The 449,454-nt window shown below is 66.3% G+C and carries 429 protein-coding genes, 19 tRNA genes, 2 other RNA genes, 4 pseudogenes and 2 riboswitches (1 of these 456 cut by a window edge); of the genes and pseudogenes, 252 read left to right on the plus strand and 202 right to left on the minus strand.

What is annotated here, in order from left to right:
• The first annotated feature begins 335 nt into the window (after positions 1–335).
• The 3 genes from ACZLIB_RS03085 to pncB all read left to right on the plus strand — a co-directional run bounded on the left by ACZLIB_RS03085 (position 336) and on the right by pncB (position 3,313).
• Positions 336–1,190 (plus strand): glycosyltransferase family 2 protein, encoded by an 855-nt coding sequence (locus tag ACZLIB_RS03085; protein ID WP_478469146.1) that lies wholly within the window; start codon positions 336–338, stop codon positions 1,188–1,190.
• Complete coding sequence (locus ACZLIB_RS03090) at positions 1,187–2,026, plus strand: glycosyltransferase family 2 protein (RefSeq protein WP_478469148.1); 840 nt, start codon at positions 1,187–1,189, stop codon at positions 2,024–2,026. Before ACZLIB_RS03085 ends, ACZLIB_RS03090 begins: the two co-directional genes overlap by 4 nt.
• Positions 2,027–2,134: 108 nt before the next feature.
• Positions 2,135–3,313: a nicotinate phosphoribosyltransferase gene (gene pncB / locus ACZLIB_RS03095; RefSeq protein ID WP_164079771.1), complete on the plus strand. Its 1,179-nt coding sequence runs from the start codon at positions 2,135–2,137 to the stop codon at positions 3,311–3,313.
• A gap of 10 nt (positions 3,314–3,323) precedes the next feature.
• Here pncB and ACZLIB_RS03100 read toward each other — a convergent pair whose 3' ends face one another.
• Entirely contained in the window at positions 3,324–3,689 is a 366-nt protein-coding gene (locus ACZLIB_RS03100; protein ID WP_014645902.1) for a hypothetical protein, read from the minus strand.
• Positions 3,690–4,148: 459 nt separating this feature from the next.
• Between ACZLIB_RS03100 and ACZLIB_RS03105 the strand changes: the two genes are divergently transcribed.
• From ACZLIB_RS03105 to ACZLIB_RS03140, 8 genes are all read left to right on the plus strand, one after another.
• Positions 4,149–4,688, plus strand: coding sequence for a fimbrial protein (locus ACZLIB_RS03105; RefSeq protein WP_164079772.1), 540 nt, complete (start codon positions 4,149–4,151; stop codon positions 4,686–4,688).
• Between the two features lie 85 nt (positions 4,689–4,773).
• Positions 4,774–5,502 (plus strand): fimbrial biogenesis chaperone, encoded by a 729-nt coding sequence (locus ACZLIB_RS03110; RefSeq protein ID WP_032128056.1) that lies wholly within the window; start codon positions 4,774–4,776, stop codon positions 5,500–5,502.
• Between the two features lie 92 nt (positions 5,503–5,594).
• Positions 5,595–8,159: a fimbria/pilus outer membrane usher protein gene (locus tag ACZLIB_RS03115; protein WP_100437862.1), complete on the plus strand. Its 2,565-nt coding sequence runs from the start codon at positions 5,595–5,597 to the stop codon at positions 8,157–8,159.
• On the plus strand, positions 8,150–9,184 hold the full coding sequence (locus ACZLIB_RS03120) for a fimbrial protein (protein WP_197611149.1): 1,035 nt from the start codon (positions 8,150–8,152) through the stop codon (positions 9,182–9,184). Before ACZLIB_RS03115 ends, ACZLIB_RS03120 begins: the two co-directional genes overlap by 10 nt.
• A gap of 266 nt (positions 9,185–9,450) precedes the next feature.
• Positions 9,451–10,635: a non-hydrolyzing UDP-N-acetylglucosamine 2-epimerase gene (gene wecB, locus ACZLIB_RS03125; protein WP_478469150.1), complete on the plus strand. Its 1,185-nt coding sequence runs from the start codon at positions 9,451–9,453 to the stop codon at positions 10,633–10,635.
• A complete protein-coding gene (locus ACZLIB_RS03130; RefSeq protein WP_478469151.1) occupies positions 10,632–12,833 on the plus strand; it encodes a hypothetical protein in 2,202 nt (733 codons plus the stop codon). The genes wecB and ACZLIB_RS03130 overlap by 4 nt, the downstream gene beginning before the upstream one ends.
• 6 nt (positions 12,834–12,839) lie before the next feature.
• Positions 12,840–14,987, plus strand: a complete 2,148-nt coding sequence (locus tag ACZLIB_RS03135) for a glycosyl transferase family protein (RefSeq protein ID WP_329892193.1) — start codon at positions 12,840–12,842, stop codon at positions 14,985–14,987.
• Positions 14,984–17,818 (plus strand): NfrA family protein, encoded by a 2,835-nt coding sequence (locus ACZLIB_RS03140; RefSeq protein ID WP_478469152.1) that lies wholly within the window; start codon positions 14,984–14,986, stop codon positions 17,816–17,818. The genes ACZLIB_RS03135 and ACZLIB_RS03140 overlap by 4 nt, the downstream gene beginning before the upstream one ends.
• Here the strand turns inward: ACZLIB_RS03140 and ACZLIB_RS03145 are convergent.
• The 3 genes from ACZLIB_RS03145 to ettA all read right to left on the minus strand — a co-directional run bounded on the left by ACZLIB_RS03145 (position 17,812) and on the right by ettA (position 21,980).
• Complete coding sequence (locus ACZLIB_RS03145; protein WP_478469153.1) at positions 17,812–18,816, minus strand: DUF4434 domain-containing protein; 1,005 nt, start codon at positions 18,814–18,816, stop codon at positions 17,812–17,814. The two genes, ACZLIB_RS03140 and ACZLIB_RS03145, sit on opposite strands and share 7 nt — an antisense overlap.
• 82 nt (positions 18,817–18,898) lie before the next feature.
• Positions 18,899–20,215, minus strand: a complete 1,317-nt coding sequence (locus ACZLIB_RS03150) for an NCS2 family permease (RefSeq protein ID WP_005408048.1) — start codon at positions 20,213–20,215, stop codon at positions 18,899–18,901.
• Positions 20,216–20,315: 100 nt separating this feature from the next.
• Positions 20,316–21,980 carry an energy-dependent translational throttle protein EttA gene (ettA, locus tag ACZLIB_RS03155; RefSeq protein ID WP_014035954.1) on the minus strand — a complete coding sequence of 555 codons (1,665 nt, stop codon included), beginning with the start codon at positions 21,978–21,980 and terminating at the stop codon, positions 20,316–20,318.
• Positions 21,981–22,233: 253 nt separating this feature from the next.
• Here ettA and ACZLIB_RS03160 point away from each other — a divergent pair, with 253 nt between their 5' ends.
• From ACZLIB_RS03160 to ribD, 6 genes are all read left to right on the plus strand, one after another.
• Positions 22,234–22,707, plus strand: a complete 474-nt coding sequence (locus tag ACZLIB_RS03160; protein ID WP_110711025.1) for an RcnB family protein — start codon at positions 22,234–22,236, stop codon at positions 22,705–22,707.
• A 188-nt stretch (positions 22,708–22,895) separates the two neighbouring features.
• Complete coding sequence (gene glyA, locus ACZLIB_RS03165; RefSeq protein ID WP_010481990.1) at positions 22,896–24,149, plus strand: serine hydroxymethyltransferase; 1,254 nt, start codon at positions 22,896–22,898, stop codon at positions 24,147–24,149.
• A 124-nt stretch (positions 24,150–24,273) separates the two neighbouring features.
• Positions 24,274–24,693 (plus strand): hypothetical protein, encoded by a 420-nt coding sequence (locus ACZLIB_RS03170; protein WP_153856276.1) that lies wholly within the window; start codon positions 24,274–24,276, stop codon positions 24,691–24,693.
• 27 nt (positions 24,694–24,720) lie between these two features.
• A complete protein-coding gene (locus ACZLIB_RS03175) occupies positions 24,721–25,170 on the plus strand; it encodes a hypothetical protein (protein ID WP_478469154.1) in 450 nt (149 codons plus the stop codon).
• Positions 25,171–25,319: 149 nt separating this feature from the next.
• Positions 25,320–25,841 carry a transcriptional regulator NrdR gene (gene nrdR, locus ACZLIB_RS03180; RefSeq protein WP_004143350.1) on the plus strand — a complete coding sequence of 174 codons (522 nt, stop codon included), beginning with the start codon at positions 25,320–25,322 and terminating at the stop codon, positions 25,839–25,841.
• 120 nt (positions 25,842–25,961) lie between these two features.
• Complete coding sequence (gene ribD, locus ACZLIB_RS03185) at positions 25,962–27,047, plus strand: bifunctional diaminohydroxyphosphoribosylaminopyrimidine deaminase/5-amino-6-(5-phosphoribosylamino)uracil reductase RibD (protein ID WP_478469156.1); 1,086 nt, start codon at positions 25,962–25,964, stop codon at positions 27,045–27,047.
• 35 nt (positions 27,048–27,082) lie between these two features.
• Here ribD and ACZLIB_RS03190 read toward each other — a convergent pair whose 3' ends face one another.
• From ACZLIB_RS03190 to ACZLIB_RS03200, 3 genes are all read right to left on the minus strand, one after another.
• Positions 27,083–27,517 (minus strand): hypothetical protein, encoded by a 435-nt coding sequence (locus tag ACZLIB_RS03190; protein ID WP_478469157.1) that lies wholly within the window; start codon positions 27,515–27,517, stop codon positions 27,083–27,085.
• Positions 27,518–27,612: 95 nt separating this feature from the next.
• Positions 27,613–28,497 (minus strand): hypothetical protein, encoded by an 885-nt coding sequence (locus ACZLIB_RS03195; RefSeq protein WP_121504865.1) that lies wholly within the window; start codon positions 28,495–28,497, stop codon positions 27,613–27,615.
• Positions 28,498–28,649: 152 nt separating this feature from the next.
• Positions 28,650–29,270, minus strand: coding sequence for a hypothetical protein (locus ACZLIB_RS03200; protein WP_032128042.1), 621 nt, complete (start codon positions 29,268–29,270; stop codon positions 28,650–28,652).
• Positions 29,271–29,457: 187 nt separating this feature from the next.
• A riboswitch (FMN riboswitch) is annotated at positions 29,458–29,603 on the plus strand.
• Between the two features lie 74 nt (positions 29,604–29,677).
• Between ACZLIB_RS03200 and ACZLIB_RS03205 the strand changes: the two genes are divergently transcribed.
• The 5 genes from ACZLIB_RS03205 to thiL all read left to right on the plus strand — a co-directional run bounded on the left by ACZLIB_RS03205 (position 29,678) and on the right by thiL (position 33,598).
• Positions 29,678–30,304 carry a riboflavin synthase gene (locus ACZLIB_RS03205; RefSeq protein WP_065722764.1) on the plus strand — a complete coding sequence of 209 codons (627 nt, stop codon included), beginning with the start codon at positions 29,678–29,680 and terminating at the stop codon, positions 30,302–30,304.
• A complete protein-coding gene (ribB, locus tag ACZLIB_RS03210; protein ID WP_478469160.1) occupies positions 30,301–31,401 on the plus strand; it encodes a 3,4-dihydroxy-2-butanone-4-phosphate synthase in 1,101 nt (366 codons plus the stop codon). The genes ACZLIB_RS03205 and ribB overlap by 4 nt, the downstream gene beginning before the upstream one ends.
• A 170-nt stretch (positions 31,402–31,571) precedes the next feature.
• Positions 31,572–32,039 carry a 6,7-dimethyl-8-ribityllumazine synthase gene (ribH, locus tag ACZLIB_RS03215; RefSeq protein WP_005408061.1) on the plus strand — a complete coding sequence of 156 codons (468 nt, stop codon included), beginning with the start codon at positions 31,572–31,574 and terminating at the stop codon, positions 32,037–32,039.
• A complete protein-coding gene (nusB, locus tag ACZLIB_RS03220) occupies positions 32,036–32,515 on the plus strand; it encodes a transcription antitermination factor NusB (RefSeq protein ID WP_005408062.1) in 480 nt (159 codons plus the stop codon). Before ribH ends, nusB begins: the two co-directional genes overlap by 4 nt.
• Positions 32,516–32,635: 120 nt before the next feature.
• Complete coding sequence (thiL, locus tag ACZLIB_RS03225; protein WP_080355242.1) at positions 32,636–33,598, plus strand: thiamine-phosphate kinase; 963 nt, start codon at positions 32,636–32,638, stop codon at positions 33,596–33,598.
• Between the two features lie 230 nt (positions 33,599–33,828).
• Here thiL and ACZLIB_RS03230 read toward each other — a convergent pair whose 3' ends face one another.
• The 5 genes from ACZLIB_RS03230 to ACZLIB_RS03250 form a co-directional block, all read right to left on the minus strand.
• Positions 33,829–34,014: a hypothetical protein gene (locus ACZLIB_RS03230; RefSeq protein ID WP_032128040.1), complete on the minus strand. Its 186-nt coding sequence runs from the start codon at positions 34,012–34,014 to the stop codon at positions 33,829–33,831.
• A 341-nt stretch (positions 34,015–34,355) separates the two neighbouring features.
• A complete protein-coding gene (locus ACZLIB_RS03235; protein ID WP_478465306.1) occupies positions 34,356–35,741 on the minus strand; it encodes an FAD-binding oxidoreductase in 1,386 nt (461 codons plus the stop codon).
• On the minus strand, positions 35,738–36,493 hold the full coding sequence (locus ACZLIB_RS03240) for a metal-dependent hydrolase (RefSeq protein ID WP_478469161.1): 756 nt from the start codon (positions 36,491–36,493) through the stop codon (positions 35,738–35,740). The genes ACZLIB_RS03235 and ACZLIB_RS03240 overlap by 4 nt, the downstream gene beginning before the upstream one ends.
• Positions 36,494–36,603: 110 nt before the next feature.
• On the minus strand, positions 36,604–36,972 hold the full coding sequence (locus ACZLIB_RS03245; protein ID WP_478469162.1) for a YraN family protein: 369 nt from the start codon (positions 36,970–36,972) through the stop codon (positions 36,604–36,606).
• Positions 36,962–38,683, minus strand: a complete 1,722-nt coding sequence (locus tag ACZLIB_RS03250) for a penicillin-binding protein activator (protein WP_164079782.1) — start codon at positions 38,681–38,683, stop codon at positions 36,962–36,964. The genes ACZLIB_RS03245 and ACZLIB_RS03250 overlap by 11 nt, the downstream gene beginning before the upstream one ends.
• A gap of 81 nt (positions 38,684–38,764) precedes the next feature.
• Between ACZLIB_RS03250 and rsmI the strand changes: the two genes are divergently transcribed.
• Positions 38,765–39,583, plus strand: coding sequence for a 16S rRNA (cytidine(1402)-2'-O)-methyltransferase (gene rsmI, locus ACZLIB_RS03255; protein ID WP_005412235.1), 819 nt, complete (start codon positions 38,765–38,767; stop codon positions 39,581–39,583).
• Positions 39,584–39,735: 152 nt separating this feature from the next.
• Here rsmI and ACZLIB_RS03260 read toward each other — a convergent pair whose 3' ends face one another.
• Together ACZLIB_RS03260 and ACZLIB_RS03265 are read right to left on the minus strand one after the other, a co-directional pair.
• Complete coding sequence (locus tag ACZLIB_RS03260) at positions 39,736–40,512, minus strand: nucleotidyl transferase AbiEii/AbiGii toxin family protein (RefSeq protein WP_478469164.1); 777 nt, start codon at positions 40,510–40,512, stop codon at positions 39,736–39,738.
• 89 nt (positions 40,513–40,601) lie between these two features.
• The gene (locus ACZLIB_RS03265) at positions 40,602–41,261 is read right to left on the minus strand and encodes a type IV toxin-antitoxin system AbiEi family antitoxin domain-containing protein (protein ID WP_164079784.1); all 660 of its coding nucleotides are present in this window, start codon (positions 41,259–41,261) and stop codon (positions 40,602–40,604) included.
• Between the two features lie 171 nt (positions 41,262–41,432).
• On the opposite strand from ACZLIB_RS03265, the gene rnpB reads away from it, so the two are divergent.
• An RNA gene (gene rnpB, locus ACZLIB_RS03270) (RNase P RNA component class A) lies at positions 41,433–41,784 on the plus strand.
• Between the two features lie 123 nt (positions 41,785–41,907).
• Here the strand turns inward: rnpB and ACZLIB_RS03275 are convergent.
• Positions 41,908–42,387, minus strand: coding sequence for a DM13 domain-containing protein (locus ACZLIB_RS03275; RefSeq protein ID WP_049448907.1), 480 nt, complete (start codon positions 42,385–42,387; stop codon positions 41,908–41,910).
• A gap of 101 nt (positions 42,388–42,488) precedes the next feature.
• Positions 42,489–43,277 (minus strand): NRDE family protein, encoded by a 789-nt coding sequence (locus tag ACZLIB_RS03280; RefSeq protein WP_478469166.1) that lies wholly within the window; start codon positions 43,275–43,277, stop codon positions 42,489–42,491.
• A gap of 323 nt (positions 43,278–43,600) precedes the next feature.
• On the opposite strand from ACZLIB_RS03280, the gene mraZ reads away from it, so the two are divergent.
• The 15 genes and pseudogenes from mraZ to lpxC all read left to right on the plus strand — a co-directional run bounded on the left by mraZ (position 43,601) and on the right by lpxC (position 60,448).
• Positions 43,601–44,047, plus strand: coding sequence for a division/cell wall cluster transcriptional repressor MraZ (gene mraZ, locus ACZLIB_RS03285; RefSeq protein WP_004143635.1), 447 nt, complete (start codon positions 43,601–43,603; stop codon positions 44,045–44,047).
• Between the two features lie 14 nt (positions 44,048–44,061).
• Entirely contained in the window at positions 44,062–45,030 is a 969-nt protein-coding gene (gene rsmH, locus ACZLIB_RS03290; protein ID WP_478469167.1) for a 16S rRNA (cytosine(1402)-N(4))-methyltransferase RsmH, read from the plus strand.
• Entirely contained in the window at positions 45,027–45,290 is a 264-nt protein-coding gene (gene ftsL, locus ACZLIB_RS03295; RefSeq protein ID WP_005412242.1) for a cell division protein FtsL, read from the plus strand. Before rsmH ends, ftsL begins: the two co-directional genes overlap by 4 nt.
• Positions 45,287–47,131 carry a peptidoglycan D,D-transpeptidase FtsI family protein gene (locus ACZLIB_RS03300; protein ID WP_121504875.1) on the plus strand — a complete coding sequence of 615 codons (1,845 nt, stop codon included), beginning with the start codon at positions 45,287–45,289 and terminating at the stop codon, positions 47,129–47,131. The genes ftsL and ACZLIB_RS03300 overlap by 4 nt, the downstream gene beginning before the upstream one ends.
• A complete protein-coding gene (locus tag ACZLIB_RS03305) occupies positions 47,128–48,636 on the plus strand; it encodes a UDP-N-acetylmuramoyl-L-alanyl-D-glutamate--2,6-diaminopimelate ligase (RefSeq protein ID WP_478469169.1) in 1,509 nt (502 codons plus the stop codon). The genes ACZLIB_RS03300 and ACZLIB_RS03305 overlap by 4 nt, the downstream gene beginning before the upstream one ends.
• Positions 48,633–50,027 carry a UDP-N-acetylmuramoyl-tripeptide--D-alanyl-D-alanine ligase gene (locus tag ACZLIB_RS03310; protein WP_478469171.1) on the plus strand — a complete coding sequence of 465 codons (1,395 nt, stop codon included), beginning with the start codon at positions 48,633–48,635 and terminating at the stop codon, positions 50,025–50,027. The genes ACZLIB_RS03305 and ACZLIB_RS03310 overlap by 4 nt, the downstream gene beginning before the upstream one ends.
• Positions 50,017–51,102 carry a phospho-N-acetylmuramoyl-pentapeptide-transferase gene (gene mraY, locus ACZLIB_RS03315; RefSeq protein ID WP_010481929.1) on the plus strand — a complete coding sequence of 362 codons (1,086 nt, stop codon included), beginning with the start codon at positions 50,017–50,019 and terminating at the stop codon, positions 51,100–51,102. The genes ACZLIB_RS03310 and mraY overlap by 11 nt, the downstream gene beginning before the upstream one ends.
• A 1-nt stretch (position 51,103) precedes the next feature.
• Entirely contained in the window at positions 51,104–52,426 is a 1,323-nt protein-coding gene (gene ftsW, locus ACZLIB_RS03320) for a putative lipid II flippase FtsW (protein WP_049399807.1), read from the plus strand.
• Positions 52,423–53,511 carry an undecaprenyldiphospho-muramoylpentapeptide beta-N-acetylglucosaminyltransferase gene (gene murG, locus ACZLIB_RS03325; RefSeq protein WP_049425028.1) on the plus strand — a complete coding sequence of 363 codons (1,089 nt, stop codon included), beginning with the start codon at positions 52,423–52,425 and terminating at the stop codon, positions 53,509–53,511. Before ftsW ends, murG begins: the two co-directional genes overlap by 4 nt.
• 40 nt (positions 53,512–53,551) lie before the next feature.
• Complete coding sequence (gene murC, locus ACZLIB_RS03330) at positions 53,552–54,988, plus strand: UDP-N-acetylmuramate--L-alanine ligase (protein ID WP_012510048.1); 1,437 nt, start codon at positions 53,552–53,554, stop codon at positions 54,986–54,988.
• Entirely contained in the window at positions 54,985–55,947 is a 963-nt protein-coding gene (locus tag ACZLIB_RS03335; RefSeq protein ID WP_049399805.1) for a D-alanine--D-alanine ligase, read from the plus strand. Before murC ends, ACZLIB_RS03335 begins: the two co-directional genes overlap by 4 nt.
• A pseudogene (locus ACZLIB_RS03340) lies at positions 55,944–56,621 on the plus strand (cell division protein FtsQ/DivIB); the annotation flags it as partial. The gene ACZLIB_RS03335 and the pseudogene ACZLIB_RS03340, both read left to right, overlap by 4 nt.
• A 68-nt stretch (positions 56,622–56,689) precedes the next feature.
• Positions 56,690–57,925 carry a cell division protein FtsA gene (gene ftsA, locus ACZLIB_RS03345; protein ID WP_005408083.1) on the plus strand — a complete coding sequence of 412 codons (1,236 nt, stop codon included), beginning with the start codon at positions 56,690–56,692 and terminating at the stop codon, positions 57,923–57,925.
• A 170-nt stretch (positions 57,926–58,095) separates the two neighbouring features.
• Entirely contained in the window at positions 58,096–59,331 is a 1,236-nt protein-coding gene (gene ftsZ / locus ACZLIB_RS03350) for a cell division protein FtsZ (RefSeq protein WP_043397963.1), read from the plus strand.
• Positions 59,332–59,536: 205 nt separating this feature from the next.
• Positions 59,537–60,448 carry a UDP-3-O-acyl-N-acetylglucosamine deacetylase gene (lpxC, locus tag ACZLIB_RS03355; protein ID WP_005408085.1) on the plus strand — a complete coding sequence of 304 codons (912 nt, stop codon included), beginning with the start codon at positions 59,537–59,539 and terminating at the stop codon, positions 60,446–60,448.
• A gap of 282 nt (positions 60,449–60,730) precedes the next feature.
• Here lpxC and ACZLIB_RS03360 read toward each other — a convergent pair whose 3' ends face one another.
• Positions 60,731–61,180 (minus strand): DciA family protein, encoded by a 450-nt coding sequence (locus ACZLIB_RS03360; RefSeq protein WP_005408086.1) that lies wholly within the window; start codon positions 61,178–61,180, stop codon positions 60,731–60,733.
• Between the two features lie 12 nt (positions 61,181–61,192).
• Between ACZLIB_RS03360 and ACZLIB_RS03365 the strand changes: the two genes are divergently transcribed.
• From ACZLIB_RS03365 to ACZLIB_RS03375, 3 genes are all read left to right on the plus strand, one after another.
• Entirely contained in the window at positions 61,193–62,152 is a 960-nt protein-coding gene (locus ACZLIB_RS03365) for a M23 family metallopeptidase (RefSeq protein WP_478469173.1), read from the plus strand.
• Positions 62,153–62,493: 341 nt separating this feature from the next.
• Positions 62,494–65,226: a preprotein translocase subunit SecA gene (secA, locus tag ACZLIB_RS03370; protein ID WP_478469175.1), complete on the plus strand. Its 2,733-nt coding sequence runs from the start codon at positions 62,494–62,496 to the stop codon at positions 65,224–65,226.
• A gap of 113 nt (positions 65,227–65,339) precedes the next feature.
• Positions 65,340–66,296: a Nudix family hydrolase gene (locus tag ACZLIB_RS03375; protein WP_478469176.1), complete on the plus strand. Its 957-nt coding sequence runs from the start codon at positions 65,340–65,342 to the stop codon at positions 66,294–66,296.
• 87 nt (positions 66,297–66,383) lie between these two features.
• On the opposite strand, the gene ACZLIB_RS03380 is transcribed toward ACZLIB_RS03375, so the two are convergent.
• The gene (locus ACZLIB_RS03380) at positions 66,384–66,965 is read right to left on the minus strand and encodes a DUF4124 domain-containing protein (RefSeq protein ID WP_049399802.1); all 582 of its coding nucleotides are present in this window, start codon (positions 66,963–66,965) and stop codon (positions 66,384–66,386) included.
• 40 nt (positions 66,966–67,005) lie between these two features.
• The gene (metF, locus tag ACZLIB_RS03385) at positions 67,006–67,833 is read right to left on the minus strand and encodes a methylenetetrahydrofolate reductase [NAD(P)H] (protein WP_049399801.1); all 828 of its coding nucleotides are present in this window, start codon (positions 67,831–67,833) and stop codon (positions 67,006–67,008) included.
• 203 nt (positions 67,834–68,036) lie between these two features.
• On the opposite strand from metF, the gene ACZLIB_RS03390 reads away from it, so the two are divergent.
• From ACZLIB_RS03390 to ACZLIB_RS03400, 3 genes are read left to right on the plus strand one after another with little or no spacing between them, the layout of a single operon-like run.
• A complete protein-coding gene (locus tag ACZLIB_RS03390) occupies positions 68,037–68,963 on the plus strand; it encodes an alpha/beta fold hydrolase (protein ID WP_478469177.1) in 927 nt (308 codons plus the stop codon).
• Between the two features lie 24 nt (positions 68,964–68,987).
• Entirely contained in the window at positions 68,988–70,034 is a 1,047-nt protein-coding gene (locus ACZLIB_RS03395; RefSeq protein WP_049399837.1) for a sensor histidine kinase, read from the plus strand.
• Positions 70,031–70,762, plus strand: a complete 732-nt coding sequence (locus ACZLIB_RS03400; protein WP_100437887.1) for a LytR/AlgR family response regulator transcription factor — start codon at positions 70,031–70,033, stop codon at positions 70,760–70,762. The genes ACZLIB_RS03395 and ACZLIB_RS03400 overlap by 4 nt, the downstream gene beginning before the upstream one ends.
• Positions 70,763–70,809: 47 nt before the next feature.
• On the opposite strand, the gene ACZLIB_RS03405 is transcribed toward ACZLIB_RS03400, so the two are convergent.
• From ACZLIB_RS03405 to ACZLIB_RS03415, 3 genes are read right to left on the minus strand one after another with little or no spacing between them, the layout of a single operon-like run.
• Entirely contained in the window at positions 70,810–72,102 is a 1,293-nt protein-coding gene (locus ACZLIB_RS03405) for a sensor histidine kinase (RefSeq protein ID WP_478469178.1), read from the minus strand.
• Positions 72,099–72,788 carry a response regulator transcription factor gene (locus ACZLIB_RS03410; protein WP_032129701.1) on the minus strand — a complete coding sequence of 230 codons (690 nt, stop codon included), beginning with the start codon at positions 72,786–72,788 and terminating at the stop codon, positions 72,099–72,101. Before ACZLIB_RS03410 ends, ACZLIB_RS03405 begins: the two co-directional genes overlap by 4 nt.
• A gap of 2 nt (positions 72,789–72,790) precedes the next feature.
• On the minus strand, positions 72,791–73,921 hold the full coding sequence (locus tag ACZLIB_RS03415; RefSeq protein WP_049399797.1) for a type 1 glutamine amidotransferase domain-containing protein: 1,131 nt from the start codon (positions 73,919–73,921) through the stop codon (positions 72,791–72,793).
• Positions 73,922–74,026: 105 nt separating this feature from the next.
• Between ACZLIB_RS03415 and ACZLIB_RS03420 the strand changes: the two genes are divergently transcribed.
• Both ACZLIB_RS03420 and ACZLIB_RS03425 read left to right on the plus strand, forming a co-directional pair.
• On the plus strand, positions 74,027–74,584 hold the full coding sequence (locus ACZLIB_RS03420; protein WP_049399836.1) for a DUF3228 family protein: 558 nt from the start codon (positions 74,027–74,029) through the stop codon (positions 74,582–74,584).
• Between the two features lie 91 nt (positions 74,585–74,675).
• Positions 74,676–75,308: an energy transducer TonB gene (locus ACZLIB_RS03425; protein WP_478469180.1), complete on the plus strand. Its 633-nt coding sequence runs from the start codon at positions 74,676–74,678 to the stop codon at positions 75,306–75,308.
• Here the strand turns inward: ACZLIB_RS03425 and ACZLIB_RS03430 are convergent.
• Positions 75,305–75,808: a hypothetical protein gene (locus tag ACZLIB_RS03430; protein WP_182267275.1), complete on the minus strand. Its 504-nt coding sequence runs from the start codon at positions 75,806–75,808 to the stop codon at positions 75,305–75,307. The two genes, ACZLIB_RS03425 and ACZLIB_RS03430, sit on opposite strands and share 4 nt — an antisense overlap.
• A complete protein-coding gene (ybaK, locus tag ACZLIB_RS03435) occupies positions 75,808–76,281 on the minus strand; it encodes a Cys-tRNA(Pro) deacylase (protein ID WP_478469181.1) in 474 nt (157 codons plus the stop codon). The genes ACZLIB_RS03430 and ybaK overlap by 1 nt, the downstream gene beginning before the upstream one ends.
• Before the next feature lie 100 nt (positions 76,282–76,381).
• Here ybaK and ACZLIB_RS03440 point away from each other — a divergent pair, with 100 nt between their 5' ends.
• Positions 76,382–77,224 (plus strand): hypothetical protein, encoded by an 843-nt coding sequence (locus tag ACZLIB_RS03440; protein WP_478469182.1) that lies wholly within the window; start codon positions 76,382–76,384, stop codon positions 77,222–77,224.
• A gap of 74 nt (positions 77,225–77,298) precedes the next feature.
• Here ACZLIB_RS03440 and ahcY read toward each other — a convergent pair whose 3' ends face one another.
• Entirely contained in the window at positions 77,299–78,744 is a 1,446-nt protein-coding gene (ahcY, locus tag ACZLIB_RS03445; protein ID WP_014036003.1) for an adenosylhomocysteinase, read from the minus strand.
• A 36-nt stretch (positions 78,745–78,780) separates the two neighbouring features.
• A riboswitch (S-adenosyl-L-homocysteine riboswitch) is annotated at positions 78,781–78,864 on the minus strand.
• 120 nt (positions 78,865–78,984) lie between these two features.
• Between ahcY and ACZLIB_RS03450 the strand changes: the two genes are divergently transcribed.
• Positions 78,985–81,501 carry a S9 family peptidase gene (locus ACZLIB_RS03450; RefSeq protein WP_100437891.1) on the plus strand — a complete coding sequence of 839 codons (2,517 nt, stop codon included), beginning with the start codon at positions 78,985–78,987 and terminating at the stop codon, positions 81,499–81,501.
• A 172-nt stretch (positions 81,502–81,673) separates the two neighbouring features.
• Positions 81,674–84,385: a phosphoenolpyruvate carboxylase gene (gene ppc, locus ACZLIB_RS03455; RefSeq protein ID WP_478469903.1), complete on the plus strand. Its 2,712-nt coding sequence runs from the start codon at positions 81,674–81,676 to the stop codon at positions 84,383–84,385.
• 87 nt (positions 84,386–84,472) lie between these two features.
• On the opposite strand, the gene ACZLIB_RS03460 is transcribed toward ppc, so the two are convergent.
• Complete coding sequence (locus tag ACZLIB_RS03460) at positions 84,473–84,979, minus strand: acyl-CoA thioesterase (RefSeq protein WP_049399791.1); 507 nt, start codon at positions 84,977–84,979, stop codon at positions 84,473–84,475.
• Positions 84,980–85,117: 138 nt separating this feature from the next.
• Complete coding sequence (metK, locus tag ACZLIB_RS03465; RefSeq protein WP_010481882.1) at positions 85,118–86,329, minus strand: methionine adenosyltransferase; 1,212 nt, start codon at positions 86,327–86,329, stop codon at positions 85,118–85,120.
• Positions 86,330–86,665: 336 nt separating this feature from the next.
• Here metK and olsF point away from each other — a divergent pair, with 336 nt between their 5' ends.
• From olsF to ACZLIB_RS03480, 3 genes are all read left to right on the plus strand, one after another.
• Positions 86,666–88,381 carry a bifunctional ornithine lipid synthase OlsF gene (olsF, locus tag ACZLIB_RS03470; protein ID WP_478469183.1) on the plus strand — a complete coding sequence of 572 codons (1,716 nt, stop codon included), beginning with the start codon at positions 86,666–86,668 and terminating at the stop codon, positions 88,379–88,381.
• Positions 88,378–89,178 (plus strand): UDP-2,3-diacylglucosamine diphosphatase, encoded by an 801-nt coding sequence (locus tag ACZLIB_RS03475; RefSeq protein ID WP_154262342.1) that lies wholly within the window; start codon positions 88,378–88,380, stop codon positions 89,176–89,178. Before olsF ends, ACZLIB_RS03475 begins: the two co-directional genes overlap by 4 nt.
• Positions 89,179–89,307: 129 nt before the next feature.
• Positions 89,308–90,375, plus strand: coding sequence for a metal-dependent hydrolase (locus tag ACZLIB_RS03480; protein WP_478469185.1), 1,068 nt, complete (start codon positions 89,308–89,310; stop codon positions 90,373–90,375).
• Positions 90,376–90,741: 366 nt separating this feature from the next.
• Here ACZLIB_RS03480 and ACZLIB_RS03485 read toward each other — a convergent pair whose 3' ends face one another.
• From ACZLIB_RS03485 to ACZLIB_RS03500, 4 genes are all read right to left on the minus strand, one after another.
• Entirely contained in the window at positions 90,742–91,569 is an 828-nt protein-coding gene (locus ACZLIB_RS03485; RefSeq protein WP_032129690.1) for a class I SAM-dependent methyltransferase, read from the minus strand.
• Between the two features lie 174 nt (positions 91,570–91,743).
• Positions 91,744–92,739: a tRNA dihydrouridine synthase DusB gene (gene dusB / locus ACZLIB_RS03490; RefSeq protein ID WP_049425080.1), complete on the minus strand. Its 996-nt coding sequence runs from the start codon at positions 92,737–92,739 to the stop codon at positions 91,744–91,746.
• Between the two features lie 147 nt (positions 92,740–92,886).
• Positions 92,887–93,318 carry a hypothetical protein gene (locus tag ACZLIB_RS03495; protein WP_478469186.1) on the minus strand — a complete coding sequence of 144 codons (432 nt, stop codon included), beginning with the start codon at positions 93,316–93,318 and terminating at the stop codon, positions 92,887–92,889.
• 109 nt (positions 93,319–93,427) lie between these two features.
• Complete coding sequence (locus ACZLIB_RS03500; protein WP_336686061.1) at positions 93,428–94,345, minus strand: LysR family transcriptional regulator; 918 nt, start codon at positions 94,343–94,345, stop codon at positions 93,428–93,430.
• 93 nt (positions 94,346–94,438) lie between these two features.
• On the opposite strand from ACZLIB_RS03500, the gene ACZLIB_RS03505 reads away from it, so the two are divergent.
• Positions 94,439–95,620 (plus strand): MFS transporter, encoded by a 1,182-nt coding sequence (locus tag ACZLIB_RS03505; RefSeq protein ID WP_478469188.1) that lies wholly within the window; start codon positions 94,439–94,441, stop codon positions 95,618–95,620.
• A gap of 81 nt (positions 95,621–95,701) precedes the next feature.
• Here ACZLIB_RS03505 and ACZLIB_RS03510 read toward each other — a convergent pair whose 3' ends face one another.
• Positions 95,702–96,667: a ribokinase gene (locus ACZLIB_RS03510; RefSeq protein ID WP_132809230.1), complete on the minus strand. Its 966-nt coding sequence runs from the start codon at positions 96,665–96,667 to the stop codon at positions 95,702–95,704.
• 25 nt (positions 96,668–96,692) lie between these two features.
• Positions 96,693–97,991: a NupC/NupG family nucleoside CNT transporter gene (locus ACZLIB_RS03515; RefSeq protein ID WP_049399786.1), complete on the minus strand. Its 1,299-nt coding sequence runs from the start codon at positions 97,989–97,991 to the stop codon at positions 96,693–96,695.
• A gap of 193 nt (positions 97,992–98,184) precedes the next feature.
• Between ACZLIB_RS03515 and ACZLIB_RS03520 the strand changes: the two genes are divergently transcribed.
• The 7 genes from ACZLIB_RS03520 (at position 98,185) to ACZLIB_RS03550 (ending at position 104,818) form a co-directional block, all read left to right on the plus strand.
• On the plus strand, positions 98,185–99,156 hold the full coding sequence (locus tag ACZLIB_RS03520) for an aldo/keto reductase (RefSeq protein ID WP_478469189.1): 972 nt from the start codon (positions 98,185–98,187) through the stop codon (positions 99,154–99,156).
• A gap of 290 nt (positions 99,157–99,446) precedes the next feature.
• On the plus strand, positions 99,447–99,641 hold the full coding sequence (hemP, locus tag ACZLIB_RS03525; protein ID WP_005412278.1) for a hemin uptake protein HemP: 195 nt from the start codon (positions 99,447–99,449) through the stop codon (positions 99,639–99,641).
• Between the two features lie 153 nt (positions 99,642–99,794).
• Positions 99,795–102,038 carry a TonB-dependent hemoglobin/transferrin/lactoferrin family receptor gene (locus ACZLIB_RS03530; RefSeq protein ID WP_428999677.1) on the plus strand — a complete coding sequence of 748 codons (2,244 nt, stop codon included), beginning with the start codon at positions 99,795–99,797 and terminating at the stop codon, positions 102,036–102,038.
• A gap of 4 nt (positions 102,039–102,042) precedes the next feature.
• Positions 102,043–102,642, plus strand: a complete 600-nt coding sequence (locus ACZLIB_RS03535; RefSeq protein ID WP_478469191.1) for a Hemin transport protein — start codon at positions 102,043–102,045, stop codon at positions 102,640–102,642.
• Positions 102,643–102,715: 73 nt separating this feature from the next.
• The gene (locus ACZLIB_RS03540; RefSeq protein ID WP_032129933.1) at positions 102,716–103,642 is read left to right on the plus strand and encodes a DUF6607 family protein; all 927 of its coding nucleotides are present in this window, start codon (positions 102,716–102,718) and stop codon (positions 103,640–103,642) included.
• A gap of 256 nt (positions 103,643–103,898) precedes the next feature.
• Positions 103,899–104,429 carry a hypothetical protein gene (locus tag ACZLIB_RS03545; protein ID WP_182267281.1) on the plus strand — a complete coding sequence of 177 codons (531 nt, stop codon included), beginning with the start codon at positions 103,899–103,901 and terminating at the stop codon, positions 104,427–104,429.
• Positions 104,429–104,818, plus strand: coding sequence for a hypothetical protein (locus ACZLIB_RS03550; protein WP_032129931.1), 390 nt, complete (start codon positions 104,429–104,431; stop codon positions 104,816–104,818). Before ACZLIB_RS03545 ends, ACZLIB_RS03550 begins: the two co-directional genes overlap by 1 nt.
• A gap of 403 nt (positions 104,819–105,221) precedes the next feature.
• Here the strand turns inward: ACZLIB_RS03550 and ACZLIB_RS03555 are convergent, their stop codons facing one another.
• The 3 genes from ACZLIB_RS03555 to ACZLIB_RS03565 all read right to left on the minus strand — a co-directional run bounded on the left by ACZLIB_RS03555 (position 105,222) and on the right by ACZLIB_RS03565 (position 108,977).
• A complete protein-coding gene (locus ACZLIB_RS03555) occupies positions 105,222–105,707 on the minus strand; it encodes a hypothetical protein (protein WP_478469193.1) in 486 nt (161 codons plus the stop codon).
• A gap of 109 nt (positions 105,708–105,816) precedes the next feature.
• The gene (locus tag ACZLIB_RS03560) at positions 105,817–108,333 is read right to left on the minus strand and encodes an ABC transporter permease (protein ID WP_478469194.1); all 2,517 of its coding nucleotides are present in this window, start codon (positions 108,331–108,333) and stop codon (positions 105,817–105,819) included.
• Entirely contained in the window at positions 108,330–108,977 is a 648-nt protein-coding gene (locus ACZLIB_RS03565; RefSeq protein ID WP_100437902.1) for an ABC transporter ATP-binding protein, read from the minus strand. The genes ACZLIB_RS03560 and ACZLIB_RS03565 overlap by 4 nt, the downstream gene beginning before the upstream one ends.
• 75 nt (positions 108,978–109,052) lie before the next feature.
• Here ACZLIB_RS03565 and ACZLIB_RS03570 point away from each other — a divergent pair, with 75 nt between their 5' ends.
• The 3 genes from ACZLIB_RS03570 to ACZLIB_RS03580 all read left to right on the plus strand — a co-directional run bounded on the left by ACZLIB_RS03570 (position 109,053) and on the right by ACZLIB_RS03580 (position 111,922).
• Positions 109,053–109,694 carry an arylesterase gene (locus tag ACZLIB_RS03570; protein WP_478469196.1) on the plus strand — a complete coding sequence of 214 codons (642 nt, stop codon included), beginning with the start codon at positions 109,053–109,055 and terminating at the stop codon, positions 109,692–109,694.
• Between the two features lie 87 nt (positions 109,695–109,781).
• A complete protein-coding gene (locus tag ACZLIB_RS03575; RefSeq protein ID WP_002811889.1) occupies positions 109,782–110,495 on the plus strand; it encodes a response regulator transcription factor in 714 nt (237 codons plus the stop codon).
• 155 nt (positions 110,496–110,650) lie between these two features.
• Positions 110,651–111,922: a sensor histidine kinase gene (locus ACZLIB_RS03580; protein WP_164079799.1), complete on the plus strand. Its 1,272-nt coding sequence runs from the start codon at positions 110,651–110,653 to the stop codon at positions 111,920–111,922.
• 116 nt (positions 111,923–112,038) lie between these two features.
• On the opposite strand, the gene ACZLIB_RS03585 is transcribed toward ACZLIB_RS03580, so the two are convergent.
• Positions 112,039–112,740, minus strand: a complete 702-nt coding sequence (locus tag ACZLIB_RS03585; RefSeq protein WP_423164315.1) for an SGNH/GDSL hydrolase family protein — start codon at positions 112,738–112,740, stop codon at positions 112,039–112,041.
• A gap of 213 nt (positions 112,741–112,953) precedes the next feature.
• Between ACZLIB_RS03585 and ACZLIB_RS03590 the strand changes: the two genes are divergently transcribed.
• The 9 genes and pseudogenes from ACZLIB_RS03590 to ACZLIB_RS03630 all read left to right on the plus strand — a co-directional run bounded on the left by ACZLIB_RS03590 (position 112,954) and on the right by ACZLIB_RS03630 (position 120,275).
• Entirely contained in the window at positions 112,954–113,349 is a 396-nt protein-coding gene (locus tag ACZLIB_RS03590) for a diacylglycerol kinase (protein ID WP_032129924.1), read from the plus strand.
• A 32-nt stretch (positions 113,350–113,381) separates the two neighbouring features.
• Positions 113,382–114,131 carry a TerC family protein gene (locus tag ACZLIB_RS03595; protein ID WP_004144462.1) on the plus strand — a complete coding sequence of 250 codons (750 nt, stop codon included), beginning with the start codon at positions 113,382–113,384 and terminating at the stop codon, positions 114,129–114,131.
• A gap of 220 nt (positions 114,132–114,351) precedes the next feature.
• A pseudogene (locus ACZLIB_RS03600) lies at positions 114,352–115,509 on the plus strand (MFS transporter); the annotation flags it as partial.
• A gap of 533 nt (positions 115,510–116,042) precedes the next feature.
• Positions 116,043–116,663, plus strand: coding sequence for a LemA family protein (locus ACZLIB_RS03605; RefSeq protein WP_032130538.1), 621 nt, complete (start codon positions 116,043–116,045; stop codon positions 116,661–116,663).
• Positions 116,664–116,666: 3 nt separating this feature from the next.
• Positions 116,667–117,554 (plus strand): TPM domain-containing protein, encoded by an 888-nt coding sequence (locus ACZLIB_RS03610; protein WP_049398133.1) that lies wholly within the window; start codon positions 116,667–116,669, stop codon positions 117,552–117,554.
• A complete protein-coding gene (locus ACZLIB_RS03615) occupies positions 117,554–118,048 on the plus strand; it encodes a TPM domain-containing protein (RefSeq protein WP_032966445.1) in 495 nt (164 codons plus the stop codon). The genes ACZLIB_RS03610 and ACZLIB_RS03615 overlap by 1 nt, the downstream gene beginning before the upstream one ends.
• A 51-nt stretch (positions 118,049–118,099) precedes the next feature.
• The gene (gene lgt / locus ACZLIB_RS03620; protein WP_478469197.1) at positions 118,100–118,987 is read left to right on the plus strand and encodes a prolipoprotein diacylglyceryl transferase; all 888 of its coding nucleotides are present in this window, start codon (positions 118,100–118,102) and stop codon (positions 118,985–118,987) included.
• Positions 118,984–119,778, plus strand: a complete 795-nt coding sequence (locus ACZLIB_RS03625; RefSeq protein WP_109815237.1) for a thymidylate synthase — start codon at positions 118,984–118,986, stop codon at positions 119,776–119,778. The genes lgt and ACZLIB_RS03625 overlap by 4 nt, the downstream gene beginning before the upstream one ends.
• A 5-nt stretch (positions 119,779–119,783) precedes the next feature.
• Entirely contained in the window at positions 119,784–120,275 is a 492-nt protein-coding gene (locus ACZLIB_RS03630) for a dihydrofolate reductase (protein WP_478469199.1), read from the plus strand.
• A gap of 89 nt (positions 120,276–120,364) precedes the next feature.
• On the opposite strand, the gene ACZLIB_RS03635 is transcribed toward ACZLIB_RS03630, so the two are convergent.
• The 10 genes from ACZLIB_RS03635 to ACZLIB_RS03680 form a co-directional block, all read right to left on the minus strand.
• The gene (locus ACZLIB_RS03635) at positions 120,365–121,012 is read right to left on the minus strand and encodes a DUF1287 domain-containing protein (RefSeq protein WP_197617136.1); all 648 of its coding nucleotides are present in this window, start codon (positions 121,010–121,012) and stop codon (positions 120,365–120,367) included.
• Positions 121,009–122,034, minus strand: a complete 1,026-nt coding sequence (locus tag ACZLIB_RS03640; protein WP_121504905.1) for a symmetrical bis(5'-nucleosyl)-tetraphosphatase — start codon at positions 122,032–122,034, stop codon at positions 121,009–121,011. Before ACZLIB_RS03640 ends, ACZLIB_RS03635 begins: the two co-directional genes overlap by 4 nt.
• A 15-nt stretch (positions 122,035–122,049) precedes the next feature.
• Positions 122,050–122,433 (minus strand): Co2+/Mg2+ efflux protein ApaG, encoded by a 384-nt coding sequence (gene apaG, locus ACZLIB_RS03645; protein WP_005412297.1) that lies wholly within the window; start codon positions 122,431–122,433, stop codon positions 122,050–122,052.
• 13 nt (positions 122,434–122,446) lie between these two features.
• Entirely contained in the window at positions 122,447–123,250 is an 804-nt protein-coding gene (gene rsmA, locus ACZLIB_RS03650; protein ID WP_049460910.1) for a 16S rRNA (adenine(1518)-N(6)/adenine(1519)-N(6))-dimethyltransferase RsmA, read from the minus strand.
• Positions 123,247–124,227 (minus strand): 4-hydroxythreonine-4-phosphate dehydrogenase PdxA, encoded by a 981-nt coding sequence (gene pdxA / locus ACZLIB_RS03655; RefSeq protein ID WP_478469201.1) that lies wholly within the window; start codon positions 124,225–124,227, stop codon positions 123,247–123,249. Before pdxA ends, rsmA begins: the two co-directional genes overlap by 4 nt.
• A gap of 3 nt (positions 124,228–124,230) precedes the next feature.
• A complete protein-coding gene (locus ACZLIB_RS03660) occupies positions 124,231–125,577 on the minus strand; it encodes a peptidylprolyl isomerase (protein ID WP_478469203.1) in 1,347 nt (448 codons plus the stop codon).
• Positions 125,574–128,054, minus strand: a complete 2,481-nt coding sequence (gene lptD / locus ACZLIB_RS03665) for an LPS-assembly protein LptD (protein WP_080355245.1) — start codon at positions 128,052–128,054, stop codon at positions 125,574–125,576. Before lptD ends, ACZLIB_RS03660 begins: the two co-directional genes overlap by 4 nt.
• A gap of 89 nt (positions 128,055–128,143) precedes the next feature.
• On the minus strand, positions 128,144–129,082 hold the full coding sequence (locus ACZLIB_RS03670; protein ID WP_032129908.1) for a histone deacetylase family protein: 939 nt from the start codon (positions 129,080–129,082) through the stop codon (positions 128,144–128,146).
• A 9-nt stretch (positions 129,083–129,091) separates the two neighbouring features.
• Complete coding sequence (locus ACZLIB_RS03675) at positions 129,092–129,646, minus strand: cob(I)yrinic acid a,c-diamide adenosyltransferase (RefSeq protein WP_049398143.1); 555 nt, start codon at positions 129,644–129,646, stop codon at positions 129,092–129,094.
• A gap of 8 nt (positions 129,647–129,654) precedes the next feature.
• A complete protein-coding gene (locus ACZLIB_RS03680; protein ID WP_049398144.1) occupies positions 129,655–130,239 on the minus strand; it encodes a hypothetical protein in 585 nt (194 codons plus the stop codon).
• 106 nt (positions 130,240–130,345) lie between these two features.
• On the opposite strand from ACZLIB_RS03680, the gene ubiH reads away from it, so the two are divergent.
• Together ubiH and ACZLIB_RS03690 are read left to right on the plus strand one after the other, a co-directional pair.
• Positions 130,346–131,554, plus strand: coding sequence for a 2-octaprenyl-6-methoxyphenyl hydroxylase (gene ubiH / locus ACZLIB_RS03685; RefSeq protein ID WP_478469204.1), 1,209 nt, complete (start codon positions 130,346–130,348; stop codon positions 131,552–131,554).
• Positions 131,551–132,732, plus strand: a complete 1,182-nt coding sequence (locus ACZLIB_RS03690; RefSeq protein ID WP_049398145.1) for a UbiH/UbiF family hydroxylase — start codon at positions 131,551–131,553, stop codon at positions 132,730–132,732. Before ubiH ends, ACZLIB_RS03690 begins: the two co-directional genes overlap by 4 nt.
• Before the next feature lie 202 nt (positions 132,733–132,934).
• Here ACZLIB_RS03690 and ACZLIB_RS03695 read toward each other — a convergent pair whose 3' ends face one another.
• The 6 genes from ACZLIB_RS03695 to ACZLIB_RS03720 form a co-directional block, all read right to left on the minus strand.
• A complete protein-coding gene (locus ACZLIB_RS03695) occupies positions 132,935–133,330 on the minus strand; it encodes an EF-hand domain-containing protein (protein WP_478469206.1) in 396 nt (131 codons plus the stop codon).
• Between the two features lie 47 nt (positions 133,331–133,377).
• The gene (gene rlmM, locus ACZLIB_RS03700) at positions 133,378–134,445 is read right to left on the minus strand and encodes a 23S rRNA (cytidine(2498)-2'-O)-methyltransferase RlmM (protein ID WP_032129913.1); all 1,068 of its coding nucleotides are present in this window, start codon (positions 134,443–134,445) and stop codon (positions 133,378–133,380) included.
• Positions 134,429–134,989: a nucleoside deaminase gene (locus ACZLIB_RS03705; RefSeq protein ID WP_004154307.1), complete on the minus strand. Its 561-nt coding sequence runs from the start codon at positions 134,987–134,989 to the stop codon at positions 134,429–134,431. The genes rlmM and ACZLIB_RS03705 overlap by 17 nt, the downstream gene beginning before the upstream one ends.
• A 98-nt stretch (positions 134,990–135,087) precedes the next feature.
• Complete coding sequence (locus ACZLIB_RS03710) at positions 135,088–135,810, minus strand: DUF6348 family protein (protein WP_478469207.1); 723 nt, start codon at positions 135,808–135,810, stop codon at positions 135,088–135,090.
• A gap of 50 nt (positions 135,811–135,860) precedes the next feature.
• A complete protein-coding gene (locus ACZLIB_RS03715; RefSeq protein WP_049422868.1) occupies positions 135,861–136,514 on the minus strand; it encodes a membrane protein in 654 nt (217 codons plus the stop codon).
• A gap of 43 nt (positions 136,515–136,557) precedes the next feature.
• Positions 136,558–138,306, minus strand: a complete 1,749-nt coding sequence (locus tag ACZLIB_RS03720; RefSeq protein ID WP_180838339.1) for a glutamine--tRNA ligase/YqeY domain fusion protein — start codon at positions 138,304–138,306, stop codon at positions 136,558–136,560.
• Positions 138,307–138,564: 258 nt separating this feature from the next.
• Here ACZLIB_RS03720 and ACZLIB_RS03725 point away from each other — a divergent pair, with 258 nt between their 5' ends.
• Positions 138,565–138,828, plus strand: coding sequence for a putative signal transducing protein (locus ACZLIB_RS03725; protein WP_010481810.1), 264 nt, complete (start codon positions 138,565–138,567; stop codon positions 138,826–138,828).
• 30 nt (positions 138,829–138,858) lie between these two features.
• Positions 138,859–139,524 (plus strand): peptide-methionine (S)-S-oxide reductase MsrA, encoded by a 666-nt coding sequence (gene msrA / locus ACZLIB_RS03730; RefSeq protein WP_478469904.1) that lies wholly within the window; start codon positions 138,859–138,861, stop codon positions 139,522–139,524.
• 594 nt (positions 139,525–140,118) lie between these two features.
• On the opposite strand, the gene ACZLIB_RS03735 is transcribed toward msrA, so the two are convergent.
• The 5 genes from ACZLIB_RS03735 to ahpC all read right to left on the minus strand — a co-directional run bounded on the left by ACZLIB_RS03735 (position 140,119) and on the right by ahpC (position 145,083).
• Positions 140,119–141,075: a transaldolase gene (locus ACZLIB_RS03735; protein WP_478469208.1), complete on the minus strand. Its 957-nt coding sequence runs from the start codon at positions 141,073–141,075 to the stop codon at positions 140,119–140,121.
• A 50-nt stretch (positions 141,076–141,125) separates the two neighbouring features.
• Positions 141,126–141,530, minus strand: a complete 405-nt coding sequence (rnk, locus tag ACZLIB_RS03740) for a nucleoside diphosphate kinase regulator (RefSeq protein WP_005408156.1) — start codon at positions 141,528–141,530, stop codon at positions 141,126–141,128.
• A 123-nt stretch (positions 141,531–141,653) separates the two neighbouring features.
• Positions 141,654–142,616: a LysR substrate-binding domain-containing protein gene (locus ACZLIB_RS03745; protein WP_032129919.1), complete on the minus strand. Its 963-nt coding sequence runs from the start codon at positions 142,614–142,616 to the stop codon at positions 141,654–141,656.
• 85 nt (positions 142,617–142,701) lie between these two features.
• The gene (ahpF, locus tag ACZLIB_RS03750; protein WP_049463647.1) at positions 142,702–144,294 is read right to left on the minus strand and encodes an alkyl hydroperoxide reductase subunit F; all 1,593 of its coding nucleotides are present in this window, start codon (positions 144,292–144,294) and stop codon (positions 142,702–142,704) included.
• Between the two features lie 225 nt (positions 144,295–144,519).
• Positions 144,520–145,083, minus strand: a complete 564-nt coding sequence (gene ahpC / locus ACZLIB_RS03755; RefSeq protein WP_004144811.1) for an alkyl hydroperoxide reductase subunit C — start codon at positions 145,081–145,083, stop codon at positions 144,520–144,522.
• 350 nt (positions 145,084–145,433) lie between these two features.
• Between ahpC and prmC the strand changes: the two genes are divergently transcribed.
• Together prmC and pip are read left to right on the plus strand one after the other, a co-directional pair.
• Positions 145,434–146,291, plus strand: a complete 858-nt coding sequence (gene prmC / locus ACZLIB_RS03760) for a peptide chain release factor N(5)-glutamine methyltransferase (RefSeq protein ID WP_478469209.1) — start codon at positions 145,434–145,436, stop codon at positions 146,289–146,291.
• A gap of 48 nt (positions 146,292–146,339) precedes the next feature.
• Complete coding sequence (gene pip / locus ACZLIB_RS03765) at positions 146,340–147,281, plus strand: prolyl aminopeptidase (protein ID WP_180838380.1); 942 nt, start codon at positions 146,340–146,342, stop codon at positions 147,279–147,281.
• Between the two features lie 139 nt (positions 147,282–147,420).
• On the opposite strand, the gene ACZLIB_RS03770 is transcribed toward pip, so the two are convergent.
• A complete protein-coding gene (locus ACZLIB_RS03770) occupies positions 147,421–148,305 on the minus strand; it encodes a LysR family transcriptional regulator (RefSeq protein WP_100437925.1) in 885 nt (294 codons plus the stop codon).
• 105 nt (positions 148,306–148,410) lie between these two features.
• Between ACZLIB_RS03770 and ACZLIB_RS03775 the strand changes: the two genes are divergently transcribed.
• Both ACZLIB_RS03775 and ACZLIB_RS03780 read left to right on the plus strand, forming a co-directional pair.
• Entirely contained in the window at positions 148,411–149,823 is a 1,413-nt protein-coding gene (locus ACZLIB_RS03775; protein WP_478469211.1) for an MFS transporter, read from the plus strand.
• The gene (locus ACZLIB_RS03780) at positions 149,820–150,491 is read left to right on the plus strand and encodes a DUF7716 domain-containing protein (protein ID WP_032130092.1); all 672 of its coding nucleotides are present in this window, start codon (positions 149,820–149,822) and stop codon (positions 150,489–150,491) included. The genes ACZLIB_RS03775 and ACZLIB_RS03780 overlap by 4 nt, the downstream gene beginning before the upstream one ends.
• Before the next feature lie 71 nt (positions 150,492–150,562).
• Here the strand turns inward: ACZLIB_RS03780 and ACZLIB_RS03785 are convergent, their stop codons facing one another.
• From ACZLIB_RS03785 to ACZLIB_RS03800, 4 genes are read right to left on the minus strand one after another with little or no spacing between them, the layout of a single operon-like run.
• Positions 150,563–151,360: an N-formylglutamate amidohydrolase gene (locus ACZLIB_RS03785; RefSeq protein ID WP_478469213.1), complete on the minus strand. Its 798-nt coding sequence runs from the start codon at positions 151,358–151,360 to the stop codon at positions 150,563–150,565.
• Positions 151,353–151,907 carry an NUDIX hydrolase gene (locus ACZLIB_RS03790; RefSeq protein WP_478469214.1) on the minus strand — a complete coding sequence of 185 codons (555 nt, stop codon included), beginning with the start codon at positions 151,905–151,907 and terminating at the stop codon, positions 151,353–151,355. Before ACZLIB_RS03790 ends, ACZLIB_RS03785 begins: the two co-directional genes overlap by 8 nt.
• Positions 151,904–152,854, minus strand: coding sequence for a 5'-3' exonuclease (locus ACZLIB_RS03795; protein ID WP_478469215.1), 951 nt, complete (start codon positions 152,852–152,854; stop codon positions 151,904–151,906). Before ACZLIB_RS03795 ends, ACZLIB_RS03790 begins: the two co-directional genes overlap by 4 nt.
• On the minus strand, positions 152,851–153,432 hold the full coding sequence (locus tag ACZLIB_RS03800) for a nitroreductase family protein (RefSeq protein WP_478469216.1): 582 nt from the start codon (positions 153,430–153,432) through the stop codon (positions 152,851–152,853). Before ACZLIB_RS03800 ends, ACZLIB_RS03795 begins: the two co-directional genes overlap by 4 nt.
• Before the next feature lie 331 nt (positions 153,433–153,763).
• Between ACZLIB_RS03800 and ACZLIB_RS03805 the strand changes: the two genes are divergently transcribed.
• Both ACZLIB_RS03805 and ACZLIB_RS03810 read left to right on the plus strand, forming a co-directional pair.
• Positions 153,764–156,085 (plus strand): DUF1631 domain-containing protein, encoded by a 2,322-nt coding sequence (locus ACZLIB_RS03805; protein WP_478469217.1) that lies wholly within the window; start codon positions 153,764–153,766, stop codon positions 156,083–156,085.
• 52 nt (positions 156,086–156,137) lie between these two features.
• Complete coding sequence (locus ACZLIB_RS03810) at positions 156,138–157,217, plus strand: NAD(P) transhydrogenase subunit alpha (protein WP_478469218.1); 1,080 nt, start codon at positions 156,138–156,140, stop codon at positions 157,215–157,217.
• Positions 157,218–157,278: 61 nt separating this feature from the next.
• On the opposite strand, the gene ACZLIB_RS03815 is transcribed toward ACZLIB_RS03810, so the two are convergent.
• Genes ACZLIB_RS03815 through ACZLIB_RS03825 form a run of 3 tightly spaced genes read right to left on the minus strand, consistent with a single transcriptional unit; the run spans position 157,279 to position 158,651 of the window.
• Positions 157,279–157,740 carry a DUF3106 domain-containing protein gene (locus ACZLIB_RS03815; protein ID WP_049463518.1) on the minus strand — a complete coding sequence of 154 codons (462 nt, stop codon included), beginning with the start codon at positions 157,738–157,740 and terminating at the stop codon, positions 157,279–157,281.
• Positions 157,741–157,743: 3 nt separating this feature from the next.
• Positions 157,744–158,070, minus strand: a complete 327-nt coding sequence (locus ACZLIB_RS03820; RefSeq protein ID WP_032130086.1) for a hypothetical protein — start codon at positions 158,068–158,070, stop codon at positions 157,744–157,746.
• Complete coding sequence (locus tag ACZLIB_RS03825) at positions 158,067–158,651, minus strand: RNA polymerase sigma factor (RefSeq protein WP_080356593.1); 585 nt, start codon at positions 158,649–158,651, stop codon at positions 158,067–158,069. The genes ACZLIB_RS03820 and ACZLIB_RS03825 overlap by 4 nt, the downstream gene beginning before the upstream one ends.
• A gap of 98 nt (positions 158,652–158,749) precedes the next feature.
• Between ACZLIB_RS03825 and ACZLIB_RS03830 the strand changes: the two genes are divergently transcribed.
• Together ACZLIB_RS03830 and ACZLIB_RS03835 are read left to right on the plus strand one after the other, a co-directional pair.
• Entirely contained in the window at positions 158,750–159,070 is a 321-nt protein-coding gene (locus ACZLIB_RS03830) for an NAD(P) transhydrogenase subunit alpha part 2 (protein WP_005408173.1), read from the plus strand.
• Positions 159,067–160,527 (plus strand): NAD(P)(+) transhydrogenase (Re/Si-specific) subunit beta, encoded by a 1,461-nt coding sequence (locus ACZLIB_RS03835; RefSeq protein ID WP_478469219.1) that lies wholly within the window; start codon positions 159,067–159,069, stop codon positions 160,525–160,527. Before ACZLIB_RS03830 ends, ACZLIB_RS03835 begins: the two co-directional genes overlap by 4 nt.
• A gap of 317 nt (positions 160,528–160,844) precedes the next feature.
• Here ACZLIB_RS03835 and ACZLIB_RS03840 read toward each other — a convergent pair whose 3' ends face one another.
• Complete coding sequence (locus ACZLIB_RS03840) at positions 160,845–161,264, minus strand: hypothetical protein (protein WP_049399978.1); 420 nt, start codon at positions 161,262–161,264, stop codon at positions 160,845–160,847.
• Between the two features lie 122 nt (positions 161,265–161,386).
• On the opposite strand from ACZLIB_RS03840, the gene sufT reads away from it, so the two are divergent.
• The 6 genes from sufT to ACZLIB_RS03870 all read left to right on the plus strand — a co-directional run bounded on the left by sufT (position 161,387) and on the right by ACZLIB_RS03870 (position 167,396).
• Entirely contained in the window at positions 161,387–161,938 is a 552-nt protein-coding gene (gene sufT, locus ACZLIB_RS03845; protein ID WP_005415385.1) for a putative Fe-S cluster assembly protein SufT, read from the plus strand.
• A 59-nt stretch (positions 161,939–161,997) separates the two neighbouring features.
• Positions 161,998–163,092 carry a branched-chain amino acid aminotransferase gene (locus tag ACZLIB_RS03850; RefSeq protein WP_010481775.1) on the plus strand — a complete coding sequence of 365 codons (1,095 nt, stop codon included), beginning with the start codon at positions 161,998–162,000 and terminating at the stop codon, positions 163,090–163,092.
• Between the two features lie 173 nt (positions 163,093–163,265).
• Positions 163,266–163,922: a hypothetical protein gene (locus ACZLIB_RS03855; protein ID WP_049463522.1), complete on the plus strand. Its 657-nt coding sequence runs from the start codon at positions 163,266–163,268 to the stop codon at positions 163,920–163,922.
• Positions 163,919–164,254, plus strand: a complete 336-nt coding sequence (locus ACZLIB_RS03860; protein WP_012510131.1) for a transcriptional regulator — start codon at positions 163,919–163,921, stop codon at positions 164,252–164,254. Before ACZLIB_RS03855 ends, ACZLIB_RS03860 begins: the two co-directional genes overlap by 4 nt.
• 1 nt (position 164,255) lies before the next feature.
• A complete protein-coding gene (locus ACZLIB_RS03865; protein WP_164080373.1) occupies positions 164,256–165,278 on the plus strand; it encodes a M23 family metallopeptidase in 1,023 nt (340 codons plus the stop codon).
• A 378-nt stretch (positions 165,279–165,656) separates the two neighbouring features.
• The gene (locus ACZLIB_RS03870) at positions 165,657–167,396 is read left to right on the plus strand and encodes a S8 family peptidase (protein WP_004144921.1); all 1,740 of its coding nucleotides are present in this window, start codon (positions 165,657–165,659) and stop codon (positions 167,394–167,396) included.
• Between the two features lie 120 nt (positions 167,397–167,516).
• Here the strand turns inward: ACZLIB_RS03870 and ACZLIB_RS03875 are convergent, their stop codons facing one another.
• The 3 genes from ACZLIB_RS03875 to wrbA form a co-directional block, all read right to left on the minus strand.
• Positions 167,517–168,002: an asparaginase domain-containing protein gene (locus ACZLIB_RS03875; protein WP_032130424.1), complete on the minus strand. Its 486-nt coding sequence runs from the start codon at positions 168,000–168,002 to the stop codon at positions 167,517–167,519.
• A 79-nt stretch (positions 168,003–168,081) separates the two neighbouring features.
• Positions 168,082–168,417, minus strand: coding sequence for a DUF2069 domain-containing protein (locus ACZLIB_RS03880; RefSeq protein ID WP_049422884.1), 336 nt, complete (start codon positions 168,415–168,417; stop codon positions 168,082–168,084).
• Positions 168,414–169,007 carry an NAD(P)H:quinone oxidoreductase gene (gene wrbA, locus ACZLIB_RS03885; protein ID WP_012510135.1) on the minus strand — a complete coding sequence of 198 codons (594 nt, stop codon included), beginning with the start codon at positions 169,005–169,007 and terminating at the stop codon, positions 168,414–168,416. Before wrbA ends, ACZLIB_RS03880 begins: the two co-directional genes overlap by 4 nt.
• Positions 169,008–169,084: 77 nt before the next feature.
• On the opposite strand from wrbA, the gene ACZLIB_RS03890 reads away from it, so the two are divergent.
• Entirely contained in the window at positions 169,085–170,359 is a 1,275-nt protein-coding gene (locus tag ACZLIB_RS03890) for a YihY family inner membrane protein (protein ID WP_032130426.1), read from the plus strand.
• Entirely contained in the window at positions 170,356–170,925 is a 570-nt protein-coding gene (locus tag ACZLIB_RS03895) for a TlpA family protein disulfide reductase (RefSeq protein WP_478469220.1), read from the plus strand. The genes ACZLIB_RS03890 and ACZLIB_RS03895 overlap by 4 nt, the downstream gene beginning before the upstream one ends.
• Positions 170,926–171,213: 288 nt before the next feature.
• On the opposite strand, the gene ppk2 is transcribed toward ACZLIB_RS03895, so the two are convergent.
• The 4 genes from ppk2 to hemA are packed head-to-tail and all read right to left on the minus strand — an operon-like array spanning position 171,214 to position 176,098.
• Positions 171,214–171,996 carry a polyphosphate kinase 2 gene (gene ppk2 / locus ACZLIB_RS03900; protein WP_478469221.1) on the minus strand — a complete coding sequence of 261 codons (783 nt, stop codon included), beginning with the start codon at positions 171,994–171,996 and terminating at the stop codon, positions 171,214–171,216.
• Positions 171,997–172,042: 46 nt separating this feature from the next.
• Positions 172,043–173,749, minus strand: coding sequence for an O-linked N-acetylglucosamine transferase, SPINDLY family protein (locus ACZLIB_RS03905; protein ID WP_182267306.1), 1,707 nt, complete (start codon positions 173,747–173,749; stop codon positions 172,043–172,045).
• Positions 173,750–173,754: 5 nt separating this feature from the next.
• Complete coding sequence (gene prfA / locus ACZLIB_RS03910; RefSeq protein ID WP_010481754.1) at positions 173,755–174,837, minus strand: peptide chain release factor 1; 1,083 nt, start codon at positions 174,835–174,837, stop codon at positions 173,755–173,757.
• Positions 174,815–176,098, minus strand: a complete 1,284-nt coding sequence (gene hemA, locus ACZLIB_RS03915) for a glutamyl-tRNA reductase (protein ID WP_197631863.1) — start codon at positions 176,096–176,098, stop codon at positions 174,815–174,817. Before hemA ends, prfA begins: the two co-directional genes overlap by 23 nt.
• A gap of 63 nt (positions 176,099–176,161) precedes the next feature.
• Here hemA and ACZLIB_RS03920 point away from each other — a divergent pair, with 63 nt between their 5' ends.
• From ACZLIB_RS03920 to ACZLIB_RS03960, 9 genes are all read left to right on the plus strand, one after another.
• Positions 176,162–177,847 (plus strand): tetratricopeptide repeat protein, encoded by a 1,686-nt coding sequence (locus tag ACZLIB_RS03920; protein WP_195763241.1) that lies wholly within the window; start codon positions 176,162–176,164, stop codon positions 177,845–177,847.
• A complete protein-coding gene (lolB, locus tag ACZLIB_RS03925) occupies positions 177,844–178,503 on the plus strand; it encodes a lipoprotein insertase outer membrane protein LolB (protein ID WP_100437939.1) in 660 nt (219 codons plus the stop codon). Before ACZLIB_RS03920 ends, lolB begins: the two co-directional genes overlap by 4 nt.
• Entirely contained in the window at positions 178,500–179,369 is an 870-nt protein-coding gene (gene ispE, locus ACZLIB_RS03930; protein ID WP_478469223.1) for a 4-(cytidine 5'-diphospho)-2-C-methyl-D-erythritol kinase, read from the plus strand. Before lolB ends, ispE begins: the two co-directional genes overlap by 4 nt.
• An 11-nt stretch (positions 179,370–179,380) precedes the next feature.
• Positions 179,381–179,457 (plus strand) — tRNA-Gln (locus ACZLIB_RS03935).
• Between the two features lie 139 nt (positions 179,458–179,596).
• Positions 179,597–180,556, plus strand: coding sequence for a ribose-phosphate diphosphokinase (locus ACZLIB_RS03940; RefSeq protein ID WP_005415400.1), 960 nt, complete (start codon positions 179,597–179,599; stop codon positions 180,554–180,556).
• A 110-nt stretch (positions 180,557–180,666) separates the two neighbouring features.
• Entirely contained in the window at positions 180,667–181,284 is a 618-nt protein-coding gene (locus tag ACZLIB_RS03945; protein ID WP_014036085.1) for a 50S ribosomal protein L25/general stress protein Ctc, read from the plus strand.
• Positions 181,285–181,332: 48 nt separating this feature from the next.
• A complete protein-coding gene (gene pth / locus ACZLIB_RS03950; RefSeq protein WP_049422892.1) occupies positions 181,333–181,911 on the plus strand; it encodes an aminoacyl-tRNA hydrolase in 579 nt (192 codons plus the stop codon).
• A 151-nt stretch (positions 181,912–182,062) separates the two neighbouring features.
• Entirely contained in the window at positions 182,063–183,154 is a 1,092-nt protein-coding gene (ychF, locus tag ACZLIB_RS03955) for a redox-regulated ATPase YchF (protein WP_049462700.1), read from the plus strand.
• 648 nt (positions 183,155–183,802) lie between these two features.
• Positions 183,803–184,441, plus strand: a complete 639-nt coding sequence (locus ACZLIB_RS03960; RefSeq protein WP_478469225.1) for a hypothetical protein — start codon at positions 183,803–183,805, stop codon at positions 184,439–184,441.
• Positions 184,442–184,497: 56 nt separating this feature from the next.
• Here the strand turns inward: ACZLIB_RS03960 and ACZLIB_RS03965 are convergent.
• A pseudogene (locus ACZLIB_RS03965) lies at positions 184,498–187,253 on the minus strand (TonB-dependent receptor plug domain-containing protein).
• A 170-nt stretch (positions 187,254–187,423) separates the two neighbouring features.
• Here ACZLIB_RS03965 and ACZLIB_RS03970 point away from each other — a divergent pair.
• The 47 genes from ACZLIB_RS03970 to ACZLIB_RS04200 all read left to right on the plus strand — a co-directional run bounded on the left by ACZLIB_RS03970 (position 187,424) and on the right by ACZLIB_RS04200 (position 224,031).
• Complete coding sequence (locus ACZLIB_RS03970; protein WP_149908822.1) at positions 187,424–188,443, plus strand: cyanophycinase; 1,020 nt, start codon at positions 187,424–187,426, stop codon at positions 188,441–188,443.
• A 105-nt stretch (positions 188,444–188,548) separates the two neighbouring features.
• Positions 188,549–189,565: an isoaspartyl peptidase/L-asparaginase family protein gene (locus ACZLIB_RS03975; protein ID WP_032130436.1), complete on the plus strand. Its 1,017-nt coding sequence runs from the start codon at positions 188,549–188,551 to the stop codon at positions 189,563–189,565.
• Between the two features lie 137 nt (positions 189,566–189,702).
• A tRNA-Tyr gene (locus tag ACZLIB_RS03980) sits at positions 189,703–189,788 on the plus strand.
• 24 nt (positions 189,789–189,812) lie between these two features.
• Positions 189,813–189,886, plus strand: a tRNA-Gly gene (locus tag ACZLIB_RS03985).
• A gap of 49 nt (positions 189,887–189,935) precedes the next feature.
• A tRNA-Thr gene (locus tag ACZLIB_RS03990) sits at positions 189,936–190,011 on the plus strand.
• 41 nt (positions 190,012–190,052) lie between these two features.
• Positions 190,053–191,243: an elongation factor Tu gene (gene tuf / locus ACZLIB_RS03995; protein ID WP_014036096.1), complete on the plus strand. Its 1,191-nt coding sequence runs from the start codon at positions 190,053–190,055 to the stop codon at positions 191,241–191,243.
• Positions 191,244–191,346: 103 nt separating this feature from the next.
• A tRNA-Trp gene (locus tag ACZLIB_RS04000) sits at positions 191,347–191,422 on the plus strand.
• Between the two features lie 49 nt (positions 191,423–191,471).
• Positions 191,472–191,885: a preprotein translocase subunit SecE gene (gene secE / locus ACZLIB_RS04005; protein ID WP_005408202.1), complete on the plus strand. Its 414-nt coding sequence runs from the start codon at positions 191,472–191,474 to the stop codon at positions 191,883–191,885.
• A gap of 10 nt (positions 191,886–191,895) precedes the next feature.
• A complete protein-coding gene (gene nusG / locus ACZLIB_RS04010) occupies positions 191,896–192,456 on the plus strand; it encodes a transcription termination/antitermination protein NusG (protein WP_004154362.1) in 561 nt (186 codons plus the stop codon).
• 286 nt (positions 192,457–192,742) lie between these two features.
• A complete protein-coding gene (gene rplK, locus ACZLIB_RS04015) occupies positions 192,743–193,171 on the plus strand; it encodes a 50S ribosomal protein L11 (RefSeq protein ID WP_004145248.1) in 429 nt (142 codons plus the stop codon).
• Positions 193,172–193,175: 4 nt separating this feature from the next.
• Positions 193,176–193,874, plus strand: a complete 699-nt coding sequence (gene rplA, locus ACZLIB_RS04020; RefSeq protein WP_248859368.1) for a 50S ribosomal protein L1 — start codon at positions 193,176–193,178, stop codon at positions 193,872–193,874.
• Positions 193,875–194,260: 386 nt separating this feature from the next.
• Entirely contained in the window at positions 194,261–194,797 is a 537-nt protein-coding gene (rplJ, locus tag ACZLIB_RS04025) for a 50S ribosomal protein L10 (RefSeq protein ID WP_010480377.1), read from the plus strand.
• Positions 194,798–194,860: 63 nt separating this feature from the next.
• Positions 194,861–195,229 (plus strand): 50S ribosomal protein L7/L12, encoded by a 369-nt coding sequence (gene rplL / locus ACZLIB_RS04030; protein ID WP_010480374.1) that lies wholly within the window; start codon positions 194,861–194,863, stop codon positions 195,227–195,229.
• 328 nt (positions 195,230–195,557) lie between these two features.
• Positions 195,558–199,712 (plus strand): DNA-directed RNA polymerase subunit beta, encoded by a 4,155-nt coding sequence (rpoB, locus tag ACZLIB_RS04035; RefSeq protein ID WP_049401089.1) that lies wholly within the window; start codon positions 195,558–195,560, stop codon positions 199,710–199,712.
• An 89-nt stretch (positions 199,713–199,801) separates the two neighbouring features.
• Complete coding sequence (gene rpoC / locus ACZLIB_RS04040) at positions 199,802–204,025, plus strand: DNA-directed RNA polymerase subunit beta' (protein WP_094002411.1); 4,224 nt, start codon at positions 199,802–199,804, stop codon at positions 204,023–204,025.
• A 283-nt stretch (positions 204,026–204,308) separates the two neighbouring features.
• A complete protein-coding gene (gene rpsL / locus ACZLIB_RS04045; protein ID WP_004145320.1) occupies positions 204,309–204,683 on the plus strand; it encodes a 30S ribosomal protein S12 in 375 nt (124 codons plus the stop codon).
• Between the two features lie 12 nt (positions 204,684–204,695).
• Complete coding sequence (rpsG, locus tag ACZLIB_RS04050) at positions 204,696–205,169, plus strand: 30S ribosomal protein S7 (RefSeq protein WP_004145321.1); 474 nt, start codon at positions 204,696–204,698, stop codon at positions 205,167–205,169.
• A 141-nt stretch (positions 205,170–205,310) separates the two neighbouring features.
• Complete coding sequence (gene fusA / locus ACZLIB_RS04055) at positions 205,311–207,452, plus strand: elongation factor G (RefSeq protein ID WP_261727967.1); 2,142 nt, start codon at positions 205,311–205,313, stop codon at positions 207,450–207,452.
• A gap of 52 nt (positions 207,453–207,504) precedes the next feature.
• Positions 207,505–208,695, plus strand: a complete 1,191-nt coding sequence (gene tuf, locus ACZLIB_RS04060) for an elongation factor Tu (RefSeq protein ID WP_004154360.1) — start codon at positions 207,505–207,507, stop codon at positions 208,693–208,695.
• A gap of 332 nt (positions 208,696–209,027) precedes the next feature.
• A complete protein-coding gene (gene rpsJ, locus ACZLIB_RS04065; RefSeq protein ID WP_005408208.1) occupies positions 209,028–209,339 on the plus strand; it encodes a 30S ribosomal protein S10 in 312 nt (103 codons plus the stop codon).
• Positions 209,340–209,350: 11 nt separating this feature from the next.
• Entirely contained in the window at positions 209,351–210,001 is a 651-nt protein-coding gene (gene rplC, locus ACZLIB_RS04070) for a 50S ribosomal protein L3 (protein ID WP_004145336.1), read from the plus strand.
• A gap of 12 nt (positions 210,002–210,013) precedes the next feature.
• Positions 210,014–210,619, plus strand: a complete 606-nt coding sequence (gene rplD, locus ACZLIB_RS04075; RefSeq protein WP_004145337.1) for a 50S ribosomal protein L4 — start codon at positions 210,014–210,016, stop codon at positions 210,617–210,619.
• Positions 210,616–210,915 carry a 50S ribosomal protein L23 gene (rplW, locus tag ACZLIB_RS04080; RefSeq protein ID WP_004145338.1) on the plus strand — a complete coding sequence of 100 codons (300 nt, stop codon included), beginning with the start codon at positions 210,616–210,618 and terminating at the stop codon, positions 210,913–210,915. The genes rplD and rplW overlap by 4 nt, the downstream gene beginning before the upstream one ends.
• Before the next feature lie 10 nt (positions 210,916–210,925).
• Positions 210,926–211,753, plus strand: coding sequence for a 50S ribosomal protein L2 (gene rplB, locus ACZLIB_RS04085; protein WP_004145339.1), 828 nt, complete (start codon positions 210,926–210,928; stop codon positions 211,751–211,753).
• A 6-nt stretch (positions 211,754–211,759) separates the two neighbouring features.
• Positions 211,760–212,029, plus strand: coding sequence for a 30S ribosomal protein S19 (rpsS, locus tag ACZLIB_RS04090; RefSeq protein WP_004154485.1), 270 nt, complete (start codon positions 211,760–211,762; stop codon positions 212,027–212,029).
• A 12-nt stretch (positions 212,030–212,041) separates the two neighbouring features.
• Positions 212,042–212,377, plus strand: a complete 336-nt coding sequence (gene rplV / locus ACZLIB_RS04095) for a 50S ribosomal protein L22 (RefSeq protein WP_004145348.1) — start codon at positions 212,042–212,044, stop codon at positions 212,375–212,377.
• An 18-nt stretch (positions 212,378–212,395) separates the two neighbouring features.
• Complete coding sequence (rpsC, locus tag ACZLIB_RS04100) at positions 212,396–213,130, plus strand: 30S ribosomal protein S3 (protein ID WP_004145350.1); 735 nt, start codon at positions 212,396–212,398, stop codon at positions 213,128–213,130.
• Positions 213,131–213,135: 5 nt separating this feature from the next.
• Complete coding sequence (gene rplP / locus ACZLIB_RS04105; RefSeq protein ID WP_004154486.1) at positions 213,136–213,549, plus strand: 50S ribosomal protein L16; 414 nt, start codon at positions 213,136–213,138, stop codon at positions 213,547–213,549.
• On the plus strand, positions 213,549–213,734 hold the full coding sequence (gene rpmC / locus ACZLIB_RS04110; protein WP_004154487.1) for a 50S ribosomal protein L29: 186 nt from the start codon (positions 213,549–213,551) through the stop codon (positions 213,732–213,734). The genes rplP and rpmC overlap by 1 nt, the downstream gene beginning before the upstream one ends.
• A gap of 11 nt (positions 213,735–213,745) precedes the next feature.
• Positions 213,746–214,015: a 30S ribosomal protein S17 gene (gene rpsQ, locus ACZLIB_RS04115; RefSeq protein ID WP_004154489.1), complete on the plus strand. Its 270-nt coding sequence runs from the start codon at positions 213,746–213,748 to the stop codon at positions 214,013–214,015.
• An 11-nt stretch (positions 214,016–214,026) separates the two neighbouring features.
• On the plus strand, positions 214,027–214,395 hold the full coding sequence (rplN, locus tag ACZLIB_RS04120; RefSeq protein ID WP_004145357.1) for a 50S ribosomal protein L14: 369 nt from the start codon (positions 214,027–214,029) through the stop codon (positions 214,393–214,395).
• 16 nt (positions 214,396–214,411) lie between these two features.
• On the plus strand, positions 214,412–214,729 hold the full coding sequence (rplX, locus tag ACZLIB_RS04125) for a 50S ribosomal protein L24 (protein ID WP_004154490.1): 318 nt from the start codon (positions 214,412–214,414) through the stop codon (positions 214,727–214,729).
• An 11-nt stretch (positions 214,730–214,740) separates the two neighbouring features.
• Positions 214,741–215,283: a 50S ribosomal protein L5 gene (gene rplE, locus ACZLIB_RS04130; protein WP_004154491.1), complete on the plus strand. Its 543-nt coding sequence runs from the start codon at positions 214,741–214,743 to the stop codon at positions 215,281–215,283.
• 18 nt (positions 215,284–215,301) lie between these two features.
• Positions 215,302–215,607, plus strand: a complete 306-nt coding sequence (gene rpsN, locus ACZLIB_RS04135) for a 30S ribosomal protein S14 (RefSeq protein ID WP_005408209.1) — start codon at positions 215,302–215,304, stop codon at positions 215,605–215,607.
• Between the two features lie 258 nt (positions 215,608–215,865).
• A complete protein-coding gene (gene rpsH / locus ACZLIB_RS04140; protein WP_005408210.1) occupies positions 215,866–216,264 on the plus strand; it encodes a 30S ribosomal protein S8 in 399 nt (132 codons plus the stop codon).
• Positions 216,265–216,282: 18 nt separating this feature from the next.
• Positions 216,283–216,807, plus strand: a complete 525-nt coding sequence (gene rplF, locus ACZLIB_RS04145; protein WP_049401434.1) for a 50S ribosomal protein L6 — start codon at positions 216,283–216,285, stop codon at positions 216,805–216,807.
• Positions 216,808–216,887: 80 nt separating this feature from the next.
• Positions 216,888–217,247 (plus strand): 50S ribosomal protein L18, encoded by a 360-nt coding sequence (rplR, locus tag ACZLIB_RS04150; protein ID WP_024957318.1) that lies wholly within the window; start codon positions 216,888–216,890, stop codon positions 217,245–217,247.
• A gap of 161 nt (positions 217,248–217,408) precedes the next feature.
• Positions 217,409–217,951 carry a 30S ribosomal protein S5 gene (gene rpsE / locus ACZLIB_RS04155; protein ID WP_005408213.1) on the plus strand — a complete coding sequence of 181 codons (543 nt, stop codon included), beginning with the start codon at positions 217,409–217,411 and terminating at the stop codon, positions 217,949–217,951.
• Positions 217,944–218,135 (plus strand): 50S ribosomal protein L30, encoded by a 192-nt coding sequence (rpmD, locus tag ACZLIB_RS04160; protein WP_005408214.1) that lies wholly within the window; start codon positions 217,944–217,946, stop codon positions 218,133–218,135. The genes rpsE and rpmD overlap by 8 nt, the downstream gene beginning before the upstream one ends.
• A 6-nt stretch (positions 218,136–218,141) precedes the next feature.
• Positions 218,142–218,585 carry a 50S ribosomal protein L15 gene (gene rplO, locus ACZLIB_RS04165; RefSeq protein ID WP_004154498.1) on the plus strand — a complete coding sequence of 148 codons (444 nt, stop codon included), beginning with the start codon at positions 218,142–218,144 and terminating at the stop codon, positions 218,583–218,585.
• 7 nt (positions 218,586–218,592) lie between these two features.
• Positions 218,593–219,960, plus strand: coding sequence for a preprotein translocase subunit SecY (secY, locus tag ACZLIB_RS04170; protein WP_005408215.1), 1,368 nt, complete (start codon positions 218,593–218,595; stop codon positions 219,958–219,960).
• 347 nt (positions 219,961–220,307) lie between these two features.
• Positions 220,308–220,664 carry a 30S ribosomal protein S13 gene (gene rpsM / locus ACZLIB_RS04175; RefSeq protein WP_004154500.1) on the plus strand — a complete coding sequence of 119 codons (357 nt, stop codon included), beginning with the start codon at positions 220,308–220,310 and terminating at the stop codon, positions 220,662–220,664.
• Positions 220,665–220,675: 11 nt separating this feature from the next.
• Positions 220,676–221,065, plus strand: a complete 390-nt coding sequence (rpsK, locus tag ACZLIB_RS04180; protein WP_004145443.1) for a 30S ribosomal protein S11 — start codon at positions 220,676–220,678, stop codon at positions 221,063–221,065.
• A gap of 15 nt (positions 221,066–221,080) precedes the next feature.
• Positions 221,081–221,710, plus strand: a complete 630-nt coding sequence (gene rpsD / locus ACZLIB_RS04185) for a 30S ribosomal protein S4 (RefSeq protein WP_004145446.1) — start codon at positions 221,081–221,083, stop codon at positions 221,708–221,710.
• 55 nt (positions 221,711–221,765) lie between these two features.
• Positions 221,766–222,764 carry a DNA-directed RNA polymerase subunit alpha gene (locus ACZLIB_RS04190; protein WP_010483975.1) on the plus strand — a complete coding sequence of 333 codons (999 nt, stop codon included), beginning with the start codon at positions 221,766–221,768 and terminating at the stop codon, positions 222,762–222,764.
• A gap of 191 nt (positions 222,765–222,955) precedes the next feature.
• On the plus strand, positions 222,956–223,339 hold the full coding sequence (rplQ, locus tag ACZLIB_RS04195) for a 50S ribosomal protein L17 (RefSeq protein WP_005408217.1): 384 nt from the start codon (positions 222,956–222,958) through the stop codon (positions 223,337–223,339).
• A gap of 185 nt (positions 223,340–223,524) precedes the next feature.
• Positions 223,525–224,031 carry a disulfide bond formation protein B gene (locus ACZLIB_RS04200; RefSeq protein ID WP_010483974.1) on the plus strand — a complete coding sequence of 169 codons (507 nt, stop codon included), beginning with the start codon at positions 223,525–223,527 and terminating at the stop codon, positions 224,029–224,031.
• A gap of 64 nt (positions 224,032–224,095) precedes the next feature.
• On the opposite strand, the gene ACZLIB_RS04205 is transcribed toward ACZLIB_RS04200, so the two are convergent.
• Positions 224,096–226,216 carry a TonB-dependent receptor gene (locus ACZLIB_RS04205; protein ID WP_478469227.1) on the minus strand — a complete coding sequence of 707 codons (2,121 nt, stop codon included), beginning with the start codon at positions 226,214–226,216 and terminating at the stop codon, positions 224,096–224,098.
• A 217-nt stretch (positions 226,217–226,433) separates the two neighbouring features.
• Between ACZLIB_RS04205 and ACZLIB_RS04210 the strand changes: the two genes are divergently transcribed.
• Complete coding sequence (locus tag ACZLIB_RS04210; protein ID WP_088024554.1) at positions 226,434–227,825, plus strand: class II 3-deoxy-7-phosphoheptulonate synthase; 1,392 nt, start codon at positions 226,434–226,436, stop codon at positions 227,823–227,825.
• 641 nt (positions 227,826–228,466) lie between these two features.
• Positions 228,467–229,609 carry a mechanosensitive ion channel family protein gene (locus tag ACZLIB_RS04215; RefSeq protein WP_107432233.1) on the plus strand — a complete coding sequence of 381 codons (1,143 nt, stop codon included), beginning with the start codon at positions 228,467–228,469 and terminating at the stop codon, positions 229,607–229,609.
• A gap of 27 nt (positions 229,610–229,636) precedes the next feature.
• Here ACZLIB_RS04215 and ACZLIB_RS04220 read toward each other — a convergent pair whose 3' ends face one another.
• From ACZLIB_RS04220 to typA, 3 genes are read right to left on the minus strand one after another with little or no spacing between them, the layout of a single operon-like run.
• The gene (locus tag ACZLIB_RS04220) at positions 229,637–231,259 is read right to left on the minus strand and encodes an amidase (protein WP_149909486.1); all 1,623 of its coding nucleotides are present in this window, start codon (positions 231,257–231,259) and stop codon (positions 229,637–229,639) included.
• A 41-nt stretch (positions 231,260–231,300) separates the two neighbouring features.
• Positions 231,301–231,768 carry a DUF2127 domain-containing protein gene (locus tag ACZLIB_RS04225; protein ID WP_049422416.1) on the minus strand — a complete coding sequence of 156 codons (468 nt, stop codon included), beginning with the start codon at positions 231,766–231,768 and terminating at the stop codon, positions 231,301–231,303.
• Positions 231,769–231,779: 11 nt separating this feature from the next.
• Complete coding sequence (typA, locus tag ACZLIB_RS04230; protein WP_032129766.1) at positions 231,780–233,627, minus strand: translational GTPase TypA; 1,848 nt, start codon at positions 233,625–233,627, stop codon at positions 231,780–231,782.
• Between the two features lie 273 nt (positions 233,628–233,900).
• Here typA and ACZLIB_RS04235 point away from each other — a divergent pair, with 273 nt between their 5' ends.
• The 6 genes from ACZLIB_RS04235 (at position 233,901) to ACZLIB_RS04260 (ending at position 240,735) form a co-directional block, all read left to right on the plus strand.
• On the plus strand, positions 233,901–234,392 hold the full coding sequence (locus ACZLIB_RS04235) for a peptidylprolyl isomerase (protein ID WP_004153629.1): 492 nt from the start codon (positions 233,901–233,903) through the stop codon (positions 234,390–234,392).
• A 118-nt stretch (positions 234,393–234,510) separates the two neighbouring features.
• The gene (locus ACZLIB_RS04240) at positions 234,511–235,497 is read left to right on the plus strand and encodes a malate dehydrogenase (RefSeq protein ID WP_004153634.1); all 987 of its coding nucleotides are present in this window, start codon (positions 234,511–234,513) and stop codon (positions 235,495–235,497) included.
• A gap of 121 nt (positions 235,498–235,618) precedes the next feature.
• Positions 235,619–236,233 carry an RluA family pseudouridine synthase gene (locus tag ACZLIB_RS04245; RefSeq protein WP_478469229.1) on the plus strand — a complete coding sequence of 205 codons (615 nt, stop codon included), beginning with the start codon at positions 235,619–235,621 and terminating at the stop codon, positions 236,231–236,233.
• Between the two features lie 820 nt (positions 236,234–237,053).
• Positions 237,054–238,934 carry a propionate--CoA ligase gene (gene prpE / locus ACZLIB_RS04250; RefSeq protein WP_478469230.1) on the plus strand — a complete coding sequence of 627 codons (1,881 nt, stop codon included), beginning with the start codon at positions 237,054–237,056 and terminating at the stop codon, positions 238,932–238,934.
• Between the two features lie 195 nt (positions 238,935–239,129).
• The gene (locus ACZLIB_RS04255; RefSeq protein WP_478469232.1) at positions 239,130–239,633 is read left to right on the plus strand and encodes a hypothetical protein; all 504 of its coding nucleotides are present in this window, start codon (positions 239,130–239,132) and stop codon (positions 239,631–239,633) included.
• 46 nt (positions 239,634–239,679) lie between these two features.
• Positions 239,680–240,735 carry a suppressor of fused domain protein gene (locus ACZLIB_RS04260; protein ID WP_049400976.1) on the plus strand — a complete coding sequence of 352 codons (1,056 nt, stop codon included), beginning with the start codon at positions 239,680–239,682 and terminating at the stop codon, positions 240,733–240,735.
• 67 nt (positions 240,736–240,802) lie between these two features.
• On the opposite strand, the gene ACZLIB_RS04265 is transcribed toward ACZLIB_RS04260, so the two are convergent.
• The 5 genes from ACZLIB_RS04265 to ACZLIB_RS04285 form a co-directional block, all read right to left on the minus strand.
• Positions 240,803–241,414: a glutathione S-transferase N-terminal domain-containing protein gene (locus tag ACZLIB_RS04265; RefSeq protein ID WP_478469233.1), complete on the minus strand. Its 612-nt coding sequence runs from the start codon at positions 241,412–241,414 to the stop codon at positions 240,803–240,805.
• A gap of 84 nt (positions 241,415–241,498) precedes the next feature.
• The gene (locus ACZLIB_RS04270; RefSeq protein WP_004154513.1) at positions 241,499–241,957 is read right to left on the minus strand and encodes a cell wall hydrolase; all 459 of its coding nucleotides are present in this window, start codon (positions 241,955–241,957) and stop codon (positions 241,499–241,501) included.
• A gap of 298 nt (positions 241,958–242,255) precedes the next feature.
• Entirely contained in the window at positions 242,256–244,286 is a 2,031-nt protein-coding gene (locus ACZLIB_RS04275; RefSeq protein WP_478469234.1) for an FAD-dependent oxidoreductase, read from the minus strand.
• 505 nt (positions 244,287–244,791) lie between these two features.
• The gene (yczE, locus tag ACZLIB_RS04280; protein WP_164081423.1) at positions 244,792–245,421 is read right to left on the minus strand and encodes a membrane protein YczE; all 630 of its coding nucleotides are present in this window, start codon (positions 245,419–245,421) and stop codon (positions 244,792–244,794) included.
• Positions 245,422–245,644: 223 nt separating this feature from the next.
• On the minus strand, positions 245,645–246,664 hold the full coding sequence (locus tag ACZLIB_RS04285) for a zinc-binding alcohol dehydrogenase family protein (protein WP_071229155.1): 1,020 nt from the start codon (positions 246,662–246,664) through the stop codon (positions 245,645–245,647).
• 357 nt (positions 246,665–247,021) lie between these two features.
• Between ACZLIB_RS04285 and ACZLIB_RS04290 the strand changes: the two genes are divergently transcribed.
• The 4 genes from ACZLIB_RS04290 (at position 247,022) to ACZLIB_RS04305 (ending at position 250,091) form a co-directional block, all read left to right on the plus strand.
• Positions 247,022–248,113, plus strand: coding sequence for an OmpA family protein (locus tag ACZLIB_RS04290; RefSeq protein WP_010483958.1), 1,092 nt, complete (start codon positions 247,022–247,024; stop codon positions 248,111–248,113).
• A 220-nt stretch (positions 248,114–248,333) separates the two neighbouring features.
• Positions 248,334–248,840 (plus strand): hypothetical protein, encoded by a 507-nt coding sequence (locus tag ACZLIB_RS04295; protein ID WP_010483956.1) that lies wholly within the window; start codon positions 248,334–248,336, stop codon positions 248,838–248,840.
• Positions 248,841–248,860: 20 nt separating this feature from the next.
• The gene (locus ACZLIB_RS04300; RefSeq protein WP_478469236.1) at positions 248,861–249,670 is read left to right on the plus strand and encodes a pseudouridine synthase; all 810 of its coding nucleotides are present in this window, start codon (positions 248,861–248,863) and stop codon (positions 249,668–249,670) included.
• Positions 249,671–249,755: 85 nt separating this feature from the next.
• Complete coding sequence (locus tag ACZLIB_RS04305) at positions 249,756–250,091, plus strand: hypothetical protein (RefSeq protein WP_049463434.1); 336 nt, start codon at positions 249,756–249,758, stop codon at positions 250,089–250,091.
• An 84-nt stretch (positions 250,092–250,175) separates the two neighbouring features.
• Here the strand turns inward: ACZLIB_RS04305 and kbl are convergent, their stop codons facing one another.
• Positions 250,176–251,384, minus strand: coding sequence for a glycine C-acetyltransferase (gene kbl, locus ACZLIB_RS04310; protein ID WP_032129062.1), 1,209 nt, complete (start codon positions 251,382–251,384; stop codon positions 250,176–250,178).
• 207 nt (positions 251,385–251,591) lie between these two features.
• Between kbl and ACZLIB_RS04315 the strand changes: the two genes are divergently transcribed.
• Positions 251,592–252,287 carry a TorF family putative porin gene (locus tag ACZLIB_RS04315; RefSeq protein ID WP_032129063.1) on the plus strand — a complete coding sequence of 232 codons (696 nt, stop codon included), beginning with the start codon at positions 251,592–251,594 and terminating at the stop codon, positions 252,285–252,287.
• A gap of 160 nt (positions 252,288–252,447) precedes the next feature.
• On the opposite strand, the gene tdh is transcribed toward ACZLIB_RS04315, so the two are convergent.
• Positions 252,448–253,470 (minus strand): L-threonine 3-dehydrogenase, encoded by a 1,023-nt coding sequence (tdh, locus tag ACZLIB_RS04320; RefSeq protein ID WP_010483949.1) that lies wholly within the window; start codon positions 253,468–253,470, stop codon positions 252,448–252,450.
• Positions 253,471–253,783: 313 nt separating this feature from the next.
• On the opposite strand from tdh, the gene ACZLIB_RS04325 reads away from it, so the two are divergent.
• The 7 genes from ACZLIB_RS04325 to ACZLIB_RS04355 all read left to right on the plus strand — a co-directional run bounded on the left by ACZLIB_RS04325 (position 253,784) and on the right by ACZLIB_RS04355 (position 262,420).
• Complete coding sequence (locus tag ACZLIB_RS04325) at positions 253,784–255,946, plus strand: S46 family peptidase (protein ID WP_049400929.1); 2,163 nt, start codon at positions 253,784–253,786, stop codon at positions 255,944–255,946.
• 249 nt (positions 255,947–256,195) lie between these two features.
• Positions 256,196–256,840 carry a histidine phosphatase family protein gene (locus tag ACZLIB_RS04330; protein WP_010483945.1) on the plus strand — a complete coding sequence of 215 codons (645 nt, stop codon included), beginning with the start codon at positions 256,196–256,198 and terminating at the stop codon, positions 256,838–256,840.
• A 41-nt stretch (positions 256,841–256,881) separates the two neighbouring features.
• Positions 256,882–258,153, plus strand: a complete 1,272-nt coding sequence (folC, locus tag ACZLIB_RS04335) for a bifunctional tetrahydrofolate synthase/dihydrofolate synthase (RefSeq protein ID WP_049400928.1) — start codon at positions 256,882–256,884, stop codon at positions 258,151–258,153.
• Positions 258,154–258,234: 81 nt separating this feature from the next.
• Entirely contained in the window at positions 258,235–259,263 is a 1,029-nt protein-coding gene (locus ACZLIB_RS04340) for an SPOR domain-containing protein (RefSeq protein ID WP_049400927.1), read from the plus strand.
• Between the two features lie 46 nt (positions 259,264–259,309).
• Complete coding sequence (locus tag ACZLIB_RS04345; protein WP_049400926.1) at positions 259,310–260,089, plus strand: CvpA family protein; 780 nt, start codon at positions 259,310–259,312, stop codon at positions 260,087–260,089.
• Between the two features lie 30 nt (positions 260,090–260,119).
• Entirely contained in the window at positions 260,120–261,586 is a 1,467-nt protein-coding gene (gene purF, locus ACZLIB_RS04350; RefSeq protein WP_032129068.1) for an amidophosphoribosyltransferase, read from the plus strand.
• 9 nt (positions 261,587–261,595) lie between these two features.
• Positions 261,596–262,420, plus strand: a complete 825-nt coding sequence (locus tag ACZLIB_RS04355) for a ferritin-like domain-containing protein (RefSeq protein ID WP_478469237.1) — start codon at positions 261,596–261,598, stop codon at positions 262,418–262,420.
• Between the two features lie 67 nt (positions 262,421–262,487).
• Here the strand turns inward: ACZLIB_RS04355 and ACZLIB_RS04360 are convergent, their stop codons facing one another.
• The gene (locus ACZLIB_RS04360) at positions 262,488–263,945 is read right to left on the minus strand and encodes a phospholipase effector Tle1 domain-containing protein (protein ID WP_478469238.1); all 1,458 of its coding nucleotides are present in this window, start codon (positions 263,943–263,945) and stop codon (positions 262,488–262,490) included.
• A gap of 225 nt (positions 263,946–264,170) precedes the next feature.
• On the opposite strand from ACZLIB_RS04360, the gene ACZLIB_RS04365 reads away from it, so the two are divergent.
• On the plus strand, positions 264,171–265,424 hold the full coding sequence (locus ACZLIB_RS04365) for a zinc-dependent metalloprotease (protein WP_478469239.1): 1,254 nt from the start codon (positions 264,171–264,173) through the stop codon (positions 265,422–265,424).
• Positions 265,425–265,511: 87 nt separating this feature from the next.
• On the opposite strand, the gene lpxH is transcribed toward ACZLIB_RS04365, so the two are convergent.
• From lpxH to ACZLIB_RS04415, 10 genes are all read right to left on the minus strand, one after another.
• A complete protein-coding gene (gene lpxH, locus ACZLIB_RS04370; RefSeq protein WP_423163951.1) occupies positions 265,512–266,258 on the minus strand; it encodes a UDP-2,3-diacylglucosamine diphosphatase in 747 nt (248 codons plus the stop codon).
• Between the two features lie 67 nt (positions 266,259–266,325).
• Complete coding sequence (locus ACZLIB_RS04375) at positions 266,326–266,865, minus strand: phosphatase PAP2 family protein (protein ID WP_049400923.1); 540 nt, start codon at positions 266,863–266,865, stop codon at positions 266,326–266,328.
• Positions 266,846–267,991: a glycosyltransferase family 4 protein gene (locus ACZLIB_RS04380; protein WP_032129074.1), complete on the minus strand. Its 1,146-nt coding sequence runs from the start codon at positions 267,989–267,991 to the stop codon at positions 266,846–266,848. The genes ACZLIB_RS04375 and ACZLIB_RS04380 overlap by 20 nt, the downstream gene beginning before the upstream one ends.
• A 145-nt stretch (positions 267,992–268,136) precedes the next feature.
• Positions 268,137–271,061 carry a TonB-dependent receptor domain-containing protein gene (locus tag ACZLIB_RS04385; protein WP_478469240.1) on the minus strand — a complete coding sequence of 975 codons (2,925 nt, stop codon included), beginning with the start codon at positions 271,059–271,061 and terminating at the stop codon, positions 268,137–268,139.
• A gap of 337 nt (positions 271,062–271,398) precedes the next feature.
• On the minus strand, positions 271,399–274,368 hold the full coding sequence (locus ACZLIB_RS04390) for a TonB-dependent receptor domain-containing protein (RefSeq protein ID WP_049400921.1): 2,970 nt from the start codon (positions 274,366–274,368) through the stop codon (positions 271,399–271,401).
• 306 nt (positions 274,369–274,674) lie between these two features.
• Positions 274,675–276,201, minus strand: coding sequence for an exopolyphosphatase (gene ppx, locus ACZLIB_RS04395; RefSeq protein ID WP_010483920.1), 1,527 nt, complete (start codon positions 276,199–276,201; stop codon positions 274,675–274,677).
• A gap of 390 nt (positions 276,202–276,591) precedes the next feature.
• Positions 276,592–278,679, minus strand: coding sequence for a polyphosphate kinase 1 (ppk1, locus tag ACZLIB_RS04400; RefSeq protein WP_164080731.1), 2,088 nt, complete (start codon positions 278,677–278,679; stop codon positions 276,592–276,594).
• 4 nt (positions 278,680–278,683) lie between these two features.
• Complete coding sequence (gene phoR / locus ACZLIB_RS04405) at positions 278,684–280,015, minus strand: phosphate regulon sensor histidine kinase PhoR (protein ID WP_032129078.1); 1,332 nt, start codon at positions 280,013–280,015, stop codon at positions 278,684–278,686.
• Between the two features lie 106 nt (positions 280,016–280,121).
• Positions 280,122–280,811, minus strand: coding sequence for a phosphate regulon transcriptional regulator PhoB (gene phoB, locus ACZLIB_RS04410; protein WP_005408258.1), 690 nt, complete (start codon positions 280,809–280,811; stop codon positions 280,122–280,124).
• A 116-nt stretch (positions 280,812–280,927) separates the two neighbouring features.
• On the minus strand, positions 280,928–282,574 hold the full coding sequence (locus ACZLIB_RS04415; RefSeq protein ID WP_032129079.1) for a M48 family metalloprotease: 1,647 nt from the start codon (positions 282,572–282,574) through the stop codon (positions 280,928–280,930).
• A gap of 142 nt (positions 282,575–282,716) precedes the next feature.
• On the opposite strand from ACZLIB_RS04415, the gene grxC reads away from it, so the two are divergent.
• From grxC to ACZLIB_RS04450, 7 genes are all read left to right on the plus strand, one after another.
• The gene (gene grxC, locus ACZLIB_RS04420) at positions 282,717–283,007 is read left to right on the plus strand and encodes a glutaredoxin 3 (RefSeq protein WP_049400919.1); all 291 of its coding nucleotides are present in this window, start codon (positions 282,717–282,719) and stop codon (positions 283,005–283,007) included.
• Positions 283,004–283,396 (plus strand): carboxymuconolactone decarboxylase family protein, encoded by a 393-nt coding sequence (locus ACZLIB_RS04425; RefSeq protein ID WP_004146041.1) that lies wholly within the window; start codon positions 283,004–283,006, stop codon positions 283,394–283,396. Before grxC ends, ACZLIB_RS04425 begins: the two co-directional genes overlap by 4 nt.
• Positions 283,397–283,743: 347 nt before the next feature.
• On the plus strand, positions 283,744–284,748 hold the full coding sequence (locus ACZLIB_RS04430; RefSeq protein WP_478469241.1) for an isocitrate dehydrogenase: 1,005 nt from the start codon (positions 283,744–283,746) through the stop codon (positions 284,746–284,748).
• A gap of 131 nt (positions 284,749–284,879) precedes the next feature.
• On the plus strand, positions 284,880–285,290 hold the full coding sequence (locus ACZLIB_RS04435; RefSeq protein ID WP_049400918.1) for a hypothetical protein: 411 nt from the start codon (positions 284,880–284,882) through the stop codon (positions 285,288–285,290).
• Between the two features lie 161 nt (positions 285,291–285,451).
• Complete coding sequence (locus tag ACZLIB_RS04440) at positions 285,452–286,195, plus strand: cysteine hydrolase family protein (RefSeq protein WP_049400917.1); 744 nt, start codon at positions 285,452–285,454, stop codon at positions 286,193–286,195.
• Between the two features lie 53 nt (positions 286,196–286,248).
• A complete protein-coding gene (locus ACZLIB_RS04445) occupies positions 286,249–287,157 on the plus strand; it encodes a LysR family transcriptional regulator (protein ID WP_478469243.1) in 909 nt (302 codons plus the stop codon).
• 25 nt (positions 287,158–287,182) lie between these two features.
• The gene (locus ACZLIB_RS04450; protein ID WP_478469245.1) at positions 287,183–287,932 is read left to right on the plus strand and encodes a sulfite exporter TauE/SafE family protein; all 750 of its coding nucleotides are present in this window, start codon (positions 287,183–287,185) and stop codon (positions 287,930–287,932) included.
• A gap of 60 nt (positions 287,933–287,992) precedes the next feature.
• Here ACZLIB_RS04450 and ACZLIB_RS04455 read toward each other — a convergent pair whose 3' ends face one another.
• Positions 287,993–288,751 carry a Bax inhibitor-1/YccA family protein gene (locus tag ACZLIB_RS04455; RefSeq protein ID WP_049461430.1) on the minus strand — a complete coding sequence of 253 codons (759 nt, stop codon included), beginning with the start codon at positions 288,749–288,751 and terminating at the stop codon, positions 287,993–287,995.
• Positions 288,752–288,931: 180 nt separating this feature from the next.
• Between ACZLIB_RS04455 and ACZLIB_RS04460 the strand changes: the two genes are divergently transcribed.
• Positions 288,932–289,008: transfer RNA gene (locus ACZLIB_RS04460), tRNA-Pro, on the plus strand.
• A gap of 39 nt (positions 289,009–289,047) precedes the next feature.
• Positions 289,048–289,124: transfer RNA gene (locus tag ACZLIB_RS04465), tRNA-Arg, on the plus strand.
• Positions 289,125–289,412: 288 nt separating this feature from the next.
• Here the strand turns inward: ACZLIB_RS04465 and ACZLIB_RS04470 are convergent.
• From ACZLIB_RS04470 to ACZLIB_RS04480, 3 genes are all read right to left on the minus strand, one after another.
• A protein-coding gene (locus ACZLIB_RS04470) for an IS3 family transposase (RefSeq protein ID WP_223224739.1) occupies positions 289,413–290,647 on the minus strand; the annotation gives its coding sequence in 2 pieces (ribosomal slippage) (positions 289,413–290,296 and positions 290,296–290,647; 1,236 coding nt in all).
• A gap of 137 nt (positions 290,648–290,784) precedes the next feature.
• The gene (locus ACZLIB_RS04475; protein ID WP_165929922.1) at positions 290,785–291,210 is read right to left on the minus strand and encodes a hypothetical protein; all 426 of its coding nucleotides are present in this window, start codon (positions 291,208–291,210) and stop codon (positions 290,785–290,787) included.
• Positions 291,211–291,285: 75 nt separating this feature from the next.
• Positions 291,286–292,206, minus strand: a complete 921-nt coding sequence (locus tag ACZLIB_RS04480; RefSeq protein ID WP_049400912.1) for a hypothetical protein — start codon at positions 292,204–292,206, stop codon at positions 291,286–291,288.
• A 436-nt stretch (positions 292,207–292,642) separates the two neighbouring features.
• On the opposite strand from ACZLIB_RS04480, the gene ACZLIB_RS04485 reads away from it, so the two are divergent.
• The 6 genes from ACZLIB_RS04485 (at position 292,643) to ACZLIB_RS04510 (ending at position 294,575) form a co-directional block, all read left to right on the plus strand.
• A complete protein-coding gene (locus ACZLIB_RS04485; RefSeq protein ID WP_149908921.1) occupies positions 292,643–292,867 on the plus strand; it encodes a hypothetical protein in 225 nt (74 codons plus the stop codon).
• Between the two features lie 168 nt (positions 292,868–293,035).
• Positions 293,036–293,112 (plus strand) — tRNA-His (locus ACZLIB_RS04490).
• A gap of 79 nt (positions 293,113–293,191) precedes the next feature.
• Positions 293,192–293,267, plus strand: a tRNA-Lys gene (locus ACZLIB_RS04495).
• Between the two features lie 198 nt (positions 293,268–293,465).
• Positions 293,466–293,541: transfer RNA gene (locus tag ACZLIB_RS04500), tRNA-Lys, on the plus strand.
• 442 nt (positions 293,542–293,983) lie between these two features.
• Positions 293,984–294,349, plus strand: a complete 366-nt coding sequence (locus ACZLIB_RS04505; RefSeq protein ID WP_071228865.1) for a hypothetical protein — start codon at positions 293,984–293,986, stop codon at positions 294,347–294,349.
• Between the two features lie 139 nt (positions 294,350–294,488).
• A tRNA-Leu gene (locus tag ACZLIB_RS04510) sits at positions 294,489–294,575 on the plus strand.
• Between the two features lie 59 nt (positions 294,576–294,634).
• Here the strand turns inward: ACZLIB_RS04510 and ACZLIB_RS04515 are convergent.
• The 11 genes from ACZLIB_RS04515 to ACZLIB_RS04565 all read right to left on the minus strand — a co-directional run bounded on the left by ACZLIB_RS04515 (position 294,635) and on the right by ACZLIB_RS04565 (position 300,442).
• Positions 294,635–295,879 carry a tyrosine-type recombinase/integrase gene (locus ACZLIB_RS04515; protein ID WP_049417433.1) on the minus strand — a complete coding sequence of 415 codons (1,245 nt, stop codon included), beginning with the start codon at positions 295,877–295,879 and terminating at the stop codon, positions 294,635–294,637.
• A gap of 66 nt (positions 295,880–295,945) precedes the next feature.
• Positions 295,946–296,320, minus strand: coding sequence for a helix-turn-helix domain-containing protein (locus ACZLIB_RS04520; protein ID WP_005412378.1), 375 nt, complete (start codon positions 296,318–296,320; stop codon positions 295,946–295,948).
• A gap of 739 nt (positions 296,321–297,059) precedes the next feature.
• Entirely contained in the window at positions 297,060–297,200 is a 141-nt protein-coding gene (locus ACZLIB_RS04525) for a hypothetical protein (protein WP_005412379.1), read from the minus strand.
• A 241-nt stretch (positions 297,201–297,441) separates the two neighbouring features.
• Positions 297,442–298,062 carry an antirestriction protein ArdA gene (locus ACZLIB_RS04530; RefSeq protein ID WP_032961789.1) on the minus strand — a complete coding sequence of 207 codons (621 nt, stop codon included), beginning with the start codon at positions 298,060–298,062 and terminating at the stop codon, positions 297,442–297,444.
• A gap of 63 nt (positions 298,063–298,125) precedes the next feature.
• Positions 298,126–298,386: a hypothetical protein gene (locus tag ACZLIB_RS04535; RefSeq protein ID WP_032961791.1), complete on the minus strand. Its 261-nt coding sequence runs from the start codon at positions 298,384–298,386 to the stop codon at positions 298,126–298,128.
• Positions 298,383–298,565 carry a hypothetical protein gene (locus ACZLIB_RS04540; RefSeq protein WP_032961794.1) on the minus strand — a complete coding sequence of 61 codons (183 nt, stop codon included), beginning with the start codon at positions 298,563–298,565 and terminating at the stop codon, positions 298,383–298,385. The genes ACZLIB_RS04535 and ACZLIB_RS04540 overlap by 4 nt, the downstream gene beginning before the upstream one ends.
• Complete coding sequence (locus ACZLIB_RS04545) at positions 298,562–299,002, minus strand: hypothetical protein (protein ID WP_478469247.1); 441 nt, start codon at positions 299,000–299,002, stop codon at positions 298,562–298,564. The genes ACZLIB_RS04540 and ACZLIB_RS04545 overlap by 4 nt, the downstream gene beginning before the upstream one ends.
• Entirely contained in the window at positions 299,002–299,325 is a 324-nt protein-coding gene (locus ACZLIB_RS04550) for a hypothetical protein (RefSeq protein ID WP_005412384.1), read from the minus strand. Before ACZLIB_RS04550 ends, ACZLIB_RS04545 begins: the two co-directional genes overlap by 1 nt.
• A gap of 52 nt (positions 299,326–299,377) precedes the next feature.
• Positions 299,378–299,977, minus strand: a complete 600-nt coding sequence (locus ACZLIB_RS04555) for a DNA polymerase III subunit beta family protein (RefSeq protein ID WP_005412385.1) — start codon at positions 299,975–299,977, stop codon at positions 299,378–299,380.
• A gap of 64 nt (positions 299,978–300,041) precedes the next feature.
• A complete protein-coding gene (locus ACZLIB_RS04560; RefSeq protein WP_004154558.1) occupies positions 300,042–300,212 on the minus strand; it encodes a hypothetical protein in 171 nt (56 codons plus the stop codon).
• A gap of 68 nt (positions 300,213–300,280) precedes the next feature.
• Positions 300,281–300,442 carry a hypothetical protein gene (locus ACZLIB_RS04565; protein ID WP_154267699.1) on the minus strand — a complete coding sequence of 54 codons (162 nt, stop codon included), beginning with the start codon at positions 300,440–300,442 and terminating at the stop codon, positions 300,281–300,283.
• Between the two features lie 1,075 nt (positions 300,443–301,517).
• On the opposite strand from ACZLIB_RS04565, the gene ACZLIB_RS04570 reads away from it, so the two are divergent.
• The 3 genes from ACZLIB_RS04570 to ACZLIB_RS04580 all read left to right on the plus strand — a co-directional run bounded on the left by ACZLIB_RS04570 (position 301,518) and on the right by ACZLIB_RS04580 (position 302,885).
• Positions 301,518–301,847, plus strand: a complete 330-nt coding sequence (locus ACZLIB_RS04570; protein WP_032961796.1) for a hypothetical protein — start codon at positions 301,518–301,520, stop codon at positions 301,845–301,847.
• 215 nt (positions 301,848–302,062) lie between these two features.
• The gene (locus ACZLIB_RS04575) at positions 302,063–302,395 is read left to right on the plus strand and encodes a hypothetical protein (RefSeq protein ID WP_032961798.1); all 333 of its coding nucleotides are present in this window, start codon (positions 302,063–302,065) and stop codon (positions 302,393–302,395) included.
• Between the two features lie 151 nt (positions 302,396–302,546).
• The gene (locus tag ACZLIB_RS04580) at positions 302,547–302,885 is read left to right on the plus strand and encodes a DNA-binding transcriptional response regulator (RefSeq protein WP_157173538.1); all 339 of its coding nucleotides are present in this window, start codon (positions 302,547–302,549) and stop codon (positions 302,883–302,885) included.
• A 21-nt stretch (positions 302,886–302,906) separates the two neighbouring features.
• Here the strand turns inward: ACZLIB_RS04580 and ACZLIB_RS04585 are convergent, their stop codons facing one another.
• The 23 genes from ACZLIB_RS04585 to ACZLIB_RS04695 form a co-directional block, all read right to left on the minus strand.
• Entirely contained in the window at positions 302,907–303,359 is a 453-nt protein-coding gene (locus ACZLIB_RS04585; protein WP_005412387.1) for a hypothetical protein, read from the minus strand.
• Entirely contained in the window at positions 303,356–303,664 is a 309-nt protein-coding gene (locus ACZLIB_RS04590; RefSeq protein ID WP_005412388.1) for a hypothetical protein, read from the minus strand. Before ACZLIB_RS04590 ends, ACZLIB_RS04585 begins: the two co-directional genes overlap by 4 nt.
• A gap of 9 nt (positions 303,665–303,673) precedes the next feature.
• The gene (locus ACZLIB_RS04595) at positions 303,674–304,171 is read right to left on the minus strand and encodes a hypothetical protein (protein WP_065426719.1); all 498 of its coding nucleotides are present in this window, start codon (positions 304,169–304,171) and stop codon (positions 303,674–303,676) included.
• Positions 304,168–304,359, minus strand: coding sequence for an LPXTG cell wall anchor domain-containing protein (locus tag ACZLIB_RS04600; RefSeq protein WP_005412390.1), 192 nt, complete (start codon positions 304,357–304,359; stop codon positions 304,168–304,170). The genes ACZLIB_RS04595 and ACZLIB_RS04600 overlap by 4 nt, the downstream gene beginning before the upstream one ends.
• Before the next feature lie 8 nt (positions 304,360–304,367).
• The gene (gene terL / locus ACZLIB_RS04605) at positions 304,368–306,032 is read right to left on the minus strand and encodes a phage terminase large subunit (protein WP_032961836.1); all 1,665 of its coding nucleotides are present in this window, start codon (positions 306,030–306,032) and stop codon (positions 304,368–304,370) included.
• 8 nt (positions 306,033–306,040) lie between these two features.
• Positions 306,041–306,265: a hypothetical protein gene (locus tag ACZLIB_RS04610; protein WP_005412392.1), complete on the minus strand. Its 225-nt coding sequence runs from the start codon at positions 306,263–306,265 to the stop codon at positions 306,041–306,043.
• 17 nt (positions 306,266–306,282) lie between these two features.
• Positions 306,283–306,552: a phage holin family protein gene (locus ACZLIB_RS04615; RefSeq protein WP_005412393.1), complete on the minus strand. Its 270-nt coding sequence runs from the start codon at positions 306,550–306,552 to the stop codon at positions 306,283–306,285.
• A 26-nt stretch (positions 306,553–306,578) separates the two neighbouring features.
• Positions 306,579–307,064 carry a hypothetical protein gene (locus tag ACZLIB_RS04620; protein WP_126411773.1) on the minus strand — a complete coding sequence of 162 codons (486 nt, stop codon included), beginning with the start codon at positions 307,062–307,064 and terminating at the stop codon, positions 306,579–306,581.
• Positions 307,064–309,868 (minus strand): tail fiber domain-containing protein, encoded by a 2,805-nt coding sequence (locus tag ACZLIB_RS04625; protein ID WP_005412395.1) that lies wholly within the window; start codon positions 309,866–309,868, stop codon positions 307,064–307,066. The genes ACZLIB_RS04620 and ACZLIB_RS04625 overlap by 1 nt, the downstream gene beginning before the upstream one ends.
• A 25-nt stretch (positions 309,869–309,893) precedes the next feature.
• On the minus strand, positions 309,894–312,431 hold the full coding sequence (locus ACZLIB_RS04630; protein ID WP_005412396.1) for a phage tail fiber domain-containing protein: 2,538 nt from the start codon (positions 312,429–312,431) through the stop codon (positions 309,894–309,896).
• 39 nt (positions 312,432–312,470) lie between these two features.
• Positions 312,471–315,563 (minus strand): hypothetical protein, encoded by a 3,093-nt coding sequence (locus ACZLIB_RS04635; RefSeq protein WP_099470283.1) that lies wholly within the window; start codon positions 315,561–315,563, stop codon positions 312,471–312,473.
• Between the two features lie 78 nt (positions 315,564–315,641).
• On the minus strand, positions 315,642–317,816 hold the full coding sequence (locus tag ACZLIB_RS04640; protein WP_478469249.1) for a hypothetical protein: 2,175 nt from the start codon (positions 317,814–317,816) through the stop codon (positions 315,642–315,644).
• A 3-nt stretch (positions 317,817–317,819) separates the two neighbouring features.
• Entirely contained in the window at positions 317,820–318,218 is a 399-nt protein-coding gene (locus ACZLIB_RS04645; protein WP_032961812.1) for a virion core protein, T7 gp14 family, read from the minus strand.
• Between the two features lie 32 nt (positions 318,219–318,250).
• A complete protein-coding gene (locus ACZLIB_RS04650; protein WP_005412400.1) occupies positions 318,251–318,724 on the minus strand; it encodes a hypothetical protein in 474 nt (157 codons plus the stop codon).
• A complete protein-coding gene (locus ACZLIB_RS04655) occupies positions 318,721–320,865 on the minus strand; it encodes a phage nozzle protein (RefSeq protein WP_143565846.1) in 2,145 nt (714 codons plus the stop codon). The genes ACZLIB_RS04650 and ACZLIB_RS04655 overlap by 4 nt, the downstream gene beginning before the upstream one ends.
• A complete protein-coding gene (locus ACZLIB_RS04660; RefSeq protein WP_005412402.1) occupies positions 320,853–321,443 on the minus strand; it encodes a hypothetical protein in 591 nt (196 codons plus the stop codon). The genes ACZLIB_RS04655 and ACZLIB_RS04660 overlap by 13 nt, the downstream gene beginning before the upstream one ends.
• A 99-nt stretch (positions 321,444–321,542) precedes the next feature.
• Complete coding sequence (locus ACZLIB_RS04665; protein WP_005412403.1) at positions 321,543–322,496, minus strand: major capsid protein; 954 nt, start codon at positions 322,494–322,496, stop codon at positions 321,543–321,545.
• Positions 322,497–322,522: 26 nt separating this feature from the next.
• Entirely contained in the window at positions 322,523–323,308 is a 786-nt protein-coding gene (locus ACZLIB_RS04670) for a capsid assembly protein (RefSeq protein ID WP_005412404.1), read from the minus strand.
• Complete coding sequence (locus tag ACZLIB_RS04675) at positions 323,308–323,451, minus strand: hypothetical protein (protein ID WP_004154577.1); 144 nt, start codon at positions 323,449–323,451, stop codon at positions 323,308–323,310. Before ACZLIB_RS04675 ends, ACZLIB_RS04670 begins: the two co-directional genes overlap by 1 nt.
• Before the next feature lie 16 nt (positions 323,452–323,467).
• On the minus strand, positions 323,468–325,024 hold the full coding sequence (locus tag ACZLIB_RS04680; RefSeq protein WP_005412405.1) for a portal protein: 1,557 nt from the start codon (positions 325,022–325,024) through the stop codon (positions 323,468–323,470).
• On the minus strand, positions 325,017–325,169 hold the full coding sequence (locus tag ACZLIB_RS04685; protein ID WP_005412406.1) for a hypothetical protein: 153 nt from the start codon (positions 325,167–325,169) through the stop codon (positions 325,017–325,019). Before ACZLIB_RS04685 ends, ACZLIB_RS04680 begins: the two co-directional genes overlap by 8 nt.
• Before the next feature lie 20 nt (positions 325,170–325,189).
• A complete protein-coding gene (locus tag ACZLIB_RS04690) occupies positions 325,190–325,369 on the minus strand; it encodes a hypothetical protein (RefSeq protein WP_005412407.1) in 180 nt (59 codons plus the stop codon).
• Positions 325,370–325,433: 64 nt separating this feature from the next.
• Positions 325,434–325,970 carry a deoxynucleotide monophosphate kinase family protein gene (locus ACZLIB_RS04695; protein ID WP_004154581.1) on the minus strand — a complete coding sequence of 179 codons (537 nt, stop codon included), beginning with the start codon at positions 325,968–325,970 and terminating at the stop codon, positions 325,434–325,436.
• A gap of 68 nt (positions 325,971–326,038) precedes the next feature.
• On the opposite strand from ACZLIB_RS04695, the gene ACZLIB_RS04700 reads away from it, so the two are divergent.
• Positions 326,039–326,347, plus strand: coding sequence for a hypothetical protein (locus ACZLIB_RS04700; RefSeq protein WP_032961816.1), 309 nt, complete (start codon positions 326,039–326,041; stop codon positions 326,345–326,347).
• A gap of 25 nt (positions 326,348–326,372) precedes the next feature.
• Here the strand turns inward: ACZLIB_RS04700 and ACZLIB_RS04705 are convergent, their stop codons facing one another.
• The 21 genes from ACZLIB_RS04705 to ACZLIB_RS04805 all read right to left on the minus strand — a co-directional run bounded on the left by ACZLIB_RS04705 (position 326,373) and on the right by ACZLIB_RS04805 (position 338,593).
• Positions 326,373–326,579 (minus strand): hypothetical protein, encoded by a 207-nt coding sequence (locus tag ACZLIB_RS04705; protein ID WP_005412408.1) that lies wholly within the window; start codon positions 326,577–326,579, stop codon positions 326,373–326,375.
• Entirely contained in the window at positions 326,567–327,400 is an 834-nt protein-coding gene (locus tag ACZLIB_RS04710) for a hypothetical protein (RefSeq protein WP_004154583.1), read from the minus strand. Before ACZLIB_RS04710 ends, ACZLIB_RS04705 begins: the two co-directional genes overlap by 13 nt.
• Positions 327,397–327,546, minus strand: coding sequence for a hypothetical protein (locus ACZLIB_RS04715; protein ID WP_005412410.1), 150 nt, complete (start codon positions 327,544–327,546; stop codon positions 327,397–327,399). The genes ACZLIB_RS04710 and ACZLIB_RS04715 overlap by 4 nt, the downstream gene beginning before the upstream one ends.
• Positions 327,543–327,854, minus strand: a complete 312-nt coding sequence (locus ACZLIB_RS04720; protein ID WP_005412411.1) for a hypothetical protein — start codon at positions 327,852–327,854, stop codon at positions 327,543–327,545. The genes ACZLIB_RS04715 and ACZLIB_RS04720 overlap by 4 nt, the downstream gene beginning before the upstream one ends.
• Positions 327,851–328,099: a hypothetical protein gene (locus tag ACZLIB_RS04725; RefSeq protein ID WP_005412412.1), complete on the minus strand. Its 249-nt coding sequence runs from the start codon at positions 328,097–328,099 to the stop codon at positions 327,851–327,853. The genes ACZLIB_RS04720 and ACZLIB_RS04725 overlap by 4 nt, the downstream gene beginning before the upstream one ends.
• The gene (locus ACZLIB_RS04730; protein WP_005412413.1) at positions 328,096–328,221 is read right to left on the minus strand and encodes a hypothetical protein; all 126 of its coding nucleotides are present in this window, start codon (positions 328,219–328,221) and stop codon (positions 328,096–328,098) included. The genes ACZLIB_RS04725 and ACZLIB_RS04730 overlap by 4 nt, the downstream gene beginning before the upstream one ends.
• Positions 328,222–328,249: 28 nt before the next feature.
• Entirely contained in the window at positions 328,250–328,615 is a 366-nt protein-coding gene (locus tag ACZLIB_RS04735; RefSeq protein WP_005412414.1) for a hypothetical protein, read from the minus strand.
• On the minus strand, positions 328,612–328,950 hold the full coding sequence (locus ACZLIB_RS04740; protein ID WP_050483582.1) for a hypothetical protein: 339 nt from the start codon (positions 328,948–328,950) through the stop codon (positions 328,612–328,614). Before ACZLIB_RS04740 ends, ACZLIB_RS04735 begins: the two co-directional genes overlap by 4 nt.
• Positions 328,932–330,806 (minus strand): DNA polymerase, encoded by a 1,875-nt coding sequence (locus ACZLIB_RS04745; RefSeq protein WP_049417451.1) that lies wholly within the window; start codon positions 330,804–330,806, stop codon positions 328,932–328,934. The genes ACZLIB_RS04740 and ACZLIB_RS04745 overlap by 19 nt, the downstream gene beginning before the upstream one ends.
• 12 nt (positions 330,807–330,818) lie before the next feature.
• Positions 330,819–331,469: a Gabija anti-defense Gad2 family protein gene (locus ACZLIB_RS04750; protein WP_005412416.1), complete on the minus strand. Its 651-nt coding sequence runs from the start codon at positions 331,467–331,469 to the stop codon at positions 330,819–330,821.
• 10 nt (positions 331,470–331,479) lie between these two features.
• Positions 331,480–331,728, minus strand: a complete 249-nt coding sequence (locus ACZLIB_RS04755) for a hypothetical protein (RefSeq protein WP_005412417.1) — start codon at positions 331,726–331,728, stop codon at positions 331,480–331,482.
• A gap of 165 nt (positions 331,729–331,893) precedes the next feature.
• Entirely contained in the window at positions 331,894–333,360 is a 1,467-nt protein-coding gene (locus ACZLIB_RS04760) for a toprim domain-containing protein (protein ID WP_005412418.1), read from the minus strand.
• A gap of 151 nt (positions 333,361–333,511) precedes the next feature.
• Positions 333,512–333,691, minus strand: a complete 180-nt coding sequence (locus tag ACZLIB_RS04765; protein ID WP_004154591.1) for a hypothetical protein — start codon at positions 333,689–333,691, stop codon at positions 333,512–333,514.
• Entirely contained in the window at positions 333,688–334,074 is a 387-nt protein-coding gene (locus ACZLIB_RS04770; RefSeq protein ID WP_004154592.1) for a helix-turn-helix domain-containing protein, read from the minus strand. The genes ACZLIB_RS04765 and ACZLIB_RS04770 overlap by 4 nt, the downstream gene beginning before the upstream one ends.
• 11 nt (positions 334,075–334,085) lie before the next feature.
• Positions 334,086–334,448 carry an N-acetylmuramoyl-L-alanine amidase gene (locus tag ACZLIB_RS04775; protein WP_004154593.1) on the minus strand — a complete coding sequence of 121 codons (363 nt, stop codon included), beginning with the start codon at positions 334,446–334,448 and terminating at the stop codon, positions 334,086–334,088.
• Positions 334,449–334,886, minus strand: coding sequence for a RusA family crossover junction endodeoxyribonuclease (locus ACZLIB_RS04780; RefSeq protein ID WP_157178715.1), 438 nt, complete (start codon positions 334,884–334,886; stop codon positions 334,449–334,451).
• Positions 334,870–335,535 (minus strand): hypothetical protein, encoded by a 666-nt coding sequence (locus tag ACZLIB_RS04785; protein ID WP_004154595.1) that lies wholly within the window; start codon positions 335,533–335,535, stop codon positions 334,870–334,872. The genes ACZLIB_RS04780 and ACZLIB_RS04785 overlap by 17 nt, the downstream gene beginning before the upstream one ends.
• Positions 335,535–335,693: a hypothetical protein gene (locus tag ACZLIB_RS04790; protein WP_154267700.1), complete on the minus strand. Its 159-nt coding sequence runs from the start codon at positions 335,691–335,693 to the stop codon at positions 335,535–335,537. The genes ACZLIB_RS04785 and ACZLIB_RS04790 overlap by 1 nt, the downstream gene beginning before the upstream one ends.
• Complete coding sequence (locus ACZLIB_RS04795) at positions 335,693–335,977, minus strand: hypothetical protein (RefSeq protein WP_005412421.1); 285 nt, start codon at positions 335,975–335,977, stop codon at positions 335,693–335,695. Before ACZLIB_RS04795 ends, ACZLIB_RS04790 begins: the two co-directional genes overlap by 1 nt.
• Positions 335,970–336,113 (minus strand): hypothetical protein, encoded by a 144-nt coding sequence (locus ACZLIB_RS04800; protein ID WP_005412422.1) that lies wholly within the window; start codon positions 336,111–336,113, stop codon positions 335,970–335,972. Before ACZLIB_RS04800 ends, ACZLIB_RS04795 begins: the two co-directional genes overlap by 8 nt.
• A 44-nt stretch (positions 336,114–336,157) precedes the next feature.
• Positions 336,158–338,593 carry a DNA-directed RNA polymerase gene (locus ACZLIB_RS04805; protein ID WP_005412423.1) on the minus strand — a complete coding sequence of 812 codons (2,436 nt, stop codon included), beginning with the start codon at positions 338,591–338,593 and terminating at the stop codon, positions 336,158–336,160.
• A gap of 562 nt (positions 338,594–339,155) precedes the next feature.
• On the opposite strand from ACZLIB_RS04805, the gene tig reads away from it, so the two are divergent.
• The 11 genes from tig (at position 339,156) to ACZLIB_RS04860 (ending at position 348,488) form a co-directional block, all read left to right on the plus strand.
• Positions 339,156–340,451 carry a trigger factor gene (tig, locus tag ACZLIB_RS04810; RefSeq protein ID WP_049400909.1) on the plus strand — a complete coding sequence of 432 codons (1,296 nt, stop codon included), beginning with the start codon at positions 339,156–339,158 and terminating at the stop codon, positions 340,449–340,451.
• A 76-nt stretch (positions 340,452–340,527) separates the two neighbouring features.
• Positions 340,528–341,154 carry an ATP-dependent Clp endopeptidase proteolytic subunit ClpP gene (gene clpP, locus ACZLIB_RS04815; protein ID WP_004146318.1) on the plus strand — a complete coding sequence of 209 codons (627 nt, stop codon included), beginning with the start codon at positions 340,528–340,530 and terminating at the stop codon, positions 341,152–341,154.
• A 126-nt stretch (positions 341,155–341,280) separates the two neighbouring features.
• Positions 341,281–342,570 (plus strand): ATP-dependent Clp protease ATP-binding subunit ClpX, encoded by a 1,290-nt coding sequence (clpX, locus tag ACZLIB_RS04820; RefSeq protein ID WP_019336555.1) that lies wholly within the window; start codon positions 341,281–341,283, stop codon positions 342,568–342,570.
• Between the two features lie 142 nt (positions 342,571–342,712).
• Positions 342,713–345,163: an endopeptidase La gene (gene lon, locus ACZLIB_RS04825; protein WP_032129321.1), complete on the plus strand. Its 2,451-nt coding sequence runs from the start codon at positions 342,713–342,715 to the stop codon at positions 345,161–345,163.
• Between the two features lie 217 nt (positions 345,164–345,380).
• The gene (locus tag ACZLIB_RS04830) at positions 345,381–345,653 is read left to right on the plus strand and encodes an HU family DNA-binding protein (RefSeq protein ID WP_004146343.1); all 273 of its coding nucleotides are present in this window, start codon (positions 345,381–345,383) and stop codon (positions 345,651–345,653) included.
• Positions 345,654–345,664: 11 nt separating this feature from the next.
• A tRNA-Val gene (locus ACZLIB_RS04835) sits at positions 345,665–345,739 on the plus strand.
• Positions 345,740–345,765: 26 nt separating this feature from the next.
• Positions 345,766–345,842, plus strand: a tRNA-Asp gene (locus ACZLIB_RS04840).
• An 84-nt stretch (positions 345,843–345,926) separates the two neighbouring features.
• Positions 345,927–346,003, plus strand: a tRNA-Asp gene (locus tag ACZLIB_RS04845).
• 87 nt (positions 346,004–346,090) lie between these two features.
• Positions 346,091–346,167, plus strand: a tRNA-Asp gene (locus ACZLIB_RS04850).
• 106 nt (positions 346,168–346,273) lie between these two features.
• Positions 346,274–346,350, plus strand: a tRNA-Asp gene (locus ACZLIB_RS04855).
• A gap of 182 nt (positions 346,351–346,532) precedes the next feature.
• Positions 346,533–348,488 carry a peptidyl-prolyl cis-trans isomerase gene (locus ACZLIB_RS04860; RefSeq protein ID WP_032129322.1) on the plus strand — a complete coding sequence of 652 codons (1,956 nt, stop codon included), beginning with the start codon at positions 346,533–346,535 and terminating at the stop codon, positions 348,486–348,488.
• A 208-nt stretch (positions 348,489–348,696) separates the two neighbouring features.
• On the opposite strand, the gene ACZLIB_RS04865 is transcribed toward ACZLIB_RS04860, so the two are convergent.
• Both ACZLIB_RS04865 and gloB read right to left on the minus strand, forming a co-directional pair.
• Positions 348,697–349,896 (minus strand): lytic transglycosylase domain-containing protein, encoded by a 1,200-nt coding sequence (locus ACZLIB_RS04865; protein ID WP_478469250.1) that lies wholly within the window; start codon positions 349,894–349,896, stop codon positions 348,697–348,699.
• Positions 349,893–350,657 carry a hydroxyacylglutathione hydrolase gene (gloB, locus tag ACZLIB_RS04870; RefSeq protein ID WP_197655722.1) on the minus strand — a complete coding sequence of 255 codons (765 nt, stop codon included), beginning with the start codon at positions 350,655–350,657 and terminating at the stop codon, positions 349,893–349,895. The genes ACZLIB_RS04865 and gloB overlap by 4 nt, the downstream gene beginning before the upstream one ends.
• Before the next feature lie 11 nt (positions 350,658–350,668).
• Here gloB and ACZLIB_RS04875 point away from each other — a divergent pair, with 11 nt between their 5' ends.
• Genes ACZLIB_RS04875 through dnaQ form a run of 3 tightly spaced genes read left to right on the plus strand, consistent with a single transcriptional unit; the run spans position 350,669 to position 352,515 of the window.
• Complete coding sequence (locus ACZLIB_RS04875) at positions 350,669–351,313, plus strand: methyltransferase domain-containing protein (RefSeq protein WP_121504044.1); 645 nt, start codon at positions 350,669–350,671, stop codon at positions 351,311–351,313.
• 13 nt (positions 351,314–351,326) lie between these two features.
• A complete protein-coding gene (gene rnhA, locus ACZLIB_RS04880) occupies positions 351,327–351,779 on the plus strand; it encodes a ribonuclease HI (protein WP_032129326.1) in 453 nt (150 codons plus the stop codon).
• Positions 351,780–351,783: 4 nt separating this feature from the next.
• On the plus strand, positions 351,784–352,515 hold the full coding sequence (dnaQ, locus tag ACZLIB_RS04885) for a DNA polymerase III subunit epsilon (RefSeq protein ID WP_049420978.1): 732 nt from the start codon (positions 351,784–351,786) through the stop codon (positions 352,513–352,515).
• A gap of 69 nt (positions 352,516–352,584) precedes the next feature.
• On the opposite strand, the gene ACZLIB_RS04890 is transcribed toward dnaQ, so the two are convergent.
• Positions 352,585–353,289 (minus strand): PP2C family protein-serine/threonine phosphatase, encoded by a 705-nt coding sequence (locus tag ACZLIB_RS04890; protein WP_032129328.1) that lies wholly within the window; start codon positions 353,287–353,289, stop codon positions 352,585–352,587.
• Positions 353,290–353,453: 164 nt separating this feature from the next.
• On the opposite strand from ACZLIB_RS04890, the gene ACZLIB_RS04895 reads away from it, so the two are divergent.
• The 3 genes from ACZLIB_RS04895 (at position 353,454) to ACZLIB_RS04905 (ending at position 355,570) form a co-directional block, all read left to right on the plus strand.
• Positions 353,454–353,544: transfer RNA gene (locus ACZLIB_RS04895), tRNA-Ser, on the plus strand.
• Between the two features lie 99 nt (positions 353,545–353,643).
• Positions 353,644–354,878 (plus strand): IS3 family transposase gene (locus tag ACZLIB_RS04900; RefSeq protein ID WP_223224739.1). Its coding sequence is split into 2 segments (ribosomal slippage): positions 353,644–353,995 and positions 353,995–354,878, totalling 1,236 coding nucleotides; the frame shifts between segments, so codons are not numbered across the junction.
• A gap of 287 nt (positions 354,879–355,165) precedes the next feature.
• Complete coding sequence (locus ACZLIB_RS04905) at positions 355,166–355,570, plus strand: DUF6165 family protein (RefSeq protein WP_046982834.1); 405 nt, start codon at positions 355,166–355,168, stop codon at positions 355,568–355,570.
• Between the two features lie 18 nt (positions 355,571–355,588).
• On the opposite strand, the gene ACZLIB_RS04910 is transcribed toward ACZLIB_RS04905, so the two are convergent.
• On the minus strand, positions 355,589–356,635 hold the full coding sequence (locus ACZLIB_RS04910) for a glycosyltransferase family 9 protein (protein ID WP_478469251.1): 1,047 nt from the start codon (positions 356,633–356,635) through the stop codon (positions 355,589–355,591).
• A gap of 20 nt (positions 356,636–356,655) precedes the next feature.
• On the opposite strand from ACZLIB_RS04910, the gene ACZLIB_RS04915 reads away from it, so the two are divergent.
• From ACZLIB_RS04915 to ACZLIB_RS04925, 3 genes are read left to right on the plus strand one after another with little or no spacing between them, the layout of a single operon-like run.
• Positions 356,656–357,405, plus strand: a complete 750-nt coding sequence (locus ACZLIB_RS04915; RefSeq protein WP_049400634.1) for a 3-deoxy-D-manno-octulosonic acid kinase — start codon at positions 356,656–356,658, stop codon at positions 357,403–357,405.
• A complete protein-coding gene (locus tag ACZLIB_RS04920; protein ID WP_279913962.1) occupies positions 357,405–358,172 on the plus strand; it encodes an MBL fold metallo-hydrolase in 768 nt (255 codons plus the stop codon). The genes ACZLIB_RS04915 and ACZLIB_RS04920 overlap by 1 nt, the downstream gene beginning before the upstream one ends.
• Complete coding sequence (locus ACZLIB_RS04925) at positions 358,169–358,558, plus strand: nuclear transport factor 2 family protein (RefSeq protein WP_253143536.1); 390 nt, start codon at positions 358,169–358,171, stop codon at positions 358,556–358,558. The genes ACZLIB_RS04920 and ACZLIB_RS04925 overlap by 4 nt, the downstream gene beginning before the upstream one ends.
• 78 nt (positions 358,559–358,636) lie before the next feature.
• Here the strand turns inward: ACZLIB_RS04925 and ffs are convergent.
• An RNA gene (gene ffs, locus ACZLIB_RS04930) (signal recognition particle sRNA small type) lies at positions 358,637–358,733 on the minus strand.
• A 300-nt stretch (positions 358,734–359,033) separates the two neighbouring features.
• Here ffs and ACZLIB_RS04935 point away from each other — a divergent pair.
• Positions 359,034–359,351, plus strand: coding sequence for a DMT family transporter (locus ACZLIB_RS04935; protein WP_010483859.1), 318 nt, complete (start codon positions 359,034–359,036; stop codon positions 359,349–359,351).
• 356 nt (positions 359,352–359,707) lie between these two features.
• Positions 359,708–370,588: an autotransporter-associated beta strand repeat-containing protein gene (locus tag ACZLIB_RS04940; protein ID WP_478469253.1), complete on the plus strand. Its 10,881-nt coding sequence runs from the start codon at positions 359,708–359,710 to the stop codon at positions 370,586–370,588.
• Between the two features lie 57 nt (positions 370,589–370,645).
• On the opposite strand, the gene ACZLIB_RS04945 is transcribed toward ACZLIB_RS04940, so the two are convergent.
• The 3 genes from ACZLIB_RS04945 to ACZLIB_RS04955 form a co-directional block, all read right to left on the minus strand.
• Positions 370,646–371,089, minus strand: coding sequence for a GNAT family N-acetyltransferase (locus ACZLIB_RS04945; RefSeq protein ID WP_478469254.1), 444 nt, complete (start codon positions 371,087–371,089; stop codon positions 370,646–370,648).
• Positions 371,090–371,164: 75 nt separating this feature from the next.
• Positions 371,165–372,271 (minus strand): DUF3667 domain-containing protein, encoded by a 1,107-nt coding sequence (locus tag ACZLIB_RS04950; protein WP_182267334.1) that lies wholly within the window; start codon positions 372,269–372,271, stop codon positions 371,165–371,167.
• A gap of 655 nt (positions 372,272–372,926) precedes the next feature.
• A tRNA-Ser gene (locus tag ACZLIB_RS04955) sits at positions 372,927–373,019 on the minus strand.
• 162 nt (positions 373,020–373,181) lie between these two features.
• On the opposite strand from ACZLIB_RS04955, the gene dnaX reads away from it, so the two are divergent.
• The 4 genes from dnaX (at position 373,182) to ACZLIB_RS04975 (ending at position 376,692) form a co-directional block, all read left to right on the plus strand.
• Positions 373,182–375,218: a DNA polymerase III subunit gamma/tau gene (gene dnaX, locus ACZLIB_RS04960; protein WP_329914192.1), complete on the plus strand. Its 2,037-nt coding sequence runs from the start codon at positions 373,182–373,184 to the stop codon at positions 375,216–375,218.
• Between the two features lie 6 nt (positions 375,219–375,224).
• Positions 375,225–375,545, plus strand: a complete 321-nt coding sequence (locus ACZLIB_RS04965) for a YbaB/EbfC family nucleoid-associated protein (protein WP_004154630.1) — start codon at positions 375,225–375,227, stop codon at positions 375,543–375,545.
• Positions 375,546–375,666: 121 nt separating this feature from the next.
• Entirely contained in the window at positions 375,667–376,266 is a 600-nt protein-coding gene (gene recR / locus ACZLIB_RS04970; protein WP_121504037.1) for a recombination mediator RecR, read from the plus strand.
• A gap of 66 nt (positions 376,267–376,332) precedes the next feature.
• Positions 376,333–376,692, plus strand: a complete 360-nt coding sequence (locus tag ACZLIB_RS04975) for a histidine triad nucleotide-binding protein (RefSeq protein ID WP_014646179.1) — start codon at positions 376,333–376,335, stop codon at positions 376,690–376,692.
• Positions 376,693–376,790: 98 nt separating this feature from the next.
• Here the strand turns inward: ACZLIB_RS04975 and ACZLIB_RS04980 are convergent, their stop codons facing one another.
• Genes ACZLIB_RS04980 through ACZLIB_RS04995 form a run of 4 tightly spaced genes read right to left on the minus strand, consistent with a single transcriptional unit; the run spans position 376,791 to position 381,157 of the window.
• Positions 376,791–377,318 (minus strand): Slp family lipoprotein, encoded by a 528-nt coding sequence (locus ACZLIB_RS04980; protein ID WP_032127773.1) that lies wholly within the window; start codon positions 377,316–377,318, stop codon positions 376,791–376,793.
• Positions 377,315–379,264 (minus strand): transglutaminase TgpA family protein, encoded by a 1,950-nt coding sequence (locus ACZLIB_RS04985; protein ID WP_149908909.1) that lies wholly within the window; start codon positions 379,262–379,264, stop codon positions 377,315–377,317. The genes ACZLIB_RS04980 and ACZLIB_RS04985 overlap by 4 nt, the downstream gene beginning before the upstream one ends.
• Entirely contained in the window at positions 379,257–380,180 is a 924-nt protein-coding gene (locus tag ACZLIB_RS04990) for a DUF58 domain-containing protein (RefSeq protein WP_478469906.1), read from the minus strand. Before ACZLIB_RS04990 ends, ACZLIB_RS04985 begins: the two co-directional genes overlap by 8 nt.
• 23 nt (positions 380,181–380,203) lie before the next feature.
• Positions 380,204–381,157 carry an AAA family ATPase gene (locus ACZLIB_RS04995; RefSeq protein ID WP_478469256.1) on the minus strand — a complete coding sequence of 318 codons (954 nt, stop codon included), beginning with the start codon at positions 381,155–381,157 and terminating at the stop codon, positions 380,204–380,206.
• A gap of 42 nt (positions 381,158–381,199) precedes the next feature.
• On the opposite strand from ACZLIB_RS04995, the gene ACZLIB_RS05000 reads away from it, so the two are divergent.
• Positions 381,200–383,035, plus strand: coding sequence for a glycosyltransferase family 39 protein (locus tag ACZLIB_RS05000; protein ID WP_032127769.1), 1,836 nt, complete (start codon positions 381,200–381,202; stop codon positions 383,033–383,035).
• Positions 383,036–383,133: 98 nt separating this feature from the next.
• Here ACZLIB_RS05000 and ACZLIB_RS05005 read toward each other — a convergent pair whose 3' ends face one another.
• Positions 383,134–383,703, minus strand: coding sequence for a Maf family protein (locus ACZLIB_RS05005; protein WP_049400644.1), 570 nt, complete (start codon positions 383,701–383,703; stop codon positions 383,134–383,136).
• Positions 383,704–383,816: 113 nt separating this feature from the next.
• Between ACZLIB_RS05005 and ACZLIB_RS05010 the strand changes: the two genes are divergently transcribed.
• The 14 genes from ACZLIB_RS05010 (at position 383,817) to ACZLIB_RS05075 (ending at position 395,155) form a co-directional block, all read left to right on the plus strand.
• A complete protein-coding gene (locus ACZLIB_RS05010; protein WP_032127767.1) occupies positions 383,817–384,326 on the plus strand; it encodes a YceD family protein in 510 nt (169 codons plus the stop codon).
• Between the two features lie 107 nt (positions 384,327–384,433).
• The gene (gene rpmF, locus ACZLIB_RS05015; protein ID WP_004154640.1) at positions 384,434–384,628 is read left to right on the plus strand and encodes a 50S ribosomal protein L32; all 195 of its coding nucleotides are present in this window, start codon (positions 384,434–384,436) and stop codon (positions 384,626–384,628) included.
• Positions 384,629–384,719: 91 nt separating this feature from the next.
• The gene (locus ACZLIB_RS05020) at positions 384,720–385,697 is read left to right on the plus strand and encodes a beta-ketoacyl-ACP synthase III (protein WP_032127766.1); all 978 of its coding nucleotides are present in this window, start codon (positions 384,720–384,722) and stop codon (positions 385,695–385,697) included.
• Positions 385,698–385,774: 77 nt separating this feature from the next.
• On the plus strand, positions 385,775–386,557 hold the full coding sequence (locus ACZLIB_RS05025) for a BUD32 family EKC/KEOPS complex subunit (RefSeq protein ID WP_032127765.1): 783 nt from the start codon (positions 385,775–385,777) through the stop codon (positions 386,555–386,557).
• A gap of 135 nt (positions 386,558–386,692) precedes the next feature.
• Positions 386,693–387,637, plus strand: a complete 945-nt coding sequence (gene fabD / locus ACZLIB_RS05030; RefSeq protein WP_478469258.1) for an ACP S-malonyltransferase — start codon at positions 386,693–386,695, stop codon at positions 387,635–387,637.
• Positions 387,638–387,718: 81 nt separating this feature from the next.
• On the plus strand, positions 387,719–388,462 hold the full coding sequence (fabG, locus tag ACZLIB_RS05035; protein ID WP_049421577.1) for a 3-oxoacyl-ACP reductase FabG: 744 nt from the start codon (positions 387,719–387,721) through the stop codon (positions 388,460–388,462).
• 152 nt (positions 388,463–388,614) lie between these two features.
• On the plus strand, positions 388,615–388,854 hold the full coding sequence (acpP, locus tag ACZLIB_RS05040; RefSeq protein ID WP_005415509.1) for an acyl carrier protein: 240 nt from the start codon (positions 388,615–388,617) through the stop codon (positions 388,852–388,854).
• A gap of 143 nt (positions 388,855–388,997) precedes the next feature.
• Positions 388,998–390,260, plus strand: coding sequence for a beta-ketoacyl-ACP synthase II (gene fabF, locus ACZLIB_RS05045; protein WP_478469259.1), 1,263 nt, complete (start codon positions 388,998–389,000; stop codon positions 390,258–390,260).
• Between the two features lie 156 nt (positions 390,261–390,416).
• Positions 390,417–391,781, plus strand: coding sequence for an aminodeoxychorismate synthase component I (locus ACZLIB_RS05050; RefSeq protein ID WP_478469260.1), 1,365 nt, complete (start codon positions 390,417–390,419; stop codon positions 391,779–391,781).
• 137 nt (positions 391,782–391,918) lie between these two features.
• Positions 391,919–392,980: an endolytic transglycosylase MltG gene (gene mltG, locus ACZLIB_RS05055; protein WP_049400647.1), complete on the plus strand. Its 1,062-nt coding sequence runs from the start codon at positions 391,919–391,921 to the stop codon at positions 392,978–392,980.
• Positions 392,977–393,642, plus strand: coding sequence for a dTMP kinase (tmk, locus tag ACZLIB_RS05060; RefSeq protein WP_032127760.1), 666 nt, complete (start codon positions 392,977–392,979; stop codon positions 393,640–393,642). Before mltG ends, tmk begins: the two co-directional genes overlap by 4 nt.
• On the plus strand, positions 393,639–394,595 hold the full coding sequence (locus tag ACZLIB_RS05065) for a DNA polymerase III subunit delta' (protein WP_478469262.1): 957 nt from the start codon (positions 393,639–393,641) through the stop codon (positions 394,593–394,595). The genes tmk and ACZLIB_RS05065 overlap by 4 nt, the downstream gene beginning before the upstream one ends.
• Positions 394,592–394,945, plus strand: a complete 354-nt coding sequence (locus ACZLIB_RS05070; RefSeq protein WP_005412452.1) for a PilZ domain-containing protein — start codon at positions 394,592–394,594, stop codon at positions 394,943–394,945. Before ACZLIB_RS05065 ends, ACZLIB_RS05070 begins: the two co-directional genes overlap by 4 nt.
• A 135-nt stretch (positions 394,946–395,080) precedes the next feature.
• Positions 395,081–395,155 (plus strand) — tRNA-Val (locus ACZLIB_RS05075).
• Between the two features lie 83 nt (positions 395,156–395,238).
• Here ACZLIB_RS05075 and ACZLIB_RS05080 read toward each other — a convergent pair.
• From ACZLIB_RS05080 to ACZLIB_RS05145, 14 genes are all read right to left on the minus strand, one after another.
• Entirely contained in the window at positions 395,239–395,520 is a 282-nt protein-coding gene (locus ACZLIB_RS05080; protein WP_478469263.1) for a hypothetical protein, read from the minus strand.
• An 89-nt stretch (positions 395,521–395,609) separates the two neighbouring features.
• Entirely contained in the window at positions 395,610–395,933 is a 324-nt protein-coding gene (locus ACZLIB_RS05085) for a phage head closure protein (protein ID WP_478469264.1), read from the minus strand.
• Positions 395,930–397,435, minus strand: coding sequence for a terminase large subunit (locus tag ACZLIB_RS05090; RefSeq protein WP_478469266.1), 1,506 nt, complete (start codon positions 397,433–397,435; stop codon positions 395,930–395,932). The genes ACZLIB_RS05085 and ACZLIB_RS05090 overlap by 4 nt, the downstream gene beginning before the upstream one ends.
• A complete protein-coding gene (locus ACZLIB_RS05095; RefSeq protein WP_478469267.1) occupies positions 397,432–397,887 on the minus strand; it encodes a hypothetical protein in 456 nt (151 codons plus the stop codon). The genes ACZLIB_RS05090 and ACZLIB_RS05095 overlap by 4 nt, the downstream gene beginning before the upstream one ends.
• 98 nt (positions 397,888–397,985) lie before the next feature.
• Positions 397,986–398,393 (minus strand): HNH endonuclease, encoded by a 408-nt coding sequence (locus ACZLIB_RS05100; RefSeq protein ID WP_332329479.1) that lies wholly within the window; start codon positions 398,391–398,393, stop codon positions 397,986–397,988.
• 46 nt (positions 398,394–398,439) lie between these two features.
• The gene (locus ACZLIB_RS05105) at positions 398,440–399,615 is read right to left on the minus strand and encodes a phage portal protein (RefSeq protein WP_478469268.1); all 1,176 of its coding nucleotides are present in this window, start codon (positions 399,613–399,615) and stop codon (positions 398,440–398,442) included.
• A complete protein-coding gene (locus ACZLIB_RS05110) occupies positions 399,612–400,133 on the minus strand; it encodes an HK97 family phage prohead protease (protein ID WP_423715490.1) in 522 nt (173 codons plus the stop codon). Before ACZLIB_RS05110 ends, ACZLIB_RS05105 begins: the two co-directional genes overlap by 4 nt.
• A gap of 2 nt (positions 400,134–400,135) precedes the next feature.
• Positions 400,136–401,356 carry a phage major capsid protein gene (locus ACZLIB_RS05115; RefSeq protein ID WP_478469270.1) on the minus strand — a complete coding sequence of 407 codons (1,221 nt, stop codon included), beginning with the start codon at positions 401,354–401,356 and terminating at the stop codon, positions 400,136–400,138.
• A 476-nt stretch (positions 401,357–401,832) separates the two neighbouring features.
• Positions 401,833–402,813 (minus strand): hypothetical protein, encoded by a 981-nt coding sequence (locus tag ACZLIB_RS05120; protein WP_146110196.1) that lies wholly within the window; start codon positions 402,811–402,813, stop codon positions 401,833–401,835.
• Positions 402,814–402,932: 119 nt separating this feature from the next.
• The gene (locus ACZLIB_RS05125) at positions 402,933–403,331 is read right to left on the minus strand and encodes a hypothetical protein (RefSeq protein WP_197655857.1); all 399 of its coding nucleotides are present in this window, start codon (positions 403,329–403,331) and stop codon (positions 402,933–402,935) included.
• On the minus strand, positions 403,331–403,687 hold the full coding sequence (locus tag ACZLIB_RS05130; RefSeq protein WP_197655856.1) for a hypothetical protein: 357 nt from the start codon (positions 403,685–403,687) through the stop codon (positions 403,331–403,333). The genes ACZLIB_RS05125 and ACZLIB_RS05130 overlap by 1 nt, the downstream gene beginning before the upstream one ends.
• Positions 403,688–403,793: 106 nt before the next feature.
• A complete protein-coding gene (locus ACZLIB_RS05135) occupies positions 403,794–404,084 on the minus strand; it encodes a hypothetical protein (RefSeq protein WP_332329474.1) in 291 nt (96 codons plus the stop codon).
• The gene (locus ACZLIB_RS05140; protein ID WP_478469272.1) at positions 404,084–404,389 is read right to left on the minus strand and encodes a head-tail connector protein; all 306 of its coding nucleotides are present in this window, start codon (positions 404,387–404,389) and stop codon (positions 404,084–404,086) included. The genes ACZLIB_RS05135 and ACZLIB_RS05140 overlap by 1 nt, the downstream gene beginning before the upstream one ends.
• Positions 404,386–404,592, minus strand: a complete 207-nt coding sequence (locus tag ACZLIB_RS05145; protein ID WP_180838191.1) for a DNA-binding protein — start codon at positions 404,590–404,592, stop codon at positions 404,386–404,388. The genes ACZLIB_RS05140 and ACZLIB_RS05145 overlap by 4 nt, the downstream gene beginning before the upstream one ends.
• A 107-nt stretch (positions 404,593–404,699) precedes the next feature.
• Between ACZLIB_RS05145 and ACZLIB_RS05150 the strand changes: the two genes are divergently transcribed.
• Positions 404,700–405,164, plus strand: coding sequence for an Arc family DNA-binding protein (locus ACZLIB_RS05150; protein WP_180838192.1), 465 nt, complete (start codon positions 404,700–404,702; stop codon positions 405,162–405,164).
• Between the two features lies 1 nt (position 405,165).
• Here the strand turns inward: ACZLIB_RS05150 and ACZLIB_RS05155 are convergent, their stop codons facing one another.
• Together ACZLIB_RS05155 and ACZLIB_RS05160 are read right to left on the minus strand one after the other, a co-directional pair.
• Positions 405,166–406,344, minus strand: coding sequence for an integrase arm-type DNA-binding domain-containing protein (locus tag ACZLIB_RS05155; protein WP_478469273.1), 1,179 nt, complete (start codon positions 406,342–406,344; stop codon positions 405,166–405,168).
• 223 nt (positions 406,345–406,567) lie between these two features.
• On the minus strand, positions 406,568–406,996 hold the full coding sequence (locus ACZLIB_RS05160; protein WP_014036196.1) for a hypothetical protein: 429 nt from the start codon (positions 406,994–406,996) through the stop codon (positions 406,568–406,570).
• A gap of 566 nt (positions 406,997–407,562) precedes the next feature.
• On the opposite strand from ACZLIB_RS05160, the gene ACZLIB_RS05165 reads away from it, so the two are divergent.
• The 4 genes from ACZLIB_RS05165 to ACZLIB_RS05180 all read left to right on the plus strand — a co-directional run bounded on the left by ACZLIB_RS05165 (position 407,563) and on the right by ACZLIB_RS05180 (position 412,315).
• A complete protein-coding gene (locus tag ACZLIB_RS05165) occupies positions 407,563–407,943 on the plus strand; it encodes a tautomerase family protein (protein WP_478469275.1) in 381 nt (126 codons plus the stop codon).
• Between the two features lie 191 nt (positions 407,944–408,134).
• On the plus strand, positions 408,135–408,530 hold the full coding sequence (locus ACZLIB_RS05170; protein WP_423163237.1) for a DUF2946 family protein: 396 nt from the start codon (positions 408,135–408,137) through the stop codon (positions 408,528–408,530).
• Between the two features lie 129 nt (positions 408,531–408,659).
• Positions 408,660–410,798: a TonB-dependent receptor gene (locus ACZLIB_RS05175; protein WP_478469277.1), complete on the plus strand. Its 2,139-nt coding sequence runs from the start codon at positions 408,660–408,662 to the stop codon at positions 410,796–410,798.
• 11 nt (positions 410,799–410,809) lie between these two features.
• On the plus strand, positions 410,810–412,315 hold the full coding sequence (locus ACZLIB_RS05180; RefSeq protein ID WP_478469279.1) for a PepSY domain-containing protein: 1,506 nt from the start codon (positions 410,810–410,812) through the stop codon (positions 412,313–412,315).
• Between the two features lie 9 nt (positions 412,316–412,324).
• Here ACZLIB_RS05180 and ACZLIB_RS05185 read toward each other — a convergent pair whose 3' ends face one another.
• Positions 412,325–413,458 (minus strand): MFS transporter, encoded by a 1,134-nt coding sequence (locus tag ACZLIB_RS05185; RefSeq protein WP_478469280.1) that lies wholly within the window; start codon positions 413,456–413,458, stop codon positions 412,325–412,327.
• A gap of 11 nt (positions 413,459–413,469) precedes the next feature.
• The gene (locus ACZLIB_RS05190) at positions 413,470–414,246 is read right to left on the minus strand and encodes a DeoR/GlpR family DNA-binding transcription regulator (RefSeq protein ID WP_049400656.1); all 777 of its coding nucleotides are present in this window, start codon (positions 414,244–414,246) and stop codon (positions 413,470–413,472) included.
• A gap of 159 nt (positions 414,247–414,405) precedes the next feature.
• Here ACZLIB_RS05190 and smqnr point away from each other — a divergent pair, with 159 nt between their 5' ends.
• Positions 414,406–415,053 carry a SmQnr family pentapeptide repeat protein gene (smqnr, locus tag ACZLIB_RS05195; RefSeq protein ID WP_032127748.1) on the plus strand — a complete coding sequence of 216 codons (648 nt, stop codon included), beginning with the start codon at positions 414,406–414,408 and terminating at the stop codon, positions 415,051–415,053.
• A gap of 3 nt (positions 415,054–415,056) precedes the next feature.
• On the opposite strand, the gene ACZLIB_RS05200 is transcribed toward smqnr, so the two are convergent.
• Together ACZLIB_RS05200 and ACZLIB_RS05205 are read right to left on the minus strand one after the other, a co-directional pair.
• Complete coding sequence (locus tag ACZLIB_RS05200; RefSeq protein ID WP_132809373.1) at positions 415,057–415,731, minus strand: class I SAM-dependent methyltransferase; 675 nt, start codon at positions 415,729–415,731, stop codon at positions 415,057–415,059.
• 87 nt (positions 415,732–415,818) lie between these two features.
• Positions 415,819–416,517 carry a glutathione S-transferase family protein gene (locus ACZLIB_RS05205; RefSeq protein WP_478469281.1) on the minus strand — a complete coding sequence of 233 codons (699 nt, stop codon included), beginning with the start codon at positions 416,515–416,517 and terminating at the stop codon, positions 415,819–415,821.
• 100 nt (positions 416,518–416,617) lie between these two features.
• Here ACZLIB_RS05205 and ACZLIB_RS05210 point away from each other — a divergent pair, with 100 nt between their 5' ends.
• Positions 416,618–417,577 carry a LysR substrate-binding domain-containing protein gene (locus ACZLIB_RS05210; RefSeq protein ID WP_478469283.1) on the plus strand — a complete coding sequence of 320 codons (960 nt, stop codon included), beginning with the start codon at positions 416,618–416,620 and terminating at the stop codon, positions 417,575–417,577.
• Here ACZLIB_RS05210 and ACZLIB_RS05215 read toward each other — a convergent pair.
• Positions 417,516–418,895 (minus strand): aminotransferase-like domain-containing protein, encoded by a 1,380-nt coding sequence (locus ACZLIB_RS05215; RefSeq protein ID WP_478469285.1) that lies wholly within the window; start codon positions 418,893–418,895, stop codon positions 417,516–417,518. The two genes, ACZLIB_RS05210 and ACZLIB_RS05215, sit on opposite strands and share 62 nt — an antisense overlap.
• Positions 418,896–419,028: 133 nt before the next feature.
• On the opposite strand from ACZLIB_RS05215, the gene ACZLIB_RS05220 reads away from it, so the two are divergent.
• Positions 419,029–419,892, plus strand: coding sequence for a DMT family transporter (locus tag ACZLIB_RS05220; RefSeq protein ID WP_049400660.1), 864 nt, complete (start codon positions 419,029–419,031; stop codon positions 419,890–419,892).
• Between the two features lie 40 nt (positions 419,893–419,932).
• Here ACZLIB_RS05220 and ACZLIB_RS05225 read toward each other — a convergent pair whose 3' ends face one another.
• Positions 419,933–420,868, minus strand: a complete 936-nt coding sequence (locus ACZLIB_RS05225) for a LysR family transcriptional regulator (protein ID WP_100437434.1) — start codon at positions 420,866–420,868, stop codon at positions 419,933–419,935.
• A gap of 107 nt (positions 420,869–420,975) precedes the next feature.
• Here ACZLIB_RS05225 and ACZLIB_RS05230 point away from each other — a divergent pair, with 107 nt between their 5' ends.
• Entirely contained in the window at positions 420,976–422,493 is a 1,518-nt protein-coding gene (locus ACZLIB_RS05230) for an MFS transporter (RefSeq protein WP_478469286.1), read from the plus strand.
• On the opposite strand, the gene ACZLIB_RS05235 is transcribed toward ACZLIB_RS05230, so the two are convergent.
• From ACZLIB_RS05235 to ACZLIB_RS05245, 3 genes are all read right to left on the minus strand, one after another.
• On the minus strand, positions 422,477–424,567 hold the full coding sequence (locus tag ACZLIB_RS05235) for a TonB-dependent siderophore receptor (protein ID WP_478469288.1): 2,091 nt from the start codon (positions 424,565–424,567) through the stop codon (positions 422,477–422,479). The two genes, ACZLIB_RS05230 and ACZLIB_RS05235, sit on opposite strands and share 17 nt — an antisense overlap.
• A gap of 99 nt (positions 424,568–424,666) precedes the next feature.
• A complete protein-coding gene (locus ACZLIB_RS05240) occupies positions 424,667–426,052 on the minus strand; it encodes a sensor histidine kinase (RefSeq protein WP_049400664.1) in 1,386 nt (461 codons plus the stop codon).
• Positions 426,030–426,713 carry a response regulator transcription factor gene (locus ACZLIB_RS05245; protein ID WP_032969121.1) on the minus strand — a complete coding sequence of 228 codons (684 nt, stop codon included), beginning with the start codon at positions 426,711–426,713 and terminating at the stop codon, positions 426,030–426,032. Before ACZLIB_RS05245 ends, ACZLIB_RS05240 begins: the two co-directional genes overlap by 23 nt.
• A gap of 152 nt (positions 426,714–426,865) precedes the next feature.
• On the opposite strand from ACZLIB_RS05245, the gene ACZLIB_RS05250 reads away from it, so the two are divergent.
• Both ACZLIB_RS05250 and ACZLIB_RS05255 read left to right on the plus strand, forming a co-directional pair.
• On the plus strand, positions 426,866–428,044 hold the full coding sequence (locus ACZLIB_RS05250; RefSeq protein WP_478469290.1) for an efflux RND transporter periplasmic adaptor subunit: 1,179 nt from the start codon (positions 426,866–426,868) through the stop codon (positions 428,042–428,044).
• A 4-nt stretch (positions 428,045–428,048) separates the two neighbouring features.
• A complete protein-coding gene (locus tag ACZLIB_RS05255; RefSeq protein WP_478469292.1) occupies positions 428,049–431,150 on the plus strand; it encodes an efflux RND transporter permease subunit in 3,102 nt (1,033 codons plus the stop codon).
• Positions 431,151–431,419: 269 nt separating this feature from the next.
• Here ACZLIB_RS05255 and ACZLIB_RS05260 read toward each other — a convergent pair whose 3' ends face one another.
• Positions 431,420–431,824: a GFA family protein gene (locus ACZLIB_RS05260; RefSeq protein ID WP_012510263.1), complete on the minus strand. Its 405-nt coding sequence runs from the start codon at positions 431,822–431,824 to the stop codon at positions 431,420–431,422.
• A gap of 171 nt (positions 431,825–431,995) precedes the next feature.
• Between ACZLIB_RS05260 and ACZLIB_RS05265 the strand changes: the two genes are divergently transcribed.
• Together ACZLIB_RS05265 and ACZLIB_RS05270 are read left to right on the plus strand one after the other, a co-directional pair.
• A complete protein-coding gene (locus ACZLIB_RS05265) occupies positions 431,996–432,970 on the plus strand; it encodes a lipoprotein N-acyltransferase Lnb domain-containing protein (RefSeq protein WP_197616535.1) in 975 nt (324 codons plus the stop codon).
• Complete coding sequence (locus ACZLIB_RS05270; protein ID WP_032127736.1) at positions 432,970–434,991, plus strand: esterase/lipase family protein; 2,022 nt, start codon at positions 432,970–432,972, stop codon at positions 434,989–434,991. The genes ACZLIB_RS05265 and ACZLIB_RS05270 overlap by 1 nt, the downstream gene beginning before the upstream one ends.
• A 38-nt stretch (positions 434,992–435,029) precedes the next feature.
• On the opposite strand, the pseudogene ACZLIB_RS05275 reads toward ACZLIB_RS05270, so the two are convergent.
• Positions 435,030–436,451, minus strand: a pseudogene (locus tag ACZLIB_RS05275) (MFS transporter).
• 29 nt (positions 436,452–436,480) lie between these two features.
• Between ACZLIB_RS05275 and soxR the strand changes: the two are divergent.
• Entirely contained in the window at positions 436,481–436,915 is a 435-nt protein-coding gene (gene soxR / locus ACZLIB_RS05280) for a redox-sensitive transcriptional activator SoxR (protein WP_032127734.1), read from the plus strand.
• A gap of 73 nt (positions 436,916–436,988) precedes the next feature.
• Here the strand turns inward: soxR and ACZLIB_RS05285 are convergent, their stop codons facing one another.
• Positions 436,989–437,591: a short chain dehydrogenase gene (locus ACZLIB_RS05285; RefSeq protein ID WP_094002029.1), complete on the minus strand. Its 603-nt coding sequence runs from the start codon at positions 437,589–437,591 to the stop codon at positions 436,989–436,991.
• Positions 437,592–437,691: 100 nt separating this feature from the next.
• Here ACZLIB_RS05285 and ACZLIB_RS05290 point away from each other — a divergent pair, with 100 nt between their 5' ends.
• Complete coding sequence (locus ACZLIB_RS05290; RefSeq protein WP_478469293.1) at positions 437,692–438,567, plus strand: LysR family transcriptional regulator; 876 nt, start codon at positions 437,692–437,694, stop codon at positions 438,565–438,567.
• A gap of 59 nt (positions 438,568–438,626) precedes the next feature.
• Here ACZLIB_RS05290 and proC read toward each other — a convergent pair whose 3' ends face one another.
• On the minus strand, positions 438,627–439,448 hold the full coding sequence (proC, locus tag ACZLIB_RS05295) for a pyrroline-5-carboxylate reductase (RefSeq protein WP_478469294.1): 822 nt from the start codon (positions 439,446–439,448) through the stop codon (positions 438,627–438,629).
• Positions 439,449–439,466: 18 nt separating this feature from the next.
• Positions 439,467–440,144 (minus strand): YggS family pyridoxal phosphate-dependent enzyme, encoded by a 678-nt coding sequence (locus tag ACZLIB_RS05300; protein WP_107431432.1) that lies wholly within the window; start codon positions 440,142–440,144, stop codon positions 439,467–439,469.
• Between the two features lie 87 nt (positions 440,145–440,231).
• Here ACZLIB_RS05300 and ACZLIB_RS05305 point away from each other — a divergent pair, with 87 nt between their 5' ends.
• The 3 genes from ACZLIB_RS05305 (at position 440,232) to ACZLIB_RS05315 (ending at position 443,676) form a co-directional block, all read left to right on the plus strand.
• The gene (locus ACZLIB_RS05305) at positions 440,232–441,269 is read left to right on the plus strand and encodes a type IV pilus twitching motility protein PilT (RefSeq protein WP_006422551.1); all 1,038 of its coding nucleotides are present in this window, start codon (positions 440,232–440,234) and stop codon (positions 441,267–441,269) included.
• A gap of 79 nt (positions 441,270–441,348) precedes the next feature.
• A complete protein-coding gene (locus ACZLIB_RS05310) occupies positions 441,349–442,512 on the plus strand; it encodes a PilT/PilU family type 4a pilus ATPase (protein ID WP_049400675.1) in 1,164 nt (387 codons plus the stop codon).
• A 180-nt stretch (positions 442,513–442,692) separates the two neighbouring features.
• Positions 442,693–443,676 (plus strand): aldo/keto reductase, encoded by a 984-nt coding sequence (locus tag ACZLIB_RS05315; RefSeq protein WP_049400676.1) that lies wholly within the window; start codon positions 442,693–442,695, stop codon positions 443,674–443,676.
• A 35-nt stretch (positions 443,677–443,711) separates the two neighbouring features.
• Here ACZLIB_RS05315 and ACZLIB_RS05320 read toward each other — a convergent pair whose 3' ends face one another.
• A complete protein-coding gene (locus ACZLIB_RS05320; RefSeq protein WP_478469295.1) occupies positions 443,712–444,611 on the minus strand; it encodes a LysR family transcriptional regulator in 900 nt (299 codons plus the stop codon).
• Between the two features lie 303 nt (positions 444,612–444,914).
• On the opposite strand from ACZLIB_RS05320, the gene ACZLIB_RS05325 reads away from it, so the two are divergent.
• The 3 genes from ACZLIB_RS05325 (at position 444,915) to ACZLIB_RS05335 (ending at position 446,474) form a co-directional block, all read left to right on the plus strand.
• A complete protein-coding gene (locus ACZLIB_RS05325; RefSeq protein ID WP_423163231.1) occupies positions 444,915–445,127 on the plus strand; it encodes a DUF4287 domain-containing protein in 213 nt (70 codons plus the stop codon).
• A gap of 96 nt (positions 445,128–445,223) precedes the next feature.
• Positions 445,224–445,673, plus strand: coding sequence for a GNAT family N-acetyltransferase (locus ACZLIB_RS05330; RefSeq protein ID WP_478469297.1), 450 nt, complete (start codon positions 445,224–445,226; stop codon positions 445,671–445,673).
• Positions 445,674–445,766: 93 nt separating this feature from the next.
• The gene (locus tag ACZLIB_RS05335; RefSeq protein ID WP_032130182.1) at positions 445,767–446,474 is read left to right on the plus strand and encodes a YitT family protein; all 708 of its coding nucleotides are present in this window, start codon (positions 445,767–445,769) and stop codon (positions 446,472–446,474) included.
• Positions 446,475–446,547: 73 nt separating this feature from the next.
• On the opposite strand, the gene ACZLIB_RS05340 is transcribed toward ACZLIB_RS05335, so the two are convergent.
• Together ACZLIB_RS05340 and ACZLIB_RS05345 are read right to left on the minus strand one after the other, a co-directional pair.
• Positions 446,548–447,090: a DNA-3-methyladenine glycosylase I gene (locus tag ACZLIB_RS05340; RefSeq protein WP_049400680.1), complete on the minus strand. Its 543-nt coding sequence runs from the start codon at positions 447,088–447,090 to the stop codon at positions 446,548–446,550.
• Complete coding sequence (locus ACZLIB_RS05345; RefSeq protein WP_478469298.1) at positions 447,087–448,874, minus strand: DUF4153 domain-containing protein; 1,788 nt, start codon at positions 448,872–448,874, stop codon at positions 447,087–447,089. The genes ACZLIB_RS05340 and ACZLIB_RS05345 overlap by 4 nt, the downstream gene beginning before the upstream one ends.
• A gap of 91 nt (positions 448,875–448,965) precedes the next feature.
• Here ACZLIB_RS05345 and ACZLIB_RS05350 point away from each other — a divergent pair, with 91 nt between their 5' ends.
• On the plus strand, positions 448,966–449,454 hold the 5' portion of the coding sequence (locus tag ACZLIB_RS05350; RefSeq protein WP_478469300.1) for a YqgE/AlgH family protein. It continues 78 nt past the right edge of the window; 489 of the gene's 567 nt are visible here — the first part of the coding sequence; the start codon lies at positions 448,966–448,968; its stop codon lies off the right edge, out of view.

Below are 449,454 nucleotides of genomic sequence, written 5' to 3' on the forward strand. Positions count from 1 at the left end.
GGGCAGGACGCCCAACCCCGGTCTTGCCGTGTGCGCAGGACAGCGCACACGAGCAAGCGGCGACCGAGCTTACATGGGTGAGGGCGCTTTGCTTGCGAAGCATTGCTTCGCAAGCGCCCGAACGCACAGCCGCCAGCGGCTGGGCCGGGCCCCGGAGGGGGACTTGCAGCGTCCCCCGCAACCGGACCCACCCCGCCATCCCCCAGGAACCCAGCTTTTGCTCCGGCTGTTGCTTCGGCTCTGGCTCTGGCCTCTGGCCTCTGCGGGTGCCGGGTGCAACCCGGCCGATACCCTCCCGGTGCTAGGCTGTGGCTACCGACAACCACGGAGGCGGGATGGGGGCGATCGTGTTGTTGCCGCTGTGCGTGGACGATGCCGCGCTCGACCGCTGCCTGGCCGCGCTGGATGCCGGCACTGCGCCGGGAACCGCGGTCTGGCTGGCCGATGACGCGCAGACCGGCCCGCGTGCGCAGGCGGTGGTGGAGCATTGGTTGGCGCATACGCCACTGCAGGCCGAATATACCCGCCGCGCGCGGCCGTTGGGCGAGGTCGCCCATCTGGATGAGATGCTGCGCGCCTGCGAGGGCATGGACGTGGCGGTGCTGGCGCCGGACAGCGTGCCCGCGCCGGGCTGGCTGCAGCAGCTGCAGGATGCCTTCGCCCGCGACGCCGCCATCGCCACCGCAACCCCGTGGTGCAATGCCGGCGAAACCGCTGCATGGCCGCGGCTGGGCGAAATCAATCCCGAACCGCAGGACCCGGCGCTGCTGGCACACACCTGTGCCACGCTGCCGGTGCTGCATCCGGAGCTGCCCTCGGCGGTCACCCACGCGGTACTGGTGCGCGGCAACGCGCGTCGCCGCGCCGGCGGCCTGGACGTGGACAGCTACGCCGGCTGGAACGCGGCACTGGTGGACCTGAGCCTGCGCATGGCTGGCCTGGGATGGCGCAACGTGCTGTGCGAGACCGCCTTCGTCAGCCGGGCAGGGGAGGCGGTCAGCCGTGATGGCGATCTCGAGGCCCTGGCCGCGCGCTGGCCGGGGTGGGTGCCACGGTTGGCTGACTTCCTCATGCACGATCCGCTGCATGGCCTGCGTGCCGATCTGCAGCAGCGCATGCGGCAGGCGATAATGCCGAAGGAACAGGGTGACCTGTTCGTCTCGTCTTCCGCGCCGGAGCCTCCTGCTTGAATGTTGCCATTGCCGCCATCGTCGTCACCTACCAGAGCGGCAGCACCATCGACGCCTGCCTCTCGCGTCTGCGCCAGGCGCAGGACGTGGCCGAGATCCGGGTGATCGACAATGGCTCGATGGATGGCACGCTGGATATCGTGCAGCGCCATGCCAGCCACGACCCGCGCGTGCGTTTCGTCGGCAATCCGGACAATCCCGGCTTTGCCGCCGCCAACAACCAGGGCGTGGCCGATTCGCACAGTCCATGGCTGGCCTTCATCAACCCGGACCTGATGGTCGAACCGGAGACGTTGGCCGCACTGCGCAGCCGCGCGGAAGGACTGGGCGACTGCCTGCTCGGTGTCGAGCAGGTGGACGAGCAGGGCCATGCCGACGAAGCCGTGCGCCGCCGCGACCCGGATTTCCTGATGATGCTGCGCTCGCCGGGCAAGGGCTCGAAGCTGGCGGTGCCGCGTGACCCGCAGCAGGCGCTGCAGCGGGTGCCGGCGCTGTCCGGTGCGCTGCTGATGATGCCGCGTGCATTGTTCGACTGCATCGGAGGTTGGGACGCCGGCTATCGCCTGCATGCCGAAGACCTGGACCTGTGCCGGCGTGCACGCGAAGCCGGAGCAGTGGTGGCGATCGCCAATGACCTGAAGGTCACCCACGTTCGTGGCGTCTCCAGCCGCTCGCGGCCGTTCTTCGTGGAATGGCACAAGCACAAGGGCCTGTGGCGCTATTTCCAGAAGTTCGAGGCCAGGCAGCGTTCGCTGCCGGTGCGGGTAGCGGTGTGGGGCGCGATCTGGGCGCACGCGCTGATGCTGGTGCCGAAGCTGCTGCGCAAGGCGCTGTAGCGCCGCAAGAGCATCCACGCATGGCGTGGATCTACCAATGTTGTTTCCCGTGAGCTGAGTGTGGCCGCAGGCACCCCGGTTCACCCTGCCGGGCGCATAATCCGCCCCATGCCTATCATCCAGTCCCTGCTCGACACCGACCTGTACAAGTTCACCATGATGCAGGCGGTGCTCCACCAGCACCCCGGCGCCCAGGTGCAGTACCGGTTCAAGTGCCGCACGCCCGGCATCGACCTGGCCCATTACATCGACCAGATCGACGAAGAGATCGACCACCTGTGCAGCCTGCGTTTCAGCGACGCGGAGCTGGACTACATGCGTGGCCTGCGCTTCGTGAAGCCGGACTTCGCCGATTTCCTCGGCCTGTTCCACCTCGACCGCAAGTACATCCAGCTGCGCGCATCGAAGACCGTGCCCGGCGAGATCGAACTGGACATCACCGGGCCCTGGCTGCACACCATCCTGTTCGAAGTGCCGCTGCTGGCGATCATCAACGAAGTCTGGTTCCGCAACACCACCACCGCCGACTTCGCCGAGGGCGAGCGCCGCCTGCAGGCCAAGGCCGCGCTGCTGCGTGATACCCCGGGGTTCGAGCAGTGCCGCATCGCCGACTACGGCAGCCGCCGCCGCTACTCGCGTGACTGGCATGCCCGTCTGCTGCCGCTGCTGCGCGATGCGCTCGGCCCGCAGCTGGTCGGCACCAGCAACGTGCACTTCGCCCGCCTGTACGGCATGACCCCGCACGGCACCATGGCCCATGAGTACCTGCAGGCATTCCAGGCGCTGGGCCCACGCCTGCGCGATTCGCAGGTGGCGGCACTGGAATCGTGGGCACGCGAGTATCGCGGTGATCTCGGAATCGCGCTGTCCGACGTGGTCGGCCTGGATGCGTTCCTGCGCGACTTCGACATGTACTTCTGCAAGCTGTTCGACGGCGTCCGCCATGACTCCGGCGATCCGTTCGACTGGGGCGACCGCATGCTGGCCCACTTCCAGCAGCGCCGGGTGGATGCACGCAGCAAAGTGCTGGTGTTCAGCGATGGGCTCGACGTCGCCAAGGTGATGCGCCTGTACGACTACTTCCGTGGTCGCTGCCAGGTCGCCTTCGGCGTCGGCACCCACCTGACCAATGATCTGGGGCCAACGCCGCTCAACATCGTCATCAAGATGGTCCGCTGCAACGGCCAGCCGGTGGCCAAGCTCAGCGATTCGCCGGGCAAGAGCATGTGCGACGACCCGGGCTACCTGGCCTATCTGCGCCAGGTCTTCGAGCTGCCGCCGGCGTAAACACGTCGGCTTACAGGTAGTCGACCACCACCAGGTAGGCGCCCTGCAGCGGCTGCTGCTTCGAAGCCTGCACGCTGTAACGCTCGGAGAAGGCGATATCGCCGGCGCGCATCGCGCTGGCCGACACCGACAGCTTCTGGCCCTGGCGCTTGCCGTCGCGCAGCGTCGCGGCCTGGCCATCGGCCAGCGCCGTCACGGCCACCGTCGAGCCCTTGGCCGAGGGCGGGCAGGCGGCCAGGCTCAGCTCACCCTGGGACAGGTTCGTCGTGCAGCCCGGCTCGGCGATACGGCCGCTGAAACGGATGCTGCCGCTGCTGGCCTGGGCCAGCGCACTGACGGACATCAGGGCCACACACAGCAGAATGGAGTTCCTCATGACACGTTCTCTGGTTCGGTGTGTCCTAGTTAGCGACAGGTTCGATCCGTCTTTAATAGGACAAATCCGAATCTGCTAGGGCCATCACCAAGAAAGAGTGATGCGCATCAAATAAGGCGATTTCCACCTGAAAAAAGCCTGTTTTCGCGCATGCCGAACGCGCCACGGGAAGCGTCATGCAGGGTCGTTTGTGACCTGATCGCCTTGCCGTCAAATCCCCCACGCCCGCCGGGCTCTCATTCCGCCTACCACGTCACATTTGAGGCGTCAATGAATTGGCGTTCAGAAAAATAATGAGACTTTCATCACAGTTGTGCCTATACTTGCGTCACGGATTCAGGGGAAGGTATGTCCGAGTCCGGCCACAGGTGAGACGCAAGGATGGGTCTTGATAGCCCGGCAGTGCTCCTTGCTTCCTCCTCTACTTCTCATCTCTTCAGTAGGGTTAGGTAAAAGCGAATGCACAAGATCAATATCATCGCCGCTCTGATGCTGGCCGCCGCTCCGCTGGCCGCCAACGCCGCCGACGGCACCATCACCTTCAACGGCAAGGTGACCGACAAGACCTGCACCATCTCGACCCCGGGCGGCAAGGACTTCTCCGTCAACCTGCCGACCGTGTCCAAGAACACCCTGGCTGTCGCCGGTAACGTTGCCGGTCGCACCCCGTTCGCCATCAACCTGACCAAGTGCAGCGCCGGCAACGTCGCGACCTACTTCGAGCCGGGTTCGACCGTTGACTTCAACACCGGCCGCCTGCTGAACCAGGCTTCGGCCAACGCTGCCACCAACGTGCAGCTGCAGCTGCTGGGCTCGAACAACCAGGTCCTGGCGATCAAGGCCGCCGGCGCTGGCCAGCCCCAGACCAACTCGCAGTGGGTCACCGTCGGCACCGACGGCTCGGCCGATCTGAACTACTACGCTGAGTACTACGCCACTGCCGCCGCCACCCCGGGCGACGTCACCAGCAGCGTCAAGTACACGATCATCTACAACTGATCGTAGTCGTACCCGCACTGGCCGGCGTACGCGCCGGCCAGTGCATCGCGGCCCCTGGCCACATACCTCGAGCGTAGTACTTCCGATGAAAGCATTCTTTCCCCGGGCGCTGCTGCTGGCAGCGTTCACGCTGCCCTTCTGCCAGAACGCTCTGGCCGGCGTGGTGGTCAATGGCACGCGAGTGATCTATCCGGCGCAGGCGCGCGAAGTCACCGTGCAGGTCGACAACGTGGGCGATTCGCCGGCGCTGGTGCAGGCCTGGATCGACAGCGGCGACGCCAACCAGACTGCCGATACCAGCGATGCCCCGTTCGTGCTGACGCCGCCGATCGCGCGCGTCGAGCCGGGCCGCAGCCAGGCGCTGCGACTGATTTTCTCCGGCGCGCAGCTGCCGACCGACCGCGAGTCGGTGTTCTGGCTCAACGTGCTGGATGTTCCGCCGTCCCCGGACAACGCCGACAGCGGCGAACAGAATTACCTGCAGGTCGCGTTCCGTTCGCGCCTGAAGCTTTTCTACCGGCCGCAGGGCCTGAAGGGCGTCGCCAACGACGCGCCGGCAGCGCTGCGCTGGACCCGCACGGGCGACCGTCTGCGGGTGGAAAACCCGAGCCCCTTCCACGTCACTCTGGCCGAAGTACATGCCGTGACCGGCAGCAGTGAAAAGGCCGTCGAGGACAAGGGCGCGATGGTCGCGCCGAAGCAGAGCCTGGAGTTCGCCGCACCGGCGGGCACCGACCAGGTCCGCTTCATCACCATCAACGACTACGGCGGCCGGGTGGAACACACCATCCGCCTCGGCAGCACCGGGGGCTGAACGCGCCGCGCCGGCCTTGGGCCTGCGCATCCCGCCACCGCCGCTGTGCGGCGAATTGAAGGAATGTCAGTGTGATCGGAAACAGATTGACATTGTCGATCCATCAGGCGCTTTGCCTGTTGGTTGCTGGCGTGGCCTGCCCAGGATGGGCGCTGGCTGCCCCGGCCAATCTCGGCGAACAGGCGCTGATGGCGCAGAGTGGTGCGGCCAATGCGCGTGCACCGGAATCGGCCCAGTTCAACTCCAGCTTCCTGTCTGGCCAGGCCAAGCAGGTCGATCTGGCGGCCTTCAGCAACGGCAACCCAATGGTGGCCGGCAACTACCGCGTCGACGTCTACGTCAACGGTGCCTGGCAGGGCCGTCGCGATCTGCAGTTCAAGGCCGATGCGCAGGGCCGTGTCGACGCCTGCCTGCCGCTGCCGATGCTGGAAGAAATGGGCGTGGACAGCGAAGCCGTGCTGCTGCAGCAGGATCCGTCCGTGCCGACCGACAAGACCAGCTGCGTGCCGGTCCAGCAGCGCATGGCCAATGCCTATGGTGTCTATGACAGCGGCAACCTGCGCTACGACCTGAGCATCCCGCAGGTGTTCCTGCGCCGTGAGGCACGCGGCTACGTCAACCCGGCGCTGTGGGACCGCGGCATCAATGCCGGCTTCGTCGGCTACAGCTTCAATGCCATCGACAGCGACAGCCGTGTCGAAGGTGGCCAGCGCAACCGCAGTGCCTACCTCGGCCTCAACGCCGGCATGAACCTGGGTGGCTGGCAGTTCCGCCACGATTCGAACCTGACCTGGTCCGAGGGCGATGGCCGCCATTGGCAGAGCATCGCCACCTATGCACAGCGCGGCATCCCGCAGGTGCGCGGCATGCTCACCATCGGTGAGGCCTACACCACCGGTGAACTGTTCGACTCGATCGGTTACCGCGGTGCCAGCCTGGCCAGCGACGACCGCATGCTGCCCGATTCGCTGCGCGGTTACGCGCCGGTCGTGCGCGGCATCGCCGAGACCAACGCACGCATCGAAGTGCGCCAGAACGAGCAGCTGATCTACTCCTCCACCGTGTCGCCGGGCAGCTTCGTCATCGACGACCTGTACCCGACCGGCTACGGCGGCGACCTGGAAGTGAGCGTGATCGAGGCCGATGGCCGCCGCCGCGAATTCAAGGTTCCGTTCGGTTCGGTGCCGCAGATGCTGCGCGAAGGCGTGTCGCGTTACTCGCTGACCGCCGGCCAGGTGCGCAACAAGCTGCTGGCCGATGAGCCGTGGCTGGTGCAGGGCACCTACCAGCGCGGTATCGGCAACCAGCTGACGCTGTACGGCGGCAGTGCACTGAGCGACGGCTACCTGTCGCTGCTGTACGGCGTCGGCCTGTCCACGCCGGTTGGCGCGTTCGCCGCCGACGTCACCCACGCACGTACGACGTTCGACCACTACGGCAACCACACCGGTGCCAGCGTGCGCTTGAGCTACAGCAACATGATCGGCGAGACCGGGACCAACCTGACCCTGGCCGCCTACCGTTATTCGACCGAAGGCTTCTACAGCCTGCAGGACGCGCTGTATGGCCGTGATTCGGACAAGCGCGGCATCGATCCGACCACCCGTGGCCGTCAGCGCAGCCAGTTCCAGGTAACGCTGAACCAGCCGCTGGGCCGTCGCGGCGGCGCGCTGTACGTGACCGGCTCGGTGCGTGACTTCTACGACCGCCCCGGCACCTCCAAGCAGTATCAGGTGGGCTACAACAACGCCTGGCGTTCGGTGAACTACGGCTTCTCGGCGCTGCGCACCGAAGAGGGCGTGCTCGGCCGTTCCGATACCCAGTACCTGCTGTCGATGAGCGTGCCGCTGGGTCGTGGTTCGCACCCGGTGTCGTTCAGCGCCGACCTCGGCGTGCGCGAGCGCGGTGGCTACGACAACAGCCGCGTTGGCATCACCGGTTCGACCGGCATCGACAACAACTTCAGCTACGGTGTGGCGCTGTCCGACTCCCGCGAAGGTGGCACCACCGCGGTGGGCAGTGCGGAATACCGCAGCCGCTACAGCGCGTTGAACGCGACCTACAGCCACTCGCGCGATTTCCGCCAGGCGTCGGTCGGTGCCAACGGCAGCGTGGTGGTGCATCCGGGCGGCTTCACCTTCACCCCGCAGCGTGGCGACACCATGGTGCTGGTCGAAGCGCCGGGCGCACGCGATGCGATCGTCAGCAACGCCCCGGGCCTGCGCGTCGACGGCCGCGGCTACGCGGTGGTCCCGTACGTGTCGCCGTACCGCCTCAATACCGTCACCCTCGATCCGCAGGGCATGGCCCACGACGTCGAGCTGGAAAGCACCAGCCAGTCGATCGCGCCGTTCGCCGGTGCCATCAGCTACCTGCGCTTCGATACCCGCAAGGGCAACGCGCTGCTGATCCAGGTGCGCAACACCGATGGCCGCACCATGCCGTTCGGTGCGCAGGTCAAGGACGAGCAGGGCCAGCCGGTGGGCATGGTCAGCCAGGGCGGCCGCCTGTACGTGCGCAGTGACAAGAACCAGGGCAGCCTGCTGGTGGAGTGGGGCGCCGGCGCCGACCAGCGCTGCACCGTCGATTACCAGGTTCCGGCAGGCGCCGATGCGTCCAAGACCGGCTTCATCCCGCTGGAGGCAGCATGCCGATGATTTCTTCCCGTGGCCGCAAGGCGCTGGCCGCGATGGCCATGCTCGGTGGCGTCGCCTTCGCCAGTCCGGCGTTCGCCAGTTGCTACATCACCCAATCCGGCTTCGTTGCGCAGGATGTTCAGATGGATATGGGGCAGATCGTGATCCTGCCCAATCTCGCTGTGGGTGGAGTGATCAAAGAGTTGATCGTGACCATCAATCAGCGGAACAGTATCGCCCGCTGTGATGGCTGGGGCGGCAATGCCAGTGGCCGCTTCGTCAATGCTGCACAGCAGACGCCGGTTCCGGGGTTCAGCAACGTTTATGCCACCGATGTGGCTGGGGTGGGTATTCGCGTCTATCGCGATTCTGGGGATATCCAGACCTACTACCCACATACTCTCAATTTGCGCGGCCCTGCCAATATATCGCTCAATGGCGGTCGCTTCCGTGTCGAGCTGATCAAGACCGCGGCGCAGACCGGCTCCGGCATCATTGCGCCGAATGGCCGGTTCACCACCTACTACTACGACGGCGATGGTACTGGCCGCCCGGTATTGACCTCGACCTTCAGGGGCTCGGGCACCACCGTGGTCAGCCCGACCTGCGAAGTGCAGGCGGGCAGTCGCAACATTGCCGTCGATTTCGGTAGCGTGCCCAACACCACGTTCACCGGTGTCGGTTCCAAGGCTGTAGATCGCGATTTCGAGATCCGCCTGAACTGCCAGGGCAGCAACGTTGCTGCCTACCAGAGCAAGATCGGCATCCGCCTCGACGCCGACCAGGACAGCTCGAACATGCCGGGCGTGCTGAAGCTCAGCGCGGCCACCAACAGTGCCACCCGCATCGGCATCCAGATGGTCCAGCGTGATGGCAGCACCGAGCGCGAAGTGCGTTTCGGCCAGACCGTCAACGTCGGTACCACCACGCCCGGCACCAGCACGATGACCTTGCCGCTGCGTGCGCGTTACGTGCAGACCCAGGCCGGCACGGTGGGTGCAGGTGTCGCAAACGGCCAGGCCACCTTCACCATCCAGTACGAGTAAGGCGGCCGCAGGCCGCGCCACTGCTGCGTTCCACCGCAACGTCGCCCGTTCCACGGGCGGCGTTGACTGCGTCTTGATCTTCCAACGATGAAGATCAATGCCACGACGCGCGTACCATCATTCGAATGTGATGTACGTCGCGATTTTGGAGTTTCCTCATGAGGTGACCGTCTCCTGCCTGCGGGTGTTGGACGGGAACGCCGAAAGGATCCAGACGTGGCTACAGCTCCTGGCATTCCCTCGCGCCGGCCTTTCGGAGCGCTGCGATGAAGGTCCTGTCGGTGTTCGGCACGCGACCGGAAGCGATCAAGATGGGGCCGCTGGTAAGGGCCTTGGCGGAGGCTGCGGACATCGAATCGGTGGTCTGCATCACCGGCCAGCACCGGGCGATGCTGGACCAGGTGATGTCGCTGTTCGCGATCACCGCCGACCATGACCTCGATGTCATGGTGCCCAACCAGACGCTCAATGGCCTGTGTTCCAAGCTGTTCGAACGGCTTGACGCGCTCTACACGCAGGTTCGCCCGGACCGGGTACTGGTGCACGGCGATACCACCACGGCGATGACCGCCGCACTGGCCGCGTTCCACCACCGCATTCCGATCGGTCACGTCGAGGCCGGCCTGCGCACCGGCGACATCAACCGGCCGTGGCCGGAGGAAATGAACCGGCGGGTGATCGATGTGGTCGGCCACCAGCTGTACGCGCCCACGCCCAGCTCGCGCGCCAACCTGGCCGGTGAACACCTGGGCGGGCAGATCCTGGTCACCGGCAATACCGTCATCGATGCCCTGCAGCAGACCGTAGAGCGGCGGGATGCCGACCCGGCGCTGCGTGCGCGGGCTGACGAACCCTTCCACATGCTTGACCCCGATCGTCGCCTGCTGCTGGTCACCGGCCATCGCCGCGAGAGTTTCGGCCAGGGCTTCGAGGACATCTGCCGTGCGCTGGCCGAACTGGCGCGGCGGCCGGACCTGCAGGTGCTGTACCCGGTGCATCTCAACCCGAACGTGCAGGGCCCGGTCAACGCCCACCTCGGCCATCTCGACAACGTGCACCTGGTGCCGCCGCAGGACTACCTGCGCTTCGTGCGCCTGATGCAGCGCGCCGACGTCATCCTCACCGACTCCGGTGGCGTGCAGGAAGAAGCGCCTGCGCTGGCCAAGCCCGTGCTGGTCATGCGCGACGTCACCGAACGCCCGGAGGCGGTCGAGGCCGGAGTGGTGACGCTGGTCGGCACCAGGCCCTCGCGCATTGTCGAGGCGGTCAACGCGGCACTGGCACAACCACCGCACCCGACCCGCTTCGATCCCGACGCCAGCCCCTACGGCGATGGCCGTGCCAGCGCGCGCATCGTCGCCGCCCTGCGTGGCACGCCCCTTCCCGAATTCTCGCCCGGCCTCCGCAACAGCGGTGCCGCCCACTCCCATCCACGCGAAGTGACGCCATGACCCAGACCGGCCGCTCTCCCCTGTTTGCATCCGCCGCCGCGTTCGTCCTGTCGGGCGTGGTTGCCAGTGCCCATGCCGCCGACAGCGTCGCCGGCCAATTCGCCGAATGGAGCGGCGACAGCACGGTCAACCGGCAGATGACCCTGCGTGAACTCGGTTTCCGCCAACCGCTGGTGCTCAGCGGGCAGGAGAGCCAGCGCGAGGTCTACCTGCCGGTGCCGGCCGGCGTCGCCACCCGCGATGCGCAGCTGCAGCTGGACGGGCGCTATGTGCGCGGCCACGCCGGGCGCACTTCCGGCCTGTGGTCGGTCGATGGCGATCCAATCGCCGCGCGCTCGATCACCGATGCGCAGGGCGACGCCAGCCAGCTGCTGGCCATTGATGGCGAACCTCGCCAGAACGGCTTCGTGCGGGTCGGCGTCGGCTGGTGGTCGATCGTCTCCGACTACCAATGTGCCGACCAGAGCGCGCCGGCCAACGTGTTGCGGCTGTCGCCGGACTCGCGTTTCAGCTACCGCTTCGACGGCCGCGCCGTGGATACCGTGGCCAAGGCCTGGGGCGCGCTGCCACCGCAGGTGCGGCTGCTGGTGGATGGCAAGGCGCTGCAGGCGCCGGCCTACGACGCCGCCTGGCGCATCGGTACCGCGTTGCAGGGCGGTGGCAAGCAGGTGCAGGTGGTGGCGCTGCCCAAGGTCGGTGACAGTGTCGACCTGACCGGCATCAGCATTCCGGCCAGCCTGCAGGGCGTGCCGGCCTACGCTGCGCTGGCGAGGGGCGAGCGTGCGCATGCGATCAAGGACCTGGCCGAAGTGGGGGCGCTGCTGTCGTTGCGTGACAGTGGGCCCTTGGCCGCTGACGTGATGATCGGCAGCGATGCGTTGCGGACCGGCGTACGCGCGGCACTGGACGCGCTGGCCGTGCAGGTTGCCGCTACGGGTGCCGATGCGGGCACTGCCTTCGCCGCATGGCGCGGTACCGATATGGGTGGCCTGGAAAAGCCCGCGGCCAACGCCTCGGTCAGCGTGGTCGCTGTTGCCGGGCGCCCGACGCTGGTGGTCGACCCGGCGGCGGCAGGCAAGGTCGCCGGGTTGTTTGCCGAACAGTGGCGCAGCTACGCGCTGGGCCGCAGCCTGCAGGTCAGCCAAGCGGGAGCGCCGAAGCTCGACGGTGACCAGGTGCTGTTGAGCCGGCTCGGCAACATCGCCGGTACGATGGATGTCGTCACCCGCGTCGACCGCAGCGCGAGTTTCGACCTCGGCGCGCTGTCGGCCGATGGGCGCCTGCCCGAGGAAGTGGTGATCGATGTCTCGGCGGCGCCCAACGCCGCCGGGCAGGGCGCGGTGGCCACGATCCATTTCAACGATTACCTGCTGGGCGGCAAGGTGTTGTCGGCCAATGGCCAGCCGCAACGGCTGGTGGCCAAGGTGCCGGCCTACGCGCTGTCGGCGCGCAACGAGATCCGCGTCAGCTTCCTGCGCCAGCCGGCACGACCTTATTGCCACGATCCCGCCACCGCCTATCCGGTCTCGATCCTGCCCAGCAGCCACCTGACCCTGGCCAAGCGGTCGCTGGGCAGTGATTTCGTCGGCGCCAGCAGTCAGCTGTCGCGCGGCAACCAGGTGTTCGTGCCGGCCACGTGGCTGCAGGATGCACCGGCATCGCTGCGCAAGGTGATTGCGGTGGCCAGTGCAGTGGGTGCCTCGCTGGAGGCGTCGGAACTGAAGGTGGTCGATGCCGGTGCGGCGGTCAGCCCGGGCGCACCGTGGCTGGCATTCGGTGTGGCGCCATCGGGTGTCGGTGTGGCCGGCCTGAAGGATGGGCACCTGCTGATCGGCGGGAAGCCGCAGCCGCTGCTGGATGTCAGCGGGTTGGATCGTGCCGCGGTGGTGCAGGTCGGCACCTCCGGCGGCCAGCTCGGCGTGCTGTACAGCGACCTGGGCGCACAGGGACCGTCATTCGGCGCACCGTTCCGGCTGCTGCGCGGTGATCTCGCCGTGCTCGACGGCAGTGATGCCGTGCGCGAATTCGACCGCCAGGATCCCTATGGCACGCGTATCGCGCAGGACGGCAATCCGCAATCGAAGTGGGAACGGCACATGGTCTGGTTGCTGCTGCTGGTCGGCGTGATCGTGTTCGCGCTGCTGGCCGCCCGCGTTACCCAGGTGCGCCGCCGCAAGTCCGCCAACACAGGGCACTGATCCACCGTGGACGGTCTGTTCTGGAACATCCAGCTGGCCAACTACTACGCTGCCCTGGAAACCACGGCGGCGGCGGTGGCCGTGCTGATCCTGATCTCCAGCCTCGATGACCTGTTCATCGATGTCTGGTATTGGGTGCGCGAGAGCTGGCGGGCGCTCACCATCAAGCGTCGCGAGGCGTACCGGCCACTGACCCAGGAAGACCTGCTGCAGCGGCCGCAACAGCCGCTGGCGATCATGGTGCCGGCGTGGATGGAGTACGACGTCATCGCGCAGATGGTGGAGAACATGATCAACGTACTCGACTACCGCGAGTACGTCGTGTTCGTCGGCACCTATCCCAATGACCAGCAGACCATCGACGAAGTGGAGCGCATGCGCCGCCGCTACAAGCGCCTGCGCCGCGTGGAAGTGCCGCATGACGGGCCGACCAGCAAGGCCGACTGCCTGAACTGGCTGATCCTGGCCATCTTCGATTACGAGAAGCGCCACGACATCGAGTTCGCCGGGGTGATCCTGCACGACAGCGAGGACGTGCTGCACCCGATGGAACTGCGCTTCTACAACTACCTGCTGCCGCGCAAGGACATGATCCAGTTGCCGGTCACCTCGCTGGACCGCGAGTGGTACGAACTGGTGGCCGGCGTCTACATGGACGAGTTCGCCGAATGGCATGCCAAGGATCTGGTGGTGCGCGAAAGTGTTTCCGGCATGGTGCCGTCGGCCGGTGTCGGTACCTGCTTCTCGCGGCGCGCGCTGCTGGCGTTGAGCGCGCAGACCGACAACCAGCCCTTCAACACCGACAGCCTCACCGAGGACTACGACGTCGGTGCGCGGCTGGCGGCGATGGGGATGCAGTCGATCTTCGCCCGCTTCCCGGTGCAGTTCCGCGTGCGTCGCCCGTCCTGGTTCGGCTGGGGCCCGGTACGCGAGCGCACCCAGCAGATGGCGCTGTGCGTGCGCGAGTACTTCCCCGACAACTTCCGCGCATCGTACCGGCAGAAGGCGCGGTGGGTGCTGGGCATCGGCCTGCAGAGCTGGGAGTCGCTGGGCTGGCGCGGCTCGCTGGCCACCAAGTACCTGCTGGCGCGCGACCGCAAGGGCATCATCACCTCGTTCGTCAGCATCATCGCCTACGTCATCTTCCTGCAGCTGCTGCTGTTCTGGCTGTTGAAGATGACCGGGCTGTGGACGATGCAGTTTCCCAGCGTGTTCCAGGCCGGTACCTGGCAGATGAACGTGGCGCTGCTGACCACGGCGGCGCTGGCCACTCGCGTCGTGCAGCGCTTCTACTTCGTCAACCGGCTGTATGGCTGGGAGCATGCGCTGATGTCGATCCCTCGCATGGTGGTCGGCAACATGATCAATTTCATGGCCACCGCACGCGCGTGGAAGGTGTTCCTGGCCTACCTGCTGTTCGGCAAGCGCATGGTCTGGGACAAGACCATGCACGACTTCCCGGATGCGGCGCAGCTGGTGCAGACCCGCAAGCAGCTCGGTGAGCTGTTGACCACCTGGCAGGCGGTGGAACCCGAACGCCTGCAGCAGGCGCTGGATCAGCAGCAGGCAGGCCGCCAGCAGCCGTTGGGCCGCATCCTGCTCACCCAGGGCTGGCTGGATGATGAAACGCTGGCCGAGGCGATCGCCTTCCAGGGCGACCTGCCACGCGCGGTCATCGACGTGGACTACCTGCGCGCCTGCCAGTTCCCGGTCAGTGCCGATGCCTGCGTGCAATGGCGCATGCTGCCGCTGCCACCGCGCCAGCAAGGCACCCTGCGGCTGGCCGTCGCCAGCCCATTGCCCGAAGAGGCGTTGGCGCTGCTGAAGCAGGAAACCCGCAGTGAGCACGTCGAACAGAGCATCGCCCGCGAAAGCGAAATCAACGCGGGCCTGCGCCTGATCGGCGGCGACCGGCAGTGGCACCTGGACAACGTGCCGCTGCTGGGCGACCTGCTGGTGGAGATGCGCTTGATCGACCACGCGCGGTTCGAGATCGCACTGGATGACTACATGCCGCAGCGCGACGGCCGCATCGGCGATTACCTGGTCAAGCAGGGCATCACCACCGAGGAGGCCGTGGCCCAGGCCATGCAGGAGCAGCGTCGACGTGCGGCCGCGCTGCAGTCACCGCCTCCCGGAGCCTTGCCGGCATGAAGACCACGCTGCTGTCCACCGTCATTGCTGTCGCGCTGGCTACAGCCACCGCACCGGTACTGGCACAGGCCGATGCGCCGCTGCCATTGTCCGGTGCGGCCTACCGCATCGCCGAGCAGGCGTTTGCCGCCTATGAACGGGGCGACTACCGAGCGGCGTACCAGCAGTCCACTGAAGCGATCCGGCTGCGCCCGGATGTGGTGCGGCTGCGCCTGCTGCAGATCTATGCGCTGCAGAAGCTCGGTCGTGGCGCAGAAGCGCAGCAGCAGGCGCGGCGTGCGCTGGACGCGGGGATGAAAGATCCGGCCTTGCCGGCGCTGGCGGCTGCCACCGCTGCACGTAGCGCGGCAACCGGAGGCGAAGGTGCGCGCACGACATCCCCATCGCGTCCGGTCGGCAGCGCCGCAGACCGCAGCAGGCAGCAGGCCTACGCGCTGGCCACCGAGGCGTACGCGGCCTATGACGCCGGGCGGATGGGAGAGGCGGCCAGCAAGGCCGAGCAGGCGTTCCGACAGCAGCCGAAACAGGGCGCATGGGCCCTGCTGTGGGTGGCGGCACTGGAGGCACAGCAACAGCCCGAACAGGCCGACGCCGCCATCAGCACCGCGCTGCGGTTGGGCGCACCGAATGTCGAGGCGCTACGCGCGCGGCGCGTGGCACTGGACCGCCAACGCGCCCTGCGGCAGGCCCAGCAGGCCTATCAATCGCTGTCCGCAGGTGAGGATGCCGCCGCCATTGAGCAGGCGCACGCCGCCGTGGACCTGGCCCCCGACGTGGCTTCATACCGGCTGCTATTGATGACCGCACAGCTGCAGGGCGATCAGCTGGCCGACGCTGAGCACAGTGCTGATCAGGCGTTGCAGGCCGACGGCCAGGATCTCAATGCACGGGTGATGCGCGGCTACCTGCGCCAGCGCCAGGGCAGTTCACTGCGGGCCAATGAGGATTTCGATGCGGCACTCGCCACGCCCGGGTCATCCATGCAGCAGCGCAACGTGCGTCTGCTGGCGGTGGATGCAGCGCTGGCCGCAGGTGATCGGATACGCGCAGCTGCACTGCTGGCACCGTTGCAGGCGGCGGTACTGCCAGCTGAAGGCGATGCACGGACACGGCAGCTTCTGCAGCAGGGCATCGAGCAACGCAGCCGGGCGATCCGCTCCAGTCGCGAGCTTCCGCGTATGAGCGCGCAGACCTATCCGGTGCCGTTCCAGCACTGCCAGTCGGGCGACACAGGCAATGTCTGCGAGTTGATGCCGGCCGACCTGCAGGGCGACGGCGGTGCCGCACAGCGTGCCTATGCTGCCTACGCGCGCCAGGATTACACCGATGCCATCGGTGAGGCACGGCAGGCCGTGCAACTCGCACCGGACGACGCGAACCTGCAAGCCCTGCTGACCACCACGCTGGCAGCGGGCAACCGCGCACAGCAGGACGAAGCACGGCAGCGCCTGGATGCGGCACTGGCACAGCGTCCTGACGATGCGGAGGCGCTGATGCAGCGCGGCTACCTCAACCAGAAGGCGCACGAACCTGCGCAGGCACTGGCCGACTTCCGTGCCGCCGAGGCCACCGGCAAGGCACCGAAAAGCGTGGTGCTGGACCAGGCCTACGCCAGCGCAGCCAACGGCGATCATCCACAGGCGGTGTCACTGCTGCGTAGCGCCATCGACCGCGCCGACGTCGGTGAGCTGCCGCTGGATGAGCATCAGCGCTACAACGTGCGCAATGCCATCGCCAACTATTCACGCGAGTGGGGCGTGGTCGCCTCGGCGGGTTTCCGGGGTGCGCGCCAGGCCGCAACCAATGTCGGCGGTGCGGCGATCAGTACGCCCGGCGATTCGGTGTTCAGTACGCTGGAAGCGTTCTGGCGGCCACCAGCGTTCAATGACCAGCATGGCACGCTGGAGCTCTACGCACGCCTGCTCAACACGCTGTACGACGAGGGTGGCACCTACGAGTCGATCCGTGCGGTGGATCCGTGCACCGGCGAATCAACGCCGGATGCGCGTGCACGCGCCGAGCGCCTCAGTCATTCGCGCTCCACCACCGGCTGGCCGTCCACCATCGCCTCGTTCGGCCTGCGCTACGCGTTTGGCCAGACCGGTCTGAGCGCCGGCATCGAGCGCCGCCAGTTCCTCGGCAGCGCAACCCGCCAGGGTGAGGTCTACCCCGCATCGGCGGCCGTGCAGTGCCGCCTGCAGCTGGCACTGAACCGGCCACTGGAAGCCAGCACGCTGGCGCGCTACCGCTTGGCCAGCGGTTCCGGCGGCTGGATGTCCTACCTGACCTACGGCTATTACCACGGCACCGATCTGCGCACCGATGTGAACCAGTGGTGGATGGTCAGTGGCTATGCGCAGGGGGGATATACCTGGGACGACAACGGTGCCACCTTCACCCTCGACGCGCTCGATGCCAACGGCACGCCGGTGCGGCGGATCGGCGACGCCAACGGGCGCCTGCATCGCGAACAGTGGTTCGCTGCCGGTGAACTGCGCGCCGGGCGCAGCTTCCGTTTCGGTGCCGGGCAGACGCACTGGGTGGTGACACCCTATGTCGTGGTTGGCGCCGATTGGCTGGACCAGCGCTCGCGCGTGCGTGACATCCGTTATCCGCCGTTCCCGGCGCAGTCGTTCGCGCTCAACGATACACAGCGCAGCTGGTCACTTGGCGCAGGGCCAGGCGTGGGCGTGCGTTACTGGTTCCGCGAGGACCACTACAACACGCCGCGTTCCTACCTGGACCTGACCGTGCAGTACCGCATCGCCATCGGCGGCGGTGATACGCAGCGTGCCAAGGGCCTGTTCGCCACCGCCATCCTCTACTACTGAGGCAGGCCCCAGCGTCGCCGCAGCGCTGCGGCCTGCGGTGTGTCCTGGGTCAGCCATGGCTCCAATGCATAGACCAGCACGTGCTGTGCGCCGCTGTCGCGTGCCCATGCCAACTGCCGCTGGATGCGTGCGGCATCGGCCGTTTCGCCCTTGAATCCGCTGCCGTCGGCGGGGCCGCCGGGCAGTTCGCGGAACAGTTCAACGATCGCATCGAAACCGATGCCGTTGGCATGGAGATGATCGAGCAGCGGTTGCAGCTGCTGCACGTTGCCGGCGCCGGCCACCCCCACGCCGTCCTGCACCATGGGCCGCAGCGCGGTCTGTGCCAACACCGCCTGCCACAGCGTGACCAGGTTGCCATCGGTCTGCAGGCGGCTGAAGTAGCAGGACATCGCGCAGTCGCCACCGCGTGCGCTGGCGGCCTGCACCAGCCCGTGCAGCCACTGCGCCAGCCATTGCTGGCGGGCCGGATCGGCCCAGTGGTACTGCTCCAGCTCGTAGGGCAGGTACCAGCCCCCGAAGGCCGGCTGCTGCGCCCAGGGTGCCTGTGCCAACCAGCTGCGTGCGTGCGCCAGGCTCTCGGCCAGGAAGGCCTGCAGCGTTGCGTCGTCTGCGCCGATGGCCTGCCACCAGCGCTGCTGGAAGGGCAGGCCGACGCGGATGCGGATGTCGTTCTCGCTGGCAGCGGTGAACAGCTGCTGCAGGCTGCCGTCGGGCAATGACCAGTCGCCGTCACTGCCACCGACGATGCCGGTCCATTGCAGCACCAGCTGCCTGCAGCCCAGCGTACGTGCAAGCTTCAAGGATCGCTGACAGTCGGCCAGGCCCCACTGCAGGTGGCTGCGCCAGGGCTGCAGGAAGGTGCCATCCACCTGCACCGGCAGCGAGCAGCCGGGCAGGGTGGCGAGCGTACCGGCCAATGGCGCCAGCACTGCCGCACGCAGCAGCCAGCGGCGCAACGGCGAGGACGGATCAGCAGGAAGGACTGGCGGTGGCATGCCCGCATCATCCCAAAGCACCGTGCGCGGCAGGTGAACCAGCGCCCGGTAGCGCCGGCCGCTGGCCGGCATCACCAACCGCTTATTCCAACGCGTAGCGCAGGGTGAACAGCACCGCCACCAGCCACACCGCCGGATGCACTTCGCGCCAGCGGCCGGTACCAGCCTTCAGCGCGGCGTAGGCGATGAAGCCAAACGCCAGGCCATTGGCGATGGAGTAGGTGAACGGCATCGCCAGCGCGCACAGTGCCGCCGGCACCGATTCGGTCAGGTCGCTCCAGTCCACTTCCACCAGTTCGCGCAGCATCAGGCCAGCCACGAACAGCAAGGCGGGTGCGGTGGCATAGCTGGGCACCATCGCCGCCAATGGCGAGAACAGCAGCGCGGCCAGGAACAGCGCCGACACCACCAGCGCGGTCAGGCCGGTACGGCCGCCCACCTGCACGCCCGAGGCGCTTTCAGCGAAGGCAGTGGTGCTGCTGGTGCCCAGCATCGAACCCGCCACGATGGCGGTGCTGTCGGCCAGCAGGGCGCGGCCGAAACGCTTCTGCGCGCCCGGCAGCTTCAGCAGGCCGGCGCGACCGACCACGCCATACAGGGTGCCGGTGGCATCGAACACTTCCACCAGCACGAAGACCAGCACCACCTGCAGCAGCACCGCGATCGGCGCACCGCCGTCGTGGTGCAGCAGGCCCGGCAGGTCCAGCTGCAGGAAGGTCGGTGCCAGGCTCGGCGGCAGCGAGACCAGGCCCTGGTACTGCACGTCGCCCAGTGCCCAGCCGGCGCCGGTTACCGCCAGGATGCCGATCAGGATCGCACCGCGGATGCGGCGCGCTTCCAGCACCGCGATCAGCAGGAAACCCGCCAGCGCCAGCAGCGGCGGCGCGGTGTTCAACGGGCCCAGCGCCACCAGCGTGTCTTCATTGCCGACGATCACGCCGGACTTCTGCAGCGCGATGATCGCCAGGAACAGGCCGATGCCGGCCACGATGGCCGAGCGCAGCGACGAAGGAATGCCCGACACCAGCCATGCACGCACGCCAGTCAGCGACAGCACCAGGAACACCAGGCCGGAGATGAACACCGCGCCCAGTGCCTGCTGCCACGGCAGGCCGGCAGCGCCGACCACGGTGAAGGCGAAGAACGCGTTCAGGCCCATGCCAGGCGCCATGCCGACCGGGAAGTTGGCGGCCAGCGCCATCACCGCCGAACCCAGTGCAGCAGCCAGGCAGGTGGCCACGAACACCGCGCCCGCATCCATGCCGGTGGTGCCGAGAATCTCGGGATTGACGAAGACGATGTAGGACATCGTCAGGAAGGTGGTGACACCGGCCAGCAGCTCGGTGCGCACGGTGGTGCCGTGCTGCTGCAGCTGGAACAGGCGCTCGAACAGGGACATGGGGTCGCTCATGGGTAGATGCCGGCCGCTGGCCGGCATGCATGGTCGGTACACATTGCAAAAGGAGAAAGGCCGCGCGAGCGCGGCCTTTCCTGTTGCCTTACTTCAGCGCCTTGAAGCGCAGGCGCTTCGGCGCAGCGTCATCGCCCATGCGGCGGCGCTTGTCTTCTTCGTACTCGCGGTAGTTGCCCTGGAAGAACTCCACGTGCGAGTCGCCTTCGAACGCCAGGATGTGGGTCGCGATGCGATCCAGGAACCAGCGGTCATGCGAAATGACGAAGGTGTTGCCCGGGAACTCCAGCAGCGCATCTTCCAGCGCACGCAGGGTTTCGATGTCCAGGTCGTTGGACGGTTCGTCGAGCAGCAGCACGTTGCCACCCTGCAGCAGGGTCTTGGCCATGTGCAGGCGGCCACGCTCACCACCGGACAGCGAACCGACCATCTTCTGCTGGTCCTGGCCCTTGAAGTTGAAGCGGCCGATGTAGGCGCGCGACTGGATCTCGATGCCGTTGATGTTGAGGATGTCTAGGCCGCCAGCGATTTCCTGGAAGACGTTGTGGTTGCCTTCCAGCGCGTCGCGGCTCTGGTCCACGTAGGACAGCTTCACGGTCGGGCCGACCACGATCTCGCCGGTATCCGGCTTTTCCTGGCCGGTGATCATCTTGAACAGGGTCGACTTACCGGCACCGTTCGGGCCGATGATGCCGACGATGGCGCCGGCCGGCACCAGGAAGTTCAGGTTGTCGAACAGCAGGCGGTCGCCGAACTTCTTCGAGACGTTCTTGAACTCCATCACCGCGTTGCCCAGGCGCTCGCCCGGCGGGATGAAGATTTCATTGGTCTCGTTGCGCTTCTGGTAATCGACCGACTGCAGCTCTTCCAGGCGGGCCAGACGGGCCTTGCCCTTGGTGCGGCCGCCCTTGGCGTTCTGGCGCGACCACTCCAGTTCCTTCTGGATCGCCTTCTGGCGGGCCTTTTCCTGGTTGTCTTCCTGCTTCAGGCGCTCATCCTTCTGGGTCAGCCAGTCGGTGTAGTTGCCCTTCCACGGAATGCCGCGGCCGCGGTCCAGTTCCAGGATCCACTCGGCGGCGTTGTCCAGGAAGTAGCGATCATGGGTGACCGCCACCACGGTGCCGGTGTAGCGCGCCAGGAACTGTTCCAGCCATTCCACCGACTCGGCGTCGAGGTGGTTGGTCGGTTCGTCGAGCAGCAGCATGTCCGGCTTCTGCAGCAGCAGGCGGCACAGCGCCACGCGGCGCTTCTCACCACCGGACAGCTTGCCGACGATGGCATCCCACGGCGGCAGGCGCAGCGCATCGGCGGCCACGTCCAGCTGGTTTTCCAGGGTGTGCGCGTCGCCAGCGGCCAGGATCGCCTCCAGGCGTTCCTGCTCCTTGGCCAGCGCATCGAAGTCGGCACCTTCCTCGGCGTAGGCCAGGTACACCGCGTCCAGCGCGGCCTGGGCCTGCAGCACTTCGCCCACGCCTTCCTCGACCGCTTCACGCACGGTCTTGGTCGGGTCCAGCTCCGGTTCCTGCGCCAGGTAGCCGACCTTGATGCCCGGCTGCGGGCGGGCTTCGCCCTCGAAATCGGTGTCCACGCCGGCCATGATCTTCAGCACGGTGGACTTGCCGGCGCCGTTCAGGCCCAGCAGGCCGATCTTCGCGCCCGGGAAGAAGGACAGCGAGATGTCCTTGATGATCTGCCGCTTGGGCGGGACCACCTTGGACACGCGGTTCATGGTGTAGATGTATTGCGAGGACATGCGGTCTCCGTAGGCGCGGCCCTGCACCCGACCCGTCACGGGAACATCCCGTTGCGGCAGCGGGCACAGACTGAAATGGAATACCGCCAATTATAGCCGGAACCGGTTCCGGGCCGCGCCTGGAAGGGGCTGCCGGGCTGGCCGCGGCCTGAATACCTCGTCACAGTCCTGCAGCGGGAAGCGTTTCCAGCCGGAAACGGTTCAGATCGGGTGCGCAATATGGGTTCACCACCCATCCATGCAGAGGTCTGACATGCGCATCAATCGAGTAATGGCCGGCGCCGTGGCCTCTGTGCTGGCGCTCGGCGCCGTGGCCCCGGCCTTCGCCGACAACGACCATCGCCGCGACCATGATCGCCGCGAGTGGCGCGAGGACCGCCGCGAGTGGCGCCAGGATCGCCGTGACTGGGAGCGCGACCGCCGCGAGGCCCGGCGCGACTACCGCCAGGATCGCCGCGAGTGGCACCGCGACCATGACCGCTATTACCGCCCGGCACCGCCGCGTGTGGTGTACCGCCCGGCCTATGGCCCGGGCTACGGCTGGAAGGTCGGCCATCGCTACCGCGACTACTACCGTGGCCCGGTCTACGTGGTGAACGACTACCCGCGCTACCACCTGCGCCGCCCGCCCTATGGCCACCAGTGGATCCGCGATGACCGCGGCAACATGCTGCTGGTTGCCATCGCCACCGGTGTGATCGCCCAGTACGTGCTCAGCAGCCGCTGAGGATCGCAGTCGGGGTCGGATCCCTTTGCAGCGCAAAGGGCTCTGCCCCCGCAACGCCACTCGAAACCATACGGGGCCGGATTCCTTCGGGGATGCCGGCCCCGTCCGTTTCGGCCCCGGCAGGCCCGGTGCGGGGCTACAATCGGGGGCTGAGCCGTACCCCTTTTCCCTGCCTGCTGGAGTACCCGATGTTCCCGCGTGACGTCCGCATCGAATCCTACGATCCCGAACTGGCCAAGGCCATCGCCGCTGAAACCCAGCGCCAGGAAGACCACGTCGAGCTGATCGCCAGCGAGAACTACACCAGCCCGGCGGTGATGGAAGCCCAGGGCAGCCAGCTGACCAACAAGTACGCCGAAGGCTACCCGGGCAAGCGCTACTACGGTGGCTGCGAATACGTGGACATCGCCGAGCAGCTGGCGATCGACCGCCTCAAGCAGCTGTTCGGCGCCGACTACGCCAACGTGCAGCCGCACAGCGGCTCGCAGGCCAACCAGGCCGTGTACTTCGCCCTGCTGCAGCCGGGTGACACCATCCTCGGCATGAGCCTGGCCCACGGCGGCCACCTCACCCACGGTGCCAAGGTCAATGCCTCGGGCAAGCTGTTCAACGCCGTGCAGTACGGTGTGAACGACCAGGGCCTGATCGATTACGACGAAGTCGAGCGCCTGGCCCTGGAGCACAAGCCGAAGATGGTCGTGGCCGGCTTCTCGGCCTACTCGCAGGTGATCGACTGGGCGCGCTTCCGCGCCATCGCCGACAAGGTCGGTGCCTACCTGTTCGTCGACATGGCCCACGTCGCCGGTCTGGTCGCCGCAGGCGTCTACCCGAGCCCGCTGGAACACGCGCACGTGGTCACCTCGACCACCCACAAGACCCTGCGCGGTCCGCGCGGCGGCATCATCGTCGCCAAAGGCGCCGACGAAGACCTGGTCAAGAAGCTGCAGTCGATCGTGTTCCCGGGCATCCAGGGCGGCCCGCTGATGCACGTCATCGCCGGCAAGGCCGTGGCCTTCAAGGAAGCGCTGGAACCGGGCTTCAAGGCCTACCAGCAGCAGGTGGTGAAGAACGCCCAGGCGATGGCCAACACGCTGATCGCGCGCGGCTACAAGATCGTCTCCGGTGGCACCCAGAACCACCTGATGCTGGTCGACATGATCGGCAAGGACGTGTCCGGCAAGGACGCGGAAGCCGCGCTGGGCAAGGCCCACATCACCGTCAACAAGAACTCGGTGCCGAACGACCCGCGTTCGCCGTTCGTGACCTCGGGCCTGCGCCTGGGCACCCCGGCGGTGACCACCCGTGGTTACGTCGAACAGGACTGCGTGGACCTGGCCAACTGGATCGCCGACGTGCTCGACGCACCGAACGATGACGCCGTCATCGCCCGCGTGCGCGACGCCGTCAGCGCGCAGTGCCGCAAGTACCCGGTCTACGGCTGATCGCAGCAGGGGTCAGAGCCCTTTCCTGACGGAAAGGGATCCGACCCCGAAGCCCGGATCGAAGCAGGGGTCGGATCCCTTCCCGCAGGGAAGGGCTCTGACCCCGGTATCGGAGCAACCGCGCATGGATGAGCGCCACCTCAAGTACCTGTACACCGCGCTGGCGGTGCTGTTCGGCCTGCCCAGCCTGGCGATGGGCGGCGCGGCGGCGACGATGCTGCTGCTGATGGGGCTGGGCCAGTTCGGTCATGGCACCCTGGCCTCGGTGACGGTGATGCCGCTGTGGGGCCTGGCTGGCATTGCCGGCTGCCTGGCCTGGTTGTGGCTCAGCGCGGGTTTTCTGCTGCAGGGGCGTGCCGGGCTGCACGTGCACCGCCTCTGGTGGTGGATGCTGCTGGCGGGCGGTCTCGCCGCCTTGCCCCCGCTGGGGCTGGCGCTGTGGTGGGGCATCGCCGTGCACGGCGAAGGCATCGGCTTGTTGCTGTTGGGCCCGTCGATGCTGGTGCCGGCTGCGATGCTGGTGTGGATCAAACGCCGCGCATGATGCGGCCCAGGGAAGGAAACTGAACGCATGGATGAGCGTCTGCACAAACGCTGGATGGCCATTGCCGGCCTGTTGGTGGGCCTGCCCACGGTGGCCGCCGGAGGCACGTGTGCCGTGCTGGGTCTGATGGTCGTATGGGATGGCAAGTACCTGACGGGCGACGAGCACAGGATCCTGCTGTTGTGGTCGTCGGCCGGGATCATCGGCCTGCTGTCGTGGTTGTGGCTGAGCGGCCTGTTCCTGTGGCGCGGTGTTACCGGCCTGCGCCAATCGCCGGTTGTCGCCTGGATAGGCCTGGCGCTGGGAAGCCTGGCCGCGCTGGGCGTGGTCGCCGCCACGCTGTACTTCACCTTCAAGCGCGGAGAGATCACGACCCTGGCCTTCCTCGGGTTCGGCCCGCCGCTGCTGGTGATGACAGGGCATCTGGCGTGGCTGCGTTGGGCGCGCGCGGCCTCGGCGCCGCCGGCACCCGGTTGAACGCGCAGCGCTGACCGCGCTGGAGGCTCTGTTCGGCCGAAATGCAGGCACTTCCGCGCAGACAGCATTTGCTGCGGGGCCCTTTCTCAGGTACCTTTGCGACGCTGCCATGACCGTGGCAATAGGTACTTTCCTGAGCCAGGCGTTCCATGCACTGCCCCTTCTGCCAACATGCCGATACCCGGGTCATCGACTCGCGCGTCTCCGAAGACGGCGCGACGATCCGTCGTCGGCGTGAATGCGAAGCCTGTGGCGAGCGCTTCAGCACCATGGAAACGGTGGAGTTGAAACTGCCTGCCATCGTCAAGAGCGATGGCACCCGCGAGGCATTCGACCAGCGCAAGGTCCGCGCCGGCTTCGACCGCGCGCTGCAGAAGCGTGCGGTGGCCGAAGACAAGATCGAGGCGGCGGTACGCGCCGTGGTCCACCAGCTGCGCATCAGCGGCGAGCGCGAAGTGCCCTCGATCAAGGTCGGCGAGTTCGTCATGAACGAACTGCGCAAGCTCGATCATGTGGGCTATGTGCGCTTTGCCTCGGTGTACCGCAGCTTCGAGGACGTGGCCGATTTCCGTGAGGAGATCGAGAAGCTGGAGCGCGATCTGCCCTCCAGTACCGAACAGCTGCAGCTGCTGGGCGATGTGATCGCCCTGACCAAGAAGAAGAAGGGCTGACCGCCTCTGCCTTGGTGGGTGCCAACCTTGGTTGGCGCCGAAGGCACATCCACTGGTGGGTGCCAACCGTTGGTTGGCACTGATGGCGTGGATCCACACCAACGGCGCTACCATGGCCGCATGACCACCCCGTTCTCCGTTCTCGACCACCTGCACATGGCCAACGCACTGCGCTTGGCCGAGCGTGCCGCCTATACCACCCGCCCCAACCCGATGGTCGGCTGCGTCATCGCCCACGGCGAACGTGTGGTCGGGCAGGGCTGGCACCAGCGCGCCGGTGGACCGCACGCCGAAGTGTTCGCGCTGCGCGAGGCCGGCAGCGAGGCACGTGGTGCCACCGCCTACGTCACGCTGGAACCCTGCGCACACTACGGTCGTACGCCGCCGTGTGCGCTGGCCCTGATCGAAGCGGGCGTGTCGCGCGTGGTCGCGGCCATGCGCGATCCATTCCCGAAGGTCGATGGGGGTGGCTTCGATCTGCTGCGCAACGCCGGCATCGAGGTCGCCGAAGGGCTGATGGCGGCGCAGGCACGCGAGATCAACAAGGGCTTCCTGTCGCGTGTGGAGCGCAACCGGCCGTGGCTGCGGGTGAAGCTGGCCGCCAGCCTCGACGGTCGCACCGCGATGGCCGATGGCAGTTCCAAGTGGATCACCGGGCCGGCCGCGCGCGAAGACGTGCAGCACTGGCGCGCGCGTGCGGGTGCGATCCTCACCGGCGCCGACACGGTGCTGGCTGATGATCCGATGCTGACCGTGCGCCTGGCCGATACCGAGGTGATGCCACCACTGCGCGTGGTGCTGGATTCGCGCCTGCGTTCGCTCGAATGCAGCCGTGTGCGCGAGGGCGGAGCATCGACGTTGTACCTGCATGACGCTGCAGTGAGCGCACCGGACGCGGCCGACGCCGAATTCGCCAGCGTACCCTGCGTTGATGGGCGGTTGGATCTGGGCGCGGTGCTGGCGCTGCTGGCCGAGCGCGGCATCAACGAAGTGCATACCGAAGCCGGCGCGACCCTGGCTGGGGCACTGCTGCGCGGCGGCTGGGTCGATGAGCTTCTGCTCTATCAAGCTCCCACGCTGCTGGGCGATACCGGTCGCCCGCTGCTGGCCGGCCTCGGCATCGATGCCATGGACCAGCAGCGTCGCCTGCGTGTGGTTGACCAGCGTCAGGTCGGTGAGGACATCAGGCTGCTGCTGCGCCCTTGAGGGAATGACGCGAAGCAGGGGCGACGCCCTTGCCGTCAGGCATCCTCGTCGTCTTCTTCGCCGATGGGGCACTGGCCCTTCCACTGCTGCTTCCACAGCGCATGCAGGTTGCGGCAGTACGCGCCCAGTGCCTCGCCCGGCAGGTTCTTCGCCTTCAATCGCAACTGGTGACGGGTAAACCCGTCGTCGTACTCATGCGGCAATACCAACACGGCACACTGATCGTGGTACATCAGGAACGCGTGACAGTCGTCGTCTTTGCTCATCCACGCATCCAGCTGCCGGTCGCTCAGCAGGGTTGACTCGAAGGCAACCGCTGGGATGACCGAGAAGGTCGTAATCCTGGACTTGGGAGCTTTGGCTTGCCCGCACGCCACAAGCGCCAGCAGCGTCAGCAACATGACCATGGTCGACGTCGTGCGGTGTTTCATGCGGTTGCCCCGATGGAAGAGGGCAACAGCATTGACCATGCAGGCCACGCAGGGCCATGCAACGGTTCTGAAAGTGCGGGTGCAGTCGTCATCCGCGACCGAGAGCCGAGCGTGGGCTCGACTCTACACGCGGCTCACGCGCACTCGTCGGTCCACATCATCTCGGCGATCGGGCGCAGTGCCTTGCACTCCTGCGTCATCTCATCGGCCGACTGCACCTGGGCCTTGGCCTTCAGTTCCTCGGCCATGGCGTCCACGCCGCTGATCTGGTCCGGTGCGACCTTCGCCACGCAGGCACGATGCTGCTGCAGCAACAGGTCGCAGCCCGGTACGCCGGTCACCTTCGGCGCGTTGGCCGCCTGCGCGTCCTGCATCCAGTCCTCGAACGGTGCCAGCGCACCGGCCACGGTGCCCACCAGGTCATCGAAGTTGCCGCTGTACCAGTAGCCGTTGTCCTTGGCCGGGTACAGGGTGAAGGTGCCGCTGACCGGCACGCGCGCGCCACTCTGCAGCGCCTGGGTGTAGGCATCGGTGAACTGCTTGCGCGAGGCCGGGCTGGCATCGGATGCGAGGCTGGCGGCGAACAGCGGGCGCACCTTGCCCAGGTCGGGCAGCTGGCAGCTGTAGGTGATCCGCGCCAGCTTCTGGTCTTCAACGTATTCGTTGTCTTCGATCACGCTCTTGGTCGCGCGGCACTTCGAATCACGCAGCGCCTTGGCATACAGCGCTTCGGTGGCTGCAGCGTCTACCTTGGCGCCGGTGCTGGCCAGTACGGTCTGCCAGGGTTCGGCCAATGCCTTGGCCAGCGCACCCGGGTTCGGGGTCACAGCGTCCTGGCCTTCGAATGCCGGTTTCAGTGCGTCGTTGAGCGCGCGCGTGGCGGTCGCGTCGTCTTCCAGCAGGGTGCGTGCATACAGGTCGAACGCCTGTTCGGGCGATAGCGTGGCCGGGGCGGCCGTGGCGATCAGCGGGGCGCACAACAGCATGCTGGCCAGCAGAGTACGGGTGGGGGTCTTCATGACGGTGTTTTCCTGTTCCAGAGGCGCGCAAGCCTAGCGCATCTGCGTGGACTTTCGATGGCGCGATGGGGTCACGAGGTCGTGTATGCCGGCCAAAAAAACGGGCCCCTTGCGGGGCCCGTTCGATCGCACGACGAGGAGCGATCGCTGGATCAGAAGCTGGCGCGGACGCCGGCCGAGTACTGGGTGACGTCGCGGTAGCCGGAGATCTCGCCCACCAGACCCCAGGTCCTGGTGAAGTTGATCTGGCCACCGATGGTGCCGACCCAGGTGCCCTTGTAGTTGTTGCCGCCGTCCATGTAACCGGCCTTGGCCCAGGCTTCGGTCATGCGCGACGGCTTGCCGCGGATGCCCATGGTGGCGCGGGCCAGGTTGGTGTGGTCCTTGTAGCGGTCGCTGTAGCCGTCATAACGATCGGTCAGCTCAGCGTTCTGGCGCACCCAGGCGATGTCGGCGGTGAAGTCGACGCGGTCGGTCCACGGCATGTGGTAGCCGATGCCCAGCTCCGGCTGATTCAGTTCAACCTTCAGCGAACCGTCGCTGTAGTGATAGGTCTTGCTGGTGCGCGACCAGCCACCAAACACGTAGACCTGTTCGGCGATGGCCACGGAGCCACGCAGGTAGCCGCCGTCGACCTTCGGGTCGTCCAGTGCGTTGTCGTCAACCTTGACCTGCGTCCAACCGCCTTCAACGTAGGTGTAGCTCAGGGCGTCGGCCGAAGCCGAGAGCGGGGCGGCGGCCAGCAGGGCGGCCACGATCAGCATCTTGCGCATGGGAATTCCTGTGAATTTCAGTCCTTTGGCGGGCATGCCCAGCGGGCTGCCCGTGGCGACCTCATGTCGTCCGGGGCAGAATTTTAATGAAAGTTTTACAAATTGCGAGCGACGGCCGTCACAGCTGTGGCATCCGACCCCGTTCAGCACGGGCTGGTACACTAGCCACGCCGGTTCGCCGGTACACAAACGTCTTCAGGGCGGGGTGCAACTCCCCACCGGCGGTAGGTGCGCAAGCACGAGCCCGCGAGCGCCCCGGCCCACGGCCGGGGGTCAGCAGATCCGGTCCAATGCCGGAGCCGACGGTCATAGTCCGGATGAAAGAAGACGGTGCCACAGGGCTCATGCCCTGCGTGCGCCTGTTTGCCTTGCGGCGTTTTTCGCTCACTTTTCGCGGAGAACGTTACTTGTTTACTGGAATCATCGAAGGCGTCGGCCGTCTGGCCGCACGCGAATCCATCGGCGGCGATGTCCGCTTCACCTTCAACGTCGGGAACCTGCCGTTCGACAACGTGCAGATGGGCGAGAGCATCGCCATCAACGGCGTCTGCCTTACCGTCATTGCGTTCGACGCCAGCAGCTTCCAGGCCGATGCCTCCACCGAGACCCTTGGCCTGACCACGCTGGGCCAGCTGGGCGAGGGTGCGGTCATCAACCTGGAACGCGCGATGCGCCCGACCGACCGCCTCGGCGGCCATCTGGTCAGCGGCCACGTCGATGGCCTCGGCCAGGTGCTGTCCATCCACGAAGACGCGCGTGCCCAGCGTTGGCGATTCGCAGCGCCGGCCTCGCTGCGCCGCTACATCGCCAAGAAGGGCTCGATCTGCGTGGACGGCGTCAGCCTCACCGTCAACGAAGTGGATGATGAGGGCTTCGAAGTCGCCCTGATCCCGCACACGGTGGCCAACACCGCCTTCTCCGCCGCGGGCGTGGGCAGTGCGGTCAACCTTGAAATCGACCTGGTCGCCCGATACGTGGAGCGCCTGATCAGTGTGCCGGCCAACGGTCAGCACCCGCATGGAGATGCAGCATGAATTTCGCCCCGATTCCGGAGATCCTGGAAGACATCCGCCTGGGCCGCATGGTCGTCATCGTCGATGACGAAGACCGCGAGAACGAAGGCGACCTGATCATGGCCGCCGAGCTGGTCAAGGCCAGCGACATCAACTTCATGGTCACCCATGGCCGTGGCCTGGTGTGCCTGCCGCTGAACCGCACCCGCGCCGCCGATCTCGGCCTGGCGCCGATGGTGCAGGCCAATACCGCGCAGTTCCAGACCAATTTCACGGTCAGCATCGAGGCCGCCGAGGGCGTCACCACCGGCATCTCGGCGCATGACCGCGCGCATACCATCCGTACCGCGGTGAAGCCCAACGCCAAGCCGTCGGACCTGCACCAGCCGGGCCACATCTTCCCGCTGATCGCTCAGCCGGGCGGCGTGCTGACCCGCGCCGGCCACACCGAGGCGGCCGTGGACATGGCCATGCTGGCCGGGCTGGAACCGGCCGGCGTGCTGGTGGAGATCCTGAACCCGGATGGCAGCATGGCACGCCGCCCGGAACTGGAAGTGTTCGCCCGCGAGCACGGTCTGAAGATGGGCTCCATCGCCGACCTGATCGCCTACCGCCTGGCCACCGAAAAGACCGTCGAGCGTGTGGACGAGCGCGAGATCGAGACCGAGTTCGGCCCGTTCAAGCTGGTCACCTACCGCGATCGCATCGCCCACGACGTGCATTTCGCCCTGGTGCGCGGCACCTCGGATGCCGAAACGCCGACCCTGGTGCGCGTGCAGGTGGAAAACCCGCTGGCCGACCTGCTGCACTGGCGCCGCGATGACTTCGGCGTGGCTGCCACCGATGCCCTGCGCGCGATCGATGCCGAAGGCGCCGGCGTGATGGTGGTGCTGTCGGCCCCGCGCGACGGCGAGGCCCTGCTGGCCCGCCTGCGGCAGCAGCCGGCGCCGGTGGTGCCGGGCAAGGATAAGGACGTGAGTCAGTGGCGCCGCAATGGTGCTGGCGCGCAGATCCTGTCCGACCTGGGCCTGGGCAAGCTGCGCGTACTGGGCACCCCGCGCCGCCAGATCGGCCTGGCCGGGTACGGCCTCGAAGTGGTGGAGACGGTGACCCTGTAATGGGTGGTGCCGGCCGCTTGCCGGCAACCGCAGTCCCCGTGATTGCCGGCCAGCGGCCGGCACTACCGGTGGGTGGCGACCGTTGGTCGGCACCCACCGGGCCCCCATCGGCCACGGCCGGGGCCCATCCACGCTAGAATTACCCCCTTATCGAGTCCCCCAAGCCGCATATGAGCCACTTCGAAGGCGATCTTCGCACTCCCGAATCGGCGCGCTTCGCCATCCTGGCCAGCCGCTGGAATGCCCGCATCACCGACACGCTGGTCGCTGGCGCCCGCCAGAGCCTGGCCGGCAACGGCATCACCGAAGCCAACATCGACGTGATCCGCGTGCCGGGTGCCTGGGAACTGCCGCTGGTGGCCGCGCGCCTGGCCGCCGCCCACGAACACGCCGCCATCCTTACCCTGGGCTGCGTGATCCGTGGCGATACCCGTCACTACGAGCATGTGGCCGATCGCTGCGCCGAGGGCCTGATGCGCGTGCAGCTGGACTTCGGCGTGCCGGTCCTGAACGGCGTGCTGGCGGTGGAACGCGTTGAAGACGCCGAGGCCCGCGCAGGCGGCAGCCACGGCAACAAGGGCGAGGAAGTCGCACTCGCCGCATTGGAAATGGTCAATCTTCTGGAGCAGCTGCCATGAACAAGAACACCCAGGGCAAGCCCTCCGGTAAACCCGTCCGCCGTGATGGCGTCGATCCGGTGCTGCGCTCGCGCGCCCGCCGTCGTGCCGTGCAGGCCATCTACGCCTGGCAGATCTCCGGCGGCAACGCCCAGTCGCTGATCGCCCAGTTCGCCCACGAGCAGGCCCGCGAAATCGCCGACCTGGCGTACTTCGAAGCGCTGCTGCACGGCGTGCTCGACAACCGCCGCGACATCGACGAAGCGCTCGGCCCGTACCTGGACCGTGGCATCGAAGAAGTGGACGCGATCGAACGCGCGGTGCTGCGCCTGGCCGCCTACGAGCTGCGCTACCGCCTGGACGTGCCGTACCGCGTGGTGATCAACGAAGCCATCGAATCGGCCAAGCGCTTCGGTTCCGAGCATGGCCATACCTACGTCAACGGCGTGCTGGATCGTGCCGCCGTGGAATGGCGGAAGGTCGAATCGGGTCACTGACCCACCTGTGGTAGTGCCGGCCGCTGGCCGGCAGCTGCAGGGATCCTGAGGTTGCCGGCCAGCGGCCGGCACTACCGCCCACCGCGCCCTGCGCGGCACGTACAACAGCGGGAGCGCCCCATGTCCCTGGCCGAATTCGCCCTCATTGACCGCATCCGCGCCCGCACCCTCGAGCGCGACGACATCCTGCTCGGCATCGGCGACGACGCTGCGCTGCTGCAGCCGCGTGCCAATGAGCAACTGGTGGTCACTGCCGACACGCTCAACAGCGGCGTGCACTTCCCGGTGGAAACCCCGGCCTTCGACATCGGCTGGAAGACCCTGGCGGTCAACCTGTCGGACCTGGCTGCGATGGGCGCGCGCCCGGCGTGGTGCACGCTGGCGTTGTCGCTGCCGGAAGCCTCCGAAGACTGGATCGATGCGTTCGCCGATGGCTTTTTCGCCCTGGCCGATCAGCACGACATCGCGTTGATCGGCGGTGACACCACGCGTGGTCCGTTGTCGCTGTCGGTGACCGCGATGGGCCAGGTGGGACGTGGCCAGGCGCTGCGTCGCGACCGCGCGCAGGTGGGCGATGACATCTGGGTGAGCGGCACGCTCGGCGATGCCGCTGGCGCGCTGCGCCTGTGGCAGCAAGCTGCGCTGAGCATCGCCACCGCCACGCTGCTGGCCGACTACGAAAGCCTGCGCCTGCGTCTGCTGCGGCCGACGCCGCGTGTGACCCTGGGCCTGCGCCTGCGTGCGTTCGCACACGCAGCGGTGGATGTGTCCGATGGCCTGCTGGCCGATCTGGGTCACATCACCACGCGCAGCAACGTGGCCGCACATGTCGATGCCGATTCGTTGCCGATCTCCCACGCGCTGCGTGAGCTGCTCGGCCGCGATGGCGCGCGCGACTGCGCACTGCGCGGTGGCGACGACTACGAACTGTGCTTCACCGCCGCCGCCGACCAGCGCGACGCGCTGCACTACCTGGCCGAATCGCTGGACGTGCCGCTCACCCGCATCGGTCGCATTGCCGAAGGGCAGGGCGTGCATGTGGATGGCGAAGCCGCCGACGGCGGATACCAGCACTTCGTCTGATTGATGACGCCGGGCATGGCCCGGCGCTGCCACGCGACTGAAACCGCCGGGCATGACCGGGTGCTGCCGTATCGGTGCGCGGTTGCTGGATGACATCGACGCTGCAGAGCCGAGCCTACGCTCGGCTCACGCGCGAAGCGCGGCTTTCATCGCGATGTGCCCCATGGCAGCCGAGCATGGGCTCGGCTCTGCAAATGTCGCTAAGCTGCCTGCAACTGCACATCCAGTACTCAGTCAGCCTGCGGCTGCCTGCCGCGACGCTGCTGCAGGCAGGACTCACACGTGACCGTTGCCAGCGACCGCGCATCGTTGACCGCGGCCAGGGCCTGCTCCAGGATCGGCGCGAGGTCATGTGGCAGGCGCGCAGCGGCTTCGCCAAGAGTGGTGATGACATGGGGATAGAGAGGCTTGTACATCTCGGCATCCTTGTTCGCAGGGCGTGGGCGCTGTTGCTTCGACCCAACCCGTTCGGCGGTTGCCAACGGCTCACAGAGATGCCGATGGTGCTGTCACTGCAGGCTCGCTGGACCAGGCAGCTGGCGCTCACGACGGGCGTGGGTCAGAGCTGTGTGGTGCTGTTGGCGATATGGTCCTGGCAAAGGAGCAGTTTTCCCATGCAACAAGTTGCAAAGCACACTGGACACCGGATGGAGCTTCAGTTGACGGCTGGCAGCGTGAAGGTCCGTAGCGGGTACAGTGCGACGCCTCCAGCTGGGGAGGGCTCCTGCGGGTCGTCGTCAACACATTGGCAGTGGCACTACACCGGCGGCAGCACCTTGCCGGGGTTGAGGATGCCGTCCGGGTCCAGCGCGGCCTTGATCGCTCGCATCGTCGCCAGCGTTTCTGCGGTGAAGGCCTTCGCCATGAAATCTCGCTTGGCCAGGCCAATGCCGTGTTCTCCCGACAGCGTGCCGCCCAACGCCAGCGTCAGCTCGAAGATCTTTGGCAGCGCGGCATGCGCGCGCGCGTTCTCGTCGGCATCATCCGGGTGGTAGAGGATGTTGACGTGCAGGTTGCCGTTGCCGGCATGGCCGAAGGTGACGATGGTGAGTGCGTAGTCACGTGCCAGTGCCTGCACGCCGGCCACCAGTTCCGGAATGCGCGACACCGGTACCACCACGTCTTCGTTGATCTTGCCCGGCGCGACGCTGCGCAGTGCGGGCGACAACGCTTTGCGTGCGGCCCACAGCTGATCGCGTGCACGACCTTCCATCGCCACATCCAGTTCGATCATGCCGTCGCCCTCTGCGGCGCTGGCCAGCGCCTGCAGCAGGTAGGGCAGGGTGTCGTGGTCACCATCGGCTTCGACCAGCAGCATCGCGCCAGCCTCGGGTACGTCCGCACCGTTGAGACGTAGCAGCTCAAGGCTGCGAGCGTCCATGAATTCCAGGCGGGTGGGTACCACCGGCTGCGACATCAACCGCGACACGGCGGCCGCAGCAGCATCGGCATCGCGGTACAGCACACGCAGGCCGGCCTGGCTGACTGGCAACGGGGTCAGTTTGAGCGTGGCTTCTACGATCAGTGCCAGCGTGCCTTCGCTGCCCACCAGCAGATGCGTGAGGTCATAGCCGGTGGCGTCCTTGGTGTAGGCACCGCCGCAGCGGATCACGTCGCCGGTGCCGGTAACGGCAACCAGGCCCAGCACGTTGTCGCGGCTGGTGCCGTACTTCACTGCGCGCGGGCCACCGGCATTGCAGGCAAGATTGCCACCGATGCTGCAGATCTCGGCGCTGGAGGGGTCCGGTGCCCAGAACAGACCATGCGGGGCCAGCGCCTGCTGCAGGGCGCCGTTGAGCACGCCCGGTTGCACCACCGCGCAACGGTCACCGGCGCGGATCTCGACGATGCGGTCCATGCGGGTGAACGACAGCACGATACTGCCGGGCAGCGGCACCGCCGCGCCGGTGGTGCCGGTACCAGCGCCACGTGCGACCAGGGCCACGCCATGCGCACGGCAGGCCCGCACCAAAGCCTGCACCTGTTCGATGTCGGCTGGCAGCGCCACCGCCGCCGGACGCTGGTGACGCCATGAGTTGTCCTGCGCGTTCGCCTCCAGCGCGCCGTCATCCATGCGCCAGCCCTCCGCGCCCAGCAGGGCGGACAGTTCGGCAACCAGTGCAGCAGGCAGGGCAGGACTCATGACGGATCTCGTGGGGCAGCAGGAGCGGGTTGGATCAGTTTCCAGGCAACAACGGCGGTAGCCAGTGGCAGCCACACCCAGCGCAGTTCAGAGAGCAGGGTGGCCACGCCCCGCGCGCTGAAGAACTGCGGGGCGAAGGGTGAAACGCGGATGGGTCGCCACGGCGCGAAGAAGCGTTGTTCGCTCCATGGCCAGGCAAGGGCGACGCCGAGGCCGCCGGAGGTCATCGCATCCAGCAACGGATGGCTGGCGGCGCAGACGAAGACGAACACCGCCGCTTGTACGGTCGATGTCACCGTTGGCCCTGCCTTGGTGGGTGCCAACCTTGGTTGGCACGAAACCGCCAACCAAGGTCGGCGACTACCGGAGCTGTGTGGTGCCGACCAAGGTTGGCTGCTACCAGAGCGTGCCATTGCCTCTTCGGTAGGTGCCAACCTTGGTTGGCACAGAAGCGCTGACCAAGGTCGGCGACTACCGGAGCTGTGTGGTGCCGACCAGGATCGGCGGCTACCGAAGAACGCCAACACCGCGGCCACCGCCGCCAGCACGCCGGCAAACAGCAACGAATGGCTGGCACCGCGATGTCCGAACGCATCGGCGTAGGGAATATGCAGTGCAAAGGCCAGCACGTCGGCATCGGGCAGCATCGCAGCGATCACACCGGCCGCCAGCAGGCGCGGTGGGATGCGGCCACGATCAGCGGCGCACCACAGCGCCAGCGGCACAGCGGCATGGGTGATGATCGAAGGCATCAGTCACGCACCATGGTAGTGCTGGCAAGGCTGCGCACTGGTAGGTGCCAACCTTGGTTGGCACAGAAGAGCCGACCAAGGTCGGCCTCTACCAGAGCGGACGGAAACCATCAGCAGTCATCCAGCCGGAACGCATCGCGCAGCCAGTTCAACTGCGGCGGTTCACCCGTGGCTTCCACCACATCAAAGCGACAAGGCGCATCGGCCAGCGCAGGATTGTCCTGCAGGTATAGCAACGCGGCATGCGCCAGGCGCCGGCATTTGCGCGCATCCACCGAGGCGGCGCCGCCACCGAAATCGGAGCGCGCGCGATAGCGCACTTCCACGAACACCACGGTGCCGGCATCGTCCATCACCAGGTCCAGTTCACCGCCGCGATAACGCACGTTGCGCGCACGCGGCTGCAGTCCGGCCTGTTGCAGATGCTGCTCGGCGGCGGCTTCCACCGCCGAGCCGCGTTGGCTGCGCTCAGCGACCACCGACGATCGGCATCGGCCGGCCGCCATTGAAGGTGGACCATGCCGGCTGGCGCAGGATGTTGCCGTTGCTGTCCAGGAACAGGGTGCCGGTGGCACCGTCCAGGCCGCCCTCGTTGGACAGCTTGTCCAGATAGGCGGTGATCTTCCAGGCATCGGCACCGAAAGCGAACAGGCGGCCAGCGGCGCCGCGAGCGCTGGGCAGCGCGCTGGCCACCTGGCTGGCCGAGGGCAGGCCGGACACGCTGCGCACATTCCAGGCTTCGTTCGGGTAGACGATGCCGTCCAGCGCCACGTCTTCTTCCACCTTGCCGCTGCCGACGGTCAGCTGCGAGGTGCCGACGCGGGTCGCGCCACCGGCACCGGCCAACGCCAGCTGCGGCGCCAGCAGCCGGGCCTGCGGGGCGCGCACGGCGAGGAACACGGCATCGACCTGACCGGCATTGCGCACCTGCGCGCCGACATCGCCGACGGCTTCGCTGACATTGACCGTGGCCACCACCTGGCCGCCGCGCTGTGCGAAGCGCTGGGCAAAGGCGGCGGCGGAACGGCGGCCGGTGTCGTCGTTGCTGCTGATCACCAGCGCGCGGTTGCGCTCGCGGCCACGCAGGTACTCGGCGGCGACGATGCCGTCGTCTTCCGGTGCCAGCGAGAAACCAGCGCTGCCGGCCGGCGGTGCATCCTTGCCGCGGTTCAGGGCCAGCACCGGTACCTGCAGCTGCTGGCGGCCGTACACGGCGTCCACTTCGTCGCGGCCCAGCGGGCCGACCACGAAGTCGGCACCGGAGGCGACGGCCTTGTCGTAGGCGGCGAGGGCACCAGCCGGGGTGCCAGCGGTGTCGAAGAAATTGATGTCCGGGCGGCGACGGCTTTCACCGTAGTAGGCGCTCAACAGACCATCGCGCACCGGCTGTGCGGCGGTGGCCAGGCGGCCGCTGAGCGGCAGCAGCACGGCCAGCTTGGCCGGCGGCCGGTAGCCGTCGCTCATCGCCGGCGGGCGCTTGCTGGTATCGAACTGGGCCGCGCCATCGCGGTCGAACGGGCGCGGCAGCGGCAGGCCGCGCGCGATCAGCGCACGGCCGGCGAAGTTGTACAGAGGATCGTTGGCCGGCAGGGCAGCGGCACGGCTGCGCAAAGTGGCGTCGTCGAGGGTACCGAGCAGGCCGGAGATGGCGGCCTGGTTCTCGCTGCGCGCACTGCCGGTCAGGCTGGCATGGGCGCGTGCACGTTCGGTGGCGGCGGCGAAGGCATCGCCGGTGCCCTGCAGCGCGTTGGCGCGGGCCAGATACCAGCGCGTACGCAGCGCCGGCAGCACGTTGTCGCCGTGGTCCTTCAGCAGGGCCAGCGCCTGCGCCGGTTGCTTGTCGGCCAGTGCCAGCTCGGCGCCGGTCAGCTGGTAGCGCTGCAGGCTGGCGCCGGACAGCTGGCGGGCGGTGAGCTGGCCCAGCAGGCTGCGCGCGCGCGCACTGTCACCGGCCAGGTGCCAGGCCCAGGCCGCGTCGGCCAGCGCGTTGCTGCGGGCACCGCCGCGCAGGGTGGCGGCCAGGGCTTCCAGCTGCAGCGCGGCGTCGCGTGGCTTGCCCTGTTCGATCAGCGCCAGCGCCTGGCTCTGGGCCGGCGAATCGGGCGTGCTGGTCAGGCTGGTGGTGGCACAACCGGCCAGCAGCATCAGCGACAACGACAGGGCGGAGATCCGTGCGGCGGGCTTGTTCATGATCGGGTCCATGCGATGAGGGCAGCGGCCTTGGCCGGGTACACGCTACGATTCTACCCTTGCCCCGTGAGTACCGCTGAAATGAGTGTGCCAACCCTGTACGTCGTCGCCACCCCGATCGGCAACCTGGCCGATCTGAGCCCGCGCGCGCAGGAGGTGCTGCGGTCGGTGGCGGCCATCTGTGCCGAAGACACCCGCCGCAGTGGCCAGCTGCTGTCCCATTTCGGCATCCAGCAGCCGTTGGTGGCCCTGCACGAACACAATGAAGAGGCCCTGGCCCAGCGCCTGGTCTCGCGCCTGCAGGCCGGTGAATCGCTGGCGCTGGTCAGTGATGCCGGCACCCCGCTGGTCAGTGACCCCGGTTTCCGCCTGGTGCGTGCTGCGCGCGCGGCGGGCATCAAGGTCAGCCCGATTCCCGGCGCCTGTGCCGCCATCGCTGCGCTGAGCGTGGCCGGCCTGCCCAGCGACCGTTTCAGTTTCGAGGGTTTCCTGCCGGCCAAGGCCAGCGGCCGCCGCGACCGCCTGCAGGCGCTGGCCGGTGAAGTACGCACCATGGTGTTCTACGAATCCTCGCACCGCATCGCCGAATCGCTGGCCGACATGGCGGCGATCTTCGGCGGTGAGCGCCCGGCGGTGTTGGCCCGCGAGCTGACCAAGCTGTTCGAGACCGTGCTTGATGGTGACCTGGCCGGCCTGCTGGCGAAGGTGGAAGCTGACGAGAACCAGCGCAAGGGCGAGTTCGTGGTGATGGTGCAGGGTGCTGGCGACGATGAGGAAGCGCAGCTGGCGCATGGCCGCCGTGTCTACGCCAAATTGAGCGAGCATCTGCCGCCGTCGACCGCCGCCAAGCTGGCTGCCGAGCTGACCGGCGCACCGCGCAAGGCGTTGTACGGGAGTTGATGGATCGTGCGGACCAAGGTCCGCACCCACCAGAGCGGAATCCGCACCCACCAGAGCAGCGGAATCGGTAGATCCACGCCATGCGTGGATGAACGGGCCGCGCCGGGGTCTGCACCCACCCGGGCGGACCGATAGCGCCAGGCCTTGCGACGTCAGGACTGTACGGGTGTGTCGAGGGTGTCCAGATAGTTGGCAATCTCGGCAATCACCGAAGAGAGGTCCGGCGCGATCAGGCGATTCCTGCGCAGGAAGGCGCGCCACTGGGTCTGCTTCTGGGGATCTGCGGCGAATGACTGAGTCAGTCCGTAGGGCAGGGGCGTTGGCGCTCGGGTCCTTCGTCGATCAAACGTCGCGCCAATGGCCGCAACAAGGTGCGGGCGATCCATGGCGTCTTCACGGATCAGTGCCAGCAAGTCGAAGAAGTCCTTCATCCTGCTGTTAGCGATGCCCAGTGCCGCTATAGCCTCGAGCTTTTCGGCAAACACGGTTTCGCGTGGATAGACGCGCAGGCAGGCTGGAGGGAATCCCTCCAGAATCACCGGATAGGTGATTTCCGGCGGCGGGGTGATCACCGCGTCGCCAAACCCGACGTCCCACTGCACATGGCAGCGTGCGCGGCCCAGATGTGCGATCAGGCGCATGCGCAGCCCCTCGTACGTGGCTTCTTCACGTATGGCCTCGATGACGATGCTGCCTGGATCGAAGCGCAGGCCGTCGTCCCCGGGCATTCCACAGAGCGAAAGTGCGATATGTAGCAGGCGATCGGGCTCAGCGCTGCCGGATCCCAGGAAATCGGCATCCCGTGTAGGGCGGTGCGGCGCGTCGAACCACACTGCGAACAGCATGGCACCCTTCAGCAGGAACTGGTCGCGGTATCGAGAAGCGGAGAGCCGGTAGAGCAGGCGCTCAACGGCGAACCTGTCCAGCACGAACCGAAAGTCCTCCCCCCGCTTGCGTGCGAGATCGAGCAGCCGTTGCCGGATGGAAGCAGCGCGGTGGGGAGGTGTTGGAGAGGGGATCAAGCCAGGGCATCGAGGTACGGTCTCATCAGTCTGGCAACGCGGCAGATCCGCGCATACTCCATCAACGCATCCGGCGTGGTTGCATGGCCGTGAAGCGCGTCACGCAGGGCTTCAAGTGCGACATCAAGCCCTACGAGATTGCGGAACTTGAAGCAATCGACGACGGTTTTGGCTACGTTGCTGACGTATATGAGACGTCCGCCTACGCGACGTTCTTCCAGCCCCGCATTGAGGGTCGTTGCCGACATGCGGACCACACGGAGGGGCGGCCAGTCGATCCGCGGAACGCGGTCGCTGTTGCCGATGGAGACCCAGCGTTCGAATGGTGCCTGGGTGGTCAGGCCATGCAGGCGCAGGGCGCTCAACAGGCATAGACGGGGGTGTGGCAGGCGTTCTGCAATGATCCGCAGTCCATCATCGGTGTCGTCGCTCTTTCTTTCCGCCAACGCGTAGACGCCACGGGACAGCCGGATCAGTGCGCCTGCCTCGACCAGGCGGGTCAGTTGGGCGCGGGCGATCCCGGCAGTCACCAGTTCGCGGGCGCGCAGGGTGCCTGCGCGTCGCAATAGCTTTCGTGCCTTGGCCTCGGCGTTTCCCATGACGGCATTGTTCCATAATGTCGGGTGTTTTGAATATCGACCGACAAAAAGGAACATCGTTGGCTGCGGCGAGTGAATGGTGCGGACCAAGGTCCGCACCCACCAACGCGGAATCCGCACCCTCCAGAGCAGCGGAGTCGGTAGATCCACGCTATGCGTGGATGGATGAACCGGACGCCGCGATCAGCACGGCAGGAAGGGCGTGCGTAGGCTAGAATGTGCACTGGCGGAGCCGGCCAGACAGTCGCGTCATCCCTTCGGGGGTGCCGAGGAAAGTCCGGGCTCCATAGGGCAAGGTGCCAGGTAACGCCTGGGCGGCGCAAGCCGACGGAAAGTGCAACAGAAAGATACCGCCTACGTCTTCTTCGGAAGGCCGGTAAGGGTGAAATGGTGCGGTAAGAGCGCACCGCGAGTCTGGCAACAGACCGGCACGGCAAACCCCACCTGGAGCAAGACCAAATAGGGATCCTTTGGCGCGGCCCGCGTTGGATCCGGGTAGGTTGCTTGAGCGTTGCGGTGACGTAACGCCTAGAGGAATGACTGTCCACGACAGAACCCGGCTTATCGGCCGGCTCCGCCTCCTTCTTCCATATGCGTGAACCGCGCATCGGTAGTGCCGGCCGCTGGCCGGCATCTTCACGATGCCTGCAGGGCGGACAGAGTGCCGGCCAGCGGCCGGCACTGCCTCGACGTCGCGCGTTCGTCAGCCCGGCGTACGGTACTGCCCTGCGGAAATGAACTGCGAGAAGCGCTCGCACCACACCACCACCGTGGTGTAGTCGTCCACGTTGACGTCATCGGGCACATCGACCAGGAAACGGTTGAAGGTCTTCACCTCGCCGATGCGCCGGGCCTGCGCCTTGATCTTCAGGAAGTCTGCCTTGTTGTCGACGAAATCGCGGACCAGGTAGACCTTGTAGTCCGGTCCCGGTCCCATCTTCCCGTCGAAGGCCACCTGGCGTGCGCTGACGCTGACCTTGCCTTCCGCCCAGTGCACCGCGTCGCTGCCCTTGAGGTCGCGGCGGAACGTGGTGTGATGGGTGGCGTCGTTCATGGCGGCCTGCACCTGTGCCGCGGGCGGATCATCAGGAGCGATCAGGATCGGCAGGAAGTAGACGCCCAGGCCGAAGCCGAGGCCGAGGGTGAGCAGGTGGGTGGCGACAAGTACGAGAACACGGCGCATCGATGACTCCCTGTGGATCGGTGAGGCGCGCGGCAGGACCGCGCCAGATCATCGTGTGGCGTGCGTGCAGACATTTATAGACACAGAAAACAGGTACAGGGTCAGAAATCGACCTTGCTCTGGCCCAGGGCGACGCCCTGCGGGCCAAAGCGGCGCTCGTGGATCTGGCCGTGGCCATCGGCGTCGATCAGCAGCACGGTGCTGGCGCGGGTGCCGTAGTCGTCGCCGCGGATGAAGGCGGGGCTCAGCCAGCGCTCGCGTTCCAGGCCGATGCCGGTGTCGGGCAGGTCGCTGTCGGCGGGGCGATGTTCGTCGGCCAGGGCGGCCCAGAGCGGGGTCAGGTCCGGGGGCAGATCCTTTTCGCTTTGCGAAAGGGATCTGCCCCGGTCTTCCTGCAGCCAGGCTCCAAGGGCCGCCATCAGCCGCCGGGTCTTCGGCCAGGGCGCGTCCAGCGCACCGTTGGACATGCCATGCACGCCCGGGCCCAGGCTCTGCCGCTCGGCGGGGTGGTTGCCCAGGAACTCCAGGCTGTGGCCGTCGGCCAGCAACAGGTTGAACGGCGCGTAGGCGCCGGCCACGGTTGCCAGTCGGTCGATATGCACGGCGGCCGGGTCGCGGCCGCGCAGGAAGTCGGCCACCAACGCGCCCCGTGAAGGACCGGTCTGGGAGGCCAGCGGATCACGCACATTGGTGACCACCGCCATCCGGCCTGCGGCACCGACGCCGGCCCAGCCGCCGCCGGAGCGCAGGTCGCGCCCCCCGATGACGGAGGTCTCATCTTGCCAGGGGGCCAGCGCCGCCGTCGGGCGGGCGTGGAACTCATCACGGTTGCCGGTCATCACCAGCCGCCAGCGCGGGTGGTGCATCCAGCCAAGAGCGAGCAGGCACATGGCCTCATTGTGCACGGTTTGCGCAGTCTGGCGCCGCTTCCAGCCCGTTTTGGATGAATGCGCGGCCGATGTTTCACGCGCTGTCCACAGCCCTGAACTTCCGTTCAATCTCAAAAATTGAGACGGATCAGCAACTTGTGGATAAGCCTTGAACAATTCTCTAAAGGTTGTTGCAAGCCATTGATGTGGCTGGCGATTTCCCCGCTGAAAAGTTGTTGACAACCCTTCGGCCGCTGCTAAGGTGGGCATCAGAGGGAAATCCGGGTGTTTTGTGGGTTTTCGTGGTTCAATGTTTCACCGGGCGAAGGATAGGTGCACGCGTCGTGTTCCAGGGCGAGACGGCCATCACAGTTGACGATAAAGGGCGCATGGCGGTTCCCACCGCTTACCGCGACCTCGTCGCGCGCGCCAGCAACAACCGTCTCGTGCTGACCTACAACCCGTTCGAAGCCGGCTGCCTGTGGCTGTATGCAGAGTCGGAATGGGAGCGGGTCCGCGACGACGTGATGTCCAAGCCCAACACCCAGCGCGTCGTGCGCCTGTTGCAGCAGAAGCTGGTCGGCTCGGCCGCCCATCTTGAGCTGGACGGCAACGGTCGCATCAGCATCCCCGCCAGCCACCGCGGTGCGGTGGGCATTGAGAAGAAGGCGGTATTGCTCGGTATGGGCGACAAGTTCGAATTGTGGAGCGAGCAGGCGCATCGGGCCCTGATCCAGCAGACATTGTCTGACGAGGATCTGGGTGATGGGTTGCTCGACCTGAAGTTGTGAGCCGGGGTGCCCGGATGCGCCCAGAAGCGCAGGCCGGTCACCTTCCGGTGTCGCAGTCGCCGGCGGTGCACCTGCCGGTCCTGTACACCCAGGTCCTTGAAGGCCTGAGGGTGATCGAAAACGGACGTTATCTGGATGGCACGTTCGGTCGTGGCGGTCATGCACGTGGCGTGCTCACCCAGCTCGGTCCCGAGGGGCGCCTGCTGGTCATGGACAAGGATCCGGAAGCCATCGCCGTAGCCGAGCGCGATTTCGCGCTGGACCCGCGCGTGTCCATCTTCCGTGGCAGCTTCGCCCAGCTGCTGCAGTGGGATGCGACGGCTGAAGGCCTGGACGGCGTCCTGTTCGACCTGGGCGTGTCGTCGCCGCAGCTGGACGTGGCCGAGCGTGGCTTCAGCTTCGGCAAGGACGGCCCGCTGGACATGCGCATGGACCCGGACAGCGGTGAAAGCGCCGCGCAGTGGATCAACCGCGTCGAAGATCGCGAGATTGCCGACGTGCTGTGGACCTACGGCGAAGAGCGCCAGAGCCGCCGTATCGCCCGTGCCATCGTGGCGCGCCGCGAGAAGCAGCCGTTCACCCGCACCGCAGAACTGGCCGAGCTGATCGCCTCGGTGATGCCGCGTGGCAAGGACAAGATCCACCCGGCCACGCGCAGCTTCCAGGCCATCCGCATCCACATCAACCGCGAGCTGGCCGATCTGGAAGCCGGGCTCGATGCGGCCGTGGAACGGCTCAAGCCCGGCGGCCGCCTGGCGATCATCAGCTTCCACTCGCTGGAAGATCGAATCGTCAAGCAGTACATGAACCGCCTGGCCAAGGCGCCGCCGGCCAACCGCCGCCTGCCCGAGGCGGAGGTGTTCGTACCGACGCTGGATCTGATCGGCGGTGCCATCAAGGCCACCGACGAAGAACTGGCGGCCAACCCGCGTGCCCGCAGCGCCGTGCTGCGCGTGGCCCAGAAGCGGGAGGCTGATGCATGAGCCGGCTGCTGCTGATCATCCTGTTGGCCTCGACCGTGGCCTCGGCGATCGGCGTCGTGTTCGTGCGTCACCGTCACCGGCAGACGTTCATCGAGCTGTCGCGCGCTGAGCGCAAGCGCGATGACATCAATCTGGAATTCGGCCGCCTGCAACTGGAACAGGCCACCTTGGCCGAAGCCAACCGTGTGGATCGCATCGCCCGCGAGAAGCTTGGCATGAAGTTCCCCGAGGCCGCCGACATCGTGGTGGTGCGCCCATGAGCAAGACCGGCCGCAACCGCCCCCGCAACGCCTTCAACCTGCGCCAGCGCCTGCGTTGGGTTGCCCTGGCGCTCGGCCTGTGCTCGGTGTCGCTGGTCGGCCGCGCGGCCTACGTGCAGATCATCAACAGCGACTTCTACCAGCGCCAGGGTGAGGCCCGCTACCTGCGCGAGCTGCCGATCAAGACCTCGCGCGGCATGATCACCGACCGCAACGGCGAGCCGCTGGCGGTGTCGACCCCGGTCGCTTCGATCTGGGTCAACCCGCAGGACCTGCTGCGTTCGCCTGAGCGCATCCCTGAGCTGGCCCAGGCGGTCGGCATGTCGGTGGATGAACTGAGCAGCCGCCTGTCGCAGAAGTCGGACAAGGAATTCATGTACCTGCGCCGCCGGATCAATCCGGACGAGGCAGAGAAGGTGGTCGCGCTGAAGATTCCGGGCGTGGCCGCGCAGCGCGAGTTCCGCCGCTTCTACCCGCAGGGTGAGGCGATGGCGCACGTGCTGGGCTTCACCAACATCGACGACCGCGGCCAGGAAGGCCTGGAGCTGGCGTTCGACGAATGGCTGCGCGGCAAGGCCGGTGCCAAGCGGGTGATCCGCAACCGCAAGGGCGAGACCGTCGAAAGCGATCTGCTGCGCGCCGCCGAACCGGGCAAGGACCTGACCCTCAGCATCGACCGCCGCATCCAGTACCTGGCGTTCAAGGAACTGCGCAACGCGCTGGTGGCCAACAAGGCGGCCGGCGGTTCGATGGTGATCATGGACGTGACCACCGGCGAGATCCTGGCCATGGTCAACCTGCCGACCTACAACCCGAATTCGCTGACCGGCGCGCTGCCCGATGCGCGCCGTAACCGTGCAGTGACCGACCTGGTCGAGCCGGGTTCGACGATGAAGCCGTTGACCATCGCCACCGCGCTGCAGGCCGGTGCGGTGACCAAGGACACCATCATCGATACCAACCCGGGTTACATGACCCTGGGCCGCTTCACCATCCGCGACGTGCCGCGCAACAACGGCGTGCTGAACGTGACAGGCGTGATCACCCGCAGTTCGAACGTGGGCGCGGCCAAGGTCGCGGCGAAGATGCCGGACCAGGTGTTCTACGACGGCGTGCGTCGCTTCGGCTACGGCTCGGTGCCGCACAGCGGCTTCCCGGGTGAATCCGGCGGCGTCGTACTGCGCCCGGCACGCTGGTCGGGCACCACCAAGACCACCATGTCCTACGGCTACGGCCTGAACGTCACCCCTCTGCAGATCGCTACTGCCTATTCGGCGTTGGCCAATGGCGGCAAGTTGATCGCGCCGACCTTCGTCAAGGGCCAGCGCAACGAAGGCCAGCAGATCATCGATGAGAACGTCGCCAAACAGGTGGTGGCGATGATGGAAACCGTGGTCACCCAGGGCGGCGCCAAGCAGGCAGCGGTGCTGGGTTACCGCGTGGCCGGCAAGACCGGTACCGCGCGCAAGGCCGGCCCCGGCGGTTACGAGCGTGGCCATTACAACGCGCTGTTCGCCGGCGTGGTGCCAGCCACCAACCCGCGCTTCGCCACCGTCATCGTCATCAACGACCCGCAGGCCGGCAAGTTCTACGGTGGCCTGGTGTCGGCGCCGGTCTACCACAACGTGATGGAAGGCACCCTGCGCCTGATGGACGTGCCGCTGGACGACCTGCAGTCGTGGCTGGCCGCACAGCAGTCCGGCAAGGTCGGCCATTCGGCCTCGATCCTGCCCGCGCCGCCGGCCGAGGCCGCGCTGCCGGTGGATGCCGCCGCTGAATTCGACGCTGCGCTGCCCAGCGCGCAAGCCCAGACGCCGCCCGCTACGGGAGGCACGCAATGAGTCCTTCGATGTTGCTTTCGCAGTTGCTTCCGGATGTGGCCCTGGCGGGCCACGATCCCGTTTTGACCGGCCTGGTGCTGGACAGCCGCGCCGTGCGCCCCGGCAATGCCTTCGTCGCCATCGCCGGTTTCGGCGCGCATGGCCTGGGCTTTGTCGAGCAGGCCCGTGCGGCCGGCGCTGGCGCCATCCTGTTCGAACCGCCGGCACCGGTCGAACTGCCGGCACCGGACGATGCGATCGCTGTGCCGGGCCTGCGCGCGCGCATGGGTGCGATGGCCGACCAGTTCCATGGCGCACCGTCGCGGGCGATGGCGATGGTGGGCGTGACCGGCACCAACGGCAAGACCTCCACCGTGCAGCTGCTGGCCCAGGCCTGGCACCTGCTCGGAACGCCCAGTGGCAGTATCGGCACGTTGGGCGCCGGACTTTATGGTTCGGTTGAGCCGACCGGTTTCACTACGCCGCTGGTGCTGCAGATGCATGCGCTGCTGGCGCAGCTGCGTGATGCCGGTGCGCGCGCGGTAGCGATGGAAGTCAGCTCGCACGCGCTGGACCAGGGCCGCGTGGATGCGGTGCACTACGACGTGGCGGTGTTCACCAACCTCACCCGCGACCATCTGGACTACCACGGCGACATGGCCAGCTACGGCGCGGCCAAGGCGCGGCTGTTCCATCGTCCGGGCCTGAAGGCCGCGGTGATCAATCTTGACGACGCGTTCGGTCGCCAGCTGTTCGCCGGCCTCCCGGCGGGTGTGCAGCCGATCGGCCTGAGCTCGCGCGGTGCCGACGGCGCCAGCGTGCGCGCCGAAGCGCTGCAGCTGGACGGCCGGGGCATCGCCTTCGAACTGGTCGTCGACGACCAGCGCGCGGCGGTGCAGTCGCCTTTGCTGGGCCGCTTCAACGTGGACAACCTGCTGGCCGTGGCCGGTACCCTGCACGCGCAGGGTCAGCCGCTGCCGCGCATTGCCGAGGTGTTGTCGGCGCTGCAGCCGATCCGTGGCCGCATGAACCGCCTGGGCGGCGAAGACGGCCTGCCGACCGTGGTGGTCGATTACGCGCATACCCCGGACGCACTGGAACAGGCGCTGGACAGCCTGCACGGCCACCTGCAGGGCACGCTGTTCTGCGTGTTCGGCTGCGGTGGCGAGCGTGATACCGGCAAGCGCCCGCAGATGGCCGCGATCGCCGAGCGCTTGGCCAACCAGGTCATCGTCACCGACGACAATCCGCGTGGCGAAGATGGCGACGTGATCGTGGCCGACATCCTGGCCGGCTTCACCGATGCCTCCGCCGTGACCGTGCAGCGCAGCCGCGCGCGTGCGATCGGCCTGGCGGTGAAGCGTGCCGGTGCCGGCGACATCATCCTGATCGCCGGCAAGGGCCACGAGCCGTACCAGGAAGTGAATGGCGTGCGCCATGACTTCGACGACACCGAAGTGGCCGCCGCTGCGTTGGCCGCCAAGGCCGGTGTGCTCAGCGCGCAGGCCGGGGAGGGCATCGCATGAAGTGCACCCTGCTTTCGCTGATCGCGCACTGGGCCGGCGGCGAGATCCATGGCGATGACGTGGCCATCGATGCGGTCAGCAATGACACCCGCAGCCTCGGCCCGGGCAGCCTGTATGTAGCGCTGCGCGGCGAGCGTTTCGATGGCCATGACTTTGCCGCCGACGCACAGGCGCGCGGTGCCAGCGCGCTGCTGGTCGAGCGCCTGCTGCCGATCGAACTGCCGCAGGTGCTGGTGGCCGACAGCGAACTGGCGCTGGCGAAGATCGCCACCGGCATGCAGCGTGACCGTGATACCGAGGTGTTCGCGATCACCGGCAGCAACGGCAAGACCAGCGTGAAGAGCCTGCTGCTGTCGATCCTGCAGCAGGTGGCCCGTCATGCGCACAAGGTGGTCTACGCCAACCCGGGCAACCGCAACAACGAGATCGGCCTGCCGCTGGCAGTGATCGATGCCCCGGAAGATGCCGACTACGCTGTCTACGAGATGGGCGCGGGCAAGCCGGGTGACATCGCCTACCTGACCGACATCGCCCGCCCGCGCTATGCGCTGGTCAACAACATCGCCCCGGCGCACCTGGAACGCATGGGTAGCCTGCTCGGCGTGGCAGTGACCAAGGGCGCGATCTATGCCGCGCTGCCGGCCGATGGCGTGGCCGTGATCAACGTCGACGATGCCTACGGCCGCTGGTTCGAACAGCACTTCGTCGGCACCCCGCCGCGCAGCCGTGTGCTGCGCTATGGCCTGGAGCACACCGCGGACATCACCGCGCGCGACATCCGCGCCGGCGCGCAGGGCAGCCAGTTCACCCTGGTCGCACCGGGCGGCGAAGCCCGCGTGGTGCTGGGCCTGCCGGGTCGCCACAACGTCAGCAATGCGCTGGCCGCTGCCAGCCTGGCGCTGGCCGCCGGTGTCGATCTGGCGCTGATCGCGGCCGGCCTGGCCGAAGCACAGCCGGTACCGGGCCGCCAGATCGCCCATCAGCTGCGCAACGGCGCGGTGCTGGTGGACGACAGTTACAACGCCAACCCCGGTTCGCTGGCCGCGGCCATCGACGCCCTGGCCGCCGCGCCGGAAGAGGGTTGGCTGGTGCTGGGCGACATGCGCGAGCTGGGTCCGGACGCCGAAGCGCTGCACGCGCAGGCAGGGCTCCGCGCGCGCGCTGCTGGCCTCAAGCGCCTGTATGCGCTGGGCCCGCTCAGCGCCGCTGCCGCCACCGCCTTCGGTGAAGGCGGCCGTCATTTCGCCACCCATGACGCGCTGTCGCAGGCGCTGAAGGACGAGCTGCACGCCGGCGTGCGCTGCCTGGTCAAGGGTTCCCGTGGCAGCGCCATGGACACGATTGTCAAAGCGCTGCTGGCGCAAGGAGAGGAATCCCCGCATGTTGTATGAACTGGCTCGATGGTTGCAGCAGTTGGAGAGCCTGTTCGGGCTGTTCAACTACCAGACGTTCCGCGCCATCCTTGCCGCGCTGACGGCCCTGTTCCTGTCGCTGTGGCTCGGCCCGGCGATGATCCGCAAGCTTGCCCAGTTCAAGGGCGGCCAGCCGATCCGCAAGGACGGTCCGCAGACCCATTTCTCCAAGGCCGGTACGCCGACCATGGGCGGTTCGCTGATCCTGCTCACCATCACCCTGTCGGTGCTGATGTGGGCCGACCTGCGCAACCGCTACGTGTGGCTGGTGCTGGCGGTGATGCTGTGCTTCGGCGCCATCGGCTGGTATGACGACTGGATCAAGATCGTCCGCCGCGACCCGAACGGCCTGAAGTCGCGCTGGAAGTACCTGCTGCAGTCGATCTTCGGCCTGGCCGCGGGCCTGTTCCTGTTCTACACGGCCGACGTGCCCGCAGCACTGACCTTCTACATCCCGATGTTCAAGTCGATCGCGCTGCCGCTGGCCGGCATCGGATTCGTGGCCATCGCCTACTTCTGGATCGTCGGCTTCTCCAACGCGGTGAACCTGACCGACGGCCTGGACGGCCTGGCGATCATGCCGACCGTGCTGGTGGCCTGCGCACTGGGCGTGTTCGCCTACGCCTCGGGCAACGTGGTGTTTGCCAACTACCTGCAGATCCCGCAGATCCCGGGCGCCGGCGAGCTGGTCATCATCTGCGCGGCCATTGCCGGTGCGGGCCTGGGGTTCCTGTGGTTCAACACCTATCCGGCCATGGTGTTCATGGGCGACATCGGCGCGCTGGCGCTGGGTGCGGTGCTGGGTACGATCGCAGTGATCACCCGCCAGGAGCTGGTGCTGGTGATCATGGGCGGCGTGTTCGTCATCGAAACGCTGTCGGTGATGATCCAGGTCGCCTCGTTCAAGCTGACCGGCAAGCGCGTGTTCCGCATGGCGCCGATCCACCACCACTTCGAACTGAAGGGTTGGCCGGAGCCGCGCGTGATCGTGCGCTTCTGGATCATCTCCGTCGTGCTCGTGCTGATCGGCCTGGCCACGTTGAAGGTGCGCTGAGATGAACGACCTGTCCCGCCAGGCAACACGCCTTGAAGCCATCGAAGGCAGCTACGACAAGTGGCTGCTGGGCGCGATCATTGCGCTCACGGGCATCGGCGTGGTGATGGTGGCGTCCAGCTCGATCGCTCTGATGAGCAGCCCGTTCTACTACCTCAACCGCCACCTGATCTTCCTGGCGGTGGGTATCGTGCTGGCGGTCGTAGCCGCCCGCACTGAACTGAAGTCCATCGAGCAGTACAACCAGATGCTGCTGCTGGGCTGCTTCGTGCTGCTGCTGGCGGTGTTCGCACCGGGCCTGGGCAGCACGGTCAACGGCGCACGCCGCTGGATCAATCTGGGCATCTCCAAGTTCCAGACGGTGGAAGCGGTGAAGGTGCTCTATATCGTCTGGCTGTCCAGCTACCTGGTGCGCTTCCGCGACGAGGTCAACGCGACCTGGCCGGCGATGCTCAAGCCACTGGGCGTGGCCGGTGCGCTGGTGCTGTTGCTGCTGCTGCAGCCGGACTTCGGTTCCTCGACCCTGCTGCTGGCGATCACCGCCGGCATGCTGGTGCTGGGCGGTGTGAACATGCCGCGCATGTCGATGCCGGTGATCATCGGCCTGGTCGGCATGAGCGCGCTGGCGATCATCGAACCGTACCGCATGCGCCGCATCACCTCCTTCCTCGACCCGTGGGCCGACCAGCAGGGCGACGGCTACCAGCTGTCCAACGCGCTGATGGCCGTGGGCCGCGGCGAGTGGACCGGCGTTGGCCTGGGCAACTCGGTGCAGAAGCTGTACTACCTGCCGGAAGCACATACCGACTTCATCTTCTCGGTTACTGCCGAGGAATTCGGTTTCCTCGGCACCTGCGTGATCGTGGCCCTGTACGCGCTGCTGGTCGGCCGCACGTTCTGGCTGGGCATGCGCTGCGTGGAAATGAAGCGCCACTTCTCCGGTTACATCGCCTTCGGCATCGGCCTGTGGATCAGCATGCAGACCTTCGTCTCGATCGGCGTGAACCTGGGCATCCTGCCGACCAAGGGCCTGACCCTGCCGCTGATCTCCTCCGGCGGTTCGTCGGTGCTGATGACCTGCGTGGCGATGGGCCTGCTGTTGCGCGTCTCCTATGAGCTCAAGCGCGCCGAGCGTCGCCAGGCCGTGCGCATCGGCGGTGGCGACGAGGCCGTGGCCGATGCACCCGTGGACGCGCCGGCCGCACCGGCTGCGGCCAGCGTGCCGATGAGCGCCGAGCCGACGGCTGCCGCTGCAGCGAACGCCGCACGCGGTACCAGCCGCCTGCAGTCGCGCATCGAACCGACCTTCGGGAGGCTGTCATGAGCGCAGCCACCGATAACGTGCGCCCGGTGATGATCCTGGCCGGTGGCACCGGCGGTCACATCTTCCCCGGCCTGGCCGTGGCCCGCGTGCTGCGCGCGCGCGGCGTACCGGTCACCTGGATGGGCGCCGATGGTGCGATGGAAACCCGCCTGGTGCCGCAGCACGACATTCCGATCGACACGCTGGCCATCACCGGCCTGCGCGGCAAAGGCAAGCTGGCCCTGCTGGGCGCGCCGTGGCGGCTGATGCGCGCGCTGCGCGCGGCCGGCATGATCATCCGCAAGCGCCAGCCGCGTGCGGTGGTCGCCTTCGGTGGTTTCGCGTCCGGCCCGGGGGGCATGGCCACACGCCTGCATGGCCTGCCGCTGCTGGTGCACGAACAGAATCGCGCTCCCGGCATGACCAACCGCATCCTGTCGCGCTATGCGCGCCGGCTGCTGACCGGCTTCCCGGGCACCTTCGCCAAGGGCGAGGAGTTCGTCGGCAACCCGGTACGTGCGGAGATCGCCGCCATCGCACCGCCGGAACAGCGTTTCGCTGACCGCCAGGGCCCGCTGCGCGTGCTGGTGGTCGGTGGCAGCCAGGGCGCGCGTGCGCTCAACACCGGCGTGCCGCAGGCCATCGCTGCGCTGGGTGCCACGGTGCCGGTGCAGGTACGCCACCAGAGTGGCGAAAAAATGCATGCCGAAGCGGTCGAGGCATATGCCAAGGCCGGCGTGCAGGCTGAAATCACGCCGTTCATCGCCGACATGGCCGAGGCCTTTGCCTGGGCCGATCTGGTGGTGTGCCGTGCGGGCGCTTCGACGCTGGCCGAGCTGTGCGCGGTGGGTGTCGGCAGCGTGCTGGTGCCTTTCCCCGCTGCTGTCGACGATCACCAGACCCGCAATGCGGAGTACCTGGTCGAGCGCGGCGCGGCGGTTTTGCTGAAGCAGGACGGAACGCTGGCCGACGGCATTGCCGCACTGCTGCGCGATCTGTCCGAAAATCCCGCCCGCCGCATGCAGATGGCGCAAGCCGCGCGTGCCCTGGCCAAGGTCGATGCCGCCGAGCGCATCGCCGATATCATTCTTGAGGAAGCTGTATGAAGAAGGCATGCCACCGCGCCTGCCCTGCGCGAGGCCGCGCATGATCCGTCGCCTGCACGACACCAACGACCTGGTGCGCGCGTTCCCGCGCGTGCATTTCGTCGGCATCGGCGGCACCGGCATGAGCGGTATCGCCGAAGTGATGCTGACGCTGGGCTATGAGGTGTCCGGCTCGGACAACGCCGACAACGTGGCGACCCGTCGCCTGGCCAGCCTGGGTGCGCGCATCATGCGCGGCCACTCCGCAGCCAACGTGCTGGGCACCGACTGCGTGGTGGTCTCCAGTGCCATCCGCGAAGACAACCCGGAACTGATGGAAGCGCGCAGCCAGCGCATTCCGATCATGCCGCGTGCGGCGATGCTGGCCGAGCTGATGCGCTTCCGCCGCGGCATCGCGGTGGCCGGTACCCATGGCAAGACCACCACCACCAGCCTCACCGCTGCAGTGCTGAGCGAAGGTGGCCTGGACCCGACGTTCGTGATCGGAGGCCAGCTGCTGGCCGCCGGTGCCAACGCCAAGCTGGGTGGTGGCCAGTGGCTGGTGGCCGAGGCTGACGAAAGCGATGGCAGCTTCCTGCGCCTGAATCCGCTGATGTCGATCATCACCAACATTGATGCCGACCACCTGGAGAACTACGGCAACGACTTTGCCCGCGTGCAGGCGGCGTTCGCCGAGTTCCTGCAGCGCCTGCCGTTCTACGGCCTGGCGGTGCTGTGCATCGACGATCCAGAAGTCGCGGCTCTGGCTGCCAAGACCCCGCGCCACGTGATGAGCTACGGCATGAGCCCGCAGGCCGACGTGCGCGCCGAGAACGTGGTGCAGGAAGGCTCGCGCATGCGCTTCACCCTGCGCCTGCCGCAGGGCACCAGCCAGGAAGTGGTGCTGGCGCTGCCGGGCAAGCACAACGTACTCAACGCGCTGGCCGCCGCTGCGGTGGGCTGGCAGCTGGGCGTGGCACCGGACGCGATCGCGCGCGCACTGGAAGGCTTCGCCGGTGTCGGCCGTCGCTTCAACGATCTGGGCGAAGTGACCACCGCCAGCGGCGCCAAGGTCCGCATCATCGACGACTACGGTCATCACCCGAGCGAGTTGGAAGCGGTGTTCGCCGCCGCCCGTGGTGGCTGGGCCGACAAGCGCCTGGTGGTGGCCTTCCAGCCGCACCGCTACAGCCGTACCCGCGACCAGTTCGACAAGTTCGCCGCGGTGCTGTCCAGCGTCGATGCACTGGTGCTGAGCGAGGTCTACCCGGCCGGCGAGGAACCGATTGCTGGTGCCGATTCGCATGCGTTGGCCCGCGCGATCCGTGCGCGTGGCCGCAGCGAGCCGGTGGTGGTGGGCAAGGCCGCCGAGCTGGCCAGCGTGCTGCCGGACGTGCTGCAGGACGGTGACCTGCTGCTGATGATGGGTGCCGGCGACATCGGTGCCGTGGCCACCCATATCGCGGTGGAAGGCTTCAAGGGGGAGGGCGAGGCGTGAGCGCGCTGACCTTCCCGCCGCTGCGCGTGACCGACCCGGCCGTGTTCGGCCGCGTCGCCGTGCTGCTCGGTGGCAGTTCCAGCGAACGCGAGGTGTCGCTGGACTCCGGCCGCAACGTACTGGAGGCGCTGCAGTCGCGCGGCGTCGATGCGTTCGCGGTGGATGGCATTCCGGCGCTGGCCAAGGCGCTCGCCGCCGGTGGCATCGATCGCGTGTTCAACATCCTGCATGGCCACAACGGTGGCGGTGAGGACGGCATCGTGCAGGGCCTGATGGATGCCTTCGGCGTGCCGTACACCGGCTCGAACGTGCTGGGCTCGGCGCTGAGCATGGACAAGATCCGCACCAAGCAGGTATGGCTGTCGCTGGGCCTGCCCACCCCGCAGTACCGGAAGGTGGACGCGACCACGGTGCATGCACTGGCAGCCGAACTGGGCCTGCCGGTAGTGGTGAAGCCGGCCAATGAAGGCTCCAGCGTGGGTATCAGCCGGGTCACCGACGACGCCGGCCTCGATGAAGCCGTGGCGCTGGCCGCGCGCTACGACGGCCAGCTGCTGATGGAACAGATGGTGGTCGGCGACGAACTGACCGTGGCCATCCTCGGCGATGTCGCGCTGCCGTCGATCCGCATCGTGCCCAAGGGCCAGTGGTACGACTACAACGCCAAGTACATCGCCGAGGACACCCAGTACCTGTGCCCAGGCCTGGACGGTGACGACGAAGAGGAAATCCGCCGCATCGCGCTGGCCGCGTTCCGTGCCGCCGGCTGCCGTGGCTGGGGCCGCGTAGACGTGATGCGCGATCGCAGCAGCGGCCGCTTCTTCCTGCTGGAAGTGAATACCGCGCCGGGCATGACCAGCCATTCGCTGGTGCCCAAGGCCGCAGGCCAGGCCGGCATCAGCTTCGAAGAGCTGGTGTGGCGCGTGCTGGAACAGACCCTGGAGGCCTCGCACGCATGAACGCGGTGCTGCGCATCTTCGTCTGGCTGTTGGCGCTGTCGGTGGTTGCACTGCCGGTGGTGGCCGTGGTCAATGGCTGGGTCGGCGCCGAGCGCTGGCCGCTGGCGAAGCTGCGCGTGCATGGTGAGTTCAAGCGAGTGCCGGCCGAGCAGTTGCAGCAGGTGCTGCTGCCGTACGCGCACGCGGGCTTCTTCGCGGTCAAGCTGCAGGACGCGCAGGACGCCCTGGAGCAGCTGCCGTGGGTGGAAAGCGCGCAGGTGCGCAAGCAGTGGCCGGACGTGCTGGAAGTGACCCTGGTCGAGCACAAGCCGTTCGCGCGCTGGGGCAACGACCGCCTGGTTTCCGAGCAGGGCAAGTTGTTCCCCACGCCGAAGAAGCTGGCCGATCTGGCGCTGCCCGAACTGGACGGCCCCGACAGCCAGACCGAAGAAGTGATGAAGCTGTACAGCGACTCGCGTGCATTGTTCGCACCGGCCGGCGTCGACGTGCGCCGGGTGACGATGGATGCGCGCGGCAGCTGGTCGCTGGTGCTGAGCAACGGTACCGAAGTGGTGGTCGGCCGCGACGACGCGCGCTCGCGCATGCAGCGCTTCGTCAAGGTGCTGCCGCAGCTCAACCGTCAGGACGCGCCGATCGAGCGCGCCGATCTCCGTTACACCAATGGTTTCACGCTGAGCTGGGGTACCCCGGCCACGCCGGCGAAAACGCCGGCGACCCCAGCCAGCAGGACGCAGGAAAGGACATGAATCGCAAGGGTGACAAATCGCTGATCGTTGGGCTGGACATCGGCACCTCCAAGGTGGTGGCGCTGGTGGGCGAGTACTCGCCGGGCAACCCGATCGAAGTGATCGGCATCGGCTCGCACGAGTCGCGCGGGCTCAAGCGTGGCGTGGTGGTGGACATCGAATCGACCGTGCAGTCGATCCAGCGCGCGGTGGAAGAAGCCGAGCTGATGGCCGGCTGCGAGATCCGCTCGGTGTATGCCTCGATCTCCGGCAACCACGTGCAGTGCAAGAATTCGCCCGGCATCGTGCCGATCCGCGACGGCGAAGTGACCTGGGGCGACCTGGATCGCGTGCTCGATGCGGCCAAGGCCGTGGCGATTCCGGCCGACCAGAAGATCCTGCACGCGATCCCGCGCGAGTACGTGCTGGACGATTCGCAGGAAGGCATCCGCAACCCGGTCGGCATGACCGGCGTGCGCCTGGAAGTACATGCCCACCTGGTGGTGTGCGCGCAGTCGGCTGCGGCCAACATCAGCAAGTGCGTCCAGCGCTGCGGCCTGCAGGTGGACGACCTGGTGCTGTCCTCGCTGGCCTCCAGCGTGGCGGTGCTGACCGCCGACGAGCGCGAGCTTGGCGTGGTGCTGGTCGACATGGGCGCCGGCACCACCGATATCGCGGTGTTCGTGCAGGGCGCGATCTGCCACACGGCTTCGCTGCCGATCGCCGGCGACCACGTCACCAATGACATCGCGCACATGCTGCGCACGCCGACCCCGGAAGCCGAGCAGATCAAGGTGCGCTATGCCTGCGCCCTGGCCCAGCTGGCCACCGCCGAGGAAAGCATCCAGGTGCCGTCGGTGGGCGACCGCCCGCCGCGCCGCATGCCGCGCCATTCGCTGGCGCAGGCCGTGCAGGGCCGCTACGAGGAAATCTTCGAGATGGTGCAGGCCGAACTGCGCCGCTCCGGCTTCGAGGAACTGGTACGCGCCGGCATGGTGCTGACCGGTGGCGCTTCGAAGATGGAAGGCGTGGTCGAACTGGCCGAGGAGATGCTGCAGATGCCGGTTCGCGTGGGCATCCCGCAACACGTCACCGGCCTCGGCGAAGTGGTGGGCAACCCGGTGCATGCCACCGGCGTGGGCCTGCTGCTGATGGGCAGCCAGATCGAGCACCCGCGGCGGCCGTCGCTGCCGACCGGGCGCGCTGGAAGCATGTTCAAGAAACTCAAGACCTGGTTCCGCGGCGAGTTCTGACGCGGAACCCGTAACACCGGGCATCGCCCGGGCGCAGCACCCGCAGTACCCGTAGCACAACGCAACACCGGCAACACACAACCCACACAGCCGCAACGTCGGCATGCAGCAGGACGGCAGGACGCCCGAATGCCCATGCCAGCCAAAGCGGATACAACGAGGACACGGACATGGCGCATTTTGAACTGATCGAAAAGATGGCACCCAATGCGGTGATCAAGGTGGTTGGCGTGGGCGGCGGCGGCGGCAATGCCGTGGCGCACATGGTCAACTCGGCGGTGGACGGCGTGGAATTCATCACCGCCAACACCGACTCGCAGGCCATCAAGAATTGCGGTGCCAAGCTGCAGCTGCAGCTGGGTACCAACGTGACCAAGGGCCTGGGCGCAGGCGCGAACCCGGAAGTCGGCCGTCAGGCCGCGCTGGAAGACCGTGAGCGCATCATGGACGCCCTGCAGGGTGCGGACATGGTGTTCATCACCGCCGGCATGGGCGGTGGTACCGGCACCGGCGCTGCGCCGGTGGTGGCACAGCTGGCCAAGGAAATGGGCATCCTGACCGTGGCCGTGGTCACCAAGCCGTTCCCGTTCGAAGGCCGTCGCCGCATGCAGGTGGCGCTGAAGGGCATCGAGGAACTGAGCCAGCACTGCGACTCGCTGATCACCATCCCGAACGAGAAGCTGATCACCGTGCTGGGTCGCAACGCGACCATGATCCAGGCCTTCCGTGCCGCCAACGACGTGCTGCAGGGCGCCGTGCAGGGCATCGCCGACCTGATCGTGCGTCCGGGCCTGATCAACGTCGACTTCGCCGACGTGCGCACCGTCATGTCCGAAATGGGCCTGGCGATGATGGGTACCGGCACCGCCCGTGGCGATGACCGCGCCCAGGCCGCCGCCGAAGCCGCGATCCAGAACCCGCTGCTGGACGATGTGAACCTGGCCGGTGCCAACGGCATCCTGGTCAACATCACCGCCGGCGCCGACTTCACCATGGCCGAGTTCGACGAGATCGGCCGCACCATCGATGGCTTCGCTTCCGAGGACGCCACCGTGGTGGTCGGTACCGTGCTGGATCCGGACATGCAGGACGAAGTGCGCGTGACCGTGGTCGCTACCGGCCTGAACCGCGTGTCGGCCAGCAAGACCCAGCGTCCGGGCGAGCGTGCGCCGATCAAGCTGGTCCGCAATGCCACCACCGGCCAGCCGGAATTCGGTGACTTCGACAACGGCGGCGACGCCGTGTCCAAGGCCGTGGGCGGCATGGGTCTGGGCCTGCGTCGCGCCAGCAGCGATACCGCGGCAGCCTCCGCTCCCTCGGCCCCGGCCGCTTCGGCCCCGGCGGCGGCGGAACTGCCGAACGATTACCTGGACATCCCGGCGTTCCTGCGCCGCCAGGCGGACTAAGCGGGGCGCCCGGGGCTTGTCCTCCCCGGGTTGCGCCACCATGTCCTGAAAACGCGGGCGCCGGGCCAGGATGGGTCCGGCTGCCCTGCTTCACGCGTGTCCCCGCGGCGTGCCGGTGCGTCCTGCCGGCAGCCTTCACTGGCGTTTCAGCCAGGGTAGGGGAGGGCGCGTGTTAATCTAATGTGTCACTTCCGGCCCATCCCCCATGATCCAGCAACGCACCCTCAAGAACACGATCCGCGCCACCGGCGTTGGCCTGCACAGCGGTGACAAGGTCTACATGACCCTGCGCCCGGCACCGGTCAACCATGGGATCGTGTTCCGTCGCGTGGACCTGGACCCGGTGGTGGAAGTGCCGGCCAAGGCCGAACTGGTCACCGAAGTGACCCTGTGCACCGGCCTGACCTGCAACGACGCCAAGATCCAGACCGTCGAACACCTGATGTCGGCGCTGGCCGGCCTGGGTGTGGACAACATCATCGTCGAACTGTCCTCGGCCGAGCTGCCGATCATGGACGGTTCGGCCGGCCCGTTCGTGTTCCTGCTGCAGTCGGCAGGCATCGTGGAACAGGACGCGCCCAAGCGCTTCATCCGCGTGCTGAAGACCGTGGAAGTGACCGAGGGCGACAAGGTGGCCCGCTTCAGCCCGTACGAGGGCTACAAGCTGGGCTTCACCATCCAGTTCGATCACCCGATGATCCCGGCCAAGCAGTCGCGCCAGGAAATCGAGTTCTCGACGCTGGCCTACACCAAGGAAATCTCCCGCGCGCGCACCTTCGGTTTCATGCGCGACCTGGAATACATGCGCGAGCGCAACCTGGGCCTGGGCGGTTCGATGGACAATGCCATCGTGCTGGACGAGTTCCGCGTGCTCAACGAAGACGGCCTGCGCTACGCCGACGAGTTCGTGCGCCACAAGATCCTCGACGCGATCGGCGACCTCTATCTGGCCGGTGGCCAGGTGCTGGGTGCCTACGAAGGCTTCAAGTCCGGTCACGCCCTCAACAACAAGCTGGTGCGGGCGCTGATGGCCGACGCCACCGCCTGGGAATGGGTCAGCTTCGACTCGCCGGCCACCCCGGACCCGGTGGAATATGCCACTCCGGCCTACGCCTGATTCCTGTAGATCGTTGAATTGAAAGACAAAAGCGCCGCCTTCCAGGGCGGCGTTGTCGTTTCCGGCGTGTCCGGCGCATTCAGCATGCTTGACGCGTGTCAAGGCCGGTTCGAGGTCACGGTTTTGTGAACCTGTTGGATCGGAAGCCTGAATTTAACGTAGTTTTAACAACAATCTAACGACAGGCCCCCGGATGGCAGCTAGGATGCGACCCGGCCCCCGAAATGTTTCACGCCGTGGTGACACGCGCGACGGGGAGCGGAGCCGGATGCTCCGTTGTCGTCAGGACCGCTTCTTCGGCTTCGAAGGAACGTCCTGCAGGCAAGCCAAGGCGTCGCGTAGCCCTTTGTGCGTGGCGGCTGAAACTGCGTGGGGTCCATTCCGGTTGTCGAGCGCTGGGGAGCGCGTGGGAGTGGGAGACGCAGTCTTGATGGTCACCCTGGTGGCCTTCAGCCCGATGGAACGGGCCGCGTCGAGCAACTGGGCTTCGGCAAGCCGCAACTTGGCATGCCAGACCGGGGACTCGACGAGAAAAACGAGGTGTTCCCCGTCCACATTGGCCAGCCGGCAACGGCTGCGCAGAGGTGGCGGCAACTGGGGGCGCAACTGACGGTCCAGCGCGTCGAGCCACAAGGCACGCCGCAGCGGGTTCCCGCTTTTGTCCGCCATCACCGCATCCAGCGCCGGCTTCGGCACTGACGCGGGGCGAACGCTGGATTTCGGCTCAGACATGAAAACTCACTGATGGCATTCAAAAAGATCGTAATCAAAACGCGTGAAGGACAGGCCAAAGCGTCGCCGATCGCGCGTTTGCGGTTCTATTTCGAGGACCGCCCCCGCGCCCTGCTGGGCAGCGTGCTCGGGGTAGGCTGCATTATCGGCCTTGCCGGCGGCATTGGCGCCAGCGCGCTGAATGATTCCCGCCTGCAGGCCAAGGTCGAGCGCCAGGATGCAGAGCTGGCCAAGGTCAAGCGCGATGCGCAGACCCAGGTCAACGCGCTGGCGGCCCGCCTCGGCGAGCTGCAGGCCCAGGCCACCCGCCTCAACGCCCTCGGCGAACGGCTGACCCAGATGGGCAAGCTGGAAGACGGCGAGTTCGACTTCAACGAGACCCCTCTCGGTCTCGGTGACGGCGACGCCGGCGGCCCGACCAGCGACATCCCGGTCAAGGACGTCAACGCCGACTTACAGGTGCTGGAGCAGCGCTTCGCTGCTTCAGGCCGCCAGTTGTCGGTGATGGAATCGCTGATGTTCGACCACCAGCTGCAGCAGAACGCCGTGCCCTCGCGCATGCCGATCCGCAACAGCTACGTGACCTCCGGTTTCGGCACCCGTGCCGACCCGTTCGGCCGCGGTGCCGCCACCCACAAGGGCATGGACTTCCACGCCAGGGTCGGTGACCCGGTGATGGCCGTGGCCGAAGGCGTGGTCAGCTTCTCCGGCGTGAAGGGCGGCTACGGCAACGTGGTCGACGTCGACCACGGTAACGGCTACGTCACCCGCTACGCGCACAATTCGCGCCTTGTGGTGAAGGTCGGCGACCTGGTCCGTGCCGGGCAGGAAGTGGCCAAGGCCGGTTCCACCGGTCGTTCGACCGGCGCCCACGTGCACTTCGAGGTGTGGGAGAACGGCAACGTGGTCAACCCGCGCAAGTTCCTCGGCGACGGCGGCAACACGCCGGTCGGCCGCGTCAGCCGCGGCTGATGCCCCATTGGGGTGCCGGCTGCCGTCGGCACTACCGCCCCCGGAGTACGGGGGCAGCGCCGTAGGCGCGGGGGTGTGGAGGCGAGGTAAGCGGGGCCCACGGTTCGCGCAGCGAAGCGTGGGAGCGCCAGCGCGCATGCGCTGACGCGTACCCGGCCAGCGGCCGGCACTACCGGGAGTGTTCGGATGCCATTGCCGCCAAAGGGTTGAAACCCCTTACGGCCGTCCCAAGCTACAATGGGTGTTGCCATCGACAGGGCGCCAGGCGCCCTGTTTCGTTTGCGGCGGACGGATCCCAAGGGGGAGGCCGGGCGTCGTGTCCATCCAACCCGGTTCCTTCAATGATCAACAGCCTGCTTACCCGCGTATTTGGCAGTCGTAACGAACGACAGCTGCGCCAGCTCAACCGCATCGTCGCCAAGATCAATGCGCTGGAGCCGGAGATCGAGAAGCTTTCCGACGAGCAGCTTCAGGCCAAGACGCCGGAGTTCAAGCAGCGCATCGCCGACGGTGAAGCCCTGGACAAGGTGCTGCCGGAAGCGTTCGCGGTCTGCCGCGAAGCCGGTCGCCGCGTGCTGGGCATGCGCCACTACGACGTGCAGCTGATCGGCGGCATGGTGCTCCACCTGGGCAAGATCGCAGAAATGCGCACCGGTGAAGGCAAGACCCTGGTGGCGACCCTGCCGGTGTACCTCAACGCGCTGGAAGGCAAGGGCGTGCACGTGGTCACCGTGAACGACTACCTGGCCCGCCGCGACGCCGCGCAGATGGGCAAGCTGTACAACTGGCTGGGCCTGAGCGTGGGCGTGGTGTACCCGGGCATGCCGCACAGCGACAAGCGCGAAGCCTATGCCTCGGACATCACCTACGGCACCAACAACGAATTCGGCTTCGACTACCTGCGCGACAACATGGCGCTGTCCAAGGCCGACCGCTACCAGCGCGGCCTGCACTACGCCATCGTCGACGAAGTCGACTCCATCCTGATCGACGAAGCGCGTACCCCGCTGATCATCTCCGGACCGGCCGACGATTCCCCGGAGCTGTATATCCGCGTCAACCGCGTCGTACCGAACCTGGTCAAGCAGGAAGCGGAAGACGGCGAAGGCGACTTCTGGGTCGATGAGAAGGGCAAGCAGGTGCACCTGTCCGAAGCGGGCATGGAGCACGCCGAGCAGCTGCTGGTCGAGGCCGGCATCCTCGACGGCGAGACCGAAGGCCTGTACGCGCCGCAGAACCTGACCGTGGTCCACCACCTGAACGCCGCGCTGCGCGCGCACGCGATCTACCAGCGTGACGTGGATTACATCGTGCGCGATGGCGAAGTGGTCATCGTCGATGAGTTCACTGGCCGCACCCTGTCCGGTCGCCGCTGGTCCGATGGCCTGCACCAGGCGGTGGAAGCGAAGGAAGGCGTGCCGGTCCAGCGCGAGAACCAGACGCTGGCGAGCATCACCTTCCAGAACCTGTTCCGCATGTACAAGAAGCTGTCCGGCATGACCGGTACGGCCGATACCGAAGCCTTCGAGTTCCAGAGCATCTACGGCCTGGAAGTGGTGGTGATCCCGACCAACCGCCCGACCATCCGCAAGGACAGCCCGGACCAGGTGTTCCTGATCCGCAAGGGCAAGTTCAATGCGGTGCTGGCCGACATCGAAGAGTGCGCCAAGCGCGGCCAGCCGGTGCTGGTGGGTACCACCTCGATCGAAACCTCGGAAATGCTGTCCGAGCACCTGCGCAAGGCCGGCGTGAAGCACGAAGTGCTCAACGCCAAGCAGCATGACCGCGAAGCGACCATCGTCGCCAATGCCGGTCGTCCGGCCGCGGTCACCATCGCCACCAACATGGCCGGTCGTGGTACCGACATCGTGCTGGGCGGTTCGCTGGAAGCGGAAATCCACGAGCTGGGCGAAGGCGCGACCGACGAACAGAAGGCCGCGGTCAAGGCCGATTGGCAGAAGCGCCACGAGGCCGTCAAGGCTGCCGGCGGCCTGCACATCGTCGGTACCGAGCGCCATGAATCGCGCCGTATCGACAACCAGCTGCGCGGCCGTTCGGGCCGCCAGGGTGACCCGGGTTCGTCCCGCTTCTACCTGTCGCTGGAAGACAACCTGATGCGCATCTTCGCCTCCGACTGGGTGCAGAAGGCCATGCGCATGATGGGCATGAAGGAAGACGACGTCATCGAAGACCGCCTGGTCAGCCGCCAGATCGAGAAGGCGCAGCGCAAGGTCGAGGCCCACAACTTCGACATCCGCAAGAACCTGCTGGACTTCGACGACGTCAACAACGACCAGCGCAAGGTGATCTACGCACAGCGCGATGAACTGCTGGACGCCGAGTCGGTGAAGGACAACGTCGACGGCATCCGCGACGACGTGATCTTCGACGTGGTGGCCCGCTTCGTGCCGCCGAACTCGATCGACGAGCAGTGGGACCTGCGTGGCCTGGAAGCGACCCTGGAGTCGGACTTCGGCCTGCAGATGTCGCTGACCGACCTGGTCAAGTCGCACGAAGAGCTGGACGCCGAAGCCATCGCCGCCAAGGTGCAGGAGCGCGTCAACCAGCACTTCGCCGAGAAGGAAGCCGGTGTCGGTGAGGAAACCATGCGCGCGCTGGAGAAGCACGTGATGCTGACCGTGCTGGACCAGAGCTGGAAGGAGCACCTGGCGCGCATGGACTACCTGCGCCAGGGCATCTACCTGCGTGGTTACGCGCAGAAGCAGCCGAAGCAGGAGTACAAGAAGGAAGCCTTCGAGCTGTTCTCGGACATGCTGGAGAACGTCAAGCGCGAAGTGGTGACCCTGCTGTCGCGCGTGCGCATCCGCAGCGACGAGGAAGTGCAGGCGCTGGAAGCAGCCGAACGCCAGCAGGCCGAAGCGCGCCTGAGCCAGTCGCAGTTCCAGCACCAGGACGTGGGCGGCTACAGCGCCGACGAGGAAGCCGCGCAGGTGCAGGCTGCCCAGCAGGGCATTGCACAGGCGCAGCGCGATGAGCCGAAGATCGGCCGCAACGATCCATGCCCGTGCGGCAGTGGCAAGAAGTACAAGCACTGCCACGGCCAGCTGAGCTGACCCCGAAGAGCCCCGCGAAAGCGGGGCTCTTTTTTCATGGCGGCTGTTTCGTGGGGCTGATCCGGCCCGATCCGAGATTGCGCGGGCCGCCCTGTTCTGGGCATGCTTCCCCCATGGCTCCCCCCACCCGATCGATCCACGTCGTGGCCGCCGTCATCACCGACGCCCGTGGCCGCGTGCTGCTCAACCGTCGTACCGAGAACCGCGACATGGCCGGCCTGTGGGAGTTCCCCGGCGGCAAGCGCGAATCCGGCGAGACCTCCGAACAGGCGTTGGTTCGCGAGCTACGCGAGGAACTGGGCATCGAAGCCGATGTCGGCGAATGGCTGATGGATGTGCCGCAGCGCTACCCGGACAAGCACCTGACCCTGGAAGTGCGCCACGTGCGCAGCTGGAAGGGGACGCCACGTGGCCGCGAGGGCCAGGCCATTACCTGGGTGGCGCCGGACAAACTGGGTCGCTATTCGATGCCACCGGCCGATCTGCCGGTGGTGGCCGCGCTGCGCCAACCCGATAGCTACCTGATCACCCCGGCGCCGGCCGATGACGCCGACGGCGTGCAGCACTGGCATGAGCAGCTGAAGCGTGTGGTGGCGGCGGGCCAGCAGCGCATCCAGCTGCGGTTGCCGACGGCACATCCGGAGCGCCAGGCGATGGTCGAACAGGCCGTGCGCGCGCACCGTCGCAGCGGGGTGCAGTGGCTGCTCAACCGCGATATCGAGCTGGCACGCGCATTGGGCGTGGGGGTGCACCTGGGCAGCGAGCAGCTGCTTGAGCTGTTGCAGCGTCCACTGCCCGAAGGCCAGCTGGTGGCCGCGTCCTGCCATGACCTGCAGCAGCTGCAGGCCGCACAGCGGTTGGGCTGCGACTTCGCCGTGCTGGGCCCGGTGCAGGCCACGGCCAGTCATCCCGATGCCGTGCCGCTGGGCTGGAACGCGTTCGCCGAGCTGCGCGCGCAGGTGTCACTGCCAATCTACGCCCTGGGCGGCATGCGCCGCGGTCACATCGCCGAAGCGCGTCGCCATGGTGGGCAGGGCATCGCCGCCATCCGCGCGCTGTGGCCGGAGTAAAGCTGCTTCGCTCGCCGGGCATGGCCCGGCGCTACCGTGTGGGATGGAGGCAGTAGATCCACGCCATGCGTGGATGGATGCTCGCGATCACAGCGTGATCCAGAAACACCCGTATTGCCGTCGCAACCCCAGCACCGTCGAAGCGCGCGACGCGCTGCCGGGCAGGGTCTGCTCCAGGCGCAGGCCGATGGGATGCCGCGCCACAGAGGCCACAGGGTCGGATCCCAACGCGGCAGGGCTCTGATCCTCATCCTGCGATTGCGGCAGCGCCTGTGACGGATACACCGGCACCACGTCCACCAGGGGCCGCCGCGCCAAGGATTCCAGCTGGCCGAGGATGCGCTGCGCGCCCGCATCGGAAACCGCGCCCCACAGATACAGTGAGGACAGCCGATTCACATCGTTGCTGACGATGCCGACGCGCAGCGCGTCCACCAGTTCACTCAGCCGCCGCGGGCAGCGTGCCCCCAGGGTGTCGCGCTGCAGGGTATTGCCGGCGGGCGCAGGCGGTGGCAACCGCGACCGCGCGCCCAGGTTGTCGCAGGGCCGGTCGGTGTAGACGCTTTGGCCCTGGGCATCGGTGCAGCGGTTCAGGCGCGTGGACTGTGCGTGGGCGGCGCTCGACAGAACGCACGGCAGCAGCAACAGCAGGAAGGAAAGCCGGATCATCCTCGCAGGGTAGCGCCGATCACGCTTGCGCGCCGTGCCTTCAGCCCTGCAGCAGCTTCAGCACCGAAGTGGTCGGCTTGGCCAGGTTCAAGGTGTAGAAGTGCAGGCCGGGTGCGCCGCCTTCGATCAGGCGCTGGCACAGCTTGGCCACCACTTCAGTGCCGAATGCACGCACCGACTCTGCATCATCGCCATAGGCCTGCATCTTGCGGCTGATCCAGCGCGGGATCTCCGCACCGCACTGTTCGGAGAAGCGGCGCAGCTGGCTGAAGTTGGCGATCGGCATGATGCCGGGCGTGATCGGTACCTGCACGCCCAGCCGCCGCACTTCGTCGACGAAATGGAAGTAGGCATCAGGGTTGAAGAAGTACTGGGTGATCGCCGCATCGGCACCGGCGTCGATCTTGGCCTTGAAATGCTTCAGGTCGGCCAGTGCGTCGGAAGCCTGCGGGTGCGTTTCGGGGTACGCGCCCACTTCGATATGGAACGCATCGCCGTGCTCGGCGCGGATGAAGTCGATCAGTTCGGCGGCATAGCGCATGTCACCGGGGAAACCCATGCCCGACGGCAGATCGCCGCGCAGCGCGACCAGGCGGCGGCAGCCGATGGCGCGATACAGCTTGAGCAGCTCGCGGATTTCCTGACGGGTGCCGCCGACGCAGGACAGATGCGGTGCGGCATCGAAGCCATGGTGCTGGTTGAGATGGCGCACGGTCTCGGAGGTATAGCTCAGGGTCGAGCCACCGGCACCGAAGGTGCACGACACGTACTCGGGGCCGTAGTCCTTCAACCTGGCCGCGGCGCGGTCCAGCTGGCTGCGCTGTTCGTCGGTCTTGGGCGGATAGAACTCGAAGCTGATGGCGGTCATGGCACGGGCGGCAGCGGCGGGTGCGGATCAGTATATCGCTTCATCAAGATGGATGTTGTCAATTTGTGCGGGTGCGCACCGTCCGTCGCCTGCGACCGTTCGCCCCGGCGATCGGCCGCTGCTCCGAAATCGCAACCCGGGTGCCGTGGCCGGCGGCACGCTGTTCCCATCCCGGCACCACCCACCTGACGAAGGAGCAGACGATGAAGATCTTCCTGGCACTCTGGTATGCAATGAAGGCCCTGGCCCGGCTGGCGATGATCGGCATGGCGATGGCCGTGCTCGGCTCCGGCTCGGCGCACGCCGCCAGCGCCCCGGCGGCGGGCAAGGTGCAGGTCGAGGTGGTCGGCAAGGGCCGCCCGCTGCTGATGATTCCCGGCCTCAACAGCAGCGCCGAGGTGTGGCGCGAGACCTGCGTGGCCCTGAAGGATGTGCAGTGCCATCTGGTGCAGCTGCCCGGCTTTGCCGGTGCGCTCGCGGCCGATCCGCGCCCGGTCGAGTTCCTGCCGGCGATGCGCGGGCAGCTGCTGGCCTACCTGCATGACCAGCATCTGGGCCCGGTGGTGGTGGTTGGCCACAGCCTCGGTGGCCTGCTGGGCCTGCAGATGGCGCAGGCCGAGCCGAAGGCGGTCAGCGCGCTGGTGGTGGTTGACGCCCTGCCATTCCTGCCGGCCGCGCGTGACCCGAAGGCCACCGCTGACAGCGTGCGGCCGATGGCCGACCGGCTGCGCAAGGGCATGCTGGCCGCCGGCGCCGCGCAATGGCAGGCGCAGTTGAAGGCGGGCCTGCCGGGGATGACCCACGATACTCAGCGCCAGGCTGAACTGGGCCGCTGGGGCGAAGACAGCGACCGCCAGACCACGGCCGATGCCATGCATGCGGTGATGACCACCGATCTGCGTGACAGCATCGCTTCGATCGCCGCACCGACGCTGGTGCTGGGCAGCTGGGCCGGCTACCAGCCGATGGGTGGCACCGAGGACGGCACCCGGGCGGTATTCCAGTCGCAGTACGCGAAACTGCAGGGCGTACAGATCGCGATGAGCGCGCAGGGTTTCCACTTCCTGATGTGGGATGATCCGCGCTGGTTGCAGGAACAGGTGCAGGCCTTCCTCGACCGCCACCACTGAGTTTCAACACGCCTCGGAATGGACATGCCGGATTCCTCCTCGACGGTACGCTTCTGGCTGCTCAATGCGCTGGTATGGGCGCTCTATGGCGTTGCCGGAATCGGCCTGCGCCAAGCCTATTTCAGCGATGCCGGAAGCGCAGGCGTGTTGATCACGCTGGGCCTGGCGTTGGCCCTGTTCGGATGCAGCGGTGCCATCCGCGCGCTGGCGCTGCGTGCAGACTGGTGGGCGCGCGGAACGGCCGGGCTGTTGCTGCGGCTGGCGCTGTCGGTGGCATTGGGCGCGGCAGTGGCGCAGCTGCTGGTGAACATCGCGCTGCACTCGGCGCTGGCCTGGAACTGGGTGAGCCTGGGGCGGCAGACGGCCGACTTCAGCCCCAAGGCGCTGCTGCTCTACTGGTACACCACTGCGGTGATGCTGGCCCTGTGGGCAGCGCTTTGGGCAAGCCTGCACAGCCTGCGCCGGATACGCGGGGCGGAACTGGCCCGCCTGCGCGCCGAAGCCGAGCGCAGTGCGCTGGAACGCGATGCGCTGCGTGCGCGGCTCAACCCGCACTTCATGTTCAATGCGCTGAACAACCTGCGTGCGCTGATCCTGGAAGATCCTGAGCGTGCGCGCGACATGGTCACCCGCCTGTCGCGCACGCTGCGCCAGGCGCTGGCGCACAACCGCAGCGAGCAGGTCACGCTGGCCGAGGAACTGGCGGTGGTCGACGACTATCTGGCCATCGAGGCCATCCATTTCGAGCAGCGCCTGCAGGTGCGGCAGCAGATCGATGCCGATGCCATGCAGGCGCAGTTGCCGGCGATGGCACTACAGCTGCTGGTGGAAAACGCGATCAAGCACGGCATCGCCAGCCGCCCCGGCGGCGGCGAGGTGCAGATCCGTGCCACGCTGGACAATGACGTGCTGCGCCTGCAGGTGGATAATCCGCTGGGCAGCGCCAACGAGCCCACCCCTGGGCATGGCGTCGGCCTGGCCTACCTGCGTGCGCAGCTCGGTACGCAAGGTCGTTTCATCCTGCAGCCGGTCGGCGACCGCATGCGGGCCCTGCTGGAGATTCCGCAATGAATGGCGTGCTGCGCGTGTTGATCGTTGATGATGCGCGGCTGGCGCGGCAGGAGCTGCGCACGCTGTTGTCGGCACTGCCCTGGGTGCAGTGCGTGGGCGAGGCCGACGACGTTCCTGCTGCGCGCGAGGCGATCGCTACACTGGCGCCGGACCTGGTGCTGCTGGATGTGCAGATGCCCTCCGGCAGTGGCTTCGATGTTCTGGATGGGCTGGAGACGGTGCCGGCGGTGATCTTCGTTACTGCCTACGACACCTACGCGGTGCGCGCGTTCCAGGCCAATGCGCTGGACTATCTGGTGAAGCCGGTCGAGGCACCGCGCTTGCTGGAAGCGTTGCAGCGGGCGCGCCAGCGCGAGGTGGTGGCAGGCGAAACGCCTGAGCCGCGCAGCACGCTGGGTGCGCAGGACCAGGTGTTCGTGCGCGAGGGCGAACGCTGCTGGTTCGTGGCGGTCTCGGAGATCCGCCGGCTGGTGGTGGATGGCAACTACACGCGACTGTGGTTCCGCGACCAGAACGCCCTGCTGACCCGCAGCCTGAGCGCGCTGGAAGCACGCCTGCCGCCGGATCTGTTCTTCCGTGCCAACCGCAACACGCTGGTCAACCTGCGCCGCATCCGAGGCGTGACGCCCAGCATCGCTGATGGTTATGACCTGGCGCTGGATGACGGCAGCGAGGTGGAGGTGTCGCGGCGGCAGGCGCGTGAACTGCGCGAGCGGATGGCGTTGTAGTTGCCGCTACAGCTCGGCACTGACGGGGCTGGACCGCCGGAGGCGCTTCATGCCTCGGCTGGCTGCCCCCTCAAGCGGGCCATCACCCCGCCACCGCCGTGCTGGATGACCAGTTCGAGCCCGTAGTGGCTGCACAGTCGCCGCATGATATCCAGGCCCAGGCCGTTGCCCTCGCTGCCATCACGCTTGTCGAATGGCCGCGGCTCGGGCCAGTTGCCAAGGAAGGGCGAAGCACCTGCCGTGTTGTGCACCAGCAGCTGAGCGTCCTGCCATGCAATCAGGACCTGGCCCTGCGCGGTATGCGCGAACGCATTGCCGACCAGATTGGCCAGGACTACGCGCAGGGCCGCCTCGGGCGCGCGCAGCGTGGCCCCGTCGGGCACGGTCAGCTGTACCTCGACCGGCCGTGCAGCCAGCAACGGAGACTGCTCGATGATCACCCGTTCCAGCAGCGGCACAAGTTTGACCGGCGGAGCGCCGTGGCTGGCGGTTTCCTCGCGAGCCAGCGCCAGCAGCGCCGCAATGGCCTGCTGCAGCTGCAGTGCCGAAAGACGGATATGCTGCACATGCTGGCGGCCACGCTCGGACAGGCCCGACTCGCTGGCCAACTGGCCTGCCGCACTGGAGATGACGCTCAAGGGTGTGCGCAGTTCGTGGCTGGCATCGCGCGTGAACGCGTGTTCGCGGGCAACGAAGGCAGCGACGCGTGCGGACAATCCATCCAGGGCGCGCGCGAGCACGCCAATCTCGTCATCGTCGAAACGTGCTGCCAGGCGCACGCCGGGGCCTGGTTCCGGCTGCAGCGCTTCAACCTCCTCGACCAGCGCATAGAGCGAGCGTGTGCTGCGATGGGCGAGCCAGATGCCGAGGAAGATCGCCGCGATCAGGACCAGCAGTGCTGTGCCGGCAAGCAGCATTACGACCCGATCGCGGATTGGCCGGACCACCAGTTGCGCACTGACCTCCGACACAAGCCAAGCAGGGCGGGCGCCGGCCGGGGGATCGATCCGCTTGAGATGGTAGTGCCGACCATCGACACCCGCGAACTCCGAGCGCCACGGTTCCTTTGCGAACTCGCTGCGCAGATCGTCGGGGAAGGTAGAGGGTGAACGATGCAGCTGGATTGCGGCATCGGCAGGTGTACGCCAGTGCCCTTCGAGCGCGTGCCGGGCGAGCTGAGCCCGTGCTTCACGGTCCAATTGGGCGTTGAAGATGCTGTCTTCCACCACATACATGAACACCAGCGAGTAGGTGCCGAATACCATGGCGGTGAACAGCGCGAAGGCTGTGAATGTGATCAGCAGTCGACGGCGCAGGTGCTGGGTGGGCCGCGGTTTCATGGCGAAGCTTCCAGACGGAAGCCGACACCGTGGACGGTGCGCAGCATCTCGCCTTCGAACGGCCTGTCCAGTACCTGCCGCAACAGGTACAGATGCGAGCGCAGCGGATCGGAAGGAGGTGCTTCATCCCCCCACAGGCGTTGAACGAGCTCGCTGCGGGTGACGGTTCGCGGCCAGGCCTCGGCCAGTACGAGCAGGATGCGCTGCGGAACCTGTGCCAGCTCCAGCAGCAATCCCGCGCGCCAGGCCTGGCCGCTGCGGCGGTCGATGCTCAGCGGCCCAATCTGCAGGAGGTTCGGTTGACCCACGCGATGGCGGCGGGCGAGGGCGAGACAGCGGGCGAGCAGCTCGGCATCGTCGAAGGGCTTGACCAGATAGTCATCCGCGCCCGCAGCGAAGCCCTGCAGCTTGTCGTCGATCGCATCGCGTGCGGTCAGCATCAGGATGGGGACGTGCCGATCACTGCACTCGCGCAACCGACGGCAGACCGTCGTACCATCGGTGCCCGGCAACCCGATGTCGAGCAGCAGCACATCCGGCGGTGACGCCAGCGCCAACTGCAGCCCGACGTGTCCGCCAGCGGCGAAATCGACCAGATGGCCATGCGCCTGCAGCATGTCGATGATGGCCGAGGCCAGCGGCAGGTTGTCTTCAATCAACAGCAGGCGCAGGCGCTCGGCGTCCATGGTCAGGGCTGCATGCGGGCCAGGAGAGCGTTAGCTTCGTCCAGACCGGGCTGCTTTTCCAGCACAGCCAGTACCTGCGAACGGGCCAGATCGGTCCGGCCCAGGCGCCAGTGCGCTTCTGCCATCGCGACCTGCAGCCTCGGCTCGTCCATATGCGGGCTGGCCAGCTGCATGATGGACAGCGCGTCGGCGGTTGCAGTGGCGTCCTTTGCTGCTTTCAGCTGGTAGAAACCCAGCATGCCGATCAGCTCGACGTGATGGTCGGACGGGCGCTGCGCCAGTATCTGCGCCGCCTGACCATCACGCTGCTGCAGGTGCTGCTCCACCAGCGCCATGCTGCGCTCATCGCGCCATGCCTGGCGTGCCAGTGGCACACGCCCGCTGGCGCGCACGAAGGCGTCAGCCAGTGCGGCGGTCGAGAACGGGTTCTGACCGGTCAGCAGGCGTCCATCGACTACGACCTTGGGCATCATCAGCGGTGCCTCCTGCCAGCGTGCGCCCAGCTCGCGCATGCGCGGTTCAAGCTGGAACGCGAATTCCTTCGCCCAACGTTTGCCGAACAGTGCTTCTTCCTCTTCCGTGAATCCGGTCATGGCGCGGCCTTCCACCATGGCCCGGCCATCGGGAAGGCGAACACCCGCCAGTGCGGCCGGACCATGGCATACCGCCGCGACCAGTCCTCCCTGCTGCCAGATTCCGGCAATCGTGGCATGCAGGGCCTTGTCGGCCGGAAGGTCGAACATGGCACCCTTGCCGCCGATCACCAGGACGCCCTGGTAGTCGCTGGCACGCAGTTGTGCAGTGGGCACGGTCGCGGCAAGCTTGCCCATGGCCTGGGAATCGGCAAGGACGGCTGCGTTGAAGGCCTCGGAGGGGTTGTACTTGTCAGCCTCGACGGCGCCGCCACGCGGACTTGCCACGTCGATGTCGAAGCCGTTCTGCTTGAGGATGAGCCAAGCCTGGGCGAATTCGTCCATCTCGAAGCCCGGACGGGTCTTCCCTTGGTCCCGGCCTTCGCTGCTGACGACGAGCAGCACGCGCGATGGTGCGGCAGACGCGGAAGATGGGGCCATGGCAGGGAGGAGAAGGACGGCCAGCAGGCCGGACAGCAGGGGGGAGCGGAAGCGGTTCATGCAGGACTCTCCGGGAGATGTGCGCGCACTGTGGCCGGCAAATGTGAAGCAGACTTCAAGCGCATCGACGGTTACCCTGAGGGCCTGTTCCCGTTCGTGCATGCCATGTCCATCGTCCTCACCGATTTCGCCCGTCCCCGCCTGTTCCCGCGCGTGCCGCGCGGCAACACCATCCAGGATTGCACTGCCGAGCAGTTCGAGGCACACCTCAATGCGCACGCGCCGCTGAAGGTGCTCGATGGCTACGCCCCGTTCTGCAAGCTGTTCGTCTACGAGAACTGGACCAGCACGCGTTGCCTGACGGTGCCGGTCACCGACGCCAACCGCCACCAGCTGCGCAGCGGCTATGAGGCGCGCAACCGCGAGGAACTGCCGGTGCTGGTGCGCTGGTTCGAGGGCGTGGAATCACCGCGCGCGAACTACCTGGTGGTAATCCTGTACAGCGCCGGGCAGCTGGCGAAGGAGGGTTCACCGATCGAAGCCGACTGGGGCATCGTCGGTTGCATCTATACCTCCGAGCCCGAGGAAGTGCCGATGGCACCGATCACCATGATGCGCAATGCACTGGGTGTGGAGGAGGGCGGTTCCGGTGTGCCGCTGGATCGCGAGGCTTACCAGCGCTCCGTCGCGTTCTGGGAGAGCAACGCCAACTGGCGGCCGTGAGCCCACGCTGCGGCCGGACAGTCGGCATGTGAACAGGGAAGATTGCAGCGGGGCGCTACCATGGCGGTGGATCAATGCAGGGAGCACAGGGATGGATGTTCGCAGTTGGATGCCGTTCGCATGGGTCGCCGCAGGCCTGCTGGCCGCGTGTGAGGGCTCTGCAGCAAAATACGATGCAGGCGCTGCCTGTGGTGCTTTGTCCGACGTGACGCCGATCCGCGATGCCGGCGTGGGTTCACTGCAGGCGCAGGCAATGTCGGGGCGCTGCACGTTCCATGTCGAAGCGGATGACGCTGCAGCGCTTTCGCGTCAGCAGTCGTTGCTGCAGAGCGTGTCGGCGATCGCCTGTGGTGCGCCAGCCACTACCCGGTCCTCGCAAGGGGCTGCAGGCTTCGACCTGCAGATGCCTGCACGTTGCCCACTCTCTTCCAGCACGCCGTTGATTGCCCGGGAAGGAGGCTGGCACCAGCGGCGACTTTCGTCGGTCCCGACGTATCCTGCGGCCGCCATGCGCGAGGCCCAGCAGGGAGGTGTCGAGCTGATGCTGCTGCTGGATGCGCAGGGCAAGACCCAGGCGATCATCCTGTCCCGATCCAGCGGCTACCCGCTGCTCGATGCGGCGGCGCTCAAGCACGCGCGTGACTGGCGCTACGAGCGTGAAGCGGCAGGCAAGGCGCCAAGCCTGAGCCTGATACGCGGCACGGTCACGTTCAAGCTCAACTAAGGCGTCTGCAGGGCGGGCTCGGGCTTCCACTCCCACCAGGTGTAGTGGTATTCGCGCTCGGTCGCGCTCCATTGCTGCGCGCAGCAGGTGCATGTCAGCCGGTAGCATTCGCCCCAGCCGTCCTCCGCTTCGCCCCGTGCACGCAGCTGCACGTGACCTTGTTCCAGCAGCGGCTCGGGGCTGAAGAACACATAGGATGGGTAGAGCGCGCACAGGCAGCCTTCGCGTGCCTGCCAGTAGCGCAGCCGTTGCAGGGCCGCCTTGAGGTGCGCCTGGTTGCTGATCAGCATGCCGCCAAGGGCGATGCCTTGGCAGCTGCGTTCGATCGTATCCACATGCGCGACCAGCGCGTCCAACGATGAGGCGCTGAACAGCCGTGCGACCGTGCGTGCAGCATCGGTGATGCGCGCTGCGTCGCGCGACAGCAGGTCCTGCAGCAGCACATCGGCCTGTGCATCGTCGAGCCGGGGTATCGGCGCTGCAGACCAGGGCCAGCGCATCAGCGGGCCTTGCCGATGGCGGCGTAGTGGCCGGCCGTCAATCGCGGCAGGTCGGTCGGCGCCAGTTCCACCTCGAGGCCGCGGCGCCCGGCGCTGACATGCAGTGCGGGCAATGCCTGCGCGCTGGCGTCCAAGAACGTGCGCAGGCGCTTCTTCTGCCCCAGTGGGCTGATGCCGCCGATCAGGTAACCGGTCGCGCGCTGTGCAGCGTCAGCGGCGGCCATCTCGCACTTCTTGCAGCCGGCCGCTTCGGCCAGGGCCTTCAGGTCCAGCTGGCCGGCCACCGGCACGATCGCTACCAGCAGTTCGTGGGTCTCGGTGCTGGCCAGCAGGGTCTTGAACACCTGGGCCGGGTCGAGGCCGAGCTTGTCGACGGCTTCGCCGCCATAGGATTCGGCGTGAGCATCGTGCACGTAGCTGCGCACGGTGTGGGCGATCTTCTCGCGCTTGAGCAGGTTGATGGCCGGGGTCATGGATGAATCGTAGCGCGGGGCGGAGGCGTTGCCTTGACCGAGGCTACTACCAGGCGCAGCGCGGTGATAATGGACGGTAGACACTGCCTGGACATCGAACATGCGCGCTCCGCAATGCCTTCATGACCTGACCCTGGATGCCGAACCGTGCGCGGGACCGTACCCGCCGCAGGGCTTCTGGCCGGTCGCCGAAGGCGCACTGGGGAATGGCGATCTGTTTGGTCTGTACTGGCCGCTGGGGCGCGAAGCTGAGCCGCCGGTGGTCTGCGAGATGTTCCATGACGAAGGGCGCATGGTCTTCAGCCATTCGTCGCTGGACGCCTTCGTCCGGTGGCTGGATGCCGGTGGCGGGTGGGACGGTGACGATGAAGATCGCGATCCACCCGAGCACGAGGTTGCAGATGCGGATTCGCCGTTGCTTCTGGTTGAGCGCGCGCAGCGGCATGTGCAGGCCGGTGTACCGGCTGAAGCCATCGTGCTGCTGGAAGATGCCTGCAGCCGCTTTCCCGAGCTGCAGCGGGCATGGGCCATGCTGGCAGGGCAGCAGATGCGCCTGGGGCAGCACGCGGCGGCCGTGGCGTCGGCGCGTGCGGCGGTCCTGGCGAACTGGGCATTCGGCATTCCCGAGCCCGGTGTACTGCGGATTCTGCGTGCAGCCGATGCGGCCGGCGATCCTGTGCTGGCGATGGCCCTGCAGATGGGGTTTGCTTTCGGTGGCGCCAAGACCAACCCGGACTATGCCGTGATGCAGGCCTGCATCGAACGCTGTTGGGAGGCGGGTGACACGATGGTGGCGCTGCGCCTGAGCCAGAATCGCTGCTATGCGCTCAGCGCCGAGACCGTTTCATTCCAGCAGCGCGAGGGATTCGATCTGGCTTGCTGGCAGAGCGACTTCGTCGCGCAGTGCCAGAGCGCGCTGCAGGATGATCGGCAGCACATGTAGCGCCACGACCACCTGCTCGCATCGGCAGGGGGTCGGAGCCCTTTCCTGCGGAAAGGGCTCCGACCCCGGCACGATCAGTAGCGGTAATGGTCCGGCTTGAACGGGCCTTCCACCGGCACGCCGATGTAGTCGGCCTGTTCCTGGCTCAGGGTGGTCAGCTTCACGCCGATCTTTTCCAGGTGCAGGCGGGCCACTTCTTCGTCCAGCTTCTTCGGCAGCAGGTAGACCTTCTTCTCGTAGCTGTCCTTGTTCGCCCACAGGTCGATCTGTGCCAGGGTCTGGTTGGCGAAGCTGTTGGACATGACGAAGCTCGGGTGGCCGGTGGCGCAGCCCAGGTTCACCAGGCGGCCTTCGGCCAGCAGGAAGATCGCGTTGCCGTTCGGGAAGATGTACTTGTCCACCTGCGGCTTGATGTTGACGTGCTTGATGCCGGCGAACGACACCAGCGCATCGACCTGGATCTCGTTGTCGAAGTGGCCGATGTTGCAGACGATGGCCTGGTCCTTCATCGCGCTCAGGTGCTCGATGCGGATGATGTCCTTGTTGCCGGTGGTGGTGACGTACAGGTCGGCACGGCCCAGGGTCGATTCGATGGTGTTGACTTCATAGCCTTCCATCGCTGCCTGCAGGGCGCAGATCGGGTCGATCTCGGTGACGATGACGCGCGCGCCGTAGGCACGCAGCGAGGCCGCGCAGCCCTTGCCGACGTCGCCGTAGCCGCAGACCACGGCCACCTTGCCGGCCAGCATCACGTCCATCGCGCGCTTCAGGCCATCGGCCAGCGACTCGCGGCAGCCGTACAGGTTGTCGAACTTGCTCTTGGTGACCGAGTCGTTGACGTTGATCGCCGGGATCAGCAGGGTGCCGGCCTGGGCCAGCTGGTACAGGCGGTGCACGCCGGTGGTGGTCTCTTCGGAGACGCCCTTCCAGTCCTTGACCACGCGGCCCCAGTAACCCGGACGCTCCTTGGCGACGCGCTTGAGCAGGTTCTTGATGACCTGTTCTTCGTGCGAGGCAGAGGCGGTGTTGACCCAGTCGCTGCCGTTTTCCAGCTCGTAGCCCTTGTGGATCAGCAGGGTCACGTCACCGCCGTCGTCGACCACCAGCTCCGGGCCGGTCAGGGTGCCGTCGGCCAGGGTGAAGGTCAGCGCGTCCAGGGTGCAGTCCCAGTACTCTTCCAGGGTTTCGCCCTTCCAGGCGAACACCGGGGTGCCGGTGGCGGCAATGGCGGCAGCGGCGTGGTCCTGGGTCGAGAAGATGTTGCACGAGGCCCAGCGCACGTCGGCGCCGATGTCCTTCAGGGTCTCGATCAGCACGGCGGTCTGGATGGTCATGTGCAGCGAGCCGGTCACGCGCACGCCCTTCAGCGGCAGCTCGGCCTGGTACTTGCGGCGGATCGACATCAGGCCCGGCATTTCGTGCTCGGCGATGTCCAGTTCCTTGCGGCCCCAGTCGGCCAGCGTGATGTCGCGGATCTTGTAATCACCTTCGGTGGAGAAGGTCTTGGCAACAGCGTTCATTCGTGTGCTCCGGTTGTGGGCGAGCGGGTGCTCGCATCTAGCCGGGCGCCGTTGTTACAAAGCCACCTTACCGAGCCTGGCCGGGCCTCATGGGATCCGGTCGCAGCGCCCCTCGGCAGGGGAGAACCCCCATTATATCGCGGCCCCGGCGTGACATCCGGATGACCCAACCATCGGCAGGTGGGATCGCGTGCACGGCCTGTTAAGGTCGGTGTTTTCACGCATCACACAGGTGGAACGATGAGCATGCACGCGCGCCGCACACGGCGCTGGACCGGCCTGGTCCTGTCGATGGGACTGCTGGCGGTGGCCCCGCTGGCCTGGGCCGCGTCCCCGCAGCCCGCCCAGGTACAGGCCCAGGGCGTCAACGGCTACGAACTGCCTTCGGCGGCGCTGCAGGCGGTGGTGGACGCGCCGCGCGCGCCCTCGCTGTACCTGTCGCCACGCCGCGATGTCGCCGCGATGATGCAGATGCCGTCGCTGCCGTCGATCCAGGTGGTGGCGCAGCCGGAACTGAAGCTGGCCGGCCTGCGCATCAACCCGCGCACCTTCTCCGACAGCCGCTTCAGCTTCGGCGAGAAGCTGTGGCTGATGAACGTGGCCGACGGCAAGGAACGGCAGATCAGCGGCCTGCCGGCCAAGCTGTCGATCGCCAGCGTGATGTGGTCGCCGGACCAGAAGTGGCTGGCCTTCAACCAGGTCGACGCCGCCAGCGGCGCCAATGAACTGTGGCTGGTGGATGTGGCCGGCGGCAGCGCCCGTCGTCTGGTCGCCGGCCTGAACACGGTGATCGGCAGTGGCTACCAGTGGCTGCCGGACAGCCGCGGCCTGGTGGTGTTCACCCGCCCGGCCAACCTCGGTGCGGCTCCGGCCGCCGATGGCATCCCGACCGGTCCGGCCGTGCAGCAGACCAGCCAGGGTGGCGGCGTGGTGTCGATCCGTACCTACCAGGACCTGCTGAAGAACGAGGCCGACGCGCGCCAGTTCGATTACTACGCCACCACCCAGCCGATGGAAGTCAGCCTGGATGGCAACACCCGCGCGATCGGCGCAGCTGGCATCTTCATGGGCTTTGCGGTGTCGCCGGATGGCCGCTTCGTGCTGCGCCAGCCGGTGCAGCGGCCGTATTCCTACGTGGTGCCGGTGAGCAGTTTCCCGCGCCGCATTGAAGTGATCGACCGTGCCAGCGGCAAGCTGGTGCACACCGTGGCCGTGCGTCCGCTGGTGGAAGGTTTGCCGACCGGCAACGACGCTGAAGTGACCGGCGTGCGCGATATCAGCTGGCGTGGTGATGCCGATGCCACGCTGGTCTGGGCCGAAGCCCAGGACGGCGGCGACCCGAACAGGGAGGCCAAGGTGCGCGATGCGGTGCTGATGCAGGCTGCGCCGTTCGACAAGCCGCCGGTCACGTTGGCCCAGCTCGGCAGCCGTCTGGTGGGCATCAACTGGGGCCGTGGCGACCTGGCCCTGCTGACCGAGTCGTGGTGGAAGACGCGCAAGACCAGGACCTGGCTGATCGCCCCGGACAATGCCGGAGCCGAGCCGCGCCTGCTGTGGGATCGCGACGGGCAGGACCGCTATTCCGATCCGGGCCGGCCGCTGTTGTCCAGCGACGACCGCGGGCGCTCGCTGCTGCAGACCAGCGCCGATGGCAGCAGCCTGTATCTGGCCGGTGCCGGTGCATCGCCGGAAGGCGATCGTCCGTTCGTGGACCGCTTCGACGTCGCCACGGGCAAGGCCACCCGCCTGTTCCACTCGCAGGCGCCGAGCTATGCGCTGCCGGTGGCGCTGCTGGACAACCAGGCCAGCTCGCTGCTGCTGAGCCGCGAGAGCCCGGATGAGCCGGCCAACTTCTACGTGCAGTCGCTGGCCGATGCCGGTGCTGCACCGCGTGCGCTGACCCACTTCGCGCATCCGCTGCCGCAGTTGAAGGGCGTGCAGAAGGAGCAGATCCGCTACAAGCGCAAGGATGGCGTCGACCTGACCGCGACCCTGCTGCTGCCGCCGGGCTACGACCCGAAGCGCGACGGCCCGCGGCCGCTGCTGATGTGGGCCTACCCGGGCGAGTTCAAGAGTGCGGCTGCGGCCAGCCAGGTGACCGATTCGCCGTACCGCTTCAATGCGGTCAGCTACTGGGGCCCGCAGGCGTTCCTGGCCAAGGGCTATGTGGTGCTGGCCAGCCCGTCGATGCCGATCATCGGCGAAGGCGACAAGGAGCCCAACGACACCTACATCGAACAGCTGGTGGCCAACGCCCAGGCAGCCGTGGATGAAGTGGTGCGCCGTGGCGTGACCGATCGCGATCACATCGCCATTGGTGGCCATTCCTACGGTGCGTTCATGACCGCCAACCTGCTGGCGCATACGCGCCTGTTCAAGGCGGGCATCGCGCGCAGCGGCGCCTACAACCGCACGCTCACGCCGTTCGGCTTCCAGGCCGAGGAGCGCAACTACTGGCAGGCGCAGGACGTCTACCAGAAGATGGCGCCGTTCAACTACGCCGACAGGATCAAGGATCCGATCCTCTTCATCCACGGCGTGGACGACAACAACTCCGGCACGTTCCCGATGCAGAGCGAGCGCATGTTCGCGGCGGTGAAAGGCCTGGGCGGCACCGCGCGCCTGGTGATGCTGCCGAACGAATCGCATGCCTACCGCGCACGCGAATCGATCATGACCATGCTGGCCGAAAGCGAGCGCTGGCTGGAACAGACCATCGGCCCGGCCGAGCAGGGCAAGGCGAAGAAGAAGCGCTGACGTGACCCGGTAGTGCCGGCCGCTGGCCGGCAACCTCATGGACTCACGCGACCTGAGGTTGCCGGCCAGCGGCCGGCACTACCAGATGAAACCATTTTTGCATCGCAGCACGAGGCCCGTTCTGGTTTAGGCTTGGGGCCTGGATCCGTTGACCGAGGCCTGTGCGTCGCCGATGAACGAGTACCGCAGCAGCATCGAGTTTGCTTCCCCCGATCTTCCGCTTCGCGACGACGTGCGCCGGCTCGGCGCGCTGGTTGGTGACCTGCTGGTCGAGCAGGTATCCGCCGCCTTCCTCGACGATGTCGAGGACGTGCGCACCCGCGCCATCGCCCGCCGTGAGAATCAAGCTCCATTGTCGGAGCTGGCCGATGGCCTGGCCGGACGCACGCCGCAGCAGGCAGAAACCATGGTGCGGGCCTTCAGCACCTACTTCCAGGTGGTCAACATCGCCGAGCGCGTGCATCGCATCCGCCGTCGCCGTGACTACCAGCGTGCCGGTACCGCCGGGGCGCAGCCCGATGGCCTGCAGGATGCGCTGCAGCACCTGAAGGCACAGGGGGTGGGCCTGGACGAGCTGGCGCAGTGGCTGCCACGCATCGACATTGAACCGGTGTTCACCGCACACCCGACCGAAGCGGTACGCCGCGCGCTGCTGGAAAAAGAGCAGTTGATGGTGGCCAGCCTGGTCGACAACCTCGACGGCCAGCGCACGCCGGGCGAGGCCGCCGCCGATGCCGCTCGCTTCCGCATGGCATTGACCGCTTCGTGGCAGACCACCGATTCCTCGCCGGTGCGGCCCACCGTCGATGACGAACGCGAGCACGTCGGCTTCTATCTGGTGCAGGTGCTGTACCGGGTGATTCCGGTGCTGTACGAATCGCTGCAGCAGGCGTTGCGCGATACCTATGACGAAGAACTGCCGCTGCCGCGCCTGCTGCGTTTCGGCACCTGGGTGGGCGGCGACATGGACGGCAACCCGAACGTGGATGCCCATACCATCCGCAATACGCTGGATGCGCAGCGGCAGGCGGTACTGGGCCGTTACCAGAAGGAACTGCTGCAGCTGGCCAGCCTGCTCAGCCAGTCCACCGAGCGGGTGGGCGTAAGCGATGCACTGCAGGCGCGCGTGGCGCAGTACCACCAGTTGCTGCCGCAGGTGCAGTCGCGCCCGCGCCATGCCGACATGCCCTACCGCCTGCTCAATGACCGCATGCGTGCACGCCTGCAGGCCACGCTGGATGACGGCGAAGGCGCCTACGCCGGTCCTGATGAACTGATCGAGGATCTGCAGCTGATCCTCGACAGCCTGCGCGCCAACCGTGGTGAGCATGCCGGTGGCTTTGCCGTACAGCGCCTGCTGTGGCGGGTGAAGACCTTCGGCTTCCACCTGGCACGGTTGGACGTGCGCCAGGAATCGAGCGTGCACGCGCGCGCGCTGGCCACCGTTCTGGGCGGCGACGCAGCGTGGGACAGTCTCGATGCCGTGGGGCGTGCGCGCCTGCTGGCGCCGCATGCCAGTGGTGACGCGCCGTTGCCGAAGGGCGACGACGAAGGCAACCAGCGTCTGGATGCGGTATTTGCGGCGTTGGCCGATGCGCGTGCGCGCCATGGTGGCGATGCGCTGGGCAGCTACATCATCTCGATGGCACACGACCGCAGTGACGTGCTGGCCGTGCTTGCGCTGGCACGCCGTGGCGGCCTGGTGGAAGCGGGCGGGGCGGTGCCGCTGGATATTGCGCCATTGTTCGAAACCGTGGACGACCTCAAGCGTGGCACCGCGACCCTGCGCGACCTGCTGGCCGACCCGGTGTACCGTGCGCATCTGCGTGCACGCGATGACGTGCAGATGGTGATGCTGGGGTACTCGGACAGCAGCAAGGACGGAGGCATCGCTGCCTCACGCTGGGGCCTGCAACGTGCACAGGTGGAACTGATGGAAGTGGCGGCCGAGGCGGGCATCCGCCTGACCTTCTTCCATGGCCGTGGCGGTTCGATCAGCCGTGGTGGTGGCAAGACCACGCATGCGGTCGATGCCTCGCCGCGCGGGAGCATCGATGGCCGCCTGCGGGTGACCGAGCAGGGCGAGGTGATCCACCGCAAGTACGGCATCCGTGCATTGGCCCTGCGCTCGCTGGAACAGGCCACGGGTGCCGTGCTGCGCGCCAGCCTGCGCCCGCGTGCAGCGGAGCCGCGCGAGGATGACTGGCGGCCGGTGATGGATGTGGTCGCCGGCTCCAGCAGCGAGGTCTACCGCACCTTCGTCGGCCAGGCCGGCTTCATGGACTACTTCCGCACGGCGACACCGATCGATGTGATCGAGCGGATGACGCTGGGTTCGCGTCCGTCGCGCCGGCTCGGCCAGGACGCGGCGTTGGGCAACCTGCGCGCGATTCCGTGGGTGTTCGCCTGGAGCCAGGCGCGTGCCGTCATTCCCGGCTGGTACGGCGTGGGCAGCGGCCTGCAGGCGGCGGTCGATGCTGGTCACGAGCAGACCCTGCGCGAGATGGCACGTGACTGGCCGTTCTTCCGTACCTTCCTGGACGACATCGCGATGGTGCTGTCCAAGGGGGATATCACCATTGCCGAGCAGTTCTCGCTGTTGTCGGGCGACCTGCACGGGCGCTTCTTCCCGCAGGTACAGCGCGAACTGGAACTGACCCGGCACTGGTTGCTGGCGCTGATGGGCCAGCAGACGTTGCTCGACCACGATGCGCGGCTGTCGCTTTCGATCCGCCTGCGCAATCCGTACGTCGATCCGATCAGCGTGCTGCAGGTGGATCTGCTGCAGCGCTGGCGCGAAAGCGGGCGCGAGGATGACGACCTGCTGCGCGCGCTGGTGGCCTGCGTGAACGGTGTTTCGCAGGGTGTGCAGAACACCGGCTGAGGTGTCGCGGTAGTGCCGGCCGCTGGCCGGCAACCTCATGATGTTCGGCGGCACGCACGAGGTTGCCGGCCAGCGGCCGGCACTACCTCACTCTTCCGGCGACGGCGGGTTCGACGCCAGCAGTTCCAGATGGCGCTGCTCCATTTCCTGGCGCAGCTGGCGGCGGATCAATGCGGCCGCCTGGCGGCGCTTCTCGTCCGACGTGACCGGCTGCAATGACGGCACCGGTGTCGGCCGGCCCTCCTCATCCACGGCCACCATGGTGAAGAAGCAGCTGTTGGCGTGGCGCACGCTGCGCTTGAGGATGTCCTCGGCCACCACCTTGATGCCGATCTCCATCGACGAGGTGCCGGTGTAATTCACCGAGGCCAGGAAGGTGACCAGCTCGCCCACCGCGATGGGCTGGCGGAACATCACCTGGTCCACCGACAGGGTGACCACGTAGCTGCCGGCGTAACGGCTGGCGCAGGCGTAGGCGACCTGGTCGAGCAGGCGCAGGATGGCGCCGCCGTGGACCTTGCCGGAGAAATTGGCCATCTCCGGCGACATCAGCACGGTCATGGACAGCTGGTGGGTTTTCAGTTCGGTCGACATGGGGCGATTGTATCGGCAACCGGTAGTGCCGGCCGCTGGCCGGCAACCACGCGATTGTTTCCGGAGGCCATGAAAAAGCCGGCCAGTGGCCGGCTCTACCAGAAGCAGAAGGGCCGCTTGCGCGGCCCTTCGTGTTTCTTACTTCAGCTTCGCATCGGCGCGCAGGGCGGCGGCGCGGTCGGTCTTCTCCCAGGAGAAGGCCGTGGCGTTGACGGTCTCGCCTTCGCCGTTGAGGTAGCTGAACTCCTTCGGCTTGCGGCCGAAGTGGCCGTAGGCCGCGGTCTGCTGGTACATCGGGTGCACCAGGTCCAGCATCTTGATGATGCCGTACGGGCGCAGGTCGAAGTGCTTGCGGATCAGCTTCTCGATCTTGTCGTCGCTGATCTTGCCGGTGCCGAAGGTGGTGACCGAGATCGAGGTCGGCTCAGCCACGCCGATGGCGTAGGAGACCTGCACTTCGCAACGGTCGGCCAGGCCGGCGGCAACCACGTTCTTGGCGACGTAGCGGGCCGCGTAGGCCGCCGAACGATCGACCTTGGACGGGTCCTTGCCGGAGAACGCGCCACCACCGTGACGGGCCCAGCCGCCGTAGGTGTCGACGATGATCTTGCGGCCGGTCAGGCCGCAGTCGCCCACCGGGCCGCCGATCTCGAACTTGCCGGTCGGGTTGATGTGGAACTTGGTGCCCTTGTGCAGCCACTTGGCCGGCAGCACCGGCTTGATGATCTCTTCGCGGACGGCCTCGATGAGGTCCTTCTGCTTGATGCCCGGGGCGTGCTGGGTCGACAGGACCACCGCGTCGATGGCCGAGACCACGCCGTTTTCATAGCGCAGGGTGACCTGGCTCTTGGCGTCCGGGCGCAGCCACGACAGCGGCGAGTTCTTCTTCTTGCGGATCTTGGCCTGCTGCTCGACCAGGCGGTGCGACAGGTGGATCGCGGCCGGCATGTAGCTGTCGGTCTCGTTGGTGGCATAGCCGAACATCAGGCCCTGGTCGCCAGCGCCCATTTCTTCCGGCTTCTTGCGGTCCACGCCCTGGGCGATGTGCGGCGACTGCTTGCCGATCAGGTTCAGCACGCCGCAGGTGGCGCCGTCGAAGCCGACGTCGGAGCTGTCGTAGCCGATGTCCGTGATGACCTTGCGGGTCAGCGCTTCCAGGTCAATCCAGGCGCTGGTGGTGATTTCACCGGCCACAATGGCAACACCGGTCTTGACCATGGTCTCGCAGGCCACGCGGGCGCGCTGGTCCTGGGTCAGGATCGCGTCCAGCACCGCATCGGAGATCTGGTCGGCAACCTTGTCCGGATGGCCTTCGGAGACCGACTCGGAGGTGAAGAGATAGCTGGACATCAGGCGTAATATCCCTTGATTCGGATGGAAAGATGGGCGCGAATGATACACGGGGTGCGCCGCCTGTGCATTGTGAACCTGTACCGGTTGCCGGTGGTTAAGCCCGCGTAGGCCCGGCAGGGGCCGTCCGGCCGGGATTGGGGCTCAGCCTCGAGGCCCAGTGTTCCACCAGCGTGACAACGCACCGGGCGGCTACCGGCCCCGACTGCGCGGGCCACCTCGCCCGCCCTAGGACCGGCCAGCCGTCATCGTTCTGCCCCAAAACCGCCATCTGGCTGCCGCCTGCCGGGCGCAGGCTGTCGGCCAATCCGGCCGCCGGGCATGAGTGGATCCGCCATGCAGGAACTTGAACAGCGTCTCCAGCAACGCTTCCCCGATTGGTTCCATGGTCGTCGTGGCCAACTGGCCCGGCCCTTGCTGCGCAGCGTCGGCCGCTGGTCGCGCCTGGACCAGATCGAAGCCTTCCTGCAGCGCAGCTCAGGCCTGCGTGGTTTCGGCTTCGTCGCCGCCGGCCTGGAGTTCATCGACGGCCAGTACCAGGTGGATCCGGCCGCGCTGGCGAAGATCCCGGCCACCGGCCGCCTGCTGATCGTCGCCAACCATCCCTCCGGGGCACTGGATGCCCTCGCCCTGCTGGACGCGGTCGGCCGCATCCGCCGTGACGTGCGGATCGTGGCCAACGACCTGTTGGGGGCAATCGCGCCACTGCAGGACCTGCTGCTGCCGGTACGCATCCTCGGTGGCAAGGCCCAGCGTGGCAGCCTGCATGCCGTCGAAGAGGCGCTGGCCGCCGAGCAGTGCGTGATCGTGTTCCCGGCCGGCGAGGTCTCGCGGCTGTCGCTGCGCGGCATCCGTGATGGTCGCTGGCAGCGCGGGTTCGTCCGCTTTGCCCGTGTCGCTGGCGCGCCGGTGCTGCCGGTGCGTGTGGAGGCGCGCAACTCGGCGCTGTTCTACGGCGCCTCGACCCTGTTCAAGCCGGCGGGCACCGCGCTGCTGGCGCGCGAGATGTTCACCCGTCGTGGCCGTCCGCTGCGGCTGAGCATCGGTGAGCCGATGCAGCTGGGCAAGGGCGGCGACCCGGGCGCACAGCTGCTGGCGGTGCGCCGCGCGCTGTATGCGCTGGGCCGTAATGGGGCCGCGGGCGATGCAGCTGCTGTAGCAGGCCCCGAGCCGCTGGCGTCCCCGGTGCCGCCTTCACAGGTGGCCGCAGGCATCGCCGCGGCGACCCAGCTGGGCCAGACCGCCGACGGCAAGCAGATCCTGCTGGCGACCTGTACCGCCGATTCGCCGCTGCTGCTGGAGCTGGGGCGTCTGCGCGAGCTGACCTTCCGCCAGGTAGGCGAGGGCACCGGGCGCAGCCGCGATCTGGATGATTACGATCCGCGGTACGAACACATCGTGATCTGGGACGCGGCCGCGCAGCGCATCGCCGGCGCCTACCGGATCATGCGTGGTGCCCACGCGCTGGCCCGGCACGGCCTGTCCGGGCTCTACAGCGCGTCGCTGTTCCGCTATTCCGACGACGCCATCACCCACATCGCCGAAGGCCTGGAACTGGGCCGCAGCTTCGTGGTGCCTGATTACTGGGGCAGCCGCAGCCTGGACTACCTGTGGCAGGGCATCGGTGCCTACCTGCAGTGCCGGCCCGGCATCCGCTACCTGTTCGGCGCCGTGTCGATCAGCGCAGCGCTGCCACGCGATGCACGCGAGCAGCTGGTGGCGTACTACCAGCGCTACTACAGCGGTACCGCCGGCCTGGCCGAATCGAACCGCCCGTTCCAGTACTTCGCCGCGCCGCCAAGTTTCGGCGAGCTGGATGCAGGTGCCGCGTTCGATGTGCTCAAGGCCAACCTGGCCGCACTCGGCACCGGCGTGCCGACGCTGTATCGCCAGTACACCGATCTGTGCGAACCCGGTGGCGCCCGCTTCCTTGCCTTCGGTGTCGACCCGGACTTCAGTGATTCGATCGACGGCCTGATTGAAGTGGACCTGTGCGCGATCAGGCCGAACAAGCGCAAACGCTACCTGCGCGACGCGGGGGCGCCGGCATGAGCGCGCTGGCGAACCTGTCGCCGCACCGGCGCGCAGTGTTCGTCTCCGACGTGCACCTGGGGTCACGTCATTGCCATGCCACCGAGCTGGCGCGGTTCCTCTCGCAGCTGCGCTGCGAACGGTTGTACCTGGTGGGCGACATCATCGACCTGTGGTGGATGGCGCATCGCCGCGCCAACTGGCGCCAGTCGCACAGCGAAGTCATCCAGGCCCTGCACGCGCTGCGCCGTGCCGGGACCGAGATCGTCTACATCCCCGGCAACCATGACGCGTCACTGCGCCACGTGTGCGGGCTGATGCTGCCAGCGATGCAGGTGCGCCGTCGCGCCATCCATGTGACCGCCGATGGCCGTCGCCTGCTCGTTGCGCATGGGGACGAGTACGACGGCGTGACCCACTTCGGTGGCCTGCAGGAAAAGTTCGGTGACTGGCTGTACTACCGCATCCTGACCGGCAACCAGGCGTTGAATGCGGTGCGGCGGCTGCTGGGGATGCGCTACTGGTCGCTGTCGGAGTTCCTGAAGAAGCGCAGCGGTGCGGCCGAACGCTACATCGAACGCTTCGTGCAGGCCGGGCTGGACGACGTGCGGCGGCGCGGACTGGATGGCATCGTCTGTGGCCACATCCACCGCGCGGCGCTGATCGAGCGCGATGGCCTGGTCTATGCCAACGACGGCGACTGGGTGGAGAGCCTGACCGCGCTGGCCGAAGACCATGATGGCGCGCTGCGCCTGCTCGACCACAATGGCCAGACCCTGGTGGAACTGCCGGGCGCGCGCCTGTCGCAGGCGGCCTGAACCTGCTCTTGTAGAGTCGAGCTTGCTCGACTGCTCTATCCGCAGTCGAGCAAGCTCGACTCTACAGGGGCGGAACAGTCGAGCAAGCTCGACTCTACAAACGCGCGGCCATCGCGCTAGCATCGGCCCATGGATTCCCTGACCCAGATCGTGCTCGGCGGCGCCGTCGCTGCTGCCATCGCCCCGCCCGGACATCGCCGTGCGGCCCTGCTGGCCGGTGCCGCGCTCGGCACCCTGCCGGACCTCGACGCCCTGTGGCTCGGCTTCACTGCCGCCGACCCGGTGGCGAACATGATCGAGCACCGCAGCTTCAGCCACTCGCTGCTGGTGCTGCCTTGGGTGGCGGCACTGATCTGGTGGTTGTTCAAGCGCTTCGGCAATGGCCGCGTCGCCCAGTCACCTGTGCGCTGGTTCTGGGCGATCCAGCTGGCGCTGGTCACCCATCCCATGCTGGATGCGTTCACCGTCTACGGCACCCAGCTGTGGTGGCCGCTGCGCCCACACCCGACCATGGGTTCAAGTGTCTTCATCATCGATCTCGGCTACACGGTATGGCTGCTGCTGGGCTGCGTGCTGGCCTGGTTTGGTCGCGCCCGCCCCTGGGCTGGCAAGGTGCTGGGTGTGGCGTTGCTGGTCAGCAGTGCCTACCTGGGTTGGGGCCTGATCGCCAAGGCGCAGGTCGACCGTGCTGCCCAGCACAGCCTGGCGGCGATGGGCCTGGGCGATGCGCCGCGCTTCTCGGTGCCGATGCCGTTCAACACCCTGCTGTGGCGCGTGGTGGCAATGACGCCGAACGGCTACGTGGTGGGCGACCGCTCGCTGGTGGCCGACCACGGGCCGATGCGGTTCGAAGGCCACGCATCCAACGTGCAGGCCTTGCGCGAAGCGCAGGCCATTCCGGCGGTGCAGCAGCTGACGTGGTTCAACCGTGGCTTCATGCGTGCGCAGGTGGTGGACGGCCGGTTGGTACTGAGCGACCTGCGTATGGGGCTGGAACCGGACTACACCTTCAACTTCGCGGTGGCCGAGCAGGCTGATGGGCAGTGGCGGGCGATCACGCCCGAGCAGGTGCGGGTGGATTACAGCAGCCCGGCTGCACGCGCCGACGTCGGACGCCGGTTGGCCGCGATGTGGCAGCGGATCTGGCATCAGCCGGCAGCACAGCCGGGTGCGGTCGACCACAGCGCCGTGCATTGATCAGTAGATCCACGCCATGCGTGGATGGCGCGGACATTGGCGAAGACAGCCACGCATGGCGTGGCTCTACAGCCTCAATCGGCAGTGCAGTGTCGCATCCGCAGATCCACGCCATGCGTGGATGGTGCGGGCATCGGAAGGCAGCCACGCATGGCGTGGCTCTACTGCCTCCATCGGCGGTGCAGTGTCGCATCCGTAGATCCACGCCATGCGTGGATGGCGGGGGGCATCGGCGAAGGCAGCCACGCATGGCGTGGCTCTACTGCCTCCATCGGCGGTGCAGTGTCGCATCCGTAGATCCACGCCATGCGTGGATGGCGGGGGGGCATCGGCGATGGCAGCCACGCATGACGTGGCTCCACCGAATCAATACACCGTGGCGCGGCCCTGCACGAACGAATAGAAGAACACCGCATTCGGGTCGTTCTGCACCAGACGGAACTCGCGACGCATGCCTTCCACGGTTTCCTCGTCCACCGATCCGGCCTGCAACAGCTGGTCGGCAGCCGACAGCAGCAGCTGTTCCCAGAACGCGATCATCGTCTTGCGACGGGCCGGTTCGCGGTTGTCCAGGTGGATGGTCTTGATCTCGGTGTGCACGTCGCGGAAGCCGCCGGCCAGCAGCAGGTTGCCCAGCTTGGCGCCGACGAACGGGTCGCCCCCGTGGTCGTACTGGAAATCGTTGAAGGCCATCCAGTAGCGCCAGATATGCGGCGAATACGGGTCGAGCAGGAACGAGGCATTCATCACCTCGGTGATGTAGACCGGCGAACCCGGGGCCAGCACGCGGCGCACTTCGCTCAATACGCGTGCTGGTGACGGCACGTGCTCCAGCACCCAGCACAGGAACGCCGCGTCGAAGCTGCGTGCTTCGAACGGCAGCTCGCCGGCGTCGGCCTGCTGCAGGGTGTAGCGGTCGCTGCACCACGGTGTGCGCGCCAGGTTCTCGCGCGCGGTGGCCAGCTGTGTTTCGCTCAGGTCCACGCCGGTCACGTGCAGATCGGGGAAGCGGCGCAGCAGGATTTCGGTCTGCGCGCCGACGCCGCTGCCGACTTCCAGCAGGCGACGCGCGCCGCTGTAGTCGATCTGGCCGAAGATGCTCGATTCCAGCAGCCGTGCCTGGGTCATCAGGCGCTGCTGCTCGGTGCCGGAGAATCCGTGCAGGTAGGTCGGGGAGGAAATCGGCGGGGTCATGGGGGCGGGCTCTTGTAGCGTCGAGCGTGATCAATGGAAGGGGGGCGTAGAGTCGAGCGTGCTCGACTGTTCAGAAAGTCAGTCGAGCACGCTCGACTCTACGGTGTGGAGCAGTCGAGCAAGCTCGACTCTACGGATCAAGGCAGTCGGGCGGGTTACGAGGGGCTGGCGCGCTCAGGCAGCAGATGACAACGCCGGTTCCCCGGCGATCAGGCGGTCGAAGTATTCGGTGGTCAGCGCGATCTGGCTGGCCGGATCTTCGGCACGGTTGACCACCGCGCGGAAGGCGGCATTCTCCGGCCGGTCCTTGGCGTACCAGCCCAGGTGCTTGCGCGCGATGCGCACGCCCTGCGGCTCGCCATAGAACGCATGCAGCGCATGCAGGTGACCAAGCAGGATGTCGCGCACTTCCGCTAGTGACGGCGGCGGCAGTTCCTCGCCGGTGGCCAGGTAATGCGCCACCTCGCGGAAGATCCATGGCCGGCCCTGTGCCGAGCGGCCGATCATCACTGCATCCACGCCGGTTTCCTTCAGGACGTAGGCGGCCTTCTGCGGCGAATCGATATCGCCGTTGGCGATCACCGGAATGCGGAGTGCGGCCTTGATCTCGCCGATCGTGGCGTACTCGGCCTGGCCGGTGTAGTGCTGGTCGCGGGTGCGGCCGTGCACCGCCAGTGCGGCGATACCGCTGTTCTCTGCGATGCGCGCGATCACCGGACCATTGCGATGGTCGCAGTCCCAACCGGTACGGATCTTCAGCGTGACCGGCACGTCCACCGCGTTGACCACGGCTTCGAGGATGCGCGCCACCAGCTGCTCGTCGCGCATCAGTGCCGAACCGGCCCAGGCGTTGCACACCTTCTTGGCCGGGCAGCCCATGTTGATGTCGATGATCTGCGCGCCGTGGTCCACGTTGTAGCGGGCGGCTTCGGCCAACTGCTGCGGCTCGGTGCCGGCGATCTGCACGCTGATCGGTGCCGGCTCGCCGTCATGGTCCATGCGATGGATCGACTTGCGCGTGGTCCAGAAGCGCGGGTCGCTGATGGTCATTTCCGAGGCGGCCAGTCCCGCGCCCAGCCGTTTGCACAGCAGGCGGAAAGGCTTGTCGGTGACGCCGGCCATGGGCGCCAGCACGACGTTGGGGGCAATGGTGTACGGGCCGATCTGCATGCGCCCATTGTAGGGCGCGGGCGGCGGTACGGCCGTGTCGGGGGCGTTCCGGTTCAGGCCGATCCGCACCCAGCTCATGCCGTACCGGCATCAACAGATGCTTGACGGTTGCTTCCGCCGCCCCCAAGGGCGGGCGATGGTAGGCGGCTACCCCAGGCTCTGCCAGGCCTGGCGGGTACCCAACGCGAAGGCCAGCCCCAGGCTGAGGCAGGCCAGTGAACTGACTACCCAGAAGTACCGGCCGTTGTAGCCGGGCCGGAGCAGCGCCAGACCGAAGCCCATCGCCGCGCGCAGCAGCAACAGCAGGGCGATGCCCGACAGCACCGGACGGCTGGCCGGCAGCGGCGAATGCCAGCCTGCGGCTGCCAGCGCGTACAGCGTCCAGGCCACCAGCACGGCAGTAATGCCGGCGGTCATCAGTGGTGGCCACCAATGCCCCGCCTGTGCCAGCCGGACCATGCGCTGGCCAGCGCCGAACCACCGGTACCAGGGTGCCCCAAAGGCAATGCAGCCGATATGCAGCAAGGCTGCGATGGCACTGCCGGCGGCGGCAACCAGCAACCAGGGGAATCCGTTCATGTCCTGCCCACGCTGAAATGCTGCGCGGATGGTGGGTGAGGGGCGGGATGCGGGCAATGCGACCGGCAGTCGCAGCCGCTTGATGCGACCGTCGGTGATGGCGCTGCGCTCAGCGCGGTGGATCGATCTGCAACCCGGTGCCGAGACGGTCCAACGCCACGTCCACGCGTGGCAACCGCTGCCGGCCCTGCGGCCACAACAGGCGCAACGGCAGGCCGCGGCAGTCCAGCGACGGCAGGATCGACACAAGGCTGCCGCGCGCCAGCGCATCATCGACCAGCCAGGTGGCCAACTGCGCGATGCCGAAGCCGGCCTCGACCGCCGCCACCTGGGCTTCGGCGCTGCCAACCACCAGGCGCGCGCGGGCCTGCAGCGGTGTACTGCGCTGCCCGCCATCGGCCACCTGCCACGGCCCGACGCTGCCGTCGGCGCGTCCGAACAGCACGCCGTCATGCCCGGCCAGCTCGGCCGCGGATGTCGGCAGGCCATGTCGCTCCAGATAGGCCGGGGACGCGCAGAAGCGCAGGCATTCGTAGCCGAGCAGGCGGCTGCCCAGGGTGGCCGGCAGCGGCTCCGGTCCACCGATGCGCACGGCCAGGTCGATGCCGTCCTCGGTCAGGTCGACGAAACGGTCGCTGAAGGTCACCTGTGGCCGCAGCTGCGGAAACGTGTCGGCCAGCTGCAGCAGCAGCGGCCAGACTTTCAGGCGCCCGAAGGTGGCCGGGGCATCCACGCGCAGCCGGCCCACGGGCGCGTCTGCGTGCGACACCAGCACCGACTCGGCATCGGCCAGCTCACCCAGCACCCGCACGCAGGTGCGGTAGAAGCCCTCACCGGCCTCGGTCAGGCGAAGGCGGCGCGTGCTGCGTTCGAACAGCCGCGCTCCCAGACGCGCCTCCAGCCGCGCGATGGTCTTGCCCACCGCAGAACTGGTCAGGTGCAGGCGTTCGGCGGCGGCAGTGAAGCTGCCAGCATCGGCGGTGGCGACGAAGGCCTCGATGCCGCGCAGGCGCTCGGTGGGAAGCATGGGGGAAAGTCAGTCCGGAATCGATGGAAAACATAGCAGTAATCGGAGTTCAGGGAGGAAATAGGCTGGCGGCCCCTGTCCTGATGCCCGCTCATGTCCACCCTCGATTCCACCGTGGCCGCTGTCCACGCAAACGCTCGCGCACGTCTTTCGGTCGTCCTGCTGGCGGTGTCCGCCTTCGTCATCGTCACCACCGAATTCCTGATCGTCGGCCTGTTGCCCGCGCTGGCGCGCGACCTTGGCCTGGGCATCGCCCGTGCCGGGCAGCTGGTCACCCTGTTCGCGTTCACCGTGATGCTGGCCGGGCCCCCATTGACCGCGCTGCTGTCACACGTCGGCCGGCGCCGCCTGTTCGTGACCATCCTGCTGTTGTTCGCGGCTTCCAACGCGCTGGCTGCGATGGCCACGCAGCCGTGGCTGCTGGCGCTGGCGCGGGTGCTGCCGGCACTGGCCCTGCCGGTGTTCTGGGGCACCGCTAGTGAGACTGCTGCGCAGCTGGCCCCTGCAGGGCAGGGCGGTCGTGCGGTCGCGCGCGTCTACCTGGGTATTACCGCCGCAATGCTGTTCGGTATCCCGCTGGGTACGTTGGCCGCCGACGCCCTCGGTTGGCGCGGCAGCTTCTGGCTGTTGGCGGCCCTGTCGCTGTTGATGGCCGGCGCGCTGGCGTTGTGGATGCCGGACACCGTGGCCGGACCGCGGCGCGCGCTGGGCGAACAGGCACGAGTGCTGCGCCAGCCGCCGTTGCTGGGCCATGTGCTGCTGTCGGTGCTGGTGTTCACCGCGATGTTTGCGGCCTACACCTATCTGGCCGATGTACTGGAGCGGCTGATGCAGGTACCGGCGGCACAGGTGGGCTGGTGGCTGATGGGCTTCGGGGCCGTCGGGCTGATCGGCAATGCACTGGGTGGGCGCTGGATCGATCGTGCGCCGCTGGGCGCGACCCTGGTGTTCTGCGCGGTGCTGGCGCTGGGCATGCTGGCCAGTGTCGGCCTGGCCGGCCACGGCACGTTCGTGCTCATCGCACTGGCCCTGTGGGGCGTGGCGCACACCGCGCTGTTCCCGCTGTGCCAGGTGCGGGTGATGCGTGCGTCGCCCCAGGCGCAGGCGCTGGCGGGAACCTTGAATGTGTCCGCGGCCAACGCCGGAATCGGCTTGGGCGCGCTGCTCGGCGGCGGTGCGATCGAACGCTGGGGCCTGGACACGCTGGGCGTGGTGGCTGCTGCCGTGGCGTTGCTGGCGATTGCAGCGGGGCTGCTGTTGCGGCGCTGGCAGTAGATCCGCGCCGCGCGCGGACCGCCCATGAAAAAGCCCGGGCATCTGCATGCCCGGGCTCGTTCATCCACGCATGGCGTGGATCTACTTCACTTCCACGTCGGCCGGAGTGAAGCGCGGCATCGCCGCCGCAGCGCCTTCCTTCTCGGTCGAACGACCGGCGAACTGGTTGGCGAAGCGCACGTGGCGGGCGAACGGGGCGTCGGCCACCTGCGCCAGCGACGCGGCCAGCGCACCGTTGAAGGCGTCACCGGCACCGGTGGTGTCGATCGCCTGCACCTGTTCGGCACCCACGCGGTAGTACGGCTGGGTATCGCCGCGCAGGTTCTCATCGGCATGCGACACGAACACACCCACCGAACCCAGGGTCACCACCACGGTGCCGTTGCCGACCAGCTTGCGGCACAGCGCATGCAGGCTGGCACCGTCCAGCGCGGCGACGTCATTGGCATCCACGCGCTCACCGACATGGCGGCCGAGCAGGGCTGCGAACTCGGTTTCGTTCGGGGTGATCACATCGGCCAGCTTGAGCAGGCCGATGGTCGAGGGGGCGTCGGCCGGTGCGGTGTTGAGCACGGTGGTGACGCCGGCCTCGCGGGCCGTGGCCAGTGCCGCTTCGATGGTCTGCACCGGCGATTCCAGCTGCACCAGCACCACCTTGGCGCCGGTCAGCAGGGCCTGCTGCTGTTGCAGGAAGTCGGTGCTCAGCGCGGCGTTGGCACCCGGTCCGATCACGATGGTGTTGCGGCCACGGGCATCGACGTAGATGCCGGCGGTGCCGGTCGGTTCGCTGCTGGCTTCGGCGATCAGACCGAAGCCGTCCTGCGCGGCCAGCTCACGGGCGGTGGCGCCACCAGCGTCGTCGCCCAGCGCGCACACGAAGTGCGTGTCGGCACCGGCGCGGCAGGCCGCCACGGCCTGGTTGAAGCCCTTGCCACCGGGGCCGGTGCTGTAACGGCCGGCAATGGTCGCACCCGGTGCCGGCAGCGACTCGCACCGCCACACGTGATCGACATTGAAGGAACCGACGACAACGACACTGCTGCTCATAGGGAATCTTTTCTCAACCAAGGGTTCAACTGAAGTGCGTCAGCACGCCGGCGATGGTCGCCGTCATGAAGGTGGCAATGGTACCGCCCAACACCGCGCGCAGGCCGAACTTGGCCAGGTCGTGGCGACGTTCCGGGGCCAGGCCGCCAATGCCGCCGATCTGGATCGCGATCGAGCTGAAGTTGGCGAAGCCGCACAGCGCGTAGGTGGCGATCAGACGACCTTCCTCGGACAGGCTCACGCCGGCGATCTGGCCGTTCACGATCTGCGACAGCTCGGTGTAGGCCACGAACTCGTTGATCACGACCTTCTGGCCGATCAGCGAACCGACGGTGGTGGCATCGGCCCACGGGGTGCCGATCACCCAGGCGATCGGGGCCAGCACGTAACCGAAGATGGTCGACAGGTTGGTCGGCTTGCCGATGGCAGCGGCCAGGCCGGTCACATCGCCGATCCAGGTCAGCGGGGCGTTCAGCAGCGCGATCAGGGCGATGAAGGCCAGCAGCATCGCACCGATGTTCAGCGCCAGCTTCAGGCCGTCACCGGCGCCGGCGGCGGCCGCGTCGATGATGTTGCTGGAGGTCTTCTCGACTTCCATCTTCACCGTGCCGCGGGTCAGCGGGGTGCCGGTTTCCGGGATCAGCAGCTTGGCCACGACCAGGGTGGCCGGGGCCGCCATGATGCTGGCCGCCAGCAGGTGCTTGGCGTAGAAGGCCTGCTGCGCCGGGTCGCCACCGCCGAGCATGCCCACGTAGGCCGCCAGCACGCCGCCGGCGATGTGGGCCATGCCGCCGATCATCATGGTCAGCAGCTCGGACTGGGTCATCCTGGCGATGTACGGGCGCACGGTCAGCGGCGCCTCGGTCTGGCCGATGAAGACGCTGGCGCAGACGCTGGTGGTTTCAGCACCGGACACGCGCATCACCTTGGTGATCGACCAGGCCATCACGCGCACGATGCCCTGCATGACGTTGAGGTGGTACATCACCCCCATCAACGCAGAGAAGAAGATGATGGTCGGCAACACCTGGAAGGCGAAGATGAAGCCGTAGTTCTTGGTGTCCATCAACGAGCCGAAGATGAAGCCCGAGCCCTCGTTGACGTAGCTGAGGATCTTGACGAAGCCCTTGCCCAGTGCGTCGAACACGTCGCGCCCGCCCGGCACCAGGATCACCAGCGCCGCGAAGGCGATCTGCAGGGTGATACCGGTGGCAACCAGCTTCCAGTCAACCGCGCGCTTGTTATTGGAAAACAACCAGGTGATGCCGATCAGCACCGCCAACCCGAACAGGCCGAAGCCGATCCTGCCCAAACCTTCGACCATGTGAGTGACTCCCCTGGGGCGTCGCGAAAAACGGGAAGCCTAGTGCAGGGCAGGGGCCGGGGCAAGAAAAAGCAGCGTGTGCGCGGCCAACGGTACCGATCAGGCCAGCAACGGCAAGGGCTTGCGGCTGGCGGCGGCGGGTAGAATGGGGTTCGATCCCGGCCCGGATGCGGGCCCGCAGCAGGAGATTCGCATGCAATACCGTCGCCTGGGCTCCACCGGCCTGCCGATTTCCGCCTTGTCCTTCGGCGCCTGGGTGACCTTCGGCGACCAGGTCCCGCGCGATGAGGCCCGCAACCTGGTGGCCGCCGCCTGGGATCATGGCGTCAACTTCTTCGACAACGCCGAGGGTTATGCCAACGGCCGTGCCGAACAGGTCATGGGCGACGTGATCACTGACCTGCGCCTGCCGCGCGACGGTTTCTGCGTGTCCAGCAAGGTGTTCTTCGGCAGTGCCAAGGACCCGCGGCCGACCCAGCGCGGCTTGTCGCGCAAGCACGTGACCGACGCCTGCCATGCCGCGCTCAAGCGCCTGCGGGTGGACTACCTGGACCTTTATTACTGCCACCGCCCGGATCCGGACGCGCCGATCGCCGAGACCGTGCACGCCATGGATACCCTGGTACGGCAGGGCAAGATCCTCTACTGGGGCACCTCGGAGTGGTCGGCGGCGCAGATCCAGCAGGCGCTGGACATCGCCGAGGCGCGCAACCTGCAGGGCCCGTCGATGGAGCAGCCGCAGTACAACCTGTTGCACCGCGAGCGGGTCGAGGTCGAGTACGCGCCGCTGTATGCGGGTGCCGGCCTGGGCACCACCATCTTCTCGCCGCTCGCCTCGGGCCTGCTCACTGGCAAGTACGACCAGGGCATCCCGGCCGATGCGCGGCTGGGGCGGGAAGGCATGGAGTGGTTGCAGGACCTGGTGCTGGGGGCCGACGCCGGGGCCCGCCTGGGCCAGGTGCGGCGCTTCAGCGAGGTGGCACGCGCGCTCGGCCATGCCCCGGCCACGCTGGCCATCGCCTGGTGCCTGCGCAACCCGAACGTTTCCAGCGTGATCCTCGGCGCCAGCCGGGTCAGCCAGCTGCTGCAGAACCTGCAGGCGCTGGACGTGCTGGCGCAGGTCGATGCGGCCGGCTGGGCCCAGGTCGAAGCCGTCTTCGCCTGACAACCCTTTGGAGAGTCGAGCCACGCTCGACTCCAGGGTGGTCGGGCCTTTGTAGAGTCGAGCCATGCTCGACTCCGCACGTAGCGCGGGCATTTCCAGGCGACGGCGCGAGAGCAGTCGAGCGTGGCTCGACTCTACAAAAGCCGTGTGCCCCCCACCTTTCAATATATGAAATCTATCGAATTTCAGAATTCGATCATTAATCTCATCAATGAAATTGAGAATGGTTGTTGATTGTCAACTGAGAATCATTATCATTTAACTCGTCCCTCGCACGAGTCCAGATGCTCATGAATGCTCAACCTGTACTGCTGCGCCCCGAAACGCTGACCCTCCGCGATCGCCCGGTCCGCGTCGTTCCGCCGGAAGAGGTCATCGACAGCGAAGCCCTGCTCAAGGGCCGTCGTGAAATCCTGATCCAGCACGGCGACCGCTTCTATCGCCTGCGGCACACCAGCAACGACAAGCTGATCCTGACCAAGTAATCGCGGCCTGGTCGCCCGCCTCCCTCCCTCCTGCCGGCAGCGCCGACAGGGTGGGCGACCCGTCCGCTCCCGCTCTCTCCCCCTCGGTCTACCGCGTGCACCTTCCGGGTGTGCCGGTAACCGGGGGTTCCCCTGCCTGACCGAATGAACCTGATGACCCGCCATACCGCCCTGTGTCTTGCTGTCTGGATGGCGTTGCCGCTGTCCGCCCACGCTGCTGCCACCGCTGCGCCTGATGCGCGCGAATTCGATCGGGTGCAGGTCACCGCCACCCGCACCGAGCGGGCCGTGAGTGACGTGGCGGCCACCGTGGACGTCATCGACCGTGAGCAGATGGACCGGCACCTGGTGCAGGACATCAAGGATCTGGTGCGCTACGAGCCGGGCCTGTCGGTCACCCGCAGCGCGACCCGCTTCGGCCTGGATGGTTTCCGCATCCGTGGCCTGGACGGCAACCGTGTGCGCATCCAGACCGATGGCATCGTCATGCCGACCCGGTTCGACATCGGTTCGTTCGCCAGTTCCAACCGCAACTTCACCGACCTCGATACGCTCAAGCGCGTGGAGATCGTGCGCGGCCCGGCCAGCTCGCTGTACGGCTCCGATGCACTGGGCGGCGTGGTGGCGTTCGTCACCAAGGACCCGGCCGACTACCTCAAGGACGGCAAGAACAGCTACTTCGGCCTGAAGTTCGGCTACGACGGTGAGTGGAAGGGCCTGCTCGGCGGTGCCACCGCCGCCTTTGGTGGCGACCACTGGAGCGGCCTGGTCAACGTCAACCACCACCAGGGCCAGGAAACGGACAACAAGGGCACGGTGCGCAGCGACAACGACACCCGCACCGCGTCCAATCCGCAGGATCGTGATGGCCGCAGCCTGCTCAGCAAGCTGGTCTATGCACCGAGCGAAGACCAGCGCTTCCGCCTGACCGTGGAAGGCAACGAAGACACCACCGATACCAATGTGTTGTCGGCGATTGCCAGCGTTGCACCGCGCCCCGGCGCGATGGCTGCGGCTACTGGCATGAAGTCCCACGACACGCAGAAGCGAACCCGCGTGTCCTTTGCCCACGAAATGGATGCGCTGGACCAGCCGTTCGCCGACAGCCTGCATTGGCAGGTGTATGCGCAGAACAGCGAAACGCGGCAGCAGACCGACGAGACCCGCACCGACGGCAGCCGCCGTCACCGCGTGTTCTCCTTCGACCAGCATGCCTTTGGCCTGCAGGCGCAGTTCAACAAGGCGTTCAGCACCGGCAGCGTCGAGCACGCATTGACCTACGGCTTCGAAGGCACCCGTACCGAGATCCGCCAGAAGCGCGACGGCTACCAGGTCAACCGTGCCGGTGTGGTCAGCAACATCGTTACCCCCGACACCTTCCCGGTGCGTGACTTCCCGATCAGCAAGACCACCGAGTTGGGCCTGTACGCGCAGGATGAAATGCGCCTGGCCGACGGCAAGCTGTCGCTGGTGCCGGGCGTGCGCGTGGACCGTTACGAGCTGAAGCCGGAAGTGGACAGCATCTTCGCCGAAGACAACCCGACCACGGCCGTGGCCCAGCTGAAGAAGACCAGCGTGTCGCCGAAGCTGGGCATGGTCTGGCGCTTCACCGACCAGTGGTCGCTGTTCGCCGGGTATGCGCGTGGCTTCCGCTCGCCGCCGTACAACGACGTCAACATCGGCCTGACCAACGTGGCCTTCGGCTACACCGCCATCGCCAACCCGGACCTGAAGCCGGAAACCAGCGACGGCTACGAACTGGGCCTGCGCTTCATCGCGCCGGCGGCGTACGTCAGCGTCAGCGGCTACTACAACGACTACAAGGATTTCATCCAGTCCAACGTCGATACCGGCCGCAACGCACAGGGTTTGACCGTGTTCCAGTCGCAGAACATCGCCGACGCGCGCATCTATGGCGCGGAAATGAAGGCCGGCATCGAGTTCGGTGAACTCAGCCCGGCGCTGAAGGGCTGGGCGCTGCGCAGTGCGCTGGCCTGGTCGCGTGGTGACAACCGGACCGATGACGAACCGCTGGCCTCGGTCGATCCGTTGCGTGGCACGCTGGGCCTGATGTACGACACCGATACCTGGGGCGTCGAACTGGCCGGCACCTTCGTGCAGCGCAAGAAGCGCCTGCCGCCGCCTGCTGCGCAGACCAATCCGAACGCACCGGCGCCGTTCGTCTACCAGCCGGCCGGCTACGGCGTGCTGGACCTGATGGCGCACTGGAACTTCGCACCGGGTGCGACCTTCAATGTCGGCGTGTTCAACCTGGCCGACAAGCGCTACATCGAATGGTCGTCCATCACTCCGAGCCTGATCACCAATCGCGCACTGAGCGATCGTTTCAGCAGCCCGGGCCGCACCTTCTCCGCCAGCCTTGCCGTTTCCTGGTGACCTCATGAGCCGAGCACTGTCCGCACGCAGGAATGACTCCATCGCCGCGCCGTACAGCGCGGCCTGGCCGACCCCGGCACAGCTGGCCACGCTCGGCACCGTGCTGTGCCTGTACCACGCCGACGGCAACGAGCTGGGCGGCTGGCGCCAGGCCGTACGCGTGCATGCCTGCCAGGGCGTGGACAGCGAAGGCCTGCGCGAAAGCCTGTGCTTCCTCGATGGCCGCGGCCGCTGCGTGTGGCGCCTGTACCTGCTGCCGGACAGCGACTTCCTGGCCTGGGACCGGCTGGTGGCTGCGCTGCCGCCGGGGCCCGAGCACGACAGCGATGGCAGCGTCGGCGAACGCCTGTGGCGGCGCCTGGCCGGTCATCTGGGTGGCCAGCGCTGGCGCCTGTGCGCGCTGCGCCTGCATGCCGCCGACGATGGCCGCACGCTGGCCGCCAGTCTGTCGACCCTGTCCTCGCTGGGCGCAGCCACCGCGCGCCGCATTGCACGGCTGGAAGGTGCCGAAGGCGAGCTGGCAATCGACGATTGCTGCTGTGCCGATGTCGCGCGGCGTCCGGCGCCGCGGATTCCCGGCGACCTGCCGCTGATCCGCCTGTGACCCACTCCTGATGGAACGCCTGTCGGCCACGGACGGCCTCTCAACGCATCTGCAACCCCGAAGGAAGACCCCGATGAAGCTCCAGACAGCCAGCGCCCTGCTTGTGCTCGCCGCCAGCGGCGTGGCCAGCGCGCAGCCCTCCGATATCGCCCGTGACCACGACAGCATCCTTGCCATGCAGGGTGAGTACACCGTGGACTTCGCCTTCGACGAGACCGTGCTGCTGAAGCCGGGCTACGAGCGCGCGCCGGCGATGCGCAGCGGTGGCAGCGAAGTGGTCATCGTGGTCGAAGACACGCCGAAGCGCATCGTGCTGCAGCACCTGCTGCTGGACGAGAAGAGCGGCCACATCACCAAGCACTGGCGCCAGGACTGGGTGTACGAAGCACCGAACCGTTTCGAGTTCAGTGCCGACCAGACCTGGAAGGTGCGCAGCATTCCGGCGGCGGTGAACCAGGGCGCCTGGACCCAGTGCGTATACGAAGTGAGCGACGCACCGCGCTATTGCGGCACCGGCACGTGGACCTACACCAACAACGTGCCGAGCTGGACCAGCGACCTGAGCTGGCGTCCGCTGCCGCGCCGTGAGTACACCAAGCGCAGTGACTACAACGCGCTGGCCGTGATCAACCGCCACACGCTGACCCCGAACGGCTGGACCCACGAGCAGTTCAACACCAAGGTGCAGCGCAACGCCGATGGCAGCCAGGTGGAGATCGCCCGCGAGTTCGGCTTCAACGACTACGTGAAGACCACCGAGGTCGACTTCACCCCGGCGCGAAACTACTGGAAGGCCACCGCCGGTTACTGGGCCAAGGTGCGCCAGCGCTGGGACGGCTTCCTCGGCCAGGCCCCGGGCGTGCACCTGAAGACCAAGATCGACGGCATGGCGATGATCATCCCGATGTTCACCCAGGCCGAAGAGATCCAGGCCGGCAAGAAGGTGAAGGACAAGCAGATCGACGACGTGTTCGCCAAGTACGTGGAAAAGGCCCAGTAAGCCGAGCCCTGCTCGACTCATGGCGCGGATCCTCTGGTCAGGTGCCGCGCCGCGTATCCGCTTCTGGTAGGTGCCGAGCTTGCTCGGCACGCTCTTCGCCGGTGATCGCACGTGGCATCCATGCTCGGGGTCGCGTTACATGGCGCCTGATGCGTATCGCTTTGACGTAATTCGCCACATTCTCTCGAAACCTCCGCTCGGAGGTTGGGTGTGCGATAGGGTGGGTGGTTCATTCCGCCCATGATCATGCCGGTCGATGAAACTCTCCGAAATCTGCAGCCAACTGCTGTCCGGCGAAGCCTGCGACGACATCGACAGTTTCCATCTCGAAATCGACGACTTCGAGGAGGTGGAACTTGTCTCGCGCTTGAGTCGGATTGATGGAGTGCTGGAGCGCCTTGGGCCTCGATGGACCTCGGCCTATCTGCTCAGTCTCTGCAATCACGTGCTTTCAACAGTCCGCATTTCCGGTCGTGCACGCGATTCAGCCGATGCGAAGATGTTCCTCGCATTGAGCTTCACCGACTTCGAGCTGCACGCGCAAGAGGGCATCCTGCTTCCAAGCGTCTTCTATTATCCAGGCCCCGAAGGGGTTGCGTTCGGGAGCCACCGTCGGCACGAATCCGACAGGGCGGCTTCGGCTGAAATCGACATCGTGCGCTCCGTGTTCGAAGATGCTGGCATGCTCGCCGGCTTTCGCTTCTGCGAGAGCCGCACTGATGGTCCCCCAGGTCACGACGTGGTTCGTGTCTTTGCGATTCCATTGGTCGAAAATGAGGTTCGCTGATGCTCGTGGAAGAGCGCCAGGTGTTCGAAACCTACCTGTCCGATCCGCAAGTCCATGATCGTCTCGAACAGCATTTCCTCGACGCGTTCACGGCCGGCATCCAGGCGGCCAATCTGCGTGCTGAAGACTTCCGCAGCCCGCGTTACAACGTGTTCTTCGTCGATGGTACGAAAGACCGCGAAGCCAACCCCATTTTTTCCGCCAAGCATCTGATCAGCGGCAACATCGTCCGTATCGTCATTTTCGAAAGCCCTCCGGACTACACCGAAGTCCACAACCGGGTAGGGGATGACAATGCCAAGGACGAGCTCTGCGTGTTCACAACGCTTTCGGGAATGCAGCGTGCGATGGATACGACCGTGGCTTGGGCAAAGCAGCAGGCGTTGTGAGCCGCATCCACGCATGGCGTGGATCTACCAACCCCTGCTTCCGGTAGGTGCCGAGCTTGCTTGGCACGCTCTTCGCCGGTGATCGCACACCGCATCCACGCGTGATGTGGATGTGCCGTGCCGGATATCTGCTCCTGGTAGGTGCCGAGCTTGCTCGGCACGCTCTTCGTCGGTGATCGCACACCGCATCCACGCATGGCGTGGATCTACCGTGCCGCATATCCGCTTCTGGTAGGTGCCGAGCTTGCTCGGCACGCTCACCATCGCTGATCGCACGCTGCATCCATGCGTGATGTGGATGTGCCGTGCCAGATATCCGCTCCTGGTAGGTGCCGAGCTTGCTCGGCACGCTCTCCATCGGTGATCGCGCGCTGCATCCATGCCATGCGTGGATGCGATGCACTCAGGACGCCGGCCCACTCAAGGTGGTCAGGTCCAGCCCGGCGTCCTGGAAGGCACGCAGGGTAGCCTGCAGGCTGGCCTCGTCATCGCGGGTGCGGACGCCCATGACAGCTTGGTGGCAACGCACTCGATCCGTGCTGCAGGCGCTACGGTCCGGCAGCAGCAGCGCGGTCTGTGCGACGAGGATCGCCATGTGCGCCACTTCCTTTCTCGGCTTCGGTTGGCCCCGGTAGAACCGGTCGAACTCAGCACGCAGGTCGGCCACCACGCCGGCATCGCTGCGCGTGCGTGACACGCTGGCCGGAACCAGATAGGTCGGGTGGCCCTCGAGGAAGGCTTGCGCTTCATCGGCCAGCACCGTTTCCAGCACGAAGGCCTGCACCGCGTCAGGAACATAGCCATCCGCCGCGCGGGCGTCTGCAGGCAGCATCGCACCGAGCAGCGGGGAACTGGCCAGAAGGATGCGCAGGCAGAGGCTGTGTTTCATCTTCATTCCTTGAACATCGGGAGCGCGGGAGCAACGTTCCGCGCTTCCGGACGATCTGATCGGGTGGGGCGCGCAGCATAGCGCCCCACCCGAGCGTGTCACGATCGCGTCAGGCTTCGCGCAGGGCCAGTGCCGGTGGCGTATGCAGGATCGCCCGCGTACCCCACCAGCCTGCCAGCAGGCTCAAGCCGATGCCGACCACGCCGCCGATCAGCAGGCCCGGCCACGGCGGCAGCAACGGCAGCTCGAACACCTTCTGCGAAACCACCACGCCGATCGCAGCGGCCGCGCCCACCGCCAGCAACGCCGCCAGCGTGCCCAGCGCACCGAATTCCACCAGCACCGCGCCACGCAGCTGGCGCCGGGTCGCGCCCAGCGTGCGCAGCACCGCGCTGTCGTAGCGCCGTTCGCCCGCCGTGGCCTGCAGCGCGGCCAGCAGCACCAGCACGCCGGCCAGCAGACTGAACACCATCACCAGCTGCACCGCCTGTGCCACCCGTTCCATCACATCGCGCACCTGCGAGATCACCGCGTCCACGTCCAGCAGCGACAGGTTCGGCTGCGCGCGTACCAGCTCGCCCAGTCCGGCGGCCTTGCCGGCCGGTAGATGGAATGCCGACAGCAGGTTGTGTGGCGTATCGCCCACCGCATTCGGGTTCAGCAGCACGAAGAAGTTCGGACGGAAAGTGTTCCAGTCGGCCTTGCGCACGCTGGTGACAGTGAACTCGCGTTCCTGCTCGCCCACCGCAATGGTGATGCGGTCGCCGGGATGCACGCCGTAGCGCTTGGCCCAGCCGATTTCCACCGAGGCTTCGGCGGCGGTGCTGTCTGCCTTCCAGAAGGTGCCGTTGACCAGTGTGTTGGCCGGCGGGAAGCTGTTGCGCCAGCTGAAGTTCAACGGCCGGTTCTCGTCGTCGTCATCGCGCTGGCCTTCGCCCTGTGCCGGCTGCCCGTTCTGCTCCGGCGAGCGGTCCACGCGCAGCGGCGGCTTGCCGTTGATCGCGATCAGGCGGCCAGTGGCCATCGGTTCGATGCTGGCGTCGTTGGCGCCCAGTCCACGCAGTGCGGCCAGCACGCTGTCGCGCTGTTCGGGCTGGATGTTGATCAGGAAGTAGTTCGGCGTATCCGCGGGCAGTCGCTCGCGCCACTGCTGCAGCAGGCCGGGGCCGGTCACCGCCAGCAGCAACAGCGCACACAGCGACAGCGACAGCCCCACCAGCTGCATCACCGCCAGCATCCGGCGCCGGGTCAGCGCGGCCAGACCCAGCCGCCAGTGGCCATGCAGGCGATGCTGCAGGCCGCGCAGCAGCTGCAGCAGCACGAAGCCGACCACGCCGGCCGCCACCGCCAGCGCGGCCAACCCGCCCAGCACCCACAGCGCCAGCTTGAGATCACCGGTGACCTGCACCGCCAGCAGCAGGCTGGCCGCCAGGGCAGCCACGTAGGCCAGCAGCGAGGCCGGCGGCAGGGCGGCGAAGGAGCGGTTGAGCACCCGCATCGGCGGTACCCCACGCAGGCGCAGCAGCGGTGGCAGGCCGAAGCCGAACAGCAGCAACAGCCCGATGCCGGCACCGGTCAGCGCAGGCATTGCCTCGGGCAGCGGCAGGCGCTGCGGCACCAGGCTGCCCAGCACCTGCACCAGGCCTTCCTGCGCCGCCATGCCCAGGCCGATGCCGAGTGCGCAGGCCGGCACCGCCAGCATCAGCAGCTGCAGTGCCAGACCGGACAGGATGTCGCGCTGGCGCGCGCCCAGGCAGCGCAGGATCGCCACCTGGTCGATGCGGCGCAGGGCGAAGCGGTTCGCCGCCAGCGCCGTGGCAACACCGGCCAGCAATACCGCCAGCAGCGCGCTGAGGCCGAGGAAGCGCCCGGCCAGGTCGAAGGCCTGGCGCACGCCACGCTGGGTGTCGTCCACACTCAGCAGGCGCAGGCCCTTCACCTGCGGCAGCAGCCATTGCCGAAGTGCCGCGATCGGCTCTGCTGCTCCGGCGAACATCAGCCGGTAGTTGATGCGGCTGCCCGGACCGAGCAGGCCGGTGCCTTCCACATCGGCGCGGTTGACCAGCAGGGTGGGGGAAAGCGTAAGCAGGTCGCCGCCGGTATCCGGCTCGGCCTCGATGATGCCGGCGATGCGCAGCGTGCCAGCGCCGAATTCAAGGTCGTCACCGGCTTTCAGTCCCAGACCCTGCAGCAGGCGCGGGTCGGCATAGGCCTGGCCCTTGGCCGGCATGCCGGCGTTGTCGATCAGGGCGCCGCCGGGCGTGGCCCGCACCCGCAGCGTGCCACGCAGCGGATAGCCCGCCTGCACCGCCTTGATGCTGGCCATCTGGCTGGCATCACCGTTGAACAGCACGCTGCCGAAGCTGGCGATACGGGTGTAGGCCAGTCCGCGCCGCTGCGCCTCGTCGGCGAACGCCTGCGGCGGGTCATCGCGCCCGGCGATGCCGAGGTCGCCGCCTAGCATTTCCGCTGCGCTGCCGGTCAGTGCCAGGTTGACCCGGTTCACCAGCGTGCCGACCGCGGTCATCACCGCCACGCCCAGCACCAGCGCGGCGAACACGGTCAGCAGGTCGCCGGCCAGCGCCTCGCGGCGCAGCGCGCGCCACGCGTGCCGCAGCAGGTTCATGCCTGCGCCCCACGCTCGACCGGCAGCAGGCGGCCGTCGTCGATGCGGTGGATGTACTGGCAACGCTGGGCCAGGCGCAGGTCGTGAGTGACCAGCACCAGGGTGGTGCCGCTGCCGGCGTTGAGTTCGAACAGCAGGTCGCTGATGTGCTGGCCGGTGGCGTGGTCCAGCGAGCCGGTCGGTTCGTCGGCGAACAGGATGCGCGGGCGGGTGACGAAGGCACGTGCCAGTGCCACGCGCTGCTGCTCGCCGCCCGACAACTGGCGTGGATAGTGGCGGGCGCGATGGGCCAGGCCGACCTGGGCCAGCACTTCTTCGACCCGCGCCCGGTCTTCGCGCCCGGCCAGTTCCAGCGGCAGCGCGACATTCTCGGCGGCGGTCAGTGCCGGCAGCAGATGGAAGCTCTGGAACACGAAGCCGACCTCACGCGCGCGCAGCTGGGCGCGGGTCTCCTCGTCCAGCGCCGCCAGGTCCTGGCCGGCCAGCGCGATGCGGCCGCGGCTGGGCAGGTCCAGCCCGGCCAGCAGGCCGAGCAGGGTGGTCTTGCCGGAACCGGAGGCGCCGACGATGGCCGCGCTGGTCCCTTCATGGACGGTCAGGGTGATGTTGTCCAGTATGTGGACTTCACCCTCCGGGCCCTGCACGGATTTGCCGACCTGGTCGACGGCGATGGCAACGGACGCGCTGCGGGGGGACAGGCTGTCGATGAGGAGACTCCAATGCGCAAGACGGGATGGAGCCGGCGAGCCGGCGCGATGATGGTGCTGCTAGGGTTCCTGCTGCTGCCCGGGCTGGCCTGTGCCAAAGGTCCGGCCGGCACCGTGCTGGTGCTCGGCGACAGCCTCAGTGCTGCCCACAATATCCCTGCCGACGCCGGGTGGGTGAGCCTGCTGCAGCAGCGGGTCAGGCAGCAGTCGAAAACACCGGCGCGCATCGTCAACGCCAGCATGAGCGGGGAGACCACCGCCGGCGCACTGACCCGCCTGCCGGGCCTGCTGGCGAGGGAAAAGCCGACCGTGGTGGTGATTGCCCTTGGCGGCAATGACGCACTGCGCGGGCTGACCCCGGCGCAGGTGCAGGGCAACCTGGAAAAGATGGTGCAGGCCAGCCAGAAGGCCGGTGCCAAGGTGCTGCTGCTGGGCATCGACGTGCCGCCCAATTACGGGCCAGCCTATCGCCAGCGCCTGGCGGCGGCCTACAAGGCGCTGGCCACGCAGTACAAGGTGCCGCTGCTGCCCTTCCTGCTGGAGGGCGTGGCCCTGCAGCCGGGCATGATGCAGGCCGACGGGCTGCACCCGACCGCACAGGCGCAGCCGAAGGTGCTGGACAACGTCTGGCCGCTGCTCAGACCGCTGCTCTGAACCGTTTGTTTACCTCTTGACGGAACTTCACATCGCGTCCACCGTCGATCCGGCATGTTTCACAAAGCTGAAGTTAGAGGGAATCACATGCGTCAGACGAAGGAGACCTCCGGCTTGGTGCTGGTGGTCGAAGACAACCGCAACATCTCCGAGATGATCGGGGAATACCTGGAAGGTCGCGGCTTCGAAGTCGACTATGCACAGGACGGCCTGGATGGCTACCGCCTTGCGGCGGAGAACAGCTATGACGTCGTGGTGCTCGACTTGATGTTGCCGCGCCTGGATGGCATCGAAGTGTGCCGTCGCCTGCGCAACGATGCGCGCAAGTCCACCCCGGTGCTGATGCTCACGGCACGCGACACGCTGGACGACAAGCTCACCGGCCTCGGTTTCGGCGCCGATGACTACCTGACCAAGCCGTTCGCGATCCAGGAGCTGGAAGCCCGCCTGCGCGCGCTGATCCGCCGCGAGCGTCGCCAGGTCGGTTCGGAAGTGCTGAAGGTCGCCGACCTGGTGCTCGATCCGGTCAGCATGCGTGCCACCCGTGCCGGTACCGAGCTGCAGCTGTCGCCGATCGGCCTGCGCCTGCTGACCATCCTGATGCGCGAATCGCCGCGCGTGGTCACCCGCCAGGAGATCGAACGCGAGATCTGGGGCAACGGCCTGCCGGATTCGGACACCCTGCGCAGCCACCTGTACAACCTGCGCAAGATCATCGACAAGCCGTTCGACCGTCCGCTGCTGCATACCGTGCAGAGTGCCGGCTACCGCATTGCCGACATCGCCCAGCCGATGGCCTGAGCAGGCCCGCGCCGGTGCAGCCGCAGGCCGGGCCGGGCTGCGGCCAGGCACAAGGGCAGGGGATGACCGTCCGGCAGTGCCGCCGGTCATCGCCCGTGCATCCCAACGGCGCGGTGCGCTGCCTATAATCGCAGCGCTCTGACCGGGACCCCGCAATGCCGCACGGCCTGCCGCGCAAGATCCGTATCGCTTTCATCCTGCAGGCAGTGCTGGCCAGCCTGGGCATCCTGCTCGGTGCGTGGCTGGTTTCGCTGGTGATCAAGCACAGCCTGGTCGGCGCCGCCCTGCGCGAGGAGGCGGCGTACTTCTGGACGCTGCACGAGGCCTCGCCGGTGCAGCCGCCACCCAACACCCAGAACATCCGTGGCTACCTGCTGGAAAGCGGGCAGTCGGCCCTGTCGTTGCCGGCCAATCTGCGCAACCTGGAGCCCGGCTTCCACGAACTGCCCAAGGACGACCTGCTGGTGCTGGTCGATGTGCGCCCGGCCGGCCGCCTCTACCTGGTATTCCTGCGTTCGCGTGCGGAGATGCTGGCGTTCTGGTTCGGCATCGTGCCGGTGCTGCTGACCCTGCTGGCGGTGTATGGCGCCAGTTGGGTCACCTATCGTGCGTCCAAGCGCCTGGTATCGCCGGTGAACTGGCTGGCGCGGCGCGTCTCGCGCTGGGACCCGGGCCACCCGGAGGCGGCCGACCTGGAGCCGAACAAGCTGCCGGCGGACATGCAGGGCGAGACCCGCCAGCTGGCGGCCGCACTGCATTCGCTGGCCAACCGGGTCAGCGCGCACGTGGCGCGCGAGCGCAATTTCACCCGCGATGCCAGCCATGAACTGCGCACACCGCTGACCGTCATCCGCGTGGCCAGCGACATGGCGCTGGGCGATGACAGCCTGGAGCCGCGCCTGCGCCGCAGCCTGCAGCGCATCCAGCGTGCCGGCCGTGACATGGAGGCGGTGATCGATGCCTTCCTGATCCTGGCCCGCGAGGCCGACGTCGAGCCCCAGGTCGAGTTGTTCGACGTCAATGACATCGTCCGCTACGAAGTGGACAACGCCAACGAACTGCTGGGTACGCGCCCGGTGTCGGTGCACCTGCACAGCGATGGCCCGGTGCAGCTGCATGCGCCGCCGCGGGTGCTGCAGGTGGTGGTCAGCAATCTGGTGCGCAACGCGTGCAGTTACACCGATGAGGGGCGCATCGACGTGCATGTGCACAACGATCGGGTGGTGGTGCGCGATACCGGTATCGGCATGTCGGCCGACGCACTGTCGCGGGCCTTCGAGCCGTTCTACCGCGCCGAGCCGAGCCGCCCGCAGGGCACCGGCCTGGGCCTGTCGATCGTGCGCCGGCTGTGCGATCGCTTCGGCTGGAAGGTCAGCCTGGCCAGCGAGCCGGGTCAGGGCACCGAGGCGACGGTGGTGTTCCGCTGACGCGGCACCTGCTGCCTCGGTAGATGCCGACCTTGGTCGGCGCTTTCAACAGGATTCACGTCGGTGCCCCATGCCAACCAAGGTTGGCATCTACCGGAGCGAGGCCGCAGCCTTCTTCAATCGCACTTCACCTTCGGCGCCAGCGCCTTGGTCCAGATCGCATAGCCGGCCGGGGTCATGTGCAGCATGTCCTCGCGGAACAGCGACGCATCCGGCTGGCCGTCGGTGCCGAGCATCGGCGTGTAGACGTCGGTGAAACCGGTGTTGGGCAGCCTGGCCAGAGCTGCCTTGATCAGCGTGTTGGCCTCGTTGATCGCCGGCAGCAGGTGCGCGCGCGACGGGCTTGGCTTGATCGACAGGTACTCCACCTTCGTCTTCGGCAGGTCGCGATGCACGCGCTGCACGAAGGCAACCACATCGTCGCGCACCTGCACGGCGCTGCGGCCGCTGTTGAGGTCGTTGTCACCGGCGTAGAAGAACACCTTGCACGGTGCATACGGCACCACGATGCGGTCGGCATACCAGGTGCTGTCACGCACTTCCGAGCCGCCGAAACCACGGTTGAACACCGGCTGGCCGGGGAAGTCGGCTGCCAGGCCTTCCCACATGCGGATCGAGGAGCTGCCGATGAACTCGATGCCGCCCCGCGGCGGCGGGCTGGCCTGGTCGGCGCTGGCGAAGTGGGCCATGTCGCCGGCCCAGGCCACGTTGGAGACCTGCTCGGGCACGCGCGGCGGCTTGGCCGGGCTCAGCGCCTGGGCCAGGGGGGCGGCGGTCAGCAGGCCCAGCATCAGCAGGCAGGTACGGCGACGGGACATCAGGCGCTCCAGCAGGGAAGGGGAAAGCCATCATAGAAGCTGGGGCGGGCCGGGGCTTGCCCCTGGCAGTCCATTCACCGGGCCGGTGCCGGGATGCGGCTGGCGGCCTTGTGGCAAAATGGCGGCCATCTGCCTATCCCTGTGCACCCATGATTCCCTGCCGTGCGTCTGAGCGGTCGCTGCGCCGCGCCCCTGTTGCTGGATGTTCCACCCGTGGCTGATCAGTTCGGCCATCTGCCCCGCGGCCCGCGCCGCATCTTCCAGGCCGCCCGCTGGTCCTGGCAGGGCCTGCGCGCCGCCTGGCTGCATGAGTCCTCGTTCCGGCTGGAGGTCTACCTGCTGATCCTGCTGACCCCGGTCGCGGTCTGGCTGGGCCAGACCCCGGTCGAGCGTGCGCTGCTGATCGGCTCGATGCTGCTGGTGCTGGCGATGGAACTGGCCAACTCGGCCATCGAGGCGGTGATCGAACGTTACGGCAGCGAGATCCACGAGCTGGCCGGCCGCGCCAAGGACATGGGTTCGGCGGCGGTCTTCGTGCTGATGATGAACGTGCTTCTGTGCTGGGCGCTGGTTGTGGTCCCGCATGCAATGGCCGGCAATTACGGCTGATCCCCATTCCCCCACTGCCCTGAAGAGTTTCCATGTCCTTTGAGTTCCTCGCCGACCCCAATGCCTGGGTGACCCTGTTCACCCTGAGCGCACTGGAAATCGTGCTCGGCATCGACAACCTGGTGTTCATTTCCATCGCGGTCAGCAAGCTGCCGGAAGAGCGTCGCCCGTTCGCGCGCAAGCTCGGCATCGCCGTGGCCTGCATCACCCGCATCGCCCTGCTGGTGTCGCTGGCCTATCTGGCGCACATGTCCGCCAACCTGTTCACCGTGGCTGGTATGGGCATCTCCATCCGCGACCTGGTGCTGATCGTCGGTGGCCTGTTCCTGATCATCAAGGGCTACATGGAGATCAAGGAACTGATCACCGGTGGCGAAGACGAGAACCCGGCCACCAGCAAGGCCTCGGGTGTATTCGGCATGGTCATCCTGCAGATCGCCATCATCGACATCGTGTTCTCGCTGGACTCGGTGATCACCGCCGTCGGCATCGCCGATCACATCCCGGTGATGGTCGCCGCCATCCTGCTGTCGGTGCTGGTGATGCTGCTGGCCGCCAACCCGCTGGGCCGCTTCATCGACGCAAACCCGACCGTGAAGATGCTGGCACTGGCCTTCATCCTGCTGATCGGTGCGGTGCTGATCCTGGATGGCCTGGACGTGCACGTGCCCAAGCCCTACATCTATGCCGCCATGGGCTTCTCGGTGCTGGTGGAATGGCTGAACCTGCTGATGCGCCGCCGCGCACGCGATCACCACGTGCCGGGTGCTGGCGACTGGTAAGCAGATCACAGGCAAATGTGTGTCCCAGAACCCCCGGCAAGCGCCGGGGGTTCTGCGTTATGGGACCCATTGGGCTCGCCGGGCCATGCCCGGCGGGGAGGTTCCCGCCAGCTGTGAATTGAGGTCAACAGTGTTTTCCCGGGGCGAGGCTTAATCCGCGGCAGCAAAGCGCGCAGGCTACGCGCTCTTTTCCAGGACCTGCCCCACGCAGGATGACCCCATGAACTCCAGAGCCGCCTTGTTGGCCCTTGCCGTCGGCGCCTTCGCCATCGGCACCACTGAATTCGCGCCGATGGGCCTGCTGCCCGTCATTGCCGACGGCGTCGGCGTGAACATTCCCACCGCCGGCATGCTGATCACCGCCTATGCCGTGGGCGTGATGCTGGGCGCGCCGGTGATGACCCTGCTGATGGGACGGTTTGGCAAGCGCACCGCGCTGATGCTGCTGATGTCGATCTTCGTGGTCGGCAACCTGCTCTCGGCACTGGCCCCGAACTACGGCCTGCTGTTGCTGTCGCGTCTGGTCACCAGCCTCAATCACGGTGCCTTCTTCGGCATCGGTGCGGTGGTCGCCGCCAGCCTGGTGCCGAAGGACAAGCAGGCTGCCGCCGTGGCCATCATGTTCATGGGCCTGACCATCGCCAACATCGGCGGTGTGCCGCTGGCCACCTGGGTGGGCCAGCAGCTGGGCTGGCGTCTGTCCTTCGCCGGTACTGCGGTGCTGGGCCTGGTCGCGATCACCGCGCTCGGCCTCGCGCTGCCGGCATCCGCGCCGGGGCCGCGCCCGGACGTGCGCCGCGAACTGAAAGCGATCCTGCAGCCGCAGGTGCTGCTGGCGATGGCTACCACCGTGCTTGGCGCCGGCGCGATGTTCACCCTCTATACCTACGTGGCACCGGTGCTGACCGAACTGACCGGTGCCTCCAACGCCTTCATCGCGATGTCGCTGGCGCTGATAGGTATCGGCTTCACCTTCGGCAATGGCATCGGTGGGCGCATGGCCGACTGGTCGCTGGATGGTGCCACCCGCATCCTGCTGGCGGTCCTGGCCGTGTTGATGTTCGTGCTGCCGCTGGCCTTCATGAATCACGCCACGGCGGCGCTGGGCGTGCTGCTGTTCGGTGCGGCGACGTTCGCGATCGTGCCGCCGTTGCAGATCCGGGTGATGCAGGCCGCGAGCGAGGCGCCGGGGCTGGCGTCGTCGATCAACGTCGGTGCGTTCAACCTGGGCAATGCCGTGGGTGCGGCGCTGGGCGGTGCGGTGATCAGTTCGGGCCTGGGCTACGCCGCGATTCCGGTGGCCGGTGGCCTGCTGGCGGCCTCGGGGTTGCTGCTGGCGTGGCTGGGGCGTCCGCGCACTACGGTGGCTGAGGCTTGCTCAGTGATGTGGGGTTCCGGCAGGGCTGCGCCCTGCACCCGCCGAAGCAACAGCAACAGCCTGCATTCCGTGGGTTGGCGGGGTGGGTCCGGTTGCGGGGGACGCCGTGAATCCGTCCCTGGAGGCTTGGCCGCGGCATCCATGCCGCGGACACCCCCGCAACCGGCCCCACCCCGCCTTCGACAGATTCCCGCGGTCTGTCGGAACGTCGTTCTGCTTTGGTAGGTGTCGACCTTGGTCGACACGAATGCCTGAAGAACCGGCTTTTGCTTTTGTTTTTTTCTTTGTGATCTTCCCGCGGTGCGCAGGAAATTGTCCGTGGCCGGGAGGGTGGGTTGGCTGGGGGCGTGAGCCGCATGGATGCGGCGATCGAGCTTACATGGACGTACTTGCAGCGCCCCCCAGCCAACCCACCCTCCCGGCCACCCCCATAAAACCAGCAAACAACCACCGCGGAGGGGGCGGCGCCCGATGGCCGGTCTTTCACCCGAACCATGGCATGCTCGGCGCCAAGCCCACCCGGAACCTCCGCCATGCGCCTGTTCACCCGTGTCCTGCCCCTGATGCTGTTGGCCTCCCTGCTCTCCGGCTGCGGCTACAACGCCATCCAGCAGAAGGATGAAGCGGTCAAGGCCAGCTGGTCGGAGGTCATCAACCAGTACAAGCGTCGCGCCGACCTGGTGCCCAACCTGGTGCAGACCGTGAAGGGCTTCGCCAGCCAGGAAGAGCGCGTGCTGACTGAAGTGACCAACGCCCGTTCGCGTGTCGGCCAGATCAACGTCAATGCCGACGACGAAGCCTCGCTCAAGCAGTTCCAGCAGGCCCAGGGCGAACTTGGCAGCGCGCTGTCGCGGCTGCTGGTGGTCACCGAGAACTACCCGGAGCTGAAGTCGAACCAGAACTTCCGCGACCTGCAGGCGCAGCTGGAAGGTACCGAGAACCGGGTCACCGTCGCCCGTGGCCGTTACATCCAGCAGGTGCAGGACTACAACACCTACATCCGCTCGTTCCCGCAGGTGATCACCGCCAAGATCTTCGGCTACAAGACCAAGCCGAACTTCACCGTGGACAACGAAGCGCAGATCTCCAACGCGCCGGCGGTCGATTTCGGCAACGCGCCGCAGCAGCAGCCGGCACCGCAGCCGGGGACCTGATCGATGCGCCTGGCCTCTGCGCTGCTGGCCCTGCTGCTGTGGCTGCCGCTGGCCTCGCATGCGCAGCAGCTGGCGCCGGTTCCTGCGCTGGATTCGCCGGTGGTCGATACCACCGGCACGCTGGATGCCGCGCAGAAGCAGGCGCTGGTGCAGCAGGCGATCGAACTGCAGCAGCGCAAGGGCAGCCAGCTGCAGGTGCTGGTGGTGCCGACCACCCAGCCGGAGGACATCGCCCAGTACACCACGCGGGTCTTCGACCAGTGGCAGATCGGCCGCAAGGGCGTGGATGACGGGGTGCTGCTGGTGGTGGCCAAGGACGACCGGCGCGTGCGCATCGAGCCGGGCTACGGTCTGGAAGGCGCCATTCCCGATGCCATCGCCAACCGGGTCATCCAGGAATACCTGGTGCCGCGCTTCCGCAGCGGCGACTACGCCGGTGGCATCACCGACGCCACGGCGGTGCTGGTCAAGCTGATCGACGGCGAAACGCTGCCGGCACCGGTCAGCGGCCATCGCGGGCGTGAGCCCAGCGGTGGTGGCGATACCTGGTTCCTGGCGCTGTTCATCGGTGTGTTCGCCGGCAGCATCCTGCGCGGCGTGTTCTCGCGCGTGCCGCGACCGCTGCGAGGCCTTCTCGGCGGCGCCGGTGCAGCGCTGGCGGCGTTCCTGTTCACGTCCACGCTGCTGGCCAGTGGCGTGGCCGGCATCGTAGGGCTGATCGTGGCCATGCTCTCCGGCCATCCGGGCCGCTTTGCCGGCGGCGGCGGCTGGGGCGGTGGCAGCTGGGGCGGCGGAGGCGGCTTCGGCGGGGGCGGTGGATTTGGTGGTGGTGGCGGCTGGGGTGGCGGTGGTGGCCGCTCCGGTGGTGGCGGTGCTTCGGGGGGCTGGTGATGATCCAACGTCTATGTCGGCACGTGTTTTCGCCGTCGGTACGGCGCGCGTTCCCGCCCGCCACATTGCAGGCGATCACCGAGGCCATCGCGGCCGGTGAGCAGCGCCACGGTGGGCAGGTGATGTTCGCGGTGGAAGCGGACCTGCCGCTGGCCGCGCTGTGGCACAAGGTCACCCCGCGCCAGGCTGCCGAGCATGCCTTTGCCCGACTGCGCACCTGGGATACCACCCACAACAACGGTGTACTGATCTACCTGCTGCTGGCTGACCACGCCATCGAGATCGTCGCCGACCGGGGCCTGCAGGGCCGGGTCAGTCCGGCGCAGTGGCAGCGGGTCTGCACCCACCTGCGCGAGGGCCTGCGTGGTTCCCATCCGGTGGAAGCGCTGCAGGATGCCATCGACGAGGTCTCCAGCCTGATCGAAGGGCACTTTCCGGCCTCGACGCGGTCGAACGATGACGCGTTGCCGAACTCGCCCCAGCTCCTTGGTTGAGCCGGGGCGGCACTGGCCCGAGAATAGGCGTTCAACCGCAAGGCACCTTCCATGATCTATTTCCACGACATCGACCCCATCGCCCTCTCGCTGGGGCCGATCAAGGTGCACTGGTACGGCATCATGTACCTGCTCGGCTTCACTGCGGCCTGGCTGCTGGGCCGCAAGCGCATCGCTGACGGGCGCCTGCCGGGTGTCGATGCCAACGGCTTCTCCGACCTGCTGTTCTACGCCATGCTGGGCGTGGTGCTGGGCGGGCGCATCGGCTACATGCTGTTCTACGCGCTGGGCGATTTCCTGCACAACCCGCTGCTGCTGTTCAAGGTGTGGGATGGCGGCATGAGTTTCCACGGCGGCCTGCTGGGCGTGATTGCCGCCTGCTGGTGGTGGTCGCGCAAGCACAGGCTGCACTTCTTCGACACCATGGACTTCATGGCGCCGCTGGTGCCGCTGGGCCTGGGCTTCGGCCGTATCGGCAATTTCATCGGTGCCGAGCTGTGGGGCAAGTACACCGACGGTAGCTGGGGCGTGGTGTTCCCGTCCGGCCTGCCGGCCCCGCTGAACCAGCTGGACCATGCGACGCTGCAGGCGCAGTTCGCTACCGGTGCGTTGAACCAGTTCGCCCGCCATCCCTCCCAGCTGTATGAAGCGTTGCTGGAAGGGCTGGTGATGTTCGTGGTGCTGTGGACGGTGTCGGCCAAGCCGCGTCATCGCTACCTGGTCGGTGGCCTGTTCGCGCTGATGTACGGCCTGTTCCGCTTCGCGGTGGAGTTCGTGCGCATGCCCGACAACGGCGTCTACGTGGCCTTCGACTGGCTGACCCGAGGCCAGATCCTCAGCCTGCCGCTGATCGCCTTCGGCCTGGTGCTGCTGGTGATGTCGCGCCGCGCGCCGGTACTGCAGCCGCAGCCGCTGGTAGCTGCCGAGGGCAAGGCATGAAGGCTTACCTGGACCTGCTCTCGCACGTGCTCGAACACGGCGCCGAGAAGAGCGATCGCACCGGCACCGGCACCCGCAGCGTGTTTGGCTGGCAGATGCGTTTCAACCTGGCCGACGGCTTCCCGCTGGTCACCACCAAGAAACTGCACCTGCGCTCGATCATCCACGAGCTGCTGTGGTTCCTGAAGGGCGACACCAACATCGGCTACCTGAAGGACAACCAGGTGCGGATCTGGGACGAGTGGGCCGACGAGAACGGCGACCTCGGCCCGGTCTACGGCAAGCAGTGGCGCAGCTGGGCTACCGCCGACGGTCGCGAGATCGACCAGATGCAGTGGCTGGTGGACGAGATCAAGCGCAACCCCGACTCGCGCCGGCTGGTGGTCAGCGCCTGGAACGTGGGCGAGCTCTCGCAGATGGCGCTGATGCCGTGCCACAACCTGTTCCAGTTCTACGTGGTGGACGGCAAGCTCAGCTGCCAGCTCTACCAGCGCAGCGGCGACATTTTCCTCGGCGTGCCGTTCAACATTGCCAGCTACGCGTTGCTGACCCACATGGTGGCGCAGGCCACCGGCCTGGGCGTGGGTGACTTCGTGCACACGTTGGGCGATGCGCACCTGTATTCGAACCACTTCGAGCAGGCCCGCGAGCAGCTGTCGCGTGAACCGCGCGCGCTGCCGACGCTGTGGTTGAACCCGGAGGTGACCGACCTGTTCGGCTTCCAGTTCGACGACATCCGCATCGACGGCTACGATCCGCATCCGGCCATCAAGGCGCCGGTGGCGGTGTGAGCGCAATGAAGCTGTCGATGATCGTGGCGCTGGACCGCAACCGTGGCATCGGCCAGGGCAATGCCATGCCCTGGCACCTGCCGGATGATTTCAAGCATTTCAAGGCGCTCACCCTGGGCAAGCCGATCCTGATGGGGCGCAAGACCGCCGAGTCGATCGGCCGCGTGCTGCCGGGGCGGACCAACCTGGTGCTGACCCGCAGCGGCCAGGTGCCATTCGAGGGCATGCGTGCGGTGGCGTCGCTGGACGAAGCGAAGTTGATTGCCGAAGGCGAGGGCGCCAGCGAGCTGTGCATCATCGGCGGCGGCGAAATCTTCCACCAGCTGCTGGAGCAGGCCAGTGACCTGTACCTGACCTGGGTGGATGCCGAAGTCCCCGCCGATACCCATTTCCCCGAAGTGGACGTGCAGGACTGGCGGGAAGTGAGCAGCGAGCCGCACCCGGCCGACGAACGCCACGCGTACGCGTTCCGCTTCGTGCACTACGTGCACCGTTGACCGCCGCCCATCTGTAGAGCCGAGCCATGCTCGGCTGCTGTTGCCGGACACATCCCGTAGCCGAGCATGGCTCGGCTCTACAGGATTGCCTACGGCATCCGGTAATGCCCGATGATCGTGTGCTGGAACAACAGGTTCTCTTCCCGCGTGCCGCGCGCGATGTTGTGCAGCACCAGCGGCGTGCCATCGGCCAGCTGCCGGTCGGAGACGATGCCCACGTGCAGCAGGCCGTTGCCGTTGAGCTTCCAGGCAACGATGTCACCGGCCGCATAGTCGGTGGCGAGGGCGGTGATCGGTTGCTGCCAGCCCTGCCGTTCGAACCAGCGCATCAGGTTCGGTACACGACGATGATCGATGTTGCGGTCCGGCCGTGACAGGCCCCAGATCGCCGGATAGGCACTGAAGTTGCCGCGCATGTCTTCATGCACGCGTGCCTGCAGGTCCATGCCCTGGCTGCGCAGGGCGCGCACCACCACATCGGTGCACACGCCGCGATCCAGTGGCACGTCGCCGCCGGGATAGGCCAGCACTTGATAGGCAGGGTCGTAGCGGGTGGTGACGCCGATCTGCGCGCGCGCCGCAGCCACCAGTGGCGGCGAAGGCGCCTGTGGTGGCGTCGGTGTGCGTTCAGCGCTGTCCGCAGCCGTGGGAGCAGTCGGCGAGCCGGGCTGGCAGCCGCTGGCCAGGGCCAGCGTCAGCAGCAGCACCGTCCATGGTGCCCAGCCGTGCCGCGTCATGCCTGCGGCGGGGTGCTGTTGTTGTTGGGACCGCCGGAGCCACCACCACCACCGCCACCACGGCGACGACGACGGCGCGGGCCGCGGTTGCCCGGGTTGGCGGCCGGAGCATTGCCGCCGCCCTGTTCCTTGCCCTGCGCCGGTGCAGCCGGGCGCTCGTGCGCCGGGCGCGCTGGCGGGCGGGCGTTGGGCACGGGTGCCGGTACATCGCGGCCTGGCACCTGCACCACGCGCAGTTCATCGGTATCGAGCTGGATCGCGGTCAGCTTGCCGCCCCAGACCGCGCCGGTGTCGATGGCGTGCACGCCCTGGGTGATGGTCAGGCCCAGCGCCGACCAGTGGCCGCAGACGACCTTGAGGTCACGCTCGACCCGGCCCGGCACTTCGAACCAGGGATACAGCCCCTGTTCCTGGGTGCCCGGCGTGCCCTTGTCCTCGATGCCGATACGCCCGCGCGGGGTGCAGTAGCGCATGCGGGTGAGCACGTTGATGATCGCGCGCGAGCGGTCGTAGCCGGACAGGTTCGGTGCCCAGCTCGGCTTGTCGCCGTACATGTTGCGGAACAGCTTGCGGTAGCCGGCGCCGTGCAGCTGCACCTCGACTTCGGCTGCATGCTTCTCGGCCATCTGCGTGGTCCACTTCGGCGCCAGGCCGGCGTGCACCATCATCCAGCCCAGCTCGCGGTCCACGTGCACCAGCTTCTGCAGGCGCAGCCAGTCCAGCAGTTCGTCGCGGTCCTCGGCCTGCACGATGCGCAGCAGGTCCGGGTTGACCTTGCGCTGTTCCTCTTCGGTGCGCGCACCGACGGCCAGCAGCGAAAGGTCATGGTTGCCCAGCACCACTACGCTGTGCTCGCGCAGCGAATGCACCAGCCGCAGCGTTTCCAGTGACTGGCCACCGCGGTTGACCAGGTCGCCGCAGAACCACAGGGTGTCCTGCGCCGGGTCGAAACGGATCTTCTCCAGCAGTCGCTGGGTGACGTCATAGCAGCCCTGCAGGTCGCCGATCGCCCACACACTCATCGTTCGGCCTCCGTGTCAGTGCAGGGTACGCGGGATGGCCAGCACGAAAGGTGCGACCGGCGCGGCAAATTCGGTGCCGTCGTCGGCGACCATGTCGTAGTGGCCCTGCATGGTCCCGTGATCGGTCCCCAGCATGACACCGGACGTGTAATGGAAGTCTTCACCGGGACGCAGGCGCGGCTGCTCGCCGATCACCCCGTCACCATCGACATGCTCGACGCGGCCGTTGGCATCGGTGATGCGCCAGTGGCGTGCGACCAGGCGCGCGGCAACACGCCCCTGGTTGTGGATGCGGATCGTGTAGGCGAACGCATAGCGCCCGTCTTCCGGCGCGGATTGATCGTCGAGGAAGCGCGGTGCGACTTCGACGGAGATGGCATAAACGTCAGCGTCTTCCATACCGGCAGTGTAATCAGGAGGCATTGGCCAAAGCGATGAATTCGGCCACGTCCAGCTGTTCGGCGCGGGCATCGGGACGCACGCCGGCGGCAACGAACTGTTCGGCGGACACCACGTTGTTCAGGGCGTTGCGCAGGGTCTTGCGGCGCTGCCCGAAGGCGGCCTTGACCACCTCGGCGAAACGCTTGTGGTCGTGGATGTTGATCGTGGCCGGGTCACGCGGCACCAGCCGCACCACGGCCGAATCGACCTTCGGCGGCGGCCGGAACGCGCCCGGCGGCACCACGAACAGCGAGGTCACCTGGCAGTAGGCCTGCAGCATCACGCTGAGCCGGCCGTACACCTTGCTGCCGGGGCCGGCGGCCATGCGGTCGACCACTTCCTTCTGCAGCATGAAGTGCATGTCGCGGATCACCGCCGCATGTTCCAGTGCATGGAACAGGATCGGCGAGGAGATGTTGTAGGGCAGGTTGCCGACCAGGCGGATCGACTGGCCGGCAGCCAGCTCGGTGAAGTCCACGCGCAGCACGTCGCGGTGGACGATGGTCAGCTCGCCCAGCGGCTCGGCGGCGGCGGTCAGTGGCGCGATCAGGTCGCGGTCGAACTCGATCACCGTCAGTTTCGGATGCACGCGCAGCAGCGGCAGGGTGATCGCGCCCTGGCCGGGGCCGATCTCGACCAGGCGGTCACCGTCTTTCGGGTTGACCGCCATCACGATCTTGTCGATGTAGTGGCGGTCGGCCAGGAAATGCTGGCCAAGCTGCTTCTTGGCCGGGGCGGTGAACACCGGGCCGGAGGGGGAATGCGGGGAATTCATGCGCTCAGTGTACGTTGCCGCGCAAGCTGCGCACACAACGTCGTTGCCGCCTGCAGGCTGGAAGGATCGGCAATGCCGCGGCCGGCAAGGTCCAGCGCGGTGCCATGGTCCACCGCCACGCGCGGGTAGGGCAGACCCAGGGTCAGGTTCACCGCCTGTTCGAAGCCGGAATACTTCAGTACCGGCAGGCCCTGGTCGTGGTACATCGCCAGCACGGTGTCGAAGCCGGCCAGCTTGGCGGGCAGGAAGGCGGTATCGGCCGGCAGCGGCCCGACCAGGTCCATGCCCTCCGCGCGCAGGCGCTGCAGCAGCGGGATGACCAGATCCAGTTCTTCGCGGCCCAGGTGGCCGTCTTCGCCGGCGTGCGGGTTCAGGCCGAGCACGGCGATGCGTGGCGCAGCCAGGCCGAACTCACGGCGCAGTGCGGTATGCACGGTGCGCAGCGTGTGCTCCAGGCCGGGAGCGGTGATCGCATCGGCCACCTCGCGCAGCGGCAGGTGGGTGGTGGCCAGGGCCACGCGCACGATGTGGTTGGCCAGCATCATCACCACCTTCACTCCGGCCTGGTCGGCCAGCAGTTCAGTGGTGCCGCTGTAGGCGATGCCGCCTTCGTTGATGACTGCCTTGTGCACCGGGCCGGTCACCACGCCGTGCAGTTCGCCGGACAGGCAGGCCTGGCCGGCACCGAGCAGGGCACCGATGACCGCGCCGGCATTGGCCGGATCGGCCTGGCCGAAGCGGCTGGGCGCGGCGTTGCGGACGGCACGCAGGCGCAGATCGCCCGGGACGCGTGCTTCGGCGTCCTCGGGCAGCAGTTGCAGGGGCAGGTTCAGCGCGGCCGCGGCCGCGTGCAGGGTGTCCGGGTCGGCGAAGGCCAGCAGCCGGCAATCTTCACGCGGCTGCTGGACGAGGCGGACACACAGCTCCGGGCCGATCCCGGCGGGCTCGCCCGGTACCAGAGCGAGCTCGGGGCGCATCGGTCAGGACTGCGGCGGCGTGGCGGTGTTTTCCGCGCGGCCGCCGCTGCGGAAGCTGACGTAGGCTTCGCCACGCAGTTCCTGCAGGAAGCGGTTGTACTCGTCTTCCAGCTTGCGGCGGCCGATGGTCTCGCGGACCTGGGCACGCTGGTTGTCAGTGGTCACGTCGGTCTGGCGGGTGCCCACGCGCTGCACGATGTGCCAGCCGGCATCGGTGCGGAACGGCTGGCTGACGCCACCGTCCTGGATGCCGGACACCTGCTGGCCGAACGCCGGACCGAACGCGTCGGCCGGGAACCAGCCCAGATCGCCGCCCTGGCCCTTGCTGTTGTTGTCCTCGGAGGACTCCTTGGCCACGGTCTCGAAGTCCGCGCCACCGGCGATGCGGGCACGCAGGGTATCGATCTTGGCCTTGGCGGCAGCGTCGGTCTGGTGATCGTCCACGCGCACCAGGATGTGGCGGCCGTGGTACTCGGTGACCGTGTGCTCGCCACCGCTGGCGGCGCTGGCATCACGCACTTCCACCAGCTTCAGCAGCTGGAAGCCGCTGGGGCCGCGGATCGGGCCGACCACTTCGCCGGGCTTCATCTTTTCCATCATCTGCGCGAAGGCCTGCGGAATTTCGTCCAGGCTGCGCCAGCCCAGGTCGCCGCCTTCCAGCGCGTTGGGGCTGTCCGAATAACGCACGGCGGCGGCGTTGAAGTCCAGCTCACCCTTGTCCAGCAGGGCCTTCACGCCTTCGGCCTTCTTCTGGCCGGTGGCGATCTGGTCGGCGTTGGAGCCGTCGGGCAGGGCGATCAGGATGTGCGCCAGGTGGTACTGGTTGCCAACCGTGGCCTGCTGCTTCAGGGCGGCGTCGACTTCGCCCTCGCTGACGCTGATGCGGCTCTGCGCGAAGCTCTGGCGCAGGCGCTGCACGGTGATTTCATCGCGCACCGAAGCGCGGAAATCGTTGAAGTCGATGCCGTCGTGGGCCAGGCGCTGGCGCAGTGCATCCAGGTTCGAGCCGTTCTGCTGGGCGATGGCATTCATCGCCTGGTTCAGCTCCTGGTCGCTGACGCGGATGCCGCTGCCCTGGGCGCGGGCCACCTGCAGCTTGACCAGCACCAGGCGCTCGAGCACCTGGCGGCTGAGTACGTCTTCCGGCGGCAGCTGGTTTTCACGGCCGGCGTACTGCGCCTTGATGTTGGCGATCGCACGCTGGAGCTCGCTCTGCAGGATCACGTCCTCGTCGACGACGGCGGCGATGCGGTCCAACGGCTGCGCCTCCTGCGCGAGCACCTGCACGGGGGCGGACACGCTGGACACCGCCAGCAGGGAGGCGAGAAGAACGGGGAAGCGCTTGGTCATGGGATCTGATTCGGATCGTAGTCATCCCGGGTCGCCCCGGTGTTGCTGGGCGGCACGAGATAGAGGTCGTCGCGGTTGTAGCCGAGGATAGCACGGCGCAGCGTACGGTCCGTGTCCTGGCCGATGGAGCTGAGGCCCTTGAGGACGAACTCCAGCTGGATGGAATTGTTCATGTCGCCTTCGCGGTTGCGCACGTAGCGGCGGGCCACTGCACGCACGGCCAGGCAGCAGCTGTCCCACTGCACGCCGGCGATGATCTCCAGCGGTTCCTTGTCCTGCAGCGAGTAGTAATACCGGCCCACCAGGCTCCAGCGCGCATTCAGCGGGTACAGGAACGACAGGTCGGCCTGCTCCAGCAGGGTCCGGTCATGCTTGTTGGCGGTTGCCGGGGCGCCGGCATTGATGCGATAGCGGTAGCTGAGGTTGATCACGCCATCGTTGGGCATCAGATAACGGGCGCGGACGCTGGCCAGATCCTCGCGCTTGTACTTCGGGTCCCACTGGTAGGTGGCGCCCAGGGTCCAGCGGTCGTTGATCATGTAGTTGCCGTCGGCGATCCATGCCGACTTGCCCTTCTCCACCGGCGCGCCGCCCGGCGTGGTGCTCACCCGCGATTCGTCGAAGTACTGGATCTGGCCGATCGCGGCCGAGAAGCGTTCCTTGCCGGTGGTCTGGTCGATGAAGCGGGTGCCCAGTGCCAGGGTCAGCTGGTTGGCATCGTTCTGGCGGTCGGCGCCGGTATAGCGCGAGTCGCGGAACAGCTGGCCCCAGCTGAAGGTGAAGTCACGGGTGTCGAAGATCGGCAGCTCGTCCTGGTTGCGGTAGGGCGTGCGCAGGTAGAACAGGCGCGGCTCCAGGGTGTGCAGGAACGACTTGCCGCGGATGGTGGTCTCGCGGTCGAAGAACAGGCCGGCATCGAGGCTGCCGATCGGCAGGCTGCGGCTGGGCGAGGTATTGCCGCGCAGCTGCTCGGGCGTGGCGGTGTTCGGATCGATGCCCTGGGAGGTGAGCACGGTACGGCGGACACTGTCGGCCAGGCCGCGATCCAGGTCATAGGCGGTGTAGCGGTAGGCCAGGGTCGGGGTTACGTACCAGGCTGCGCCACTGATCGGGAACGACACGTAGGGCTTCACGTCCAGGCGCGAACCACCGAACATGCGCTGCACCTGCCCGTTGCGGGTGTACTGCAGGTCGGTGCCGGCACTGGCGTCGTACTTGAAGTTGACGTCGTCGTGGGTGAAGCGCACCGCTTCGGTGTAGATGCCGGTTTCCAGCCACGGCAGCACCGGCTTGTTCCAGTTGAAGAACAGGCGTGGCTCGCGGTTGTAGGGCAGGGCGCGCTCGTCGAGGGTGTAGTCGGTCAGCTGCCAGCGGTCGGCCATGATGCCGGCCGTCCAGTTCTGGCCGGTGCCGTACAGGCCGATGGTGCTCTGCAGGTTGGAGGCGGTCACCCCCACCAGGCGGTTGGCGAAGTCCTCGACATAGCGTTCGTCGCTCACCCAGGCCAGGTTGGCGCGGGCCTGCCAGTGGCTGTTCACGTTGTGGTAGCCGTCGAACATCACCCGGCCACGGTCGCGGTCGCGCAGCTTGTCGTTGGGCATGTAGCTGGTCAGCACCTCGCCACGGCCGCCGTTGTAGAGGTAGCGGAACTCGTTGTCGAGCAGCAGGCCGCGCCGGCTCATGTACCGCGGGGTCAGGGTGTCGTCGTAGTTCGGCGCCAGGTTGAAATAGATCGGCTGCGCATAATCGAAGCCATTGCGCCCGGACATGCCCAGCTGCGGGAACAGCAGGCCGGTCTTGCGGCGGTCATCGATCGGAAACTTGAAGTAGGGCGCCCACAGCACCGGCACCTTGCCGATGCGCAGCACGGCGTTGCGGGCCGTGCCGAAGCCTTCGTCGTTGTCCACTTCGATCTGCGGCGCCGACAGCTTCCACACCGGCTGCGACGGGTCGCAGGTGGTGTAGGTGGAGCGGTGCATCTGGCCGACCGCGCCCTGCAGGTCGACCGACTCGGCATCACCGTTGCCCCGGCGCGACACCAGCTGGTACTTGATGTCGGAGATCTTGTGGGTGTCGCTTTCCTGGTTGCCTTCGGCGCGCTTGGCGACCATCCGGATCGACCCGTCCTGGTAGCGGACATTGCCGTCGGCGATGTAGTTGCCGGTCTCGGTGTCGAAGCTGAGCTTGTCGGTACCGACGAACTGGTCACCCCGGCGCAGCGCCACGTTGCCCTCGTACTGCGGCACCGTGGTGGTGCCCAGCAGCTGGTCGCCTTCGATGTCGGTCGGCTGGTTCTCGCGGGCGGCTGCGGCAGCAGCCTTGTCCTGGGCCGGGACCGGGGTGGGGGCGTCGGTGAACGCGGGAATGACGTCGGTGGCCGGGCACAGGCCCCAGTTGAGCGGCTTATCATCGGCCATCGCCGGCAGGCTGATGGCGATGCTCAGAGGCAGGGGAAGCAGGCGGAGGGCTCGGCGCACGCGGTTCGGATTCGGGCGAAAACGGACGGTAGCTTGCCCCATCCCTTGCATAGGGGCAATGAAGGGCGCCGGAGCCTGCCGGTTCGGGTTCATCCGGCGGAGGCACCCGCAGAGGGTGTGATCAGGGCCTGGACATGGGCCACGCTGCACTCGGCCAGGGCCTGCAGGTCGTAGCCTCCCTCCAGCATCGAGACCACCCGGCCGGCGGCGTGACGGCGTGCCAGCGCATGCAGTTCACGGGTGATCCAGGCGAAATCGTCGGTCTCCAGCATCAGATCGGCCTGCGGGTCGCGCAGGTGGGCGTCGAAGCCGGCGGAGATCAGCAGCAGCTGCGGACGGAAGTCGTCGATGGCTGGCAGCATCTCGTCGGCCCAGACGTTGCGGAAGCGGAAGCCGCCGCTGCCCGGTGGCAACAGGATGTTCATCAGGTTGCCGGCACCGCGGTCGCGGCGCAGGCCGGAATTGGGGAACAGCCCGGCTTGGTGGGTGCTGTAGTAGGAGACCCGGGCATCGTGCTGGAAGATGTCCTGGGTGCCATTGCCGTGGTGGACGTCGAAATCGACCACCGCGATCCGCTCCAGGCCATGGCGGTCACGGGCATAGGCGGCAGCGATGGCGATGTTGTTCAGCAGGCAGAAGCCCATCGCCGTGCTGCTGGTGGCGTGGTGGCCCGGCGGGCGTACCGCGCAGAAGGCCAGCGGATCCTCGCCCAGCATCACCGCATCGACCGCGGCCACGCCGGCACCGGCGGCGTGCACGGCGGCGCTGGCCGAACCTGGCGAGGTCCAGGTGTCCATGTCCAGCTGGCGCAGCGGCGCGGTCTGCGGCTGCAGCACGAAGTCGAGCAGGGCGCTGTCGTGGACCCGGGTCAGTTCGCCGAACTTGGCCGGCGGCGCCTCGCGCCAGTCCAGCTGATCAGGGAAGGCGGCGTGCAGTGCGTCGAGTACGTACTGCAGGCGCTGCGGGCACTCCGGATGGCCGGGGCCGGGGTCATGCAGCAGGCAGGACGGGTGGGTATAGACCAGCATCGTGCCGACTCAGCGCTGGCGCTGCTGTGGCTGCCACAGCGCTTCGCCGTGGCCATCGGCACGGGCCAGCACCCGGGCCAGCACGAACAGCAGGTCTGACAGTCGGTTGAGGTACTGCAGCGCCTCGCTGCGCACGGCCTCGTGGCGGGCCAGGGTGACCGTTTCGCGCTCGGCGCGGCGGACGATGGTGCGGGCCAGATGGCAGCGCGCGGCGGCTTCGCCGCCGGCCGGCAGGATGAATTCCTTCAGCATCGGCAGGTCGGCGTTGTAATGGTCCAGCTGCTGTTCCAGGGCCGAGACGTCGGCGGCGTGGATCGCGGCATGGCCGGGAATGCACAGCTCGGCGCCCAGGTCGAACAACTGGTGCTGCAGATGCACCACCAGCGCGCGCACATCCTCGGGCAGGGGCGCGGCCAGCAGCAGGCCGAGCGCGGCATTGGCCTCGTCGACGGTGCCGAAGGACGCCACGCGTGCGTCATCCTTGGCCACGCGCTGGCCGTCGCCAAGGCCGGTACTGCCGTCGTCGCCGGTGCGGGTGTAGATGCGCGAGAGGCGATGACCCATGGCGCGGCTCAGTGGCGGATGTCGCGGCGGGCCTGCTGGAGCTTCAGCACCTGCTCCACGGCCAGCTGCAGGGCGGCGGCCAGCGCCACATAGATCGCCGTGGTGCGCAGGTAGGGCCCGAACCACTGCGCGTAGTTCTGTGCCCAGCCGGCCAGGGTCGGCTCGGCCACGTTGCGGCTGCTCCAGTAGAAACCGCCCTGTGCCAGCAGGTGGCAGACCGCCACCGAAGCGACCAGCAGCACTGCGCCCTTGGCCAGTACCGGCCAGCGCGCGCTCTGGTAGTTGCGGCCCAGCAGCATGCCGCCGGCCCACAAAGAGAAGTAGGCAGGCAGCAGCAGCCAGTAGCCCGGCGACACGCAGTAGTGCTGCCAGAAATCCAGACCGCTGCTGCGGATCACGATCCAGTCCACCAGCACCGCGAACACCATCAGCAGCGGGAACGCCCAGCGCGTCCAGCGCGCCAGGTAGAAGCCACCGATGAAGAACACGGCCCAGGAGGCATCCGGAATGGCCGCGAAGTGATTGACCCGGGTCGCCGCCAGCAGCAGTACGAGTACGGACAGGACGAAGGCGCGGTTGGCGGTATCGGACATGGTGGGGGCCCGGAGCGGATTCAGGTTTCATTCTAGCCCGCCGCGCAGGTTGGCGCAGGTGCCGCCCGTTCGGCGTACAGTCGGGGCGAGCGCGTATCATGAACACATGAGTGAACGACATGACGTGCTGATTGTCGGTGGTGGCCTGGTGGGTGCCAGCCTGGCCATCGCCCTGGACCGCCTGGGCCGCGACGTGGGCCTGCTTGAGGCCAGCCCGGCCGGCGAGCTGCCTGCGGTGTTCGACCAGCGCAATCTCAGTTTCGCCGCTGCCACCGTCAATGCGCTGACCGCGCTGGGGGTGATGCAGAAGCTGGCGATGGCACCGGGCCCGATCCGGCGCATCCATGTCAGTCGTGCCGGCGATTTCGGCCGTGTGCAGCTCGAAGCGGCCGATTACGACCGGCCGTGGTTCGGCCAGGTGGTGGTCGCGCGCGATTTCGGCCAGGCGCTGGAAGCGCGCCTGCAGGAATTGCCGCGCCTGCGTCGTTACCGGCCGATGCGGTTCCTGGGGCTGGGTGAGGTGGTCGATGGTTACCGCCGGGTACGGGTGGCTGACGAGGCTGGCGAACGCGTGCTGCTGGCACGGTTGGTGGTGGGGGCCGATGGCACCACCAGCGGCGTGCGTGGCGCGCTGGGCATCGAGGTCGACCGCCATGATTTCCAGCAGACCCTGTTCGTGGCCCGCGTGCGCAGCCAGCGTGCGCCGGATGGCACCGCCTGGGAACGCTTCACCGATACCGGCCCAACCGCCCTGCTGCCGCGTGGCGATCGTCACTTCGGCACCGTGCACGGCGTAGCGCGCGACCAGGCCGATGCGGTGATGGCGTTGGACGATGCGGCCTGGCTGCAACGCCTGCAGAGCGCGATCGGCTGGCGTGCCGGCCGCCTGTTTGAATCCGGCCCGCGCAGTGCCTACCCGCTCATCCAGGTGCTGGCGCGCGCGCTGGCCGGTGAGCGCACGGTGCTGCTCGGCAATGCCGCGCAGACCATCCATCCGCTGGGCGCACAGGGCTTCAACCTGGGCCTTCGCGATGCGCTGACCCTGGCCGAACTGCTGGAGGATGCGCATGAGGATGCCGGCAGCGATGCGCTGCTGAAGGCCTACGTCGCGCGGCGCGAGGAAGATCGCCGGCAGACGGTGGCGTTCTCCGGTGGGCTGGCACGATTGACCAGCAACCCGGCACCGCTGATGCGGCCGCTGCGCAGCCTCGGCCTGGTGGCCGCACAGCGCGCGTCGGTGCAGTCGATGCTGGTCGGTGGTGCGATGGGCTTCCGTGGCGACGTGCCGCGCCTGTGCCGCGGAGAAGCCGCATGAGCCGGCGCACGCGTCTTGATGTGGCCATCGTTGGTGGTGGCGTGGTCGGTGCCGCGTGTGCGCTGGCGCTGGCCGATGCCGGCCTGTCGGTTGCGCTGGTGGAAGGCCGCGAACCGGCACCGTGGCAGGCCGCACAGCCGGACCTGCGGGTGTTCGCCTTCGCCGCCGACAACGTGCAGCTGTTGAACCGCCTGGGTGTGTGGCCAGCCATCGCGCAGGCCCGCGCCTGGCCTTACCGGCGCATGCAGGTGTGGGATGCCGCGGGTGGCGAGGATCTGTTGTTCGACGCCGATCGCTTCGGCCGTCGTGAGCTGGGCTACATCGTCGAGAACGGCCTGCTGCAGGATCGCCTGTGGGCGGCGCTGCCGGCGGCGGGCGTGCAGCTGCACTGCCCGGCACGGGTGGAAGCGCTGGAACAGGATGAAGACGGCGTGCGCCTGCGGCTGGATGACGGGCGCCGCCTGGAAGCGGCGCTGGCGGTGGCCGCCGACGGTGCCGAGTCAACCCTGCGCCAGCTGGCCGGGATCGAGGTTGAAAAGCATGACTACCACCAGCGTGGCGTGGTGGCCTATGTGGACAGCGATCTTCCCAACCAGGCCACCGCATGGCAGCGCTTCCTGCCGACCGGGCCGCTGGCGCTGCTGCCGGTGGCCGAGCGTCGCAGTTCGATCGTCTGGACCCTGCCCGAGGATGAAGCGGCTCGCGTGCTGGCCCTGGACGAGGACGCCTTCAACCGCGAACTGACCCGTGCCTTCGCTGCGCGCCTGGGCGAACTGCGGTTGGCATCACCGCGTGCGGCCTTCCCGCTGCGTCGCCAGCTGGCCCGTCACTACGTGGCTGGCCGCGTGCTGGCGCTGGGTGATGCTGCGCATGTGGTGCATCCGCTGGCCGGGCAGGGCGTGAACCTGGGCCTGCGCGATGTCGCCGCCCTGCAGCAGTGGCTGGCGCCGTCGGCCGAACGCCGCGGCCAGCCGCGGCTGTCGCCGCAGCGCCTGCAGCGCTGGGCACGCGAACGGCGCAGCGACAACCACATCGCCGCCTACAGTTTCGATGCGATCAACCGCCTGTTCTCCAACGACGAAATGCACCTGACCCTGGCCCGTGGACGCGCACTGGGCTGCGTCGGCAAATGGCCGCCGCTGGTGCAGGCGTTCTGGAAGCGCGCCGCCGGGGTCTGACCGGAATACAGGCCGCTCTGGCAGGTGCCAACGCCGCTCTGGTAGGTGCCAACCTTGGTTGGCACAAGGCTGGAAATACCCTCGCCTCATCTGGGCCCAGGATGCCTGATGGATGTGCCAACCAAGGTTGGCACCTACCAGAAGCGGGCTCCGCTACCGCCGTTGATCCACGCCATGCGTGGATGAAGATCGCGCCGGTGGATCAATCGACCAGCCAACCAGCCAGGTCGGCGCGGTCCAGCTTGCCGCGACGCTTCACGTCCAACGCATTGAACTCATCGGCCAGCGCCGGATTGGTCTGCGCTTCCTCGCGGCTGATGAAGCCATCACCGTTCACATCCAGCGCGGCGAAGTGGATGCGGTACTGGCCGACCACGCTGCTCGGTTCCAGCGAGCGCACGGTCACCTGTGCCTCGCCGGCTGGCCGTGCAATCTCGACGCTGCCGCTGACCCGGCCGGCATCCAGTGGTTGCTGGCGGATCGCGCCGCCGGTCGGGCCCAGTGGCTGGCTCTGTGCAGGGGTGTGCGGCAGCTGCTGGGCAATGGCCGGTGCGGCTGCCAGCACGGTGATCAGCATGGCGAGCGGGTGGTATCGCATGGTTCCCTTCCTCGGTAGCGCCGGGCCATGCCCGGCGGGCATGTTCCTCAGCGCAGCGGCGAGGCCAGTACCGTGATCTCCTCACGGTCGTGATAGAGCTGCTTGGCACGTACCACCAGCGGCTTGCCGGCCTGCTCCTGGAACAGGTCCAGGCACAAGCGGGTTTCGTCCCAGCGCTTCTTCATCGGCAGCTTCAGATTGAAGATCGCGTGCCTGCACCAGCCTTCGCGGAACCAGGTGGCCATGCGTTCGGCCACGCGGCGCGGCTGCTCGACCATGTCGCAGACCATCCAGTCCAGCGGCTGCTCCGGGTGCCAGTGGAAGCCATCGGCGCGCAGGTGCTCGACCAGGCCGGTGTCCAGCACGTGCTGGCGCAGCGGGCCGTTGTCGATGCTCAGCACGTGCATGTGCTGGCGGGTCAGGACCCAGGTCCAGCCGCCCGGTGCGGCACCCAGGTCGGCCGCGCGCATGCCGGGCCTGGCCAGCGCTTCGCGTTCTTCCGGGGTCAACAGGGTCAGCAGTGCTTCGTCCAGCTTCAGCGCCGAACGCGATGGCGCTTCGGGCAGCAGTTTCAGGCGCGGAATGCCCAGTGCCCACGGCGCGCTGTCGGCCGGGTCGGCCACGCAGACGAAGGCGTGGGTGCCGTCGACGAACACCACGTGCAGGCGCGGCAGGCGGTCGTTCGGCTTGTCGGTGAGCTTGCCGGCCTTGCGCAGCGCCGGGCGCAGCGCATTGCCGAAGGCACGGGCCAGCCCGGACAGCGGCTTGCCGGCGTCCGAATCGGGATGTTCCACCCACAGGTCGCCGAAGCGCGGCGCATCGGCCAGCACCTCCAGCATCGGGGTGATGCGGTCGGCCGGGTCCAGCTGCGGCAGCTCGGCCAGCACCACCAGCTTCTGCCGTGCGAAGATCAGTTCGCGCCAGCGCAGGCGCGGCGCCAGTGCCGCAGCTTCGTCGCACATGAACAGCACGTAGCCATCATTGCGCTGGGTGCGCGCGTAGCCGGCGAAACCGGCTTCACCGGCGCGGAACTGCAGTTCGCCGGCCAGCTCGGGCTCGAAGCCCTGCCGGCACAGGCACAGCAGGCCGATGCCGGCCTCAGTAACGGGCGCCATCGCTTTCCCCATAGGCGCGCAGCACGCTGCGTGCGGCGTCGCGGTTCAGGCCCTGCACCACTTCGATGCCGCGCTTGTTGAGTTCACCCACCCAGTCGGCCGGCAGCGGGCCTTCGTCGAACGGGGTCAGCTCTTCGACGTCGGCCGAGTTGGCACCGATCAGCAGGCGGTCGATGCCGGCCCACACGGTGGCGCCGTAACACTGGCAGCACGGCTGCGAACTGGTGGCCAGGGTGACCGGCGACAGCACTGCGTTCAGGCGCGGGGTCTGCAGGCGCTGCTGGGCCAGCATGTAGGCCATGTTCTCGGCGTGCGCCAGCGAGGTCGCGTGCGGCATCACCCGGTTCACGCCGGCGGCGATGACCTTGTCATCCGGGCCGAACACCACGGCGCCGAACGGGCCGCCACTGGCGTGCTCGACGTTCAGCCGCGACAGCTCGATCGCCAGCGCGACCTTGGCCTCATCGCCCGGATATCGACGATCCAGGTCGATCTGGTCGTGGATCCAGGCGGGAAGGGTCAGGTGGACTTGCGCGTACAGCATCGCGGGGGTGCCTCGTAATGGGATGGAAGAAGGTGCGGTTGCTTGGGAAACCGGCGCGCAGTGTAGCCGCACCGGCCTGTATCGGGTGTGGCGGTGGGTCAGCCCGGCGAGCCGGTGCGGATCACCACGTACTGCTTGCGGAACTCCAGCCCGGCCTGCGGCCAGCTGGCGGCATAGGCGCGCAGCAGGGGCAGGGCGGCGGCGAAGTCGTGGCCGTTGACCCGGCAGTCGGCTTCGCACAGGCCGTCGGCATCGCGCGAGGCGAACAGGCGGATGGCGAGGAATTGGCGGGCCTTCAGCAGCGCGTCGAAGGCGTCCATGCTGCGGGTGAACAGGCAGCAGGGGCAGGAACCGTGGTCGTCCTCGCTGCAGGTGGAGGCATCCACGTCCTGTGCGCGGTAGTGCGCCAGCGGCCCCAGCACCACGGTGCGCTCGTGTTCCTCGCCATCGTCACCGGCCGGATAGGTCAGGCCCATCATCGGCAGGCCCTGCGCGTCTTCGGCGCCGATCGCGGTCTGCAGCGTTGCCAGGTCCACCCGCACCCAGGTCTGGAAGCCGGACAGCAGCGACGCCTGCTCATCGGCACCGTTGGCGTGCTGGTACTCGAACAGGCCATCGGCGAACAGCAGCGGATGCTGGCTCTCGATGACGGTGGATGTCTGCCAGCCGCCGTTGTCGCGCGCGTGCGCGGCCATCGCATGCGGGGTCAGGTGCAGGCCGCTGTCCAGCAGCAGCGCGTCGCCGTCGACGTGGCTGGCGATGCCGGCCTCCTGCAGGACCTGCTGCAGCAGCGGGAGGAGGTCGGTGGAGGTCGTGGTCATGTCAGGCCTGTGGATGGATGGGGTGGAACATCCAGGCAAGGCCTGGGGATCTAGCGGTCGAGCGCGTCAAGTTCGGCGCGATATCGCTGCGCGTCGGACTGCTGCTGCGGATCGTTGCCGTGGTCGCGCAGCCAGGTTTCCAGCTCGCGGCGATAATCCGCGCGGAAATCGGCATTGCCCGGGCTGAAGTGCAGCTTGCGCGCCGCCACTTCCACCCGCTCGCGCGCGCTGGCCCGGGCCTGGGCGATGCCGTGCGGCGATTCATTGGTGAGGATGACGAAGTTGCGCGGGAAACCCGGCGTGTACTTGACCACGAACGGCTGGTCGGGCGCCGGGATGCGGATCGCGTTCTCCAGCGGCCACAGCGAGGCGGTGTTGGTGTGGAACACCACCTCCACGTCGCGGCCCTCGGCGGTGCGCAGCACCCCTTCGTAGCGCCAGATGTACTGCTCGTTCATCGTCGAACTTGTGCGCTCGGACTTCACGATCACCGCTTCACCAGGCTCGCCCACCACGTTGAGGAAGGCGGCGTTGAGGAAGTGGCCGAGGAAGATGTTGAGCATCGCCAGCGGGAACACCACGATGGCGTAGCCCGGAAAACGCCGCCACCACGAGACCAGCCCGGCCAGCACCATCGCCGAAAAGAACGTCAGCAGCGGATGCTGCGAGATGAACCAGAGCAGGACGGAGAGGGCGGTGATCATCGTCGCGGTCGTGCGGGCGCCGTGCTGGCGCCCGCGCAGGTCCTCAGGCCGACCAGGTGTCGCGCAGAGTCACGCTGCGGTTGAACACCGGCCTGGCCTCGGTGTGGTCGCGGCGGTCGGCCACGAAGTAGCCGGTACGTTCGAACTGGAACGACTGCTCCGGCGCGGCGCTGGCCGCGGCCGGCTCGACATAGCCGGTGACGGTGCGGCGCGATTCCGGGTTGAGGTAGTCGCGGTAGGTCTTGCCTTCCGATTCGTCGTCCGGGTTCGGCACCGAGAACAGGCGGTCGTACAGGCGGATCTCGGCCGGCACGCCATGTACGGCGCTGACCCAGTGGATGGTGCCCTTGACCTTGCGGTTGGCGCCTTCCATGCCCGGACGCGATTCCGGATCCAGCCAGCCACGCAGCTCGGTGATGGTGCCGTCGGCATCCTTGATCACTTCATCGCAGCGGATGATGCCGGCACCACGCAGGCGCACTTCGCCACCCGGCACCAGGCGCTTCCAGCCCTTCGGCGGCACTTCGGCGAAGTCCTCGCGGTCGATCCACACTTCGCGTGCGAACGGCACTTCGCGGCTGCCGAAGCTCTCGTCCTTCGGGTGGTTGCTGAAGGTCAGCTGTTCTTCGTGGCCTTCCGGGAGGTTGGTCAGCACCAGCTTGACCGGGTCGACCACGGCCATGCGGCGCGGCGCGGCGCTGTCCAGGTCTTCGCGCAGCGCGCCTTCCAGCACGCTGAAGTCGATCAGCGAATTCTGCTTGCTGATGCCCACGCGCTCGGCGAACAGGCGCATCGCGGCCGGGGTGTAGCCACGGCGACGCAGGCCCTGCAGGGTCGGCATGCGCGGGTCTTCCCAGCCGTCCACCAGCTGTTCGGTGACCAGCGCCATCAGCTTGCGCTTGCTCATCACCGTGTAATTGATGTTCAGGCGCGAGAACTCGATCTGGCGCGGCTTGGCGGCTTCGCGCGGCAGGCCGGCGTCGACCAGCGGCTGGGTCAGCGTGTCGTCATGGGCGAAATCGACGTTGTCCACGCACCAGTCGTACAGCGGGCGGTGGTCTTCGAATTCCAGCGTGCACAGCGAGTGGGTGATGCCCTCGATCGAGTCGCCCAGCGCGTGCGCGAAGTCGTACATCGGGTAGATCGGCCACGCGTTGCCGGTGTTCTGGTGCTCGACGTGCTTGATGCGGTACAGCGCCGGATCGCGCAGGTTGATGTTGCCGCTGGCCATGTCGATCTTCGCGCGCAGGGTGCGCGCTCCATCCGGGAACTCACCGGCGCGCATGCGGCGGAACAGGTCGAGGTTTTCCTCGACGCTGCGGTCGCGCCACGGCGACGGGCGGCCCGGCTCGGTCAGGGTGCCGCGGTAGGCGCGCACTTCCTCGGCCGACAGGTCGCAGACATAGGCCTTGCCCTGTTCGATCAGCTTTTCGGCGGCCAGGTAATAGGTCTGGAAGTAGTCAGAAGCATGGCGCAGCTCGTTCCAGCTGAAGCCCAGCCAGCGCACGTCGTCCTGGATCGCGGCCACGTATTCCGGGTCTTCCTTGGCCGGGTTGGTGTCGTCGAAGCGCAGGTTGCAGACGCCGCTGAACTCGCCGGCGATGCCGAAGTTCAGGCAGATCGACTTGGCATGGCCGATGTGCAGGTAGCCGTTCGGTTCCGGCGGGAAACGGGTCTTGATCGCCTGGTGCTTTCCGCTGGCCAGGTCCTCGCGCACGATCTGGCGGATGAAATCGCGCTTTTCGTGGCTGTCGGCGGGGGTCTCGGGGCTGGCGGGGGTGTGCTCGGACATGAGTCGGCGAAAAGAAAGGCAGAAAGACCAACAGTCTAGCGCGTACCGGGCAGGGCTGCCCGGTGGGGCGTGGGGATGCCGGCCAGCGGCCGGCACTACCAACCCCTCTTCCGGTAGCGCCGGCCGCCGGCCGGCGGAATGTGGATCGCCGTGCAATTGGGTAGTGCCGGCCGCTGGCCGGCAGAGCGGTCATGCGCCGTCACCACCACCATTCAGCCCCCGGGCGTATGCTGGAACTCTCTCCCACGGAGCTGCCGCATGCACATCGTGTACAAGGCCGACAACCTGTTCGACGCCCACCTGGTCAAGCACGCGCTGGAGGATGCCGGCATCCCGGCCTTCGTGTTCGGCGAGTCGTTGCTGGGTGGCATGGGCGAGCTGCCGCTGTTCGGCGTGCTGCGGGTAGGCATCCCTGATGCGGCACGGCCGCAGGCCGAGGACATCGTGGCGGCGCTGGACTTGGGCCACGCGCCGGACGCCCCCATTTCCGATGCAGACGACATAGCCGGCCTTCCGGCCTAGGAGCGCATCATGTTGGGAATTGGCCAGGGCATCCTCGGCATCGGCGCCTTCAAGCAGCGCCTGCCGCGCCCGGAAGAAGCACTGCCGGGGCGTGACCAACCGCTGCCGCTGCACAGCAACCAGCACTTCGTGAACAGCCATCCGCTGAAGGACCGTTTCGCCGGCCTGCAGCAGATCCGCTTCGCGCTGGGCTGCTTCTGGGGCGCCGAGCGCAAGTTCTGGACCGAACCGGGCGTGTACAGCACCTCCGTGGGCTATGCCGGTGGCATCACCCCGAACCCGACCTATGAAGAGGTGTGCTCGGGCCTGACCGGCCACACCGAAGTGGTGCAGGTGGTGTTCGACCCGGCGGTGGTGAGCCTGGAGCGGCTGCTGCAGCTGTTCTGGGAAAGCCACGACCCGACCCAGGGCATGCGCCAGGGCAACGACACCGGCACCCAGTACCGTTCGGCGATCCACGCCACCGACGAGGCGCAGTACGCCGCCGCGCTGGCCAGCCGCGAGGCCTACCAGGCGCAGCTGGCCGCAGCCGGCTACGGGCCGATCACCACCGAGATCGTGTACCCGGCACCGGCGTACTACTACGCCGAGGACTATCACCAGCAGTACCTGGCGAAGAACCGGAACGGTTATTGCGGCATCGGCGGCACCGGGGTGAGCTGCCCGATCGGGCTGGATGTGGAGGCGCCGCGCTGACGCGCGGTGGTCCGCCTGCGGCGGGCAGAATCTACGGCAGAAGCCAAAGCCAAAGCCAAAGCGGCTCTGCGTTTCTGCGGGTTGGGCGGGGCGGTGTGGGTGGGCAGGACACGCCGTAAACCCGTCCTTGGGGGCTCGATGGCGCCATCCATGGCGCCAACGGTCCTGCCAACCCACACCGCCCCACCCCCGACAGTTTCCCGGTGACGGTGGGCAAGAGCATGGGTTACTGACGAACTGAAAGAAAAGAAAAAGGACGCGGCCTTCGCCGCGTCCTTTTTGTTTGATCGTGCATTGCTCCGTAGAGTCGAGCTTGCTCGACTGCGAGCAAGCGAAGCGCGCGACCCGCTGTTGCTCTTCTTTCTTTCATCCGTGGTGGGCGGCCGCCGGAAACTGTCAGAGGGCGGGCGGGTTGGGTTCGCGGGAGTGTCCGCCGCATGGATGCGGCGGCCAAGCCTCCAGGGACGGATTCACGGCGTCTCCCGCGAACCCAACCCGCCCGACCCAGCGCGGCTTTTGCTTTAGCAGTCAGTCGAGCAAGCTCGACTCTACAAATCGATCCGCCACGAGGGGCTCAGCCGTTGGCCGAAATCCTCACAGTTCCGAACGAATGCGCTCGCGCAGCGCCTGCAGATCCTTGGCAAACGCATCGATGCCGGTCGCCAGCTTCTCGGTCGCCATCGGATCGGCCGCCAGATCCGCTGCGAACTTCGCTGCATCAATCGGGGTCACCGCCGCGCCATCCGCCGCACCGGCCACCAGCTTGCGCGGCAGCTCGCCGTGGTCGGCGTCCAGCTTCTCCAGCAGATCCGGCGAAATCGTCAGGCGGTCGCAGCCGGCCAGCGCTTCGATCTGCGCGGTCGAACGGAACGAGGCGCCCATCACCACGGTCGGCGAACCGCGGCGCTTGAATTCGGCATACACGCCGCGCACGAACTTCACGCCCGGGTCTTCATCGATGTTGGCCGGGGTCTGGCCGTTGGCAACGTACCAGTCCAGGATGCGGCCGACGAACGGCGAGATCAGGAACGCGCCGGCTTCGCTGCAGGCCAGCGCCTGGGTCGGGTTGAAGATCAGGGTCAGGTTGCAGTCGATGCCCTCGGCCTGCAGGATGCGCGCGGCTTCCACGCCTTCCCAGGTCGCGGCGATCTTGATCAGGATCTTCTCGCGCGGCACGCCGGCATCGGCGTACATCTGGATGAACTGGCGGGCCTTGGCTACGGTGGCAGCGGTGTCGTGGGCCTGGTCGGCATCCACTTCGGTGGACACGCGGCCCGGCACCAGCGTGCTCAGCAGCGCGCCGACGCCGATGGTCAGGCGGTCGGCCACGGCGTGCACCACGGCTTCGCGGTGGCCACTCTGCTGGCGGCCCCAGGCCAGTTCGCGTTCGATCAGCTCGGCGTAGACCGGCAGGTCCAGCGCCTTCTTCACCAGGGTCGGGTTGGTGGTGCAGTCCACCGGCTGCAGGCGCTTGATCGCCTCGTAGTCACCGGTATCGGCAACGACCACGGACAGTTCGCGCAGCTGGGACAGTTTGGACGGGGTACTCATTACGGCTCCTGGTGCAGGGGGATCGAATCGCGCGCGGTGCGCAGCGGTAATCAGGGGCGGTCGTTGTGGACCGCGGTCACGCGCAGGCGCAGCTTGCGGCCGCCGGGCGCGTTCCAGTCGATGCTCTGGCCGATCGAAAGGCCGAGCAGGGCACTGCCGACCGGGGCCAGCACGGACACCTTGCCTTCATCGACGTTGGCTTCGCGGGGGAAGACCAGGGTCAGGACGTGCTTTTCGCCCGACACTTCATCTTCGCACTCCACGCGCGAATGCATCATGACGATGCCTTCGGGAATCTGGTCCGGCGCCAGCACGGTGGCCCGGTTGAGTTCTTCAGCAAGCGCGAGCGCGGCAGGCGTCTGGCTCAGCGCAGGGGATTCGAGCATGGCGTCCAGGCGGTCCATGTCGAAGGTGGAAACGGTGATCGACGGCGGCAGGCCGCTGGCGGTACTCATGGTGAAGCTCCTTGGTTGAAAGCCATGCAAAAGGCGGCACCTGCTGGCGCCGCCTGTCTGTATTGTGGGGACAAATGCGGCCGGAATCGACTCCTGCCGATTCCAGGCCGGTGCTGCGGGGGTTCAGCCGTTCAGCGCGGGGCCGGGCAGGGCGGTCGTGTCGCCGGCGGCGTTGACCGCTTCCAGGGTGAACAGCGCCTGCGGCAGGCGCTTGAACTGATCGGCCAGCTCCATCAGGAAGTCGTTCATGGCCGAGCTGCGGCGCCAGATCATCGCGATGCGGCGGCTGGGGCGGCCTTCGCCGGTGAAGTCGAGCAGGCGGATGTTGTTCGAGCGCGGCACCGGCGGCTGCACCGACAGGCTTGGCAGCAGGGTGATGCCGACGTCGGCGGCGACCATCTGCCGCAGGGTTTCCAGGCTGGTGGCGCGGAACTCGGACTTCTCGTTGGCACCGAACAGGCGGCAGACTTCCAGTGCCTGGTCGCGCAGGCAATGGCCATCTTCCAGCAGCAGCAGCTTCTGCGTGGCCAGCTCCTGCACGTCCAGGTGTTCGCGACGGGCCAGCGGGTGGCGCCCGGATACGGCCAGCAGGAAGGGTTCCTCGAACAGGAACTCGGCATGCAGCTGGTCGTCGATCACCGGCAGGGCCAGCAGTGCAGCGTCGAGCTTGCCTTCGCGCAGGCGGTCCAGCAGCACATCGCTCTTTTCCTCGACCAGCAGCAGTTCCAGCTCCGGGAAGCGATCGCGGATGCGCGGAATCACATGCGGCAGCAGGTACGGGCCCAGGGTCGGGAAGATCCCCAGGCGCACCGTACCGGCTTCCGGATCGCGGCTGCGTCGCGCCGCTTCCTTCAGCTGTTCCACTTCGGACACGATCACCCGTGCCCGTGCTGCTGCTTCCTGCCCAGCCGGGGTCAGCATCACCTTGCGCGGCGCGCGTTCCACCAGCGGCAGGCCCAGCTCTTCTTCCAGCTTGCGGATCTGCGTGGACAGCGTCGGCTGGCTGACGAAGCAGGAGGCGGCAGCCCGGCCGAAATGCTTGTGGTCGGCCAGGGCTACCAGGTACTTCAGATCACGTAGGTTCATCCTTACACCCCAGGGGTAACGGACCGGCTGACGGCATGGTTACCCGACAGGCAGACAATGTTCCCGGTGATCTGGGAACGGTGGATCAGGCAGCTTCAGCAACGGCACCACTGCTGCTGCTCACCGACGAGCGGATCAGGTGGTCGAACGCGCTCAATGCGGCGGTCGAACCGGCGCCCATGGCAATGATGATCTGCTTGTAGGGTACCGTCGTGCAATCGCCAGCAGCGAACACGCCCGGCAGGTTGGTCTGGCCGCGGTCATCGATGACGACCTCGCCACGCGGCGACAGCGCCACGGTGTCCTTCAGCCACTCGGTGTTGGGCAGCAGGCCGATCTGCACGAAGATGCCTTCCAGCTCGACGCGGTGGGCGTCGCCGCCGACACGGTCCTTGTAGACCAGGCCGGTGACACGGCTGCCGTCGCCCAGCACTTCAGTGGTCTGTGCGCTGGTCAGCACGGTGACGTTGGCCAGGCTGCGCAGTTTCTTCTGCAGCACTTCGTCGGCGCGCAGGCTGGAATCGAACTCCAGCAGGGTTACATGCGACACGATGCCGGCCAGATCGATGGCCGCTTCCACGCCGGAGTTGCCGCCGCCGATCACCGCCACGCGCTTGCCCTTGAACAGCGGACCATCGCAGTGCGGGCAGTAGGCCACGCCCTTGTTGCGGTACTGGTCTTCGCCCGGCACGTTCATCTGGCGCCAGCGTGCGCCGGTGGACAGGATCACCGAACGCGACTTCAGCACCGCGCCGTTCTCCAGCTGCACCTGCACCAGGCCGTCTTCACCGGCCGGCACCAGCGCACTGGCGCGCTGCAGGTTCATGATGTCCACCTCGTACTCGCGCACGTGCTGTTCCAGCGCCGTGGCCAGCTTCGGGCCCTCGGTCTCCTTCACCGAGATGAAGTTCTCGATCGCCATGGTGTCCAGCACCTGGCCACCGAAACGTTCGGCGGCGATGCCAGTGCGGATGCCCTTGCGTGCAGCATAGATCGCTGCTGCCGCGCCGGCCGGGCCACCGCCCACCACCAGCACGTCGAAGGCATCCTTGGCGGCGATCTTCTCGGCATCGCGCTTGCTGGCGTTGGTGTCCAGCTTGGCGACGATCTGCTCGAGGGTCATGCGACCCTGGTCGAAGACTTCACCGTTGAGGTACACGGTCGGCACCGACATGATCTCGCGCTTCTCGACTTCGTCCTGGAACAGGGCACCGTCGATGGCCACGTGCTGGATGCGCGGGTTGAGTACCGCGGCCAGGTTCAGCGCCTGCACCACGTCCGGGCAGTTCTGGCAGGACAGCGAGAAGTAGGTTTCGAACCTGTATTCACCTTCCAGGTTCTGCACCTGCTCGATCAGCTCGGCGGTGGCCTTGGACGGGTGGCCGCCGACCTGCAGCAGCGCCAGCACCAGCGAGGTGAACTCGTGGCCCATCGGCAGGCCGGCGAAGGTCAGGTGGATATCCTGGCCCGGGGTGCCCAGGTCGAAGGACGGCACGCGGCCCTGGCCATCGCGCAGCACCTGCAGCGAGATCTTGTCCGACAGGCTGTCCAGGGTCTGCAGCAGTTCCAGCATTTCCTGCGACTTGGCGCCGTCGTCGGCGTGCGCGGTGATCTGGATCGGGCGGGTCACGCGCTCCAGATAGGTCTTCAGCTGCGACTGCAGGTTGGCGTCCAACATCGGGTCATCTCCTGGCTTCAGGCAAACAGGGGGCGTGGCACCGCTGTAGAAGGTAGCGGACCAGCTGGGGGTAGGGGTGAACCCAAGACAGCGACCGTGGAAGGGGCTGGCTGGCCAAGGCGGGCGAGCGTTGGCTGTCTTGGGTTCACCCCCACGCCGGCGGGGGGACCGGCACGGGGATGAAAGGCGCGCCGTGGCGTGGGGCCACGGCAGGCCGGTACTGCTTTAGATCTTGCCGACCAGGTCCAGCGACGGGGTCAGGGTCTTCTCGCCTTCCTTCCACTTGGCCGGGCACACCTGGTTCGGGTTGGCGGCGGTGAACTGGGCAGCCTTCAGCTTGCGCAGGGTCTCGGACACGTCACGGGCGATCTCGTTGGAGTGGATCTCCAGGGTCTTGATCACGCCTTCCGGGTTGATGATGAAGGTGCCGCGCAGGGCCAGGCCTTCTTCCGGAATGTGCACGCCGAAGGCGTTGGTCAGCTGGTGGGTCGGGTCGCCGACCAGCGGGAACTGGGCCTTGCCGACGGCCGGCGAGGTTTCGTGCCACACCTTGTGCGAGAAGTGGGTGTCGGTGGTGACGATGTAGACCTCGGCGCCGGCCTTCTTGAACTCGGCGTAATGGTCAGCGGCGTCTTCGATCTCGGTCGGGCAGTTGAAGGTGAAGGCGGCCGGCATGAAGATCAGGACCGACCACTGGCCCTTCAGGGTGCTGTCGGAAACCTTGATGAACTCGCCATTCAGGTAAGCATTGGCTTCGAACGGCTGGATCTGGGTGTTGATCAGGGACATCGTTTTTCCTCTGGGTGAAGGGGAGTGGGTGAATCGACAGGACCTAGAGTACCGACTCGCTATCGATAAGAACAATCCATTGATTGCATCTATTTGATAGATGAAGTCTATCATAATGCACTGAGCAGGCACTGAAGCCGGACGCTTTCATCCTGCAACTGCCTGTGTGACAAGGAAAATCTTCCGGAACGGCTGAATAGGGCCAATAGTCCCTCCTTATCCCCTCGGGCAGAACCTGAACGGATTGCAGCCTTTTGTAGAGTCGAGCCATGCTCGACTGCGGACCTGTGGATGTGTAGCTCGACTGCGCCAGAAGCAGCCGAGCATGGGCTCCGCTCTACAATTGCGGCATGTTTTCCCAAACCGAACCCTCCCTGCGCCAGATCGTGGCCGAGGCCAGTGCCCGCCTCGGCGGCGTCGAGGCCCGCCACGAGGCCGAACTGCTGCTGCTGCATGTGCTGGAGCGCCCGCGCAGCTGGCTGTTCGCGCATGCCACCGATCCGCTGGCCGCCGCCGACCTGGCCGCCTTCGAAGCGTTGCTGGCCCGCCGCGTGGCCGGTGAGCCGGTGGCCTACCTGACCGGCCGCCGTGGTTTCTGGACGCTGGACCTGGAGGTCGACCCGGCCACGCTGATCCCGCGTCCGGAAACCGAGCTGCTGGTCGAGCTGGCGCTGGAGCGGCTGCCGCCAGACCAATCGCTGCAGCTGGCTGACCTGGGCACCGGCAGCGGTGCGATTGCACTTGCACTGGCCAGCGAACGGCCCCAAGCGCAGGTGCTGGCTACCGATGCCAGCCCGGGCGCGCTGGCCGTGGCCGCGCGCAATGCTGCGCGCCATGAACTGCGCAACGTCCGCTTCGCCGAGGGCGGGCACGACTGGTATGCGCCACTGCAGGGTGCACGCTTCGACCTGATTGCCAGCAACCCGCCATACATCGCCAGCGACGACCCGCATCTGGAGCAGGGCGACCTGCGTTTTGAACCGGCTACCGCGCTGGCCTCCGGCGTGGAGGGGCTGGATGACATCCGCCGCATCGTCGACGGTGGCCAGGCCCATCTGCTGCCCGGCGGTTGGCTGCTGATCGAGCACGGTTGGGATCAGGGCGCGGCGATCCGCGCGCTGTTCGACGCCGCGGGTTTTGCAGAGGTGCAGACCGTGCAGGACCTGGAACAGCGCGACCGCATCACCCTGGGCCGGTGTCCGGCCTAGAATGGAGGTTCTCCTGCCCTGGCAGGGCATCACCCTGGAGCTGCAAGCATGCGTACGCTGTACCCCGCCATCACCCCCTACGACGTCGGCACCCTGAAGGTCGACGACCGCCACACGCTGTACTTCGAACAGTGCGGCAACCCGGATGGCAAGCCGGTGGTGATGCTGCACGGTGGCCCGGGCGGTGGTTGCAGCGACAAGATGCGCCAGTTCCACGACCCGTCCAAGTACCGCATCATCCTGTTCGACCAGCGCGGTGCCGGCCGTTCCACCCCGCACGCGGACCTGGTGGACAACACCACCTGGGATCTCGTCGCCGATATCGAGAAGCTGCGCGAGCACCTCAAGGTTGATCGCTGGCAGGTGTTCGGCGGCAGCTGGGGTTCGACCCTGGCGCTCGCCTATGCCGAAACCCACCCGCAGCGCGTGACCGAACTGGTCCTGCGCGGCATCTTCATGCTGCGTCGCTGGGAACTGGAATGGTTCTACCAGGAAGGCGCCAACCGCTTGTTCCCGGATGCGTGGGAGCACTACCTCAAGCCGATTCCGTCGGTGGAGCGTCATGACCTGATCTCGGCCTTCCACCGCCGCCTGACCAGCCAAGACGAAACCACCCGCCTGGAAGCGGCCAAAGCCTGGGCGGTGTGGGAAGGCGCGACCAGCTTCCTGCACGTCGACGACGACTTCATCAACAGCCACGAAGACCCGCACTTCGCGCTGGCCTTTGCCCGCATCGAGAACCATTACTTCGTCAACGGCGGCTTCTTCGAGGTGGAAGACCAGCTGCTGCGCGACGCGCACCGCATCGCTGACATTCCCGGCGTGATCGTGCACGGCCGCTATGACGTGGTCTGCCCGCTGGCCAACGCCTGGGACCTGACCAAGGTGTGGCCGAAGGCGAAGCTGGAAATTACGCCGGCTTCGGGCCACTCGGCGTTCGAAGCCGAAAACGTGGACGCGCTGGTGCGCGCCACCGATAGCTTCGCCTGATCGGTAACGCCGGGCCATGCCCGGCGCTACCGGCCCTCATCTGCGCATGGCGTGGATCTACCGCAGCCTGGTAGTGCCGGCCGCTGGCCGGCAAACCTGAGACGGTTGGATTGCTGGAGACGCCGGCCAGCGGCCGGCGCTACCACTGCCCGGCCAGCAACGCGTCGGCCAGTACCTGCAGCTTTGGCGAGCATTGCCGCGAGGGCGGATAGATCAGTGACAGTGCACGGCTGCGGCCTTCAAACGGCTGCAGCACGCGCTGCAGGCGGCCATCGGCCAACGCATCGGCCACGGCGAAATCCATCACCTGCACGATGCCGATACCGGCGATGGCCGCTTCCACCAGCGGATCGCCGCTGTCGAACACCATCCGCGTCGGCGGCGTGAACTCGCGCAGTTGCCCGTCCTGCAGGAACTGCCAGTCCACCAGCCGGCCACTGCGCAGGTTGCGCACCGCCAGGCAGGCATGGTCCTGCAGCGCGGCCACATCGTCCGGTGCGCCGCAACGGGCCAGATAGGCGGGGCTGGCCACCGTCACCCAGCGCAGCGGTCGCAAGGGCCGCGCGACGATGCGCTGGTCGGCGATGACGCCGGTGCGCAGCGCGGCATCGAAGCCTTCCTCGACCAGATCGACCAGACGGTCGCTGAGCACCGCTTCCACCTGCAGCTGCGGATGCTGCTGCAGCAACGGCGCCAGCATCGGCACCAGCACCTTGCGCCCGAACATCGACGGCGCACTGATCTTCAATGTGCCCGAGGGCGTGCACGGGCGGTCGGCCAGTTGCCGTTCGGCATCGTCCAGGCCGGCCAGCAGTGGTGCCACCTGTTCCACGAACTGGCGGCCATCCGGGGTCAGCGCCACGTTGCGGGTGTTCCGCTGCAGCAGCTTCACCCCCAGCGTGGCTTCCAGCCTTCCGATCGCGCGCGACAGGCCGGACTGGCTCAGGCCCAGTTGGCCGGCGGCCACGGTGAAACTGCGGGCTTCGGCCACCTGCACCAGCATGCGCACCGCATTGAGGTCCATCGAGGCTCCATTCATGCCGAAAATCATGACAGATATTGTCGGGGAGGGGTTTATTGATTGGCTCGCATCAATGAGACTGCGCTCCCCCACCGCACCAGACTGCCGATGCCTCCCCTCAAATACCCGCGCTGGGCGCTGACCCTGCTGGCCACCGCCCAGCTGATCATCGCCCTGGATGCCACCATCATCTTCGTTGCCCTGCATGACATGGGCCGCGCGCTGCAGATCAACGCGCAGCAGCTGCAATGGGTGGTCAGTGCCTACACCGTGGCCTTCGGCGGCAGCCTGCTGCTCGGCGGGCGCGCCGCCGACCTGATCGGCCGCCGCCGCTTCTACCGGCTGGGCATGCTGCTGTTCGCGCTGGCCTCGCTGCTCGGTGCGCTGGCGCCGAACGCCACGCTGTTGATCATCGCGCGCGCCGCACAAGGCGTCGGGGCGGCGCTGCTGTTCCCGGCCACGCTGGCGCTGATCAACACGCTGTACGCCGAAGGCCCGGTACGCAATCGTGCGCTGGCGATCTGGAGCATGGCCAGCGCGGTGGGCCTGGCGCTGGGCACGCTGCTCGGCGGCGTGCTGACCCAGGCGTTCGGCTGGCCGGCGGTGCTGGCGGTGATCGTGCCGCTGGCCACGGCGTGCGCGGTCGCGGCCGGTACATGGCTGCCGGCCGATGGTCCACGCATGCAGGGCCGTTCCTTCGATCTGGCCGGTTGTCTCACTGTCACCGCCGGCGGCAGCCTGCTGGTCACCACCCTGGTGCAAGGGCCGGAGTGGGGCTGGACGGCGCCGGCTACGCTCATCTGCCTGCTGCTTTCAGCCGTACTGTTGACGGTGTTCGTACAGATCGAAAAGCGCAGCCGTGACCCGCTGATGCAGTTTGCGCTGCTGCGCCTGCCCGGCCTGCGCGCGGCACTCGGCCTGACCTTCGCCTTCATGAGCAGCTATGGCGTGCAGTACTACTTCATGGCGCTGTATTTCCAGGATGGCTATGGTTGGAGCCCGCTGCAGGCGGGGCTCGCATTCCTGCCGGCGACGGCGGTATGCACGGTCGGCATCCAGCTGGCCGAGTGGGCGCTGAAGCGCTGGAGTGCACGCAAGGTGTTGGTGCTCGGCCAGCTGGCCGGCGCCGTTGGCATTGCCTGGATTGCGGCAACGCTGCCGCATGCCTCGAACTTCTGGCCGCTGCTGCCGGGCGTCGTTGTGCTGAGCATCGGTCAGGGCATGACCTGGACCTCGATGTGGATCGTGGCCGGGCAGGGCGTGCCGGCTGCACAGCAGGGTGTCGCATCTGGCATGGCGGCAACCGCGCAGCAGATCGGCGGTGCCCTGGGGCTTGCAGTGCTGGTGATGGTGGCCAATGCCGGCGCCGGCGTTGCAGGCTCGCCCAGTGCGCTGGCCGGGCTGGTCCGTGCCGAGTACGGCGCCGCGCTGTTCGCCCTGTTCGGCGTGGTCATCGCGCTGGGCCTGCGCCCGGCACCGGTAGACTGCAGTTCCCTTGATGGACAGGCCAACAACGCATGATCGAACTGCTCGACCTGCAACAGACCCTGCACGCGTTCGCTGCCTGCAATGATGACTACGACGTATCCCTGTCCTTCGGCTGGGTGTACGCCACCGACGGCGAGCCGATGCAGGCGCGCTTCTGGTTGCCGCCCGATGAGGAAGCCGCCTTTGATGACGACGACGAGGTGCCGGCCGAGGCGCGCGCGCTTGGGCTGCGCGAGTATCTCGAACCTGGCAACTTTGCGGGTGTGCTTTTTGTACAGAAGCGCCAGCGTCCGCTATCCACTGTGGAGGAGTACGCAAAGGCTCTGGAGCACTACTGCGAGCACGACGCGTTCCTGGAAGTAGAAGGTGTCGACGAAGCGCTGGGGGAAGCTACGGAGGCTGACCGACTGGCCGCGCGCTATGCCGGTGTTGGGGCGGACATCTTTACGTCGTTCGACCTGTGGTTGCTGGCGTGCGGAGATGAACAGCTGAAGGCCACGGCGCAGGCCGTGGCGCACCAGCACGAGGTGCCGGTGGGTGAAGCGCTGGCACGCTGCCGTGCGTTGCCCCTGCTGCTGGGGCAAGCCCTGGATCGCAACCGCGCGCAGGCCATCAAGGATGAATTCGAAGCCATCGGCGCGACCGTACAGGTGTACGGCTTCAAGCCGTTCCCGTGGATGGACGCGCCCGTATTGCGTTGAACAACACCATCCACGCATGGCGTGGATCTACTGGGGTATCGCGAGTAGATCCACGCCATGCGTGGATGGGATCATGCCAGGGCCAGCAACTGCGGCTGCAACGCGCTGAAGATCCGCGCCAGCCGCTCCGCCCATGCCAGCTGCCCGGCGGCATCGGCGATCAGATCCTGGCGGATCTCCAGTTCCACGTGCACCAGCCCGCGGCCTTCGCCATGCACCGGCACCGCGTAGTCGCTGGTGCTGCTGACCGAATAGGGTTCGTTGTCACCCACCACCAGGTCGCCTTCGTCGCGCAGTGCCTGCAGCAGTGCATGCGCAAAGCGCGTGTCCTGGTGGTACAGCACGCCGGCATGCCACGGCCGCTGCGTGCCGTTCATCGCCGGGGTGAAGCTGTGCATCATCACCAGCAGGGTGGGGCGACCGGCATCGCGGCGTGCGTCCAGTTCGGCGTCGATGCGTGCGTGGTACGGCGCATGGATCGCATCAATGCGCTGTTGCCGCTGCGCCGCCGACAGACCGGCATTGCCCGGGACCACGGTGTGGTCGCTCACCTCCGGAATCAGCGTCGGCGAGGCCAGTGGGCGGTTGCAGTCGATCAGCAGCCGCGAATAGGTCTGTTCGATTGCCCAGGCATCCAGCCGTTCGGCCAGTGCGCGGGTGGTGCCGGCAATGCCGATGTCCCAGCCGATGTGGCGATCCAGTTCGACCTGCGGCAAGCCCAGGCCGGCGAGGGCACGCGGCACCTGCTGGCCGGCGTGGTCGGCCAGCAGCAGGTACGGCGACGCGCCCTGCGCCCGGTGGATCGCGTAGATTGCCGGATCATCGGCGCCAAGGAGCGCCGGCAGTGCATGCAGGTCGGCGTCAGCCACGCGGGCGCCCGTCCAGGTGGTGCTCGATCATCCACAGCCCGGCCCACAGCTTGGCATCCAGCTCGTAGCCTTCGCCCATCTTCTGCACCAGCCACGCCGCCGCCTGCGCGCGCGGAATCTCGTGCACGGTGATGTCCTCGCTGTCATCGCCGCCACCTTCGCCGATCCGACGCAGGCCGGTGGCGCGTACGAAGGCGATCTTCTCGCTGCTGGCGCCGGACGACGTCGGGCCGATCATCAGCACTTCGGCGTGATCGGCGGTCCAGCCGGTTTCTTCTTCCAGTTCGCGCACAGCCGAGACTTCGATCGACTCGCCGGCATCGATGTCGCCGACCAGGCCGGCCGGCATCTCGATGGTCGCGGCCTGCAACGGCACGCGGAACTGCTCGACGAACAGCACCTTGTCCTCCGGGGTGACGGCGATGATGATCGCGGCCAGGCCACCGGCGTGGGTACGTTCGCTGTATTCCCAGGTGCCGCGCACCAGCATCCGCTGGTACTTGCCTTCATAGACGACACGCGGGGCTTCGGTGTTGCGCTGGCTCATGCGGGCTCGCCGGAATTGGAAAAGGATGGAGTGGGAACGGGGTCGGCCACGCCGGCGGCATCGAACAGCCGGCGGCGGGTCATCGGGCCGAAGCGCAGGGTCTGGCACAGGCCACCGAGCAGCTCCGGGTCGGCGGCTTGGCGCAGCAGCCCAGGCTGGCTGCCCTCCAGCGGCGCGTCCAGCGCGATGGTGGTCAGCTGGCGCCAGAGCTGGGCGTGCTCGCGCTGCTCGCGCAGGCGCACCGCCATCTGTGCGGCGCCGCGCAGGCGCAGGAACGGCACTTCGTCCAGGCGTTCGTACAGCGCATCCATGCTGCCGAAGTGGGCCAGCAGCACGGCGGCGGACTTGCTGCCGACGCCACTGACGCCGGGAATGTTGTCCACGGCGTCGCCGCACAGCGCCAGGTAATCGGCGATCTGGTGCGCGTGCACGCCGTGCCGCGCCTTTACGCCCGCCACGTCCCAGCGTTGGTTGCGCGCGTAGTCCCACTGCTCGTCGTGGTCGAGCAGCAGCTGCGACAGGTCCTTGTCGGCGGAGATGATCACCCCGCGATGGCTGCCACGGTGCACGTGCAGGGCGCTGCCGATCAGGTCGTCGGCCTCGTACTCGTGGTGGGCCAGGACGGCCAGGCCGAGTGCCGCGCACAAGGCCTTGCAGTGCACGAACTGGCGCTTGAGCGCTTCCGGTGCCGGGTCACGGTTGGCCTTGTAGGCCGGATACAGGCGATGGCGGAAGCCGCTGTCCAGTGCTTCGTCGAAGGCGATGGCGATGTGCTGCGGACGCTCGCGTTCGAGCAGATCGAGCAGGAAGCGGGCGAAGCCGTGCACGGCGTTGGTCGGCCAGCCCTGCGCGTCCTGGAACTGGTCTGGCAGCGAATGCCAGGCGCGGAACACGTAGATGCTGGCATCAACCAGGTACAGCGACGGCGACGGAGCCGGCAGGGTCATGCCGGCGGCGTCCAGTCGCGCAGCAGGGCCACCGGGTCGGGGCGCTCGCGCTCGGGCACGGCGGCCTTGGGTGTACCGATGTGGATGAAACCGGCGATCCGCTCGCCCTCGGCCAGGCCCAGATGGGCCTGCACGACTGGATCGAAGGCCATCCAGGCGGTCAGCCACTGCGCGCCGAAGCCCAGCGCCTGCGCGGCCTGCAGCAGGGCGAAGCAGACGCAGCCGGCGGTCATCAGCTGTTCCTGCTCGGGCACCTTCGGGTCTGGCCGCGGGCTGGCCACCACCACGATCACCAGCGGCGCATGGCTGAAACGCTGGCGGTCCTTCTCGAATACTGCCTCGCCCGCATGCGGGTCGCGCTGGCGGCTGCGCTCGGCCAGGAAGTCGCCCAGAGTGTGACGTGCATCGCCGGCGATCTTCAGGAAGCGGAACGGTACGCGCTTGCCGTGGTCGGGCACGCGCACGGCCGAGGCCAGCATGCGCTGCAGGGTGGCTGGATCCGGTCCGGGCTCGCCCAGTTGCCGCGAGGGCACCGAGCGGCGGGCATCCAGGGCAAGCAGGGCAGCGGGGTCGGGCATGGAGTCTGAACCGGTCATCACGGGTGTTTGATTATAGTCGGGGTGGTCAATGACGCCGTCTGTGTCGCGTCCCGCCCCTGAATATCAAACTGTGATGAACATCATGCCACTGGCGGGAAAGGGACGACCGCTTCCTCTCGCCTCGTGGGCCTCGCACGGCTTACGATATCTATCTTGCCGGGCCGCCGGTCATGAGGTTTGAAGTGAGGACTGTTTCACTGTCCGTGACGGGCTGGCCGGCCTACCATCGACGTACCGGCACATGGGGTGTGCCGGCCGTCGCGATGTCCATGCTGTCTGTCGTACCAGAGAAGGTGGGGAGCCTTCCCGAATGATGAGCGCGCCCACACCGATGGGATCGCCGGGCCGTGACCCGGTCCAGCTTCAGCGTGCCCGGGACATGGTCCTGCCGGCGCTGTGCCAGGCGTTCGGGGCCGCACTGGCGCGTTTCGACGATGCACTGTTCGACCGCGCCGGCAATGCTGGCTCGTCGCAGCTGCTGTTCCTGGATGCGATGCGCGAGCTGCGCCGTCGCCGTGAGGACATCGCCGCCGCCTTCGCCGGCCACCTGCAGCGGGCCTGGGATGCACTGGCCAGTGGCGAGCCGTTGTCGGCCGAAGCCACCCTGTCCGGGCCGGCCGAGGATGGCCTGAGCCTGCTGGCTGAACATGTACTGGAATCGCGGCTGGCGGTGCGCAATTTCGCCACCGTGCTGCTGCGTGACTTCAAGCCGGTGCTGGCGCGGCTGGACCGCCGCCTCGGCCGCCTGATCGGCGGCGCCGAGCTGGATGCCGATCACAACCCGGTCAGCCCCGAACACCTGGGCGTGGCCATCCATGAGGCCTTTGCCGGCTGCGAACTGGCGCCGGAAGTGCACCTGGTGCTGATCAAGCTGTGCGAGCGCGACCTGCGCGCGCCGGTGGGCCGCATCTACGAGAAGCTGGACGAGCAGCTGGCCGCCGCTGGCGTGATGTCGCAGATGGGGGCGCCGCGGCGTCCATTGTCGGCCGCGCCCGACCCGCGCATGGCGCCCGGGTCGGACGATCTGGTCGAGCCGCGCCACGCGGCGGGCTTCGAATCCGAATTCACCGATGATGAACAGGCCGCGCCGGCCTGGGCACAGCGCTTCGCTGCGCGCTGGTCCGAGCGCCGTGGCCACATGCAGCAGCACCTCGGGAGCGAGGATGCCGGCAACGGCGAGGCGTATGCCGGCCAGCAGGGAATGCTGCTGGAGGCCCTGCATGAGCTGCTGCAGCAGACCCGTCATGTCCGCGAGGACGCCACCTCGGCCGCGCAGGTCGCAGTTGGCCAGCACCGCCCGTTGAGCCAGCGCGAGATGATGTCGGTGCTGTCGCTGCTGCAGGCCACGCCCAGCGCCACCCTGCGTGCGGCCATCGGCGAGGACGGCGAATCACTGGCGCAGCGGCTGAAGAGTGAAGTGCTGTCCAGCGCCACCCGTCTCGGCGTCGATCCTGGCCAGACCCGGCTGGACCCGCAGGACGAAGATGCGATCGATCTGGTCGGCATGCTGTTCGACGTGATGCTGGACGAACGCGAACTGGAAGGTCGCTCGCGCGAGCTGATCGGCCGCCTGGTGGTGCCCTTCGTCAAGGTGGCGATGCTCGACCGCCGCATGTTCGTGCAGAAGACCCACCCGGCCCGCAAGCTGCTCAACTCGCTGGCCGAAGCCTGCGAGGGGAATACCGGCGAAAGCCAGGCCGAGCGCATGCTGATGGCCAAGGTCGAGGAAATCATCGAGCGCCTGGTGGCTGAGTTCAACGAGAACCTGGCGATCTTCCTGACCCTGGAAGAAGAATTCCGCGAGTTCCTCGTGCAGCACCGCCGCCGCGTGGAAATCGCCGAGCGCCGCGCCGCCGAAACGCAGCGTGGCCAGGAAAAGCTGGAAATGGCCCGTACCCGTGCCGGTGCCGAGCTGGACCGCCGCATCGGCGATGCCACCCTGCCGCCGGCCATCGCTGAGTTCCTGCGCCAGCCGTGGCAGCACCACCTGACTCTGGCGCTGCTGCGCGAGGGCGAGGAGGGCGCGTCGGTGGCCGAGGCACTGAGCCTGGCTGACGGCCTGCTGGAGGAAGTGGCCGAGGCCCGCCGCCAGATCGTCGGCAAGCCGTGGCTGCAGGCCTGGCAGCCGGTGCTGGCCAAGGTATTTGCCAGTGTCGGCGTGCACGGCGATGCCGCCACCGGTGCCATCGACGCCCTGCACGACACCCTGCAGGGCATTGCGGAATCGCGACCGGAACTGCAGCGCGCGCTGCCGGAGCTGCCGCAGGTGGCGCTGCCGACCCCGCCGGTGGCCGAATCGCCGGCGGTGGAGTTGAGCGGGCAGATCGATGCCGATGATTTCGACAACGCCGACGCCGATCGCTTCCGTCGCATGGAGATCGGCAACTGGCTGGACTTCGTCGACAAGGACGGCAAGGTGCAGGCCGGCAAGCTGTCCTGGGTCAGCCCGATTTCCTCGCGCCTGCTGTTCGTCAACCGTCGCGGCGTGCGCTTCTGCGTGGCTTCGCCGGAAGAACTGGCGGTGATGGTGCGGCTGGGCCGCCTGCGCGCCCACGTCGACGATGGCGCCTTCGACAGCGCGATGCAGGGTGTGATCGATCGGCTGGACCCGGGCAGCGCAACACTGCACTGAGCCGTGGCCGCCTGCTAGGATCGGGAAAACTCACCGATCAGCGGGGACCTGCATGGCCGTGGCGTTGCTGGGGATCAAGGAGACCGCGCCGGGCGAACGGCGCGTGGCGTTGACGCCGGAAACCGCGCGCAAGCTCGGTGCCTTGGGCATCACTGTCTGGTATGAGGCCGGCGCCGGTCTGGCGGCGGGATTTACCGATGCTGCCTATGACGACGCCGGTGCACGTGTGTTCGATGTAGGTCGCTGGGCCGAGATCGATATCCTGCTGTGCGTGCAGGCACCGCCGGTGGCGGTGCTGGAGCAGCTCAAGCCCACTGCCAGCGTGGTCGGCCTGCTGACCCCGGCCAGCGATCCGGCGCTTGCGGCATTGGCCGCTGGCGACCGCCTGCACCTGTTCCCACTGCAGCAGCTGCCGCGCACCACCCGCGCGCAGGCGATGGATGTACTCAGCTCGCAGGCCGGCATGGCCGGTTACAAGGCGGCACTGATCGCGGCCGAGCGTGCGCCGCGTTTCTTCCCGATGCTGACCACCGCCGCCGGTACCGTGCGCCCGGCCAAGGTGCTGGTGATCGGTGCCGGTGTGGCCGGTCTGCAGGCCATCGCCACCGCGCGTCGTCTCGGTGCACAGGTGGAAGGTTTCGACGTGCGCCCGGAAACCCGCGAGCAGATCCAGTCGCTGGGCGCGCGCTTCCTTGATCTTGGTGTGAGTGCAGCCGGTGAAGGCGGCTATGCGCGTGCGTTGACCGATGAGGAACGCGCCGAGCAGCAGCGCCGGCTGGCCGACCACCTGCGCAGCGTGGATGTGGTGATCTGCACGGCAGCGGTACCGGGGCGACCGGCGCCGACGATCGTGACTGCCGCGATGGTGGAAGGCATGGCCACCGGCAGCGTCATTGTCGATCTGGCGGCAGAGAGCGGCGGCAACTGCGCACTGACCCAGCCGGGGCAGTGCATCGAACATCAGGGCGTGACCATCGATGGCCCGCTGGGCCTGGCCAGCCGCGGCGCGACCCAGGCCAGCGAGATGTACGCGCGCAACCTGCTCAACTTCGTCGCCTTGTTCGTGCGCGAAGAGGAGCTCAGTTTCGACTGGGACGACGAGTTGCTGGCGAAGACACGCTGGCAGGCGTGAGTGACATGGGGTCAGATCCCTTTGCCGAAGGCAAAGGGATCTGACCCCGTTCGCCGGGGCGTTACCGCGGCTTCGCCGGCGGCGGGTTGTCGCGCACCCAGTCCTTGCGTTGTTCCGGCGTCATCTGCGACCAGCGCTCGCGCAGGGCGTCGCGCTGTTCCGGCGGCATGTTCCGCATCTGACCGAACAGGGCCCGGGCCTGCTCACGCTGTTCCGGGTTCATGTGCTCGAAGCGGCGCAGGCCACGGCGGGCCTTGTCGCGCTCCTCCGGGCTCATCGACTGCCAGCGCTGGCCATGCGAAAGCATGCGCTGGCGCTGGCCGGCATCGGCGCTGTTCCAGCGGTCGCGCAGCGGCGCCAGCAGGGATTCGCGCTGCGCTTCGCTCAGGTGTTCCCACGCCGGCAGCGGTGCGGCCGGCGCAGGGCGTGCGGCAGGGGCGGGCGCGGCGCTCTGCGCCAGTGCCGGGAAGGCCGGCAGCAGCAACAGGGTCATCAGCAGGGGCAGGGTGTGCAGTCGGGACATGATTCACTCCATCGCCAGGTCGGTATCGCCCAGCCACAGGTACAGATCGGGATTTTCGTCGTAGAGCGCGCTGTTGTCTTCCGCCGAGGCAAGCACAGGTGCCGGCGCAGGGCCCGTCAGGGTGCCGTGGCCGGTGAACTGCAGGCCGATACCCAGTGCCACCACCAGGGAACAGGCACTGGCCAGCCACCAGCGCCAGCGCCCGCGATGGGCGGCCGTGGCGCCGTGGCGAGCCTGGCGCAGCCGGGCCAGCGTTGCCGGCGACAGCGCGTGCAGCGACTGCGCGTGCAGGCTGCGCAGGGTGTCATCGGAAGGCAGGGAGCGGTTCACGGGTGGGTCTCCAGATAATCCTGCAGCGCCTGGCGGGCGCGTGCCAGATGGGTTTTTACCGCGCCTTCGCTGCAGCCCATGGCGCGGGCGGTGGTGGCCCCGTCCAGGTCCTGCAGCACGCGCAGGGTGAAGGCCTCGCGCTGGCGGGCGGGCAGGCGGCGCAACGCGTCCACCAGCTGTTGGTACTGCTGGCGCTGTTCGTGCGCCTGTGCCGGGTCCGGGCCGGGGTCGGCCCAGTCGATCTCGCCGCCGTCGGCGTCCTGGTTGTCGCGCCAGAACGGCAGTCGGAAGCGGCGCCGGCGCTGCACGTCGATCACGCGCCGGCGCAGGATGCTCCAGAACAGCGGGGCCCATTCGGCAGCCGGCTTGTCGGCGTAGTCCAGCATGCGCAGCAGCGCGTCCTGCACCGCGTCCATGGCGTCTTCGCGCTGGCGCAGGCCGGCCTCGGCGAAGCGGAACGCGCGCGGGCCAACACTGGCCAGGAACGCCTCCAGCGACGCCGGCAGGGCATCGGTCTCGGCGCTCGGGGGGACGGGGCTGCTCACCAGCACAGGGTACGGTTCCTCGCTCGGGGTCACCATCGACAACGCGTGAGCGCGGCTTCGGTTGACGCCGGGCGCGCACCGGGTTCAGCCCATGGTTATGATGGGACGACGAAGACAGAGCAGGAGCGTTGCCGGTGAGTGACGGGTTCGTAGCGCTGTACATCTTCATGCTGGCAGCCATCGCCGGCCACGTGATCATTTCGCGGGTGCCGGTGATCCTGCATACCCCGCTGATGTCGGGCTCCAACTTCATCCACGGCATCGTGCTGATCGGTGCAATGGTGGTGCTGGGGCACGCGCAGACACCGCTGGAGAAAGCCCTGGGCTTCCTCGCCGTGGTGCTTGGTGCCGGCAACGCCGCCGGTGGCTACGTGGTCACCGCGCGCATGCTGGAAATGTTCAAGCCGAGCGCGCCCAAGGGCGGCAAGGACGAGCCGAAGGAGCCGCAGGCTTGAACATCAGCACCGTCGAACTGCTCGATTGGCTGGTCAAGGCCAGCTACCTCGTCGCCGCCACGCTGTTCCTGCTGGGCCTGCAGCGCATGGCCTCGCCGCTGACCGCGCGCAGCGGCATCCGCTGGGCCGGGCTGGGCATGCTGCTGGCCACGGTGGCGACGTTCTTCCTGCCCGAACTGCATAACGTGCCGCTGATCCTGGTGGCGCTGCTGCTTGGCGCGGGCCTGGCCTGGTGGTCGGCCGGCAAGGTTGCCATCACCGACATGCCGCAGATGGTGGCGCTGTACAACGGCATGGGCGGCGGCTCGGCCGCGGCCATCGGTGCAGTGGAACTGCTGCGCTACGCCTTCCTCGCCAACCGTGATACCAGCCACTGGAGCGCACAGGCGCTGGCCGACCTCGCTGCCCGCCAACCCTCGGACATGGTGCTGCTGCTGGCGGTGGTCGGCGCGGCCATCGGTGCGGTGTCGCTGTCCGGCTCGGTGATTGCCTGGGCCAAGCTCGATGGCCGCCTGGACAAGCGGGTGACCTGGCCGGGCCAGCAGGTGATGAACCTGCTGGTGGCACTGGCGGTGGTGGTGCTGGCGATCATCGCGGCCAGCACGCTCAACACCTGGGCGATCGTCGCGTTCTTCGTGCTGGCACTGGCACTGGGCGTGCTGATGACGCTGCCGATCGGTGGCGCCGACATGCCGGTGGTGATCTCGCTGTACAACGCGTTCACCGGCCTGGCGGTGTCGTTCGAAGGCTATGTGCTGGGCAACGAGGCGCTGATCATCGCCGGCATGATGGTCGGCGCGGCGGGCATCCTGCTGACCCGGCTGATGGCCAAGGCGATGAACCGGCCGATCCGCAACGTGTTGTTCTCCAACTTCGGCGGCGGCGCCGGCGGCGAAGCGCAGGCGATCACTGGCGCGCAGAAGCCGATTGAAGCGTCGGACGTCGCGGCGATGATGGCCTACGCCGAACGCGTGGTGATCGTGCCCGGTTATGGCATGGCGGTGGCGCAGGCCCAGCACAAGATCTGGGAGCTGGCGCAGCGGCTGGGCCAGCGCGGGGTGAAGGTGAAGTTCGCGATCCACCCGGTGGCTGGGCGCATGCCCGGGCACATGAACGTGCTGCTGGCCGAAGCGGGTGTGCCCTACGACCTGATCGCCGACATGGACGACATCAACCCGGAATTCGCCAACACCGATGTGGTGCTGGTGATCGGGGCCAACGACGTGGTCAATCCGGTGGCGCGTACCGACCCGGCCAGCCCGATCTACGGCATGCCGGTGCTGGATGTGGTCAACGCGCGCAACGTGGTGGTGATCAAGCGCGGCAAGGGCACCGGTTTTGCCGGCATCGAGAATGCGCTGTTCTACGCCGACAACACCCGCATGCTGTACGGCGATGGTGCGGAAGCGGCGGCCTCGCTGGTGAGCGAACTGAAGGCGCTCGACGGCGGGCATTGAGCGGCGGCTGCATCGGGTTGGTGCGGATCTTGGTCCGCACGCATTTGCCGGCCAGCGGCCGGCACTACCCCCATCCACGCATGGCGGCTGTGCCCGGTAGGTGCGGACCCTGGTCCGCACGCTTCTGCCGGCCAACGGCCGGCACTACCGAATCCACGCGTGGTGGTTGCATCGGGTAAGTGCGGACCTTGGTCCGCACGCTTCTGCCGGCCAGCGGCCGGCACTACCGAATCCACGCGTGGTGGTTGCATCGGGTAGGTGCGGACCTTGGTCCGCACGCTTCTGCCGGCCAGCGGCCGGCACTACCTGCCGGTGGGTCAGCGCGCCAGCCAGGCGCCCACGGCCAGGCCCAGGGCCAGCCACAGCCATTCCATCGCGCCATTGGCGAGGGTGATCAGGGTCCAGGCCAGGTGCGGGCCCATCCGCAGGGTGGCGTCCCACAGGTCCAGCCCGATCGAGCCGCCCATCCACGCGCTGGCGATGGCCCAGTTGGCCACGGCCGCCACCAGCACGGTGCCCAGCACGACCAGGGCGATGCGCAGCCGGCCCGGGCCCAGCGTGCCCATGCGCAGCATGAACACCAGTTCCAGGGCGGTCAGTACCGCCATCCAGCCGACCTGCCGGCCGGTCATCAGCGCCAGCATCATCCAGGCGAGGGGAGCAACAAGCAGACCCAGCAACAGCATGATGGGCCAGAGCCAGGTCACGGTCCTGGCACGCGCGGCATTGGAGGACATCGAAGCTCCCTGAAGATCACCCACAGGATACTGTGGTTTGCCGCAGTGCACCGGCGGCGGCAGGGCGGCTGGGCTAGAATGCCGTCTTGCGTGGCCTTGGCCACGGCCCCATATCGGTCCCCATGTATTCCCGTAGCAGCGAACCTGTCCACTTCGAACGCGATTGCGAGGCCGTGATGGTCCCGCAGGGCGACACCGTGACCCTGCCCGCCGGCAGCTATGGGTACATCACCCAGGCGCTGGGCGGCAGTTATTCGGTGTTCGTCGAGGGCAACCTGTTCCGCATCGCCGGCAAGGACGGCGACGCCATCGGCAAGGAGGCACCGGCACCGCTCGAGCTGCCGGCTGACGCCACCGATGAACAGGTGGAACAGCTGGTGTGGCAGCAGCTGCGCACCTGCTTTGATCCGGAAATTCCGGTGAACATCGTCGAACTGGGCCTGGTTTACGAGGTCGAGATCAAGCACCTGGACGAAGGCAAGCGCGAGATCGACGTGAAGATGACCCTGACCGCACCGGGTTGCGGCATGGGTGAGATCCTGGTCGACGACGTGCGCAGCAAGCTCGAAATGATCCCGACGGTGGCCGAGGCCGACGTCGACCTGGTGTTCGACCCGCCGTGGAACCAGCACATGATGTCCGAGGCGGCCCGGCTCGAGACCGGCATGCTTTGACCCACGGCCCGCAGTGACGCGGGCCGGGCATTACCCGCAACCAGAACAGGAAATCTCCGGTGTCCCAGTCCATTCCCAGCTTCGCCGTCACCCGTTCGGACCACCCGCGCAGCGCTGAAGAGCGCGCCCAGATCCTGGAGAAGCCGGGTTTCGGCCTGCACTTCACCGACCACATGGTGGAAGTGCGCTGGGACAAGGACACCGGCTGGCACAACGCCAACGTGCGCGCCTACGGTCCGCTGCAGCTGGACCCGGCCGCGGCCGTGCTGCACTACGGCCAGGAAATCTTCGAGGGCATCAAGGCCTACCGCCATGCCGACGGTTCGATCTGGACCTTCCGCCCGGATGCCAACGGCCGTCGCCTGCAGCGTTCGGCGCAGCGCCTGGCGCTGCCGGAACTGCCGGTGGAGATCTTCGTTGAATCGCTGAAGCAGCTGATCGCCGTCGACAGCGCCTGGGTGCCGTCGGCCGATGAGTCGAGCCTGTACTTCCGTCCGTTCATGATCGGCGACGAAGCTTTCCTCGGCGTGCGCGGCGCGCACAAGGCCGGCTACTACGTCATCGCCAGCCCGGCCGGCCCGTACTTCGCCAAGGGTGTCGCCCCGGTGTCGATCTGGCTGTCCACCGAATACGCACGTGCAGCCAAGGGCGGCACCGGTGCCGCCAAGTGCGGTGGCAACTACGCGGCTTCGCTGCTGCCGCAGCAGAAGGCGCAGGCACAGGGCTGCTCGCAGGTGCTGTTCCTCGACCCGGTCGAGGGCAAGTACCTGGAAGAACTGGGTGGCATGAACGTGTTCCTGGTCTACAAGGACGGCACGCTGGTTACCCCGCAGCTGTCGGGCAGCATCCTCGAAGGCATCACCCGCGAGAGCATCCTGCAGCTGGCCCGCGACCGCGGCATGAAGGTCGAAGAGCGCAAGGTCAGCATCGACGAGTGGAAGGACGGCGTTGCCTCCGGCGAGATCGCCGAAGTGTTCGCCTGCGGTACCGCGGCGGTGGTCACCCCGATCGGCCAGCTGAAGGGCGAAGGCTTCTCGGTGGGCGACATCAACGCACCGGCCGGCGAAGTGACCATGTCGCTGCGCAAGGAACTGACCGACATCCAGTACGGCCGCCTGCCGGACCGCCACAACTGGCTGGTCAAGCTGGGCTGATCGCCCGCGTTGAACCGGTAGCGCCGGGCCATGCCCGGCGGCGCTTCTTGAAAGCCCGTCCCAGTGACGGGCTTTCTGCGTTGTGGGCCCGCCCGTCGACCGCAGCAGGCGGCGCTTGACGCAAATAGGTTTGCACTGCAAACTAAATTCAAGCGACCCCGATGGAGCGTGTCATGCAGCAGCCGTCCGTCATTGATCCTTCCTCGCGCCTGCAGGCGCTGACCCGTGAATATTCGCGGTACTCGCGAAGTGCCGGGGGCCTGTCGGCGATGGCAGGCGGCATTGCCTGCCTGGCCTCGTTCCTTGCCGGCGCGCTGCTGCCGACCACCCTGGCGCTGCGCATCGTGCTGATTGCCGTGCCGGTGCTGTGGATCGTCGGCAAGCAATGGCTGGCACGCCGTTACTACCAGCGGCTGGGCCAGGTCGAGGAGCAGGTCACGCCGGTCGAGCGCAATTTCCAGCGCTTCTTCATTGCCTTCACCGCGCTGGTAAGCGTGCTGGTGATCGGCAGCGTGCTGACCCGGCTGGCGCCGATGGGCGAGCTGCCCTGGGACCTGCGCGCCATCGGTTACCTGGCCGTGGTAGCGCTGCTGCCCTGGGTGGTGTGGCGCTGGCTGCGTACACCGCTGGAGTTCATCGTGGGCGTGTTCCTGTTGTGCCAGGCCGCGCTGGCCTTCACCGGGCAGACGTATGGCTTCGGCCCGAGCACGGCGGTGTTCCCGCTGGCATCCATCGCACTGATCGTGGTCGGCTGGCGTGACCACCAGCGCTTCCACCGGCTGCAGGTAGAGATGCGCGCGTTCATGGCGGCGCGGACGAACGCCGAATGACCCAGCTGCCTGACTCCAGAGCGCTGCTCCAGCTCGACCGCTTGATCCACGAGCCGGCACGCCTGCTGATCCTGTCGATCCTGGCAGGTGCCGAATCGGCCGAGTTCGGTTTTGTCGAACATCTCAGCGGGTTGAGCAAGGGCAACCTGTCCAGCCATCTGAGCAAGCTGGAGGCTGCTGGACTGGTCGCCATCGACAAGTCGTTCCGCGGCAAGCGCCCGCTGACCACCCTGCAGTTGACGCCGATGGGCCGCACTGCCCTGGCCGAGTACCGCACACAGCTGGCGGCGATCGTTGCCGGCATTCCCGATCCGGATCGAAAGGACGCCTGACATGACATTGCTCCCGCGCCTGTTTGCAGTTCTGGTTGTTTCCTTCTCTGCCCTCATCGGCGCGGCTGCGGCTGCAGATCCGCGCCAACAGGGAGCTGCGCTGACCACGCAGTTCTACGAAGGGCACATCGACGCACTGTGGGAACGGATGACGCCGCAGATGCAGGCGGGGCTGCAGTCCCCGCAGAACCTGGTGGCGCTGCGCGAGCAGGTGCTGGCGGGCTGGGGCGCAGAAACCGAGCTGGTCAGTGAGAAGGTCGAGAAGGTTGATGGATTCGACACCTATCTGCGGCAGGCGCGCTTCGCCAGGAGCCCGGACCTGATCCAGGTGCTGTGGGCCATCGATGCCGACGGGCGGATTGGCGGCTTCTACATCCGCCCGCTACAGACCACGCCGCCGCAGGCCGCAGCGAGCGGGTTCCTCGACTACCAGACCCGCACACGGCTGCAACTGCCGTTCGACGATGAGTACTTCGTGTTCTGGGGCGGGCGCAGTGTCGAACAGAACTACCATGCGGCCCATGCCGGCCAGCGCTTCGCGCTGGATCTGCTGGTGGTCCGCGATGGCCGGTCGCACCGTGGCGATGGCCTGCGCAACGATGATTACTACTGCTTCGGTCGCCCGATCCTCGCGCCCGCCGACGGCACGGTGGTGGAGGTGATCGAGGGTGTCGCCGACAACGTGCCGGGCCAGATGAATGCCGCCCAGCTCACCGGTAACCGCGTCATCCTCGACCACGGCAACGAGGAATACTCGGTGCTGGCGCACCTGCGCCAGGGCAGTGTGCGTGTGGCGCAGGGACAGGCTGTCCGCAGCGGCGCGCACCTCGGTGACTGTGGCAACAGCGGCAACTCCTCCGAGCCGCACCTGCACTACCAGCTGCAGGCCGGGCCCGTGTTCGGTGTCGGCGAAGCGCTGCCGGCACAGTTCTCCGGTTACGTGGCCGATGGCCAGCCGGTTGCACGTGGCGAGCCGGTCAAAGGTCAGCGGATCCGGCCGGCGCGCCTCCCTCAGGCAAAGTAGTCAGCGCGTCCGACGCGATGGGCAGGCACGCCGCGGGCACACTGCGCCTTCGTTGGTGTCAGCAGTGGACGCCGATGTCGGCAAAGTCATCGCAGGACACGTGATGACCCAGTCAGGTGCGTGCAGGGCAGGAGAAAGTTCCTTCACCTTCACAAACCCTCGACCCGAAAAGTCTCAGAACGAACATTTCATCTTGCTGAAAAGACGCTGAAAATCTTGTGGTGTCCGGTTTTGGTCATTAGCGTCATCTGCACGGCGGATCGTTAGGGGGATCCGCTGGCTCGCCGGACTTCGAACCTCGCCAACGCAAGCCAGCCCAGGGTTCGGGCCGGTGCTTCTGCCGATTCCGGCATTCACACCACAAGAAAGGGAAATACGATGTCCCAGGTAACGCAACCGCGTGTGCGTCGAGTGTGGGTGGTCCTTGGTGCGTCCGTTCTGTCATCGCTGCTGCTGGCCACGCCTGCGCTGGCCGGTGATGTCCAGCTCAGCGGCCTGCAGTCCGCACAGACCCACCAGCGTTTCATCGTGAAGTACCGCGACGGCAGTGCGCCGGTGGCCAACACCACCGCACTGGCCTCTTCGCTGAAGAGTGCCGCCGCCGGCCTGGCCAGCAGCCAGGGCCGCGCGCTGGGCCTGCAGCAGGTCCGCAAGCTGGCCGTCGGCCCGACCCTGGTCAAGACCGATCGTCCGCTCGACCAGGCCGAATCCGAGCAGCTGATGCGCAAGCTGGCCGCCGACCCGAACGTGGAATACGTTGAAGTCGACCAGATCATGCGTGCCACCCTGACCCCGAACGACACCCGCTTCAGCGAGCAATGGGGCTTCGGCACCTCCAATGCCGGCATCAACATCCGGCCGGCCTGGGACAAGGCCACCGGCACCGGTGTGGTCGTGGCGGTGATCGACACCGGCATCACCAATCACGCCGACCTCAATGCCAACATCCTGCCGGGCTACGACTTCATCAGTGATGCGGCGATGGCGCGCGACGGCAACGGCCGCGACAACAACCCGAACGATGAGGGCGACTGGTACGGCGACAACGAGTGCCAGGCGGGCTACCCGGGTTCGAACTCCAGCTGGCACGGCACCCACGTGGCCGGCACGGTAGCGGCGGTGACCAACAACAGCACCGGCGTGGCAGGTACTGCGTTCAACGCCAAGGTCGTGCCGGTGCGCGTGCTCGGCAAGTGCGGCGGTTACACCTCCGACATTGCCGACGCGATCGTGTGGGCGTCCGGCGGCAGCGTCAGCGGCGTGCCGGCCAATGCCAATCCGGCCGAGGTCATCAACCTCTCGCTGGGCGGCGGCGGCAGCTGCTCGACCACCTACCAGAACGCGATCAATGGCGCTGTCGGGCGTGGCACCACCGTGGTGGTCGCCGCCGGCAACAGCAACACCAACGTGTCCTCGTCGGTGCCGGCCAACTGCCCGAACGTGATCGCAGTGGCGGCCACCACCTCGGCCGGTGCGCGTGCCAGCTTCTCCAACTATGGCAACGGCATCGACATCTCGGCACCGGGCCAGGGCATCCTGTCCACCCTCAACAGCGGCACCACCACCCCGGGCAGTGCCAGCTACGCTTCGTACAACGGCACCTCGATGGCGGCACCGCACGTGGCCGGCGTGGTCGCGCTGATGCAGTCCGTAGCCCCGAGCCCGCTGAGCCCGGCGCAGGTGGAGAGCATCATCAAGAGCACTGCACGTCCGCTGCCGGGCGCCTGCTCGGGCGGCTGCGGCGCCGGCATCATCGACGCCGACGCGGCCGTGGCTGCGGCGATCAACGGTGGCGGCCCGAACCCGGGTGGCAACGTCCTGCAGAACAACGTTCCGGTCACCGGCCTCGGCGCTGCCAGCGGCGCTTCGCTGAGTTACACCGTGAACGTTCCGGCCGGCAGCACCCAGCTGCGCGTGGCGATCAGTGGCGGCAGCGGTGATGCCGACCTGTACGTGCGCCAGGGCAGTGCCCCGACCGATACCGCCTACACCTGCCGCCCGTACCTGAGCGGCAACAGCGAGACCTGCACCATCAACAGTCCGGCTGCCGGCACGTGGTATGTGCGGGTGAAGGCCTACAGCACCTTCTCGGGCCTGACTCTCAACGCCCAGTACTGAGCCCAAGCCCCTCTCCATGGGCACGCCCCGGCTCCGGCCGGGGCGTTTTTGCATGGGGACGCGCGGTGATACGAGCCGCCGCGTCGTGGTAGGTGCCGACCTTGGTCGGCACGCTGTTCCTCAGACCGATTCGAAGCGGTTCGCGGCCACGTTCTTGCGCACGTGCTGCGGGTCGAAAATCCGCCCGTTCATCGCGATGTACACGCCGCTCGGCAGCGACTGCACCGCACCGATCGCGCAGCCGATGTTGAACTCCGCATCCGAGCCGCGGAAACGCGCCGGGCTCAGCGCGCCGGTCATCACGATGGTCTTGTCCGGGATCGTCGCCAGCACCTGGCCGGTCTGCACCATCGAATCGGTGCCGTGGGTCACCAGCACGTGGCGGGTCGGCTGCGCGGCGATGGTGGCGCGGATCAGTTCGCGGTCCTCATCGTTGATGTGCAGCGAATCCTTGCGCAGGATCGGAATCACGTTGAAGCGGAACGTCACGCCCAGCTCGCGCAGGATCATGCCGATCTGGGGGTCGCCGATCTGGTAGTCCGACTTGTCGTCGAAGTAGATCTTGTCGATCGTGCCACCGGTGGTGACGACCAGGAGCTCTTCCATCATGTGCATGCGCGAAACCAGGACAGGTACAGCGGCGCGGGGCCAGGAACACAGATGATACGGCCCGGCGGGCGCAGCGTCAGCGTCGCTTGCCGAAGCGGGCGCGCAGCCCGGGGAGGCTGGCGCTGAAGATCACCAGCAGGGCCAGCGCGATCTCGATCAGCGCCAGCCAGCGTGTTTCCGGGTGGCTCCAGGCACTCATCACCCCGTGGCTGAACCAGCCCAGGGCCAGCACCGAGGCCCAGAAACCGGCCTTGCGCCAGCCCAGTCGCAGGGCAACGGCCAACGCCAGCGGCGGCGCGGTGAACACCAGCTGGGTGGCCAGCCAGTGCTTGTCATTGATGAACCAGCCGGCGAACAGCGCGGCCAGCCCCATCAGGGCCAGCAGCAGGGCCGTGCGCGGCGCGGCGCTCATCGGGCCAACCGCTGCGCGATGTCGGCCACCCGGCGGCCCAGCGCGCGCGCCAGCACGGCTTCATCGTCGGTCGGCTGCGGGTCGTCGGCGGCGCCGGCGACGTGGCTGGCGCCATACGGCGTGCCGCCACTGGTGGTGTGACTCAGCGCCGGTTCGGTGAACGGGATGCCGACGATCACGCAGCCATGGTGCAGCAACGGCACCTGCATCGACAGCAGGGTCGATTCCTGGCCGCCATGCATCGAGGCGGTGGAGGTGAATACGCCGGCCGGCTTGCCGGAGAGAGTGCCGTTGACCCATTCGGCGCCGAGCCCGTCCAGGAAATGCTTGACCGGCGCCGCCATGTTGCCGAAGCGGGTGGGGCTGCCAAGCAGCAGGCCCTGGCATTCGACCAGGTCCTGCACGCTCACGTAGGGGGCACCATCGTCGGGGACCGGAGGTTGTGCGGTCTGGGTCACGGCGGCCACCGGCGGCACTGTGCGCAGGCGCGCGGTCATGCCCGGCACTTCGCCGATGCCCCGCGCGATCTGGCGCGCCAGCCGTGCCACTGAACCGCCCCGGCTGTAGTACAGCACCAGAATCTCGCCCATCGTGCCCGCTTCTCCTCGTCGTGTGGCCACCAGTATGGCTATCCTGCGAGCATTCCGCATCGGGTACCCTTTCGCCGATGGAACCTTTGGATACGCTCAACCTGTGGATGGAGCGCGCGCGGGATCGCGCACGCGCCATCAGCTTCGGCCGCTTCCTGTGGCATCGCTTCCTCGACGACCGCCTGTTCCAGGCAGCGGCGGCGCTGGCCTACACCACGGTGTTCGCGCTGGTGCCGCTGGCCATCGTGGTGTTCGGCGTGCTCTCGGCCTTCCCTGTCTTCGACCGCTGGAGTGACCAGCTCAGCGATTACGTCTTCTCCAACTTCGTGCCCAACGCCGCGCGTGCGGCCGAAGGCTACCTGCGGCAGTTCTCGGCCAGTGCCGGGCAGCTCACGGCTGCCGGCTTCATCGCACTGGTGGTCTCGTTGCTGATCACCCTCAACAGCGTTGAAGAGACCTTCAACCAGATCTGGCGGGTTGGCTCGACCCGGCCCAAGCTGACCCGCTTCCTGGTCTACTGGACCGTGCTGACCCTGGGCGCAATGCTCGCTGCCGCTTCGCTGGCGGTGTCGGCGCGGGTGTTCGCGATGCCACTGTTCGGCACCCAGGAGGGCCGCTGGCTGGCCGAGTTCGCGCTGCGGCTGGCGCCGATCCTGATCGAGTTCGTCTGCATCACGCTGATGTTCCGGGTGGTGCCGCACCACACCGTGAAATGGCGGCACGCGGTGCCCGGCGCGATTCTCGCGGCGGTCATCCTGGAACTGGTGAAATGGGGCATCGGCGCCTACCTGGGCAGCTTCCAGTCCTACCAGAAGCTCTACGGCACGGTCGCCTTCGTGCCGATCCTGCTGCTGTGGATCTACCTGTGCTGGGTGGCGGTGCTGCTGGGCGCGTCGCTGTCCTCGTCGATGGCCGCCTTCCGCTACCAGCCGGTGGAACTGCGCCTGCCGCAGGGCTACGAGTTCTATGGCCTGCTGCGCCTGCTCGGCCGCTTCCACCATGCCCGAGCCAAGGGCAAGGGCCTGGCCGATGATGAAATCCTGCGGCTGGAGCCGATGCTGACCGATTCGCTGCTGCAGGACCTGGCCTGCAACCTGCAGGAGATCGGCCTGCTGCGCCGCGATGAACGTGGCGAATGGCTGCTCTCGCGCGACCTGGACCAGGTCAGCCTGGCCGATCTGTACGAATGTACCCAGTTGCGCATTCCGGTAGCCGAGCAGCATCTGCCATACCGCGACGACACACTGGGCCGTGCTGCGCTGGCGGCACTGGACGATCTGCGGCTGCCCCTGCGCGAACGCCTGAAGCGCAAGGTCAGCGATATCTACACCGATTCCGGAGACATGCCATGACCCGCAAGACCCCGTTGCTGCTCCCGCTGGCCCTGTTGCTGGCGCTGTCGGCCTGCAAACCGGCCCAGGAGCCGACCCCCGCCAGCAGCCAGCCGCCAGCACAGGCACCGACGCCGACCACACCGGCACCGGTCGAAGAGACCCCGGCCGAGCGCACCACTGCCGAGTTCCCGACGCTGAGGATGAAGGCGGTGGATGGCAGCGACTACGACCTGGCCACGCACCGCGGCAAGTGGGTGATCGTGAATTTCTGGGCGACCTGGTGTGCCCCGTGCCGCAAGGAGATGCCGGAGCTGTCGGCGCTGCATGCGATGCGCAGCAACATCGAGGTGGTTGGCCTGGCCTATGAGGATATCGAGGTGCCGGAGATGCAGTCGTTCCTGACCAAGCACCCGGTGACCTATCCGATCGTGATCGTGGACCCGTTCGATCCGCCGGCGGACTTCGCCACGCCGCGTGGCCTGCCGTTGACGCATCTGCTGGATCCGCAGGGCAAGCTGGCGCACACCTTCCTTGGCCCGGTGACGGCCGCCGACATCGAAAAGCAGATCGCCAGCGCAAAGTAGTGGGTTGGTCGGCAGGGCCTGCGGCCCTGCACCCGTGGAGGCCAGAGCAACAGCAACGGCAACAGCCGAAGCAAAGGCGGGTCTCCTGAGGGATGGCGGGGTGGGGCCGGTTGCGGGGGCCGCTGCAAGTACGTCCATGTAAGCTCGGTCGCCGCATCCATGCGGCTCACGCCCCCGCAACCGGACCCACACCGCCCCGCCATCCCGCGGATAGCCCGCTGTTGCCGTTGCCGTTGCCGTTGCCGTTGCGTTGAGCAGGTGCAGGGCCGCAGGCCCTGCCGACCCACCCTAATCCTCGACCGGGAAGTCCTCGATCGGCTTCAGCACATCGTAGTGCTCGCGATGCAGATTGCCCTTCAGCTTCGGCAGCTCCGGCAACGGTGCATCCACGCGCGTGTCCGGCAACCGGTCCAGCAGGTTGCGCACCAGCGTCAGCCGGCCGAGCCGCTGGTCGTTGAAATCCACCAGTGTCCACGGTGCCGCCTCCCGATGCGTCGCGCGCAGCATCGCCTCGCGCGCCTCGGTGTAGGCGCTGTACTTGCTGCGGGATTTCAGGTCCACCGGGGAGAGCTTCCAGCCCTTCAGCGGATCGAGATGGCGCTCGGCGAAGCGCTTCTCCTGCTGCTCCTGGTCCACGCACAGCCAGTACTTGAACAGCAGGATGCCGTCGTCCACCAGCAGCTGTTCGAACACCGGCGCCTGGCGCAGGAACTGCTGGTACTCGGTCTCGCTGCAGTAGCCCATCACCCGTTCGACGCCTGCGCGGTTGTACCAGCTGCGGTCCATCAGCACGATCTCGCCGGCGGCGGGCAAGTGCGAGGCGTAGCGCTGGAAGTACCACTGCGTGGCTTCGCGGTCGGTGGGCTTGGGCAGCGCGACCACCCGGCACTGGCGCGGGTTGAGGTGCTGGCTGATGGCCTGGATCGCGCCGCCTTTACCTGCGGTATCACGGCCTTCGAACAGCACCAGCAGGCGCTGTCCGCTGTGCTGCACCCAGCGCGCCATCGCGGTCAGTTCCAGCTGCAGCGGCAGCAGCAGTTCGTCGTAGTCCTTGCGCTTGAGCTTGGCCATCATCACACCACGCGGGGAGGGAGCCCGAGCGTAGCGCAGGGATCGCTCAGGCGATGTCGAGGCCCTGCCAGCCATGCTCGCCGGCCAGTCGCTGCAGCAGCGCCGACAGGTCGCGGGCGAAGCTGGCCATGTCGAACAATCCACTGCGCTCGCGTGCCTGCGCCAGCTCGGCGTGCAACGCTGCCAATGCTGCCGGGTCGTTGCCCAGCACGCTGGCGGTGGCGATGAATGCCGCATCGTCGGCGACATTCATCCGTGCCAGCCCCAGATGGTGATTGAGGCTGCCGGCCACGCGCGCGGCGAAGGTGTCGCCGGGGCAGGTCAGCACCGGGCAGCCGGCCCATAGTGCGTCGGACGCGGTGGTGTGCGCGTTGTACGGATGCGTGTCGAGGAACAGGTCGGCCAGCGGATAGCGAGCCAGGTACTGCGGATGTGGCAGCTTGGCCATGAACACCAGGCGTGCCGGATCCAGGCCAGCGGCCTGTGCGGCGCTGCGCAGGCGCGCGTCGGCCTGGCCGGGACCGGACAGCAGCCACAGTACGCTGCCGGGTACCGCCTGCAGCACCGCGAAGGCGCGGCCCATGCTGCGTGGATTGAGCTTGTAGCTGTTGTTGAAGCAGCAGAACACCACGCCCTGTTCGGGCAGGCCGCACTCGGCCCGGGACGGTGCCGGTTCGAGCAAGCGGGTGTTGTCCGAGGGCTGGAACGCACGCGGCAGGCGCAGTACGCGCTCGCTGTAGTGGGGTTCCAGTGACGGCGGCAGAACGAAGCTGTCGCCGATCACCGCATCCATCCACGGCGCACCGGACGTGCCGGGATAGGCCAGCCAGTTCAACTGCAGCGGGGCAGGGCGCATCGCCAGCACTTCCGGCGTACCGCCGCCGCCCCAGCCGCGCAGGTCGAACAGCAGGTCGATGCCCTGTGCGCGGATGCGTGCAGCAGTGTCTGCATGGCGCAGCGCGGCCACATCATGCAGCTGTGCGGCCACCTGCAGGCGCTGGCGGATGCGGCTGCCGTCATCCTGGTTCAACGCGAACAGGTGCAGCTGCAACGCCGGGTCATGACGCAACTGCTCGAACAGGGCCACGGTCAACAATCCGGTGGGATGCGCGCCGAAACCATTGGAAAGGAAGCCGACCCGCAGCGGGCCCTGGGAACGCACCTTCACTGGCGGCAACGGCCGCACTGAAGCGGCAACGGCGGATGCACGGGCACGCGCGCAGGCCAACTGCTCGGCTGCGCTGGCATCTTCGCTGAGGAACGCGAACGGTTCGACCACGCCCTGCCCAGAGGCAAGTGCACCACGTACCTGTGCCGCCAGCGCGTCCACGTCCTGCCAGTCGCACAGGCGACGCTGCCAGGCCAGGCGCTGGGCGGCGATATAGGGTTCGCCCGGCATCAGTGCATGCGCACGGCGATAGGCTGCCGCCGCGCCTTCGGCATCATCGGCATCTTCCAGCGCATGGCCCAGCCACAGCGCAATGCCCGGGTGCTGCGGGGCCAACGCCGAGGCCTGGCCGAGCAGTTTCGCCGCATCGGCATGCGCGCCGGCCATCCAGGCCACGCGGCCCAGCCGCGCCAGCGCTTCAGGGTGGTTCGGGCGCAGCTGCAGTGCACGGCGCGCGGCCTGCTCGCCGGCGGCGATGTCGCCGGCTTCCAGTTCCAGGTCCGCCAGCATCACCCAGGCGACGAAGTCGCCCGGCTGGCGTGCAATCGCCTGTTGCAGGTGCTGCCGCTGCTGCCAGGCCGACATGCGACTCAGCCCGCCGACAACTGGGCCAGGGCGTCGACCTGGTGCTCGTGGCTGAGCCGCTGCAGCAGCGGGTCGAGGTCGCCGGCCAGCACGTTGGGCAGGTCGTACAGGGTCAGGCCTTCCACGCGGTGGTCGGTGATCCGGCCCTGCGGGAAGTTGTAGGTGCGGATGCGCTGGCTGCGGTCACCGCTGCCCACCTGCAGGCGCCGCGACTCGGCCTGCGCCGCGTCCTGGCGCTGGCGCTCGGCATCGAGCAGCTGTGCCTTCAGGCGCTTCATCGCCTTGTCGCGGTTGGCGTGCTGGCTGCGCTCGGTCTGGCATTCCACCACCACGCCGGTCGGCACGTGGGTGATGCGGATGGCCGATTCGGTCTTGTTGACGTGCTGGCCGCCGGCACCGGACGAACGGAACGTATCCACCTTCAGGTCGGCCGGGTTGATGACGATGTCATCGACCTCATCGGCCTCGGGAATGATCGCCACGGTGGCTGCCGAGGTATGGATGCGGCCCTGCGATTCGGTGGCCGGCACGCGTTGCACGCGGTGCGTGCCCGATTCGAACTTCAGGCGCGAGAACGCGCCACGCCCGACCACGCGTGCCACCACTTCCTTGTAGCCGCCATGCTCGCCCGGGCTGTCCGATTCAATCTCGACCTTCCAGCCCTGGCGCTCGGCGTAGCGGGCGTACATGCGGAACAGGTCGCCGGCAAAGATCGCGGCCTCGTCGCCGCCGGTACCGGCGCGCACTTCCAGGAACAGGTTGCCTTCGTCACGCGGGTCGCGCGGCACCAGCAGCAGCGCCAGCTCCTGCTCCAGTTCCTGCAGGCGCGCCTGTGCAGCAGCGATTTCCTCATCGGCCAGCTCGCGCAGGTCCGGGTCGGCGCGCATGCCTTCGGCGGCGGCCAGATCGGCCTTGGCACGGGCTTCATCGGCCAGGGCGATGGCGATCGGTTCAAGTTGGGCGAATTCGCGCGAAAGGTCGCGGAAACGAGTGTTGTCGGCGACCACATCGGGTTCGGCGAGCAGGCGTTCCAGTTCTTCGCGGCGCTCGGCCAGCGCTTCCAGCTTACGGCGCAGGGTCGGCGTCATCGGGTCTCACGGGTGGGTGGCGGTAACCCGGCGTGGCCGGGAACAGGCGCTCGGCGGCGCGGGTCAGGTCGGCATCGCCACTCAGCGCGGCCGCACGCAGGGCGGCGGTCGGCGGATGCAGCAGGCGGTTGGTCAGGCCGTGGGCAAGCAGCTCCAGCACTTCGTCGGCCGGCTTGCCGTTGGCCAGTTGCTGGCGTGCGCGCTCCAGCAGCTCGGCACGGGTGGCTTCGCCGAACGCGCGCAGCTGCCGCAGCGGCGCCTGATGGGCGCTGGCCTGCTGGGTCTCGACGAAGCGCGACACCTGCAGGTCGATGATCGCCTCGGCTTCGGCGGCGGCCTCGCGACGGCCACGGCGGTTGTCTTCCACCGCGCGTTCGAGATCGTCCACGGTGTAGAGGAAGGCGTCGTTGAGCGTGCTGACCTCGGCCTCGATGTCGCGCGGTACGGCCAGGTCGAACAGCAGCATCGGCTTGTGCCGGCGCGCGCGCAGGGCCTTGGCCACCATTTCGCGATGGATCACCGGTTCGCGCGCAGCGGTGGCCGAGAACACCACGTCGGCCTCACCCAGGTGGCGGTCCAGTTCGGTCAGCGGCAGCGCCACGCCACCATGTCGGCTGGCCAGTTCCTGCGCGTGGGCGAGGGTGCGGTTGGCGATCAGCAGCCGGCGTACCTTGCCTTCGCTCAGGTGTCGTGCAGCCAGTTCGATGGTCTCGCCGGCACCGACCAGCAGTACGGTGGAATCGTCCAGCCGCGCGAACGCGTTCTGCGCCAGGCGCACCGCCGCCGACGCCACCGATACCGGGTTGGCGCCGACCTGGGTATCGGTGCGCGCACGCTTGGCCACCGAGAAGGTCTGCTGGAACAGGCGGTCCAGGCGTTGGCCGAGCAGGCCATGGTCGCGCGCGGTCGACCAGGCATCCTTCACCTGGCCGAGGATCTGCGGTTCACCCAGCACCATCGAGTCCAGCCCGGTGGCGACCCGGAACAGGTGGCGCACGGCCTCGGCGTCGGCGTGCTGGTACAGGTAGCCCTGCAGGTCGCCGGCCTGGGTGTGCAGCCACTGGTCCAGCGCCTGTGCCGAATCGGCCACGGCGTACAGCTCGGTGCGGTTGCAGGTGGACAGCAGCACCGCCTCGGCGATCTGCGGAGTATCGCGCAGCGAACCGAGCGCGCGCGGCAACGCCTCACCGGCGAAGGCCGCGCGCTCGCGCAGCTCCACCGGTGCGGTCTGGTGATTCAGTCCGAGCACCCACAGGGTCATTGTTCAGTTGCTTGCGATAAGCTGCTGGCCATTGGACGACATTTTAAGGCCCCGATGCCGACGATGCCCGCATTGATTCGCATCCCCAGTGTTCTGCTGCTGTCCCTGGCGTGCAGCCAGGCCCTGGCGGCGGTGCCGGCCAAGGCCCCCGTACGGGCCCCGGCCACTGAGGAACTGGCGCTGGAACCGGTGATGGCCGGTGAGTTCGCCCTGCAGGCCGGCAAGCTGGCCGAGGCCGCGCGCTGGTACCTGCAGGCGGCCCAGCAGACCGACGGCGACGCCGGCCTGGCCGAGCGCGCGACCCGCATTTCCATGCTCGCCAACGATGATGCCAGCGCCGCCAAGGGCCTGGCCCTGTGGCAGCAGCGCGCCCCGCGCTCGTTGACCATGCGCAGTGCGGCCGGTGCGCTGGCCATGCGCCAGGGCGATGTGAAGGCGGCCCGCACCGAACTGCAGGGCCTGCTGGCCGACCCCGACGAGCGCGGCTGGAAGTTCGCCCTGGCCGCACTGATCGGTGGCGGCCGTGATCCGGCGGTGCCCGCGCAGGTGCTGGGTGAGCTGGTCGACGCCAATGCCATTCCGCCGAAGATCGAAGCCTGGCAGGAGTTTGGCCGCCTTGCCCTGCGCATGGAAAAGCCCGAGCTGGCCCGGCGCATGATCGATGAAGTGGTCAAGCGCTTCCCGGAAGAGCCACGTGTGGCGCTGCTGCGTGCCAGCCAGCTGCAGCAGGCTGGCGAGACCGGCAAGGCGTTGTCGCTGCTGCACGATGTGGAGCCGAAGACCCGCCAGGACCCGGAACTGCGCAATGCGGTGGCCATTGCCTATGACAGTCTCGGCCAGCCGTCCGCCGCCGAGCGCGTGCTGGCGTTCGGCCCGCAGGACGTGCAGACCTGGGGCATGCGCGCCTCGCTGCTGGCCAAGCAGGGCGACAAGGCCGCGCTGTCCAATCTCTACAACGAACTGTCGCGGCAGGCGGCCAAGCCGGACCCGGCGCAGCGCCTGCTGCTGGGCAAGATCGCCGAGTACCTGAAGCGTTATCCCGAGGCGGTGCAGTGGTACCACAGCGTGCCCGGTGGCGATGAGCTGAGCGAGGCGCGCCTGCGCGCGGCCAATGCCCAGGCCCTGGCCGGGCGTCTGCCGCTGGCGCTGGAAGAAGTGCATGCGATCCAGTCCGATGCGGTGGTCGACGACGACGTGCGCCGCGACGCCTACCTGCTGGAAGCCGAACTGCGCCAGCGCGCCGACGACAGCGCCGGTGAACTGGATGCGCTGGCCCGCGGCCTGGCCGCTTACCCGGATGACAACGGCCTGCTGTACGCCCGAGCGCTCACCTGGGAACGCCGCGACGACATCCCGCGCGCCGAGGCCGATCTGCGCAAGATCCTGGTGACCGAACCGGAGAACGTGCCGGCTTTGAACGCGCTGGGTTACACCCTGGCCGACCGCACCGGCCGCCTGCAGGAAGCACTGGAGCTGATCGACCGCGCCCGCGTGGCCGAACCGGACAACGCCGCCATCGTCGACAGCTACGGCTGGGTGTTGTATCGCCTGGGCCGCAAGGAAGAGGCACTGGTGCAGCTGCGCCGGGCCTGGACCCTGGCCAAGGACCCGGAGATCGCTTCGCACGTTGGCGAAGTGCTGTGGGTGCTGGGCAAGCACGATGAGGCCCGTCATTTCTTCGAGGAAGCGGCCAAGCTCGACCCTGAAAACCGCGCGCTGCTGCGCGCCCGCGAGAAATTCAATCCATGAGTGTTTCCCTGATCCGGCCGCTGCTGTTGGCGGCCGCGACCCTGGCGGTCAGCGCCTGCACCAGCGTGGGCACGCAGAAGACCCCGGCGCCGGCGGTGGTCGAGATCGTTTCGGCCGAAGCGGCGCAGGCCGAGGCCGCACGCGTGGCCGCGCTGCAGGCACAGCCGGACTGGGCCTTCCAGGGCCGGGTCGCGGTCAGCAAGGGCAAGGACGGTGGCAGCGGTCGCATCGACTGGAAACAGGAAGGGCGCCGTTATGTGATCGAGCTGAGCGCGCCGGTGACCCGGCAGAGCTGGAAGCTGACCGGCGATACCCATTCCGAAGCCGGTCGCCTGGAAGGGCTGGCCGGCGGGCCGCGTGACGGCGAGGATGCCCAGCAGCTGCTGCTGGAGGCGACCGGCTGGGACATTCCGGTCAACCAGCTGCCGGAGTGGATCCGTGGCCTGGTGGCCGGCGACGCCGCTGGCCCGGAGAAGGTCGAGCGCGACGGTGAAGGCCGGCCGCGTCGCATGCAGCAGATGGGCTGGCAGGTGCAGTACCTGGACTGGTACCCGGCCGAGGCCGGGCGCCCGGCGTTGCCGCGCCGGATCGAAGCTAGCAATGGCGACGCCAAGGTACGCCTGCTGGTGGACCAGTGGGGGCAGGGCGCGCCATGAGCGGGGCAGTCGACGACGCGGGCTGGTCCTGGTGGCCGGCCCCGGCCAAGCTGAACCTGTTCCTGCACATCACCGGCCGCCGCGCCGACGGTTACCACGAGCTGCAGACCGTGTTCCGGCTGCTGGACTGGGGCGACCGCATCGGCCTGCGCCTGCGTGAAGACGGCCAGGTGCGCCGTGAGGGCGAGGGGCTGGCTGGCGTGGCCGAGGCCGATGATCTGGCGGTGCGTGCCGCGCGATTGCTCAAGGAAGTGGCAAATGTCGCGCAAGGTGCGGACATCATCGTTGAAAAGCATGTATCTGCCGGTGGTGGCTTCGGCGGCGGTTCGTCCGATGCCGCCACCGTGCTGGTGGTGCTGAACCGCCTGTGGCGGGCCGGTCTGGACGAGGACGCGCTGGCCGCGCTGGGCCTGCGCCTGGGTGCGGACGTGCCGGTGTTCGTGCGTGGGCGCAATGCCTGGGCCGAAGGGGTGGGCGAGCGCCTGCAGCCGATCGAGCTGGAACCGGCCTGGTATGTGGTGGTTGAACCGGGCGTTCATGTTCCCACCCCGGCCCTGTTCGCAGACCCGGATTTGACGCGCGACAGCCCAGTGGCGAAAATAGAGGACTTCGCTTCCGGAACCCTGGTCGGGAACGCGTTCGAACCGGTGCTGCGCCGCCGTGAGCCTGCCGTCGAGGCAGCGTTCGCAGCGTTGAGCGACATCGGCACGGCGCGGCTGACCGGTTCGGGAAGTGGTTGTTTCGTCGAGTTCGCATCGCAGTCTGCCGCAGAGCAGGGACGGTCGAAGTTGCCGAAGGAGTTGCGGGCAAGGGTGGCAGCGGGCGTTGCGCGTTCGCCACTGCTGGATGCACTCGAGCAACACTGATTTATCAATGCAGGGGCGTCGCCAAGAGGCCCAAGGCACCAGGTTTTGATCCTGGCATTCGTAGGTTCGAATCCTACCGCCCCTGCCAATAGCGGCTGTGTCCGCGCCTTCCAGCGCATCACCTGCGCGGGACGTGGAAACAACCGCGGTGTTGTCAGCAGCAAGGGTCCATCGGGTCCTTGCCGACTCCGGATCCCCGCCACTCGTCCCCGCCCGAGACAATCATGATGCAAGAGTCCCCGAACCTGCTGGTCTTTTCCGGCAACGCCAACAAACGTCTGGCGCAGAACATCTGCAAGGAACTGGGGGTTCGCCCGGGCAAGGCGCTGGTCTCGCACTTCTCCGATGGTGAAGTGCAGGTGGAAATCGAAGAGAACGTCCGCAAGCAGGACGTGTTCGTGATCCAGCCGACCTGCGCGCCGAGCGCGGAAAACCTGATGGAACTGCTGGTGCTGATCGACGCGCTCAAGCGCGCATCGGTGGCCAGCGTGACCGCCGTGGTGCCGTACTTCGGCTACTCGCGCCAGGATCGCCGCATGCGTTCCTCGCGCGTGCCGATCACCGCCAAGCTGGCGGCGAAGATGTTCAGCACCGCTGGCGCTGATCGCGTGCTGACCGTCGACCTGCACGCCGACCAGATCCAGGGCTTCTTCGATATTCCGGTGGACAACGTGTATGCGTCCCCGCTGCTGCTGGCCGACATCTGGCGCGCCTACGGCACCGAGAACCTGATCGTTGTGTCGCCGGACGTGGGCGGCGTGGTCCGCGCCCGTGCGGTCGCCAAGCGCCTGGATGACGCCGATCTGGCGATCATCGACAAGCGCCGCCCGCGCGCCAACGTCTCCACCGTGATGAACATCATCGGTGACGTCGAAGGCAAGACCTGCGTGATGGTCGATGACATCGTCGATACCGCCGGCACCCTGTGCGCCGCTGCCGCTGCCCTGAAGGCGCGCGGTGCGCTCAAGGTCGCCGCCTACTGCACCCACGCGGTGCTGTCGGGCCCGGCGGTGGACAACATCACCAATTCCCAGCTCGACGAGCTGGTGGTGACCGACACCATCCCGCTGAAGGACGCAGCGCGGGTGTGCAGCAAGATCCGCCAGCTGAGCGTGGCGGAAATGCTGGCCGAAACGATGCGCCGCATCGCCTTCGGCGAGTCGGTCAGCTCGCTGTACGTCGACTGAGTTTTTCGTCCCTGCCGGCAACGGCGGGGACATACCCCGGGTGCTTCTGGTCGCGGAAGCATCTTCAACCGCCACGCCGCAGGGCGAGGCAACAACCTGAGTAGTCGAAAATGTCGAAGACCCATGAAATCAAGGTCACCAAGCGTGAACTGCAGCGTAAGGGTGCGAGCCGCCGCCTGCGTCACGCCGGTGTGATCCCGGCCATCGTGTACGGCGGCAACGCCGAGCCGGTCGCCATCAGCCTGGACCACAACGAAATCTGGCTGGCCCAGCAGAACGAGTGGTTCTATGCCTCGATCCTGGACCTGAACCTGGACGGCCAGGTGCAGAAGGTCCTGCTGCGTGACATGCAGCGCCATCCGTACAAGCAGCTGATCATGCACCTGGACTTCCAGCGCGTGAACGAGAACGAAGCCCTGACCGCTTCGGTCCCGCTGCACTTCATCAACGAAGACACCTCGCCGGCCGGCAAGGCTGCCGACGTCGTGGTCACCCACGAACTGAAGGAAGTGACCATCACCTGCTTGCCGAAGGACCTGCCGGAGTCGATCGAAGTCGACCTGGGCGAGCTGAAGGCCGGTGACGTGGTGTACCTGTCCAACATCAAGCTGCCGAAGGGCGTGGAAATCCCGGCCCTGGCGCTGGGCAAGGACCACGACGACGCCATCGTCACCGCCAAGGCCGGCAAGGCCGACGCGGCTGACGAAGAAGCGGCTGCCGCCGAGTAATACCGCTACGGTGCCTGCCTCCGGGCAGGCACCGTATTGGAAGGAACCATGGCAGGACTGCGACTGATCGTCGGTCTGGGCAACCCCGGATCGGAACACGCCCGGACCCGGCACAATGCCGGGTTTCATTTCGTTGAGGCCCTGGCGGAAAAAGCCGGTGCGCGATGGAATGTGGACAGCAAGCTGTTCGGTGAGACCGCCAAGGTCGAGATCGCCGGGCAGACGGTGTGGCTGCTCAAGCCCGCCACCTTCATGAACCTCAGCGGCAAGTCGGTCACCGCCGCACAGCGGTTCTGGAAGATCGAGCCGGAAGAAACCCTGCTGGCCCACGACGAACTGGACCTGGCGCCCGGCGTGGCGCGGCTGAAGTTCGACGGTGGCCACGGTGGCCAGAACGGCCTGCGCGACACCATCCGCCTGCTCGGCCACGGCAAGTTCCATCGCCTGCGCGTGGGCATCGGCCATCCTGGCCACAAGGACCGCGTGGTGGGTTGGGTGCTTGGCCGCCCGTCGAAGGACGACGACGTGCTGATCGCGCGCGCCATCGATGATGCGATCGACGTGCTGCCGCTGGCGGTGCAGGGCGATTTCAGCGAAGCGATGAAGCGTCTGCACACCCCGAAATAACCGGTGGGTACCGACCGCTGGTCGGCAACGGGCATCAACCGGCCCCGGTAGTTGCCAACCTTGGTTGGCAGATGTTGAACACCGAGATGGATTGGCCAAGCAGCGCGCGCGCTGTTTCACCAATCACTTTCACCCCAGAGAGCTGTCACCCATGGGTATCAAATGCGGCATCGTCGGCCTGCCCAACGTCGGCAAGTCGACCCTGTTCAATGCGCTGACCAAGGCGGGTATCGCCGCGGCGAACTTCCCGTTCTGCACCATCGAGCCGAACGTCGGCATCGTGCCGGTGCCGGATCCGCGCCTGAACGAGCTGGCAGCGATCATCAACCCGCAGAAGGTCATCCCGACCGCGGTCGAGTTCGTCGACATCGCCGGCCTGGTGGCCGGTGCCGCCAGCGGTGAAGGCCTGGGCAACAAGTTCCTGGCGCACATCCGCGAAGTCGATGCGATCACCCACGTGGTGCGCTGCTTCGAGAACGCCGACGTCATCCACGTCAACAACAAGGTCGACCCGATCTCGGACATCGAAACCATCGATACCGAACTGGCGCTGGCCGACCTGGACAGCGTCGAGAAGGCGCTGAACCGTGCCGAGCGCGCGGCCAAGGGCGGTGACAAGGATGCAGCAGCGCGCAAGCCGGTGCTGGCCAAGCTGCAGGCGGCGCTGTCCGACGGCAAGTCCGGCCGTTCGGTGGGCCTGGACGAGGAAGAGAAGGCGCTGGTGCGCGATCTGTTCCTGCTGACCCTGAAGCCGGTGATGTACATCGCCAACGTGCTGGAAGACGGTTTCGACAACAACCCGCACCTGGAAGCCGTGCGCGCGCATGCCGCCGCTGAAGGCGCACAGGTGGTGCCGGTGTCGGCCGCGATCGAAGAAGAGCTGTCCCAGCTCGACGACGAAGACCGCGATACCTTCCTCGCCGACCTCGGCCTGAGCGAGCCGGGCCTGAACCGCGTGATCAACGCGGCCTACAGCCTGCTCGGCCTGCAGACCTACTTCACCGCTGGCGTGAAGGAAGTCCGCGCGTGGACCGTGCGCAAGGGCGCCACCGCCCCGCAGGCTGCCGCGGTCATCCACACCGACTTCGAGAAGGGCTTCATCCGCGCCGAAACCATCGCGTATGACGACTTCATCAAGTACAAGGGCGAAGCCGGCGCCAAGGAAGCCGGTCGCCTGCGCCTGGAAGGCAAGGAATACCGGGTGCAGGAAGGCGACATCCTGCACTTCCGCTTCAACGTCTGATCCAGCAGCAGCGGATCGACCCCGGATGCCCCGCCTTGTGCGGGGCGTTCGCGTTTCTGGTGATGGACAAAAAAGCACCAGGCTGCGAAACGCTTGCGGTGCGACGTTTGCCGGCACTTGTCCACAGCAAACTCCCATCGCTTTCCACGCCGGATGTGGAAAACCGTGGGGGCGGATCCCTTTCCACGGGAAAGGGCTCCGACCCCGATCAGTGCAGTCGGACCGTGGACAGAATTTCACCACGCTTCGAAACGCCTGCGCTGCAATGCTCGCGCCCACTTGTCCACACCAAGTTCCCATCGCTCTCCACGTCCGGTGTGGAAAACAATCGAAGGACATGGACAAAAAATCACCACGTCCGGAAACGCCCGCACTGCAAGCCTCGCGGCCACTTGTCCACACCAAGTTCCCATCGCTTTCCACGCGCGGTGTGGAAAACCCACATGCCATGGCAGCCATCAATTTCGGATTCATTGCATGTAGCACTGGAAGGTGTTGCTTCAGACTGCCCGCTGACCCTTCCACTCATACGGGCGCGCGATGTCATGCCTGCGCGCCATCCGGAGAATCTCCATGGCACCCCGAGCGTACTGGTGGGTAGTTGCGATCCTTCTCGTCGGCCTCCTTCTGGCTTATGGATATCGATCCATGGTCGCGCGATCCGAGAAGGTCGGAGGAGGCGCGGCAGCACCGGAGTGCAGTGAGGTCATCATGCTGAGTGCAATGCGCAAATGGCTGCGGCCCGAAGCGGACTTCAGCGATAGCCAGGGCATCTACCTGGACGCCGTCGATGCTGCAGATGAGGAAGCACTGATCGCCTACGCAGCATTGGCGCGCATCTGCCCTGGGTCATCTGGGCGAGGCGCCAACGAGGAAAGAGCCTTTGCCGAACGGCTCGCCCGGATCGCATCCAGTTTCATCCTGGAGGGCATGCTTGAGCCTGGCAGCTATGTGCTGGCCGAGGCCGCAGGTGGCTCCGGCGGCGGCGAAGTGATCACGGTGTCATCGGAGCATCTTTTGCTGCTGCGAAGCATGAACACCCGGGTGCTGGGGCGGGCGGTGATGCTCATGGACAGCAAGCGCCCGTACGGGGATATGTCGCACTTCTACATCGACCTGGCCCGCGCGCTGGGGGAGCCGGTTCCGCTGGATGCAAGCGGCAGAGTATCGTTCCTGCCGGAGGTCATCGCCCGGTATGACGAGTTGCATGGGCAGATGCTGGGCGTGGTGCGCGTTTTCTGGCGCTTTGCAGAGCCGGCGCAGTCGGGGCTTGAGGCGACTCCGTAAAAAAAGACGGAGGCTTGCGCCTCCGTCCTTCCTGCATCCAGTACAACAGCCCGCGCTTACAGCGCGCTGCCACCGAACTTGTGGGTGTACTGCAGGTTGATGGTGCGGCCGACGCTGTCGAACCAGGACACGTCGTAGTACGGATACGCGGTGTACGTGGCGTCCTTCGGCGGCATCTTGTTGAACACGTTGACCACCGACAGCGACAGGCGCGAGTGGTCGTCGAAGCGGTACTGCAGCGACGCGTTGTAGCGGTAGGTTGCCTTGATGTACGGGCTGTCACCGCTGTCCCAGTCGAAGGTCTGGCCGTAGCTGTCATAGGTTGGCAGCTTGCCAAGTCGTGAACCGTAGACTGTCGCCGACCACGCAGCCTTCTCCCAGGTCACGCTCAGGCTGGTTTTGGTGCGTGGAATATCGAAACCGCTGTTGACCGCGAACTGATCTTCGACGGGGTCGCCGGGGTAGCGCTGGAAGTCGTGCTTCTTCACCCAGGTGTGGGTGCCGTTGAGGATGAAGTCGCCGATACCGGTCTGCAGGCGGTAACGCAAGCCGATGTCGATGCCGGAGGTGGATTCGCGGGCGACGTTGATCGGGGCGACACGCACGCCGTACAGGCGGCCATCACTGGTGCGGGTAACGCGGTCGAGCGCGTCCACGCAGGTCGGTGAATTGATGTCGGCACTGCCGAGGCGGCAGTTCGCTTCACTGGCCAGGATCGTGCGCGCGTCCATGTCCTGCACCTGCTTGCGCATGTCGATGTCGAACCAGTCCACCGACAGATCCAGGCCGATTGCCGGCGACCAGACGAAGCCGGCACTCCACGAGGTGCTGGTTTCCGGGTCGAGCTGGCGATTGCCGGTGCGGCTGCGGATGATGCTGACGTCTTCGTCGCATTCGGTGCCATTGACGCGACAGTCGTACAGATCCACTACGTCAGTCTCGTCGTTGCCCGGGCCGGCGAACACGTAGTGCAGGTCCGGTGCGCGGAACGCGGTGCCATACGAACCGCGGACCAGAAGCGTGTCGATCGGGCGCCATTCCATGCCGCCGCTCCAGGTTACCTTGCCGATGGTGTGGCCGGAATAACGGTACTGGTCGTAGCGGCCTGCCACGCTCAGGTTGACCGTCTCGTGCAGGGGCATGCGCAGTTCGGCCGCTGTGGCCCAGCGGTTGCGCGAACCGTTGCCGTCCGAATCCTTCCAGCTGTAGTAGTAGTACTGGGTCGCCAGCGGATCGGGATTGAGCGAGTATGCCTGCTGGCCCACTTCCACGGTCGCGGCGAAGCCGGCATCCCCCCCGGCAGGCCGAACAGCGCGGAATTGGTCAGCGTTAACGCAGCCGTTTCGGTGCGCGACTTCGGGGTGTAGGTGGTGCGCGCTGCGATCGAATCGTACTCGGCGCGGGTCAGCGGCCGGTACAGGCGTGACGGGTCGGCATTGAAAATCGGGAATACGTTGCCTTCGTCATCGGTGTAATCGCCCAACTGCGGGCCCAGGAACAGGTCATTGGCCTTAGCGGCGATAATCTTCGCCCAGCTGATCCGCGACTGGTACTGCGAATGGCTCAGCGCGGCCTCGTAGTCCCAGTTGCCGGTCAGATTGCCCTTGAAGCCAGTGGTCACGCTGAAGGTCTTCTGCGTGCTGCGCACCATGCCGTTGCGCAGGCCGCCCATTTCCTCCGGCGAAAACTGGCGGTTCCAGGATTCGATCTGTTGATCGGCCTCCGTGCTGGCAATGTTTCTGAAATAGCCCGCTTCATTGCCGTCTGAGCTCATGTAGCCCCAGGACGTCACATCGCGCATCAGCGACATCGTGTGATAACCCAGCTGCACGTCGGCGAACCACTGCTGGCCGTTGTTGAAGTCGTAGCTCAGCGAGGCGTAGCCATTGGCGCCGCGGCGCTTGCTGAGGATGGTGCCGTAGCCGATTGACGTATCGCTGCCACAGTACCAGCCGGAGCGCGGCCGGTAGGCATGGTAAGTACTGCCCTGGTTCTGTCCGGCCAGCGCTTCGCAGGTCGCTGCGCCTGGGTCCAGGTAGGCGTCGTTGTAGTCCGTGCGCAGATAGGCGCGACGAGCGGCACGCGTACGTTCAGTCGGTGCGTCCTGGGTCGAATCCTGGATGTCGCGCTCGTACGCCCACAGCGGGGTCTGCGACTGCAGTTCAACGCTGTATACGGCGTTGAAGTTGCCACGGCTGAAGCCACTGGCCAGGCTCATGTCGAACGACTCGCCACCGCCTTCGCTGGTGGTGCCCATGCGCATGTCGACGGTGGTGCCGTCGGCCTTCTTCTTCAGGATGAAGTTGACCACGCCGGCGATCGCGTCCGAACCGTAGATGGCCGAGGCACTGCCGGTCAGCACTTCGATGCGCTCGATCATGCCCAGCGGAATGTTGGAGACATCGGTGAAGTTGCTGCGGCCCTTGAACGGCATCGGGAAGTCGGCGATGCGGCGGCCATTGACCAGCACCAGCGTGTGATTCGGGCCCAGCCCGCGCAGGTCCACCTGCTGGGCGCCCGGCGAGAAGTCGGCGCCGCTGGACGACTGCTGGCTCTGCGTCTCACCGCCGTTCTGGGTCATCGAGCGCAGCACGTCGGGCACGCTGGTGAAGCCGCTGGAGCGGATCTGCTCGGCGCTGATCACCGTGATCGGGGCGGGGCCTTCCACCTGGGCGCGCGGAATGCGCGAGCCGGTGACCTGCACCGCATCCAGTTGTTGAACCGAAGAGGAGGCCGGTGCCTGGGCCGCCGCGGAAGCAGCCACGCCCATCAACGCCAGCTGGATCGACCACGCCATCGCCTTTCTACGCATGAGGAATTCTCGGAAATGAAGCCGGCCCGCAGAGGAGGGGCCCTGTCCCCCATTCAGATTTCCGGAATGGGCGCGCGCATTTAACGCCTTTTTTATGCCCTTGACTACTGGGTCCCTATCTGGCAAAGAGTGAAAACGCTTGCAAGTCGATTTTGTTCAGGGAGATCAAGATGCGACGCCTCCATTGCACCCTGCGTGCCCCCTTCGCCTGGCTGGCGCTGCTGGTGTTGGCCGTGCCGTTGGCCGCCCCTGCGCAGGACCTGCAGGGCCCGGGCTTCGCCTACTACGAAGCCGGGGATCTCGACGCACCCCGGCCCGGCCCGCGCGCGCCGGCCATGATGCTGATGGGCGGTGGCGAATGGGTGCCGGAGGCCTTTCACTGGTGGCTGAAGCAGGCCGGTAACGGCCGCGTGCTGATCCTGCGCGCTTCTGGCAGTGATGAGCTGCAGGACCGCCTGTATCGCGAGATTGGCGGGACCACCGCAGTGCAGACGCTGGTCTTCGACAGCCGCCGCGGCGCCGACGATCCGGCCGTGTTGCGCGTGGTGGCTGCGGCCGATGCCATCTTCATTGCCGGTGGTGACCAGTCGCGCTACATCCGCTTCTGGAAGGGCACCGCGCTCAACCGCGCGCTCAATGCCCATGTGCGCGCCGGCAAGCCGATTGCCGGTACCAGCGCCGGGCTGGCCATCCTCGGTGGCTATGCCTACGGCGCGATGGACGGCGGCAGCATCACCTCCGCCGGTGCGCTGGCCGACCCGATGGGCAGTGCGGTGACCATGGACAGTGGCTTCCTGCAGATGCCCTACCTGCAGCGCGTGGTCACCGACACCCACTTCGACAAGCGCGATCGGCTCGGCCGCCTGATCGTGTTCGTGGCGCGCGCCGCGCAGGACAGTGGCGACCCCGACATCGTCGGCATCGGCGTCGACGAGGACACCGCCCTGTGCGTGGAGCCCGATGGCCAGGCACAGGTCTACAGCGCCGACGGCGAAGGCAAGGTCTGGGTGGTCAGCCCCGGGCGTGATGCGGACCGCATGGTCGAAGGTGAGCCGCTGCGCTTCCACGCGGTGCCGGTAACGGTGGTCGCCAGCGGCAGCCGCATGCGCCTGGACGATTTCCAGGCCGAGGCCGATTACCAGGCGATGGCCGACGTCAGCGACGGCGAGATTGAGTTCACGCTTCGGTAGTGCCGGCCGCTGGCCGGCAACCCGCCTTCCCTGATGCGCCCCTTGCCGGCCAGCGGCCGGCACTACCCCGCAATCCATTCCCTCGTTCTGCTGGAGACGTACCCGATGAAACTGCGCCTGGCGCTGTCCGCACTGTTGTCCCTGCCCATGCTTGCCCAGGCCGCACCGGCGGCTTCACCGCTGCTGGTCATCCACGGCGGCGCCGGCGTCGAGCGCAAGGACCTGTCGCCGGCCGAGGAAAAGGCCGCACGTGACGCGCTGCGGGCGGCCCTGTTGAAGGGGCATGCGGAGCTGGCGGCGGGTCGCCCCGCGTTGGCTGCAGTCACCGCTGCGATCACCGTCCTGGAGGACGATCCCACCTTCAACGCCGGCAAGGGCGCGGTGTTCACCCATGACGGCCACAACGAGCTGGATGCCGCAGTGATGGACGGGGCCACCCAGGCGGCGGGCGCGGTGGCCGGCGTGCAGCGGGTGCGCAACCCGATCCTGCTGGCGCAGACCGTGATGCAGAAATCCAGGCACGTGATGATGGTGGGGCAGGGCGCCGAAGCCTTCGCGGTCGAGCAGGGGATGTCTCTGGTCGATCCCTCCTACTTCCGTACGGAGAAGCGTTGGCAGCAGCTGCAGCGTGCACTGAAGGAAGAGGCCAGTGGCCAGGCGCATGCCGACCTGGAGACTGCAAAGCACTTCGGGACCGTCGGTGCGGTCGCATTGGATGCGCAGGGGCACCTGGCCGCCGGTACCTCCACTGGTGGCATGACCAACAAGCGCTATGGCCGGGTGGGTGACTCGCCGATCATCGGTGCAGGCACCTGGGCCGATGCGCGCTGTGCGGTGTCCGGCACCGGCTGGGGCGAGTACTACATCCGCACCGCGGCCGCGCACGAGATCTGCGCACGCATGCGCTACCAGGGGCAGACGCCGGAACAGGCCGGCAAGGGTGTGATCAACGAGACGATTCCGCAGATGGGGGGGGACGGCGGTGCGATCGTGCTCGCTGCAGACGGAAAAATGGCCACGCCATTCAACACCCAGGGCATGTATCGGGGCTGGATCGGCGGCGACGGCGTCCCTCATGTCGCAATTTTCGCCAACGAGACCCTTGCGGTCCCGGGGCAATAACCTTGCGTATCAATGGGTTTGCGACAGCGTGTGAAAAAAGTGGAAAAAAGCGTTGACAGCCCCCCGTCCCATCAGCAGAATAAGCGGCTCACCACCACACACCGCAACGCTTCGGCGGCAACGGAATGGGGTGGTAAGGAGGGATACCCAAGCGGCCAACGGGGGCAGACTGTAAATCTGCTGGCTTACGCCTTCGGTGGTTCGAATCCACCTCCCTCCACCAGTTTCACGTTGTGACATTCCCGGCGCGGGAGTAGTTCAATGGTAGAACCTCAGCCTTCCAAGCTGATGGTGCGGGTTCGATTCCCGTCTCCCGCTCCATTGAATGAACTTTGAATATTATCGAGTTCATGTCATAATGCAAAACTCGGCTCACGTAGCTCAGTCGGTAGAGCACTTCCTTGGTAAGGAAGAGGTCGAAGGTTCGATTCCTTTCGTGAGCACCATCTTAAGCATCACCTCTCAGACGAATTCGAGATAAGCAGCCATGGCCAAGGGTAAGTTCGAGCGCACCAAGCCGCACGTCAATGTCGGCACCATCGGTCACGTCGACCACGGCAAGACCACGCTGACCGCCGCACTGACCAAGATCGGTGCCGAGCGCTTCGGTGGCGAGTTCAAGGACTACTCCTCGATCGACGCCGCGCCGGAAGAAAAGGCGCGTGGTATCACGATCTCGACCGCGCACGTCGAATACGAATCCCCGATCCGTCACTACGCCCACGTTGACTGCCCGGGCCACGCTGACTACGTCAAGAACATGATCACCGGTGCCGCCCAGATGGATGGCGCGATCCTGGTGTGCTCGGCCGCTGACGGCCCGATGCCGCAGACCCGCGAGCACATCCTGCTGTCGCGTCAGGTCGGCGTGCCGTACATCGTCGTGTTCCTGAACAAGGCCGACATGGTTGACGACGCAGAGCTGCTCGAGCTGGTCGAGATGGAAGTGCGTGAACTGCTGAGCAAGTACGAGTTCCCGGGCGACGACACCCCGATCATCGCCGGTTCGGCCCGCCTGGCGCTGGAAGGCGACCAGAGCGACATCGGCGTGCCGGCCATCCTGAAGCTGGTCGATGCCCTGGACAGCTGGATTCCGGAGCCGGAGCGCGCGATCGACAAGCCGTTCCTGATGCCGGTGGAAGACGTGTTCTCGATCTCGGGCCGCGGCACCGTGGTGACTGGCCGTATCGAGCGTGGCGTGATCAAGGTCGGCGACGAAATCGAAATCGTCGGCATCCGTCCGGTGCAGAAGACCACCGTGACCGGCGTTGAAATGTTCCGCAAGCTGCTGGACCAGGGTCAGGCAGGCGACAACGCTGGCCTGCTGCTGCGCGGCACCAAGCGTGACGACGTCGAGCGTGGCCAGGTCCTGGCCAAGCCGGGCACGATCAAGCCGCACACCAAGTTCGAAGGCGAAGTCTACGTCCTGTCGAAGGACGAGGGCGGCCGTCACACCCCGTTCTTCAATGGCTACCGTCCGCAGTTCTACTTCCGCACCACCGACATCACCGGCGCAGCTGCTCTGCCGGAAGGCGTCGAAATGGTGATGCCGGGTGACAACGTCAAGATGGTCGTCACCCTGATCAACCCGGTGGCAATGGACGAAGGCCTGCGCTTCGCCATCCGCGAAGGCGGTCGTACCGTCGGCGCCGGCGTGGTCTCGAAGATCATCGAGTAAGCCTGCAGTGCCGGTGGTTGCATAGCGCCGCCGGTTACGCGAATGGCGGGCCGGGAACCTCGGTCCGCCTTCGCCGTCTAAGGGAAGGCAAGTTTCAACACGTACGCCAGTAGCTCAATTGGCAGAGCAGCGGTCTCCAAAACCGCAGGTTGGGGGTTCGAGTCCCTCCTGGCGTGCCATCTGCCCACCTTATCCAGCGGCCTGGGCCGCTAAAGCAGACACAGCCGGATGAATAGCAAGATCGAACACTCCAAGGACAACTCCGCCAACGGCGGGGATATCGTCAAGTACGTCGCCGCATCGCTGCTGGTGCTGGCCGGTCTGTTCGTCTGGTTCTGGTTCTCCGCCGACTCCGGTCGCGCCACCCAGCTGGGTGCGTGGGCGGGTCAGCTGCGTGCGTTGGCGGTTGTGGTCGGTCTGGTTGGCGGTATCGGCGTGTTCATGCTGACCGGCAAGGGGCGCGACACCCGCGAATTCCTCTCCGAGTCGCGCTTCGAACTGCGCAAGGTGGTCTGGCCGACGCGCCAGGAAGCCATCCGCATGACCTGGGTCGTGATGGTGGTGGTGACCATTCTCAGTCTGTTGCTGGGTGGGTTCGATTACGTCATTCAGTGGCTGGTTCAGTTGTTCCTGAGCCGCTAAGGAGAATTGCATGAAGCGTTGGTACGTCGTTCACGCCTATTCGGGCTTCGAGAAGTCGGTGGCGCAGGCTCTGCGCGATCGCATCGTCCGTGACGGCATGGAAGAGCGCTTCGGCGATGTCCTGGTCCCGACCGAAGAAGTGGTCGAGATGCGCGCTGGCCAGAAGCGCCGCTCCGAGCGCAAGTTCTTCCCGGGTTACGTGCTGGTCCAGATCGAGACCCACGAAGAAGCCGGTATTCCGCGCATCGACAACGAAAGCTGGCACCTGGTCAAGGAAACCCCGCGCGTGATGGGCTTCATCGGCGGCACCGCCGACCGTCCGCTGCCGATCGCCGATTCCGAGGCCGAAGCCATCCTGAATCGCGTTCAGGAAGGTGTCGAGAAGCCGCGTCCGAAGGTGCTGTTCGAGCCGGGCCAGATGGTCCGCGTTACCGACGGCCCGTTCAACGATTTCAATGGCGTCGTCGAAGAAGTCAACTACGAGAAGAGCCGTCTGCGCGTCTCGGTGCTGATCTTCGGTCGTGCCACTCCGGTCGAACTCGAGTTCGGCCAGGTCGAAAAGGCTGTCTGACCTGTCGGTAGAGTCGAGCTTGCTCGACTTTGCTGATCAGTCGAGCAAGCTCGACTCTACGGAACCAGGAGCCGGGCCTTGCCCGGTTTCGTCCGTTTACGTGCCGCTTCAGGCATGTGAAGAAAAAACCTGATATAGTGCGCGGCTCCCCGCTGGGAAGCCAGCAGGACGAGGCCGCCGCAAGGTGGCCTTCAGCATGATTTCAAAACGCGATGCCGGGACGCGTGATTCCCGGTCCGATGGGGAGCCTGTTGTCGAAAGGCGCTAGCACCCGGAGAGTACTCACATGGCAAAGAAAGTTGTCGGTTACATCAAGCTGCAGGTGAAGGCCGGTCAGGCCAACCCCTCGCCGCCGGTCGGTCCTGCGCTGGGTCAGCGCGGTCTGAACATCATGGAATTCTGCAAGGCGTTCAACGCTGCCACGCAGAAGCTCGAGCCGGGTCTGCCGGTTCCGGTGATCATCACGGCCTACTCGGACCGTACGTTCACCTTCATCACCAAGAGCACCCCGGCCACCACCCTGCTGAAGAAGGCCGCTGGCATCTCGTCGGGCTCCAAGCGCCCGAACACCGAGAAGGTCGGCAAGGTCACCCGTAAGCAGCTGGAAGAGATCGCCAAGGCGAAGGAACCGGATCTGACTGCCGCCGACCTGGACGCCGCCGTGCGTACCATCGCTGGCTCTGCCCGTTCCATGGGCCTCGTGGTGGAGGGTTAATAAGATGGCACAGACCAAGCGTGAGAAGGCCATCAAGGCCGCCGTCGTTCCGGGCAAGGCATACGCCTTCGAGGACGCGATCAACATCCTGAAGAACGCCACCAAGGCCAAGTTCGTCGAGTCGATCGACGTCGCTGTGCGCCTGGGCGTCGATGCGAAGAAGTCCGACCAGCAGGTCCGTGGCTCCACCGTGCTGCCGGCCGGTACCGGCAAGTCGGTCCGCGTCGCCGTGTTCGCTCCGGCCGGTGCCAAGGCTGACGAAGCCCTGGCCGCTGGCGCCGAAGCCGTCGGTATGGATGATCTGGCCGAGAAGATGCAGGCCGGCGATCTGAACTACGACGTCGTCATCGCGACCCCGGACGCCATGCGCGTCGTTGGTAAGCTGGGCACCGTGCTGGGCCCGCGCGGCCTGATGCCGAACCCGAAGGTCGGCACCGTTTCCCCGAACCCGGGTGAAGCCGTGAAGAACGCCAAGTCGGGTCAGGTCCGTTACCGCACCGACAAGGCCGGCATCATCCACTGCACCATCGGCAAGGCCGACTTCGCCGAAGACGCGCTGAAGTCGAACCTGACCGCGCTGCTGCTGGACCTGATCAAGGCCAAGCCGGCCACCTCGAAGGGCACCTACCTGCAGAAGGTTTCGGTCAGCTCGACGATGGGCCCGGGCGTCACCGTCGACCAGTCGTCGCTGACCCTGAAGTAATTGTTTCAAGCGGTCACGGTACCTTCGGTGCCGTGACCGTGACATTTGAAGGCATCGCTGGCCGTACATCGCCCGCGGTAGCCGTCAAAGACCGCAGGCGCGGTCGTGGCAATACCGGCGACGGGCACGGAAGCTCGATCTGGCAAGGAGTCGCCGCCGGAGCAGTCATGAGCGCTTAATCGATTCCCCGGAATCACCCTGCGTAGATGGTGCCCTTCTGGAGTTTTTCTGGTTCACGCACGTCTGGGTTTCCCAGGTTGGCCCACTCCAGGTCTAGAACGGCCCACCCCCGGAACATCATCCCGATGTTCCCGGCGTCCAGGACGGATGCCGCACAGGACCGCACACGGCAGGAGCCGTAAGCGGAGTTCAATAGGAGGAGTGCAATGGCTCTCAATCTGTCCCAGAAGCAAGAAGTAGTCGCCGAGCTGGCAGACGTCGCCGCCAAGGCCCACTCCTTGATCGCAGCCGAATACGCTGGCACCACGGTCGCCCAGATGACCGCGATGCGCAAGCAGGCTCGTGAAACCGGTGTTTTCTTGAAGGTTGTCAAGAACACCCTGGCTTCGCGCGCCGTTGAAGGCACCGAGTTCGCAGTCGCCCAGGACCAGATGGTTGGTCCGCTGCTGTACGCGTTCTCGCTCGAGGAGCCCGGCGCTGCCGGTCGCCTGATCAAGGAAGCCGCCAAGGGCAACGACAAGCTGAAGGCTAAGGTCGTCGCCATCGGTGGCGAAGTGTTCCCGGCAAGCCACGTCGAAGTGCTGGCCTCGCTGCCGACCCGCGACCAGGCCCTGGCCATGCTGGCCCGCGTCCTGACCGAGCCGGTCACGATGTTTGCCCGCGCCATCAAGGCCGTTGGCGAGAAGCAGGGTGGTGGCGACGTCGCCGCCGACGCTGCCGAGCCGGCCGCCGAGACCGCCTGAGTTTCGACTTACCGTGGTTCCTGACGGAACCTCAACCCAGAAAATCATCCAAAGGTATTAATCATGTCCCTTACCAACGAACAGATCGTCGACGCCATCGCCGAGAAGTCCCTGATGGAAGTGATGGAGCTGGTCAAGGCCATCGAAGAGAAGTTCGGCGTCTCCGCCGCTGCTCCGGTTGCCGTGGCTGCTGCCGCTGGCCCGGCCGCTGCTGTTGAAGAGCAGACCGAGTTCACCGTCACCCTGAAGTCGGCCGGCGACAAGAAGGTCGAAGTCATCAAGGCCGTCCGCGCCATCACCGGCCTGGGCCTGAAGGAAGCGAAGGACCTGGCCGAAGCCGGTGGCGTCCTGAAGGAAGGCGCTTCGAAGGACGACGCCGAGAAGATGAAGAAGGACCTGGAAGCTGCTGGCGCGACTGTCGAAGTCAAGTAAGCAGTTACCTTGCATCGTCACCGATTCACGGCGATGCAGCCAAGGCTGGGGGCGTAAGCCCCCGGCCTTTGGTCGTTGTTGCAGTACCGGTAGGGTCGACTGTTGGTCGACTGTTTCAAAAGCAGAAAAAGCCCAACACGGGCTGCGGTCAGACCCCGGCAGGCCAGCGCAGAGCGCGGCAGCGGGGGAGTGGATGCAGACGAGTTGGCAGTTGGAAGTAGCGGGAGAAGGCGTGCTGGTGCCGGCAATACCAGCGACTTCCAACTGACAATTTCAAGTTCCCTTCGGATCGTGGGCGCACGATCCGCACAACAAGGTGGAAGACCTCATGACGTCCTATTCGTTCACCGAAAAAAAGCGTATCCGCAAGGATTTCGGCAAGCAGCGCTCGATTCTCGAAGTGCCGTTCCTGCTCGCCATCCAGGTGGATTCCTATCGTGAATTCCTGCAGGAAAACGTCGATCCGGCCAAGCGCACGGACCACGGCCTGCACGCTGCGCTGAAGTCGGTCTTCCCGATCGCCAGCTACAGCGGCAACGCTGCCCTGGAATACGTCGGCTACAAGCTGGGCGAACCGGTCTTCGACGAGCGTGAGTGCCGCCAGCGTGGCATGAGCTACGGCGCGCCGCTGCGCGTGACCGTGCGCCTGGTGATCTACGACCGTGAGTCGTCGACCAAGGCCATCAAGTACGTGAAGGAGCAGGAGGTCTATCTGGGCGAAATCCCGCTGATGACCGAGAACGGCACCTTCATCGTCAACGGCACCGAGCGCGTCATCGTCTCGCAGCTGCACCGTTCGCCGGGCGTGTTCTTCGACCACGACCGTGGCAAGACCCACAGCTCGGGCAAGCTGCTGTACAGCGCCCGCATCATTCCTTACCGCGGCTCCTGGCTGGACTTCGAGTTCGACCCGAAGGATGCGCTGTTCACCCGTATCGACCGTCGCCGCAAGCTGCCGGTGTCGATCCTGCTGCGCGCGCTCGGCTACAGCAACGAAGAGATGCTGGCCGAGTTCTTCGAGATCAACACCTTCCACATCAACCCGGATGAAGGCGTCCAGCTGGAGCTGGTGCCGGAGCGCCTGCGTGGCGAAACCCTGGGCTTCGACCTCGCCGACGGCGACAAGGTCATCGTGGAAGCCGGCAAGCGCATCACCGCGCGCCACATCAAGCAGCTGGAAGCCTCGGGCATCGCCGCCCTGGCCGTGCCGGACGACTACATCGTCGGCCGCATCCTGTCGCACGACGTGGTCGATGCTTCGACCGGCGAACTGCTGGCCCAGGCCAATGACGAGATCACCGACGAGCAGCTGCAGGCCTTCCGCAAGGCCGGTGTGGATGCCGTGGGCACCCTGTGGGTGAACGATCTGGATCGTGGCCCGTACCTGTCCAACACCCTGCGCATCGACCCGACCAAGACCCAGCTGGAAGCCCTGGTCGAGATCTACCGCATGATGCGTCCGGGCGAGCCGCCGACCAAGGATGCCGCGCAGAACCTGTTCCACAACCTGTTCTTCACCTTCGAGCGCTACGACCTGTCCGCGGTCGGCCGCATGAAGTTCAACCGTCGCGTGGGCCGCAAGGAAACCACCGGCGAAGCCGTGCTGTACGACCGCAAGTACTACGGTGAGCGCAACGACGAAGAGTCCAAGCGCCTGGTTGCCGCCCATGGCGACAGCTCCGACATCCTGGACGTGATCAAGGTCCTGACCGAGATCCGCAACGGTCGCGGCGTGGTCGATGACATCGATCACCTGGGCAACCGTCGCGTGCGTTCGGTCGGCGAAATGGCCGAGAACGTGTTCCGCGTGGGCCTGGTCCGCGTCGAGCGCGCGGTCAAGGAGCGCCTGTCGATGGCCGAGTCGGAAGGCCTGACCCCGCAGGAGCTGATCAACGCCAAGCCGGTTGCCGCTGCCATCAAGGAGTTCTTCGGCTCCTCGCAGCTGTCGCAGTTCATGGACCAGAACAACCCGCTGTCGGAAGTGACCCACAAGCGTCGCGTCTCGGCCCTGGGCCCGGGCGGCCTGACCCGTGAGCGCGCCGGCTTCGAAGTGCGCGACGTGCACCCGACCCATTACGGCCGCGTCTGCACCATCGAAACCCCGGAAGGCCCGAACATCGGCCTGATCAACTCGCTGGCCGTGTACGCCCGCACCAACCAGTACGGTTTCCTCGAGACCCCGTACCGCAAGGTCGTGGACGGCAAGGTCTATGACGAAGTCGAGTTCCTGTCGGCCATCGAAGAAAACGAATACGTCATTGCGCAGGCCAACGCCCTGACCAATGCCGACAGCGTGCTGACCGAGCAGTTCGTTCCGTGCCGCTTCCAGGGCGAGTCGCTGCTGAAGCCGCCGGCGGAAGTCCACTTCATGGACGTCTCGCCGATGCAGACCGTGTCGATCGCGGCCGCGCTGGTTCCGTTCCTGGAGCACGATGACGCCAACCGCGCACTGATGGGCGCCAACATGCAGCGTCAGGCTGTGCCGACCCTGCGTGCGCAGAAGCCGCTGGTCGGTACCGGCATCGAGCGCGCCGTGGCGCGTGACTCCGGTGTGACCGTGAACGCCCGTCGTGGTGGCGAGATCGTGCAGATCGACGCGGCCCGCATCGTGGTCAAGGTCAACGAGGAAGAGATCGTTGGCGCCACCGACGCAGGCGTGGACATCTACAACCTGGTCAAGTACACCCGTTCGAACCAGAACACCTGCATCAACCAGCGTCCGCTGGTCCAGGTGGGTGACGTCATCGCCCGCGGCGACGTGCTGGCCGACGGTCCGTCCACCGACATCGGCGAACTGGCCCTGGGCCAGAACATGCTGATCGCGTTCATGCCGTGGAACGGCTACAACTTCGAAGACTCCATCCTGCTCTCCGAGCGCGTGGTGGAAGAGGATCGCTACACCACGATCCACATCGAAGAGCTGACCTGCGTCGCGCGTGACACCAAGCTGGGGCCGGAGGAAATCTCGGCCGACATCCCGAACGTCTCCGAGCAGGCGCTGAACCGCCTGGACGAGAGCGGCGTGGTGTACATCGGTGCGGAAGTCCGCGCCGGCGACATCATGGTCGGCAAGGTCACCCCGAAGGGCGAAAGCCAGCTGACCCCGGAAGAAAAGCTGCTGCGCGCGATCTTCGGCGAGAAGGCTTCGGACGTGAAGGACAGCTCGCTGCGCGTTCCGCCGGGCATGGACGGCACCGTCATCGACGTGCAGGTCTTCACCCGCGACGGCATCGAGAAGGACAAGCGCGCTCGCCAGATCGAAGAGTCTGAAATCAAGCGCGTCAAGAAGGACTTCGACGACCAGTTCCGCATCCTGGAAGCCGCCATCTACATGCGTCTGCGTTCGCAGATCGTGGGCAAGGTGGTCAACGGTGGCGCTGGCCTGAAGAAGGGCGACGTCATCAGCGACGCGTTCCTGGACGGCCTGAAGAAGGCTGACTGGTTCGCCCTGCGCATGAAGGACGAGGACGCTTCGGAAGCCATCGAGCGCGCCCAGAAGCAGATCCAGGCGCACGAGAAGGAATTCGAGCGTCGCTTCGCCGACAAGCGCGGCAAGATCACCGCCGGTGATGACCTCGCCCCGGGCGTGCTGAAGATGGTCAAGGTGTTCCTGGCCGTGAAGCGCCGCATCCAGCCGGGCGACAAGATGGCAGGCCGCCACGGCAACAAGGGTGTGGTCTCCAACGTGGTGCCGGTCGAGGACATGCCGTACATGGCCTCGGGCGAAACCGTGGACATCGTGCTGAACCCGCTGGGCGTGCCGTCGCGTATGAACATCGGCCAGATCCTGGAAGTGCATCTGGGCTGGGCTGCCAAGGGCCTGGGCCGCAAGATCCAGGCGATGATGGAAGCCCAGGCGGCGGTTGCCGACCTGCGCAAGTTCCTGGACGACATCTACAACCACGACGACACCAACGTGGCCAACCGTGTCGACCTGTCGCAGTTCAGCGACGAGGAACTGCTGCGTCTGGCCCGTAACCTCACCGACGGCGTGCCGATGGCCACCCCGGTGTTCGACGGCGCCACCGAAGCGGAAATCAAGCGCATGCTGGAACTGGCCGACCTGCCGAGCAGTGGCCAGACCCAGCTGTACGACGGCCGCACCGGTGAAGCGTTCGATCGCCACACCACCGTGGGTTACATGCACTACCTGAAGCTGAATCACCTGGTCGACGACAAGATGCACGCCCGTTCGACCGGTCCGTACTCGCTCGTCACCCAGCAGCCGCTGGGCGGCAAGGCGCAGTTCGGCGGCCAGCGCTTCGGTGAAATGGAAGTCTGGGCGCTGGAAGCCTACGGCGCGGCCTACACCCTGCAGGAAATGCTGACGGTGAAGTCCGATGACGTGCAGGGCCGCAACCAGATGTACAAGAACATCGTCGACGGTGAGCACGAGATGGTCGCGGGCATGCCGGAATCCTTCAACGTGCTCGTGAAGGAAATCCGCTCGCTGGCCATCAACATGGAACTGGAAGACAACTGATCCATGCCGGCGCGGCGGCCTCTGCCGCCGCGCCGCTGGCAGTCAACTGAAAGCCCATCGACACAGCATTCCTCCTTCTGGAGAACACCATGAAAGACCTGCTCAACCTCTTCAACCAGCAGCGCCAGACGCTGGACTTCGACGCGATCAAGATCGCGCTGGCCTCGCCGGACCTGATCCGTTCGTGGTCCTTCGGCGAAGTGAAGAAGCCGGAAACCATCAACTACCGTACCTTCAAGCCGGAACGCGACGGCCTGTTCTGCGCCGCCATCTTCGGCCCGGTGAAGGACTACGAGTGCCTGTGCGGCAAGTACAAGCGCATGAAGCACCGCGGCGTGGTCTGCGAAAAGTGCGGCACCGAAGTGACCCTGGCCAAGGTGCGTCGCGAGCGCATGGGCCACATCGACCTGGCTTCGCCGGTCGCGCACATCTGGTTCCTGAAGTCGCTGCCGTCGCGCATCGGCCTGATGCTGGACATGACCCTGCGCGACATCGAGCGCGTGCTGTACTTCGAAGCCTACGTGGTGACCGAGCCGGGCCTGACCGCCCTGGAGCGCCGCCAGCTGCTGACCGAAGAACAGTACCTGCAGGCCCGCCAGGAGCACGGTGACGACTTCGACGCCGCGATGGGCGCCGAGGCCGTGTACGAACTGCTGCGCACGATCGACCTGCAGTCGGAAATGACCCGCCTGCGCGAGGAAATCGCTGCTACCGGTTCGGAAACCAAGCTCAAGCGCCTCACCAAGCGCATCAAGCTGATCGAAGCCTTCCTGGAATCGGGCAACCGTCCGGAGTGGATGGTCATGACCGTGCTGCCGGTGCTGCCGCCGGACCTGCGTCCGCTGGTCCCGCTGGATGGCGGCCGCTTCGCGACCTCCGACCTGAACGACCTGTACCGCCGTGTCATCAACCGTAACAACCGCCTGCGCCGCCTGCTCGAACTGAGCGCGCCGGACATCATCGTGCGCAATGAAAAGCGCATGCTGCAGGAATCGGTCGATGCGCTGCTGGACAACGGCCGTCGTGGCCGTGCCATCACCGGCACCAACAAGCGCCCGCTGAAGTCGCTGGCCGACATGATCAAGGGCAAGCAGGGCCGCTTCCGCCAGAACCTGCTGGGCAAGCGCGTCGACTACTCGGGCCGTTCGGTCATCGTGGTCGGTCCGTACCTGCGCCTGCACCAGTGCGGCCTGCCGAAGAAGATGGCGCTTGAGCTGTTCAAGCCGTTCGTCTTCGCCAAGCTGCAGCGTCGTGGCCTGGCCACCACCATCAAGGCCGCCAAGAAGCTGGTCGAGCGCGAAGAAGCCGAAGTCTGGGACATCCTGGAAGAGGTCATCCGCGAGCATCCGGTGATGCTGAACCGTGCGCCGACCCTGCACCGTCTGGGCATCCAGGCGTTCGAGCCGGTGCTGATCGAAGGCAAGGCCATCCAGCTGCACCCGCTGGTCTGCACCGCGTTCAACGCCGACTTCGACGGTGACCAGATGGCCGTCCACGTGCCGCTCTCGCTGGAAGCCCAGCTGGAAGCGCGTGCGCTGATGATGTCGACCAACAACATCCTGTCACCGGCCAACGGCGAGCCGATCATCGTGCCGTCGCAGGACGTCGTGCTGGGTCTGTACTACATGACCCGCTCGCTGGAAAACAAGAAGGGCGAGGGCATGGCCTTCGCCAACATCGCCGAAGTGAAGCGTGCCTACGACAACCGCGTGGTGGAACTGCACGCGCGCGTCAAGGTCCGCATCACCGAGGTGGTGACCGACGAAGACGGTGTGAAGCAGAACAAGACCTCGATCGTGGACACCACGATCGGTCGCGCCCTGCTGGCTGAAATCCTGCCGGAAGGCCTGCCGTTCGCGCTGGCCAACACCGAGCTGACCAAGAAGAACATCAGCCGCCTGATCAACTCCAGCTACCGCCAGCTGGGTCTGAAGGACACGGTCGTGTTCGCCGACAAGCTGATGTACACCGGCTTCGCCTACGCGACCCGCGCCGGCGTGTCGATCGGCATCGACGACATGCTGATCCCGGACGAGAAGAAGGGCATCCTCACCGAGGCTGAAGCCGAAGTGCTGGAAATCCAGGAGCAGTACCAGTCGGGCCTGGTCACCGCCGGCGAGCGCTACAACAAGGTGGTCGACATCTGGTCGCGCACCAACGAGCGCATCGCCAAGGCGATGATGGACACCATCGGTACTGAAAAGGTCGTCAATGCCAAGGGTGAGACCATCGACCAGAAGTCGATGAACTCGCTGTACATCATGGCCGACTCCGGTGCGCGTGGTTCGCAGGCGCAGATCCGTCAGCTGGCCGGTATGCGTGGCCTGATGGCGCGTCCGGACGGCTCGATCATCGAGACGCCCATCAAGGCGAACTTCCGCGAAGGCCTGAACGTGCAGGAGTACTTCAACTCCACCCACGGTGCCCGTAAGGGTCTGGCCGATACCGCGCTGAAGACCGCGAACTCGGGTTACCTGACCCGTCGTCTGGTCGACGTGGCACAGGACGTGGTGATCACCGAGGTGGATTGCGGTACCACCGAAGGCCTGATCATGACCCCGATCGTGGAAGGCGGCGACGTGGTCGAGCCGCTGAAGGACCGCGTGCTGGGTCGCGTGGTTGCCGAGGACGTGTTCCTGCCGGGCAACGACGAAGATCCGATCGTCACCCGCAACACCCTGCTGGACGAAGCCTGGGTTGCCAAGCTGGAAGATGCCGGCGTGCAGACCATCAAGGTCCGCTCGACCATCTCCTGCGAATCGGCCTTCGGCGTCTGCTCGCGCTGCTACGGCCGCGACCTGGCCCGTGGCCACCTGGTCAACATCGGTGAAGCGGTCGGCGTCATCGCCGCCCAGTCCATCGGTGAGCCGGGTACCCAGCTGACCATGCGTACGTTCCACATCGGTGGTGCGGCGTCGCGAGCTGCTGCGGTCGACAACATCACCGTCAAGACCACCGGCTCGGTCAAGTTCAGCAACCTCAAGTCGGTCGAGCACGCCAATGGCTCGCTGGTGGCAGTGTCGCGCTCGGGCGAAATCTCGGTGCTCGATGCCCACGGCCGTGAGCGTGAGCGCTACAAGCTGCCGTACGGTGCGACCATCACGTCCAAGGACGGTGATGCGATCAAGGCTGGCCAGACCGTGGCCAACTGGGATCCGCATAACCACCCGATCGTGTCGGAAGTGGCCGGTTTCATCCGCTTCATCGACTTCGTCGACGGCATCACCGTCATCGAGAAGACCGACGAGCTGACCGGCCTGGCGTCGCGCGAAATCACCGATCCGAAGCGTCGTGGTACCCAGGCCAAGGACCTGCGCCCGATCGTGCGCATCGTCGACGCCAAGGGCAACGACCTGTCGATCCCGGGCACCGACCTGCCGGCGCAGTACCTGCTGCCGCCGCGCTCGATCGTCAACCTGCAGGACGGCGCTGCCGTCGGCGTGGGTGACGTGGTCGCCAAGATTCCGCAGGAAGCGTCGAAGACCCGCGACATCACCGGTGGTCTGCCGCGCGTGGCCGATCTGTTCGAAGCGCGCAAGCCGAAGGATCCGGCGGTGCTGGCCGAGCGTTCGGGCATCATCAGCTTCGGCAAGGACACCAAGGGCAAGCAGCGCCTGATCATCAAGGACACCGATGGTTCGGAGCACGAAGAGCTGATCCCGAAGTACCGCCAGGTCATCGTGTTCGAAGGCGAGCATGTCACCAAGGGTGAAACCATCGTGGACGGCGAGCCGAGCCCGCAGGACATCCTGCGCCTGCTGGGTGTCGAGCCGCTGGCGGCCTATCTGGTGAAGGAAATCCAGGACGTGTACCGCCTGCAGGGCGTGAAGATCAACGACAAGCACATCGAGGTGATCACCCGCCAGATGCTGCGCAAGGTCGAGATCACCGACCAGGGCAGCAGCAAGTTCCTGAACGGCGAACAGGTGGAGCGCCAGCGCGTTATCGAGGAGAATGCGCGCCTGTCGACCCGCAACGAGCTGCCGGCGCACTTCGATCCGGTCCTGCTGGGTATCACCAAGGCCTCGCTGGCGACCGAATCGTTCATCTCGGCCGCGTCGTTCCAGGAAACCACCCGCGTGCTGACCGAAGCGGCCGTCCGCGGCACCTCGGACAACCTGCGTGGCCTGAAGGAAAACGTCATCGTGGGCCGCCTGATTCCGGCCGGTACCGGCCTGGCGTACCACAGCAACCGCCGTCGCGGTGCTTCCGGTCTCACCGAGTCGGAAATGCAGACCCTGGCCGGCACCCCGGCTGCGGTCGAGGCACCGGTGGTTGAAGCCGAAGCTGAACAGGCCTCGGGCGAAGAATGAGGTATCCGGTCCGGCCGCTAGGCCGGACCACCCCATCGGTCCATCGATGGGATTGGGAAAGGGCAGGGAGATCGTCCGCGATCGACCCGGCCAACCTGAACGGGGTACATGGAGGCCCCCCAGTAACGTTCCGGGATCAGGAACGGGCTTGACAGGAGGCGTTTGACTGCTTTCCTGGCAGGTTGCTACAATCGTCTGTCTCAGCAGGCCAGAATTTTGGCCTGCTTTAACATTTCCGCATCTCTGGTCGGATTTTCCGGCCACCAATCAGAAGAACCTACTGATGGCGACGATCAACCAGCTGGTCCGCAAGCCGCGGCAAGCGACCACCTACAAGAGTGCCTCGCCGGCGCTCGACAAGTGCCCGCAGCGCCGTGGCGTCTGCACCCGTGTCTACACCACCACTCCGAAGAAGCCGAACTCGGCTCTGCGCAAGGTTGCCAAGGTCCGCCTGACCAACCAGGAAGAAGTGATTTCCTACATCGGTGGTGAAGGCCACAACCTGCAGGAGCACTCCGTGGTCCTGATCCGCGGCGGTCGCGTCAAGGACCTGCCGGGTGTGCGTTACCACACCGTTCGTGGCTCGCTCGACGCCGCCGGCGTTGCCAAGCGTCGCCAGGCCCGTTCCAAGTACGGCGCCAAGCGTCCGAAGGCATAAGGAGAGAGCACTATGTCGCGTAAGGGTAATACTCCGCAGCGTTCCGTCCTGCCCGATCCGAAGCACGGAAGCGAAACCATCGCCCGCTTCATCAACATGGTCATGCAGAGCGGCAAGAAGTCCGTCGCCGAAAAGATCGTGTACGGCGCCATGGACGTGATCACCGAGAAGAACAGCAGCGCCAACGCCATTGAACTGGTGCAGAAGGCTCTGGACAACGTCGCTCCGGCGGTCGAAGTCAAGTCGCGCCGCGTCGGTGGTGCCACCTACCAGGTGCCGGTCGAAGTGCGTTCGTCGCGCAAGATGGCCCTGGCCATGCGCTGGCTGATCGACTCCGCGCGCAAGCGTGGCGAGAACACCATGCCGAAGAAGCTGGCTGCTGAACTGATCGACGCCTCGGAAAACCGTGGCGGCGCCATCAAGAAGCGCGAAGAAACCCACCGCATGGCCGAAGCCAACAAGGCATTCGCCCACTACCGCTGGTGAGTTTGACGGCCTTGTAAAACAGGCAGGGCAGCACCACTTCGGTGCGTGCTGCCTCGCGGTCCCAGAAGGACTGCGCCAATCCGAAGGCCGCCGAAAGGCGGCGTTCGGCCATCCGAAATCCAAGAAATCTGAGAGGCTCCCGTGGCCCGTTCCACTCCCATCGAGCGTTACCGTAACTTCGGCATCATGGCTCACATCGATGCCGGCAAGACCACCACGTCCGAGCGCATCCTGTTCTACACCGGCAAGAGCCACAAGATCGGTGAAGTGCATGACGGCGCCGCCACCATGGACTGGATGGAGCAGGAGCAGGAGCGTGGCATCACGATCCAGTCCGCTGCCACCACCGCGTTCTGGAAGGGCATGGACAAGTCCCTGCCGGAGCACCGCTTCAACATCATCGACACCCCCGGGCACGTCGACTTCACCATCGAAGTGGAGCGCTCGCTGCGCGTGCTCGACGGTGCCGTCTTCGTCCTGTGCGCCGTCGGTGGCGTGCAGCCGCAGTCGGAAACCGTGTGGCGCCAGGCCAACAAGTACCACGTGCCGCGCATCGCGTTCGTCAACAAGATGGACCGTACCGGTGCCAACTTCCAGAAGGTCGTCGGCCAGCTGAAGGCCAAGCTGGGCGCGGTTGCCGTGCCGATGCAGCTGCCGATCGGCGCTGAAGACAACTTCAAGGGCGTCGTCGACCTGCTGAAGATGAAGGCCATCCACTGGGATGAAGCTTCGCAGGGCATGAAGTTCGAATACGGCGACATCCCGGCCGAACTGCAGGGCCCGGCTGAAGAGGCTCGCCAGTTCATGGTCGAGACCGCTGCCGAAGCCAGCGAAGAGCTGATGGAAAAGTACCTGGGCGGCGAAGAGCTGGCCGAGGCTGAAATCATCAATGCCCTGCGTACCCGCACCCTGGCCACCGAGATCGTGCCGATGTACTGCGGCTCGGCCTTCAAGAACAAGGGCGTGCAGGCCATGCTGGATGGCGTGATCCAGCTGCTGCCGTCGCCGGTCGACGTGCCGGACGTGAAGGGTGTGGACGTTGACGACGACACCGTCGAAATGACCCGCAAGTCGGACGACAAGGCTCCGTTCTCGTCGCTGGCCTTCAAGATCATCACCGACCCGTTCGTCGGCGCGCTGACCTTCTTCCGTGTCTACTCGGGCACCCTGAACGGTGGCGACACCGTGCTGAACTCGGTGAAGGGCAAGAAGGAGCGCATCGGCCGCATCCTGCAGATGCACTCGAACAACCGCGAGGAAATCAAGGAAGTTCTGGCCGGTGACATCGCCGCTGCCGTGGGCCTGAAGGACACCACCACCGGTGACACCCTGTGCGCCGTGGACGCCCCGATCATCCTGGAGCGCATGACGTTCCCGGAGCCGGTGATCTCGATGGCTGTCGAGCCGAAGACCAAGTCGGACCAGGAAAAGATGGGTCTGGCCCTGGGCCGTCTGGCGCAGGAAGATCCGTCGTTCCGCGTCAAGACCGACGAAGAATCCGGCCAGACCATCATCTCGGGCATGGGCGAGCTGCACCTGGACATCATCGTCGACCGCCTGAAGCGCGAGTTCAACGTTGAAGCCAACGTCGGCGCGCCGCAGGTGGCCTACCGCGAAACCATCACCCTGGCCGACGTCAAGTCGGACTACAAGCACGCCAAGCAGTCCGGTGGTAAGGGTCAGTACGGTCACGTCGTGATCGAACTGTCGCCGATCACCGCTGCCGACCGTGCCGATCCGAAGCTGGCTCCGGCCATCAAGGACGACTTCCTGTTCATCAACGACATCACCGGCGGCGTGATCCCGAAGGAATTCATTCCGTCGGTTGAAAAGGGCCTGCGCGAAACCATCACCAGCGGTCCGCTGGCTGGCTTCCCGGTCGTGGACGTCAAGGTGAAGCTGGTGTTCGGTTCGTACCACGACGTCGACTCCTCGGAAATGGCGTTCAAGCTGGCTTCGTCGATGGCCTTCAAGCAGGGCTTCGCCAAGGCCAAGCCGGTGCTGCTGGAGCCGATCATGAAGGTCGAGATCGTGACCCCGGAGGATTACCAGGGTGACGTGATGGGCGACGTCAGCCGTCGTCGCGGCGTGCTGCAGGGTTCCGACACCACCGGTGACGGTTCGGCCAGCATCATCAACGCGATGATCCCGCTGGGTGAAATGTTCGGCTACGCCACTGCGCTGCGTTCGCAGACCCAGGGCCGCGCCACCTTCACCATGGAATTCGATCACTACGAGCCGGCGCCGACCAACATCGCCGAAGCCGTCATGAAGAAGGGCTGAGCCTCGCTCAGCCTCTCTTGAAACCACTTACGAACAATCAAGGTATAGAACAATGGCAAAGGGTAAGTTCGAGCGCACCAAGCCGCACGTCAACGTCGGCACCATCGGTCACGTCGACCACGGCAAGACCACGCTGACCGCTGCACTGACCAAGATCGGTGCCGAGCGCTTCGGTGGCGAGTTCAAGGATTACTCCTCGATCGACGCTGCTCCGGAAGAAAAGGCGCGTGGCATCACGATCTCGACCGCGCACGTCGAATACGAATCCCCGGTCCGTCACTACGCCCACGTCGATTGCCCGGGCCATGCTGACTACGTCAAGAACATGATCACCGGTGCCGCCCAGATGGACGGCGCGATCCTGGTGTGCTCGGCCGCTGACGGCCCGATGCCGCAGACCCGCGAGCACATCCTGCTGTCGCGTCAGGTCGGCGTGCCGTACATCGTCGTGTTCCTGAACAAGGCCGACATGGTTGACGACGCCGAGCTGCTCGAGCTGGTCGAGATGGAAGTGCGCGAGCTGCTGAGCAAGTACGACTTCCCGGGCGACGACACCCCGATCATCGCCGGTTCGGCCCGTCTGGCGCTGGAAGGCGACCAGAGCGACATCGGCGTGCCGGCCATCCTGAAGCTGGTCGACGCCCTGGACAGCTGGATCCCGGAGCCGGAGCGTGCGATCGACAAGCCGTTCCTGATGCCGGTGGAAGACGTGTTCTCGATCTCGGGCCGCGGCACCGTGGTGACCGGTCGTATCGAGCGCGGCGTGATCAAGGTTGGCGACGAAATCGAAATCGTCGGCATCCGTCCGGTGCAGAAGACCACCGTGACCGGCGTTGAAATGTTCCGCAAGCTGCTGGACCAGGGTCAGGCAGGCGACAACGCTGGCCTGCTGCTGCGCGGCACCAAGCGTGACGACGTCGAGCGTGGCCAGGTCCTGGCCAAGCCGGGTTCGATCAAGCCGCACACCAAGTTCGAAGGCGAAGTCTACGTCCTGTCGAAGGACGAGGGTGGCCGTCACACCCCGTTCTTCAACGGCTACCGTCCGCAGTTCTACTTCCGCACCACCGACATCACCGGCGCAGCTGCTCTGCCGGAAGGCGTCGAAATGGTGATGCCGGGTGACAACGTCAAGATGGTCGTCACCCTGATCAACCCGGTGGCAATGGACGAAGGCCTGCGCTTCGCCATCCGCGAAGGCGGCCGCACCGTCGGCGCCGGCGTGGTCTCGAAGATCATCGAGTAATCTGGTAGTATCTGCGCCCCGATGTTGCCTGGGTAGGGCATCGGGGCGTATCAAATGGGAAAGCAGGCACAGGATGTGCCTTGTGTTCCCCGGACCAGGAAGGGTCAATGCCATTCAGGCGGCGTCAACAGGCGACTGTTGACAGCTGCCTTGCGTGCCATTATGCTTCTACGTCTGGGCAGGCCGGGTAACTGGTCTGCCTACGTTTTTGAGGTCTATGGAGTGACCTTGGCGGCCTGCAGGAGTGTGGGTCGTCCGTATTCAGGAATTTCATGGGGCAAAGCAACCCAGAGGCTTTGTCTGTCGCTCTTTTAACGAAGGAACCTACCGCCATGGCGGACCAAAAGATCCGGATCCGGCTGAAAGCGTTCGATCATCGTCTGATCGACCGTTCGGCCAGCGAGATCGTTGAAACGGCAAAGCGGACCGGCGCGCAAGTGCGTGGCCCGATCCCGCTGCCGACCAAGATCGAGCGTTATACCGTTCTCGTTTCCCCGCACGTCGACAAGGACGCGCGTGACCAGTACGAGACCCGCACGCACAAGCGCGTGCTCGATATCGTTGACCCGAATGACAAGACCGTGGACGCGCTGATGAAGCTCGAACTGGCTGCCGGCGTCGACGTTCAGATCAAGCTGACCTGAGGACTACGACCATGACGAAGAAGTATTCGTTGGGCTTCGTGGGCCGCAAGGCCGGCATGAGCCGCGTGTTCACTGAAGATGGCCGCTCCATCCCGGTGACCCTGATCGAAGCAACCCCGAACCGCATCGCGCAGATCAAGACCGTCGAAACCGACGGCTACAGCGCCGTGCAGGTGACCGTCGGCGCGCGTCGCGCTGCCCTGGTCAACAAGCCGGAAGCCGGCCACTTCGCCAAGGCGAAGGTGGAAGCGGGTCGTGGCCTGTGGGAATTCCGCGTTGAAGACGCGCAGCTCGGCGATTTCGCCGTTGGCGGCGAAGTCAAGGCGGACATCTTCGAAGTCGGCCAGATCGTCGACGTCCAGGGTGTCACCAAGGGTAAGGGCTTCCAGGGCACCATCAAGCGCCACAACTTCCGTATGGGCGATGCAACCCACGGTAACTCGCTGTCGCATCGCGCGCCGGGTTCGCTGGGTCAGCGCCAGACCCCGGGTCGCGTTTTCCCGGGCAAGAAGATGTCGGGCCACATGGGCGCGGTGCAGCAGAGCACCCAGAACCTGGAAGTGGTCAAGGTCGACGTCGAGCGCGGTCTGATCGCCGTTCGCGGCGCCGTTCCGGGCGCGGCGGGTGGCGACGTGATCGTCCGTCCGGCGAGCAAGGCATAAGGAGAGATGACGATGGAACTCGTTATCACGGGTAGCAACAACAAGGTCTCGGTCTCCGACGCCGTGTTCGGTCGCGATTTCAGCGAAGATCTGGTCCACCAGGTCGTCGTTGCCTACCGCAACGCCGGTCGCGCCGGCACCAAGGCACAGAAGACTCGCTCCGAAGTGGCTGGTACCACCAAGAAGTCGAAGAAGCAGAAGGGCGGCGGCGCGCGTCATGGCGCACTGACGGCTCCGATCTTCGTCGGCGGCGGTGTCACCTTCGCGGCCAAGCCGCGCAGCTTCGAGCAGAAGGTCAATCGTAAGCAGTACCGTGCCGCCATGTGCGCGATCCTGTCCGAGCTGAACCGTCAGGGCCGTCTGACCATCGTGGAGTCCTTCGACGTCGAAGTGACCAACACGAAGGGTCTGATCGCCAAGCTGGCCGGCCTGGAAGTGGGCAAGCGCCCGCTGATCGTCACCGAAGAAGCGTCCGAGCACCTGTACCTGTCCGCCCGCAATCTGCCGTACGTGCAGGTGCGTGACGTCCAGGGTCTGGATCCGGTCTCGCTGGTGGGTGCCGACACGGTCGTCATCACCGCTGACGCGGTCAAGAAGGTCGAGGAGTGGCTGGCATGAACAGCAACGAAAAAATCTTCAGCGTGCTGCGTGCCCCGCGTGTCTCCGAAAAGACCGCGCGCCTGCAGGAACTCTCCAACCAGTATGTCTTCGAAGTTTCGAACGAAGCCACCAAGGCCGATGTAAAGGCCGCGGTTGAGCAGCTGTTCGACGTCAAGGTCGAAGCCGTCAACGTGGTCAACGTCAAGGGCAAGAACAAGTCCTTCCGTAACCGTGCTGGCCGCCGCGGCGATTGGCGCAAGGCGTACGTTCGCCTGGCCGATGGCCAGTCGATCGATGTAACGGCCAAGGCCTGAGGTACATCCCATGCCATTGATGAAATTCAAGCCCACTTCCCCCGGCCGCCGTTCGGCCGTGCGCGTGGTCACTCCCGACCTGCACAAGGGTGCTCCGCACGCTGCGCTGGTCGAGTCGCAGAGCCGCTCGGGTGGTCGTAACCACCATGGTCGCATCACCGTGCGTCACGTCGGTGGTGGTGCCAAGCAGCACTACCGCATCATCGACTTCAAGCGCAACAAGCTGGGCATCCCGGCGCGCGTGGAACGCATCGAATACGATCCGAACCGCACCGCGCACATCGCTCTGCTGTGCTACGTCGACGGTGAGCGTCGCTACATCATCGCCCCGAAGGGCCTGAAGGCTGGTGATCAGGTGATCGCTGGTTCGGATGCCCCGATCAAGGCTGGCAACACCCTGCCGCTGCGCAACATCCCGGTCGGCACCACCATCCACTGCATCGAACTGAAGCCGGGCAAGGGCGCTCAGATCGCTCGCGCCGCTGGTGCGGCCGTGCAGCTGGTGGCTCGCGAAGGCATCTACGCCACCCTGCGCCTGCGCTCGGGTGAAATGCGTAAGGTTCCGGTCGAGTGCTGCGCCACCATCGGCGAAGTCGGCAACGACGAGCACAGCCTGGAAAAGCTGGGCAAGGCCGGTGCCAAGCGTTGGCGCGGCGTCCGCCCGACCGTTCGTGGTGCTGCCATGAACCCGGTTGACCACCCGCACGGTGGTGGTGAGGCGAAGGCCGGCCAGGGTAATCCGCATCCGGTCACCCCGTGGGGTGTCCCGACCAAGGGTTACAAGACGCGCCATAACAAGCGCACTCAGCAGTTCATCGTCCGCGATCGTAGGGGCTAATCGACCATGGCACGTTCACTCAAGAAGGGCCCGTTCGTCGATCACCACCTCGTCAAGAAGGTGGAGGCCGCTGCGGGCAGCAAGAAGCCGATCAAGACCTGGTCGCGCCGTTCGATGATCCTGCCTGACATGGTAGGCGTCACCATTGCCGTGCATAACGGCAAGAACCACATCCCGGTTCTCGTCAACGAGAACATGGTCGGCCACAAGCTCGGCGAATTTGCCATCACCCGGACCTTCAAGGGTCACGGTGGTGACAAGAAGTCGGGCAAGTAAGGAGAGATGACAATGGAAGCGAAAGCCATCCTGCGCACTGCGCGCATCTCCCCGCAGAAGGCTCGTCTGGTCGCTGACCAGGTGCGCGGTCTGCCGGCCGAGCGTGCGGTCAACCTGCTGAAGTTCTCGGACAAGAAGGCTGCCCACCTGATCAAGAAGGTGGTGGAGTCGGCAATTGCCAACGCCGAGAACAACCAGGGCGCCGACGTCGACGAGCTGAAGGTTCAGACCATCATGGTTGATGAAGGTCCGACCCTGAAGCGTTTCATGGCGCGGGCGAAAGGCCGCGGTACCCGCATCCTCAAGCGCACCAGCCACATCACTGTGGTTGTGGGCGCCGCCAAGTAAGCGGATAAGGAAAAGACCATGGGTCATAAAGTTCATCCGATTGGTATCCGCCTCGGCATTTCCAAGGACTGGAACTCCAAGTGGTACGCCAACAAGGCCGAGTTCGCTGGTTACCTGGCAGCCGACCTGAAAGTGCGCGAAATGCTGCGCAAGAAGCTGGCTCAGGCCGGCATCAGCAAGATCCTGATCGAGCGTCCGGCCAAGACCGCTCGCGTGACGATCCACACCGCCCGTCCGGGCGTGGTGATCGGCAAGCGCGGTGAGGACATCGAGAAGCTGCGCAAGGAAGTGAGCGAGATGATGGGCGTCCCGGCGCACATCAACGTCACCGAAGTGCGCAAGCCGGAACTGGACGCGCAGCTCGTTGCCGAGTCGATCGCCCAGCAGCTGGAGCGTCGCATCATGTTCCGCCGTGCAATGAAGCGCTCGGTCGGCAACGCGATGCGTCTGGGTGCCCTGGGCATCAAGGTCAACGTCGGTGGCCGCCTCAACGGTGCAGAAATCGCCCGTTCGGAGTGGTACCGCGAAGGCCGCGTGCCGCTGCACACCCTGCGTGCCGACATCGACTATGGCTTCGCTGAAGCCAAGACGACTTACGGCATCATCGGCATCAAGGTCTGGATCTACAAGGGCGAGGTCTTCGATTTCTCCCAGGTTGGCCAGGAAAAGCAGGACGACACCCCGTCGCGCAACGATCGTCACGATCGCGGCGACCGTGGTGACCGTCAGCGCCCGGCCCGTGAAGCGAGGTAACGACAATGTTGCAACCCAAGCGAACCAAGTACCGCAAGGTACACAAGGGCCGTAACGATGGCCTGAGCTGGAGCGCCAACGCTGTCAGCTTCGGCGAATACGGCCTGAAGGCAACCGCACACGGTCAGCTGACCGCGCGTCAGATCGAAGCGGCCCGCCGCTCGATCAGCCGCTACGTCAAGCGCGGCGGCAAGATGTGGATCCGCGTGTTCCCGGACAAGCCCATCACCAAGAAGCCCATCGAAGTCCGAATGGGTTCTGGTAAGGGCAACGTGGAATACTGGGTGGCCCAGATCCAGCCCGGCCGCATGATCTATGAAATCGAGGGTGTTTCCGAGGAAGTGGCTCGCGAGGCGTTCCGCCTGGCCGCCGCCAAGCTCTCGGTCACCACCACTTTCGTGACCCGTACGGTGCGCTGATGGATATCAAAACTCTCCGTGAAAAGTCGGCTGACGAACTCAAGGCCCACCTGATCGACCTGCGTAAGGAACAGTTCTCTGTCCGTATGCAGCAGGTCACCGGCCAGCTGCCGAAGACCCACGACATTCGCCGGGTCCGTCGCGAGATTGCTCGCGTCAAGACCCTGCTCGGCAGCACGAAGTAAGGATGGCCGCTATGAGCGACAATACTGAAAAGAAGACGCTGCGCACGGTCGAAGGCCGTGTCGTCAGCAACAAGATGGACAAGACGGTTACCGTCCTGGTTGAGCGTCAGGTCAAGCACGCGCTGTACGGCAAGTACATCAAGCGCTCGACGAAGCTGCACGCCCACGATGCCGACAACGCCTGCAAGGAAGGCGATGTCGTCCGCGTGACCGAGATTGCTCCGATGTCCAAGACCAAGAACTGGCGCGTGGTGGAAGTCATCACGCGCGCGGCTGAATAAGGAGCTGAATCATGATCCAGATGCAGAGCTACCTTGACGTCGCGGACAATTCGGGTGCCAAGCAGGTGATGTGCTTCAAGGTGCTGGGTGGTTCCAAGCGCCGTTACGCCGGCATCGGCGACATCATCAAGGTCACCGTGAAGGATGCGATTCCGCGCGGCAAGGTCAAGAAGGGTGAAGTGTATGACGCCGTCGTGGTGCGTACCCGCAAGGGTGTGCGTCGCGCCGACGGCTCGCTGATCCGCTTCGACGGCAACGCTGCCGTTCTGCTGAACAGCAAGCAGGAGCCGATCGGTACCCGTATCTTCGGGCCGGTAACCCGTGAACTTCGTTCGGAGAAGTTCATGAAGATCGTCTCGCTCGCTCCCGAAGTGCTGTGAGCGACAGGAGATAATCATGGCTAACCGTATCAAGAAGGGCGACCAGGTTGTCGTCAACGCTGGCAAGGACAAGGGCAAGCAGGGCGAAGTCGTCCGCGTCGACGGCGACCGTGTGGTCGTCGCCAACGTGAACATCGTCAAGCGCCACACCAAGCCGAACCCGCAGGCAGGTGTTGCCGGCGGCGTGGTCGAGCGCGAAGCTTCGATCCATATCTCCAACGTGAATGTTCTGAACCCGGCTTCGGGCAAGGGCGAACGCGTTGGCTTCAAGGTGCTGGAGGATGGACGCAAACTGCGTGTGTTCCGCTCCAGCGGTGAGGCGCTCGACGCCTGAGGAATGAGAAGATGAGTTCCCGTCTCGAAAAGTTCTACAAGGACGAAGTGGTGCCGGCGCTGATGAAGCAGTTCGGCTACACCAATCCGATGGAAGTGCCGAAGCTGGTCAAGGTCACCCTGAACATGGGTGTCGGCGAAGCGGCCACCAACAAGAAGATCCTGGAAAACGCCGTCGGCGACATGACCAAGATTTCCGGCCAGAAGCCGGTTGTCACCAAGTCGCGTGTGTCGGTTGCGTCGTTCAAGATCCGCGATGGTTGGCCGATCGGCTGCAAGACCACGCTGCGTCGCCACAAGATGTACGAGTTCCTGGATCGCCTGATCAACATCTCGCTGCCGCGCGTGCGCGACTTCCGTGGTGTTTCCGGTCGTTCCTTCGACGGCCGCGGCAACTTCAACATGGGTGTGAAGGAGCAGATCATCTTCCCGGAAATCGACTTCGACGCCGTCGACGCGATCCGCGGTATGGATATCGCCATCACCACCACTGCGAAGACCGACGCGGAAGCGAAGGCGCTGCTGGCAGCGTTCAAGTTCCCGTTCCGTAACTGATCTGTCGAGGAAACCGAAATGGCAAAGACCTCCATGGTCAACCGCGACATCAAGCGGGAAAAGCTGGCAAAGAAGTACGCTGAAAAGCGTGCAGCTCTGAAGAAGATCGTGTCCTCCGTGGACGCGACCTACGAAGAGAAGATCGACGCCGCAACCAAGCTGGCCAAGCTGCCGCGCGATTCGTCGCCGAGCCGCCAGCGCAACCGTTGCGAGCTGTCGGGTCGTCCGCGTGGCGTCTACAGCAAGTTCGGTCTGGGCCGTAACAAGCTGCGTGAAGCCACCATGCGCGGCGACGTCCCGGGTCTGCGCAAGGCCAGCTGGTAATCCCAGCCGGCCCTGCGATCAGGCGCCCCTTCGGGGGTTCCTGAACCGGGCAGGGGAGGCATTCAGCTTTCCCGACGCAAAAAAACCGAAGAGCCCGGCGCAAGCCGGGCTCTTTTGGCGTATACTCCCGCGTCTTGCCCTGTGCAAACGGGGTTGTAGGAGTGGGCCCTTGGCCCGCTGCATCAAGGGACCTGGCCCGTTTCCAGGAGACAACAGATTTTCGCGAAAGCGGATATCGGTGCACTCAAAGGTACTCATATGAGCATGACTGATCCCATCGCCGACCTGCTGGTCCGCATCAAGAATGCGGCCGCGGTTGGCAAGCAGACGGTGAAAGCCCCGTCGTCCAAGATCAAGGTTGCGATTGCCCAGGTCCTGAAGGACGAGGGTTACATCACCGACCTGCGCGTGACCCAGCTGGAAAACAACAAGTCCGAGCTGGAAATCGTGCTGAAGTATTTCGAAGGCAAGCCGGTCATCGCGACCCTGAAGCGCTTCTCGCGTTCGGGCCTGCGCCAGTACCGCGGCAAGAGCGAGCTGCCGAAGGTCATGAACGGCCTGGGTATCTCCATCATTTCCACCTCCAAGGGCATCATGACTGATGCGCAGGCGCGCCAGCTGGGCGTCGGCGGCGAAGTCCTGTGCTTCGTGGCCTAAGGCGAAAGGAGTAGAACTATGTCCCGCGTAGCCAAGAAGCCGATCGACCTGGGTAAGGTTGAACTGAACGTCCAGTCGGACAGCGTCACCGCCAAGGGCCCGAAGGGCACCCTGTCGCTGGCCAAGCCGGCCGGTATTGCCATCAACGTCGACAACGGCGTTGCCACCCTGAGCACCGAGAACGCCGAGCTGGTCGCACTGACCGGTACCGTGCGTGCGATCCTGTCCAACATGGTCAAGGGCGTGTCCGAAGGCTTCGAGCGCAAGCTGGAGCTGGTCGGCGTGGGTTACCGCGCTGCCATGCAGGGCAAGGACCTGAGCCTGTCGCTGGGCTTCTCGCATCCGGTCGTGTTCGTGGCGCCGGAAGGCATCACCCTGTCGACCCCGACCCAGACCGAGATCCTGGTCCAGGGCGCTGACAAGCAGGTCGTCGGTGAAGTTGCCGCCAAGATCCGTGCGTTCCGCAAGCCGGAGCCGTACAAGGGCAAGGGCGTGAAGTACTCCGACGAAGTCATCATCCGTAAGGAAGCCAAGAAGGCATAAGCGCGAGTCCCTCGCAAGAGCCCGCACATCCCTGTGCGGACTTCTCAGGGAAAAGCTCTTCCTTCAGCTTTCAAGGAATAATCAAAATGAACAAGAACATCGCCCGCCTGCGTCGCGCCAAGTCGACCCGCGCCCACATCCGTGAGCTCGGCGTCGCCCGCCTGTCGGTGCTGCGCACCGGCCAGCACCTGTACGCCCAGGTCTTCACCGCCGACGGTTCCAAGGTGCTGGCTGCTGCCAACACCACCCAGACCGACGTCATGGAAGGTCTGAAGAACGGCAAGAACGCCGACGCCGCCGCCAAGGTCGGCCGTATCGTCGCTGAGCGCGCCAAGGCCGCCGGCGTCGAGAAGGTTGCCTTCGATCGTTCGGGCTACCGCTACCACGGCCGCATCAAGGCCCTGGCAGAAGCCGCCCGCGAAGCCGGCCTGCAGTTCTAAGGGACAAGGGCAGGGGGTCATTGGCCTCCTGCCTGCCTGCTCGCCAGCCTGAGTGAGGCTGGACGGCGCCGCTCTTCTGCAGCGGCCCACCGGAACGCCGCGTCACGCCACAACCATAAGCGGCTTCGAGCCGTACATACCCAAACAACCAAGGAATCAACATGGCAGAAGAGCGTCAGCAGCGGGGTCGCGATCGCGACCGTAACCGCGAAGAGAAGATCGACGACGGCATGATCGAAAAGCTGGTCGCGGTCAACCGCGTCAGCAAGACCGTCAAGGGTGGCCGCCAGTTCACCTTCACCGCCCTGACCGTTGTCGGCGACGGCGAAGGCAAGGTCGGTTTCGGTTATGGCAAGGCCCGCGAAGTGCCGGTCGCCATCCAGAAGTCGATGGAACAGGCCCGCAAGAACCTGGTCAGCGTTGACCTGAACAACGGCACCCTGTGGCACACCATCAAGGATGGTCACGGCGCAGCCCGCGTGTTCATGCAGCCGGCTTCGGAAGGTACCGGCGTCATCGCCGGCGGTGCCATGCGCGCCGTGCTGGAAGCGGTTGGCGTGAAGAACGTGCTGGCCAAGGCCACCGGTTCGCGCAACCCGATCAACCTGGTGCGTGCCACCGTGAAGGGCCTGTCTGCTGCGCAGTCGCCGGCCCGCATCGCGGCCAAGCGCGGCAAGAAGGTGGAGGAACTCAACCATGGCTAATGAGTCCAACAAGACTGTCAAGGTCCGCCTGGTGCGTGGCCTGCGTGGCACCCAGTCGCGTCACCGCCTGTCGGTGCGTGCCCTGGGCCTGAACAAGCTCAACGATGTGCGTGAACTGAAGGACAGCCCGCAGGTGCGCGGCCTGATCAACAAGGTTCAGTACCTCGTCCAGGTTGAGGAGTAATCGACCATGACTCTGCGTCTCAATGAACTGAGCCCGGCACCGGGCGCCCGCACCGAGCGTACCCGCGTCGGTCGCGGTATCGGCTCGGGCCTGGGCAAGACTGCCGGCCGCGGCCACAAGGGTTCGTTCGCCCGCAAGGGTGGCGGCAAGATCAAGGCTGGCTTCGAAGGCGGCCAGACCCCCATGCAGCGTCGTCTGCCGAAGATCGGCTTCCGTTCGCCGATCGCCAAGGACACCGCTGAAGTGCTGCTGTACGCGCTGGACAAGCTGCCGGCCGGTGAGATCGACTTCGCCGCCCTGCGTGCTGCCAAGCTGGTCCCGAGCACTGCAAAGAAGGCCAAGGTCGTCGTCAAGGGCGAAGTGACCAAGGCGTTCACCCTGAAGGGTATCGCTGCCACGGCGGGTGCCAAGGCTGCGATCGAAGCTGCCGGCGGCAGCGTAACGGAGTAAGAAAATCATGGCGCAAGCTGGCATCGGTAACCTCGCGGGCGGAATGGGCAAGTTCACTGAACTTCGCCAACGTTTGCTGTTCGTCGTCGGGGCTTTGATCGTCTATCGCATCGGCTGCTACGTGCCGGTGCCGGGCGTCAATCCCGATGCCATGCTTGCCATGATGCAACAGCAGGGCGGCGGCATCGTGGACATGTTCAACATGTTCTCGGGCGGCGCCCTGCACCGTTTCAGCATCTTCGCGCTGAACGTGATGCCGTACATTTCGGCATCGATCGTGATGCAGCTGGCCGTGCACATCTTCCCCGCCCTGAAGGCGATGCAGAAGGAAGGTGAGTCCGGCCGCCGCAAGATCACCCAGTATTCGCGCATCGGCGCCGTGCTGCTGGCAGTGGTGCAGGGTGGCTCGATCGCACTGGCCCTGCAGGGCCAGGTCTCGCCGTCGGGCGCTCCGGTCGTGTACGCGCCGGGCATGGGCTTCGTGCTCACCGCCGTGGTCGCGCTGACCGCCGGCACCATGTTCCTGATGTGGGTCGGTGAGCAGGTCACCGAACGCGGCATCGGCAACGGCGTGTCGCTGATCATCTTCGCCGGTATCGTCGCTGGCCTGCCGGGTGCGATCATCCACACCTTCGACGCCTACCGCGACGGCAACATCCAGTTCATCCAGCTGCTGCTGATCGCCATCGTCGTGCTCGCCTTCACCTTCTTCGTGGTGTTCGTCGAGCGTGGCCAGCGCCGGATCACGGTCAACTACGCGCGCCGCCAGGGCGGTCGCAACGCGTACATGAACCAGACCTCGTTCCTGCCGCTGAAGCTCAACATGGCCGGCGTTATCCCGGCGATCTTCGCCTCGAGCCTGCTGGCCTTCCCGGCCACCCTGGCCATGTGGTCCGGCCAGGCTGCCAACCAGAGCAGCTTCGGCCAGGTCCTGCAGAAGGTCGCCAACGCGCTCGGCCCGGGCGAGCCGCTGCACATGATCGTGTTCGCTGCGCTGATCACCGGTTTCGCGTTCTTCTATACCGCGCTGGTGTTCAACTCGCAGGAAACCGCCGACAACCTGAAGAAGTCGGGCGCGCTGATTCCGGGCATCCGTCCGGGCAAGGCCACTGCCGATTACATCGACGGCGTGCTGACCCGCCTGACCGCGGCCGGCTCGGCCTACCTGGTGATCGTCTGCCTGCTGCCGGAACTGATGCGCACGCAGCTGAACGCCTCGTTCTACTTCGGTGGTACTTCGCTGCTGATCGTGGTGGTGGTGGTGATGGACTTCATCGCCCAGGTGCAGGCGCACCTGATGTCCCACCAGTACGAGAGCCTGCTGAAGAAGGCCAACCTGAAGGGCGGCAACCGCGGCGGTTTTGCCCGCGGCTGATTGGCCTGTTATACTTTCGTCTTCCTGACGTGATGGTCCCTCCGCTTCGCGGACTCCGGCCACACAAACGAAGGGCGGCCCCCGCAGCGGTTCCGGGTGGGGGTGTGATGAGGTGGTCCCGCGCTGGAGTAGCGCGGGCGGCTCCGGGGGAAACCCCAGGTCCAACCCCATCCGGCGCCGGAGCCTGGGCACACTCCCCAGGCCGGGTTCATGAAACCAATGGTTTCACGGGCTTCCATGTAAACCGGAACCTTGTTAGTATCGGTAGTTCACTTTTTTGATCCATCCTGCCGGATTGGCGTGCCCGAGGCGCGCTGTCGGCCATCACTCAGCTGGAGAACCGCGTCATGGCGCGTATTGCAGGCGTCAACCTGCCAGCCCAGAAGCACGTCTGGGTCGGGTTGCAAAGCATTTACGGCATCGGCCGTACCCGTTCGAAGAAGGTCTGCGAAGTCGCAGGCGTTGCTTCGACCACCAAGATCCGCGATCTGTCGGAGCCGGAAATCGAGCGCCTGCGCGCCGAAGTCGGCAAGTACATCGTGGAAGGCGATCTGCGCCGTGAGATCGGCATCGCGATCAAGCGCCTGATGGACCTGGGCTGCTACCGCGGCCTGCGTCACCGTCGTGGCCTCCCGCTGCGTGGCCAGCGCACCCGTACCAACGCCCGCACCCGCAAGGGTCCGCGCAAGGCGATCAAGAAGTAAGGGACTGAGAAATGGCTAAGCCCGCTGCTAAGACCAAGAAGAAGATCAAGCGCGTCGTCACCGACGGCGTTGCCCACGTCCACGCTTCGTTCAACAACACCATCGTCACCATCACCGACCGCCAGGGCAACGCTCTGTCGTGGGCGACCTCCGGTGGCGCTGGCTTCCGCGGTTCGCGCAAGTCGACCCCGTTCGCTGCCCAGGTGGCTGCTGAAAAGGCCGGTCGTGCTGCGCTGGACTACGGCGTGAAGTCGCTGGAAGTCCGCATCAAGGGCCCGGGTCCGGGCCGTGAGTCGGCCGTGCGTTCGTTGAACAACGTCGGCTACAAGATCACCAACATCATCGACGTGACGCCTATCCCGCACAACGGGTGCCGTCCGCCGAAGAAGCGTCGCGTCTAAAGGGAGCGATAAGAAATGGCTCGTTATATCGGTCCTACCTGTAAGCTCGCCCGTCGCGAAGGCGCCGACCTGTCCCTGAAGAGCCCGGCGCGTGCGCTGGACTCGAAGTGCAAGCTGGAGCAGAAGCCCGGCCAGCACGGCGCCACTGCCCGCAAGGGCAAGCTGTCCGACTACGCCACCCAGCTGCGTGAAAAGCAGAAGGTCAAGCGTATCTACGGCCTGCTGGAGCGTCAGTTCCGCAACTACTACAAGAAGGCCTCGACCAAGAAGGGCAACACCGGCGAGAACCTGCTGCAGCTGCTGGAAACCCGCCTGGACAACGTCGTCTACCGCATGGGCTTCGCCGTGACCCGTCCGGCTGCCCGTCAGCTGGTGTCGCACCGCGGCGTCACCGTGAATGGCAAGTCGGTCAACCTGGCTTCGTACCAGGTCAAGGCTGGCGACGCCATCGCTCTGTCTGAAAAGGCTGCCAAGCAGCTGCGCGTCCAGGAAGCCCTGACCGTCGCCGCCCAGCATGACCTGAGCCCGTCGTGGGTTGAAGTGGATTCCGGCAAGTTCACCGGCATCTTCAAGGCTGTTCCGGATCGTTCGGATCTGCCTGCGGACATCAACGAAGCGCTGATCGTCGAGCTGTATTCGAAGTAATTCACATTGGAGAGCCCCCGGCGACGGCCGGGGGTTCACTAGGAGAACCCGCAACATGACGGTTACCGCCAACCAGGTTCTGCGTCCTCGCGGTCCGCAGATCGAACGCCTTACCGACACCCGTGCAAAGGTCGTTATCGAACCTTTGGAGCGGGGTTACGGGCATACGCTGGGTAATGCCCTGCGTCGCGTGCTGCTGTCGTCCATCCCGGGCTTCGCCATCACGGAAGTCGAAATCGACGGCGTGTTGCATGAGTACACCACGGTCGAAGGTCTGCAGGAGGACGTGCTCGAAGTCCTGCTGAACCTCAAGGACGTGGCCATCCGTATGCACTCCGGCGACAGCGCCACCCTGTCCCTGTCCAAGCAGGGCCCGGGCGTTGTCACCGCTGCCGACATCAAGGTCGACCACAATGTGGAGATCCTGAACGGCGAACACGTGATCTGCCACCTGACCAAGGATACGGCGATCAACATGCGTCTGAAGATCGAACGTGGTTTCGGCTACCAGCCGGCTGCCGCGCGTCGTCGTCCGGACGAAGAAACCCGTGCCATCGGCCGTCTGGTCCTGGATGCCTCGTTCTCGCCGGTCCGCCGCGTCGCCTATGCCGTGGAAGCGGCCCGCGTCGAACAGCGTACCGACCTGGACAAGCTGGTCATCGATATCGAGACCAACGGCACCATCGACGCCGAGGAAGCCGTGCGCACCGCCGCCGACATCCTCAGCGACCAGCTGTCGGTGTTCGGTGACTTCACCCACCGCGACCGCGGTGCAGCCAAGCCGGCCAACAACGGCGTGGATCCGGTGCTGCTGCGCCCGATCGACGATCTGGAGCTGACCGTGCGTTCGGCCAACTGCCTGAAGGCTGAAAGCATCTACTACATCGGCGATCTGATCCAGAAGACCGAAGTGGAGCTGCTGAAGACCCCGAACCTGGGCAAGAAGTCGCTCACCGAGATCAAGGAAGTGCTGGCTCAGCGCGGCCTGTCGCTCGGCATGAAGCTGGAGAACTGGCCGCCGGCCGGTGTCGCCAGCCACGGCATGCTGGGCTGATATCGGTAATGCCTGAAGGCTCCACCGTTCGCGGTGGGGCCTTCAACGCAACACACCATGCCACGACGAACCCCAGGTTCGCGCGGCAGGTCGTCCAGGACGGGTGGCCAGGACCAACCGCAGTCCGCGCAGCAACGCCAGGATGGCGACAACGATCCACACAGCCTCATCATTAACCAAGGAATATCACCATGCGTCACCAGAAGTCTGGCCGTAAGTTCAGCCGTACCAGCGCCCACCGCGAAGCGATGTTCAAGAACATGGCCGCCTCGCTGTTCAAGCACGAGCTGATCAAGACCACCCTGCCGAAGGCCAAGGAACTGCGCCGCGTTGCCGAGCCGCTGATCACCCTGGCCAAGGTCGACTCCGTCGCCAACCGCCGTCTGGCCTTCGCCCGCCTGCGCGACAACGAAGCCGTGGGCAACCTGTTCACCATCCTGGGCCCGCGCTACGCGAACCGTCCGGGCGGCTACCTGCGTCTGCTGAAGTGTGGCTTCCGCGCTGGCGACAACGCGCCGATGGCCTACGTCGAGCTGGTTGACCGTCCGGTCGTGGCCGAGGAAGTGGCCGAGTAATCGGACCGCTCCAATGCGACACAGCGAAAGCCCGGCCTCTGCCGGGCTTTTGCGTTTCCGGGGGCGGATCCCTTTCTGCAGGACAGGGCTCTGACCCACACCGTTCCGACAGGCGTCACCTGTGGCGGTTCGAATGGCGCGCACTCTCGGTTACGCTTGGCGCCTGATCCATTCGAGCGTTGACGATGAATCCACTGCGCTGGCCCTTCCGCGCCCAGTTCTTCCTGGGCTTCCTGATCTGCGCGGGCCTGCTTGGCTACGCGATCTTCCTGCAGCTGAAGATGGGCCTGGAGCCGTGTCCGCTGTGCATCTTCCAGCGCCTGGCCTTCGCTGCGCTCGGCCTGCTGTTCCTGATCGGTGCACTGCATGGTCCGTCCAACCGCCCCGGACGCGCGACCTATGGCGTGCTGGCGTTCATTGCCGCCGCAGTGGGCGTGGGCATCGCCGCGCGCCACGTCTACGTGCAGATGCTGCCGCCGGAAATGGGGTCCACCTGTGGCCCGCCGCTGGCCTTCCTGAGCGAAACCATGGGGCCGCTGGAAGTGTTCCGCACGGTGCTGACTGGTACCGGCAACTGCGGCAACATCGACTGGACCTTCCTGGGCCTGACCATGCCGATGTGGTCGGGCGTGTGGTTCGTGCTGCTGGCGCTGTGGGCGCTGGTGGTGTCGCTGCGCAAGGTCAAGCGCTGAAGCAGGGTAGTGCCGGCCGCTGGCCGGCACACCGCGGGAATGCCGGCCAGCGGCCGGCACTATCTCAGAAATCCTGCTGCAGGCTCAGGTAGGCGCCGCGGCGCGGTCCCCATTGCGGGGCGAACACGCCGACGCCACCGCCATCGCGCAGCTGGTAGCTGCGGTCCAACGCGTTGATCACCGCCAGCTGCACATGCAGTGGATGGCCGCTGTCGACGTTGAAGTCGTGCCCGGCGCTGAGGTTCACCTGCAGGTAGGACGGCAGCTCGCCACCGTTGGGTACGCCCTCGATGTCCGAACGCAGGCCACTGCCGAACACGTAGTTGGCCCCGATCCGGTTGTGTCCGGCGAAGGCGTAGCTGAGGCCACCCGACGAGGTCAGCTTCTGGTCGTGGTCCAGGTGGATCCAGTGGTTGGCCACATAGGACAGCGCCTCGGGATCGAGGTTGTACTGGCTGGTGATGACATCCGTACCGATGGCCTTGTTCAGCGCCGCATTGAAGTAGGCACTGAACGGGCCGTTGCTGTAGTCGGCACTGAACTCCAGGCCACGGATGTGTCCGCGGCGGTAGTTGAAGGTCGAGTAGATGTAGGCGGCGCCGAACTGGCCTTCGTCCTGCAGGCGGGCGACGCGGCGGTCGTACGCATCCAGTCCAAGGGTCAGGTGTTCGCCCAGTTGCTGCGAGACGCCGATGTCGTAGTAGTCGCTGCGCTCGGCCAGCGGCGTGTTGTTGCCACCGCTGGGCTGCTGGTTGGTGGTGCCGTCGTACAGGGCGATGTCGCTGCTGGCGATCAGTTCACTGGCCGGTGGCGTGAAATAGCGCGAATAGCCGGCATGCACGGTGGTGCTGTCGCTGGCATTCCAGACCACGCCCACGCGCGGGCTGAGCTGGCCCTCGGTGCGGCCGAAGGCCTTGTAGCGGTCACCGCGCAGACCGTAGTTGACGGTCCAGTCGTCGCCGATTTTCCACTCATCCTGTACGTACAACGCCAGCGTGCTGGCATGGAAGGCGCTGTGGTCAGGAATCAGCAGCGGCGTGGTGCTGGATTGCTGGCCGCCGTCATCAACCGGGAACACCCAGGTGTTGCTGCTGGCCCGTGCGTTCTCGTAGTTGCCGTACAAGCCGTAGCGCAGCGTGTGGTCGTTGCCCAGTGGTGTGGAGAAGTCGGCCTGCAGGGTGTTGGCACGGTTGCTGCGCTGCACCTGCGAGGCGACGCCACTGAACACCAGATCGCCGACGACGTCCGGGTTGAACGCTGCATCGCTGTAGCGCTGCCCGGCGGACAGCTGGTAGGCGGTGCTGCCCAGCGTGCCCTGCAGTACCAGCATGCCGAAGCGGGTGATCTCGCGCTGGGTCTCATCCAGCTGGCTGGAATCGAACGTGGTGGTATCGAGATAGCCGAACTGTGGAGTCTGGCCCGGATTGACCGGGATCTGGAAACGGTTGTTGGCGAAGCCGGCGAACACGCTCAGGCGGGTGTTGTCGTTGACCAGGTAGGTCAGGTCGGCGAACGCCTTGCCCTGGTGGGTATCGTCGTGCAGCGGCTTGCGCGAGTTGGTCGGATTCTCCAGGCCGACTTCGTTCTGGTCGTAGTTGCCGGTCAGGAACCAGCTCCAGCGTCCCTGGTTGCCCCACCAGGAGGCATTCGGGTTCACCTTGCCGAACGAGCCGGTGGTCAGTCCGGCGCTGCCACCGTTGCCCAGCTCGGCGCCATTGCGGGTGGTGATGTCGACCACCGCCGCGGTGCGCTCGCCGAACTGCGCCGGCAACGCGCCGTCCATCAGGCGGATGCTCTTGATCGTGCGCGCATCCAGGGTCTGGCCGAAGCCGGAAATCGACTCGGGCAGCAACACGCCGTTGATCCGGTACTGCAGGTTGGCGTGGTCGCCGCGCACGTGCACGCCGCCATAGGAATCCTGGACCACACCGGGTGCCTGCAGCAGCACCTGGCTGAGCGGCGCGGAGGCGCCCAGCGGCTGCTTCTGGATGTCCTCGGCGGTGATCTGGTACTGGCTGCTGCCGATGTCCGGCGACAACGCGTTGCGGGCCTGGTCGAGCTGGGCACTGACGGTGACGGTATCGAGATCCTTCACCGGGGCCACATCGGCAGCCAGGGCGAGGGAGGGGAGGTTGGCCAGGGTCAGGGCGAAGGTGATGCCGGTAGCGAGCAGGGAGGGCTTCATGGCGGATAGGCTGTGGAAGGGGCCAGTGGGGATTGAGTGTTACTTCGTAACAGTGCGTGGCGAATCATGCGCCTGTCCGGCTGGCCGTGGGCATGCCGCTTCTGGCCAATCGCGATGCGCTTTCCCCGGCGTTCAGTCATGTGCAGACGATGTTCGACCCTTTGCGACAGCGGTCCGCTCTGCGACCATGAACGCCCCCCACCTCCGGAAGTCTGCAATGAGCCTGTCCGCCGTTTCGCCTGTCCCCGATCCTGCCGCGACCGCCGCTGGCGCTGCCTGGTCGCCGGAGAGCTGGCGTGGCAAGACCGCGCTGCAGATGCCGACCTACCCGGACCCGGTGGCGCTGGACGCCGCCCTGCACGAACTGAAGCGGCTGCCGCCGCTGGTCACGTCGTGGGAAATCCTGGCACTGAAGCAGCAGCTGGCCGAGGCGCAGGAAGGCAAGCGCTTCCTGCTGCAGGGCGGCGACTGCGCGGAGAACTTCAGCGACTGCGAATCGGGCACCATTTCCAACCGGCTGAAGGTGCTGCTGCAGATGAGCCTGGTGCTGGTGCATGGCCTGCGCCAGCCGGTGATCCGCGTCGGCCGTTTCGCCGGCCAGTACGCCAAGCCACGTTCGGCCGATACCGAGACCCGCGACGGCGTGACCCTGCCCAGCTACCGCGGTGATGTCATCAACGCGCCGGCCTTCACCGAAGCGGCACGGCTGCCGGATCCGAAGCGGATGCTGCAGGCCCACGCGCACTCGGCGATGACCATGAACTTCGTGCGTGCGCTGATCGACGGCGGTTTCGCCGACCTGCACCACCCCGAGTACTGGAACCTGGAGTGGGTGCGGCATTCGCCGCTGGCTGCCGAGTACCAGAAGATGGTGGCGTCGATCGGCGATGCGGTGCACTTCATGGAGACCCTGGCCGGGGCCCGCGTGCACAACCTCAACCGCATCGACTTCTACACGTCGCACGAAGCGCTGCTGCTGCCCTACGAACAGGCGTTGACCCGGCAGGTGCCGCGCCAGCAGGGCTGGTTGAACCTGAGCACGCACTACCCGTGGATCGGCATGCGCACGGCCGCTCTCGATGGCGCGCACGTGGAATACCTGCGTGGCGTACGCAACCCTATCGCGATCAAGGTCGGCCCATCGGTGACGCCGGACCAGCTGCTGCGCCTGATTGATGTGCTCAACCCGCATGACGAGCCGGGTCGACTGAGCTTCATTCACCGCATGGGTGCAGCGCAGATCGCCGAGAAGCTGCCGCCGCTGCTGGATGCGGTCAAGCGCGATGGCCGCCGCGTGCTGTGGGTGTGCGATGCGATGCATGGCAACACCGAAAGCACTGCCAATGGTTTCAAGACACGCCGCTTCGACAACGTGCGTGGCGAAGTGGAGATGTCGTTCGATCTGCACGCGGCCGCAGGTACGCGACTGGGCGGTGTGCACCTGGAGCTGACCGGCGAAGACGTGACCGAGTGCACCGGTGGCGCGCGCGAACTGACCGAACGTGACCTGGAGCGCGCCTACCGTTCGACGGTGGACCCGCGGTTGAACTACGAGCAGTCGCTGGAGATCGCGATGGCGATCGTGCGCAAGCAGGAGCAAGTGCGGTAAGGGTTTTTCGGCAGGGCTTGCAGCCCTGCACCTGCTGTAGTGCCGGCCGCTGGCCGGCAACCTCAACAGCAACGACAGAAGCGGATATTCCGTGGGATGGCGGGGCGGTGTGGGTAGTCAGGACACGCCGTAAACCCATCCATGGGGGCTCGATGGCGCCATCCATGGCGCCAACGGTCCTGCCTACCCACACCGCCCCGCCTCTGACAGATTCCGGCGGCTGTTGGTAGGTGTCGACCTTGGTCGACACGCTGGATCCACGCCATGCGTGGATGCATTTCGATTCCAATTCGAGATATTCGATTCCGATGGGGATTCATCCACGCATGGCGTGGATCTACTGCAGATCCCAGAGATCTGTCGAAGGCGGGGTGGGTCCGGTTGCGGGGGCGTGAGCGCCATGGATGGCGCGACCGAGCCTCCATGGATGGGTTTACGGCGTCCCCCGCAACCGGACCCGCCCCGCCACCCCACAGGAAACCCGCTTCTGCTTCGGCTGTTGCTGTTGCTGTTGCTTCGGCTCGCAGCAGGTGCAGGGCTGCAAGCCCTGCCGACCAACACCCTCCTTACGAACGACTGACGTGACGCTCATGCGCCATGCGCGAGGCTGTCCGCCTGCTGTTCGAGTGGAGGTGGCAACGGTGCACTGGCAAAGCGCACAGGCCTACGCATGGCCGTTGGGATTGGCAGCAGTAGTGGGTGGCATCGGCGCGTGGCTGATCCTCTGGATCTACCATCGATTGAAAGGGCGTGATCGCCGGCGTGCACGCATCGGTCGCGTGCTCGGGTTGCCACTGGCCACCGCATGGCCGCTGCTGTTGTTGATTCCCGCATTGCAGGCCACGCCGCTACAGGATCCGGTGCTGGGCAACCTGCAGCATGTGCTGCACATCGCGCTGACCGCGTGCTTCATCTGGTTGCTGGTACGCGCGGTGGCGGCGGGCGAGCGCGCGATCCTGCGCAGCCATCCCATCGATGTTGCCGACAACCTGGAGGCGCGCCGCATCCAGACCCAGACGCGGGTGCTCAGCCGCGTGCTGATGGGCGGCATCATCGTGCTGGGCGCGTCGCTGGTGCTGTTGACCTTCCCGATGGTGCAGAAGATCGGCACCGCGCTGCTGGCATCGGCAGGCCTGATCGGCCTGGTGGCGGGTATCGCGGCCAAGCCGGTGTTCGGCAACCTGATCGCTGGCCTGCAGATTGCGGTGACGCAGCCGATCCGGCTGGATGACGTGGTGATCGTCGAGGGCGAGTGGGGCCGCATCGAGGAGATCGGCAGCAGCTATGTGGTGGTGCGCATCTGGGATGAGCGACGGATGGTGGTGCCGCTGACCTGGTTCATCGAAAACCCGTTCCAGAACTGGACGCGGCGCAGCGCCGACCTGCTCGGCACCGCCTTCCTGTGGTTGGACTACCGTGCGCCGATTGCCGCGATCCGCGCTGAGCTGGAACGCATCTGCCGTGGCGAAGCGCTGTGGGATGGCCGGGTCTGCGTGACCCAGGTGACCGAGACCAGCGAGCGTGCGATCCAGGTGCGCCTGCTGGTCAGCGCGCGCAGCTCGGGCGATGCCTTCGATCTGCGTTGTCTGGTGCGCGAGCGCATGCTCGATTTCCTGGCGCGCGAGCATCCGCAGTCGCTGCCGCAGGTGCGTGCGCGGCTGCAACACGAAGATGAGCTGGATATGCCGCGTGGTCCACGTGCACGCACCGCGGATGTGCGTTCGCCGGGTGCTGAAGATGGTGAGGCGGCGATCGTGCCGGTGGAGCCGGAACCCGGACGGTAGCGCCGGCCGCTGGCCGGCACTACCGGATCACGGCTCGCCAGCGTCGATCAGTGCGTCGGTATCGAAGTGTGGCGGGCGCCGTGCGCGCGTGCGCTGTTCGTAGGCGTAGGCCATCTCGATCAGCTTCGGCTCGCTCCAGGCGGTGCCCATGAACAGCAGACCGACCGGCAGACCATCGATCTGCCCCATCGGCACGGTGAGGCTGGGATAGCCGGCCACGGCGGCGGCGCTGTAGCTTTCACCGGGGAAGTCGTCGCCTTCGCTGCGGATCGGCCATGCCACGCCGGTGGTCGGCGCCACCAGCGCATCGAGCTGGTGGGCGGCGAGGGCAGCATCGATGCCTTCCGGGCCGGCCAGCCGGCGCGCATCGCTGCGGGCGCGGATATAGGCGGGGTCGGCCAGGCCGGCGGTGGCATCGGCCTCCACCAGCAGCTCCTGGCCGAACAGGCCCAGTTCCTGCTTGCTGTGCGCCTGGTTGAAGGCGATCAGTTCGGCCAGGCTGCGCAATGGTGCGCGGTGGGTGCTGAAATAGCGCTCCAGCCCGGCCTTGAATTCGTACAGCAGCAGCGTGCGCTCGGCCTCGGCCCAGGCGCCCTGGTTGGGCAGCTCCACCGGCACCACCACGGCGCCGGCGCGGCGCAGCTCGGTCGCCGCCTGTTCGATCAGTGGCGGCATGCCACGGTACTTCAGCAGCGGTGTCTGCAGCAGGCCGATGCGCTTGCCGCGCAGGCCCTGCGGGTCCAGTCGCGCGGTGTAGTCGTAGACCGCGCGGCCGGGCATGGTCGCGGTGGCCGGATCGGCATCGTCGCGGCCGGCGATCGCGGTCAGCACGGCGGCAGCGTCGGCGACGCTGCGTGCCATCGGCCCGGCAGTGTCCTGGCTGAAGGAGATCGGGATGATGCCGTCGCGGCTGACCAGGCCGACCGTCGGCTTCAGGCCGACCACGCCGTTGATCGCCGCCGGGCAGACGATGCTGCCGTCGGTTTCGGTGCCGATCGCCACGCTGGCCAGGTTGGCGGCCACGGCCACCGCGCTGCCGCTGCTGGAACCACACGGCGAATGGCTGATGCGATAGGGGTTGCGGGTCTGGCCACCACGCGCGCTCCAGCCGGAGATCGAATCATTGCCGCGGAAGTTGGCCCATTCGCTGAGGTTGGTCTTGCCCAGCACCACCGCACCGGCGTCGCGCAGCCGGCGCACCAGGTAGGCATCGTCCGGACGGAAGCCCTGCAGGGCCAGCGAACCCGCACTGGTGGCCATCGGCGCGGCGTTGATGTTGTCCTTCAACAGCAGGGGAATGCCATGCAGCGGGCCGCGCAGGCGGCCGTCACGGCGTTCGCGGTCGCGCGCGGCGGCTTCCTTCAAGGCATCGGGGTTGAGCTCGATCACCGCGCGCAGGCGCGGCCCGGTACGGTCCAGCGCGGCGATGCGCTGCAGGTAGGCCTGGGTCAGGGTGGTGCTGTCCAGTTCCCCGGCGGTCATCCGCGCCTGCAGGTCGGCGACATCGGTTTCGGCGTACGGGAACGGCACGTTGCGGCTCGCAGGTTCGGCCGCATGCGCGCTGGGCGTGGCCGGGCTGCAGCCAGCCGAAAGCAGCGCCGGCAGCGCGGCGAGCAGGCAGGTCAGCAGAGGCGGCAAGGACGGGCGCATGGGGCGGCTTGGTCGGCTCCAATCCCCAGTGTAGCCGGTGCTCAGCGGTGGCGCTTGCGCAGGTCGCGGGCGAGCACGTAGACCACGATCAGGTTGATCGCCAGGATCGTCCACGACGGCCAGCCGGGGTGGCGGATGATCGCGAAGATGTCGAAAGGCAGGTACAGGGCGGCGGTCAGGCAGCCCAGCCAGGAGGCCCAGGCCTTGGCCCGCCACAGGCCCCAGGCTTCGACCAGGTGCAGCAGGCCGTAGCCGATCATCCCCGCCGCGGCCAGGTGGACCGCGTCGGGGCTGATCATGTGCAGCAGCGAGGGCAGGGTGCCATGGTCCGGATCCAGGCTGAAACGCCGGATCAGGGCCATGATGCCGTGCCGTAGCGGCTGCGGTCCGAGCACTTCCAGCCCGGTGGCGGCCAACAGCGCCAGCATCGCCTTGCTCGCTTCGAGCAGGGCGATGACATGGAGACCCGGATGCCGGTGTGGATCCGGGTTGTAGCCGCTCAGGTTCACGGGGTGCTGGCTCAGCCGCCGCGCGAAGCCTTCTTGCGGTCGCTTTCGGTCAGGAACTTCTTGCGCAGACGGATCTCCTTCGGGGTGATCTCGACCAGCTCGTCGTCTTCGATGAAGTCCAGGGCCTGTTCCAGCGAGTACTTGATCGCCGGGGTCAGCTGGATCGCATCGTCCTTGCCCGAAGCGCGCATGTTGGTCAGCGGCTTGGTCTTGATCGCGTTGACGGTCAGGTCGTTGTCCTTGGAGTGGATGCCGACCAGCTGACCTTCATACACGTTGTCGCCTTCAGCAGCGAAGAGCTTGCCGCGTTCCTGCAGCGGGCCCAGCGAGTAGGCCGGCGTGGTGCCCGGCGCATTGGCGATCATCACGCCGTTGATGCGCTTGGCGATCGCGCCCTGTTCCTTCGGGCCGTAGTGGTCGAACACGTGGAACAGCAGGCCCGAACCCTGGGTCAGGGTCTTGAACTCGTTCTGGAAACCGATCAGGCCACGGGCCGGGATCGAGTACTCCAGACGCACACGGCCCTTGCCGTCCGATTCCATGTTCTTCAGCTGGCCCTTGCGGGTGCCCAGCTTTTCCATCACGCCGCCCTGGTGGATTTCTTCGATGTCCACCACCAGCTGCTCGATCGGCTCCATCATCTGGCCGTCGATTTCCTTGATGATCACTTCCGGGCGCGACACGGCCAGCTCGTAGCCTTCGCGACGCATGTTCTCGATCAGCACCGACAGGTGCAGCTCGCCACGGCCCGAGACCAGGAACTTGTCGGCGTCTTCCAGCTGCTCGACCTTCAGGGCCACGTTGTGGACCTTTTCACGGTCCAGGCGGTCCTTGATCTGGCGGCTGGTCAGGAACTTGCCACCGGACAGGTCCTTGTTGCCGGCGAACGGCGAGTTGTTGACCTGGAAGGTCATCGAGATGGTCGGCTCGTCGACGGTCAGCGCCGGCAGCGCTTCCGGGGTGTCCGGAGCGCAGATGGTGTCGGAGATGGTCAGCTCCTGGATGCCGGAGATGGCCACGATGTCGCCGGCCTCGGCGGTATCCTGCTCGATGCGCTCCAGGCCCATGAAGCCCAGCACCTGCAGCACCTTGCCGTTGCGCTTCTTGCCTTCACGGTCGATGACCGCGACCTGCATGTTCTTCTTCAGGGTGCCGCGCTGGATGCGGCCGATGCCGATCACGCCCACGAAGTTGTTGTAGTCCAGCTGGCTGATGCGCATCTGGAACGGGCCTTCCGGGTCCACTTCCGGACGCGGCGCGTGCTGCATGATCGCTTCGTACAGCGGGGTCATGTCGCCGTCGCGCACGGTGTCTTCCAGGCCGGCGTAGCCGTTCAGGCCGGAGGCGTAGACGATCGGGAAGTCCAGCTGCTCGTTGGTGGCGCCGAGCTTGTCGAACAGGTCGAAGACCTGGTCGATCACCCATTCCGGACGGGCGCCCGGACGGTCGACCTTGTTGACCACGACGATCGGCTTGAAGCCCATCGCGAAGGCCTTCTGGGTCACGAAGCGGGTCTGCGGCATCGGGCCGTCCATCGCATCGACCAGGATCAGCACGGTGTCGACCATCGACAGCACGCGCTCGACCTCACCACCGAAGTCGGCGTGGCCGGGGGTGTCGACGATGTTGATCCGGTTCTTGATACCGGTCTTCTTGTCTTCCCAGGTGATGGCGGTGTTCTTGGCCAGGATGGTGATGCCGCGTTCCTTTTCCTGGTCGTTGCTGTCCATCACGCGCTCGGCGAGGACGGTACGCTCGGACAGGGTGCCGGACTGCTTCAGCAGCTGGTCGACCAGGGTGGTCTTGCCATGGTCGACGTGGGCGACGATGGCGATGTTGCGAAGATTTTCGATGGACATACGAAAGGGGGCCAGTCGGCGCCGGATTTGGAAAAAGAAGTCCAACATTATACGTCGAACTTGACGATTCGCGAAAAGGTGGATTTCACACCCGTCATGGGGCCCATTCAGCTGGGGGGCCGCGGCGCCGGTCGAGGCCGCCTGGCCTGCACCGCGGGGCACCCCGTCCCGTGGCTGAAGCCCGGATCTGCGCCCATGGTCGAAGCCGCCGCCGCCACGAGGCAGGTGTAAACTAGGTGGCTAGACGCGTTCCCCTCTGCATCAAGGATCTTCATGTCCCTCATCGCCACTTTCGACACCACCCAGGGCCCGATCAAGGTCGAGCTGTTCGCCGACAAGGCGCCGCTGACCGTGGCCAACTTCGTGAACCTGGTCAAGCACGGTTTCTATGACGGCCTGATCTTCCACCGCGTGATCGCCGACTTCATGATCCAGGGCGGCTGCCCGCAGGGTCGTGGCACCGGCGGCCCGGGCTACAAGTTCGAAGACGAGAAGAATGGCGTGAAGCACGAGGTCGGCTCGCTGTCGATGGCCAACGCCGGCCCGAACACCAACGGCAGCCAGTTCTTCATCACCCACATCAAGACCGACTGGCTGGACGGCCGCCACACCGTCTTCGGCAAGGTCCTGGAAGGCCAGGCCATCGTCGATTCGGTCAAGCAGGGCGACGTGATCCATTCGATCACCCTGGAAGGCGACGTCGACGCCGTGCTGGCCGCCCAGGCCGAGCGCGTCGCGGAGTGGAACAAGCACCTCGCCGCCTGATCCCCCTTCGAAACGGCCACCCTCGGGTGGCCGTTTCCCTGTTCCCCGCCGCCCGCCAGGCCTGCGTGGCCACGCCCGCGGCGTCCCATCAAACGCTTGCAAGCAAGAGGAAACCCCCATGAAAGCACCCGTTCGTGTTGCCGTGACCGGCGCCGCCGGCCAGATCGGTTATGCCCTGCTGTTCCGCATCGCCTCCGGCGAAATGCTGGGCAAGGACCAGCCGGTCATCCTGCAGCTGCTGGAACTGCCGGTGGACAAGGCCCAGGCCGCCCTGAAGGGCGTGATGATGGAGCTGGAAGACTGCGCCTTCCCGCTGCTGGCCGGCATGGTCGGCACCGATGATGCCGAAGTCGCGTTCAAGGACGCCGACATCGCCCTGCTGGTCGGCGCGCGTCCGCGTGGCCCGGGCATGGAGCGCAAGGACCTGCTGCTGGAAAACGCCAAGATCTTCACCGCCCAGGGCGCGGCGCTGAACAAGGTCGCCAGCCGTGACGTGAAGGTGCTGGTGGTCGGTAACCCGGCCAACACCAACGCCTACATCGCGATGAAGTCGGCCCCGGACCTGAAGCCGGAGAACTTCACCGCCATGCTGCGCCTGGACCACAACCGCGCGCTGAGCCAGCTGTCGACCAAGCTCGGCAAGCCGGTCGGTGGCATGGAGAAGCTGGTCGTGTGGGGCAACCACAGCCCGACCATGTACCCGGACTACCGTTTCGCCACCGCCGATGGTGCGTCGATCGCCGATGCGATCAACGACCAGGAGTGGAACGCCAACACCTTCATCCCGACCGTCGGCAAGCGCGGCGCGGCGATCATCGAAGCCCGTGGCTCGTCCTCGGCTGCTTCGGCCGCCAACGCAGCCATCGACCACGTGCGTGACTGGGTGCTGGGCAGCAACGGCAAGTGGGTCACCATGGGCGTGCCGTCCGACGGTTCCTACGGCATTCCGGAAGGCGTGATCTTCGGCTTCGCCGTGACCACTGAGAACGGCAAGTACACCCTGGTCAAGGATCTGCCGATCGACGACTTCAGCCAGAAGTACATCGACAAGACCCTGGCCGAGCTGGAAGAAGAGCGCGCCGGCGTCGCCCACCTGCTGGGCTGATGCAGGCGGTACCGGCTCCGGCCGGTACGTCTTCCATCGAGGTAGGTGCCGGCCGTTGGCCGGCACGCAGCAACGGGGAAGCTCAGGCTTCCCCGTTGCTGTTTGAGGAATACAGGAACTGATGATCCACCTGCATTACATCGACGACGCGCTGCTGGTGGCCGAGAAGCCGGCCGGCCTGCTGTCCGTGCCTGGCCGCAGCGCCGAGAACCAGGACTGCGTGGTCGCGCGCCTGCAGGCGCTGTACCCGGATGCACTGACCGTGCACCGCCTGGACCAGGTGACCTCCGGCCTGCTGCTGCATGCGCGCGGCAAGGACATGCAGGTGGCGTTGTCGATGCAGTTCGAGCAGCGCCAGGTTGGCAAGCGTTACGAAGCGATCGTGGAGGGGCTGCTTGAAGGCGATGCCGGCGAAGTGGACCTGCCGTTGATCGTGGACTGGCCGAACCGGCCGAAGCAGATGGTCGACCATGAGCGTGGCAAGCCGGCGTTGACCCGCTGGCGCGTACTGGCCCGTGATGTTGAGGCGAAGCACACCCGGGTGGCGTTGGAGCCGATCACTGGCCGCAGCCATCAGCTGCGCCTGCACATGGCCAGTCTCGGTCATCCCATCGTCGGTGACGTGCTGTACGGTGCAGCACCGGCGCTACGCGTGCACCTGCATGCGCGCAGCCTGCGGTTCACCCATCCAGTGACGGGCGAGGCGCTCGCGTTCGAGTCCGCGACTCCGTTCTAGGGGTTCGGCAGGGCTTGCAGCCCTGCACCTGCAGAATCAACGTCAACGTCAGAAGCGGGCTATCCGTGGGTTGGCGGGACGGTGTCGGAGTGCGGGGACGCCGCAAGTACGTCCCTGTAGGCTTGGCAGCCGCTTGCTCGTGTGCGCTGTCCTGCGCACACGGCAAGACCGGGGTTGGGCGTCCTACCCAACCCGCCCGAGGCATGCCTCGGGCCCATGCGGCTGACACCCCGCACTCCGACACCGTCCCACCTTCGACAGGTTCCCGCGGCTGTTGGTAACTGCGGCTTTGTTTCGCGCGGCTGTTGGTAGGTGTCGACCTTGGTCGACACGATTTTCCTTTCAGATATCGAATGAATCATCCACGCATGGCGTGGATCTACCGTGTCGACCAAGGTCGACACCCACCAGAGCAGTCGACCAAGGTCGACATCTACCAGAGCAATACGCCTTTCCGACAGATCGCAGGAAACTGTCGAAGGCGGGGTGGGTCCGGTTGCGGGGGCGTGAGCCGCATGGGCCCGAGGCATGCCTCGGGCGGGTTGGGTAGGACGCCCAACCCCGGTCTTGCCGTGTGCGCAGGACAGCGCACACGAGCAAGCGGCGACCGAGCTTACATGGACGTACTTGCAGCGCCCCCCTCAACCGGACCCACCCCGCCACCCCTCAGGAAACCAGCTTCTGCTGTTGCTTCGGCCTCTGCGGGTGCAGGGCTGCAAGCCCTGCAGAACAGAACCCCACCCCCTACCAAGGTAGGGCGGCCCGCGCGCCAGCGCCGGACTATCCTCGAACCCATGACTTTGTCTGGGAGGGCTGCGTCATGAACTACGAGGAAACCTACCGTCGCTCGATCGACGAGCCGGAGGCCTTCTGGGGCGAGGAAGCCAAGCGCATCCATTGGCACAAACCGCCGCAGCAGGTGCTCGACTACAGCAACCCGCCGTTCCGGCGCTGGTTCGTCGGTGGTGAAACCAATCTCTGCTACAACGCCGTCGACCGCCACCTGGCCGAGCGCGCCGACCAGCTCGCGCTGGTCGCCATCTCCACCGAAACCAACAGCACCCGCGAAATCACCTATCGCCAGCTGTATCGCGAAGTGAACGACTTCGCCGCCGTGCTCAAGCACCTCGGCGTCGGTCACGGTGACCGCGTGGTGATCTACATGCCGAACATGGCCGAAGCCGTGTTCGCGATGCTGGCCTGCGCGCGCATCGGTGCGGTGCACTCGGTGGTGTTCGGTGGCTTCGCCGCGCACAACCTGGCGCTGCGCATCGACGATGCCAAGCCCAAGCTGCTGATCGCCGCCGATGCCGGCATGCGCGGTGGCAAGCTGATTCCGTACAAGCCGATGGTCGATGCAGCCTGCGCCGAAGCCACGTCGCCACCGCCGCACGTGCTGATCGTGTCGCGTGGGCTGGATGCCGCCGAACCACGCGTGCCGGGCCGCGATGTGGACTACGCCGAGCTGCGTGCGCAGATCGGTGAAGTCGACGTGCCGGTGCAGTGGCTGGAAGCGAGCGAGCCGAGCCATCTGCTGTATACCTCCGGCACCACCGGCAAGCCGAAGGGCGTGCAGCGCGATGTGGGGGGCTATGCGGTGGCGATGGCACAGTCGATGGAAACGGTGTTCGACTGCAGGCCGGGACAGGTGATGTTCTCCACCTCCGACGTCGGCTGGGCGGTCGGCCATTCCTACAACGTGTACGGCCCGCTGATCGGCGGCTGCACCTCGCTGCTCTACGAAGGGCTGCCGACCAACCCGGATCCGGGCATCTGGTGGGCGCTGTGCGAGCAGTACAACGTGCGCACGATGTTCTCGTCGCCCACCGCCATCCGCGTGCTGAAGAAGCACGACGCGGACTTCATCCATCGCCACGACCTGGGCGCGCTGAAGTACCTGTTCCTGGCCGGCGAGCCGCTGGACGAACCGACCGCGCACTGGATCAGCGAAGCGCTCGGCAAGCCGATCATCGACAATTACTGGCAGACCGAAACCGGCTGGCCGGCACTGACCCTGCTGCCGGGCCTGGAGATGAAGCCGGTGCGTTTCGGCTCGCCCGGGTTCCCCAATCTCGGCTACCGGATGAAGGTGATCGACGAGAACACCGGCGAGGAAGTGGCACCGGGGCAGAAGGGCGTGCTGGTGGTGTCGCCGCCGCTGCCGCCGGGCTGCATGAGCACGGTGTGGAACGACGACAGCCGTTTCCTGCAGAGCTACTTCAGCCACTTCAAGGAGCTGCTGTACAGCTCGCTGGACTGGGCGATCCGTGACGACGATGGTTATACCTTCATCCTCGGCCGTACCGACGATGTGATCAACGTGGCCGGGCACCGCCTGGGCACGCGCGAGATCGAGGAGGCCATTTCCAGTCATCCGCGCGTGGCCGAGGCGGCGGTGATCGGGGTCAAGGACGAACTGAAGGGGCAGGTGCCGCTGGTGTTCGTCACCCTCAAGCAGGGGCTGGATGGCGAGGATCCGGCGCCGGTGGTGGCCGAGATGATGGCCACGGTGACCACCTCGCTCGGCGCGGTCGCACGCCCTGCGCATGTGCACGTGGTCAATGCCTTGCCCAAGACCCGCTCTGGCAAGCTGCTGCGGCGCTCGCTGCAGGCGCTGGCCGAACAGCGCGACCCGGGTGACCTGTCGACGCTGGACGACCCCAGCGCGCTGGAGGAGATCCGCCGCGCGCTGGGACGCTGATCCGGCAACCTCGGGAATCATGGGATTGCCGGCCAGCGGCCGGCACTACCCGGAGCACTTGCGCTAAGCTCGGCCTGTCATCGACCTGCAATACACGGTGCGCGCCGGGGAAGGCGCGTGCCGTCCGGGGATGGCACACAGGGGAGCGTGCCCGCCAGGGCGCGCCGGCATTGCGCATCGAGGGAGGGGGAGGCAATGGCTTTGCTGCACGCCAAGACGGCTGCTGGCCGTCAGGAAATCGAAGACCGTGGTCGGCGTCTGCCGGCGGCACTGCGTTCGATCCTGCTGATGGTCGACGGCCATCGCGATGACACTGAATTGCGCGGCCTGTTCGAAGGCCTGCGGGCACCGCCGGATGCACTGGAGCAGTTGGCCGCGCAGGGCCTGATTGAAGTGATCGGCGGAACTGTCGAAACCGCACCGACGCGCAGCATCAGCACCGGCCGTGAACAGGACCCGGCGCTGTACCAGCAGCTGTACGACGCGATGAGTGAGGCCGTGCGTCGGCATCTGGGCCTGAAGGGCTATTTCATGCAGTTGAAGATCGAACGCTGCACCGATGCGCTGGCACTGGAGCGCCTGTGCCCGGAACTGCTGGCGGCGGTGGGCAAGGCGCGTAGCCCGGCATTGGCGCAGCGCTGGTGGCAGGAGACCCAGGCGGCCGTGGTCAATGGCGGCGGCGAGGTCATGCAGGCCTGAGCCACCGCGTAAAGTGATCGGTTCACTTCCCCACAAGGAGTCCCGCGTGCAGGACGACCACGACGACACCGATACCCCCGGCTGGGACGCGATCAATGCGGCGCTGGCGCCGCTGTATGCCGGGCAGGAACCGCGTCACTTCGGCACCGCGCTTCCGTACACTCTCGGTGGCCAGGATCCGCTGGATGGCATCAGCGTGTACTGGGCGGATGCGCCGGTACCGCATTGGCATTACATCACCTACGGCTTCTCCGAGCTGTACGCCAAGGAGAGCAGTGATGCCACCGCCAGTGGCTATGGTTTCGAGCTGACCTTCCGCCTCGCTGCCGACGCCGGTGAGAACGCCGGCAGCACGCCGCCGGTGTGGCCGATGAACCTGCTGCAGAACCTGGCGCGCTATGTGTTCGGCAGTGGCAACGTGTTCGAGGATGGCCACCACCTCAACGCCAACGGCCCGATCGCGTTGGAGACCAACACGCGCTTGTGCCATCTGGCCTTCGTCGCAGATCCGCAGTTGCCCGCACGCGACACCGCCAATGGCCACCTGCAGTTCCTGCAGCTGGTCGGGTTGACCGATGAGGAGATGGAAGCGGTCAAGCGCTGGTCGACGCGCGGCGTGCTGCAGGCGCTGCAACCGGCGATGCCGCTGTGGATCAGCGACCTGCATCGCGGCAACCTGCTGGAGGATCCGGCATTGGCTGCACAGGTGCAGACCGGCAGCGAGCGCGAGGGCTCCAGCACCGGCATGCTGTTCATCGAGACGCTGGACTGGCGCCAGGAGGCGGGCGTCACCACCCTGGTGCTCGGTGCGGGCCAGGTGGCCAGCGTGTGCGAGCTGCTGCCATTGCGCCTGCGCCACGGCAAATCACTGGAACTGGTCAGCCGCGAGCGGCAGTGGGAATTCATTCCGGCCGCGCGCGGTCAAACCGGCGAGGTATCGGCCGACAGCGCGCGCTGGGCGTTGGACGAGACGGGTCTGGAAGCCTTGGCGGGCGTGCGTGCCGAGCGCGGCATCTACCCGGTGGCGGCGGCGCTGCGCATCGAAGTGGTGCCGACCTACCTGCGCGATGCCAAGGGCGAAGTGATCCGCCAGATCGGCTGAGTGTGGCGATTGCACCGATGGGGGCAGAGCCGTCTGCTGTGCAGACGGCTCCGACCCATGGTCTGGCTCAGGCCAGGCCTTCGGCCTTCAGCGCGGCCTGCACGCCGGCATCGGCATCCATGCGCGCCTTGTAGGCGGCCAGGTTGTCCAGGCCGGACAGGTCGACCTTGGTGCCGGCGGCCCAGCGCAGCGTGATGTAGAAGTACGGGTCGGCGAAGCTGCGGAAGCCGGCCAGCCACGGCTTGTCGGCCAGCTGCTTGTCGGCGGTCTCGAACAGGGCGCGCAGGCGCTTGTGCGCGGCGGCGCGGATCGCATCGAACTGGCTCTCGTCGGCAATGAACTTGCCCGGCGCGAACAGCGGCGAGAAGGCCGGATGCACATCGGAATTGACGAAGGCCAGCCAGCGGGTGGCTTCGGCGCGCTGGCGCGGGCTGCCGTCGCCGCCGAGGCAGGCCTGCGGGAAGCTGTCGGCGATATAGCCCATGATCGCGGCGTTCTGCAGCAGCACGAAGTCGCCGTCGACCAGTGCGGGGACGGCACCGGCCGGATTGATCTTGAGGAATTCCGGGCCCTTCAGGGTGTCCTTGTTCAGCAGTTCAACCTCGAACGGCTTGCCGGTCCACTGCAGGGCGATGTGGTCGGCGGTGGAACAGGCACCGGGCTTGCTGTACAGCTTCATGGGAACTCCAGGTGATGCGGGCGGGAAACGCCCACTATCCCAGAGCTTGCCAGCGGGCGGCAACGCTGCCGCCAGCACGGATCGTTACGACTGCCGCGGCTTGAGGTTCTGCACCTTATAGAAGGTGTGATCGCCGATGGTGGCCACCTGGTAGGCATTGCGCCAGTTCGGGCTGGCAATGGACAGCGCGGCGAAGTGGCTGGCACCGGGCACGATCTCGCGGCGCTCGCCGGCCGGCAGCGCCCAGTTGCGCTCGGCGTCGAAGGCCACGTTCATCGCCTCGCTCCAGGCCGCATCATTGCCCAGCTGGGTGCCGGGCGAGACGATGGTCGGTGCGAACTGCTTGCGCGCGGTGACCACCTGGCACATGGAGTCGCCCCACAGGCCACTGTCGAGGCGGCGCAGGGCGACCTCGGCGACGGCCTGCTGGCCACGCAGGGTCTGGTCGCGGGCTTCCAGGTAAACGGTGGTGCTCAAACACAATGAATCAGCGGCCGGCTGAGGCAACAACTGCGACAGCCAGAGAATCCAGGCCAGTTTCATATAACTCCTTGCTCCGTGTGGGCCGCACCCTCCGGTTCCGGCCGCAGGGGCGACAGGAGGCGGGGCACGACTTGGCGTCATGGGGAGGCGGCCATCGGGGCCGCCCCGTGGGCAGCCCCAAAAGAAACGATCAGTACCGATCGAGGGGGCTGCGCCGGCTCACCGGAAACTGGCTGGTGAGCGGAAAGATGGCGCAAGGTAGGGGGGCATAGCCGAACGCATCGTGAACCGTCCGGCTTGACATTCAGGTTCGGCAGGGGTGACGGAAATCACATTCCGCCCCCCATTCAGGCACCCATCAGAGCGCGGCGGCGACCCGGCTGCCCTGGTCGATGGCCCGCTTCGCATCCAGTTCGGCGGCCACATCGGCACCCCCGATCAGCTGCGCGTTGATGCCGGCAGCCTGCAGTTCGGCCTGCAATGCACGGTTCGGCTCCTGCCCGGCGCAGATCACCACATGGTCGACCGGCAGCAGCTGTTCGCTGCCTTCCACGCGGATGCGCAGGCCTTCGTCATCGACGCCCAGGTACTCGACGCCACCGAGCATGCGCACGCCCTTGGCCTTCAGTGTGGCGCGGTGGATCCAGCCGGTGGTCTTGCCCAGTCGCGCGCCGGGCTTGCCCGGGCTGCGCTGCAGCAGCCAGAGCCGACGCGGTGACGCCTCGACCTCGGGCCGGCCCAGCGAGCCGCGGGCCTCGAAGGTGCTGTCCACGCCCCATTCGGCCATCCAGCGTTGCGGGTCGAGGGAGGGCGACTCACCGGCGTGGCTGAGGAACTCGCCGACATCGAAGCCAATGCCGCCGGCGCCGATGATCGCCGCATTGGTGCCCACTTCAACCCGGCCCAGCAGCACGTCCAGGTAGCTGACCACCTTGGCGTGGTCGGCGCCGGGGAAGTCGACCTTGCGCGGGGTGATGCCGGTGGCCAGCACCACCTCGTCGAAGCCGGCCAGGGTGGCGGCATCGGCACGGGTACTGAGGCGCAACTGCACGCCGGTTTCGGCCAGCGTGTGGCGGAAGTAGCGCAGAGTCTCGTGGAACTCTTCCTTGCCGGGGATGCGCTTGGCCACGTTGAACTGGCCGCCGATCTCCTCGTTGGCATCGAACAGGGTGACCTGGTGGCCGCGCTGGGCAGCGACGGTGGCACACGCCAGGCCTGCCGGGCCAGCACCGACCACGGCAACTTTCTTCGGCGTGGCGGTGGGGCGATAGACCAGCTCGGTCTCGTGGGCGGCGCGCGGATTGACCAGGCAACTGGCCAGCTTGTTCTCGAACACGTGGTCCAGGCAGGCCTGGTTGCAGGCGATGCAGGTGTTGATCGCCTCGGCGCGGCCGGCACGGGCCTTGTTGGGCCATTGCGGGTCGGCCAGCAGCGGACGCGCCAGCGACACCATGTCGGCACCGCCGCTGGCAAGGATGCGCTCGGCGACGTCGGGCATGTTGATGCGGTTGGTCGCCACCAGCGGCACCTTCACATGCGGCTTGAGCTTGGCGGTGACCCCGGCGAAGGCGGCGCGCGGCACCGAGGTGGCAATGGTCGGAATACGGGCTTCGTGCCAGCCGATGCCGGAATTGATGATCGTCGCGCCGGCGGCCTCGATGGCCTGCGCCTGCTGCACGATCTCCTCCCAGTTGCTGCCGTCTTCCACCAGGTCCACCAGCGACAGGCGGTAGATGATGATGAAGTCCGGGCCACAGGCCTCGCGGATGCGGCGCACGATCTCGACCGCGAAGCGCATGCGCTGGTTGGCATCGCCGCCCCAGCGGTCGGTGCGCTTGTTGGTGCGCGGGGCGATGAACTCGTTGATGAGGTAGCCCTCCGAGCCCATCACTTCCACACCGTCGTAGCCAGCCTCGCGGGCCAGCTTCGCGCTGCGTGCGTAGTCGGCGATATGCCGCTCGACGCCGCTGGCCGACAACGCACGCGGGGTGAACGGGTTGATCGGTGCCTTCAGCTTCGAGGGCGCCACCGACAGAGGGTGGTAGGCATAGCGGCCGGCATGCAGCAGCTGCAGGCAGATCTTCGCGCCGTGCTGGTGCGCGGCGGCGGTGAGCTGACGGTGCGGGCGTACTTCCCAGGGCCAGGACAGCTTGCCGCCGAACGGCTTCAGCCAGCCGACCACGTTCGGCGCGAAGCCACCGGTGACGATCAGGCCGACACCGCCCTCGGCGCGTTCGGCGAAGTAGGCCGCCAGCCGCGGGAAGTCGCGGGCGCGATCCTCCAGGCCGGTGTGCATCGAGCCCATCAATACGCGGTTGCGCAGCTGGGTGAAGCCCAGGTCCAGCGGGGCGAACAGATGGGGGTAGGCGCTTTCGTTGGCTGGCGACATTGTCGATACGCTTGCGTACGGAAGCGCGAAGCGTGCCGCGAAACGGCGGCCGGGGCAAGGGCCGGCCTTTGGGTAGTGCCGGCCGCTGGCCGGGTACGCTCGGCACATGCGTGCTGTCGCTCCCGCAATTCGCTGCGCGAACCGCGGGCCCCACTTACCGGCCTCCACGCCCCCGCGCCTGCGGCGCTGCCCCGAACTCCGGGGGGAGTGCCGGCCGCTGGCCGGGTACGCTCAGCACATGCGTGCTGTCGCTCCCGCAATTCGCTGCGCGAACCGCGGGCCCCACTTACCGGCCTCCACGCCCCCGCGCCTGCGGCGCCCCCCCGAACTCCGGGGGGTAGTGCCGGCCGCTGGCCGGGTACGCTCGGCACATGCGTGCTGTCGCTCCCGCAATTCGCTGCGCGAACCGCGGGCCCCACTTACCGGCCTCCACGCCCCCGCGCCTGCGGCGCTCCCCCCGAACTCCGGGGGGTAGTGCCGGCCGCTGGCCGGCATCCTGGGCAGATCAGGGGGCTTGCGGCTGCCGGTCAGCGGCCGGCACTACCGGGGTGCGACCGATCCCGAACCAGCCCAGCGTGACACCACACAGCGGACCGATCAGCAGGGCGAAGGCGAGGGTGCCGAGCCCAACATTGCCGCCCAGCCACCAGCCCAGCAGCAATACGCTGCCTTCGATCAGGCTGCGCACTTTCCAGATCGGCCAGCCGGTGCGGGCATGCAGGCCGGTCATCAGGCCGTCGCGCGGGCCAGGGCCAAGCCTGGCGCCGATGTACAGGCCGGTGGCCAGCGCGACCAGCAGCATGCCGGCGCAGAACATCGCCAGCTGCCAGCCAAGGCCGACGGCCGGCGGCAGCAGCCATAGTCCGAACTGCGCGGAGGGGCCGATCAGCATCACGTTGAGCACGGTGCCGACACCCGGCTTCTGCCGCAGCGGCCACCACAGCAGCAACACCAGTGCGCCGATGACATTGGTCGCCAGGCCGAACGACAGCGGCGTCTGCGCGGCGATGCCCTGCGACAGCACGTCCCAGGGCGCCACGCCGATGGCCGCACGGATCATCAGCGAGGCGCCGAAGCCGTACAGGAACAGGCCGGTGATCAGTTGCAGCAGGCGCAAGGGCAGGGCGGTCGGCATGGCGGTCTCGGGGGAAGGTAATCTGTTTCCACCGTAATCCCGATTCAGTCACTTCCATAGATACAGATGCCAGCCAATTCGCTGCCACAGGCGGGATCTGCTCCGTTCTGTAGAGTCGAGCTTGCTCGACTGCTCCTGATGAATCAGTCGAGCAAGCTCGACTCTACGCCCAGGCCGCGGAGCCGGGCATGGGCTCGGCTTTACAGCGGCGTTCCAGCCTGGCTCAGTCGCCCCAGCCTGCCAGCGCCAGTTTGCCCACCGTGCGTCCGCTGGCCAGGCGCTGATGCGCGATGTCCAGATTTGCCGCATTGATCGGGCCCAGGCTTTCACTGAGGGTGCCGCGCAGCTGGCCGGCATCGATCATGCTGGCCGTGCGGCTGAGGATGCGGTGCTGCTCGATGCAGTCGGCAGTGGCAAAGCGCGAGCGCGCGAACATGAACTCCCAGTGGATGCCGATGCACTTGGCTTTGTAGGGATCGCCGATGCGCAGCGGCCCACGCGGCTCGACGATCAGGCCCACATGTCCCTGCGGCGCCAGCAGCAGGCCCAGTTCGTCCCAGTAGTGATCGGTGTCGGCCAGGTTGAGTGCGACCTGCACCGTGTCGATGCCCAGCGCCTGCAGCTGGGCCTGAAGTGGTTGCCGGTGGTCGATCACGTGCCGGGCACCCATCTGCCGGCACCAGTCGGCCGAGGCCTCGCGCGACGCCGTGGCGATCACCTCGAAACCCGCATGGCGGGCCAGCTGGATTGCCATCGAGCCGACCCCGCCCGCACCGCCGATCACCAGCAGGTGCTGGCCGGCGTGGCGGCGATCGTCCAGCCGCAGCGGCATGCGCTCGAACAGCAGCTCCCAGGCGGTGAGCGTGGTCAGCGGCAGCGCTGCGGCTTCAGCGAAATCCAGCGTGGTTGGCTTGCGCGCGACCAGGCGTTCATCCACCCAGTGGTACTGCGCATTGCAGCCGGGGCGGGTGACATCGCCTGCGTAATAAACCTCGTCACCGGAGGCAAACAGGCTCGCCTCGTCGCCGATTGCCTCGACCACGCCGGCAGCGTCCCAACCCAGCACGCGGGGTGCCTGGAGCGTGGCCGGATCCGTGCTGGCACGCTGCTTGCCATCGACGGGGTTGACTGAAACCGCCTCGACCCGGACCAGCAGGTCACGGCCCCGGGGAGGCAGCGGCGGAGGCAGGTGGATATCGCACAGGGCAGGGGCGGATTCACGACTCAGGGCGACGGCTTTCATCACGGCTCCGGCTGGGTTCGTGGCTCCATCATAAGGTTCCTCACGTTTCCGCAGACGCGCTGAACCGTTTGATGCAGCGCGCCGCGCAATATGTCGTTTTCCCCGCCTAAACCCCGTCAAACCCTTGCAGCGTGAGGGTCTTGCGGATTTTCATCATCCTGTATAGGGTTTCAACGTCGGACCGGCGGACGGTCGGGCGCAACACTTCACATGTTACGGGACTGTTAACATGGCCTTCACCCGCCTGAGCATAATGTTCGCGGCGGTGGCGTGCTGAATCGGCTGTCGTACATCGACGCACTTGTGCTGGCCCATGCCTCTACCGGTTTCATACCCCCGAAATAGGAGCTGTACTCAATGAACAAGAAGATCCTTACTGCCGCGCTGCTGGGCGGCCTGGCTTTTGCCCAGGCAGCTTCGGCGCAGGAGTTCGATGACCGCTGGTACCTGACCGGTTCGGCCGGCTTCAACTTCCAGGACAGCGACCGTCTGACCAATGACGCTCCGTTCGTGACCCTGGGCCTGGGCAAGTTCATCAGCCCGAACTGGTCGCTGGACGGTGAGCTGAACTATCAGAACCCGAACTTCGATTCGAACAAGGACCTGAACTGGTCGCAGTACGGCGTCTCGCTGGACCTGCGTCGCCACTTCATCAAGGAAGGCCGCGGCTGGAACCCGTACATCGTCGGTGGCCTGGGCTACCAGAAGTCGGAAGAAGAGTACCCGGCGCTGAATGCCAACGGTCCGCGCCAGCGTAAGGACGGCAACGTTGCCGCCAAGCTGGGCGTCGGCCTGCAGACCACCTTCGAAAAGCGCGTTGCTGTCCGCGCCGAAGTGGCCTACCGCGCTGACTTCGACGACCAGAGCGTTGCCGCTCCGAAGGAAGACTGGTTCGGTGACGTGCTGGCTTCGGTCGGCGTCGTGATCCCGCTGGGCCCGGCTCCGGTCGCGGCTGCTCCGGCTCCGGCTCCGGTTGCCCCGAGCTGCGCCGACCTGGATGACGACGGTGACGGCGTCAACAACTGCGACGACAAGTGCCCGAACTCGCAGCCGGGTCAGACCATCGGTCCGGACGGTTGCCCGGTGCCGGTCTCCATCGACCTGAAGGGCGTCAACTTCGACTTCGACAAGTCGAACCTGCGTCCGGACGCCGTGGCGATCCTGAGCGAAGCCACCGAGATCCTGAAGCGTTACCCGGATCTGCGCGTTGAAGTTGCCGGTCACACCGACTCGAAGGGTACCGACGCTTACAACCAGAAGCTGTCGGAGCGTCGCGCTACCGCCGTGTACAACTACCTGACCAAGAACGGCGTTGACGCCGGTCGCCTGGTCGGCCCGATCGGCTACGGCGAGAGCCGTCCGATTGCTCCGAACACCAACCCGGATGGTTCGGACAACCCGGAAGGTCGCGCCAAGAACCGTCGTACCGAGCTGAACGTCCAGAACTAAGTTCTGACGATCTGCCAGTAGGACACAGCAGGACCCGGCTTCGGCCGGGTCTTGTTGTTTCTGCGGCCCGGAATCCGCGTGTCCGTCGGTCCGGGAACAACCGTTCGTCGGGTTTTTATCCGTAAAACCAATGAGTTGCCGTATTCATTGAAAGTGGCGCTTGAAAGCTGTCGCGGCATTGCTAAACTCGCCGCGTCACTTCCTTTCCTGGATGCCCTTCATGCTGCGCTCTGCATCGGCCGCCTTCCTGGCGCTGGCCCTGGTTCCCGCCGCCCACGCTGCGGTCGATTGCTCGGTCAACACCAGCGCCTCGCCGCTGCCGTTGCCGGCCACGACCATCGCGCCGGTGGCCGACGAGCTCTACATCCGTGGCAACCAGTTGGGCATGCCGGCCGGCGTGCTGAGCAGCAACTACGATCCGTCGCAGTCGCTGGACCAGGTGCTGCAGCGCCTGCGCATCGATGGTTGCCAGAACATCGCCAAGGCCATTCCGAGCGCCCCGGCAGTGAAGCCGAACGATCCGGCGGCCTACAAGCCGCAGACCGAATTCGACAACACGCCCTGGCGCTTCGACATGAGCCAGAACGGCAAGCGCATGACCGCCGAAGAGTTCGACGCCTGGATGAAGGCGCGTGGCGTGCGTGTGGTCAAGGCGCGTCCGGCTCCGGCCGCCACTCCGGCCCCGGCCGAAGCACCGGCTGAGACCAAGCCGGTCGACAAGAAGTAAGCACCGCGGGGAGCAGAGGCTTGCGCACGCGCCGCCCACCTGCCGCCCCCGCCGCCCGCTCCCACGCACCGCGTGGGCGTGCGACTCCCGCTGCCACAGCCGCCGGTGTCCGTCATGGCCTGGCGCGCGTGCTGTCCAAGGCCGGTGTGTGTTCGCGCAGCGAGGCCGCGCGCTGGATCGCCGATGGCCGCGTGCGCGTCTCCGGCCGCATCGTGCGGGATCCCGAATTCCCGATTGGGCAGCCGGCGCCGCCGATCGAGGTCGATGGCCAGCCGATGGGCGCGCCGCAGCGCCTGTACCTGATGCTCAACAAACCGCGTGGGGTGGTGACCACCGTGCAGGATGAGCGTGGCCGCGATACCGTGTACCGCTGCTTCGATGGTGCCGGCCTGCCGTGGATCGCGCCGGTCGGGCGCCTGGACAAGGCCAGTGAAGGGTTGTTGCTGTTCAGCAACGATCCGCAGTGGGCGGCGCACCTGACCGACCCGCAGACCGGGCCGGACAAGACCTACCACGTGCAGGTCGACCGCCTGCCCGATGACGCCACGCTGGCGGCCCTGCAGGCCGGCGTGGACGACGAGGGCGAGTTCCTCGTCGCCCAGGCTGTGCGCGTGCTGCGCAGCGGCGATAAGACCGCGTGGCTGGAGGTGGTCCTCGACGAGGGCCGCAACCGCCACATCCGCCGCCTGTTTGCGGCCTTCGACCTGCAGGTGCTGCGCCTGGTCCGGGTTGCGATCGGCGGGCTGCAGCTCGGCGATCTCGGCAAGGGCCAGTGGCGGGTGCTGGAGGTCAGTGACCAGCAGCGGCTGGGGGCCGCTGCACCGGGCTGATCATCGCCCGCGGCCGGCGGTTGCCGGCCACCGTTCCAGGCGTAGGGGGCGTCTGGCTGCTGAATTTCCCGAACGGAGCCTGCCCATGTACCACCCGACCCTCAACCAAACCCTGCGCTGCGCAGGCCTGCTGCTGCCGATGGTGCTGCTGACCGCCTGTGGTGGCCACAAGAAGGTGGCCAAGGCGGAAATGCCGGCCGAGACCCCGGTGGTGGAAGTGAAGACCCCGGAGCTGGATGGTCGCGGCAGCTACCGCTTCCTGATGAGCAACGGCGACAAGAAGATGACCGCCGATGAGTTCGATGCCTGGATGAAGGCCAATGGCATCCGCGTTGCCAAGGGTAACGGCCAGGATGCTGCCGCCAAGCCGGTGGTGGTGGCCAGCAAGGACGAGCCGAAGGGCAAGAAGAAAAAGAAGTGATGCCGGGAAGGTGCCGACCTCGGTCGGCACGCCCTCACGCCCGGTAGGTGCCGACCTTGGTCGGCACGCTTTGGCCGGTGGGGATCAACCCTTGATCACGCCCAGCTCGACACCGATGCGGGTGAACGCATCGATCGCGCGGTCCAGATGCTCGCGACTGTGCGCGGCGCTGATCTGGGTGCGGATGCGCGCCTGGCCCTTGGGCACCACCGGGAAGAAGAAGCCGATCGCGTAGATGCCTTCTTCCAGCAGGCGCTCGGCGAACTTCTGCGCCAGCGGTGCGTCGTACAGCATCACCGGGCTGATCGGGTGTACGCCCGGCTTCACGTCGAAACCGGCAGCGACCATCTTTTCGCGGAAGTAGCGGGTGTTTTCCACCAGGGTGTCGCGCAGATCGTCAGCGGCGGCCAGCATCTCGAACGCTTTGATGCCGGCGGCCACCACATGCGGCGGCAGCGAGTTGGAGAACAGGTACGGGCGCGAACGCTGGCGAAGCAGCTCGATCACCTCGGCGCTGGCGCAGGTGAAGCCGCCCAGTGCACCGCCCATGGCCTTGCCCAGGGTGCCGGTGATGATGTCGATCTTTTCCAGCACGCCCTTCACTTCGGCCGAGCCGCGGCCGGTGGCACCGAGGAAGCCGGTAGCGTGGCATTCGTCGATGTGCACCAGCGCGTTGTACTTCTTCGCCAGCGCGGTGATCTCGTCCAGCGGCGCAATGAAGCCGTCCATCGAGAACACGCCGTCGGTGGTGATCAGCTTGGTCTTGCAGCCGGCGGCGTCGGCGGCCTGCAGCTGGGCTTCCAGGTCGGCCATGTCGCAGTTGGCATAGCGGAAGCGCTTGGCCTTGCACAGGCGCACGCCGTCAATGATCGAGGCGTGGTTCAGCGCATCGGAAATGATCGCGTCGTTCTCGCCGAGCAGCGGCTCGAACAGGCCGCCGTTGGCATCGAAGCAGGCCGCGTACAGGATGGTGTCCTGCTTGCCGAAGAAGTCGGCGATCTGCTTCTCCAGCTGCTTGTGCAGGTCCTGGGTGCCGCAGATGAAGCGCACCGAGGCCATGCCGAAGCCGTGGGTATCCAGCGCATCCTTGGCGGCCTGGATCAGGTCCGGATGGTCGGCCAGGCCCAGGTAGTTGTTGGCACAGAAGTTCAGCACCGTGCGGCCGTCCTCGAGGGTGATCTCGGCCGACTGCGGGCTGGTGATGATCCGCTCGGACTTGAACAGGCCCTGGGCGCGGATGGCGTCCAGTTCCTCGGCGTAGTGGCGGGTCAGGGCGGAGGAGGCGTCGGTCATGGCGTGGGCACGGCTCTGAACGGGGAAGCCGCTGATTCTACCGGGCATCACCGCTTGCCGACCGGCCCGGATGGGGGCATCGCCACGGCCGGCACATGTTGCATCGCAATAGCAAACTGGTTAAAAATTCGTGAACCGGAGCTGTCCCGCTCCGGCCGCTACGCCCGCTCCCCGCCTTCCACGCCACCGCCCCCACCGGAGACGCTCATGAAGCACGCCCGTGCCTGCCTCGCCATTGCCGCTGCCCTGACCCTGGCCGCCCCGTTCGCCGCCAGCGCCCAGGAAAACGAATCGCCGTACAGCTGGAACGTCACCGCTGTTTCCGATTACCTGTTCCGTGGTGTGTCGCAGACCGACGAGGATCCGACCCTGCAGGCCGGTTTCACCTACACCAGCCCGGTTGGCCTGTATGCCGGCGTTTGGGGTTCGGGCGTGGACTTCGGTGCAGGTGATCCGAAGACCGAGGTCGACTACCTGATCGGCTACGGCGTGGACGTCACCGAGCGCGTCAACGTCGACGTGCTGCTGAACCGCTACACCTACCTGAAGTCCAGCCACCAGAACTACAACGAGCTGATCACCACCACCACGCTGGATGACACCTACAAGCTGACGGTGGCCTACACCAACGATGTATGGAACAGCAGCACCGATGGCTGGTACTTCGGCCTGGGTGGCAGCTGGGGCCTGCCGAAGGACTTCACCCTGAATGCCAATGTCGGCCGCAGCACGTTTGAAGACGGCATCGCCAAGGATTACACCGACTGGAATGTCGGCGTTGAGCGCCAGTTCGGGATGGCCAAGGTCGGCCTGGGTTACTACGGCACCGACGGCAACGGCCGCGACAACTCCGGCAAGCTGGCCCACAGCCGCGTGATGCTGAGCGTCGCGATCGGTAACTGATGCGCCTTCGCTGATGTCCACGAAAAAGGCGCCCAATGGGCGCCTTTTTCAATTTCAGCCGCATGCCTTACCCCGGCTGGGGGAGAGCCCCCTTGTTGTTCAAGGGGGCGCGCCGACGGCGCGGGGATAAGGAAACCTGCGGGGGAATTGACCCGAAGGGTCAATTCCAGCTCAACACAACCTTGCCGGCCTTGCCTTCTTCCATCAGGTCGAAGCCCTTCTGGAAGTCGTCGATCGGCAGCTGGTGGGTCATCACCTTGCCGAGCGGGAAGCCGGACAGCACCAGCTGGGTCATCTTGTACCAGGTCTCGTACATCTTGCGGCCGTAGATGCCCTGCACGGTCAGGCCCTTGAAGATGATCTTGTCCCAGTCGCAGCCGGCGCCCTTGGGCATGATGCCGAGCATGGCGATCTTGCCGCCGTGGTACATGCAGTCGAGCATGTCGTTGAACGCGCGCGGGTTGCCGCTCATTTCCAGGCCCACGTCGAAGCCCTCCATGTGCAGTTCCTTCATCACGTCCTTCAGCGACTGGTTGGCCACGTTGACCACGCGGGTGGCACCCATGTCGGCGGCCAGCTTCAGGCGGAAGTCGTTGACGTCGGTCACCACCACGTTGCGCGCACCGATGTGCTTGCAGATGCCGGCGGCGATGATGCCGATCGGGCCGGCACCGGTGATCAGAACGTCTTCACCGATCACGTTGAACTCCAGCGCGCAATGCGCGGCGTTGCCGTACGGATCGAAGAACGCGGCCAGCTCGGACGGAATCTGGTCCGGGATCGGCCACAGGTTGCTGGCCGGCATCACCATGTACTCGGCGAAGGCGCCGTTGACGTTGACGCCGATGCCGACGGTGTTCGGGCACAGGTGCGGGCGGCCGCCACGGCAGTTGCGGCAGTGGCCGCAGACGATGTGGCCTTCGGCCGAGACGCGCTGGCCGATTTCATAGCCGGTCACGGCCGAGCCGAGTGCGGCGACGCGACCGACGAATTCGTGGCCGATGGTCAGGCCCGGCTTGATGGTGCGCTGGCTCCACTCGTCCCACAGGTAGATGTGCAGGTCGGTGCCGCAGATCGCGGTCTTCTCGAGCTTGATCAGGACCTCGTTCGGGCCCGGGGTCGGAACCGGAACTTCTTCCAGCCAGATGCCCTTGGCCGCTTCGCGCTTGACCAGGGCCTTCATCGTTTGCTGCGCCATCGGGGTGGAACTCATCAGGGGGAAAGCGCGGATTATAGGGTGCCGCGCGGATTTCCCATGTTGCGCTGCGGGTGCAGTGGCGGAACGAAAGGCGTGCGCCGGCGGGCGTTTCGAACGTGCTGCGAACAGCAGCGCCTCCCTGGTTCGGGGGAGGGTGACCACGCCCCCTCTGGACGATTTCCGTGTGCGCGGCCCACGTGCGCGTGGCAGAGCAAGAAGCAGGCCCATGACTTCCGGGGTTCGGGCCGGGGCAGGGCGGCGGGCTACAATCGAAGGTTCCACTACCAGGGGCCGCTCCATGCGCTCGAACCTGCTTGCATTCTCCATCGTCGCCAGCCTTGGGCTGGCCCAGGTCGCTCATGCCGCTGAAGGCATGTGGGTGCCGCAGCAGCTGCCGGAAATCGCCGGCCCGCTGCAGAAGGCCGGCCTGAAATTGTCCCCGGAACAGCTGGCCAACCTGACCGGCGACCCGATGGGCGCGGTCGTCGCCCTCGGCGGCTGCACCGCCAGCTTCGTCTCGCCGCAGGGCCTGGTGGTCACCAACCACCACTGCGCTTATGGCGCCATCCAGCTGAATTCGACCGCGCAGAAGAACCTGATCAAGGACGGCTTCAACGCGCCGACCCTGAAGGACGAACTGAGCGCCGGCCCGAACGCCCGCGTGTTCGTGCTCGACCAGATCACCGACGTCACCGCCCAGGCCAAGGCCGCCATTGCTGGCGCCGGCAACGATCCGCTGGCCCGCAGCCGCGCGCTGGACGCCTTCGACAAGGCCCAGGTCGCCGCCTGTGAAGCCGATGCCGGCTTCCGCTGCCGCCTGTACAGCTTCTCCGGCGGCAACACCTACCGCCTGTTCCGCAACATGGAAATCAAGGACGTGCGCCTGGTCTACGCGCCCCCGGGCAGCGTCGGCAAGTTCGGCGGCGACGTCGACAACTGGATGTGGCCGCGCCACACCGGCGACTTCTCGTTCTACCGCGCCTATGTGGGCAAGGACGGCAAGCCGGCCGCCTTCGCCGCCGACAACGTGCCGTACCAGCCCAAGCACTTCCTGAAGTTCGCCGACCAGCCGCTGGGCGCCGACGACTTCGTGATGGTGGCCGGCTACCCGGGCCGCACCAACCGCTATGCACTGGCCGGTGAGTTCAACGAAACCGCCAGCTTCACCTACCCGACCATCGCCAAGCACTACAACGCGGTGCTGAAGATGATCGCCGATGCCGGCAAGGCCGACGCCGACGTCAAGGTGAAGTACGCCGCGACCGCCGCCAGCATGAACAACGTGGCCAAGAACTACCTGGGCCAGCTGGAAGGCTTCAAGCGCATCGACGCCGCCGGCCAGAAGCAGGCTGAAGAAGCCGCCGTGCTGGCCTGGCTGAAGAAGCAGGGTGCTGCCGGCAAGCCGGCCCTGGCCGCCCACGCGCAGCTGCTCAAGCATCTGGATACCAGCAAGTCGACCCGCGAACGCGACCTGTTCGTCGGCCAGTTCAACAACACCTCGGCCGTTGGCGCAGCGATCACCCTGTACCGCCTGTCGATCGAACGCAGCAAGCCGGATGCCGAGCGCGAGGCCGGTTACCAGGAACGCGACCTGACCACCATCGAAGGTGGCCTGAAGCAGATGGACCGTCGCTACGTGGCAAAGATGGACCAGCAGCTGCAGACCTACTGGCTGGACCAGTACGTGGCCCTGCCGGCCGCGCAGCGCGACAACGAAGTGCTGAACAAGTGGCTGGCCGGCAGCGATGCCGCTGCGGTCAAGTCGCTGGTGAACAAGCTGGGCGGCACCGAGCTGGGCAGCCTGGACAATCGCCTGAAGTGGTTCAAGGCCGACCGTGCCGCGTTTGAAGCCAGCAGCGATCCGGCCATCCAGTACGCCGTGGCCGTCATGCCGGCACTGCTGAAGCAGGAAGAGCAGAAGAAGATCCGCGAAGGCGAATCACTGACCGCCCGCCCGCTGTACCTGCAGGCCGTGGCCGACTACAAGAAGAGCCAGGGCGAGTTCGTCTATCCGGATGCCAACCTGTCGCTGCGCATCACCTTCGGCAACGTCATGGGCTATGGCAAGGACGGCGTGAAGTACACCCCGTTCACCACCCTGGAAGGCGTGGCGGCGAAGGAAACCGGTGAAGATCCGTTCGATTCGCCGAAGGCGCTGCTCGATGCGGTCAAGGCCAAGCGTTACGGCGGCCTGGAAGACAAGCGCATTGGTTCGGTGCCGGTGAACTTCCTGTCCAACCTGGACATCACCGGCGGCAACTCCGGTTCGCCGGTGCTGGATGCCAACGGCAAGCTGGTCGGCCTGGCCTTCGATGGCAACTGGGAATCGGTCAGCTCCAACTGGGTGTTCGACCCGGTGATGACCCGCATGATCGCCGTCGACAGCCGCTACATGCAGTGGATCATGCAGGAAGTGGCGCCGGCGCCGCAGCTGCTGAAGGAACTGAACCTGGTCAAGTAAGGTTCGCGGTTCCGGGCGGTCCATCCACGCATGGCGTGGATCTACTGCCTGTACCGAGGGTAGTGCCGGCCGCTGGCCGGCAACCTCGACCAGATAGCCGGAGTTTCCGAAACCCCGCGACCCACGTCGCGGGGTTTTTTCATGCCCGGCCCGGCCCGGTGCGCCGAACAGGTATCATCCCTGTTCCGCGTACTTCACAGGATGTGAACGAAACGCGGAAACCTCCTCCCCCCAGGACCCCTTGCACGCATGCGCATCCTGCTTGCCCGCCACGGCGAAACGCCGTGGAACGCCGAAGGCCGCTACCAGGGCCAGATCGATATTCCGCTTTCGCCGATCGGTGAAGCCCAGGCCCAGGCACTGGGTGCCCGCCTGGCCTCGGTGGACATCACCCGTGCCGTCGCCTCGCCGCTGTCGCGCGCGCAGCGCACCGCGCAGCTGGCGCTTGGCGCCGCGCGTGCCGACATGCTGCTGACCGAGCCGGAGCTGCAGGAAATCGCCCACGGTGAGTGGGAAGGCCTGCTCGCCAGCGAGATCAACGAAAAGGATCCGTCGCGCCTGCAGGCCTGGCGCGAGGAGCCCGATACCGTGCTGATGCCCGGTGGCGAATCGCTGCGGCTGGTGCTGGAACGCAGCTGGCGTGGTCTGGCCCGTGCCACCGAAGGCCTCGGCGAGCACGACACCCTGCTGGTGGTTGCGCACGATGCGGTCAACCGCGTGATCCTGTGCAAGGTGCTGGGCCTGCCGATTTCCCGCCTGTGGACCTTCCGCCAGGCGCCGACCACGCTCAACCTGCTCGAAGGCGCCGACCTGGACAGCCTGGAAGTGGTGCGCCTGAACGACTGCGCCCACCACACGCCGTTCTTCGGCGAAGCCAAGCACCGCGCACTCTGACCCGCCACACCGAACCACCTGTACCTGCTGGAAGCACTGCCGTGACGAACACCCCGACCACCCTGGCCGATTGGCTGGATTACATTGAACGCCAGCACCCGGCGACCATCGACATGGGCCTGGAGCGCGTGCGCGCCGTGGCCACGGCGATGGGTCTTGGCGCGCCGGCCGGGCGCACCATCGTGGTCGGTGGCACCAACGGCAAAGGCTCCACCGTGGCCTTCATCGAGGCCATCGGCCGTGCTGCCGGTTGGAAGGTGGGTGCCTACACCTCGCCGCACCTGCTGCGCTACAACGAGCGCGTGCGCATCGATGGCCAGGATGTCGACGATGCGGCGCTGGTTGCTGCGTTCAATGCCGTCGAAGCGGCACGCGGCGACACCACGCTGACCTATTTCGAGTACGGCACGCTCGCTGCTTTGCAGCTGTTCGCCGACGCCGGGCTGGACCTGGCGGTGCTGGAAGTGGGCCTGGGCGGCCGCCTGGATGCGGTCAACATCGTCGACGCCGACGTGGCGGTGATCACCACCGTGGACATCGACCATGCCGAGTGGCTGGGCGAGGACCGCGAAGCGATCGGCGCCGAGAAGGCCGGCATCATCCGTGGCTGGAAGCCGGTGATCCTGGGCGAGACCGATCCGCCGTCCAGCGTGCTGGCGCGTGCCTATCTGGTCGGTGCCAACGCGATCCGCGGCGGCAGCGATTACTTCTACGAGCCGATCGACGCCCAGCGCTGGCGCTGGCGCGACGTCGGCCTGCGCATGGAGCTGCCGACCCCGGCGCTGGCCGGCCCGATCCAGCTGGCCAATGCCGGTGCTGCCATCGCCGCCCTGCGCGCGCTGGACAAGCCGGTGCCGCGTGCGGCGTGGGCCGCGGGTATCGCAGCAGCGCGAATCTCCGGCCGCATGCAGGCATTCGAGCGCGACGGCGTGCAGATCCGCGTGGACGTGGGCCACAACCCGCAGGCGGCGGGCCAGCTGGCGCGTGCGCTGAAGGCCGAAGTGTCAGCCGGCCGCACCCTGGCGGTGTACGCCGCGTTGCAGGACAAGGACGCGGCGGGTGTGGTGCAGGCCCTGCAGGACGTGGTGGGCGAGTGGACCCTGGCCGGGCTGGACGGTCCGCGTGGGCAGAGCGCCGCTCAGCTGCAGGCACGCCTGAGCGGTACGGTGGCGGCCAAGGCACCGCTGGCCGATAGCGTCGAACAGGCGCTGGCGCAGGTGCTGGCCCAGGCTGAGCGGGGTGACCGGGTGCTGGTGTTCGGCTCCTTCCATACCGCCGCTGCGGCCCTGCAGTGGCTGCAGGGCGACGCCTGATCCGCGTTCAGCCAACGCCGACGCCGGCCGGTCCGGCACCCGTATAATCGACGGCAATCTCCGGACAGTTGCCTGCCTCACGTGGATACGCCTCTGAAACAGCGTCTGATTGGTGCCATCGTGCTGGTGGCACTGGCCGTGATTTTCCTGCCGATGCTGGTCAAGGGACCCGCACCCGACAGCGGTGTCGCCAATGTGCCGATCGCCGCGCCGGATGCGCCGGCCGATGGCCAGTTCGAAACCCGTGAGCTGCCTCTGGTCGCCCCGGCCGGTGGCGCCACCGGCCTGCAGACCGGGCAGGCCAAGCCGCTGCAGGAGGCTGCCACGCCGGCTACGCCGCCGACCGTGGACACCTCGCCGGCAGTCGCCGCCGGCAACTATGCGGTCACCTTCGGTGCCTACGGCAGCAAGGCCGACGCCGATGCGGTGATCGCCTACCTGAAGCGCTCGCAGCTGCCGGGCTTCGCCGAAACGGCCACCATCAACGGCCGCCAGGCATGGCGCGTGCGCGTTGGACCTTACGCCGACCGTGCCCAGGCCGAAGCGGCCCGCCTGCAGGCGGTGAAGATCCGTGCGGATGTGAAGGCCGAAGTGATCACCCTGGACGCGGCGGCCGGCAGCAGTGCCCCGGTTGCGGCCACCCCGGCACCGGCTGCGCCGAGCGCCAGCACCCCGTCCGCAGCTGTTGCGCCCTCGGCCAGCGGCAACCCGGTCCGCAGCGAAAGCCTGCCGCCGAGCACGCCAACGGCGACCGCGCCGCCGGCCGCCAAGCCGGAACCGCCGAAGCCGGCGCCGAAGCCCGAACCGAAGCCGGAGGCCACCGCCAGCAAGCCGGCGACGGCGCCGACCACACCGGCAGCACCGGCTGCCAGCGGCGTCGGCTTTGCCGTGCAGCTGGGCGCGTTCGGTCAGGCCAACGATGCCAATGCCCTGCGCGACAAGGTTCGTGCCGCTGGCTTCAGCGCTTTCGTCGAGCAGGTGCGCACGGACAAGGGAACCCTGCATCGCGTCCGCGTCGGGCCGGTGGCCAACCGCGCTGACGCCGAGCAGCTGAAGGCGCAGGTCGCCGCCAAGGTCGGCGTGGCCGGCATGGTCCGACCGCACCCATGACCCACGCGCAGCCCCGTTGCCAGCGCCGCCGAAGGAGCGGGGCGCCATGATCGACGTGGTGCTGCTGATCGTGATCGCCGCCTCGACCCTGCTGGGGATGCTGCGCGGCTTCGTCGGAATCGTCATCGGCACTCTGTCGTGGCTGCTGGCCGCGTGGGCGGCCTTCGCCTTCGGTAATGACGCGGCCCACTGGTGGGCCGCGCCGGCGGCCCCCGGAGGCGAGCACTTCGTCGGTGGCTACCTGGGGGTCGGCATCGGCGTGATGATCGTGGTCGCGGTGATCGGCATGGTCATCAAGGCCCTGGTCCACCGCAGCATGCTGACCAGCCTGGACCGCCTGCTGGGCGGGGTGCTGGGCGCGGTGCGAGGCGGCCTGATCGCCGCGGTCCTGCTGCTGCTGGGCAGCTTCACCCCGCTGACCGCCGAACCCTCGTGGCAGCGCTCGGCGGTGCGTCCGTTGCTGAACCCGACCGTGGCCTGGATGAACAGCAAACTGCCGCACTGGGAGGTTCCCGGGGCCGATCTGCTGCCCAAGGCCTTGCCGACCGACGCGCTGTCCCCATCTGCATTGATGGAATTGGGGAAGAACGCAGGCGCCGGGTTGGGAAAGCCGGGCGCGGCAGGCGATAATGGCATCCTCAACCAGGTAGTGGCAGGCAGCGGATGGCTGCGGCCTGCGAAAGCGGAACAGGGCGATTCCTACGATCCGGCCGAAGTGCGCCCGGACGCTCCTGCACTGCCGGACAGTATCGAGCCGGGCGATCCGGCCAACGTCGACCGCGCGCGCGGCGACCACCGCGGCCAGGTACGGCCACCTTCCTTGTAACTGGGCACAGCCCAGCGGAGACCTCGCACCATGTGTGGCATCGTCGGAATCGTCGGCAACCAGAACGTCGCCGGGCAGTTGTATGACGGCTTGACCGTTCTCCAGCACCGTGGCCAGGATGCGGCGGGCATCGCCACCGCCAGCGGCAGCCGCCTGCGCGTGCAGAAGGCCACCGGCCTGGTCCGCGATGTGTTCGATGCCCGCACCATGTCCACCCTGGAAGGCAGCGTCGGCATCGCCCATGTGCGCTACCCGACCGCCGGTTCGGAAGGCATGGACGAGGCACAGCCCTTCTACGTCAATTCGCCGTACGGCATCGCGCTGGCCCACAACGGCAACCTGATCAACACCGAAGCGCTGCGCCAGCAGGTGTTCGAACAGGACCGCCGCAACGTCAACACCGATTCGGACAGCGAAGTGCTGCTGAACGTGTTCGCCTATGAACTGGAGCAGCAGCGCCAGCTCAGCCCGGAAGCCGCGATCCGCGCGGTGGCCGGCGTGCACCGCCGCTGCAAGGGCGGCTATGCGGTGGTCAGCGTGGTGCTGGGCCTGGGCCTGGTCGCCTTCCGCGACCCGCATGGCATCCGGCCGCTGGTACTGGGCAAGCGCAGCCACGCCGAAGGTGACGAGTACATCGTCGCCTCCGAGTCGGCCGCGCTGGACGTGCTGGGCTTCCAGCGCGTGCGCGACGTGCAGCCGGGCGAAGCGCTGGTGATCACCGCGCGTGGCGAGCTGTTCTCGGAAATCTGCGCCGAGCCGGCCGAGCACACCCCGTGCATCTTCGAATACGTGTACTTCGCGCGCCCGGATTCGATGATCGACAACGTCTCGGTGCACAAGGCGCGCATGCGCATGGGCATCAAGCTGGGCGAGAAGATCCTGCGCCTGCGCCCGGACCACGACATCGACACCATCATCCCGATCCCGGATACCTCGCGCGATGCCGCGCTGGAGATCTCCAACGTGCTCGGGGTGAAGTACCGCGAAGGCTTCATCAAGAACCGCTACATCGGCCGCACCTTCATCATGCCGGGCCAGGGCGAACGCGTGAAGTCGGTGCGCCGCAAGCTCAACCCGATCCACCTGGAGTTCCGCAACCGCGTGGTGCTGCTGGTGGACGATTCGATCGTGCGCGGCACCACCAGCCAGCAGATCGTGCAGATGGCCCGTGATGCGGGCGCGCGCAAGGTCTACCTGGCCAGCGCGGCACCGCCGGTGCGCTACCCGAACATCTACGGCATCGACATGCCGGCGGCCGAAGAGCTGGTCGCGCACAACCGCACCGTGGAAGAGATCGAAGCCCACCTGGGCTGCGACTGGCTGATCTACCAGGACCTGGAAGACATGGAAGCGGCGGTGAGCGAGGGCAACCCGGCGCTGCGCAACTTCGATTCGTCCTGCTTCAACGGCCACTACCCGACGGGTATCGAGCCGGGCTACTTCGAGCGCATCCAGCAGCTGCGTTCGGACGACGCCAAGCACAAGCGCCGCGCCTGAGGTCCAGGCGTGGTCGATGTACCCGACGTTGGTGGCGACCTGCTGCGCGCTGCGCAGCAGTGCCTGGCCGAAGCCGACCCGCTGCGCAAGGTGGCGCTGACCCAGGCCTATGCCGCCGCGTTCCGTGCTGGCCGCCTGAAGGTGGCGGCCGATGCACCGCCGCCGGAGCCGATCCGCATGCCCGGCCGGCCGCCGCAGCTGGTGCTGGTGCATCCGCGTGAAGTGCCGCGGCGTGGACTGGGCGGTGTGGAAGGGCGTGCCGCCTTCATCCACGCCATCGCCCATATCGAACTCAACGCGATCGACCTGGCCTGGGATGCGGTATACCGCTTCCGTGGCCTGCCGCCGGCGTTCCATGCCGACTGGGTCAGCTGTGCCGACGACGAATCGCGGCACTTCATGCTGCTGCGCGAACGCCTGCAGGTGCATGGCCACGACTATGCCGATTTCCCAGCGCACAACGGCCTGTGGGAAATGTGCGAAAAGACTGCCCATGACGGCCTGGCACGCATGGCGCTGGTGCCGCGCGTGCTGGAAGCGCGCGGCCTGGACGTAACGCCCGGCATGATCGGGAAGCTGCGCAATGTCGGCGATGGCGGAACCGCCGATGTGCTGGAAGTGATCCTGCGCGAGGAAGTGGCGCACGTCGCTGCCGGTTCGCGCTGGTATCGCTGGTACTGCGACCGCGCCGCTGTCGAGCCGCGTGCGCGCTTCAAGGAACTGCTGGTGGAGTACGCCGGCGGCTACCTGCATGGGCCATTCAACATCGAAGCGCGCCTGCTGGCCGGGTTCGATGCGGATGAGCTGGCCAACCTGGTTGAACAGGCCGGCTGAAGAAAAGGGGACGGAGGGGATTAAGTCGTTTGTGGCACAAACGACTTAATCCCCTCCGTCCCTTTTTTCATGCGTTCGGCAACACCACGCGCTTGCCATCCACCGTTGGCCGGTTGATGTAGAACAGGCCGGGACCCGGCCGGTACGGCAGTTCGCTGACGCCGGCATCGGCGGCGTAGGTCAGTGCGGTGTCGCCCAGTGCATCGAAGTTCCAGTGCGCCGACTGCATCAGGTAACGCCGTCGCAGCAGCGCCTCCTGTGTCTGCGTCAGCGGCTGTCCGGCCACCAGTCGGCGTGCAATTGGCTGCAGGGCGGACGGCAGCTCCCAGCCGGGAACTCCAGCGGCATTGGCGGTCCATTGCACGCCAGCATCGATGGCCTGCTGCTGCATCACCTGCAGTGCGATCAGCTGGTAACGCCAGTCGATGCGCCGACGCAGCACCACCGCGGCGGTCACATACAGCACCGGCGACAACAGCACGCTGCGGCTGCCGGCGCGACGCTGCTGCTGCCACTGGTGCCAGACATCCACCCAGATCTCCTTTTCACCCACGCCCAGCTGCTGCCGCCAGCGTTCGGCGTCGGCCTGCGTTTCGGCGTAGGCCGTGGTGGCCTGCAGCAACGCCAGTGAAGGGACCTGGTAGTCGGAAACCGCTGGGCGGCGCAGCTGCTGCCGGCGCGGACGGCTGAGCAGCTTGGGCCCTTCTTCCAGCTGGTTGTAGCCACCGCCGATGTTGGCGTGCACGCCGGGCAGGGCGACCTCGGTGAACGTTGGCGCGACGCTGGTCAATGGATAGTGTTGGCGATGCTCGTCACGCGCGGCCAGTTGCACGACGTGTGCCGCGATGTCACTGCGCAGGGCGAGCTGCGGGTGTTCATCGGCGCGGCCACCATTGACTGCAACCACGGTGTCGAACAGTCCGATGAAGCGCAGCACCGGCGTGACGGCGGCGAAGTCCGCAGTGCAGGGCAGGCCGGCGCCCTGCAGCAGCTGGCGCCAGCGCGCGCTGTCCCAGGCCTGCAGCTGGTTTGAGATATCACGTGCCGCGGCAGCACCGCGCGAATAGCCGAACAGATCCAGCTGCACGCCACGCAGCGGTCGCTGCCAGCGCGCGGACAGCTCGGCCAGTGCCGCCGGCAGCAGCACCTGCAGCGCGCGCTGCACTTTCGCGCGAACGCCACTGGCACCGATGCCGAAGGCCAGTCCGATCAGATCGTCATCGGCATCATCGCGGGTCCCCACGCCCTCGACATAGATCGACAGCGAAGGTGCGGCCATCGCATCGCGGCGGCTGTCCGGATACAGCTGCTGCAGGCGCGCGATGTTGGTCAGGCCGTTGTCGTAGCTGCTGGTCAGCCGGCTCTGGTAGGTCGAATCATCATCCGCGCGCAGCTGCGCCGGGCGTGGCTGCGGAACCTGTGGGCGACCGCGTGCCAGGTTGTGTGCGTTGTTGCGGGTGCCATCGAAGAACAGGCCGATCCGCAGCAAGCCGACATCTTCGTCCGTGTCCTGCGATGGTGCCATGTGCATTCCCCGTCGTGGCTGCGTCACGGTAGCGCGAAAGCGGTGTATTGGCGAAGTGTAGTGACGCTTTTGACCTTACTTAACGCAGATGCGGTCGATCACAGTTCCTGATTTTCATTCCCATCTTCTATTGAATTCACACGACCCGCGCAGGCCAGATGGCCAGACCCGGTAGACCCGGGCGTGCTGCATCAACGCTGTTCACATCATTCAAGGAGCGACGCAATGTTGTCCAGATCGATTGGCAAAGCGGCAGGTGGCCTGGTGTTGGGTTTGTCGGTGGCAGCGGCCGCGCATGCGGCACCGTTGTTCGAGCCGGTGACGGTCATCAGCCGCGCATCGGCAAACAGTGAGCCCGCGCTGGGCAAGCTGCTGGCCACCCCGTCCACCGCGACGGTACAGGAAGTGCGTGTCGACGCTGCTGCCACTGCGCAGCTGCAGCTGGAGTTCGAACTGCTTGGCCAGCGCGTGCAGGCGGTGCGCAGCAAGGTGGAAGCCCTGCCCGATGGCGGCAGCATCTGGTACGGCCAGTTGCGCTCGCCGTCCGATCGGCTGACTGCCGCCACTTCGAATGGCCAGGATGATCCTGGTAATTCAGTGATCCTGGTGCGTTCGGGCAACACCCTCACCGGTTCGATCCGCAAGGACGGCAAGTTGTATCGCCTGCGCCCACTGGGCAACCGGCATGTACTGGTGGAAGTGGATGAATCGCGGATGCCGGCCGACCATCCGGCCGACTACAACCAGCTGCCGAAAATCCCGATGGGCAACAATGACCGCATCGGCATCGCGCAGGCCTCGTCCGGTACCCCGGCCACCATCCGCGTGCTGGTGGTGGCAACCAATGCAGCGGTAACGGCCTATGGCGGCAACATGCAGTCGCTGGTGCAGCTGGCGGTGGCCGAATCCAACCAGGGCTACGTCAACAGCAACGTGGGCATCACCCTGCAGCTGGCCGGCTATGAAACCACCAGCTACACCGAATCCGGCAACTTCACCACCGACCTGACCCGCTTCCGCAACACCAGCGACGGCTACATGGACAGCATCCACACCAGCCGCAACAACACTGCGGCCGATGTCGGCGTGCTGCTGATCAACAACACGAGCTACTGCGGGTTGGCCTCGGGCATCGGTTCGACGGCATCGACGGCGTTCGCGGCGGTGTACTGGGACTGCGCGACCGGCTATTACTCCTTCGCGCATGAGATCGGCCACCTGCAGAGTGCGCGGCACGATATCGCCAGTGATCCCAGCACGTCGCCCTATGCCTATGGGCACGGTTATCGCTACGAGCCGTCCTCCGGTTCGCGCTGGCGCACGATCATGGCTTATGACTGCTCGGCCGGCTGCCCGCGCCTGAACTACTGGTCCAACCCGAACATCAACTACAACGGCATCCCGATGGGCAATGCCAGCACCGCCGACAACCAGCGCGTGCTGGTCAATACCAAGGCCACCATCGCGGCCTTCCGCTGAGGCCAACCGCCGACCGAGGTCGGCGTCTACCCGGGTGCGTTCACCTGCCCTGGTAGATGCCAACCTTGGTTGGCACCCCGCGATCCATCATTCGCGCGCGAGCGTATCCAGCGACCAGCCGCCGACATCCACGCGCAGCACCGATCCCTGTTCGTACCAGTCACCCAGCACGATGCGGTTGCAGGCGCGGCCACCGGCCTGCAGCGTGTGCACCGCCGGGCGATGGGTGTGGCCGTGGATCATGGTGTCCACGCCATGGCGCACGAAGGTGGCATCGACTTCGGCGGGTGACACGTCGGTTACCGACTCGAACTGCGCACGATCATCCTGCTTCATTTCCGACTGGCGGGCCTGGCTGGTTTCCCGGGCCTTCTGCGCGAAGGCGATGCGTGCGGCCAGCGGCTGCGACAGGAACTGCGCTTGGAACACCGGGTCGCGCGTCTGTGCACGGAACTGCTGGTAGGGGATGTCGTCCGTGCACAGCAGGTCGCCGTGCTGCAGCAGCACCGGGCGGCCGTACAGCTCGATCACGCAAGGGTCAGGCAGGATGCGCAGGCCGGCACGGCGCGCATAGTCTTCGCCGAGCAGGAAGTCGCGGTTGCCGCGGATGAAGTACACCGGTACGCCGCTGTCGGAAAGTACCTTCAGCGCGTCGGCCACCGCATCGGCAGCAGGCGAGGGCGTGTCGTCGCCGATCCAGGCTTCGAACAGGTCGCCGAGGATGTACAGCGCATCGGCGCCGGGCGCCTGCTCGCGCAGGAAGCGCAGGAACAGGTCGGTGATCTCCGGACGGCTGGGGTCCAGGTGCAGGTCGGAAATGAACAACGTGGTCATGCAGGCATTCTAGGGCATCCACCGCCGGGCATGGCCCGGCGCTACCGAAGGGATCTGACCCCGGGGGCTACACCGGCAGCGGCAACCAGGCCAGGCTGGCCGATGCCAGCAGGATGGCAATGCCGGTGGCGGCCAGTACATCGGACGGGTAGTGCAGGCCCAGCACCACCCGCGACAGCGCGACGCCGAAGGTGAACGGCACCAGCAGCGGCGCCAGCCACGGGTAGTAGGCCAGCGCGACGATGGTGAACGACACCGCGTGCAGGGTGTGCCCGGAGGGGAAGCTGAACTCGTCCAGCGGCGCCACCCAGGCGCGGATGCGCAGATCGGCCGCATACGGGCGGGGACGCCGGGTCCAGCGCTTGAGGCCTTTGTAGAGCAGCAGTGCGGCCAGACCGGTGGCGGCCATGTGCACCGATGCACGCAGTCCGTCGAAGCCGTCCAGCGCCACCAGCGCGCCCATCAGTACGTACCAGAACACGCCATCGCCGAGCCGGCTGATGACCGAGAACAGGCGACGCACGCGGCGACGCCGGCAGTAGTGGTTGGCCCGGCGGCAGAGCCGCGCCTCGCGGCCAGCCAGCAGCTCAAGCGGCGTGGTGCGCATGGCCGCTCCTCCGCGACTGGGCCAGCTCGGCCAGCAGGGCATCGAATTCGGCAACCACCTGCTGTGGATGCAGGCGCTTCATCGCACGCGCGGCGCTGCTGCCGAATTCGCGGCGCCGTGCATCATCGGCGGCCAGCTGCACCGCTGCCTCGATGAACTGCTCATCGTTTTCCACGGCCGCACCGTTCTCGCCATCACGCAGGTATTCGCGGGCCGCACCGTAGTCGAAAGCGACGGTGGCCAGGCCGCTGGCCATGCTTTCCAGGGTCACGTTGCCAAAGGTCTCGCTGCGGCTGGGGAACAGGAACAGGTCACCGCTGGCGAAATGCCGTGCCAGGGCTTCGCCGCGCTGGATGCCGCAGAAAATGAAATCGGGGTTTTCATGTGCCAGTTTTTCGCGGGCCGGACCATCACCCACCCAGACGAAGCGGGCTTTGGGCCGGATCTGCTGCAGGCGGCGGAAGGCTTTCACCGCCAGGCCAAGGTTTTTTTCCGCAGCGATGCGGCCGACATGGATCGCGACCAGGCCGTTGCCGTCCACGCCCCATTCCTCGCGCAGCGCCGGGTCGCGCCGGCCCGGATCGAACTGCTGGCTGTCGACCGCGCGTGCCAGCAGGCGCACGCGTTCGAAGCCCTGTTCACCGAGGAACTGCTGCAGCTCGCGGGTGGGCACCAGGGTTGCATCGGCCTGGTTGTGGAACCGGCGCATCCAGCGCATCGCGGCAGCCTGCAGCCAGGCCACGCCGTAGTCGGGCAGGTACTCGTCGAAGCGGGTATGGAAACCACTGGCGACCGGAATGCCAAGGCGGCGCGCGGTGCGCAGCGCCGACCAGCCCAGCGGGCCTTCGGTGGCGATGTAGACCGCATCGGGACGCTGCTGCTGCCAGTGGCGGTTGAGCCGGATCGGTGCAGGCAGGCCGAAGCGCAGGCCGGGGTAGCGCGGCAGTGCGGCGCCCGGCACCAGCAGCGTGCCCGGTGCCGAGTCCAGTGCTTCGCTGGTCTGGCGTGGCCGGATCAGGTCGATGTCATGGCCGGAATTGCGCAGTCCCTGCTCCAGGCCCTGCACGGTGAGGGCAACGCCGTTCACTTCCGGCGGGTAGGTCTCGGTGACGATGGCATAGCGCATGGCGGGCCTCCGGGTTTCCGGCATGCTCGGGCCTGGCGATGTAGCCGATATGACCGCTTTGCGACCACGGGATGACGGTGGTCAGGTCCCTGTACGAAGCCACGGCCCCGAAGGGCCGTGGCGGTCGTGCAGATGGCGCGGTGGATCAGAAGCGCTGCTGGTATTTCATGTAGATGAAACGACCGATGTCGAAGCCACCGTAGTAGGAGAAGTTGGCGCTCGGCTGGCTGTACATGGCCGGTCCCTGGCGGCCGAACACATTGTTGGCACCGATCGAGACGGTCGCATCCCATGGCAGGTTGTAGCGCGCCTGCACGTCGTGGAAGGTGACCGATCCGCGACGGTTGTAGTCACGGCTGCCACTGAACCACGGCGCGCGCTGGCCCGGGTGCGAGCACTCACCCGGATACGTGGCTGCATCCAGGCAACGCTCCTTGACCGCGGAGAAATAGCGCAGGCCCCAGTTAAGGCCGAGGTTGCCACGCTCCCAGCCCAACGATGCGTTGGAGCGCACACGGAAGCCGATGCCGCCGTTGCTGGCGATGCCATTGCTGGGAATGGGCGGCGCATCCGCCTCGTTGGTGGTCCGTTCTTCCGCGGCGACCACATAGGTGGTCTTCCAGTCGGCGCTCAGCGTGCCCCAGGACGTTTCGATCTTGTGGCCGATCTCCAGGTCATAGCCTTCGGCCTGGCGGAACCCGCTGTTGCGGCTGCCATAGTTGAGCGTGTTGACGATGCCCAGTTCCGGGTCGCGGGTGAAACTGCCGCAGCGCTCGGCGATGCCCAGTTCGTAGCAGTCGCGGAGGATGTCGTTGGGATGGTCGGCGACGATGGTGTTGTCGATGCGGATCTTCCACCAGTCCAACGCAATGTTCAGTCCTTCGGCAAACGTCGGGCTCCAGACCAGGCCCAGCGTGCGGCTGGTCGAGGTTTCCGGCTTCAGGTCGGGATTGGAGCCGTTGGTGAAGGGCAGGGGCGTCTGCCCGCTGCTGCCGGTGATCGGCTCGTTGCCCTGGCCGAGCTGGCGGTAGCTGTCCGCATTGGCGATGTCGGCGGCGCAGCGTGCACGTACCTCCGGGCTGCTGGCGGCGGCGCCATAGACCGTATCGCAGGGGTCACGGAAGCCGGTGGTGAAGGTCTGCGAGCCGCCGCCGTACAGATTCGAGATGGTCGGCGCACGGAAACCCTGGGCCCAGGTGCCACGGACCAGCAGCTGGTCGATCGGCTTCCACGAGATGCCGAACTTGCTGTTGAGGGTTCCGCCGAAGGTGGTGTAGTCCGAGTAACGCGTTGCCATGTCCAGGGTCAGCTGGCGTGCACCGGGGAGGTCGCTCAGCACCGGCACGCTCAGCTCCAGATAGGCCTCGTCGACACGGTAGCCACCGCCGGTGGGGCCCGCCGCCAGGTTGGTGGTGGCGCCGGTCTGGGCCAGCGCGTCGGGAATGAAGCGACCCTCCTCGCGGCGGCTCTCCACACCCAGGGCGAAGCCCAGTTCCCCGGCAGGCAGCGTGGCAAGGCCGCCACTGAGGCTGGCGAACAGGTTGCGGGTGGTGTTGCGGCCACGGGTGAGTTCCTCGGGGAACAGCCAGTCCTGCAGTTCGCCATTGCCGGTCAGGCCGTACGGGTCATCCTGGCCATACGGCACCAGTGGATTCCAGGGCTTGCAGCCGACAATCGGTGCATCCGGTGTACCGCATTCCACCTTGCCGGTGGCCGGGTTGTAGAACGAAGGACCGGTGGAATCGGCAACGCGCTGCTTGTGCAGGTTGCCGGTGGCACGCTGCTCCAGCTCGCTGCGGTTGTACTGGTAGCCGGCTTCCCAATCGAAGTCGCGACCGGCGAACTGGAAGCTGCCTTCAAACGCTGCGACACCCTGCCAGGTGGTCAGTTCGCTGGTGCTGACGCGTGGAATCTCCCAGGTGCGGCGGTTCCAGTGCACGTCGCTTGGGCGTTCATAGCCGTGGTGGCTGCCGAACGGATTGAACCAGCTGTCGGCGGACATCGGCGTGATGCCGGCCGCACCGGACTGGAACGGATAGCCGGCAATCTGGCGCGTGGTGGTGCGTCGGTTGTAGGCCAGCTGGGTGTTGAAGCGGATCTGGTCGTTCAGGTCCATGCGTGCATCGACGAAGAGCGAATCGCGCTTGATCGGCGTCTGCGCGTGCATCTGTTCATTGCTGTTGCTGACATCACCGGTGAACGGTGTGTTGTCACTGAGGTGGAAGCTGTCCGGCCCGCCCGGCTGGCTGCCGCGATCGAGCGAATAGCTGCAGCCACGGGCGCTGCTGCAGCCCGGGCCCTTGAAGCCGACGATGCGCCCCCACTGCCCGACCGTGGTCCAGCCATCGTCCGGATGACGATCGGTATAGGTGTAGGCGCTGAAGCCGCGGTTCTTCGCCCAAACGCCCTTTTCTTCGACATGCTCGGCGGCGACACTGATCGAAGCGCGGTCATTCGACCAGCCGGCAACCACGTCGTACTGGGTGCGGGCACCATCGCCTTCGCTGAACTGCCCGTGGTAGACGTTGGCGGTCACGCCCTGGACGTTGCGCCGGGTGATGATGTTGACCACGCCGGCCATCGCGTCGGAACCGTAGATGGCCGAGGCGCCGTCCTTCAGCACTTCCATGCGTTCCACGGCAGCGGCGGGAATGCTGGATATATCCTGGTAACCCGAAGTGGTCATGCCCAGGCGCTTGCCGTTGACCAGAACCAGGGTGCGCTGTGCACCGAGGCCGCGCATGTCCACGTAGCTGCCGCCTGCGGCCTCGCCCGCACTGAGCGGGCTGGCACGGCTCAAGGCCGGGCTGCCGGTTGCGGTCAGGTTCTGCAGGATGTCGGCAACGGAATTGAAGCCCTGCCGCTCGATGTCGGCGCGGCTGATGGTCAGCACCGGCTGCGCGGTTTCCAGGTCGACCTGGCGGATGCGCGAACCGGTGATCTCGATACGGTCCAGCGTGGTGGCTTCCGGTGCGTGCTGGGCGAATGCGGGGGCGGCCAGTGCGGTGGTGGCCGTCATCGCCAGTGCACGACGGATCGCCAACCCGAGCTCGGGAATACGGATGGTCATGGGTCTCTCTCTCAGTCTTCGAAGTCTTCGGAACACAGCCAAGCGGGGCTGCGTCAACTCCACCGCGGCGGTGGATGTTCGAACCTAGTGAAGATGGATGGGGAGACGTATGGGCAAGCGACGAAAGCGCTGCAGACGGCCGTGACGCTTCTGCACAAAGCGGAAGCAAATCAATCGATTGCTCCAACCTGTGGCATCGCGGCGGACGCAGCGCAGAGGACCGTGTCCCTGATTGAACGCATCACGGTCAATGTGGAAAGCGACAGTCTGCGCGGAGGCAAAAAAAAACCACGGCCCCGAAGGGCCGTGGTCGTCGAGCTTCAACAGCGCGGATGGATCAGAAGCGCTGCTGGTACTTCATGTACATGAAACGACCGATGTCGTAGCCACCGTAGTAGGAGAACGACGAGTTCGGCTTGCTGTACATCACCGGCGCTTCCTTGCCGAACACATTGTTCGCGCCCACCGAAACGGTGGCATCCCACGGCAGGTTGTAGCGGAACTGCACGTCGTGGAAGGTCACGGCACCGCGCTCGTTGTACGCGGTCGGCGACTTCAGCCACGGAGCCAGGAAGGTCGGATCGGAGCATTCGTCCGCATAACGCGAGGCGTTGAGGCAGCGCTCCTTCACACCGGAGTAGTAGCGTGCCGTCCAGCTGACGCCGAAGTCACCCACATCCCAGCCCAGCACCAGGTTCGAGCGCACGCGGAACGCAAGGCTGGTGGCGGTGCCGATGGTGTTGGCAACGCCGTTGATCGGCGTGATCGCATCACGGACATCGTTGGTGGAGCGGTAGACGTTCTTGCTCACATAGGTGCTGGTCCAGCCTGCGCTCAGCTTGCCGTAGCTGGTGTCGACGCGATAGCTGACATCCAGGTCATAACCTTCGGTCTCCGCGAAACCGGCATTGCGGTTGCCGAACTTCAGGCCGGTGACGATGCCGTTGGACGGGTCGCGGGTGAAGCGGCTGCAGCGCGATTCGATGCCCTGCTCGTAGCAGTCCTTCAGGATCTGGTTCGGGCTGTCACCGACGATGGTGTTGTCGATGCGGATCTTCCACCAGTCCAGCGCCACGTTGAGGTTGCTGAGGAAGGTCGGGCTCCACACCAGGCCCAGCGTCTTGCTGGTCGAGGTTTCCGGAACCAGCAGCGGGTTCGAACCGGACACGAACGGCGTCGGGGTTGCATCCTGTGCCGTGGTCACCGGGGCGTTGCCCTGCTTCAGCTGGCGGAAGTTGGCAGCATCGGCGATGTCACGTGCGCAGCGCGCGCGGACTTCAGCACTGCCCTTGGCCGAGCCGAACACGGTGTCGCACGGGTCGCTGAACTGCGCGAAGGTTTCCGAACCGCCACCGTACAGATCGTTGATGGTCGGGGCGCGGAATCCTTCGGCCCAGGTACCACGGACCAGCAGCTGGTCGATCGGCTTCCACTTGAAGCCGAACTTGCTGTTGAGCGTGTTGCCGAAGGTGTTGTACTTGGAGTAGCGGGTGGCGGCACTGAAGCTCAGCTCACGCGCACCGGGCAGGTCGGCCAGCACCGGCACGCTGAGCTCCAGGTAGGCTTCCTTCACGTTGTAGCTGCCACCGGTCGGGCCTGCGGCCAGGTTGGTGGTAGCGCCGGTCTGGGCCAGGGCATCGGGGGTGTAGCGGCCATCTTCCTTGCGGCTTTCCACGCCGAAAGCGAAGCCCAGGTCGCCGGCCGGCAGGGTCATGATGCTGCCGGACAGGTTGGCGAACGCGTTCTTGGTGGTGGTCCGGCCGGTGGTGTGCTCCGCCGGGAACAGCCAGGCCATCAGTTCTTCATTGCCGGTCAGTCCGTTCGGATCGTTCTTGCCGTAGGGCACCAGCGGGTTCCACGGCGTGCAGCCGCTGATCACCGCGCCCGGACGGCCACACATCACCTTGCCGGTGGCCGGATCCAGGAACGACGGACCCACGGCGTCACGCACGCGCTTCTTGTGCAGGTTGCCGGTGGCGGTAGCGGTCAGCTCGTTGCGGTTGTACTGGTAGCCCACGTCCCAGTCGAAGTAGCGCTGGCCGATCTCGAAGCTGCCATCCAGCGACACTACCGCACGGTAGGTCTTCAGTTCGCTGGTGCTCACACGCGGGATTTCCCAGGTGCGGCGGTTCCAGGCCACGTCGGTTGGCTTGGCATAGCCGTGCTGGTTGCCGAACGGATTGAAGTAGCTGTCCTTGGACATCAGGCCGGTGGCGGTCGGGTCGCCCGAGATGGACACCGAGCTGGACTGCAGGGGGTAGCCTGCAATCTGGCGCTCGGCCGAACGCTTGTTGTAGCCGAATTCGGTGCGCAGGTTGACCTGGTCGGTGATCTTGAAGCGACCGTCGAAGTACACCGAATCACGCTTGAGCGGATACATGACGTGCATCTGTTCGTTGGCGTTGCTGACGTCGCCGGTGAACGGGGTCGCATCGGTCAGGTGGTAGTTGGCCGGGTTGGTCGGGTCAGCACCACGGTTGAGCGAATAGCCGCAGCCGTCCTTGGTGTTGGTGCAGCCCGGGCCGCCCTTCAGGCCGGTGACCTGGCCCCACTGGCTCAGCGTGGTCCAGTTGGAGGCATCGTTCGGGTGGCGGTCGCTCACGCCGTACTTGCTGAACCAGCGGTCCTTGGCCCAGACGCTCTTCTCTTCCGAGTGCTCCAATGCCAGGGTCAGCGACACCCGGTCATTGCTCCAGCCGCCGACCACATCGAAGCGATCGCGCGCGCCGTCACCTTCGCTGTACTGACCGTGGTACACGTTGGCGGTCACGCCGTTGACGTTGGAACGGGTGATGATGTTGACCACGCCGGCCATCGCATCGGAACCGTAGATGGCCGACGCGCCATCCTTCAGCACTTCGATGCGCTCCACCGCCGACACCGGCAGCGAGGACACATCCTGCAGGCCCGAGGTGCTGATGCCCAGGCGCTTGCCGTTGACCAGCACCAGGGTGCGCTGCGCGCCCAGGTTGCGCATGTCGATGTAGGTGCCGCCGGTGTTTTCGCCCGAGCTCAGTGCGTTTGCACGGCTGATCGCCGGGCTGCCCATGGCGGTCACGTTCTGCAGGATGTCGGCCACCGAGCTGAAGCCCTGGCGCTCGATGTCCAACCGGCTCAGTGCCAGGACCGGCTGAGCGGTCTCCACGTCCACCTGGCGGATGCGCGAGCCAGTGATCTCGATGCGATCCAGGGTGGTCGGCGCGGCGGTGCTGCCACTCTGGGCGAACGCAGGCAGGGCGGCCAGCGTCGCAGTGGTTGCCAGGGCGTAGCGGATGGCCTGCCCCAGGGGGGTGGTACGTGAAGTCATGACGAGCTCTCTCTCTCTCAGGTCGTGCAGGGACGCCAAAAGGGGCGTCGAAGAAATCGGCCGCCCACAAGCGGACCGATGACCCGATAGTAGTCTCGTTGGTTAATGCTCTGTAAAGAGGTCGTGTCGATTTGTACCAGGCTTCATCGTCAGATTTCACGAAAGCTCAACAAAAGCAGTCGCTTAGCTGTAACGCTGAATGCGCTCCCCCGACTTGATCTGCTGCGTCGCAGCAGGTCAACCGGGGGCGCATGCGCGAACCGTAACGGTGTGTGACCTTCTTTCCCTCGCGGGAAAGCGTGAGCCTCAGGCTACGAAGGGCCGGAACTGGATGCCCAGCCCGGCGATGCCGTCGGTCTCGCCGATCAGATCGGCGCGCAGCAGTGGCCGGGCATCAATGAAGGCCTGCGGCACGATCAACGACAGGCGGTTGTCGTCGGCGGTCAGTTCCAACGCCGGCAGTGGATCGTCCTCATGGGCACGATTGAGCAGCACCGCCAGGCGCAGCAGGGCGGCCAGCCGGCGAGCGGTCAGCAGCAGGCGCTCGGGCAGGGCGTCGAAGGCGGTCTTGGTCACGCTGCGGCGATGGCTGCGCACCAGCGCGGCCAGCATCTGCTGTTCCTGCCGCGAGAAGCCGGCGATATCCGAGTGTTCCAGCACGTAACTGCCATGCACGTGGTAGCCGCTGTGCGCGATCATCAGGCCCAGCTCGTGCAGGCGCGCGGCCCAGCCGAGCATGCGCGCGTCGTCGGCATCGAGCCGCCAGCGTTCCTGCACCTGTTCCAGCAGTGACAGCGCGGTGTCCTGCACACGGTCGGCCTGCACGGTATCGATGCCGTAGCGCTGGCTGAGCGCGGACACCGATTCATCGCGCAGATCGTTCTCGCCAGCGCGGCCGACGATGTCGTAGAGGATGCCTTCGCGCATCGCCGCCTTGCTGACCAGCAGCTTCTGCAGGCCCAGTGCCTGGAAGGCGGCCTCCAGCACCAGGATGCCGCCGGCGATGATCGGGCGGCGGTCGCTGGACAGGCCCGGCAACTGGATGTCGTCGATCTTCTTGGCCTTCAGCAGTTCGTCGCGCAGCTGGGGCAGGGCCTCGGCGGTGATCGCGCCCTTGCTCAGCTTCATCGTCGCGCAGATCTCGCTGATCGCCTTGTGCGTGCCCGAAGAACCCAGCGCTTCCTGCCAGCCCAGCGCGCGGTACTTGCTGGCGAAGGGCTGGAACTCGCGACCGATCTCGGCCAGCGCGTCCTTCCAGCGCTTCTTGCTCAGCTTGCCGCCGGGGAAGAAACGCCGGGTGCTGGCAATGCAGCCGGCCTGCAGGCTTTCGCGCTCCAGGGTCTGCATGCCCATGCCGATGATGAATTCGGTGGAGCCGCCGCCGATGTCGATGACCAGCCGGCGCTGGCCGGGCTTGGGCGGTTGTGCATGGGCCACGCCCAGGTAGATCAGGCGCGCTTCTTCGCGGCCGCTGACCACTTCGATGGCGTGCCCGAGCGCGGTTTCGGCGGGAACCAGGAACGACTGCGGTGAACGCAGCTGGCGCACGGTGTTGGTGGCCAGTGCGCGCACCCGGTGCGGCGGTACATTGCGGATGCGCTGGCCGAAGCGGGCCAGGCATTCCAGCGCGCGCTGCCGGGCAGCGGAGGAGAGTCCCCCTTTGCCATCCAGGCCGTCGGCCATGCGCACGGTCTCGCGCAGGCGGTCGATTACCCGCAGCTGGCCGAGGGTGTAGCGCGCGATGACCATGTGGAAACTATTGGAGCCAAGGTCGATGGCGGCCAGCAGGTCGCCATCCTGCAATGCGGGCGGAGTCGTGGTGGTGTGCGGCATGGACGAATGTTAGCCGAAGGGGCGGTGTGCTCGTCACCGCGCGGCCTTCACATTTTGGAAGAGGGGAGTGCGGCAGGGCTGCGCCCTGCACCCGCAGAGGCCAGAGCAACAGCAACAGCAACAGCAACAGCAACAGCGGGCAATCCGTGGGATGGCGGGGCGGGTCCGATGGCAGGGGACGCCGTGAACCCGTCCATGGGGGCTTGGTCGCCGCATCCATGCGGCTCACACCCCTGCCACCGGACCCACCCCGCCTTCGACAGTTCTCTGCGATCTGCCGGGACGGCGTTCTGCGCGGCTGTTGGTGGGTGTCGACCTTGGTCGACACGGTAGATCCACGCCATGCGTGGATGAATCCAAACGTGCCGACCAAGGTCGGCACCTACCGGGTCAGAGCCCCTGCATCAGTGCCATCTGCGCAGAATGCGGTGCCTCGTCGTGGGCGGGCGCACGCTTGTGGTAGATGCCGTCGGCATCCAGTTCCCAGGCGTTGAGGTTGTCGTCCAGGTAGTTCTGCAGGACCTCGCGGTAGACCCGCTTGGCCAGCTCCGGGTCGAGGATCGGGAAGCAGGTCTCGACCCGGCGCAGCAGGTTGCGTTCCAGCCAGTCGGCGCTGGCGCAGTACATCTCCGGTGCGCCGTCGTTGCCGAACCAGTAGACGCGGCTGTGCTCCAGGAAGCGGCCGACGATCGAGCGCACGCGGATGTTGTCCGAGATGCCCGGCACACCCGGGCGCAGGGTGCAGGCGCCGCGGATGATCAGGTCGATCTGCACGCCGGCCTGCGAGGCGGCGTACAGCGCGCGCACCACCTGCGGTTCGTTCAGGGCGTTCATCTTCGCGATGATCCGCGCCGGGCGGCCGGCGGCGGCGATGCGCGTCTCGCGCTCGATGCGGCCGAGGATGCCGGTGTGCAGGGTGAAGGGCGACTGCAGCAGGCGCTTGAGCTTCATCTTCGAGGCCAGCCCGGACAGCTGCTGGAACAGCAGGTGCACATCGTTGCCGATGTCCGCATCGGCGGTGATCAGGCTGATGTCGGTGTACGCGCGGGCGGTGCCGCTGTGGTAGTTGCCGGTACCGAGGTGCACGTAGCGGCGCAGCTTGCGGCCCTCGCGGCGCACGATCAGCAGCATCTTGGCGTGGGTCTTGTAGCCGACCACGCCATACACCACCTGCACGCCGGCCTCCTGCAGGCGATCAGCCAGGCCGAGGTTGGCTTCCTCGTCGAAGCGGGCGCGCAGTTCGACCACCACGGTCACGTCCTTGCCGTTGCGTGCGGCCTGGATCAGTGCATCGACGATCAGCGAATCCTTGCCGGTGCGGTACAGGGTCTGCTTGATCGCCAGCACGTTGGGATCGACCGCCGCCTGCCGGATCAGGTCCAGCACGGCGGTGAAGGCATCGAACGGGTGATGCAGCAGCAGGTCGTGGCGCGCCACTGTCTCGAAGATGCCGTCGCTGTCGCGCAGCGTGCGCGGGGTCATCGGCGGGTACTTCAGGTCTGGCTGTGCGATCAGGTCGTACAGCTGGATGATGCGGTTGAGGTTGACCGGGCCGTCGATGCGGTACACCGCGTTCTCGGTCAGGCCGAAGTTCTGCAGCAGGGTCCGCACGATCTCGCGCGGCATGTCCTGCGCGATTTCCAGGCGCACTGCCGGCCGGTAGCCGCGGTCGACCAGTTCGTCGCGCAGTGCCAGCGCCAGGTTCTCCACTTCCTCCTCGTCCACCACCAGCTCGGAGTTGCGGGTAACGCGGAACTGGTAGGCACCCTGGACTTCCATGCCCGGGAACAGTTCATCGACGAACGTGGACAGCACCGAGGACAGGAACACGAAGTTCTGCGGACCGCCGAGTTTTTCCGGCAGCTGGATGATGCGCGGCAGCGAGCGCGGCGCACGCACGATGGCCAGGTGGCCGGCGCGGCCGAACGCGTCGGTGCCCTTCAGCACCACCACGATGTTCAGCGACTTGTTGAGGATCTTCGGGAACGGGTGCACCGGGTCCAGGCCCAGCGGCGACAGCACCGGCATGATCTCGTTGCGGAAGTACGCACGCAGCCAGCGCTTCTGGCGATCGGTCCAGGAATGGCGGCCGAGCACGCCGATGCCGGCCTCCATCAGCGCCGGGCGCAGCGTCTCGTTCCAGCAGCGGTACTGCTGGTCCACCAGCTCCGCGGCGCGGTCATGGATGGCGTTGAGGATGGCCTGCGGGCTCATCCCGTCCGGCGCCGGCGGCAGGCCGAATTCCTGCGCGTGGCGTACGGCAGCGGCGCGGATCTCGAAGAACTCGTCGAGGTTGGTGCAGGAGATGCACATGAAGCGCAGGCGCTCCAGCAGCGGCACCTGCGGGTCCATCGCCTGGGCCAGCACGCGGAAGTTGAAATCCAGCTGCGACAGCTCGCGGTTGATGTACAGCGCCGGGTCGCGCAACGGATCGTTGTCCGGGCTCACGGGGAGGGGGAGGGATCCGAGGCTGCTCATGGCGTCATTCTTCGATGGAGGTCAGGGGGGCGGACTCGCGCGGGCGCACGTGGTCGGCATCGAAATGGCAGGAGAACACCGAGCCCTTGCCGACCTCGCTTTCAATCTCCAGCCGTGCGTGGTGCAGGCCGAGGATGTGCTTGACGATGGACAGGCCCAGGCCGGTACCGCCGCTTTCGCGGGAGCGGCTGCTGGAGACACGGTAGAAACGTTCGGTCAGGCGCGGCAGGTGGGAGGCCGGGATGCCGTAGCCGGAATCGCGCACCGCCAGCACGGCACCGTCGCCTTCGCGGCGGAACTCCACGGCGATGCGGCCACCGGCCGGCGTATAGCGCACCGCATTGGTGACCAGGTTGGAGAACGCGCTGTGCAGTTCCTTGGTCGAGCCCTGCAGGTCAACGCCGGCCAGGTCGTCGATGCTGATCTGGTGGCGGCCCTGGCTGTGCGCTTCGGCTTCGCGGCGCAGGGTCGCCAGCATCGGCTGCATGGCCACGGTCTCTTCCTCGCTGTGTTCCTGCGATTCGAGGCGCGACAGGGTCAGCAGGTCTTCCACCAGCTGGGCCATGCGCTGGCTCTGCTTGCGCATTTCTTCCAGCATCGGTCCGGTTCCCGGGAAATCCTCCGGGTCCATCATGTCCAGATAGCCGTGCACCACGGTGAGCGGCGTGCGCAGTTCGTGTGAAACGTTGGCCACGAAATCGCGGCGCACCTGTTCCAGGCGCAGCAGCTTGCTGACGTCGCGGGCGATCAGCAGCCAGTAATCCGACGAATAGGGAATCAGGCGCAGGTTCAGGCGGATCGCCGGATCGACCGGCGAAGGCACGTCGAGGATCGGTTCGGCATTGCGGCCGCCGGCCAGCCAGTGCGCCAGCGGCATCGGCTGCAGGCGTTCGACCAGGGCTTCGCCGAGGTCGCCGGGGTGATGCAGGCCGAGCAGGGCGGTGGCCGCTTCGTTGAACCACTGCACGCGCTGGCTGTTGCGGTCCAGCACCACCACCGCATCGGGAAGTGCGGCGGCCGCAGCGCGATAGCTGCGCAGCATGTCCAGCAGGCGGCGCTTGCGCACGCGCATTTCCACCTGGTTGCGGTACAGCAGGCGGTCCAGCTCGTTCCAGACGCCGGTGCCTTCTTCGGCGGTATCCCAGCGCTGGCGCGCGGTCAGCCGGCGCAGCACGCTGCGCAGTCGCCAGTAATGCCAGGCCAGCGTGGCCAGCGCGCCCAGTGCGATGCACAACCACAGATGGCCCGTGAACCACCCCACCAGTCCGGCGAACAGCAGTACCGCGGCAACGGTGGCCAGGGTCTTCAACCAGGCAGAGCGGATGTGGCGGGGCATTGCGATCTCGTCGTTGAGGTGCGGCGGTTCACTGGGGTGAACCGAGGGTTATAGCAGAGTTGCCGGCGCCGGCACCCGCAGGTGCGCGGTGCCGGCACGACGAGGCTCAGGTAGCAGTGGAGAAGCGGTAGCCGGCGCCGCGCACGGTCTGCACCATGTTTTCGGCGTTGAACGGTTCCAGCGTCTTGCGCAGGCGGCGGATGTGCACGTCGATGGTGCGCTCCTCCACGTACACGCTGCCGCCCCACACATGGTCCAGCAGCTGGGCGCGGGTATAGACGCGCTCCGGGTGGGTCATGAAGAAGTGCAACAGGCGGTATTCGGTCGGGCCGATCGGCACCGGCTGGTCGTTGGCGAACACGCGATGGGCGGCACCGTCGATGCGGATCGGGCCGACCGCCACGCTGCCGTCCTCGTCGTCCTCGCGGGCGCGGCGCATTACCGCACGGATGCGGGCCAGCAGTTCGCGCGCCGAGAACGGCTTGACCACATAGTCGTCGACGCCGGCTTCAAGGCCACCCACGCGGTCGTTCTCTTCGCCGCGGGCGGTCAGCATGATGATCGGCACTTCGCGGGTCAGGGTTTCCTTGCGCCAGCGCCGGGCCAGGTCCAGGCCGCTGGTGCCGGGCAGCATCCAGTCCAGCAGGATCAGGTCGGGGACGCGGTCGGCGATGGCGGTCTGGGCCTCACGGGCGTCGCCGGCGTGGACCGGTTCGTAATCGCCCTTGCGCAGGGCGAAGGCGACCATTTCACGGATCGCGGGCTCGTCATCGACGATCAGGATGCGTTTCTGCACGAGGACACCGTAGGGCTCGGTTACTGGAGTGGTGCCAGTAGACTACGGTTTGATGACATGTTTGTGACTACCTGGCCGGAACCGTTCGGGATTGCCATCGGCCGGTCATGCAGCGCTCAGCGGCGGTCCAGGTCCGGGTCCTGCACGCCCTGCCGGCGCAGCTCCAGCACGGTGGGGGTGATCGCCTCGATGCGCGCATCCACCCGTGCCCGGCCTACGTAGTCCAGCGCCGGATTGCGCTTGAGCGCCTGCAGCTGCATCAGCGACTGTTCCGGCCGGCCGCTGAGGAAGGCTGCCTCGGCGTAGGCCTCGCTGGCACGCACGCTGTCGCCGGCCAACTCGCTGGCGCGGGCGTACCGCTGCTGGAAGACCGGATCGTTACCGCTTTGCGACAGCAGGGGCCGCAGCATGGCCTGCGCACGCTGGCCCGCCTCGCGGCTGCCCTGTTCGTTCAGGATCTCGGCATAGGTCAGCGCCACCGGACGGCTGTTGGGGTGCTGGCGCAGCAGCTGCTCGAAGCGGCTGTTGGCCTGGGCGGTCTGGCCTGCACGCGATTCGGCCTCGCCCAGCCCCAGAGCCAGCCACAGGTTGTCCGGGCGGGTCTGCAGCAGGCCTGCCAGGGTCTGCCGGGCCTGGGTGGCGCCGGCGCGACCGCTGCGCATCACCGCCAGCGCCTGGCCATAGCGCTGGGCATCGTTGAGGCCGTCCTTCTGACGCTTGGCCAGATCGGCATACTCGCGTTCCAGCTCGGGGGTGGAATCCGCGCTGAGCACGCGCAGGCGCTCGCGCGCCCAGTCGAAGTCGCCACTGGCGCCGCGGCTGAGCTGGCCCATCGGGATGCGCAGCACGCTGCTGGGCAGCAGCGGGTTGGTTCCGCGCAACAGGGGTTCGGCCAGGCTGGGATCGGCCGGGTCCACGCGCTCCCTGCGCTCGCCGCTTGGGGTGCTGGTGGTCAGCAGCACCGTGTCCTTCTTCATCTGGTCGGCGCGGGCCTTCGCCTCGCTGATGCGGGTGATGTTGACCGGATGGGTGCGCAGGAACTCGGGCACGCTGTAGCCACCCTCGTTGCCGCGCATCGCCGATGCCATCCGCTCGAAGAAGCCGGCCATGGCGTCCACGTCGTAACCGCTGCGCGACAGGGTGCGGATGCCGAGGCGATCGGCCTCGGATTCGTTGGAGCGGGTGTAGTTGATCTGGCGCTGCTGCATCAGGCCCATGCCCGAGCTGATCGCGGCCATCGTCGCGTTGCCGGACGACGTGCTGTTGCTGGCCTGTGCGGCCACCACCGCCGCCAGCATGCCGAGCAGGATCGGGATCTGGTCGCGCTGGGCACGCTCGACCCCGCGCAGCACGTGCTGCTGGGTGACGTGCGCGATTTCGTGCGACAGCACCGCAGCCACCTCGTCTTCGCGCTCGGCGGTCAGCACCAGGCCGGCATTGACCCCGATGTAGCCGCCCAGCGTGGCGAAGGCGTTGATCTGGCGGTCCTTCATCACGAAGAACGTGTAGGGCTGGCGGGGCTGGTCGCTGTTGGAGCCGAGCCGGGTACCCATGGTCTGCAGCCAGTCGTTGACCAGCGGGTCATCCAGCAGGTAGCCGTAGTTGCGCAGCTCGCGCAGCATCATCGCGCCGTACTCGGCCTGGCGGGCCGGGGTCAGCAGCTCGCCGGCCGAGGAGCCGATGTCGGGCAGCTTCTCCTGGGCCTGGGCGAGCGGCATGGCCAGGGCCAGGGTGACGGCGGTAGTCAGCAGCAGGGCTCGCAAGCAGTGGGTCCTCGGGCAGGGCGCGCCAAGCGTGGCAGGGTGGGGGGCAACCATTCGTTAATCCACAGTGTTGCGGCCGTGGCGTGGAAATTCCAGCGCACCGGTACCATATGTAGACCGTCGATCCATCGTGGAGTTTCCCGTGACAGCCCAGACCGCCGGCGGTGCCCCCGCCATCACCATCTATTCCACCGCCGTCTGCCCGTACTGCGTGGCCGCCAAGAACTTCCTGAAGAGCAAGGGCCAGCAGTGGACCGAGGTCCGCATCGACCTGGACCCGGTCGAGCGCGAGAAGATGATGGCACTGACCCGCCGTACCAGCGTGCCGCAGATCTTCGTCGGCGACGTCCACGTGGGCGGCTACGACGACATGATGGCCCTGCACCGTGAAGGCAAGCTCGAGCCGCTGCTGGCCGGGCAGGGCCAGGCATGAGCGCGGCCGACGACGGCAGCAAGGACCGCATCGCCGAGTTCACCGACTTCCGCAAGCGCATGAACGAGCGGATCCTGGGCGAGCCGAACCAGGTGGTGCGCCGCTTCTTCGCGCTGGACACGCAGACCTACCAGGCCGGCGCGCTGGATGTGAAGACCAAGGAACTGCTGGGCCTGGTGGCCTCGATGGTGCTGCGCTGCGACGACTGCATCAGCTACCACGTGGCCCAGTGCAAGGACGCCGGGGTGACCCGAGAAGAGTTCTTCGAGACCTTCTCGGTCGGCCTGGTGGTGGGCGGTTCCATCGTGATCCCGCACCTGCGCCGCGCGGTCGACTTCCTCGACCAGCTCGAAGGCGGCGCCGCCGCCCCCGAAGCGCACGCGCACTGAACCTGACGGGCGCCGGGAACCGGGCCCTGTGGCCCTCCCGGTAGTGCCGGCCGCTGGCCGGCATCCCGTGAACCCCACATGGCCGAGGTTGCCGGCCAGCGGCCGGCACTACCGGTCGCTTCCCCGCAATCCAACAGCCCAGGAGCCCCTTCTTGTTGAAGGGGCGCGCCGACAGGCGGGGGTAGAGGAAGAATGCGCGGGCAATTATGCCTTTGCCGGGGTCAGGACCATGGTCTACTTGGGTAGCCGGCCCCGGCTAAGGCATAATTGCCGGTGAAACTTCCTTTGCGCCGGCGTTTCCGGGCACGTCCGGACGGCGTTTTTCCCCCTGTTCGGAACATCGATCAATGACGCAGAAAATTACGGTCATCCGCGGCGACGGCATTGGCCCGGAAATCATGGACGCTACCCTGTTCGTGCTCGACCAGCTCAAGACTGGCCTGGAGTACGAAGACGCCGACGCCGGCCTGGTGGCCCTGGAAAAGCACGGCGACCTGATGCCGGCGGTGACCCTGGAATCGATCGCGCGCAACAAGGTCGCGCTGAAGAGCCCGCTGACCACCCCGGTCGGTGGTGGCTTCACCTCGATCAACGTCAGCCTGCGCCGTCACTTCGACCTGTACGCCAATGTGCGTCCGGCCCACACCTTCCCGAACACCAAGTCGCGTTTCGACAACGTCGACCTGATCACCGTGCGTGAGAATACCGAAGGTGCCTACCTGGCCGAAGGCCAGGAAGTGTCGGCCGACGGCGAGACCGCCTTCTCCGGCACCCGCATCACCCGCAAGGGCTCCGAGCGCATCGTGCGCTACGCCTTCGAGCTGGCCAAGAGCACCGGCCGCAAGAAGGTCACCGCCGTACACAAGGCCAACATCATCAAGTCGACCTCGGGCCTGTTCCTGAATGTCGCCCGTGAAGTGGCTACGCAGTACCCGGACATCGAATTCCAGGAAATGATCGTCGACAACTGCTGCATGCAGCTGGTGATGCGTCCGGAACAGTTCGACGTGATCGTCACCACCAACCTGTTCGGCGACATCATCTCCGACCTGTGCGCCGGCCTCGTCGGCGGCCTGGGCCTGGCCCCGGGTGCCAACATCGGCAAGGACGCGGCGATCTTCGAAGCCGTGCACGGCACCGCGCCGGACATCGCTGGCCAGGGCAAGGCCAATCCGTGCGCGCTGCTGCTGGCAGCCGCGCAGATGCTGGACCATGTCGGCCAGCCGGAAAATGCCGAGCGCCTGCGCAAGGCCATCGTGGCGACCATGGAAGCCAAGGATTCGCTGACCGGCGACCTGGGTGGCACCGGCACCACCATGAGCTTTGCCCAGGCCATCGCCAGCCGCCTGTAAGCGGCGGTCGTTCCGGCTGGAGATCGTCTCGGCGATGTCCAGTCCGGGCCTGCATGCGTTGAAGACGGGCCGTCCTTGTACGGCCCGTCTGCGTTTTCAACTGCGGTTTTTCACCGACAGGATTTTTTCAGATGCCTGAGGCGGCCGTGTGGGTCGTGGCGGCCGTTGCCGTCTATGCTGTCGGCGTGGCGATCTACGCCATCTTCTACTGGCCGTGGTCCCGCGCCCAGCGCGCGCTGCGCCGCCTGCGGACGCAGGGGGCGCCCCTCCGCAGCATGCAGGAGAGCGAGGCGCGCATCCTGCGGTTGATCGAATTTCCGGCAGGGTCGCCTGTGTATCTGCTCGAAGGCAGCTGTGCCGAGTTCGTGATCAGGAGCAGGATCTCTCCGGCCCAGCATGTGCAGACCCTGGCCGGCGTCCCAGTGAAGTATCCGGCGGGCCTTGCACGTGCCGTGCGCGCGGGCAGCAATACCGCCGAAGTGGTGCTGGGTCGTGACCACGCGATGATCGTGCGACTCAATGGAGTCAAGCTGGCCCAGTAGCGTCGAGCCATGCTCGACTGCTCCTGCGTAGTCGAGCATGGCTCGACGCTACAAGGACATTCTGTGCGAAATTTGCACAGATCATGTGCTTTTACATGGCTGGTTCGTGCGCCGTCCGCTCCGCATCATGTGCCCACTTTCCACCGCACAGGAGCTTGAACATGAACCTCACCGCCTTTGGTCTGGCCAGCCTGATCGGCATGGCCACCGTTACCCCCGTCACCGCTGCCGAACCGGCCCATCCCACCATCCGCCACATGGCTGGTGCACCCGTTGTGGCTTCGCTGGATGCGGCGAAGACCGCCGTGCTGGTGATCGACTTCCAGAACGAATACTTCGACGGCAGCGCTGCGCCGGGCTTCGCCGGTGGCCGTATGGTCATCCCCGATGGCGTGGCCGCACTGCGGCAGGCGAAGCGGGTGGTCGAGTTCGCCGATGCCCACGGCATCCGCGTGATCCATGTGCAGCACGTGTTGCCGGCTGGTGCGCCGCTGTTCGCGCAGGGCAGCGTCAATGCCGCCTTCCATCGCGACCTGCAGCCGCGCAAGGGCGAGACCGTGGTGCAGAAGGACAACGTCAGCGTGTTCGCCGGTGACTCGGCCGCAGTGCTCGACCAGGTGCTGAAGGATGCCGGCATCGACACCCTGATCGTCACCGGCCTGCAGACCCATGCCTGCGTGGCAGGTGCCGCCCGCGATGCCGCAGCAGCACCGCGTGGCTACCGCGTCATCGTGTCGTCCGATGCAACTGCCAGCCGTGATCTGGATCTTGCCGGAGGCCAGCGCATCGGTCATCGCGCGCTGCATGACGCCTCGCTGGCGCAGATTGAGGACACCTTCGGCGATGTCATGGCGACTGACGCGATCCTGGCACTGCCGGTGCGCAAGGCCGGCGACGGCGCTTGATAAGCTGACGGGGCCCGCACGCCGCGGGCCCCGCCACCTGGAGCCGCCCGCCGATGGACCATTTCGCCGCCCTGCGTGCGCTGCGCGCCATCGTCGATGCAGGCAGTTTCACCGCCGCCGCCGAACGACTGGGTACCACCCATTCGGCGATGTCACGGCAACTGCGGCAGCTGGAAGAACATCTGCAGGTTCGACTGCTCGATCGCAACAGCCGCCGGCTGTCACTGACCGAAGCCGGTCGCGACTACTACCGCGAGGCGGCAGCGCTGCTGGATCGCCTGCAGGAGGCGGATGACCGCGCACGCGCAGGGCAGGCACAGCCCAGCGGCACCGTGCGGATCAGCGTGCCGCAGGTGGTCGCCAGCCAGGAGCTGCCGCATTGGTTGCCGTCGTTCCTGCAGCGCTACCCGCAGGTCGCGCTTGACCTGGCGGCGGATGATCAACTGGTCGATGTCGTCGGTGGCGGCTTCGACCTGGCCCTGCGCATCGCGCCTTCCTTGCCGGACAGCCAGCTGGTCGCCCGCGAGCTGGCCAGCTGCCCACGCATCCTGGTCGCCGCACCGGCCTATCTGGCGCGGCACGGTCTGCCCCGGCAGGCTTCGGACCTCGCACAGCACACGCTGCTGGGTTTCAGTCCCACAGCGGCGATGTCGCCCTGGCAGCTGCAGGGGCCACGCGGTGCCGCCGCGAGCATCGAGGCGGGGCAGCGCCTGCGGGTGGATGCGACGCCAGCGTTGTACGCCGCCGCGCTGGCTGGCATGGGCATCAGCCTGTTCACTGCGCTGACCGTGCAGGAGGACCTGCGTGCCGGTCGATTGATCCGCGTGCTGCCCGCCTGGCATGCCGGGCAGCGACGCTACTTCGCGCTGTATCCGCATGCGCGGGCATTGGCGCCGAAGGTGCGTGCGCTGGTCGAGCACCTTGCGGCGCACTACGCTGCACAGGTCGGCGCGGCGGGGTAGTCGCGCGGCAGCAACCGAGGTGGTGATGGAGTCGGTGTATCTGCTGGTCGCGCTGGGCGCGATCGTCGCCGGATTCGTGCAGGGCCTGTCCGGCTTCGCCTTCGGCATGGTGGCGATGTCGTTCTGGGCGTGGGGACTGGAGCCGCGGCTGGCGGCGACGCTTTCGGTGTTTGGTGCGCTGGTCGGGCAGCTGGTCGCAGTGTTCACCGTGCGCCGCGGTTTCAACCTGCGCCTGCTGCTGCCGTTCGTGCTGGGTGGGCTGGCCGGCATTCCGCTGGGCGTGACGGTGCTGCCACGGCTGGACATGGACTGGTTCAAGGCGCTGCTGGGTGGCTTCCTGGCGCTGTGGTGCCCGGTGATGCTGATGGCGCGCTCGTTGCCTCCGGTCCGCGTCGGCGGCCGTATCGGTGATGCGATTGCTGGCATGGCCGGTGGCGTGCTCAGTGGCATCGGCGGCTTTGCCGGGCCGGTGCCGACGTTGTGGAGCGCCCTGCGAGGCTTCGGCAAGGACGAGCAGCGCGCGGTCATCCAGAACTTCAACCTGGCGATGCTGGCGGTGACCATGGCCACCTATGTCGGCAGCGGCCTGGTGAGCCGGCAGATGTTGCCGTACTTCGCCATCGTGGCACCGGCCATACTGGTGCCGACCCTGCTGGGCGCGCGGGTCTACATCGGCATCAGCGAGGCACGCTTCCGGCAGGTCGTGCTGGGCCTGCTGACCGCGTCAGGCATCGCGTTGCTGGCGTCGTCGCTGCCGGTACTGCTGGCGCGCTGAGGGAAGAACGACAAAGGGCGCCACGAAGGGCGCCCTTTGTCGTCTACGGCATGTTTCGGCTCAGCGCTGCTGGATCTTCGACAGCAGGCGCAGGAATTCAACATACAGCCAGACCAGGGTCACCATCAGGCCGAATGCGCCATACCACTCCATGTACTTCGGTGCACGCTGGGCGACACCGGTTTCGATGAAGTCGAAATCCAGCACCAGGTTCAGCGCGGCCACGACCACCACGAACAGGCTGAAAGCAATGCCCAGCCAGCCGGAGTCGTGGATCACCGGCACGTCGATGTTGAAGAAGCCCAGCACGAACGAGGCGAGGTAGAGCAGGGCGATGCCGCCAGTGGCGGCGACCACGCCCATCTTGAAGTTCTCGGTGGCCTTGATCAGGCCGCTGCGGTACGCGAACAGCAGCGCGAACAGGGTGCCAAAGGTCAGCAGCACCGCCTGGAACACGATGCCCGGGAACTTGGCGTTGAACACGGCCGAGATGGCGCCCAGGAACAGGCCTTCCACCAGCGCATACATCGGTGCGGTGACCGGCGACCATTCCTTCTTGAAAACGGTGATGAGCGCCAGCACGAGGCCGCCGATGGCGCCGCCCATGGCATACAGCTTGGCTCCGGCCATGACCTGGCCGTAGTCATCGATGGTCTGGTTCCAGGCGAAGGCGGCGGTCAGCACGGTCAACAGCAGCAGGAAACCGGTCTTGTTGACGGTGCCGTTGAGGGTCATGGCCTGGTCGGGGCTGGTCACCACCGAGCCGCTGGCGAGGTCGAGGAAGGTGGACTCGGAAAGAGCCGGGTTGCCGCTGCGCATACGCGTTCTCCGTGCGAATGAGGGTCAGGACGGCCATCCGGCCGATGGGCGTGAGCATAGCCGATGACTGCTTTCGGCGTTGTGGCAGGCGCCGGATCTACGCATTCTGCGTTGACAGTTCCCAATGCGCTTGGCGACAATGACCAGCTCCCCGGGCATGGCCCGAGGGGATTGCAAGACCGGGGTATAGCGCAGTCTGGTAGCGCGCCTGCTTTGGGAGCAGGATGTCGGGGGTTCGAATCCCTCTACCCCGACCAATCCCACATCACGTCGGATTGGACACCGTTCCGGTTCGGGCGCCCGTAGCTCAACTGGATAGAGCACCGGCCTTCTAAGCCGGCGGTTACAGGTTCGATTCCTGTCGGGCGCGCCATTGGAATCAATGGTTTAAGTGCTCACATCCGTGAACATTGGTTCCCATTCGATGGCTGCACGACCCTGGGTGGCGAGCATTCCACCTTCCTCTTTTCCGATGAAAGATGCCCTTTGTATGGGGTGCAGTCGCACGACGTGATGTCATTCCGGTTGCGGTTGACCGGCGTCTGACGTCGATCGGCTCACTCCGCAGGTGCTTGAGCAGCGCCGCCTGGGATGGGGCAATGCACCCGGCTGACTCGTCCTGCCATAGGTTGACACCGATGGGTGGATGGTCCGGCCGCCGTCAGGCGGCCAAAGACGCCCGATGCATCGCATCGGGCGTCTGCATTTTAAGGGACAGGTGGGGGCGCTCAGCGTTGTAGATGTCTACGGCCTCAGCCACCATCTGGCGGGCTTGCCCCAGGTCCCGTGGGCGATGAAGCAGGAACTCGCACTTGAGGATCCCGTTGACTCGCTCTGCCAGAGCGTTCTGATAGCAGTCGTAGCCGTCGGTCATCGAGCAGGTCAGGCCGTGCCGCGCATGGATCTTCTGGTAGTAATCCGAGCAGTACTGGATTCCACGATCAGAGTGATGGATCAGCTTCTGCGGTGTCTTTCTCCCTTTCAGCGCCATCTCCAGCGCCTGAGCTACCTGCTCTGTCTGTAGCGTTTCATGCACGCTCCAGCCCACGATCTTGCGCGACCAGGCATCGGTGACCAGGCTCAGATACACGAACTTCCCCTGCGTCGGCAGATAGGTGATGTCCGCCACCCACACCTGCTCGCTACCGGTTGGTATTACGCATCCTTGGCCAGGTTTGAGCAGATTCGGATGCCTGCGAAAGCGATGATGGCTGTCGGTAGTCTTGTGATAAGCCCGACGTTTCGGTACCAGCAGGCGCGCTTCCCGAAGTACGTCAAACAACCGGTCACGCCCCATGGTGATTCCCGCCGCCTGCAGCTTCGGTCCGATCAAATGGTGCAACTTGCGCGTCCCGATCCGTGGCTGCCGCACGCGGCAATCGCTCACCAGCGCCAGTGCTTTGGTCTCGCTGGCGCGTCGTCGTTGATGCCGGCACCCCGCTTGATAGAACGCCTGTCGACTGATGCCGAAATGGCGGCAAGCCCTTGCCACGCTTACGCCTTTGAGGCGCCCTTGCGTGAGGACTTGCCTGAAGGCTTTTTTACGATGCGCACCCCGTAATCCTCTTTGAGGACATCCACGATGGCTTCGAAAAGCTGTGCTTTCTCGTTGGCCTCCCGTAACTGGACCTGCAGGGCCTTGATCTGTTGTTCCGGCGTCAGCGGCGTGGCCGGTCCACTTTTGGGAGAAGTCGTCATGGGGGCAGATGATGCACCACCTGACCAATCCTGCCGACCATGGCGGCGAAGCCACTTCAGAACCGTGCTGCTGCCTTGGATACCGTATCGCTCCTGAGCCTTCTTATAGGTCAGTTCTCCACGCTCGACCTGATCGACCACGGACAACTTGAAGGCCAGCGAGTAATCCCGCTGACTGCGCCTGATTGTTGATTTCATTGAACATTCCTTTTCCAGAGGGAAAAGGTGTCAACCCAATTCAGGACGGGTCAGGCAAAGAAAAAAGGCCAGCGCTATGCGCTGGCCTTTTTCAATGTCGCGATGGATGCACTCTGGTCGAGTGCACCCCGGATGGATCACATCTGTTCCAGTTCGCCCACCCGCACCTTGCCGCCACCGCCGCAGTTGCCGTGGCAGCCGCCGCTGATCGGGCCGCTGCCGCCGCCACCACCGCCGCCACCGCCGCCGCCACCACCACCGCCGCGGGAGTTGGGCGGGAGGACGGTCGAAATCACTTCGCCGGAGTCGAAACCTGCACCTCGCCACGTGTAGTTGACGCAGGAAATACCGTTGCAGACGGTCAGGACATCGCCGGTCTGGACGCGCGTCTGGGCAGTCCAGACCGTGGTCCGGCCGTCATTGAGCTTCTGGACCTCTTGGGAAAGCTGCTGGTTGGTCACCGGATCGGGATACGGGGTTGTCAGCGTGCATCCGGCGGTGCAGTTGATGACGCCAGGAAGCTTTTTCGCTTGAAGGCTCCCGGCCGCCATGAACAGCAGCACGCCTGCAATGGCGGGAATGGAGTTTCTACCAAGCGAAGGGATAATCCCAATCAGTCTAGCTTTCACAATAGGTCCTTATCGTGGGATGCAACAGTTCTTGAAGATTTCGTTCGATGAAATGCGGGCTTTCTCTTTCTCTTGGCTGCTCAGGTTTTTCTCATGGTTGGCAATGTCATCGGTGGTGGCAAAACGTGGGTCCAGCCGGTTGAGGACGCGGGTGTACGCCAGGGCCGCAACGGGATCCGCAGGAACGATGCCGCCATAGGTGTAGGCCATCGCCATGTCGCTGATGACATTGACGTTCCCTTGTGATTCCAGTTCGCGCAGATATCCGGTGGCGGTGTCCTTCCACGCCTCGAGCGCCGCGGGATCACGGATTGCGTCATCAAGCGAACCGATGACTTTCTCCGGCGATCGCGAGTAGGCGCGCATCGCTTCCTGCGAGCCCATGGCGGCGGCCTTCGAAAGCCAATCGGCGTGATAGATGTCCTGATCCAGAGCCAGCGACTCACACTCTTTGAGGATTCGTTCCGACCGCTCCAGGAACCAGTTGCCGGCCCCGACCGTGGTGGCCGAATCCGCCAGCTTGTCAGCGCGATCCGAGATGAAGGTCTGGCATTGCTCGATGGTTCGATAGATTTCGTAGGTTGCCGTGGCATCTCCGGATTCGGAGCGCAGCATCAGTTGCTTGACGTGGGCAAGCGCGTCACCGGGAGGCCGGAACTCATTGCCTCTTACGATTTCGTAGGCCTTGGGGCCCACGGCCTTGTACGAGCCCGGCGGGATCTTGTTCTCCCGCTCAAGCCTTTGCGCGGCCGCCGCACCTGACGCCGGAAGCTGCCTTCCCTGGTCAGGCCGTTCATCGAGGCTGCCACTCTTCCCGGATTCCTCTGCCGTGGCATCCGCAGTTGCCTGCTGCCGGTAGCCGGACATTGCAACGGCTGCCACTGCCAGCACGGCTGCCAGCGCGACGAATCCGATTAGCCGCTTGCTCATCTATTGATCTCACCTTCATTGCAGGAACCGGCATGGTTGCAAACGCGCGCCCTGCGTTCCATGTCCTGCAGCTAACGTTGTATGAATGGATCTCCCCCATCCCTATTTGAGATTTATTCACGATTTGTTCACTAAGCGTTCATGCTCTCGGGGCGTGCCCGACGACGGGCGGGCTGTTCGCCAGCGCCTGACATCCGGTGCGTGCGGCACGCGCCTTCTCTAGCTCGGGATGGATGCAGATTCGAACGGCGTGGGTGAGGTGAAGCAGGTGCTGGTCGAAGTACATCGGCGGCGCAGGCGCCAACGGTGGCTTACCTTTCTGCCGCGGCGCTGGCGCCTCGCGGGCGTTTGCTGGCCTGCTGATGGGGGTGACGGCCGAACGCAACACGTCGTTCGACTTGATCGAAACGATGTCGCCGATGGACGGTTGCGACCGATGTTCTGGGCCGACGATGAGCGCTTGCACGCGCAGGGTGTGCAAGCGATTACCCGTCGAGTGCTTCTTGGCAGGACGCAGTCGCGCAACGTGATGCTTCAGTTGCTCGACGGAGCGGGCCAGCCACGCCTGCAGCTGCAGGTCACGCCGAAAGGGGAGGCCACGCTGTCATTCCTGGATGGGCATGCGGACATCGCGCGCGTGACCTCGGCGGAGCAGCATTGATCTCCTGTTCCGGCCCCTGCACATCAATGTGAAGAAGTGCTTGCAATTCCTTCGCGACTCCCGGAAAATGCCGGACTCGCTTCGGGGGACGGACTTCTGGTTCCACCCGCTAGCAAAGCATCAAGGTCCAGCGTCAGCCTCATCGGCGGTGGAGCGAAAGTTTCAGTGGTGGCTGTAGCTCAGTTGGTTAGAGTACCGGATTGTGATTCCGGTGGTCGGGGGTTCGAATCCCCTCAGCCACCCCACTGATTCAACCGCATCGGCGCAGCCGAAACGGTATTGCAATAAACAGAAAGCACGCTACAATGTGCGTCTGAGTTTCACGGGCCGTTAGCTCAGTTGGTAGAGCAGTTGACTCTTAATCAATAGGTCCAAGGTTCGAATCCTTGACGGCCCACCAAGACAGAAGCCACCTGGTATCCCAGGTGGCTTTTTTCTTATAAGTGTGACTCCCATCGTTTCGATGGATCACGGGTTGCAGAGCCCCGCTTGGCCGTGGATCTGCAATGCAGCGGGACCGCAGTGCTGGTTTCAACGATGTTGAAAAAAGTGCTTGCACCCACCGAGCGGATCGGGTCATAATTCGCGCCCCGATTTCGGGCTGTTAGCTCAGTTGGTAGAGCAGTTGACTCTTAATCAATAGGTCCAAGGTTCGAATCCTTGACAGCCCACCAGACGAAAGCCACTTGGTTCGCCAAGTGGCTTTTTTCTTGTCTGTGCGCCGGGTTGGGCGTGCGGATGTCTGTGCGCTGGCTGGTGTGGAGCCCCCTTGAGTCAAGGGGGCGCGGCAAAGCCGCGGGGATGTGGGGGCTGATGAAGTGGGGCCCGCGGTTTGCCGCGCAAAGCGTGGGGCTGCGGCGCGAATGCGCGGCAGCTTCCCACTTGGTTCGCCAAGTGGCTTTTTTCTTGCCTGCACGCCGGGTTGCGCTTCATCCACGCATGGGGTGGATCTGCTGAAACGGCGCATGGCGTGAATCTACTGAAGCGATGCTGAAATCAGGGACATACGCGTCATCAGTGTTTTCAATGCTGTGCGCTGCTTCTCACCGCATCGCGTCCTGTATCGCACCCAATGGATCTTCCGCGCCGATGGCGCATGCACGAAGGAAGATGTAGATGGCTGATATCAATCGATTGCACCGCACGCTGTGGGTTCCCTTCGCGTTGATGGCGCTGGCGGCCTGCGCACCAGCCAATGATCCCGCGAAGACCGTTGAACGCGATGCGGGCACGGAGAGCACTCCGGCGCGCCCGGTGGGTGACGCCATGCAGATGCAGCCGGCTCAGCCTGCGGAAGCGGAGGTCCTGCCTGACGCGGTGGATGTGCAGCGCAATGCGGACGGTTCGGTGGATGTGCGCAAGGCCATGCCGGAGTCGGTGGCCCTGCGGCGCACCGATGACGGGGGCGTGGAGATCCGCAAGGGGGAGGCGCCCGCCGAACATGCAGGCATGGCACCGGCCCGCGCTGTACCGCAGCAGTAAGCCGCAGTCGTCCTGGCGGGTGGTGCGCCCGCCGGGGCGGCAGCGATGCAGGGGCCGCGCGCATCGCGGCAGATTCAGTTTTGTGCAGGCCTTCCGCTTCCAGCCCCCGCCTGCGACAATGAACGCCTGAGCCGGCCACGCGAAAGTGGCGGAATTGGTAGACGCCCTGGATTTAGGTTCCAGTGAGGGTGACCTCGTGCGGGTTCGAGTCCCGCCTTTCGCACCATCTGGCCGAGCACAGATTGCCTAAGTGATTGAAAAATAAGCTGGCGACGGTCAGTTGTCCTATTGGATTCCCGCTTTGGCAATTGATCCCTGTCTCGGAACGTCACCTGTTCCGTTCGAGGCGGCTGGGAGGCGGAACTGCTCCAGTGCAGACATGCCTTGGAGCGATTGCTCGGCCAGTACCTTCGCGTAGACCGCTGAGGTGGTCTGGATGTCGCGGTGTCCGAGCCACTCCTGCACGAGCTTGATGTTGCCGGTCGCCAGCAGCAGCCGAGTGGCGCACGTATGGCGGAGCGCATGCGGTACGCACTCCTTCTCGGAAGCGAGATGTGTCCCCTTGATGGCCCATTGCCACAGCCGGTCGGCGCGCGTGCGATTGAGCATCGTGAAGGGGCCGTCCGATGTGGCCGCCAGGGCGTCCTTGCGCCGCTGTAGAACCTCGGCGACACGGGCGGTGCAGGGTAGGGTGCGGGGACGCCCCTTCTTGAGCGTAGCGTGCCGCCAGAAGCGGACGTGGAGCCTTCCGCCCTGATCGACTACTTCGGACCACCGGATGCCGATGGCCTGGCTCATGCGGCAGCCCAGGTCGGCGAGGCACACGAACAGGTCGCGGTAGTCCGCCCCGTCGCGCACCCGTGGGTGCCCTCCGGCAGGGCCGTTCGGGAGCGTGTCCCACTCCAGCAGCCGCGCCAGGATCAATTCCTCGTCCTCAACGTTCAGGACGAACGTGCGTGCGTTGTCCCTCTCGTCGGCCAAGCTGTACTCGGGCAGCTCTCCCAAGAACCGGCCGGCCTTCCTCTCGCGTTTCAGTAGGGCAAGGAGGCACTGCATCTTGCGGTTCACGGTGGCGGGAGCCGCCTTGTCGGCGAGCATGCGCTGCGCCATGTCGTTGACCGCGGCCTGCGTGATGTCGTTGATGGGCGTTTCCTCGCCCAGGTAGCTCTGGACCACCTTGCAGTTGGTACGCACGGTGTCGATGGACCGGAGCTTGCCCCAAAAGTTGCGGTCGTCCAGCGCGTCGTCCATCGCGTCCTTGAGGGTGCGCTGGCGGACCTTGGCCTTCGCCACGGCCATCTGCACCGACCGGGACTTGCCCCGAATCAGCTCCCGCAGCGCGTCCTCTGCAATCTCGGGGTCGTCGCGCAGGGCGTCGAGGACCGCCTGCTCCTTGCGCTCGGCTGCCACGCGGTCGCGGGTGCCGGTGGACAAGCGCACGCGCCGGTATCCCTCCTGCACGTCGAGCATGTAGTAGCGCTTATCGGGCGCACCCGGCTTGGGCGCGGTCCCTTTGAGGCGAAGGGCCATGTGTATCTCCAGAAATGAAAAAGGCCCGCACTAGGCGGGCCTCGGGGCACAACGGGGTGTTGGGGGTTAGGCGGCTGCGACGCGCGCCGTCACCTTGCGGTTGACACGTTCTGCGAGCGAAGCCAGCCAGTGCAGCGCCTTGGTCGTCGGGAAGATCAGGTTGCGCTTGCGGTAGGCGGGATCAGGGCGCTGCTCTAGGAAGTCAGGCCCCGGCTCGCGGTTACGCTTGATAGACGACAGGTCGAGCACATTGCGGCTCACTGCGGAGGGAGAGAGTCCGCCGAGGACGCGCTCAAGGTCCACCTGCTGAATGCCCGGCTCGTCCACAACGGCGAGTAGGGTGAGGATGCGGGTGGCGGTGATGTCCTCGTCGATCTCTTCCCGGAAGGCTGACAGTGCGGTTGTGAGAATGGCCGTCAGTTCTTTCTGCGAGAGATTCATGGTGCGCTCATTTTCCGTAAGGGGATGGTTCCCCCTTGGGAAACCATCAGGGTCTATCTTGGAGCCGCAATGTAAGGATTACAAGGCCCAAGCCAATGTTGATGGCATTCTTGCCAATTTTGTCCATCCAGAAACCACGCTGCCAAGGCGTGGGGGAGGGGTCGATTCCGATCTCATATCCAAAGGCTTTCACGAACAGGTCCAGGTACTTCTGCCCTGCGAAGGGGCCGTCCTGTCCCCTGCTCACGGCGTTGTAATGCGCCGCCACCCCCGGCTGCGCTCCACAAAAAGGTCTTACGTTTCAGTGTTTTAAGAACGGTAGTGCCAGCATCGCCGCCAGGGTCACAATGGCCCCGACCACGGATGCAAAAAACAGTCCTTGCCCTACGCGGACTACCGCGCTGGCTATTGTCCGTCTCACCGTACTCATAGACTGAGAACGCCCCCCTGGTCGTCTGCGGATGCGCAGCCCGACAGCATGACGCTGCCGTCGGGCAGACTACAGGCCACAATGATGGCGCGTCCGTAGGAATCAAGTACCACGGGAGAGATTGATCCCGACTGGTGCAGTGAAGTCATGGCCGCGGGGTCTCCGTTGGGGCCGCGGGTGGGACCGGATACGACACCCGCCAGCCACAGTCCTCGGGGACGACCGAGAACTGGACGCGCTCGTTGAGTAGGCCGAGCATCGCGCGGAGAGCGCCGCGCTTCTCGTTATGGTCGAAATTGATGGTCCGAATCATTCGGGCACCTCGTAGGTCCGTTCATGCAGGACCAAAACCTCCCGCTCGAATACCAAGAACGGGCCGAACTGGTGGACGCGGAGGGCCACGTTGACGATCACCAGGGTCGAGTTTGCGGTGAAATCTGCGTTACGCATATGTAAGTCTCCTGTTATGCAAGTGCTACAAATGGAACAATGAGTGCCAAATATCGAGATTGGCCTTATGATTAGGGCTGAAGGGCGTGATCGCCACTCCCGACCCCAAGGACCGTTCGATGATTGACCCCCGCGTAGAAGTCGCCATTACGGCCCTTCACCTAGTCGTATGGGTGTGGACTAGCTCGGTGCCGGCGCATCGCACATACCTGTATTGGCGCAGGGTCTTGCGGAAGCGGCGTTAGCGGCTCCAGAAGTAGAAGCCGCTCACCTCAAACGCGTCACCGTTGAGCCGAATGTCGCGGCCATAGCTCTCGTAGTCGAAGTAGCGGGAGAGGGCGTCGGGCACGCCGTGGAGAAGCCCCGATTCGTCCACATAGTTCTCGGCAAAGTCGGCCCAGCTATCGAACTGGCCCACGTAGGCTTCGTGGAACTGCTCCACGGTCACATCGTCGAGGCCCTCGTGGTCGCAGAAGGCCGTGTAGGCAGCGCGTTCGGTGTCGTTGTGCAACTCGTCCAGCCGCTCTTGCAATGCGCACAGCTTGTCCAGGTCGGGGTGCTCGCCCCAGGTATCCCCGAACACGTCGTCGTAGTCGTGGACGGCCCACTCCTCGGCGCTGGCGACCTTGCCGCTTCCGCCACACGCCGTGCATTCCGCCCCGCCGAATACTCGGGGGACGTATGTGGTTCCAGTACCGCCGCAATCCGGGCAATCAACGGTCACGTTCGGGTGCGGCGACTCGCGCAGGATGCGGGCAATCTCATCGCGCACGTCGTCGGCGTCGCGTCCCTCCAAGTCGATCCACTCGCCGTGCAGGACGCCAGCGTTATATGAGGCAAGGCAGGCAACGTAGATTTGCATGGTGTGCTCCAGAAATGCGAAGGCCCGCACTAGGCGGGCCTCGGGATCAGGGGTGGTTATCGGTCAGTGCGCCCAATCGGGCTTGACGTTCAGCAGGTAGGCGGCGGCCACTGCGCGGGCGGTGTCCTCGTCGGCCACGTCGGCAATCCACCACCAGCGGTCCTTACCGGCCCAGCGGTAGACGCCCCAAAACTGCGCGGCCATCGGTGCGCAAGGCTCGACGCTCCCGTCGAACTCTTGGCGGGGACCGTAGGAGACCGATCGGTCGCCCAGGGTGACCAGCTTGTCACCGGCAGGTACAGCCAGCTCGTTGTCATTGCTCATTGCGACAGGCCCTTTGCGTGTTCGATGGCGCGATCCAGTGCGCCGGGGATGTTGTGAAAAATGCCGTGGCGTGTCGAGTGGGTGAGGCCGATTTTGTAGACCTCAAAATGGTTCGGCCCCTTGCGCAGCACCCATGCCTTTTCGGTCTCGAACAAGATGTCCTCCTCGCGGTAGCTCATCGCGCGGCTCCCATGCCCTCGGCGATCCATGCGCGGGCCTGCTGCTCGGCGCGGGCCACGCCATCGGCGGTCTCGTGGTTGATGCCGTTCCTCGACAGCCACCCGCCCAGCGGGTCGGCGATGTCGTAGGCCCAAACGCCGCTCCACTGCTCGCCGACCTCCTGCCAGAGGCGGTGCAGCATGCGCGCCACCTCGACAAGAAATTCGGAGTCCTCAATGCCCAGCGGCGCGGTGCTCATCGGCTCGGGCCACGTCCACCCGCTCGCCAGCTGCGCGAGGTCGATGGGGTCGAAGTCGGTATCCGTGATTGCGCGGTTGACCACGGTGGCGAACTCCTCGGCTTGCTGCGGCGTCATCGCGGTCGCCGCCAGTTGTTCGTGATAGCGCCCCGGCTGTGCCAGGAACACGTTGCGGGTTCCGTAGGTGCGCAGTTCCATCACAGCACCCCCAGCCCGCGCAGCACCGGCATCACCAGCGCGTTGGTCTCGTCGTTGTCGCTCCAGTCGCTCGCGGCGTCGTCCCCGTTCTCCCAAATCAGGAGCACAAACCCCGCCTTTGTTGCGTCCGGGCGGTAGAACCGCAGGTGATCGTGGTCGGTAGAGGCGAGGGCCTCCAACACTTCTTGCCGGTCGCGGCTGTGCCGCACCGTGGTTTCTTCGCCGTCGTAGACGCCGAGCGAGTAACCAGCGGCGAGGGCGGCATCCACCAGCGCCACGGCTATGCGCTTCGCGCTCTCGGGGGCGTAGTTGTCGAGGTTCATGGCTTTCTCCGGGCAACAAAAAAGCCGCCTTGCGGCGGCTGATGGGTTCGGGTTAAGCGCGGAGCGCGTCGCTGCACAGGGCTTCCGGGTATGACGAGTCGCGCATTGGCATGACGATCAAAGACGCGCACCTGATGCTCGGATCGGTGATGCCGCCAATACCGAACATGGCCGCCACGTCGCCGCCAGTCACCGGAATCAGTGAAGTGGCCTTGCCGCCGAATGCCTTGCAAATTACACCGGCCGCCTTCACTACGCCTTCGAGGACGGCAGGCGCGAATCCGGACAGCTTGAGTTCGTTCGGCTTGGACACCGCAGCACGCCAGTCCGGGTAGGTTCCATCAACGGCAGCAAACTCAATGGCCTGGCCTCCGCGCTCCGCCTTGAACCGGCTGGCATCGCCCACGGCGCTGAAATAGACATCGCCCTTCATCTTGGCGACCAGCTCGCACGCATTGCGCGGCACGATGATCTTGCCAATGTCCCACGGCAGGCTGGTACGCACCACAAGCATGCGGTGGCCGTCTGTAGCAACGATGATCGCACCATCGGCGTGCGACTCAATCAGCACGCCATTCAAGTAGAAGCGAACGTCATTCTTGGGGGCCACATGCAGAGCGGCGGCGATCAGGGCGGAAGGAATTTTGTTCATAGCTTTCTCCGGGCAACAAAAAAGCCGCCTTGCGGCGGCTTCGGGGGATTGGGGTAGGGCGCTGTTAGAGGAACAGCTTGGTCAGCGTGACGATGCCAGCCACAAAGGCCGTGGCGACCACCAGCGGATACCACCGGGTCTCCATCATCAGCTTGTCGCTCTCGCGGTTGATCTTGCGAATCTCAGCGGTGAGCTTGCGCACTTGCAAGTCCTCCAGTGGTCCATTGGTGCTCATGGTAGCTCCAAAAAAGACCCGCCGTCACACGTCGGCGGGGTGTGGAAAACCGGGTTGACGAAAGGGGATCAGATGACAACGGGGGATGGACAAGGCGCAACTTGGGTGCGGTTCTTGTGTGCCTGGCGCTCCCGCTCGTTGAGTCGGGCGCGGTGCTCGCGGATGCCGCGGCGGATGCAACCGGCCACGTAGTAGTCGCGGGCGGTCATATCAAACGGGATCATCGTCATGGGTTGCTCTCCAGTGAATCGGACCACCAAAACGCCCCATCACAACGGTAGGGGCGCTTTGGCGGTCAGACTCATGCTCGTAAGGCATGGAATCTGACCGTCGCCAGCTTCCGGGAGCGCCTCCAGCTCGCCTAGGAATCCCGTACAGATGGCCCCGCTCTTTCTGGCGGTGACCCGGTATCCGTGGCGGCCTTCATCGGCCCTTACACTTCCCGGCGCGGCTAGTGTTCCCAGCTCCCCGCGTTCTGCCGTGGGCGGCGCTCCTGCCTGCCCCTTTCCTACTGTCCCGACCGCACCCTGCGGCCGTTGTTCGATGGTGGGCATTATGCCCTTTTGCTCCCGGTTTGTCAATCACTCCCGGTAGGGGGATGGTTGAGCCGGACGTTACCTGCGGTGCGCTTAGGGGCCTTTGGGGCTAGTCCTCAGTGCTGGCGGGATAAGCTCTAGGTGCTGTCGATCCATCGGTCGCACGTCTGTCGCCGCCTTTTCCGCTGCCGCCGTGTTGCTGGCGACGGGTATAGATTAGATCAATCCCCGCATGGCTGTCAATACCCCGATGGCAACGATTTTGGATGGTCGCAGGGAGCGCCTAGCGCGCGCGTGGGGAGCTTCTATAGGCGGGGCGGTAGGGGTGCCCGTGGCGGGCCTTGCGTGGGCCGTGGTGGCGCATTGGCTGGCCGTGGTGGGCGGCAGGTGGGCATAGGCCGGGCAGGGTGTGCCGAGGTGGTCGGCAGGTGTGCCGAGGTGGTGCCGAGGTGGGCGCGTGGCGGTCAGGGCAAAAAGACAGATAGGGACAGACAGGGGCGCGAACGTTTGAGCGCGGATGTCCGCAGGTTGCCCAGGTATCGCATGGGATTGCCTAGGCACTGGATACCTAATCCGGTGGTTCACCTTTGGAATCAGTAGGTTAGCCGAGGTGGTGACGCCGCAGGTGACGCGAAGGGGGCGCATCGTGCCTTACGCTACAGGGGGCGACCCCCTACGGGGGGTGATCGCGCCGTTCCAAGTAGTTGGATACTCCTTCGGAAATTTGCCGCAAACCTTTCGACCACCTCTGTCACTTCGAGGAGACGTTATGTACGCCCGCCGATACACGATAAGAACCGCTACCGCGATCACCGTCCTGGCCTTAGTGCTCGCAGGACTCCCTGCCGCGTACTTTCAGACCGGCGTAAGGAGCGCTGAGGAGTTGCGTTCCTGGAACGAGCAGATCATCGAGAACGACGCCTCGCCGCAGGTGTTGGTTGATGAGGCGGTGCGGACGTTTGACGCCGCGACGAATGACCTCATCAGCAACCGCAATTCCCGCAACCTGTTTCTCCAGCTCGCTTTGGGCATCCCGGCGCTCGCTTGGATTGGTGCGGGCGTGGTGCTATGGGTCATCAAGGATGGGACGGAGGTCTAGTCCGCCGCAGTGGCACCCAAGGAGGACAGAGGAACACCCCAGGAGTGCATAGGAGAACTGTAGCTCTACTTGATGGTGAATACCAATGAATAGAACTCTATAGTCCTGCTAGAGTAATACTTAGGTCTTACTATGATAGCACCCTTGTCAAGCCCTCCCAGTGCTCCGTGGTCGAATAAACTTAGCGGTTGGCATAGACATTACAACGAGCATCTATGGCATCGCTCAATACCCTCCTCATTCGCTTGGCGGCGCTGGTCACTGTCCTCTCGCTGGTCTGTGCTGGAGTGCCCGCCGCATATCAGCACGCGAAGCTTCGAGCAGCACGGGAGCTGGTCGAACGTACCCGCGAGGTCATAAACGATGACACGACCGCGTACAGCGTGGTGGCCGATGCGGTGCCAATTCTGGATTCTGCACTGACTGAGGCCGCGCAGCACGAGCACATGAGAGGCCTACTCGTGGAATTCACGATTGGCGTCCCGCTGATCGTTTGGTTTGTCGTCTTGGCTGTAATGTGGTGGTTCAAGGATGAAGAATTGGCGTGATAGCTGAACTGTTCACTTTCAGGTAGAGTCGTTTCCTGTCTTTTAACTGGCCGTCGTGTACGGTACGAACCGTTTGGGGAACGTAGGCGTGGGAGAACGCGCGATGGCTACGGATGCATACAGCCAGGGTCGGCTCGGCTCGTTGTTGGTCATGGAAGATGATCCTGACCTCTCAGGGATGTTGAAGGAAATCCTGGCGATGCAGGGTTACGAGGTCGATGTGGTCGCCTCCGCTGCCGATGCATTCGACCGCATAGAGGCGAAAGCATTTCACGCGGCGATCTTAGACATCCAGACGCAGGACGGAGCATCAATGTCCGTCGCCGATTACCTGCTGTCGCACCGAATTCCCTACATGTTCGCGTCCGGGGTGCCGAACCCGCAGCTCCCTGACGCTCACCAGTGGGCGACCTTTCTCCCGAAGCCGTACCGCATCAAAGAACTCATGAGCGCCCTTGATAGGACTCGCCAAATCGGCATTCCTGTTTAGGCGCGTCCATGCGCCAGTAGTTCAGGTCCGGCGTTTTAGGAAACGCTTTGTAACCGTGTCGTAGGTCTGCACCGGAGGACCGCTGTAGAGGTCCGTCGAGCAGGCCATGAGGACTGCTTCGGTCGCGTTGTGGCCTGCCTTCATGGCGGCCAGGGCAATCGCACCACCACTACCGGCGACGAGGAAGTCGCGCCGGAGGTCGAGAGGGAGACCGTCGTGGTAGAAGGCCACCGGGTTGTCCCGCAGGCCGACCACGAGGATCGTGTACTCGCCCTTGGTCAGTTCGTCGAATCCCTCCGACAGCTCGCGCACGGCTCGCTGGATGTGGGAAGTGGTGCCCGCGCCGAACACCACCAGGTCGCGCCCGGTGGTGTCGGTGGTGCGGTAGAACTTCTCCTCCTCGTACCGCAGATCACCAGCGGTGACCTGCGAGTCGATAGCAACGAGCCGGCCGTCAAAGGCCAGCGTGGTCACTGCTTGATGTGCTCCCGCCAGTAGCTCGGGGTGAACGCAGCCCACTCGATGTCGTTCACGTCATCCCACAGGCGCTCCGCGGCATTCCGCAGGTGCTCCCACAGGCCGCCGAGGACGACGTAGGGCAGCGCCAGGAACACGACGACGAACAGCCAGCCGGTGTAGGTGCGACGGGAGGTCTCGCGCAGGCGCTCCAGGAGCCACTGCGAGGCGAGGGCAATGCGTAGCGCTACGTACCCCTTAGCGCGCTCGTAGGCGCGCACCAGGCGCTCGCTGGCGCGGTTGTAGATGGTCTTGAAGTTCATGGGTTCCGGTTAGGTGTTGCGGATGGTTGCCAGGGCCTTCGCGTAGAGCGCGTCCCAGGTGTCACGGTGCGGCTTGCCCGGCCGCCAGTTGCGGACGTAGTAGTCCCATGCGGCCTGGGGGTTACCCAGGGCGGGCAGCGGACGCGGATCGGTGAACAGCAGCAGGCGAGCGAACGCACAGGCGAGCACGTCGTCGGAGGCGAGCGCCTCGTTGACCGCAGCGGTCGAGGGACGCTCCAGACGCGCGGAGACGAGCTGTGAGGCGCGTGCGGAGGTCGCCGGGTGACGGAGTACACCTGCGGTGCCGCCGCCCGCCTCGAACTGCCAGAAGCCGCGTGCGGGGCCTTTGATCTGCCTGCGGTGCTCGAAGCGAGATTCCTGGAGACCAATGGCGAGCAGCATGACCTTCGCTTCGGGAGTGAAGGCCACGCCGGGGAGCAGCCGGGCCGCCGCGGGGATCAGGTTGTCCCTGACCTCCACGAGGCTCGGCAGCTTTGCGTCGGTCATACCGGCGCGTAGGGGTTCGACTGGCCGCCCTGGGTGTGGCAGCAGGGAGCGTGGTTGCAGTCGCACGGCGTTACCGGCGCGGGTGCGCTCGGGCCGTCGTTGTCGTCGTCGTTCTTGCGGCGCAGGAACAGGTACAGCAGGCCAGCGGCGGCGAGCGCCATCAGCCACGCAGCGAGCGTGTTGGACATTGGGTCTCCTACAGGATGTCGAGGTAGTTGTCGGGTGACGGCATGCGGCCGGTCACGGACTGGATGAAGGAGGCGTACTCGCGGTCGAGCAGCTCCTCCAGGTAGCGCTGCTCCTCCTTGGACACGTCTCGGGAGAGCTGGTCGGCCCAATACTTCACGGCCATCGCCAGCGCTTCGAGGCGGTCGTCGTGGCGCAGTGCGCCGCGGTCGCGCGTGATGCGCGTCAGCTGGTAGCACAGCTGGTACTTCTGTTCGGACTTCTGATCGGCGCGGATGATCGAGGCATCGACCACCAGGCGGTGCTGGTTCAGCACCGGCTCCAGCACGTCGATGATTCGGTTCTCCTTCGAGGTGCCGTAGTGCTTCACCTCCTCGATGGAGCACGGGTACACGCGCGCCAGGACGCCGGAGAGCATCTTGGCGAACATGCCGTCACCGAAGTTCGCCTCAATGAGGACTGCGGAGACCTTCTCGGCGCGCGCGATGTGCGCCAGGGTCTCCAGCGTGTCGTCGTCGTAGCCGCCCTTGGTCGCACCAGCGCGGCGCGCGTAGAGCATGCCGCGAAGCATGCCGACGACCGCGTAGCCGGTTTCGTCGCCACCTCGGCCCGAGGGGTCGATGGCGAGTACCTTGCCGGTGAACTCCTCCATTTCCGAGGCGAGGTACATGGGCCGGTACAGGCGGTCGCCAGTGAAGCCCACGGACGGGATGTCGCTGACGATGTACTCCGGGCCGCTGCTGTAGACCACGCGGATCGGAGCGACCTCGCGGTCCACGTCCATCACGATCAGGTCGGACAGCTTGAGCGGGTACTTCTCGGCGTCGGACAGCGACGCATCGAGCATGAACTGGAGCATGAAGCCGGAGCGTCCGTAGGACGCCTCGCGCTCCATCAAGTCCTCATCGGAGAAGCGGACGCTCTCGCAGTTCTTCCAGGCGAGCTTGGGGTTCGCGTCGAACGCATCGGCGATCATCGGCGCGAGGCGGTCGCCGTACACCTGACGGTGCTTGGTGTCCTTCGGGTAGCGCGCAGGCCAGATGCGGATGACGTAGCCGCGCTCGGGCAGCTTGTTGTAGAGCGACTCCTCGGTCTGCGGAGTGCCGAGGTAGATGATCTCGCCGCCAGGCTTGAGCACCGCGTCGAACTCCTTGACCAGCTCGGCGAGCTTCTCGCGCTGCACGACGGTCATGGAGTTCTTTGGGACTTCGATGTCGTCCGCGATGATGGTGTCGGCGCGGGAGCCGGTGAGCTGGCCGTTGATGCCGACCGACTTCACCGAGGGCGACTGATCGGGCTGCGCGGGACCGACATCGAACGCCAGGTTCGAGTTGCGCTGGTCGGGACGCGGGCGCAGGTGTTGCAGCTCAGGCAGGGTTTCGATCAGGCGCTTGACGAACACCGAGAACGCATCGGCGCGTTCCTTCGATGCCGAGACCACCATGATCTTGTGCTGGGGGTCTTTCCAGAGGAGCCAGCAGACGTAGGCGGCCGTCACCCAGGACTTGCCGACGCCGCGGTACGCCATGATGACGCGACGGCGCGGGCCGGTTTTCAGGAACTCGCAGATGTCGTACTGGATCGGAGTGGGGCTTGGTAGCCCCAGCTCCTTCCAGACGTACCAGGCGAAGTTGCGGAAGTCCTCGAAAGGGTGACGAACGTGGAGGCTCGTCATGCCCTCCATCAGTTCAGCCGCCCATCCTCAGCGGGATCGAACGGGAACTCGGACACCTTGTCGGCCAGCTTGCCCAGCGGTGAGCCGGGCGGCGTGGCCGCAACGTCGATGCCGTTGTCCTTGAGAAACTGCCGGGCCACGTTGAGGATCGAGGCCAGGCCCTTCGCGTCCGACTCCATCGAGTCGATGGTGTCGGCGAGCTTGTCAGCGACTGCGGCGTGCAGTCGCTCCAAGGCATCCTTGGGGGCGGTCACTTGTTGACGACGCGGTTCAGTACGGTCTCCAGCGCGGACGTGCCGAGCGACGCCAGGATGCACGCGAGCGCGACCTGGGCGACGAAGGAGACGCCGGGGATGAAAATGACGATGGCACCAGCGGCAAGGCCGGTAGCGCCAGAGAGGATTGCGCGGCCGAGCGCCTGCTTCCAGGTGATCGGATCGTTCGACGTGAGCATCTTTGCGATGCCCACGATGAGGCCGACGCCCGCGAGAGCGCCGACCAGCTTCACTTCATCGTGCATTAGGTCTCTTGTAGGTGGTGGATGCGTTAGAGCGGACGACCGAAGCTGTACTCGTAGTTGCCGGTCAGGGTGATCTGCGTGACGCCATCGGTGACGACGACTGTGAACTGCCCCATGCGGGAGGTGTTCCGCCCAGAGGCGGTCACAGTGCCACCGAGGCCGCTGCCGGAGATCGACGCGCCGCCTGTGACGGAGCGGGAGACCACGGAGTAGTTGCCGGTGCCGCCCGAGCAATAAACGCTGAACGACTCGCTGACCGTGCCGTTGGTGGACTGAGGCCAGTTACCCATCAGGTAGCTCGGCGACAGCGATGCTTGGAACGGCGTCGCCTTGACCGCGTTGTAGAACTGCGAGGCGTAGATCGGGCCGCTCGTGGGGACGCCGTAGTTGGCCGGAACGTCGGGCACCAATCCACGTCCTCGGTAATACTGGTCCGCGTAGATCGGGTAGCCGCCGCCAAACTCGGCGCGGATCATTTCCCAGGAGATAGGGCCGGAGCCGGGGAGGGCCATCAGGCACCTCCCCCAAGGTCCGCGACGCGCTTACGCAGCGCCTGCACCTCAGCGATAAGGAAGGGAATAGCCTTCTCCCACTGGATCGTCTTGATGCCGTTTGCGTGCGTGGCGACCATCAACGAGTAGACCTCCTCGGCCTCCTGCGCGATGCCGCCGACCTCGTGATCCGCGCTCGGGTGGAACGTGGGATTCAGCTCGGCGATTGCCTTGGCATCCCAATCGAACTCGCGTACACGGAAGCGGTCGAAGAAGTCGGCCACCTTGGAGGCCGAGGCGTCCACGATGTTCTTCTTTAGACGCGCATCGGACGCATAGGCGACGATGTTGCCCGTGGCGACCCAATTGTTGCTGCCGTCGCGGTAGGCGCACCACGAGAAGGCGTTGCTGGCGAGGAAGCCGTGGTTGTTGTCGTTGCAATGGAGCCAGTGCGTGGTCCCGTTGTCGGAGTCGTAACAGGTGATGGTTGGCGAGTAGCTCTCCAAACGGAGGTCGCCACCGCTACCGCCTGGGCCAGCGATAAGGAATCCCTTGCCGCCGTAGGTGCGAACCCAGGTGCTGTCCTGCATCCAGATGCCGCCGCCGTGCGCTTCCGAGTACCAGCCGGTGCCGGACTGCTGGGAGCGGAACCAGCCAGCGTTGAGGTAAATCTGATCGCCGACCGTCAGGCGGCCCGCAATGTTCGCAGCACCGTTCCAGTACAGGTTGTACCAGCTGTTCGTGTTCACGCGGGTGATCGAGCAAACGTCATCGCCAGCGCCGTTCGTTCCGTGGATGTACGCGGTTCCCGCTGCACCCATGCCGGTCAACCGCAGCGGCGCGCCATAGGCCAGAGTGACCTGCCCGGTGAAGGTTGCGCCACCCAGGCTCGCCTTGCCGTCCAGTGCGGACTGGAGGCCGCTGACGTTTGCGATGGTGTGCGTGTGACCGGCGTCGGCCTTTCCTGCCGGGTTGAAGTTCGCCGAGGTCCAGACGGTGCCGCCAGCGTTGAGGGACGCGACGCCACCCGTGCCATCGCCGAATCGGAACTCCAGCGAGTTCGCAGCTGGCGGCACGTACACATAGCGATCCAGCGACCCCAGGTACATGACGCCGGACGTGGCCTCGCCGCCAAATCCCTGCACACGAATCTGCCCGGAGGCGAACGTCTTGACGCCACCGATGGACTGATCGTCGGTCACGTTGACGACGTTGGCGATCTCGGCGGCGGTATGCGTGTGGCCGATTGCCGACTTCCCGTCGAGCGCCGCTTGCAGCCCGGTTACGTTTGCGATGGTGTGCGAGTGGGACGCCGCCGCTTTGCCGTCGAGCGCGGACTGGAGGCCGGTCACGTTGGCGATGGTGTGCGTGTGCGTCGCCGCCGCCTTGCCGTCGAGCGCCGTCTGCGTCGCGGTGCTGATCGGCTTGTCGAGGTCGGCGGTATTGTCCACCTTGTCGAGGCCGACCTGCGCCTTGGTGTGCGTGTGGGTGCTCGGCGGGTAGGTCGTCGGCTTCCCGGTGACGTGGGTGTTGAAGTCCACGTCGTCGCGGGTCGCCAGCGCGCCCAGGCCGCCGATGTCGCCAGCCACGAGGGTCACGTCGCCCTGCTTACCGGCGACGCTGGTGACCTGATCGGTGTTGTCGATCTTCTCCCAGGTAGCGCCGTAGAGCGCCTGGTCGCCGACTCGCCAGTGGATGTCGCCCACAGTGCCTTCGCCGACCACCTTGTAGAAGTGACCCTTCACCGGGTTGGCCGGGAACGCACCAGTGCCGGCATCCCACGATCCCATGTAGACCAGCGAGCCAGTGACGGCAGCCTGCGCCTGGGCGGCCCAATGCTTCGCCGAGAACTCGCCCGGCGAGACCTCGGTGCCCTGCGGCGCGTTCGCGTACAGGCCAGCCTTGTCGCGGGCAGCCTCGGCAGCGGCCTTGGCCGACGATGCGGTCTGCGCCGAGATCGAGGCGGCAGACGCCGAGCCGGACGCAGCGGAGGCATGACCGGCTGCGGTGGTCGCCGAGCCAGCAGCCTCGCCAGCCTTGGTCGCCGCGGCGGACGCCTGGGCTTCCGCCCGGTTGGCCTGGGTGGTCGCCTGAGTGACCGAGGTCGCTGCGGCGGTCGCGCTGTCGGCGGCTGCGGCAGCCGATGCTGCGGCAGCGGTGGCGTCAGCTTCCGCGCGGTCGGCCGCGTCGGTCGCATAGCCCAGGATGGTCTGCGCCTGATCCCGTGACGTGGCGGCAGCAGTCGCCGCTGCTTGCGCGTCGGAACGCGCCTGACCCGCTGCGGTGGCCGACGTGCCCGCCTGGCTTGCGGAGCCAGCCGAAGCCAGCGCCGAGGTGGCCGAGGCCGTCGCCGAAGCGGCGGCGTCCACTGCGGAGCTTGCCGCCTCGGTCGCGCTGTCGGAAGCCTCGGCCGCCTTGGCAGCAGCGAAGGTCGCCGCGTCGGCGGTGGCCTGCACGTCGTCGTCGATGCTCGCGGCGGATTCCGCAGCGCGCACGGCGGATGCTTCGGCAGCGTCGGCGAAGCCAGAGGCGTCATCTGCGGACGCCTGCGCGGCGTTCGCCATGCCGGTTGCCACGGACACCAGGTCGCGCACCTGCACGACCGAGCCGGTCAGCTCGTCGGTCAGCCCGGCCACGTCCTTCTGGAGCTGCGGGAACGAGGGGAGGGTGTGGTTGTTGCCCAGGCCGTCCGTCACGACGACGGTGCCTTCCTCCTGAGTCAGCAGCGCGATCATCTGATTCTCGCGCCGGTTCCAGCGGTCTACCAGCGTCGAGAGGCGCGAGGCCAGCTCGGCGTTGGAGACGTAGCCGGGGGTAGTGCTCATGCGGTGCTTGGGTTCTCTCTGAGGGTTATCGGATGCCGAAGGCGAAGCCGCCAATCGACGTGATGAGGTAGTTCGGGTAGGCCGGGGCGTCGTAGCCGTGGACCTGCGGAGGCGGGCTGGATGCGCGGCACCGCACGCGGAATGCGCGGGCACCGCCTGTCCATGCGCCGGACGCCGAGAGCGTCACCGACTGCTCGTAGGTGTAGAAGTTGGACGCAGTGAAGGTGTTGCCGTCGCCGCCCATCTGCTGAATCAACGCGCGGTACATCGGCGGCTCGTGCGAGGCGATGACGACCCACACAGAGTCGCGCAGCTCCTCCAAGATGACGTGCAGCCCGTAGACGCGCGTGTTCGCGGTGACGGTCACCGACACGGAGGGCGTATGACCCTCGCCAGCCAGCACCGGAGCGCCGAGCCAGAACTCGTGGATCGCCACCCAATCGCCGAGCGGGATGAAGTTGTTGCCCGCCTGGTAGCAGAGGCTCGTTGCCCCGGTCCACCACACGCCGGTCGCCGACTGGAACTGCCCAACGATGTTGGGAGCATTGACGCGGCCTCGGAAGAACGCGCCGCCGTTGCGGTCCACGTAGAACACCGCGTTGTTGGCGTTCTTCGCGCCGGAGCCGACCCACAGGGGCCAGTCGCCGAGGTTGGAGATTTCCACGCGGAACTCGGCAGCGTTGACGATGTTGCCGTTGCCGTCGAGGGTGTGGGTCTTGAACGTGCCGCCGTTGATCGTGCCTGCGTTTGCCGTGAGCGCGGCCAGGGAGTTCACCCTGATCTTGTCCGCAGTGATCGTCCCGTCCACCACCAGCGCACCCTGGATGCCCACGGTGGACTGGCCGCCGACAGTGCCGATCACGAACGGATACTTGATGCTCGCCAAGGTGCCGCCCGAGGTGTACTGCGGGTGGACGAAGGCGAAGCGATCCGCGGTGACGATGAAGTCGCTGCCGGTCTGCGGGTTGGCGGAGAGGGCGATACCGGCGACCACGGGGACGCCGTTGATGGTGCCCGCGTTGATCTTGACCGAGTAGTTGGCCTGCCACTGACCGTACATGCCGGAGTGCTGCCCGGCGACCACGTTGAACTCCTGCCGGATGGTGGCGAAGTCGCCGTCCTTGAACGCCTGGACCTGCGTGGCCGCGATGGCCTGTGCCTGCTCGGCGGTGATCTTGGTGGTGTTGAGCTGCTGCACCAGCGCGCCGGTCGGAGAGGTGACATCCAGGTCGGCCTTGCGCCAGCCGGTGCCATCCCAAATCTGCGTCAGGTACGCGCCGGTCTGCACGGTCTTGACCCAAAAGGTCGGAACCTTGAAGCCGCCAGCGGGCGGGGAGGGCTGCGCGTCCGAGAAGATCGTCGGCGCGGTGCTGGTCTCCAGCGTGGATACCTGGGAAGCCAGGGCTTCGCGCGCGGACGCTTCGGTGTCGATGCGCTGCTCGAAGGCGGCCGAAACCGCCGACACCTGGCCGTCGATCTCATTGGCAATCCCCTGCGGCACGTTCGCGCCGTAGCTGGCCGCCATCTGCTGTCGGAATGCCGTGTTGGCACCCTCGGCGTCCGTCAGGGCTTCGGTGGTCTCGGCCAGGCCAGCGATGTTCTCGCCGTGGCGGACTACTGCCGTCTCAACGTCGGACACGCGGGCCTTGGTTGCGTCAACCTCGGCCATGACCGCGGTGCGGACCTGCGCCGCGCTGTCCTCGATCTCTGCGCCGAGGCGCTGCTCGGTGGCCGCACGCGCCGCTTCGGTGGTGCTCTCCACCTCGTCGATGCGCTGGTTGAGCGCTGCGGAGATCGTCTTGCCGTTCTCGACCACCTGGCCTTGCAGCTCGGTGATCGCCTCGACGCGCGCGGAGCGCTCGTCAGCGATGGCGCGATTGACCTCCAGGAATCGTGCCTGGCTACTTTGCTCGCCGTAGTCCACCCGCGCGAACAGGTCGATGATCTGCTGCGCGATGACCTTGTTGCCTTCGGTCAGCAGTCCGATCTCGTGGGTGGCCGTGCTGATCTTGTCGCCATAGTCGCGCTGCACGTCGAAGAACTCGTGCGAGCGCATGATTTCCTCCAGGATCGCCTCGGCGTTCACGTCGATAAGGTCGATGCGGGTCAGCAGGTCTTGCAGTGCTGGCGAGCGGAGGAGCTGCTCGATGATTGCGTTGAGGTCCGGGTCGCCACCGGGGTTACCGGGGCCGCCACCGGGGAGGCCGCTGCCACCACCGAACTCGGCGAGTTCCTGGTGTGCGTACAGCAGTTGGCGGAACGACTTGGACAAGTCGCGCGCCGGGAGGTTTGCGCCTTCCTTGTAGTTGACCAGGAGGGCGTCAATCGGCGTGAATCGCCGGATGGTCACAGTGTAGGGTGCGTCGAGCACGCCATCCTGCGACGGAATCTCGATGGTGCTGGCGTCCACCCACGACACGGAGACAGCGCGGGCCGCGTCCGGTTCACCGACGAACGCCCGGATGTGTTCGCGGGCGATGTACGGGAACGGCACGGTGAACCGCGTAGGGCCTCCCTCGTAGGTGTAGAGCACGAAGGAAAGGCCGCGCGATAGTTCGATCATGCGTCCTCAAAAAGGTGGAGGCCCCGAAGGGCCTCCTGGTTACGGTCGATCAGTCCCGTCCTTGCGGTCAGGGAACTGCTGTAGGGCTTGATCCGCGATGTTGCGGACGCCCGTCATGTTGTTGAACCACCAAATCTTCCAGAAGTCGCGCATCTGCTTCTCGGTGATCTCCTCATCGTCGCGGATGGCCGAACCGATCATCCGCGTGCTGCCGTAGACCTTGTTGAACAGGTCGATGGACGGGATGCCCATCACGCCGTTCTCCAGGCCGGTCGAGCGGTTGTTGGCGAACACCGGGTCGTTACCCAAGGCGTCCGCCCACACGGCGTCGGTGACCGCGGGGATCACGTTCGACCAGCTCGATTGCGCGACAGCGTTCTTGTAGAAGTTCTCCTGCGTCAGCTGCTTCTTCCGCTGTTCGGGGTTGCCCGCAGTGTTGATGTACGTGCGAGCCGCCCAGCCCATGCCTGCTGCCGAAGTGGACAGCACGACCATCGCGTAGGTGCGCCAGTCGTCGTAGTGGTGGACGGAGTTCAGGAAGTGGCGGGTGTAGCTGTTGACCATGAAGCTGCGGAACTGCGTGACGATGCGGCCGGTGGTGGAGTGCATCAGCTCGATGCTGTCCGAGGCGTCACCTTCGAGAACCTGGTGTCGCGTCACGCGGAACAGGAAGGCCGCCATGCGCTCGCGCGTCTGGAACGGCAGCTTGTCCGGGTCGATCTGCTCGATCTGCCGCTTGCCTTTGAGGTAGCCGAACACGTCGGCCTGGGCCTTCTCGTCGAGGCCCCAGGTGCGCAGGCGGGCCACTTCGGCGTCCGACAGCTTCTTGGCGTTCGCCATGTCCAGCAGCCGCAGCAGCGTGGCGCGACCGGCGATGCGTTGGAGCATCGTGTTGATCGGGGCCATGCCGGATGCGACCGAGGTGACGTGCGTCGCCATGTTCATCGCGTTGTCGATCTTCTCGCCGTGCTTGACGTTGAACGTCTGCGGCACTAGCGCATCCTCGTCCAGGCGCAGGAACGGCGGGTTGCGCAGCCAGTCGGTGCCGGGTGCGAACAGCCGCTCCATGACGCGCGCCTCCTGCGAGGACAGCTTGCCGTCAGCGCCGCGCACCAGGAAGTCGCGGGCGGCACCCACGGAGTTCCAGAAGTTGCGGAGACCGGCATGCGCGATGGTCGGGCCAAGCTCGGCGAACAGCGAGAAGCCGACCTGGTTCATCACGCGGGCGAAGTTCCAGTTGCGCAGGAACCGCGCGTAGCGTGCGCCTCGGCTGGCGGGATCGAGTTCGGTGCTGCGGCCGAAGGTGGACTTGAGGCCGATGTCGATCAGGCGCTCGATGTCCTTCACGTCGTCGCCGGACTTGCGGGCGTCGCTCTTGAGCTTCGACACGAAGCGGTCGAGCTGTGCGCGGTTCTTGATGCCAGCCTTCGACGACAGCGCCGACCAGCCGGTGATCTCGCGCATGTAGCGGGTCATCACCGAGTCCACGTCGTTGTCGAACAGGTCGGCCATCGAGACCTGCACGTCCTCGCCAGCCTCGTTGCGGATGGTGGTGGAGTAGGTCTCGTCGAGGTCGATGCGCTTCTTCGCGCGGTCGAGCTTGCCCGACTCGTAGGTCTTGCGCTCCAGCTTGGACAGTAGCTCTTGCGACCGCACGGGCGAGACGCCCGCCTCGGTCAGCATGTTGCCGATCTCCTCGACCGAATCGCTGTCCAGCGGGCGGACCAGCAGGTCCATCCCGTCGCCCTCGAAGTTCGCTTGGGCGCGCTTGAGGTAGGAGCGTGCAACCGCCCCGAGCAGCTCGTCGTCGATCTCGTCGCCTTCGTCGGTGGTGGCCTCCCAGGCGCGACGCATGGCGGGCTTGATGAGCTGCTCGATCACGTCGTCCTGGTGAAGCTGCATCTCGCCGAACAGGCGCTTGAAGCCCTTGCCACTCCAGTAGCGCGGCAGGTAGCTGCCGTTCTGCGCCACGTTGGCGAAGCCGTCGAGGTTGCTGTCCTGCGCCAGCTTGAGCGCATCGCGCATCGCCTTGGCGACGCTGCCGGCCGCCTTGGCGGCTTCCGGTGATACGTCAGGCGCACCGCGCACGGCACGGCCGACCTCCTCGTTGAACTTTGCGCGCTCGGAGAAGTTCCACCAATGGGTGCCTGTCCGTTGCTTGTAGGCGTCCCATGCGGCGTTCACTCCGCTCCGCCATTCCGTCTCCATGACGGCCAGGTGGCGCTTGGCGAACTCGCTGGTGGACTCCTGGACCGCGACGGAGCGATCGGTGTAGCCGACGCCATCGCGGAACAGCAGGCGGCCCGCCTCGCGCACCAGCGGCGACTTGGCGCTACCCATGCGGGCAGCAAGGTCGCGGCGGACGGTGGCGAAGTGGGGCGTGATGTGCGCGTTGACCAGCGCCTTGTCGGTGAACTCCTGCTCGAATGCGCTCTCGTTGCGCAGCGGGAGGACGCCTGGCGTGAGGTCGTTGGCGGCGGTGCCTGCCACGCGGGCGGCGGACAGCGAGTCGTCACCGGCCAGCCGCTTCACCACGTCAGGCTTCACCTCGCCGTCGAACAGGGCACCCCGGCGAGCGCCGAGGGCACCACCGAACGCGAACGACAGGGCGGCGCTCTGCACGCCATCCGCGAGCGTCTGCTCGGGGTCGTAGGTGGAGGTTGCGGCCGACATCAGCGCGGAGGTGCCCGCAGCCTGTAGACCGGAACGCACCGCGTTGGCGAGGCGTCCGGCCTTGGCTGCGTACCCCAGGCCGCCCGTGGCGAGATCGAGGCCGGTTGCCACCGGGTCGGTGAAGCCGAGGGCGATCTGTCCGCCCAGGCCGAACTGCGCCAGGTCGTCGTCCGCCATCTGATTCATAAAGGCCACGGATTCCAGATAGGAGAGGTGCTCGTCGGACGTGGCCCGGCCGAACAGCTCCCACTGCTCCGGGCGCAGGCCCATCGACTCCCAGCGCTTGCGCGCGTCTGCGGGAATGCGATAGCCCTGCTGCGGCTCGTAGCCCAGCTCGGTGATGAAGCGGTCGATGAAGCCGATGCCGCCCTTTGCCTGGGCAGCGCCCCATCCGTCCCATACGGTCGTCTGATCCTTCCGGCGCTCCGCGGCCTCTCGCTGCTCCTTGCGCTCGCGCACGGCTTGCACGATGGGCTGCTGGGTTGCCGGCTTGACGATGTTCTCGTCTGCGCCGGGTAGGGATTCAAACATGCGGTCTTACTTCCTCGTCAGGTACTCCAGGAAGTCCTCGGGGACTGCCGGGGTGGTGGTGGTTTGCTTGGTGCCCGCGTTGGGAACCAGCGGCTTGGTGAGGTCGAACTTGGGCAGCTCGAAGGCGGGAGCCTCGGCGGCGCTGGCGTCGCGCTTGGCGATGGCCGCAGGGACTTCCGTGGTCGCCGACTGCGAGCGCAGGTCGCGGATGTTCCGGGACTGGTCCGCCCAGGTGGTGCGCTGCTCGACCCGACGACGCGCCTGGGATTCCGCAAGGTCTCCCTTCCAGCGCTGGTGCTGTGCCGCGATGGCACGCGGGTCGAAACCGATGGCGCGGCCGGTGTCCGGGTCAGGGATCAGCCAGTTGTCGGGGCCGACGATCTGCCACTGCCCCGGATTGCGGGGATTGGGCAGGGCCGACAGCTCATCCGGGTCGCGGCCGAGCTTGCGCGCGACCGTCTGGATCAGCTCGTCTACCGCTGGCTCGGCACCCTGCGGCATGCCGATGTTTGGCACGCGGCGGCCGTTGACGGTCGTGCGCTGGGCGTCGATCTGACCGACCGCTGCACGGATGGCAGCTTCGCCGGACACTCCGCCACGCGAGGCGATGCGCTCGGCTTCCTGGCGGATGCGGTGCAGCTCACGCGGGTCACGCGGCTTGCCGTCGATCTCCAGGTAGTCCTTGATGCCGGACTTCCAGGTGTCGTTGATGACCGAGCGGGCCTCCTCGACTTCCCGCTTCGGTTGCGTCAGGACGCGAGCGGCCTCCTGGTGAGACTGACCGCTGCGCCGGGTGTCGTAGAGGTACTGGTCCAGCATTGCGGCAGCCTCGCCGCCAGCGACCGTATCGGCGTACTTGGGCGAGACCTTGCGGAGCTGTTCGTACAGCGTCGCGGCGTTCTGGAAGTTCTCCTGGAACGCCGGGTCAGCGCGCTTGAGGATGCGTTCGAGCTGGGGGATGACGATGCCCTGCCGTGCCCACTTCTGGAGCACCTGGCCGCGTGCGGCCTGCGGGGTTTCCTCCCACTCCTTACCGGCCTGCTTCTTGAGGTCGGCGTCGCTGATCTCGTAGGGATTGCCCCCGGCTACCAGCTTGCGGATGCGCTCCTCTCGGGCGCGCTCCTTCGCTTCCTGCTCCCAGCGGCGAAGCGTCTGCTCCTGCTGGTTGTTCCAGTATCGCTTGAAGGACTGGAGGTCGCCACCGCTCAGGCCGAATTTACTGGCCCAGGTGTCGATGGTCTTGTGGGTGAGCTGGCCGCGATCCGCGAGGCCCTGGAGCGTCCACTCTGCCTCGGCCATCGCCTGCTTGCGTGCCTCGTCCTCGCGGTGTGCGATCACGCGGGCACCAGCGGCAGCCGCCGAGCGCAGCTCGTCGCCGTGCTCGGTGTTCATCAAGCCGGGCTGGCCGTCGCCGCGGTCCTGCTCCAGGAACGCCAGGATCGACTGAGGATCGCGGTTGCCTGCGGCCAGCTCCTCCTTGGCGGCCTCGACGTAGAGTTCGTCCACGTCGCGCTTGTTGAGATAGGCGTACTCCTCCTGGTCCAGCATCGCGTACAGGCCGTTCATGCCCTCGGAAGTGAGGAACGTGCCGCCCTTGATGCCGTCGCGGATGATCGCGGTCAGCGACTCCTTCTGCCGGACCAGCATTTCCCGCATCGAGTCGGCCTGCCACTGCTGGCGGACCTGCTGCGCGGCGCGCATGGCGACCGGCATCAGGGCCTTGCGGACCTGCGGGTCTTGGAACTCGGGGTTCTGCGTCAGCGCAGCCATCCGCTCCTTGATGAGCGGCTCGATGTCGGTGCCGGGTTCGGCCTTGGCGATCTCTTTGGCCGCTTCGATCTGCCAGTCGCGGACGCGGATGATGCCGTCTGCCTTGAGGTAGCCGCGACGCCATGACTCCGACTGCTGGGCAACGAAGTCCTCGGCCTGCCGGGGCGTACCCTCGGCGTCCTCCTGCATACGTTGGGTCGCCGCGGCGCTGTACTGCTCGCGGCTGTTTGAGATCATCTGCGAGTTGACGGAATCCGAGACGCGCGTCAGCACCGCAGCGGCGGTGCGAGAGAGGACACCGGCACCAGCGGAGGACGCTTGGTCAGCCTGCACCGCCAGAACGGGGCGCTCGGCGAGACGCTGCGGCACCTGCGCGCGGCGGATGATCTCTTGGGGTTTCGTGCGAGCCACGGGTTACTCGTCTCCGGGAATGGAATAGCGCTTGTAGGTTTGGATGTTGCTGTAGGCATTCGCGCCTGACTGCATCACGCCGCCCAGCGCCTCGGCATTGCCGGTGCGGATACGAGCGCGTGCTTCGGAGCCGCTTTCGACGACTCCGTTCCTGCGGTTCTTCTCGATGAGGGCCACGTCACGGCCAGCCTGGGCCATGATGTCGTTCGCCAGCAGCTCGACCGAGTTGCCGGACACTGCCGCTTCTGCTGCGGAGGCGCGCATCGCGGATCGCAGTGCGCGGGCCTCCTCCATGCGCTGTTGGGTGCGCTCGGCGGCCTGGTCGTTGATCTGCTCCTGCTGACGCTCCGCGGCTTCCTCGATGGCCTTGTTGTTCTGATCCTGGCCGTACATGGTCGCCATCGCGCTGACTGCGGCGATACCGACCTGGACTGCTACGGGGTTGCACATGGGGTCTTGGTTACTCGGACGAAGGGTGTCTTGGCGAAGCCGTAGGCGGACTCGACGCCGCTCTCGCGGAAGCCAAGCCAGCCGAGCCATCGCCGCGTGGTGACGGCGTGGACATCGACGAAGTTGAAGATGGTGCCGAAGGTGGCCGACCACTCGTCGCTGATCCGCCGAGCTTCTCGGAGGAACGTGCGGCAGAACGTGGGAGCCACCAGGGCGTCGGTGCCCAGCAGCCAAACCGAGGCGATACCCTCGGCGTGCTGGCTGAAGCCGAAGATGCACACGGGGGAACCGTCGTGCATCGCGGCGAAACTGCGGTCGCTCGCGGTCACTGCAAATGCGAGCGCCTGGAGCGGGGTGTGACCATGCGAAGCCGCCACCTCCAGGATGTCCTCCTGCCGCATGTTCTCGGCGACGTGGAGGATGTCGCTGGCGGTGGGGCTTCGATAGGTCAGGGTCATACTCGGCTGCGGGAGACGAACATGCCGCGCCACTGTGCTGACTGGAACCAGCACTGGAACGGCAGGCGGTTGACGAGGTGCATGCGGACGCTGTTGGCGTCGCCCAGCACGGGGAACCGGCGAGAGCCGGAGTGGAACGTCGGGGCGCTGGTGCGGAACACCGAGTCGTTGAGGACGCGCGCGGTGTACGCACCGGAGTGCGACGCCACGTAGGTCTCGACGCGGCCATTGCCGTGCTGCTCGACCTCCAGCTCGAAGTACGCGCCATCCTTGTAGGCGACCTCGATGTCACGCACCTGCGTGCGGCCCACCAGCACGGCCTGGTTCTGCCCACCGCGAACGATGGGCTTGGTCAGGGTGAGGCGGTGCTCGTAGTCCATGCCGACGACCACGCGGCCCTCGGTGTGGTTACCGGGGAGCGCAAGGCGGGTGCGGGCGTTGTCCCAGCGCGCCTTGGTGATGTCCAGGTACGCGCCGGGGTCTTGCCAGTCGTCCGTCTTGAGGACGGTGACCGTCATGCCATCGGGCACGATGTAGGGCAGGTCGATCCAGGTCTCGTTGCCGAACTGCTGATAGGTGGGCTGCACCACCAGCATGCGGTCGAGCAGGAAGTTGTAGTCGCCCGTGGCATCCGTGTCGTGCTGGTTGAGCACCATGCGGAACTTGAGCAGCTCGCAGCCGCCGCCTGGGGCTTCCGCGACGGCGTACAGCACGTCGTTGATGGCGTGCATGTGGACGATGCGACCGACGCCGGAGATTGACCAGCGCGTCCATGCGGACTGCTGCTTCTCGTCGCCGATCCAGCGGACGAAGTAGACGTAGAGCTGCGCGTCGGTCGGCTCGTCAGGAGCGAAGAACACGCAGTCGGCACCACTTGCGCTCGCCATCGCTCGCATGCGGCCCGGCATCAGCTTGGGCACATGCGCCGTCACGTCGGCGGCGTCGCCGGTCACCGACAGGTCGTCGATGAAGTATTCGCGCACGCTGGCGTATGCGCCGCTGTCCTCGGTGAAGTACAGCGACTCGCCCATCAGCTTCGGCCGGATGTACGGCGAGCTGCTGTAGCTGTTGACCGGATCGCTCTTGACGTTCTTGGCGGCCAGGTACGGCTCGGCGGTCAGGAGGAACTGGCCGCCCGCAGCGGCAAGGAACAGGGCCGACTGGAACGGGACTGCGTGGTAGAGCGTGGTGACGCCGTTAGACCCGCTGACGCTCACGTCGATGGGGTCGGCGTCGAGCACCTGGGTCACCGAAGTGCGCCAGAGGTTGAACGGATCGGAGACCTCGGACATCAGCACGTTCTCCCCGGCCAGGAAGCCTAGGCGGTCCCGGTGCTTGAACACCTCGCGGATGCGCTGGCCGTCGATGGACGGGAACGGGTTGCTTTGCTCGTCACCCGCGAGGCGCGCGGTCCACTCCGGTCCACCGAAGGAGAACCAAAAGCCGTCCGCATGCACTGGATCGGGGATGCGCTTGAGGATGTGCGGCATCGTCTTGGCATCGAAGCGGTGCTTGATGCCCGGCCGGGCGACCTCCAGGTAGACCGAGGAGGACTGCTTCTGGACGTAGTAGTCGTCGAATTGCGATTCGGACGAGCCGATGATGTTGTAGATCGCGCCGGTCGGCACAACGGCCGAGCCTTTGTCGCCGGGCTTCGGCAGGTCGGACATCGTTTGCGCCGATCCGTACAGCGAACCGGGCGACAGCTCATCGCTCTGCTTCACGTCTACCAGCCGGTTGACGATGAAGGTGGTGTCGGAGAACGTCGCCAGCGCGAAGCACGACCACGCACGCTGTCCCTGGGTGTCCAGGTAGTTGAGCGCGTCGCCCGTGGCGTTGACGGTGTATTCCTTGCCGGTCTCGTGGTCGAACACGCGGATGCTGCGGTGACCCACGGCGACGATGTAGCGCTCGTTCTCATCGCGGACGATGGAGTGGAAGGCACAGTCGTGATCGAGGGTGACGCCAAGGCCAGCAACGAACTCGGCGGGCGGGCGCTTGCCAGCGCCCATTGCGGCATGCAGCCAGGCGTTGATCGCCTTGGTGAGCTGGTTCGGCGAGCGGACGGTATCGTCCTGCTGCGACTCGCCTCCCAGGAACGAGGGATAGTCCCCCGTGATTAGCGGCATCAGCGGTCCCAAATATCAGACACGTCCGTCGAGCCACTGAGGAAGTTGTGGCCGCGGGCGTAGGTGAAGTCGGCGTGCTCCTGCGCGAAGATGAGGTATGCCTCCTCCTCGTGCTTCTCGGTGAACACGTAGAGCTGGTCGCTACCCAGCACGCTCGTCTGGAACAGACGCGCAGCGCGCACGGCGATGTAGCGGCGGGCCGACTCGGGCAGCTCCTCGTAGGCGAGGAACCAGGTCACGAAGTCGGCGGTGGGGGCCGACGAGAACGTGTCGGCGAGGGTGAGCGGGTTGATGAGGCGCGTGCCTCGGATCACCAGCGGCTCGCTTCCGCGTGCGGGGACGAGCTTGAGGATCGACTGCGGCGGCAGCACCTTGCCTTCCGCGTTGAGCGTGAAGGTGAACGACTCGCTGGTGTTGAACCACCAGCCAGCGGTTTGGACCTCGCGGCTCACCGCGCGGAGGGTGTCGCGCGCCTGCGAGGCGTACAGGTTGCCGAGCGCTTCGAGGTCGCTGATCGGCGCTTCGCCGATAGCACCGAGCAGCACATTGACGGCTTCGAGTTCCGTGGTCGGAGTGAGTTCGAGGTTCATGGATTCGGGGCAAAAAAACGGGGGACACCCATGTGGATGTCCCCCGTAGATGGAGAGAGATTGAAGCGCCGCGGGATTTGCCCAACGGCGCGGTATTGCTTACGGGGCCTTCGACAGCTCGATGGCACCGCGCGGAGCCAGGATGCCGTGACCCAGCGCGTACTTCGCCAGCATCAGGGTGCCCTGCTTCTCGCCCTGGTACACGTCCTCCAGGGACAGGTCCAGCAGCTTGAGGGTGCCGACCGCCGAGCGGTGGAAGATCACGCCCACGGTGTCCGCGAAGTTGCCGCGGTACTTGGCCGGGATCGAGGCCAGGGCCGACTCATCGACACGCGGCATCGCGTTGATCTTCACCAGCGGGATGCGGGCGACCGAGGAAATGATCGCCTGGCCGTAGGAGCCGTTCGATTCCGCGTTGATGTCGCGGTCGATCAAGTCCTTGTTCTCGGTCAGCAGATACCACTGAGCCGGGGCCAGTGCGCCAGTGAACTCCTGCGGGTTGTCCGGCAGCAGCTTCTCGTCGAACAGCATGCGGGCGTTGCGGAACGCATCGGCCAGCACGGTCGGATCGGAGGCCATCGTGGCGGCCTTGATGATGGCACCACCCGGCTGGCCTTCGACCTTGCCTTCGGTGGTACGAGCGGCCAGGATCGCGCAGCGCAGCTCGTTCTGCATGCGCTTGAGCGCCAGCTCCGCACCCTGCTGACGGGTGTACTCGGAACGCACGTCGTAGTGGTTCATCGCCTCGTCGATGTTGGCGATGAAGGCGTGCGAGATCAGCATCGGATCGAGGGTGATGATGGTCTCGTTGTGCTCGACCACCAGGCCCTTGATCTCGGTGCCCGGCACATGGTACTCGGAGCCGATGGTGCCGACGTTCGGGAACGAGGCGGACTTGCCGCTCTCGATGTTGCGCACCGACACGCGGCCGTCCAGCTTGTAGTTCTCGACGAAGCTGGTGATGGTTTCAGCAGTGTAGTTCTGCTTGAACAGCGCCCAGGCGTCGCCGTTGGCCTGGGCTTGACCCAGGCGGGAGGGGATTGCGTCCGACATTTAGTCCTTGCTTGAGGTTGAGTGGATTACTTGAACAGCGGCGACACGGCCAGGCGGGCGGAGACTTCCGCGCGGTAAGCCGGATCACGGTGGTAGCGCACATCGCGCATCGCTTCGACGACCTGCGCCTGCGACTGGAACGGCTTGGGGCCTGCATCGGCGTTCGATGCGGTCTTGCCATTCAGAAGGCGGCCGTTGCCGCCACGGAGGGCGACGAGGCCCTGGACTGCCAGCGCTGCGCGGCCGGCGTCGCCGGACTGCACCGCTTCGTTGAACGCCCGCTTCTGCTCGGCGCTCAGGTTGGTCTTAGCCCACTGGACCAGGCCGTCGTAACCGGCCTTGCCACCTGCGGGCGAGTAGACGGCGTTCTCGTAGGTCTGCACGCGAGCGCGCAGGCCATCGACGTACACGTCCACCAGCTCCTTCGGATAGCCCGCGTCCTGGAGCTTCTTGTAGCTCTCCTCGGACAGCGAGCCGTTCGAGTTGAACTCGGTGGCGAAGTCGTCCAGGTTCAGGCCAGCCCGCGCCAAGGCGTCACGCGCGTCATCCGCGGTGGCGTCGTCGATGGTCGCGGGGCCGCCCTTGCCACCCTTGTCGTCGGCTGGCGTGCTCAGTTGTGCGTAGGCGGCTTCCAGCTCCTCCACGGTCTTGTACTTGCCGCCGAACAGGCGCTCGCCATCGGTGCCACCCTGCGCGCCCGGTGCGGGCTGCTGGGTGTCCTGGGAGTTCTGCGGCGGCTGCTGACCTGGGGTCGGCTGGCCGTTGATGCCGTCAAGGCTGACGGTCACTTCGGACTTGCCCGGCTGCGACATTACTTGTCCTCGGGCTTGTAGTTGACGATGACCAGGCCGTTCGTCTTGCGGGTGATCTCGGCCTTGCCCTTACGCTCGACGCTCGGAGCCTTCGGGGCTTCCTTGGTCGGCTTGGCGGGCTTCTCGGTGGTTTCGTTCGACATTGCGTCCTTCTCGGGGTTACGGGGTTTGGGTCATCGCTGAGGCGATATTCGGAGCGGCACGGACCATCGCCTCCTGCGCCGAGGCGTCCTGCTGCTCGGCAGCAAGCTCGTCGTCGGAGCGGATCAGGCCCTTGGTGGAAATGTCGGAAGCGGCGGCCAGTCGGGAGATCGCCTCGCCACTGTTGAGGCGGCGCGCCTTCTCCTCTGCGCCGACAAGCGCATCCACTGCCTGACCGAACTCGATCAGCTTGTTCAGGTCGTGGCCGCGGCCGAGGGCGGCGATGCCAACGGTGATGCGCGGCTTGATGAGTTCCTGCGGCAGCTCGGGCAGGCGACCCTGCTTCTGGAGCTTGTGCAGGCGGCGGCGGATCAGCGGCAGCAAGAGCTGCTCGCCCGACATCGCCATGAAGCCGCTGAGGGCGTCGTCGAGTTCCTGGGTGAGCACCCGGATTTCGTAGGCGGTCACGCGCTCGCCGGGGCGCTGCACGGCGGACTTCACGCCGAAGATCAGCTCCAGCGAGTTCGCCAGCCCTTCGGCCTCCTGACGCACGAAGTTCAGGTCGTAGGCTTTCTGGAGCTGGAGCGTGGTCACGTCGCTGGCCTCGCCACGCAGCACCGCGCCGGACTCGGCCTCGGTGAGCTGGCGCTCGCGGATCGTCGAGGTCGGCTTGAGGAACATGATGATCTTCGCCAGCGCGGCGGCACCCTTACGGATCGCCTTGCGCAGCGCCTCCAGCGACTCGAACGCGCCCACGTAGTCGTAGACCAAGCCCTCGCCGTAGTCGTCCACGAGGGACGGCGGCGCGCACAGGGGAATCCACGGGCAGGCGTCGATGGGGTAGGTGCCCACGGTCTCGGGGACTTCGACGCCCTCGACCTCCTGGACCACTTCCCACTCCTTGCCATCTTCCGAGCGACGCACCCAGGTGTAGAGGTTCACGTCGTCGTTCTTGGTCTTTTCGTCGCGTTCCTGGGCGAGCTTCTGCATCACCGCCGCGCGGATCGAGTCCGGCAGCATGGCCGGGGCGATCTTGTCGAGCGTGATGATCTCCAGCACGTTGCCCAGGCCGTCGCGGTCGGTCACGTAGGAGGTCAGCGGATACAGCTTAGGCTTGCCCTCGTCGGGGTCGTAGAGCAGGAAATTGCCGAGGACGATGGCGTGCTTGGCCGCCTCGCTGAGGACCGGGCGGACGCCGCTGGTCTCCAGGTCGTTGACGATGACCCGCTCCACGTCCACCAGCGCGGCCTCCAGTTCGGAGGTCTCCACGCCAGCCTGCTCGGCGATGTTCTCGGCGACTGCCTGGTCAGGCGCGAGCTTGAACACCGAGGCGTTCGGCGGGAGCCAGGCCAGCACGATCTTCGAGGCCAGGGCGTTGACGCACTTCGGGCCGGTGTCGATGTAGGCGGAACCGGGGGTACGCGATTTCGCGCCCTCGTCCACCCACAGGCGGGGCAGGGTAACCTTGGCGCAGCGCTTGGCGCGCGTCTCGGCTTCTTTGCGGTTGGACTTGAGATCGCCGTAGCGCTTCGCGGCCGTCTGCTTCTCGGCCGAGGTCTGCTTGGCGTCAGCCATTCGGAATGGTCAGTCCTTGGTACTGCGTTGCGTTGTTCAGGTCCAGTCGGACCTTGGACTTACGCCGCTGATCGGCCGCGTGGCCGGTCGGCTGGGTGTCCTGGCGGGTCAGCAGGATCGGGTCTTTCTCCTGCTGGTCCGGCATGTTGGGCTTGCTGCACATGATTAGCGGGCGCGGTGCTCCATCTGCTCGACCTTCCGCAGCGCCTTTAGCCGGAGGATCAGGCGGCGCTCGCCCTGCCGGAGCAGGAACTCCTCCTTCGGCTTGGCGGGGTCGTAGATCACTTCGGGGTGCAGTTCGTCCAGGAGGTCGATCAGGTCGTAGGAGTGCAGAGGGATTTGCATAGAACTCCTGGGTTATGAATAGGTGGGGAAACTGTCGTTTCCCCCGATGATGACCACTAAACCCTTAGAGTCGGGCCAGCGATTCCGCGACCATCCGCAGGCGGTGGATCGGGCCGTTGTTGTCGATCACGGTGTCGATCAGGTCGCCGTGGACGCCTGCCTCGGAGGCATGCGCCGAGACCGGGGCCGCGCTGTCGCGGAGCACCTGGACCACCTGGCCGCCCCACTCACGGATGAACTGCGCCTCGTTGTCGAAGCGAACGTCCGACACCACGACGCCAGCAGCGCCGTCGCGGCGGGCCTGACGGATCTTCTGCGCGACCACCTTGACCCACAGGTCGCGGTCGATCATTTCACGGCCCCACTCGGTGCCCACGGTCTGCATCAGGCGGCGCGGGGTCTGCCCGTTGAGCCAGTCGAGCGGCTCCTCCTTGAGCGGGCCGTCCTCCATCGCGGACACCGGCAGGCCGGTGATGTCCGCCACGAAGGCGCGGATCGGGGCCGCGAAGGACAGCTTCACGAAGCCGTGGTCGCTGACCAGGAACTCGGCCAGGGTGTCTTTGCCGCTGCGGGCGCGGCCGGTGATTCCGATGATCTTCATGGGGACTCCAAAAGAGAAACCCGGCCTTAGCCGGGTACAATTCGTGTTCGTTATGGAAGGAGACAGGTATGGCGAGTTCTACGCCGAGTAACACAAACGGAGCGGAAATCTCTGAGCTTGCACAGAAGCTCTATGGCCTACAGGAGGCGATGGATGCGCTCGTGGCATCAGGGCAAGCACAAGGAATTCAGCGAGAGCGCTACGATGCGGCCAAGCAGCTCATCACAGATAAGCTCACTGAGTTCAGCTGCACGTATGAAACGTTGACTACGCCGAAGGCGATCCAGCTTTGGGTTTTCAATAGCCGAGAACCCGTAAGTCGGAATCCGTCAGAGATTGCACACTGGAAGCAGTTCTACGTGGACGAGTTGCGGTAAGCAGGATCAGGTGGCTTGGTTGTCGTCAGGCGAAACACCGGGCGATCAGCCAAGCCGCGCCAGCAACGCCGACAGCGGCCGGCCACAGCTTGACGCTGCCAGCCGAGCGGTACAGGGTGCGTTCGAGGGTGTTGAGGCTGCGCCACCACAGCCAGGCAGCGCCGTAGGCGACGAAGGCGAACAGCACGGCCAGCACGGCGACGATGGTGATGAACAGGATCAGGGTTTCCACAGCTTCACTTCCTTGGTCTTGGGGTTGTAGTCGCCGTAGCGCAGGATTCGCGCGAGGCGTGCTTGGCGGATCGCATCGTGCTTCGACAGCGGCTCGGTGCCGCCGCGGGGGATGCGGGTGGTGTAGGTGGTGACGACGGTGTTCCACAGCGCGCCGAGGTGCTCCTCGACGGACGCATCGCGGTACGCCTCGTGGATGGGCATGAGCAGCTCGTCCGCGCCCTTGTGGCCGATGCCGGGGAAGCCGGGGTAGTTATCCACCTGGTCGCCCGTGAGCACCTGCTTCATCCAGAACAGGTCAGCGTCGTGAGCCGAGATCGGCCGGACGCCCACGTCGGGACGGTTGGGGTTGTAGAGACGGATGCCGGGGATCGTCTGCATGTCCTTGTCGATGGACACGACGATGCGGCTGCCTGGCGCGCGCTTCGGATTCGGGTGCGAGGCCAGCAGCCCCAGCACGTCGTCACCTTCCAGGTTCTCGATCTCCACGATCTTGTCGCCGAACTCGTCGTAGACGAACTCGTCGAGCACGTACCACAGGGCAGGCTTGTCCTTGCTGGCACGGTTGAGCTTGTAGGTTGGGTCGATGTCCTTGCGGAAGTTGTGCTTCTTGCAGGACAGGGCCAGCAGGTAATCACGCGCGCCGAACTTCTCGACGATCTCGTCGATGTAGTCCTCCAGCTTCGCCTTCGCGCGCTCGGGCTGGATCGCTTCGACCTTGTTGCCGTCGCCGTTCCAGTCGATGTTCGCGGTGTTCGAGAACGCGAGCTGGTAGCGCAGCACATCGGCGTCGATCAGTAGCAGGGGGCCGCGCTTGTTCATGCGTCCACCCACTGCCATCCCAGGAACGCCAGCGCGAACCAGCGGTGCAGCCAGTTCGGACGCTCCCGGACCTGCACGAAGAAGTTGCCGCCAATGACCCAGGAACCGGCCGCCTGCGGTGGCCGATAGGTGACGTAGGAAGTCATGGCCGCTTCTCCGGGTAGCGCTCATACCACGCCTGTAGCTCGGCGGCGTAGCGCTTCATTCCGGCCTGGTACTCCGGGCCGTCGCCGAGCGGGTACTCGTGCTCGTCGCACACGAAGTCGGTGGTCGGGATGGTGTACGGAATCTGCGTGCAGGAGTTCCCCGTACACATCGACTGCCACATGATGATGTAGGAGTTCTCGCTGTGCCCTTTCAGGCACGAGCCATAGTCCGCACTCGGCGGCCAGGGCTTCATATCGCACGCAGCGAGGCCAGCACACAGCGCCAGGATCAGGAGAGCGCGCTTCATACCATGCTCTCGTGTACGGCGACCCAGCACTTCTCGCTAACGCGGCGGATGAAGTAGGTCGCGGTGCTCCACTCCACGGGGCGCAGCATGCGCTCGGTGCAGCACGGGCACTTGGCGTTGTAGGCATGAACCTCGGGCTGGTGTTCGAGCACAGCCACGCGGTAGGTGGTACACGGATCGATCACGCGGACATCGCCGTCAGCGGGGCCGCCAATGAAATGCACGCGAAGCCGGTTCTCGTTCATCGGTTCGATTCCTTGAGGACTTCCAGGGCGCTCGCCTTGTCGGCGTTGCAACGCTGGAGGCCGTCCTCGGCGTTGCCGCCGAAGCGGTAGAGGTCGTAGGTGGTGGTGGTCGGGTCAGCCATCACGGCGTCGAGTGAGGAGTGCGTGCCCTCAATGACGGTCGGCTGGAGGAACTGCTCCGGCACGACTTTCGAGGTGTGCGCGGCGCAGCTCGTCAGGAATGCGGCGAGACAGGTAATCGCCAGTTTCCGGGTCAGCATTTGCTGCAATCTCCACAGAGCGGTTGGTGGTGGCGCGGGCGTTCCGCAGCGCTGCATCGAAGGCAGAGCGGCGCACGGCTTCGCGGTTGAGGGTCTCGACGGTCTGCTTGAGGTCGGCCAGTTCCTTTGCCGACTCCTCCAGCTCCGTCACGCGCTGGGCCATTGCGGTGTACTTCCAGGCTGCGAAGCCGCCTGCCGCGAGCGCGGCAACGACCAGCAGCGCCGCGAGGGCGCGCAGGATGTTGGTTGGGTTCATCGGTTCTCTTGGACGTAACAGGCGACTCGCAGAAGCTCCGAGGGAGTCGCGTCGGACTTGATCTGATTCGCGCGTGCGGAGATCACGCGCACGTTGCCCCGGACGTAGCCGAGGTCAGGTTCGATGCGGTCGAGCGTGGGTGAGTTGGGGCCTTGGGCCTTGCGCCCGACAGCGCGGTACAGCGGGATGCCCAGTGCCGGGCAGAAGTCGGGGACCACGATGTCGTCCGACGTGAGGTCGAACGGCAGTCCCTTCCTAGCTGCCCGGCGTTTCGCTTGGCGCACCAGGGCGAGTGCAATGTCCCGCTTGCCGCGGGTCAGTGCGTCTCGGCCCAATTCCTTCCGATCTTGAACTCGCCATCGAGCGGACAGCGGAAGCCGAAGTAATCGCCAGCCTTGCGGATGGCAGCCTGGGCGGTCTTGCCCACGAACTCGGCCTTGTCCTCGTCCACTTCGATTTGCCACTCGTCATGGACGTTGGCGAGGAACTCGTAGTGGACGCCCGGCACCAACCCTGCGGCTTGCAGGTCGGCGTCGAGGATCACCAGGGCTTTCTTCATCACCAGCGCACCGGCCGACTGGAGCAGGGTATTGAGCGCGGCGTGGTCGCTGCGGATGTGCAGCTTCCGGCCGTCGAGACCGATCAGGTATCCCTTCTCGGCCGCGCGCTTCTTGACCCCGCGTACCAGCTTCTCCAGCGCAGGCAGCCCGGCCAGGAACTTCGAGCGGAGCTTCGCCCCGGCCTGGCGACCCTTGCCAACGATGGAGCCGAGCTTCGCGTCGCCTGCCCCATAGAGGAAGGCGTAGATGAAGGTCTTGGCGTTGTCGCGGGTTGGCAGTCCTGCCGCCGATTGGTTGACGGAGTGGATGTCGCCTTCGAGGATGACCTTGGCGTACTCGCCGCCGTCGTGCTTTGCCATGAAGTGCGCCAGGCAGCGCAGCTCCAATCCCGAGGCGTCCGCGCCGACCTGGAGCTTCCCTGTTGGGACGCAGAACAACGAGCGGCACTCGAATCCGTAGCCGCCTTCCTGGCCCTTGAGGATTCCCTTCTCCTTCGAGTGCTGGACCTTCGGCACCTGAGCGATGTTCGGCTTCGAGTGCGTCATGCGGCCGGTCACCGCTGCGTTCTGATTCACGCTGCCGTGGATGCGGCCGTCCTTCTTGATGGCCTTGAGCCACGCCTCGTCGCCTTCGGCGAGCTGGCCGAGGCGCTTGTTGACGATGAAGTGCTCCAGCAGGAGCGGGATGATCGGGAACTTGAGCGCGCCCAGGACTTCTTCGTCGATCTTCGGCTGGCCCTTCTCGGTGAACTCCTGGGGCTGCCAGCCGTACATTGCAGTCAAGCGGTCAGCAATGTGCTGGCGGCTTGCCGGGTTGAACACCACGTCCTTGTAGGTCGTGACCTCCACGCCCTTGACGTAACCGCGGCGCTTGTCGTCGCGCTTCGGTACGAACTTGCGCTTCACCACCTTCCACGGCGGAATGACCTTGCGCAGCTCGGCCTCCAGCGCAGTGCGCCGGGACACGAGGATGCACTCCAGCTCACGCGCCTTCTCCTGATCGAACAGGTAGCCGTAGCGCTGCTGACGCGAGAGGATCGGCGCGACGGCCTGCTCCAGCTCGATGGCCTCGGTAGGGAGGCCCTTGCTCATCAGCAACGCGAACAGCGCTTGCGTGACCGCAACGTCCTGGTCGCAGTAGTCGTCCATTTCCTGAGACCACTGTGCCCAGGGATCGAGGCCGCGTGCGGCCATCTGCGCCGCGTAGTCGCCTTTCCAGCGACCGAGGCGGTAGCCCCACGCTTCGAGGGCGTGGCGGCCGATCAGCTTGCCCGGCAACACCGGGTTCGCTCCCTGCTTCTTGCGGGCCTTGAAGTCGCGGTCCTTGAGGTCCGGGTAGACCAGCGTGGACATCAGCAACGTGTCGAAGTACGCCTGGACCTTGAAGTCCGGGAACACCTTGGCGATAGCCGGAATGTCGAATCCGGCGATGTTGTGGCCGACAACGCGCTTGGCCTTCTTGAGCCTCTCGACGGCCTGACGGACTGTCATTTCGCCCGTGCCGTGATCGTTGGCGGACAGGATGGGACCGCGCGGTGCGCCGGTCTCATCTACCTCTTGGAGGGAAATGCAGTGGATCGTGTCAAGTTCGTCGAGGAGGCCATTGGTCTCGCAGTCGAATACGAGGATCAACGGCGGTCCTCCTTACGGGTAGCCGTGGTTGGTTACGGGGATTGCGCGGACGCGGCGGCGGGCGCGGAGGATGTACTCCGGCTCGGGGGCCTTCGGCGGCGTGTGGACGCCCTGCGGCGCGTGGCCGGGGAAGTCGTCGTCCTCGAACAGTTCGTCCTGCTCGGGCTGGTCGGGATGCAGCGTGTAGCCGTAATCCTCGACGTAGTGCGTGATGCGGCGGATGGTGCGCTCGGTGCCGTTGTTGTTCAGCACGAACAGCAGCTTCTCCGATGCGTCGGCAACCGCGCCTTCGAGGGATACGACCACCACCTCGTCGGTGCTGGGTTCGTAGATGGCGACGTGGGCGCAGCACCGCAGATCGAACCGGGCGCAGTGCTCGTGCGGCGTACCGAACTCGAAGCCGATCAGGCTCACGAGGTGACCCTCGGGCGAGCGGAAGTTGCGGATGCCGTTCGGAGCGGCCTCGCTGGTCCAGTCGTTACGGCCGCTCAGGTACGCGGCCACGTAGGTGTAGCTCGCCAGTGACACGAAGAAGCAGTCGATGTCCTTGATTTCGGTCCCGTCGTAGAACGCGCGCAGGCTTCCGCCACCCAGGATCACCAGGTGGCGGACTTCGGCCGGCAACACGTCGAACAGGGACCGAGCGTGTTGCTCGGCAGTCATGGTTGGTCCCTTAGCGGATCAGGTTGGTGAAGCGCTCGGCGACGCGCAGGGCGCGCTCGGCTTCTTCCTCGTGCTCGTCGGCCTGCGAGTGCAGGACATCGGCCTTGTCGCGCAGCGTCGATGCGGTGGCGATGCGGTCGGCGCTGATCTTGAACAGCTTGTCCACCTGGCCCTCCAGCACCTTCACCACGTCGGTCACGGTGTCCTTGCGGAACGGAGCGGTCAGCAGGTCGATTGCGATGGCGACGATCTCTTTCATTGGGGTAGTTCCTCGGCTTTGATGTGGATGACCACGCGCCGCCCAGGCTTGCCGTACATGACACGGCAGGCTTGGTCGGAGCGCGGGAGTTGGTAGGGGAGAACGAGGCTCTCAGCGAAGGAGAGCGGCGCATCAGCTGGGATGAAGCCGACGACCGAGCGGCCGTCAGTAGTCGGAGGTGGATACATCGGATGACTCGTCGGCGAAGTCGCCGTATTCGCCCGGAGCATCTGCATTGAGCAGGCGGCCGGATGCGTGGTCGTAGCTGTAGTAGAGAACCTGGCCGTTCGACTGGCCGGTGAAGCGATCCTTTAGGACGCGGAAGGTCGTGCAGTTGCGCTCGGCCTCGTTCTCGGCCTGCGTGTTGCGCTCCAGGCCGAACGCGAAGTGCGTCCAGAAGCCAATCGCGCGGCTGCCCTTGAAGTGGCGGAGCATCACGCGCCCGCCTTCCTCGTGTGGCTTGCCTTCCGGCGTGGCGAGGTGCGAGACCAGGTAGATGCAGATGAGGTGGCGCTGCGCGAACTGCGCGATCTTCGCCATCGTGTCCTCCAGCATCTTCCGCTCGTCCTCGGCACCGGCCGCAAACGACGTGAGGTTGTCGAGGACGATGTGCTTGACGCCCTCGGCGACGACCATGTGGGCCATCTTGGCTTCGATCACGTCCCACTCGGACGAGCCGAAGTGGTCGTAGATGAACACCTGGCCCTTGTCGAGAATCTCGAACGCGGCTTCCAGCTCCTCCTGCGTCCAGCTCCCATCGGGGACGTGGAAGCGGCGGCCAGCAACCTTGCCTGCCATGCGCTTCGCCGTCTCGACCGGCTGCTGCTCCAGGAAGAACAGGCCAACGCGGTCGCCGGTTTCCTGCGCGATGAAGGCTGCTTCCTCCATCAGCCAGTCGGTCTTGCCGATGCCGGTGCCCGCGCCGAAGGTGTAGACCTCGCCGTACCGCTTGCCGTAGGTCAGCGCGGTGAGGCGCGGGTCGTGCCAAGGCATGCCCATCGAGACCGGCTTGAGTGCCTTCTCCTTGAGGGAGCCGAACGTCACCACTCCATCGGGGCGCTTGGTCTGCGCTTCGTAGATGGCGCGGGTGATCGCCTCGGCATCGCCACGCTGGAGCAGCTCGTTCGGGTCTTTCGCCGGGAGCTGTGCGATCTTGGCCTTGCCGGGAGTCAGCAGCAGCGCCACTTCCTGCGCGGCGGCTTGGCCCGGTTCGTCCATGTCGAACATGAGCACAACCTCGTCGAAGCCGTTGACCCACTCCAGCTCGCGCTTGATGGACTTGGCCGCGCCTTGCGCTCCGTTCGGAACGGACACCACCGGCCAGCGGAGGCCGAGTGCCTGCGCCACGGAGAGCGCGTCGATCTCGCCTTCGGTGATGACGAGGCGTCGCCCCGGTTCGTAGAGGTGCTGGCCGAACAGCCCGCACGCCTTCGAGTCGCCGATGAATGAGAACTTCTTGTCGGGGTAGCGGAGCTTCTGCGCGACGATGCCGCCATCGCGCTTGTAGTTGGCGATCTGCACGGTCTTGCCGTGCTTGTCCTTGCCGATCCAGTAGCCGTACTTACGGCATGCTTCCTCAGTGATACCGCGCTTCGCCAGGGCTTGCGGTTCACCCTTCGCAAAGTCGCTCATGGTTTTCCTGCTGGTGGGTTGAGAGACCTCCTCGCCTTCGGCTGGCTCGTAGTGACCGCAGCCGAAGCAGTAGCCGTGCCCGTCGCTGTAGCGCGCAAGGTTGTCCTTGCTGCCGCAGTTCGGGCACGGCTCTTTGTGGAGGTATTCGGAGTCAGCGCTTTGCACGCTCCACGGACCACATGCGCTTGCGGTAGGAAATGCCGAGGCGACGATTCAGCGCACCCTTGACGGTGCGGCCCAGGCCGCGGAACGGCTTGTCGGCGCGCGCCCATGCGCGCTCGAAAGCCAGGCGCATCGCGGACGGAATGACGGTGGTAGCGGTGTTGGTCATGCGTTCTTCTCCAGCAGGAACTTGGTGAATGCGGCGACTTCTTCGGTCGCATCGTTGGCGTCGAGGCCCAGCTCGTCGGTGCAGTAGTTGCGATACAGCTGGAGCAGCGCATCGACGCGGTACTGCTTCGGAGCGCGGCGCGCTTCCAGGAGCGGAGCCTTGCTGCGGCGCTGACGGCGCGACAGGCGATAGCGCGTGTACCGCTGCCCCGAGGCGTCCTCGCAGGTCTGCGTTTCGATCTCGAAGCCAGCAGCGCGCAGCTCATCGACGCGCGAGGCGAGGCGGCGGATGCGGTAGACGCCTTCGGCCTGCCACGAGGTCAGGTGCGAGTGGCGACGCAGGTGATCCAGGACGACCTGGGTTTGCGGGGGCAGCGGTTTCACGTTGGGTTCTCCTATCGAGGGAAGTCAGGTGCCCACACGACGGGCTTGCCGTAGGCGGCGAGCAGGCGTCGCAGCGCGGCGTGTTGGGCTTCGGTGAAGTTGTCCTCGGGCTGCATGGCGTCGTTGACGCCGCCCAGGAGGCAGACTTGGTATGCGGATTGGTTGTGCTTACCGGCGAGAGCGCCGGGCTGATTCAGCGGGCGACCGTCGTAGATCGAGCCGTCACGTTCGATGACGAAGTGGACGGCGATCTTCGAGTAGCCCTGCGAGCGGTGCAGGCGTGCGAGTTCTTCGCCGGTCGTGACCTGCTCGGGGCGGGTCATGCTGGCGAGGACGAACAGCGCCTCTACCGATTCCAGAGGTTTGAGGCGCACTTAGAGTTTGTAGAGGTGGACTTCGGTGCGTGGTTCTTCGTCCGGCTGCGCCCAGCGCTTACCGGAGAGCAGCCACATGACTTGCTTGTCGTCGGCCCAATAGCCGGTGGCTTTGGTCACAACGTCCATCGGCCCCTTGGCGAGGTTGTCCACGTCGCCCTTGGGAAACGCGGCCTTCGAGGTCTTGGCGCGTTTGCATACCGCGATGATGACCACTAAAACCGGATCGGTCGGCGACAGGTCCAGATCACCGGCTGGCAGATGCTTCTCTGCGGCTTCCTTCCAGGTCTTGTAGGTCTTGCCGTAGTAGACGCCCCAGCGCGAAACCTTCGGGCGCGAGGCGGGCACCGGGTCAAACGGGAACGTGAGGGAGGCCAAATGCTTGGCCCCTCTCGCGGTGTTCACGATGACCGACAGCGGATCAGTAGTCGCCGTCATCGCCCTCGTCGTCGGAGTCGCTGTCGTCGTCCGAGTCGTCATCGCTGTCGCTGAACGGCGCGCTGTCGGCGGCCTCGTAGCCGTCCTCCTCGCCGAAGCCGTAGTCCTTGGCGTTGCGCTGGCCGAACTCGACCAGCTCGATCACCTGGACGGCGACCATGTAGCAGGTCAGGTAGAACTTCTTGGCCGATTCGACGAACGAGCCGCCGATCTCGTAGGAGACCTTGAGTTCGCTGCCGCCGCCGATCTGCGGCGGGTTGTCGATCTTCTTGCCGCGGGCGTCGAAGATGTCCGGGCGCATGGTGAACTTCTTGCCGGTGCGCTTGCTGACGCCGCTGGCCTTCATCTTGAACTTCACCAGCACGCGGCCGGTGTCATCGCCGTTCTCGTCGGTTTCTTCGGTGAACACCGGGGCCACTTCGGCACCCTTCTTCTTCTTCGGGTTCTCGCTCAGGAACTCCTGGAACAGCTCGTCGCGCCGGGTTTCCAGCTTCTTCGCCAGCGCCTTGAAGTCCTTGTCGTTCGGGTCGAACGCCAGGCTCACGGTGTATTCGCCTTCCGGCTTGAACTTGGTGTCCGGTTCGTTCAGGCGCGGCCACACGGCGGTGCCCTTGGGGGAGACGAATCGTTCGCGCTTCTTGGTTGCCATCAGTTGTCGGTCTCGTAGTTGGTCGGGAGATAGATGCCCGCGCGCCACAGGTCAGCGGCGGCGGTCAACGGGGTGTCGGCGGAAATGCCGAAGGCTTCGTCGATGTCGAAGCCGATGAGCGCCTCGTCGATGAAGGCGTCGGTGATCGGGTCACGCATCACGGGTAGTGCGGTTTCAGCTCGCGCTCCGCGTAGCGGCGCACGGCGTTGAGGGTGTTGACCTGCCGGTAGCGGCAGTCCTGCTCCATGCGCGAGACGACCCGCAGCACTTCCATCGGATCGAGGCCGAGCACTTCGCAGAAGTTCTTGAAGGCGCACGCCAAGCCGATCACCTGATCGGCCGGGTGGCCGAGGGACTGCACGCTGTCGATCACTACGAAAGCGCCGCGTGCGGCGCTCTCGGCAGAACGTGAGTGCAGTCCGTCGATGACGCGATCACGCACCTGCGTGCAGCTCCGTCATGCGGTGCTTGAACTCCTCGACCGTGCCGTGTTCGGCCGGGTTGTAGATGCCGAGGACCACACCGAAGTGGTCCTGGGCAACGTAGGTGTTCAGTGCGTGCTGGTAGTTGATGCTCATGTTGATGTTCTCGCTTGGGGTATCAATTGCCAAAGGGGGATGGACTAGGCAAAGAAATAGCGCGACTCCAGCACCAGGCTGAGGTCCAGGTCGCCATGCGGCGGGAGGGGTGGGAGTTTCTCTGCCGCTTCTGGCGGGAGCTGCTCGACGAGTTGCTGTCGGAAGTCGGCCAGTACGTCGCCGCTGTATTGATCGACGAACGCCTGCCGGAGTGCGGCGGCGAGGATTGCTGCCTGGCCCGCGTGCGTACCGTAGGAGTCGTGGATCATGGCGAACGACTCGATGCCGTTCTCTGCCGCGAGGCAGGTGGTCAGCATCATGTGGCTGGCGTCGCAGGAGTGGACGAAGTTCGGACTGATCCCGAGGGTCTGCCTGCGACGGTCGAGCTTAGTACCGCCGATGTTGACCACTAAATTCACCTCGCGGCCTCCGACGTGCGGCCGGATGCGGACGCCTTCCTCCTCGCGGTACTCCTGGAGGACCGGGAAGCCAGCGGGGGTCGTCCAGCTCACCGGCAGGTCGGCCGACGAGGCGACCTTGGAGGCGTCACGCAGCCAGTCCATCGCCGCGCGGGCTGCGATCACGACCTCGCCGATGCACTCCCACAGCAGGGTCGCCAGGTACTCGGCGGTCTCCCAATCGTCCTCCATGCCCAGCTTCTTGAACTTGGAGAGCACCTGGGCGCGCATGCCCGACTTCGTGACGCCGTAGGGCAGCGTCATCACCGGCTGCTTCACGATGTCGCGGGTGAGCTGGCCGTCCAGCTTGATCGCCAGCGGGTCGCCGCTCTCGGCACGGGCGCGCAGCTTCTCCTGGGCCACGTCTTTCACGCGCGAATAGATGTCGGCGGGCTTCGGCTGCGGGATCAGGTTGGTGGCTGCACCGCCCACGGAGTCGCGGAGCATGGCCGAGAAGTTCTGGAGGCCGTTACAGGAGCCGTCGAGCGCGATGGGCAGATGGGAGACGTGATCGCGGCCGTTGAGGCTGTAGCCGAGCCACTCGAAGCACGCTGCCAGCGCGCAGAACGGGCTGTCGGCGTCCATCCAGAAGCGTTGGCCGTCCAGCGGATCGAGGGCGCTGTCGAGAATCTGCTCCTCGTGCTCGCGCACCCAGGCCACGCGCTCCTCGAACGACACCTTGTCCACGCCGAAGCAGTTGGCGACGTGGATGGCGAGCCAGTAGGCACCGTCCTCGCCGAGCGGCACGCCTTGGGCGAACGTCAGCAGGCCCTTGGCCGCATCATCACCCTGCGGGGTCAGCGTCGGGGGCAGGGGGTAGCACCGGCCGCGGAAGTCGAGGTTGTGAGGGAAGTAGATCGCGGGGTACTCGGCGAACTTCTCCGCCAAGGCGATCTTCTGCGCGGCGGCGAGGCGGGTGGACACGCTGCGCGCGTTGGCCTCGTAGACCTTGGCGCGGTCGCGCTTCCATTCCTTGAACTCGTCGGCGTGGTGCTCCTTGAAGTAGTCCGGGTCGGTCTCCAGCAGGGCAGGGCGGCTCGGCAGGTCCATCAGTTCACGCTCCGGCAGCCCGGCGACACCGCCGCCTGCGTTCCACAGCTCGCGCATGACCTCTAGGACGGGCACGTTCACCTTCCAGGCGGTTGCCTGGATGGCGTTGAGGGCCTGGTAGACGTTGGGCATATCGACCAGCGCCAGCTCGCGCTTGTAGGCGCGGTTGCGGGTACGCACGAGGTCAGCCCGGCCGCCGATGTCGGTCAGGTAGCCGCCGTCGCGGGGCGTGGTCCACGGACGGGGCGGGACGACCATCGGCATCAGCACCGGCTGGTACAGGGCGGCGCTGTCGTGGGCCTTGGTCAGCCAGTCGAGCACCTTCTGATTCCCGGCGATGAGCAGGTGGCGCTTGCCGCGCTCGGCGACGGTGACCAGCTCGACCAGCCCGGTCGCCTCGACGAACAGCTCGATGAGCTTCATGCCCACCAGCAGCGCGTCCTTGTCGGACAGGTAGAGGCGCTTGTCGTCCTCGGGGGCGAACTCGGCGTCGGCGATGACGTGCCGCATGACGGCGGTGGAGTGCCGGGCCGAGGTGGACTTCTTGAGCTGCTCCTGGACGACCCGGTACAGGCCGGGGTGCTTCTCGCGGAGCAGGGAGAAGTTGATCTCGTTGGCGACCTCGTGGCCCAGGGTGATCGCCACGGACACCGCCTTGCGGTGATCGGCGACCAGCGCGTTGACGCAGGTGAAGCTGGTCAGATAGGCGAGGGCGTGGGGGTTCAGGTGGCGGATGAATTTGAGGGCGGCGTGGCGCTTGCCCGGCTTGCCGGTGTCGGCTTCGGCCACGAACGCCATGATCGCGGCGGCGGTGGCGTCGATGCTCTCCATGACCAGCTTGCGGCCGGGGCCGGTCTCGGCCTCCTGGCGCTGCTCCCTGATCTTCTCGTAGCGGGCAATGCCCAGGCTGGTGCTTTCCTTCTCCAGTTCGAGCTGGGCGGCGTGCAGGTCGTTCTCTTGCCAAGTCGTCATCGTTTGCCCTCGGGGGATGCAAAAGTCAAAACGGGAGGACCGCACCGGGGGCTGCCCGGTACGGTCCTGAGTGGTTCGGTTGTTGGTCCTGGGTGGACCTATGTGGAACTGTAGTAGTCCTCGGTGGTGAACAGCAATGAGTAGTTCTGAATGGTTGTCCTAGGAGGAGGTCCGCCGAAGATGACCACTTTATTCGGCGTCACCTGGTGTCACCTGTCGCGGCACCCGGCGTCACCTATATGTCACCCGAAGCGTCACCTGATAGACTGGAACGCTGTAAGTAGTTGAGTGGTCAGCACTAATCGGCAGGGGCTTCGGGATTTAGGTTCCAGTGCCGCAAGGCGTGGGGGTTCGAGTCCCCCCTTTCGCACCAGTGCCGGCCTGTCCCCGCCCTGATCGGGCCATCTGCGCCCCCTTGACCGGCACGCGCTGGCAGTGCAGGCCGAATTGGGCGAAACTAAAGGGCTGCGGCAAGCAGGCGCGTCCCAGACGTCGTGTCCTTACAACCGTTTCATCCCAATCATCGAGCCGGGGGCGTGGGCCACCGGTGGCAGGAGTCAACATGCAAGCTTCGATCGAATCCACCGGCAACCTGGAACGCCGCCTGAGCTTCTCGCTGCCGGAAGAGCGTCTGCAGAGCCACATCGTCGGCCGCCTGGGCGAAATCGCCCGTACCACCCGCATCAAGGGTTTCCGTCCGGGCAAGGTGCCGGCCAAGGTGATCGAGCAGCGCTTCGGCGCGCAGGTCCGTGGCGAGGCGCTGGACGGCCTGCTGCGCGAAACCTTCGACGCGGCCGTGCGTGAGCACGACCTGCGCATCGTCGGCAGCCCGCGCATCGACAAGGGCGACGAGGGTGAATTCTCCTTCGTGGCCACCGTGGAAGTGGTGCCGGACTTCGGCGACATCGACGTCAGCAAGCTGACCGTCGTGCGCCACAGCGCCGAGATCACCGACGCCGACATCGACCAGATGATCGAGAACCTGCAGAACCAGCGTCGTACCTGGGCCCCGGTCAGCCGTGGCGCGCAGGACGGTGACCTGGTCGCGGTGGAAACCTGGTCGCAGGCCGGCGAAGAGCGCCTGCCGGCCGAGGGCACCGAGAAGGGTTCGATCGTGCTCGGCCAGGGCATGATGTTCGACACCATCGAAAAGGGCCTGGTCGGCCTGGCCAAGGGCGAAGAAAAGACCCTGGACGTCGAGTTCCCGGCTGACTGGCGCGTGCCGGTGCTGGCCGGCAAGACCGTGCAGGTGACCGTCAAGGTTGCCGAAGTGTCCGAGCCGGTCGTGCCGGCGGTCGACGAAGCCTTCATCAAGAGCTTCGGCGTGAAGGGCGGCGACGTCGAGCAGTTCCGCAGCGACATCCGCGCCAACCTGGAGCGCGAGCTGAAGGGTGCCCTGATGAACCGCCTGCGCCGCGAAGTGGGCGAGCAGCTGATCGCCGCCTATTCGTCGGTGGAAATGCCGCCGCGCCTGGTCGAGAACGAAGCCCGCGCCATGCTGGCCCAGCAGGTCGAGCAGATCCGCCGCAACGGCCAGAACGTCGGCGAGATCCCGGCCGATGCCCACGAAGGCTTCAAGGAAGCGGCCGCCAAGCGCGTGCTGGTCGGCCTGCTGGTCGGTGAAGTGGCCCGCATCAACGACCTGCGCCTGGAAGCCAAGCGCCTGAACGAAACGATGCGTCTGATCGCTTCGACCTACGAAGAGCCGGAACAGGTCATTGAGATGTACCGCAACGACCCCCAGCTGATGTCTGGCCTGCAGAACCGTGTGATGGAAGAGCAGGTGATCGACTGGATCGCCGAGCGTGCCCAGCACACCGAAGAGAAGCTGTCGTTCCAGGACGCGATCCGCCAGTAAGCCCGGGCGGATCACCGGATGCCCCGCGCCTTTGCCGGCGCGGGGTTGTTGCCCCCCAAGATAGGTACCTCACGTAATGGACAACCGAACCAAAGCCCTGAACCTGGTTCCGATGGTGGTCGAGCAGACCAGCCGCGGCGAGCGTGCCTACGACATCTATTCGCGCCTGTTGAAGGAGCGCCTGATCTTCCTCGTGGGCCCGATCGACGATCACATGGCCAACGTGGTGGTGGCGCAGTTGCTGTTCCTGGAGTCGGAGAACCCGGAAAAGGACATCAACATCTACATCAACTCGCCGGGTGGCGTGGTCACCGCCGGCATGGCGATCTACGACACCATGCAGTACATCAAGCCGAATGTGAGCACCACCTGCATCGGCCAGGCCGCCTCGATGGGCGCCCTGCTGCTGGCCGCGGGCGAAGCCGGCAAGCGCTATGCGCTGCCGAACTCGCGCGTGATGATCCACCAGCCGCTGGGTGGCTACCAGGGCCAGGCCACCGACATCGACATCCACGCGCGTGAGATCCTGACCCTGCGTTCGCGCCTGAACGAGGTGCTGGCCAAGCACACCGGCCAGTCGCTGGAGACGATCGCCCGCGACACCGAGCGCGACAACTTCAAGAGCGCCTTCGAGGCGCAGGCCTATGGTCTGGTCGACCAGGTCCTGGAGCGTCGTCCGGACGAGTCGATCCAGGCCGGCTGACCGGCCATCACGGGGCCAGGGAGGCCCCGTTCCTGCAGGGTCGGGCGGGACTGGTGTCCCCTCGGCCCTGTGCTATTCTCGAATCGAACCCCCGTTCAGCGGGTGGGGTAACTGGGTAAGCGAAGCATGAGCGAAGACCGCCAAGGTCGTTCCACGGACACCGGCAAGATCCTCTACTGCTCTTTCTGCGGCAAGAGCCAGCATGAAGTGCGCAAGCTGATTGCGGGTCCGAGCGTATTCATCTGCGATGAGTGCGTGGAGCTGTGCAACGACATCATCCGTGAGGAACTTGAGGAAAAGGCGCAGTCGGCGCGCAGTTCGCTGCCCAAGCCGCGCGAGATCCTCGAGGTCCTCGACCAGTACGTGATCGGCCAGAACCGCGCCAAGCGCACGCTGGCCGTGGCCGTGTACAACCACTACAAGCGCATCGAGAGCCGGCAGAAGAACGACGACGTCGAACTGGCGAAGTCGAACATCCTGCTGGTCGGTCCGACCGGTTCGGGCAAGACGCTGCTGGCCGAGACCCTGGCCCGCCTGCTCAACGTGCCGTTCACCATGGCCGACGCCACCACGCTGACCGAAGCCGGTTACGTGGGCGAGGACGTGGAGAACATCATCCAGAAGCTGCTGCAGAAGTGCGACTACGACGTCGAGAAGGCGCAGCAGGGCATCGTCTACATCGATGAAATCGACAAGATCTCGCGCAAGAGCGAGAACCCGTCGATCACCCGCGATGTGTCCGGCGAAGGCGTGCAGCAGGCCCTGCTGAAGCTGATCGAAGGCACCGTGGCCAGCGTTCCGCCGCAGGGTGGCCGCAAGCACCCGCAGCAGGAATTCCTGCAGGTGGACACCAAGAACATCCTGTTCATCTGCGGCGGCGCGTTCGCCGGGCTGGACAAGGTGATCCAGGCCCGTTCCACCGACGTCGGCAGCATCGGCTTCGGCGCCAAGGTGAAGAGCAGCGAGCGCAAGCAGGAAGTGGGCAAGGTGCTGGCCGAAGTCGAGCCGGAAGACCTGATCAAGTTCGGCCTGATCCCCGAGTTCGTCGGCCGCCTGCCGGTGGTGGCGACCCTGGAGGAGCTGGACGAGCCGGCCCTGATCAGGATCCTGACCGAGCCGAAGAACGCCATCACCAAGCAGTTCAAGAAGCTGTTCGAGATGGAGAGCGTCGAGCTGGAGTTCCGTCCGGACGCGTTGTCGGCCATCGCCAGGAAGGCGCTCAAGCGCAAGACCGGTGCACGCGGCCTGCGCACCATCGTCGAATCGGTCCTGCTGGACACCATGTACGACCTGCCGTCGCAGGAAAACGTCAGCAAGGTGGTGGTGGACGAGTCGGTGATCGAGCACAAGTCCGAGCCGTACCTGATCTACCAGACCCCGGCGGCCCCTGAACAGAAGGCCGCAGGCGCCGAGTGATCCTTCCAGGTTGTTGATTGGAAAGGATTTTCAAGGAATGCCTTGCATCTGAAAGCCGATGGCCCCATAACGGGGCCATCGGCTTTTTTTGTCTCCGGAAGATGCCCTCCCGGAGGCGGTTTTCCCCTTCCCTGGAGCCCCCATGGCCCGTTCCCCAAGTGAAACCCTCGACCTGCCGGTCCTGCCGCTGCGCGACGTAGTGGTGTTCCCGCACATGGTCATCCCGCTGTTCGTCGGCCGTGACAAGTCCATGCACGCGCTCGAACAGGCAATGGAGTCGGACAAGCGCATCCTGCTGCTGGCGCAGAAGTCGGCCGAGACCGACGACCCGCATGCGGCCGACCTCTACCAGGTCGGTACGCTGGCGCAGGTGCTGCAGCTGCTGAAGCTGCCCGACGGCACCATCAAGGTGCTGGTCGAAGGCCTGTCGCGCGTGCAGGTCACCCACGTCGACGAGCGTAACGGCTCGCTGCACGGCCAGGCCGTGGAGATCGACGCCACCGACGAGCGCGAAGCACGCGAGGTGGAGGCGATCGCCCGCTCACTGATGTCGCTGTTCGAGCAGTACGTGAAGACCAACCGCAAGCTGCCGCCGGAGCTGCTGCAGACGTTGTCGGGCATCGATGAGCCGGCCCGCCTGGCCGACACCATCGCCGCGCACATCAGCGTGCGCCTGGCCGACAAGCAGCGCCTGCTGGAAACGCTGGCCGTCGGTGACCGCCTGGAGATGCTGGTCGGCCTGGTCGATGGCGAGATCGACGTGCAGCAGATGGAAAAGCGCATCCGCGGCCGCGTGAAGTCGCAGATGGAGAAGAGCCAGCGCGAGTACTACCTCAACGAACAGATGAAGGCCATCCAGAAGGAACTGGGTGACCTGGACGACGCGCCGGGCGAGCTGGAAGAACTGGCCCGCAAGATCGCCGAAGCGGGCATGCCGAAGGCCGTTGAAGCCAAGGCGCGCAACGAACTGAACAAGCTCAAGCAGATGTCGCCGATGTCGGCTGAAGCGGCCGTCGTGCGCAACTACCTGGAGTGGTTGCTGGGCGTGCCGTGGAAGAAGCGCAGCAAGGTGCGCAAGGACCTGAAGGCCGCACAGGACACCCTCGACGCCGACCACTACGGCCTGGAGAAGGTCAAGGAGCGCATCCTTGAATACCTGGCGGTGCAGTCGCGCGTGAAGCAGATGAAGGGCCCGATCCTGTGCCTGGTCGGGCCGCCGGGCGTGGGCAAGACCTCGCTCGGCCAGTCCATCGCCAAGGCTACCAACCGCAAGTTCGTGCGCATGTCGCTGGGCGGCGTTCGCGATGAAGCCGAGATCCGTGGCCACCGTCGTACCTACGTTGGTTCGATGCCGGGCCGCATCGTGCAGAACCTCAACAAGGTCGGCAGCAAGAACCCGCTGTTCGTGCTCGACGAGATCGACAAGATGTCGATGGACTTCCGTGGCGATCCGTCGTCGGCGCTGCTGGAAGTGCTCGACCCGGAGCAGAACAACGCGTTCAACGACCACTACCTGGAAGTGGACCTGGACCTGTCCGAAGTGATGTTCGTGGCCACCTCGAACTCGCTCAATATTCCCGGCCCGCTGCTGGACCGCATGGAAGTGATCCGCATCCCCGGCTACACCGAGGACGAGAAGCTCAACATCGCCACCCGCTACCTGGTGCCGAAGCAGATCAAGGCCAACGGCCTGCAGCCGGAAGAACTGGAGATCGGCAGCGATGCGATCCAGGACATCGTGCGCTACTACACGCGCGAATCGGGCGTGCGCAACCTGGAACGCGAGATCGCCAAGATCTGCCGCAAGGTGGTGAAGGAGATCGCGCTGGCCGGTCCGCAGCCGGTGAAGGCGAAGAAGGGCGCGAAGAAGTCCAAGGCGCTGGTGAGCGTGTCCAGCAAGAACCTGGACAAGTACCTGGGTGTGCGTCGCTTCGATTTCGGCCGCGCCGAGGAAGAGAACGAGATCGGCCTGGTCACCGGCCTGGCGTGGACCGAAGTCGGTGGCGATCTGCTGCAGATCGAATCGACGCTGGTGCCGGGCAAGGGCCAGCTGATCCTGACCGGCCAGCTCGGCAACGTGATGAAGGAATCGGCGTCGGCGGCGTTGTCGGTGGTGCGTTCGCGCGCCGTGGGCTTTGGCATCGACAGCGACTTCCTGCAGAAGCACGACGTGCACCTGCACGTGCCCGATGGTGCCACGCCGAAGGACGGACCGAGTGCCGGTGCGGCAATGGTCACCTCGCTGGTGTCGATGCTGACCAAGGTGCCGGTGCGTGCCGACGTGGCGATGACCGGTGAGATCACCCTGCGTGGTCGTGTCACCGCCATCGGTGGCTTGAAGGAGAAACTGCTGGCCGCACTGCGCGGTGGTATCCGCACGGTCATCATTCCGGAAGAGAACCGCAAAGACCTTGCAGACATTCCGGCCAACGTCACCCGCGATCTGGAGATCGTGCCGGTGAAGTACATCGAAGAAGTCCTGGACCTGGCGCTGGAGCGCCCGCTGGCACCGAAGAAGGCGCGCAAGAGTGCGCAGCGTGTCACGGTGCGCAGCAAGGCCAAACCGAGTGGAAGCGCGCGCGTCAAGCATTGACGCGCGCTGTCCGATGGCCCGAAACCCGCGTCGTTGCTGGCTTTCCAGCTTGCGTGGGGGTAGGGCCACTGGTATAAAAGCAGCACTCGCGAATGAGTGATCGCTGTCAGCGATGACTGAATCGGCGAACCGTTTCCACATGGCGGCCGCATGCAGAAGGCGTGCGGTTGCTTCCCTGTCGAATAAGCGGAACCCACCGCCAAAGGAGTTGTAGAGAATGAACAAGACCGAATTGATCGATGCCGTTGCTGAAGCTGCCGACCTGACCAAGGCCGAGTCCAGCCGCGCTGTCGATGCCGTCGTTGCTGCCGTCACCAAGGCGCTGAAGGACGGCGATGCGGTCACCCTGGTTGGCTTCGGTACCTTCCAGGTCCGCGACCGTGCTGCCCGCACCGGCCGCAACCCGAAGACCGGCGACACCATCAAGATCGCTGCTTCGAAGAATCCGTCGTTCAAGGCTGGTAAGGCCCTGAAGGATGCTGTAAACTAAGCGGCTCGCTGGGGTGCTTAGCTCAGCGGTAGAGCGTCTCCTTTACACGGAGAGGGTCGGGGGTTCGAAACCCTCAGCACCCACCACAGCACCGCGGTAAAAGTTTGAGTGTGGAGCGGTAGTTCAGCTGGTTAGAATGCTGGCCTGTCACGCCGGAGGTCGCGGGTTCGAGTCCCGTCCGCTCCGCCATTCAACGAGGCCTCCGGCCAAAAGCTGGAGGCTTTGTTTTCTCCCCGGTCCAGGCCGGTGGAAAAACAAAAATAGCAACAATGCGGAGCGGTAGTTCAGCTGGTTAGAATGCTGGCCTGTCACGCCGGAGGTCGCGGGTTCGAGTCCCGTCCGCTCCGCCACTACATCGAGGCCCCCGGCCTAAAGCTGGGGGCCTTGTCTTCTCACCGACGGGTTCGGAAGGAAGGCGAAAAGGTTTTTGCAAGAACGGAGCGGTAGTTCAGCTGGTTAGAATGCTGGCCTGTCACGCCGGAGGTCGCGGGTTCGAGTCCCGTCCGCTCCGCCATTGCAGAATTCTTAAGTCCCTGTGAAAAAACTTTGAAAAAAGTGTTCATCGGGCTGGGTTTCCAGGGAGTCTTCGGATATACTGGGCGCCTGCAAAGTTTCAGCGCGGAGCGGTAGTTCAGCTGGTTAGAATGCTGGCCTGTCACGCCGGAGGTCGCGGGTTCGAGTCCCGTCCGCTCCGCCAACTTTAAAAGCCCTCGGCGCAAGCCGGGGGCTTTTTCTTTGTGCCCTGCGGCAGGCCTGCCGAGGTGCTGACGGCACAGGTCCGCGGAGATCGGCGCAGGCCACGCCGGCGCTGCTTTTGGTCCCTGCGACGAAGCGGGTTACACTGCCGGGCTCGCCAATCAGGCCTTGTGATTCCTCACCATGCTGCAGAAACTCCGCGACAAGACCTCAGGCTGGATCGTCACCGTGATCCTGGGGCTGCTGATGATTCCGTTCCTGTTCGTGATCGACAACAGCTACCTGGGTGGCGTTGGCGCACAGAACGTGGCCAAGGTTTCCGCGCCTCCGACCTGGTGGCGTTCGGCACCGTCGTGGTGGCCGGTGCGCATGCTGTGGCAGCACCACGAGATCAGCGCGCAGGATTTCCGCACCCGCTTCGAGCAGGAGCGCATGCGTGAGCGCCAGCAGCAGGGCGAGAACTTCGACCCGCGCGCGTTCGAAAGCACTGAAAACAAGATGGCCGTGCTCGATCAGCTGATCGACGAGCAGGTCGTGCGCCTGGTGGGCGAGCAGGCCGGTGTTGTGATCGGCGATGGCGCGGTGCGCGAGTACATCGCCACCATCCCGGCCTTCCTCGATTCGAACGGCAAGTTCAACGAGAACAACTACCGCTTGGCCCTGGCCGGTGGCAATCCGCCGCGTACCCCCACGCAGTTCCAGGAGCTGGTGCGCGAGAGCCTGCAGCAGTCGGTGATCCCGTCGGGCCTGCAGAATTCGGGCTTCGTCACCCAGGCCGAGACCGAGCGCCTGCTGAAGCTGCTGGGTGAGACCCGCGACGTCGAACTGGCCGCGCTGCCGGAGGTTCCGGCCGATACCGCGCCGGTCACCGATGAGCAGATCAAGCAGTGGTACGACAGCCACGGCAAGGATTTCCGCCAGGCCGAAAGCGTGTCGCTGGAATACGTCGAGATCAATGGCGCCAACCTGCCGGCACCGACCGCGGCCGACGAAGCGACCCTGCGCAAGCGCTATGAGGACGAGAAGGCGAAGTTCACTTCGCCGGAACAGCGCCAGGCCGCGCACATCCTGATCACCGGTGACGGTGCCGAAGCCAAGGCGAACAAGATCGCCACCGAAGCCAAGGCGGCGGGTGCCGACTTCGCTGCACTGGCCAAGGCCAATTCGGAAGACCCGGGTTCGAAGGACCAGGGCGGTGATCTGGGCTGGGTCGAGCGTGGCGCGATGGTCAAGCCATTCGAAGACGCCCTGTTCGCCGCCAAGGCGGGTGACGTGATCGGCCCGGTCAAGACCGACTTCGGCTACCACATCATCAAGGTCGCCGCGGTGCGTGGCGGCGAAGGCAAGTCGTTCGAGGAAGTGCGTGACACGCTCGCCGCCGAGCAGCTGAAGGCCGACGGCGAGCGCGGCTTCAACGAGCTGGCCGGCCACCTGGTCGATGCCATCAACAAGAGCCCGAGTGATCTGGCTGCTGCGGCCAAGGAAGTAAACCTGCCGCTGCAGACCCTGGGCCCGATCACCCGCGCAACCGCCAGTGGCATCGCCACCGATCCGGCTGTGCTGCGTGCGGCCTTCTCCGAAGTGCTGGTGCAGGATGGTACTGCCAGCGACCCGATCGCCCTGGGCGGTGCCACCAACCACAGCGTGGTCATCCGCGTTGCCGCGCATACCCCGGAGCAGGCGATGCCGCTGGACAAGGCGCGTGAGCAGGTGATCGCCGCGATCCGTGCCGACCGCCAGCGCCAGGCCAGCGACAAGGCCGCCGACGCCGTGCTGGCCAAGCTGAAGGCGGGCGCCACCCTGCAGTCGCTGGCCGCCAGCGAGAAGCTGCAGCTGAGCCCGATGCCGGGCCTGCCGCGCAGCCAGCCGGTGCCGACCCCGGAAATCAACCGCGCGATCTTCAGTGCGCCGGTGCCGGCGGAAGGCAAGCCGAGCTACGGCAAGGTCGACGTCAACGGCCACGCGCTGCTGTTCGCAGTGAACAAGGTCAACCCGGGCGACATCAAGGAAGTGACCGCCGAGCAGCAGAAGCAGCTCAAGGATCAGCTGAGCCAGATCGACGGCATGGCCGCAGCCAAGGCCTACGTCGAGGCGATGCGCAGGAAGTTCGTGATCCAGACCACCGAAGAGAACCTGTAAGCCTCGCGGCGAGCAGGATCGAAGAGGGCCCGGCAATGCCGGGCCTTTTTTGTGGGTGTGGGCGCGTAGAGTCGAGCTTGCTCGACTGCACATGTGGAGGCAGTCGAGCAAGCTCGACTCTACGAGAAGCATGTCGAAGCAGCCGCACCGCGCAAGAAAAAGCCGAGCATGGGCTCGGCTCTACCGCAGGGAAGGCCTGGCTGGCGCGTCAGTCTTCCACGCGCAGTACCGCGCCGGGCTTCAGCACGCTGCTGCCACTCAGGCCGTTCAGCGACAGCAGGGCCTTTACCGGCATGCCGTAGCGGCGGGCGATGGTCCAGGCCGACTCGCCATCACGCACGGTGTGGCGGCGGCTGCGCGGGCGGTCGGCGATCGCGGCCACGGTCTTGGCCACTTGCGGCGTGGGTACCGCGGCCGCCACAGGTGCGGCGCTGGCGACCAGTGCGGTCGCTGCCTCCGTTACCGTCGCATTTGCGGCCGAGACCGGTGCCAGCACGCGGGTGGTGCCCGAGGGGCGGCCACCGGAAGCCAGGGCCGGGTTGAGGCGGGCGATCCTGGCCGGGTCCAGGGCGCGCTGTGCGGCCCACTGCTGGACGCTGGTGCCGGCCGGCAGGGTGTGGTCCTTCAACACCGGCACGGTGCGGTCCAGCGAGGCCATCACGCGAGGCTGGTCCTCCACGTCTTCCAGCACGCAGGCCAGGGCATGCAGCTTCTCGACATAGGCATGGGTAACCGGCGACAGCCCCGGCAGGGCTGCCGGCTTGGCATTCTGCGCGTTCATGCCGGCCTTGCGCATGGACTGCAGTACCCGGTACTCGCCGGCGTTGTAGGCCATGGTGGCCAGGCGCCAGTCGCCGCCGAACATGCCATGCAGGGTCTTCAGGTAGCGCACCGCGGCCTGGGTGGAATCAACCGCCGACAGGCGGCCGTCGTAGCCGTTGGCCATGGGTACGCGGTGGTTGCGCGCCGTGGTGGCGATGAACTGCCACAGGCCGGTCGGGCCGCTGCCGTTGCGGGCATTGGGCCGATAGCCGCTTTCCACGAATGGGATCAGCGCGAATTCGGTGGGCAGGTTCGCCTTGCGCAGCTCTTCGACCACATAGCCGAACAGCACCAGCGCATCGTCATCCTGGTTGGCCAGGCGCGAGGGGGCGTGGGCGAACTGCTTCTGCCAGCGCGGGCTGGTAGCCTCGGCATCGCAGCTGGGCTCGGCCAGGCCGTCGCGGAAGCTGGTGAAGATCTCCTGGCCATTGCGCACCGAGGGCGCAGGCAGCGCGGACGGATCCAGCGGCAGCGCCGCAGCGGCGGTCAGGTTCTGGCTGATGCCGGCGCCCAGCGACTGTGCGCCCGCGGTTCCGGCCAGCCCCAGGGCAAGGCCCAGGGCCAGCGGCAGACTTCGGCGCATCATGCGCGGAAGCCGTCTTTCCAGTGCCGGAGACCGGCCATCACGTCGACGTCGTCCACGACGTCACGGCCCAGGTGTGCCGACACCGACGCACGGATCGGTGCAGCGTGCACACGCAGGAAGGGATTGCAGTCGAATTCGTTGGCCAGGGTTACCGGCAGGGTGGAACGGTCATCGCGGCGCATGGCCAAAGCCTCCTCTTGGCGCTGCCACAAGGCAGCGTTGGCGGGGTCGACATGCCGCGCGAAGACGGCATTTGACACGGTGTACTCATGAGCGCAACAAAGCAGCAGTTGCGCGGGCAGGGCACCCAGCTTGCGCATCGACGCCAGCAGCTGGGACGGCGTACCTTCGAACAGGCGTCCACAGCCCAGGCTGAACAACGAATCTCCGCTGAAAAGATGTTCAGCAGTGTGAAACGCGATGTGGCTGCGGGTATGCCCGGGCACGGATAGTACGTGGAACGTCCGGCCCAGTGCCTGAACGCGTTCACCTTCGACGACCCGCTCGGTGGCCGTGGGAATGCGTTCCTCGACCGGCGCGATGACCCGCACGCCGGGGAAACGCGCCTGCAATGCCGGCACGCCACCGATGTGGTCGTCGTGGTGATGGGTGAGCAGGATCGTGTCCACGCGCAGGCCCTGATCGGCCAGTGCGAGCACTGGCGCGGCATCGCCGGGGTCGACGACCACGGCAGCGCCCTCGTTGTCGATCAGCGTCCAGATGTAGTTATCCGCAAATGCGGGCAGGGCAGTCAGTCGCATAGAATTGGACCATGCCCGCGCTGCAGAGCACCCGTCAAGCGAGCCAGACCCCGTGGTTCGACAGCGAACCGGCGGAGGCCTTGCGTGTGCTGGAGCGGCAATTGCTGCTGCCGCAGCTGTCGGTGCTGCCGGCGCAGCCCTGGCTGTGGATCGCACCAAGTGCGGCCTGGCTGGACGATGCACAGCTGGGTGGACGCGGTCTGCGCCTGTATCGGCAGGGGCAGGGCTATGCCGGCGATACCCGCTGTGCGCTGCCGCTGCCGCTGGCCAATGAGAGTGTCAATGCGATCGTGCTGCAGCATGTCACTGCGGCCGACGCCGACCGGCTGCTCGACGAGTGCGAGCGCGTACTGATGCCGGGCGGCCATCTGTGGCTGAGCAGCCTCAATCCGTTCAGTCCGTATCGCACGCGATGGCGCCAGCATGGACTGGTGGTGCGCACGCCACAGCGGATCCGCCTGCTGCTCGGCCGTCATGGGCTGGAATGCGACGATATGCGTTACCTGGGCCCGCTCTGGCGCGGTGCGGGCAGCCGTCGTCCCGGAGGTTGGGCACCGCTGCGCGCGGCCTGCCTGTTCCATGCGGAAAAACGCACGCTGGCCCTGCCTGGGCCGAAACCGCTGCCGGTGCGCTGGCACGGCACCGTAGCTACCTGATTCTGGAGTTGTATTGAAAACCATCGAAATCCACACCGACGGTTCCTGCCTTGGCAATCCCGGCCCCGGCGGCTGGGCTGCGCTGCTGCGCTACAAGGGCCACGAGCGCGAACTGAGCGGTGGCGAGGCGCACACCACCAACAACCGGATGGAGCTGATGGCGGCCATTTCCGGGCTGGAGTCGCTGACCGAGCCGTGCAACATCGTGCTCTATACCGATTCGCAGTATGTGCGGCAGGGCCTGACCCAGTGGATGCCGGGCTGGATCCGCAAGAACTGGAAGACGGCTGGCGGCGATCCGGTAAAGAACCGCGAGCTGTGGGAGCGCCTGCAGGCGGCCACGCTGCGGCATCAGATCGACTGGCGCTGGGTGAAGGGTCACTCCGGCGACCCGGACAATGAGCGGGTGGATACGCTGGCCCGCAACGCGGCGATCCAGATCCGCGACGCCAGCCCGGTAAACTGAGCCCATGCGTCAGATCATCCTCGATACCGAAACCACCGGCCTGGAGTGGAAGAAGGGCAACCGCATCGTCGAAATCGGCTGCGTGGAGCTGTTCAAGCGCCGCCCGACCGGCAACAACTATCACCAATACATCAAGCCGGACTGCGAGTTCGAACAGGGCGCGCAGGAAGTCACCGGCCTGACCCTGGAGTTCCTCGATGACAAGCCGGACTTCGCGCAGATTGCCGACGAGTTCCTGGCCTTCATCGATGGCGCCGAGCTGATCATCCACAACGCGGCGTTCGACCTCGGCTTCCTCGACAACGAGTTGTCGCTGCTGGGGCCGCAGTACGGGAAGATCACCGACCGCTGCGCCGTGATCGATACCCTGGTGATGGCGCGTGAGCGCTTCCCGGGCCAGCGCAACTCGCTGGATGCGCTGTGCAAGCGGCTGGGCGTGGACAACTCGCACCGTGCGCTGCACGGCGGCCTGCTCGATGCGCAGATCCTGGGCGACGTCTATATCGCGCTGACCTCGGGCCAGGAAGAAATTGGCTTTGGTCTGGGCGATGACGATGGCGGCGCTGCCGGTGCGGCGCTGCAGGCCTTCGATACCAGCAAGCTGCTGCCGCGCCCGCGCGTGGTGGCCACGCCGTCGGAGCTGGAAGCGCATGCGGCGCGACTGGAGCGGCTGCGCAAGAAGGCTGGCCACGCGCTGTGGGATGGCCCGAAGGTGGAAGAGCCCGCCAGCGCGTAATGCCTGGAGTGGGGTAGTGCCGGCCGCTGGCCGGCAGCGTCGCATCCACGCATGGCGTGGATCTACCGGTTAGTGGCAGCGCACCAGGATCACGCTGATGTTGTCGCGGCCGCCGCCATCGAGCGCGGCGGCGACCAGCGTGTCCACGCATTCCTGTGCGCTGGCATCCTCGAAGGCGAGGGTGCGCGCGATGCTGCGGTCGTCCACTTCTTCGGTCAGGCCGTCACTGCACAGCAGCAGCTGCATGCCCGGACGCAGTTCGCCGCTGGTGGTGGCCACGTTCAGATGCGCCGGATCGGTCACGCCCAGCGCCTGGGTGACCACGTTGCGATGCGGATGCGCACGCGCCTGTTCGGCGGTCAGGTTGCCCTGCGCGACCAGCTCCTGCACCACGCTGTGGTCCTGGCTGAGCTGGGCCAGCTGTCCGTCGCGCCACAGGTAGGCACGGCTGTCGCCGACCCACGCCACTTCATAGCGGTTGCCCTGTACCCGTGCGGCGACCACGGTAGTGCCCATCGGCAACGTGTCGTTGCGCCGGCGCGAGGCGCGGATGATCTCTTCGTCGGCGGTGCGGATGGCCTGCGCCAGCGGTGCGCCGCGGCGGATCTCGCGCACGATGGTCTCGCGCGCCAGCGCGCTGGCCACTTCACCGCAGGCGTGCCCGCCCATGCCGTCGGCCACCAGCCACAGGGCCAGCTCACTGTCACCGTAGTAGGTGTCCTCGTTGAGCTCGCGGCGCATGCCGGGGTGGGTGAGGTGTCCGAATTCGATCATGGGCGCTGGGGCGGGGTGTTGCTGGGGAGACAGGCATCATCGGGTGGCTGCGCGCATCCGGCAAGGCGTGCGCTCAGGAAATTTTCACTTCGTTGGCCGGAATGACTTGTCGTCGGCCTCACTTCCTCGTATGATGCGCGTCCCCGGTCCGCCGGGGATCACCCGGAGAGGTGGCAGAGTGGTTGAATGTACCTGACTCGAAATCAGGCAGGCGTTTATAGCGCCTCGGGGGTTCGAATCCCCCCCTCTCCGCCAGATTAAAGAAAAAGGGCTGCCGAAAGGCAGCCCTTTTTCTTTAATCTGACCCGTCCTGAATTGGGTTGACACCTTTTCCCTCTGGAAAAGGAATGTTCAATGAAATCAACAATCAGGCGCAGTCAGCGGGATTACTCGCTGGCCTTCAAGTTGTCCGTGGTCGATCAGGTCGAGCGTGGAGAACTGACCTATAAGAAGGCTCAGGAGCGATACGGTATCCAAGGCAGCAGCACGGTTCTGAAGTGGCTTCGCCGCCATGGTCGGCAGGATTGGTCAGGTGGTGCATCATCTGCCCCCATGACGACTTCTCCCAAAAGTGGACCGGCCACGCCGCTGACGCCGGAACAACAGATCAAGGCCCTGCAGGTCCAGTTACGGGAGGCCAACGAGAAAGCACAGCTTTTCGAAGCCATCGTGGATGTCCTCAAAGAGGATTACGGGGTGCGCATCGTAAAAAAGCCTTCAGGCAAGTCCTCACGCAAGGGCGCCTCAAAGGCGTAAGCGTGGCAAGGGCTTGCCGCCATTTCGGCATCAGTCGACAGGCGTTCTATCAAGCGGGGTGCCGGCATCAACGACGACGCGCCAGCGAGACCAAAGCACTGGCGCTGGTGAGCGATTGCCGCGTGCGGCAGCCACGGATCGGGACGCGCAAGTTGCACCATTTGATCGGACCGAAGCTGCAGGCGGCGGGAATCACCATGGGGCGTGACCGGTTGTTTGACGTACTTCGGGAAGCGCGCCTGCTGGTACCGAAACGTCGGGCTTATCACAAGACTACCGACAGCCATCATCGCTTTCGCAGGCATCCGAATCTGCTCAAACCTGGCCAAGGATGCGTAATACCAACCGGTAGCGAGCAGGTGTGGGTGGCGGACATCACCTATCTGCCGACGCAGGGGAAGTTCGTGTATCTGAGCCTGGTCACCGATGCCTGGTCGCGCAAGATCGTGGGCTGGAGCGTGCATGAAACGCTACAGACAGAGCAGGTAGCTCAGGCGCTGGAGATGGCGCTGAAAGGGAGAAAGACACCGCAGAAGCTGATCCATCACTCTGATCGTGGAATCCAGTACTGCTCGGATTACTACCAGAAGATCCATGCGCGGCACGGCCTGACCTGCTCGATGACCGACGGCTACGACTGCTATCAGAACGCTCTGGCAGAGCGAGTCAACGGGATCCTCAAGTGCGAGTTCCTGCTTCATCGCCCACGGGACCTGGGGCAAGCCCGCCAGATGGTGGCTGAGGCCGTAGACATCTACAACGCTGAGCGCCCCCACCTGTCCCTTAAAATGCAGACGCCCGATGCGATGCATCGGGCGTCTTTGGCCGCCTGACGGCGGCCGGACCATCCACCCATCGGTGTCAACCTATGGCAGGACGAGTCAATCTGGCGCGGGACGCGCCGCGCTCTGCGCGTCGCCCCACACGTTGCTGCGCAACCTGTGGGCCCCTCCCTTCTGCCGGCCTCTCCCCGCCCCTGTCGGGGCAGGTGCATCAGTAGATCCACGCCATGCGTGGATGCTGTTCCTGCTGGCAGGCTCATCCACGCATGGCGTGGATCTACCCATTCCATCGCGAGCTGCGGGTTAAACTGCCTGCATCACCTGTTGGAGCTTTCCTCATGACCGCTGAAATCCTCGTTCCCGTTTCTTTCGGCGAGCTGCTGGACAAGATCTCGATCCTGCAGATCAAGTCCGAGCGCATCAGTGACGAGGGCAAGCTGGCCAATGTGCGCAAAGAACTGTCGGCGCTGGAGCAGACCTGGATGGCACACCCGGCGGCGGTGAAGGACATCGCCAAGCTGCGTGCCGAGCTGAAGGCGGTCAACGAGCAGCTGTGGGACATCGAGGACGACATCCGCCTGAAAGAGAAGGCGCAGGCGTTCGACCAGGGTTTCATCGACCTGGCGCGCAGCGTCTACCTGCGCAATGACGAACGCGCGCGCATCAAGAAGGCGATCAACCTGGCGCTGGGTTCGGCGTACGTGGAAGAGAAGTCTTACCAGGATTACGCGCAGCGCGCGTAATCCGGGGCAGCCTGCTGCTCACCCCAGGTGGTCGGCGACGTAGCGTTCGAACGCAGCGATACCGTCTTCCACGGTGATCAGTTCCATCACATCGTCGAACTCGATCTTGGTGCCCCACTTCAGATCCGAGGCCTGCTTGGCCAGGTACTTGCGCGCGGCATCGTCGTAGCGGTCCACGCAGTAGCGGCGGTCGGAATAGGGACCGCTGCGGTTCGGGTTGCTGGCCGCGTGCAGGCCCAGTACCTTGGCGCCCATCGCATTGGCGATGTGCATCGGGCCCGAGTCCGGGGTCATCACCAGATTGGCGCGGGCCAGCAGTGCCGGCAGCTGCTTCAAGGTGTCCTTGCCGACCAGATCCAGTGCCGGGGTACGCAACTGTGCCTGGATGGCGTCGGCCATGCTGCGTTCGAGTTCACTGCGGCCACCGCACAACACCACCCGCCAGCCACGCGTGAGCGCGTGGTTGGCCACGGCGGCGTAGCGGTCTGCATACCAGTTGCGGCGCACGTGGCTGGAACAGGGCGAGATCATCAACACCGGGCGGCCATCGTCCTGCCATTGCGCGGCAGCCCACTCATACGCGGACTGTGGCACCGCCAGGTCCCAGCTGACCTCGGTCTGGCGCAGGCCAAGGGGTTCACAGAAACTGCCGATGGCATCCAGCACATGGATGCCGGGGCGGTCGGGGATGCGTTCGTTGATGAAGAGACCATGCAGGTCCTTCGAGCGGCTGCGGTCATAGCCGATGCGACGCTCTGCGGGAATGAAGGCCGACAGCAGGTTGGCGCGGAACGCCACCTGCATCTGCAACAGCGCTTCGAAGCGCCCCTGCGGCAGCTGCCTGCGCAGTTCCTTGACCCCGGCCATGCCGCTCTTCTTGTCGTAGGCATGGAAGGTGACACCGGGCAGGCCGTCGAGCAGCTTGTGGCCGGCCTTGTCGATGATCCAGTGGATCGGCGTATCCGGGCGCGCAGCCTGCAGGGTGCGCACCAGGGGCACCACGTGGGTGACATCGCCAAGTGCGGACAGGCGCAGGAGGCACAAGGAGGAGGACGCTGATGCCATGTGTTGTTAGACTCAATGAAATGGTCGCATTCGACGCCAATGAAGCGCTGACGCCATGCCGCGAGGGTCGCGGCATCGGGGCCATTCTGTTCGACCGCGAGCGGCTGCGGCAAGCCGAGATCGGCCTGTTCTCGCCCCAGCACTGGGGCAGCAGGGCTCGGCCGGTGGGCGAGGGCGGTCGTGGCAGCGCCTGGTTCGTCGATGCGCCGTTCGGCGCCAGCGTGCTGCGCCACTACCTGCGCGGTGGCCTGGCGGCGAAGATCAGCCATGACCAGTACCTCTGGCGCGGCGCGGACCGGACGCGCAGCTTCGCCGAATTCCGGCTGATGCGCGCGCTGCGCGAGAAAAAGCTGCCGGTGCCCCGGCCACTGGCGGCGTTCTACATGCGCGAGGGCCTGCGCTACCGGGCTGCGATCCTGATGGAGCGGATCGAGGGTGTCCGTTCGCTGGCCGACCGTGCTCTGGTCGCGGGCCGGGGCGCACCGTGGGAGGAGACCGGGCGGCTGATCGCCCGCTTCCATCGTGCCGGCCTGGACCATGCCGACCTCAATGCGCACAACATCCTGTTCGACGGCAACGGCCACGGCTGGTTGATCGACTTCGACCGCGGGGTGATCCGCATCCCGGCGACCGCCTGGCGCGAACGCAATCTCAAGCGCCTGCTGCGCTCGCTGATCAAGCTGCGCGGCGAGCGCAGCATGGAAGACGTGCAGAAGGATTACGCGCGGCTGCGCCGCGCCTATGACATGGCCTGGAACCGGGGCACCTGATGGACTGGTCGTTGCGTTTCCTCGGCGTCGGCAATGCGTCGGCGGTCGAGCTGGGGTCGCCGATGTCGGTGATCGAACGGGACGGTCGGCCGTGGCTGACCATCGACTGTGGCGGCGAAGGCCTGACCGCGTTCAAGGCGCACTACGGGCACATGCCGCAGGCGCTGTTCGTCACCCATGTGCACCTGGACCACGTGGCCGGCTTCGAGCGCCTGTTCGTCGATACCTTCTTCAACGCGCACCGGCGCGGCAAGGTGCGCCTGTATGTGCCTGCCACCGTGGTGCCGCTACTGCACAAGCGCATCGGGGACTACCCGAACGTGCTGGCCGAGGGCGGTGCCAACTTCTGGGATGCGTTCCAGCTGGTCGTGGTGGGCGAGGCGTTCTGGCACGAGGGCGTGCGCCTGGAAGTGTTCCCGGTGCGCCACCACTGGCCGGAGACGGCCTATGGCCTGCGCCTGCAGGGCGCGCTGACCTGGAGCGGCGATACCCGGCCGATTCCGGAGATGCTGGCCCGCTTCGCCAACGACAATGAACTGATCGCGCACGACTGCGGCCTGCACGGCAACCCGTCGCATACTGGCGTGGACGACCTGGAGCGCGAGTACAGCGCCGAACTGCAGGCGCGGATGATGCTCTACCACTATGCGAGCGCGGCCGACGGCCAGGCGCTGGCCGCGCGGGGGCACCGTGTGGCGCAGCCGGGGCAGTGCGTGCCGCTGGCCAACCCCACTGCACCGCACGTGCTGGTGCAGGATCCGCCGTGAGCGGTGCTGGCCAGCCCGCCGACGCGGCGCTGGCTGCCGAGCTGGAGGCGCTGGAACGCGCGCTGCATGCGCCGCAGGTGCGGGCCGATCGCGAGCAACTGGCGGCACTTCTGGACGAGGATTTCAGCGAGATCGGCAGTTCCGGGCAATGCTACGGCCGTGATGCGGCGTTGCAGGAGATCCCGCTGGAGCGCGCGCAGGTGCTGATCGAATCGGAACAGTACGCGGTGTGGCTGTTGGCCGAGGATCTGGCCCAGGTGCGCTACCGCAGCCGCTATCACGTTGATGGCCAGGCCCAGGGCTGGGTGTTGCGCAGTTCGCTGTGGCGACGGCATGCGCAGGAATGGAGGGTGGTGTTTCACCAGGGCACGCCCGCGGCGGGGTAGTGGTGGGCGATGCCCGGTGAAGGGCGCCAGCCAAGGCTGGCATCTACCAGAGGCGGGGCGTCGCCGGAAAAGGCGGTGGCCCCGCCGGCTGACCTCGGCGCCCGCGTCGATCGATACCGTTGCTGCCTTCCGGCCCTGGCGGGATTTTCGACCTAGCGTCGCGAGGGGCCGACGGGGCCACCATAGAGACGTTGGCCGCCCAGTGGGCGGCCGGTTCACGGATCAGGGGAAGCAGCGCGCGATGCGCCGGAGACCACAGCCGGACTGCACATCGGCTGGCCGATGGCAGACGGCAACTATAGCGCAGGCAGGTACATCGACGCCAGCTTCGTGCACTGAATCGGCTGTAACCCGCGTCTGCCGGCAACGCCCCGCGCCGACCGGCGTTGCTAGAATGCCGGCCAGGAGGAACGACCTCCCCCGCATCGGGAATCAATGACCAGGACGGCCTGGCCCTACCAAGAGGAGGGCTGTCATGGCCTGGATCTATCTGTTGTTCGCCGGCCTGCTGGAAATCGTCTGGGCCGTGTCCATGAAGCAGTCCGAAGGCTTCACCAAACTCACGCCCACCGTGGTCACCATCATCGGCATGATCGCCAGCTTCTGGCTGCTTGCGGTGGCGATGCGCAGCCTGCCGCTGGGGACCGCTTATACGATCTGGACGGGCATCGGCGCGGTTGGCGCGTTCGTGGTCGGTATCGTCTTCCTCGGTGAGCAGGTCAGCCCGATGCGGATCGGTGCGGCGGTGCTGATCGTTTCCGGCCTGGTGCTGATGAAACTCTCGAGCAGCTGAATGCATTTAGTTGGGCGGAGAAAGGAATCTCCGCCTGCTGCAGGTATATGCATTTTCGGCAAAACCATTTTGTCCGCCCGTTTTATTTGACGTGCGTCATGAAAATAACGAGCGTGATTCACATGCCGCTGGCGCCATCGGCCGCACAGTGCCGCCATTCGTCATGCGAAATCGGGGAGTTTTCGCCTTGACGGACACGTTGACCTGCCTTTTCCAGGTGCGGTCGCGTGAAGATGTGAAGATTTTCAGAAGTTAATGAAGCCAGGCCTTGTTCCCGTGTCGGGAGCCGGGGTGGCCGCATTGTCTTCAAAAAACCTGCCTGCAGTGCCATCCGGTCTTTTCATGGAGATTTACCGATGAACCGCATTTACCGTCTGGTTTTCAATCGTGCCCTCGGCGTAATGCAGGTTGCTTCGGAGGTCGCCCAGAATCCCGGCGGAAGCGCGGTCTGCGCAGGGCGGGTGCCGCGATTGAGGGCGCACCAGTTGGCGGTGGCATTGGCTGCCACGCTGGCCAGTGGTTCGGTATTCGCGGCGTGCACTGGCACCACGACCGTCAACTGCGACAGCTCCACCAACATCAACAACTACGTCAACCCGACCAGCGGCCTGACGTTGAACATCGCCAATGGCGCGGTGTTCAGCGTGCCTCTGCTGTTGGGCGGCAATGCGGTGACGTTGAGCGGCAGCAACACCACGGTCAACAACGCCGGCACGATCGATCCGTTCCTGACCGGTGGTCTCAGCCTGGCCGCGGCCGGCCTGGTGGTCGGCAACAACACCGCCGGTGGCAGCGCGATCACGGTCAACAACCAGACTGGCGGCCAGATCAAGGGCATCTTCAACATCGGCACTTTGCTGGGTTTCGGCGGCCAGGCGGTCACCGCGCAGAATGCCGCAGGTGGGACCACCACGCTGGTCAATGATGGTTCGATTGGAATGTCGCTGCTGGGGATAGGGCAGCTTGCGGATGCGACGTCGGTGGTGACCTATGGCGGAGCACAGGCCAACGTGACCAACCGTGGCAGCATCACCGGTCGTGTCGGCCTGGGTGCTTCGACAGGCAATACGTTCACCAATTCGGGCACGATCTCGGGCAGTGTGCATCTGGGTGATTCCACCGGCGGCAATACTTTCACTGCCGTGGCAGGGTCCACCGTGGTTACCGGTGGCGGTAGCGCACCTGCAGGCCTGCTCGCCGGCGTAACCGGGGTCAAGGTCGCAGCGGCGGGCACGGTTGATGCAGGCATCGGCACCGGTGCCGCCAACAACACCCTGGTGCTGCAGGACAACGCCAGTAACAACGGGCCTGCGTCGAGCATCGGCTGGACCAACTACATCGGCTTCCAGAAGCTCACCGTCAACAGCGGCACCTGGAACCTGCAGGGGCCGTGGTCGGGCACGGGCGCGATCACCCTCGGTGGCGGCGTGGTGAACTTCAACAACAACGCCGCATTCGGTTCCGGCCTGTTTACCGTCACTGGCGGCTCGATCGCGGCCAGTGGTGCAGGCCTGTCGCTGGGCAACAATTTCACCCTCAATGGCGGGTTGAACCTGGGCGGTGCCCAAGGCTTCGGTTTGAGTGGCGTGCTATCCGGTACCGGTGGGCTGACGGTCAACAACACCGGCATCGTCACCCTGGGCGGTGCGAACCTGTTCAGCGGTGGCGTCAACCTCAATGCTGGCGGCCTGGTGCTCGGCAATGCCGGTGCGCTCGGCAGCGGCAGTCTGACCGTCGGTGGCAACGCTTCGCTGGATACCTCGGCCAACTTCAATCTGGGCAACAACCTCGTCATCAACGGTGGCGGCACGCTCAACCTGCTGGGCAGCAACGCGCTGGGCCTGAATGGTTCGATCTCCGGCGCTGGCGACCTGGTCAAGGCGGGTCCGGGTACCCTCACCTTGAATGGTGCCAACCTGCTTACGGGCTCCTTCGCGGTCACCGGTGGTGCGCTGGCATTGGGCGCCGGTGGCAGCCTGTCGCCGACAAGTGCGATCTCGCTGAGCGCAGGTACCAACCTCGATCTCTCGGTTGCGGCCAGCCAGACCATCGGCTCACTCGCCGGATCCGGTGCGCTCAACCTTGGCGCGCGCAGCCTCACGTTGGGTGGCCTGAACACCAGCACCAGCTTCTCCGGCGTAATCGGCGGTGTCGGCGGCGCGCTGGTCAAGGTCGGTACGGGTACCCAGACCCTGTCGGGCGCCAATACCTTCACAGGTGGCGTCACGCTCAACGGCGGTGGCCTGCTGCTGGGCAATGCAGGCGCGCTGGGTACTGGAACACTTAGTGTTGGCGGCAACGTGTCTCTCGATGGCACCGGGGCGCTCGCTCTCGCCAACGCGGTCAATCTGGGCGCGGGCAGCATCCTCAATCTGTCCGGGAACCAGGCATTGACCTTCAGCGGCGTGATCGGTGGCTCCGGCAGCCTGGTCAAGAACGGCGCGGCCACCTTGACCCTCAACAACGCCAACACGTTTGGTGGAGGGCTGTCGCTCACGGCTGGAGGACTGGTGCTCGGCAACGGCGGTGCGCTGGGAACTGGCGCATTGAATGTCGGTGGCGCGGTGACGCTTGATGCCAGCTCGGCACTGACCGTGGGCAACGGCATCAACCTGGGGGTGGGTGGTTCGCTCAACGTGCTGGGCTCCAACGCGCTGACGCTGGGCGGCGTGATCGGTGGTACCGGCAGCCTGGTCAAGAACGGCGCCTCCACGCTCACGCTGGGTGGGGCCAACGCGTTCACCGGCGGTCTGAACGTGAACGCAGGAAAGGTGGCACTGGCCAGTGGCGGCAGTCTGGCGGCCACCGGGGCGGTGAGCCTGGCGGGGGCCGGCGCCGAACTGGACATCTCGCTCGGCGGCAACCAGACCATCGGTGCGCTGTCCGGTGCGGCAGGCAGCATCCTCTCGCTGGGCGGCAGCACGCTCACCTTCGGTGATGCCACCAACCAGGCATTCGGCGGCGTGATCGGCGGTACCGGTGGCCTGGTCAAGCAGGGAACGGGCACGCAGACGCTCAGCGGCGCCAATACCTTCAGTGGTGGCCTGAACCTGGCGGCCGGTGGCCTGTTGCTGGGCAACGGCAGTGCACTCGGTACCGGCGCGTTGACGGTCAGCGGCAATGGCACGCTCGACGCAACCGCAGCACTGAATCTGGGCAATGCCATCAACCTTGGCGCGGTGCTGACGCTGCCGGGCAGCCAGAACCTCACCCTGGGCGGCAACATCACCGGCACCGGCAGCCTGACCAAGAACGGTGCCTCGCTGCTGACCTTGAACGGTACCAATGCATTCAGCGGCGGCCTGAACCTCAATGCCGGCAGCCTGCTGCTGGGCAACAGCGGTGCACTCGGGACGGGCGCATTGAGCGTGGGTGGCAATGCATCGCTCGATGGCAGCACGGCGTTGAACCTGGTCAACAATGTCACTCTGGGTAGTGGGGCTGCGCTGTCGCTGCCGGGTTCGCAGGCGATCACGCTTGGCGGGGTGGTTTCCGGAGCCGGTGGCCTGATCAAGAACGGCGCCAGCACGCTCACGCTCAACGGCGCCAACAACTTCGCCGGTGGGCTGACGCTCAACGGCGGTGGCCTGATGCTGGGCAACGCTGGCGCACTGGGAACCGGGCTGCTTGCCGTGGGCGCGAACGCGACCCTGGGCAGTACGGTGGCATTGAACCTGGGCAATGCCATCGATCTCGATGCCGGTGCGCAGCTGAGCCTGACCAGCAATGAGAATGTTGCTCTGGGCGGACTGATCACTGGCACCGGTGGCCTGATCAAGACCGGCACTGGCGTGCTGTCGTTGAACAACAGCAACACCTTCAGTGGTGGTCTGGCGCTGAACGCGGGCGGTCTGTCGGTCGGCGCCAACGGTGCGTTGGGTACCGGTGCACTGAACATCGGCGGCAATGTTTCTCTGGATGCGAGCGCCCCGGTTTCGCTGGTCAATGCAGTGAACCTGGGCGCCAATACGCTGACCCTGCCGGGCAGCAGCAATCTCACTCTGAGCGGTGTGGTGAGTGGTGCCGGTGGCCTGATCAAGGACGGCGCCTCGACGCTGACCTTGTCCGGTGCCAATACCTTCCTCGGTGGCGCTACGGTCAACGCAGGTACGCTGGCACTCGGCGCGGGTGGCAGTCTTGCCGCCATCGGTGCGGTGGACCTCGCCGGTGCCGGCGCGACGCTGGACATCTCCGCAGCGGGTGCCGGGCAGACCATTGGCGCGTTGAACGGCGCGGCAGGCAGCCATGTGGCATTGGGCACGCAGACCCTTACTTTCGGTGGCGCCAGCAATGGCAGCTTTGCCGGTGTCATCGATGGCAGCGGTGAGCTGATCAAGGTCGGTGCTGGCGTGCAGACGCTGTCCGGTGCCAATACCTTCAGTGGCGGTGTCGCGCTTGATGCCGGTGGCCTGATCCTCGGGAATTCGGGGGCGCTGGGCACGGGCACGCTGGGCATCGGCGGCAACGTCAGCCTGGACGGAACGACGTCACTGAATCTGGCCAACGCCGTGAACTTCGGTGGGGGTACGCAGCTGACGCTGGGCGGCAGCAGCGATCTCACCCTTGCAGGCGTGGTGGCCGGCAGCGGCAGCCTGATCAAGAACGGTGCAGGCCTGCTGACGCTCAACAACACCAATACCTTCGGTGGCGGCCTGACCTTGAACGGTGGTGGCCTGGTGGTCGGCGCGAACGGCGCACTCGGTTCCGGCACGCTGGCGGTGAATGCCAGCACCACGCTGGATGCGGGTGCTGCAGTGACGCTCGGCAATGCGGTCACGCTGGGCTCGGGTGTCGCACTGACATTGCCGGGCAGCAATGCGCTGACGCTGTCGGGTGTGATCGATGGCAACGGCAGCCTGATCAAGAACGGTGCCACCACGCTGACGCTGTCCGGTGCCAACACCTATACCGGCGGTACCACCATCAACGCCGGTACGCTGGCACTGGGAACAGGTGGCAGCCTTGCCGTGGCGGGTGATGTCACGCTGGGTGCAGGCGCTGGCTTCGATATCTCCGGTGCCGGCAGCAGCCAGACCATCGGCGCGCTCAACGGTGCGGGCGGAAGCACACTGGCCCTGGGCGGAAACTCGCTGACCTTCGGCACAGCGACGAACGCTGCGTTCGATGGCGTGATCAGTGGCGGCGGCGGCCTGGTGAAAGTGGGTGCAGGCGTGCAGACGTTGTCCGGTGCCAACACGTTTGGCGGCGGCGTGACGCTCAACGCAGGCGGGCTGGTGCTCGGCAATGACGCGGCGCTGGGCTCTGGCGCGCTCACCGTCGGCGGGGCCGCCACGCTGGACACCACCGGCCTGGCAGCACTGACCAACAACATCGCGCTCAACGCAGGCCTGACCGTACTGGGCACCAATGCGCTGACGCTCAACGGGGTGATTTCCGGTACCGGCAGCCTGACCAAGGATGGTGGCGCAACGCTGACCTTGAACGGTATCAACTCCTATACCGGTGGCACCAACATCAACGCCGGCACGCTGGCGCTGGGTGCCGGTGCCAGCCTGGCGGCGAGCGGTACCGTGAACCTCGCCACCGGCGCGACGCTGGATCTGTCGGCCGGCAGTGGCACGCAGGTGTTCGGCACCCTGGTCGGCAACGGTACGGTGAACCTCGGTGCCAACTCGATCGCAGTCGGTAGCGCCACCAATGGCACCTTCAGTGGCTCTATCGCAGGCACCGGGGGCCTGACCAAGGTTGGCGCGGGCATCGAGACGCTGACCGGTGCCAACACCTACACCGGCGGCACCTTCATCAATGCCGGCACACTGGCGATCGGTCCGGGCGGCAGCCTGGCGGCCACCGGTGCAGTGACACTCACCGCAGCGGGAACCGGCTTCGACATCTCGACGTCCGGTGCCAGCCAGACCATTGGCTCGTTGGCCGGGGTGACCGGCTCCACGGTCACTCTGGGCGCGCAGTCGCTGATCCTCGGCGGCAACGGCAACAGCGTGTTCGACGGCGCGATTTCCGGCACCGGTGGCCTGGTCAAGAACGGCACCGGCATCCTCACGCTGGGCGGCGCCAACCTGTTCAGTGGCGGCCTGGCGCTCAATGGCGGCGGCCTGGTGGTCGGCAACAGCGCCGCGCTCGGCACCGGTGCGCTGACGGTGGGGGCCAGCGCTACGCTGGATGCTTCGACCGCGGCCAACCTGGCCAACAACATCACGCTGGCATCAGGTGCCAACCTCAACCTGCTGGGCAGCAATGCACTGACCCTGGGCGGCATCGTTTCCGGTACCGGTGGCCTGATCAAGAACGGTGCGGCCACCGTGACCCTGACCGGTGCGAATACCTACACCGGAGGCACCACCATCAACAGCGGGACGCTGGCGATCGGTGCGGGTGGCAGCCTCGCCGCAACCGGCGCGGTGAACCTGGCCGGTACCGGTACGCTCGACATCTCTGCGGGCAACCAGAGCATCGGTTCGCTTGCCGGTGTGGCCGGCAGCACCGTGGCGCTGGGGGGCAGTGCGCTGACCCTGGGCGGCACGGTAGACAGCACGTTCAACGGTGCGATCACCGGTAATGGTGGCCTCGTCAAGAACGGCGCAGGCGTGCAGACCCTCAACGGCGCCAGCACCTTCAGTGGCGGTGTAACGCTCAATGCAGGCGGCTTGGTGGTCGGCAACGATGCCGCTCTGGGCACCGGGGCGGTAACGGTGGGTGGCAACGGCACGCTCGATTCGAACACTGCGGTGACGTTGGCCAACAACTTCGTCCTCAACGCCGGGCTGACCGTACTCGGCAGCAACAACCTCACCCTCAACGGCAGCCTGAGTGGCACCGGCTCGCTGACCAAGGAGGGCGCGGCAACGCTGACCTTGAACGGTGCCAATACCTATACCGGTGGCACCTTCATCAATGCCGGTACGCTGGCATTGGGCGCCGGCGCGAGCCTGCATGCCAGTGGCATCGTCAATCTGGCTGCGGGCGCGACCTTCGATCTGTCGGCGGGCAGCGGCACGCAGCAGTTCGGTACCCTGATCGGCAACGGCACGGTGAACCTGGGCGGCAACACCTTGACCATTGGTGGTCCCGTCAATGGCACGTTCAGTGGTTCGGTGGGGGGCACCGGTGGGCTGATCAAGGAAGGCACCGGCACCCAGACCCTGACCGGTGCCAATACCTTCACTGGTGGCACCACCATCAATGCGGGCACGCTGGCGATTGGCGCCGGAGGAAGCCTGGCAGCGAATGGCGCGGTGACACTGGCCAACGCCGGAACAGCGTTCGATATTTCTGCCGGTGGTGCGCAGAGCATCGGGTCGTTGGCTGGTGTTGCCGGCAGTACGGTTGCGCTGGGCGGCAGCACGCTGACCCTCAATGGCGTAGGAAACACGACCTTCGCTGGTGACATTACCGGTACCGGTGGCCTGGTGAAGAATGGTGCAGGCATCCAGGGCCTGACCGGCAGCAATACCTTCAGCGGTGGCGTGGCACTCAACGCCGGTGGCCTTGCCTTGGGTAACAACAATGCACTGGGAACCGGCACGCTGACCGTGGGCGGCAATTCCAGCCTGGACGGCACCAGCGCGCTGACGCTGGCCAATACCGTGCAGCTGGCCGGCGGCACGCTGACCCTTGCCGGCAGCAACGCGCTGACCTTGAACGGCCCGATCAGCGGCGCTGGCGGCCTGCTCAAGGATGGCGCAGCAACGGTCACCCTGGGCGGTGCCAGCACCTACACCGGTAACACCACCATCAACAGCGGCACGCTGGCGGTGGCGGCCGGTGGCACCCTGTCGGGTGCGAGCACGGTCAATCTGACCGGTGCCGGTACGCTGGACATCAGTGCCGGTGGCAACCAGAGCATCGGAGGCCTGGCCGGCGTAACCGGATCCAGCGTGGTGCTGGGCGGTGCGACCCTGACCACCGGCGGCAACAACGGCAGCACCACCTTCGGCGGTGTGCTCAGTGGCACCGGTGGCCTGGTGCAAAGCGGCACCGGCACGCTGACCCTGAGCGGTGACAATGTCTATACCGGCGGCACCACCATCAATGGTGGCAGCACGCTGCAGATCGGCAACGGCGGCAGCACCGGTTCGGTGCTGGGCGACATCACCAACAATGGCAGCCTGGTCTACAACCTGGGCACCACGGCAACCGTAGGCGGTGTGGTCAGCGGTGGCGGTGGCCTGACCCAGGCTGGCAGCGGAACGCTGGTGCTGACCGGCAACAACACCTATACCGGCGGTACCACCATCAATGCCGGCGGCACGTTGCAGGTGGGCAACGGTGGTGCGACCGGCGCGATCGTCGGCGACATCACCAACAACGGCGCGCTGGTGTCCAACGTGGCGGGCAACACCACGCTGGGCGGCACCATCAGCGGCAGTGGTGGCCTGACCCAGGCCGGTGCCGGCACGCTGACTCTGACCGGCAACAACACCTATACCGGCGGCACCACCATCAATGCCGGTGGCACGCTGCAGGTCGGCAATGGCGGTGCGACCGGTGCGATCACCGGTAATGTCGCCAACAACGGCAGCCTGGTGTTCGACGTGGCGGGCAACACCACGGTCGGCGGCGCGATCAGTGGCAGTGGTGGCCTGACCCAGGCCGGTGCCGGCGTGCTGACGCTGGTCGGCAACAACACCTACACCGGCGGCACCATCATCACTGCCGGTGGCACGCTGCAGGTGGGCAATGGTGGAGCGACCGGTTCGATCGCTGGCGACATCACCAACAATGGTTCGCTGATCTCCAACGTCGCGGGCAACACCCTGCTGGGCGGCACCATCAGTGGTACGGGTGGCCTGACCCAGGCGGGCAGTGGCTCGCTGGTGCTGACCGGCACCAACACCTACACCGGCGGTACCACCATCAATGCCGGCGGCACGCTGCAGCTGGGCAATGGTGGTGCGACCGGCTCGATCGTCGGCGACATCACCAACAACGGCACGCTGGTGTCCAACGTGGCCGGCAACACCACGCTGGGCGGCACCATCAGCGGCAGCGGTGGCCTGACCCAGGCCGGTAGTGGCACGCTGACCGTGACCGGCAACAACACCTACACCGGCCCGACCACCATCACTGCCGGTGGCACCCTGCAGGTGGGCAATGGCGGCGCGACCGGTGCGATTGGCGGCAGCGTCACCAACAACGGCAGCCTGATCTTCAACGTGGGTGGCAACACCACCGTCGGCGGCGCGATCAGCGGCAGCGGTGGCCTGACCCAGGCCGGCAGCGGCACGCTGATCCTGGGCGGCAACAACACCTATACCGGCGGCACCACCATCAACACCGGCGGCACGCTGCAGGTCGGCAACGGCGGCGCGAGCGGATCGATTGCCGGCAACGTCAGCAACAACGGCAGCCTGGTGTTCAACGTCGGTGGCAATACCACCGTTGGCGGCACCATCAGCGGCAGCGGTGGCCTGACCCAGGCCGGCGCTGGCACCATCACCCTGACCGGCAACAACACCTACACCGGCGGCACCACCATCAACGCCGGTGGCACGGTGCAGGTTGGCAATGGCGGCGCCAGTGGCTCGATCACCGGCAACATCACCAACAACGGTGGGCTGATCATCAACACCGGTGGCAGCACCACGCTGGGTGGCACCATCAGCGGAGGTGGCAGCATCGTGCAGGCCGGCCCGGGCGGGCTGAATCTCGGCGGCAACAGCGGTGGTTTCAGCGGTACCGGCCAGGTCACCGGCGGTGGCCTGAATGTCACCGGCAACATCGGCGGCCAGTGGACCATCGGCAGCGGTACCACGCTGTCCGGCACCGGCACCATCGGGGGTACCGGTGGTGGCGTGACGGTATCCAGTGGCGGCGTGCTGTCGCCGGGTAATGGCCCAGGCAATGGCAGCGGTGCGGGCAATGGCACCGGCACGATCACGGTGGGTGGCAACCTGACCTTGTCGCCGGGCAGCACGCTGGGCATCGATCTGGGTGCCACCGGCAGCGACACGGTGCAGGTGGGTGGCAGTGCCAACGTGGGTGGCAGCAGCGTGCAGGTGAATACCATCTCGCCGAGCACCAGCTACCAGCAGGGCCAGCAGTACACCGTGGTCAATGCGGGCGGTGGCGTGAGCGGGCAGTTCGCTTCGGCGAAGACGCCGTCGGCCTTCCTGACCATCACCCCGGTCTACACGGCGAACACGGCCAATCTGCAGATCGATGTGGCGCAGACCGCAGCCTTCACCACGGCGGCGAAAACGCGCAACCAGTACAACACCGCTGCGGCGCTGGACAGCCTGCCGCAGAGTGGTCCGGCGCTGGGGCTGTACAACACGGTGTTGATCTATGACGCCGCCACCGCGCGCAGCGCATTCGACCAGCTGTCCGGTGAAGTGCATGCCGCCAGCCGCGCTGTGCTGCTGTATGACAACTATCTGGAAGAAGGCATCCGCCAGCGTCTGGGCAGCGAGCTGCCGACCGTGCGTGGCGAGCGTGCCTCGGCCTGGCTGGCCGGTAGTGGCAAGGTGTTCAGGCAGGATGGTGATGGCAACGGCGACGACATCCGCTCCAACCGCAATGCGCTGATGGCGGGCGTGGACTGGCAGCTGGGCGAGCACGTGGTGCTGGGTGCAGCGGCCGGCAACGAACGGCTGGATACGCGCCTGCACGATCGCAGCTCGCGCGCCCGCCTGCGTGGCAACACCTTCGGCCTGTATGCGCAGGGCCAGTGGAACAACGGCTTTGCGGTCGGTGGCAGCGTGTCGCGCGGCGACTACCGCACGCGCACCACGCGAGAGGTGCCGCTGCTGGGCCAGACCCTGTACAGCCGCCAGGACTCGGATGTGACCATCGCCCAGGTGGAGGGCAGCTGGACCTGGACCCACGGCAGGACCCAGCTGCAGCCGTACGTGCAGTTCACCAAGCACTGGGTCGACAGTGATCGCGCGGTGGAGCAGGGCGGCACTGCTGCGCTGGAGCTGGAAGGCGGCAAGGACACGCTCAATGTCAGCACCGTGGGCGTGCGGGGCCGCTGGGACGTGGGCAGCGGCGAGCGCTTCCCGGCACAGCTGACGGTCGGCCTCGGCTGGCAGCATGCATCGGGCGACACCGACGTGGCCAGCCGCAACCGCTTCGCGGTCGGCGGCAATGCCTTCGACGTCTACAGCGCGGTGATGGCTCGCAATGCGTTGGTCAGTCAGGTCGGCGTGGCGGTTGGGCTCGGCCGCAACAGCCAGCTGTCGATGTTCGTGCAGGGCCAGCACGGCGACGGTCGCCGCGATGTCGGCGGGCAGATCAACCTGCGCGTGGGCTTCTGAGGGGAGCGGGCCAGCGGTAGAACCACGGCGGGCGTGGATGGGACCGGGGCGGGAGCGCTAGAGCTCCCGCTCCATTTCCACAGCGTCGATCCCGGCGCCGTGGCCATCGGGCACCACACGTATCACCTGGAAGCCCAGGCCGGCGTAGAAGCCCTGGGTGTGCTGGCTGGTGCTGAGCGTGACGCGATTGATCGAGGGATCCGCTTCGGCCTGGCGCAGGCGCGCCAGCGCCAGTTCGCGTCCCAATCCATGCCGGTGCAGCGCGTGCTGCACCATGCCCCAACAGAAGCCGGCACTACCATCGCCGCGTCGCGACAGGCCGCCACAGGCCACGACGCGGTGGTCGTGCTCGATCACCTGGAAGGCGCAGTCCATGGCCTGCTCACGCAGGAAGCTTTCAAAGTCGCTGCGCTCTTCGGGCGCGAAGTAGGTGGGCACGTTGCTGTCGAAAATCGACAGGCAGGCGCTGGCATCTGCGGGTCGGTAGAGGCGGAGGTTCATGGGCCCACGATAGACGATCGTCAGTAGATCCACGCTACACGTGGATTCATGGGCCGGATGCCGTGCGTGTATCCCTCAGGCCGAGATTCCCGCCAGCACCGCATACATCACCACGAAGCTCACCAGGAACAGGTAGACGCCGCCGATGGCCAGGTAGCGCAACACGGTCAGCGCCTTGTTGCCGCCGTACACGCGTTGCTGCATCCACAGCAGATAGACCGGGACCGCCAGCCACAGCAGGGCATACAGCCATTGGCTGGCGGCGGCGAAGGCGGGGGATGCGAGCGCGCTGCTGATGCCGGCGATGAGGAAGGTTGCCAGCAGCACCATCATCAACCAGCAGTGGCTGTACAGCGCCACCACCAGATGTTCCAGATACCCCATCTGCCGTGGCACGTAGGCGATGCGCAGAACCAGCGCGAACACCGGCATCAGGAAGAACAGGGCACCGGGCAATGCGGTCAGGATCGCCTGCATGTACAGATCGGTCTTGCCCCCCATGCGCTGGATGTTGGCGTTGCCGTTGTGCAGGCGCTTGTTGAGCCAGTTGTTGGCGAACCGGGGCCAGCCGGCCACCACGATGGGGTTGGTGTCAGCGTCCCAAGGTTTACCGTTGACGGTGTGGTTGAAGAAGGTGCCGGGCTCGGTCGTGGCGACCTCCTTGCTGGTGCCGGTGAGCTCGGCTTTACGCTGTGCGGCTGCCGCATTCACCGCCGCTCTGGCCATGGCGAAGCCGGCGTTGCCGGTAGCAGGTGAGCTGGCCTGCTGTTGATCGATCATCGTCAGCTGTTTCGCGCGTGCGGCCTCGACCTGTTCAACGGTGATGGACTTGGCATACAGCGAATCGCCTCCGCCCATGCGGATGTCGTCGACGTGCACGAACAGTTTGCCGATGAAGAACGTAAACAGGGTGAGGATGACGAACAGCCGCAAAGGCTGCACGTATCCGACCCGGCGGCCCTTGAGGTAGTTCTGCGTGATGCGGCCGGGAACCCAGAGATCGCGCAGCGTGCGGAAGATGCGCCCGTCCAGGTGCCAGAAGGATTCGAACACTTCTTCAATGGCGTGGCCCACGTGCTTGAGCGGGTTGTGCGCCGATTGCCCGCAGCGATGGCAGTAGTGGCCCTGCAGGGCGGTGTTGCAGTTCTCGCAGTCGGCGTGAGCGCTGTCGGTCGAACTCATGGGCAATGGGCCAGGCGTCGGATGAAGGCGTCTACGATAGCGAATTTTCAGGCTTCGTTCAGCTTTGTTTTGGAGTGCCAACGAGCGTGCATAAGGCGATCAAAAGCATCCACGCGTGGCGTGGATCTACTGATGGATCTGGAGGAACAAGTCCCTCTGTTGAGGGGCTGCCCCGACAGGGGCGGAGAGAGGGGGATTGTCGTGTGCATCCATGCACCCGATCCCGATGCGCGTTGCGCCTCGGGACCCGCCTGCGGTGATCTGTCCGTGCATGTCGCGCATCTGGAGGAACAAGCCCCTCTGTTGAGGGGCTGCCCCGACAGGGGCGGGGAGAGGCCGGCAAAGGGAGGGGCCCAAAGGTTGCGCAGCAACGTTTGGGGCGAAGCGCGCGCAGCGCACTTCGCGTCCCGCGCCAGATAACTGAAAAAGGCCGCCCCTGGGGGCAGCCTTTTTCAGTTATCTGGCGGAGAGAGGGGGATTGTCGTGTGCATCCATGCACCCGATCCCGATGCGCGTTGCGCCTCGGGACCCGCCTGCGGCGGTCCGGTTCTGCTCCTGCAGAACCGTCGAACCCCGGCGTGGCTTCTCACCACCCATCCCATCCGCCAGACAAACGCAAAAGGGCCACCCTGTGGGCGGCCCTTTTGCGTTTGTCTGGCGGAGAGAGGGGGATTCGAACCCCCGAAGCGCGGTTTAGACGCTTACACACTTTCCAGGCGTGCTCCTTCAACCACTCGGACACCTCTCCGGATCCCTGCCATCGGCAAACGCCTCAGCAGGGGCGCAGATTCTAGCGGGCTGCGCGGCACTTCACAAGCACCCCGGTCAGGAACCTGCGAAGAACGTGCCGGAGGCGAGGGGGCTGGACAGGCATGGCACAATGGAACATCCGATGGAAAACGGTGGCCTGATGTCCTATCTCGTCCTTGCCCGCAAGTGGCGTCCGAAGCGTTTTGCCGAGCTGGTGGGCCAGGAACACGTGGTCCGTGCGCTCAGCAACGCGCTGGACAGCGGCCGGGTCCACCATGCGTTCCTGTTCACCGGTACCCGCGGCGTGGGCAAGACCACCATCGCGCGCATTTTCGCCAAGTCGCTGAACTGCGAGCAGGGCACCAGCGCCGACCCGTGTGGCCAGTGCGCGGCCTGCCTGGACATCGACGCCGGGCGCTACATCGACCTGCTGGAAATCGACGCCGCGTCCAACACCGGTGTGGATGACGTGCGCGAGGTGATCGAGAACGCGCAGTACATGCCCTCGCGTGGCAAGTACAAGGTCTACCTGATCGACGAAGTGCACATGCTGTCCAAGGCGGCGTTCAACGCGCTGCTGAAGACGCTGGAAGAGCCGCCGGAGCACGTGAAGTTCCTGCTGGCCACCACCGACCCGCAGAAGCTGCCGGTCACCGTGCTCAGCCGCTGCCTGCAGTTCAACCTCAAGCGCCTGGACGAGGATCAGATCCAGGGCCAGATGACCCGCATCCTGGCGGCTGAGGAAATCGAGGCCGACGGCAGCGCCATCGTGCAGCTGGCCAAGGCCGCCGACGGCAGCCTGCGTGACGGCCTGTCGCTGCTGGACCAGGCGATCGCCTACGCCGGCGGCGCGCTGCGCGAGGACGTGGTGCGCACCATGCTGGGCACGGTCGACCGCACCCAGGTGGCAGCGATGCTCGATGCGCTGGCCGAAGGCGATGGTCCGCGTCTGTTGCAGGTGGTGGCTGCGCTGGCGGAGTTCTCGCCGGACTGGAGCGGCGTACTGGAAGCGCTGGCCGAAGGCCTGCATCGCATCCAGGTGCAGCAGCTGGTACCGGGTGCCGCAGCGGCTGCCGAAGGCCTGGATGCGACGGTGTTCGCCGAACGCCTGCGTCCGGAAGTGGTGCAGCTCTGGTATCAGATGGCCTTGAACGGCCGTCGTGACCTGCCGCTGGCGCCTAGCCCGCGCGCGGGCTTTGAAATGGCTGTGCTGCGCATGCTGGCGTTCCGCCCGGCCGCGGCGGTCCCGCCGGTGCCGAAGTCGGTGGACGGTGCAGGCAATGCGCCGGGTGGCAATGCTGCCGGTGGTGGCAGCGGTACGGGTACCCACGAAGCGACACCGGCGGCTGCCGCCACTTCGGCAAGCCCGGCCGTAGTAGCGCAGGTGGCCGCTCCGGCGCAGGCCGCGCCGCGCGAACCTGAACCCGAACCCGAGCCGGCCCCACGACCCGAACCGGACCCGACCCCGGAGCCCGAGCCGGTTCCGGTGGAAGAGCCCGTGTCACCGCCGCCGGTGAAGGCCGAAGCAGCGGCACCGGCATCCGTTGAAGCCGAAGCCGGCGACGACCTGCCGCCGTGGGCCACCGACGAAGCCGAGGCGCGTGACGAGGCGCTGGCGGCCGAGATGGCTGGGCCGGACGCCGCCATGGTGGCGCCCTGGCATGAACCGCCAGCTCCCGTCGCGGCTCCCAGCGAGCCTGCGCCGCCCGAGCGCCCGTTCCGCACTGAAGGCATTGCCATCGCGCCGGCCGAGCCGGCCCCGGCACGTGATGCCGTGCCGCAGGAAGGTGTCAGCGATCTGGCCAGCGCCGAGGATTGGCTGGATCTGGTCGCCAACAGTGGCCTGAGCGGCCCGTCGCGGCAGTTGGCCGCCAACGCCGCCTTCATCAGTTGCCAGCACGGGACCTTGAAACTGGGCCTTTCGCCCGGATTTGAATACCTGCGCTCGGAGCGCGCGCTGGCTGCTCTGGGCGAGATGCTGGAGAAGGCCCTCGGCCAAGCGCCGAAGATCGTGGTCGAGACCGTGGAAACCGAACACGTTCCGGCCGAGACCCTGCACCAGCGTGCCGATCGCCAGCGTGGCGAGCGGCAGCAGGTGGCAGAGGCTGTTTTCATGGACGATCCGGAAGTGCAGGTGCTGATCCAACAGCACGGCGCCCGGGTTGTTTCCGATTCCATCCGTTCTTTTGACGAGTAAGACACTATGCGCGGCAACATCGCCCAACTGATGCAGCAGGCCCAGAAGATGCAGGAAAACCTGCAGAAGGCCCAGGAAGAAATCGCCAAGATCGAAGTGACCGGCAGCGCCGGTGGCGGCATGGTCAGCGTGACCCTGACCGGCGCCAAGGAATGCCGCAAGGTGCGCATCGACCCGTCGCTGGCCAGCGACCCGGAGATGCTGGAAGACCTGATCGCCGCCGCCTTCAACGATGCCTCGAACAAGATCGATGCCGAGTCGAAGTCGAAGATGGGTTCGGCCACCGCCGGCATGCAGCTGCCGCCGGGCATGAAGCTGCCGTTCTGATCTTCAGCGGGGTGCCTGTCGTAGAGTCGAGCTTGCTCGACTTTACCGGGTCCTTCAGTCGAGCAAGCTCGACTCTACAAATACCCGTCGGGCATGCCCGGCACGATCGAAGCGACCTGCCGTGTCCGCACCCCTGCTTGAACAATTGATCGACGCACTGCGGGTGCTGCCTGGCGTGGGCCAGAAGACGGCGCAGCGCATGGCCTACCACCTGCTCGAGCGCGAGCGCGAAGGTGGCCAGCGCCTGGCCGAAACCCTGGCGCTGGCGGTGGAGCGCATTGGCCACTGCTCGCAATGCCGCGACTTCAGCGAAACCGAGTTGTGCCCGACCTGTGCCAACAGCAGCCGCGAACGCAGCCAGCTGTGCGTGGTCGAATCGCCGGCCGACCGCCTGGCCATCGAAAACGCCACAGGTTTCCGCGGTGTCTACTTCGTGCTGCAGGGGCGGCTGTCGCCGCTCGATGGCATCGGCCCGCGCGAGCTGGGCCTGGAGCAATTGGAGCGGCGGCTGGCCGAAGGCGAGGTGCAGGAGCTGATCATCGCCACCAGCGCCACTGTGGAGGGGGAGGCCACCGCGCATTACCTGGCGCAGCTGGCGCGCGCACGCAAGGTGCAGCCCAGCCGCCTGGCGCAGGGCCTGCCGCTGGGCGGTGAACTGGAATACGTCGATCGTGGCACGCTGTCGCACGCGTTCGGGACGCGCAGCGAATTCCGCGATTGAGCAACGGCCGGCATGGCCGGGCGCGGGCGGCCTACAATGCGGACGACATACCCGCCGAGGCCGATCATGAGCAACGAAACCCTCTTCAGCAAGATCATCCGTCGCGAGATCCCGGCCACCATCGTCTACGAGGATGACGAGGTGCTGGGCTTCAAGGACATCGCACCGCAGGCGCCGGTGCACGTGCTGTTCATTCCAAAGAACGAGATCATTCCGACCCTGGATGACCTGCAGCCGTCGCAGGCGCACCTGATCGGCAAGCTGGCGCTGGCTGCCGCCGAGTATGCGCGCCGCGAGGGCTTTGCTCAGGACGGCTACCGCATCGTGATGAACTGCCGCGAGGATGCCGGGCAGACCGTGTTCCATATCCACATGCACCTGCTGGCCGGTGCGCCGCTGGGGCACTTCGGTACCCCGGGGCGTTGAAGCCCCTATCCACGCATGGCGTGGATCTACCGTATCCCGGCGTGGATGGAAAAGGCCGCCCGAGGGCGGCCTTTTCCGTCATGCCTGTGCGGTGATGATCACCACCAGCCCCAGCGACCATAGCCGCCCCAGTACGGGCCATACGGGCTCGGGCCCCACGGGCCATAGGGATAGGGCACCACGTCGACCTGACGCTGTTCCGGCCACAGGTAGATCACATCGGCCGACAGCTTCGGCAGGCGGTAGTCGTATTCGCCGATGCGGGTGTTCTGGTAGCCGTCGATCTTGCCGATGAAGGTCACGTCACGACCGGCTTCGAACACCGCCGGGTCGTAGAAGCCGGCACGGCAGGCGATGAAACGACCGTCGCTGGCATCGGACGAAGTGGTGTTCGGGCGGCCACTGCCATTGAGCGGGCGCGAGATGATCTGGAAGCAGGTCTCGCCCTGGCCGGGCTTGGTTTCGATGATGCGACCGCCCCAACGGACCGGCGTGCCGACCTGCTGGGTAGCGACTGAATCGCGAGGGGAGACCAGGCTGAACTGTCCCTGCAGCGGCTTGGGGGCCGTGGCGCAGGCCGACAGGGCCAGCGTGGCCACAGCGGTGAGAAGGAACTTGGTGTTCATGGGGAGGCTCCGGAAGTCGGGCGATGCCTGCGCAGGTCCCGCAATAATGAAGCGAGGTCGGTGCAAGTTCCAGCGTAACGCGCATCAGCGAAACGCTGGCTGAGCGCGAGCAGGGCCGGGTCAGGACGCTGCCGGTGTACGCGCTGTGCCCAGTCCTGGGCGGTTTCGTGCGGTTCACGGGCCAGGCCGAGGCGGGCGTAGCGCCGTCCGAGCCGGTGCCAGGCGCGCAGCAGCGGGTCGCGTTCGCGCTCGCCACGGGCCAGCAGCCAGGCCATCCACGCCAGCGCCAGCAGTGCGGCCACCACGAAGCCAGCGACCAGCTGCCCGGGGCCCAGATCGTCCAGCCCGAACGGCTTGAGCAGCTGTTGCTGGCGGCGCGCATCGAACGACAGCACCAGGTCGTTCCAGCCGCGGCGCAGCCAGTCGCCCAGCTGGCCCAGCTGCAGCCAACGCTGCTGCAGTGGCGTGTCCGTGCCGGCCTGCAGGCGGTCATCCAGTGTGTCCAGGATGCGTTCCGGTGCCACGGCTGCGGTCGGGTCGACCCGGACCCAGCCGCGCTGCGGCAGCCACACCTCGGCCCAGGCGTGGGCATCCATTCGCCGCACTACCCAGTAGTCGCCGATGCGGTTGCGGGTGCCGCCGGCGAAACCGGTCACCACCCGCGCCGGGACGCCGGCGTTGCGCATCAGCACCACGAAGGCCGAGCTGAAGTGTTCACAGAAGCCGGCCTTGTAGCCGAACAGGAACTCGTCGATCGGGTCGCGTCCCGCCGCAGGGGTGTCCAGCGTGTACGAGAAGTCGGTGGTGATCCACTGCAGCGCGCGGCGCACGATGGCCTCGTCATCGCTGCCAGCCTCCTGTCGCCATTGCTGCGCCAACGTGGCGGTGCGCGGGTTGAAGCCGGTCGGCAGCTGCAGCGTCGCGCGGCGCAGATAGGGCGACAGCGTGCTGTCGAAACGCAGGGGAGGGGCCGAATGCAACCGCCAGCGGCTGAGCGAGGCCAGCGGGCGTTCGCTGCTCAGGCTCATGTCCGCATCCAGCATGCTGCCTGCAGGCGCGCGGCTGGGCAGGTCCAGCGCCACCAGCTGGCGGCGGTCGGTCGGCTCGTAGTCGATCTGGTAATCCCAGCCCTGTGTACTTGCTTCAACCACCGCAGCAGGCCGCCGCGCGCTGGCGCGGTCGCGTGTCCAGCGCCGTCCATCGAAGGCGGTCAGTACAGGGCCGCGCCAGTAACGCTGCGCCGGCTCGGGTGGAGTGCCGAAGAACTGCACGCGCAGCGCCGGGCTGTCGTCGGCCATCAGGTCCAACCACTGGCCGGGCTCCATGCTGTCGGACAACCCCGGTGTACCCACGGCGCGCTCGGGAACACCCCACAGTGGTGTGGCCAGGCGCGGGAACAGCCAGAAACAGGCCAATGCCAGCGGCAGGCCGATCGCCAACAGGCGGCCGACACCATGCAGCTGCCCGCGCAGTGGCAGGCGGCCGGCATGACCTTCATCCTGGGCCAGGCGTTGCAGCGCGATCAGTGCGCTGCCCCCGGCCAGCGCGGCCAGCGCGGTTGTCAGCGGCCCCTGGTCGAGCAGGAATGCTGCAAAGGGCGAGAACAGCGCGAAGCCGAGCAGGCTGCGGGCATCACGCAGGCTGCGCAGCTCGCTGGACTTGATCGCCAGCATCGCGGCCAGCAGTGCGCAACCGGTATCGCGCCCGGGGCGCACCATGCCCATCTGCCAGACGATGGCGCCGAGCATGCCCAGCACCAGCAGCAGGCGTACCGGCATCGGCAACACTGTCCGCCACGACAGGGCGGCGGTGATGATCGCCGCCAGCGCGATCACACCAGCCAGCAGTGGCGGCAGCTGCAGCAGCAACGGCAACAAGGCCAGCGCCGCGCTGGCCAGGGTCCAGTTGCGGGCATTGCGGTCGAGCAGGGCCGGGGTCTCAGTCATGCGGCATCAGCGCCAGCGCGCGCAGGCACAGGTGATGGTGGCTGGCGCCCTGACCGGGCCCGAACGGCGGGTGTGCAGGCAGCAGCAGGGTGTAGCGGCGGCCCTCGCGCTCGGCCACATCCACCCAGCGCGCCAATCGAGCGATGCGTGCTTCATGGCCCAACGGCGCCAATGCGCGCCAGTCGAGGATTACTTCGATGCCGACCGGCTTTTCGTACTCGCGCACCAGCAGGCTGTCGCGGCGAGCCGAGTGCTTCCAGGAAATGCTACGCGGCGCATCGCCAGCCCGGTAGGGGCGCAGCTGATGCAGTTCCTCGCCGCTGGCATGGGCGCGGGTGTGCAGCGGATCGCTGCCGCTCTCCGGCAGTGCAGGCGCCACGGCTTCGGCCAGCGGGTAGACCAGCAGCGGCTGTTCCGGCCACGCCCACGACCACGCCCGCACCAGGCCCAGCGGCTGGGTGGTGGACAGTCGGATGCGCGGCAGTTCCAGCCAGCCACGGCGTTCGCTGGGAACGTCCAGTTCCACTTCGCCACGGCCGTGCGCAGGCAGCGAGGTCCAGGCGTTGCTGTCACCCAGCTGCAGATGAAGGCCGTGCCGCGCACGCGGGTCACGCAGTGAGAGGTCCACGCGCAGACGCAACGGTTGCCCGGCCGCTACCGGCTCGGCGGAGATCGCATCGATCTGCACGCCGGACAACTGGAGATGCGCGGCAATGGCACTGGCGATTGCTGCTGCCGCGAGAAGCAGGGCCAGCAGCAGCGCCGGGTTGTTGTTGTAGTTCAGTGCGCCCAGCAGCATGGCCGTCAGCAGGGTGGCAACGAACAGGCCGAAGCGGGTGGGCAGCACATAGATGCGATGGCGGTCCAGCCGCCTCGGCAAGGCTTCGGGCCTGCGTGGCCGAGCCAGCAGCTGCATGCGTGCCCAGCGTGTGGCCACGCTCAGTCCACCGCGACGGTCTGCAGGATCGCGCGCGCCAGTGCCGGACCCGAACTGGATTCGGCTTCCGCCACCAGTCGGTGACCGGCCACCGCCACGAACAGGGTCTGCACGTCTTCGGGCACCACATGGCCGCGCCCCAGCAGCAGTGCATGTGCCTTGGCCGCGCGCAGCAGCGCCAGGCCCGCACGTGGCGACAGGCCCACGCGCACACCGGCATGCTGGCGGCTGCGGGTCAGCAGCGCCTGCACATAGTCGATCAGCGCGTCGCTGGCATGCACCTGGTTCACTGCGTCGCGCAGCGCGCGCACCTGGGTGTCATCCAGTTTCGGTACGGCACGCGCGATCAGGTCGCGGCGATCGGTGCCCCGCAGCAGCTCGCGCTCGGCCTGCGCGCTGGGGTAGCCCATCGCCAGCCGCAGCAGGAAACGATCCAGCTGCGAATCCGGCAACGGGAAGGTGCCGGACAGGTCGACCGGGTTCTGCGTGGCGATCACGAAGAACGGGTCGGGCAGCGGATGCGTCTGTCCATCCAGGGTGACCTGCTGCTCGGCCATCGCTTCCAGCAACGCGCTCTGCGTGCGCGGTGGTGCGCGGTTGATCTCGTCGGCCAGCAGTACGTGGGTGAACACCGGGCCGGGGTGGAACTGGAACTGACGGCTGCCGGCTTCATACACCGACACGCCCAGCACATCGGCGGGCAACAGATCGGAGGTGAACTGCACGCGCTGGAAGCTGAGGCCGAGGCTGCTGGCCAGCGCATGCGCCAGCGTGGTTTTGCCCAGGCCGGGCAGATCTTCGATCAGCAGGTGACCGCCGGACAGCAATGCGACGAACGCCAGCCTGACTTCCAGCACCTTGCCCAGTACCAGTGCGTTCACCTGATCCTGTGCCTCCCGCAGGGCCTGACGCAATTGATCGGTTAGCATGCTGGGGTTGGGGGACGAAGCTGGCATGATCGTCTCAGATCTGGAATCCACTCGATTATCCATAGAGCAATGCAAGGCGAACAGCGCGCACGGACGATATTTCTCTGGTTATGGACGCTGGTCACAGCGGCCAAGCTGATCGTTGCCGCGCGCTTGCCGCTGTTCGTCGACGAAGCGTTCTATTGGCAGGAAGGCCAGCATCTGGCCGCGGCCTATTCGGATCTGCCCGGGTTGACCGCCTGGCTGGCCCGCCTGGGCGTGGAGCTCGGCGGTCATCACGTGCTTGCGCTGCGCCTGCCGTTCCTGGCCATCGGTGCCCTGTTGCCGCTGCTGGTGGTGCGCACGGCCACGCGCTGGTTCGGCAATGTGGCTGGTTGGCAGGCGGGCAGCCTCACGCTGTTGATGCCGTTGTCGGCGACGCTGGGCCTGCTGGCGGTACCCGACGTGCCGATGGCGCTGGCGGCGGTGATCTGCCTGCACGCCGGTGCGCGCCTGCTGCACAACGTGGATGCCTCCTCGGCGATGAAGCTGGCGTTGGGCCTGCTGATCGGTGCGCTCAGCCACTACCGTTTCATCGGTGTCATCGGCGTCGGTTTCATCGCGCTGCTGGCATTGCCGCAGGGGCGGCGCATGCTGGCCGATCCGCGCGTGTGGGTCGCACTGGCAGTGGGCGTGCTGGCATGGCTGCCACTGCTGGCGTGGAATGCGGACAACCACGATGCCGGTCTGAAATTCCAGGTGGTCGAGCGTCATCCTTGGGCCTTTGAATGGGGCGGGCTGTGGTTCCTGGTGATCCAGCCGATGCTGGTGACGCCGATCCTGTGCATGGCGATGTGGAAGGTGGCGCTGGCAGGAACCCGGAGCGGTGGCGGTGCGCGCGTGCAGTGGCGCTATTTCGGCCTGGTGGGCGGCGTATCCACGCTGGGCATTTTCGTGCTCGGCTTCTTCACTGACGTCGAGCGGATCAGTTTCCATTGGCCGCTGCCGGGCTACCTCGCACTGCTGGTGGCGGTGCCGGTAGTGCTCAACGGCTGGCCGCGCTGGCTGCGCCGCACCGGCTGGTGGCTGGCAGGCGCGGGCATGGTGCTGGCGTTCGGCTACTACCTGATGGCATCCACGCCGGCACTGCGCGAGCAGATGGCCGGCAGCAAGTACTACCCGCGCAATTTCGCTGGCTGGCAACCACTGGCCGTAGCGGTCCATGAAGAGCTGCGGCAGATGCCGGAAGGGACGCGCGTGCTGGCCGGCAACTTCAAGGTTGGCGCCGAGCTGGGCTTCCAGCTGGGCAATGGCAACATCGAGGTGCTGCCGCATCCGCTCAATGACAAGCATGGCCGCACCGCGCAGCTGGCACAGTGGGGCCTGCTGCATGAGGGCGAGCGCACGGCGCCGATGCTGCTGGTGCTGTCACCCAGCGACCAGCGCTATCGCGAACTGCTGGAGCGCTATCACGCCATCTGCGATCAGGTGGGGCCGATGCCGGCGCCACGCGTGGTCAGCAGTGATCACGGGTTCCAGCGCTTCCTGTTGTTCCGCCTGCCGGTGCAGCGCGCGGAAGGGCCGTGCGTGACGCCGGCGATGGCGTGGCTGGATGCGCCGTCCAATGGCGAGAAGGTGTCCGGCACGTTCGCGATCAAGGGCTGGGCGTTCAAGGATGGCGTCGGCCTGGCACGTGTCGAAGTGCTGGTCGATGGCCGTTCCATCGGTGACGCCCGCTATGGGCGTGTATTCGACGTGCGCCCCGTGTGGCCGGACAGCACCGATCCGCAGCACCCGGCGGTGGGCTTCGACGCATCGCTGGATACCACCACGCTGGCGCCGGGCAGGCATTGGCTGGGCCTGCGCCTGTATGGCCGCGATGGCAGCGTGGAGCAATGGCAGGAGCAGCCGTTCGAGGTCCGTTGAGGCCTCTGCTTTTGTAGGGTCGAGCCATGCTCGACTGCTTTTTCCGGGCCGCCTGCCATCTACAGCAGAAGCAGTCGGGCAGGGCTCGACGCTACAGTTCAGGGCACCGCGAAACCGGCCCTGCGCAGCAATCCGCATACCGCAATCAGCGGCAGGCCGACCAGCGCGGTCGGGTCGCGGTTGTCGATGGCGTCGAACAGGCTGATGCCCAGGCCCTCGCATTTGAAGCTGCCGGCGCAGTCCAGTGGCTGCTCGGTGGTCACGTAGCGGGCGATCTCGTCCGGTTCCAGTGCGCGGAAGCAGACTTCGGTCAGATCGACGGCCGTGAATGATTCTCCATCACGGCTGAGACAGACGGCGGTGTGGAAGCGCACGGTCTGCCCGGACATCGCTGCCAGCTGCGCACAGGCGGCCTCGACCGTACCGGGTTTGCCCAGCGGCTGGCCGTTCAGGTCCGCGACCTGGTCCGAGCCGATTACCCAGGCGCCCGGATGGCGGGCAGCCACCTCGGCGGCCTTGGCCGCAGCCAGGCGCGTGGCCAGAGCCCGCGGCGCTTCGCCATTCAACGGGGTTTCATCCACCTCCGGGCGCGCGCAGTCGAAGGCAAGGCCCAATCGCTGCAGCAGCTCGCGGCGGTAGCGGGAGGTGGAGGCCAGGACCAGTGACATGCGAGAATACCGGGGCAGGGCGCGGCAGTCTGGCGTGTCCGCAGCGCCAGCGGCAAGTCCTGTATGGCGGGCATTTGACAGCCGCCGCCCCGATCCTTAGTATTCAGCGGCTTATGTCCGCGAACGTGCCCGAAACGCTGGATGCCTGGCGGATGGTTGTAGCGCGAAGGCGCTTCGACGGTCAGGTGTCCCTGGCTGAATTGACCCGCCTGCAGGGGTTGGTCGCAGATACCGACGGTGAGTGCAATTACTCGCTTGAATTCGGTCGCGACGACGTCTTGCGGGTATCCTATGTGGAATTGACCATCGACACCGCGTTGCCGCTGACCTGTCAGCGCAGCATGCAGCGATTCCTGTTGCCGGTGAAGATGACCCAGAGGCTTGGCCTGATCCGCGACGAGGACGAGGAATCGTCCCTGCCGGAGGAGTACGAGGCGTTGCTGGTGCCGGAAGACGGCCAGCTGCGTCCGCTGGACCTGGTCGAGGACGAGCTGGTGCTGGCGGTGCCTGTGGTGCCGCTGTCGCCCGACGGTGAAGCAGTCGACAAGGACTGGGCGCCGAGCGAAGAAGAAACAAAGCAGGCCAACCCGTTCGCGGCGTTGGCGGCACTGAAGAAACAATAGCAGCCGGATTGTCGTCGGCGGCTGCGGCGAAAGCGAAAGTGTGCTGGGCGCTGGCGTCCTGCGCGACGATACGACGAAGCAAAACGAACCGAGTTTGGAGCAATCCCATGGCTGTGCAGAAATCCCGTGTCACCCCGTCCCGCCGCGGCATGCGTCGTGCGCATGACGCCCTGAGCGCCAAGCAGCTGTCGACCGACCCGACCACCGGCGAAGTGCACCTGCGTCACCACATCACTGCCGATGGTTTCTACCGCGGCAAGAAGGTCATCCAGACCAAGACCTCGGCCGTCGAAGAAGATTGATGTGCCGGGAAGGCCGCTGCCTCCGGGCAGCGGCCTTTGCCTTCTTTCCCGGGTGTGCCGGTGATCGGCGGCCCGCGCAACAGGAAACATGATGAGCAAGCGGATCTACTCGAGGATCGCGGGCACCGGTAGCTATTTGCCGGAAAAAGTCCTGACCAACGCCGACCTGGAAAAAATGGTCGAAACCTCGGATGAGTGGATCCAGTCGCGCACCGGCATTCGTGAGCGGCACATCGCGGCCGAAGGCGAAACCACCAGCGACCTTGGCTACAACGCCGCCCTGCGCGCGCTTGAAGCCGCAGGCATCGACGCCTCGCAGCTCGACATGATCGTGGTCGGCACGACCACCCCTGATCTCATTTTCCCGTCCACCGCGTGCCTGATCCAGGCAAAGCTCGGTGTGGCCGGGTGCCCCGCCTTCGACGTCAACGCCGCCTGCTCGGGCTTCGTGTTCGCGTTGGGCGTGGCCGACAAGTTCATCCGCTCCGGCGACTGCAGGCACGTGCTGGTGATCGGCACCGAAACGCTGACCCGCATGGTCGACTGGAACGATCGCACCACCTGCGTGCTGTTCGGCGATGGCGCCGGTGCTGTCGTGCTCAAGGCCGACGAAGACACCGGCATCCTCAGCACCCACCTGCATGCCGATGGCAGCAAGAAGGAGCTGCTGTGGAACCCGGTTGGCGTTTCGACCGGCTTCAAGGACGGCGCCAATGGCGGCGGCACCATCAACATGAAGGGCAACGATGTGTTCAAGTACGCCGTCAAGGCGCTGGACTCGGTCGTGGACGAGACTCTGGCTGCCAACGGCCTGGACAAGTCCGACCTGGATTGGCTGATTCCGCACCAGGCCAACCTGCGCATCATCGAAGCCACCGCCAAGCGCCTGGACATGTCGATGGACCAGGTCGTGGTCACCGTCGACAAGCACGGCAACACCTCGTCCGGCTCGGTGCCGCTGGCGCTGGACGCCGCCGTGCGCTCGGGCAAGGTCGAACGTGGCCAGCTGCTGCTGCTGGAAGCCTTCGGCGGCGGCTTCACGTGGGGTTCGGCTCTGCTGCGCTATTGATAGTGCAAGTTACGACAACGTGAAGCTTTGTCGTTGCGGCCCCTCTGGGGCCGTAACGCGTTTAAGGAGGACCTGTCATGGTTGAGCCCATCGTCATAGAAGGGCAACGTGCCTGGCTGAAGCAGTACGGCAAGGGAAGCCGCGCGCTGGCCCTTGGCCTGCTCAATTTTGTTGCCCGTCGTTTCCATCTGGATGCCCTGCGCCCGCCGCCGCACCGTGGCGGTGACGCCGCGCGCGAAACCGAAGCCCGTCGCCTTGCAGAACTGCAGGCGCAGGGCGTGAACGTGCCCGATGTGCTGGGCACCGGCCATGCTGCGCTGGTGATCGGCGACAACGGCAGTTCGTTCAATACCTGCCTGCGCGAAGCCGACGAGGCCGGTCGCGACCGCCTGGTGATGGCGGCCATGCTGGCCATTGCCGCAGCGCATGCGCGCGGCGCCTATTTCGGCCAGCCGTTGCCGCGCAATCTCACCTGGGATGGCGAGAAGGTCGGTTTCATCGACTTCGAGGAAGATCCGCTGGAAGTGATGGATCTGTCCGAAGCGCAGGCCCGCGACTGGCTGATGTTCGGCTATGGCGTGGCCAAGTACTACGCCGACCGCCCCGAGCACCTGCAGGCGATGATGGCCGAGGCGATGGGCGATGCGCAGGCGCCGGTGCGCGAGCACGTGCACGCGGTCACTGGCCGCCTGCGCAGCCTGGCCCGGGTCTGCATGAAGCTGGGCCGCTCGGCGCGCGCGCTGGCCCACTCCATCTTCATCGCCCATGGCGCCAGCACCGCTGGCGTGCTGATGCTGGTGGGCCTGTGCGTGGATTTCCTCGCCGACGGCGATCTGGACGTCCTGCAGCTGTTCTGCTGACTGTGCGTCCGCCGGGCCATGCCCGGCGGCGTTCCGCGGCTGGCCCACCATACGCGTGCATACGCGCACGTACAGACGACACGGCATGTTCCCCCTTATCATGGCCCGCTTCGATTGCAACAAGCGGATGACCGCGTGACCGTATCCACCCTCGCTTTTGTCTTCCCCGGCCAGGGCTCGCAGTCTGTGGGCATGGTGGCCGAGCTGGCTGAACTGCACCCGCAGGTGCGTGAAGCCTTCACCGAGGCATCCGATGGTGCCGGCGTCGACCTGTGGGCGCTGTCCCAGGGTGGCCCGGAGGAAATGCTCAACCGCACCGAATACACCCAGCCGGCCCTGCTGGCCGCAAGCATCGGCGTGTGGCGCGCCTGGAACGCCGTGGGCGGTCCGCGCCCGTCGGTGCTGGCCGGCCACAGCCTGGGCGAGTACACCGCCCTGGTTGCCGCTGGCGCGCTGAGCCTGCATGACGGTGCGCACCTGGTGCGCCTGCGCGGCCAGCTGATGCAGGAAGCCGCACCGGCCGGCGTCGGTGCCATGGCCGCCGTGCTCGGCGCCGAGGACCAGCTGGTGCTGGACGTCTGCGCCGAAGCCGCAGGCAGCCAGGTGGTGGTGCCGGCCAACTTCAATTCGCCGGGCCAGATCGTGATCGGTGGCGACGCCGACGCGGTCGACCGTGCGCTGGCGCTGCTGGCCGAGAAGGGCGTGCGCAAGGCGGTCAAGCTGGCCGTGAGCGTGCCCTCGCACACCCCGTTGATGCGCGAAGCCGCCAACCGCCTGGCCGAAGTGATGGCCGGCCTGGCCTGGCAGGCGCCGCAGCTGCCGGTGGTGCAGAACGTCGACGCCAAGGTGCATGACGGCATTGACGCGATCCGTACCGCGCTGGTCCAGCAGCTGTACCAGCCGGTGCAGTGGACCGGGTGCGTGCAGGCGCTGGCTGGCCGTGGCGTCACCCGGATCGCCGAGTGCGGCCCGGGCAAGGTGCTGGCCGGTCTGGTCAAGCGCATCGACAAGGCCATCGACGGCCGTTCGCTGGCCACGCCGGGCGACTTCGAAGCCGCCCGCGAGGCATGGTCGGCCTGATTTCCCTGTTCCTGCCGACCGTACCGGTGGCCGCTGCAAGCGGCACGTGTACGGCGGCCGTCCCAGCCTGAGGAAAACATCATGAGCAAGCCCCTGCAGGGTGAAATCGCACTGGTCACCGGCGCCAGCCGTGGCATTGGTGCCGCCATCGCCGATCTGCTGGCCGCCCAGGGCGCCACCGTCATCGGCACCGCCACCACCGAATCCGGCGCTGCCGCGATCGGTGAGCGCCTGGCCGCCCACGGCGGTCACGGCCGCGCGCTGAACGTCACCGACGCCGCCGCGCTGGATGCCGTGCTGGCGGACATCGCCAAGGAATTCGGCCCGATCTCGATCCTGGTCAACAACGCCGGCATCACCCGCGACAACCTGCTGATGCGCATGAAGGACGAGGACTGGGCGTCGATCATCGACACCAACCTGACCAGCGTGTTCCGCACCAGCAAGGCGGTGATGCGCGGCATGATGAAGGCGCGCAAGGGCCGCATCATCAACATCGCATCGGTGGTGGGCGTGACCGGCAATGCCGGCCAGGCCAACTACGCCGCGGCCAAGGCCGGCATCATCGGCTTCAGCAAGTCGCTGGCCAAGGAAATCGGTTCGCGCGGTGTCACCGTCAATGTTGTCGCACCCGGCTTCATCGACACCGACATGACCAAGGCGTTGCCGGAAGAAGCGCGTACCGCGCTGATCAACGACATCGCCCTCGAACGCCTGGGTTCGCCGGAAGACATCGCCCATGCGGTGGCCTTCCTGGCCGGCCCGGCTGCCGGTTACATCACCGGCGAAACCCTCCATGTGAACGGTGGCATGTACATGCCGTAAGCAAGGGGCGCAGGGATTGCGCCGCAAGTGGTTGATCTGCGGAGGTTTTTGCTGCGATGCAAGGCCGCGCCGGTTTCCACTACACTATCCCACGGCCATCGCCTTTGATGGCGACCACTTTTGAACCACAACTCCATCTGGAGCGAGATCCCATGAGCACCATCGAAGAACGCGTCAAGAAAATCGTCGTCGAACAGCTTGGCGTCAAGGAAGAAGAAGTCACCAACAGCGCATCGTTCGTCGATGACCTGGGCGCTGACTCGCTGGACACCGTCGAGCTGGTGATGGCCCTGGAAGAAGAATTCGAGTGCGAGATCCCGGACGAAGAAGCCGAGAAGATCAGCACCGTGCAGGCCGCCATCGACTACATCAAGGCCCACGTCAAGGCCTGATGTCAGACGGCAGTGCGCGCGCGGGCTCACGCTCGCCGCGCACCGCACCCCATGGGGCCGCTGTTGCGGCCCCGTGTGTTTGAGCATCACACCGAAGCAAACCGAGTTGCCCGTTGAAATCATCCGGGCCAGGAGAATCAGCAATGAAGCGTCGCGTCGTCGTAACCGGCCTGGGTATCGTCTCGCCGTTGGGCAATGATCTGGCCAGCAGCTGGGAAGGCATCACCCAGGGTCGTTCGGGCATCGGTCCGCTGACCAACGTTTCTGATGCCTATCTGGATCGGTTCACCACCAAGATTGCAGGTGAGGTCAAGGGATTCGACATCACCGCCGACAATGAATTGTTCGGCAAGTTCCGGGTCAGCGGCAAGGATGCCAAGAAGATGGACCCGTTCATCCATTACGGCCTCGGTGCCTCGTTCATGGCCCTGCACGACTCGGGCCTTGAGATCACCGACGCCAATGCCGAGCGCATCGGCGCCATCGTCGGCGCCGGCATCGGCGGCCTGCTCGGCATCGAAGAGCAGACCATCGAGTTCCATGAGGGCAAGAAGATCTCGCCCTTCTACGTGCCCAAGACCATCATCAACATGCTGCCGGGCCAGCTGAGCATCATCACCGGCCTGAAGGGCCCGTCGTTCTCGGCGGTGTCGGCGTGCGCGACCTCGAACCATTCGATCGGCACCGCCATGCGCATGATCCAGTACGGCGATGCCGACATGATGGTGGTCGGTGGTGCCGAGCGTGGCTCGTCGCCGACCGCACTGGGCGGCTTCTGCGCGATGAAGGCCATGAGCACCCGCAACGACGCCCCGGAACAGGCCTCGCGCCCGTGGGACAAGGACCGTGACGGCTTCGTGCTGGGCGACGGCGCCGGCATCCTGATCCTGGAAGAGTACGAGCACGCCAAGGCACGTGGCGCGAAGATCTACTGCGAACTGGCCGGCTTCGGCGCCAGCTCCGACGCGTACCACATGACTGCACCGAGCGAGAACGGCGAAGGCGCCGCGCGCTGCATGGTCATGGCCATGAAGGACGCCGGCGTGACCCCGGAACAGGTGGGCTACCTCAACGCGCACGGCACCTCCACGCCGCTGGGCGACCTGGGCGAGACCATGGCGATGAAGACCGCCTTCGGCGACCACGCCTACAAGATGATGGTCAGCTCCACCAAGTCGATGACCGGCCACCTGCTGGGCGCTGCCGGCGGCGTGGAAGCGATCTTCTCGGTGATGGCGCTGCAGGACAACATCATTCCGCCGACCATCAATCTGCAGCAGCCCGGCGAAGGCTGTGACCTGGACTACGTGCCCAACGAAGCACGCCAGGCCAAGGTCGACGTGGTGATGTCCAATGGCTTCGGCTTCGGCGGCACCAACGGCACGCTGATCTTCAAGCGCGTCTGACCGACGTTGTAGAGTCGAGCTTGCTCGACTCCGCCCTTGTGTAGAGTCGAGCCATGCTCGACTGAACGTGCAACACAGTCGAGCAAGCTCGACTCTACGCACGAGGAGGCCGCCGCAAGGCGGCTTCCGTGCATCTGAATCCCCGAACTGGCCGCCATGACCCACGCACCGCTGATCCACCCGCTGCCGCACCCGATCGATCTGCTGGCCCTGCAGCAGCACGACCCGTCGCGCTTCCCGCTGCTGATGGAATCCACCGCCTCGGGCACCGCCCAGGGCCGCTGGAGCCTGCTGCTGGCCGCGCAGGGCGATAGCCTGCGGCTGGATGCCGATGGCCAGGTGCGCGACCAGCATGATGCGGTGCAGGCCGGCAGCTTCCTGCAGGTGCTGGACCGCGCCTGGCAGCACGAACGCCTGCCGCATGACGGCAGCCACAGCCTGCCGTTCCGCGGCGGTTGGGCGTTGATGCTGGACTACGAAGTGGCCAGCCAGATAGAACCGGTGCTGCCGGCGCGCGCACGCGAGGACGGCCGCCCGACCGCGCTGGCGCTGCGCTGCCCGGCCGCGGTGCTGCACGACCACCACCACGAGGCCAGCTTCGTCATCGCCGAAGCCGGCGAGCAGGCGTTGCTGGATGCGCTGGTGGCACTGGCCTCGGCCACGCTGCCCGAAGCCGGGCAGGGCTGGCAGCCACCGCAGTCGGTCGGCGAGGACGCGCCGCAGCGCTTCACCGACGGCGTGCGCCGGGTGATCGAGTACCTGCGTGCCGGCGATGTGTTCCAGGTGAACCTGTCGCGGCGCTGGAGCGCGCAGTTTGCCGCACCGGTCAGCCCGCAGGCGCTGTACGCGCAGCTGCGCCGTGCCAACCCGGCACCGTTCGCCGGCCTGTTCAGCGCGCACGGCCGCCATGTGGTCAGTTCCTCGCCGGAGCGGCTGGTGTCGGTGCATGCCGGCCACGCGCAGACCCGGCCGATTGCCGGTACGCGTCCGCGCTTCGAGGGGGACGATGATGCTGCGCGCATCCAGGAACTGGTCGGTCACCCGAAGGAGCGTGCCGAGCACGTGATGCTGATCGACCTGGAACGCAACGACCTGGGCCGCATCTGCCTGCCCGGTACCGTGGTGGTCGATGAGCTGATGACCGTGGAGAGCTACGCGCACGTGCATCACATCGTCAGCAACGTCAGCGGCCATCTGCGCCCGGAGGTCACCCCCGGCGAGGTGATCGCCGCCACCTTCCCCGGCGGCACCATCACCGGCTGCCCGAAGGTGCGCTGCATGCAGATCATCAGCGAGCTGGAGCAGGTGCCGCGTGGTGCCTATACCGGCGCCTTCGGTTGGCTGAACCGCGATGGCGACCTGGACCTGAACATCCTGATCCGTACCGCCGAAGTGGATGGCCACGAGGTGAGCTTCCGCACCGGCGCCGGCATCGTGGTCGACTCGGACCCGGACAAGGAACTGGACGAGACCCGCGCCAAGGCCCGCGGCCTGCTACGCGCGCTGGGCCAGCAGGGGTAGTGCCGGCCGCTGGCCGGCAACCCCATTCCCCCACGGTGGGTGCCGACCGTTGGTCGGCACGCAGGCGCCACCCCGGTCATGACCCCAATCCACCGGCACGGTATCCTGCACGACGGAATCGAGTTCAGAGGTAGTCCATGGCGGGAGCCAAGCGCGGGTGTCTGTTCGTGGTAACGCTGGTGGTGGTGCTGGCCGCCGTCGTGGCCGGCGCGGGCGCATGGTTCTTCTACCAGCAGACCCGGTTCGCCGACGCTCCGATCACCCCGTCCGCCGAGAGCGTGGTCATCGCCAGCGGCGATGGCATGAACAGCGTGCTGCGCAAGCTGCGCGACGCCGGCGTGGACGAGGGCCAGGACGCGCAGTGGCAGCTGCTGGCGCGCCAGCTCGATGCGGCCGGCAAGCTGAAGGTGGGTGAGTACGCGCTCAGCAGCGACCTGACCCCGCGTGATCTGCTGCTGCGCATGCGCGCCGGCAAGGTGCTGCAGCACCGCGTCACGATCATTGAAGGCTGGAACATCCGCCAGTTGCGTGCCGCGCTCAAGCGCGCCGAGCCGCTGCTGCACACCACCGACAACCTCGATGACGCCGCGTTGATGCAGCGCCTCGGCTTCGGTGGCCAGCATCCGGAAGGCCGCTTCCTGCCGGAGACCTACGTCTACCAGCGTGGCGACAGCGATCTGGATGTGCTCAAGCGTGCTCACGCTGCAATGCAGGACGCACTGGATGAAGCCTGGGAAAGCCGCGCGCCGGACCTGCCGATCAACACGCCCTACGAACTGCTGACGATGGCCTCGATCATCGAGAAGGAAACCGCGCTGGCCAGCGAGCGCCCGCAGATCGCCGGCGTGTTCATGCGCCGCCTGAAGATCGGCATGCGCCTGCAGACCGACCCGACCGTGATCTACGGCATCGGTGCTGCGTATGACGGCAACATCCGCCGCCGCGACCTGACCACCGATACGCCCTACAACACCTATACCCGCGCCGGCCTGACCCCGACCCCGATCGCCATGCCCAGCCGCGATGCGCTGATGGCAGCCGCGCAACCCGCAGCGGGCGACGCGCTGTACTTCGTCGCCGTAGGCGATGGCAGTGGCGCGCACGTGTTCTCGCCCAGCCTGGACCAGCACAACGCCGCAGTGGCCCGCTACCTGCAGCAGCTGCGCCAGCAACGTACCAAGGAGACCCCGGCGCAATGAGTCCCGCGCTGCTTCGCCACCCGCGTTTCGTCAGCCTGGAAGGCGGCGAGGGCGCAGGCAAGACCACCGCTATCAATGCCATCCGTGACTGCCTGCGCAGCCACGGCCACGAGGTGGTGCTGACCCGCGAGCCGGGCGGTACGCCGCTGGCCGAGCGCATCCGCGGCCTGGTGCTGAAGCCCGATGCCGAGATTGCTGCCGAACCGCTCAGCGCCGAAGCCGAGCTGCTGCTGGTGTTCGCTGCACGTGCGCAGCATGTGCGCCAGGTGATCCAGCCGGCACTGCAGCGCGGCGCCTATGTGCTGAGTGATCGCTTCACCGATTCCAGCTATGCCTACCAGGGCGGTGGCCGCGGCCTCGATCCGCAGTGGATTGCCGATCTGGAACGACGCGCGGTGGGCCTGCTGCCGGGCCTGACCCTGCTGCTGGACGTGGACGTGGCAGTGGGCCGCGCGCGCGCCAATGGCCGCGACCTGTGGCCGGACCGCATCGAGAGCGAACAGGATGATTTCTTCCAGCGCGTGCGCGAAGTGTTCCGCAGCCGCGCGCAGCAGGACCCGCAGCGCTTCGCGCTGATCGACGCCGGCCAGGTGCAGGCGCGTGTAGCGGCCGATGTGGTCGCGCAGGTCGAGCGCTGGCTGCAGGGCGGGGAGGGCGCATGAGTACGTTCTCACCCTGGCAGCAGCGCGCCTTCGATCAGACCGTGGCCGCACTCGATGCCGACCGCCTTGGTCATGGCCTGCTGATCTGCGGCCCGGCCGGGCTGGGCAAACGCGAAGTGGCACTGGCGCTGGCCGACCACGTGCTGGCGCGCGGCGATGCCGCGCATGCCATGCGCACGCGCCAGCTGATCGCCGCCGGCACCCATCCTGACCTGCAGCTGGTCAGCTTCATTCCGAACAAGAGCGGCGACAAGCTGCGCACCGAGATCGTCATCGAGCAGGTGCGCGAGATCACCGACAAGCTGGCGCTGACCCCGCAGTACGGCGTGGCGCAGGTGGTGATCGTCGACCCGGCCGATGCGATCAACCGCTCGGCGGCCAACGCGCTGCTGAAGACGCTGGAAGAGCCGCAGCCCGGCCGCTATCTGTGGTTGATCAGCAGCGACCCGGCACGCCTGCCGCAGACCATCCGCAGCCGGTGCCAGCGCCTGGAATTCAAGTTGCCGCCGCAGCACGAAGCGCTGGCCTGGCTGCAGCAGCAGGGCCACAGCGAAGCATCGGCACGCGAAGCGCTGGACGCGGCGCGCGGCCACCCCGGCCAGGCCGACAACTGGCTGCGCGAAGATGGCCTGAGCCTGCGCCGCGAAGTGGGCCGCGAGCTGGAACAGCTGGCCGCCGGCAAGACCGGCGCGGTGGAGCTGGCGCAGAAGTGGTGCGGTGATGACAACGCGGCGCTGCGCCTGCGCTTCGCCGCCGACCTGGCGCTGGCCCAGGCCAGCGCCGATGCCTTGACCACGCCGGAGCGATTGCACAAGCTTGCAGCCTGGTTCGATGCGGCCAACCGCACCCGCGACCTGCTGCGCACCACGGTGCGTGCAGACCTTGCCGTGGTCGAGTTGCTGCTGGCCTGGAACAAGGTGAACGAGCGGCCTGCCGCAAGGGGAAATCGATGAGTGCCAGCAACGCCCGCCAGGGCATCCTGTCCCTGGCCGTGAAGGACAAAGCCGCGCTGTACAGCGCGTACATGCCATTCGTGAAGAACGGCGGCATCTTCGTGCCCACGCCCAAGCGCTACTTCCTGGGTGACGAAGTGTTCCTGCTGCTGACCCTGCCCGATTCCAGCGAGCGCCTGCCGGTGGCCGGCAAGGTGATCTGGGTGACCCCGGCCGGCGCGCAGGGTAACCGCACCGCCGGCATCGGCGTGCAGCTGGCCGACGGCGCCGAAGGCGAGGGCGTGCGCCACAAGATCGAGACCCTGCTGGCCGGACTTACCGGCTCGGACAAGCCGACCCACACGATGTAACTGGGCGCGGATCACCGCCCCTGGTAGCGCCGGGCGATGCCCGGCGGCGACCGCCGAAACACCCGTGAACACGAATGTGAAAAACGGTTGACGGCCTCTGAAAAGCCCCTATAATGAGCGGCTCAGCAACACACCGGGCGGTTAGCTCAGCGGTAGAGCATTGCCTTCACACGGCAAGGGTCACAGGTTCGATCCCTGTACCGCCCACCAATTAAAGCCTTGATTTCAAAGGCAAAAAGAAAAACCGGCCTAGTGCCGGTTTTTTCGTAACTGCATGCTAACTGCATCCCTCCTTACGGGTTGAGATGCCGATTGAGCCACGCGCTGTGCTCGCCGTGATCGCTCCAGTGCGCATTCGTCTCACTTAGCTGGGTGGCTATCAGCGCCTCCAGTCCCTGCCCGTTAGAGCCCTTCAGTGTGAGCAACCATTGCCACAACTGTTCGGTCGTGCCTTCGTGATCCACGAGAAGCGCATCCTCTGACACTATGTGGAAGCCATCATCACGATAGCGATCAACAATGACTCCAAGGATCTCGTTTCTCAGGCTTGGGTCTTCGGATTTATAGAAAATCATCGATACGGTCATAATGCTAACTCTGAGTCAGGAGTAATTATGATGACGAGTTTCCTTGCAAGGTTCAATTGTTTTGTGTTTGTGTATTTCTAGGATATTCGTTTTACATAAATAAGTAGTTCTTTGTTATTAAGTTTTATATTTTGTGCGCTGATGATTCCGTAGGCGTCGCCGCGGATCACTAGGCGATGCAGTTGATTTACGTCCGCCCGCCAGCGCATTGTCACCTTGGCTGTTACCTCGAAATGCTCGGCCTGCGCTGCGATAAACTCTCGGCCTACCAGCGGCTCCACCTTGGCGAACGTCTCAGCAAAGGTTGACCACACTTCGCGGTCGCCACCCAGTGGGTCACGGATGCGCGTCACCTTCTGAATCTGGACGCGTGTGTTCAATTCTTGGGCAGCGTAGGTCATATGAAGCGCAGTCCTCGGGATTGGTAGGGATCGGGCGCGGGCGGCTGCACCGTCTGCGCCGCGCCAAGGGCCATCGCCAGCGCCACCATGCCGTCGATGCGCCCGGTCGCGCGCCCCTTGTCTAGCTTTCGATTGCCGGCGGGATCGCGGACGGTCATCGCGTTGGCGGCGCACAGCTGCAAGACGGGGTGCATGCCGTGGGCCAGTCGGCTGTTGAGCAGCTCCGCCTCCAGTGTGTCCAGAGCGGGAGCCATATCCTTGAAGCCCTGCCCGAACGGCACCAGCGGCAGCTGGATGCCTAGGCGGTCCAGTTCGCCTTTCATCACGTCCATGCGCCAGCGGTCGAAGGCGATGGCCTCCACGTCCAGGTCGGAGAGCAGGTCGGCAATGTCGGTGGCCACGTGCGCGTAGTCCACGGATGCGCCCGGCGTGGTGCGCAGCAGCCCCTGCCTGGCCCACACATCATATGGGGCTCGGTCGCGGCGCACGCGCTCGCCCAAGCCCACCTGCGGCGTCCAGAAGTAGGGCTGCACCTGCCACACCCCTTCTACCTGGCCCACCAGCACCAGCGCCGTGAGGTCGTTGCGGGCGGACAGGTCCAGGCCGCCGAACACGGGGCCGTCGAACGGCAGTGGCTCTGCGCCGTTGACCTTCCACACGCCAGGCGAGACGAACGGGGCATCGGTGGTCACGCGCTGGTTGAGCAGCAGATTGCGCGCGGTGTTCTCCATGCTGGGCATGCGCGCGGCCTGTTTCATCTGCTCGGCTAGGTCTGCCCGGCTGCGGAACAGGCCCAAGGCTGGGTTTGCAGCGGTCCAAGCTTCTTCATCGTCCAGCGCGCAGCCCTCGGGGGCGGCGTAGAGGTGGCAGACGATGCAGGGATCGTGTGAGGCTTGCGCGTCGTCCAACCACACGCTGAGCAGGTCAGCGTCAGTGGCGGCCTGCGTGGAGATGACCAGCAGCAGCGGCTCGGCGTGCGCGCCCTGGCTGGTCACGATGGCGTCCACGAAATCAGACTGCGGGCCGCGTACCTGGCCAACCTCGTCGAGGATCGCCAGCACCGGGGAGAGGCCATGCGCCGTCTTGCCATCGGCGGCCATCGCTTTGAACTCGGTGTTCATGGGCAGGCCGAGCAGGCGCTTGCCCGATGGCACGATGCGCACCAGCTTGGACAGGGTGGGGGAGAGCTGCACCATCTTGGCCGCGAGGTTGAACACCAGGGCGGCCTGGTCACGGCTCATGGCTCCCGACACCAGCTGCGCGTTGAGCTTGGCCTCTGGCCCAACCAGGTGGGCCAGCAGCAGGCCTGCAATGAGGCCTGTTTTGCCGTTCTTGCGTGCGATCGACAGATAGGCGCGGCGCGTGCCGGCGGGGTTGTCGTAGGTGGAGCGGATGAACTCTTTCTGGAACTCGGCCAGCACCATCGGGCGGCCCACCTGCGCGCCGTCCGGCGTAAGGCAGTACCGCTCGATGAACTCGATGACGCGGCCGGCGCGGCTCACTTCACCACCCGCAGCATCGGGATTAACGGATCTGCGTCCTGCTCGGCATCACGCTCCAGTGCTAGGGCGTTGCCGGCATCACGGCTGCGGCCCTCGGTGGCCTCGGGATGGACGTGCAGCAGCCGCGACAGGGCGATGGCGCGTCGGCCTGCTGTATCTAACAGGCGGTGCGCCGCATGCGGCTTACCGTCCTCCCGCACGTCGCCCTGCAGGCGGATCACAGCGCGCAGGCGGGCCATGTCGTCGTGGAGCATCGCCAGCTCGGCGGCATTGGCCAGGTCCAGGTCATTCCAGCGGTTGCGCGGACGGTTGCGCATGATGGCCTGCCAATAGGGCATGGCCGACTCGGGGAATGCGATGTGGGCAGGAGGCTCCAGCACTCCAAGCGCAGCATTCTGCGCTGCTTGCACAGCGGCAGTGTTGCTATCGGAGCGTTGCTTTCGCTTCTTCATTGCCGGGCGTTCCAGTGGTGCGCGCAATCTTTGGACTTATCGATAATTCAAAGGGGGGTGGTCGGTCTTGGACGGCTCATCTCCCAGCGATTTTTGTTTCACGCTTTGGCGTTCCACGGGTGGCGCGGGTCCATCGGCCACCCGTCCGCGTCGCATCCGATCACCACCGGCTTGCCGGCGCGCTCACGGGCCGTCTTGTGGGAGTGGCAGGCGTGGCAGAGGCCTTGCAGGTTCACCCGCCTGTTGTCGCTGGGATCGCCGCTGATGTGGTCCACGTCCGTGGCAGGCTCACTGCACATGCGGCACAACGGTTCCTCGGCCAGGATGCGGGCGCGCAGCTTCCTCCAGCGTGTGCTGTTGAGAGGGATGGCGCGCCGTGGGTCGGCATCGCGTCCGGTCGGGTTGGCCTTCTTCTTGGCCTCCAGCGGCGTCGGTGCGTGCGCTATGCCGCGTGCTGCCATCGGGTCGAAGGTGGTTACCTTGCGTGCCTTGCTGGGGTTGTGCACGCGCACGCCAGGCAGACGCGGGAATGGGTTGTGGACGGGTGGGCGCTTAGGCATTGGCGGGGTCCTCAGGTGGTTCGGGGGCGCGGTCAAGTGCGGGCAGGTTCTCCAGTCGGCGCACCTCATCCACGGTCATCCAGCGGTCTTTCAGCGCCTTGCCGTAGAAGTCCGCGCGCGCTTCCGGGTTGCCGCGCAGCAGCCCTTCCACGCTGTGTTCGGCCAGGTAGCGCTTGCGGCCCATCGGCCCGAGTAGCTGCCGGCTAATCTCGGCCTCCCACATGGCCAGCCAGCGCTGCAAGCTGTAGCGCACGAACTGGCTACCCAGCTCGGCGGTGTTGCTGTAGCTCGCGTGGCTAAGGTCCTGCAGCATGGTGGGCGGAACGCGGAACAGGCGCGCCACCTCCACCACGGTGAACTGCTGAGCCGCGATCCACTGCGCATCCTCCAGGCTCATTGCCAGCTGCTGGTAGGTGAGGCCGTTCTCCAGCACAGCGGTCTTGCCGATGTTCTCGGTGCCGGAGAATTGGGAGCGCCAGGAATCGCCAATGCGCGCGGCGCTGTTGTCGTCCAGGACGTTCGGCGTCTGCAACACGCCGGAGAGCCGTGCGCCGTTGCGGAACGTGGATGCGCCGTGGTCGCGCAGGCTGAGGCCCAGGCCTAGCGTGTCGCGTGCGATGGCAATGCGGGACTTGCCCATGATGCTGCCCGGCTCGGTGCGGTCGGCCAGGTGGAACACCTCATCATCCAGCAGGCGCACTAATGCCCCGTTGTCCTCGGCGTATTCGTAGCGGTAGCGGCCCGAGGCCAGCTTCACCACGGTGACAGCGCGCGGGTTGATCGGATGCAGCGCCTTCACGTTGCCCGTGGCGTCGTACTCGATGCGAGCGTAGGCGTTGCCGTGCAATAGCACCGCTGCTGTCATCGCCTCGCGGAACGACAAGCCGGACTGATGGGCGTTGGGCTGACGCAGCGCGCGTGCGAGCGGGTGATCGTCTGCGCGCACGCGGTCGCCATCGGCTTTGCGCTGATAGACGTGCAGCGGCAGGCAGGCGGTGGATTCGGCCAGCGTCTGCACAGCCGCATACACCGCCGCGATGGTCTCTGCAGCCTTGGCGTCCACGAACTGCCCTGATGCGCTGACCGCACCTCCGTTGCGCAGGTGGGCCCAGCTCGGATCAGTCGATGCGTCCCGCTTCTCTGCGCGCTTGAACGGCCACAGCCTCATCGGCAGGTCTCCAACCAGCAGCGCAGCAGGCCAAGACGGTCACGGTCGCCCGGCTGACGGCTGCGCAGCGATACGGTGGTGGTGGGATAGGCCGCATGCGCCTGCACGATGCTGATTTCGTGCAGCTCCACCTCGTGCAGGGTGCGCAGCTCGCCGGCCCAGCTGTCACGCTTGGCGACAAAGCCCATCGAGACGCCTCCCAGGTCGCCACGTACGGCCAGCGCGCGCAGGTCGTTGCCGGTGGTGGTCTCGGGCAGGGCGATGCGGTACTCCAGCCCTTGGGCGCTCTCTCGCAGCTCCAGCGTGCCGCTACGGGTGCGGCCCAGCACCCGGCCCACGTCATGGTCCACCAGCGCCAGAATGTCGCGGTTCTCGGCCAGCGTACGCGTGAACGCACCCGGCGCGATCACCTCCCGGAAGTCGGCTACTCGTGTCTCAGAACCGAACGGGGCCGCCAACCCGATCAGCTGGCGGCCCTCCACGGTTGCACCGGCAGCGAAGCGGCGCTCCACGTTCATCCTCAGCCCCCGGTTGCCGGCTTGGCCACCACGAACGCCTTGGGATGACGCGCCACCAGGTCACAGGTCATCATCGCGCGGATCAGCACGTTGCCACGGCGGAATGCCTCGCCCTCATACGGGTTCACCAGCAGGTCCAGCACGCCCCAGGTGCCCAGGATGAGCTGCGTCCAGTCGCCCAGGATCGCGGTGTTGGCCGGCGCGGCGTTGGACGTGGCGGCGGCAATCTCGCCGATGCGGTTGGCAGTGGCGATGTACTCGCTGCCGGCAGTGGCCGCCTTGAGCTTCCCACGCAGCGCGCGCAGCACGCTCGGCTTGGTGTACCAGTAGTTCGGAGCGACGTTCACGTCCTCCAGCAGGCCCTCCACGGCCAACACTTCCTCCCAGGTGGTCGGAACCGTGGTGGTCTGCACGCCAGCCGTGTTGATGATGCCCAGCGGAGCCTTGACGCCATCGCCGGTGATGATGGCCTTGTCCACCTCTGCACCGACAGCGAAGGCTAGGTCATCGCGCAGCAGCTGCTCGATGCTCGGATTGGACTGCTGCGCCAGCTGACGGGACCACGAAGTGATCGCGCCCACGTGACGCGGCTTGAGGCTGACCGAATCGAAGTCCATCACCGATTCCGGCAGCGCCTCGTTCTCGGCCACCCAGCCCGCCGACAGGCCCGCAGCGAACTTCGGGATTTCCACGTTGCCGGTCAGGCTGGACAGCACTCGCACGCCCATCTGGCGCACCACCAGCGAATCACGCAGCGGGCCGATGTACTGGTCGCCACGGTGATCGGTCGGGATCAGTTCGCCGGCAGTGGTGATCAGGTTCGGGGCGCGGCGTTCCAGCAGCGACAGCGGCACCAGCACGCCCTGCGCCTTCATGCCGGTGCGGCGCTCGGCCTCGGCGTGATACTCGGCCTCTGCGCCCGTCAGTGCGCGTCCATCGATCTTGGCCTGCACCACGGTGAGCAGCGAGACGCGCTTCTCCAGCTCGGGCAGCGTGTCGCTGCCGCCACTGACCACGGTGCCGGTGCTGCGGCGCTCGGCGTCGTCCAGGAACTGCTGGCGCTGCTCCTGCTGTTCCAGGTCGGTGATTGCGGCCTTGATGGTGTCGAAGGCGGCCGATTCCTCGGCAGTGAGCTGGCGGTTCTCGCGTTGGGCGGTTTCCACCAGCGCGCGGGCCTCGGCTACTTTCGCAGCGCGCGCCTCACGTAGGGCTTTCAGGGTCATGCGGTTCTCCGGAGATTGATGTTTCCGGATAACCATTTACCTGCATGGATTCAGCCGTGCAAACAACCGCGTAGTGAGGATTCAATGGGATTCAGTGGCGTAATTTGTAGCTTCCTGACGATGCCGATTTGCGCAGAGTCCTGGCGGCTTTTCCGTGCGGTCCCGGCGTGGTCGCGTACGGTGCGTTGCAACTGTCTCTCCAGATTTGGCGAGGTGGTGAACGTGGTGCATCGGCTGCAGCGGGCGCATGGGGTGAGCCCGCTGCAGCCCTGCGCAGCGTGCTGCATTCTTTCCTCATGCGTTGCACTGCAGTGCCTGTCACTGTGACTAGTGCTGTGACAGGTAACGGTTTTGGCGTTACCGAGCGCTTTCGCACTGGTGTGTACTCGCCTTGATTTCCCTTGATATCTACACTTACTTCCTTTGAACTCCATTGAGTACCCTTGATATCTCCTTGATACCCTTTGATATCAACACTAGGCGGCCAATCCGCTGAAATCGCCCTCGGCAATTCGGTTGTAGAGCGCTTCATACCTTGCACAGCTTTCTACATGCCGGCCGTACCAAGCCGCCGTCTTAGTCGTCTTGGGGCGATATCTCAGCCGCATGATGCCGACTACTGTTGCTTTGGCCATATGTTCAGGGATGGGCAGCACGAAATCGAAGCGCTGCGCCTCGTAGCTAAATCCTCCAGGGAGTGAGTCTGCTAGGGCTGCGGCGGCATCGGCGGTCCGCTGAGACAGATCATCGCCTTCAAGTTGATGAATCAGCTCGGCGTCCTGATTGTCGCTCTCTACCAGGTAGGTCGCTCGCTCAAGGAGACCCATGCGCTCCATTGAGCGGAGAAATATCCATACAGGATGCTGTGAATCATCCTCCACCTTGGCGTGTTGGAATCGCTTTAGTGGGCCACTCCAGCTGCAGTGATCCACACGCTTGCTTCTGGAGAAGCCAATGATCTCAAAAGGGCCTCGTCCACAAATGCGTTCGCGCACGTCGTATGGTGCTCGGAACAAGCTTCTGGATATCCCGCCGTCTCCCACTAGATCCTGAGCTGCGTAGAGCTCTACAAGCGTTTCCAGATGCTCAACGCTCTGGCCTTCCCGGAGCTTGCGCAATGGCGGTATTTCGCTTGCTGCGCCCGTCACGAACTCATTGGGAAGCCAGATCAGATCTTCCAGGCTATCTGGTTTGGAAAGCTTATAGCGGGGGCGCTTCCCGGACTGTTCCTTGGTTGCAAGCTGCGCTTCGCATAGCGCGGCAATGGCATCATTGCCGCGCCGCCATGCAAGTCCGGTGTACTTGAAAGCGGATTCTGCGCTCCAAGACGTTGTGCAATTGTCCCTGCCAGTACCTCGTGCCATCACAAGAAGCGTAACCGCATGGTTCAGGCCAAGTGAGCAAGCCTTGGTCCATTGTTGTTTTCCAATTGCGAAAAAGCCTCCGTTATTTGCCATTACCTAACTCGTTCGTTTGGATGAACTTAATAGTACCTATTGGAACAGGTATTGCACGCCGTATTTGCAGATTCCCTTTGCAGGAAATCTGAATCAGGTGGCACCTACGGGAGATGCGGTTAGGTCGGCCCGGGAAGAGCTCGCAGCAGGCGTGTCTGGTCGCGTGCGGGCAGGGTCGCCCACAACGGATCGGCGGCATCGGCTGGCCGGGTCAGTGCAACGTGCTTCTCGTCGGCCATTAGCGGGCCTTCTGGCAGCGTCGCGCGGGTGAACGGCGTGCACTCAAACACCACCTTGACGAACGGACCGCGGTTGCAGCGCGTGTGCGGCCGGTGGATGCGCTTCACCCGTATCGCCCGGCACTCGTTACCTGGCCGTCCCCAGTAGATGAAACGGATGCTGGCCGGCGTGACCGCGTTGCGTGGTCCCACTGGCAGTGCGGGCGGGGTGTGGGCATCGTCCGCGCTGGTTGGTTCCGGGCGGCCACTGTCGCCGATAGCCATTAGCTGAGCGCTCATCAGACCCTCCGCGTGGTAGTGGCGTACATCACCATCCCGAGGATCACCAGCAGGTCGGGAGCGACTGGGTAGGCTGCGCCGGGGTTGCTGCGCGTGTAGACGTGCAGTCCGCCGGGGCGGGCCTGGACGAACCGAATGGACTGCTGCCCTGCGATTTCCACCGCATAGCAGGCGTCTCCCGCGAAGTAGTTGCGGCGCAGGTCCACGTGCAACACGTCGCCCGGCTCATACTTCGGGGCATTGTCGTTGTCCTGCACCAGCACCTGGGCCCAGCGCGCGGTGTCAGAGAAGTCCGGTACAGGGGCAGGGACAACCCTGATTGCCGCCGGCAGCGGTTGGTGTACGATAGAACTCATAGTCAGTTCGTTCCTTGGTCGGTTCGGGCTTGGCTTTTGCGGCTCAGGTGGGTACGAACCACCTGGGCCGTTTCTATTTCTGGCATGCGGAGCATTGCTCCTCCTGTCAGTGCCTCTTGGTCGTGGATTTCATGGGGTCCAGCAGGCGTAGAGCGAGCGTCACCCGAGCGTCCTTGGGGGCGCTGATGGGCGTCATCTGCCAGGCGGTGAGCGCGGCCACCACGTCCATCACGAGGCCGGAATCCTCCTCAATCAGCGATTCCAGGTCGCGGCTGGTGTGGGTCTCGATGCACTCGATGCACTCGTGCATCACCTTGCGCACCTGCTCGTCAGTGGCTTGCAGCGTGGTCGGCAGGTACTCCCGCACATAGAGCAGCGGATTTGGGTCACGGTCCATCACGCCCCCCGGATGCCGGCATCGGTGCGGTGCTTCGCCAGCAGAGCGTGAGCGGCCTTGCGGCGGCGCTCGGCGTCGTCGGGCGTGCCGGCCTCAAAGTGCACCGACGTCAGGGTCAGTGCGGCGGCCAGCACGTCGCCGGGGACTGCGGCCTCTGCCGGCCAGCGGGTGGCTGAGGGTTCGCCACCGAGGTAGCCATCCATTTCGGCCTGTGCACCGCTGATGGCGATGCCGATGGCCGTGTCCAGGTCGCTGTCGATCTGGCGCAGGTGGGTCTTGGCCTGCTCAAGGGTCGGGATGCTCACGCGGCCTTACCCTCACGCGATGCCTTCTCCATTGCCTGCTGGCAAGCGGCCAGAGCGCTGTGGCTGCAAAGCCGGCGCTTGCCGTCCTTGTAGGTCTGGAGCAGGCCGGTATTGATGAGCTGGTATCCGCGAGTGCGTGAGACCCCGATCAGCCCGAAGGCTTCTTCGATGGGGTAGGCGAGTTTGAGCGCGGGATCGGTCATGGATGATTCCTCAACTGTTCGGATGAATGCAGCACCGTGCTGCATTGTCAAAATCTAGCACCGTGCTTCATTGACCGCAAGCACCGTGCTGCATCACTATCCGCGCCATGGCCAGAACCGATCCCCAAGTCAACATTCGAATCCCTAGCGCGCTCAAAGAGCGCCTGGAGGACGTGGCTGGAGAATCGGGACGCTCCCTAACGGCTGAGATCGTCCATAGGCTTGAGCTTTCGTTCGAAAGCCCTAATCCGGCACCGGGTAGTCTGGGACTGCGAGCAGACTTGGCCGCGAGGAGAGAGATCAATCAGTCAACGGTTGAGATGCTCATGCGGTCGGTCAATCGACTTGACGTGATTCTGCGTGAGGGTGGCTCAGGTCCATACCCAGGCAAAAACGCAGGGAAGTCAGCGCAGCAAGCGCTTCAAGATGCCCAGGAGGCGTTGGAGGTGTTTCGGGGGCAAGTAGAAGCCGCCAACCTCATTCTGTCGGAAATAGCGATTGCGGAAGCGACAGGCGCAGAACTCGAAATTGAGGACGTTCGTCAGTACGCGAAGGATCGTGGTCTGATCTGACCTATAGGAACTGCACCTGCGCCAGCTTGTCGCGCGCCGCGCCCTGCACTAGGTGGCCGTAGTGCTTCTCGATCATCGCCAGCGACGTGCCGGCGAGCTTGGCCACCGTCAGCAGGTCCATGCCGCCCACGATGGCGTCGGTGATCCAGCAGTGCCGCAGCGTGTAGAGCGTCACGCCGGCAGGCAGTCCAGCGCGCGCCGAGGCATCCCGAACAAGCTCGCTCCAGTCGCTGGGCGTCCACACCTTCTTCCCGTCCTGGGTGAACAGGTGCGCCTTGGGTAGCCTCCCCTTGGCCAGGCGGTCGAACAGCACAGTGGCCGCGGGCGAGAGCGGTATCTTGCGGTCGTGGTCCTTGCTGCGGAACCTCACGCTGGCCGTGCGGCCGTCATAGTCCGAGCGCAGGCACAGCGACGGGTCGCCCGGCCTGCAGCCGGTCAGCGCGACACACTCGATCAGGTCACGTACCGGCCCCTCAGCGGCTTCCAGCAGCGCGCGGCGCTGCTCCCGCTCCAGGTACAGGCCCCGGCGCTGGCCTGCGTCCTTGAGCGGCTTCACGGCGTTCCATTCAAAGGCCACGTCTGGCGATGCCTTGCGGCGCGCCACAGCGTGATTCAGTGCGGCCACCAGCGTCGTGCGAATGCGGTTCACACTGGATCGGGCAAGGGGCTTTGTCACTGGTGGCCGGCCACGCTTCACCGGCAGCGGAGGGAGGTCGCCTTTCTCCACGCGGTCGCGCCAGGCCTCAATGTGATCCTGGTGGAGATCCTTGAAGCGCACCTTGCCCAGCTTGTCGCCATAGAGGCAGCGCTCGAACCGGCGCTTGGCATCATCCGATGCAGTCTTGCGCCCATCCTTCTCCAGGGCGGTCACGTAGTCGCGGCAGGCGTCGGCCACCGTGAGTTCGCTCTTGGGGGCAACCACGGATAGCGGCGCGCCATGCTGGTCGGTCTCGGCAAGCACAGCGCGTGCTTTGGCGCGGGCAGCTTCCACCGTGACGCACGGCCACTTACCCAGCGCGCGGGTGCTGGTGCGGCTCCATTGCACGTTCCAGCTCTTGATCCCGGTGGGCTGCACCCGTAGGTGCAACTGCGGAACCACGGCGTCCCACAGGCGGTACGGCGTATCCTCGGGCTTGGCCGATTCAACGACGGTGGCGGTCAATCGCTTGGACTGTTTCATGAGCTCGTAACTGCACGGTAACTGCAAAACCCAGTGTGCGGGCAAATCCATCGGTACGCAATGGCACGACAAATCAAGGGTTTCCGTGCAATCACCTTGTGCCGCAAGGGCCTATGTCATCCTTCACACGGCAAGGGTCACAGGTTCGATCCCTGTACCGCCCACCATGTTGCAGAACGAAACAAGCCTCCAGCAATGGGGGCTTTTTTGTTGCCTCGCATAATCAGCGAGGCCTTGCGCCAACCGGCGCCAGGGCATCACCCAGTCCATCCTGTGCAGCGCGCGCGATCTGACGTGCGGCAACGATCAAGCCGTCCCGATGGAAGTCACCGAGTTGATCCTGTGGATCGCCAGCCAGGCGCGCGCGTTCGGCAGCATGCAGTAGATCCAGTACGGCATTCAATGCGACCAGCGAGCGGTCGAGCGAGCCGAAGCCTGTGGCGCTGAGTGTCTGCGGGGTACACGCGCGCCCGGCCTGGTCATCACCGGCGCGGATGGCATCGAGGCATGAAAGGAACGTTGGGCGCGAAGGTGGCAGCAGTCGCTCCGCCAGTGCGCATTCGATCTCACGCGCAAGGTCCTCGGGCACGTCGGCGGCGACGTCGCCGATAAGCGCGTGCAGGCGGGGATGGATGGCGGTTTGGTTGGTCATGGCGAAACCCTCACTGGCGTAGGGCCACCTTCCAAAGTGAAGGTGGCGGACGGTGCGGGTTGGCGTACCAAGGCAAACAAGCTTCAGGGGAGAAGAATGCCTGGCGGATCTGGCGATCCCCACGCACCGGCCGCCATTGAGGGCAGTCGGTGCATTCTCTCTGCTGCGATTGTTCTCGCAGCCCCTAAATCTTGTTTGTTTATTCGAGACGCCAATCCCGGCCAAGGCGTCTTGCCTCGGCGCGGCGATCTTCAAGCCGGGCAATCACATCGGTCTGTAAGGAAAATTCTCAACTGTCCCTAGGCAGGCCAGACGTTTTCCGATGTGTGCCGTCCGACACCTGCGAGTAGTGCGGCCCATCACTGATGGCGCACATCGCCGCCCCTACCGACCGTGCACAAGACGACTCCAGAGCGGCGCCGCCACGGCAATCGCGTCACCCCGCGCGGCGGAGGCGGAACCGTGCCACGGGTCGACGCAGAGGGTTCCATTCCTGCGCTGTCCCGCCGCCCCAGGCAGGCGTAGTCTCAGCCCGTTGCCGTGCCCATCCACTCTGGAGTGCCACCATGCCGCTCGCCCGTATCGATCTTCGCAAAGGTAAATCCGCCGACTACCTGCAACGCGTCGGCGAAACCATCTACCAGGCCATGCGCGCGGTGGGGGTGCCGGAAAATGATCGCTTCCAGATCTTCCAGCAACACGAGCCAGGTACGTTGATCTACGACCCCGGCTATCTGGGCGTGGACCGCACCGACGATTTCATCTGCATCCAGATCACCTGGAACGAAGGGCGCACGCTGGAGCAGAAGAAGGCGCTGTACGCCGGCATCGCCGAGGGCCTGCACGCGGCGGTGGGTATCCGCCGAGAGGATGTGTTCATCAACCTGGTGGAAGTGAAGAAGGAGAACTGGTCGTTCGGTAATGGTGTGGCCCAGTACGTGAGTTGATGCGCGAAAAGCATCCACGCATGGCGTGGATCTACAGAATGGAGGGCGTGCGCGGGGGAGGGCAGCCCTGCGTCACCGTGTCGCAGGGGGCAAACCCTGAACCTGGTCCAAGGTTGGTCAGGGCCCCGTAGAATGGCGGCGTGCGCCGTTCTGCTCTCCACCGCCGGTTCCAGGCCCTGGCATGGCTTGCCATGCTGCTGGTGCTGCTCGCCCCGCTGGTGAGCCGCTGGCTGGCGCACGGTCACGTGGCTGCTGCAGTGCCGGCGGCGGCGATGGATCACGCGATGCACGCAGAGCATGCGCAGCACGCGATGGAAGGCCATCACGACCACCACGCGATGGCGATGCCGCACGGCGAGGCCGCAAAGAAGCCACCTGCCGATCCACACGCCGATCATGAGATGGGCGTGGACTGCGATTACTGCCTGATCGCTGCACGGCTGATCACGCTGCTGGTGGCGGCAGTGCTGCTGTTGGCGCCGATGGCACCGGTGTGCCGCGCGCTGCGCGGTGCGGTGCGGTCGTTGCCGCAACGGATCAGCGGCACATTGGGAGCGCGTGGGCCGCCGGCTCTGATGGCTGCCTGAGCCGCACGCGCGTTGCATTGAACATTTTTCCATGAGGTTGCCGGCCACGGCCGGTGCCCGCACGCGCGTGTTTGTCCCTTTCTGATTGCTGCCCTGCCATTGCGGGGTGGCCTTGCATGCCGTGAACAAATGAAAACGAACCCCAACTCCGCGCACCTGCGCCGGGCGACGCTGCCTGTCCTGTGCGCATTGCTCCTGCACGCCGCGCCCCTGCTTGCCGCCGATGCGGCACCACCGACCACGCTGGATACCGTGCGGGTGGTCGATACCCGCAGCGGTGAGCTGTCGTCCACCGCCAACGCCGGTTCCGCGCTGGGCCTGAGCGTGCTGCAGACACCGGCCAGCCTGACGGTGATTTCGCGCGAACAACTGGAACAGCGTGGCGACAGCAACCTCAACGATGCGATCAGCCGGGCAGGTGCGATCAGTGCGATGCCGCACCCCGGCAACGGCCTGAGCGCGCTGTCCAGCCGCGGCTTCACCGATGGCGCTTCGGTGATGCGCCTGTACGACGGGCTGCGCCAGTACGGCGGCGTGGGCATCACCTTCCCGTTCGATACCTGGTCGATCGAGCGCATCGAAGTGCTGCGTGGGCCGGCGTCGGTCATCCATGGCGACGGTGCGATCGGCGGCGTGATCAACATCGTGCCGAAGAAGCCCACGCGTGGTGCGATCGAGAACGAGATCAGCGTAACCGTGGGCAGCGAGGACACCGCGCGCCTGGGCTTCGGCAGCGGCGGTGCGCTGACCCCGGACCTGGCCTATCGGTTGGATATGAGTGGCAACTACAGCGGTGGCTGGGTCGATCGCGGGCGTAACAGTGACGCGACATTCTCCGGTGCGTTGCTGTGGCAGCCGCGCGCGGACCTGCAGCTGACCCTCACCCATGCGCAGGGCTACCAGCAACCGATGCGCTACTTCGGCACGCCGCTGGTCGAGGGCCGCCAGCTGGAGGCGCTGCGCCACCGCAACTACAACGTGGAAGACAGCCAGATCCGCTATCGCGACCGCTGGACCCAGCTCGATGCGCTGTGGACGCCGACCGCGAACGTGGAATGGCGCACGCGCCTCTACCAGATCGACAGCCAACGCGATTGGCGCAATGCCGAGGCCTATGTCTACAACCGCGCCACCGGCTTGATCGATCGCTCGGGAAACACCGAGATCACCCACAACCAGGACCAGACCGGACTGACTTCGACGCTGCGTGTGCAGGGAACCGCGGGTGGCCTGCAGAACAGCTTCGCGGTGGGCCTGGACGCCAACCGCGCGCACTTCAAGCACACCAACAACACCTATGCCGGCAGCTCGGGCCCGGTCGACCCGTTCGATCCGGTGCCGGGCCAGTTCGCCAGCGACGCGCCGAACCTGCCGCGCTACCGCAATCGTGCCGAGCAGTACGCGCTGTTCGTGGAAGATCGGTTGGCGCTGAGCGAGCGCTGGTCGGTGCTGGGTGGGCTGCGCCACGACCGCGCGCGCATCGACCGTACCGATCTGATCAGCGGCCAGAACGCGTTCTCGAAGACCTACAGCAGCACCGGCTGGCGTGCAGGTACGGTGTTCGCGCTGCGGCCGACGCTGAGCCTGTATGCGCAGTACTCGCAGGCAGCAGACCCGGTCAGTGGGCTGCTGATGATCAGCCCGGCCAACGGCGCCTTCGACCTGGCCAAGGGCCGGCAGATCGAAGTGGGCCTGAAGCAGGCCTTCGATGGCGGCGAGTGGACGCTGGCGGCGTATCGCATCCGCAAGACCGGGCTGCTCAGCCGCGATCCGCTGGTACCGGACCGCCGCGTGCAGGTGGGCGCGCAGACCTCGCGTGGTATCGAGGCGTCGTTGAACTGGAACGTCGCGCCGCACTGGACGTTGGATGCCAACGCCACGGTGCTGAAGGCCGAGTTCGAGGACTTCCTGGAGACCACCGGTTCGCCGCCGCTGCTGGTGTCGCGCGATGGCAACGTGCCGCCGAACGTGGCCGAACGCCTGGCCAATGTGTGGTTGAGCTGGCAGTTCGCACCGGACTGGAGCGCGGCGGGTGGCGTTCGCTATGTCGGCAAGCGCTACGCAGACAATGCCAACACGCTGGAGTTGCCCAGCTACAGCACCACTGACCTGGCGCTGACCTGGCAGGCAGCACCGCGCACGCGATTGTCAGCGCGCCTGTTCAACGTATTCGACAAGGCGTACTACGCCACCGCGTACTACACCAGCACGCAGTGGCTGCTGGGCGCGGATCGTCGCGTCGAGTTCACCGTCGACCATCGCTTCTGAGGACACGCACCATGTCGCTGCGATCCACTGCCAAGCGCTGGACCTACCTGGTGCACCGTTGGCTCGGCATCGGCGGATGCCTGCTGATGCTGTTGTGGTTCGTCAGCGGCATGGTGATGTTGTTCATTGGCTACCCGAAGCTGACGCCCGGTGAACGTCTGGCGGCATTGCCGGTGCTGCTGGAGGCCCGCGATCTGCGCGGGCTGTCGGTGCTGCCTGCAGCCGTGCAGGCCGAGCCGGAGACCGTGGCACTGACCACGCTGCGTGGCGAGCCTGCGTATGTGGTTCGCGCGGGAAGCAACGTGGGGGCGTGGTCAGCCGTCACCGGCCAGGCCCTGCTGCCAGTGTCGGCACAGCGCGCCGAAGCGTCAGCGGCACAGTTTGCTGGCGGCCCGGCCTTTGTCGGTGCAATGCGCGTGGAAGAGGACCGTTGGACGCATTCGCGCGCGCTGGACGCGCACCGGCCGCTGTACCGGGTGGAGGTGGGGGGCGCACAGCCCGGTGACCTGTATGTGTCCTCGCGCACCGGTGAAGTGGTGCTGGACGCACCGCATGTGCAGCAGCGCTGGAACTATGTGGGGGCCTGGCTGCACTGGCTGTATTTCCTGCGCATGCAGTCGGTGGATCCGGTCTGGACGTGGGTGGTGATCGTGCTGTCCGCGCTGTGCACGGTGGCGGCGGTCAGCGGCATCGTGGTGGGTGTGTGGCGCTGGCGTTTCCGCGGGCGCTACCGCTCCGGTGCGAAGACGCCGTACGTCGAACCGTGGATGCGCTGGCACCATCTGATCGGACTGATGGCTGCGGCCTTCGTGTTCACCTGGATCTTCAGCGGGCTGATGTCGATGAATCCATTGGGGGTCTTCAGCAGCACGCGCGAGGCGATCGATGTTGAACGCTATCGTGGCAGCGCGGTAACGGTGGATGGCGCGTTGGGTGAGCCGGCGAAGCTTCTGGCGGTGGCCGGTGCTGAGCGCTTCCAACCAGTCGAGATCCAGTGGCGCCGCATCGGAGGCGAGCTGTTCGCGGTGCTGCTGGATGGGAAAGGCGATACCCGCATCGTGTCCGGCAACGATGGGCATCTGCAGGTTGCGCGGTTGCTGCCGGCCGCGTGGCTGCAGCAGAAGGTGCGGGCGCTGTCCGATGCGCCGATGCAGGGTTTCGTGGTGCAGCGTGCAGCGGACGCCTACTTCTATCCGCGTGCACCGGAAGCCATGAACGGAGCGGCGGTACGGCGCTTCCCAGTGGCGGTGGCGGATTTCGGCGATGCCGAGGCCACGCGGGTCTACCTCGACCTGGCCACCGGCGATCCGTTGCTGACAATGGGGCACCGCGAGCGCGTGGGGCGCTGGTTGTTCTACTTCCTGCACAGCTGGGACCTGCCGGCGATGCTGCGCCAGGAAGGTGCCCGGCTGGCGGTGTTGCTGCTGCTGAGCGCTGCTGGCACCGCGCTGTGTGCCACGGCGACGGTGATCGGCTATCGGCGATTGCGGATGAAGCTGCGGCACAGGCGGCGCTGAGGCCCTGGGCTACATCCGCAGCCAACGTGTGGACACGGCCACCAGCAACAAGGCCGTGGCCACGCCGATGAACGCAGCGATCAGGCCGAAGTGGTTGGCAGCAAAACCGATCAGCGCCGGTCCGGCAAGGATGCCCGCAAAGCCCAGCGTGGAAACGGCGGTGATTGCCAATGCGCCGGGCATGCGGGTCTGGTGGCCGGCCAGCGAGAACAGTGCCGGTGCGATGTTGGCGCAACCGAGGCCGACCAGCACATAGCCCACCAGCGACGCCTGCCACGGCGTGACCAGCGCCAGCACCAGCACGCCAGCGGCGGCAAGCAGAGCACCGAACACGATCGCGCGCTCACGGCCCATACGCGCTACCAGTGCATCGCCGAACAGGCGCGCCACGGTCATGGTCAGGGTGAAGGTTACATAGCCGATGCCGGCGAGGCTGGCATCGACGCGACGCACATCGCTGAGGAAGACCGCGCTCCAGTCCAGCATCGCGCCTTCACCGAGGAAGGCGACGAAGGCGAGTACGCCGATGAACAGCACGATGCCGTGGGGCAGGGCCAGCATCGGTGCGTCGTGTGGCATGCGTTCGCTGTGCCAGTACGCCGCCGACAGCAGCATCACCAACAGCATGGCGCTAACGCCGATCATCACCGATGCCAAGGGGGGCATCTGTGCGGACAGCAGCACGGTCATGGTGGCCGCGCCGAGGAAACCACCGATGCTGAAGAAGGCATGGAAGCCGGACATCATCACGCGCCGTGCTTCGCGCTCGACGATGACGGCCTGCACGTTCATCGTGCAGTCCATTGCGCCTACGGCGGCACCGAACACGAACAGCACCAGGCCCAGTGACCAGGCCGAACCAGCCAGCGCCAGGCCGGGCACGGTCAGGCAGATCAGCAGGCTGCTGGCCACCATCACCCGGCGGCAACCGAGGCGCGCGGCCAGCACGCCGGACAAGGGCATGGCCAGCAGCGAACCGGCACCGAGGCAGAGCAGCACCAGCCCCAGCGTAGCGTCGTTGATCTCGGTGCGTGCTTTGGCGAATGGCACCAGGGTGGCCCACAACGCAGTGGCGAAGCCGGGAATGAAGAACGCAGCGCGGGTCGCGTGCTGTTCGGCACGCGCGCGGTTGGCAAGGGACATGGGCGGTACGGTCAGGGCGGAGTGGGGTGTACCGCGATGCCGGCTGCGCGGAAGCGCGCGGCCAGCGCCGGCGGAGCCGAGGTGGTCAGCACCAGATCGTCGATTTCATCGAGGCTGGCGATCTGCCAGTTGCCGCGGGCACCGAGCTTTTCAGTGGTGGCGGCGACGATGACGCGGCTGCTGCAGGCCACCATCGCGCGTTTCAGCGTGGCTTCTTCCGAATCCATTGCCCAGACGCCGGTGTCGCCGTCCACCGCGCAGGGGCCGGGCAGGTATACGTCGGCGCGCAGGCGCTGCACCTGCGCCAACGCTTCAGCGCCGACCGCGCCGCCACCGCTGGCCAGGCGGCCGCCGATCAGCTGCACCGAGGTGCCTTCAAGCATGCTGGCGGCGGTGGCGATCTGCGGAGCATTGGTGATCACCGTCAGGCCGAGAGCGGTCGGCAGCTGCTGGGCGATCGCCAGGTTGGTCGACCCGGCGTCGAGCAGTACGACCTGGCCGGGCTGCAGCAGCGCGCAGACGCGGGCGGCCAGCTCGGCCTTGTCGCCGCGGTCGCGGGTCAGTCGCTCGCGTAGCGGGCGTTCCTTGGGGGGCGGCAGCACGGCGCCGCCGTAGACACGCTGGCACAGGCCTTGGGCGGCCAGCTCGCGCAGATCACGGCGGATCGAATCTTCGGAGACGGCATAGCGGCGCGCCAGTTCGGCGGCGACCACGCGGCCCTGCTGGCGCAGTTCCTCGAGGATCTGCAGGGTGCGCTGGGCGGGGAGGGGGCTGGGATCGGAGCTCATGCCGCAAGTCTGCACGTTCGTGCATTAACGTGCAACAACGTGCATTTGGCGGGCGTGGCCACAGATCGGCTGGACTGCCGGTGAACCCGACCGCGCCAGCGTCTATGGATCGCCTTCGCGGCCCGGCATCATGGCGGGGCACCTGGCATGGAATCCACGATGTCCCCCACCGTTCACCGCAAGCTGCGCATCGGCGCGGACCAGTACACCGGCCAGAAAGTGGTCGACCAGCAGTTCTACGAATGCGATTTCTCCGGCGCTGACCTCACCGCCACCGAGTTCATCAACTGCAGCTTCTACGACGCTGAAAACCGCGCCGGTTGCCGCTTCAATGGCGCCACATTGAAGGAAGCCAGCTTCCGTAGTTGCGACATCAGCATGTGCCACTTCAGTTTCATCAAGGCGCTGGGCCTGGAGATCAGTGAGTGCCGTGCGCAGGGCGCGGACTTCAGCAACGCCAGCTTCATGAACCAGATCACCACGCGCAGCTGGTTCTGCAGTGCCTTCATCAAGAAGTCGAACCTGCGCTACGCTAATTTCTCGCGGGTGACATTGGAAAAGTGCGAACTGTGGGAGAACCGCTGGGACGGCGCGAACGTGAGCGGTGCCAGTTTCGCCGGTTCGGATCTGTCCGGTGGCCAGTTCGAGGGGATCGACTGGAACAGTGCCAACTTCACCGACTGCAACCTGACCAACTCCGAGCTGGGCGAGCTGGACCTGCGCAGCACCAACCTGCGTGGTGCCACGCTGGACGTGCAGCAGGTGGCGCTGTTGATGCAGCGCATCGGCATCACGGTGGTGCCGTAGGCATCAACCGGCGTACGCCACCCAGCCCTTGAAGCTGAAGCCGGCATAGAACAGCTCCACGTTGTCGAAGCCGGCCTCCTGCAGTAGCGCAACCTCCTGCTCGGGCGACAGCAACGGCAATCGCTCGGCAATGGCGTCGATCGCGCGCTGCGCATCGGCGTGGGCAACCCCCGAGGCTTCGGCGAACGCCGCGTAGCGCTGCAACCAGCGCAGCTTGCCGGCCGGGTCCTGCGGCACGCTGTGGTGCGCTACAACCAGCGGCGCACCGGGTTGCAGGCGCCGGTGCAGTTCGCGCAGCGTGTGCAGGCGCTGCCCGGCATCGAGGAAGTGCAGGGTCAGCAGGCAGCTGGCACCGTCGAAGCGCGCATCGGGTGCATCGTCGATATAGCCTTCCAGCAGCTGCACGCGCGACATCAGCGGACCCAGTGTCTGCTCGGCCAGGGCCAGCATCGGCGCGGCCGGGTCGACCCCCAGCAGCTGCCAGCCCGGCTGCGCCTCGGCGAAGGCCTTCAGTTCCAACCCGCCACCGGCACCCAGCACCAGCACGCGGCCCTGAGCGGGAACACGTTCGGCCAGCAGCAGCCGGCTCATCTGCTGCAGGGCGAGGAAGCCGGGCACCTGGCGCAGCGGTGCTTCGGCATAGCGGGCCACCGCCTGCGGATCGGAGAACGTGGACATGCGCGGATTCCTGCAGCGGGGGACATACCACTGTAGCGCGGCGCGCAAGAGGCATTGCGCGCCGCTGCCGCACGTGCAGGACAGGGCTCAGGCCGCTGCGGCCTCAAGCACGTCTTCCAGCCGCACCTCGCCGAGGAATCCACCGCCGCTGGTTGCCGGCTGCTGCGCTTCGATGGCGTGGGCGAACTGCACGCCGGCGTCGTCCTGCAGGCGCTCGAACAGCTGCTGCACCCTTGGGAACTCGCGTCGATCGACCACCTGGTGATAGTCGTTCCAGCGCGCGATGCCTGCGAAGTAGGCGTCGGCAAAGCTGCGCTGTTCGCCCAGCAGCCACGGGCCCGTGCCGATCATCTGCTCCAGCGCTTGGTGGGCGTGGCGCACCTTGGTCGTGCCATAGGCACGCAGCGCCTCGCCTTCATCGCCTTCCGCATGCTCCAGTGCGTGCCAGAGCGGCGCGTAGGCACCGAAGAAACTGGTGTTGAGATAGGCCAGCCGATGGTTGAGGCGATCGAAGCCGGAGGTGCCCTGTGCGAAGCCCAGCCCCTGTGCGATGCCCTTCGCGGCCAGGTGGTTGAGGATGGCCAGGCTCTCGCTGAGCAGCTCGCCCTGTGTGGTTCGCAGGGTCGGGGTTTCGCCCAGTGGATTGAGGCGGCGGTAGTCTTCGCTCTGCACCTGGCCGGGCATCTCGATGCGGCACAGGTGATACGGCTGGCGCAGCCACTCCAGCGCGATGATGGAGCCGAACGAGCAGCCCGAGGGCACGCCGTAGAAGAGGATCGGGGTCATGGCAGGTTTCCGGTTCGAGCCGCGATGCGGCGGGTGAGGAAAGCGTGCCCGCGTGGACATTGCCCAGGAAGCCGTCCGAATGGCATCCTGAAGTCTACATATGTGGACGTTGCGCATGCTCAACCTCAACGATCTGGCCCTGTTCGTGACTGCGGTGGAGCAGGGCGGTTTCGCCGCAGGCGGGCGCCATCTGGGCCTGCCGCGCTCGACCCTGAGCAAGCGCGTGGCGCTGCTGGAAGAACAGCTCCAGGTGCGGCTGCTGCAACGCAGTTCGCGCCGCTTCGCATTGACCGAGGTCGGCCAGGACTTCTTCGAGCGCGCACGCGCAGCGTTGTCCGAGGTCGAGGCCGCCGAGGCCATCGTCCGCGACCGCCAGGCCGAACCCAGCGGCACCGTACGCATCAGCGCTTCGATTCCGGTGGTGCAGGGCGAGCTCGCCGCGTGCCTGCCTGCACTGGCCCGCCGCTATCCACGGCTGCGCATCGAAGTTGAAGTGAGTGATCGTTTCATCGATCTGGCTCAGGAGGGCATCGACATCGCTCTGCGCAGCCACTTCGGTCCGCTGCCGGATTCCGGGTTGGTGCAGCGAATGCTCGGCAGCGAGCGCATCGTGCTGGTGGCGTCCCCTGGCTATCTGGCAGCCGCGCCGGCAGTGGATACGCCCGAGCAGCTACGTGCGCATGCCGGCCTGCTGACCGCGCGCCATGCAACGCGCTGGACGCTGCACGGCCCCGACGCCCGCACCGTGCAGGTGGAGCCGAAGGTGGCGCTGGTCGGCAATGAATCGCAGCTGCTGATCGCGGCGGCCGAAGCGGGTCTTGGCATCACCGTGTTGCCACACAGCCTGTGTGCCGCAGCCCTTGCCGCCGGCCGCCTGCAGCAGGTGCTGCCGGCGTGGCATGCCGGCGAAGTGACCACCAGTGTGCTGCTGCCGCATCGTCGCGGCCAGTTGCCGGGCGTGCGCGTGGTGGTGGATGCGCTGGTCGCGCATTACCAGCTCAACGCAGCGCGCGCGCCAGTACCTGCCAGATCCTCGGGTCCTGGCACTGCGAAACGTTGAAACGTACATAGTCAGCCGCGCGCTGCGATTGGCTGAACGCGTTGCCCGGCGCCAGCACGATGCCGTCGCGCAGGCATTGCCGCGCCAGTGCAGCGGCGTCGCGGCCATCCGGCAGCTGGCACCACAGGAACAGGCCGGCCTCCGGCTGCAGCCACGGCGTGATGCTCAGCGTCTGCAGCTTGCGCAGCGTGTGCCGGCGCGCATCGGCCAGGCGCGAACGTACCGACTGCATATGGCGGCGGTAGCCACTGTCGGTCAGCGCGATGTGCATCAACTGCATCGCCAGATGGCCGCCGCCGAAGCTGGTGGCCAGCTTCAGGTCGGTCAACGCTTCGATCCAGTCGTGGCGCGCAGCGATGTAGCCACAGCGCGAAGCCGCCGACAGCGTCTTGGAGAAGCTGCCGACGTGGATCACCCGCGACAGTCCATCGAGCGCGGCCAGCCGCGGTGCAGGCTGCAGTTCGAAGTCGGCGAAGATGTCGTCCTCGACGATGATCAGTTCATTGCGTTCGGCCAGGCCCAGCAGGCGGTGCGCGGTGCTGGCGGAAAGCACCGCGCCGGTCGGGTTGTGCAGGCCCGAGTTGGTGATGTACAGCCGCGGCGTATGCGCCTGAACTGCCTGCGCGAACGCCTCCAGGTCCGGGCCGCTGTGCGTGTACGGCACGCCGATGGCCTGCACCTGGTGCGCCTTCAGCAACGCGTGGTAGTTGAAGTAGCTCGGGTCATCCACCAGCACGCAGTCGCCGGGTTTGAGCAGGAAACGGCAGAGCAGATCGACCGCGTGCGTACCGGATTCGGTCAGCAGGATCTGCTCCATCGGTGCATCAATGCCCAGCGCGGCGCTGCGTCGTTGCAGCAGCTGGCGCAGTGCGGGCAGCCCGAGCGGGCCGGCGTAGTCGACCAGCTGTAGGGCATCGGCACGCGCCAGCCGACGCAGGCCGCGGCGCACGCCATCGTGGTACAGCCAATCGCTGGGCATCCAGCCACAACCCGGCTTGAGGTGGCCCGCGGGCGTTTCCAGCGATTGCCGCGACACCCACAGCGGGTCCACGGCGCGATCCAGCCGGGGTTCCATTTCAGCCAGCGCCAGCGGTGCGGCCGGCCCACTGACGTAGAAGCCGGATCCTGCGCGCGCACTGATCAGGCCTTCGGCGGCCAGGCGCTCGTAGGCCTCGACCACGGTCGAGACCGACACCCCCATCGCCGCCGCCTGCGCACGTACCGAAGGCAGGCGCGAGCCGGGGCCATCCACCCGCGCACCGATGCGGGCGCGGACGGTCTGGATGACCGATTCAATGCGGGTGAGCGAACGTGGCATGGCGGAACCGTAGTGGAAGTGTGGGCAGTACAGTTACTTGTGACTGTACTGGATTGTAGCTGGGGTCGTTCCGCGCTGGATGCTTCCATACAGGTCCAGCCGGGCATCGTCCGGCATCTTCAGGAGTACAGGCGTGGAACGGTCGGCGAGTGGTTGGATCAATGGCTTCATCGGTGTAGTGATCTTCGCGGGCTCCCTGCCGGCCACCCGCTTGGCGGTGCTGCAGCTTGACGCCGGATTCGTCACTGCTGCACGCGCGACCATTGCCGCTGTGCTCGGCCTTGGCCTGCTCCTTCTGCTGCGCCAGCCGTGGCCGCGGCGCAATGACCTGCCAGGCCTGGCGGTGGTCAGTCTGGGGGTGGTGGTCGGCTTTCCGCTGTTGACCGCGCTCGCGCTGCGGCATGCGTCATCGGCACACACCATCGTGTTCCTCGGCCTGCTGCCACTGAGCACTGCGGTGTTCGGCGTGCTGCGCGGCGGCGATCGACCGCGCCCGGCGTTCTGGTTGTTCTCGCTGCTGGGCAGTGCCTGCGTGGTCGGCTATGCGGTGCGCAACGGCATCGAGGCCTCGCTGCAGGCTGACCTGCTGATGCTGGCGGCGATCGTGGTGTGTGGGCTGGGCTATGCCGAGGGTGGTCGACTTGCCCGCCACCTTGGCGGTTGGCAGGTGATCAGCTGGGCGCTGCTGCTGGCGTTGCCGGTGATGCTGCCGCTGACAGTGCTGATGCGCCCGGCCTCGTTCACCGCGGTCGGTGCGTCGGCGTGGTGGGCGCTGGGCTACGTGGCGGTGTTCAGCATGCTGATCGGCTTCCTGTTCTGGTACCGCGGTCTGGCCCAGGGCGGCATCGCCGCTGTTGGCCAGCTGCAGTTGCTGCAGCCGTTCTTCGGCCTGGCCTTGGCCGCGCTGCTGCTGCACGAATCGGTCAGCCTCAGCATGGTGCTGGTGACCGTGGTCGCGGTGATCTGCGTGGCAGGCGCCCGCCGCTTCAGCCGCTGAGCGAAAAAAGGGGACGGAGGGGATTAAGTCGTAATCGGCCCTACTGTGCCTGAAACGACTTAATCCCCTCCGTCCCCTTTTCCGGGTGGCCGCGGAACAGATGCGCAACGGCATAGTCGATGAACACCCGAAGGCGTGCACTGGGATGGCGCCCACCGGGCCATAGCAACGAGAACTGCCCCTGGTGCGTGGGCAGTGCTGGCAGTACCCGCTGCAGGCGGCCATCGGCCAGCGCGTCGGCTGCGAGGAAGTCAGGCATCCAGGCCAGGCCCATGCAACCGATCGCAGCGGCCAGCACGGCCTCCATGTTGTTGCAGGTCATCGCGGTGGGAAGGCGCGCTCCAGCATCGCCTTCGATGCCCGGCAGCTGCCACGGGTGCAGCTTTCCGGTGGTGGGGTAACGGAAGCGCAGCGCGGTATGCAGGCGCAGCTCGCTCACATTACCGGGCGTGCCATGGGCCTGCAGATAGCCCGGCGCCGCACAGAGGATGAAACGGAAGCCGCCCAGCCGCCGTGCGGTCAGGCTGGAATCGGCCAGTTCACCGCTGCGTATCACCGCGTCGAGGCCTTCGCTGACCACGTCGACGATGCGATCGTTGAAGTCCAGTTCCAGCTGCACCTGCGGGTAGCGTTGCTGGAAGCCAGGCAGCACCGGCAGCAGGAAGCGGTAGCCGATGGTGGGCAGGCCGATGCGCAGCAGCCCGCTGGGGGCGTGCTGTCGCTGCGCCAGGTCCGCCTGCGCTTCGGAAAGTTCATCCAGTGCCCGCCGGCAGCGCTGCAGCAGCAGTTCGCCTTCGTCGGTGAGGTGCACGCGGCGGGTGGTGCGCTGGAACAAGCGGGTGCCGAGTTCCTGTTCAAGGCGGGCGATGCGCTTGCCCACGGCCGACGCGGACAGGCCTAGGACGCGAGCGGCGCCGACGATGCTGCCTGCTTCGGCGGTACGGACGAAGGCCAGCAGGGCAGAGATGGAATCCATGCGGGGCATGATTACGGAACATCAGGCCGCAATCAACGTCCATCGAGCCTGTTTTTCTGGAATAGCGGCCTGTCCATCATCAATGCCCCTGATGGATGGAGGCCCACATGGCCCCGGTTTCGATGCTCTCCGTACCTTCCCACACGCAGCAGCGGTGGGCCCTGCTTGCCGTCTGCCTGGCTGCACTGGCGCTGCCCTTGTCCTTCTCGGCCGGTGCCGTCGCGGTGCCGGCGCTGGCCCGTTCCGCGGCGTCGTCGCCGACTGCGCTGGCCTGGGTGACCAACGCCTTCATGCTCACCTTCGGAAGCCTGTTGCTCGCTGCCGGTGGCCTGGCCGATCGTTATGGTCGGCGGCGGCTGTTCCTGCTGGGTACGGCGGGCTTCAGCATCGCCACTGCCGTCGTCTGCCTTGCGCCCACGCTGCTGTGGCTGGATCTGGCGCGCGGGCTGCAGGGCGTTGCCGCTGCAGCGGCGCTGGCGTCCGGCACCGCTGCGCTGGCGCATGCCTGGCAGGGCCCGGTGCGTGCCCGTGTGTTCGCGCTGCTGGGCACCACATTCGGTGCGGGGCTGGCGCTGGGGCCGCTGCTCGCGGGTCTGCTGCTGCAGGCGTTGGGATGGCGCAGTGTGTTCGCCGCAGGCGGTGTACTGACGCTGGCGGCCTTCGCAGTGGGCGCGCGCGTGTTGCCCGAAAGCCATGGTGAACGCGGGCGGCTGGATGTCGGCGGCATGCTGGGCTTCAGCCTGATGCTGGCGGCGTTGACCCTGGCCCTGCTGTGGCTGGGTGAGTTCGGCCTGCATGCCGTGCGCGTGCAGCTGGCGCTATTGGCGACGCTGATGCTGGGCGGGGTATTCGTCTGCATCGAACGGCTGCACCGCTCACCGTTGCTGGACCTCTCGCTGTTCTCGCAACCGGCGTTCCTCGGTGTCCAGCTGCTGCCGGTCGCAACCTGCTTCGGCTACGTGGTGCTGCTGGTGGTGCTGCCTCTGCAGCTGCTGGGCGTGCATGCACAGAGCGCGACATTGGTCGGGCTGCAGATGCTGGCCTTGTCCGCGCCGATGCTGGTGCTGCCGATGCTGGCCGCGCGCTGGGCGGAACGCGTTGGAAGTACGCGGCTGTGTACGCTGGGCCTGCTGGTCTGTGCCTCTGGGTTGTACCTTTTATCGCGCCACGCATCGCATCCGTCGCCGTCGCAGTGGGTGCCGTTGCTGATGCTGATCGGCGCTGGAACGGCCTTGCCGTGGGGCTTGATGGATGGGCTGTCGGTCAGCGTGGTGCCGGTGCAGCGTGCGGGCATGGCCGCCGGCATCTTCGGAACCGTGCGGGTGGCCGGTGAAGGCATCGCATTGGCCGCAGTCACGGCCTTGCTTGCGCTGCTGATCGGCTACCAGCTGCAGGGAGCATCGCCTGCATCGCTGGCGCGTGCCGGTGCCTATCTGGCCACGGGGGCGCAGGCACAGGCGCAGGCACTGCTTCCGGCGATGAGCGGCGCACAGCTGCAGCAGGCCAGTGCCGAGGCGCTGGCGATACTGCTGCGTGTCCTGGCGCTGCTGACTGCCGCATGCGCTGTGCTGTTGCACCTGCTGCTGCGGCGGCCAGCGTTGGCCGTGATCAGAACCGATAGCTGATGGTGCCGGTCACCACGCGCGGGTAGCCGGCGAAGCAGTCGCCAAAGGTGCGGCACGGCGCGTAGTAGCGCTTGCCGGTGAGGTTGGTGATGTTCAATGCCATCGTCCAGTCGGTCACCTGCACTTCCAGCAATGCATCGGCCAGCGTGTAGCTGGGCGCGACGATGCGCCCGCCATTGCCCAGCGACACCGTATTGCCGACATGGCGCACGCCCAGGCCCAGGCGCAGGCGTGCGGCATCATCCAGCTGGAAGCCCTTCGACACCCAGGCCGAGGCCAGGTCCTGCGGGGTGTCGTTCAGGCGCTGGCCCACTTCGAGTGCGAAGTTGCTGCGGCTGACCTCGGCCTCGTTGCGCGCAACGGCAGCGGTGACCGTCAGGTCGTTGGCGAACTGGAACTGCCCTTCCAGCTCCACGCCCTTGGAGCGGATCTGGCCGGTCTGCACCACGTTCAATACGTTGTCCGGGTCGTTGGTCTGCCGATTGGTTTCGGTGATGCGGTACGCCGCCAGCGTCAGCAGCAGGTTGCGCGCCGGTTGCCACTTGATGCCGGCCTCGGACTGGCGGCCGCGCATCGGCTTGAAGGCGCTGCCGAACAGGTCCTGGCCGGATACCGGCAGGAACGATTCGCTGTAGCTCAGGTAGGGCGAAACGCCCGCACCCAGTTCGCCGATCAGCCCGGCGCGGTAGGTGGTGGCATTGTCGGTCTGGCTGGGCTGGCCTTCGGTCTTCGAGCGTGCATGGTCGCGGCGCGCGCCCAGCACCAGCGAGATGCGGTTGGCCCAGCGGATCTGGTCCTGCACATAGACACCCAGCTGGGAGGAGGTCTGGTCCGGCTGACGATCCCAGCCACGCACGATCGGTGCGACCGATACGGGGGTGTAGATGTCGATCGGCGTGCCGGTGGCGTCCAGCCGCTGCAGCTGCTCCTTGTATCGGCTGTAGTCCACGCCGGCCAGCAGCAGATGCTGGAAGGCACCGGTGGCGAAGTCGAACTGCAGCGCATTGTCGGCGCTGAAGATCTGCACGTCGGGGCGGGTGCCATAGGCCGTGCGGTTGACCACGCGCCGATCGGCGTCGATGAAGGGATCGGCCGGATTGCTGTAGCTGTCCACGTACATCTGCTGCAGGGTGGTCCTGCCATCGATGTAACGCACTGCCGAGCGCAGGCTGAGCGTGTCGTTGAAGCTGTGGTCGAACAGCGCGGTCAGGCTGTAGACGCGCGAGTCGATGCGGTCGAAACCGGGATCGCCGATGAAGGTGGACGGGTCGAGGCGGCGTCCGGGCGGTGCAAGCAGGGTCGCGGCCAGCGGCAGGAACTGCTGGCTGGAGCCGGTCTTGTCATGCTGATAGCTGGCCAGCAGGGTCAAGGTGCTGCGTTCACCGCGCCAGCTGATCGACGGTGCCAGATAGACGCGGTCATCCTTCAATACATCGGTCTGCATGTTCGATTCACGCAGCAGCCCGACGAAGCGGCCGGCAAGCGTACCGGCATCGTTCAATGCGCCGCCGATGTCACCCTGCAGCTGCCTGCGGTCGAAACTGCCGAGCTGCACGCCGACCTCGCCGTTGAGGGCGCCGAAGGTCGGGCGCTTGCTCATTGCATTGATGATGCCGCCGGTGGCGCCGGCACCGTACAGCACCGAAGAAGGGCCGCGCAGCACTTCCACCCGCTCCAGGCCATAGATTTCCGGGCGGGCGAGGGGGCTGAAACCGTAGCTGCGGCGCAGGCCATCCTGGTACTGCACCGGGTCCAGGCCGCGCACCGAGGTCGCATCGTTGCGGGTATCCAGGCCCCAGGCATCGGCGGTGACGCCAGCGCTGTAGCGCAGCACTTCCTGCAGGTTGTGCGCGCCGCGATCGGTGAACAGCTGCTGGGTGACCACGCTGATCGCCTGCGGCGTCTCGGTCAGGGCGGTGTCGGTCTTGGTCGCGGTGCTGGCCCGCTCGGCCATCACCGTTACCTTGTCCAGGGTGCGCGCCGCCGGGGTGTCCTGGGCCTGGGCGATGGCCGAGGCCAGCAGGGTGGGCAGGGCGAGCGTGTACAGCAGCGGACGCGACGGCAGAGCGGGCATCGGGAGTGATCCGGGAAGGGCGGTGACGGCGGATTATCCGGATGCCCGCCCTCAAATACAAATGATTCCCAAGTGCGATTGGGGCGCCCTGGCCCGGCGTCAGGGCAGGCCGTCCGTTGCGCCGCGGATGCTCATCCAGGCGCCGCCACCGGGGGCGCTGCCGGCGCGGACACGGAAGCCGTGCAGGCCGGCAATGGCGGCCACGATCGACAGGCCCAGGCCGAATCCAGGCCCCTGGCCGGCGCTGCTGCTGCCACGGAAGAAGCGCTGGTAGATCAGCGTGCGGTCCTGTGGCGGAATGCCCGGCCCGTTGTCGATCACATCGATCCTCGGGGCGCCGTGATCATCGACCGCACGCAGCAGGATGCGGCCGTGTGCAGGGGTGAACTGCAGGGCATTGGACAGCAGGTTGGCCAGCGCTTCGAACAGCAGCTCGCGGTCGCCACGCAGCGGGCCCACCTTCGGGTCCACCTGCAGCTCCAGCAACTGCTGCTTCTCTTCGGCCAGCGGCAGGTAGAACTGGTGCAGTTCCTGCAGCAGCTCGGTGACGTCGACCGCGTCGAAGGCTGAACGTCGCTGGTGGCTCTCCAGTTCCGACACCCGCAGCAGCGCGGCGAAGCGCGCCATCAGCATGTCAGTCTCGGCCAGCGCCTTGTCCAGTGGATCGGCATGCGGGTCCCGTTCGTCCAGGCCCACGCGCATGCGGTACAGATGCGCGCGCAGGCGGGTCAGGGGCGTGCGCAGATCGTGGGCGATGCTGTCGCACACGCCTTTGACCTCGGTCATCAGCTGTTCGATGCGTTCCAGCATGGCATTGACGATGCTCGACAGCCGATCGATCTCGTCGCGACGGCTGGAGACCGGCAGGCGCTGGCCGAGGTCGCCGGCAACAATGCGGTTGGTGGCCGCTTCGATCTGCTGGATCCGTTTCAACGGGCGCCGGCGCAGCAGATGCCAGCCCACCAGGCCGGGAATGACGGTCAGCGACACGCCCCACAGCAGTGCATCAAGGATGATGCTGTTGACCGCCATGAGCTTGCCGTTCTGGCGCACGAATACCAGCGTGCGGCCATCGCGGGTCACCACGCCGAGCGCACTGCCGCCGTTGTCGTGGCGGCCATCGGCCAGCGTCCAACCGTCCACCGCATGCGAGTTGCCATCCAGCGGCAGTCCCTCGGGGATCGCTGTCAGCGGACCCGCCATCGGCATGCCGGCTTTGTCGAACAACCCATAGGTATAGACCTGGTGCAGATCGAAGCGCTGGCTGTCGCGCAATGCTTCATCCAGTGCCGGGCCGTCGAAGCTCATGAACAGGTGCGCGCGCTGCTGCAGGCCTGATTCGGTCAGGTCACTGAGGTAATCCGAGATGCGCCAGTACATCACGCCCAGCAGCAGGCTCGACCACGCCACGAACAGGATGCAGTACAGGCCCAGCAGTCTGCTGCTGGAAGAGCGCCAGTGGTCAGGATTGCGCGTCGAAGACATAGCCGGTTCCACGGACGGTCATGATCGGCTGCGGTCGGCCGGGTTGTTCGATGCGTTTGCGCACGCGACCGATATGCACGTCGATCAGGTTGGTGCCCGGATCGAAGTGGTAGCCCCAGACTTCCTGGAACAGCATGCTGCGGGTGACCACCTGGCCGGCGTTGCGGACCAGGAATTCGAGCAGCTTGAACTCGGTCGGCAACAGCGCGATTTCATGCCCGCCGCGTCGCGCCGAACGGGTCATCAGGTCCAGTTCCAGGTCGCCGGCACGCAGCACGTTGTCGATGGCGCCAGTCGGGCCCTGGCGCCGGATCAGCACTTCCACGCGTGCGGCCATCTCATCGGAGGCGAAGGGCTTGGTCAGGTAGTCGTCGCCACCGGCGCGCAGGCCACGCACGCGTTCATCCACGTCCGACAGTGCGCTGATCATCAGCACCGGCGTGGTGATGCCTTCGCGGCGCAAGGTGGTGACCAGGGCCAGCCCGTCGATGCCGGGCAGCATGCGGTCCAGGGTGATCACCGCGTAGTCGCCTGCACGTGCCAGCGCCAGGCCGTTGCTGCCGTCGCTGGCCAGGTCCACGTCGAAGCCGTGGCTGCGCAGTTCGGTGGCGATCTCCTCGGCGGTGACAAGATCGTCCTCGATGGTGAGTACGCGCGGCATGGGCCAGTGTGCAGAGTGGGACAGGGGCATCCTCGCAATCGTGGGCAGCGACTGCAAATGAAAAATGTTTCATGCGCCATTTAGCAGGATCGTGCCGCCACGTCTTCTATATTCGGCGCCGAACGCTCCCCCACGCGTGGAACCTGCAGCCGATGATCCTTCCGAACCCCTCCCGTCCGTACCGTGCCTGGCGGCTGCCGCGAACCGCGGGCCTGCCGCTGCTGGCGCTCGCCCTGGCCGGCCTGCTCAGCGCCTGCGGCAAGGACGCGCCCAAGCCCGGCGCGACGACGCCTGAGGTGACGGTGCTGACCCTGCGCAGCCAGCCGCTGGCACTGCAGCAGGAACTGCCTGGGCGCAGCGTTGCCTCGCAGGAATCGGATGTGCGTCCGCAGGTGGATGGCGTGCTGGTGAAGCGGTTGTTCGAGCAGGGCCAGCGGGTGAAGGCCGGGCAGCCACTGTTCCAGATCGAGCCCGCGCTGTACCAGGCTGCGCTGAACGAGGCGCAGGCCAACCTGAAGACCGCCGAGGCCGCTGCGGTGACCGCGCGCCTGCGGGCGCAGCGCATGCAGGCGTTGGGCAAGGACCAGCTGGCCGCGCGCCAGGACGTGGACGATGCGATCGCCAGCGACCAGCAGGCTGCCGCCGCGGCGCAGGCCGCACAGGCCGCGCGTGACACGGCCAGCACACGGCTGGGGTTCGCCACGGTGACCTCGCCGATTGCCGGGCGCATCGGCCGCGCGCTGTTCACGCCGGGGGCGCTGGTCACCTCGGGCCAGGCCGATCCACTGGCACGGGTGCAGCAGATGGACCCGATGAACGTGGACATCACCCAGTCCAGCAATGAGTACCTGGCACTGCGCCGCGCCATCGCCGACGGTGGCGTGCAGGCCGATACAGCACCGGTGCGGCTGCGCCTGTCCGATGGCACCGACTACCCGCTGCCCGGCACGCTGGAATTCGCCGACGTGGACGTGCAGCAGGAGACCGGCAGCATCACCCTGCGGGCGCGTTTCCCCAACCCGGATGGGCAGCTGCTGCCAGGCATGTACGTGCGCGCGCTGGTGGGGCAGGGAACCCGCCAGCAGGCGCTGCTGGTGCCACAGGCGGCGGTCGACCGCAGCCCCAAGGGCGAGGCACAGGCGTGGCTGGTGGACAAGGACGGCAAGGCCCGGCTGCGCCTGTTCCGCACCGCGCGTGCGGTGGGCGACCAGTGGCTGGTCCTTGATGGCCTGGCCGCCGGCGAGCAGGTGGTGGTGGCCGGCGCGCAGGGCCTGGCCGATGGCATGACGGTGCGGGTGAAGCCGGCACCGGCACCGGCCGGGAAGGACTGAGCAGATGCTGCCGCGCTTCTTCATCCATCGCCCGGTATTCGCCTGGGTCCTGGCGATCTGCATCATGGCCTTCGGCACCATCGCGGTGACCCAGCTGCCGGTGGAGCAGTACCCGGACATCGCGCCGCCGCAGGTCAACATCACCGCCAACTACACCGGTGCCTCGGCGCAGACGGTGGAAGACAGCGTCACCCAGGTGATCGAGCAGCAGATCAAGGGCATCGACCACCTGCTGTATTTCTCGTCCACCAGTTCCTCGTCCGGGCAGGCGCGCATCACGGTCACCTTCGACCAGAGCGCCAACCCGGATATCGCCCAGGTGCAGGTGCAGAACAGCGTCAACCAGGCCATCAACCGGCTGCCGCAGGAAGTGCAGCAGCAGGGCGTGACGGTCGCCAAGTCGCAGGGCGATTCGCTGATGGTGGTCTCGCTGTACGACACCAGCCGGCGCATGGAACGTGTGGATGTTTCCGATTTCCTGGTCAGCAACGTGCAGGACCCGATCAGCCGTATTCCCGGCGTTGGCGAGATCAACGTGTTCGGCTCGGCTTACGCAATGCGCGTGTGGCTGGACCCGCACAAGCTGCGCGCCTATGACCTGATGCCGTCGGACGTGCGCGCTGCGATCCAGGCGCAGAACACCCAGGTGACGGCGGGTGAGCTGGGCGCGATGCCGTCCAGCCCGACGCAGAGCCTCAACGCCACGGTCACCGCGCAGTCGCGCCTGCAGACCCCCGAGCAGTTCCGCGCGATCATCCTGCGTACCCTGCCCAATGGCGCGGCGGTGTTGCTGGGCGACGTCGCGCGGGTCGAGATTGGCGCGGAGAACTACCAGACCAGCAGCTATCTCAACGGTTATCCGGCGGCCGGCTTCTCGGTCACCCTGGCCTCCGGCGCCAACGCATTGGCCACCGCCGACGCGGTCCGCGCGGAGATCGAACGGCTGCGACCGACTTTCCCGCCGGGGTTGCAGGTGGCCTATCCGCGTGACAGCACGCCGTTCGTGCGGGTCTCGATCGAGGGGGTCATCCATACCCTCATCGAAGCCATCGTTCTGGTCGTGGTGGTGATGTTCCTGTTCCTGCAGAACCTGCGCGCCACGCTGATTCCGGCGATCACGGTGCCTGTGGTGCTGCTGGGCACCTTCGGCGTGCTGGCCGTTGCCGGATTCACCATCAACACACTGACCCTGTTCGCGATGGTGCTGGCGATCGGCCTGCTGGTCGACGATGCGATCGTGGTGGTGGAGAACGTGGAGCGCATCATCCACGACGAGCATATGCCGCCGCGCGAAGCGACCGAAAAATCGATGGGCGAGATCACCGGCGCGTTGATCGGCATCACCGTGGTGCTGGGCGCGGTGTTCCTGCCGATGGCGCTGTTCGGTGGTTCCACCGGCATCATCTACCGGCAGTTCTCGATCACGATTGCATCAGCCATGGCATTGTCAGCGCTGGTGGCGCTGACGCTGACCCCGGCGCTGTGCGCGACCCTGCTCAAGCCGTCTTCGGCGCAGAAACCGCAGGGCCGCTTCTTCCGGGCGTTCAACCGGGGCGTCGAGCGCAGCCAGTTGGCCTACCAGGGCAGACTCGGCGGCGTCGTCTCCCGGCCGCGGCGTTGGATGGCGTTCTACCTGCTGCTGGTGGTCGCCATGGTCGCGCTGTACGCGCGCATGCCCACCGGCTTCCTGCCGGTGGAAGACCAGGGCCAGGTCACCTTCCAGTTCTCCACGCCGGAAGGCACGCCGATGGCGCGTACCGAAGCATTGGGCGAGCAGATCAGCCGCTACTTCATGGAGCACGAGAAGCAGAACCTGGATGTGGTGTTCGTGGTGGTCGGCCGCAACAATGCCGGCACCGGCCAGAACGCCGGGCAGGGCTTCCTCGCCCTGAAGCCCTGGGATGAGCGCACGGGCGACAACACCGCCGCGGCGATCATCACGCGTGCCAATGCCTACTTCCGCCGCTTGCCGGATGCCAAGGTCAATGTACTGGCACCGCCGGCGGTGCGTGGACTGGGCCAGTCCAGTGGTTTCGAACTGTGGCTGCAGGACACCAGTGCGGCCGGGCGCGTGGCCCTGCAGGCGGCGCAGGAACAGGTGGTGCGCACGGCCGGCGAAGACGACGGGCTCACCTCGGTGCGCCTGAACGGTCTGGGCGACAAGGCCGAGCTGCGGCTGGACATCGACCATGCCCAGGCCAGCGCACTGGGCCTGGCCCAGGCCGACATCAATTCAACGTTGTCCGCGGCCTGGGGCGGCAGCTACATCAACGATTTCCTCGACCGTGGCCGGGTCAAGCGGGTCTACATGCAGGGCGACCAGCCCTACCGCAGCGTGCCCGACGACATCGGCCAGTGGTATGTGCGCGGTGGCAACGGCCAGATGGCGTCGTTCGCCAGTTTCGCCAGCAGCCACTGGGCACGCGGGCCGCAGCTGCAGCAGCGCTTCAATGGCCTGCCGGCGATGCAGATCCAGGGCAGCGCCGCCGAAGGCCGCAGCTCGGGCGAGGCGATGCAGCGCATGCAGGCGCTGGTTGCCGATCAACCCGGGTTCGACCTGCAGTGGAGTGGCCTGTCCTACCAGGAACAACTGGCCAGCAACCAGACGTTGTGGCTGTACATCGCCTCCATTGCCTTCATCTTCCTGTGCCTGGCAGCGCTCTATGAGAGCTGGACGGTGCCGGTGGCAGTGGTGCTGGTGATCCCATTGGGCGTGATTGGTACGGTGCTGGCGACTACCGCGGCCGGGTTCGTCAACGACATCTACTTCCAGGTGGGTCTGCTGACGACCATCGGCCTGTCGGCCAAGAACGCGATCCTGATCGTGGAGTTTGCCGAGGCCCGCTATCGTGCCGGCAGTTCAGCGGTGGAAGCGGCCCTGCAGGGCGCACGCCTGCGCCTGCGCCCGATCGTGATGACGTCGTTGGCTTTCGTGGCCGGTGTGATCCCGTTGGCGTTGGCCACCGGCGCGGGCGCAGTCAGCCGCCGTGAAATCGGCATGAGCGTGATCGGCGGCATGGTCTCCGGCACGGTGCTGGCAGTGGTGCTGGTGCCGTTGTTCTTCGTGCTGGTGCGCCGCCTGGGCCGGTCACGGCCGCAGGACTGAGGGGGGCGCGGCTGTCATCTGGCTGCCGCAGCGCCCTCACCCGTTCTTTGCCCAGGTGCCGCTAGCGTAGGTCGTCCCCGTCCCCCACGGAGACCTGCCATGTGGCTGCTCGATCATCTCTGGCCCGGCCGCAGACCTGTTCCTTCCCCGGTCGCCACCGAACCGCAGGCGACGCCCCGCCGGCCCTGGCTGAAGCGCCCGGTGCGGGCAGGCCGCAGCGGCATGGCCCCCTGGCAGAAGGTTGCCGCACCGCCACGGCGCACGCGCCACTAACCGGTGCGGTCTGCGGGATGGTTGACCCCATCATTGACCGGGATCACACCCAGCGCGAACGGGTCGATGCCTTCCAGGCAGGCCACGTTGTAGCCGTACTGTTCCGGGTTGGAGCGGCGCCGGTGATGGGTGTAGATGCCGCACACGCCACAGAAATAGTGCTCGGCCACATGGGTGTTGAACTGGTACAGCTGCAGGTGGTTCTGCCCGCGCACCACCTGCAGGCCCGCGCGGCTGACGCTGGCGGCAATGGCCCCCCGGCGCCGGCACATCGAGCAGTCGCAGCGGCGGGGTTCGACAATACCGTCCGGCAGGTCCAGCAGCAGTTCGACCGTGCCGCAGTGGCAGGTGGCTCGGTGCCGGGGTTGGACCGGAACGCCGGCCACGGAAGTGATGCCCATCGTTGCTCCTGTGAAGTGAACCTGGCCGCAGAGGCCGCCGCCGACGGTGCGCCGCCCAGCCTGAACGGTCCGTAGATGCCACGGTGAACCCGCTTGTGGCTAACTATGCGGCTTCAAGACCGCGACAGGATGCCAGTGAACGCCGCAGGACGTTGGATGACAGGGAGTGCCATGGCGCTGGCGGCGCTGTGGGTGAGCGGGCTGCTGGCCTACCAGCTGCCGGGGCCGGGTTGGCTGGCCACCGGCGTGGCCGTGCTGTGGCTGCTGGTGGCGCTGTGGGCGTCCTGGCGGGTCGCGCGGGGACGTGCCTCGCGCCGCCTCGGCACGGCCTTCGGTGCGGCGCTGGCGCTGGCCGGCCTGTGGTGGCTGCTGCTGACCCCGCGCCAGGACCGCGTGTGGGCCGATGACGTGGCCCAGCGCCTGCACGTGGTGTCCTTCGACGGGCGCCACGTGGTGCTGGACAACGTGCGCGACTTCAGCTGGCGCAGCGAAACCGACTACGACGCGCACTGGGTGCGCCGCGAATACGACCTGGACCAGCTGCGCTCGGCCGACCTGGTGCTGTCGTACTGGATGGGCCCAGCGATCGCCCACACCCTGATCTCGTTCGGTTTCGAGGATGGTCGCCACGTGGTGTTCTCGCTGGAGATCCGCAAGGAGCGCGGTGAGTCGTTCTCCGCGCTGGGCGGCTTTTTCCGCAAGTTCGAGATGACCCTGGTGGCTTCGGAGGAGACCGACATCATCCGCACCCGCACCAACGCGCGTGGCGAAGATGTCTACCTGTACCGCCTGCATGGCATGGACCGCGCGCAGCTGAAGGAACTGTTCGCCGCGTACATCGAACAGGCGCGTGAACTGGATGCCAAGCCGGGCTTCTACAACACGCTGACCAGCAACTGCACGACCATCGTCTTCGACCTGGCCCGCCACATCGCACCGCGCCTGCCGTTGGACTATCGGCTGCTGCTGTCCGGTTACCTGGCCGAGTACGCGCAGGAGGTCGGTGCACTCACGCCGGGCGTGCCGTACGCCGAGCTGCACGACAAGGGCCGCATCACCCAGCGCGCATTGGACCTGGGTGATGGCGAGCATTTCTCCACCGTGATCCGCCAGGGCGTGCCCGGCACCGAGCAGGACCCGCAGTAATGACCCAACTCTTTCTGACCCGCTGGCAGCGCCTGCTGCCGGTGTTGTTCGCCGCCTTCCTGCTGCTGGGCAGCAGCGGCTGCGCGATGGTCACCGTCAAGCAGGTCAAATCCAGTGATTCACTGGTCAACAAGCGCGCGGATGTGCTCAACACTGGCAAGCTCAGCCCTGCCGCGCGTGAAACGCTCAGCGCAGCGGGCCTGGACGAATCGCAGTGCGAGAAGGACTTCCTGGTCTGCCGCAGCACGTTGCTGATGACCGACGACCTCAATGTCGAGCAGCGGCTGTCGGCGCTGTCCGAGCTGTGGGTGAAGGCTGCATTGGCGATGACGCCGAAGAAGACCGCCGCAGGCGACCCGCCGATGAGCGATGCGGCATTGGATGCCTGGCTGGAAGCCGCGCGCTATGCCTATGCCTACCTGTTCTACAGTGGCCGCTCACCGTCCGACCGGGCCTTCGAGGACCGGCAGACGCAGGTGCGCGACTACTACAACTACGCGGCCGAGAAGGCGGCGGTGGTGTTGTTCGTGCGCGCACGTGCCGCTGCGCTGGCCGGCGAGGACTACACGAAGCCGCTCACGGTCGGTAGCTGGTCGCTGGCCTCCAACTACCAGCAGCTGGGTCTGAAGAGCATTCCGGCGCAGCTGGTGCCAGCGGGAACGGTCAGCTTCGTTGGCCTGCGCAGCACCTATCGCCGCGATGGTTTCGGTGCCGAGCTGGTGATGGTGATGGACCCGCCGAAACTGGTCGCGCCAGTGATCGCGCCCGACGGCCCGAAGGCTGAAACCGCGCAGGACGACGAGGACGACGAGCGTCGTGGCCGCCGCCACCGCCATGACGATTCGGTGCCCGAGTTCAGTGAGATGTCCTCGATCAACGTCACCGCACTGCTGCGGTTCGAGGGCAGCAGCCTGGAAGACGTGATGCGCACGCGCCGGGTCGAGCTGGATGCCTATTCGCCGGAAGCGACCGAGCGCATCACTCTGCACGGTGAGCAGGTACCGCTGGCCGGCAACTTCACTGCCGCCTACGGCCTGTGGCTGGCGCAGAGTGGCTTCGCCCGGCAGTCGCTGCGCACCCTGTTCGGCATGAGCGAGGGCATCGGCGAGCCGCACATCTACCTGATGCAGCCGTGGGACCCGAACCGCCGCATCATCTTCATGCTGCACGGCCTGGCCAGCAGCCCGGAAGCGTGGGTGAACCTGGCCAACGAGATCATGGGTGACCCCGAGCTGCGCCAGCAGTTCCAGGTGTGGCAGGTCTATTACCCGACCAATGCGCCGATCGCGCTGAACCGCTACGAGATCGCCAATGCATTCAACGACACGCTGAAGCATTTCGATCCCAACGGCAGCACGCGTGCGTCGAAGGACATGGTCTACATCGGTCACAGCATGGGCGGCGTGCTGGCGCGCCTGCTGGTGAGCGATTCCGGCGATGTACTGTGGAACGACCTGCTGGCCAACTACGACCTGAAGGGGGAACGGCTGAAGCGGGTGCAGAACAAGCTGGGTCCGCTGCTGCATTTCAAGGCACAGCCGAACGTGGAGCGTGCGATCTTCATCGCCGCGCCGCACCAGGGCACCGACATTGCCGGCAACAAGGTCGGTCGCCTGATTGGTCGCCTGGTACGCCTGCCGCTGACAATCCTCGGCAAGTTCGAGGACGTGTTCATGGCGCTGGCGCAGGCCGAGCAGCAGGTCGATGGCACCGCCAAGCCGAAGATCCCGAACAGCATCGACAACCTCAAGGCCAGCGATCCGTTCGTGAAGGCCGCCGCACAGCTGCCGATTGAGGCGGGCCTGAAGTACCACTCGATCATCGCCCAGCGCAAGCCGGAGCTGCCGGTGGAAAAATCCGATGATGGGCTGGTGCCGTACTGGAGCGCACATCTGCCGGGCGCGCTGTCGGAGAAGGTGATCATCTCCGGCCACAGCGTGCAGGAAACCCCGCAGGCGGTGCTGGAGGTGAGGCGCATCCTGCACCGGGATATCGATGACATGGGGACCGGCAGCCGGTAGTGCCGGCCGCTGGCCGGCAATCCCGCAATGCGGCGGTGCTACACCCGTCGTGCGATCACCGTGGCCAGCAGCGCCAGGCCGAAGGTGATCGCCAGGCACAGCACGTAGCCGGTGTGGGGTGCGCTTTGCACGAACAGCGCGAACAGTGCACCGGAAACCGCCAGTGCGGTGGTCACCGACAGCGCCTCGCTCAGCTGCAGTGCCGAGGTGTTGGCACCCTGCTCGTGCGGTGCGGACAACGACAGCGTCAGCACCGACAGGCTGGCGTAGATCATGCCCATGCCAAAGCCGGTCATGGCCCAGCCGACCAGGGCCACCGGCAGCGGCACTGCGTTGAACAGCACGGCCAGTGTGGCGGCGATACCGATCGTCATCAGCGGTGTGCCAACGCGCAGCAGCTGCTGGCGTGACCAGCCGCGCTGCTGGTGGCCCTGCAGCCATGAACCGGCGAACCAGCCCAGTGCACCAAGACTGAGCACGGCACCGGCCCAGCTGGGCGAGAGCCCGCGTTCGCGCTGCAACAGCAGTGGCAGGTAGGCCTCACAGGCGAAGAATGCGGCCGCCGCGACGCCGCGCAGCGCGATCACGCTGGGCAATCCGCGGCGCAGCAGCAACGTGCCGGCTGGCAACAGGCGGTGCACGCAGAACAGCAGCGCAAGCATGGCCACGCCGATGCAGAGCAGCGCAGGCAGGCCCTACTGCTGGCCGCCGAAGTAAAGCAGCAGCGCCGCCAGCGAGGCGCCGCTGGCCCAACGCACCACGTTGCCGCGACCATCGTCGCTGCTTCCTGCATCGCTCGGTTGCATGCGCGCCAGCGCCGGGCGCAGCAGCAGCGCGGCCGGGACCGCCAGCAGTGGCACGGCCAGGAACACCCAGCGCCAGCCGAGATGCTGCACGATCAGCCCGCTCAGCGCGGGACCGATCATCGACGGCACCACCCAGCCGGCGGAGAACGCGGCGAATACCTTCGGGCGCAGGTGTTCGGGATAGCTGCGGCCAACCATCACGTACAGCGAGACCGAGATCGCGCCTGCGCCCAGGCCCTGTAGCAGGCGCCCGGCCACCAGCATGCCCATGCGCATGGCGAAGCCGGCCAGCAGCAGGCCCAGCACGAAGCAGCCCAGGCCATACCACAGCGGCCGAGCTGGTCCCTGGCGGTCGGCCCAGCGTCCGGCCAGGGTCATGCCGATGACACTGGTGGCCAGGGTGCCGCCAAAGGCCAGCGCATACAGGCGCAGGCCATCCAGCGCCTCGGCCACGGTCGGCATGGCGGCCGCCACCGCAAGGGCCTCGAAGGCATGCAGCGCCACCAGTGCCACCATGCCGATGGTGGTGGCGCGATAGCGGGGAGACAGGATCGACGTATCAGCCGGCGCACGGGCGTCGGCGGGCGAAAGAGTGGGGGACATACGAGTCAGATGCGGGCCGCGCTTGTCAACTGGCGGCGAAGATAGCAGCATGCCACCTCAACTGCAGTTTAGGTCAAGCAATGGTTTCCCAGGAACTCAGCGTTGGCGAAGTCTCCCAGCGCAGTGGCGTGGCGGTTTCCGCGCTGCATTTCTACGAGCGCAAGGGGCTGATCAGCAGCCTGCGCACCTCGGGCAACCAGCGGCGCTACAGCCGTGATGTGCTGCGACGGTTGGCCGTGATCCGCGTCGCGCAACGGGTGGGCATGCCACTGGAAGCTGTCGGCCGTGCCTTCGAAAGCCTGCCCGAGGGCCGCGCGCCGACCAAGGCCGACTGGGCCAAGCTGTCCGCGCGCTGGCGCACCGAGCTGGAGGAGCGCATCCACATGCTGGAACTGCTGCGCGATGAACTGACCGGCTGCATCGGCTGCGGCTGCCTGTCGCTGCAGCGCTGCCGCCTGGCCAACCCCGAAGACGTCCTCGGCGAACGCGGCGACGGCCCGATGCGCTGGGAGTGATCCGCGAAAAGGGGACGGAGGGGATTATGTCGTTTGTGCATTAACGACTTAATCCCCTCCGTCCCCTTTTTTCTTACCAGACCGTGATCGTCTCGCCGCTCTGGATGCCTTCCACCGCGCGCTGGAAGGCCAGCGCCGCGCGCTGCGCGCTCACCGCTTCGAAGCCTGGGAAATAGGGGCCGTAAGCCGCCATCGATTCGATCAGCACGTTCGGGCTGACCACGTTGATGCGCAGGCCACGCGGCAGCAGCTCCAACGCGGCGGCGCGCACGAAGCCCTCCAGTGCGGCATTCACCGAGGTGGCGTTGACGCCATCGCGGATCGGCTGTGCGCTGACGATGCCGCTGGTCAGGGTGATCGAACCGCCGGCGTTGAGGTGGTGCTGCGCGGCCAGTGCCAGTCGCACCTGGCCCAGCAGCTTGTCCTGCAGGCCGAGGTTGAACTGCTCGGGCGTCATCTCCTGCAGCGGGCCGAAGTGCAGCTTGCCAGCGGTTGAGATCACCGCATCGACCGGGCCGGTACGCGCGAACAGTTCGGCAACGCTGGCGTCGTCGGTCAGGTCGACGCGCAGCTCACCGCTGTTGCGGCCGGCGGCGAGGATCTGATGCTGCTGGCCGAGCTGGTGGGCGACTGCTTGGCCGAGGGTGCCGCTGGCACCGACGAGGAGGATCTTCATGGCCGTTCCTTGCGAGAGGGGGAATGAGCGCAGTCTGCGCCCTCACAGTGGGGTTAGGTAAGCGGCGTATGCTTCGCAGATTCCTAACTCTGGATTAGCAATGGATACCCTTCGCTGCATGCAGGCCTTCGTCGCCGTGGCCGAGTCCGGGAGCTTTGCAGGAGCTGCCGAACAGCTGCAGGTGTCGGCGGTGATGGTCGGCAAGTACATCCAGCAACTGGAGGTGCACCTGGGTACCGCGCTGCTGCAACGGAACACCCGCCGCCAGCGCCTGACCGAAGCCGGCAGCGCCTACCTGGCCGGGTGCCGGCAGGTGCTGGAGCAGGTGCAGCAGGCGGAGGCGGACGTGGCCGGCCTGCAGGTACAACCCCGCGGACTGCTGCGGGTCAGCGCGCCAACTACCTGGGGCAGTTGTGTGCTGGCGCCACAACTGGCCGGCCTGCTGCGCGCGCAGCCGCAGTTGAACATCGAACTGGACCTGAGCAACCGCCGCGTGGACCTGATCGAGGATGGCTTCGACGTGGCAATCCGCGTTGGGCCGCTGCCGTCACAGGAGGTGGTGGCGCGGCCGCTGCCGCCGTATGCAATGAGCCTGTGTGCGGCACCGTCCTACCTGCGCCGGCGCGGCACGCCGCGCACGCCCGCGGATCTGCAGGGGCATGATTGCCTGAGCCACCTGGCCTGGCGCGGCGGCCATGGCTGGCAGCTGGCCAACGGCGAACAGGTGGACTGGGAAGCGCGCCTGACCTGCAATGATGGTGTCGCGTTGCGCGAGGCCGCCGTGGCCGGCGCAGGGCTGGTGCTGCAGCCGACCGCGCTGCTGGCCGGCGAAATCGCGGCCGGGCGGTTGAAGCCGCTGCTGCGCGACTACCTGCCCGAACCGCGGCCCATGCATCTGATCTACCTGCCGGATCGACGGCCGCGCCCGCGGTTGCAGTGCTTCGTCGATTTCGTCATGGCCACATTGGGGCAATGAACATCCACGCCATGCGTGGATGATGGTAGGTGCCGACCGTTGGTCGGCACACATCGGGATCAATCATTCGCCGCAGACAGTTCCTGCCCACGTACCTGCGCGGCGCGCAGCGCGGTGTCCACCAGCGCCTCGAAACCACCGGCCTGGAAGCTCTCGATCGCGGCCTGGGTGGTGCCGTTCGGCGAGGTCACGCGACGGCGGAGCTCGGCCGGGCTTTCACCGGCCTCATCAAGCATGCGCGAGGCGCCCAGCAGGGTCTGCACCACCAGCGTGCGCGCCGCTTCTGCAGGCAGGCCCTGTGCGATACCCGCCGCTTCCATCGCTTCGGCCAGCAGGAACACATAGGCCGGCCCACTGCCGGAGACCGCGGTGACCGAATCCATCAGCGACTCGCTGTCGATCCACACCGTGCGCCCGGCACTGGCCAGCACCTGTTCAGCGCGTGCGTGCTGCTGCGCGTCCACCGACGCGGTGGCGTACAGGCCGGTCACGCCGGCGCCGAGCAGGGCCGGTGTGTTCGGCATCGCGCGCACCACAGGCAGGTTCCCGCCCAGCCAGCGTTCAAGCTGCGTGCTGGTGATGCCGGCGGCAATCGACACCACCAGCGGTCGGTTCGCCTGTGCCAGCGCCTGCAGCGACTGGCATACATCGCGCAGTACCTGCGGCTTCACCGCCAGCAGCCAGGTATTGCCCTGTGCGGCCGCATCGGCGGCGTTGTCGTGCACCTGCACGCCGAAGTCCACCGCCAGTGACTCGCGCAGTGCGGCCACCGGTTCGGCCACGTGGATGTGCGCGGCAGGCACGCCCTGGCGGATCAGGCCGGCGATCAGGCTGCGGGCCATGTTGCCGCCGCCGATGAAGGTGATGGAATCAGCTGCCATGGAAGTCTCCTTGGAAAATCAGGCCGGGCCCGGGCGGGCGCCGAACAGGGCGGTGCCGATGCGCACCAGGGTGGCACCCTCGGCGATGGCTTCGGCGTAGTCGCTGCTCATGCCCATCGACAGCGTGTCGATCCGCGCGTGCTGGGCAGCCAGCGACTGGAAAAGTGTGCGCATGCGCACGAATGCATCCCGACGGCGCTCCGCTTCCGGCCACGGTGCGGGAATCGCCATCAGGCCACGCAGGCGCAGGCTGGGTTCGGCGGCAATCGCGGCGGCCAGTGCATCCACTTCTTCCGGTGCACAGCCATGCTTGCTGGATTCATCGTCGATGTTGACCTGGATCAGTACGTTCAGCGGGCCACGCGCGGCCGGGCGATGGCGTGCCAGCGCGGTCACCAGCTTGGAACGGTCCACGCTCTGCACCCAGTCGAAATGGCTGGCCACGGCATCGGCCTTGTTCGACTGCAGGTGGCCGATCAGGTGCCATTCCAGCGCCAGGTGCTGCAGCGCCTGCATCTTGGCCAGTGCTTCCTGCACGTAGTTCTCGCCGAAGGCGTGCTGGCCCTGTGCGGCCAGCGCGGCCACGGCCTCGGCCGGCTGGGTCTTGGACACCGCCAGCAGGCGTGGGTCGGGCCTGCCAGCGGCCTCGGCGGCGGCGTGCAGGTTGCTCAGGATCTGGGGCAGGGGAGTGGCCACGTAACGCGTTCCGTTGAATCAGGAGGCTATACTGCCGCCCGGGGAAAGATCCTTCCAGTCGAAGCCGTTATTGGGGAGTAGCCGCTCATGGATATCGCCGAGCTGTTGGCGTTTTCCGTAAAGAACAAAGCGTCCGACCTGCACCTGTCCGCAGGCCTGCCGCCGATGATCCGCGTGGACGGCGACGTGCGCCGGATCAACATCCCAGCCTTGGACCACAAGCAGGTCCACGCGCTGGTGTACGACATCATGTCCGACAAGCAGCGCCGCGATTACGAGGAATTCCTCGAAGTGGACTTCTCCTTCGAGATCCCGTCGCTGGCGCGCTTCCGTGTCAACGCGTTCAACCAGAACCGCGGCGCCGGTGCGGTGTTCCGTACCATTCCGTCCGAGGTGCTCACCCTCGAGGACCTGGCCTGCCCGCCGTTGTTCCGCGAAGTGATCCAGCAGCCGCAGGGCCTGATCCTGGTGACCGGCCCGACCGGCTCGGGCAAGTCGACCACGCTGGCGGCGATGATCGACTACATCAACAAGAACGAATACGGCCACATCCTCACCGTCGAGGATCCGATCGAATTCGTGCACACCTCGCAGAAGTGCCTGATCAACCAGCGCGAAGTGCACCGCGATACGCATGGCTTCAACGAAGCGCTGCGCTCGGCACTGCGTGAAGACCCGGACATCATCCTGGTCGGCGAACTTCGTGACCTGGAAACCATCCGCCTGGCACTGACCGCCGCGGAAACCGGCCACCTGGTGTTCGGCACTCTGCACACCAGCTCGGCGGCCAAGACCATCGACCGTATCATCGACGTGTTCCCGGCCGGCGAAAAGCCGATGGTGCGTTCGATGCTGTCCGAATCGCTGCGTGCGGTGATCTCGCAGGCGCTGCTGAAGAAGGTCGGTGGCGGGCGTACCGCTGCATGGGAAATCATGGTCGGCACCCCGGCCATCCGCAACCTGATCCGCGAGGACAAGGTGGCGCAGATGTACTCGGCCATCCAGACCGGCCAGCAGTACGGCATGATGACCCTGGACCAGCACCTGCAGGACCTGGTCAAGCGCAGCCTGATCACCCGCAACCAGGCCCGCGACTACGCCAAGGACAAGCGCCTGTTCGAGTAAGGCGGGGCAGCAACGGGGCGGCGTGCGCCAGTGCGCCGCCGTTTCCGCGCCGTTTCCGCCTCCGACCGTTTCCTGGTACATGCCCCATTGGGAGCCCGCCGTGAACACCACCGCGACCACCATCGATTTCACTTCGTTCCTCAAGCTGATGGCGCACCAGCGCGCCTCGGACCTGTTCATCACCGCGGGCATGCCGCCGGCGATGAAGGTCAACGGCAAGATTTCGCCGATCACGCAGACACCACTGACCCCGCAGCAGAGCCGCGACCTGGTCCTGAACGTGATGACCCCGGCGCAGCGCGAGGAATTCGAGAAGACCCACGAGTGCAACTTCGCCATCGGCCTGTCCGGCGTCGGCCGCTTCCGCGTCAGCTGCTTCTACCAGCGCAACCAGGTCGGCATGGTGCTGCGTCGCATCGAGACGCGCATTCCGACCGTGGAAGAGCTGAGCCTGCCGCCGATCATCAAGACGCTGGCGATGACCAAGCGCGGCATCATCCTGTTCGTCGGTGCCACCGGTACCGGTAAATCGACCTCGCTGGCGGCGATGATCGGTTACCGCAACCAGAACTCGACCGGCCACATCATCACCATCGAAGACCCGATCGAATTCGTGCACAAGCACGAGGGCTGCATCATCACCCAGCGCGAAGTCGGCATCGATACCGACAGCTGGGAAGCCGCGTTGAAGAACACCCTGCGCCAGGCGCCGGACGTGATCATGATCGGCGAGGTGCGTACCCGCGAAGGCATGGACCACGCCATCGCGTTTGCCGAAACCGGCCACCTGGTGCTGTGCACCCTGCATGCCAACAACGCCAACCAGGCGATGGACCGCATCGTCAACTTCTTCCCGGAAGATCGTCGCAACCAGTTGCTGATGGATCTGTCGCTGAACCTGAAGGGCGTGGTCGCGCAGCAGCTGGTGCCGTCGCCCGATGGCCGCTCGCGCAAGGTGGCGATGGAGATCCTGCTGGGCACGCCGCTGGTGCAGGACTACATCCGCGACGGCGAGATCCACAAGCTGAAGGAAGTGATGAAGGACTCGGTCCAGCTGGGCATGAAGACCTTCGACCAGAGCCTGTTCGAGCTGTACCAGGCGGGCGAGATCAGCTACGAGGACGCGCTGCGCTACGCCGATTCGCAGAACGAAGTGCGCCTGCGCATCAAGCTCAGCCAGGGCGGCGACGCCCGCACCCTGTCGCAGGGGCTGGATGGCGTGGAGATCTCCGAGATCCGGTGATCTGCGTGTTCCGTAGCGTCGAGCCTGCTCGACTGTTCTTGTCGAGTCGAGCAAGCTCGACTCTACGGGCGGGCGGCTGCGCGAATTGATGAATTCCAGTCATGACCAACTGCAACGCTGCCCATTCAATCGGTTGCCCTTGCAGGCGTATCGTCAGCGCTCCCCCTCTGGAGCACGACGATGCAGACACGTGAACTCGGCCGCAGTGGCCTGAAGGTCTCCGCCCTGGGCCTGGGCTGCATGGGCCTGAGCCATGGCTACGGCCAACCGGTGGAGCGCAGCCAGGGCATCGCCCTGCTGCAGGCCGCCGTCGAGCGTGGCGTGACCTTCTTCGACACCGCCGAAGTGTACGGCCCCTACACCAACGAAGACCTGCTCGGCGAGGCGCTGGCGCCGTACCGCGACAGGCTGGTGATCGCCACCAAGTTCGGCTTCAAGGATGCGCGCGTCGATACCGGCCTGGACAGTCGCCCGGAGAACATCCGTGCGGTGGCCGAAGCCAGCCTCAAGCGCCTGCGCACCGACCATATCGACCTGTTCTACCAGCACCGCGTCGACCCGAACGTGCCGATCGAGGATGTGGCCGGTACCGTGCGCGACCTGATCGCCGAAGGCAAGGTCGGCCACTTCGGCCTGTCCGAGGCCAGTGCCGCCACCGTGCGTCGCGCCCATGCAGTGCAGCCGGTGGCCGCCGTGCAGAGCGAGTACTCGCTGTGGTGGCGTGAGCCGGAGCGCGAACTGTTGCCGACGTTGCAGGAACTGGGTATCGGCTTCGTGCCGTTCAGCCCGCTGGGCCGTGGCTTCCTGACCGGCGCGATCAACGCCGATACCACCTTCGACGCCAACGACTTCCGCAACACCGTGCCGCGTTTCGAAGTGGAAGCGCGTCGTGCCAACCAGGCACTGGTTGATCGCATCAGCACGATTGCTGCCGCACGTGGCGCGACGCCGGCGCAGGTGGCGCTGGCCTGGCTGCTGGCGCAGGCGCCGTGGATCGTGCCGATTCCGGGCACCACCAAGGTCCATCGCCTGGAAGAAAACCTGGGCGCGGCCGACCTGCAGCTGGCGCCGGAGGAACTGCAACGCATCGCGCAGGCGCTGGATGAAGTGTCGATTGTCGGTGAGCGCTACAACGCGCAGCGCGCCGCGCAGGCCAAGGGCTGATCACCAGGTGGGTGCGGACCGTTGGTCCGCACTCCTCAACTCCCCATCGGCCCGCGCAACGCATCAAGCACAGTGCGCATCGCCACGGTGACGTAGCGGCGTGACGGGTAATACGCGTAGTAGCCATCGAAGTGCGGGCACCAATCGTCCAGCACGGATTGCAGGCGGCCATCGTCCAGCATCGGCTGCACCTGGTCTTCCGGCAGCCAGGCCAGCCCGCTGCCGGCCAGTGCAGCCGCGCGGGTCATGCCCATGGTGTTGAAGGTCCACTGACCGGTCACGCGCAGGCTCAGTTCGTTGCCGTCCTGGCCAAAATCCCACGGCATCAGCCCACCATGCGTAGGCAGGCGCAGGGTGATGCAGTTGTGGTTGGCCAGGTCGTGCGGATGCCGTGGCACCACATGCTGGCGGAAGTAGCTGGGTGCACCGACCACGCGCATGCGCAGCGGCGGGCTGATCGGCACGGCGATCATGTCGCGGGCCAGGCGTTCGCCGAGGCGGATGCCGATGTCGTAGCGCTCGGCGACGATATCGGCCAGGCCGTAGTCGGTGGTCAGTTCCACCTTCAGGTCCGGATAGCGCTGCAGCAGAGGCGCCAGCCGCGGCCAGGCAAGGTACTCGGCGGCATGGCCGGTGGCATTGATGCGGATGGTGCCGGCCGGGCGTTCGCGGTACTCGGCCAGTGCGGCCAGTTCATCCTCGATCTCGGCCAGGCGTGGGGCGAGGGTCTCGAGCAGGCGCGCACCGGCTTCGGTGGTGGACACGCTGCGGGTGGTGCGGGTCAGCAGGCGCACGCCGAGGCGCTCTTCCAGGCCGCGCATGGCATGGCTGAGCGCGGACTGGGAGACACCCAGCTGGGCGGCGGCCCTGGTGAAGCTGCCTTCGCGGGCAACGTGGACGAAGGCCTGCAGGTCGTTGAGGTTTTCACGGGGCATGAAGGGATGATACGGCCGGGCTGCGCCCGGCACCCGCCGAAACAACGTCAATGGCAACGTCAAAAGCTGGCTTCCTGAGGGGAGGCGGGGTGGCTCAGGTTGCGGGGGACGGCGCAAGTACGTCCATGTAGCCTCGGTCGCGCCATCCATGGCGCTCACGCCCCCGCAACCTGAGCCGCCCCGCCTTCGACAATTTCCCGCGAGCTGTTGGAACGGCTCCGACCCCATTCTGTGTAGGCGTGTGGGGATGTCGATTTCAGGGACTGTGGTTCGTCGAATGAATGACTTCAACGGGAGCTGCACATGAGCACTGACACCAGGCCGAAAGGCCCGGCCTCGTACTTCCCCTCCATCGAGAAGACCTATGGGCAACCGGTGACGCACTGGTTCGGGCTGCTGGCGGGCAAGAAGGGCCTGAAACACATGGAACTGGTCAGCTTCCTGAAAAGCGAGCATGGGGTGGGCCACGGCCATGCCAATGCGTTGGTGGCGCACCATCTGGCCGGAAAGGGCTGAGCAGGCAACCCGGCGCTGAACGGTCGTGTGGGGGTCAGGCTACACGGCCTCCGGGGTCAGGCAGACTGGGCGTTCATCCCGAGGCAGGACGCCCTCATGCAGGTCACGCTGGACGCGATCACCGTCGACAACTACGAAGCCGTGTGCGATCTCGACGTCAGCGAGGCGCAGCAGGACTTCGTGGCCGGCAATACCTGGTCGCTGGTGCAGGCAGCATTCCATCCCGGCTACCAGACCCGCGCCATCCAGGCCGATGGCGAGCTGGTCGGGTTCTTCATGTGGGTGCCGGAGACGCCGCAGCGCATCTCGATCTGGCGCTTCATGGTCGATCAGCGCTGGCAGGGGCGTGGCATCGGGCGGCGCGCGCTGGAACTGGCGCTGGCGCAGATCCGGGACACGCCCGGCCTGGCCGAGATCGAGATCTGCTACAACCCGAGCAATCCGGTGGCGGGCGCCTTCTATGGCAGCTTCGGTTTCGTCGAAACCGGCATGGACGATGATGGCGAGGACATGCTGGCCGTGCTGCCGGTGATGCCTCCGGAATAACCTGAATGGGCGAGCGCAGCTGAACGATTTCATCTGCAACTGTCATGCAGATCGTGTCTAATATCGCTCCCCACCTGCTGTTCCCCCACCCGTATGTCCCTTCCCGCCCATGGCCCCGCGCCGTGCGACGACGCTGACGGCCACCTGGTCACCGCCGGTCCGCTGACCCCGCCGCCCGACAGTGCCGGCACCACCGCCGACGAAAAAGCGCTGCGCCACTCGATCGCCGAGGACGTGCAGGGCATGGTGCTGGCCACGATGGTGGCCTCGCTCGGCCTGGCCATCTTCGCCAAGGGTGGGCTGATGATCGGCGGCATGGCCGGCATGGCCTTCCTGCTGCACTACTCAATGGGTTGGAACTTCGGCCTGGTGTTCGTGCTGGTCAACCTGCCGTTCTACTGGGTGGCGCTGCGCCGCATGGGCTGGGAATTCACCCTGAAGACCTTCGCTGCGGTCACCGCCTGTGGCGTGCTGACCGACCTGCTGCCGCGCTGGATCGACTTCTCGCACATCAACCCGCTGTATTCGGCGATCGTCGGTGGTGCGTTGTCCGGCCTGGGCATCCTGTTCTTCATCCGCCACCGCGCCAGCCTCGGCGGCATCGGTATCCTGGCGGTGTACCTGCAGCGCACCCGCGGCTGGAGCGCGGGCAAGGTGCAGATGTCCTACGACGCCTGCCTGATGGTGGCCGCGTTCTTCGTGCTGTCGCCGTCGAAGGTGCTGTACTCGGCGATCGGCGCGGTGGTGCTCAGCCTGGTGCTGATGTTCAACCACCGCCCGGGCCGTTACATGGGCGTGTGACGATTCGACGGTAGTGCCGGCCGCTGGCCGGCAACACCTGCAGCATTCCGAGGTTGCCGGCCAGCGGCCGGCGCTACCGGGAGGCCTGCAACCACGGCGGCGACAGCGTCAGCAGCCGCGCATGCACCGGGCAGTCCTCGGCGTGCGCACCGGGCAGGTAGCCCAGGCTCATCAGGAATTCGCCGGTGATCTCGCCGCCGGTGAAGCGGAACGTCTTCTTGAACAGCTTCACCCAGTCGGCCTTGCTGCGCGGATGGTGCGCGTCCAGCCACGCCGCGAAGCTGCCGTGGCTGGCCCGCAGCTGCTGGATCACCTGTGCGTTGTGGATCGCCGCCAGCACCTTCAGCCGGTTGCGGATGATGCCCGCGTCCGACAGCAGCCGTTCGATGTCCTGCTCGGCGTAGGCTGCAACCCGATCCACATCGAAGCCGTCATAGGCCGCGCGGAAGCCCTCGCGCTTCTTCAGGATTGTCTCCCAGCTGAGGCCGGCCTGGTTGATCTCCAGCACCAGCCGCTCGAACAGCTCGCGCTCGTCACGCTGCGGGAAGCCGTACTCGTTGGCGTGGTAGTAGTCGTGCACCGGATGGCCCGGGGCGATGAGGCAGTAACCGCTCATGGGGAAGACTCGTTGGATTCGGGTTCGGGATCGATGGCCAGCGCGGGGCGTCCGCCGATGGACAGCATCGGCCAGCGCGGTGGCGCAAGCGTGAGTTTGCCGTCACGCAGGGCCTGGTTGATCGCCTCGGCCTGGCCGCTGACGGTGCCGAACAGCGAACCGGCCCGGCGCCACTGGCCATCCCCGCCACGTGCGTACAGCACGCAGTCCGGCCCACGGTGGGTGTACAGCTCGCACAGCAGCACCTCGGTGCTGCCGTCGCCATCCAGGTCGCGATGCACGATCAGGCAGTCGCGCTCGCTCTGGGCGCAGGATTCGCCATTGATCGCGCGGGTGGCCAGTGCCTGCCACCAATCGTCCGGTGGCGAGCTGGATCCCTTGGCCAGCTTCAGCGCGCGCTGCAGGGCGGCGACGTCCTGCAGACCCTTGTCCAGGCGCTGTCCATCGTCCCAGCGCGAGGTACGTGCCAGCGCGGCAGCGATCACCTGTGGCGCGTTGGCATCGGCGGTGATGGCCGGATCACGCTGCAGCTCGCGCAGCGCCTGCACGCCACGGCGCCCAAGATCGAAGCGCAGCACGTTGACGTCACTGCTGGTGATCGCTGGCGGGTCCGCACCTAGGCGCGCCAACTGGCTGGACAGGGTCAGCCGCACCGGGTCCAGCAGCGGCGAGTTGCCCAGCAAGGCCAATGCCAGCACCACCCAGCACATCCAGCGGTTGACCGGTTCCAGTGTCTGCAACCAGCGGGGCTGCCGGCGCAGCACCGCCAGTGCATAGCCCACGGCATAGCCAGCCACGGCCAGCGCGATCAGCACCGCCCAGAAGCGGTCCAGGGTCCAGCCGTACTGCACCACGCGCAGGCCCAGTGCATACAGTGCCAGCACCGCATAGACCGGCAGCGCCAGCAGGCTGGCCTCGACCAGCCGGCGCAGCACGACGGGGTAGGGCGCGGTGTCGTCGCCCTGCTGGTAGACCGCATTGGTGAATGACACCAGCAGCAGCGACAGCACCAGCAGCAGGCTGGCGGCCGAGCGGGTCTTCCACAGCGGCTCCAGCCCGGTCAGCGGCAGGCTCAGCACGAACAGCACGGCGATGAACGAGAGCAGCGGCAGCAGCCCGCGGCAGATCGCGAACAGCACCTGGCGGGTGATCTGGATCGCGCGGTGCTGGGTGCGCCCGATCAGCACGCCGAACCCGGCCAGGCTGCCGGTGGCCAGCGCGATGAACGCGTCCTGCCGGAACAGGTCGCGGAAGATGGTCACGTCGAGCAGCTGGAACAGCGCCGCCCACAGCCACAACAGCAGCCAGGTCAGCCCGGTGAACAGCGCCGCCAGGGCCAGGGTCAGGCCGTTCTGCCAGGCGCGCTCGAACAGCTCCGGATAGCTGGCGCGCCAATGCCCGTGCTGCAGCTGGAACTGCCACCAGGGCAGGGCCACGAACACTGCTACGGCCATGCCCACGGTCAGCGGGAACTGCAGCGCGCCCGAATCCAGCGCGGTCTCGCCGTTGAGGTTCCAGCCGATCCAGGCGGCCAGCGCCAGCACCACCGCCGAGCCGAGCGCGGCCTGCAGCCACAGGCGGCGCTGGCCCAGCTCGACCAGGCTCAGCGCCACCGCGCTGGGAATGGCCAGCACCCAGGCATACCAGCAGTAGCGCCAGCCGATATCGCGGAACGGCCACGCATCGGACAGCTCCTGCGCGGCATACAGCATCAGGCCCTGCAGCAGCGCGATCAGGACGATGGCGCTGCGTGCCGGCAGGGTCAGGGGCGATGAAGACTGCATCGACGACCTTCCATGGCAAAGCACCATCCTAGCCCATCGCGGTTCGGCGCCATCGCGCGACCATCCCGCCCCCAGCAGGTAGAATGGGGCCATGCCTGTTACGCCGACTTCCCTTGCCGATCACCTGCTCGTCGCGCTGCCGTCGCTGCTCGACGCGACCTTTGCCCGCAGCGTCGCGCTGATCTGCCAGCACGACGAGAACGGGGCGATGGGCGTGCTGGTCAACCAGCCTTCCGAGTACACGCTGGGGGAAGTGCTTGCACAGATGGACATCACCACCGGTGATGGCGACCTGCAGGCGCGCATGGTGCTCAACGGCGGCCCGGTGCATCCCGAACGTGGCTTCGTCATCCATGACGACGCACGCGCATGGGATTCCAGCCTGATCGTGGGCGACGGCCTGTACCTGACCACCTCGCGCGACATCCTCGAAGCGATGGCGCGCGGCGAAGGCCCGGCCAATGCCGTGGTCACCCTCGGCTGTGCCGGTTGGGGTGCAGGGCAGCTGGAAAACGAGCTGTCCGAGAACAGCTGGCTGACCGTGCCGGCCGATGCCGAGCTGGTGTTCCAGCTGCCGCTG

This window comes from Stenotrophomonas sp. 220_Sma, assembly GCF_056487375.1.

Coding starts and splice junctions, on each gene's coding strand:
- ybaK (WP_478469181.1), bottom strand. CDS start 76,281: ATGACCCCGGCCATCAACCTGCTCAAGCGCGAGAAGATCGCCCACACC.
- ACZLIB_RS03145 (WP_478469153.1), bottom strand. CDS start 18,816: ATGCCACCGCCAGTCCTTCCTGCTGATCCGTCCTCGCCGTTGCGCCGC.
- ACZLIB_RS05320 (WP_478469295.1), bottom strand. CDS start 444,611: ATGCCCCGTGAAAACCTCAACGACCTGCAGGCCTTCGTCCACGTTGCC.
- prpE (WP_478469230.1), top strand. CDS start 237,054: ATGAACTACGAGGAAACCTACCGTCGCTCGATCGACGAGCCGGAGGCC.
- fabF (WP_478469259.1), top strand. CDS start 388,998: ATGAAGCGTCGCGTCGTCGTAACCGGCCTGGGTATCGTCTCGCCGTTG.
- ftsW (WP_049399807.1), top strand. CDS start 51,104: ATGAACGACCTGTCCCGCCAGGCAACACGCCTTGAAGCCATCGAAGGC.
- ACZLIB_RS05125 (WP_197655857.1), bottom strand. CDS start 403,331: ATGAGCGCTCAGCTAATGGCTATCGGCGACAGTGGCCGCCCGGAACCA.
- ACZLIB_RS05080 (WP_478469263.1), bottom strand. CDS start 395,520: ATGATTTTCTATAAATCCGAAGACCCAAGCCTGAGAAACGAGATCCTT.
- ACZLIB_RS05230 (WP_478469286.1), top strand. CDS start 420,976: ATGGCCCCGGTTTCGATGCTCTCCGTACCTTCCCACACGCAGCAGCGG.
- rplD (WP_004145337.1), top strand. CDS start 210,014: ATGGAACTCGTTATCACGGGTAGCAACAACAAGGTCTCGGTCTCCGAC.
- dnaQ (WP_049420978.1), top strand. CDS start 351,784: ATGCGTCAGATCATCCTCGATACCGAAACCACCGGCCTGGAGTGGAAG.
- ACZLIB_RS04565 (WP_154267699.1), bottom strand. CDS start 300,442: ATGACGATGATCCCGTTTGATATGACCGCCCGCGACTACTACGTGGCC.
- ACZLIB_RS03610 (WP_049398133.1), top strand. CDS start 116,667: ATGCGCCTGGCCTCTGCGCTGCTGGCCCTGCTGCTGTGGCTGCCGCTG.
- ACZLIB_RS05120 (WP_146110196.1), bottom strand. CDS start 402,813: ATGGCAAATAACGGAGGCTTTTTCGCAATTGGAAAACAACAATGGACC.
- ACZLIB_RS05130 (WP_197655856.1), bottom strand. CDS start 403,687: ATGAGTTCTATCGTACACCAACCGCTGCCGGCGGCAATCAGGGTTGTC.
- ACZLIB_RS03195 (WP_121504865.1), bottom strand. CDS start 28,497: ATGAAGACCCCCACCCGTACTCTGCTGGCCAGCATGCTGTTGTGCGCC.
- ACZLIB_RS04545 (WP_478469247.1), bottom strand. CDS start 299,002: ATGGAACTGCGCACCTACGGAACCCGCAACGTGTTCCTGGCACAGCCG.
- ACZLIB_RS03310 (WP_478469171.1), top strand. CDS start 48,633: ATGAAGTGCACCCTGCTTTCGCTGATCGCGCACTGGGCCGGCGGCGAG.
- ftsZ (WP_043397963.1), top strand. CDS start 58,096: ATGGCGCATTTTGAACTGATCGAAAAGATGGCACCCAATGCGGTGATC.
- ACZLIB_RS04240 (WP_004153634.1), top strand. CDS start 234,511: ATGAAAGCACCCGTTCGTGTTGCCGTGACCGGCGCCGCCGGCCAGATC.
- dnaX (WP_329914192.1), top strand. CDS start 373,182: ATGTCCTATCTCGTCCTTGCCCGCAAGTGGCGTCCGAAGCGTTTTGCC.
- ACZLIB_RS03725 (WP_010481810.1), top strand. CDS start 138,565: ATGCACATCGTGTACAAGGCCGACAACCTGTTCGACGCCCACCTGGTC.
- ACZLIB_RS03440 (WP_478469182.1), top strand. CDS start 76,382: ATGCGCGCTCCGCAATGCCTTCATGACCTGACCCTGGATGCCGAACCG.
- ACZLIB_RS03630 (WP_478469199.1), top strand. CDS start 119,784: ATGAAGCTGTCGATGATCGTGGCGCTGGACCGCAACCGTGGCATCGGC.
- rpsC (WP_004145350.1), top strand. CDS start 212,396: ATGGGTCATAAAGTTCATCCGATTGGTATCCGCCTCGGCATTTCCAAG.
- ACZLIB_RS04685 (WP_005412406.1), bottom strand. CDS start 325,169: ATGCCGGACCAGCAGGAGAAAGACCCGATCCTGCTGACCCGCCAGGAC.
- ACZLIB_RS04435 (WP_049400918.1), top strand. CDS start 284,880: ATGCCTGAGGCGGCCGTGTGGGTCGTGGCGGCCGTTGCCGTCTATGCT.
- ACZLIB_RS04580 (WP_157173538.1), top strand. CDS start 302,547: ATGGAAGATGATCCTGACCTCTCAGGGATGTTGAAGGAAATCCTGGCG.
- ACZLIB_RS04480 (WP_049400912.1), bottom strand. CDS start 292,206: ATGAGCAAGCGGCTAATCGGATTCGTCGCGCTGGCAGCCGTGCTGGCA.
- ACZLIB_RS05150 (WP_180838192.1), top strand. CDS start 404,700: ATGGCCAGAACCGATCCCCAAGTCAACATTCGAATCCCTAGCGCGCTC.
- ACZLIB_RS03105 (WP_164079772.1), top strand. CDS start 4,149: ATGCACAAGATCAATATCATCGCCGCTCTGATGCTGGCCGCCGCTCCG.
- ACZLIB_RS04875 (WP_121504044.1), top strand. CDS start 350,669: ATGCCCGCGCTGCAGAGCACCCGTCAAGCGAGCCAGACCCCGTGGTTC.
- ACZLIB_RS03305 (WP_478469169.1), top strand. CDS start 47,128: ATGAGTCCTTCGATGTTGCTTTCGCAGTTGCTTCCGGATGTGGCCCTG.
- ACZLIB_RS03475 (WP_154262342.1), top strand. CDS start 88,378: ATGAGCGCGCTGGCGAACCTGTCGCCGCACCGGCGCGCAGTGTTCGTC.
- ACZLIB_RS03515 (WP_049399786.1), bottom strand. CDS start 97,991: ATGGTCGAAGGTTTGGGCAGGATCGGCTTCGGCCTGTTCGGGTTGGCG.
- ACZLIB_RS03395 (WP_049399837.1), top strand. CDS start 68,988: ATGCCGGATTCCTCCTCGACGGTACGCTTCTGGCTGCTCAATGCGCTG.
- ACZLIB_RS04205 (WP_478469227.1), bottom strand. CDS start 226,216: ATGAAGCCCTCCCTGCTCGCTACCGGCATCACCTTCGCCCTGACCCTG.
- rplX (WP_004154490.1), top strand. CDS start 214,412: ATGGCTAACCGTATCAAGAAGGGCGACCAGGTTGTCGTCAACGCTGGC.
- ACZLIB_RS03735 (WP_478469208.1), bottom strand. CDS start 141,075: ATGAGTACCCCGTCCAAACTGTCCCAGCTGCGCGAACTGTCCGTGGTC.
- smqnr (WP_032127748.1), top strand. CDS start 414,406: ATGTCCCCCACCGTTCACCGCAAGCTGCGCATCGGCGCGGACCAGTAC.
- ACZLIB_RS03905 (WP_182267306.1), bottom strand. CDS start 173,749: ATGTCGGCCTGGCAGCAGCGGCAGCACCTGCAACAGGCGATTGCACGC.
- ACZLIB_RS04210 (WP_088024554.1), top strand. CDS start 226,434: ATGAGCCTGTCCGCCGTTTCGCCTGTCCCCGATCCTGCCGCGACCGCC.
- ychF (WP_049462700.1), top strand. CDS start 182,063: ATGGGTATCAAATGCGGCATCGTCGGCCTGCCCAACGTCGGCAAGTCG.
- ACZLIB_RS04665 (WP_005412403.1), bottom strand. CDS start 322,496: ATGTCGGACGCAATCCCCTCCCGCCTGGGTCAAGCCCAGGCCAACGGC.
- wecB (WP_478469150.1), top strand. CDS start 9,451: ATGAAGGTCCTGTCGGTGTTCGGCACGCGACCGGAAGCGATCAAGATG.
- rplB (WP_004145339.1), top strand. CDS start 210,926: ATGCCATTGATGAAATTCAAGCCCACTTCCCCCGGCCGCCGTTCGGCC.
- ACZLIB_RS04575 (WP_032961798.1), top strand. CDS start 302,063: ATGGCATCGCTCAATACCCTCCTCATTCGCTTGGCGGCGCTGGTCACT.
- ACZLIB_RS03770 (WP_100437925.1), bottom strand. CDS start 148,305: ATGGACCTCAATGCGGTGCGCATGCTGGTGCAGGTGGCCGAAGCCCGC.
- rpsE (WP_005408213.1), top strand. CDS start 217,409: ATGGCAGAAGAGCGTCAGCAGCGGGGTCGCGATCGCGACCGTAACCGC.
- ftsA (WP_005408083.1), top strand. CDS start 56,690: ATGAATCGCAAGGGTGACAAATCGCTGATCGTTGGGCTGGACATCGGC.
- ACZLIB_RS04380 (WP_032129074.1), bottom strand. CDS start 267,991: ATGCGCTATGCCATCGTCACCGAGACCTACCCGCCGGAAGTGAACGGC.
- purF (WP_032129068.1), top strand. CDS start 260,120: ATGTGTGGCATCGTCGGAATCGTCGGCAACCAGAACGTCGCCGGGCAG.
- ubiH (WP_478469204.1), top strand. CDS start 130,346: ATGAGTGAACGACATGACGTGCTGATTGTCGGTGGTGGCCTGGTGGGT.
- ispE (WP_478469223.1), top strand. CDS start 178,500: ATGAGCGGGGCAGTCGACGACGCGGGCTGGTCCTGGTGGCCGGCCCCG.
- ACZLIB_RS04530 (WP_032961789.1), bottom strand. CDS start 298,062: ATGCAAATCTACGTTGCCTGCCTTGCCTCATATAACGCTGGCGTCCTG.
- ACZLIB_RS04485 (WP_149908921.1), top strand. CDS start 292,643: ATGTTCTGGGCCGACGATGAGCGCTTGCACGCGCAGGGTGTGCAAGCG.
- ACZLIB_RS04330 (WP_010483945.1), top strand. CDS start 256,196: ATGCGCATCCTGCTTGCCCGCCACGGCGAAACGCCGTGGAACGCCGAA.
- ACZLIB_RS03720 (WP_180838339.1), bottom strand. CDS start 138,306: ATGTCCGAGCACACCCCCGCCAGCCCCGAGACCCCCGCCGACAGCCAC.
- ACZLIB_RS03875 (WP_032130424.1), bottom strand. CDS start 168,002: ATGGAAGAGCTCCTGGTCGTCACCACCGGTGGCACGATCGACAAGATC.
- ACZLIB_RS03960 (WP_478469225.1), top strand. CDS start 183,803: ATGGTCGCGCGATCCGAGAAGGTCGGAGGAGGCGCGGCAGCACCGGAG.
- ACZLIB_RS04270 (WP_004154513.1), bottom strand. CDS start 241,957: ATGAAACTGGCCTGGATTCTCTGGCTGTCGCAGTTGTTGCCTCAGCCG.
- ACZLIB_RS03110 (WP_032128056.1), top strand. CDS start 4,774: ATGAAAGCATTCTTTCCCCGGGCGCTGCTGCTGGCAGCGTTCACGCTG.
- ACZLIB_RS04865 (WP_478469250.1), bottom strand. CDS start 349,896: ATGATGCGCCGAAGTCTGCCGCTGGCCCTGGGCCTTGCCCTGGGGCTG.
- ACZLIB_RS04275 (WP_478469234.1), bottom strand. CDS start 244,286: ATGTCGCCAGCCAACGAAAGCGCCTACCCCCATCTGTTCGCCCCGCTG.
- ACZLIB_RS03825 (WP_080356593.1), bottom strand. CDS start 158,651: ATGGTGACCCCGAGCGAGGAACCGTACCCTGTGCTGGTGAGCAGCCCC.
- ACZLIB_RS03380 (WP_049399802.1), bottom strand. CDS start 66,965: ATGATCCGGCTTTCCTTCCTGCTGTTGCTGCTGCCGTGCGTTCTGTCG.
- ACZLIB_RS04325 (WP_049400929.1), top strand. CDS start 253,784: ATGCGCTCGAACCTGCTTGCATTCTCCATCGTCGCCAGCCTTGGGCTG.
- ACZLIB_RS03375 (WP_478469176.1), top strand. CDS start 65,340: ATGGCTCCCCCCACCCGATCGATCCACGTCGTGGCCGCCGTCATCACC.
- rplV (WP_004145348.1), top strand. CDS start 212,042: ATGGAAGCGAAAGCCATCCTGCGCACTGCGCGCATCTCCCCGCAGAAG.
- ACZLIB_RS04235 (WP_004153629.1), top strand. CDS start 233,901: ATGTCCCTCATCGCCACTTTCGACACCACCCAGGGCCCGATCAAGGTC.
- ACZLIB_RS03880 (WP_049422884.1), bottom strand. CDS start 168,417: ATGAGCGCCGCGCCGCGCACGGCCCTGCTGCTGGCCCTGATGGGGCTG.
- ACZLIB_RS04535 (WP_032961791.1), bottom strand. CDS start 298,386: ATGAGCAATGACAACGAGCTGGCTGTACCTGCCGGTGACAAGCTGGTC.
- ACZLIB_RS04450 (WP_478469245.1), top strand. CDS start 287,183: ATGGAGTCGGTGTATCTGCTGGTCGCGCTGGGCGCGATCGTCGCCGGA.
- ACZLIB_RS05135 (WP_332329474.1), bottom strand. CDS start 404,084: ATGGACCGTGACCCAAATCCGCTGCTCTATGTGCGGGAGTACCTGCCG.
- ACZLIB_RS03535 (WP_478469191.1), top strand. CDS start 102,043: ATGAGCCGAGCACTGTCCGCACGCAGGAATGACTCCATCGCCGCGCCG.
- secE (WP_005408202.1), top strand. CDS start 191,472: ATGAATAGCAAGATCGAACACTCCAAGGACAACTCCGCCAACGGCGGG.
- ACZLIB_RS04830 (WP_004146343.1), top strand. CDS start 345,381: ATGAACAAGACCGAATTGATCGATGCCGTTGCTGAAGCTGCCGACCTG.
- ACZLIB_RS03130 (WP_478469151.1), top strand. CDS start 10,632: ATGACCCAGACCGGCCGCTCTCCCCTGTTTGCATCCGCCGCCGCGTTC.
- phoR (WP_032129078.1), bottom strand. CDS start 280,015: ATGCCCCGCCACATCCGCTCTGCCTGGTTGAAGACCCTGGCCACCGTT.
- ACZLIB_RS03745 (WP_032129919.1), bottom strand. CDS start 142,616: ATGAACCTACGTGATCTGAAGTACCTGGTAGCCCTGGCCGACCACAAG.
- rplQ (WP_005408217.1), top strand. CDS start 222,956: ATGCGTCACCAGAAGTCTGGCCGTAAGTTCAGCCGTACCAGCGCCCAC.
- ACZLIB_RS04285 (WP_071229155.1), bottom strand. CDS start 246,664: ATGAAAGCCGTCGCCCTGAGTCGTGAATCCGCCCCTGCCCTGTGCGAT.
- ahpF (WP_049463647.1), bottom strand. CDS start 144,294: ATGTTGGACGCCAACCTGCAGTCGCAGCTGAAGACCTATCTGGAGCGC.
- gloB (WP_197655722.1), bottom strand. CDS start 350,657: ATGCGACTGACTGCCCTGCCCGCATTTGCGGATAACTACATCTGGACG.
- ACZLIB_RS05165 (WP_478469275.1), top strand. CDS start 407,563: ATGCCGCTCGCCCGTATCGATCTTCGCAAAGGTAAATCCGCCGACTAC.
- pncB (WP_164079771.1), top strand. CDS start 2,135: ATGCCTATCATCCAGTCCCTGCTCGACACCGACCTGTACAAGTTCACC.
- ACZLIB_RS05065 (WP_478469262.1), top strand. CDS start 393,639: ATGAGTACGTTCTCACCCTGGCAGCAGCGCGCCTTCGATCAGACCGTG.
- rpsM (WP_004154500.1), top strand. CDS start 220,308: ATGGCGCGTATTGCAGGCGTCAACCTGCCAGCCCAGAAGCACGTCTGG.
- ACZLIB_RS04630 (WP_005412396.1), bottom strand. CDS start 312,431: ATGATCGAACTATCGCGCGGCCTTTCCTTCGTGCTCTACACCTACGAG.
- clpX (WP_019336555.1), top strand. CDS start 341,281: ATGAGCGAAGACCGCCAAGGTCGTTCCACGGACACCGGCAAGATCCTC.
- ACZLIB_RS03920 (WP_195763241.1), top strand. CDS start 176,162: ATGCCCGCATTGATTCGCATCCCCAGTGTTCTGCTGCTGTCCCTGGCG.
- murG (WP_049425028.1), top strand. CDS start 52,423: ATGAGCGCAGCCACCGATAACGTGCGCCCGGTGATGATCCTGGCCGGT.
- typA (WP_032129766.1), bottom strand. CDS start 233,627: ATGTCCATCGAAAATCTTCGCAACATCGCCATCGTCGCCCACGTCGAC.
- ACZLIB_RS04290 (WP_010483958.1), top strand. CDS start 247,022: ATGAACAAGAAGATCCTTACTGCCGCGCTGCTGGGCGGCCTGGCTTTT.
- ACZLIB_RS05210 (WP_478469283.1), top strand. CDS start 416,618: ATGTGGACGTTGCGCATGCTCAACCTCAACGATCTGGCCCTGTTCGTG.
- ACZLIB_RS03540 (WP_032129933.1), top strand. CDS start 102,716: ATGAAGCTCCAGACAGCCAGCGCCCTGCTTGTGCTCGCCGCCAGCGGC.
- ACZLIB_RS04430 (WP_478469241.1), top strand. CDS start 283,744: ATGACGCAGAAAATTACGGTCATCCGCGGCGACGGCATTGGCCCGGAA.
- rplO (WP_004154498.1), top strand. CDS start 218,142: ATGACTCTGCGTCTCAATGAACTGAGCCCGGCACCGGGCGCCCGCACC.
- ACZLIB_RS03530 (WP_428999677.1), top strand. CDS start 99,795: ATGACCCGCCATACCGCCCTGTGTCTTGCTGTCTGGATGGCGTTGCCG.
- ACZLIB_RS04645 (WP_032961812.1), bottom strand. CDS start 318,218: ATGGCGACCATGTACGGCCAGGATCAGAACAACAAGGCCATCGAGGAA.
- terL (WP_032961836.1), bottom strand. CDS start 306,032: ATGACGAGCCTCCACGTTCGTCACCCTTTCGAGGACTTCCGCAACTTC.
- ACZLIB_RS04680 (WP_005412405.1), bottom strand. CDS start 325,024: ATGGCTGACGCCAAGCAGACCTCGGCCGAGAAGCAGACGGCCGCGAAG.
- rnk (WP_005408156.1), bottom strand. CDS start 141,530: ATGAGTACCGCCAGCGGCCTGCCGCCGTCGATCACCGTTTCCACCTTC.
- rplK (WP_004145248.1), top strand. CDS start 192,743: ATGGCAAAGAAAGTTGTCGGTTACATCAAGCTGCAGGTGAAGGCCGGT.
- ACZLIB_RS03425 (WP_478469180.1), top strand. CDS start 74,676: ATGGATGTTCGCAGTTGGATGCCGTTCGCATGGGTCGCCGCAGGCCTG.
- ACZLIB_RS05345 (WP_478469298.1), bottom strand. CDS start 448,874: ATGCAGTCTTCATCGCCCCTGACCCTGCCGGCACGCAGCGCCATCGTC.
- tmk (WP_032127760.1), top strand. CDS start 392,977: ATGAGTCCCGCGCTGCTTCGCCACCCGCGTTTCGTCAGCCTGGAAGGC.
- ACZLIB_RS03865 (WP_164080373.1), top strand. CDS start 164,256: ATGACATTGCTCCCGCGCCTGTTTGCAGTTCTGGTTGTTTCCTTCTCT.
- ACZLIB_RS03100 (WP_014645902.1), bottom strand. CDS start 3,689: ATGAGGAACTCCATTCTGCTGTGTGTGGCCCTGATGTCCGTCAGTGCG.
- ribD (WP_478469156.1), top strand. CDS start 25,962: ATGACCACCCCGTTCTCCGTTCTCGACCACCTGCACATGGCCAACGCA.
- ACZLIB_RS03870 (WP_004144921.1), top strand. CDS start 165,657: ATGTCCCAGGTAACGCAACCGCGTGTGCGTCGAGTGTGGGTGGTCCTT.
- ahcY (WP_014036003.1), bottom strand. CDS start 78,744: ATGAACGCTGTTGCCAAGACCTTCTCCACCGAAGGTGATTACAAGATC.
- ACZLIB_RS04735 (WP_005412414.1), bottom strand. CDS start 328,615: ATGAACCCAACCAACATCCTGCGCGCCCTCGCGGCGCTGCTGGTCGTT.
- ACZLIB_RS03690 (WP_049398145.1), top strand. CDS start 131,551: ATGAGCCGGCGCACGCGTCTTGATGTGGCCATCGTTGGTGGTGGCGTG.
- ACZLIB_RS03510 (WP_132809230.1), bottom strand. CDS start 96,667: ATGAGCAGCAGTGTCGTTGTCGTCGGTTCCTTCAATGTCGATCACGTG.
- ACZLIB_RS05335 (WP_032130182.1), top strand. CDS start 445,767: ATGTCCCTTCCCGCCCATGGCCCCGCGCCGTGCGACGACGCTGACGGC.
- ACZLIB_RS05200 (WP_132809373.1), bottom strand. CDS start 415,731: ATGTCCACGTTCTCCGATCCGCAGGCGGTGGCCCGCTATGCCGAAGCA.
- ACZLIB_RS04915 (WP_049400634.1), top strand. CDS start 356,656: ATGGTCGCATTCGACGCCAATGAAGCGCTGACGCCATGCCGCGAGGGT.
- acpP (WP_005415509.1), top strand. CDS start 388,615: ATGAGCACCATCGAAGAACGCGTCAAGAAAATCGTCGTCGAACAGCTT.
- lgt (WP_478469197.1), top strand. CDS start 118,100: ATGATCTATTTCCACGACATCGACCCCATCGCCCTCTCGCTGGGGCCG.
- ACZLIB_RS03240 (WP_478469161.1), bottom strand. CDS start 36,493: ATGCCTTCGATCATCACCCATGCCGCTGTGCCGCTGGCGCTGTGGTGC.
- ACZLIB_RS04600 (WP_005412390.1), bottom strand. CDS start 304,359: ATGTCCAACACGCTCGCTGCGTGGCTGATGGCGCTCGCCGCCGCTGGC.
- ACZLIB_RS04945 (WP_478469254.1), bottom strand. CDS start 371,089: ATGAACCTCCGCCTCTACCGACCCGCAGATGCCAGCGCCTGCCTGTCG.
- ACZLIB_RS05110 (WP_423715490.1), bottom strand. CDS start 400,133: ATGAACGTGGAGCGCCGCTTCGCTGCCGGTGCAACCGTGGAGGGCCGC.
- ACZLIB_RS05010 (WP_032127767.1), top strand. CDS start 383,817: ATGTCCGCGAACGTGCCCGAAACGCTGGATGCCTGGCGGATGGTTGTA.
- ACZLIB_RS03890 (WP_032130426.1), top strand. CDS start 169,085: ATGGAACCTTTGGATACGCTCAACCTGTGGATGGAGCGCGCGCGGGAT.
- prmC (WP_478469209.1), top strand. CDS start 145,434: ATGTTTTCCCAAACCGAACCCTCCCTGCGCCAGATCGTGGCCGAGGCC.
- ACZLIB_RS04980 (WP_032127773.1), bottom strand. CDS start 377,318: ATGAACACCAAGTTCCTTCTCACCGCTGTGGCCACGCTGGCCCTGTCG.
- ACZLIB_RS03505 (WP_478469188.1), top strand. CDS start 94,439: ATGTCCACCCTCGATTCCACCGTGGCCGCTGTCCACGCAAACGCTCGC.
- ACZLIB_RS05170 (WP_423163237.1), top strand. CDS start 408,135: ATGCTGCTGGTGCTGCTCGCCCCGCTGGTGAGCCGCTGGCTGGCGCAC.
- ACZLIB_RS03480 (WP_478469185.1), top strand. CDS start 89,308: ATGGATTCCCTGACCCAGATCGTGCTCGGCGGCGCCGTCGCTGCTGCC.
- ACZLIB_RS03605 (WP_032130538.1), top strand. CDS start 116,043: ATGCGCCTGTTCACCCGTGTCCTGCCCCTGATGCTGTTGGCCTCCCTG.
- ACZLIB_RS05180 (WP_478469279.1), top strand. CDS start 410,810: ATGTCGCTGCGATCCACTGCCAAGCGCTGGACCTACCTGGTGCACCGT.
- ACZLIB_RS04570 (WP_032961796.1), top strand. CDS start 301,518: ATGTACGCCCGCCGATACACGATAAGAACCGCTACCGCGATCACCGTC.
- ACZLIB_RS03945 (WP_014036085.1), top strand. CDS start 180,667: ATGTCGAAGACCCATGAAATCAAGGTCACCAAGCGTGAACTGCAGCGT.
- ACZLIB_RS03275 (WP_049448907.1), bottom strand. CDS start 42,387: ATGCGCCGTGTTCTCGTACTTGTCGCCACCCACCTGCTCACCCTCGGC.
- rplJ (WP_010480377.1), top strand. CDS start 194,261: ATGGCTCTCAATCTGTCCCAGAAGCAAGAAGTAGTCGCCGAGCTGGCA.
- ACZLIB_RS03280 (WP_478469166.1), bottom strand. CDS start 43,277: ATGTGCCTGCTCGCTCTTGGCTGGATGCACCACCCGCGCTGGCGGCTG.
- rplP (WP_004154486.1), top strand. CDS start 213,136: ATGTTGCAACCCAAGCGAACCAAGTACCGCAAGGTACACAAGGGCCGT.
- tdh (WP_010483949.1), bottom strand. CDS start 253,470: ATGAAGGCCCTGGTCAAGCGCGAAGCGGCCAAGGGCATCTGGCTGGAA.
- ACZLIB_RS03595 (WP_004144462.1), top strand. CDS start 113,382: ATGTCCTTTGAGTTCCTCGCCGACCCCAATGCCTGGGTGACCCTGTTC.
- ACZLIB_RS04515 (WP_049417433.1), bottom strand. CDS start 295,879: ATGGCCCTTCGCCTCAAAGGGACCGCGCCCAAGCCGGGTGCGCCCGAT.
- ACZLIB_RS04560 (WP_004154558.1), bottom strand. CDS start 300,212: ATGAGCACCAATGGACCACTGGAGGACTTGCAAGTGCGCAAGCTCACC.
- ACZLIB_RS04765 (WP_004154591.1), bottom strand. CDS start 333,691: ATGACCAACACCGCTACCACCGTCATTCCGTCCGCGATGCGCCTGGCT.
- ACZLIB_RS04710 (WP_004154583.1), bottom strand. CDS start 327,400: ATGAACAAGCGCGGCCCCCTGCTACTGATCGACGCCGATGTGCTGCGC.
- ACZLIB_RS05260 (WP_012510263.1), bottom strand. CDS start 431,824: ATGGGCATCACTTCCGTGGCCGGCGTTCCGGTCCAACCCCGGCACCGA.
- ACZLIB_RS04520 (WP_005412378.1), bottom strand. CDS start 296,320: ATGAATCTCTCGCAGAAAGAACTGACGGCCATTCTCACAACCGCACTG.
- ettA (WP_014035954.1), bottom strand. CDS start 21,980: ATGTCCTCGCAATACATCTACACCATGAACCGCGTGTCCAAGGTGGTC.
- rpoB (WP_049401089.1), top strand. CDS start 195,558: ATGACGTCCTATTCGTTCACCGAAAAAAAGCGTATCCGCAAGGATTTC.
- apaG (WP_005412297.1), bottom strand. CDS start 122,433: ATGGAAGACGCTGACGTTTATGCCATCTCCGTCGAAGTCGCACCGCGC.
- ACZLIB_RS04440 (WP_049400917.1), top strand. CDS start 285,452: ATGAACCTCACCGCCTTTGGTCTGGCCAGCCTGATCGGCATGGCCACC.
- ACZLIB_RS03895 (WP_478469220.1), top strand. CDS start 170,356: ATGACCCGCAAGACCCCGTTGCTGCTCCCGCTGGCCCTGTTGCTGGCG.
- rpoC (WP_094002411.1), top strand. CDS start 199,802: ATGAAAGACCTGCTCAACCTCTTCAACCAGCAGCGCCAGACGCTGGAC.
- pdxA (WP_478469201.1), bottom strand. CDS start 124,227: ATGCGCCCCGAGCTCGCTCTGGTACCGGGCGAGCCCGCCGGGATCGGC.
- ACZLIB_RS05340 (WP_049400680.1), bottom strand. CDS start 447,090: ATGAGCGGTTACTGCCTCATCGCCCCGGGCCATCCGGTGCACGACTAC.
- ACZLIB_RS05175 (WP_478469277.1), top strand. CDS start 408,660: ATGAAAACGAACCCCAACTCCGCGCACCTGCGCCGGGCGACGCTGCCT.
- ACZLIB_RS03580 (WP_164079799.1), top strand. CDS start 110,651: ATGCCGCACGGCCTGCCGCGCAAGATCCGTATCGCTTTCATCCTGCAG.
- rpsD (WP_004145446.1), top strand. CDS start 221,081: ATGGCTCGTTATATCGGTCCTACCTGTAAGCTCGCCCGTCGCGAAGGC.
- ACZLIB_RS04750 (WP_005412416.1), bottom strand. CDS start 331,469: ATGACTGCCGAGCAACACGCTCGGTCCCTGTTCGACGTGTTGCCGGCC.
- ACZLIB_RS03695 (WP_478469206.1), bottom strand. CDS start 133,330: ATGCGATACCACCCGCTCGCCATGCTGATCACCGTGCTGGCAGCCGCA.
- ACZLIB_RS03485 (WP_032129690.1), bottom strand. CDS start 91,569: ATGACCCCGCCGATTTCCTCCCCGACCTACCTGCACGGATTCTCCGGC.
- ribB (WP_478469160.1), top strand. CDS start 30,301: ATGAATTTCGCCCCGATTCCGGAGATCCTGGAAGACATCCGCCTGGGC.
- ACZLIB_RS04555 (WP_005412385.1), bottom strand. CDS start 299,977: ATGAACAAAATTCCTTCCGCCCTGATCGCCGCCGCTCTGCATGTGGCC.
- ACZLIB_RS03660 (WP_478469203.1), bottom strand. CDS start 125,577: ATGACCAAGCGCTTCCCCGTTCTTCTCGCCTCCCTGCTGGCGGTGTCC.
- ACZLIB_RS04995 (WP_478469256.1), bottom strand. CDS start 381,157: ATGCCAGCTTCGTCCCCCAACCCCAGCATGCTAACCGATCAATTGCGT.
- yczE (WP_164081423.1), bottom strand. CDS start 245,421: ATGCCGACCGCCCTGCCCTTGCGCCTGCTGCAACTGATCACCGGCCTG.
- ACZLIB_RS04295 (WP_010483956.1), top strand. CDS start 248,334: ATGCTGCGCTCTGCATCGGCCGCCTTCCTGGCGCTGGCCCTGGTTCCC.
- ACZLIB_RS03640 (WP_121504905.1), bottom strand. CDS start 122,034: ATGAGTGTGTGGGCGATCGGCGACCTGCAGGGCTGCTATGACGTCACC.
- ACZLIB_RS03150 (WP_005408048.1), bottom strand. CDS start 20,215: ATGTCCCTGTTCGAGCGCCTGTTCCAGCTGCAGCAGCACGGCACCACC.
- ACZLIB_RS05000 (WP_032127769.1), top strand. CDS start 381,200: ATGCAAGGCGAACAGCGCGCACGGACGATATTTCTCTGGTTATGGACG.
- rplE (WP_004154491.1), top strand. CDS start 214,741: ATGAGTTCCCGTCTCGAAAAGTTCTACAAGGACGAAGTGGTGCCGGCG.
- ACZLIB_RS04910 (WP_478469251.1), bottom strand. CDS start 356,635: ATGGCATCAGCGTCCTCCTCCTTGTGCCTCCTGCGCCTGTCCGCACTT.
- ACZLIB_RS03775 (WP_478469211.1), top strand. CDS start 148,411: ATGCCTCCCCTCAAATACCCGCGCTGGGCGCTGACCCTGCTGGCCACC.
- rpsH (WP_005408210.1), top strand. CDS start 215,866: ATGAGCATGACTGATCCCATCGCCGACCTGCTGGTCCGCATCAAGAAT.
- ACZLIB_RS04625 (WP_005412395.1), bottom strand. CDS start 309,868: ATGAGCACTACCCCCGGCTACGTCTCCAACGCCGAGCTGGCCTCGCGC.
- rplL (WP_010480374.1), top strand. CDS start 194,861: ATGTCCCTTACCAACGAACAGATCGTCGACGCCATCGCCGAGAAGTCC.
- ACZLIB_RS04730 (WP_005412413.1), bottom strand. CDS start 328,221: ATGGCTGACCCGACCACCACCACCTACGACCTCTACCGCTTCGGCGGC.
- rpsL (WP_004145320.1), top strand. CDS start 204,309: ATGGCGACGATCAACCAGCTGGTCCGCAAGCCGCGGCAAGCGACCACC.
- ACZLIB_RS03365 (WP_478469173.1), top strand. CDS start 61,193: ATGGCATTCAAAAAGATCGTAATCAAAACGCGTGAAGGACAGGCCAAA.
- ACZLIB_RS03200 (WP_032128042.1), bottom strand. CDS start 29,270: ATGCGCAAGATGCTGATCGTGGCCGCCCTGCTGGCCGCCGCCCCGCTC.
- nusB (WP_005408062.1), top strand. CDS start 32,036: ATGAACAAGAACACCCAGGGCAAGCCCTCCGGTAAACCCGTCCGCCGT.
- ACZLIB_RS04650 (WP_005412400.1), bottom strand. CDS start 318,724: ATGACCCTGACCTATCGAAGCCCCACCGCCAGCGACATCCTCCACGTC.
- rplA (WP_248859368.1), top strand. CDS start 193,176: ATGGCACAGACCAAGCGTGAGAAGGCCATCAAGGCCGCCGTCGTTCCG.
- rpsN (WP_005408209.1), top strand. CDS start 215,302: ATGGCAAAGACCTCCATGGTCAACCGCGACATCAAGCGGGAAAAGCTG.
- ACZLIB_RS04390 (WP_049400921.1), bottom strand. CDS start 274,368: ATGACTTCACGTACCACCCCCCTGGGGCAGGCCATCCGCTACGCCCTG.
- murC (WP_012510048.1), top strand. CDS start 53,552: ATGATCCGTCGCCTGCACGACACCAACGACCTGGTGCGCGCGTTCCCG.
- rlmM (WP_032129913.1), bottom strand. CDS start 134,445: ATGGCGCCCGTTACTGAGGCCGGCATCGGCCTGCTGTGCCTGTGCCGG.
- ACZLIB_RS03570 (WP_478469196.1), top strand. CDS start 109,053: ATGCGCAAGACGGGATGGAGCCGGCGAGCCGGCGCGATGATGGTGCTG.
- ACZLIB_RS04860 (WP_032129322.1), top strand. CDS start 346,533: ATGCTGCAGAAACTCCGCGACAAGACCTCAGGCTGGATCGTCACCGTG.
- ACZLIB_RS04715 (WP_005412410.1), bottom strand. CDS start 327,546: ATGACTTCCTACGTCACCTATCGGCCACCGCAGGCGGCCGGTTCCTGG.
- rplN (WP_004145357.1), top strand. CDS start 214,027: ATGATCCAGATGCAGAGCTACCTTGACGTCGCGGACAATTCGGGTGCC.
- ACZLIB_RS04985 (WP_149908909.1), bottom strand. CDS start 379,264: ATGACTGAGACCCCGGCCCTGCTCGACCGCAATGCCCGCAACTGGACC.
- ACZLIB_RS03410 (WP_032129701.1), bottom strand. CDS start 72,788: ATGGACGCCGAGCGCCTGCGCCTGCTGTTGATTGAAGACAACCTGCCG.
- rpsK (WP_004145443.1), top strand. CDS start 220,676: ATGGCTAAGCCCGCTGCTAAGACCAAGAAGAAGATCAAGCGCGTCGTC.
- ACZLIB_RS03415 (WP_049399797.1), bottom strand. CDS start 73,921: ATGAACCGCTTCCGCTCCCCCCTGCTGTCCGGCCTGCTGGCCGTCCTT.
- ACZLIB_RS04425 (WP_004146041.1), top strand. CDS start 283,004: ATGAGCGCGGCCGACGACGGCAGCAAGGACCGCATCGCCGAGTTCACC.
- kbl (WP_032129062.1), bottom strand. CDS start 251,384: ATGACCGACGCCTCCTCCGCCCTGACCCGCCACTACGCCGAGGAACTG.
- ACZLIB_RS03840 (WP_049399978.1), bottom strand. CDS start 161,264: ATGTCCTCCAATGCCGCGCGTGCCAGGACCGTGACCTGGCTCTGGCCC.
- ACZLIB_RS05155 (WP_478469273.1), bottom strand. CDS start 406,344: ATGAAACAGTCCAAGCGATTGACCGCCACCGTCGTTGAATCGGCCAAG.
- olsF (WP_478469183.1), top strand. CDS start 86,666: ATGCAGGAACTTGAACAGCGTCTCCAGCAACGCTTCCCCGATTGGTTC.
- ACZLIB_RS05255 (WP_478469292.1), top strand. CDS start 428,049: ATGCTGCCGCGCTTCTTCATCCATCGCCCGGTATTCGCCTGGGTCCTG.
- ACZLIB_RS05315 (WP_049400676.1), top strand. CDS start 442,693: ATGCAGACACGTGAACTCGGCCGCAGTGGCCTGAAGGTCTCCGCCCTG.
- ACZLIB_RS04360 (WP_478469238.1), bottom strand. CDS start 263,945: ATGGCACCATCGCAGGACACGGACGAAGATGTCGGCTTGCTGCGGATC.
- sufT (WP_005415385.1), top strand. CDS start 161,387: ATGTATTCCCGTAGCAGCGAACCTGTCCACTTCGAACGCGATTGCGAG.
- ACZLIB_RS03140 (WP_478469152.1), top strand. CDS start 14,984: ATGAAGACCACGCTGCTGTCCACCGTCATTGCTGTCGCGCTGGCTACA.
- ACZLIB_RS03585 (WP_423164315.1), bottom strand. CDS start 112,740: ATGTCCCGTCGCCGTACCTGCCTGCTGATGCTGGGCCTGCTGACCGCC.
- ACZLIB_RS03805 (WP_478469217.1), top strand. CDS start 153,764: ATGATGAGCGCGCCCACACCGATGGGATCGCCGGGCCGTGACCCGGTC.
- ACZLIB_RS03780 (WP_032130092.1), top strand. CDS start 149,820: ATGATCGAACTGCTCGACCTGCAACAGACCCTGCACGCGTTCGCTGCC.
- ACZLIB_RS04890 (WP_032129328.1), bottom strand. CDS start 353,289: ATGATCGAATTCGGACACCTCACCCACCCCGGCATGCGCCGCGAGCTC.
- ACZLIB_RS05305 (WP_006422551.1), top strand. CDS start 440,232: ATGGATATCGCCGAGCTGTTGGCGTTTTCCGTAAAGAACAAAGCGTCC.
- ACZLIB_RS03390 (WP_478469177.1), top strand. CDS start 68,037: ATGAAGATCTTCCTGGCACTCTGGTATGCAATGAAGGCCCTGGCCCGG.
- secY (WP_005408215.1), top strand. CDS start 218,593: ATGGCGCAAGCTGGCATCGGTAACCTCGCGGGCGGAATGGGCAAGTTC.
- ACZLIB_RS05050 (WP_478469260.1), top strand. CDS start 390,417: ATGACCCACGCACCGCTGATCCACCCGCTGCCGCACCCGATCGATCTG.
- ACZLIB_RS04975 (WP_014646179.1), top strand. CDS start 376,333: ATGAGCAACGAAACCCTCTTCAGCAAGATCATCCGTCGCGAGATCCCG.
- ACZLIB_RS03405 (WP_478469178.1), bottom strand. CDS start 72,102: ATGAAACCGCGGCCCACCCAGCACCTGCGCCGTCGACTGCTGATCACA.
- ACZLIB_RS05020 (WP_032127766.1), top strand. CDS start 384,720: ATGAGCAAGCGGATCTACTCGAGGATCGCGGGCACCGGTAGCTATTTG.
- rpsQ (WP_004154489.1), top strand. CDS start 213,746: ATGAGCGACAATACTGAAAAGAAGACGCTGCGCACGGTCGAAGGCCGT.
- ACZLIB_RS03160 (WP_110711025.1), top strand. CDS start 22,234: ATGCGCATCAATCGAGTAATGGCCGGCGCCGTGGCCTCTGTGCTGGCG.
- ACZLIB_RS03715 (WP_049422868.1), bottom strand. CDS start 136,514: ATGATCACCGCCCTCTCCGTCCTGCTCTGGTTCATCTCGCAGCATCCG.
- ACZLIB_RS03800 (WP_478469216.1), bottom strand. CDS start 153,432: ATGCCCGACCCCGCTGCCCTGCTTGCCCTGGATGCCCGCCGCTCGGTG.
- ACZLIB_RS04505 (WP_071228865.1), top strand. CDS start 293,984: ATGGCTGATATCAATCGATTGCACCGCACGCTGTGGGTTCCCTTCGCG.
- ppk2 (WP_478469221.1), bottom strand. CDS start 171,996: ATGGCCAAGCTCAAGCGCAAGGACTACGACGAACTGCTGCTGCCGCTG.
- ACZLIB_RS05250 (WP_478469290.1), top strand. CDS start 426,866: ATGATCCTTCCGAACCCCTCCCGTCCGTACCGTGCCTGGCGGCTGCCG.
- rpsJ (WP_005408208.1), top strand. CDS start 209,028: ATGGCGGACCAAAAGATCCGGATCCGGCTGAAAGCGTTCGATCATCGT.
- ACZLIB_RS04785 (WP_004154595.1), bottom strand. CDS start 335,535: ATGGCAACCAAGAAGCGCGAACGATTCGTCTCCCCCAAGGGCACCGCC.
- ACZLIB_RS04305 (WP_049463434.1), top strand. CDS start 249,756: ATGTACCACCCGACCCTCAACCAAACCCTGCGCTGCGCAGGCCTGCTG.
- ACZLIB_RS04445 (WP_478469243.1), top strand. CDS start 286,249: ATGGACCATTTCGCCGCCCTGCGTGCGCTGCGCGCCATCGTCGATGCA.
- ACZLIB_RS05330 (WP_478469297.1), top strand. CDS start 445,224: ATGCAGGTCACGCTGGACGCGATCACCGTCGACAACTACGAAGCCGTG.
- ACZLIB_RS04990 (WP_478469906.1), bottom strand. CDS start 380,180: ATGCAGCTGCTGGCTCGGCCACGCAGGCCCGAAGCCTTGCCGAGGCGG.
- ACZLIB_RS04695 (WP_004154581.1), bottom strand. CDS start 325,970: ATGAAGATCATCGGAATCACCGGCCGCGCCCGCAGCGGCAAAGACACC.
- ACZLIB_RS04550 (WP_005412384.1), bottom strand. CDS start 299,325: ATGAACCTCGACAACTACGCCCCCGAGAGCGCGAAGCGCATAGCCGTG.
- ACZLIB_RS04455 (WP_049461430.1), bottom strand. CDS start 288,751: ATGCGCAGCGGCAACCCGGCTCTTTCCGAGTCCACCTTCCTCGACCTC.
- ACZLIB_RS03120 (WP_197611149.1), top strand. CDS start 8,150: ATGCCGATGATTTCTTCCCGTGGCCGCAAGGCGCTGGCCGCGATGGCC.
- ACZLIB_RS03680 (WP_049398144.1), bottom strand. CDS start 130,239: ATGTCCGATACCGCCAACCGCGCCTTCGTCCTGTCCGTACTCGTACTG.
- ACZLIB_RS03555 (WP_478469193.1), bottom strand. CDS start 105,707: ATGAAACACAGCCTCTGCCTGCGCATCCTTCTGGCCAGTTCCCCGCTG.
- lolB (WP_100437939.1), top strand. CDS start 177,844: ATGAGTGTTTCCCTGATCCGGCCGCTGCTGTTGGCGGCCGCGACCCTG.
- ACZLIB_RS05160 (WP_014036196.1), bottom strand. CDS start 406,996: ATGACCAACCAAACCGCCATCCATCCCCGCCTGCACGCGCTTATCGGC.
- ACZLIB_RS03085 (WP_478469146.1), top strand. CDS start 336: ATGGGGGCGATCGTGTTGTTGCCGCTGTGCGTGGACGATGCCGCGCTC.
- ACZLIB_RS04265 (WP_478469233.1), bottom strand. CDS start 241,414: ATGAAGCTGTACAGCAAGCCCGGTGCCTGTTCCACCGCCGACCACATC.
- ACZLIB_RS03500 (WP_336686061.1), bottom strand. CDS start 94,345: ATGCTTCCCACCGAGCGCCTGCGCGGCATCGAGGCCTTCGTCGCCACC.
- metF (WP_049399801.1), bottom strand. CDS start 67,833: ATGACCGCCATCAGCTTCGAGTTCTATCCGCCCAAGACCGACGAACAG.
- ACZLIB_RS05290 (WP_478469293.1), top strand. CDS start 437,692: ATGGATACCCTTCGCTGCATGCAGGCCTTCGTCGCCGTGGCCGAGTCC.
- ACZLIB_RS04760 (WP_005412418.1), bottom strand. CDS start 333,360: ATGAGCGACTTTGCGAAGGGTGAACCGCAAGCCCTGGCGAAGCGCGGT.
- ACZLIB_RS04940 (WP_478469253.1), top strand. CDS start 359,708: ATGAACCGCATTTACCGTCTGGTTTTCAATCGTGCCCTCGGCGTAATG.
- dusB (WP_049425080.1), bottom strand. CDS start 92,739: ATGCAGATCGGCCCGTACACCATTGCCCCCAACGTCGTGCTGGCGCCC.
- ACZLIB_RS04345 (WP_049400926.1), top strand. CDS start 259,310: ATGATCGACGTGGTGCTGCTGATCGTGATCGCCGCCTCGACCCTGCTG.
- ACZLIB_RS03860 (WP_012510131.1), top strand. CDS start 163,919: ATGACCCAGCTGCCTGACTCCAGAGCGCTGCTCCAGCTCGACCGCTTG.
- ACZLIB_RS03670 (WP_032129908.1), bottom strand. CDS start 129,082: ATGCTGGTCTATACCCACCCGTCCTGCCTGCTGCATGACCCCGGCCCC.
- ACZLIB_RS03450 (WP_100437891.1), top strand. CDS start 78,985: ATGAGCATGCACGCGCGCCGCACACGGCGCTGGACCGGCCTGGTCCTG.
- ACZLIB_RS03170 (WP_153856276.1), top strand. CDS start 24,274: ATGGATGAGCGCCACCTCAAGTACCTGTACACCGCGCTGGCGGTGCTG.
- ACZLIB_RS03675 (WP_049398143.1), bottom strand. CDS start 129,646: ATGGGTCATCGCCTCTCGCGCATCTACACCCGCACCGGCGACGACGGC.
- ACZLIB_RS05310 (WP_049400675.1), top strand. CDS start 441,349: ATGCCCCATTGGGAGCCCGCCGTGAACACCACCGCGACCACCATCGAT.
- ACZLIB_RS05270 (WP_032127736.1), top strand. CDS start 432,970: ATGACCCAACTCTTTCTGACCCGCTGGCAGCGCCTGCTGCCGGTGTTG.
- lpxH (WP_423163951.1), bottom strand. CDS start 266,258: ATGACCACGTTGTTCATTTCCGACCTGCACCTGGACCCCAGCCGTCCG.
- ACZLIB_RS04595 (WP_065426719.1), bottom strand. CDS start 304,171: ATGACCGACGCAAAGCTGCCGAGCCTCGTGGAGGTCAGGGACAACCTG.
- lpxC (WP_005408085.1), top strand. CDS start 59,537: ATGATCCAGCAACGCACCCTCAAGAACACGATCCGCGCCACCGGCGTT.
- secA (WP_478469175.1), top strand. CDS start 62,494: ATGATCAACAGCCTGCTTACCCGCGTATTTGGCAGTCGTAACGAACGA.
- ACZLIB_RS03190 (WP_478469157.1), bottom strand. CDS start 27,517: ATGGTCAATGCTGTTGCCCTCTTCCATCGGGGCAACCGCATGAAACAC.
- ACZLIB_RS04525 (WP_005412379.1), bottom strand. CDS start 297,200: ATGCGTAACGCAGATTTCACCGCAAACTCGACCCTGGTGATCGTCAAC.
- ACZLIB_RS03815 (WP_049463518.1), bottom strand. CDS start 157,740: ATGTCCCGACTGCACACCCTGCCCCTGCTGATGACCCTGTTGCTGCTG.
- ACZLIB_RS03810 (WP_478469218.1), top strand. CDS start 156,138: ATGGCCGTGGCGTTGCTGGGGATCAAGGAGACCGCGCCGGGCGAACGG.
- ACZLIB_RS04675 (WP_004154577.1), bottom strand. CDS start 323,451: ATGTCGAACGAAACCACCGAGAAGCCCGCCAAGCCGACCAAGGAAGCC.
- ACZLIB_RS03250 (WP_164079782.1), bottom strand. CDS start 38,683: ATGAACAAGCCCGCCGCACGGATCTCCGCCCTGTCGTTGTCGCTGATG.
- ACZLIB_RS04800 (WP_005412422.1), bottom strand. CDS start 336,113: ATGAGCATCAACTACCAGCACGCACTGAACACCTACGTTGCCCAGGAC.
- glyA (WP_010481990.1), top strand. CDS start 22,896: ATGTTCCCGCGTGACGTCCGCATCGAATCCTACGATCCCGAACTGGCC.
- ACZLIB_RS03175 (WP_478469154.1), top strand. CDS start 24,721: ATGGATGAGCGTCTGCACAAACGCTGGATGGCCATTGCCGGCCTGTTG.
- ACZLIB_RS04780 (WP_157178715.1), bottom strand. CDS start 334,886: ATGACGGCGACTACTGATCCGCTGTCGGTCATCGTGAACACCGCGAGA.
- fabG (WP_049421577.1), top strand. CDS start 387,719: ATGAGCAAGCCCCTGCAGGGTGAAATCGCACTGGTCACCGGCGCCAGC.
- hemP (WP_005412278.1), top strand. CDS start 99,447: ATGAATGCTCAACCTGTACTGCTGCGCCCCGAAACGCTGACCCTCCGC.
- thiL (WP_080355242.1), top strand. CDS start 32,636: ATGTCCCTGGCCGAATTCGCCCTCATTGACCGCATCCGCGCCCGCACC.
- ACZLIB_RS03300 (WP_121504875.1), top strand. CDS start 45,287: ATGAGCAAGACCGGCCGCAACCGCCCCCGCAACGCCTTCAACCTGCGC.
- ACZLIB_RS04620 (WP_126411773.1), bottom strand. CDS start 307,064: ATGGCCCTCCCCGGCTCCGGCCCTATCTCCTGGGAAATGATCCGCGCC.
- ACZLIB_RS05190 (WP_049400656.1), bottom strand. CDS start 414,246: ATGAGCTCCGATCCCAGCCCCCTCCCCGCCCAGCGCACCCTGCAGATC.
- lon (WP_032129321.1), top strand. CDS start 342,713: ATGGCCCGTTCCCCAAGTGAAACCCTCGACCTGCCGGTCCTGCCGCTG.
- ftsL (WP_005412242.1), top strand. CDS start 45,027: ATGAGCCGGCTGCTGCTGATCATCCTGTTGGCCTCGACCGTGGCCTCG.
- proC (WP_478469294.1), bottom strand. CDS start 439,448: ATGGCAGCTGATTCCATCACCTTCATCGGCGGCGGCAACATGGCCCGC.
- ACZLIB_RS04790 (WP_154267700.1), bottom strand. CDS start 335,693: ATGCGTGACCCGATCACCGACGCCTTCATCGACGAGGCGCTCATCGGC.
- ACZLIB_RS03420 (WP_049399836.1), top strand. CDS start 74,027: ATGTCCATCGTCCTCACCGATTTCGCCCGTCCCCGCCTGTTCCCGCGC.
- ACZLIB_RS03550 (WP_032129931.1), top strand. CDS start 104,429: ATGCTCGTGGAAGAGCGCCAGGTGTTCGAAACCTACCTGTCCGATCCG.
- ACZLIB_RS04950 (WP_182267334.1), bottom strand. CDS start 372,271: ATGAGTTCGACCGACAGCGCTCACGCCGACTGCGAGAACTGCAACACC.
- ACZLIB_RS04805 (WP_005412423.1), bottom strand. CDS start 338,593: ATGACGACTTGGCAAGAGAACGACCTGCACGCCGCCCAGCTCGAACTG.
- ACZLIB_RS05005 (WP_049400644.1), bottom strand. CDS start 383,703: ATGTCACTGGTCCTGGCCTCCACCTCCCGCTACCGCCGCGAGCTGCTG.
- ACZLIB_RS04935 (WP_010483859.1), top strand. CDS start 359,034: ATGGCCTGGATCTATCTGTTGTTCGCCGGCCTGCTGGAAATCGTCTGG.
- ACZLIB_RS03235 (WP_478465306.1), bottom strand. CDS start 35,741: ATGAGTCCTGCCCTGCCTGCTGCACTGGTTGCCGAACTGTCCGCCCTG.
- ACZLIB_RS04365 (WP_478469239.1), top strand. CDS start 264,171: ATGTTGTCCAGATCGATTGGCAAAGCGGCAGGTGGCCTGGTGTTGGGT.
- ACZLIB_RS05070 (WP_005412452.1), top strand. CDS start 394,592: ATGAGTGCCAGCAACGCCCGCCAGGGCATCCTGTCCCTGGCCGTGAAG.
- soxR (WP_032127734.1), top strand. CDS start 436,481: ATGGTTTCCCAGGAACTCAGCGTTGGCGAAGTCTCCCAGCGCAGTGGC.
- ACZLIB_RS04905 (WP_046982834.1), top strand. CDS start 355,166: ATGACCGCTGAAATCCTCGTTCCCGTTTCTTTCGGCGAGCTGCTGGAC.
- hemA (WP_197631863.1), bottom strand. CDS start 176,098: ATGACCCTGTGGGTGCTCGGACTGAATCACCAGACCGCACCGGTGGAG.
- ACZLIB_RS03360 (WP_005408086.1), bottom strand. CDS start 61,180: ATGTCTGAGCCGAAATCCAGCGTTCGCCCCGCGTCAGTGCCGAAGCCG.
- ACZLIB_RS05085 (WP_478469264.1), bottom strand. CDS start 395,933: ATGACCTACGCTGCCCAAGAATTGAACACACGCGTCCAGATTCAGAAG.
- clpP (WP_004146318.1), top strand. CDS start 340,528: ATGGACAACCGAACCAAAGCCCTGAACCTGGTTCCGATGGTGGTCGAG.
- ACZLIB_RS04540 (WP_032961794.1), bottom strand. CDS start 298,565: ATGAGCTACCGCGAGGAGGACATCTTGTTCGAGACCGAAAAGGCATGG.
- ACZLIB_RS03855 (WP_049463522.1), top strand. CDS start 163,266: ATGCAGCAGCCGTCCGTCATTGATCCTTCCTCGCGCCTGCAGGCGCTG.
- ACZLIB_RS05095 (WP_478469267.1), bottom strand. CDS start 397,887: ATGAAGAAGCGAAAGCAACGCTCCGATAGCAACACTGCCGCTGTGCAA.
- ACZLIB_RS04720 (WP_005412411.1), bottom strand. CDS start 327,854: ATGAAGCGCGCTCTCCTGATCCTGGCGCTGTGTGCTGGCCTCGCTGCG.
- ACZLIB_RS03230 (WP_032128040.1), bottom strand. CDS start 34,014: ATGTACAAGCCTCTCTATCCCCATGTCATCACCACTCTTGGCGAAGCC.
- rplW (WP_004145338.1), top strand. CDS start 210,616: ATGAACAGCAACGAAAAAATCTTCAGCGTGCTGCGTGCCCCGCGTGTC.
- pip (WP_180838380.1), top strand. CDS start 146,340: ATGCGTACGCTGTACCCCGCCATCACCCCCTACGACGTCGGCACCCTG.
- ACZLIB_RS04375 (WP_049400923.1), bottom strand. CDS start 266,865: ATGCGCACCACGCCGCTTGAGCTGCTGGCTGGCCGCGAGGCGCGGCTC.
- ACZLIB_RS05325 (WP_423163231.1), top strand. CDS start 444,915: ATGAGCACTGACACCAGGCCGAAAGGCCCGGCCTCGTACTTCCCCTCC.
- ACZLIB_RS03940 (WP_005415400.1), top strand. CDS start 179,597: ATGCAAGAGTCCCCGAACCTGCTGGTCTTTTCCGGCAACGCCAACAAA.
- ACZLIB_RS03625 (WP_109815237.1), top strand. CDS start 118,984: ATGAAGGCTTACCTGGACCTGCTCTCGCACGTGCTCGAACACGGCGCC.
- ACZLIB_RS03495 (WP_478469186.1), bottom strand. CDS start 93,318: ATGAACGGATTCCCCTGGTTGCTGGTTGCCGCCGCCGGCAGTGCCATC.
- ACZLIB_RS05245 (WP_032969121.1), bottom strand. CDS start 426,713: ATGCCGCGCGTACTCACCATCGAGGACGATCTTGTCACCGCCGAGGAG.
- tuf (WP_004154360.1), top strand. CDS start 207,505: ATGGCAAAGGGTAAGTTCGAGCGCACCAAGCCGCACGTCAACGTCGGC.
- ACZLIB_RS04590 (WP_005412388.1), bottom strand. CDS start 303,664: ATGAACTTCAAGACCATCTACAACCGCGCCAGCGAGCGCCTGGTGCGC.
- ACZLIB_RS04965 (WP_004154630.1), top strand. CDS start 375,225: ATGCGCGGCAACATCGCCCAACTGATGCAGCAGGCCCAGAAGATGCAG.
- ACZLIB_RS03400 (WP_100437887.1), top strand. CDS start 70,031: ATGAATGGCGTGCTGCGCGTGTTGATCGTTGATGATGCGCGGCTGGCG.
- rsmI (WP_005412235.1), top strand. CDS start 38,765: ATGAGTGTGCCAACCCTGTACGTCGTCGCCACCCCGATCGGCAACCTG.
- metK (WP_010481882.1), bottom strand. CDS start 86,329: ATGTCCAGCTATCTCTTCACCTCCGAGTCGGTCTCCGAAGGCCATCCG.
- ACZLIB_RS03710 (WP_478469207.1), bottom strand. CDS start 135,810: ATGACCACGACCTCCACCGACCTCCTCCCGCTGCTGCAGCAGGTCCTG.
- ACZLIB_RS03635 (WP_197617136.1), bottom strand. CDS start 121,012: ATGACGCGGCACGGCTGGGCACCATGGACGGTGCTGCTGCTGACGCTG.
- ACZLIB_RS03970 (WP_149908822.1), top strand. CDS start 187,424: ATGCGACGCCTCCATTGCACCCTGCGTGCCCCCTTCGCCTGGCTGGCG.
- rplC (WP_004145336.1), top strand. CDS start 209,351: ATGACGAAGAAGTATTCGTTGGGCTTCGTGGGCCGCAAGGCCGGCATG.
- ACZLIB_RS05285 (WP_094002029.1), bottom strand. CDS start 437,591: ATGAAGATCCTCCTCGTCGGTGCCAGCGGCACCCTCGGCCAAGCAGTC.
- ACZLIB_RS03575 (WP_002811889.1), top strand. CDS start 109,782: ATGCGTCAGACGAAGGAGACCTCCGGCTTGGTGCTGGTGGTCGAAGAC.
- ACZLIB_RS04690 (WP_005412407.1), bottom strand. CDS start 325,369: ATGCAAATCCCTCTGCACTCCTACGACCTGATCGACCTCCTGGACGAA.
- ACZLIB_RS04755 (WP_005412417.1), bottom strand. CDS start 331,728: ATGAAAGAGATCGTCGCCATCGCAATCGACCTGCTGACCGCTCCGTTC.
- ACZLIB_RS03520 (WP_478469189.1), top strand. CDS start 98,185: ATGCAATACCGTCGCCTGGGCTCCACCGGCCTGCCGATTTCCGCCTTG.
- ACZLIB_RS04190 (WP_010483975.1), top strand. CDS start 221,766: ATGACGGTTACCGCCAACCAGGTTCTGCGTCCTCGCGGTCCGCAGATC.
- rpsG (WP_004145321.1), top strand. CDS start 204,696: ATGTCGCGTAAGGGTAATACTCCGCAGCGTTCCGTCCTGCCCGATCCG.
- ACZLIB_RS03430 (WP_182267275.1), bottom strand. CDS start 75,808: ATGCGCTGGCCCTGGTCTGCAGCGCCGATACCCCGGCTCGACGATGCA.
- nusG (WP_004154362.1), top strand. CDS start 191,896: ATGAAGCGTTGGTACGTCGTTCACGCCTATTCGGGCTTCGAGAAGTCG.
- ACZLIB_RS05145 (WP_180838191.1), bottom strand. CDS start 404,592: ATGACCGATCCCGCGCTCAAACTCGCCTACCCCATCGAAGAAGCCTTC.
- ACZLIB_RS05265 (WP_197616535.1), top strand. CDS start 431,996: ATGGCGCTGGCGGCGCTGTGGGTGAGCGGGCTGCTGGCCTACCAGCTG.
- mltG (WP_049400647.1), top strand. CDS start 391,919: ATGGCGGGAGCCAAGCGCGGGTGTCTGTTCGTGGTAACGCTGGTGGTG.
- rsmH (WP_478469167.1), top strand. CDS start 44,062: ATGCGCCCAGAAGCGCAGGCCGGTCACCTTCCGGTGTCGCAGTCGCCG.
- mraY (WP_010481929.1), top strand. CDS start 50,017: ATGTTGTATGAACTGGCTCGATGGTTGCAGCAGTTGGAGAGCCTGTTC.
- ACZLIB_RS04220 (WP_149909486.1), bottom strand. CDS start 231,259: ATGCGCCCGTCCTTGCCGCCTCTGCTGACCTGCCTGCTCGCCGCGCTG.
- ACZLIB_RS04200 (WP_010483974.1), top strand. CDS start 223,525: ATGAATCCACTGCGCTGGCCCTTCCGCGCCCAGTTCTTCCTGGGCTTC.
- ACZLIB_RS05240 (WP_049400664.1), bottom strand. CDS start 426,052: ATGTCTTCGACGCGCAATCCTGACCACTGGCGCTCTTCCAGCAGCAGA.
- ACZLIB_RS05185 (WP_478469280.1), bottom strand. CDS start 413,458: ATGTCCCTTGCCAACCGCGCGCGTGCCGAACAGCACGCGACCCGCGCT.
- ACZLIB_RS04385 (WP_478469240.1), bottom strand. CDS start 271,061: ATGACCATCCGTATTCCCGAGCTCGGGTTGGCGATCCGTCGTGCACTG.
- rsmA (WP_049460910.1), bottom strand. CDS start 123,250: ATGAATTCCCCGCATTCCCCCTCCGGCCCGGTGTTCACCGCCCCGGCC.
- rplF (WP_049401434.1), top strand. CDS start 216,283: ATGTCCCGCGTAGCCAAGAAGCCGATCGACCTGGGTAAGGTTGAACTG.
- ACZLIB_RS05235 (WP_478469288.1), bottom strand. CDS start 424,567: ATGCCCGCTCTGCCGTCGCGTCCGCTGCTGTACACGCTCGCCCTGCCC.
- ACZLIB_RS05025 (WP_032127765.1), top strand. CDS start 385,775: ATGGTTGAGCCCATCGTCATAGAAGGGCAACGTGCCTGGCTGAAGCAG.
- ACZLIB_RS05215 (WP_478469285.1), bottom strand. CDS start 418,895: ATGCCACGTTCGCTCACCCGCATTGAATCGGTCATCCAGACCGTCCGC.
- ACZLIB_RS04615 (WP_005412393.1), bottom strand. CDS start 306,552: ATGCACGATGAAGTGAAGCTGGTCGGCGCTCTCGCGGGCGTCGGCCTC.
- ACZLIB_RS04725 (WP_005412412.1), bottom strand. CDS start 328,099: ATGAACGAGAACCGGCTTCGCGTGCATTTCATTGGCGGCCCCGCTGAC.
- rpmD (WP_005408214.1), top strand. CDS start 217,944: ATGGCTAATGAGTCCAACAAGACTGTCAAGGTCCGCCTGGTGCGTGGC.
- ppx (WP_010483920.1), bottom strand. CDS start 276,201: ATGCCGCACACCACCACGACTCCGCCCGCATTGCAGGATGGCGACCTG.
- ACZLIB_RS03705 (WP_004154307.1), bottom strand. CDS start 134,989: ATGCTGTACGCGCAAGTCCACCTGACCCTTCCCGCCTGGATCCACGAC.
- ribH (WP_005408061.1), top strand. CDS start 31,572: ATGAGCCACTTCGAAGGCGATCTTCGCACTCCCGAATCGGCGCGCTTC.
- ACZLIB_RS05105 (WP_478469268.1), bottom strand. CDS start 399,615: ATGAGGCTGTGGCCGTTCAAGCGCGCAGAGAAGCGGGACGCATCGACT.
- ACZLIB_RS03560 (WP_478469194.1), bottom strand. CDS start 108,333: ATGAACCTGCTGCGGCACGCGTGGCGCGCGCTGCGCCGCGAGGCGCTG.
- ACZLIB_RS03265 (WP_164079784.1), bottom strand. CDS start 41,261: ATGTTCCTTTTTGTCGGTCGATATTCAAAACACCCGACATTATGGAAC.
- prfA (WP_010481754.1), bottom strand. CDS start 174,837: ATGACGCCGACCCTGCGCCGTAAGCTGGAAGCGCTGGCCGAGCGCCGC.
- ACZLIB_RS04670 (WP_005412404.1), bottom strand. CDS start 323,308: ATGTCGCAGCCGGGCAAGTCCGAAGTGACCGTCAGCCTTGACGGCATC.
- rpsS (WP_004154485.1), top strand. CDS start 211,760: ATGGCACGTTCACTCAAGAAGGGCCCGTTCGTCGATCACCACCTCGTC.
- ACZLIB_RS04920 (WP_279913962.1), top strand. CDS start 357,405: ATGGACTGGTCGTTGCGTTTCCTCGGCGTCGGCAATGCGTCGGCGGTC.
- ACZLIB_RS04700 (WP_032961816.1), top strand. CDS start 326,039: ATGGCGAGTTCTACGCCGAGTAACACAAACGGAGCGGAAATCTCTGAG.
- ACZLIB_RS05205 (WP_478469281.1), bottom strand. CDS start 416,517: ATGACCCCGATCCTCTTCTACGGCGTGCCCTCGGGCTGCTCGTTCGGC.
- ACZLIB_RS05225 (WP_100437434.1), bottom strand. CDS start 420,868: ATGGATTCCATCTCTGCCCTGCTGGCCTTCGTCCGTACCGCCGAAGCA.
- ACZLIB_RS04315 (WP_032129063.1), top strand. CDS start 251,592: ATGAAGCACGCCCGTGCCTGCCTCGCCATTGCCGCTGCCCTGACCCTG.
- ACZLIB_RS03545 (WP_182267281.1), top strand. CDS start 103,899: ATGAAACTCTCCGAAATCTGCAGCCAACTGCTGTCCGGCGAAGCCTGC.
- ACZLIB_RS04660 (WP_005412402.1), bottom strand. CDS start 321,443: ATGAACCTCGAACTCACTCCGACCACGGAACTCGAAGCCGTCAATGTG.
- rpmF (WP_004154640.1), top strand. CDS start 384,434: ATGGCTGTGCAGAAATCCCGTGTCACCCCGTCCCGCCGCGGCATGCGT.
- ACZLIB_RS03460 (WP_049399791.1), bottom strand. CDS start 84,979: ATGTCGACCGAACTGAAAACCCACCAGCTGTCCATGACCGTGCTGATG.
- ACZLIB_RS03975 (WP_032130436.1), top strand. CDS start 188,549: ATGAAACTGCGCCTGGCGCTGTCCGCACTGTTGTCCCTGCCCATGCTT.
- tuf (WP_014036096.1), top strand. CDS start 190,053: ATGGCCAAGGGTAAGTTCGAGCGCACCAAGCCGCACGTCAATGTCGGC.
- ACZLIB_RS04245 (WP_478469229.1), top strand. CDS start 235,619: ATGATCCACCTGCATTACATCGACGACGCGCTGCTGGTGGCCGAGAAG.
- rpmC (WP_004154487.1), top strand. CDS start 213,549: ATGGATATCAAAACTCTCCGTGAAAAGTCGGCTGACGAACTCAAGGCC.
- ACZLIB_RS03795 (WP_478469215.1), bottom strand. CDS start 152,854: ATGACCCTGCCGGCTCCGTCGCCGTCGCTGTACCTGGTTGATGCCAGC.
- ACZLIB_RS05115 (WP_478469270.1), bottom strand. CDS start 401,356: ATGACCCTGAAAGCCCTACGTGAGGCGCGCGCTGCGAAAGTAGCCGAG.
- ACZLIB_RS04255 (WP_478469232.1), top strand. CDS start 239,130: ATGGCTTTGCTGCACGCCAAGACGGCTGCTGGCCGTCAGGAAATCGAA.
- tig (WP_049400909.1), top strand. CDS start 339,156: ATGCAAGCTTCGATCGAATCCACCGGCAACCTGGAACGCCGCCTGAGC.
- wrbA (WP_012510135.1), bottom strand. CDS start 169,007: ATGGGCGAGATTCTGGTGCTGTACTACAGCCGGGGCGGTTCAGTGGCA.
- ahpC (WP_004144811.1), bottom strand. CDS start 145,083: ATGTCCCTGATCAACACCCAGATCCAGCCGTTCGAAGCCAATGCTTAC.
- nrdR (WP_004143350.1), top strand. CDS start 25,320: ATGCACTGCCCCTTCTGCCAACATGCCGATACCCGGGTCATCGACTCG.
- ppk1 (WP_164080731.1), bottom strand. CDS start 278,679: ATGAGCAGCCTCGGATCCCTCCCCCTCCCCGTGAGCCCGGACAACGAT.
- ppc (WP_478469903.1), top strand. CDS start 81,674: ATGAACGAGTACCGCAGCAGCATCGAGTTTGCTTCCCCCGATCTTCCG.
- ACZLIB_RS03615 (WP_032966445.1), top strand. CDS start 117,554: ATGATCCAACGTCTATGTCGGCACGTGTTTTCGCCGTCGGTACGGCGC.
- ACZLIB_RS03790 (WP_478469214.1), bottom strand. CDS start 151,907: ATGAGCCAGCGCAACACCGAAGCCCCGCGTGTCGTCTATGAAGGCAAG.
- pth (WP_049422892.1), top strand. CDS start 181,333: ATGGCAGGACTGCGACTGATCGTCGGTCTGGGCAACCCCGGATCGGAA.